At 71.5% G+C, this 404,908-nt stretch carries 344 protein-coding genes and 8 pseudogenes (1 of these 352 cut by a window edge); 191 read left to right on the top strand and 161 right to left on the bottom strand.

What is annotated here, in order from left to right:
• Positions 1–482 precede the first annotated feature (482 nt).
• Positions 483–881: pseudogene (locus ABD832_RS42015) on the top strand (ATP-binding cassette domain-containing protein); the annotation flags it as partial.
• Here ABD832_RS42015 and ABD832_RS02480 read toward each other — a convergent pair.
• A complete protein-coding gene (locus ABD832_RS02480; protein ID WP_344887536.1) occupies positions 854–1,342 on the bottom strand; it encodes a hypothetical protein in 489 nt (162 codons plus the stop codon). The pseudogene ABD832_RS42015 and the gene ABD832_RS02480 overlap by 28 nt on opposite strands.
• Between ABD832_RS02480 and ABD832_RS02475 the strand changes: the two genes are divergently transcribed.
• The 4 genes from ABD832_RS02475 to ABD832_RS02460 all read left to right on the top strand — a co-directional run bounded on the left by ABD832_RS02475 (position 1,325) and on the right by ABD832_RS02460 (position 4,947).
• Positions 1,325–2,002, top strand: a complete 678-nt coding sequence (locus ABD832_RS02475) for an ATP-binding cassette domain-containing protein (RefSeq protein ID WP_344887533.1) — start codon at positions 1,325–1,327, stop codon at positions 2,000–2,002. The two genes, ABD832_RS02480 and ABD832_RS02475, sit on opposite strands and share 18 nt — an antisense overlap.
• A gap of 113 nt (positions 2,003–2,115) precedes the next feature.
• The gene (locus ABD832_RS02470; RefSeq protein ID WP_344887530.1) at positions 2,116–2,721 is read left to right on the top strand and encodes an SIS domain-containing protein; all 606 of its coding nucleotides are present in this window, start codon (positions 2,116–2,118) and stop codon (positions 2,719–2,721) included.
• Between the two features lie 2 nt (positions 2,722–2,723).
• Positions 2,724–4,190 (top strand): xylulokinase, encoded by a 1,467-nt coding sequence (xylB, locus tag ABD832_RS02465; protein ID WP_344887527.1) that lies wholly within the window; start codon positions 2,724–2,726, stop codon positions 4,188–4,190.
• A gap of 112 nt (positions 4,191–4,302) precedes the next feature.
• Positions 4,303–4,947 carry a transaldolase family protein gene (locus ABD832_RS02460; protein ID WP_344887525.1) on the top strand — a complete coding sequence of 215 codons (645 nt, stop codon included), beginning with the start codon at positions 4,303–4,305 and terminating at the stop codon, positions 4,945–4,947.
• Positions 4,948–5,170: 223 nt separating this feature from the next.
• On the opposite strand, the gene ABD832_RS02455 is transcribed toward ABD832_RS02460, so the two are convergent.
• Positions 5,171–5,923, bottom strand: a complete 753-nt coding sequence (locus tag ABD832_RS02455; RefSeq protein ID WP_344887522.1) for a response regulator — start codon at positions 5,921–5,923, stop codon at positions 5,171–5,173.
• On the bottom strand, positions 5,920–7,119 hold the full coding sequence (locus ABD832_RS02450) for a sensor histidine kinase (protein WP_344887520.1): 1,200 nt from the start codon (positions 7,117–7,119) through the stop codon (positions 5,920–5,922). The genes ABD832_RS02455 and ABD832_RS02450 overlap by 4 nt, the downstream gene beginning before the upstream one ends.
• 166 nt (positions 7,120–7,285) lie before the next feature.
• Here ABD832_RS02450 and ABD832_RS02445 point away from each other — a divergent pair, with 166 nt between their 5' ends.
• Genes ABD832_RS02445 through ABD832_RS02435 form a run of 3 tightly spaced genes read left to right on the top strand, consistent with a single transcriptional unit; the run spans position 7,286 to position 10,618 of the window.
• Complete coding sequence (locus ABD832_RS02445) at positions 7,286–7,435, top strand: hypothetical protein (RefSeq protein WP_344887517.1); 150 nt, start codon at positions 7,286–7,288, stop codon at positions 7,433–7,435.
• 55 nt (positions 7,436–7,490) lie between these two features.
• Entirely contained in the window at positions 7,491–8,186 is a 696-nt protein-coding gene (locus tag ABD832_RS02440; protein WP_344887514.1) for an ABC transporter ATP-binding protein, read from the top strand.
• Between the two features lie 8 nt (positions 8,187–8,194).
• Positions 8,195–10,618, top strand: coding sequence for an ABC transporter permease (locus tag ABD832_RS02435; RefSeq protein WP_344887511.1), 2,424 nt, complete (start codon positions 8,195–8,197; stop codon positions 10,616–10,618).
• 677 nt (positions 10,619–11,295) lie between these two features.
• Here the strand turns inward: ABD832_RS02435 and ABD832_RS02430 are convergent.
• The 4 genes from ABD832_RS02430 to ABD832_RS02415 all read right to left on the bottom strand — a co-directional run bounded on the left by ABD832_RS02430 (position 11,296) and on the right by ABD832_RS02415 (position 14,977).
• On the bottom strand, positions 11,296–11,820 hold the full coding sequence (locus ABD832_RS02430; RefSeq protein WP_344887508.1) for a hypothetical protein: 525 nt from the start codon (positions 11,818–11,820) through the stop codon (positions 11,296–11,298).
• A gap of 71 nt (positions 11,821–11,891) precedes the next feature.
• Positions 11,892–14,405, bottom strand: a complete 2,514-nt coding sequence (locus ABD832_RS02425) for a tetratricopeptide repeat protein (protein ID WP_344887505.1) — start codon at positions 14,403–14,405, stop codon at positions 11,892–11,894.
• A complete protein-coding gene (locus tag ABD832_RS02420) occupies positions 14,405–14,614 on the bottom strand; it encodes a hypothetical protein (RefSeq protein ID WP_344887502.1) in 210 nt (69 codons plus the stop codon). The genes ABD832_RS02425 and ABD832_RS02420 overlap by 1 nt, the downstream gene beginning before the upstream one ends.
• Before the next feature lie 153 nt (positions 14,615–14,767).
• Entirely contained in the window at positions 14,768–14,977 is a 210-nt protein-coding gene (locus tag ABD832_RS02415) for a hypothetical protein (protein WP_344887499.1), read from the bottom strand.
• Positions 14,978–15,082: 105 nt separating this feature from the next.
• Here ABD832_RS02415 and ABD832_RS02410 point away from each other — a divergent pair, with 105 nt between their 5' ends.
• The 4 genes from ABD832_RS02410 to ABD832_RS02395 all read left to right on the top strand — a co-directional run bounded on the left by ABD832_RS02410 (position 15,083) and on the right by ABD832_RS02395 (position 17,286).
• Positions 15,083–15,277, top strand: coding sequence for a hypothetical protein (locus ABD832_RS02410; RefSeq protein ID WP_344887496.1), 195 nt, complete (start codon positions 15,083–15,085; stop codon positions 15,275–15,277).
• 389 nt (positions 15,278–15,666) lie between these two features.
• Positions 15,667–15,954, top strand: coding sequence for a hypothetical protein (locus ABD832_RS02405; protein WP_344887493.1), 288 nt, complete (start codon positions 15,667–15,669; stop codon positions 15,952–15,954).
• A gap of 40 nt (positions 15,955–15,994) precedes the next feature.
• Positions 15,995–16,555: a PadR family transcriptional regulator gene (locus tag ABD832_RS02400; protein WP_344887490.1), complete on the top strand. Its 561-nt coding sequence runs from the start codon at positions 15,995–15,997 to the stop codon at positions 16,553–16,555.
• 11 nt (positions 16,556–16,566) lie between these two features.
• Positions 16,567–17,286 (top strand): VOC family protein, encoded by a 720-nt coding sequence (locus ABD832_RS02395; protein WP_344887487.1) that lies wholly within the window; start codon positions 16,567–16,569, stop codon positions 17,284–17,286.
• A 346-nt stretch (positions 17,287–17,632) separates the two neighbouring features.
• Here the strand turns inward: ABD832_RS02395 and ABD832_RS02390 are convergent, their stop codons facing one another.
• Both ABD832_RS02390 and ABD832_RS02385 read right to left on the bottom strand, forming a co-directional pair.
• Positions 17,633–18,316 (bottom strand): hypothetical protein, encoded by a 684-nt coding sequence (locus ABD832_RS02390; protein WP_344887484.1) that lies wholly within the window; start codon positions 18,314–18,316, stop codon positions 17,633–17,635.
• A 96-nt stretch (positions 18,317–18,412) separates the two neighbouring features.
• Positions 18,413–19,216: a DinB family protein gene (locus ABD832_RS02385; protein ID WP_344887481.1), complete on the bottom strand. Its 804-nt coding sequence runs from the start codon at positions 19,214–19,216 to the stop codon at positions 18,413–18,415.
• A gap of 65 nt (positions 19,217–19,281) precedes the next feature.
• Between ABD832_RS02385 and ABD832_RS02380 the strand changes: the two genes are divergently transcribed.
• A complete protein-coding gene (locus tag ABD832_RS02380; RefSeq protein WP_344887478.1) occupies positions 19,282–20,484 on the top strand; it encodes an aminotransferase in 1,203 nt (400 codons plus the stop codon).
• On the opposite strand, the gene ABD832_RS02375 is transcribed toward ABD832_RS02380, so the two are convergent.
• On the bottom strand, positions 20,481–21,074 hold the full coding sequence (locus ABD832_RS02375; RefSeq protein ID WP_344887475.1) for a GNAT family N-acetyltransferase: 594 nt from the start codon (positions 21,072–21,074) through the stop codon (positions 20,481–20,483). The genes ABD832_RS02380 and ABD832_RS02375 overlap by 4 nt on opposite strands.
• 133 nt (positions 21,075–21,207) lie before the next feature.
• Between ABD832_RS02375 and ABD832_RS02370 the strand changes: the two genes are divergently transcribed.
• Both ABD832_RS02370 and ABD832_RS02365 read left to right on the top strand, forming a co-directional pair.
• Complete coding sequence (locus ABD832_RS02370) at positions 21,208–21,861, top strand: 2OG-Fe(II) oxygenase (RefSeq protein ID WP_344887472.1); 654 nt, start codon at positions 21,208–21,210, stop codon at positions 21,859–21,861.
• Positions 21,862–21,866: 5 nt separating this feature from the next.
• Positions 21,867–24,437 carry a penicillin acylase family protein gene (locus ABD832_RS02365; RefSeq protein ID WP_344887469.1) on the top strand — a complete coding sequence of 857 codons (2,571 nt, stop codon included), beginning with the start codon at positions 21,867–21,869 and terminating at the stop codon, positions 24,435–24,437.
• 115 nt (positions 24,438–24,552) lie between these two features.
• Here the strand turns inward: ABD832_RS02365 and ABD832_RS02360 are convergent, their stop codons facing one another.
• The 8 genes from ABD832_RS02360 to ABD832_RS02325 all read right to left on the bottom strand — a co-directional run bounded on the left by ABD832_RS02360 (position 24,553) and on the right by ABD832_RS02325 (position 33,197).
• The gene (locus ABD832_RS02360) at positions 24,553–25,374 is read right to left on the bottom strand and encodes a metallophosphoesterase family protein (RefSeq protein WP_344887466.1); all 822 of its coding nucleotides are present in this window, start codon (positions 25,372–25,374) and stop codon (positions 24,553–24,555) included.
• A gap of 7 nt (positions 25,375–25,381) precedes the next feature.
• Positions 25,382–26,461, bottom strand: coding sequence for a capreomycidine synthase (vioD, locus tag ABD832_RS02355; protein ID WP_344887579.1), 1,080 nt, complete (start codon positions 26,459–26,461; stop codon positions 25,382–25,384).
• A 56-nt stretch (positions 26,462–26,517) separates the two neighbouring features.
• On the bottom strand, positions 26,518–27,021 hold the full coding sequence (locus ABD832_RS02350; RefSeq protein ID WP_344887463.1) for a helix-turn-helix transcriptional regulator: 504 nt from the start codon (positions 27,019–27,021) through the stop codon (positions 26,518–26,520).
• Between the two features lie 262 nt (positions 27,022–27,283).
• Positions 27,284–28,621 (bottom strand): MFS transporter, encoded by a 1,338-nt coding sequence (locus ABD832_RS02345; RefSeq protein WP_344887461.1) that lies wholly within the window; start codon positions 28,619–28,621, stop codon positions 27,284–27,286.
• Positions 28,618–29,397 carry a thioesterase II family protein gene (locus ABD832_RS02340; protein WP_344887458.1) on the bottom strand — a complete coding sequence of 260 codons (780 nt, stop codon included), beginning with the start codon at positions 29,395–29,397 and terminating at the stop codon, positions 28,618–28,620. Before ABD832_RS02340 ends, ABD832_RS02345 begins: the two co-directional genes overlap by 4 nt.
• Positions 29,370–30,110 carry a thioesterase II family protein gene (locus tag ABD832_RS02335; RefSeq protein ID WP_344887456.1) on the bottom strand — a complete coding sequence of 247 codons (741 nt, stop codon included), beginning with the start codon at positions 30,108–30,110 and terminating at the stop codon, positions 29,370–29,372. Before ABD832_RS02335 ends, ABD832_RS02340 begins: the two co-directional genes overlap by 28 nt.
• Positions 30,111–30,133: 23 nt before the next feature.
• On the bottom strand, positions 30,134–31,315 hold the full coding sequence (locus ABD832_RS02330; RefSeq protein ID WP_344887454.1) for a cytochrome P450: 1,182 nt from the start codon (positions 31,313–31,315) through the stop codon (positions 30,134–30,136).
• A 40-nt stretch (positions 31,316–31,355) separates the two neighbouring features.
• Positions 31,356–33,197 (bottom strand): amino acid adenylation domain-containing protein, encoded by a 1,842-nt coding sequence (locus ABD832_RS02325; RefSeq protein WP_344887452.1) that lies wholly within the window; start codon positions 33,195–33,197, stop codon positions 31,356–31,358.
• A gap of 188 nt (positions 33,198–33,385) precedes the next feature.
• Here ABD832_RS02325 and ABD832_RS02320 point away from each other — a divergent pair, with 188 nt between their 5' ends.
• Positions 33,386–37,960: an amino acid adenylation domain-containing protein gene (locus tag ABD832_RS02320; protein WP_344887450.1), complete on the top strand. Its 4,575-nt coding sequence runs from the start codon at positions 33,386–33,388 to the stop codon at positions 37,958–37,960.
• Here the strand turns inward: ABD832_RS02320 and ABD832_RS02315 are convergent.
• The 4 genes from ABD832_RS02315 to ABD832_RS02300 are packed head-to-tail and all read right to left on the bottom strand — an operon-like array spanning position 37,935 to position 43,630.
• Positions 37,935–39,020: a branched-chain amino acid aminotransferase gene (locus ABD832_RS02315; protein WP_344887448.1), complete on the bottom strand. Its 1,086-nt coding sequence runs from the start codon at positions 39,018–39,020 to the stop codon at positions 37,935–37,937. The genes ABD832_RS02320 and ABD832_RS02315 overlap by 26 nt on opposite strands.
• Before the next feature lie 58 nt (positions 39,021–39,078).
• On the bottom strand, positions 39,079–40,266 hold the full coding sequence (locus ABD832_RS02310; protein WP_344887446.1) for a cytochrome P450: 1,188 nt from the start codon (positions 40,264–40,266) through the stop codon (positions 39,079–39,081).
• Positions 40,263–41,384, bottom strand: a complete 1,122-nt coding sequence (locus ABD832_RS02305) for an aminotransferase class I/II-fold pyridoxal phosphate-dependent enzyme (RefSeq protein WP_344887444.1) — start codon at positions 41,382–41,384, stop codon at positions 40,263–40,265. The genes ABD832_RS02310 and ABD832_RS02305 overlap by 4 nt, the downstream gene beginning before the upstream one ends.
• A complete protein-coding gene (locus ABD832_RS02300; protein ID WP_344887442.1) occupies positions 41,381–43,630 on the bottom strand; it encodes a non-ribosomal peptide synthetase in 2,250 nt (749 codons plus the stop codon). Before ABD832_RS02300 ends, ABD832_RS02305 begins: the two co-directional genes overlap by 4 nt.
• 198 nt (positions 43,631–43,828) lie before the next feature.
• Between ABD832_RS02300 and ABD832_RS02295 the strand changes: the two genes are divergently transcribed.
• Genes ABD832_RS02295 through vioC form a run of 11 tightly spaced genes read left to right on the top strand, consistent with a single transcriptional unit; the run spans position 43,829 to position 56,698 of the window.
• Positions 43,829–46,360, top strand: coding sequence for an amino acid adenylation domain-containing protein (locus ABD832_RS02295; RefSeq protein ID WP_344887576.1), 2,532 nt, complete (start codon positions 43,829–43,831; stop codon positions 46,358–46,360).
• Positions 46,350–47,246, top strand: coding sequence for a chlorinating enzyme (locus tag ABD832_RS02290; protein WP_344887440.1), 897 nt, complete (start codon positions 46,350–46,352; stop codon positions 47,244–47,246). Before ABD832_RS02295 ends, ABD832_RS02290 begins: the two co-directional genes overlap by 11 nt.
• Positions 47,246–48,115 (top strand): aspartyl/asparaginyl beta-hydroxylase domain-containing protein, encoded by an 870-nt coding sequence (locus tag ABD832_RS02285; RefSeq protein WP_344887438.1) that lies wholly within the window; start codon positions 47,246–47,248, stop codon positions 48,113–48,115. Before ABD832_RS02290 ends, ABD832_RS02285 begins: the two co-directional genes overlap by 1 nt.
• Complete coding sequence (locus ABD832_RS02280; RefSeq protein ID WP_344887436.1) at positions 48,112–48,786, top strand: iron-containing redox enzyme family protein; 675 nt, start codon at positions 48,112–48,114, stop codon at positions 48,784–48,786. The genes ABD832_RS02285 and ABD832_RS02280 overlap by 4 nt, the downstream gene beginning before the upstream one ends.
• A 3-nt stretch (positions 48,787–48,789) precedes the next feature.
• Positions 48,790–49,899 (top strand): fatty acid desaturase, encoded by a 1,110-nt coding sequence (locus tag ABD832_RS02275; protein WP_344887434.1) that lies wholly within the window; start codon positions 48,790–48,792, stop codon positions 49,897–49,899.
• The gene (locus tag ABD832_RS02270) at positions 49,880–50,641 is read left to right on the top strand and encodes a PhzF family phenazine biosynthesis protein (RefSeq protein WP_344887432.1); all 762 of its coding nucleotides are present in this window, start codon (positions 49,880–49,882) and stop codon (positions 50,639–50,641) included. Before ABD832_RS02275 ends, ABD832_RS02270 begins: the two co-directional genes overlap by 20 nt.
• A 51-nt stretch (positions 50,642–50,692) precedes the next feature.
• On the top strand, positions 50,693–50,884 hold the full coding sequence (locus ABD832_RS02265) for an MbtH family protein (RefSeq protein WP_344887430.1): 192 nt from the start codon (positions 50,693–50,695) through the stop codon (positions 50,882–50,884).
• 1 nt (position 50,885) lies between these two features.
• Positions 50,886–51,602, top strand: coding sequence for a thioesterase II family protein (locus ABD832_RS02260; RefSeq protein ID WP_344887428.1), 717 nt, complete (start codon positions 50,886–50,888; stop codon positions 51,600–51,602).
• Positions 51,603–51,605: 3 nt separating this feature from the next.
• Positions 51,606–55,277 carry a condensation domain-containing protein gene (locus ABD832_RS02255; RefSeq protein WP_344887426.1) on the top strand — a complete coding sequence of 1,224 codons (3,672 nt, stop codon included), beginning with the start codon at positions 51,606–51,608 and terminating at the stop codon, positions 55,275–55,277.
• Entirely contained in the window at positions 55,261–55,677 is a 417-nt protein-coding gene (locus ABD832_RS02250) for an SRPBCC family protein (RefSeq protein ID WP_344887425.1), read from the top strand. Before ABD832_RS02255 ends, ABD832_RS02250 begins: the two co-directional genes overlap by 17 nt.
• Positions 55,670–56,698 (top strand): arginine beta-hydroxylase, Fe(II)/alpha-ketoglutarate-dependent, encoded by a 1,029-nt coding sequence (gene vioC / locus ABD832_RS02245; protein WP_344887423.1) that lies wholly within the window; start codon positions 55,670–55,672, stop codon positions 56,696–56,698. Before ABD832_RS02250 ends, vioC begins: the two co-directional genes overlap by 8 nt.
• Here vioC and ABD832_RS02240 read toward each other — a convergent pair.
• From ABD832_RS02240 to ABD832_RS02230, 3 genes are read right to left on the bottom strand one after another with little or no spacing between them, the layout of a single operon-like run.
• Positions 56,692–58,140 (bottom strand): amino acid adenylation domain-containing protein, encoded by a 1,449-nt coding sequence (locus tag ABD832_RS02240; RefSeq protein ID WP_344887421.1) that lies wholly within the window; start codon positions 58,138–58,140, stop codon positions 56,692–56,694. The genes vioC and ABD832_RS02240 overlap by 7 nt on opposite strands.
• The gene (locus tag ABD832_RS02235) at positions 58,137–60,050 is read right to left on the bottom strand and encodes a condensation domain-containing protein (protein ID WP_344887419.1); all 1,914 of its coding nucleotides are present in this window, start codon (positions 60,048–60,050) and stop codon (positions 58,137–58,139) included. The genes ABD832_RS02240 and ABD832_RS02235 overlap by 4 nt, the downstream gene beginning before the upstream one ends.
• Positions 60,051–60,054: 4 nt before the next feature.
• Positions 60,055–64,470: an amino acid adenylation domain-containing protein gene (locus tag ABD832_RS02230; protein WP_344887417.1), complete on the bottom strand. Its 4,416-nt coding sequence runs from the start codon at positions 64,468–64,470 to the stop codon at positions 60,055–60,057.
• Positions 64,471–64,569: 99 nt separating this feature from the next.
• Here ABD832_RS02230 and ABD832_RS02225 point away from each other — a divergent pair, with 99 nt between their 5' ends.
• From ABD832_RS02225 to ABD832_RS02185, 9 genes are all read left to right on the top strand, one after another.
• Positions 64,570–67,719, top strand: coding sequence for a condensation domain-containing protein (locus ABD832_RS02225; RefSeq protein WP_344887415.1), 3,150 nt, complete (start codon positions 64,570–64,572; stop codon positions 67,717–67,719).
• Positions 67,719–70,049, top strand: a complete 2,331-nt coding sequence (locus tag ABD832_RS02220; RefSeq protein ID WP_344887413.1) for a lantibiotic dehydratase — start codon at positions 67,719–67,721, stop codon at positions 70,047–70,049. Before ABD832_RS02225 ends, ABD832_RS02220 begins: the two co-directional genes overlap by 1 nt.
• 24 nt (positions 70,050–70,073) lie before the next feature.
• Positions 70,074–70,613: a DinB family protein gene (locus tag ABD832_RS02215; RefSeq protein WP_344887411.1), complete on the top strand. Its 540-nt coding sequence runs from the start codon at positions 70,074–70,076 to the stop codon at positions 70,611–70,613.
• Between the two features lie 708 nt (positions 70,614–71,321).
• Positions 71,322–73,001, top strand: coding sequence for an ABC transporter substrate-binding protein (locus ABD832_RS02210; RefSeq protein ID WP_344887409.1), 1,680 nt, complete (start codon positions 71,322–71,324; stop codon positions 72,999–73,001).
• Positions 72,988–73,917 (top strand): ABC transporter permease, encoded by a 930-nt coding sequence (locus ABD832_RS02205; protein ID WP_344887407.1) that lies wholly within the window; start codon positions 72,988–72,990, stop codon positions 73,915–73,917. Before ABD832_RS02210 ends, ABD832_RS02205 begins: the two co-directional genes overlap by 14 nt.
• On the top strand, positions 73,914–74,900 hold the full coding sequence (locus ABD832_RS02200) for an ABC transporter permease (RefSeq protein ID WP_344887405.1): 987 nt from the start codon (positions 73,914–73,916) through the stop codon (positions 74,898–74,900). Before ABD832_RS02205 ends, ABD832_RS02200 begins: the two co-directional genes overlap by 4 nt.
• Positions 74,893–75,927, top strand: coding sequence for an ABC transporter ATP-binding protein (locus ABD832_RS02195; protein WP_344887403.1), 1,035 nt, complete (start codon positions 74,893–74,895; stop codon positions 75,925–75,927). The genes ABD832_RS02200 and ABD832_RS02195 overlap by 8 nt, the downstream gene beginning before the upstream one ends.
• Positions 75,924–76,712 carry an ATP-binding cassette domain-containing protein gene (locus ABD832_RS02190; protein WP_344887401.1) on the top strand — a complete coding sequence of 263 codons (789 nt, stop codon included), beginning with the start codon at positions 75,924–75,926 and terminating at the stop codon, positions 76,710–76,712. The genes ABD832_RS02195 and ABD832_RS02190 overlap by 4 nt, the downstream gene beginning before the upstream one ends.
• 121 nt (positions 76,713–76,833) lie before the next feature.
• Positions 76,834–77,682, top strand: a complete 849-nt coding sequence (locus ABD832_RS02185) for an alpha/beta fold hydrolase (RefSeq protein WP_344887399.1) — start codon at positions 76,834–76,836, stop codon at positions 77,680–77,682.
• On the opposite strand, the gene ABD832_RS02180 is transcribed toward ABD832_RS02185, so the two are convergent.
• Positions 77,669–78,631, bottom strand: coding sequence for a LysR family transcriptional regulator (locus ABD832_RS02180; RefSeq protein WP_344887397.1), 963 nt, complete (start codon positions 78,629–78,631; stop codon positions 77,669–77,671). The genes ABD832_RS02185 and ABD832_RS02180 overlap by 14 nt on opposite strands.
• Positions 78,632–79,223: 592 nt before the next feature.
• Here ABD832_RS02180 and ABD832_RS02175 point away from each other — a divergent pair.
• Genes ABD832_RS02175 through ABD832_RS02165 form a run of 3 tightly spaced genes read left to right on the top strand, consistent with a single transcriptional unit; the run spans position 79,224 to position 80,630 of the window.
• Positions 79,224–79,571, top strand: a complete 348-nt coding sequence (locus tag ABD832_RS02175; protein WP_344887395.1) for a hypothetical protein — start codon at positions 79,224–79,226, stop codon at positions 79,569–79,571.
• Positions 79,561–80,325 (top strand): DinB family protein, encoded by a 765-nt coding sequence (locus ABD832_RS02170; protein WP_344887393.1) that lies wholly within the window; start codon positions 79,561–79,563, stop codon positions 80,323–80,325. Before ABD832_RS02175 ends, ABD832_RS02170 begins: the two co-directional genes overlap by 11 nt.
• Before the next feature lie 56 nt (positions 80,326–80,381).
• A complete protein-coding gene (locus ABD832_RS02165; RefSeq protein ID WP_344887391.1) occupies positions 80,382–80,630 on the top strand; it encodes a S1 family serine peptidase in 249 nt (82 codons plus the stop codon).
• A 128-nt stretch (positions 80,631–80,758) separates the two neighbouring features.
• Here the strand turns inward: ABD832_RS02165 and ABD832_RS02160 are convergent, their stop codons facing one another.
• The 7 genes from ABD832_RS02160 to ABD832_RS02130 form a co-directional block, all read right to left on the bottom strand.
• Complete coding sequence (locus ABD832_RS02160; protein ID WP_344887389.1) at positions 80,759–81,157, bottom strand: MmcQ/YjbR family DNA-binding protein; 399 nt, start codon at positions 81,155–81,157, stop codon at positions 80,759–80,761.
• Positions 81,158–81,619: 462 nt separating this feature from the next.
• The gene (locus tag ABD832_RS02155; RefSeq protein WP_344887387.1) at positions 81,620–82,774 is read right to left on the bottom strand and encodes an adenosylhomocysteinase; all 1,155 of its coding nucleotides are present in this window, start codon (positions 82,772–82,774) and stop codon (positions 81,620–81,622) included.
• A 91-nt stretch (positions 82,775–82,865) separates the two neighbouring features.
• Positions 82,866–84,065 carry an MFS transporter gene (locus tag ABD832_RS02150; RefSeq protein ID WP_344887385.1) on the bottom strand — a complete coding sequence of 400 codons (1,200 nt, stop codon included), beginning with the start codon at positions 84,063–84,065 and terminating at the stop codon, positions 82,866–82,868.
• Positions 84,065–85,156, bottom strand: a complete 1,092-nt coding sequence (locus ABD832_RS02145) for an HD domain-containing protein (protein WP_344887383.1) — start codon at positions 85,154–85,156, stop codon at positions 84,065–84,067. Before ABD832_RS02145 ends, ABD832_RS02150 begins: the two co-directional genes overlap by 1 nt.
• Positions 85,153–86,313, bottom strand: coding sequence for an NAD(P)-dependent oxidoreductase (locus ABD832_RS02140; protein ID WP_344887381.1), 1,161 nt, complete (start codon positions 86,311–86,313; stop codon positions 85,153–85,155). The genes ABD832_RS02145 and ABD832_RS02140 overlap by 4 nt, the downstream gene beginning before the upstream one ends.
• A 564-nt stretch (positions 86,314–86,877) precedes the next feature.
• A protein-coding gene (locus ABD832_RS02135) for an IS5 family transposase (protein WP_413224994.1) occupies positions 86,878–87,692 on the bottom strand; the annotation gives its coding sequence in 2 pieces (ribosomal slippage) (positions 86,878–87,338 and positions 87,338–87,692; 816 coding nt in all).
• Between the two features lie 744 nt (positions 87,693–88,436).
• Positions 88,437–89,537: a LacI family DNA-binding transcriptional regulator gene (locus ABD832_RS02130; RefSeq protein ID WP_344887379.1), complete on the bottom strand. Its 1,101-nt coding sequence runs from the start codon at positions 89,535–89,537 to the stop codon at positions 88,437–88,439.
• A 352-nt stretch (positions 89,538–89,889) separates the two neighbouring features.
• Between ABD832_RS02130 and tcmP the strand changes: the two genes are divergently transcribed.
• The 5 genes from tcmP (at position 89,890) to ABD832_RS02105 (ending at position 95,279) form a co-directional block, all read left to right on the top strand.
• Positions 89,890–91,242, top strand: a complete 1,353-nt coding sequence (tcmP, locus tag ABD832_RS02125) for a three-Cys-motif partner protein TcmP (RefSeq protein WP_344887377.1) — start codon at positions 89,890–89,892, stop codon at positions 91,240–91,242.
• 970 nt (positions 91,243–92,212) lie between these two features.
• Positions 92,213–92,641, top strand: a complete 429-nt coding sequence (locus tag ABD832_RS02120; protein WP_344887375.1) for a MarR family winged helix-turn-helix transcriptional regulator — start codon at positions 92,213–92,215, stop codon at positions 92,639–92,641.
• The gene (locus ABD832_RS02115) at positions 92,631–93,146 is read left to right on the top strand and encodes a hypothetical protein (RefSeq protein ID WP_344887373.1); all 516 of its coding nucleotides are present in this window, start codon (positions 92,631–92,633) and stop codon (positions 93,144–93,146) included. The genes ABD832_RS02120 and ABD832_RS02115 overlap by 11 nt, the downstream gene beginning before the upstream one ends.
• A gap of 189 nt (positions 93,147–93,335) precedes the next feature.
• On the top strand, positions 93,336–93,770 hold the full coding sequence (locus ABD832_RS02110) for a GNAT family N-acetyltransferase (RefSeq protein ID WP_344887371.1): 435 nt from the start codon (positions 93,336–93,338) through the stop codon (positions 93,768–93,770).
• Between the two features lie 1,353 nt (positions 93,771–95,123).
• On the top strand, positions 95,124–95,279 hold the full coding sequence (locus ABD832_RS02105) for a hypothetical protein (RefSeq protein WP_344887369.1): 156 nt from the start codon (positions 95,124–95,126) through the stop codon (positions 95,277–95,279).
• Positions 95,280–95,366: 87 nt separating this feature from the next.
• Here ABD832_RS02105 and ABD832_RS02100 read toward each other — a convergent pair whose 3' ends face one another.
• The 4 genes from ABD832_RS02100 to ABD832_RS02085 form a co-directional block, all read right to left on the bottom strand.
• Positions 95,367–96,152 (bottom strand): hypothetical protein, encoded by a 786-nt coding sequence (locus ABD832_RS02100; RefSeq protein WP_344887367.1) that lies wholly within the window; start codon positions 96,150–96,152, stop codon positions 95,367–95,369.
• A gap of 269 nt (positions 96,153–96,421) precedes the next feature.
• Positions 96,422–96,634, bottom strand: a complete 213-nt coding sequence (locus tag ABD832_RS02095; RefSeq protein ID WP_344887365.1) for a hypothetical protein — start codon at positions 96,632–96,634, stop codon at positions 96,422–96,424.
• Between the two features lie 67 nt (positions 96,635–96,701).
• A protein-coding gene (locus ABD832_RS02090; protein WP_425582560.1) for an IS5 family transposase occupies positions 96,702–97,516 on the bottom strand; the annotation gives its coding sequence in 2 pieces (ribosomal slippage) (positions 96,702–97,162 and positions 97,162–97,516; 816 coding nt in all).
• Between the two features lie 59 nt (positions 97,517–97,575).
• Positions 97,576–97,962: a hypothetical protein gene (locus tag ABD832_RS02085; RefSeq protein WP_344887363.1), complete on the bottom strand. Its 387-nt coding sequence runs from the start codon at positions 97,960–97,962 to the stop codon at positions 97,576–97,578.
• Between the two features lie 298 nt (positions 97,963–98,260).
• On the opposite strand from ABD832_RS02085, the gene ABD832_RS02080 reads away from it, so the two are divergent.
• The 4 genes from ABD832_RS02080 (at position 98,261) to ABD832_RS02065 (ending at position 104,812) form a co-directional block, all read left to right on the top strand.
• Positions 98,261–99,202, top strand: coding sequence for a restriction system modified-DNA reader domain-containing protein (locus ABD832_RS02080; protein ID WP_344887361.1), 942 nt, complete (start codon positions 98,261–98,263; stop codon positions 99,200–99,202).
• A 261-nt stretch (positions 99,203–99,463) separates the two neighbouring features.
• Entirely contained in the window at positions 99,464–101,161 is a 1,698-nt protein-coding gene (locus tag ABD832_RS02075; protein ID WP_344887359.1) for a sensor histidine kinase, read from the top strand.
• 176 nt (positions 101,162–101,337) lie between these two features.
• Positions 101,338–103,863 (top strand): cation-translocating P-type ATPase, encoded by a 2,526-nt coding sequence (locus ABD832_RS02070; protein ID WP_344887357.1) that lies wholly within the window; start codon positions 101,338–101,340, stop codon positions 103,861–103,863.
• A gap of 91 nt (positions 103,864–103,954) precedes the next feature.
• Positions 103,955–104,812, top strand: a complete 858-nt coding sequence (locus ABD832_RS02065; RefSeq protein ID WP_344887355.1) for a universal stress protein — start codon at positions 103,955–103,957, stop codon at positions 104,810–104,812.
• Positions 104,813–105,153: 341 nt separating this feature from the next.
• Here the strand turns inward: ABD832_RS02065 and pflA are convergent, their stop codons facing one another.
• From pflA to ABD832_RS02050, 3 genes are all read right to left on the bottom strand, one after another.
• A complete protein-coding gene (gene pflA / locus ABD832_RS02060; protein WP_344887353.1) occupies positions 105,154–105,975 on the bottom strand; it encodes a pyruvate formate-lyase-activating protein in 822 nt (273 codons plus the stop codon).
• 11 nt (positions 105,976–105,986) lie between these two features.
• Positions 105,987–108,284, bottom strand: coding sequence for a formate C-acetyltransferase (gene pflB, locus ABD832_RS02055; RefSeq protein WP_344887351.1), 2,298 nt, complete (start codon positions 108,282–108,284; stop codon positions 105,987–105,989).
• A gap of 149 nt (positions 108,285–108,433) precedes the next feature.
• The gene (locus ABD832_RS02050) at positions 108,434–109,030 is read right to left on the bottom strand and encodes a CBS domain-containing protein (protein ID WP_344887349.1); all 597 of its coding nucleotides are present in this window, start codon (positions 109,028–109,030) and stop codon (positions 108,434–108,436) included.
• A 285-nt stretch (positions 109,031–109,315) separates the two neighbouring features.
• Here ABD832_RS02050 and ABD832_RS02045 point away from each other — a divergent pair, with 285 nt between their 5' ends.
• Together ABD832_RS02045 and ABD832_RS42010 are read left to right on the top strand one after the other, a co-directional pair.
• A complete protein-coding gene (locus ABD832_RS02045) occupies positions 109,316–109,954 on the top strand; it encodes a hypothetical protein (RefSeq protein ID WP_344887347.1) in 639 nt (212 codons plus the stop codon).
• 161 nt (positions 109,955–110,115) lie between these two features.
• Positions 110,116–110,318, top strand: a pseudogene (locus ABD832_RS42010) (phosphoketolase family protein); the annotation flags it as partial.
• A gap of 24 nt (positions 110,319–110,342) precedes the next feature.
• On the opposite strand, the gene ABD832_RS02035 reads toward ABD832_RS42010, so the two are convergent.
• The 3 genes from ABD832_RS02035 to ABD832_RS02025 are packed head-to-tail and all read right to left on the bottom strand — an operon-like array spanning position 110,343 to position 112,948.
• Positions 110,343–110,885 (bottom strand): nitroreductase/quinone reductase family protein, encoded by a 543-nt coding sequence (locus ABD832_RS02035; RefSeq protein ID WP_344887345.1) that lies wholly within the window; start codon positions 110,883–110,885, stop codon positions 110,343–110,345.
• 29 nt (positions 110,886–110,914) lie between these two features.
• Entirely contained in the window at positions 110,915–112,426 is a 1,512-nt protein-coding gene (locus tag ABD832_RS02030; RefSeq protein ID WP_344887343.1) for an alpha/beta hydrolase family protein, read from the bottom strand.
• 51 nt (positions 112,427–112,477) lie between these two features.
• Entirely contained in the window at positions 112,478–112,948 is a 471-nt protein-coding gene (locus tag ABD832_RS02025) for a hypothetical protein (RefSeq protein WP_344887341.1), read from the bottom strand.
• A gap of 267 nt (positions 112,949–113,215) precedes the next feature.
• Here ABD832_RS02025 and ABD832_RS02020 point away from each other — a divergent pair, with 267 nt between their 5' ends.
• The gene (locus tag ABD832_RS02020; RefSeq protein ID WP_344887339.1) at positions 113,216–113,824 is read left to right on the top strand and encodes a TetR/AcrR family transcriptional regulator; all 609 of its coding nucleotides are present in this window, start codon (positions 113,216–113,218) and stop codon (positions 113,822–113,824) included.
• 16 nt (positions 113,825–113,840) lie between these two features.
• Here ABD832_RS02020 and ABD832_RS02015 read toward each other — a convergent pair whose 3' ends face one another.
• Positions 113,841–114,737 carry a TetR/AcrR family transcriptional regulator gene (locus tag ABD832_RS02015; protein ID WP_344887337.1) on the bottom strand — a complete coding sequence of 299 codons (897 nt, stop codon included), beginning with the start codon at positions 114,735–114,737 and terminating at the stop codon, positions 113,841–113,843.
• A gap of 111 nt (positions 114,738–114,848) precedes the next feature.
• Here ABD832_RS02015 and ABD832_RS02010 point away from each other — a divergent pair, with 111 nt between their 5' ends.
• Positions 114,849–115,733: a CPBP family intramembrane glutamic endopeptidase gene (locus ABD832_RS02010; RefSeq protein ID WP_344887335.1), complete on the top strand. Its 885-nt coding sequence runs from the start codon at positions 114,849–114,851 to the stop codon at positions 115,731–115,733.
• A gap of 71 nt (positions 115,734–115,804) precedes the next feature.
• On the top strand, positions 115,805–115,990 hold the full coding sequence (locus ABD832_RS02005; RefSeq protein WP_344887333.1) for a hypothetical protein: 186 nt from the start codon (positions 115,805–115,807) through the stop codon (positions 115,988–115,990).
• A 79-nt stretch (positions 115,991–116,069) separates the two neighbouring features.
• Here the strand turns inward: ABD832_RS02005 and ppdK are convergent, their stop codons facing one another.
• The 6 genes from ppdK to ABD832_RS01975 all read right to left on the bottom strand — a co-directional run bounded on the left by ppdK (position 116,070) and on the right by ABD832_RS01975 (position 124,345).
• Entirely contained in the window at positions 116,070–118,712 is a 2,643-nt protein-coding gene (gene ppdK, locus ABD832_RS02000; protein WP_344887331.1) for a pyruvate, phosphate dikinase, read from the bottom strand.
• Positions 118,713–118,786: 74 nt separating this feature from the next.
• Positions 118,787–121,369, bottom strand: a complete 2,583-nt coding sequence (adhE, locus tag ABD832_RS01995; protein ID WP_344887329.1) for a bifunctional acetaldehyde-CoA/alcohol dehydrogenase — start codon at positions 121,367–121,369, stop codon at positions 118,787–118,789.
• Between the two features lie 291 nt (positions 121,370–121,660).
• Positions 121,661–122,359: a CBS domain-containing protein gene (locus tag ABD832_RS01990; RefSeq protein ID WP_344887327.1), complete on the bottom strand. Its 699-nt coding sequence runs from the start codon at positions 122,357–122,359 to the stop codon at positions 121,661–121,663.
• Between the two features lie 59 nt (positions 122,360–122,418).
• Positions 122,419–122,847: an Hsp20/alpha crystallin family protein gene (locus ABD832_RS01985; protein WP_344887325.1), complete on the bottom strand. Its 429-nt coding sequence runs from the start codon at positions 122,845–122,847 to the stop codon at positions 122,419–122,421.
• 374 nt (positions 122,848–123,221) lie between these two features.
• Complete coding sequence (locus tag ABD832_RS01980) at positions 123,222–123,650, bottom strand: pyridoxamine 5'-phosphate oxidase family protein (protein ID WP_344887323.1); 429 nt, start codon at positions 123,648–123,650, stop codon at positions 123,222–123,224.
• A gap of 56 nt (positions 123,651–123,706) precedes the next feature.
• A complete protein-coding gene (locus ABD832_RS01975; RefSeq protein ID WP_344887321.1) occupies positions 123,707–124,345 on the bottom strand; it encodes a response regulator in 639 nt (212 codons plus the stop codon).
• 411 nt (positions 124,346–124,756) lie between these two features.
• Between ABD832_RS01975 and ABD832_RS01970 the strand changes: the two genes are divergently transcribed.
• Entirely contained in the window at positions 124,757–125,362 is a 606-nt protein-coding gene (locus ABD832_RS01970; protein WP_344887319.1) for a hypothetical protein, read from the top strand.
• Positions 125,363–125,593: 231 nt separating this feature from the next.
• On the top strand, positions 125,594–127,909 hold the full coding sequence (locus ABD832_RS01965) for a phosphoketolase family protein (protein WP_344887317.1): 2,316 nt from the start codon (positions 125,594–125,596) through the stop codon (positions 127,907–127,909).
• Positions 127,910–128,094: 185 nt separating this feature from the next.
• On the opposite strand, the gene ABD832_RS01960 is transcribed toward ABD832_RS01965, so the two are convergent.
• Positions 128,095–129,111, bottom strand: coding sequence for a zinc-dependent alcohol dehydrogenase (locus tag ABD832_RS01960; RefSeq protein ID WP_344887315.1), 1,017 nt, complete (start codon positions 129,109–129,111; stop codon positions 128,095–128,097).
• 301 nt (positions 129,112–129,412) lie between these two features.
• Between ABD832_RS01960 and ABD832_RS01955 the strand changes: the two genes are divergently transcribed.
• Positions 129,413–129,949, top strand: a complete 537-nt coding sequence (locus ABD832_RS01955) for a flavodoxin family protein (RefSeq protein WP_344887313.1) — start codon at positions 129,413–129,415, stop codon at positions 129,947–129,949.
• 184 nt (positions 129,950–130,133) lie between these two features.
• Positions 130,134–130,997 carry a universal stress protein gene (locus ABD832_RS01950; RefSeq protein WP_344887311.1) on the top strand — a complete coding sequence of 288 codons (864 nt, stop codon included), beginning with the start codon at positions 130,134–130,136 and terminating at the stop codon, positions 130,995–130,997.
• On the opposite strand, the gene ABD832_RS01945 is transcribed toward ABD832_RS01950, so the two are convergent.
• The 3 genes from ABD832_RS01945 to ABD832_RS01935 form a co-directional block, all read right to left on the bottom strand.
• Positions 130,979–131,209 (bottom strand): hypothetical protein, encoded by a 231-nt coding sequence (locus tag ABD832_RS01945; protein ID WP_344887309.1) that lies wholly within the window; start codon positions 131,207–131,209, stop codon positions 130,979–130,981. The genes ABD832_RS01950 and ABD832_RS01945 overlap by 19 nt on opposite strands.
• Before the next feature lie 38 nt (positions 131,210–131,247).
• Positions 131,248–131,778: a universal stress protein gene (locus ABD832_RS01940; protein ID WP_344887307.1), complete on the bottom strand. Its 531-nt coding sequence runs from the start codon at positions 131,776–131,778 to the stop codon at positions 131,248–131,250.
• 382 nt (positions 131,779–132,160) lie between these two features.
• Positions 132,161–133,027, bottom strand: coding sequence for a universal stress protein (locus ABD832_RS01935; RefSeq protein ID WP_344887305.1), 867 nt, complete (start codon positions 133,025–133,027; stop codon positions 132,161–132,163).
• 337 nt (positions 133,028–133,364) lie between these two features.
• On the opposite strand from ABD832_RS01935, the gene ABD832_RS01930 reads away from it, so the two are divergent.
• On the top strand, positions 133,365–134,273 hold the full coding sequence (locus tag ABD832_RS01930; protein WP_344887567.1) for a universal stress protein: 909 nt from the start codon (positions 133,365–133,367) through the stop codon (positions 134,271–134,273).
• A 144-nt stretch (positions 134,274–134,417) separates the two neighbouring features.
• Here ABD832_RS01930 and ABD832_RS01925 read toward each other — a convergent pair whose 3' ends face one another.
• A complete protein-coding gene (locus tag ABD832_RS01925; RefSeq protein WP_344887303.1) occupies positions 134,418–135,164 on the bottom strand; it encodes a CBS domain-containing protein in 747 nt (248 codons plus the stop codon).
• A gap of 408 nt (positions 135,165–135,572) precedes the next feature.
• Between ABD832_RS01925 and ABD832_RS01920 the strand changes: the two genes are divergently transcribed.
• The 10 genes from ABD832_RS01920 to ABD832_RS01875 all read left to right on the top strand — a co-directional run bounded on the left by ABD832_RS01920 (position 135,573) and on the right by ABD832_RS01875 (position 147,209).
• Complete coding sequence (locus ABD832_RS01920) at positions 135,573–138,188, top strand: cation-translocating P-type ATPase (RefSeq protein ID WP_344887301.1); 2,616 nt, start codon at positions 135,573–135,575, stop codon at positions 138,186–138,188.
• A gap of 691 nt (positions 138,189–138,879) precedes the next feature.
• Positions 138,880–139,788, top strand: a complete 909-nt coding sequence (locus tag ABD832_RS01915) for a universal stress protein (RefSeq protein ID WP_344887299.1) — start codon at positions 138,880–138,882, stop codon at positions 139,786–139,788.
• Positions 139,789–139,989: 201 nt separating this feature from the next.
• Positions 139,990–140,856 (top strand): universal stress protein, encoded by an 867-nt coding sequence (locus ABD832_RS01910; protein WP_344887298.1) that lies wholly within the window; start codon positions 139,990–139,992, stop codon positions 140,854–140,856.
• Complete coding sequence (locus ABD832_RS01905) at positions 140,856–141,335, top strand: CBS domain-containing protein (protein ID WP_344887296.1); 480 nt, start codon at positions 140,856–140,858, stop codon at positions 141,333–141,335. The genes ABD832_RS01910 and ABD832_RS01905 overlap by 1 nt, the downstream gene beginning before the upstream one ends.
• 82 nt (positions 141,336–141,417) lie before the next feature.
• Complete coding sequence (locus ABD832_RS01900; protein ID WP_344887294.1) at positions 141,418–141,906, top strand: universal stress protein; 489 nt, start codon at positions 141,418–141,420, stop codon at positions 141,904–141,906.
• The gene (locus ABD832_RS01895; protein WP_344887292.1) at positions 141,900–144,185 is read left to right on the top strand and encodes a heavy metal translocating P-type ATPase; all 2,286 of its coding nucleotides are present in this window, start codon (positions 141,900–141,902) and stop codon (positions 144,183–144,185) included. The genes ABD832_RS01900 and ABD832_RS01895 overlap by 7 nt, the downstream gene beginning before the upstream one ends.
• A 132-nt stretch (positions 144,186–144,317) precedes the next feature.
• Complete coding sequence (locus ABD832_RS01890) at positions 144,318–144,977, top strand: CBS domain-containing protein (protein WP_344887290.1); 660 nt, start codon at positions 144,318–144,320, stop codon at positions 144,975–144,977.
• Between the two features lie 13 nt (positions 144,978–144,990).
• Positions 144,991–146,007: an Acg family FMN-binding oxidoreductase gene (locus ABD832_RS01885; protein WP_344887288.1), complete on the top strand. Its 1,017-nt coding sequence runs from the start codon at positions 144,991–144,993 to the stop codon at positions 146,005–146,007.
• A gap of 189 nt (positions 146,008–146,196) precedes the next feature.
• Positions 146,197–146,448 carry a hypothetical protein gene (locus ABD832_RS01880; protein WP_344887286.1) on the top strand — a complete coding sequence of 84 codons (252 nt, stop codon included), beginning with the start codon at positions 146,197–146,199 and terminating at the stop codon, positions 146,446–146,448.
• 185 nt (positions 146,449–146,633) lie between these two features.
• Positions 146,634–147,209, top strand: coding sequence for a restriction endonuclease (locus ABD832_RS01875; RefSeq protein ID WP_344887284.1), 576 nt, complete (start codon positions 146,634–146,636; stop codon positions 147,207–147,209).
• A 178-nt stretch (positions 147,210–147,387) separates the two neighbouring features.
• Here the strand turns inward: ABD832_RS01875 and ABD832_RS01870 are convergent, their stop codons facing one another.
• A complete protein-coding gene (locus ABD832_RS01870; protein WP_344887282.1) occupies positions 147,388–148,356 on the bottom strand; it encodes a TerC family protein in 969 nt (322 codons plus the stop codon).
• Between the two features lie 294 nt (positions 148,357–148,650).
• Between ABD832_RS01870 and ABD832_RS01865 the strand changes: the two genes are divergently transcribed.
• Entirely contained in the window at positions 148,651–148,986 is a 336-nt protein-coding gene (locus ABD832_RS01865) for a helix-turn-helix transcriptional regulator (RefSeq protein WP_344887280.1), read from the top strand.
• A gap of 152 nt (positions 148,987–149,138) precedes the next feature.
• Here ABD832_RS01865 and ABD832_RS01860 read toward each other — a convergent pair whose 3' ends face one another.
• On the bottom strand, positions 149,139–150,101 hold the full coding sequence (locus ABD832_RS01860) for an Acg family FMN-binding oxidoreductase (RefSeq protein WP_344887278.1): 963 nt from the start codon (positions 150,099–150,101) through the stop codon (positions 149,139–149,141).
• Between the two features lie 438 nt (positions 150,102–150,539).
• Here ABD832_RS01860 and ABD832_RS01855 point away from each other — a divergent pair, with 438 nt between their 5' ends.
• From ABD832_RS01855 to arcC, 4 genes are all read left to right on the top strand, one after another.
• Complete coding sequence (locus ABD832_RS01855; protein WP_344887276.1) at positions 150,540–151,979, top strand: amino acid permease; 1,440 nt, start codon at positions 150,540–150,542, stop codon at positions 151,977–151,979.
• Positions 151,976–153,220, top strand: coding sequence for an arginine deiminase (locus ABD832_RS01850; RefSeq protein WP_344887274.1), 1,245 nt, complete (start codon positions 151,976–151,978; stop codon positions 153,218–153,220). Before ABD832_RS01855 ends, ABD832_RS01850 begins: the two co-directional genes overlap by 4 nt.
• A 105-nt stretch (positions 153,221–153,325) precedes the next feature.
• Positions 153,326–154,330, top strand: coding sequence for an ornithine carbamoyltransferase (gene argF, locus ABD832_RS01845; RefSeq protein WP_344887272.1), 1,005 nt, complete (start codon positions 153,326–153,328; stop codon positions 154,328–154,330).
• A 3-nt stretch (positions 154,331–154,333) separates the two neighbouring features.
• Complete coding sequence (arcC, locus tag ABD832_RS01840) at positions 154,334–155,269, top strand: carbamate kinase (protein ID WP_344887270.1); 936 nt, start codon at positions 154,334–154,336, stop codon at positions 155,267–155,269.
• Positions 155,270–155,343: 74 nt separating this feature from the next.
• Here arcC and ABD832_RS01835 read toward each other — a convergent pair whose 3' ends face one another.
• Entirely contained in the window at positions 155,344–155,625 is a 282-nt protein-coding gene (locus ABD832_RS01835) for a DUF4342 domain-containing protein (protein ID WP_344887268.1), read from the bottom strand.
• Positions 155,626–155,856: 231 nt separating this feature from the next.
• Here ABD832_RS01835 and ABD832_RS01830 point away from each other — a divergent pair, with 231 nt between their 5' ends.
• The 4 genes from ABD832_RS01830 to gap are packed head-to-tail and all read left to right on the top strand — an operon-like array spanning position 155,857 to position 161,650.
• Positions 155,857–156,858 carry an ABC transporter ATP-binding protein gene (locus tag ABD832_RS01830; protein WP_344887266.1) on the top strand — a complete coding sequence of 334 codons (1,002 nt, stop codon included), beginning with the start codon at positions 155,857–155,859 and terminating at the stop codon, positions 156,856–156,858.
• Positions 156,855–158,477: an ABC transporter permease gene (locus tag ABD832_RS01825; RefSeq protein ID WP_344887264.1), complete on the top strand. Its 1,623-nt coding sequence runs from the start codon at positions 156,855–156,857 to the stop codon at positions 158,475–158,477. The genes ABD832_RS01830 and ABD832_RS01825 overlap by 4 nt, the downstream gene beginning before the upstream one ends.
• Entirely contained in the window at positions 158,474–160,627 is a 2,154-nt protein-coding gene (locus ABD832_RS01820) for a nitroreductase/quinone reductase family protein (RefSeq protein ID WP_344887262.1), read from the top strand. Before ABD832_RS01825 ends, ABD832_RS01820 begins: the two co-directional genes overlap by 4 nt.
• Positions 160,628–160,657: 30 nt before the next feature.
• Entirely contained in the window at positions 160,658–161,650 is a 993-nt protein-coding gene (gene gap, locus ABD832_RS01815; protein ID WP_344887260.1) for a type I glyceraldehyde-3-phosphate dehydrogenase, read from the top strand.
• 76 nt (positions 161,651–161,726) lie between these two features.
• On the opposite strand, the gene ABD832_RS01810 is transcribed toward gap, so the two are convergent.
• Both ABD832_RS01810 and ABD832_RS01805 read right to left on the bottom strand, forming a co-directional pair.
• Positions 161,727–162,362 carry a hypothetical protein gene (locus ABD832_RS01810; RefSeq protein WP_344887258.1) on the bottom strand — a complete coding sequence of 212 codons (636 nt, stop codon included), beginning with the start codon at positions 162,360–162,362 and terminating at the stop codon, positions 161,727–161,729.
• Between the two features lie 211 nt (positions 162,363–162,573).
• Complete coding sequence (locus ABD832_RS01805) at positions 162,574–162,714, bottom strand: hypothetical protein (RefSeq protein WP_344887256.1); 141 nt, start codon at positions 162,712–162,714, stop codon at positions 162,574–162,576.
• 206 nt (positions 162,715–162,920) lie between these two features.
• On the opposite strand from ABD832_RS01805, the gene ABD832_RS01800 reads away from it, so the two are divergent.
• From ABD832_RS01800 to ABD832_RS01785, 4 genes are all read left to right on the top strand, one after another.
• Positions 162,921–163,043, top strand: a complete 123-nt coding sequence (locus tag ABD832_RS01800; RefSeq protein WP_344887254.1) for a hypothetical protein — start codon at positions 162,921–162,923, stop codon at positions 163,041–163,043.
• Positions 163,044–163,199: 156 nt separating this feature from the next.
• Positions 163,200–164,573, top strand: coding sequence for a cytochrome ubiquinol oxidase subunit I (locus ABD832_RS01795; protein ID WP_344887252.1), 1,374 nt, complete (start codon positions 163,200–163,202; stop codon positions 164,571–164,573).
• Between the two features lie 12 nt (positions 164,574–164,585).
• Positions 164,586–165,554 carry a cytochrome d ubiquinol oxidase subunit II gene (gene cydB / locus ABD832_RS01790; protein ID WP_344887250.1) on the top strand — a complete coding sequence of 323 codons (969 nt, stop codon included), beginning with the start codon at positions 164,586–164,588 and terminating at the stop codon, positions 165,552–165,554.
• A 338-nt stretch (positions 165,555–165,892) separates the two neighbouring features.
• Positions 165,893–166,753, top strand: a complete 861-nt coding sequence (locus tag ABD832_RS01785) for a universal stress protein (RefSeq protein ID WP_344887248.1) — start codon at positions 165,893–165,895, stop codon at positions 166,751–166,753.
• A 279-nt stretch (positions 166,754–167,032) separates the two neighbouring features.
• On the opposite strand, the gene ABD832_RS01780 is transcribed toward ABD832_RS01785, so the two are convergent.
• Positions 167,033–168,532, bottom strand: a complete 1,500-nt coding sequence (locus ABD832_RS01780; RefSeq protein WP_344887246.1) for a DUF4389 domain-containing protein — start codon at positions 168,530–168,532, stop codon at positions 167,033–167,035.
• Between the two features lie 322 nt (positions 168,533–168,854).
• On the opposite strand from ABD832_RS01780, the gene ABD832_RS01775 reads away from it, so the two are divergent.
• Positions 168,855–169,178, top strand: a complete 324-nt coding sequence (locus ABD832_RS01775) for a hypothetical protein (RefSeq protein ID WP_344887244.1) — start codon at positions 168,855–168,857, stop codon at positions 169,176–169,178.
• An 8-nt stretch (positions 169,179–169,186) separates the two neighbouring features.
• Here ABD832_RS01775 and ABD832_RS01770 read toward each other — a convergent pair whose 3' ends face one another.
• A complete protein-coding gene (locus ABD832_RS01770) occupies positions 169,187–170,230 on the bottom strand; it encodes a zinc-binding alcohol dehydrogenase family protein (protein WP_413224908.1) in 1,044 nt (347 codons plus the stop codon).
• Between the two features lie 462 nt (positions 170,231–170,692).
• Here ABD832_RS01770 and ABD832_RS01765 point away from each other — a divergent pair, with 462 nt between their 5' ends.
• Positions 170,693–171,370, top strand: coding sequence for a CBS domain-containing protein (locus ABD832_RS01765; protein ID WP_344887242.1), 678 nt, complete (start codon positions 170,693–170,695; stop codon positions 171,368–171,370).
• A 102-nt stretch (positions 171,371–171,472) separates the two neighbouring features.
• Here the strand turns inward: ABD832_RS01765 and ABD832_RS01760 are convergent, their stop codons facing one another.
• Positions 171,473–172,624 carry a coiled-coil domain-containing protein gene (locus ABD832_RS01760; protein ID WP_344887240.1) on the bottom strand — a complete coding sequence of 384 codons (1,152 nt, stop codon included), beginning with the start codon at positions 172,622–172,624 and terminating at the stop codon, positions 171,473–171,475.
• Positions 172,625–172,877: 253 nt separating this feature from the next.
• Between ABD832_RS01760 and ABD832_RS01755 the strand changes: the two genes are divergently transcribed.
• Positions 172,878–173,792 carry a TniQ family protein gene (locus tag ABD832_RS01755; RefSeq protein ID WP_344887238.1) on the top strand — a complete coding sequence of 305 codons (915 nt, stop codon included), beginning with the start codon at positions 172,878–172,880 and terminating at the stop codon, positions 173,790–173,792.
• A gap of 235 nt (positions 173,793–174,027) precedes the next feature.
• On the opposite strand, the gene ABD832_RS01750 is transcribed toward ABD832_RS01755, so the two are convergent.
• A complete protein-coding gene (locus tag ABD832_RS01750; protein WP_344887236.1) occupies positions 174,028–174,372 on the bottom strand; it encodes a hypothetical protein in 345 nt (114 codons plus the stop codon).
• 21 nt (positions 174,373–174,393) lie between these two features.
• Between ABD832_RS01750 and ABD832_RS01745 the strand changes: the two genes are divergently transcribed.
• From ABD832_RS01745 to ABD832_RS42005, 3 genes and pseudogenes are all read left to right on the top strand, one after another.
• Positions 174,394–175,116 carry a tyrosine-type recombinase/integrase gene (locus tag ABD832_RS01745; RefSeq protein ID WP_344887561.1) on the top strand — a complete coding sequence of 241 codons (723 nt, stop codon included), beginning with the start codon at positions 174,394–174,396 and terminating at the stop codon, positions 175,114–175,116.
• A gap of 906 nt (positions 175,117–176,022) precedes the next feature.
• A complete protein-coding gene (locus ABD832_RS01740) occupies positions 176,023–177,186 on the top strand; it encodes a coiled-coil domain-containing protein (RefSeq protein ID WP_344887234.1) in 1,164 nt (387 codons plus the stop codon).
• 19 nt (positions 177,187–177,205) lie between these two features.
• A pseudogene (locus tag ABD832_RS42005) lies at positions 177,206–177,355 on the top strand (Tn3 family transposase); the annotation flags it as partial.
• 180 nt (positions 177,356–177,535) lie between these two features.
• Here the strand turns inward: ABD832_RS42005 and ABD832_RS01730 are convergent.
• Both ABD832_RS01730 and ABD832_RS01725 read right to left on the bottom strand, forming a co-directional pair.
• Complete coding sequence (locus tag ABD832_RS01730; RefSeq protein WP_344887233.1) at positions 177,536–178,708, bottom strand: CU044_5270 family protein; 1,173 nt, start codon at positions 178,706–178,708, stop codon at positions 177,536–177,538.
• Entirely contained in the window at positions 178,705–179,256 is a 552-nt protein-coding gene (locus ABD832_RS01725) for an RNA polymerase sigma factor (protein WP_344887231.1), read from the bottom strand. Before ABD832_RS01725 ends, ABD832_RS01730 begins: the two co-directional genes overlap by 4 nt.
• Positions 179,257–179,575: 319 nt before the next feature.
• On the opposite strand from ABD832_RS01725, the gene ABD832_RS01720 reads away from it, so the two are divergent.
• The 4 genes from ABD832_RS01720 (at position 179,576) to ABD832_RS01705 (ending at position 181,614) form a co-directional block, all read left to right on the top strand.
• Positions 179,576–179,737 (top strand): Tn3 family transposase, encoded by a 162-nt coding sequence (locus ABD832_RS01720; protein ID WP_344887229.1) that lies wholly within the window; start codon positions 179,576–179,578, stop codon positions 179,735–179,737.
• Positions 179,738–179,967: 230 nt separating this feature from the next.
• Positions 179,968–180,375, top strand: a complete 408-nt coding sequence (locus ABD832_RS01715) for an ArsR/SmtB family transcription factor (RefSeq protein WP_344887227.1) — start codon at positions 179,968–179,970, stop codon at positions 180,373–180,375.
• A gap of 1 nt (position 180,376) precedes the next feature.
• Positions 180,377–181,021 carry an SRPBCC family protein gene (locus tag ABD832_RS01710; protein WP_344887225.1) on the top strand — a complete coding sequence of 215 codons (645 nt, stop codon included), beginning with the start codon at positions 180,377–180,379 and terminating at the stop codon, positions 181,019–181,021.
• Positions 181,022–181,122: 101 nt separating this feature from the next.
• Complete coding sequence (locus tag ABD832_RS01705; RefSeq protein WP_344887223.1) at positions 181,123–181,614, top strand: SRPBCC family protein; 492 nt, start codon at positions 181,123–181,125, stop codon at positions 181,612–181,614.
• Between the two features lie 23 nt (positions 181,615–181,637).
• On the opposite strand, the gene ABD832_RS01700 is transcribed toward ABD832_RS01705, so the two are convergent.
• The 4 genes from ABD832_RS01700 to ABD832_RS01685 all read right to left on the bottom strand — a co-directional run bounded on the left by ABD832_RS01700 (position 181,638) and on the right by ABD832_RS01685 (position 183,999).
• Entirely contained in the window at positions 181,638–182,534 is an 897-nt protein-coding gene (locus tag ABD832_RS01700; protein WP_344887221.1) for a PhzF family phenazine biosynthesis protein, read from the bottom strand.
• Between the two features lie 3 nt (positions 182,535–182,537).
• Positions 182,538–182,915 (bottom strand): RidA family protein, encoded by a 378-nt coding sequence (locus ABD832_RS01695; protein ID WP_344887219.1) that lies wholly within the window; start codon positions 182,913–182,915, stop codon positions 182,538–182,540.
• 166 nt (positions 182,916–183,081) lie between these two features.
• Positions 183,082–183,519 (bottom strand): MarR family winged helix-turn-helix transcriptional regulator, encoded by a 438-nt coding sequence (locus ABD832_RS01690; protein ID WP_344887217.1) that lies wholly within the window; start codon positions 183,517–183,519, stop codon positions 183,082–183,084.
• A gap of 102 nt (positions 183,520–183,621) precedes the next feature.
• On the bottom strand, positions 183,622–183,999 hold the full coding sequence (locus ABD832_RS01685) for a DUF4267 domain-containing protein (protein WP_344887215.1): 378 nt from the start codon (positions 183,997–183,999) through the stop codon (positions 183,622–183,624).
• Between the two features lie 102 nt (positions 184,000–184,101).
• On the opposite strand from ABD832_RS01685, the gene ABD832_RS01680 reads away from it, so the two are divergent.
• Both ABD832_RS01680 and ABD832_RS01675 read left to right on the top strand, forming a co-directional pair.
• A complete protein-coding gene (locus tag ABD832_RS01680; protein ID WP_344887213.1) occupies positions 184,102–184,722 on the top strand; it encodes a TetR/AcrR family transcriptional regulator in 621 nt (206 codons plus the stop codon).
• 93 nt (positions 184,723–184,815) lie between these two features.
• Positions 184,816–185,448, top strand: a complete 633-nt coding sequence (locus ABD832_RS01675) for a hypothetical protein (protein WP_344887211.1) — start codon at positions 184,816–184,818, stop codon at positions 185,446–185,448.
• Positions 185,449–185,522: 74 nt separating this feature from the next.
• On the opposite strand, the gene ABD832_RS01670 is transcribed toward ABD832_RS01675, so the two are convergent.
• The gene (locus tag ABD832_RS01670) at positions 185,523–186,503 is read right to left on the bottom strand and encodes an endo alpha-1,4 polygalactosaminidase (protein ID WP_344887209.1); all 981 of its coding nucleotides are present in this window, start codon (positions 186,501–186,503) and stop codon (positions 185,523–185,525) included.
• Between the two features lie 387 nt (positions 186,504–186,890).
• Positions 186,891–187,868 carry an ArsR/SmtB family transcription factor gene (locus tag ABD832_RS01665; RefSeq protein WP_344887207.1) on the bottom strand — a complete coding sequence of 326 codons (978 nt, stop codon included), beginning with the start codon at positions 187,866–187,868 and terminating at the stop codon, positions 186,891–186,893.
• Positions 187,869–188,064: 196 nt separating this feature from the next.
• On the opposite strand from ABD832_RS01665, the gene ABD832_RS01660 reads away from it, so the two are divergent.
• The 3 genes from ABD832_RS01660 (at position 188,065) to ABD832_RS01650 (ending at position 190,133) form a co-directional block, all read left to right on the top strand.
• The gene (locus ABD832_RS01660) at positions 188,065–189,237 is read left to right on the top strand and encodes an MFS transporter (RefSeq protein WP_344887555.1); all 1,173 of its coding nucleotides are present in this window, start codon (positions 188,065–188,067) and stop codon (positions 189,235–189,237) included.
• Positions 189,238–189,321: 84 nt separating this feature from the next.
• Complete coding sequence (locus ABD832_RS01655; protein WP_344887205.1) at positions 189,322–189,675, top strand: ArsR/SmtB family transcription factor; 354 nt, start codon at positions 189,322–189,324, stop codon at positions 189,673–189,675.
• Positions 189,672–190,133: an SRPBCC family protein gene (locus ABD832_RS01650; RefSeq protein ID WP_344887203.1), complete on the top strand. Its 462-nt coding sequence runs from the start codon at positions 189,672–189,674 to the stop codon at positions 190,131–190,133. The genes ABD832_RS01655 and ABD832_RS01650 overlap by 4 nt, the downstream gene beginning before the upstream one ends.
• A gap of 111 nt (positions 190,134–190,244) precedes the next feature.
• Here the strand turns inward: ABD832_RS01650 and ABD832_RS01645 are convergent, their stop codons facing one another.
• Both ABD832_RS01645 and ABD832_RS01640 read right to left on the bottom strand, forming a co-directional pair.
• A complete protein-coding gene (locus ABD832_RS01645) occupies positions 190,245–190,784 on the bottom strand; it encodes a hypothetical protein (protein WP_344887201.1) in 540 nt (179 codons plus the stop codon).
• Positions 190,785–190,933: 149 nt separating this feature from the next.
• Positions 190,934–191,926 (bottom strand): aldo/keto reductase, encoded by a 993-nt coding sequence (locus ABD832_RS01640; RefSeq protein ID WP_344887199.1) that lies wholly within the window; start codon positions 191,924–191,926, stop codon positions 190,934–190,936.
• A gap of 111 nt (positions 191,927–192,037) precedes the next feature.
• Here ABD832_RS01640 and ABD832_RS01635 point away from each other — a divergent pair, with 111 nt between their 5' ends.
• A complete protein-coding gene (locus ABD832_RS01635) occupies positions 192,038–192,592 on the top strand; it encodes a TetR/AcrR family transcriptional regulator (RefSeq protein WP_344887197.1) in 555 nt (184 codons plus the stop codon).
• Positions 192,593–192,748: 156 nt separating this feature from the next.
• Here the strand turns inward: ABD832_RS01635 and ABD832_RS01630 are convergent, their stop codons facing one another.
• From ABD832_RS01630 to ABD832_RS01580, 11 genes are all read right to left on the bottom strand, one after another.
• The gene (locus ABD832_RS01630; RefSeq protein ID WP_344887195.1) at positions 192,749–193,903 is read right to left on the bottom strand and encodes an alpha/beta hydrolase family protein; all 1,155 of its coding nucleotides are present in this window, start codon (positions 193,901–193,903) and stop codon (positions 192,749–192,751) included.
• A 13-nt stretch (positions 193,904–193,916) separates the two neighbouring features.
• Entirely contained in the window at positions 193,917–195,392 is a 1,476-nt protein-coding gene (locus ABD832_RS01625) for a S41 family peptidase (RefSeq protein WP_344887193.1), read from the bottom strand.
• Complete coding sequence (locus ABD832_RS01620; protein WP_344887191.1) at positions 195,389–196,438, bottom strand: ABC transporter permease; 1,050 nt, start codon at positions 196,436–196,438, stop codon at positions 195,389–195,391. The genes ABD832_RS01625 and ABD832_RS01620 overlap by 4 nt, the downstream gene beginning before the upstream one ends.
• Positions 196,435–197,325: an ABC transporter ATP-binding protein gene (locus tag ABD832_RS01615; RefSeq protein ID WP_344887189.1), complete on the bottom strand. Its 891-nt coding sequence runs from the start codon at positions 197,323–197,325 to the stop codon at positions 196,435–196,437. The genes ABD832_RS01620 and ABD832_RS01615 overlap by 4 nt, the downstream gene beginning before the upstream one ends.
• The gene (locus ABD832_RS01610; RefSeq protein WP_344887187.1) at positions 197,322–197,726 is read right to left on the bottom strand and encodes a GntR family transcriptional regulator; all 405 of its coding nucleotides are present in this window, start codon (positions 197,724–197,726) and stop codon (positions 197,322–197,324) included. The genes ABD832_RS01615 and ABD832_RS01610 overlap by 4 nt, the downstream gene beginning before the upstream one ends.
• A 57-nt stretch (positions 197,727–197,783) precedes the next feature.
• Complete coding sequence (locus ABD832_RS01605) at positions 197,784–198,305, bottom strand: pyridoxamine 5'-phosphate oxidase family protein (RefSeq protein WP_344887185.1); 522 nt, start codon at positions 198,303–198,305, stop codon at positions 197,784–197,786.
• A 169-nt stretch (positions 198,306–198,474) separates the two neighbouring features.
• Positions 198,475–199,779, bottom strand: a complete 1,305-nt coding sequence (aspS, locus tag ABD832_RS01600) for an aspartate--tRNA(Asn) ligase (protein ID WP_344887183.1) — start codon at positions 199,777–199,779, stop codon at positions 198,475–198,477.
• 461 nt (positions 199,780–200,240) lie between these two features.
• Positions 200,241–201,101 carry a hypothetical protein gene (locus tag ABD832_RS01595; RefSeq protein ID WP_344887181.1) on the bottom strand — a complete coding sequence of 287 codons (861 nt, stop codon included), beginning with the start codon at positions 201,099–201,101 and terminating at the stop codon, positions 200,241–200,243.
• Complete coding sequence (locus ABD832_RS01590; protein WP_344887179.1) at positions 201,101–202,513, bottom strand: vWA domain-containing protein; 1,413 nt, start codon at positions 202,511–202,513, stop codon at positions 201,101–201,103. The genes ABD832_RS01595 and ABD832_RS01590 overlap by 1 nt, the downstream gene beginning before the upstream one ends.
• The gene (locus tag ABD832_RS01585; protein ID WP_344887177.1) at positions 202,510–203,604 is read right to left on the bottom strand and encodes an AAA family ATPase; all 1,095 of its coding nucleotides are present in this window, start codon (positions 203,602–203,604) and stop codon (positions 202,510–202,512) included. The genes ABD832_RS01590 and ABD832_RS01585 overlap by 4 nt, the downstream gene beginning before the upstream one ends.
• Positions 203,605–203,955: 351 nt before the next feature.
• Entirely contained in the window at positions 203,956–204,189 is a 234-nt protein-coding gene (locus tag ABD832_RS01580) for a helix-turn-helix domain-containing protein (protein ID WP_344887175.1), read from the bottom strand.
• A gap of 272 nt (positions 204,190–204,461) precedes the next feature.
• On the opposite strand from ABD832_RS01580, the gene ABD832_RS01575 reads away from it, so the two are divergent.
• Complete coding sequence (locus ABD832_RS01575; RefSeq protein WP_344887173.1) at positions 204,462–205,118, top strand: uridine kinase family protein; 657 nt, start codon at positions 204,462–204,464, stop codon at positions 205,116–205,118.
• Between the two features lie 97 nt (positions 205,119–205,215).
• Positions 205,216–206,004, top strand: coding sequence for a glycoside hydrolase family 16 protein (locus ABD832_RS01570; RefSeq protein ID WP_344887171.1), 789 nt, complete (start codon positions 205,216–205,218; stop codon positions 206,002–206,004).
• Between the two features lie 110 nt (positions 206,005–206,114).
• Here the strand turns inward: ABD832_RS01570 and ABD832_RS01565 are convergent, their stop codons facing one another.
• Positions 206,115–206,696, bottom strand: coding sequence for a TetR/AcrR family transcriptional regulator (locus ABD832_RS01565; protein ID WP_344887169.1), 582 nt, complete (start codon positions 206,694–206,696; stop codon positions 206,115–206,117).
• 76 nt (positions 206,697–206,772) lie between these two features.
• Between ABD832_RS01565 and ABD832_RS01560 the strand changes: the two genes are divergently transcribed.
• Positions 206,773–207,699: an SDR family NAD(P)-dependent oxidoreductase gene (locus tag ABD832_RS01560; RefSeq protein ID WP_344887167.1), complete on the top strand. Its 927-nt coding sequence runs from the start codon at positions 206,773–206,775 to the stop codon at positions 207,697–207,699.
• 14 nt (positions 207,700–207,713) lie between these two features.
• On the opposite strand, the gene ABD832_RS01555 is transcribed toward ABD832_RS01560, so the two are convergent.
• Positions 207,714–208,688, bottom strand: a complete 975-nt coding sequence (locus ABD832_RS01555; RefSeq protein WP_344887165.1) for a DMT family transporter — start codon at positions 208,686–208,688, stop codon at positions 207,714–207,716.
• A 73-nt stretch (positions 208,689–208,761) separates the two neighbouring features.
• Between ABD832_RS01555 and ABD832_RS01550 the strand changes: the two genes are divergently transcribed.
• The 7 genes from ABD832_RS01550 to ABD832_RS01520 all read left to right on the top strand — a co-directional run bounded on the left by ABD832_RS01550 (position 208,762) and on the right by ABD832_RS01520 (position 215,856).
• Positions 208,762–209,703: a LysR family transcriptional regulator gene (locus tag ABD832_RS01550; protein ID WP_344887163.1), complete on the top strand. Its 942-nt coding sequence runs from the start codon at positions 208,762–208,764 to the stop codon at positions 209,701–209,703.
• Positions 209,704–209,878: 175 nt separating this feature from the next.
• Complete coding sequence (locus tag ABD832_RS01545; protein WP_344887161.1) at positions 209,879–210,718, top strand: AraC family transcriptional regulator; 840 nt, start codon at positions 209,879–209,881, stop codon at positions 210,716–210,718.
• Positions 210,719–210,805: 87 nt separating this feature from the next.
• Positions 210,806–211,387, top strand: coding sequence for a dihydrofolate reductase family protein (locus tag ABD832_RS01540; protein ID WP_344887159.1), 582 nt, complete (start codon positions 210,806–210,808; stop codon positions 211,385–211,387).
• Positions 211,388–211,665: 278 nt separating this feature from the next.
• Positions 211,666–212,892: an RNA polymerase subunit sigma-70 gene (locus tag ABD832_RS01535; protein ID WP_344887157.1), complete on the top strand. Its 1,227-nt coding sequence runs from the start codon at positions 211,666–211,668 to the stop codon at positions 212,890–212,892.
• Positions 212,893–212,953: 61 nt separating this feature from the next.
• Entirely contained in the window at positions 212,954–213,517 is a 564-nt protein-coding gene (locus ABD832_RS01530; RefSeq protein WP_344887155.1) for a dihydrofolate reductase family protein, read from the top strand.
• Between the two features lie 336 nt (positions 213,518–213,853).
• Positions 213,854–214,375 carry a hypothetical protein gene (locus ABD832_RS01525; protein ID WP_344887153.1) on the top strand — a complete coding sequence of 174 codons (522 nt, stop codon included), beginning with the start codon at positions 213,854–213,856 and terminating at the stop codon, positions 214,373–214,375.
• A 236-nt stretch (positions 214,376–214,611) separates the two neighbouring features.
• Positions 214,612–215,856, top strand: coding sequence for a mannosyltransferase family protein (locus tag ABD832_RS01520; RefSeq protein WP_344887151.1), 1,245 nt, complete (start codon positions 214,612–214,614; stop codon positions 215,854–215,856).
• Positions 215,857–215,948: 92 nt separating this feature from the next.
• On the opposite strand, the gene ABD832_RS42000 is transcribed toward ABD832_RS01520, so the two are convergent.
• Positions 215,949–216,104, bottom strand: coding sequence for a transposase (locus tag ABD832_RS42000; protein ID WP_413224906.1), 156 nt, complete (start codon positions 216,102–216,104; stop codon positions 215,949–215,951).
• 237 nt (positions 216,105–216,341) lie between these two features.
• On the opposite strand from ABD832_RS42000, the gene ABD832_RS01515 reads away from it, so the two are divergent.
• Together ABD832_RS01515 and ABD832_RS01510 are read left to right on the top strand one after the other, a co-directional pair.
• Positions 216,342–217,571 carry a sensor histidine kinase gene (locus ABD832_RS01515; RefSeq protein ID WP_344887149.1) on the top strand — a complete coding sequence of 410 codons (1,230 nt, stop codon included), beginning with the start codon at positions 216,342–216,344 and terminating at the stop codon, positions 217,569–217,571.
• A 176-nt stretch (positions 217,572–217,747) separates the two neighbouring features.
• On the top strand, positions 217,748–218,323 hold the full coding sequence (locus ABD832_RS01510) for a hypothetical protein (protein ID WP_344887147.1): 576 nt from the start codon (positions 217,748–217,750) through the stop codon (positions 218,321–218,323).
• A 24-nt stretch (positions 218,324–218,347) separates the two neighbouring features.
• Here ABD832_RS01510 and ABD832_RS01505 read toward each other — a convergent pair whose 3' ends face one another.
• Positions 218,348–218,674: a Clp protease N-terminal domain-containing protein gene (locus ABD832_RS01505; protein ID WP_344887145.1), complete on the bottom strand. Its 327-nt coding sequence runs from the start codon at positions 218,672–218,674 to the stop codon at positions 218,348–218,350.
• Between ABD832_RS01505 and ABD832_RS01500 the strand changes: the two genes are divergently transcribed.
• Entirely contained in the window at positions 218,673–219,134 is a 462-nt protein-coding gene (locus ABD832_RS01500) for a DnaB-like helicase C-terminal domain-containing protein (protein ID WP_344887143.1), read from the top strand. The genes ABD832_RS01505 and ABD832_RS01500 overlap by 2 nt on opposite strands.
• A gap of 159 nt (positions 219,135–219,293) precedes the next feature.
• On the opposite strand, the gene ABD832_RS01495 is transcribed toward ABD832_RS01500, so the two are convergent.
• A complete protein-coding gene (locus ABD832_RS01495) occupies positions 219,294–219,863 on the bottom strand; it encodes a GtrA family protein (protein WP_344887141.1) in 570 nt (189 codons plus the stop codon).
• Positions 219,864–220,521: 658 nt separating this feature from the next.
• Here ABD832_RS01495 and ABD832_RS01490 point away from each other — a divergent pair.
• Positions 220,522–221,289 (top strand): hypothetical protein, encoded by a 768-nt coding sequence (locus ABD832_RS01490; protein ID WP_344887140.1) that lies wholly within the window; start codon positions 220,522–220,524, stop codon positions 221,287–221,289.
• Positions 221,290–221,459: 170 nt separating this feature from the next.
• Here the strand turns inward: ABD832_RS01490 and ABD832_RS01485 are convergent, their stop codons facing one another.
• On the bottom strand, positions 221,460–222,065 hold the full coding sequence (locus ABD832_RS01485) for a dihydrofolate reductase family protein (RefSeq protein WP_344887139.1): 606 nt from the start codon (positions 222,063–222,065) through the stop codon (positions 221,460–221,462).
• A 75-nt stretch (positions 222,066–222,140) separates the two neighbouring features.
• Here ABD832_RS01485 and ABD832_RS01480 point away from each other — a divergent pair, with 75 nt between their 5' ends.
• Positions 222,141–222,638, top strand: coding sequence for a winged helix-turn-helix transcriptional regulator (locus ABD832_RS01480; RefSeq protein WP_344887137.1), 498 nt, complete (start codon positions 222,141–222,143; stop codon positions 222,636–222,638).
• A gap of 250 nt (positions 222,639–222,888) precedes the next feature.
• Entirely contained in the window at positions 222,889–224,436 is a 1,548-nt protein-coding gene (rox, locus tag ABD832_RS01475; protein WP_344887135.1) for a rifampin monooxygenase, read from the top strand.
• A gap of 105 nt (positions 224,437–224,541) precedes the next feature.
• Here the strand turns inward: rox and ABD832_RS01470 are convergent, their stop codons facing one another.
• A complete protein-coding gene (locus tag ABD832_RS01470) occupies positions 224,542–226,122 on the bottom strand; it encodes a S1 family peptidase (RefSeq protein WP_344887133.1) in 1,581 nt (526 codons plus the stop codon).
• 255 nt (positions 226,123–226,377) lie between these two features.
• On the opposite strand from ABD832_RS01470, the gene ABD832_RS01465 reads away from it, so the two are divergent.
• Positions 226,378–227,859, top strand: a complete 1,482-nt coding sequence (locus ABD832_RS01465) for a cryptochrome/photolyase family protein (RefSeq protein ID WP_344887131.1) — start codon at positions 226,378–226,380, stop codon at positions 227,857–227,859.
• A gap of 224 nt (positions 227,860–228,083) precedes the next feature.
• On the opposite strand, the gene ABD832_RS01460 is transcribed toward ABD832_RS01465, so the two are convergent.
• The 3 genes from ABD832_RS01460 to ABD832_RS01450 form a co-directional block, all read right to left on the bottom strand.
• Positions 228,084–228,695 (bottom strand): MBL fold metallo-hydrolase, encoded by a 612-nt coding sequence (locus ABD832_RS01460; protein ID WP_344887553.1) that lies wholly within the window; start codon positions 228,693–228,695, stop codon positions 228,084–228,086.
• Between the two features lie 229 nt (positions 228,696–228,924).
• Complete coding sequence (locus ABD832_RS01455; RefSeq protein ID WP_344887129.1) at positions 228,925–230,220, bottom strand: RNA polymerase sigma factor; 1,296 nt, start codon at positions 230,218–230,220, stop codon at positions 228,925–228,927.
• Complete coding sequence (locus tag ABD832_RS01450) at positions 230,220–230,606, bottom strand: YciI family protein (protein ID WP_344887127.1); 387 nt, start codon at positions 230,604–230,606, stop codon at positions 230,220–230,222. The genes ABD832_RS01455 and ABD832_RS01450 overlap by 1 nt, the downstream gene beginning before the upstream one ends.
• A gap of 438 nt (positions 230,607–231,044) precedes the next feature.
• On the opposite strand from ABD832_RS01450, the gene ABD832_RS01445 reads away from it, so the two are divergent.
• Positions 231,045–231,353: a YbaB/EbfC family nucleoid-associated protein gene (locus ABD832_RS01445; RefSeq protein ID WP_344887125.1), complete on the top strand. Its 309-nt coding sequence runs from the start codon at positions 231,045–231,047 to the stop codon at positions 231,351–231,353.
• Complete coding sequence (locus ABD832_RS01440) at positions 231,350–231,721, top strand: hypothetical protein (RefSeq protein ID WP_344887123.1); 372 nt, start codon at positions 231,350–231,352, stop codon at positions 231,719–231,721. Before ABD832_RS01445 ends, ABD832_RS01440 begins: the two co-directional genes overlap by 4 nt.
• Here the strand turns inward: ABD832_RS01440 and ABD832_RS01435 are convergent.
• Together ABD832_RS01435 and ABD832_RS01430 are read right to left on the bottom strand one after the other, a co-directional pair.
• A complete protein-coding gene (locus tag ABD832_RS01435; RefSeq protein WP_344887121.1) occupies positions 231,633–232,700 on the bottom strand; it encodes a WXG100 family type VII secretion target in 1,068 nt (355 codons plus the stop codon). The two genes, ABD832_RS01440 and ABD832_RS01435, sit on opposite strands and share 89 nt — an antisense overlap.
• Before the next feature lie 6 nt (positions 232,701–232,706).
• The gene (locus ABD832_RS01430) at positions 232,707–233,246 is read right to left on the bottom strand and encodes a type VII secretion system-associated protein (protein ID WP_344887119.1); all 540 of its coding nucleotides are present in this window, start codon (positions 233,244–233,246) and stop codon (positions 232,707–232,709) included.
• Positions 233,247–233,507: 261 nt separating this feature from the next.
• Between ABD832_RS01430 and ABD832_RS01425 the strand changes: the two genes are divergently transcribed.
• From ABD832_RS01425 to ABD832_RS01410, 4 genes are all read left to right on the top strand, one after another.
• Positions 233,508–234,074, top strand: a complete 567-nt coding sequence (locus tag ABD832_RS01425; RefSeq protein WP_344887117.1) for a TetR/AcrR family transcriptional regulator — start codon at positions 233,508–233,510, stop codon at positions 234,072–234,074.
• 33 nt (positions 234,075–234,107) lie between these two features.
• Positions 234,108–234,746: a hypothetical protein gene (locus ABD832_RS01420; RefSeq protein WP_344887116.1), complete on the top strand. Its 639-nt coding sequence runs from the start codon at positions 234,108–234,110 to the stop codon at positions 234,744–234,746.
• A gap of 410 nt (positions 234,747–235,156) precedes the next feature.
• Complete coding sequence (locus tag ABD832_RS01415) at positions 235,157–235,981, top strand: VOC family protein (RefSeq protein ID WP_344887114.1); 825 nt, start codon at positions 235,157–235,159, stop codon at positions 235,979–235,981.
• A 120-nt stretch (positions 235,982–236,101) separates the two neighbouring features.
• The gene (locus ABD832_RS01410; RefSeq protein ID WP_344887112.1) at positions 236,102–236,584 is read left to right on the top strand and encodes a DUF1801 domain-containing protein; all 483 of its coding nucleotides are present in this window, start codon (positions 236,102–236,104) and stop codon (positions 236,582–236,584) included.
• A 32-nt stretch (positions 236,585–236,616) separates the two neighbouring features.
• On the opposite strand, the gene ABD832_RS01405 is transcribed toward ABD832_RS01410, so the two are convergent.
• A complete protein-coding gene (locus tag ABD832_RS01405) occupies positions 236,617–237,870 on the bottom strand; it encodes an MFS transporter (protein ID WP_344887110.1) in 1,254 nt (417 codons plus the stop codon).
• Between the two features lie 72 nt (positions 237,871–237,942).
• Between ABD832_RS01405 and ABD832_RS01400 the strand changes: the two genes are divergently transcribed.
• Entirely contained in the window at positions 237,943–238,782 is an 840-nt protein-coding gene (locus ABD832_RS01400) for a LysR family transcriptional regulator (RefSeq protein WP_344887108.1), read from the top strand.
• A gap of 80 nt (positions 238,783–238,862) precedes the next feature.
• On the opposite strand, the gene ABD832_RS01395 is transcribed toward ABD832_RS01400, so the two are convergent.
• Positions 238,863–239,471 (bottom strand): dihydrofolate reductase family protein, encoded by a 609-nt coding sequence (locus tag ABD832_RS01395; RefSeq protein ID WP_344887106.1) that lies wholly within the window; start codon positions 239,469–239,471, stop codon positions 238,863–238,865.
• 291 nt (positions 239,472–239,762) lie between these two features.
• Here ABD832_RS01395 and ABD832_RS01390 point away from each other — a divergent pair, with 291 nt between their 5' ends.
• Positions 239,763–242,519, top strand: coding sequence for an ATP-binding protein (locus ABD832_RS01390; protein ID WP_344887104.1), 2,757 nt, complete (start codon positions 239,763–239,765; stop codon positions 242,517–242,519).
• A gap of 89 nt (positions 242,520–242,608) precedes the next feature.
• Here the strand turns inward: ABD832_RS01390 and ABD832_RS01385 are convergent, their stop codons facing one another.
• The gene (locus ABD832_RS01385; protein ID WP_344887102.1) at positions 242,609–243,541 is read right to left on the bottom strand and encodes an AraC family transcriptional regulator; all 933 of its coding nucleotides are present in this window, start codon (positions 243,539–243,541) and stop codon (positions 242,609–242,611) included.
• A 142-nt stretch (positions 243,542–243,683) separates the two neighbouring features.
• Here ABD832_RS01385 and ABD832_RS01380 point away from each other — a divergent pair, with 142 nt between their 5' ends.
• Positions 243,684–244,532 (top strand): NmrA family NAD(P)-binding protein, encoded by an 849-nt coding sequence (locus tag ABD832_RS01380; protein ID WP_344887100.1) that lies wholly within the window; start codon positions 243,684–243,686, stop codon positions 244,530–244,532.
• A 573-nt stretch (positions 244,533–245,105) separates the two neighbouring features.
• Here the strand turns inward: ABD832_RS01380 and ABD832_RS01375 are convergent.
• The 3 genes and pseudogenes from ABD832_RS01375 to ABD832_RS01365 form a co-directional block, all read right to left on the bottom strand.
• Complete coding sequence (locus tag ABD832_RS01375; protein ID WP_344887551.1) at positions 245,106–245,459, bottom strand: sensor histidine kinase; 354 nt, start codon at positions 245,457–245,459, stop codon at positions 245,106–245,108.
• Positions 245,460–245,652: 193 nt separating this feature from the next.
• A pseudogene (locus ABD832_RS01370) lies at positions 245,653–246,312 on the bottom strand (HAMP domain-containing protein); the annotation flags it as partial.
• A gap of 376 nt (positions 246,313–246,688) precedes the next feature.
• Positions 246,689–247,363 carry a response regulator gene (locus tag ABD832_RS01365; protein ID WP_344887098.1) on the bottom strand — a complete coding sequence of 225 codons (675 nt, stop codon included), beginning with the start codon at positions 247,361–247,363 and terminating at the stop codon, positions 246,689–246,691.
• Between the two features lie 221 nt (positions 247,364–247,584).
• Between ABD832_RS01365 and vanY-N the strand changes: the two genes are divergently transcribed.
• Positions 247,585–248,355, top strand: coding sequence for a D,D-peptidase/D,D-carboxypeptidase VanY-N (gene vanY-N / locus ABD832_RS01360; RefSeq protein WP_344887096.1), 771 nt, complete (start codon positions 247,585–247,587; stop codon positions 248,353–248,355).
• Positions 248,356–248,377: 22 nt separating this feature from the next.
• Here the strand turns inward: vanY-N and ABD832_RS01355 are convergent, their stop codons facing one another.
• The 6 genes and pseudogenes from ABD832_RS01355 to ABD832_RS01330 all read right to left on the bottom strand — a co-directional run bounded on the left by ABD832_RS01355 (position 248,378) and on the right by ABD832_RS01330 (position 251,615).
• Complete coding sequence (locus ABD832_RS01355; RefSeq protein ID WP_344887094.1) at positions 248,378–248,749, bottom strand: DUF4267 domain-containing protein; 372 nt, start codon at positions 248,747–248,749, stop codon at positions 248,378–248,380.
• 311 nt (positions 248,750–249,060) lie between these two features.
• Positions 249,061–249,426: a hypothetical protein gene (locus ABD832_RS01350; protein WP_344887092.1), complete on the bottom strand. Its 366-nt coding sequence runs from the start codon at positions 249,424–249,426 to the stop codon at positions 249,061–249,063.
• Positions 249,427–249,615: 189 nt separating this feature from the next.
• Complete coding sequence (locus tag ABD832_RS01345) at positions 249,616–250,095, bottom strand: tetratricopeptide repeat protein (RefSeq protein ID WP_344887090.1); 480 nt, start codon at positions 250,093–250,095, stop codon at positions 249,616–249,618.
• A 162-nt stretch (positions 250,096–250,257) separates the two neighbouring features.
• Positions 250,258–250,995 carry a VOC family protein gene (locus tag ABD832_RS01340; RefSeq protein WP_344887088.1) on the bottom strand — a complete coding sequence of 246 codons (738 nt, stop codon included), beginning with the start codon at positions 250,993–250,995 and terminating at the stop codon, positions 250,258–250,260.
• Between the two features lie 86 nt (positions 250,996–251,081).
• Positions 251,082–251,174: pseudogene (locus ABD832_RS01335) on the bottom strand (TetR family transcriptional regulator); the annotation flags it as partial.
• A 54-nt stretch (positions 251,175–251,228) separates the two neighbouring features.
• Positions 251,229–251,615, bottom strand: a complete 387-nt coding sequence (locus ABD832_RS01330) for a VOC family protein (protein ID WP_344887086.1) — start codon at positions 251,613–251,615, stop codon at positions 251,229–251,231.
• Between the two features lie 63 nt (positions 251,616–251,678).
• Between ABD832_RS01330 and ABD832_RS01325 the strand changes: the two are divergent.
• Positions 251,679–252,290 (top strand): annotated as a pseudogene (locus ABD832_RS01325) (helix-turn-helix transcriptional regulator); the annotation flags it as partial.
• A 68-nt stretch (positions 252,291–252,358) separates the two neighbouring features.
• Here the strand turns inward: ABD832_RS01325 and ABD832_RS01320 are convergent.
• Complete coding sequence (locus ABD832_RS01320; RefSeq protein ID WP_344887083.1) at positions 252,359–253,339, bottom strand: aldo/keto reductase; 981 nt, start codon at positions 253,337–253,339, stop codon at positions 252,359–252,361.
• 230 nt (positions 253,340–253,569) lie between these two features.
• Between ABD832_RS01320 and ABD832_RS01315 the strand changes: the two genes are divergently transcribed.
• The 4 genes from ABD832_RS01315 to ABD832_RS01300 all read left to right on the top strand — a co-directional run bounded on the left by ABD832_RS01315 (position 253,570) and on the right by ABD832_RS01300 (position 256,780).
• On the top strand, positions 253,570–254,466 hold the full coding sequence (locus tag ABD832_RS01315; protein WP_344887081.1) for a helix-turn-helix domain-containing protein: 897 nt from the start codon (positions 253,570–253,572) through the stop codon (positions 254,464–254,466).
• Positions 254,467–254,643: 177 nt separating this feature from the next.
• Positions 254,644–255,612 (top strand): alpha/beta fold hydrolase, encoded by a 969-nt coding sequence (locus ABD832_RS01310; protein WP_344887079.1) that lies wholly within the window; start codon positions 254,644–254,646, stop codon positions 255,610–255,612.
• Between the two features lie 216 nt (positions 255,613–255,828).
• A complete protein-coding gene (locus ABD832_RS01305) occupies positions 255,829–256,227 on the top strand; it encodes a tautomerase family protein (protein ID WP_344887077.1) in 399 nt (132 codons plus the stop codon).
• Positions 256,228–256,354: 127 nt separating this feature from the next.
• Positions 256,355–256,780 (top strand): VOC family protein, encoded by a 426-nt coding sequence (locus ABD832_RS01300; protein WP_425582562.1) that lies wholly within the window; start codon positions 256,355–256,357, stop codon positions 256,778–256,780.
• Positions 256,781–256,802: 22 nt separating this feature from the next.
• Here the strand turns inward: ABD832_RS01300 and ABD832_RS01295 are convergent, their stop codons facing one another.
• Positions 256,803–257,693: a LysR family transcriptional regulator gene (locus ABD832_RS01295; RefSeq protein WP_344887073.1), complete on the bottom strand. Its 891-nt coding sequence runs from the start codon at positions 257,691–257,693 to the stop codon at positions 256,803–256,805.
• A gap of 76 nt (positions 257,694–257,769) precedes the next feature.
• On the opposite strand from ABD832_RS01295, the gene ABD832_RS01290 reads away from it, so the two are divergent.
• Positions 257,770–258,507 (top strand): aspartate/glutamate racemase family protein, encoded by a 738-nt coding sequence (locus tag ABD832_RS01290; RefSeq protein WP_344887071.1) that lies wholly within the window; start codon positions 257,770–257,772, stop codon positions 258,505–258,507.
• Positions 258,508–258,527: 20 nt separating this feature from the next.
• Here ABD832_RS01290 and ABD832_RS01285 read toward each other — a convergent pair whose 3' ends face one another.
• Positions 258,528–259,433, bottom strand: a complete 906-nt coding sequence (locus ABD832_RS01285) for a LysR family transcriptional regulator (RefSeq protein ID WP_344887069.1) — start codon at positions 259,431–259,433, stop codon at positions 258,528–258,530.
• 96 nt (positions 259,434–259,529) lie between these two features.
• On the opposite strand from ABD832_RS01285, the gene ABD832_RS01280 reads away from it, so the two are divergent.
• The 3 genes from ABD832_RS01280 (at position 259,530) to ABD832_RS01270 (ending at position 261,492) form a co-directional block, all read left to right on the top strand.
• A complete protein-coding gene (locus tag ABD832_RS01280; protein WP_344887067.1) occupies positions 259,530–260,384 on the top strand; it encodes an alpha/beta fold hydrolase in 855 nt (284 codons plus the stop codon).
• Positions 260,381–261,193 carry an LLM class flavin-dependent oxidoreductase gene (locus tag ABD832_RS01275; protein WP_344887065.1) on the top strand — a complete coding sequence of 271 codons (813 nt, stop codon included), beginning with the start codon at positions 260,381–260,383 and terminating at the stop codon, positions 261,191–261,193. Before ABD832_RS01280 ends, ABD832_RS01275 begins: the two co-directional genes overlap by 4 nt.
• Before the next feature lie 131 nt (positions 261,194–261,324).
• Positions 261,325–261,492 (top strand): nuclear transport factor 2-like protein, encoded by a 168-nt coding sequence (locus tag ABD832_RS01270; protein WP_344887063.1) that lies wholly within the window; start codon positions 261,325–261,327, stop codon positions 261,490–261,492.
• 164 nt (positions 261,493–261,656) lie between these two features.
• Here the strand turns inward: ABD832_RS01270 and ABD832_RS01265 are convergent, their stop codons facing one another.
• Positions 261,657–263,171: an alpha/beta fold hydrolase gene (locus ABD832_RS01265; protein ID WP_344887061.1), complete on the bottom strand. Its 1,515-nt coding sequence runs from the start codon at positions 263,169–263,171 to the stop codon at positions 261,657–261,659.
• 442 nt (positions 263,172–263,613) lie between these two features.
• Between ABD832_RS01265 and ABD832_RS01260 the strand changes: the two genes are divergently transcribed.
• The gene (locus ABD832_RS01260) at positions 263,614–264,612 is read left to right on the top strand and encodes an NAD(P)/FAD-dependent oxidoreductase (RefSeq protein WP_344887059.1); all 999 of its coding nucleotides are present in this window, start codon (positions 263,614–263,616) and stop codon (positions 264,610–264,612) included.
• 37 nt (positions 264,613–264,649) lie between these two features.
• Positions 264,650–265,330, top strand: coding sequence for a class I SAM-dependent methyltransferase (locus tag ABD832_RS01255; RefSeq protein ID WP_344887057.1), 681 nt, complete (start codon positions 264,650–264,652; stop codon positions 265,328–265,330).
• Between the two features lie 84 nt (positions 265,331–265,414).
• Here ABD832_RS01255 and ABD832_RS41995 read toward each other — a convergent pair whose 3' ends face one another.
• Positions 265,415–265,888, bottom strand: a complete 474-nt coding sequence (locus tag ABD832_RS41995) for a tyrosine-type recombinase/integrase (protein ID WP_425582559.1) — start codon at positions 265,886–265,888, stop codon at positions 265,415–265,417.
• Between the two features lie 388 nt (positions 265,889–266,276).
• Between ABD832_RS41995 and ABD832_RS01250 the strand changes: the two genes are divergently transcribed.
• Positions 266,277–266,612, top strand: coding sequence for a peptidase inhibitor family I36 protein (locus tag ABD832_RS01250; RefSeq protein ID WP_344887055.1), 336 nt, complete (start codon positions 266,277–266,279; stop codon positions 266,610–266,612).
• Positions 266,613–267,063: 451 nt separating this feature from the next.
• Here the strand turns inward: ABD832_RS01250 and ABD832_RS41990 are convergent, their stop codons facing one another.
• Both ABD832_RS41990 and ABD832_RS01245 read right to left on the bottom strand, forming a co-directional pair.
• Positions 267,064–267,276, bottom strand: a complete 213-nt coding sequence (locus ABD832_RS41990) for a tyrosine-type recombinase/integrase (protein ID WP_425582561.1) — start codon at positions 267,274–267,276, stop codon at positions 267,064–267,066.
• A gap of 107 nt (positions 267,277–267,383) precedes the next feature.
• A pseudogene (locus ABD832_RS01245) lies at positions 267,384–268,133 on the bottom strand (hypothetical protein); the annotation flags it as partial.
• 1,124 nt (positions 268,134–269,257) lie between these two features.
• On the opposite strand from ABD832_RS01245, the gene ABD832_RS01240 reads away from it, so the two are divergent.
• The 3 genes from ABD832_RS01240 to ABD832_RS01230 all read left to right on the top strand — a co-directional run bounded on the left by ABD832_RS01240 (position 269,258) and on the right by ABD832_RS01230 (position 270,686).
• Positions 269,258–269,830 (top strand): hypothetical protein, encoded by a 573-nt coding sequence (locus tag ABD832_RS01240; RefSeq protein WP_344887051.1) that lies wholly within the window; start codon positions 269,258–269,260, stop codon positions 269,828–269,830.
• 46 nt (positions 269,831–269,876) lie between these two features.
• Entirely contained in the window at positions 269,877–270,101 is a 225-nt protein-coding gene (locus tag ABD832_RS01235) for a hypothetical protein (protein WP_344887049.1), read from the top strand.
• Positions 270,102–270,446: 345 nt separating this feature from the next.
• Positions 270,447–270,686, top strand: a complete 240-nt coding sequence (locus ABD832_RS01230) for a hypothetical protein (protein WP_344887047.1) — start codon at positions 270,447–270,449, stop codon at positions 270,684–270,686.
• A gap of 591 nt (positions 270,687–271,277) precedes the next feature.
• On the opposite strand, the gene ABD832_RS01225 is transcribed toward ABD832_RS01230, so the two are convergent.
• On the bottom strand, positions 271,278–272,198 hold the full coding sequence (locus ABD832_RS01225) for a GlxA family transcriptional regulator (protein WP_344887045.1): 921 nt from the start codon (positions 272,196–272,198) through the stop codon (positions 271,278–271,280).
• A 123-nt stretch (positions 272,199–272,321) separates the two neighbouring features.
• Here ABD832_RS01225 and ABD832_RS01220 point away from each other — a divergent pair, with 123 nt between their 5' ends.
• On the top strand, positions 272,322–273,527 hold the full coding sequence (locus ABD832_RS01220) for an MFS transporter (protein WP_344887043.1): 1,206 nt from the start codon (positions 272,322–272,324) through the stop codon (positions 273,525–273,527).
• Between the two features lie 86 nt (positions 273,528–273,613).
• Here ABD832_RS01220 and ABD832_RS01215 read toward each other — a convergent pair whose 3' ends face one another.
• From ABD832_RS01215 to ABD832_RS01200, 4 genes are all read right to left on the bottom strand, one after another.
• Complete coding sequence (locus tag ABD832_RS01215) at positions 273,614–273,757, bottom strand: hypothetical protein (protein ID WP_344887041.1); 144 nt, start codon at positions 273,755–273,757, stop codon at positions 273,614–273,616.
• Positions 273,758–273,948: 191 nt separating this feature from the next.
• The gene (locus ABD832_RS01210; RefSeq protein ID WP_344887039.1) at positions 273,949–275,112 is read right to left on the bottom strand and encodes an epoxide hydrolase family protein; all 1,164 of its coding nucleotides are present in this window, start codon (positions 275,110–275,112) and stop codon (positions 273,949–273,951) included.
• A complete protein-coding gene (locus tag ABD832_RS01205; protein ID WP_344887037.1) occupies positions 275,109–275,546 on the bottom strand; it encodes a hypothetical protein in 438 nt (145 codons plus the stop codon). The genes ABD832_RS01210 and ABD832_RS01205 overlap by 4 nt, the downstream gene beginning before the upstream one ends.
• A 327-nt stretch (positions 275,547–275,873) precedes the next feature.
• A protein-coding gene (locus tag ABD832_RS01200) for an IS5 family transposase (RefSeq protein WP_344887036.1) occupies positions 275,874–276,685 on the bottom strand; the annotation gives its coding sequence in 2 pieces (ribosomal slippage) (positions 275,874–276,343 and positions 276,343–276,685; 813 coding nt in all).
• Positions 276,686–276,768: 83 nt separating this feature from the next.
• Between ABD832_RS01200 and ABD832_RS41985 the strand changes: the two are divergent.
• Both ABD832_RS41985 and ABD832_RS01195 read left to right on the top strand, forming a co-directional pair.
• A pseudogene (locus ABD832_RS41985) lies at positions 276,769–276,951 on the top strand (pentapeptide repeat-containing protein); the annotation flags it as partial.
• A 327-nt stretch (positions 276,952–277,278) separates the two neighbouring features.
• Complete coding sequence (locus ABD832_RS01195; protein ID WP_344887034.1) at positions 277,279–278,196, top strand: helix-turn-helix domain-containing protein; 918 nt, start codon at positions 277,279–277,281, stop codon at positions 278,194–278,196.
• Positions 278,197–278,448: 252 nt separating this feature from the next.
• Here ABD832_RS01195 and ABD832_RS01190 read toward each other — a convergent pair whose 3' ends face one another.
• The 3 genes from ABD832_RS01190 to ABD832_RS01180 all read right to left on the bottom strand — a co-directional run bounded on the left by ABD832_RS01190 (position 278,449) and on the right by ABD832_RS01180 (position 281,056).
• The gene (locus ABD832_RS01190; RefSeq protein WP_344887032.1) at positions 278,449–278,928 is read right to left on the bottom strand and encodes a hypothetical protein; all 480 of its coding nucleotides are present in this window, start codon (positions 278,926–278,928) and stop codon (positions 278,449–278,451) included.
• Positions 278,929–279,095: 167 nt separating this feature from the next.
• On the bottom strand, positions 279,096–280,217 hold the full coding sequence (locus tag ABD832_RS01185; RefSeq protein ID WP_344887548.1) for a three-Cys-motif partner protein TcmP: 1,122 nt from the start codon (positions 280,215–280,217) through the stop codon (positions 279,096–279,098).
• Between the two features lie 59 nt (positions 280,218–280,276).
• Positions 280,277–281,056 carry a DUF5131 family protein gene (locus ABD832_RS01180; RefSeq protein WP_344887030.1) on the bottom strand — a complete coding sequence of 260 codons (780 nt, stop codon included), beginning with the start codon at positions 281,054–281,056 and terminating at the stop codon, positions 280,277–280,279.
• Positions 281,057–281,158: 102 nt separating this feature from the next.
• On the opposite strand from ABD832_RS01180, the gene ABD832_RS41980 reads away from it, so the two are divergent.
• Both ABD832_RS41980 and ABD832_RS01175 read left to right on the top strand, forming a co-directional pair.
• On the top strand, positions 281,159–281,404 hold the full coding sequence (locus ABD832_RS41980; protein WP_413224978.1) for a helix-turn-helix transcriptional regulator: 246 nt from the start codon (positions 281,159–281,161) through the stop codon (positions 281,402–281,404).
• 273 nt (positions 281,405–281,677) lie between these two features.
• Complete coding sequence (locus tag ABD832_RS01175; protein WP_344887028.1) at positions 281,678–282,109, top strand: hypothetical protein; 432 nt, start codon at positions 281,678–281,680, stop codon at positions 282,107–282,109.
• Between the two features lie 1,063 nt (positions 282,110–283,172).
• Here the strand turns inward: ABD832_RS01175 and ABD832_RS01170 are convergent.
• From ABD832_RS01170 to ABD832_RS01135, 8 genes are all read right to left on the bottom strand, one after another.
• Positions 283,173–284,558 carry a pentapeptide repeat-containing protein gene (locus tag ABD832_RS01170; RefSeq protein ID WP_344887026.1) on the bottom strand — a complete coding sequence of 462 codons (1,386 nt, stop codon included), beginning with the start codon at positions 284,556–284,558 and terminating at the stop codon, positions 283,173–283,175.
• Between the two features lie 189 nt (positions 284,559–284,747).
• On the bottom strand, positions 284,748–286,223 hold the full coding sequence (locus tag ABD832_RS01165) for a pentapeptide repeat-containing protein (protein ID WP_344887024.1): 1,476 nt from the start codon (positions 286,221–286,223) through the stop codon (positions 284,748–284,750).
• 595 nt (positions 286,224–286,818) lie between these two features.
• Positions 286,819–287,691: an IS3 family transposase gene (locus tag ABD832_RS01160; RefSeq protein ID WP_344887022.1), complete on the bottom strand. Its 873-nt coding sequence runs from the start codon at positions 287,689–287,691 to the stop codon at positions 286,819–286,821.
• On the bottom strand, positions 287,688–287,987 hold the full coding sequence (locus tag ABD832_RS01155; RefSeq protein WP_344887020.1) for a transposase: 300 nt from the start codon (positions 287,985–287,987) through the stop codon (positions 287,688–287,690). Before ABD832_RS01155 ends, ABD832_RS01160 begins: the two co-directional genes overlap by 4 nt.
• Before the next feature lie 63 nt (positions 287,988–288,050).
• Entirely contained in the window at positions 288,051–288,284 is a 234-nt protein-coding gene (locus ABD832_RS01150) for a hypothetical protein (protein WP_344887018.1), read from the bottom strand.
• Positions 288,285–288,405: 121 nt separating this feature from the next.
• A complete protein-coding gene (locus tag ABD832_RS01145) occupies positions 288,406–288,888 on the bottom strand; it encodes a nitroreductase family deazaflavin-dependent oxidoreductase (RefSeq protein ID WP_344887016.1) in 483 nt (160 codons plus the stop codon).
• Between the two features lie 12 nt (positions 288,889–288,900).
• The gene (locus ABD832_RS01140; protein WP_344887014.1) at positions 288,901–290,064 is read right to left on the bottom strand and encodes an FAD-dependent monooxygenase; all 1,164 of its coding nucleotides are present in this window, start codon (positions 290,062–290,064) and stop codon (positions 288,901–288,903) included.
• On the bottom strand, positions 290,061–290,654 hold the full coding sequence (locus ABD832_RS01135) for a TetR/AcrR family transcriptional regulator (RefSeq protein WP_344887012.1): 594 nt from the start codon (positions 290,652–290,654) through the stop codon (positions 290,061–290,063). The genes ABD832_RS01140 and ABD832_RS01135 overlap by 4 nt, the downstream gene beginning before the upstream one ends.
• A gap of 471 nt (positions 290,655–291,125) precedes the next feature.
• Here ABD832_RS01135 and ABD832_RS01130 point away from each other — a divergent pair, with 471 nt between their 5' ends.
• The 3 genes from ABD832_RS01130 (at position 291,126) to ABD832_RS01120 (ending at position 293,556) form a co-directional block, all read left to right on the top strand.
• Positions 291,126–291,473 (top strand): hypothetical protein, encoded by a 348-nt coding sequence (locus ABD832_RS01130; protein WP_344887010.1) that lies wholly within the window; start codon positions 291,126–291,128, stop codon positions 291,471–291,473.
• 120 nt (positions 291,474–291,593) lie between these two features.
• On the top strand, positions 291,594–292,367 hold the full coding sequence (locus ABD832_RS01125; protein ID WP_344887008.1) for an endonuclease domain-containing protein: 774 nt from the start codon (positions 291,594–291,596) through the stop codon (positions 292,365–292,367).
• Positions 292,368–292,563: 196 nt separating this feature from the next.
• Positions 292,564–293,556: a hypothetical protein gene (locus ABD832_RS01120; RefSeq protein WP_344887006.1), complete on the top strand. Its 993-nt coding sequence runs from the start codon at positions 292,564–292,566 to the stop codon at positions 293,554–293,556.
• A 33-nt stretch (positions 293,557–293,589) separates the two neighbouring features.
• Here ABD832_RS01120 and ABD832_RS01115 read toward each other — a convergent pair whose 3' ends face one another.
• Positions 293,590–293,937, bottom strand: a complete 348-nt coding sequence (locus tag ABD832_RS01115; RefSeq protein WP_344887004.1) for a hypothetical protein — start codon at positions 293,935–293,937, stop codon at positions 293,590–293,592.
• 402 nt (positions 293,938–294,339) lie between these two features.
• On the opposite strand from ABD832_RS01115, the gene ABD832_RS01110 reads away from it, so the two are divergent.
• A complete protein-coding gene (locus tag ABD832_RS01110) occupies positions 294,340–294,858 on the top strand; it encodes a hypothetical protein (RefSeq protein WP_344887002.1) in 519 nt (172 codons plus the stop codon).
• 550 nt (positions 294,859–295,408) lie between these two features.
• On the opposite strand, the gene ABD832_RS01105 is transcribed toward ABD832_RS01110, so the two are convergent.
• Positions 295,409–296,383: a PaaX family transcriptional regulator C-terminal domain-containing protein gene (locus ABD832_RS01105; protein ID WP_344887000.1), complete on the bottom strand. Its 975-nt coding sequence runs from the start codon at positions 296,381–296,383 to the stop codon at positions 295,409–295,411.
• Entirely contained in the window at positions 296,380–296,979 is a 600-nt protein-coding gene (locus tag ABD832_RS01100; protein WP_344886998.1) for a GNAT family N-acetyltransferase, read from the bottom strand. The genes ABD832_RS01105 and ABD832_RS01100 overlap by 4 nt, the downstream gene beginning before the upstream one ends.
• A 70-nt stretch (positions 296,980–297,049) precedes the next feature.
• Here ABD832_RS01100 and ABD832_RS01095 point away from each other — a divergent pair, with 70 nt between their 5' ends.
• Positions 297,050–298,162 (top strand): alpha/beta hydrolase family protein, encoded by a 1,113-nt coding sequence (locus tag ABD832_RS01095; RefSeq protein WP_344886996.1) that lies wholly within the window; start codon positions 297,050–297,052, stop codon positions 298,160–298,162.
• 255 nt (positions 298,163–298,417) lie between these two features.
• Here ABD832_RS01095 and ABD832_RS01090 read toward each other — a convergent pair whose 3' ends face one another.
• Positions 298,418–298,894, bottom strand: a complete 477-nt coding sequence (locus ABD832_RS01090) for a MarR family winged helix-turn-helix transcriptional regulator (RefSeq protein ID WP_344886994.1) — start codon at positions 298,892–298,894, stop codon at positions 298,418–298,420.
• A 124-nt stretch (positions 298,895–299,018) separates the two neighbouring features.
• Here ABD832_RS01090 and ABD832_RS01085 point away from each other — a divergent pair, with 124 nt between their 5' ends.
• On the top strand, positions 299,019–299,888 hold the full coding sequence (locus ABD832_RS01085) for an NmrA/HSCARG family protein (protein ID WP_344886992.1): 870 nt from the start codon (positions 299,019–299,021) through the stop codon (positions 299,886–299,888).
• 31 nt (positions 299,889–299,919) lie between these two features.
• Here ABD832_RS01085 and ABD832_RS01080 read toward each other — a convergent pair whose 3' ends face one another.
• The 3 genes from ABD832_RS01080 to ABD832_RS01070 form a co-directional block, all read right to left on the bottom strand.
• Complete coding sequence (locus tag ABD832_RS01080; protein WP_344886989.1) at positions 299,920–300,225, bottom strand: hypothetical protein; 306 nt, start codon at positions 300,223–300,225, stop codon at positions 299,920–299,922.
• Between the two features lie 275 nt (positions 300,226–300,500).
• Entirely contained in the window at positions 300,501–301,199 is a 699-nt protein-coding gene (locus ABD832_RS01075; protein ID WP_344886987.1) for a response regulator, read from the bottom strand.
• Positions 301,196–303,217 carry a sensor histidine kinase gene (locus ABD832_RS01070; RefSeq protein WP_344887545.1) on the bottom strand — a complete coding sequence of 674 codons (2,022 nt, stop codon included), beginning with the start codon at positions 303,215–303,217 and terminating at the stop codon, positions 301,196–301,198. The genes ABD832_RS01075 and ABD832_RS01070 overlap by 4 nt, the downstream gene beginning before the upstream one ends.
• A 163-nt stretch (positions 303,218–303,380) precedes the next feature.
• On the opposite strand from ABD832_RS01070, the gene ABD832_RS01065 reads away from it, so the two are divergent.
• Positions 303,381–304,058 carry a hypothetical protein gene (locus tag ABD832_RS01065; protein ID WP_344886985.1) on the top strand — a complete coding sequence of 226 codons (678 nt, stop codon included), beginning with the start codon at positions 303,381–303,383 and terminating at the stop codon, positions 304,056–304,058.
• A 299-nt stretch (positions 304,059–304,357) separates the two neighbouring features.
• On the opposite strand, the gene ABD832_RS01060 is transcribed toward ABD832_RS01065, so the two are convergent.
• Entirely contained in the window at positions 304,358–308,173 is a 3,816-nt protein-coding gene (locus ABD832_RS01060) for an nSTAND1 domain-containing NTPase (protein ID WP_344886983.1), read from the bottom strand.
• 223 nt (positions 308,174–308,396) lie between these two features.
• On the opposite strand from ABD832_RS01060, the gene ABD832_RS01055 reads away from it, so the two are divergent.
• Positions 308,397–308,843, top strand: a complete 447-nt coding sequence (locus ABD832_RS01055) for a hypothetical protein (RefSeq protein ID WP_344886981.1) — start codon at positions 308,397–308,399, stop codon at positions 308,841–308,843.
• Positions 308,844–309,263: 420 nt separating this feature from the next.
• Here the strand turns inward: ABD832_RS01055 and ABD832_RS01050 are convergent, their stop codons facing one another.
• On the bottom strand, positions 309,264–312,524 hold the full coding sequence (locus tag ABD832_RS01050; RefSeq protein ID WP_344886979.1) for an ATP-binding protein: 3,261 nt from the start codon (positions 312,522–312,524) through the stop codon (positions 309,264–309,266).
• 169 nt (positions 312,525–312,693) lie between these two features.
• On the opposite strand from ABD832_RS01050, the gene ABD832_RS01045 reads away from it, so the two are divergent.
• The 20 genes from ABD832_RS01045 to ABD832_RS00950 all read left to right on the top strand — a co-directional run bounded on the left by ABD832_RS01045 (position 312,694) and on the right by ABD832_RS00950 (position 363,311).
• On the top strand, positions 312,694–313,179 hold the full coding sequence (locus ABD832_RS01045) for a hypothetical protein (RefSeq protein ID WP_344886977.1): 486 nt from the start codon (positions 312,694–312,696) through the stop codon (positions 313,177–313,179).
• 348 nt (positions 313,180–313,527) lie between these two features.
• The gene (locus ABD832_RS01040; protein WP_344886975.1) at positions 313,528–314,562 is read left to right on the top strand and encodes a 3-oxoacyl-ACP synthase III family protein; all 1,035 of its coding nucleotides are present in this window, start codon (positions 313,528–313,530) and stop codon (positions 314,560–314,562) included.
• Positions 314,559–314,792, top strand: coding sequence for a phosphopantetheine-binding protein (locus tag ABD832_RS01035; RefSeq protein ID WP_344886973.1), 234 nt, complete (start codon positions 314,559–314,561; stop codon positions 314,790–314,792). Before ABD832_RS01040 ends, ABD832_RS01035 begins: the two co-directional genes overlap by 4 nt.
• Positions 314,789–315,544, top strand: coding sequence for a 2-oxo acid dehydrogenase subunit E2 (locus ABD832_RS01030; RefSeq protein WP_344886971.1), 756 nt, complete (start codon positions 314,789–314,791; stop codon positions 315,542–315,544). The genes ABD832_RS01035 and ABD832_RS01030 overlap by 4 nt, the downstream gene beginning before the upstream one ends.
• Positions 315,541–316,623, top strand: a complete 1,083-nt coding sequence (locus ABD832_RS01025; protein ID WP_344886969.1) for an alpha/beta hydrolase — start codon at positions 315,541–315,543, stop codon at positions 316,621–316,623. The genes ABD832_RS01030 and ABD832_RS01025 overlap by 4 nt, the downstream gene beginning before the upstream one ends.
• Positions 316,620–317,384 (top strand): thioesterase II family protein, encoded by a 765-nt coding sequence (locus tag ABD832_RS01020; protein WP_344886967.1) that lies wholly within the window; start codon positions 316,620–316,622, stop codon positions 317,382–317,384. Before ABD832_RS01025 ends, ABD832_RS01020 begins: the two co-directional genes overlap by 4 nt.
• A gap of 142 nt (positions 317,385–317,526) precedes the next feature.
• On the top strand, positions 317,527–336,684 hold the full coding sequence (locus tag ABD832_RS01015; protein WP_344886965.1) for a type I polyketide synthase: 19,158 nt from the start codon (positions 317,527–317,529) through the stop codon (positions 336,682–336,684).
• A gap of 49 nt (positions 336,685–336,733) precedes the next feature.
• Entirely contained in the window at positions 336,734–347,344 is a 10,611-nt protein-coding gene (locus ABD832_RS01010; protein ID WP_344886963.1) for an SDR family NAD(P)-dependent oxidoreductase, read from the top strand.
• Between the two features lie 14 nt (positions 347,345–347,358).
• A complete protein-coding gene (locus tag ABD832_RS01005; RefSeq protein ID WP_344886961.1) occupies positions 347,359–350,595 on the top strand; it encodes a type I polyketide synthase in 3,237 nt (1,078 codons plus the stop codon).
• Entirely contained in the window at positions 350,592–352,547 is a 1,956-nt protein-coding gene (locus ABD832_RS01000) for an HAD-IIIC family phosphatase (protein ID WP_344886959.1), read from the top strand. The genes ABD832_RS01005 and ABD832_RS01000 overlap by 4 nt, the downstream gene beginning before the upstream one ends.
• Before the next feature lie 76 nt (positions 352,548–352,623).
• Positions 352,624–353,610 carry an LLM class flavin-dependent oxidoreductase gene (locus ABD832_RS00995; protein WP_344886957.1) on the top strand — a complete coding sequence of 329 codons (987 nt, stop codon included), beginning with the start codon at positions 352,624–352,626 and terminating at the stop codon, positions 353,608–353,610.
• A gap of 183 nt (positions 353,611–353,793) precedes the next feature.
• Positions 353,794–355,479, top strand: coding sequence for an ABC transporter substrate-binding protein (locus tag ABD832_RS00990; RefSeq protein WP_344886955.1), 1,686 nt, complete (start codon positions 353,794–353,796; stop codon positions 355,477–355,479).
• Entirely contained in the window at positions 355,464–356,459 is a 996-nt protein-coding gene (locus ABD832_RS00985; protein WP_344886953.1) for an ABC transporter permease, read from the top strand. The genes ABD832_RS00990 and ABD832_RS00985 overlap by 16 nt, the downstream gene beginning before the upstream one ends.
• Before the next feature lie 2 nt (positions 356,460–356,461).
• Positions 356,462–357,262: an ABC transporter permease gene (locus ABD832_RS00980; protein ID WP_344886951.1), complete on the top strand. Its 801-nt coding sequence runs from the start codon at positions 356,462–356,464 to the stop codon at positions 357,260–357,262.
• A 50-nt stretch (positions 357,263–357,312) separates the two neighbouring features.
• The gene (locus ABD832_RS00975) at positions 357,313–359,049 is read left to right on the top strand and encodes a dipeptide ABC transporter ATP-binding protein (RefSeq protein WP_344886949.1); all 1,737 of its coding nucleotides are present in this window, start codon (positions 357,313–357,315) and stop codon (positions 359,047–359,049) included.
• 95 nt (positions 359,050–359,144) lie between these two features.
• Positions 359,145–360,332, top strand: a complete 1,188-nt coding sequence (locus tag ABD832_RS00970) for a cytochrome P450 (RefSeq protein WP_344886947.1) — start codon at positions 359,145–359,147, stop codon at positions 360,330–360,332.
• A 6-nt stretch (positions 360,333–360,338) separates the two neighbouring features.
• Complete coding sequence (locus ABD832_RS00965) at positions 360,339–360,545, top strand: ferredoxin (protein WP_344886945.1); 207 nt, start codon at positions 360,339–360,341, stop codon at positions 360,543–360,545.
• A gap of 71 nt (positions 360,546–360,616) precedes the next feature.
• Entirely contained in the window at positions 360,617–361,774 is a 1,158-nt protein-coding gene (locus ABD832_RS00960; RefSeq protein WP_344886943.1) for an acyltransferase family protein, read from the top strand.
• 62 nt (positions 361,775–361,836) lie between these two features.
• On the top strand, positions 361,837–363,075 hold the full coding sequence (locus tag ABD832_RS00955) for a cytochrome P450 (RefSeq protein WP_344886941.1): 1,239 nt from the start codon (positions 361,837–361,839) through the stop codon (positions 363,073–363,075).
• 11 nt (positions 363,076–363,086) lie between these two features.
• Positions 363,087–363,311: a ferredoxin gene (locus ABD832_RS00950; protein WP_344886939.1), complete on the top strand. Its 225-nt coding sequence runs from the start codon at positions 363,087–363,089 to the stop codon at positions 363,309–363,311.
• Between the two features lie 54 nt (positions 363,312–363,365).
• On the opposite strand, the gene ABD832_RS00945 is transcribed toward ABD832_RS00950, so the two are convergent.
• The 4 genes from ABD832_RS00945 to ABD832_RS00930 all read right to left on the bottom strand — a co-directional run bounded on the left by ABD832_RS00945 (position 363,366) and on the right by ABD832_RS00930 (position 368,665).
• Positions 363,366–364,364: an aldo/keto reductase gene (locus tag ABD832_RS00945; protein WP_344886937.1), complete on the bottom strand. Its 999-nt coding sequence runs from the start codon at positions 364,362–364,364 to the stop codon at positions 363,366–363,368.
• A 17-nt stretch (positions 364,365–364,381) separates the two neighbouring features.
• Positions 364,382–364,930 carry an allene oxide cyclase barrel-like domain-containing protein gene (locus tag ABD832_RS00940; protein WP_344886935.1) on the bottom strand — a complete coding sequence of 183 codons (549 nt, stop codon included), beginning with the start codon at positions 364,928–364,930 and terminating at the stop codon, positions 364,382–364,384.
• An 87-nt stretch (positions 364,931–365,017) separates the two neighbouring features.
• Positions 365,018–367,804, bottom strand: coding sequence for a LuxR C-terminal-related transcriptional regulator (locus ABD832_RS00935; protein ID WP_344886933.1), 2,787 nt, complete (start codon positions 367,802–367,804; stop codon positions 365,018–365,020).
• 264 nt (positions 367,805–368,068) lie between these two features.
• Positions 368,069–368,665: a TetR/AcrR family transcriptional regulator gene (locus ABD832_RS00930; RefSeq protein WP_344886931.1), complete on the bottom strand. Its 597-nt coding sequence runs from the start codon at positions 368,663–368,665 to the stop codon at positions 368,069–368,071.
• 142 nt (positions 368,666–368,807) lie between these two features.
• Here ABD832_RS00930 and ABD832_RS00925 point away from each other — a divergent pair, with 142 nt between their 5' ends.
• Entirely contained in the window at positions 368,808–370,259 is a 1,452-nt protein-coding gene (locus ABD832_RS00925) for an MFS transporter (RefSeq protein WP_344886929.1), read from the top strand.
• 50 nt (positions 370,260–370,309) lie between these two features.
• Here ABD832_RS00925 and ABD832_RS00920 read toward each other — a convergent pair whose 3' ends face one another.
• The gene (locus ABD832_RS00920) at positions 370,310–371,068 is read right to left on the bottom strand and encodes an AfsR/SARP family transcriptional regulator (RefSeq protein WP_344886927.1); all 759 of its coding nucleotides are present in this window, start codon (positions 371,066–371,068) and stop codon (positions 370,310–370,312) included.
• A 166-nt stretch (positions 371,069–371,234) separates the two neighbouring features.
• The gene (locus ABD832_RS00915; protein WP_344886925.1) at positions 371,235–372,203 is read right to left on the bottom strand and encodes an NADP-dependent oxidoreductase; all 969 of its coding nucleotides are present in this window, start codon (positions 372,201–372,203) and stop codon (positions 371,235–371,237) included.
• A 105-nt stretch (positions 372,204–372,308) separates the two neighbouring features.
• Here ABD832_RS00915 and ABD832_RS00910 point away from each other — a divergent pair, with 105 nt between their 5' ends.
• Entirely contained in the window at positions 372,309–373,373 is a 1,065-nt protein-coding gene (locus ABD832_RS00910) for a GlxA family transcriptional regulator (RefSeq protein WP_344886923.1), read from the top strand.
• A 3-nt stretch (positions 373,374–373,376) separates the two neighbouring features.
• Here ABD832_RS00910 and ABD832_RS00905 read toward each other — a convergent pair whose 3' ends face one another.
• Complete coding sequence (locus tag ABD832_RS00905; RefSeq protein WP_344886921.1) at positions 373,377–374,609, bottom strand: serine hydrolase domain-containing protein; 1,233 nt, start codon at positions 374,607–374,609, stop codon at positions 373,377–373,379.
• 291 nt (positions 374,610–374,900) lie between these two features.
• Here ABD832_RS00905 and ABD832_RS00900 point away from each other — a divergent pair, with 291 nt between their 5' ends.
• The 3 genes from ABD832_RS00900 (at position 374,901) to ABD832_RS00890 (ending at position 377,599) form a co-directional block, all read left to right on the top strand.
• Positions 374,901–375,761, top strand: a complete 861-nt coding sequence (locus tag ABD832_RS00900) for a GbsR/MarR family transcriptional regulator (protein ID WP_344886919.1) — start codon at positions 374,901–374,903, stop codon at positions 375,759–375,761.
• Positions 375,762–375,834: 73 nt separating this feature from the next.
• Positions 375,835–376,296 carry a pyridoxamine 5'-phosphate oxidase family protein gene (locus tag ABD832_RS00895; protein WP_344887542.1) on the top strand — a complete coding sequence of 154 codons (462 nt, stop codon included), beginning with the start codon at positions 375,835–375,837 and terminating at the stop codon, positions 376,294–376,296.
• Between the two features lie 331 nt (positions 376,297–376,627).
• Positions 376,628–377,599 carry an ArsR/SmtB family transcription factor gene (locus ABD832_RS00890; RefSeq protein WP_344886917.1) on the top strand — a complete coding sequence of 324 codons (972 nt, stop codon included), beginning with the start codon at positions 376,628–376,630 and terminating at the stop codon, positions 377,597–377,599.
• Between the two features lie 35 nt (positions 377,600–377,634).
• Here the strand turns inward: ABD832_RS00890 and ABD832_RS00885 are convergent, their stop codons facing one another.
• Entirely contained in the window at positions 377,635–378,213 is a 579-nt protein-coding gene (locus tag ABD832_RS00885) for a TetR/AcrR family transcriptional regulator (RefSeq protein WP_344886915.1), read from the bottom strand.
• 152 nt (positions 378,214–378,365) lie between these two features.
• On the opposite strand from ABD832_RS00885, the gene ABD832_RS00880 reads away from it, so the two are divergent.
• Complete coding sequence (locus tag ABD832_RS00880) at positions 378,366–378,809, top strand: nuclear transport factor 2 family protein (RefSeq protein WP_344886912.1); 444 nt, start codon at positions 378,366–378,368, stop codon at positions 378,807–378,809.
• 223 nt (positions 378,810–379,032) lie between these two features.
• Positions 379,033–379,554, top strand: a complete 522-nt coding sequence (locus ABD832_RS00875; protein ID WP_344886910.1) for a CGNR zinc finger domain-containing protein — start codon at positions 379,033–379,035, stop codon at positions 379,552–379,554.
• Between the two features lie 59 nt (positions 379,555–379,613).
• Here ABD832_RS00875 and ABD832_RS00870 read toward each other — a convergent pair whose 3' ends face one another.
• Positions 379,614–380,528 (bottom strand): helix-turn-helix domain-containing protein, encoded by a 915-nt coding sequence (locus ABD832_RS00870; protein ID WP_344886908.1) that lies wholly within the window; start codon positions 380,526–380,528, stop codon positions 379,614–379,616.
• Positions 380,529–380,679: 151 nt separating this feature from the next.
• Here ABD832_RS00870 and ABD832_RS00865 point away from each other — a divergent pair, with 151 nt between their 5' ends.
• Together ABD832_RS00865 and ABD832_RS00860 are read left to right on the top strand one after the other, a co-directional pair.
• Positions 380,680–381,705, top strand: a complete 1,026-nt coding sequence (locus ABD832_RS00865) for an alpha/beta fold hydrolase (RefSeq protein ID WP_344886906.1) — start codon at positions 380,680–380,682, stop codon at positions 381,703–381,705.
• A 280-nt stretch (positions 381,706–381,985) separates the two neighbouring features.
• On the top strand, positions 381,986–382,792 hold the full coding sequence (locus ABD832_RS00860) for an SDR family NAD(P)-dependent oxidoreductase (RefSeq protein WP_344886904.1): 807 nt from the start codon (positions 381,986–381,988) through the stop codon (positions 382,790–382,792).
• A gap of 67 nt (positions 382,793–382,859) precedes the next feature.
• On the opposite strand, the gene ABD832_RS00855 is transcribed toward ABD832_RS00860, so the two are convergent.
• Genes ABD832_RS00855 through ABD832_RS00845 form a run of 3 tightly spaced genes read right to left on the bottom strand, consistent with a single transcriptional unit; the run spans position 382,860 to position 385,172 of the window.
• Positions 382,860–383,669 carry an isocitrate lyase/PEP mutase family protein gene (locus ABD832_RS00855; protein WP_344886902.1) on the bottom strand — a complete coding sequence of 270 codons (810 nt, stop codon included), beginning with the start codon at positions 383,667–383,669 and terminating at the stop codon, positions 382,860–382,862.
• Positions 383,666–384,520, bottom strand: a complete 855-nt coding sequence (locus ABD832_RS00850; protein ID WP_344886900.1) for a cytochrome P450 family protein — start codon at positions 384,518–384,520, stop codon at positions 383,666–383,668. The genes ABD832_RS00855 and ABD832_RS00850 overlap by 4 nt, the downstream gene beginning before the upstream one ends.
• 10 nt (positions 384,521–384,530) lie before the next feature.
• Complete coding sequence (locus ABD832_RS00845; protein WP_344886898.1) at positions 384,531–385,172, bottom strand: TetR/AcrR family transcriptional regulator; 642 nt, start codon at positions 385,170–385,172, stop codon at positions 384,531–384,533.
• A gap of 86 nt (positions 385,173–385,258) precedes the next feature.
• On the opposite strand from ABD832_RS00845, the gene ABD832_RS00840 reads away from it, so the two are divergent.
• The gene (locus ABD832_RS00840; RefSeq protein ID WP_344886896.1) at positions 385,259–386,656 is read left to right on the top strand and encodes an MFS transporter; all 1,398 of its coding nucleotides are present in this window, start codon (positions 385,259–385,261) and stop codon (positions 386,654–386,656) included.
• Positions 386,657–386,680: 24 nt separating this feature from the next.
• Here ABD832_RS00840 and ABD832_RS00835 read toward each other — a convergent pair whose 3' ends face one another.
• Positions 386,681–388,036, bottom strand: coding sequence for a serine hydrolase domain-containing protein (locus ABD832_RS00835; protein WP_344886894.1), 1,356 nt, complete (start codon positions 388,034–388,036; stop codon positions 386,681–386,683).
• Positions 388,037–388,074: 38 nt separating this feature from the next.
• A complete protein-coding gene (locus tag ABD832_RS00830) occupies positions 388,075–390,435 on the bottom strand; it encodes a HelD family protein (RefSeq protein ID WP_344886892.1) in 2,361 nt (786 codons plus the stop codon).
• Positions 390,436–390,596: 161 nt separating this feature from the next.
• Between ABD832_RS00830 and ABD832_RS00825 the strand changes: the two genes are divergently transcribed.
• On the top strand, positions 390,597–391,253 hold the full coding sequence (locus ABD832_RS00825; RefSeq protein WP_344886890.1) for a class I SAM-dependent methyltransferase: 657 nt from the start codon (positions 390,597–390,599) through the stop codon (positions 391,251–391,253).
• Positions 391,254–391,377: 124 nt separating this feature from the next.
• Here ABD832_RS00825 and ABD832_RS00820 read toward each other — a convergent pair whose 3' ends face one another.
• The 4 genes from ABD832_RS00820 to ABD832_RS00805 form a co-directional block, all read right to left on the bottom strand.
• Positions 391,378–391,764, bottom strand: a complete 387-nt coding sequence (locus ABD832_RS00820; protein WP_344886888.1) for a VOC family protein — start codon at positions 391,762–391,764, stop codon at positions 391,378–391,380.
• A complete protein-coding gene (locus tag ABD832_RS00815; protein ID WP_344886886.1) occupies positions 391,761–392,561 on the bottom strand; it encodes an arsenate reductase/protein-tyrosine-phosphatase family protein in 801 nt (266 codons plus the stop codon). The genes ABD832_RS00820 and ABD832_RS00815 overlap by 4 nt, the downstream gene beginning before the upstream one ends.
• Positions 392,562–392,752: 191 nt before the next feature.
• Positions 392,753–396,220 (bottom strand): DNA-directed RNA polymerase subunit beta, encoded by a 3,468-nt coding sequence (gene rpoB / locus ABD832_RS00810; RefSeq protein WP_344886885.1) that lies wholly within the window; start codon positions 396,218–396,220, stop codon positions 392,753–392,755.
• Between the two features lie 239 nt (positions 396,221–396,459).
• The gene (locus ABD832_RS00805; RefSeq protein WP_344886884.1) at positions 396,460–397,242 is read right to left on the bottom strand and encodes an alpha/beta fold hydrolase; all 783 of its coding nucleotides are present in this window, start codon (positions 397,240–397,242) and stop codon (positions 396,460–396,462) included.
• Between the two features lie 61 nt (positions 397,243–397,303).
• Here ABD832_RS00805 and ABD832_RS00800 point away from each other — a divergent pair, with 61 nt between their 5' ends.
• The 4 genes from ABD832_RS00800 to ABD832_RS00785 all read left to right on the top strand — a co-directional run bounded on the left by ABD832_RS00800 (position 397,304) and on the right by ABD832_RS00785 (position 400,027).
• On the top strand, positions 397,304–397,660 hold the full coding sequence (locus ABD832_RS00800) for a MerR family transcriptional regulator (protein ID WP_344886882.1): 357 nt from the start codon (positions 397,304–397,306) through the stop codon (positions 397,658–397,660).
• 134 nt (positions 397,661–397,794) lie between these two features.
• A complete protein-coding gene (locus ABD832_RS00795) occupies positions 397,795–399,027 on the top strand; it encodes a cytochrome P450 (protein WP_344886880.1) in 1,233 nt (410 codons plus the stop codon).
• Positions 399,028–399,104: 77 nt separating this feature from the next.
• Entirely contained in the window at positions 399,105–399,815 is a 711-nt protein-coding gene (locus tag ABD832_RS00790; RefSeq protein ID WP_344886878.1) for a TetR/AcrR family transcriptional regulator, read from the top strand.
• 11 nt (positions 399,816–399,826) lie between these two features.
• Positions 399,827–400,027 carry a ferredoxin gene (locus ABD832_RS00785; RefSeq protein WP_344886876.1) on the top strand — a complete coding sequence of 67 codons (201 nt, stop codon included), beginning with the start codon at positions 399,827–399,829 and terminating at the stop codon, positions 400,025–400,027.
• Positions 400,028–400,049: 22 nt separating this feature from the next.
• Here ABD832_RS00785 and ABD832_RS00780 read toward each other — a convergent pair whose 3' ends face one another.
• The gene (locus ABD832_RS00780) at positions 400,050–400,952 is read right to left on the bottom strand and encodes an NAD(P)H-binding protein (RefSeq protein WP_344886874.1); all 903 of its coding nucleotides are present in this window, start codon (positions 400,950–400,952) and stop codon (positions 400,050–400,052) included.
• A 265-nt stretch (positions 400,953–401,217) separates the two neighbouring features.
• Positions 401,218–401,691, bottom strand: coding sequence for a MarR family winged helix-turn-helix transcriptional regulator (locus ABD832_RS00775; protein WP_413224589.1), 474 nt, complete (start codon positions 401,689–401,691; stop codon positions 401,218–401,220).
• Between the two features lie 92 nt (positions 401,692–401,783).
• On the opposite strand from ABD832_RS00775, the gene ABD832_RS00770 reads away from it, so the two are divergent.
• The 4 genes from ABD832_RS00770 to ABD832_RS00755 all read left to right on the top strand — a co-directional run.
• The gene (locus ABD832_RS00770; protein ID WP_344886870.1) at positions 401,784–402,329 is read left to right on the top strand and encodes a YceI family protein; all 546 of its coding nucleotides are present in this window, start codon (positions 401,784–401,786) and stop codon (positions 402,327–402,329) included.
• Between the two features lie 598 nt (positions 402,330–402,927).
• Positions 402,928–404,016: an ankyrin repeat domain-containing protein gene (locus ABD832_RS00765; RefSeq protein ID WP_344886868.1), complete on the top strand. Its 1,089-nt coding sequence runs from the start codon at positions 402,928–402,930 to the stop codon at positions 404,014–404,016.
• 18 nt (positions 404,017–404,034) lie between these two features.
• Complete coding sequence (locus ABD832_RS00760) at positions 404,035–404,673, top strand: CG0192-related protein (RefSeq protein WP_344886866.1); 639 nt, start codon at positions 404,035–404,037, stop codon at positions 404,671–404,673.
• A gap of 121 nt (positions 404,674–404,794) precedes the next feature.
• Positions 404,795–404,908: the start of an AI-2E family transporter gene (locus tag ABD832_RS00755; protein WP_344886865.1), read on the top strand. 1,026 nt of this gene lie beyond the right edge of the window; only the first 114 of its 1,140 coding nucleotides appear in the window; it begins with the start codon at positions 404,795–404,797; its stop codon lies off the right edge, out of view.

The following is a 404,908-nucleotide window of genomic DNA, read 5'->3' as shown; positions in this document are numbered from 1 at the left end:
AAGCCCGCCGACAGCCTGCCGCGCCCACGAGATACTCAGGCAACCGGACGTGGCAAACGTCCTGTTCACCGAGCACAGGCCCCGCCTCCTAGTGGAGCGCTCCAAGCCAGCCAGAGCGGCGCAAGTAAGGCAAGGTCTACGGCGTCTGCGCTGGCGACGAGCCAAACCCCCCTTTTGGGGAAAAAACCCCAAAAAAAACGACCAGTAACCCGGCGTGCGTGGCACAGGAGCCCGAGGACTACGCAAGCGCGTGATCGAGCAGATCTCCGCCTGGTCTGGGCGGCGCCAAGCCCGAGGCCCAATGATCCACTGCGTCCGCTCAAGCTTTCACACCAAGGGCAGACGCCGCACCGGCGAGGTGGGCTGAATGACGGGCCGACGGCTGACGGCCACGTCGGCCGGAGGTGTGAGCGCACCCCGGACCGGCTGCGGGTCTGCGTACGGGCCGAGGGGATCGTGCCAAGCGATACGCCGGTGTCCCCGTGGCTCTCCGGCGTGACCGTCATCGCGTCCGGCCCGGCGAGGTCGTCGGACTGGTCGGGCACAACGGCGCGGGCAAGTCCACCCTGCTCAGGACGCTCTCCGGGGCGATCAGGCCGGACGAGGGGACGATCAGCGTGAACGGCGGCCGGATGCAGCTGACCGGCCCCGCGGTCGCCCTGAAGGCCGGCATCTCCACCGTCTACCAGGAGCTGTCGCTCCTGCCGAACCTCACGATCACCCAGAATGTGTTCCTGGGCCGCGAGCGGCGGCGCGGCACGCGGACGCTCGACGGCGAAGGCATGCGCCGGGCGGCCCGGGACCTGGTCGATCGCTTCGGCCTGCGGGTCGACGTGGACCGGCCGCTGGGCCACTATCCGGTGGCCACCCGGCAGCTCCTGGAGATCGCGATCGCCACCGAGCGCGAGACCCGTTTCCTGCTCCTGGACGAGCCGACGACGAGCCTGGAGGGTGAGCAGGTCGACAGGCTGCTCGAACTGATCAGGTCCTTGACCAGGGAGTCGGGACTCGGCGTACTGCTCGTCGACCACAAGCTCGACGAGCTGTACGCCGTGGCCGACTCGGTCGTGGCCCTGGTCGACGGCGAGGTCCGAATCGCCGGGCCGGTCGAGGAGACCGACCGGGCGGACGTCATCCGCGCGATCGCGGGTGAGGAAGCCGCCGTGCACCTGGCCGAGACCGGGCAGTACGACCAGCTCCCGGTGGAGGAACTGGGCGACCTGGCGTCAGGGCGGCCCCAGGGACGGCGTCCCGTCTCGGCGCTGCCGGCCGGGGCCCGGCCGAGCCTCCGGGTGCGCGGCCTGCGGGCCCCCGCCTCACCGACGTGTCCCTCGACGCCCATCCGGGACGGGTTCTCGGCGTCTACGGCCTTGTCGGGTCGGGGCGCACGGAGTTCCTGCGCGCGCTGGTCGGGCTGGACAGGATCGACGCCGGGCGGCTGGAGCTGTTCGGAGAGCCTTATCGGCCGCGCAACCCCTCCCACGCGCGGCGAGCCGGCGTCGTCTACCTCACCGAGGAACGCAAGATCGACGGGATCGTGCCCGGGCTCGACTCCGCCACGAACATCGTCCTGCCCGTGCTGCACGGGTTCTCCAGGTACGGAGTGCTGGACCGCCGTGCCATGGCAAGGAGCGCCACCCGGTTCATGGACCAGCTCCACGTGCGCGGCGACAGGGACGCCCCGGTCGTCAGCCTGTCCGGCGGCAACCAGCAGAAGGTCCTCCTGGCGCGAGCGCTGGCGCAAGAGCCCCGGCTACTGCTTCTGGACGAGCCCACCAAGGGCGTGGACATCGGCGTGAAGACCGAGATCCATCGCCTGCTCCGCCGCCTCGCCTCCGGGCAGGGCATGACCGTCGTGGTCGTGTCGAGCGAGGAGGAGGAGATCCTCGACGTGTCCGACGACGTCGTGACGTTCTCGCACGGGCGATGCGACGGCGTCACCCAGCTCGCCTCCGAGCTCTCGCTGGTCAAACTCCGGCAGGTCGCGTGGGGGGCGGCATGATCCCCCGCCTCGGGCCCGCTCCCCAAGAAAGGCAACAGAGAACAGTGATGGCCGCTGCTGCGAATGATGTGCTGTCCGAGGGCCGCGAAATCGTACGCCGGGAAGCGGACGGCGTGCTGTCCGTCGCCGACCAGCTGGACGACAGCTTCGTGGAGGCGGCCCGCCTGCTCTACGACTGCGAGGGCAAGGTGTTCGTCACCGGGGCCGGGACCTCCGGGGCGGTGGCCCGGCGCATGGCTCATCTGCTGTCCGTCTGCGGCACGCCGGCGCTGTTCATCCAGGCGGCCGACGCCCTGCACGGCACGATGGGAGCCGTCACGGAGGGCGACATCCTGATCGCGATCTCGCGGGGCGGCGGGTCCCGGGAGATCAACGACTTGACCGAGCGCGTACGGGAACGCGGTGCCCGGGTGATCGCCCTGACGGCGGTCACCGAGTCCGAACTGGGGAACCGCGCGGACCTGGTGGTCAAGCTGGAGAGCCCGCCCGGCGTGGATCCGGGCGAGGTGATCGCCATGGGTTCGACGCTCGTCACCGCGGTGTGGGGCGACGCGCTCGCGTACGTCCTGATGAGGCTGCGCGGCTACGGATGGGAGCAGGTGCTGCACAGTCACCCGTCGGGGGCCGTCGGGCAGATCGACGACGCCCCGGAGCCCCTGCCCGCGCTGACCTTCGACACCGGCACCGAGGCGGCGGGCGTGTCGAGGGGCACGGTCTGACCATGCCCCTCGTCGCAGGCATCGACAGTTCGACGCAGTCCTGCACCGTGGAGCTCCGCGACGCCGATGACGGTGCGCTGCTCGGGACCGGCCGCGCCCCGCATCCGGTGACGCACCCGCCGCTCAGCGAGCAGGATCCCGCGGCCTGGTGGCACGCCCTGGCCACCGCGCTCGCCCTGGCCTGCCGGGACGCGGGCGTACGGCCGGGCTCCATCGACGCCGTGAGCGTGACCGCCCAGTGTCACGGCCTGGTCGCCCTCGACGCCGCCGGCCAGGTCCTGCGGCCTGCCAAACTGTGGAACGACACGACGTCCGCGCCGCAGGCGGCCGGCCTGGTGGCGCGCTACGGGGCCCGGAACTGGGTGCGCGCGACCGGCCTGACCCCGACCGCCGCGCTGACCGTCACCAAGCTGGCCTGGCTGGCCGAGCACGAGCCCGGCAACCTGCGGCGCCTCACCACCGTGCTGGTACCGCACGACTGGCTGACGTACCGGCTGACCGGCGAGCGTGTCACGGACCGGTCCGACGCCTCCGGGACCGGTTACTACGCGGCGTTCGAGAATCGGTGGCGCACCGACCTGCTCACCGAGCTGGTGTCGCCGGACGTCGACTGGGACGCGGCGGTTCCCCGGGTGCTCGGCCCCGCCGAACCCGCGGGCCGCGTGCTGCCCGAGGTCGCGGCCGAGCTCGGGCTGCGGCCCGGCGTGCTGGTCGGCCCGGGCGGCGGCGACCAGCATCTCGGCGCCGTCGGTCTCGGCCTGAGGACCGGCGACGTCGCCTACAGCCTCGGCACCTCCGGGGTGGTGCTGTCGGTGAGTGCCGACCCCGTCTTCGACTCCACCGGCTGGGTGGACGGCGTCGCGGACGCGACGGGAGGCTACCTGCCGCTGGTGTGCACGCTCAACTCCACCAAGGTCACCGACACCTTCGCCCGCCTGCTGGGGGTCGACGTCGGGACACTGGGCCACCTTGCGCTGGCCGCCGACCCCGCGCAGGCACGGCCTACGCTGGTCGCCTATCTGGACGGTGAACGCAGCCCGGACCTGCCGAAAGCCCAGGGGGTGATGGCCGGCCTGACGACCGCCTCGACACGTGAAGGCCTGGCGCTCAGCGTGTTCGAGAGCGTGATCTTCGGGCTGGTGCGCGGGCACCAGGCGATCGACGCCGCGGGCGTGCCGACCCCGGGCGAGGTGGTGGCCGTGGGCGGAGGCGCACGATCCCTCGCCTACCGGCAGGTCCTCGCGGACGTACTCGGCCGCCCGGTGATCACGCGGGACGCGCCCGAGGCGAGCGCCCGGGGTGCCTGCGTCCAGGGCACCGCAGTGCTCTCCGGTTCCGACATCAAGGACGTGCGCGACGCGTGGCGTCCACCTCTGGCGGCGACCGTGACTCCCCGGCCCGGCGACTCGGCCGCGCTGATGGAGCGCTACCTGCTGCTCGCCGAACAGGTGAGGGCGGACAGTGGCTGACAGAGGCTGACAGATCGCCGTCTCACAGCCTCGTGCACCCGTCCTCGACCGCATCCCCCGTCCACAGATTCGTGCACCCGCCGTTCACATATCCGTGCAAAGGAATGGACCCATGGCCCTCTACGTCGACTCCGCGGAACGCTCGGCCGTCGAACCCCTGCTGGCCACCGGCCTGTTCGCCGGTGTCACCACCAATCCGGCGCTGCTCGCTCGCGCCGGGCTGACCCAGGCCGACCTTCCCGCCGTGTTCACCTGGGCCACGGCCGCGGGCGCGAAGCAGGTGTTCATGCAGACGCTGGGCACGACCGCCGAGGAGATCCTCGCCGCGGGCAGGGGGATCCGCGACCTCGGACCGCAGGCGATCGTGAAGATCCCCGCCACGCGGGAGGGACTGGGCGCCGCCCGTGTCCTGGCGGACGAGGACGTGCCCATTCTGGTCACCGCCGTCCACCACGCGACGCAGGCACTGTTCGCGGATGCCGTCGGCGCGCGCTTCATCGCGCCGTACGTCGGCCGGATGACGGACCAGGGCCGCGACGGCGTCGCCGAGACGATCCAGATGCATCAGGTGTTGTCCGGATCGGGCACGCGGGTGCTCGCGGCGAGCCTGCGCGACCGGGAGGACGTCGCGGCGCTGGCCGCCGCGGGCGTACCCGACTTCGCGCTGAGCGCTCCGCTGTGCGAAGCACTACTGGCCGACGAGCCCACGCTCGCCGCTGCCGACCGGTTCGAGACCATCGCAGCGCGCCGGAATTGACGACGCCTCCGAAATCACGCGGTGTCACCGGCTCTTCCGGACCGGTCTTTCATCGCGGCACACCTTCAGCACCCGGCACGGCCGCTTGACGCCGAAGGCGCCTCGGTGATCGGCGACGAACCGGAAGCGGCTCACCAGTCGGTTGGAGTCGACCCGGTTCAGTGAACACCTGATCTCTGAGGAACCCCGGTTCCCGGAAGAAGTTCACTGTGCCGAAGGCGCATCAGCCATGAGGTATGCGGTTGCGCGGCGAGCCGGTCGAGGCGAGCGTCGAGGTCGTGCCCGGTTCCGCCGAGAGCGCCGGGCGGTCCCCGGGGTCTGCGCGGCGGGGGAGATTGATGCCTGCCTCGTAGGTGAAGATGACCGCCTGCACACGGTCGCGCAGGCCCAGTTTCATCAGGATGCGCTTCACATGAGTCCTGATCGTGGACTCCTCGACGACGAGTGCGGCGGCGATCTCACGATTGGACATGCCCGCGGCGACGAGTCCCAGGGTTTCGCGCTCGCGCGGGGTCAGCGTGTCGAGCCGGGTCTGGCCGGTGAGATCGGGGGTGGGCTGCTGGGCCAGGCGGTCGATCACGCGGCGGGTGACCGACGGGGACAGCAGGGAGTCTCCTGCGGCGACGGCGTGCACGGCGGCGATCAGTTCTTCGGGGCGGGCGCGTTTGAGCAGGAACCCGGAGGCGCCGGCGCGCAGGGCGCCGAAGATGTAGTCGTCCTGCTCGAACGTCGTGAGGATGAGGATCTTCACCGCGGGGGCGGATCGGGAGAGCTGCCTGGTGGCGGCGATCCCGTCGAGGTCGGGCATCCGCACGTCCATGAGGACCACGTCCGGCGTGAGCCGGCAGGCTCTTTCGACGGCTTCGCGCCCCGTCGCGGCCTGTCCGGCGATCTCGATGGCGGGGTCGGCGGTGAGGAGTTCGGCGAGCCCGGCGCGTACCAGATGGTCGTCGTCGGCGATCAGTACCCGGGTCATGCCGGAGTGCCTCCGAACGGCAGCAGTGCGCGGACCCGGAAGGTGCCGTTGCCCTGGCCGGTCTCGAGGCTGCCACCGGCCAGGAGGGCCCGCTCACGCATGCCGATCAGGCCGTGGCCTCCGTCGCGGCACGGGGCAGGGTCGGAGCGGAGCGGGTTCGTGACCGTGAGCTGGAGCTCGGGGCCGGTGAAGTCGAGCCTGACCCGGGCCCCTCCGGCGCCGTGGCGGGCCGCGTTCGTGAGCGCCTGCTGGAGGATCCGGTAGGTGGCCTGGTCCGTTGCGGCGCCGAGTGGTCGCTGCGGTCCTGTGACGTCGAGGTCCACAGGCAGCCCTGACGCGGTGTGGTGGGAGATCAGGGTCTCGAGTGAGGCGACCCCGAGAGGCGTGGCTTCCTCCTGGTCGCTGTCGCGGAGGTTGCCCACGAGCTGGTCGATTTCTGCTGCCGTCTGCCTGGCCAGATCTTCGATCGTCTGCAGGGCTTTCAGCGAGCGTCCGGTGTCCTCGTCGTGGTGGCGCAGCCGGGCGGCGCCGGCGCGGATGGCGATCAGGCTGATCGCGTGACCGGCGGAGTCGTGCAGGTCGCGGGCGATGCGGGCGCGTTCCTCGGCGACGGCGAGCCGTCGTTCGCGCCCGGCCTCGCGGATCGCGCGCCGGCGTTCACGTTCGGTCTCCCGCTCGGCGTCCACGGCCCGCCTGTTGAGCTCGGCCATCTGCTCCCGTCGCAGCCGGGTTCGCTCACCGGCGAACCACGCCAATGTCCAGGGCAGAGCGGTGTGGATGAGCCCGATCCCAGGGAACGATCCCCGCGCGTCGGCCGCGGCGGCCAGATACGCGGCCAGGAGCCCACCCACCACGATGCCGCTGCCTGCCGTCCACCTGGATCGGCGGTGGGTCGCAAGCAGGTAGAGGGCGGTAATGGGACCGAGTACCAGATCAGCTGAATAGCCGAGCCCGGTCAGGAGCACGCCGGCCCCCGCCGTCACCGCGAAGACGGCCAGCGGGAAGCGCCGCCACGCCACGAACGGCACGGCCGAGCAGGCCGCGAGCAGCATGCCGAGCGCGTCGAGCTCCCGGGCGTCGGCCCGGACGGGCGTGGGGCCGCCGTAGGAGAGCAGCGCCAGTGACACGACGAACACGATGACGGCGAGAGCGGCGTCGACGAGCGCCTGGGATCGGGGTGTTCGGGGCCATGACATGACATGGCCAGGGTAACGCCGCAGGTGCTCGCGCAGAGTCGCCCTGAAGGGGGATCCTCCTCCACTCGGCGGGGACGCGAGATCTCCTCCCACGGGGTGTATCGGCGTGATGCCCCGCCTTCGTAGCTTTGCGGCCACCGAAGACAGCGAGAAGGAAGGAATTCCCATGGCCGGAGCCGGAGACGGAATCCCTCGCTGGGCGAAGTTGGCGGGGCTCGTCGTGGCGGTCCTGATCCTGCTGTTCGTGGTCATGATGCTGGTCGGCGGTGGCGGTATGGGCCACCGGATCCCCGATCACGGTGGCGGCGCAGGCTGAGTGCGCCGTCCTTGTTCCCCCTGTTCCGAAACCCGGCAGCGGAGGTGTTCTCGTCATGGGAGTCGCTATTCAGCTCAATGACGTCGTCAAGGCCTATCCACTCGGCGGCGATGAGGTCGTCGCCGTCGATCAACTCAATCTCGCCGTCGAGGAGGGCGAGTTCGTGGCGATCGTCGGTCGCTCGGGCAGCGGCAAGACGACGTTGCTGAATCTGCTCGCCGGGATCGACCGGCCCACCTCGGGGACCGTGTGGGCGGCCGGGGCCGATCTCGGCGAGTTGTCGGAGTCGGGCCTGGCCGAGTGGCGGGGACGGAACGTCGGGCTGGTTTTCCAGTTCTTCCAGTTGCTGCCGACGCTGACGGTGGCCGAGAACGTGATGCTGCCGATGGACTTCGCGGCCAAGATCCCGGCCGTACGGCGTCGTGACCGGGCGCGTGAGCTCCTGGCGCGCGTGGGCATCGCCGATCAGGCCGGCAAACTGCCCGCCATGTTGTCCGGAGGCCAGCAACAGCGCGCCGCCATCGCCCGGGCTCTGGCCAACGATCCGCCGCTGCTGCTGGCCGACGAGCCGACCGGCAACCTCGACTCGCACACCGCGGACGCCGTCCTGGAGGTGTTCGCGCGGCTGAACACCGAGGGCCGGACGATCGTGGTGGTGACCCACGAACGCGACATCCGCTCCATCGTCGGCAGGGAGGTCACGCTGGTGGACGGCCGTGTCGTGGCCGACGAGAGCGTGGTGGCACGATGAGTGGGCTGATGGGGGTCAAGCTGCGCAGGGATCTACGGGCGTCCTGGTCGAGGTTCGCGCTGATGGTGGTGGCCCTGGCGGTCAGCCTGACGGTGTTCGGAGGGCTGCTGCTGGCATGGGCGTCCATCGGCGGACAGACCAGCGGCGCGTACATGAGCACCGAGCCCGCCTCCGCGACCATCGTGCTGGACCAGGGTATCGATCCCGCCAGGATGGCGGCCCTCGTCGAGCAGACGCTCAAAAGGCCGGGAGTGCTGCGAGCGTCCGGGCGGACCCAGTTCGACGCTGCTGTCTCGATCGGCGGGCGGGTGCTGAGCGTGCCGCTCCAGGTGTTCGTGGCGGCGGCGGACGACCCGATGCGGATGGTCAGATTCGATCTGAAGGGCTCGTGGCCACCGGCGCCTGGCGAGATCCTCATCGGCGGCGATTCCCTCGGCCTGCTGGGCGTACGGCCCGACGACGAGCTGACCCTCACGTCTCCGGGCGGGCAACCGCTGCGCCTGCGGGTGTCCGGCACGGTCTACGACCCCAGTCTGGCACCCTCACCCCAGGAGCAGCGGGGCCACGCCTTTCTCTCCGCGGCGTCGCTGCGACCGGCCTTGCTGGATCAGCTGAAGATCCAGGTCGCCGAGCCGGGGCAGCGCACGCCGGCCCGGGACCGTGAGCAAGTGGTGGCGGCGGCCGGTGACGTCGGCGCCTGGCTTCAGCGCGATCTGGGCCTGGCGGTCGCCGAGATCCAGGTGCCCACCCCGTACGCCCACCCGCACCAGTGGCAGGCCGACGTGCTGTTGCTGTCGCTCATGGCCGGCGGGGCGGCCGCGCTGCTGCTCAGCACGATCCTCGTTGCGAACATGCTCAACAACCTGTTCACCCAGCACATCCCGCAGATCGGCATCATGAAGGCGATCGGCGCGAGCGCCCGCAGTATCAGGCGCCTCTACCTGACGATGGTCCTCCTGGTGGCCGCCGCGGCGACGCTGCTCGCTCTCACGCCCGCCACCCTGATCGGCCGGTATCTGCTGGAGACGCTGCTGCAGATCCTCGGCATCCAGAGCGGGGATCTCGCCGCGCCCTGGTGGGCGTACACGGGGATCGTCGCCGTCGGGCTTGCCCTGCCGCCTTTGATGGCTCTGATGCCTGTCCTCAGGGCGAGCCGCATCACGGTCAGAGCGGCGATCGATCATCGCGGAGGTTCCGAGCCGAGCGCGGCCGGCGGCGTCCTGGCCGGACTGGGCCGGATGTCCTGGTCGGACCGTGGCCTGCTCATGGCGTTGCGCAACACCGTCCGGCGTCCGGCGCGATTCTGGCTCGCGGTCGGCATGCTGGCCAGTGCGGGTGCGATGTTCGTCGCGGGAATGTCGCTCAACTCCGGTACCCAGGCTCTGGAGGAGGAGCGCCGGCAAAAACGCTATTGGGACGTCGAGGCGCAATTGGACGGTCCGGCCCATGCGGACGCCGTCGCCGGCGCGGTGCGCAAGGTGCCGGGTGTCATCCGCGTAGAAGTTTGGAACAGGGTGCAGATCGGCCTTGCGGGGACGGGGCGGCTGCCTTTCACCCGCACCTATCCCGATCAGGGGCATGGCAGCGTCTCGGTCAACACCGTGCCCGCCGACCGAGTGTCCGCTCCGCCCCCGCTGCTCGAGGGTCGCTGGCTGAACCCGGGTGAGACCGGCGCGGTGGTGCTGAGCCAGATCGTTCGCGACAACGCCGTTCCCGAACTGGGCGCGGGGGACGCCGTGCGCCTGTTCATCGACGGCGAACCCAGCACGTGGCGCATCGTCGGCATCGTCGAGGAGAGGGAAGGGAGCGGCGGCGGCGCGTATGCCACTGCCGCGGGGTTCGCCGCCGCCAGCGGGCAATCGCAAGTCGTCAACCAGGTCCGTGTCATCACCGCCGGCCACGACGAGCGCACCCGTGAAGCGGTCGCCGCCGCCATCGGGAAGTCCCTCACCGGCGCGGGAATCGAGGTGGGCATCGCAGCCTCGGTCAGCCGCACCAACGCCGCCTCGGCCGGGCACATGGGGCCCGTTCTGCTGGTCCTGCTGGGGGTCGCCCTACCCCTGGGCGTGGTCGGCGCCATTGGGCTGGCTTCCACCATGAGCGCCAATGTCCTGGACAGAACCCGGGAGTTCGGCGTGATGCACGCGATCGGTGCACGACCCAAGATCGTACGCCGGGTCGTGGTCACCGAGGGAGTCCTTCTCGCCCTGGCCGGATGCGTGGTGGCGGTCATCCCGGCGCTCGGTCTCACCGCCGTGCTCGGCGCCGGGCTGGGCAACCTGTTCACCAAGGCGCCGCTGCCGTTCCAGGTCTCACTGCTCGCGGCCGGCATCTGGATGGTGCTGTCCGTGCTGGGTGCGGTGCTCGCCACCGAGGCCGCGGCCGGTCGCGCCTCGCGTATCACCGTCCGTGAAGCTCTCACCTACCTGTGAGCCTGCTGCTCCACGGGCGGATGGCCCAGACGTGGAACAGCGGGTACGGCAGGTCGCCTTCGGACTTCACCGTGAAGGTGGCAGGCCGATGGTCGGGGCCGGTGATGGGCGTCCCGGGATGAGTGGTGCGGCTACCGGCCTTCGGCCGCGCCGTGACCGAGTTCCCCAGCTGGTCCAGGCTCCACCGCCTCGCCGCCCGCCTCGGGCCCCGTCAGGCGCAGCGTCTGCCACCCGTCCGCAGCCGCCTCCTCCCGCCAGTACGGCGGCCACTCCCGCCGCACAGCTGCGGTCGCCGGTGCCACCCGCACGTCGTTCAATCCGCCCGCTCCAGCCCTGTCGCTTCGGCGAACCAGGCGGAGCGGGTGAAGGTTGCCCCTTGGAACATCGTGGCTCGGGTGAAGGTCGCCTTCTGGAACTCAGTGTCGCCGAAGGTCGCTCCTTGGAACATGGCGTCGCAGGTGAAGGTCGCCTTGTCGAAACCAACTCCTGCCGTGACTGGAAGCCGAGTGGCTGGCGGGGGATGTCACCCTCGACGATCTGCCGCCACTTCTTCTCCTGCTCGGCAGGAGGGTGGTAGTTCTCGATGTAGGCGTCGATCTTCTCGAACGCCTTGTCATGGAACGCGCCATGCAGCTCGATGTGATCAGCGCCGTAACCGCCGTGAGGGCCGCTGCTCGTCATGGCTGTGACGATGAAGACGGCGGCGGCGTAGGTGGGGAGGAGGGCCGCGGCGAAGGCGGAAGGTTGTGCTGGGCGCCTTTGCCCTGGACCGGGCCGTGGAAGGTGCCGTGGATCTCCACATGATCCCCGCCATAGGAACGTCCCGCCCCCGGCGGCGGTGATGACGGCGATGTCGCCGGCTCCGTCGCCGCGCTGTGCACGGCCGGGCTTTCAGAAGTCGGGGCCGGTGCGGCACCAGGGGAGGGCTGTTTCAGGCCGTATAGGGCCACGCCGAGCCCGGCCAGGCCGGTGATCGCGGCGATCACACTGGCCAGCCGATCTCCTTCCTCCAACCCGACCCCGGCCACGTAACCGCTCAACCCTGCGGCTACCGCGACCAGGATCCCGCCCGCCCACACCAGTGCGCTTCTTCTCATGCACGCCATCATCAACCCTGCCAAAGAGCCACGAAAGGTGATCGCCCAAGCTAAAGAGAAGACGATCGTGCGGTTTGCCTGAGATGAGGCGTTGGCGCTGATCACTGCACAGCACTACGTCGACTCGCTCATTACTGCTGTTGCGACCGTTCGACCCGGTGGGGTCCGGGAGTGATTCACCATGGGTCGGCGATCCGGCCATCGGCTTCCAGCCCGAACCGTAATAGCTCTCCCCATCGACCGCCCACACCGGCCTGCTCTCGTATCACTGCCAGTTCCCGCAGGGCGGAGGTGTCGCCGGCGTCGGCGGCCGCTCGGGCCAACCGCTCCGCACCTTGCTGATCACCCGCCTCCTCCCGACGTCGCACCAGATCCCGCAGGGCGGAGGCGTCGCCGGCATCGGCGACCGCGCGATATAACCGCTCCGCCCCTTGGCGATCACCCGCCTGCTCCCGCATCTGAGCCAGTTCTCGCAGGGCGGAGGTGTCGCCGGCGTCGGCGGCCGCCTGGGCCAACCGTTCGGCACCTAGCCCATCACCCGCCTGCTCCCGCATCCGGGCCAGTTCCCACAGGGCGAAGGTGTCGCCGACGTCGGCGGCCGCGCGATACAACCGCTCCGCCCCTTGGCGATCACCCGCCTCCTCTTGCATCCGGGCCAGCTCACACAGAGAGGAGGTGTTGCCGGCGTCGGCTGCCGCGCGATACAACCGCTCCGCCCCTTGGCGATCACCCGCCTGCTCCCGCATCCGGGCCAGTTCCCATAGGGCGAAGGTGTTGCCGGCGTCGGCTGCCGCGCGGGCCAGCCGCTCCGCCCCTTGGCGATCACCCGCCTCCTCTTGCATCCGGGCCAGCTTCCGCAGGGCGGGGGTGATGTTGGCGTCGGCTGCCGCGTGGGCCAGCCGCTCCACCTCCGGCCTATCACCACTCGCCCGCTCTTGCATCCGGGCCAGGTCCCGCAGGGCGGAGGTGTTGCCGGCGTCGGCTGCCGCGCGGGCCAGCCGCTCCGCCCCCTGGCGATCACCCGCCTCCTGCCGCATCCCTGCCAGGCTTACCAGGACGGAGGTGTCGCCGATGTCGGCTGCCGCGCGGGCCAGCCGCTCCGCCTCCTGCCCATCACCCGCCTCCTCTTGCATCCGGGCCAGCTCCCACAGGGCAAAGGTGTCACCGATGTCAGCGGCCGCGCGATACAACCGCTCCGCTCCCTGGCGATCACCCGCCTTCCCTCGCATCCGGGCCAGCTCCCACAGGGCAAAGGTGTCACCGACGTCGGCGGCCGCGCGGGCCAACCGCTCCACACCCTGCCCATCACCCGCTCGTTCCCGCATCCAGGCCAGGGTCACGAGGGCGGGGGCGTCACCAGCGTCGGCGGCGGGCCGCCAGAGGGCGGCGGCGTGGCGGTAGCGGCCCCGGTCATGGGCGGCCCGGGCGAGCGCGGTGCGGTCGCCGAGGGTGGCGGTGTGGCGGATGGCGGCATCCCAGAATCCGGCCGGGGGGCACAGCAGGCGGCGGGTTCGGGCGCCGTGTTGTTCGAGATAGTCGGCCAGCCGATACGACGGCTCCCCCTCCTCCTGGCCCGGCGGGGCTGGGGAGAGGCTGGGCCGGTTTTTGATGCGGGTCAGCAGAGCGCGCACCCCTCGGCACGGCCGCGGGTCATTCAGGTAGGCAAACGCCTGTTTTGCCCAGTCATCGGATAAAAGGTCCCATTGCTCATCGCTGAGATATCCAACGGCGGCCTCCTCCAGCAAAAGCCGCGGCAGGGCGGGGCCGTGGCCCAGACGACGAGCGTCCATCGCCGCGTGCACCAGCGCCTGGACCGCGACCGACGCACCGTCATAGCGCTCCATCAGCGCGGGACCACCGGCCAGATACTGGGTTAACGCTCCGGCTTGGGCCCGGCTTAGAGCCTCGGCCAGTCGTGGGTCTTCGTGTGCGCTCGCACGGGCGGCCTGCAGGTCGGAGCCGGTGAAGGTCTCCGGGATCCGCAGGCCAGCGCCTTTGAGGAGCTCACGGACTTGGGCGTGCAGGTCGGGGTCACCGGGTTGGGGGACGGTGGTAAGCCGCTCCCAGTACTCAGGCCACAAGGTGCCCAGCACCAGTACCGGCCCCCGTCCTGGGGTGGCCAGGAGTTCGCGTAGTGCGGCGGCGACCTGCTCACCTGTTGGGCTGGTGGGGGTGTGCAGGTAGTGCTGGGCCTCATTCAGCCACACCACCGTGTACGGGGCTACGTTCTGCAGTTCGGCCAGGGCGGCCTCAGGCCGGTCCGGGCGCAGCGGGTGCCACAACCGCCACGGCGCCGACAACTGGCGGACCGTCTCCCAGCAGGCGCGGGTCTTCCCCGTGGAGGACCCACCGACCAGCACCCGCAGCCGCACACTACCCTCCCCACCCACCCGCGCCACCAAGTCGGCCAACGCCGCATCATGGGCGCGGGGAATGTAGACGGGCAGGACGTCGAGGCCGGCGGCGGCCGCGCCGGCGTCGATCGCCGGGTGCACCTCCAGATCCAGCGCCCGCACCTGCTCGATCAACCGCCCCGGAGGTTCGCCCGGCGCAGCAGCTTGAGCAGATTGCGCTGGGGGCGGGTAGTGGTGGTGATGTTCATAGCGGACCCCGGTAACGCCACCTTGGATGTCGCTGTCGCGAAATTCAATGTGGTCACCACGGTAGTGCTCGCCCTGGCCCTCACTCATCAGGCACCTTGCCCAGCCACGTGCTGAGCGCGGGCGTGCTCCTGGCGCAGCCGCAGCGCAGCCACGGAAATCGGCAGTGCGGTCATCGCGCTGAAGATGCCGATCACGCTGGAGCGTTCACTGGGTGTCGGCACCTGCAGGACGCGGACGAAGAAGCCAGGCGGGCCTGCCTCTAGCGGAGCGGTCAACACCACGACGATCACGCTCATCTTGAGCCGACATGCCGAACGCGCACAACGGTGATCATCGACAGGAGACGGGAGTGAGGGGGTATCGGCACCTTTTCAGGGTGACGCCAGACCTGCGCAAAACGCAGGGAAGTGACATAGGAGTTACCTACGGTGGGTGCGCTCCAGGGTGGCTTACGCGGTGGCGGGATTGCCGCCGTAGGCGCTTTCGGGAGTGTCGATCGACACCATCGCCATCGCGATCGTCGGCGTATCGCCGTCAGTGACCCCGAGCAGCTGGTAGTCGTCGGCGGGCTTACTCGGCCCGACAAAACCAAGATCAACCATCAGTGCGCTCCTGAACGATCCGGCGATGGGGGAGGCGTGCGCGTTCAGCAGGAACATCGCCGTTGATCACCACTTCGTTGCCACCCCTACCGAGCCGGTCATCTACCACCGTTGTGACCCGGCGGGACACCCTCGCAGGCTTGCTCGAAGAAGGGCAGAGGCATGCGCGCCCAGGCGGCCGCCAGCACCGCGTGCGGTTCGGAAATCCCCGAGCACGCCACGGTGACGACCAGGACCGCCGGGTGGTACCTGCACACCAACTGCTACAACTGCGCCTACCGGCTCTGGCCGTCCTACGGCCCGGCTGGTTATATCCGCCCGACCAGCAGCCGTGACTTCCCCATACGCCGTGCCTGACGGGAGAAGCCGACGAGCACCAAGAGCAAGCCACGGTGAGGCGTCGGCACCTCGCAGCGCCGAGCTGGTCGACGCGATTGCCGAAAGAATCCGAGCGCGCTGGGTACGTCCCGTGACATGGGAAAAAGCACAGGCAAGGGCGACTCTGCCCGGATCCAGTCCGCGGCCGCGAGGAACCCTGACAGCAAGACCGCCCGGGACGGATTCAATCGGCGGGCCCAGTCCGCAGCCGACAAGAACGCTCATCGGCAGGGCGGGACGCATCGCTGAGAATTGCCGAATTGTTCTTGTAAGGGGGTCGAGCGGGTCTTCGGCACCCTGATGCCGCACCACCGGCCCGCAACTACGAGACCCGATCGGCCGGCTCCAAGTCGATGATCTATTGGTCGATGACCGATGACATGACCCGCCGCTTGACCGGAACGGCCACCCCGACCTGGCGCGATCTCGCACCGGGAGGTCACTTCGGGGCGTCACCCGTAGGGCGGATCGAGCGGCTGATGGCCGGCCGGACGGTGGTGATGGTGGCCCACCGGATGCGGACGGTCCAGCGCGCCGACCGCATCGCCTTCCTGGACGGCGGCCGGGTCGTCGAGGAGGGCGATCACGAGGAGCTGGTACGCCGCAGCGGCCGCTACACCGATTTCCTCCACGGTGATGCGGTAACCTCCCGGTAGCAGCTAACCAAATTTGGCTAGTGAAGATCGGGAGGGTTCGATGAAGCCGGTACGGCTGCTGGTCCTGGGCGCGCTGCGCAGGCGCGGGCGCGCTCACGGCTACCAGGTCCGCGCGGATCTGGAGGCCTGGGGCGCGCACGAGTGGTCGACCGCCACCTCGGGCTCGGTCTATCACGCGCTCAAGAGCATGGCCGGCCAGGGCCTGCTGGTGACGCACGAGACGGTCGCCTCCGAGGCCGGGGGACCGCCGCGGATCGAGTACGAGCTGACCCGGCAGGGCGAGCGGGAGTACCTCGACCTGCTGGGTCAGGCGCTGGCCGATCGCGAGCCCAGCCTGGACGTGCTGGGCGCCGCTGTCGGCCTCATCGAGGACCTTCCCCGGGAGCGGGCCCTGGAATTGCTGCGCCGGCGGGCCCGCGCCATGCGCGAGTGGCGCGCGAGCATCACCGCGTACCTGCCCGAGGGCACCGATCTGACGACCTGGGGCCCGGTCGGCGAGGTGCTGTCGCTGTGGCTGAGCACCGCCGACGCCGGCGCCCAGTGGACCGACCGAATGATCCACCGCCTGGAAGAAGGCGCGTTCACCATGGCCGACGAATAGGAGTTCCCCCGATGGCCAACGAGATCGCCATACCGCTGCTTCCCTGCCGCTCCATCGACGAGATGGTCGACTTCTACACGATGCTCGGTTTCCGCCAGGTCTACTACCAGGTCCGGCCGAACCCGTACGTGTTGCTCAAGCGCGAGGATCTCCAGCTGGGCTTCTTCGGCATGCCGGAGGCGTTCACGCCCGAAGACTCCTACGGGACCTGCGCGATCGTCGTGCCGGACACCGCAGAGCTGTTCGAGGCGTTCGCCGCGGGCATGCGCGCGGCGCACGGCAAGCTCCTGGTCTCCGGCATCCCCCGGATGACCCGGCCGCGCAGGCGGAAGAACGACGGCAACCACTCCGGCTTCGCCGTCATCGACCCCGGCGGCAACTGGATCCGCTTCACGACCGCCCGCCCCCTGCCGGAGAAGGAGGAGGCCACGAGCAGGCTCACCACCTCGCTGGACCGGGCGGTCGTGATGGGCGACTCCAACGGCAATCACGAGCGGGCGGCCGAGATCCTGGACGGCGCCCTGGAGCGGGACAAGGACACCGCGTCGGCGGCCGAGCTGCTGGAGGCGCTGGTCTACCGGGCCGAGCTCGCCGTCCGCGCCAAGGACCGTGCCGCCGCCGGGCACGCCCTGGCCCGGGCGCGCGCCCTGCCCCTGACCGAGGCAGAACGCGAGCAGCTGGCCCAGCCCCTGGCGGCCATCGACGACCTCGAGGCCGTGCTGGGTCTTTGACCGGGTACGGCGGTTGCGCGGGGCCGCCGAGCGGGGCGGCTGCGCGCGCATGTGGCCTCGGGGGAGGCTGAGTGCAGGAATCGGCGGTACGCCTTGCGGCCGAGGAGTGCCCGGGGTTGCGCAGCTGGGGCCGGATGGCAGCCCCCGGCCGGTCAGTGCCAGCGGCGCGGTCGACTTCAACGATGCGGAGTTCTCCGGCGGCACGGTCAATCTCCGCGATGCGCGCGACTGGTCACATCCGCCGGTACTACCAGGTCCTGTACCACCTGGTGTTGTACGAAGACCGAGACTTGGCAGCGGGTATGTGAGCGGCACCAGGCAGCAGCGCCAGGAGCGCGGCGCCGTTTCAGGTGGCGTGCGCGTCTTCTTGCCCGTCGGCCGTGGCGATCTGTGCGCATCGCTTCCGGTCGTGCGGCAGCCCCACCCGGGTGAAGCACAGGGCGATGCTTCCGTTACGTGGGTTCCATAGCTGGTCGTTGCCCGTCAGGGCGTGCAGGAACATGCGCTGAGCCGGTGACAGCGGGGCGTCGGGAACATGCGGGGTGGGGAAGGCGAAGCTCAGCAAGGGTCCCCAGTTGATGTCGCAGCCTGTCCAGTGCGCTTGCCGGGCGATTGTTGTCGCCGGCTCGGCGATACGGTCGAAGGTGTCGCTTCTGGCGATGGCCGCCTCGACCACGTCCCCTCGTACACGCCGGCGGGCAGGGGCCGGCCGAGGGCGGCGATGATGCAGGAAGTCAACGAGCTCGTCGCGGGTGCCGACGTCGACCGCGTTGGTGGCGATCAGCCGGCCGACGACGCGTGCCGCCGGGGCTGTCGCCGTTTCCGGAAAACCCTGGTGCAGCACCGCGTCGTACAGGTGGGTGATGGCGGCCTGGCGTTCGCCCTCATCACCGCCGCTCAGCGCGGCCAGGTGGCCGGGGGTGTCAGTGGCCAGGCCATAGGGCGCGGTTTCTTCTTCCCCATGCTCTCCATCATGGACATCCTTCCGGGGACGAACCCCTGATCTCGGATGTCCGTCAAACCGGATCAAGCCCAAGATCGGCCAAGATCAAAGTCATCGGAAGGCCCGACTTGCTGGTCCATCCACCGGCATCTCTCGGTGAAGCCGACGGAACGTTTGCCTGGGTCAACCGCGGCGTGATTCCAGGGCTCGAAGGTCACGCAGAGCGTAGCGGTGGTGCTCGATCTCCTCCTCCATCATGACGGCCAGGGCTTCGCCCACGGAGGGCGAGGGCTCGTCCCATGCGGGGGGAAAAGTGCCAGGGCAGCGGCTCCGGAGCCGGTCTTCGGTGAGGTGGCCGAGGACGTCGCGTACGAGTGCCGCTCGCTCCGACCGTACCGAGAGGACCTCCGTGTACGTCGGGTGGGCGTCGAGGTCGAGGCCGAGGCTCGCGAGGGCTTCAGGCGGGTGGTCGCTGGGCGGGAGGGCGAGCCGGTGATAGGAGGCCGGGAGGTCGAGGATCAGCTGCGAGACCCACAGGTCGGTGGCGAAGACGAGATGGCGAAGGGTCTCCACCAGGGACCACTCGTCCTCCACCCTTTCATGGAGGAACGGTTCGGGCAGACGTCCGGCCCGGGTGAGGGTGTCCGACCAGAGCGTTTCGATGGTCTGCCATGCCTTGTGATGGTCGGCGACCGTCTTCATCTCTCGTACGAGGACTCGCTCGGGGTGGCGGCGATCGAGTTCGGCCGCCACGTATCCGGTCACATCGATGCCGTTGACAAAGAAGTTCTCGATTTCACCGGAAACGGAGACGTCGACCAGAACCGAAGAGATGATCTTGACATGACGCATGTCACAGTCGCGGAACCTCGCCCCGGTGAGGTCGGTGCCGGTAAAGGAGGAGCCCCGCAGATCCCGCGCATCGGGTGATGCCATCGGGCCATTGTCCCCGTGCCCACCGTCCACGTCGAGGACGTACCTGCTCATGCGTGCCATCCGTGTCCCGCGAAATGGGGATACACGGGATGACCGGGCAAGGTCACGCTGATCTGATGCGACTGAACCCGCGGACTCTCCAGCAGATCGACTCTCCCTTCGATGCGGCCTACTCGCTCTTGGAGCGACGATGCAAGGAACGTGAACTACTCGATCTGGCGCAGGGTGCTCCGCCGTACCCGGCTGCGCCGATGGTGGTCGAGCACGTGGCGTCGGTCGCCCGGGAGGTGAACGGCGGCGCCTACGTGGAGATCGCCGGGTTGCCGCGGTTGCGGCAGGCGTTCGCGGACGAGCTTTCCCAGGCCTACGGCGGAAGGGTCGGCGAGGAGAACGTCGTGGTGACCGCCGGGTGCAACCAGGCGTTCTGTCTGGTCGCGTCCGCGCTGGCGGAGGCCGGAGATGAGATCGTCCTGGCGGTGCCCTTCTACCCCAACCATGACATGTGGCTGCGGATGGCCGGAATCAGGCCGGTGTACCTCGAGCCCGGCCCGGATCTGGTGCCGGCCGTGGAACGTGCCGAAGCGCTGGTCACCCCGCGGACGCGGGCGATCGTGCTGATCACTCCGGGTAACCCGAGCGGGGTGACGCTCGATCCGACGGTGATCGCGGAGTTCGCGGGGTTCGCCGCGCGCCGGGGAATCGCCCTGATCCTGGATGAGACCTACCGATCCTTCCGCGACACCGAGGAACCCGCGCACGAACTCTTCTCCGATCCCGGATGGGGCGAGACCGTGGTGAGCCTGCACAGCTTCTCCAAGGATCTCGCGCTGCCCGGTTACCGGGTGGGAGCCGTGGTCGCCTCGCCGTCGGTCAACCGAGAGGTGCTGAAGCTGCTCGACTGCGTGGCGATCTGTGCTCCGCGAATCGGGCAGGAGGCCGCCTGGGCCGGGCTGACCGGGGCCCGGCGGTGGCGGCGTGAGCGAGCCGGAGAACTCGCCGCCACCCGCCGCGGGTTCGCCGAGGTGATGGCCGGGCGTCCCGGAGGGTTCGAGCTCGTCTCCGTGGGCGGGTTCTTCGGCTGGATGCGGCATCCGTTCACCGGGCGGCCCACCGAAGAGGTGGTCCGCGACCTCGCGATCCGCCTCGACATGCTGGTCATCCCGGGGACGGCCTTCCTGCCCGACGACCAGGCCATGATCCGGGTGAGCGTCGGCAATCTGGGTGGTGAGGCGTTCGCGGACCTCGCCGACCGGCTCGCGGCGTCGCGGGAGCTCCAGGAGAAAGCCGCGGATGCTCCGGGAGAAGCTGCCGGGCTCTAGGAGAAGTCGATCCGCATCACGACACGCCTGGGCGTGGGCTTGGCCACCTCGCGGAATCCGGCGTCGGCGAAGACGCTGCGACTGCCCACGTGAAGCTCACCCCAGGGGATGTCCTGCCCGTCCGCCGTCAGCATCGGGTACCCCTCGAGCGCGCGGGCCCCGCCCTTGCGGGCGAAGTCGACCGAGGCGCGGGCGAGGGCCCGGCTGACGCCCTGCCGGCGGAAGCCGGCCCTGGTGACGAAACAGGTCACGGCCCATACACCGGGGTCGGACGCGTCCTCGTCGCGCTTCAGCCAGGGAACCTTGGTGTCCAGCAGCCGCGGGTACTCGGTGCGCGGCTCCACCGCGCACCAGCCGACCGGCTCGCCGTCGAGGAAGCCCACCAGGCCGCTGGTCGTGCCGGAGTCCGGTTGCCCGCAGTCGGCCTGCTGGCGCAGCCGGTGGGTGCGGTCGGCGAGGGTGTGGCTCAGCCACTGGGCATGACGGATCTTGTAGCGCTGGCACTGGCACTTGGCGGCCTCACCACGCTTGCCGAAGACCGTCTGCAGGTCTTCCCAGCTCACTTCGTTGGCCGGTAGAACTACGATCATCGCCCGCGATCCTTCCCTCGGCCAGGGTCTCGAGGCTAGGTGTCCCGAGGCACTCTAGCGGACCGTCTCCGGCCCCTGGCGTCCCCTAAAGCTGGGAGCCGCTTTCGGTGGGATCGTCGGGGACGATGTGCACATGTTCTCGGCTAATCGGTTCAGCTGGTTGAGTTTCGACGTCTCCTCCATCATGCCCGTGGGTTGGCGCGAGGAGATCGAGAAGGTCGCCCGCGACGACCGGATCATCAAGCGCCTGGTTCCGCCGCACTCCACCTCCCGGGAAGGTTCCGAGGTGAAGTCCCTGCACATCATGACGGTCCGTGGTCCCATCATGTGGGATCGCCTGCCATGGTTGATCGACCTCTATCGAGGTCGTTTTCGTGAGCTGTACGAAGAGGCGACCGGCCAGAGGATCCACCCGACCGAGGATCGGCGCTACGCGGTCGTCATGAACGTCCAGGAAGGCACCGACCGCTACGAGTGCCATGTGGACACCAACCCGGTCGAGGCACTGCTCTACGTCACCGATCACCCCCGGGGCACCGGCGGGGAACTCGTGGTGGCCAACGACGAGCGGGCCCAGTCGGTCGAGGAGGTCGACGAGGACTGTTCGACCCTCTACCCGATGGCCGGGCACCTGGTCTTCTTCGACGCGCGGCGCTTCCCGCACTACGTGCGGCGGCTGCGAGAGCCGGGCCTGCGCATGGCGATCGGCATGAACTACTACACCGACGACTGCCCGGAGGAGACGCGGCCGCAGGACCTCAACGAGTACCTGTACGGCCGGCCGTAGCCGTCATGCGAGGCAAGCGCGGCCGGCTGTGGCGGATGGCACGGTGGGGGCTGGCCCTGGTGCTGGTCCTTGCGCTGACGGGTGCGGCGCTGGCCGTGTGGACGGTGCGCCGCGCGTTCCCGGCGTACGAGGGCACGCTGACCCTTTCGGGCCTGTCCGCTCCGGTGACCGTCCACCGCGACGGGTACGGCGTGCCGCAGATCCACGCGCGCACCGAGGCGGACCTGTTCAAGGCGCAGGGGTACGTCACCGCGCAGGATCGCTTCTGGGAGATGGACTTCCGCCGCCACCTCGCCTCCGGCCGCATGTCGGAGATGTTCGGCGCCTCACAGGTGGGCACCGACGCGTTCCTGCGCACGCTGGGCTGGCGGCGGGTGGCCGAGCAGGAGTGGCGGCTCATCTCGCCGGAGGCCCGCGGCCACCTGCGGGCCTACGCCGACGGGGTGAACGCCTGGATCGCCGGCAACGGAGGCGCCGCGGCGACAGGCGGCAAGAGCCTGGAGTACACGGTCCTCGGTCTGCAGAACGACGGGTACACCGTGGCTCCCTGGGACCCGATCGACTCCATCGCATGGCTGAAGGCGATGGCGTGGGACCTGCGCAGCAATCTGAGCGCCGAGATCGGACGCGCCTCCCTGCTCGCGCACGGGCTCACCCGCGAGGAGATCGCCCAGCTGTTCCCGCCCTACCCGTACGACAGGAACCGCCCGATCGTCGACGACGGCGCGGTCAAGGCCACCGCCGAGGCCGGGGCCGGGGCCGTCCCGTCGCGGCGCGTGTTGCGGAAGGCGGGGCCCGCGCTGGCCGCACTGAAGACACTGAAGGCTCTGCCGGGCCTGCTGGGGTCGGGCGGTCCCGGGATAGGCTCGAACTCCTGGGTGGTCGGCGGCGCGCTGACCGCTTCGGGCAAGCCGCTGCTGGCCAACGACCCGCACCTGGGCTCTTCCCAGCCGAACGTGTGGTACCAGGTCGGGCTGCGCTGCGAGTGCCGGTTGAACGTCCAGGGCTTCTCCCTGTCGGGCCTGCCGGGCGTGATGATCGGGCACAACGACCGGGTCGCCTGGGGCCTGACCAACCTCGCACCCGACGTCACCGATCTCTACCTGGAAAAGCTCGACGGTGAGCGGTACTTCGACGGCACCGGCTGGCGTGATCTCACCACCCGCCAGGAGGTCATCAAGGTGGCCGGCGGCGCCGCCGTACCCCTCACGGTGCGCTCCACCAAGCACGGTCCGCTGCTGTCGGACCGGTCGGCGGAGCTGTTCGGGATCGCGCGCCACCAGGCCGTGCCGACGCCCGCACCCAGCCTCGACGTGGAGGCTCCCGGCGTGCCGGCCGCGGCTGCCCGGGGACCCTACGGTGTGGCGTTGCGTTGGACCGCGCTCACCCCCGGACGCACCGTCGAGGCGATCTTCGCGCTCAACCGGGCGGCGAACTGGGGGGAGTTCCGTGCCGCGGCGGCCCTGTTCGAGGTGCCTTCGCAGAATCTGGTCTATGCCGACGTGGACGGCAACATCGGCTATCAGGCCCCGGGCCGGGTGCCGGTCAGGGGCAAGGGCAACGGCCAGTGGCCGGCCCTCGGCTGGGATCCCGCCTACGACTGGACGGGCTATGTCCCGTTCGCGGAACTGCCCCAGCGGTTCAACCCGCCCGGCGGCGTGATCGTCACCGCCAACCAGGCGGTGACCGGACCGAAGCGCGGCCCCTTCCTCACCGACGACTGGTCCTACGGTTATCGCAGCCAGCGGGTGCTCGACATGATCACCGAGCGCGCGAGCCGCGGAAGGCTCGACCTGGGGGACATGCGGGAGATGCAGTTCGACAACCGTAACGGCTTCGCGCCGGAGCTGGTGCCGTCACTGCTGGCCGCCGAGGGCGTCACGGGTGCCGCTGCCCGGGCCAGGGAGCTGATGCGGGGCTGGGACTTCCAGCAGCCCGCGGACTCGGCCGCCGCGGCCTTCTACAACGCCTCCCTGCGGCACCTGTTGCTGCGCACCTTCGACGAGGTGCCGGACGGCCAGAAACCGGCCAGTGGCGACGGTTCGTGGGAGATCCTCCGGCCACTGCTGGGCGAGCCGTCCTCACCGTGGTGGGACGACAGGACGACGCCCGGGGTCGAGTCGATGAACGACATGCTCGTGACCGCCATGAACACGGCGACGTCCGAGCTGAACGGGCTGCTCGGGGACGAGCCGCTCGAGTGGCGATGGGGCGACCTCCATACCCTGACGCTGCGGAACGCGACCTTCGGTGAGTCGGGCATCGCGCCGATCGAGTGGCTCTTCAACCTGGGACCGGTGGCGACGGCGGGTGGCGCGGACCTCGTCAACGCCACGGGCTGGACGCCGGAGCGGGGCTACGAGGTCGACTTCGTGCCGTCCATGCGGATGATCGTGGACCTGGCGGACCTGGACGGCTCGGCCTGGATCCAGCTTTCGGGCAACTCCGGGCACGCCTTCCATCCCCATTACGGGGACCAGCTGGAACTATGGCGTACCGGTCGCACGGCGCCGATGCGCTGGTCGCGGGACCGGGTCAGGACCGAGGCGGAGCACACCCTGACGCTGGTCCCGTGAGGTCATGGGTGCCGGCCACCGGGCGGGCCGTGCCGAACTCCTTGAGCGGACGCGGTTTCGGCTCGGGTGGGTGGCCGGGCGCCTGGCTCTCACCGCGGTGGGGAAGGCTTCTCGATCACGCCGAAAGGACCAGGGCCGGTCCCGGGTACCCGCCGCGACGGCTCCACTCCCGGGGATAGCCCACAGAGACCTCCATGAACGGCACCCCGTCGTGCCAGGTGGTCCGGGGGATGTGCAGATGACCGTAGACGACCGCCGCCGCATGGAAACGGCGGTGCCAGTGCGCGGTGCGTTCCGTGCCGCACCACTGCGCGAACTGCGGATGCCGCAGGGCCCTGGTCGGCTCCCGCACCAGAGGGTAGTGGTTGACCAGGACGGTGGGGATCCGGGGATCCAGCTCCTCCAGGCGCCGCTCCGTCTCGGTGACCCGTGCCTCGCACCAGGACTCCAGGCTGGGGTACGGGTCGGGGTGCAGCAGCACCTCGTCGGTGCAGACCACGCCGGAGTCGTAGGCGAGGGCCAGCGCCTCCTCCTTGGTCGACGCGCCGTCAGGGAGGAAGCTGTAGTCGTACAGGAGGAGCAACGGGGCGACCGTGGCCGGCCCGCCGCTTCCCTCCCAGACCGGGTAGGGGTCCTCGGGCGTCAGGACGCCCAGTTCCCCGCAGGTCTTGACCAGCTCCCGGTAGCGCTCCTCGCCCCGGGCCGCCGACGGGTCACCCGAGGTCGTCCACAGCTCGTGATTGCCGGGGGCCCAGATCACCTTGGCGAACCTCTCGCCGAGCCGCTCCAAAGCCCAGCGGATGTCGCTCGTCCGCTCGGCGACGTCTCCGGCGACGATCAGCCAGTCGCCGGGGGAGCGGGGGACGACGGCGTCGAGCAGCCGCCGGTTCTCCGCCTGGCTCACGTGGAGGTCACTGATGGCCAGCAGGCTGCTCACGCGGACGTCACCCGAGCAGCAGGCGGTTGATGCCGGACAGTCCGGCGCTCAGCTCGGCCGCGGTGCCGCCGAAACCCAGCCGGGCGTGACCGGCGAAGGGGTCACCGAAGCATTTCCCGGGTACGAGCAGGACTCGCTCCTGTTCGGCGAGGCGGCGGCAGAGCCCGGTCACGTCGGGACGGCCGGGGAACTCGACGAACGTGCTCACCCCGCCGGCCGGTGGGTGGACCCGGACCAGATCGGGCAGCTCACCGGCCCAGTGCAGCAGGGTCTTCAGGTTGGCCCTGGCGTGCTCGCGCTGGAGCGAGACGATGCGGTCGGCGTTCCTGACCGCCTTCTCCGCGAAGAACTCCAGCACCGGCGACACGTACAGGGCGATGTAGTCGCGCAGCAATGCCATCCTGCTCAGCAGCTCGGGCGGCGCCAGACACCATCCCACGCGCAGACCGGCCAGACCGTAGCTCTTGGAGAAGGTGCCGAAGGCGATGCACCTGTCGTATGACCCGAAGGGCAACGGGAGGGGATCGGCGGAGTAGGTCAGCTCACCGAAGGCGTGGTCCCACACCAGCCAGGCGCCCGCCTTCTCGGCTATCTCGATCAGTTCCCGCTGCTGCTCCGGGGTTATGGAGACGCCGGTGGGGTTGTGCGGGAAGTTCACCACGATCATCCGAGGCCGGCTCGCCGCCAGCCGCCTGAGCAGGTCCAGGTCCGCGGCGAAGCCGTTGTGCCGATCCAGCGGCCAGCGGGTGATCCTGCAGCCCACACCGGCGGCGATGTCGTACAGCTGCTGGTAGGCGGGATCGACCACGATCACTTCGTCGCCGGGAGTGAGGACGGTGTGCATCACGATGTAGATCGCCTCGCTGGAACCGTGAGTGACCATCACGGGGTCCACCTCGCCCCCCGTCCAACGGTCGGCGAGTGCTTTTCTCAGACGGCTCCCGCCGAAACTTTCACTGTCATGGAATCTCATTGATTCGAGCTCGGAGAGCTCGAATTCACAGATTGCCGCCAGCTCGCCCATGGTCAGGTCTCGCACACCGCTGCTGCCAATGTCGTGGTCGACGTTGTGATAATAGAGCCGCATCCATTCTTCGAGTTCGGCGATGGCCAATCCCATGTTTTCATCCTCGTTTCATAGGGTTAGCTCGCCCGCGTGAGGAGGGCTGCCCGGGTGAGTTCGGCTTTGTTGCCGACCCCGAGTTTCGTTCTGATCCGCTTGACGTAGGTGTCGACGGTGTGGGGGCTGATGCCCAGCCTGGTGGCGATCTGGCCGTGGGTCAGGCCGTGTGAGATCTGGTGGAGCACCTGCTCCTCCCGCCCGGACAGGGACGCGCCGGGCGTCTTGGACTGCTCGGGCGGGGACGGGCGGCCCTTCGAGAGCTCCCGGTTGCCGGTGGCGACGGCCCAGACCGCGGAGATCGTGTTCTCGGTCGACTCCCGCTTGCTGATGGCGCCGCACGCTCCGGCGCACATGTACGGGTCGAGGTCCATGTGATCGTCGTGGAGCATGAGGATGCCGGTACGCCCCGACAGTTTCCTGATGTAGGACAGGTCGCTGCCGGGCGGCAGGGCGTTGATGTCGATCAACACCACGTCGGCCGTCCAGGCGAGTTGATCATCAGCGATTCTGAATGCGAGGGTCACGGTCATCCCGGCGCTTGTCAGCGTCTCCACGAGGCCGACCGAGAAAATCGGTGAATCGATGAGGGCGGCGACCCTGATCATCAAAGGCTCCTGTGCTTTGCTTGATAGTTCTCGTTTAATGGCGCGAGACTCCATCGGAAGGTCCTGGTCCCAGGCGGCTCTATCGTGCTTCAATCATCACTAAATTCGCTGATTTATGCAATAGTTATCACTCTGGAGCAAAATGTTATGACGCTGTGTTGGTCGCGGGTGTCGGAGGCGGTTATCGGACCTTTTCGGAAATGCTGTCCGGCGATATATGTTCGACAGCAATATGGTCGGGGAGTTCGTCTTCCAGGCGGCGCAGCCGTGGATGGAGGGCGGCGGCCGTTGCGGAGAGTACGATCAGCCCGCCCATGATCATGATCAGCAGGGCGATGCCCCGGCCGGGTCCGTCACCGATGAGCACGGCCAGGCCGGGGGAGGCGACCGCGTCGCGGCCGACCAGCGGCTCGAAGACCCGTTCGGCCAGCACGCCCGCCAGGCAGTAGGCGATGAGCTGGGGGATCGAGATGACCATGTTCTGCAGGGCGCCGACCCGGCCCAGCATGCCCGGCTCCACCTTGGTCTGCCAGATGCTCTGGTTGATGCTGAGGAAGGCCGCGAGGGCTCCCATGAAGAGGAAGGCGGCCACGGCGATCATGGCGATGTTCGGTCGCAGCGAGCCGATGACCGTGGCCGACGCGAGCACCAGTGACAGTCCGAGAAGCCCTCGGACGCGGCGTTTCGGTCCGCCCCACACGCTCACCAGCACGCTGGAGCCGAGCATGCCGAGCCCGCCGATCGTCAGGACCGTGCCGAGCGCGTCCGAGGAGGCGAAGGACAGCACGAGCGGGGTCATCAGCAGGTCGATGAAGCCCGCGCTGAAGTTCACCGCGCCAAAGAAGATCATGAGGGCGAGCAGGCCCCGCCGGGCGGCGACGTAACGCCATGCCGCCCGGAACTCCACCCGTGGCTCGTCCGCCTTCTCGCCTCCCGGCACCTCCTGGGGCCGGGAGCGGGGCACACGCGCGGCGAGCAGGGTGATCAGGGCGAGGCCGAAGGAGAGGCCGTCGATGAGCACGATGCCCTCGATGCCGATGACCAGCAGCAGGAACCCCGCGGAGATCGGGGCCAGCAGCTCACTCACCGCCAGGGCGAACATCCGCATGCCGTTGGCCCGGCCCAGCTGATCCCTGGACACGAGCTGTGGCACCAGCGCGCCGAAGGCGGGGCCCTCGAACGCGGACAGGAAGGACAGGCCGGCGACGACGACGTAGACGTGCCAGATCGCGAAGGAGTCGGTGAACAGCAGCAGCGCCAAGGTCAGAGTGATCGCCATGGCGCCGGTGTTGCTCAGCAGGAGAGCCCGCCTGGACCCCCATCGGTCCACGAACGTTCCGGCCATCGGGGAGGCCAGGATGGAGGGCAGCAGGGCGATGGCGAAGACGGAGCCGAGCTGGATGGCCGAGCCGGTCTGCTGGTAGACGTAGACCCCGAGAGCGAAACCGCCGAGGCTGGTGCCGATCATCGAGGCGAACTGACCGATCCAGACCACGACGAAGGTATGCATTCCTTTCATGACCGCTGCCTTCCTGCTCCGAGGTCCGAGCCGATCGTCTTGATGACCAGGCCGTCGCCTTCACGGTCGAAGAAATGTCCGCCCGGGATCGGGGTGAGGTCGAAACGGGCCGTGGTCTCCGCCTTCCAGCCGATCATGCGCTCGGGGGGCGCCTCGGGGTCCTGCGAGCCGGCGAACGCGTGGATCGGCAGGTCGAGCGGTGTCTCGGGGTGGAAGTCGTGCGTGCTCAGCACGGTCAGATCGGCGTCGAGCGTGGTCAGCAGGAGGGCGAGCAGTTGGGGCTCGGCCAGCACCTCGGCGGGAGTGCCGCCCATCTCGCGGACGTAGCCCTCCAAACCGTCCTTGCGGTCCTCCCACAGCCAGGTCCCGTCATCCAGGCAGGGAGCGGCGCTGGCCGCCACGTAGAGCGCGCGGGGCTGGGGCAGGCTCCGCTCACGCAGCGCGTGGGCGAGGGCCCAGGCCACCCGGGCACCCATGCTCGTGCCGTACAGCGCGAACGGCCGGGCGAGCAGCGGCTCGACGGCCGTGACGAGGTCGTCGAGCAGGGGTTGCATCCGGCGGTACGGCGTCTCGCCGAACCGGTCGGCCCGCCCGGGTAACTGGACCGCGACGATCTCGATGCCCGGGGCCGCCGGCTGGGCCCAGTGGCGGAACATGCCCGCGGCGCCGCCGCCGCTGTGAAAGCACAGAAGCTGGACGCCGCCGGGCGCCGGCCAGCCGAAGCGTTTGAGCCAGCGGTGGTCCCCGCTCAGCGCCTGGCCATGAGACCCGTGCACAACACCTCCAGCAGGTCGGGGGGGCCTTCGAGGAAGCGGTGGTGCCGGCCTTGCAGGAGCACCGAGGTGACCTCGCCGCACGCGCTCCAGCCACCCATGGTCGAGTACGGGATCTCGTCGTCCTCGGTCCAGCCGATCGCGGTGATCGGGCCGGGCAGCCGCAGCGGGTCGGGCACCACGTAGCGCTTGTTGACCTCGACGTCGGAACGGAGCACCTCGACGTACAGCTCGATCAGTGCGGGGGCGGGCGTGCCCCCGGATTCACGGATCAGTTTCTCCAGTTCGGCGCCGAGCTCGGCGTCGTCCATCGTGAGGAAGCGGCCGGCCGGCCCGTCCTGGGGGGCGACCTCGGAGGACACGTAGAGGTTGGCAGGCGCGGGCCTGCCGGTGCGCACCAGCTCGGCCGACACCTCGTAGGCGGCCAGCGCCGAGCCGCAGTGACCGAAGAAGGCGAACGGGACGTCGAGGTAGGGCTCGAGCGCGGCCGCCATGCTCTCGGCCAGCTCCTGGTAGCTCTGGTAGGTGGGCTCGGCGAAGCGCGTCTCGTGCCCGGGCAGCTCGACCGGCAGGAACTCGACGCCCTCTCGCCGCCGCGGCCACCTGCGGTACATGCCGGCCCCGCAGCCCGAGTACGGGATCAGGAAGACCCGCCCGATCGCCGAGGCCGAGGGCATGGACGGCAGCCACTTGTCGCGCTGCCTCTGCTGAGACATGGACGCGCCTCCAGAGGTTCGTGTCAGGTGGTGCCGCGAGCTGCTTTCGCGGCGATGGGCAGGTGCTTGTAGCCGGAGATGAAGTTGGAGTGCATCCGCGAGGGTTCACCGGCCGGCTCGAAGCCGGTGAACCGGGTGAGCAGCTCGGTGAACAGGATGCGCAGGGTGACCCGGGCCAGCGTGTGGCCGACGCAGTAGTGCGGGCCGATCCCGAAGGCGAGGTGCTTGTTGGGCCTGCGGCGCAGGTCGAACCGCCCGGCGTCGGCGAAGACCTCCTCGTCGCGGTTGGCCGCGCCGAGCCAGGTGACCACCGCGTCCCCGGCCTTGATCTTCGTGCCGCGTACCTCGGTGTCCCTGACGGCGTACCGCATGAAGTGGCTGACCGGCGAGGCGAGACGCAGCGCCTCCTCCACCGCGGAGGGAGTGGCCGTCAGGTCGGCCGCCCACGTCTCCAGCAACCCGTCGCCGAGGTGTTCGGACATGACGTAGTTGGGCGAGTGGGGGGTGGTGACCACCGCGCCGAGCAGGACGCTGTAGCAGTTGGACATGACCTCCCCCGGCGACATGGTCCGCCCGTCCACCTCGGTGGTGATCAGGACGCTGATCAGGTCGTCGCCGAGGTTCCTGCGGCGCTCCTGGTAGATGTCCTGGAAGTAGGCGAACAGTTCACGGTGGGCCCGGTCGAGTGTCTCCCTGGGGCCGCCGGGCATCGCGTACTCGGGATCGTCCGGGGCGATCGAGGCGTTGAGCAGCCGCTCCAGCCGCGGCCAGTCGGAGCGTGGCAGGCGCATCATCTCCCCGCCCACCGCGACCGGCAACATCAGCATGGCCTGGGCGAAGTCGAACGGGCCACCGTCGGCCAGCGGGGCGATGATCTCCAGGATCAGGTCGCGGATCAGCTCGTGCTGGCGCTCGGCCGCCTTGATGGACAGGGCCTTCTGCAGGCGGGCCCGCATGATCGTGTGGCGTGGGGGGTCGGTCGCCGCGATCTGCCTGCCCCCCGCCGGATCCTCCACGCCGATGATGTTCAGCAACGTCCCCCGCTCGGAGGTGAACGTGGCCGCGTCACGCAGCACGCGGTCGGCGTCGTGGTACTTCAGCACCGACCAGAACCCGTTCCGTTCGTCGGCCTGCTGCCACTGAAGATGCTCCAGCTCCCGCATGCCGCTCCAGCTCCCGCGGAAATCGAGAGTGGTGTAGAGCATCGGGTCCGCCAGTCCTCCGACCGGGCATCCCGTCGCGTCGTTACCGGGTTCGCGCATTCGTTTCCCCTCTGTCGGTGCCGGGTGTCACACCCCGGCGGCGCAACTCCTCGGTGAGGTCCGCGATGGTGGGCCGCAGGAACAGGGTGCGGGCCGGCAGCTTGACGTCGAAGCGCTGGTCCAGCGTGGCGAGCAGTTCGGCGGCGAGCAGCGAGTGGCCGCCGAGCTCGAAGAAGTTGTCCTGCACCCCGATCGGCTCGACGTCCAGCGCCTCGCTCCAGATCGTGGTCAGGAGTTCCTCGGTCGGGTCGCGCGGCTCGACGTAGTCGTTCCACACGTTGCGAGGGATCTTGGTGGGCAGCGCGGAACGATCCACCTTGCCGTTCGGGTTCAGGGGGATGTCGCGCAGCACGATGACCGCCCGCGGCACCAGGTGCGCCGGGAACACGGCCTGCAGCCGCTCGCGGAGCGTCACGCCGAACGTGCCGAAGTCGTCCGGTTCCACCTGCTGCCCGACCGCCACGTAGGCGAGCAGGCTGGTGTCGCCGGCCCCGTCGGTGTAGGTCAGGGCCGCGGCCTGCTCCACCTCCGGCTGGGCCGCGAGCTCCACCTCGACGGTGCTCAGCTCGACGCGGTATCCGCGGATCTTCACCTGGCGGTCCGCCCGGCCGAGGAAGTCCAGCGTGCCGTCCTCGGCCCAGCGTGCCAGGTCCCCGGTGCGATACATCCGGCTGCCGGCAGGGGCCGCCGGATCGCTGTCGGCGACGAACTTCTCGGCGGTCGCGCCGGGCCGGTTGAGGTAGCCGGTGGCGACGCCGTGACCGCCGACCCACAGCTCGCCGACCTCGCCCGGCGGGACCGGCAGCAGCCGGTCGTCGAGGACGGCGGCGGTGCTGCCGTCGATCGGCACGCCGATCGGCACCCGCGGGGCGTCGCTGATCCGGGTGGTCGTCCAGCAGGTGCTGAAGGTGGTGTTCTCGGTGGGCCCGTAGCCGTTGGTGAAGATCATGCCGGGGTAGGCGGACATGACCCGCTGCACATGCGCCGGGGAGAGGATGTCGCCGCCGGCCAGGAGATGCCGGATGCCGGCCAGGCCGTCGAGGTGATGCGTGACGATCTTGTGGAACAGGCCGGTGGTGAGCCAGAGGACCGTGACCCCCTCGGTCCGCAGGGTCGCCACGATCTCCTCCAGGTCGGCGTGCCCGGTCGGGGCGAGGGCGAGACGGCACCCCCTCACCAGGGGCATCCAGATCTCGAAGGTGGAGACGTCGAAACCGACCCGGGTCAGCTGCAGGAAGACGTCGTCGTCGCGGACCTCGATCCAGGTGGGCCGGTGGATCAGCCGCCATACGGCGCGGTGGGAGACCACCACCCCCTTGGGCTCGCCGGTCGAACCGGAGGTGTAGCAGACATAGGCCGGGGTGTCGGGATGCGGGGGCGAAACGGCCCCGCCCGCCGGTTCCGTCCCGCCGGACTCCGCCAGGAGGGCCATGTCGGACTCCAGGGGCAGCACCCGGGCCACGTCCGGCGCATGGTCGAGGAAGCCCTCGCCGACGACGGCGAACCGGGCCCGGGCGTCCCGCACGATCCGGGAGCGCTGCGCCTGCGGTTCGGCGGGGTCGAGGTAGAGGTAGGCGCCGCCGGCCTTGAGGATCGCCGTCAGGGTGACGACGAGGTCCGGGGTGCGGCCGAGGACGACGGCGACCACGGCCCCTCCGCCGACCCCGGCCTCGCGCAGCCGTACCGCCAGGGCGTCGGCGGCGCGGTCGAGCTGGCGGTAGGTGAGGGTGGTGCCCGCGAAGCTGACCGCGATCCGGTCCGGCGTGCGGGCGGCCTGAGCGGCCACCATCTCGTGCACGCACTGCGGGACGTCTACCGCGGTCATGGCTGTGGTCACCATCATCTCTGGCCGGAGGCAGTGCGGCCGGCGCTGCACAAGTTCTCATTGGACCGGTTCATGGCACTCCTTCGCGACACGCGGACCCGCCACAAAGCTATATATTTCGCCAGCATCGTTACTGTCCCGACTTCACGGGACATTTCGATAAATGCGGCGCAGCTTACGGTGGCCGGGTGACTGATGATCTGAGCCGGATCGCCGCTCTGCCTCCGGAGAAGCGGGAACTGCTCGAACGCAGGCTGGCCGAGCTGGTGGCGGCACGGGCCTCGGCGCACGACGACGGGATCGGTGGCCGGATCGGGCCACGAGACCGCTCCAGGCCCACGCCGCTGGGGATCGCGCAGCAGCGGGAATGGGCGGTCGAGCGCTTCCGCGGGGCCAACAACATCACCGGGGCCTTCCGGATCGAGGGAGAGCTGGACCTGGATCTGCTCGGCCTGGTCCTCACCGAGGTGGTGGAGCGGCACGAGGTGCTCAGGTCCACCTTCGACATCGACGCGAGCGACACGCCGGTCCAGACGGTGCACGAGGTGACCCGGGTGCCGATCCCGGTGGTCGACCTGTCCGATCTCGCGCCGGACGAGCAGCGCGCCGAGCTCCGCCGGCGCTGCCTGGCGGAGGTCTCGCGCCGCTTCGACGCCAAGGACCCGCAACGGCTCCGGATCACCGTGTTCCACCTGGCCGAGCAGACCAGGGTCGCCCTGTTCGCCACCGACCACGCCGCCTCGGACGCCTGGTCCCTGTCGATCATCGTCCAGGAGGTCGCGCAGCTCTACCAGGCCCACCGCGGCGTCGGTACGGCGCCACCGGCACCGGAGATCCAGTTCGGCGACTTCGCCGCCTGGCAGCGGGGCCTGTACGACGAGCGGCGAATCTCCGAGGAGGTACGGTACTGGCGAGAGGTGATGGAGGGCGTCCCCACCGGATCGGCGCTGCCGACGGACCGGCCCTACCCGGCCCGGCCCACCTTCGCCGGCGACGTGGTCTCGGTGCACCTCTCGCCCGAGCTCAGCACCGAGCTGCGCCGCTTCCTCGAACAGGAAGGCGCCTCGCTGGGCACCGTCGTGCTCGCGGCCTGCTCGGTACTGCTGCACCGGCACCTGGAGCAGGACGATCTCGTCGTCGGGTCCCTGGTCTCCGGCCGCGTCCGGGTCGAGACGGAGCGGCTCATCGGCTGTTTCGCCAACCCGCTCCCGCTGCGCATGCGGATCGGTGCCGGGCACACGCTGCGCGAGGTGGTGCTCCAGGCTCGTGACACGGTCTCCGACGCGCTCAACCATCAAGACGTACCGTTCGACCGGCTGATCGAGGCGCTGGGCCTGGGCCGTGAGGCGTCGCAGACGTCGCTGAGCGGCATGTGGCTCAACGTGCTCACCGTTCCGGACGCCGCGCTGGAGCTGCCGGGACTGCGCCTCACGCCGGAGCCGATGGAACTCGGCCTGGCCTCGGTCGACCTGACCGTCGCGGTCATCCCGAAGGCCGACCGCCTGGAGCTCCAGTGGCAGTACATGACCGAGCTCTTCGACGCGAGCACCGTGGAACTCCTGGCCGATCAGCTCCACGCGATCGTGCGCCAGATCGTCACCACCCCGGACCGGCCGGTGGAGGCCGTGGACCTGGGCGGTCCCGGGGCCACGACCGCCGTGGCGGGCGCCGGAGCGGCCGCGGCCCCCTTCGGCCCGACCTTCGTCGAGCACTTCCGCCGACGGGCCGCGCTCGCCCCCTACTCGCCGGCGGTCATCTGTGACGGCGTGCCGACCAGCTACTCCGAGCTCGCCCGGGAGGCCGAGCGTCTCGCCCGGCACCTTCACGCGCGGGGCGTGGGCGAGGGCACGCGGGTCGGCATCCTGGTGGATCGCTCACCACGGCTGCCCGTGGCGATCCTCGGCATCCTCATGGCCGGGGCGGCCTACGTCCCCATGGACCCCACCTATCCGGCCGAGCGCATCGCCTTCATGCTGGCCGACGCTCAGGTCAAGGCTCTGGTCACCCAGCGGAGCCTGCCGGCCGGTCCCGGCCGTCCGGAGCAGGTGGTCCACCTCGACGAGCCGCTGGACGACCCGCCTGGGGACACCGATGGTGAGCTGCCCGAACCCGATCCGTCCTCCCCGGCGTACGTGATCTACACCTCTGGATCGACGGGCCGGCCCAAGGGGACCGTCATCGAACATCGATCTCTGGCGGTGTTCGCGCGTGACGTCGTGGACCGGCTCGGTCTCGGCTCCGGCGACCGGTTCCTGCAGTTCGCCTCGGCCGGCTTCGACGTGCACGTCGAGGAACTGTTCCCGACCTGGCTGGCCGGTGGCGCGGTGGTCATTCCCACCCAGCACTTCATCGGTGGTCGGGCCGATCTGACCGATCTGATCGAGCGGGAGCGGATGACGGTCATCGAGCTGCCCACCGCCTACTGGCACGAGTGGGTGCGCGAGCTCGACCGCCGCCAGCGGGACCTCCCGCCCTGCCTGCGGCTGGTGATCATCGGTGGCGAACGGATCCTGCCCGAGCGCCTGGCCATGTGGCGGCGGCTCGGTGTGCCGTTGATGCACGTCTACGGTCTGACCGAGACCACGGTCAGCTCCACGTTCTTCCGCCTGGACCCGACCGATCCGGATCACGACCGGCCCAACCTGCCGATCGGCACCCCGCTGCCCTCGGCCGAGCTGCACATCCTGGACGGCCGGTTGCGGCCCGTACCCCGGGGTGGCATCGGCGAGTTGTACATCGGCGGTGTCAGCGTCGCCCGTGGCTACTTCGGCCGCCCGGGCCTGACCGCCCAGCGCTTCGTCGCCGATCCCGCACACCCCGGCCGGCGGCTGTACCGTACGGGTGACCTGATCCGGCAGCGCGCCGACGGAACACTGGAGTTCATCTCCCGCGTCGACACGCAGATCAAGATCCGCGGGTTCCGGGTGGAGCCGACGGAGATCGAGTCGGTGCTGAGCGAGCACCCCGCGGTCACCGGGGCGGTCGTGACGGTCCATGAGCCGTCGCCCGGCGACCGGCGGCTGGTGGCCTACGTCGTGCGGCACCCGGAGGCCGCGGCCGGTGACGGTGACCTGCGTCGCTTCCTGGAGCGGACGTTGCCGCCGTACATGGTGCCCTCGCTCTTCGTCGACATCGACGAGCTGCCGCTCAACCACAACGGCAAGATCGACAAAGATCGGCTGCCCGCGCCGGACGGGGGCCGGCCCAGGCTGGCCGAGGAGTTCCTCGCGCCCCGGACGCCGCTGGAGAAGCGCCTGGCCGCCATCGTGGCGGCGGTCGTCGCGGTCGACGAGATCGGGGTCAACGACAACTTCTTCGAGATCGGCGGCGACTCCATCCTGGCGATCCAGGTGGTGGCGCGGTGCCAGGAGGCCGGCATCCGGCTGGAGCCGTACGACCTGTTCGCGAACCCGACCGTCGGGCTGCTGGCGCAGGTGGCCGTGACGGGGGTCGTCGTGGACGCCGAACAGGGTGATGTGACCGGGCCGGTCCACCTGGTGGCGGGGCAGCAGTGGTTCGCGTCGGCCGATCTTGACGATCCCCACCACTGGAACACCTCGGCGGTGCTGGAGTTGCCCGGCCGGGTGGAGCCCGAGCGGGTACGCCAGGCCGCCGAGCGGCTGGTCGCTCACCACGACGGGCTGCGGCAGCGCTTCCTGCTGGCCCGCGAGCGGACAAGGGTGCGGATCGCGCCACGCGGTGACGCGGTCCCGGTGGACACCCACGACCTGTCCGGCCTCGGCGAGGACGAGCGGGCCCGCCGGATGCGAGAGCTCACCGACGACATGCAGACCGGACTGGACCTGGCGGTCGGCCCGCTGCTGCGCCTGGCGCTGGTCAGATCCGGCCCCGACGGGCCGGACCTGCTCGCCCTGACCGTCCACCGGCTGGTGGCGGACCCGCCCTCCGTGCGGATCCTTCTGGACGATCTCGCCACCCTGCTGTCCGGCGAGGACCTTCCGGCCAAGACCACGTCCTGGCAGTCCTGGACCCGCCGGCTCAGCCGGCACGCCGGCACGCCGGCCGTCCGGTCGCAGCGGGACCACTGGTCGGCGCTGCTGGCCGAGCCCGTCGGACGCCTGCGCTACGACATGGCCGCGGAGGACGCCGTGCCGGACCCGGGCACGGTGTCCTCGGAACGGACCGTGCTCGCCACGCTCGACGCCGAGGCCACCGGTGAGCTGTCGCGGGTCCCGCACGGGATCCCGGCGGCGCTGCTGGCCGCCCTCGGGCGTACCCTCAGCGGATGGACCGGGGCCGAGCGGCACCTGGTGGACCTCGAACGGCACGACCGCGAGCCGATCTTCGACGATGTCGACCTGACCAGGACCGTGGGCTGGTTCAGCCGGACCCACCCGGTGCTGCTCGACGGTACCCTCACGCCGGACGCCGCGCCGTTGCGCGGCATCGGCTGGCAGCTGCTGCACCACGGGTCCGACCCGCTGCCGCCGTCGCCGGCCGAACTCCTGTTCTCCTACCTCGGCGAGGTGGATCAGCCGGTGGAGCACACGGCGAGCCCGCGCGGGCGGAGACCGTATCCGGTCGAGGTGGAGGCGTCGATCGTCGCGGGCGCCCTGGTGCTCCGGTGGCGCCACAGCGTGGATCTGCACGAGGAGCCGACCATCCGGGGCCTGGCCGACCGCCACCTCGCGGAGCTGCGCGAGCTGATCGGCGCGAGGCCGGCCCCGGCGGACTTCCCGCTGGCGCGCGTGGCTCCCGAGCAGCTGGAGACGCTGCTCAGCAGACTGGGTGCACCCAGTTGAGCGGGTCGGGGCGGCGGCCGTACTGGATGCCCAGCAGCTCCTCGCGCAGGCGCAGGGTGACCGGGCCGGGGCGGCCGTCGCCGATCCGCCACTCCTTGGCGACGCCGCGCACCGTGCCGACCGGGGCCATCACGGCGGCCGTGCCACAGGCGAACGCCTCGGTCATGACGCCGCTCTCGCACTCCTTGCGCCACTGGCCGATGGAGATCCTGCCCTCCTCGGCCTCGATGCCGAGACGGGGCGCCAGCGTGAGCAGCGAGTCGCGGGTGACGCCGGGCAGCAGGGTGCCGGTGAGCGACGGGGTCATGATGCGCTCACCGTACCCGAAGAACAGGTTCATGCCGCCCATCTCCTCCACCCACTGGCGCTCACCGGAGTCCAGCCAGACCACCTGGTCGCACCCCTGCTCGACGGCCTGGCGCGAGGCGGCGTACGCGCCGGCGTAGTTCCCGCCCGCCTTGGCGAAGCCGGTGCCACCGGGGGCCGCGCGCGAGTAGTCCTCCGACAGCCACACGGTCAGCGCGCGCGGGGTCCCGCCACCGAAGTACGCGGTGGCGGGGGAGGCGATGACACAGAAGAGGTAGCTGGAGGACGGCTGGGTGAAGCTCAGGGTCCGCTGGGTGGCGATCACGAAAGGCCGCAGGTAGAGACTCTCCCCGAAGGTGGACGGCACCCAGGCGCGGTCCTGCGAGACGAGGAGTTCCAGTGCCCGGACGAAGGACTCGACCGGCATCTCGGGGATCTCCATGCGCCGTGCCGACCTGTTGAACCGTTCGGCGTTCGCCTCCGGCCGGAACAGGGCGACCGTCCCGTCGCCCTGGCGATAGGCCTTCATGCCCTCGAAAAGCTCCTGGCCGTAGTGGAACACCAGGGTGGCCGGGTCGAGCGTGAACGACCCGTAGGGCTCCAGCCGTCCGTCATGCCAGCCGCTCGCCGCCGACCATCGCATGGTGATCATGTGGTCGGTGAAGTGCTGCCCGAATCCCGGCGCGGCGAGGATCTCCGCTCGTTCGGCGTCCGGCAGGGGGTGGTCACTCGTGCGGATCTCGAAGTCGATCATCGGGACACCGTCCTTGTCGTGAGGTCGTACGGAGATCTGACGCCAGGTGCCGCACGGCTCACCCGCGCACCCGGGAACGGTGCGTCACGCTGCAGGGCAGGGAGGCGAACCCGCGCTGGTGGGGGGAGTGCACCCGGCGGGCACCGGCCGTGTCGAGCTCGTAGTCCTCCACCAGGAGCCCGATCTCGTCCAGCGCGATCTCCATCTCGAGGTTGGCGAGCGCCGAACCGAGGCAGTGGTGCGGGCCCAGACCATAACTGATCATCTTCCGGGTGTCGCGGTCGAGGTCGTAGCGGTCCGGATCCGGAAAGGCCCGCTCGTCGCGGTTGGCCGACGCGGGCAGCAGGGCCACGCGGGCCCCCACCGGCAGCGTGGTGCCGTGCACGGTCGTCTCGGCGGTGACGAGGCGCGCGGTCATCTGGCTCGCAGAGTCGTAGCGCAGCGTCTCGCTGTACCAGTCGGCGGCGCGGCCGTCCAGGCCCTTGCGCCGGGCCTCGGGGTGGAGCCAGCCCTGGTACCAGGCGTTGCCGATCGTCTTGCCCGTGGACTCGTTGCCGGCGCCGATCATGACGAACAGGAAACCGACGATCTGCGAGTCGGACAGCCGGGCCCCGTCGACCTCCGCCGCGATCATGACGGAGGTCAGGTCGTCCCCGGGGTGGCGGCGCAGGTCGTCGACGAGCGCGGCCAGGTAGGCGGCGAGGCGCAGGGCCGCGGCCACCGAGTTCGGGCCGCGCTCGGCCAGCCCGTCCTCACGCTGGTTCATCTGGTCGGTGTCGGCGCGGATCTGGTCCCAGTCCGCCTGCGGGACGCCGAGCATCTCGCACAGGACGTCGTTGGGCAGCGCGGCGGCGTAGTCCGCGGCGAAGTCGAAGCGGGTCAGGTCCCGCAGCGGCTCCAGCCGCTCGCGGGCCAGCTCCCGGATCCGGGGCTCCAGAGCGGCGATCCGGCGTGGCGTGAACACGCTGGACACCAGGCCGCGGTGCACTCCGTGCGAAGGCGGGTCCATGGCCAGGAAGAAGCTGGTCTTCTGCGCGTGCGCACCCCACAGCTCCGGCTCCAGCGAGATGCCGTGGCGGTTGGAGAACCGCCCCGGATCGCGCAGCGCGGCCTGGACGTCGGCATGTCGCGACAGTGCCCAGAAGTCACGCTCGTCGTTGCGGTACAGCGGTGCGTGATCGCGCATCCAGGCGTAGACGGGATAGGGATCCTCGTGCACGCGATAGTCGAACGGATCATATTTCACCGCAACTCCCGGTACGCCTCTGCCAGCAGCCGGGCTCCGGTCTCGACGGTCCTGTACGGCCGCGCCAGGGACAGACGGATGTAGCGAAGTCCCTCCTCGGGGTCGGCCCAGTGGAAGGGTGCGCACGGCAGCACGTGGACGCCCTTGGCCAGCATGGCCTTGTGCAGCAGCGAGGAGTCGGGGCCGTCGGCGGGCAGCCCGACCCGCGCGACGCTGATCTGCGAGGCGGGGTCGCTCAGCCGCAGCCCCACCGGCTCGATGGCCCGCGCGACCGCCGCCCGGTTGCGCTCCACCAGTTCCCTGGCGCGCTCGTAGCCGCCGTCGCCCCAGTCGACGGCCAGTTCCCTGACCAGCTGGAGCACGACCGGCGAGGCGGCGAGCAGCGACTCGGAGAAGGCTCGCATGATGGGCAGGGTCGTCCGCTCGCTGTAGGCCAGCAGCCCGATCTTGAGTTCGTGGGTGGGCCAGAGCTTTCCGGTGTCCTCGATGACGATCCAGTCCGCGCCGGCCGCGTCGAGCACCGCGTACGTGTCGTACTGCGCCTCGCGCACCTGGCCGCGGAAGCTGGCGTCGATGATGATCGTCTGCCCGTGCCGTACGGCGTGCTCGGCGAGCGAGCGCAGGTGTCCCTGGGGGGTGATCAGACCCGTCGGGTTGTTCGGGTGGGTCACCACGATGGCGCCGACCGGCGGTCCCGGCCAGTCCTGGTTCAGCAGCGCCTCCTCCGACAACGGCACCAGCGACAGACCGCGGGTGACCATGAGGTCGGCGATGTTGTCGAAGGTGGGATGCAGCACCGCGACGGTGGTACCGGCCGGCAGGGCCCTGGCCACGATGTCGGTGGCCAGGGTCGAGGAGTAGCAGCTGAGGATCCTGCCGGTGCCCACCGGCGCGCTGTGCTGGCCGATCGTCCGCAGGAAGACCTCGTGCGCCTCACGCTCGAGGTCGGGGAAGGGGCGGCGGACGGCCTCGGTGAACATCTCGGGGATGCGGGCGACGACGGCGGCCTGTTTCTCGGTGAGAACCAGCCGCGCGTGGCCGTCGGTCAGGTTGAGGCCGCCGTCGAGGTCGGTCAGCGCGTCGACTTCAAGGATGGTCAGGTTGGCGAGCTGGCTCATGGGGAAACCGTAGGCTCGGGGGCCGATCCGCTACCTGTCCCATCTACTGGGGACCGCCCCGCCGTCCGGATCGCCGCCGCCACCGCTCGCAGCGGGCTGGTCAGGAGGTCGGCGACGGCCGGCCTGGTCTCGAACCGCTCCTCGCACGCCTCCAGGAGCCGGAAGGCCCGGACCGAGTCCCCGCCCAGGCGGGTGAAGGTGTCGAGCACGCTGACCGCTCCCACCTCCAGGACCCGGCCGTAGATCTCGGCCAGGGCGGCCTCCGTCTCGTCGGCCGGTGGCACGATCTCGCGGGCCTGCGGACGTGACGGGAGGCCGAGGAGGGCATCCCGGTCGATCTTGCCGTTGACCGTCGCGGGGATGCGGGGGACCGCCACGGCGCGTGCGGGCACCATGTGGCCGGGCAGTGTCGCGGCCGCGTGGGCCAGGATCGCCTCGGTGTCGAGCTCCGCCTCGTGGGGGACGACGAAGGCGAGGAGCCGGAGCGGTTCGCCGTGTGCGACGACCGCGCAGTCGGCGACCGCAGGATGCGCGGCGAGCACCGCCTCGACCTCCCCCGGCTCCACCCGCAGTCCCCGGATCTTGATCTGCCGGTCGATCCGGCCCAGGTGCTCCACCACGCCGTCGTCCCTTTGGCGGCAGAGGTCGCCGGTGCGGTAGAGCCTCGATCCCGGCGGCCCGAAGGGGTCGGCGACGAAGCGCTCCGCGGTACGTCCCGGTGCCCGCCAGTAGGCCAGGGCCAGGCCGGGGTCGCCGCCGATGTAGGCCTCGCCCGGCGTCCCGGCGGGCACGGGTTCGAGGTCCTCGTCCAGGACGAGCAGCCGGAAGTTCGCGGCCGGACGGCCCAGCGGGACGGGCTTGCCCGGGGCGTGGGGAAGGACCATGTCGGTGACGTTGCCCGCCTCCGTGGGCCCGTAGCAGTTCACCAGGGTCGCCCCCGGCAGCGTGGTGTGGAACGTGTCGCGGATCCGGGGCGTGACCGGCTCGCCGCCGCAGAAGGCCCAGCGCAGGGCCGTGGCGTGAGCGGGCCGCACCTCCTCCAGGAAGGGGGCCATCATGGTGGGTGGCAGGAACAGGGCCGACACCGCGTGTTCCTCGACCAGCCGGGCCAGATGGCGCGGGTCCTGGTGGCCGCCGGGACGGCAGACCACCAGCCGTCCTCCGTGGTAGAACGGCCAGAAGATCTCCCAGACGGAGACGTCGAAGCCGGGGGAGGTCTTGAAGACGGCCGTGTCCCCCGGCCGGAACGGGTAGCGGGACTGCATCCACTCCAGGTGCGTGAGCGCTCCGTCCACGGGGTAGGCGACGCCCTTGGGCAGGCCTGTCGTCCCCGAGGTGTAGAGGATGTGCAGCAGGTCGGCGGGAGAGCCTTCCACCGCCGGGTTGCCCGCGGGCTGAGACGCCCAGTGCGCGCGGTCGGCCCGCAGGTCGTGGACGCTCCAGGGGCCCTGGGGGATCCGGCCGCGGCAGGCCGCGTCGGTCATGACGTGCAGCGGCCCGGCGTCCTGCAGCATGTAGGCCAGCCGCGCGTCCGGCAGGTCGGCGTCGAGGGGCACGTAGGCGGCACCGGTCTTGACCGCGGCGTGGATCGCGACGATCTGCTCGACGCTCCGCTCCAGGCAGATGCCGATGCGGGTGCCCCGGCCCGCTCCGCGCTCGATCAGAAAGCGCGCGATCCGGTTGGCCTCCTCGTTCAGCTCCCGGTAGGTGAGGGTGAGGCCGTCCTCGTCCAGCACGGCGACGGCGTCCGGAGTGCGCTCGGCCTGCTCCTCCACGGGCCGGGTCAGCGGCCGGTGGAGGAACGAGGGCAGGTCGAGGGGGGCGTCGGGGCGGCGGGCCGCGCCGGCCAGAAGGCGGGTGTAGGTCCGTGCCCAGCTCTCGGCGCCGGTCGCGGTCTCGACGTACAGGCGCAGGCCGTCATCGGACAGCAGGACGGTCACGTCCGCGGGTACGGCCGACCGGGTGGTGTCGCGGCCGGCGTCCATCCGGGCCACGGCGGCCCTGAGGCTGAGGGCGGGATCCACCGGCCCCGCCGTGAGCGGCACGATCTCCTCCAGATCACCGCGGATCACCCGGACGCCGCGGGGGGGCGTGAGCCGGTCCGCCAGCACCGCCGCGCAGACGATGAAGGGGGCGAGATCGTCCGTGCCGGCGCTCCTGGCCAGGCCGTCGAGCGCGTTGACGGTGTCGGGTGCGATGGCGATGGGCCCGACACACTTCTGCGGGGAATTCTGGCTGTTGATCAAGGTTGCTCCTCACCTCTGTCGCGACTAGTGAAGGAAGACGTCGTCGGCGGTTTCAAGGGAGGCGCCTGTCCCACATTTATTGGACAAAGGGCCTAAACCGGGCACGTGTGGCCAGTTCCGGTGACTCCAGAACCCTCGCCGACGTCTGTAGCTTCGTTGCGGAAGCCGCAGATGCCACCTGAGGAGCCTCGCTTGGCTGTGTCCTTCGCCTTCGAAGCCGTCCGGGAGCGAGCCAGGACCGACGGCGAGGCCTGCGCGCTCGATGACCTGGCGGACGGTTCCACGCTGAGTTACGCCGCACTGATCGGCCGGGTGGAGGAGACGGCCGACCGGCTCCGGAGCGTCGGCGTGGGAGCCGAGCAACCGGTCGCGGTCCTGCTGGGACGCTCGGCCGAGACGGTCGTCGCCATGCTGGCGGTGCTGGCCGCGGGCGGCACCTACTGCCCGATCGACCCCGCCCTGCCGCTCGCCCGCATGGAGGCGCTGACCCGCGAGCTCGAGGCCCTCGTGACGATCTCGCGTGAAGGGCTCACCTGCTCCGGAGGCCGGGCCACGCCCGCCGCGAAGCCGTTCTCACCGGACGCCCCGGCCTACGTGCTGCACACCTCGGGCTCGACCGGCGTGCCCAAGGGGGTCGCCATGCCGTACCGCGGGCTGGACCGGCTGATCCGCTGGCAGATCGCCGACGGCGAGCCCGGCCTGCGCACGCTGCACCTCACCGCGACCTCCTTCGACGTGACCTTCCAGGAGGTGCTCTCCACGCTCGCGACCGGCGGCCGCCTGGTCATCGCCCCCGAGGAGACCCGCCGGGACTCACGCGCGCTCCTGGACACCATCGTGAACCGGCGGATCCAGCGGTTGTTCCTGCCCTACGTCGCCCTGCAGCTGCTGGCCGAGACCTCCGCCCGGACCGGGGTGGTACCGGACTGTCTGCGGCACGTCGTCACGGCCGGGGAACGCCTGCTGATCACGCCGGCGATCCGGGACTTCTTCACCGCGCTCGGCGACTGCCGCCTCGACAACCACTTCGGGCCGACGGAGGCGCACCTGGTGACCAGCCTGACGTTGCGCGGCGACCCCGGGTCCTGGCCGGCGCTTCCCGCGATCGGCACACCGGTGGACGGCGTGGCCTGCCGGGTCCTCGACGACCGGCTGGAGGCCGTGCCCGACGGCGAGGTCGGCGAGCTGTACGTCGCGGGGGACTGCCTGGCCCGCGGCTACCACCGGGCACCGGTGGCCACGGCGGAACGGTTCGTCGCCTCCCCGTGGGGGAGTGAGCGTCTGTACCGCACCGGTGACCTCGTGCGCCGCTCCGCCGACGGGACCTACCACTTCGCCGGCCGCTCCGATGACCAGCTCAAGATCCGTGGATTCCGGGTCGAACCCGGCGAGGTGGAACACGCCCTGGTCGGCCACCCCCGCGTGGTGACCGCGGCGGTCGGGCTCCGGGAGGTACTGGGCGGCATCCCGGTGCTGGTCGCCTATGTCCAGACCGCGGGCCCGCTGTCGCCGCGTGAGGTCACCGACCACGTCCGGGGACTGCTGCCGGAGTACATGATCCCCTCGCGGGTCGTGACCGTCGAGTCCATGCCGCGCACGACGTCCGGGAAGATCGACAGAGCCGCGCTGGCGGAACTGCCGCTGCCCGAACTCGCGGCCGGGCCGGCGCAGGACCTCTCCGGGCTCATCACCGACCTGTGGGTCCGGGTCCTGGGCCACGACGACTTCGCCGCCGACGACGACTTCTTCGACGTCGGCGGCGACTCTTTGCTGGCCACCTGGGTGGTCGCCGAGCTGGGCCAGGCGATCGGCCGCCCGGTCGAGCTCTCCGTCCTGCTGGACGCCAGCACGGTCGAGGACCTCGCCGCCGCACTGGGTGCCGACGGCCCGGTCACGGCCGTGGAACGGCACCCCACCCGGATCGTCACGGTACGGCAGGGCCCCAGCGCGCGCAGTCTCTACCTGGTGCACCCCCTCGGTGGCGAACTGCTCGGCTACCGGGAGCTCGCCCGCGCCTCGCAGGCTCCGGTGCGCATGCTCGGCATCGGCTGGAGCGGAAAACCACCGGCGTTCGGGCTCTCCCTGTCCGAGATCGCCGAGACGCACGTCGAGCAGCTCCGCACGGTCCAGCCCGACGGGCCCTACCTGCTGGCCGGGTGGTCCTTCGGCGGCGTCCTCGCCTACGAGATCGCGCAGCAGCTCACCGCCGCCGGCGCCGTCGTCGATTTCCTCGGCCTGCTGGACGCCAATCCGGTCATCGACCCCATCACCGGCCTGCCCATCGCCCGAACGCCGTTCCTGAGCCTGCTCGACGAGGTCGTGGCCAGGCTGGACGACGGAGCCGGCGCCGAGCTGGAGGAGCTGACCTCGGGCGAGACCTGGATCCAGCTGATGGGGACGTCCATCGCCGAGGGGGCCTCCGGCGACCATCTGCGTGCCACCCTCGACACCGCGAGGGCGTGCATGGCCGCGGCGGCGGCCTACCGGCCGCGACCCTATGCCGGTCCCGTCCACCTGTTCCAGGCGTCCGGCTTCCAGGAGTCGGGCACGGATGCCCCACGGCAGGCGCGGGCGGCCGAGGCGCTGCGCGACCTGTGCACCGGCCCCTTCACCGTCGTCCCCGTGCCGGGTGACCACTGGGGGATCATGCGCGCCGAACACGTCAGTCAGACGGCCAAGGAGCTGGACGCCGCGTTGGAACGCCAGGGGAGTGCACACAATGAATCTTGAAGCCGACCGCGCCGCCTTCGCGGAGCAGGGCTACATCGGGCCCTTCACGCTCTGGGAGCCGGAGGAGATGAAGGCGTGGTGGAAGGTCCAGCGCAAGGCGCTGCTGGACCCGGAGAACAACGCGCGCAAGGCCTTCGACAACCCGGTCAACTACGACAGGCATCTCGACATCCCGGGGCTGAGCTCGCTCATCACCGAGCCGGCGATCGTCCGGCGGATGCAGGCGCTCATCGGCTCGGACATCCTCTGCTGGCGCACCGAGTTCTTCCCCAAGAACCCCGGCGACACCGGCACCGGCTGGCACCAGGTCGAGACCTACGCCATCGGCGAGGCGAGCAAGGGGATGCTGGAGGCGACCGACCGCGCTCCCGGAAAGCCCATGGAGCTGACCGCGTGGGTGGCCTTCACCGAGGCGACCAGGGAGAACGGCTGCATGAAGGTCATCCCGGGCAGCCACAGGGAATGGCGCTACGACGAGACCGCGTCGATGAAGTGGAACGGCGCGGCCAGGGACAACTCCTTCTTCGGCTACAACTACAACGACATCAAGATCGACAAGGACTGGGACCCGGACCAGCAGAACGTCCGCCACCTGGAGATGCGGCCCGGCCAGTTCATCATCTTCACCGCCCGTTGCATTCACGGGTCGAATCCCAACACCAGCAACCGCCAGCGCATGGGATTCGCCATCCGCACCGTCCCCACCCACGTCCGCGTCTACGGCGGCATGACGGAGTTCGAGGAGTTCGGCCACCGGTTCGAGCTCGACCGGCACGGCTGCGTGCTGGTCGCCGGCGAGGACGAGCACGGGCTCAACCGGGTGCTCGGCGAGAACCTCTGGGGCGAGCCGTTCACCCCGCTCGACCGGCTGGAAAGGACGGTCTGATGCGCACGCAGTACGTGAACACCCTCACGCTGGACGAGGCCCGGCTCGCCAAGGACCTGGAACAGGCCCTGACGTTCAAGTTCTCCGAGGCCTACAGCAACTATCTCATCGGCGGCCCGTGGAAGAGCGCCATGCTCTGGGCCACCGGCGGCGACGAGGGCGACGGCCTGCTCACCAACTACCACTACGACCAGCGCTCGACCTTCACCGAGTACGGCCGGCAGCTGCCGTACATCCAGGAGATCATCACGTCCGTGGCCAACACCGCCAGGCTGAACTTCGTCCGGCTGGCGGTGTTCTCCAAGAGCGTCATCGTCCCGCACCGCGACTACATCGAGCTGGCCGAGATCCCGGAGGACTCGCGCTCGGCCCACCGGCTGCACATTCCGCTCGCCACCCACGAGGACTGCTACTTCAGCGAGGACAACGTGGTCTACCGGATGCGGGCCGGGGAGGTGTGGCACTTCGACGCCTCGCAGATCCACTCGGTGGCCTCCTTCTCGGGAGAGCCACGGATCCATCTCATCTTCGACTTCGCGGACCGGCCCCAGGACGGGCCGATCCTGGCCGTTCCCGACGAGGGAAACGGGACGATCGACGCCTCCCGGGTCGTCCACCGGCCGCCGCTTCCCGACGCAGAGCGCTCGTCCCTGAAACGGTTGTCGCAGGTACTGACCATGGACACCTTCAACGAGGTCTTCGGCATCGTCGTCAAGACGCATTTCCGGCGCGACGGAGGAGCCGGCTTCGTCTGGGACACCATGATCGGCCTCGCTCGCGACAGCGCGGACCCCGCCGTCCTCACGCACGCCACGGAACTGCGTCAGTACTTCACATTGGATCGACCCTCAGGAAGCGGGCAAGCATGACTGCGACACTGTCCCTCAATGACCAGCTCGCCGAAAGCGCCGTCTACCAGGCCTTCCGCGACCACCGGTTCTTCGCGGCCGTGGACACGGCGGACCTGACCGAAGAACAGGCCGCCGTCCTCATCGAGCAGTGGTGGCACCCGCTGCACTACTTCCCGACGTTCCTGGCCCGTTGCGTGGCGGTCCTGCCCGACATCGCCTCCAAGAGCGCCATCACGCGGATCCTCAACCAGGAGGCCGGCGGCGGCCGCGTCGAGCGGGCCCACGAGGTGATCTACGCCGACTCGATGGCCAAGTGCGGTTTCGACCGGGAACGGGTCACCGGCACCGAGCCGTTCGAGGAGACCGCCGCCCTGGTCGAGGGCTACCGCCGGGCCTCGGAGGAGCGGGAGAGCGCCATCGGCTTCATCTTCGCCACCGAGACCACCGACCTGCTCATGGTGTCGAGCATCGGCAAGGCCATCGAGCGGGCCACCGGTGTCACCGACAACGAGTGGGTCGCCATACACGTCGAGCAGGAGCCGGACCACGTGGAGGAGGCGAACCACACACTGATGGCGGACTACACCCCCGAACAGGCCAGGGCGGTCTTCGAGGCGGCCGACGAGATGTGGCGGCTGTGGACGCGCTTCTTCGACCGGCTCTCGACGCAGACCGGTCTCGGAGCGTGAGCCGTGCAGGACGTTCGCGCCACGTATCTTCGCTTCCCGTCATGGACGCAGCATTTCTGGACCTGGCAGACCGGTAAGGCGCTGCCCGGACAGCAGCCGTTGCTGCGTCATACATGGGCCTCGTACCTGGCCGTGACCCTGACGCTGTTCCTGGCCGGTCTTGCGGTCTCGACCGCCGCCGTGGCCACGATGCCCGCCTACTGGATCGCCGCCCTGGTGGCCGGCTGGGTCCTCACGCTGGCCGGGGCCCGCATGATGGTCCTGGTCATCGCGCACCAGGCGCTGCACCGGCGGTTCTCGGGCCGGGCGGCCGGCGACCGGTTCTGGGGCGAGGCCGTCACGGTCCTGAGCGTCTTCCACACCTTCGGCGACTTCAAGGAGGAACACTTCGACAACCACCACCGGCGCGAGGTCTTCGCGACCGAGGTGGACCCGCCGGTGCAGTTCCTCGCCGCCCTGGGATTCCTGCCGGGGATGTCCCGGGCCCGGCTCTGGCGGCGCGCGTGGACGGTCTTCCTCTCGCCGGTCTTCTACTGGAAGGGATTCGCCGGCCGGATCGCCAGCAACCTGCGGGGCGGCCACCTGCGGCGGGTGGTCTTCGCGATCTGGTTCGGCTGGTGGCTGTCGCTGCCGTTCTGGTTCCCCAACGGCCTGCTGGTGCTGCTGCTCGCGTTCGTCCTCCCCGTCATCGCGTTCGCCCAGCTGAGCGCGTTGCTGGACCGGCTCGGCGAACACGAGTGGCTGGCGCCGCGCAAGGCCGAGTACGGCCACCGCTTCTACACCGCGGCCAACACCTCCGCCCGTTTCTGCGGCGGTCCCGTGCCGGCCAAGGGAGACGGGCCGTGGGCGTGGGTCCGCTGGATCGCGCTGACCCTCTTCTACCACCTGCCGTCGCGGCTCCTCGTGGTCGTGGGCGACCTGCCCAACCACGACTACCACCACCGCTATCCCACCACGCAGGAGTGGACCATCGCGGCCTACGCGCGGCAGCGGGACATCGACAACGGACCGGAAGGCCCGCCGTACCAGGAGGTGTGGGGGATGGGCCAGGCCATCGACCGCGTCTTCCGCACCTGGGAGGAGCTCCCCGCGCATGCGGTTCCACGTGGTTGACACCTTCGCCGATGAGAGCTTCGCCGGGAACCCGGCCGCGGTCGTGGTCGCGGAGGCGTTCCCGGCCGAGGAGGCGATGCAGGGGAAGGCGCATCGGATCGGCCTGCCGACGACGGCCTTCGTGGTCCCGGCCGCCGCGCCGGACGAGTACCGGGTGCGCTGGTTCACCCCGTACAAGGAGATCAATCTCTGCGGCCACGCCACCATCGCCAGCGCCCGCCACCTGTTCGACCGGGACAGCGGCGTCAAACGGCTCACCTTCGTCTCCGACAACGGCGTCCTGCGCGCCGAGCGCGACGGCGACCTGGTGGCCATCGAGCTGCAGGCGGTACCACCGGTGCCGTGTGAGCCGCCCGCCGGGCTGCTGGAGGCGCTGGGGACCACCGCGGTACGCTGCGCGGTCTCCAGCGACGACATCCTGGTCGAGGTGGACTCGGTGCAGGCCGTGTCCGCCGTCCGGCCCGACTTCGCGGCGCTGGCCACCCAGCCGTTCCGCGGTCACATCGTGACCGCGCGAGCCTCGTCCGATGTGGACTTCGTGTCGCGGACCTTCTTCCCGGCCCTCGGCGTGAACGAGGACCAGGTGTGCGTCACCGCGCACTGCAAGCTCGCGCCGTACTGGGCGGAAAGACTGGGCCGTACCCGGCTCACCGCGCTGCAGCTGTCCCAGCGCGGCGGACGTCTGGAGATGACACTGGCCGGCGACCGCGTGCGCGTGCTCGGCACGGCGGTGCCCCGGTAACGGCGTGTCCGCCTCCATCCCGTTTCGCAACCCCTCCAAGGAGACCGTGGCGTGAACCCGTTCGACAATCCCGATGGTGGCTTCCTGGTGCTGGTCAACGACGAGGAACAGCACTCGCTCTGGCCGGGCCACCTCACCGTGCCCGCGGGCTGGCGCGTGGTCCACGGTGAGGACTCCCGCGAGGCGTGCCTGGAATACGTGGAGCGCACCTGGACCGATCTGCGTCCGCTGAGCGCGCGCTGACATGACGCTCTGGCTGGAACGTGAGCCCTCGCCCTACGCGGCCGGACGGGTGTTCTGCCTCCCGCACGCGGGATGCGGCACCAGCGTGTTCGGTGCCTGGCCACAGGAGCGGAACTCCACGGAGTTCCTGCCGGTCGAGCTGCCGGGCAGGCTGAGCCGCTTCGACAACCCGATGCCCGACACGTTCCAGGAGCTGGCCGACGCCATGATCGACGGTCTGTGGCCGTACCTGGACGTGCCCTTCGCCTTGTTCGGGCACTGCTGGTCGGCCTACGCGGCGTACGAGGTCGCCGTCCGGCTGGAGCGGACCGGGCGGCCTCCGGCGTCCCTGTTCGTCTCCTCGCAGCTGGCACCGCAGGACGGGCCGGTGGGGCGGATGCTCACCATGAGCGACGCCGAGCTGCGGGCGGAGCTGGAGGAGTCCATCCGGGAGCAGGGCAACACGCCGCACCCCGAGCTGGTCGCCATCTATCTCAAGATCCTCCGCACGGACGTCGAGGTGAGCCGGCGCTATCTGGTGCCGGATCCCGTACGGCTCGCGTGCCCGATCACCGCCATCGGATGGAGCGAGGACACCGAGGTGAGGCCCGAGGAGATGAAGGGGTGGGCCGAATGCGGCGACACCGCCTTCCTGGTCCTCCCCGGGTGGCACCACCGGTTCCAGGACGCTCCGGACGAGCTCCTGGAGACCCTGCAGGCCGGTTCGAAAAGGGAGTAGGGCATGGGCGACGTCGAGGACATCTACGAACTCTCACCGCTCCAGCAGGGCATGCTGCTGCACAGCACGCATGACGGCGCCGCCGACATGTACCTCAGCCAGCACATGTACGAGGTGGAGGGGCCGCTCGACCACCAGGCCCTGGAACGGACCTGGCAGGCCGTCCTGCAGGCCCATCCCTCGCTGCGCACGTCCTTCCACTGGGAAGGGCTCGACAAGCCCCTTCAGGTCGTCCACCGGGACGTGACGCTGCCCGTGCACCGGCACGACTGGACGGGGATGGATCCCGCAGGGCAGCGTGAACGGCTCGAACGGCTGCACGCCGAGGACCGGGCGGCCGGGTTCGATCTGACGGCCGCGCCGCTGCAGCGCCTGCACGTGGTCCGGCTCGGGGAGGACCGGCACAGCCTGACGTGGACCTACCACCACCTTCTGCTGGACGGCTGGTCGGTGGCGGTCGTCATGACCGAGGTCATGGCCCGGTTCGGCGGCGGTCCCACCCCGCCGGACCCGCCGCCCTACCGCGACTACATCGCCTGGCTGCAGCGACAGGACCCGGAGGCGACCAGGGACTTCTGGACGCGCACGCTCGCCGGCGTCACGCCCAGCCGCCTGGCCGTGCTGCGGCCGTGGGATCCGCGGCGCGGCACCGGGGACGTCAGCCGCCGGACGGTGGACCTGCCCGAGCGGCTCGGCAGGGGGCTGAGGGAGGCGGCGGCCCGTCACCGCGTCACGTTCGGCACGCTGGTGCAGGGGGCGTGGGCGGTGGTGCTGCGGCGCTACACCGGCCGGTCCGACGTGATCTTCGGCTCCACCAGCTCCGGCAGGCCCGCCGAGCTGCCCCAGGTCGAGCGGATGGTCGGGCTGTTCGCCAACACGCTGCCGGTGCGGGTGAGCGTTCCCGACGACGGCGACGTGGGCGAATGGCTACGCGACATCCAGGATCGTTACGCGCAGATGCGCCGGTACGAGTACACGCCGCTGGCCGACATCAAGGCATGGGCGGGTACGCCGGGCCGGGCGCTCTTCGAGAGCCTGGTCGTCCTGGAGAACGCCGCCCTGGCGGTCGGCCCCGCGGGTGCCGGACGAGCGGGGGCACCCGCGTTCCGCCGGGACGCCCTGTACGACAAGATCAGTTTCCCGTTGACGCTGACGGTCGCGCCGCAGCCGGTCTCCGAACTGCAGGTCCTGATCCACCGCGAACGCTTCGACGAGGGTTTCGTCGACGACGTCCTGGCGCGCCTGTACGCCGTCTTCGAGACGATGGCGAGCGCCGACCGTCTCTCGTCCGTGGTCACGGCGGCCGGTCCCGACGCCGTCACGCCGGTCGCCCCCGTCGTCTCCGCGGTGGAGACCGAGCCGCTCAGCGCGCAGGCCGCACGGCTGGAGGAGAAGGTCGCGGAGGTCTTCGGCGAGGTCCTCGGCACGACGGACGTCGATCCCACCGCGAGCTTCTTCGACCTGGGGGGCGACTCCTTCGCCGCGGTCCGGGTGGTCAGCCGCATCGACGGGGCGAGTGTCGGAATGCTCGCGACCCATCCCAGCGTCCGGAGACTGGCCCAGGCACTCCTCGACTCCGGCGGGCCGGACAAGGGGCCGGACACGGGACCGGACGACGAGCTGGACAAAGAGATCACCGAACTGGAACGCCGGCTGGCCGGCAAACGCGCCAGGCGGGCGGCGCTGGACACCGGTCCCGTCCCGGTGCCTCGCGACGGCGCGCTGGCCTGCACCTTCCAGCAGGAGGCCGTCTGGTTCATGAACCAGTACGACCCCGCCTCGACCGTGTACCACATCCCGTTCCCGTTGCGGATCCGCGGCCGCCTGGACGTCGGGGTGCTGGAACGGGCCCTGCACGGCCTCGTGACGCGGCACGAGGCGCTGCGCACCAGGTTCCTGAACCAGGGCGGGCTGCCGCGCCAGGTGATCGACCCGCCGCCGGTCGTGCGCCTGGAACCGATCGACCTTCCCGCAGATCAGGTCGAGCGGTGGGCCGCCGACGAGTGCGCCAGGCCGTTCGACCTGGCGCGGGGACCGGTGTTCCGGTACGCGCTGGCCAGGCTCGCCCCGGACGAGCACGCACTGGTACTGGTCTTCCACCACATCGTGGCCGACGGCTGGTCGGCCGCCGTGCTCGGCGGTGAGCTGTCGGCCCTGTACGCGGGCGGAGGCGAGGCGGACCTGGAACCGCTGCCGATACAACCGGCCGACTACGCCGCCTGGCAGCGCCGCCGGTTGAGCGGGGCCGAGCTGGAACGCCGGCTCGGCTACTGGCGGGAGACCCTGGCCGGGTTGCCCGTCGTGCCCTTTCCCACCGACCGGCCGCGTCCCGACCGGCCCACCGGCGGCGGCGACACCATCGAACGGCAGACGTCCGAAGACCTGAGCGCCGCGGTGCGCGCCTGCGCGCGAGAACACGGGGTCTCCCTGCTGGCGGTGCTGCAGGCCGCGCTGCTGGTCGTGCTGCACCGCTACACCGGGCAGCGCGACCTGCCGATCGGCTCCATCTTCTCGGGCCGGACCCGGGCCGACATCGAGCCCCTGGTCGGATTCTTCGGCAACACCCTGGTCCTGCGGACCTCCCTCGACGGCGACCCCACCTTCGGCGAACTGGTCCGCCGCTGCCACGACACCATCCTGAACGCCACCGCGCACCAGGACGTGCCGTTCAGCCTGGTCGTCGACGCGTTACGGCCGGAGCGGGCCGCCGGACGCAACCCGCTGTTCCAGATCGGCCTGACCCTTCTGCCGCGCGCCATCGGCGAGACCGACCTCGCGCTCGGGGAGGTGAGCATCGAGCCCATCGTCGTTCCCGAGCGCTACGCCCTCTACGACATCTCCGTCGACGTCTCGGACTCGCCCGACGGCACCCTCCCGCTGTCGGTCGAGTACTCCACCGACCTGTTCGAGGCCGACCGGATCGACCGGTTCGCCGGCCACTACCTCACCGCGCTCGGTGAGGCCGTCGCCGCACCCGGTGCCCGCGTCGGCGACATCGAGATCCTGACGGCCGCCGAACGCGACCGAGCGCTGCGGGACACCGACCTGCTGGCGCGGCACCCGGCCGAAGGCGAGGTGGCCCTGGTCGACGGCGACGGCACCCGGTGGACGCACCGGCAGCTCGACGCGGCCGCCGGCCGGCTCGCCAACCGGATGCGGCGGACCGGCACCGGCTCCGGCGACCGGGTCGCCCTCTGCCTGCCACCCGGCGCGGACCTCGTCACCGCCCTGCTGGCCGTCTGGAAGGTGGGAGGGCAGGCCGTCCAGGTCGCCCCGGGGGAGCCGGCGCCCGGCCTGGTCCTGACCCACGCCGAACATGCCGGGAGCTTCGCCTCCGCGCTCGCGCTGGACACCGAGCGGGTCTCGCTCGCCGTCGAGCCGGCCGGGGCACCCCTCCCGGCGGCAGGTGCGGCCGAGGTGCCCCACCTGCCGCCGGTCACCGAGACCGAACGCTGGCTCGCCGCCACGGTGGCCGACCTGCTCGGCGCGGAGCAGGCCGGTGTCGGCGGCGACCTCTTCGGCCTGGGCGGCAGCTCGCTCCACGCCACCCGGCTCATCGCCCGCATCGACGACGCCTTCGGCGTCCAGGTGCCGGTCCGCGACCTGTTCGCCAACCCGTCGCTGCGAGAGCTCGCCGCCAGAATCGAGGAGGACGCGCATGGAGTGCCGCACTGAGCGGTCGGACACCTACAGTGTGTCGATCGAGGCCCCGCCGGAGTTCGTCTGGCGGGTCGTGTCCGATGTCGAGGGCTGGCCACGGTTCTCACCCTTCGCCCTCGCCGTCGAACGGACGTCGGAGACGACCTACGACGTCACCGGCCCGCAGGGCCCCGTCGTGCTCTCCAGCCTTTTCCACCGGGAGCTGCTCCTGCTGGACCACAAGGTGATCCTCCCGGACGGCACCGAGGTCCTCATCCCCTATCGGGTCACCGCCAACCACCGGGGGAGTGAGCTGATCATGACGAACGTGAAGTCGCCGGGTGACTCCGCCGAGGAGTACGCCGAGCAACTCGAGTGGATGCGGGCCGAGCTGGACGGGGCCAAGAAACATGTGGAGGAGCTGTACCGTGCATGAACTCACGTTGACGCCGCAGGACCGGGCGCAGCTCGCGCCGCTGCTCGCCGAGATCGCCGAGGCGTACGACACCATCGAGGACACCGGGCTGATCCGGAGGGCCAGGGTGCTGGCCAGGTCCCTGCCGACACCTCTGGTGGAGTTCCTGGAGGAGTTCCGGCTCGGCGAGCCCTCCGCCCTGTGCGTGCTGTCCGGCCTGGCGATGGACGAGGAGCTGCTCGGCCCCACCCCCGAGCACTGGCGCGACAGCCAGTACGGCTCGCCGGCCTTCACCCAGGAGGTCTTCTTCCTGCTGTGCGCGTCCGTCCTGGGCGACGTCTTCGGCTGGGCCACCCAGCAGGACGGCCGGATCATGCACGACGTGCTCCCGATCAAGGGACACGAGAACTACGAGATCGGCTCCAACAGCCTGCAACACCTCTCCTGGCACACCGAGGACGCCTTTCACCCGTGCCGCGGCGACTACGTGGCGCTCATGTGCCTGAAGAATCCGGACGCGGTGGAGACGACCGTCTGTGACGCCGGTGACCTCGACTGGTCCTCGCTCGACGTCGCGGCGTTGTTCGAGCCGGAGTTCACCCAGATGCCGGACAACTCCCACCAGCCGCAGAACGCCCGGCGGTCCACCGGGGATCCGGTGGTGGACCGGCTCCGGATCCGCAGCTTCGAGCTCATCCAGTCCTGGAACGACGACCCGGTCAAGCGGCCGATCCTCTTCGGCGACAGCCTCGACCCCTACATGGCGCTCGATCCCTACCACATGAAGACCGAGGGCTGGCCGGATCGTTCGCTGCGCGCGTTCGAAGCCCTGTGCGCGCAGATCGAGGCCAGGACGCGGAGCGTGAGCCTGCGGCCGGGAGATGTGGTGTTCATCGACAACTTCCGCGCCGTGCACGGCCGTAAGTCGTTCCGGCCGCGTTACGACGGTTCGGACCGGTGGCTCAAGCGGCTCAACATCACCCGCAACCTCCGCGGTTCACGCGGGTGGCGGCCGGCGGCCGACCACCGCGTCATCTACTGAGCGGACCCGCTCAGAGCCCGGTGGTCCACCTTGCCCGACGGTGACAACGGCAGCGTGGCCAGCCGCTCGAACCTGGTGGGCACCATGTGGGAGGGCAGGACCCGGGCACACTCGGCCCGGGCCCGCCCGAGGTCGAACGCGTCGCCGGCCGCGACGTAGGCCACCAGCAGCTCGCCCACGGCGTCGTCGGTCTCCAGCAGCACCGCCGCGTCCCGCACGCCGGCGCAGGCGCGCAGGACGACCTCGATCTCCGGCAGCTCGATGCGCATCCCGCGCAGCTTCACCTGGCGGTCGATCCGGCTCAGGTACTGCAGCTCCCCGCCGGGCACCCGCCGGGCCAGGTCGCCCGAGCGGTAGTGGCGTACCCCGTCCACCACGACGAAGCGTTCGGCGGTCAGCTCGTCGCGGCCCAGGTAGCCCGCGGCCACACCGGCTCCGGACACCCAGATCTCCCCCGCCTCGCCGTCCGGCACCTCGGACCCGTCCGGGTCGCGCAGCGTGATGCCCAGGTTGGGCAGGGGCCTGCCGATCGGTGAGGGGTTGGCGCCGTGCAGGGTGGCCGGGTCGAGCTCCTTGAAGGTCGCGTGCACGGTCGTCTCGGTGATGCCGTACATGTTGACCGCGACGGGTCCGGCGCCGGGTGGCAGTCCCGCCAGGAAACGCGCGGTGCCCTCCAGGTCGACGGCGTCACCGCCGAAGATGAGGTAACGGAGCGGCAGAGGCGGGCGTCCCTCGTCCTCGTGCGCCTCGGCCAGCATGCGGAAGACCGAGGGGACCTGGTTCAGCACGGTGACCCGCTCCCGGATCAGCAGGCCGATGAGTTCGCCCGGGTCGAGGGAGGCGTCCTCGTCCACCACGACCACCGTGCCGCCGGTGGCCAGCGCACCCCACATCTCCCACACCGACAGGTCGAAGTTGACCGAGTGGAACAGGGCCCACCGGTCGTCCGGGCCGATGTCGAAGAGCGGCAGCGCGGCCTCCAGCAGGCTCAGCACGTTGCCGTGGGTCACGACGCAGCCCTTGGGCCGCCCGGTGGAGCCGGAAGTGTAGATCACGTACGCCGTGTCGTCCGTGTGCAGGGTTGGTGGGACGACCGCGGGCGGGTGGCCCCAGACCGGCACGGAGTCGCCCACGACATGGGAGATACGGCACTCCTCGGTCATGAGACGCAGGCGTCCGGCCGGGTAGCGCGGGTCGAGCGGCACGTAGGCCGCCCCGGCCAGCATGACGCCGAGCACGGCCACCGCGACGTCGACGGATCGGGCCACGCGCACGCCGACGAGTTCACCCCTGCCCACACCGCGGCGTCCGAGCTCGGCCGCCAGGCTTCCGGCCGCGTCGGCCAGCTCGCGGTACGACAGGGTCCGCGGGCCGCAGGTGACCGCCGGCCTCTCCGGGTGCTCGGCGCAGGTCGCCAGGAACAGGGCGGGCAACGATGTCATGGCATGACGCTTTCGGTGAGGATCTCCAGGTACTCGGCCAGCAGGCCGCGGACGGTGGCCACGGTGAACAGGTCGGTGTTGTACTCCAGCAGCACCGCGATCCGCTCCGGCGCGTCCGGCCCCGACACCAGGCCCAGACGCTGCCCGGCGTGCGGGATGACCACCACGTTCAGGTCGAACTTCGAGGAGCGGTTGTGGGCGTTCAGCACCTCGACGTCGAGGCCGGGAACCACCAGGGACGGCATCGGCGTGTCGAGGAAGTTGAACATCACCTGGAAGAGCGGGGTGTGGCTGAGGCTGCGCGGGGGACGCAGGCTCTCCACCAGCTTCTCGAACGGCATGTCCTGGTGGGCGTAGGCCTCCAGGCAGACCTCCCGCACCTGCTCCAGCACCTCGGGAAAGCTCGTGCGGCCGGAGAGGTCGACGCGCAGCAGGACCGTGTTGATGATCATTCCGAGCAGGTTCTCCAGTTCGGGGCGCTGCCGGTTGGCGATGCCGCTGCCCACCACGATGTCCTCCTGCCCGCTGCGTTCGCGCAGCAGCACGGCGAAGGCCGCGAGCATCACCATGAACAGGGTGGCGTCGTGGTCCCGGCCGTACTCGCGCAGTCGCCGGGCGAGCGGCCCCTCGATGAAGAGGGTCTCCTCCCCGCCGCGTGAGCCCAGTACCTCGGGGCGGGGCCGGTCGCCGGGTACCGACAGCAGCGTCGGCGCGCCGCGCAGCCGTGCCCGCCAGAAGTCGGTCAGGGACCGCAGCCGCTCGCCCTGGAAGGTCCGCCGCTGCCAGGCGGCGAAGTCGGCGTACTGGACGGGCAGCTCGGGCAGGCAGGGCGGCCGGCCGCCGGCATGGGCCTGGTAGAGCTCCAGGAAGTCGCGCAGGAACACTCCCTGGGCCCACCCGTCGTGGACCATGTGGTGCTCCACCACGACCAGGACGTGGTCATCGGCCGCCAGGCGGACCAGCGTGACCCGCAGCAGGGGACCCTTCGCCAGGTCGAAGGGCTCCTGCCCGGCCGCGAGGATGAACTCATGGAGCAGGCCCTCGTCGCCGTCGACGACGGTCAGCGGGATTCCGCGCGGCTCGCCGATCTCCTGGAAGGGTTCGCCGTCGATCTCGGGGAAGGTCGTCCGCAGGATCTCGTGACGGACCTCCAGATCGTCCAGGGTCCTGGCGATCGCCGCCACGTCGAGCCGGCCCCGCAGGCGCAGGGCACGCGGCACGTTGTAGGTGGTGCTCTCCGGTTCGAGCTGCTGCAGGAACCAGATCCGCTCCTGGACGAACGACAACGGCAGCGGCCGGTCCCGCGGCGCGGGGGGCACCCGCCGGGACAGGGCCTGCGGCGCGTGGCGAAGCCGGTCCGCCAGCTCGGCCAGGACGGGGGTCTCGAACACCGCCCGGAGCGGCAGGTCGAGACCGAGGACGTCGCTCACCCGCGCCAGCATCTTGGTCGCGGACAGGGAGTGTCCCCCCACCGCGAAGAAGTCGTCGGTCCTGGCGATCTCCTCCACGTCGAGCACCTCACGCCAGATCTCCGCCAGCGCACGCTCCTGCGGCGTGCGGAACGGCTCCTGGACGCCCGGCCGCGACACCGGCGGCCGGGGCAGCGCGCCGAGATCCGTCTTGCCGTTGAGGGTTCGCGGCAATGCGGGCAGCGGCACGTACCGGGCCGGGACCATGTAGCCGGGCAGGACGGCGTGCAGCGCCGCCCGCAGCTCGTCGGCCACGCACGTCTCCGGCACCACGTAGGCGAGCAGGGACCGTCCGTCCCGTACCACGGCGGCGTCGGTGACGCCGTCCAGTTCGCGCAGCGCCGCCTCGACCTCGCCCGGCTCCACGCGGTAACCGCTCAGCTTGATCTGCCGGTCGGAGCGGGCCACGAAGACCAGCGTGCCGTCGGACCGGTGCCGCACCAGGTCACCGGTGCGGTAGAGCCGCCCTCCGGGGGGGGCCGAAGGGATCGGCGACGAACCGCTCCGCGGTCAGGCCGGGGCGGTTCAGATAGCCGTGGGCCAGCCCGGCGCCGCCGAGATACAGCTCACCGGTCAGGCCGATCGGCACGGGCCGGCATGCGACGTCGAGCACGTAGGCGCGGACCCCCGCCAGCGGACGGCCGATGGGGACCTCACGGCCCGGCCGGTCGAGCTCGTGGCTGGTCGCGACGACGGTCGCCTCGGTGGGACCGTAGGTGTTGACCAGCCGGACACGGTCGCCGACCGCGGCATGCCACGCCGCGACCCGCTCCGGCAACGCCTTCTCGCCGCCGATGATGACGAGCCGGATCGCGGCGGGCAGCGTTTCCGGTGTCCCCGGTGTCCCCGGTGTCCCCGGTGTCCCCGGTGTGTCCGGTGTGTCCGGTGTCCCCGGTGTGCCCAGCGCGTCGACGAGCTCGTGCCAGAACGCCGTCGGCAGATCGAGCACGGTCACCCCCTGTGCCGCGCAGGCGGCCAGGAACATGCCCGGGTCGGCCAGCATCCGGTCCGTGCGCAGCACCAGGCGCGCGCCACGGGCGAGGGTGGGATAGATCTCCTCGACGCTGGCGTCGAACCCGATCGAGGCGAACTGCAGCACCCGGTCGTCCGGGCCGATGCCGTACAGCTCGGCGGCCTGCCGGGTGAAGGACGACAGCGCGCGGTGCGGGACCTCCACCCCTTTCGGCGTCCCGCTCGTGCCCGAGGTGTAGACGACATAGGCCGGATCGTCCAGCGCGGGCGGTGGCAGCGCCGTCACCGGGTGGCCGAGGATCTCCGGCCGATCCGCGTCGAGCAGCACCAGCGAAGCGGTGACGCCCCGAAGCCTTCCGGTGAGCGCCTCCTCGCTCACCACGGCGTCCACACCGGCGTCGGCGAAGACGGCGGCGACACGGTCGGCCGGGCTCAGCGGATCGATCGGCACGTACGCCGCGCCGGCCCGGCCGATCGCGAGCATCGCCACCACCATGCCGGAGCCGCGGTCCAGGCAGATACCGACCCGGCCGCGGGGGCCGACGCCCCTGGCGCGCAGCAGGTGCGCGAGCCGGTTGGCGTGCTGATCCAGCTCCAGGTAGGACAGCGACTCGCCACCCGCCACGACGGCCGTCGCGTACGGCGAGCGAAGTGCCTGCTCCTCCACGAGCCGGGACACCGGAAGTCCGACGTCCGGCGCGGGTCCGCCGGTGCTCCACCCGCCGAGCAGGCGGGTGCGCTCCCCGGCGGTGGCGGACGGGACCGAACCCAGTGCGGCGCCGGGGTCGGCGACCACCGCCTCGAGCAGGGCCGTGAAGTGCCGGACGAACCGATCCGCCGCGTCCTCGTCGAAGGCGTCGGTCCGGAAGCGGAGGCAGCCGTGGACGTCGCCGTCGAGCGCGGTGAGCGACAACTCCAGATCCATGGCGCACTCGCGCAGGCCGACCGGGATCGACTCGGCCCGCAGCCCGCCGAACAGGCGCCGGACGCCGGCGTGACCGAGCAGCAACGCCGGGAAGGCCGCGGCGTCGGCGGCGGCCGGCTGGTTGAAGACGAACATCGTCCGGAACCGGGCCGCGTCGCGGTGGTCCTGACGCTCCAGCATGCCGAGCACCCGGTCCCTGGTCTGGGCCAGCAGCTCGCGGAAGGTGTCTCGGGCCTGACTTCGGATCGGCGCCGGGTTCATGAGGTAACCGACGAGACCGGCCAGGTGAGGCCGCGTGCGAGCCGCGAAGGGGACGCCGACCGCCAGGTCGTCCCGGCCGGTGAGCCGGTGCAGCAGCGCCTGGTAGGCGGTGAGCAGGAAGACGCTGGGCGTCACCCCCTCCGCCGCCGCGCGGCGTACCAGCCCGGCGGTCAGCGACGCACCGATCCCGAACCTGCGGATCCCGCCCGGGCCGCTGAGCAAGGGCCGCTCTTCGCCGTCCGCCTGCTCCTCCTGCTGGGACGGCACGCCGGCCGGACCGGGCTCCAGGGCGGGCAACCCGGCGGCCGGGCCGCCGGTCTCCTCGGCGTACAGCGCCTCCAGCTCCCGGCCGAGGATCATCGTGGACCAGAAGTCGGTCACGATGTGATGCGCGACGAACAGCAGCACGTGCGCGTCCTTCGCGAGCCGGTACAGGTGCAACCGGGCCGGTGGGCCACAGGCGAGGTCGAACGGCCGGTTCGCGTCGGCCTCGAGCCGGGCCGCCAGCTCCGTCTCCGCGAGTTCCGACACCGAGAAGGAGTCCGGGTCGGCCGGTCGGACGACCGGCACCGGCTCGCCGTCCCGTTCGGCGAAGACGGTCCGCAGCGCCGGATGCCGCCGCAGGAGGCGGTCGTGGGCTCGTCGCAGCGCCTCCGCGTCCAGCCGCCCGTCCAGCCGGAACGCGGCCGCCGTGGTGTAGGCCGTGCTCTCCGGTTCGAGCCGGTGCAGGAACCACAGGCTCCGCTGCCCCCGCGACACCCGAGGAGCCTCCGATGATCCGGAGTCGCCGGACTCCCCGGCGATCGGCTCGCCGGCGGGTACCGGGAGCGGGAGATCGGCGGCAAGGGAGGCGACGTCGGCCAGGGAGGCGCCGCCGAGGAGGTCACCCAGCGGGAGCCGTACCCCCAGCTCGTCCTGAACCCGCCGGCTCAGCTCCTGGGCGGCGAGCGAGTCCATGCCCAGGGCCAGCAGGGGGAGCTCGCGGGCGATGTCCGAGGCGGGCAGCCCGCAGACGGCGGCGGCCTGCTCGCGCAGACAGGTCTCCAGGTCGATCGAGCTGCGGCCGATCTCGGGCAGCTCCCCGGACAGCAGCAGGTCCCGGCAGACCCGCCGGCGCACCTTGCCGCTGGTGGTCTTGGGCAGGGAGCCGGCCCGGATCAGCACCACCAGCCCGACGTGCAGACCGTGTTCCCCGGCCACCAGGGTCCTGACCGCCCGCGCCACCTCCGCGACGTCCACGTCATCGGCGTCCCGCGCGACCTCGTGCACGACCGCGGGCTCGTCGTGCTCCAGGGTGAACGCCGCCCCACAGCCCGGCCGCAGGAGGGGATGGGCCCGCTCGGCGGTGGCCTCCAGGTCCTGCGGGTAGTGGTTGCGGCCCCTGACGATGATCAGGTCCTTGAGTCGGCCCGTGATGGTCAGCTCGCCACCGGCGAGCCTTCCCAGATCCCCGGTCCGCAGGTACGGCCCGCCGCCGTCCGCCGGCACGGCCTGGAACACCTCCCGGCTCTCCAGCGGCCGGTTCCAGTACCCTCCGGCCACGCTCGGCCCGCGCAGCCACACCTCGCCCTCGTGCCCCTCCGGGCACGGCAGCGCGGTCACCGGATCGACGATCCGTACCTCCTGGCCGGCGCCGCCACGCCCGCAGCCGACCGGGCCCTGCCCGGAGGCGGGGGCGAAGCCGCCGCTCACCATGAGCGTGGCCTCGGCCAGGCCGTAGCACGGGAAGAACGCCTCAGGACGGAAACCGGCAGGCGCGAACGCCTCGGCGAACCGCGCCAGGGTGGCGCGCCGGATCGGCTCGGCCCCGTTGAAGGCCACCCGCCACGCGCTCAGGTCGAGCCGTTCCCGCTGCTCCGGCGTGGTCTTCCTGACGCACAGGTCGTAGGCGAAGTTCGGCCCGCCGCTCAGCGTCAGCTCCAGCCGCGACATCGCCTCCAGCCAGCTCGCCGGACGGCGCAGGAAGTCGACCGGGGACATCAGCCACATGGGGAACCCGGCGAACAGCGGCTGCAGGAGCCCGCCGATGAGACCCATGTCGTGGTAGGGCGGCAACCAGCTCAGCCCGCGCATGGCCGCGTCGGTGCCGAAGAGCTCCTGGACGAGCGCCGAGTTGTGCAGCAGGTTGCCGTGGGTGAGCATCACGCCCTTCGGCTCGGCGGTGGAGCCCGAGGTGTACTGCAGAAGGGCCAGCGCGGAGGCGTCGGCTCCGGGTCCGGCCCATTCGTCCGCGTCGTCCGGCGCGGTGTCGGTCGCGATCCAGGCCAGGCCCCCCAGGGGCAGGTCGCCCGCCAGGGGGAGCAGGGCCGCGACGGTCAGCAGCGCGGCGGGCCGCGCGTCCGCCACGATCGTCAGCAGGCGGGGCAGCGTCCGCTCCAGCCGCAGCGGGTCGGGCGGGAACGTGGGTACCGCCACCGCGCCGGCGTACATGCAGCCGAGGAAGGAGGTGAGGAAGTCCTCACCGGGCGGGTAGAGAAGCAGTACCCGATCGCCCGGGCCGACCCCGGCGCGCCGGAGTTCACCGGCGATCGCCCGGGCCCTCCGGTCCAGGTGCGCGTAGGTCACCGGCCGCTCGCCGCCGTGGTCGTCGCCCAGGAACACGAAGCCGACGCGCTCCGGTTGACGCCTGGCCCGCCAGCGCAGCAGCTCGGCCAGGGTGGTCGCGTCGGCGGACGTCGGGAAGTCAGGAAGATCGCGTCGCATCGTACCTCCGGACCACGAACGTACCGACGGCACCGCGGGCTGAGATGTCACATGAAGAGGGGCGTCGCCCCGCCGGAACCGCCTGCTTACCCTGTGGCCATGTCGCACTCGCCCCGTACCCCCGACGAGGAAGCGGTCGCCGCGATCTGGCGTGATGCCCTGGGATGCCCGGATCTGGGGATCTTCGACGACTTCTTCGAGCTGGGCGGTCACTCGCTGCTCGTCCCCAAGGTCGTGGCGCGTATCCGCAAGACGCTGGGCCTCCAAATCCCGATCAAGGAGTTCTACGCCTCCCCAACGATCGCCGCGGTGGTGGCGGGGGCACGTCCGACGCCCGGCACGCATGCCGTCGGACGGCGGCCCGCGGACGCCGGCCCGGTGCTCTCCTTCGAACAGGAACGTCTGTGGCTGGAGGACCAGGTACGGCCGGGAGCGGCCTACAACGTCCATGGCCGGAGGCTGTTGACCGGCCCGCTCGACCTGCCCGCGCTGGAGGCGAGCATCCGCGCGATCCTGGTCCGCCACGAGACGCTGCGCACCCGGTTCCCCCTGGTGAACGACCGGCCGGCCCAGGTCGTGGACGCGCTCGGCGAGGACTGGAGGCTCGATTTCACCGACCTCACCGGTGAGCGGGAGGACCCGCGCGAGACCGCGCGCCTGCTGGCCGACCTGCAGGCCGCGACGCCCTTCGACCTCGCCACCGGACCGCTTTTTCGTTGCGCGCTGCTCCGGCTGGCCGAGACCGAGCACCTGCTCTCGATCACGATGCACCACATCGTCTCCGACGCCTGGTCGGTCGGTCTCCTCGTCCGCGAGCTGTCGGCGCTCTACGAGGCCGGTGGCGACGCCGCCCGCGCCGGGCTGGCCGACCTCCCGATCCAGTACCGCGACTACGCGGTCTGGCAGCGCGAGTCCCTGAGCGGGGCGGCGTTGCGCCGGGAGGTCGGCTACTGGAGCCGGCACCTGGCCGATCCGCCGCCCCCGCTGGCCCTGCCCACCCGCAGGAGCCTGGCCCCGCTACGGATCTCGCCCGGTCACCACCTGGAGCTGACCCTGCCGAAGTCGCTGACCGCGGCGATGCACGACCTGTGCCGCCGCCACGGCGTGACCATGTTCATGACGATGATGGCGGGACTGACCGCCGTCCTGTCACGCTGGTGCGGCCAGCGGGACATGGTGATCGGCGTACCGGTGGCGGGACGTGTCGCCGACGGCACGGACGGACTGATCGGCTTCTTCGTCAACACCCTGCCCTTCAGGGCCGACCTGTCCGGCGACCCGAGCTTCGCCGACCTCCTCGGCCGGTCCAGGCAGGTCGCGCTGGAAGGGCTGGCGCACGCCGACGCCCCCTTCGACGTCATCGTCAAGGAGCTCCAGGTCCCGCGCGACCCCCGTCGCTCCCCGCTCTTTCAGGTCCTGCTCAACACGATCGACAGTCCGGAACCGGAACGGATCGGCGGGGTCGACGTCAAGCCGCTGGAGGCGGTCACGCTTCCCAGCAAGTTCGACCTCACCATGACCACCCAGGAGATCGACGAAGCGCTCCAGATCTTCCTCGACTTCAACGCCGACCGCTACGACCCGGAGATGATGCGCATCCTCCTCACCCATCTCCAGGCCCTGCTGGAAGCCGCGGTCGCGGATCCGGGCAGGAGCTTCCTGGACTACCCGCTCCCGGGTGGCCACGACGAGCTCCCGTCCGGCGGCCCCGCGGCGGACGAGACGGCACCGTCATGGCCCGGGACCGGAACGGCGGTGCGGGACGGCCAGGGGGAGTGGAGCTACCCGCGACTGGCTCAAGCGGCCGGCCGGGTCGCCGAAACGCTGGCCGGACGGGCACCGGCCCACTACGGGGTGGTGCGCAGAGGGTCGGCCGCGTTCGTGGCCGCGGTCCTGGGGTGCGCAAAGGCGGGCGTGTCGTTCTCGGTGATCGAGGATGCCGGCTCGCTGCCCGTCCACTTCCTCGGGGTGGACACGGTGCTGGACGTGAGCCCGGCCGACGGCGCGCCGGACACCACCCTCGATCTCGGCTCACTCACCGACGGGCCCGGCGACGAGGAGGTGGCGGCGGGCCGGCCCGTCCTGCCCGGACCGGCGGCTCCCCATGCCGACTTCACCTCCGACGACCGCTTCGCCGTGCTGTCCACGCTGCCCGGCCACCTGATCTCGGCCGTCTCCAGCGCGCTGCGCGCCGGCGGGACCCTGGTGCTGAGGGAACCCGGCGGAGACCTGCCGGACTGGCTGCGGGACGAGGAGATCACCGTCGCCTACCTGACACCGCCTGTCCTGCGAGCCCTCGCGGGCGAGCGGCTGCCCGCCCTGCGCCACGCCTTCATCGAGAACTCGGGCGACCTGCTGGCCTGCGACATCACCGCGCTGCGCCGCCTGGCACCGGGCTGCCGGGCCGTCGGCGTGCACCGCCTCGGCCGCGACGGGCGGCCTGCGGCCGCCTACCCGGTTCCACAGGACTGGACGGAGGAGTCCGCGCCGACGGTCGTCCCCCTGGGCACCGGCCCCGCCGTACGGCTCGTCCACGCCGGCGGCGGACCGGCCGCCACCGGTGAGGTCGCCGAGCTCCGCGTCGGAACCAGCCGCACCGGTGACCTCGCGCGCCGCTGGAGCGACGGCACGGTGGAACTCGTCGCCCGGAGCGGAGAGAACCCGGGCGACGATCTCAGGGACGTCGTGGCCGTCCTGCGCGAGCTGCCGCAGGTCCATGACGCGCTGGTGACCGAGCAGGTCATGGACGACGGCGACCTCGCGCTGGTCGGCTACCTGACGGGACCCGGCCCCGGGCAGGACACCGCCACGATCACCCAGTACCTGCGCAACCGGCTGCCCGACCGCCTGATCCCCGGACACCTGCTCCTCCTGGAGAACCTGCCGCTCACCCCGGACGGCGGCTACGACCTGGCCGCACTTCCTCTGCCGGCCTCCGACGGCCCGGCGGTCGACACCTACGTGGCCCCCCGCACACCGATCGAGCGCCGTCTGACCGAGATCTTCGAGGAACTGCTTAACACCGAACGGGTCGGCGTCCACGACACCTTCTTCGAACTGAACGGCTTCTCCCTGCTGGCGACCCAGCTCACCGCCAGGATCAGGGAGTCCTTCGTCATCGAGCTCTCCCTGCGCCAGGTCTTCGAGGCACCCACGGTGGAAGGGCTGGCGCGACTGGTCCTGCGGGCCCAGGTCGAACGGTACGGAGCGGACGAGTTCGCCACCCTGCTGGATGAGATCGAGACCTGATGAGCGAGCATCACGTGCCGCTGGGCGGTACCGGCTGGGTCCTGTGGCGCGACGTCGCGCTGCGCGGTGCCGGATTCCCCGCCAGGAGGTTCCTGGAGATCTGCGACGACGAGCTCGCCACCGCCGCCGACTCCACCGCCGCCGACTCCGGGGCGGCCTACGAGAAGGTCTACGCCGCGGCCACCGAACGCCTGTCCGACGCCATGGGCCGGATCGCGGTGGACGGCGCCTTCCGTGAGGCGGTGGCCTGGCAGAACCCGCAGGTGGTCCGCTTCACCCTGGACAAGGTGGCGGCGGGCGAGTCCCGCGCCAAGCGCGGCCGCCGCCACGAGCTGACCATCGCGACCTACCTGCAGCGTTACTGCCTCAAGAACGACACGGTGGGGTTCTTCGGCCCGTTCGGCTGGGCCCGGCTGGTGCCGGAGGACACGGGGATCGTCGTGGACCCCGGGACGGGGTTCCTGTCCCGGCGTACCACCTACTTCGAGGACTGGGCGATCGGCACGCTCGCCGGGACGCTGGCCGCCCTGCCCGAGGTGTGGCCCTGGCTGCGTCCCCGTCGCGCGCTGTCGGCGTCGCTCACCGGCGGGCTGCTGCGCCGGCCGTTCGACAGGCCGGTGACGCTGACGGTCGCGGAGCTGCGGGTCCTGGCGCGGTGCGACGGGCAGCGGACCGTACGGGAGATCGTCGGTGACCCGCCGGTCCCGGCAACGGTGGCGGCGCTGCTGCGGCTGCGCGAGGTCGGCGCCGTCCGGATCGATCTGTCAGGCCCGCTGGAGAGCTGGCCGGAGCGGACGCTGGCGGCGCGGATCGAGGCGATCGCCGACCCGCGGGTCCGTGATCGGGTCAGCCGGCCGCTGCGAGAGCTGACGGCGGCGCGGGAGGGCGTGGCCGCCGCCGCGGGGGACGCCGACAGGCTGATGAAGGCCCAGCAGGAGCTCGCCGACACCTTCGAGCGGCTCACCGGCCGGGAGGCCAGCCGCCGCTCGGGCGGGCTGTACGCCGGCCGGACGCTGGTCTACGAGGACACCGTCCGCTCGGCCGAGGTCCAGGTGGGGTCCCGGGCGCTCGCCGCTCTGGCCGCACCACTGGGATTGGTGCTGGACAGCGCGCTGTGGCTCGTCAACACGGTCGGCGACCGCTACGACGCCCTGGCACGTGAGATCTTCGACCGGGAGACCGCCCGGACCGGTCGTGCGGATCTGCCCCTGGTCCAGCTCCTGACCACCCTCATGCCGGAACTCGGGCAGTTCACCCTCAGCCCGGAATCGGAGATCGTCCACGAGGTGACGGCGGAGTTCCAGGAGAAGTGGGCCAGGATCCTCGATCTGCCACCGGGGGACGTCCGGGAGCACCGGGTCTCCGCCGCCGCCATCGCCGATCGGGTGGCCCTGGAGTTCCCGGTGGGGCCACCCCGGTGGAGCGGTGCCCGCTGGTTCTCCCCGGACCTCATGGTGATCGCCACCGACGCCGGATCCCTGGCGCGCGGCGAGGCCGACTACGTGCTCGGCGAACTGCACTGCGCGGCCAACACCATCGAGAACAGGTCCTTCGTCAGCCAGCACCCCGATCCCGGCCGGCTGCGCCAGGCGACGGCGGCCGCTCACCCGGACGGCCGGCTCCTGATCGTTCCCCGGGCGGACTCGCCGCTGACGACCTCGCGCATGTCCCGGGCCGCCGAACTCATGCTGCCGGGCAACGCCTACCTGAGCATCGGAGGGGAGGCGACCGAACCCCCGCCCGGCATAACCATGCACTCCATCCTGGACCTGTTCGTGACGCGGGAAGGCGAGGCGCTCGTCGTACGGCACCGCGAGGAGAATCGGACCTACCCCTTTCTGGAGGCCGCCGGAGACCCGCTGACCGCCCTGACCACCAACGCGTTCCGCCCTCTCGGCCGATCGGGGCACCGGCCGCGCGTCACCGTCGACCGGCTGGTCATGAGCCGCGAGACCTGGACGTTCCCGGCCGCAGAACCCGCCTGGGCCGATCTCAAGGACGAGCGCTCGCGCTACGCCGCCGCACGGTCCTGGCGATCCAGGCACGGGCTGCCCGAGCGGGGTTTCGTCCGGGTGCCGAGCGAGAGGAAGCCGTTGGCGATGGACTTCCGTAGCCTGCCCCTGGTGAACCTCCTGGCCAAGCTGATCCGTCGTACCGCCGGGGAGGGACCTGGCGAGGTCACCGTCACCGAGATGCTGCCCGACCTGGACCACCTTTGGCTGCGAGACGCCGACGGAGAGCTCTACACCGCCGAACTACGTTTCATAGCGGTCAGATCGGGTTCGCCGCGTCCCTGGAACATGGGGCCGGGTTTTCCCGACCGGCGTTGATCACGATCGCTATGCTTGCCGTTCATGACCGAGGTGGACGAGCACGGCCGGCCCGAGCCGCCTGTGGCGGGTGACGAGACGGCGACCCTGCTGGGTTTCCTCGACTACCAGCGCGCGACGCTGAGGTGGAAGTGCCGGGGCCTCGACACCGCGGGACTGACGGCGAGGGTCGGTGCCTCGTCGATGACGCTGGGCGGGCTGCTCAAGCATCTGGCGTACGTGGAGGACGACTGGTTCTCCCGCTGGTTGCACGGGCGGGACCGGTCCGCGCCGTGGAACACCGCGGATTGGCGCGCCGACCGGGACTGGGACTGGAACTCCGCCGCCGACGACTCCCCGCAGGAGTTGTTCGCGTTGTGGGAGAAGGCCGCGGAGCGCTCCCGCGAGGCGGTCGCCGAGGCGCTGGAGGATGGCGGCCTGGACCGTCCGGCCCGGCGGTCCTGGCCGGGCGGCGAGACGCCGTCCCTGCGGTGGATCGTGGTCCACATGATCGAGGAGTACGCGCGTCACAACGGTCACGCCGACCTCCTTCGCGAGTCGGTGGACGGGGAGACGGGGGAGTGACGCTCAGGGACCTCCCCGATCAAGGATCTCCGGGAGGAACGTTCATGTATCACCCCGGTCGGGGCGCCCGGACATGCGCCGTGACCATAGGGGAGTGGTTCTCACACACGTACGGGGAGAAGGTCGTGCCGTCAGGCGTGGAGGAGCCGTCACGGTGCCGGCACACCATCGTCCGTCGGCGGTAGCCGAGACCGGGTGTGCCCGGCTTCTGCCCTGACCGGCGACGAATTCGGTGGCCATACCAATAAATCTACATTGTAAAGGAGCTGAGAAATTTCAAAAAAATATGAAAACACAACATGCAGGCACACGACCGGAAGGCCGGTTCGCCGATGCCGGCCAGGAGGCCATGGGAAGGTCTGCGGCGTACTCGTTGGCGGCGCCGCGAGGACAAAGCCCCTGCTTCGCGCCGGTCCTCGGATCGTCGCCGAAGCCGACCGGCGCCGACGTGAGGCACCCGGGCGAGGCCGGCGGCCGGGGCGATCGACTGTGGAGTCATTTCTAGGACCGCTGGGCTATCGTGGACGCTGCGCGCGTAGATGTCCGCGATCTTTCAGATTTTCTTAAAGATCTCCTGTAGAACTCCTCGATGGACGCGCGCTCCCGCCCGCCAACAGACTTCCCTTCCTGAGATCCAAGCAGCGGACCCGGCCGATCGGGACCGCCTCACAGGAAGCGCGATCTATGGCGAATCGATCCCGGAGAGTGGTGCCCGCTGGGCTCGCGCTCGTCCTGGCCCTGGTGACGGCGGGCTGCAACGCGAACTCGCAATCCACGGCGCCGACGAAGGACAAGAACACGACGGCGCTCGAGTCCGTGTCCCGGGGCGGGACCCTGCACTACCTCTCGCGGCGCGCGACCGAGTCCTTCGAGACCGCCAACGCGCAGATGGTGCCGACCAGCCGGCTGCGGTGGGTGCACCGCGGGCTGACGTCGTGGCGGACGTTCCCGGACAAGGACACGATCCTCGTGCCGGACCTCGCCACCGGCACCGGTACGACGGACGACGGCGGCAAGACGTGGGCCTTCACGCTGCGGGAGGGCCTGAAGTTCTCCGACGGCAGCCCGATCACCGCGCAGGACGTGAAGTACGGCATCGAGCGGTCGTTCGCACCGATGTTCCAGGGGGGCCTCGCCTACCACAAGACGCTGCTGGTCGGCGGCACCGACTACGACGGCCCGTACGACGGCAAGAGGCTCGGCTCCATCGAGGCCGTCGACGACCACAAGATCGTCTTTCACCTGACGCGTCCGTTCGGCAACTGGCCGTGGATCGTCAGCATGCCGGCCTTCGCGCCGGTACCGGCTGCGGCCGACACCAAGCCGGAGACGTACGGCGAGCACCCGGTCGCCAGCGGCCCGTACCAGGTGACGAGTTTCCGCAAGGGCTCGCAGGCGGTGCTGGTCCGCAACCCGAACTGGAAGGCCGACACCGACCAGGCACGGTTCGCCGGCCCGGACAAGATCGTCCTCGACATGGGCCTGAACAACGACACGATCGTGCAGCGCCTCATCGACGACAAGGGCGAGGACGAGACCGCGGTCAGCAACGCGCTCATCTCGCCGTCGCAGTTCCAGCGGATCGAGGCCGACCCGTCGATCTCCGGCCGCATGGCCAACAGCCCGTCGGGCTACTTCCGCTACCTCGCCATGAACGTCAAGCGCCCGGGCCTGTCCGACGTCCGCGTACGGCAGGCGATTAACTACGCGATCAACAAGGCCGAGGTGCAGAGCGTGTACGGCGGCCCGAAGTTCGGCGGCCGGATCACCTCGACCATCATGACGCCCGGCATCCCCGGCTACACCGAGTACAACCTGTACGACGGCGGTGACACCGGCAACGTCGGCAAGGCGAAGGAACTGCTCGCCGACGCCGGCGTCTCCGGCCTGAAGCTCACGCTGACCTACCCGGCCGACGTGAGTGCGATCGAGGAGAAGGAGGCCCAGAGCATCAAGAACTCGCTGGCGCGGGCCGGCGTCAAGGTCGAGCTCAAGGGCCTGGACGGCGACAGCTGGTCCGAGCTCGTCTCGTCCGCCGACGGCGACTACGACATGACGACGAACGGCTGGGGGGCGGACTTCCCGAGCGGCATGAGCACCATCCAGCCGCTGTTCGCGTCGAGCGAGATCGACAACGGTGGCGGCAACGCCTCGAGGTTCTCCGACCCCGAGGTGGACGCCGCGATCGACGCCGCGATCGCTGAGCCGGACCTCGGCAAGGCCGCCACGATGTGGGCCGCGATCGACAAGCAGATCATGGAGGACGCCCCGATCGTGCCGATCCTCGTGCAGCGCACGCAGGCCCTGGCCGGTTCGAAGATCCTGAACTACTTCGTCCCGGCCTACCCGCCGTTCGCGAACGAGTTGGTCGTCGGTGTCGATCGCTGAGATCCGGCGGGCCGAGGGCCGGGGTACATCGGTCCTCGGCCGCTTCCTCCGGAAGCGGTCCGGCGTCGCCGGCCTGGTCATGCTGGTCGTGCCGCTCGCCGCGGGGCTCTGTGCCCCGCTGCTCGTGCGGATCGAGGGACAGGACCCGAGCACCCTGCACACCGGCCTGCTCCACCCGGACGGCGGCCGTCCGCTGGGCGCCTTCGGTGGCGTCAGCGCCGACCACTGGCTCGGCGTCGTCCCGGTGACGGGCGTCGACCTGTTCGCCCAGATCGTCTACGGTATCCGCTCGTCGCTGTTCATCGCGTTCGGGGCGAGCATCCTGTCGATCGTCTTCGCCGCGGTCCTCGGGACGGCGATCGGGTACTTCGGCGGCTGGCTCAACGCCGTCGCGGGAAGGGTGATCGACTTCATGTTCGGCTTCCCGGGCCTGATGTTCATCATCGCGATCATGGCGATCGTGCCGCCGGAGATGCCGCGGGGCCTGGTCCTCGTGCTGGTACTGGCCTTCTTCGGCTGGGTCGTCCCGGCCCGGATCATCGGCGTCCAGGCCGGCGCCGTCAACGCCCGCGCGTTCGTCGAGGCGGCGCGCGCGACCGGGGCCCCGCCCTGGCAGATCATCCGCCGCGAGATGCTGCCGCACCTGTCCGGCCTGGTCGTCGTCCTGTTCGCGATGTCGCTTCCCGGCAACGTCAGCGTCGTCGCGGGACTGTCGTTCCTCGGCGTCGGCCTGCGTGGCGACGTCCCCGACCTCGGCAAGCTGCTCTCGGACTCGCTGCCGTGGATCTACAGCGGTGCGGACGTCTGGTACATGCTCTTCCCGGGCGCCGTGGTGTTCCTGATCGTGTTCGGCGCCACGCTCGCCGGTGACGCGCTCCGCGACATCCTCGACGTGCGCATGGAGGATGCCGCATGATCGTCTACGTCGCTCGCCGCATGGTCACCGCGGTGTTCATGCTCCTCGCGATCGCCTTCGTGACGATATCCCTCTTCTTCGGGGCCTCGAAGGACCCGGCCCGCGCCATGTGCGGCAAGCCGTGCCCGCCCGAGACCCGGGCCAAGGTCAGCGCCTACATGCAGACCGACCAGAGCGCGGTGTGGCAGTACACCGAGTTCGTGAAGGGCCTCTTCGCCGGCCGTACGTACGGCGAGGGCACCCAGCGGGTGCACTGCGACGCACCCTGTTTCGGCTACTCGTTCCCGAACCGCAGCGACGTCACGACGCTCATCGCCGAGCGGCTGCCCGTCACGTTGTCGCTCGCGCTCGGCGCGGCCGTCCTGTGCCTCGTCGTGGGCATCGGCCTCGGCGCGTTGTCGGCGATACGCAAGGGCGGGATCGTCGACCGGTTCTCGACCGGCTTCGCGATGTTCGGGCTGTCGGTGCCGACCTTCCTCGTCGGCCTGCTCGTCCTCCAGGTCTTCGGCTTCATGCTCAACGCGCTGCCGTACTCCGGCTTCGTGCCGTTCTCGGAGTCACCGGCGGACTGGGCCTGGCACCTGATCGGCCCGTGGACGGTGCTGTCGTTCATCCTCGCCGCCGGCTACATCCGGGTCACCCGCACCCAGCTCCTCGACGAGCTCTCGGCCGACCACCTCGTCGCGATGACCGCGCGCGGCGCATCGGCCCGGCAGGTGAACCGGCACGCCGTCCGCGGCGTGCTGGTGCCGGTCGTGGCGATGTTCGCGCTCGACGTCACCGCGCTCCTGGGCGGGTCGGTGATCGCGGAGAAGGTGTTCAGCCTGCACGGGCTCGGCGACCTGCTGCTGTCCGGCGTGAACGGGTCCGACCTGAGCATCGTCGTCGGGGTGACGCTCTTCTCCGCCTTCCTCATCATCGTCGGCAACCTGATCACCGACCTGCTGATGCCGCTTCTCGATCCGAGGATCCGCCGTGCCTGACCCCGTGCTCCAGGTCGAGGACCTGTGCGTCTCGTTCACCGGCGGCGGCGTCACCGCCGATGTCGTCCGGGACCTCTCCATGAGGGTGGAGGGCGGCCGCACGCTCGCCGTGGTCGGCGAGTCGGGGTCGGGCAAGACGATCACCGGCCGGGCGATCATGCGGCTGCTGCCGCGCGGGGCGAGCGCCCGGGGCCGGATCGTCGTCGCCGGCCGGGAGATGCTCTCCGCCGGCGAGCGCGAGCTGCGCCAGGCCCGCGGCTCCGACGTGGCCATGGTGTTCCAGGACTCGATGTCCGCGCTCAGCCCGTACCTCGACATCGGCGCGCACATCGCCCAGGCGGTCCGCCTGCACGACCCGTCGGTCACCCGCCGCGCCGCGCGGGCCCGCGCGGTCGAGATGCTCGACCGGGTCGGCATCCCCGGGCCCGCGGACGCCGTACGCCGCTTCCCGCACGAGTTCTCCGGCGGCATGCGGCAACGCGCGGTGATCGCGATGGCCCTGGTGAACCGGCCGGCGCTCCTCATCGCCGACGAGCCGACCACCGCGCTCGACGTGACGGTGCAGGCGCAGATCCTGGCCCTGCTCCGCGAGCTCCAGCAGGAGTACGGCATGGCGATGCTCCTGATCAGCCACGACTTCGGGGTGGTGGGGAGCGCGGCGGACGATGTCCTCGTGCTGTACGCCGGTCGTCAGGCCGAGTACGGCAGCATCCGCGACATCTTCGACCGGCCCGCCCACCCGTACACCGCCGGTCTCCGCGCGGCCACGCCACGGCTGGACGCCCGGCTCGACACCGGAGGGGAGCGGACCCGGCTTCGCGCCATCCCCGGCGCGCCGACATCGCTGCGTGACGCCGGGCCGGGTTGCGCCTTCGCGCCGCGCTGCGGCCTCACCGGCCTGGTGGGCGAGCGTTGTGTCGCCGAGGTGCCGCTGCCCACCGTCCGCCCGGCCGGCGAGGGCGGCGGCCTGCACCTTGCGGCCTGCCATCTCGATCGTCTTCCCGCGCAGCAGGAGGTGGCCCGGTGAGCGAGCCGATCCTGGAGATGACCGGCGTCAGCAAGCGCTACCGCACCGCCGGTGGCTTCGGCCGCGGGCGCAAGGGCTTTCTCGCCGTCGACGGCGTCTCGCTCCACGTCGAGCGGGGTGAGGCGCTCGGCCTGGTCGGCGAGTCCGGCTCGGGCAAGTCCACACTGGCGCGGATGGCCAACGGCCTGGTGGTGCCGACGTCCGGCACCGTCCGCACGGACGGGCAGGACGTCGGCCGCCTCGGCTGGCGAGGGCTGCGGCGGCTGCGGCGCAACGTCGCCATGGTCTTCCAGGACCCGCTGGCGTCGCTGAACCCGCTGCAGACCGTGCGGCAGACGCTGGAGAACGTCTTCCACGCGCACGGCGAGACGACGTCGGCCGCCGAGCTGGTCGCGCTGCTGGAGTCGGTCGGCCTCGGCGCCGGCTACCTGGGGCGCTACCCGCACGAGGCGTCCGGCGGACAGCTCCAGCGTGTCGCCGTGGCGCGCGCGCTCGCCCTCAAGCCGGACCTGATCATCGCGGACGAGCCGACCTCGGCGCTGGACGTGTCGGTGCGTGCCCAGATCCTCAACCTGCTGGCCGACCTGCAGCGCGACCGGGGAATCTCGTTCCTGCACGTCAGCCACGACCTGGCGGTGATCCGGCTCTACAGCGACCGCGTCGCCGTCATGCAGCGCGGCCGCGTCGTCGAGACCGGTCCGTCCGACGAGATCTTCCGCTCCCCGCGGCACCCCTGCACGCGAGCGCTGGTCGAGGCGACGCCGGAGGCGGAGCTGCCGGCCTGACCCGCGGGAGCGTTGCGCGACGCCGACCGGGCGTGCCACGATCATGACCATGACTCACCGAACGGCCACCCCGTCGTGAGCCGGCTGGAGGCCGGCGCGACAGAGTACTGAATGAGGACACGTGGGAACCGACCTGTTCGTCCGAGAGTACGGGCGGGACGCAGCAGATGCGCCTGCCGTCCTCATCCTGCACGGCGCCGTGGAGTCCGGCGCGTGCTACGGCGACGCCGTCGACCGCTGGTGCGGTGACTACCACATCGTGGCGCCGGACGCCCGGGGCCATGGGAGGTCGCCCAGCCGCCTGCCCGAGCACGAGGGCGTTCCGTCCACCGACGTGATGGTGCAGGACGCGATCGACATCCTCAAGGACATGCTCGACGAGACCGGGCGCAAGACGCTCGTCGTCGGGCACTCCATGGGCGCGCGGATCGCCGCCTTCGTCGCCGCCGACGCCCCGCACCTCGTGGCCGGCGTCGTGCTCGAGGACCCGCCGTGGTGGGTGCCGGAGGCCGGTCCCAACCCGTGGCTCAGCGTCGAGCAGACCACCAAGGACCCCTTCGACCACGCCGCCACGGCGTCGGTCGAGGAGCTCGTGGACATGCAGCGCGAGCTCAAGCCCCACTGGGCGGAGCAGGAGCTGCGTCCGCTCGCCGAGGCGATGAAGGCCGTCAACATCGACTACATGGAGCAGCGGGTCCACGAGAAGCGCCGGATCTGGACGCCGACCGCGCGGCAGATCACGGTCGGCCCGGCCGGCGTACCGGCGCTGCTCGTCACCGGCACCGGCGACGTCATCGTCGACAAGCACTCCCGTGAGCGTCTCACGGCCGTCGCGCCCGGCTTCGACGTCGTCGTGATCGAGGGTGCCCACCACTGCGTGCGCCGTGACAAGCCGGACGAGTACCACCGGCACGTCGACGCCTTCCTCCGCGAGAACGCGCCGTCGGTCAGAGCCGTCATTCGACGCTGAAGGTGTCGGACCGCGCGAGCGGGCCGTAGACCTCCGAGTCCGGTTCGGCGACAACGGCCCGCATCGCCTCCAGTCCCGCGCGTACGACGGGGTGGCCCTGGTTGTCGCGCCGCGTCGTCATGATCACCTTGCGCAGCGGCGCGATGCCGCGCGTCGGCAGGATCGTCACCCAGTCGGCGTCGCGGGCGGAGAGCGCGGACTCCGGCACCAGGCAGATCCCCGCCTCGGCGGCGACCAGCGCCAGCGCGGCGCGGTAGTCGTCCGAGACGTGGGTGATCGGCGGATGGAAGCCGAGCTCGGCGCACGCCTGCAGCACCATCGTGCGGCACGGGTTACCGGGCGAGGGCATGATCCAGCCCTCCTCGGTGAGCTGGGTGAGCCCGATGCCCTCCTCCCCTGCCAGCGGGTGCGCGTGGGGGAGGACGGCCTTGAACCGCTCGATGTAGAGCGGGAACTTCACGATGTCGGGGGAGTCGCGCTCGGGGTCGGACTCGTACTCCAGGCTGACGGTCACGTCGATGTCGCCGCGCATCAGCATCCGGTGGCTCATGTGCGCCTCCGCGTCGACGACCGTGACGTCGACGCCCGGCGCCTGGTGGCGCAGCTCGACGATGGCGGGTGCCACCAACCAGCTGATCGCCGTGGGGAAGGCGCCGATCCGGAGCTGCCCGAGGACGCCGCCCGCGTGCGCGGCCAGGTCGGCCTCGGCGATCTTCAGCTGGGAGTTGATCTCATCGGCGTGCCTGGCGAGGATGCGCCCGGCCGGCGTGAGCGCCAGCTTGCGTCCCGTGCGTACGACGAGCGCGTGACCGACCTCGCGCTCGAGCGCCGCGAGCTGCTGCGACACCGCGGACGGCGTCAGGTGCAGCACCGCAGCGGTCGCGGTGACCGAGTCGGACAGCACGAAGGCACGGAGGACGAGGAGACGTCGGGGATCGATCGTGGGCACGCAGGCTCCATCGCGAGTCGGCCGGGCGCCCGTCGCGGTGAATGCATCCGCGACGCGGGACCGGGGGACCCCGATGCTAGCGGGCGCTTCCGGACGCGGGGCGCTCGGGCATGGGTGTCCTGCCGCCAGCGAGTGTTCTCCGGGGAAAGGGTCTGTCCAGTAATCGGCGTGACTCGATCAAGGCGATGACGGCCTGGTGAGTTCACGGACGCGTTTCTACCGGAGATCCTGCGATTAGAAATCTACATTGTAAAGGCGTTCCGAAAGTCCAAGATCAAAAATATATAAGGACTAAAGGCAGACAACAGAACAGAGCCTGCGGCGGGTGCTCGAGGGGAGTGGACGACGGCAATGGGCGCCTGAGCTTCATGGAGGAGACTGTACGGCCGAGCCGAGGAACAGGTCGGCAATCTGCCCAGACCTCGGTGGTGTTTCCTCAAGGATCTCGGCGTGATCCTTCAGCGTGGGGGCGTGGGGACCGGGGCTGGCTTTTCGGGGTGCTGAGCAGCCGCCGATATGCGGGAACTACGTGTACGCCGGCTGAATCGACGACCAGATCAAGATCAGTGGGTACCGGGTCGAGATCGGCGAGGTGGAGCACAACCTGCGCGCATGCCGAGGCGTGGTCGACGCGGCGGCACTGTTGCGCGAGGACACCCCGGGCGGCGCGGCCATCGTCGCCTATCTGGTCGGCGAAAGGCGACCCGACGAGCTGCTCACGAGCCAACTGGGTAGTTGGCTGCCCGCGCCGATGATTCCACGCGTCTACGTCTGGCTGGACGAGATGCCTCTCAACCGCGCGGGCAAGATCGATCGTCGAGCGCTCGTCAAGATGCTCGATCCCGCACTCCCTCACCCGGACGCAACACGCAACCCTCACGTTGTGCCATTCACTGGCGCGGGCGGGACGGATACGGGAAACTGTCCCGATGCCTGCTGAGTACACCCAAAGTGACCAGTTCCGTGGTGCCCGCATCCACCAGTGCGACCTCTCCGACCTCGAGATTCGCGATTGCGACGTCACCGGCCTGAAGATCGTGGACTGCTATGGGGCCAACGTCTCCCTCGGTGGCGGTTTCGAGCGTGTCGTTGTCAACGACGTCGACGTGACCGCCTACGTCGAGGCCGAGCTCGACCGGCTGCATCCCAACCGGGTGCTGGCCCGTGAGGCCACGTCCGCCGCCGAATACCGGGCCGCTTGGGATGCCATCGAGAAGCAATGGGAGGAGACGCTCGACCGCGCCAGGCGCCTACCCGAGGCGAAGCTGCACGAGCAGGTCGACGGCGAGTGGTCGTTCGTCGAGACGCAGCGGCATCTGCTGATGGCCGGCGATGCCTGGATCGGCAACGCCGTGCTCGAGGAGGACGCGCCGTACCACCCGTTGGGCCTTCCTGGCGGCGGGATGCCGGCCGAAGCATGGGCGAAGCTCGGGCTCACCCTCGATGCCACCCCGACGCTCGACGAGGTACTCGCGCCGCGGCTCGCCCGCATGGCCACGATACGCCGAATCGTCGACGAGCTCACCGAGGCCGAGCTCGACCGGGTATGTGGTCGCAAGCCGGCCGACCCCTACCCGGACAAGGAGTACGTCGTGCGCCGCTGCCTCACGGTGGTGTGCAAGGAAGAGGCCGAGCATCACCGGTATGCGGTCCGCGACCTCACCGTGCTCGAGGCCGGTGCCCGAACCGAGTGAAGGCGCGTCCCGGCAATGGACGGCGATCTCGCGATCCTGCGCTTGACCAGCCCATCTTGCTGTCAGAGCCCCTCATCGCACCCGCACTGCCCAGCCATGGCGCGGTGCCGACCGGCGAGGTAGTCACGACCGGCTACGGAAAGACCAGCAATGCGGGCTTCCCCAACGAACGACGCGAGGTCTTCCTCGATGTCACGCCGCGGTGGACCTGCGAAGGCATCTACCAGTTCGTGAAGCCGATCACGCCCGGAATGAACTGCACCCGCAAATCCGGCCAGACGGCCGGAGCATGCGGCACTGGGTGATGTCGTCATCGGAATCGTCTCCTGAAATATCTCTGGTCAGTGCGGAACCCGACCTATCCCACCGTGAATAGGAATGTTTCTCAGCACCGAACCTGGACAAGCGGCAACGTGGGGAGGTAGCCGGCGGTTCATCCACCTGCCTTCAGCCGGAACGCGAGGCGGCGGGGCGCCTGCACGCGATAGCTGTCCATCACCAGCTCGGCAACCTCGACCCAGTCCGTCTCGTCGTCCAGCACCATTCCCACGACATTCACACCCCAGTCGGCCCGGAAGAACGGAGGGCCGGCATGCGCCAGCGCGGCCAACTCCCCGGGCGGCGCCCGGAAGGTCATCAGGATGGCCGGATCGTCCATATCGATGTACGCCGACCCCCTCCCGTCGGTGGTGTAGACGTGCAGGAACGTCCGCCGGCGAATCCGCCACCGCAGGCCGATCCACGCCGGCTCCTCGTACGCCTCGGGCAGCTCCCCGCAGATCACCCGGAGCCGACCCACAACGGCGGGTGGAACGTCCGCGATGTCGCTCATCTGTACCTCCCGTGCCCATCCTGCCCGCCGGGTAGGACATCAGCACATCAGAGTCTCCGGGGTTGGCGGGGCCACGCCGACGTCATAGGACTATCGGGCCCAGCTCGATCGATCTGCGGATCTTCGTGTCCGTCGACTTCGAGCAGACCATAGATCGCGCCCTGACCCGCAGCGTGGCGATGGCCGGATCCGCCGATGCCGCCGATGCCGCCGATGCCGCCGAGATCGAAAGGTCTGGCGGACGTGCCGTAGCTCGGCCTCGGTGTGGCCGTGCTCACCGGTCGCTGACATCTGTCGGATCCCCATGTTGGTGCCGAGCGCGAACAACACGAGCAGAAGCCGGAAGACGGAAAGTCTGCCGTACACGGCTGCGGGTCTTGCGCGCCGGTCGACGTACGCGCATGTCGACGATCACCCTGTCGGCCCGCACGCTCCGCCACCACCGCGTTCGTGCCAAAGCCGTCAACCGGGGAGACCCGCTTGGCGGTTGACCAGCGCGATGTAGTCGCGTGCGACCTGGGCGTCGATGTCGCGGGGGACCGGAACGACGCAGTCGCCCAAGGAGACATGTCCACGGGCGATGGATTCGAGGCATCTGGCCTGGAGGGTGAAGCCGAGGTCCATCGACTCCGCGGAGTTCCCCAGTGGACGCGGCCCGGAAAGGTTGACGATGTGGCCGTCGGTGAGAACGTTGATGTGCTTCCCATCGTTCAGGGCGAGGCTCTTCACGCCTTCCGTCGGTTCCGTGCATGAGACGACGTCGGGGTGCTTGAGGAGGCCGGCGACGTCGATCTCCCAGGGAAGGTGGCCGGCGTTCGCCAGGATCACGCCATCGGTCAACAGCGGAATGTCGTCCGCGCTGATGACGCCGGGGGAGCCGGTGACCGTCACGATGACGTCGGCGGACGAGATCGCCCGGTCTCGCTCGGGGACGGCGAAGCCGTCGAACAGTGCGTTCAGGCGTCGTACCGGATCGGATTCGAGTACCGAGACCCGGGCGTGCGCGCGGGCGAAGTTGCCGGCGACGCCCCGCCCGCAGGCCCCGTAACCGATGACGGTGACCCGGCGGCCGTTGGTGGCCCGGTTGGTGATGCGCATGAAGGACTCCAGGACGCTCTGGCCGACCGCGTGCTCGTTCTCGGCCATCTGCTTGATCGGGCTGTCGTTGATGACGAGGAGCGGACGGTTGATCCGGTCGCGCAGCGGGAGCAGCCGCTCTCGCCCCGAGGTGGTCTCCTCCGTTCCTCCGAGCAGCGAGTCGTAGGGTGCTTTCACGAAGCGGGCGAACAGATCGCCGCCGTTGTCCAGAATGAGGTCGGGGCCGTGGTCGAGGACTTCGCGGAGATAGGACTCGTGTGTTTCCGGGTCACCGGTGAGCTCGCCGACCACCTTCACTCCTCTCGACCTCAGGGCCGCGACCGTTTCCGGCTGCGTCGTCATCAGGTTGCCGGTGGCGACGACCCTTGCTCCGCCTTCCATGAGGGTGAGCAGAAGCGCGGCGGTCTTCGGCTCCAGGTGGATGGCCGTGCCTATGGTGAGGCCGTCGAAGGGACGGGTTCGACGGAACCCTCTCGCGGTCTCGGCCAGCAGCCTGCAGCTCTGGATGATCCAGTTCATGTTCGGCACGTGAGCCCTCCGGACTTGGTCGGTGATCCTGCGATCGGACGGGTCGTCCTTGCCCGGTGGCGAGTGAGGACGAAGGGGTACGTCACGCGGCGCTCATCGTCGCGTCGGGGCGTCCGGCCACGTCCACCACAAGGTGCCGCCGCCATATGAGCAGGACCAGGACGCTGACGCAGACACCGAGAACCCCGCACGCGGCGGCCCAGGACTCGGTGGAGCGTTCAAGGACGATGCCGACGATCGTCGAGCCCAGCGCCATGCCGGTGGTCATCAACGTCACCAGCCAGGCGAAGGCCTCGGTGACCGTTCCGGCCGGTGTGAGCGAGCCGACCATGACGAACGCGGCCGTCAGCACGGGAGCGAGGAAGAGACCCGTGACAAGCATCAGTGCGGCCATATAGGGCGGGGAGGGGACCAGGCACAGGAGTGCGTAGCCGCCCGCCAGGCCGACGGTCAGTGGCAGGATCCGTCGCGGTGGTGGCGACGGCCAGCGCACGCTCCCATAGACCAAGCCGCCGATCAGGGCCCCAGCGGCGTTGAGTGCCAGCAAGGTGGCCGCCCCGCCCGCCATGGTGTGCCGCTCGGCGTAGGAGACCACCAGGACGTTGAGGCTGCCGATGGCGATCCCGACTCCGGTGAGGCCCACCAGAAGGACGACAAGGCCGTGACTGCGCAGGGGCCCGAGCCAGTGGGCCGGCCGGGCCGGTGCGCTCCACCGGCGGGTGGGTGGCGCGGTGACGACCACCAGCACACCGAACGCTCCCAGAAGCGCCCCCAGCCACATCGCCCCGGCCGGTGATCCCACCGCCGCGCATCCGCCCACGACCAGGGGCCCGCCGACGAAGACGAGTTGCTGGGAGGCCGAGTCCAGGGCGTATGCCGATTCGAGTTTGCCCGGTGCGACGACGTCGGGCCACAGCGCACGCAGGCAGGGTTCAAGGGGCGGGGTGGCGCCTCCCGCGAGCAGGGCGCCCGCGAAGACGACCGCGGGCTCGGAGGGTGAGACGGCGATGGCGATCAGGCCGGCGCCGGAGGCGACCGCGGCGGGGACGAGCACCCGGGGCTGACCTACCTGGTCCACCAGCCGCCCCAGCATCGGGCCGCCCACGGCCGTGGCGATGGCGAAGGTCCCGGCCACCATGCCGATGAATGCGTAGCCGGCGCCGTTCCATCTGAGCAGGAGGGGGATCGCCAGGGCCGCCATCGCGCTGGGCAGCCGGCCGACCAGGGTTCCCATGAGCAGCCGGGTCACGTAAGGGCTTCGAAGCAGGCCGAGATAGCCCATCAAGCGGTCCTCGCAGGTGTCCGGTCCGTCGTCTGTCCCCACAGGTGGAGGTGAAGGGCCACCGGTCTGCCTTTGCGGGTGTGCACCTCGATGTCTCCGATACCGGCGAGACGCCGCCACGGTTCGCCATCGGCCGGGCCGATCCATACCCGTGCGCCATCGGGGTCGAGCAGCCAGGGCTGCTCGTGCGGCGCCGGTGCGCCGCCTCCCGGACGCCGATAGCGGTGGTCGGCCCGGGGGATGCAGACCGTCAGCGCGTCGGGCACGTCAAGCAGATTGACAGCCGTCAGGTGGTCGTGCTCGGCAAAGCTCAGCTCGACCCGTCCCCGGAAGGCGATGCGTACGAGCGGTTCCCCGGATCCGGCGTGTGGTTCCTGCACGGACAGGTAGCGGGTCGTCGCATCCCAGTCGACCCGCCGGGCGGTGGAGTCCGGGGAAGGCCGCCCCGCTGTCCACTCGCACCGGAACTCGGCGGCGAATCGGTGAAGCAGCAGAGCACGGTCGGCGGCCAGCCGGCGACCGTGCTCGGTGAGCATGTCCTGTTCCAGGTGGACCAGCTTCTCGTAGAGGTGGGCCAGGACAGAGGTGGTGTGACCCTCCTGGTAGATCTGCTTCAAGGCAGCGGCCGGATCCCACAGAGGTTCGCCGAGCATCCCGCCGAACGCGAAGGTACGGCCGATCCCGATCGCTCCCATGGCGTCGAGGTTGTCGGCGTCGTGCACGGCGGCCGCCACCGGGCACCGCGGGTCGATGCTCTCGCCCGCGAAGCGGTAGCGGCCCGTCATCTCGACCGCGCTCAGGACGGCCGGATGCCACTCCTTCGGGACCTGGCACCTGTCCAGTACGTCCAGTATGGCGGCCGAGACCTCCTCAGGGCGGATCGGTCGCTTCCCCTGCCGTGTTTCCTCTACCCGGTGGTAGTCGTGGACGTACGCGGCCACCTGGGCCTGCACCGGATCCGCGCCGCTCGTGTCCGCGATCTGGCCGGCCAACGCCGCGACGCGGTCAAGGTGGCCGATGTCGTGGGCCGAGTCGGCTTCCGCGAAGTCCGCCAGCACGCGGGTCCGTACGAGATCGAGCATCGCGTTCATCGCTGTCCGTACTCCTCACGCCACCGCTGCGCCAACTCGTTCTGCATCCGGGGATCCAGCCGGTGGAGACCTGGCGCCCACGGCTGCCGTGCGAGCTCGCGCGTGCACAGGTAGAGCTCGGTGTACACCAGGTCGAGCACGGAGCCGAGGATGCTCTGCTCCATGAAATTCACAGGCTTTCCCTGATTCAGCAGGTACACCGTCCGATCGGCCACCTGCAGTTCGAGCACCTCGTCGACCTCGGCCGTGGCGGAGGCCGTACGGTACAGCCCCTCGACGTCGAACTCGACCTGCTTGGAACTGCCGCTGGCCAGTACGACGCCGTCGCGCAGCAGCGGGAGGTCGCGTGTGGTCAGCGACCGGTGGCCGGAAACCCCGACGATCACCTCGGCCCAGGACAACAGTTCCTCTCGCGAGGCCACCCGGAAGCCATGGACCACAGCGGCCGACATCCGCACTTCACTGGGGTCGTAGACCGCGACGTGTGCTCCCGTGCGCCTCAGGTGCTGGGCCAGCGCCGTTCCTATCCCGCCATATCCCAGCACGAGGACCCGGCGTTCGCTGAGGAGGCGGTAGAAACGCAGTCTCAGCAGCCGTTCGACGCTGTAGGCCACCGAGCGTCCCACCTGTACGTCTTCGAGCGCCTTGAGTGGGCTGTCGGCGATGGTGAAGACCGGTAGAGGCAGAGGCGATGCGCGCTCGTACCGCCACTGGCCCTGCTTGGTGTCCTCGACGATGCCGCGAAAGAGCGGCAGTCCGGCCAGCTGATGGACGGCGTCGGCGCAGTAGCCGCCCACCTCCTGGATGAGAACCGGTGAGCCGGCTCGCTGTGCTGCGCTCTTGGCGGCGGCGACCGCGGTCGCCCCGACCTCTTCGATGGAGTGTGGGACACGCGGTGAGAAGTGGTTCAGGAGCGAAAGCGCCTCGGGCTGCGCGCTGTAGGGGACGGCCACGACCTCCACGAGATCAGTGGATTGCTCAAGGAGCCGTACATAGGGCACGGCCGTGTCGAGTAAATGGGCGATGAGGACGGTGCGGGAAGGCGGCATCGGCCAACTCGCCTGAGCGCTTCTCAGCACGGGGAGATCGCTCGCGCGTGAGGCATGCCCGATTATGGAACGGCCGATGACCGGTTCCTGATCGAGAATTTCCGTCATGAGATGTCCTTGTCGAGGCGAGGGTCAAGAGAGGAGAACGGCTGCGGTCGTCCCTGAGTGGAGTCCCGCTCGGACGGTGTGAAGTCGCGTTCGGGCCTGTGTTCAAATCGTGGGAAACGCCGGGGCAAGACAATTTTCGACGTCGCTGTAAAGGTGTCGAGGAGCGACCGGAAGGAGACAGTCGAACGGTATTCGCCGGTTTCGCCGGTATTCGGTGGCAATGGCCTGGGGCCGCGCTCACGGCCCGCCCCGAAGACCTTGGGGACGCCGGACGCCTTGGGGGACGAGCCGCTGCTCACACGTCCGAGTCGGAGCCGGGCGTAGCCGGCACCGACTCTTCGTGGCGGAACGTGCAACTGCTCAGGCGGGCGGTGAGTTCAACGGCACAGCCTCCCGTCCTCACGTACCGACTCCGCTCACGGCGGCGTGTGAGGCCGGACGATACGGCCAAGCCACCTCCCACAGTGCTCATGGAGAGACATGGTTATTCGTATAACCCATACATGTCAAGGGGACATCCGGCAGCGTTGATCATCTGTTGTGCGCCTGCCGGGCTAAGAACTGCTAACACAATGAGTTGAGGCGGCGCCAGCAGAGCAAGGCGCAGCCGAGGCTGAGGAAGGCTTCGTGGATGTCGTTGCGGACTTCCCAGCGGATGCGTAATCGGCGGAAGTGGTGGAGCAAGGCGAAGGCCTGTTCCACGACCCAGCGCTGTTTCCCCAGACCAGAGCCGTGCTCGGTACCGCGTCGGGCGATCAGCGGGCGGATGCCCAGGGCGCGGACCTGCTTGCGGTACTTGTCGTGGTCGTAGCCGCGGTCGGCCAGGACGACGTCAGGCCGTCGGCGAGGCCGGCCACGCTTGCCACGCACTGGCGGGATGGCCCGCAGCAGCGGGATCAGCTGAGTGACATCGTTGCGATTGCCGCCGGTGAGGATGACGGCGAGCGGGATGCCGGTGGCGTCGGTGATCAGGTGGTGCTTGCTGCCGGCCCGTCCTCGATCGACTGGACTCGGGCCGGTCTGCGCCCCCCTTTTAAGGCTCTGACGTGGGAGGAGTCCACCGCGGCGCGGGAGAAGTCGAGAGCATCGGCCGCTCGCAGCCGGGCCAGGAGCACCTCGTGCAGGCGCTGCCAGACACCTGCCTTGTGCCACTCGTTCAGCCGCCGCCAGCACGTCATGCCCGAGCCGTAACCCAGTTCCTGTGGCAGGTGCTCCCAGGCGATGCCGGTGTGCAGCACGAACAAGATGCCTTGCAGGGCCAGACGGTCATCGAGCCGTTTGCGTCCTGGCCAGCGGGCCCGGCGCTGGTGTTTCGGCAGCAGCGGCTCGATGACCGCCCACAACTCGTCGCTGACCTCCCACGGCTTCAGCCGCGCCACCCGCCACCCCTCTCACCGTCGCTACAGCGAGAGATCAAAGCACAGTCAGACTCATTCTGTTAGGCGCTCTTACCCTCGGCGGCGACGTGCAGTCGTAGCGCGCGTCCGCAGTGGGACCGGCTGCGGGTTATGACGATTGGCGTGGTCACGGCCGACGCACGCGAACGGGACCGTTGACAAGAAAGGCCGATTGCGGATCAACACTTGGTGTCTGGACTTGACGTCACACCAGTCGTACATCACCGTGAGAACATTGACGACGGGGCGGCCCACACAAACTATTGGGCCGATGGAGGCGATATGGATTACGGATCGAAGTGGGCAATTCCGGTCGTTGACATGGATAGGGCGGTGGAACCGGATGTCATCGGGAGCAGTAGGCGCCTGTGGTTTCCGCCCAACGGGAAATGCCTCGTGCGGGTTACCCCAGCCTGCGCAGTTTCACGTACCAGCGTGACGAAATCGTCGAGCGGCACCGGCCCTCTACGCCTTGATTTCTACGAAAAGACCGCAGCCCAGGTGACGGCTGCGGGAGTGCCGTGCGTTTTCAGGAAGCGGATCTCGGAGGATCCCTACCTCGCCGACCACCGTCCGGAGGCAGCGGCCGGTCACCCGCCACCGATGTGACGGACCTGCGACGGTATGGGATGTCCGATGACGGCCTCGTGAAACGGCTGAAGCGATATGCGCAGGCGATGTGGGCACAAGGGCCGGAGCATCCGGATGCGCCTACGAGTCACCCGGTCACATCCGGAGTGCCTCGGTGGACTGCCGGACGACCAGCCGGGTACGCACAGGTGCCGGTGCCTGCGGGTCGTCTCCGTTGAGCAGCCCTGCCATAGCGGTGATCCCAAGACGGCCCAGTTCCTCACCGCTGAGATCCACGGTGGTCAGGCCGGGTACGAAAAAGGCCGAGGCGTCGATATTGTCGATCCCCACGACAGATATGTCATCCGGTATGCGCAACCCGAACTCGGCGGCCGCGTGGTAGACACACGCCGCCGCCAGATCGTCGTCGCAGATCACCGCGCGGGGATGATCGTCTGCGGCCAGCATCTCCCACGCGATCTTTCGCAGACCTTCAAAACCCGCAGGTTCTGGAATCAGACGTTCCACCACGTCGAGATGACGGCTCTCCTCCTCGAAGGCCGCCTGCCGTGCACGGTAGGTGTGCGACGGCCGGTCGTAGCGTAGGTGGCCGATCCGCCGATGACCAAGTCCCACCATGTGCCGCACGGCCGACCGCATGCCGCCGGCCACGTCCAACTCCACGACTATTCGGTTCCTCCCACCGAGCGCGGGATCGGAGTCAAGGAAGATCACCGGCATGAAGGCGGGGAATTCGCCGATCTGCCGGTCGGTCGGCGAGCAGATCAGAAGACCGTCGAACTGATTGACGGTGGTCATCGACGCCAATTTATCGCTGTCCCACTGAGAGCCCACCACCACGGTCAGGCCGTGCTCTTCGGCGGCTTCATGAGCACCGGCCAAGATCCGGGCGAAAAACGGCCCCTTGATGTCGGGTATGGCGAGCAGGACCATGCCTGTGCGGCCGAGTCGTAGCTGGCGCGCGGCAGCCTGGGGCTGATAACCCAGCCGCTTCGCGGCTTCTCGTACCCGATTGCGGGTGTTCTCCGAGACGCGATGACCAGCGATCCCGGAGAAGACCAGGGAGACCGTGGCCTGCGATACGCCCGCGAGCCGGGCGACATCGCGGCCGGTGGGACGAGAGCGTGTCGAACCGGGATCCGTGAGCGGCTCGCCGGCGCGCGGGGGACCCGCGCCGGCCAAGGCATCAACGTCGTGGACGGCAGGTGCCGCCATCTTCGGCTCGCGGTTCCCCATCGATCACCCAGCTTCATGACGACATGTGTTGCACAGGCACTTGGCACGGGTGAATCCGGGCCCCCCTTACGGGTGAGGATAGCGTTCCGATTCCGGCCTGAGAAGTTCGTGTTCATCGGCTCGACATGTGGACGGGCTTAATTTTGCGGTTTCCGTCCGCTCGCGCCTTGGGACGACGTCGGAGTCGGTGGCAACTGAGGATCCGCACGCCTGGCAGACGGGATTTGATCGATTGCTCGCGCAGGCGGCGGGGCGATCACGCCGCTGGAGGCCCGGACACGGCAGAAGGGCGCGGGCAAGGGCTTCTTCCTCCAGATCGAAGGTGGTACCCGGCGGAGCGGGCGAGAGCGCCATGGCCGACTTCTGCGAACGGTGGCTGGCCACTCACGGCTTCGAGATCCACCACCTGGAAAGACGTCGCGGCCGGCCGTCGCTGGTCGCGATCGCCCACGGAAGCGGCGGCGGCCGGTCACTGATGCTCAACGGCCACCTCGACACGGTAGGCGTGGCCGACTACGACGGTGACGCGCTCGTCCCGCAGATCCGTCACGGCAAGATGTTCGGCCGCGGCGCCTTCGACATGAAAAGCGGCATCGCAGCCATGATGTGCGCCGCCGCCCGCGCCACCGCACAGGGCTCACTACGTGGCGACGTCATCCTCGCCTGTGTCGCCGACGAAGAGCACGCCAGCTCCGGTACGCAGGAAGTACTGGAATCCTTCACCGCCGACGCGGCCATCGTGATCGAGCCGAGCCACCTCGAGGTCACCCTCGTGCACAAAGGTTTCATCTGGTTCGACGTGGAGATCCAAGGACGCGCGGCATACGGCTCACGGCCCGCGCTCGGTATCGACGCCATCGTCAAGGCCGGGTACTTCCTGACAGCCCTGGAAGCGGAAGGACAACGAAAGAAAACAAACATCACCCTTGTCGAAGGCGACGCCGCACGACTGGAAAGACTCAGGCAAGAAGGCGACGCCATCACCACCAAGTACGGTGGCCGACCGCAGACCATGGAAATCGGCTATCACACAGGAAAGTGCGCCGCCACACTTCTTCCTGCGCTCGCCGACGCTGGATCGATGACCGCGCCGATCTTTGCCTTCCTCGACAGCTGGGGCGGGCCGGACATTCCTCTCGATATCGCACGCTCCATCGCCGCCGTTCCCTCCAGCGAGGTTATCGTGACGTTCGGCACACGTTTTCTTCTGCAGCTCGGAAACGCAGAAGCCCACCAGGCCGCCGGCGACAAGGCCTTCGGTGGAACCCGGTGGCGCGAGGTCAGAAAGCTCCCTTCCTGGCAGAAGAAGACCTTCCTCGTGAGCACATACCGAGACTCCCTGAAAGAGGCGGGGTTCCCCTTCGTGCTGTCCTTCGAGATGCTCGACGAAGGAGGCCGTGACATCCATCTGGTCTACGGCACCACCAGCCACAAGGGCTTGGAGAAGACGAAAGAGGCCGTGTGGAAGGTCGACCCGGTGCGAGGCATCGGGTACCGCGACCCTCGCGACCCGGACCAGACCACCCTCGACCCAGAAACACGCCCATTGCAGCAAGCCATCCTCGCCGAACTAGGCAAAGGGGAGCGGACACTCGAGCAATTGAGAGAAATGGCGCTGCTGGAGACAGTCTATCGTCCCTCACATGTGCCACCGGTCGTCCGGCGGCTGCTGTCGTCGAACGCCATCCAGAGCGAGGGCAGCTGAGCAGTGACAAAATAATCAAGCTCGCTGCGCGGAGCGAATCGCAACCGGAGACGCTTTTCTAGCGCCGGCCACACTGATCCTGCGGCACGACCGGTGCGTCCTTTTCGAAAAGGAAGCGCTTAAAAAAGGCCAACGAGTTTTCGCCATGGTCCGCTGTCATCGGCGGACACGCCGCACCACGTCGGCCTCTTGCACCCTGAATTCGATGGCGCATGAGGTGCCAAACGGCTAAAACTTGGCTGCCACGCCTTCTGTTTCGCCGACAGGTCTCGGTCAGCGGTTCGGGCTGCTCACGCTCGACAGGGATGAGGGCTGGTTCTCCAACGGGTGGTGATCGGGCTCAGCAGCGCGCTGAAGTTTCTCCAGACCCGCCGCCCCCACCCCCTGCCTGTCGGGCATCAAGGAACTCAGGCGCCTCGTGCGTACCATCTTGATCCGTGACCACCTGGCCGCAGGAGAACGTGAAAGGTGAGATCAACGAAAGCCTGAACAAAGGGAACGCCACCTCCACCGCCAAGGGCCTGTTCTGCGGCAAGGGCTGGTGATCCGATCGGCGGTGTCCAGGAGCATCCCGACAGCGCGTCGATCACAAGGCCAGGGAGGCGGGCGAGCACCGGCACAGGCAGGTCAGGTCGGCGAGGACCTGTCGCCGGTGGCGCGTCAGCGCGCAGACATGGCCACGCCGTTGTAGGGCGGCCTCTTGGGCGTCGCTGTGAAAATTCGGTACGCCAGGACACTGAGCTGAGCCGGCAGAGGCAGCACCATGCCCGGCACCCCTCAAGGGTGGGCCGGAACCAGCAGTTCACGATAGGCCTCCTGTGAAGGTCTGCTACCCGCTCCTGGGCTCACATCCAGGTTCGAAGGCGCATGCGCTGTCGAAGCGCGCCGGTCACCACGTCACTGGACGAGGCCCCTTCTCCTGATAGCCAGCTGGTTGTTCGGTACAACCATTTGGTTGTATGGTCGAACCATGGCGGAGGAACGTGAACTCCAGGACGCCGTGGCCCGCTTCGTGCGGGCCTTCGGCCTGCACCAGCCGGACCGGACGCCCTGCGGGCAGCCCGTCCCGGTCTCGGAGGCGCACGCGCTGGGTGAGCTGGCCAGGGACGGCGCGTTGCGCCAGAGCGAGCTGGCCCACCGGCTCCGGCTGGAGAAGAGCACCACCAGCAGGCTGGTCACCCAGCTCATCAACCGCGGCTGGGCCGAGCGCACCCCCGCGCCCGACGACGGGCGCGGCGTGCTGGTCCGGCTCACCCCGGACGGGGTGAGCGCCGCGGCCAGGCTCGCCGAGGCCAGGTCCCGGCGGTTCTCCGCCGTCCTGGACCGTGTTCCCCAAGAGGAGCGTGCCGACGTGCTGCGCGCCCTGACCATCCTCACGGAGGCCGTCGATGAAACGTAGGGATCGCCGCGTCCAGGCGCTGGCCGCGGCGCTGGCACTCGTCATGGCCGCCGCGACCGCGTACGCGCTCACCGGCCGCGACGAGCGGCAGGCGCCGGCCGCCCGCCAGGCCGAGATCGCGGCCAGAGGCCGGCAGGTGATGCCGTTCGACCTGGAGCGCACCACCCACCGCTTCACCGCGTCCGCCACCGGTGGCGTGCAGAGGGTCACCTCCGACGACCCGGCCGACACCGGGCAGATCAGGCTCGTCCGCGAGCACCTGGCCGGGGAGGCGGCGCGCTTCGGCAAGGGCGACTACGGCGACCCGGCCTCCATCCACGGCGGCCGGATGCCGGGCCTGCGCGAGCTCGAACGGGGCCACGACCGCATCGGCATCGGCTACGCCGAACTGCCCGCCGGAGCCACGATCACCTACACCACCACCGACCCGTCCCTGGTGAAGGCGTTGCACGCCTGGTTCGACGCCCAGGTCACCGACCACGGCCGGCACGCCGAACACGGCTGAGGCCTCCGGGAGGGCTTCGGTTCCCGCCGGACCCGTATACCCTTCCCATACCGGGCCGGGGTATGGTTTCCTCTCCTGGCCGACGGCGCCCTCGAGCCCTGACCCGGCCACCGCGCCGGCTCGCCCCTGCCGACCGCAACAGACCACCCCCTATGCCCCGCTGGGAAACTCCTGCCCGGAAGGAACCCCGTGATCACCATTCGTCGCGCCGTCCCCGATGACGCCGCCACCGTGCACGCCCTCATCCGGGCCCTGGCCGAACATCAAGACCAGGCCTGGGGCGTCACGGTGAGCGTCGAGGACCTCAAGCGACTGCTGGCTGACCCGCAGGTCGGCTACCTGATCGCCGAGCGCGACGGGCAGGCCATCGGGTATGTCTCCTGGCTGCAGCGCGTCGGTTTTTGGTCCGGTCAGGACTACCTCCACCTGGACGACCTGTACGTCAGCGGCGCCGAACGCGGCAACGGCGTGGGCGAGCATCTCATGCGGGCCGTCGCCGAGGCCGCCGACGGCAAGGTCATCCGCTGGGAGGTGGCCGCGTCCAACGTGGCCGCCCAGCGCTTTTATGAGCGCATCGGCGCCACCCTGGCCGCCAAGAAGATCGGCCGCTGGCAGCCGAGGTGACCCCGTGTGCTCTTACCGCCCGGCGTCGGATCACATCGTGCAACGCGCGACGTCGCATCGATGTGCAGCCAGAGCACGGCCTGTCCTTCGCCGGTGCGGCGATCACTGTTGCTGGGTGCCGCATCGATCGCAAGAGCAGGGCGCTGCTGGAGCGCATGCTCGCCCTCGCCGACCATGGCACTTCGCCCGATGGCCCGGCCATGGTGTTCAAACGGTCGCAGCGGCGCCGCATAAGCGAGGCAAAAGCCGCGCTGGGCGTAGGCGGCCATGGCAGCGGCGGGTCTGCTGGCCTTCATCGGCGTGATGCGGCTCCGCAGAGCCGCATCACGCCGGCCCCGGTCCGAGGCCACCGGTCCGGGGCCGGTTGCGAACGACAGCGCGGCCTGCGGCGCCGCCGAGGCACAGGAGAAGGAGTAAGCGCATGCTCGCCCTCGCCGACCATGGCACTTCGCCCGATGGCCCGGCCATGGTGTTCAAACGGTCGCAGCGGCGCCGCATAAGCGAGGCAAAAGCCGCGCTGGGCGTAGGCGGCCATGGCAGCGGCGGGTCTGCTGGCCTTCATCGGCGTGATGCGGCTCCGCAGAGCCGCATCACGCCGGCCCCGGTCCGAGGCCACCGGTCCGGGGCCGGTTGCGAACGACAGCGCGGCCTGCGGCGCCGCCGAGGCACAGGAGAAGGAGTACTGGAATCGCTGATCGCGCTGGCGTGGCACGAGCTGCAAGGCGCCGCCCGCCTTCTCGGCAGTGGAGTTTCAAGAGCCGACTGCCGAAGAGCTGCCCCCTCGCGTCAGGCGGCGTCCACCACGCCGAGGGCCCCATCCGCGGGTGGGCGGCTCAAAGGGCGTTGCGTACGGGGTTTCCCGGGCCAGAAGCTGACGAGCGGCCAGCTCGGGACATCGACCTGACCGCGTTGCTGCGCCACCGGTTCACGCTGTGTGCTCAAGCACCATGGGGCGGGCGCGCACAGCGTGTGGTTCAGCGGCGCGACCGCGCGGGAGTGCAGCGCCAGGGACCACGTCGTGTTCCAGGTGTGCCGGCCCAGCTTTCATCTGCGCCAGTGCGAACTGTCACGAAACTGTCAGTGCCGATTTGCCATCAGGTGTCAGTCCGCAGGTCGGAGCGTTGGTGCGGGCAAGGCGCTACAGGAAGTTTCGTCTTCGCAAACTCCAGTGATCGCTCACAGTGGACTCCTTCTTGCCCCAAGAGCGCTGACTTGCCTCGGCCTTACTGCCGCGCTCTGTAGTGGATTTCTTCTCTTCCTTGAGAGGACTGTCATTGGCTGGCAAGGTGCCACCTTCTGACAACGTAAATCCACGCACTGAAGTGCAGTTTTGCCACCTTGTGTCAGTGGCTTGTGCCATTACATGTCGGCCCGGGGGCCGGGTGCGACTTCGTCCTGTCGGACGAGCACGCCGGGTACCGGTGGATCGACCCGGCGGGTGTGGTCGCGTCCAATCTGACGCCGGAGAGCGTCCGGGTCATCGGCGAGTGGGCTGCGGCTCAGCTCTGATCGAACGCAGAAGATCGCCCCGCCGTCTTCCACGGGGAGGACGAGCGAGGCGCTCACACATTCAGGATCGGGTCACCTGCTATCTCTTCACCGTGTGATGAGTTCCTTCGGTTCGGCCTTGGGGGAGCCGTAGGGATCTTCCAGGTCCTCATAGTCGATTACTTCATCGGCCGGCGGAGGGACGACCACGAGTGGCATCCCCCAGTCGCTGTAGCGGGTGTCGATTCTCTCGATCTTCGCAAGCCTGTGCTCGCCGACCACGCGCTTGTTGGTCAGCAGTCGTTTGGGCAGGCCGGTGGTGTCGGTCCACAGACGCCACGAGATTTTCAGCTCGGCATGCGTGCCCTGGTAGTAGAACCCGCCGGAGACCGGTTTGACCGTTGCTCCCCTGAGCAGGGTCTTCAGGGCGGCCGGGTCGAGCACGTTGACCGTTGTCTGCTGGCTGGCATAGTCGACGACGGGCCTCAGCAGCTCTGATCTCGTCCAGGACTTGCCTTGAGGCAGCGAGTACATCCCGGAGGTGTACAGGTATCCGCCGACAGCGGTCATGTAGGACGGGCTCGCCATCTCGGCCGCCAGTTCGTTGGTTTCCGCCGCCTTGGCGCTCTTGGCGTCGGGCACCCACCGGATGGAGGTGTCGACGGCAACGGGGCCGGTGGGGCCGAGCTGGACTCTGCTGGTGAGCCGGTCTCGGCTTGAGGTCGCGTCCTTGTAGATCGTGCGCGAGATCTCGGCGATCTGTACGCCGTGGTGGGCCCGGAACTGCTGCTGGATCGCCTTGGCCGGATCGGGCGGGCCGGTCTGCGCGGCTGCGGGTGCAGCGGGCACGGATGCGGTCAGGGTGGCGGCTGCGAGGGCGAGCCATCGCCTCATGAGGATGTCCTTCGCGGGGGGTGCGGGGAGATCATCTTGTCAGAGGTGACGTGAAAGCGCCCGCCCTCCCGAAGGAGAGCGGGCGCTTGGGGTCAGTGTGGGGCCTCGGTTGTGCGGCCGCATGTCGGGGTGCCGTGTTGGGTCGGACCGGGGCGCCCTGCCGTGATTACTCCCGGTGGGTTTCCCCGGCCCGACCCAACACGGCACCCCTACTTGCTCGCCGTCCTCCCTTTAGCGTGACCGGCCGTCGCCGCGGTGCCGACAGCGGCTCACCCGCCAGGCGGGGGCTGCTTCGTCGTGTGCTCGGCGAGCAGTCGGGTCACGGCCTGCTCAGCGGCACGCTTGATGCGCTCCTCATCTTGCCGCCGGCCGTCCTGCTCGCGCAGTCGCGCCTCGGCGGTGGCGGCCGCGAGGCGTACCTTCTCCAGTTCCTTGCGTTCGACGTCCAGTTCCTTCCTCAACTGGGCGAGTTCCTCGCGCACCTGGGTGGTCTCGGCGCGGGCCTGCGCGGCTTCCTGGTGGGCCTTGTCCCGGGCGGTCTCAGAACTGCTAACACAATGAGTTGAGGCGGCGCCAGCAGAGCAAGGCGCAGCCGAGGCTGAGGAAGGCTTCGTGGATGTCGTTGCGGACTTCCCAGCGGATGCGCAACCGGCGGAAGTGGTGGAGCAAGGCGAAGGCCTGTTCCACGACCCAGCGCTGTTTCCCCAGACCAGAGCCGTGCTCGGTACCGCGTCGGGCGATCAGCGGGCGGATGCCCAGGGCGCGGACCTGCTTGCGGTACTTGTCGTGGTCGTAGCCGCGGTCGGCCAGGACGACGTCAGGCCGTCGGCGAGGCCGGCCACGCTTGCCACGCACTGGCGGGATGGCCCGCAGCAGCGGGATCAGCTGAGTGACATCGTTGCGATTGCCGCCGGTGAGGATGACGGCGAGCGGGATGCCGGTGGCGTCGGTGATCAGGTGGTGCTTGCTGCCGGCCCGTCCTCGATCGACTGGACTCGGGCCGGTCTGCGCCCCCCTTTTAATGCTCTGACGTGGGAGGAGTCCACCGCGGCGCGGGAGAAGTCGAGAGCATCGGCCGCTCGCAGCCGGGCCAGGAGCACCTCGTGCAGGCGCTGCCAGACACCTGCCTTGTGCCACTCGTTCAGCCGCCGCCAGCACGTCATGGCCGAGCCGTAACCCAGTTCCTGTGGCAGGTGCTCCCAGGCGATGCCGGTGTGCAGCACGAACAAGATGCCTTGCAGGGCCAGACGGTCATCGAGCCGTTTGCGTCCTGGCCAGCGGGCCCGGCGCTGGTGTTTCGGCAGCAGCGGCTCGATGACCGCCCACAACTCGTCGCTGACCTCCCACGGCTTCAGCCGCGCCACCCGCCACCCCTCTCACCGTCGCTACAGCGAGAGATCAAAGCACAGTCAGACTCATTCTGTTAGGCGCTCTCAGCGCGCCGGCTACCAGCGGCTTTCAGATCGGCCTGTGCCTGCTTGAGAACGGTGACGTGCTCGGCCAGCCTGGTTTCCAGGGTGGTGATCTGCTGGTCGTAGGCGTCGACTGCGGCGGCGGCCTGGCGGCGTTCGGCATCCAGGACGCCCTGCAGGGCGTCGCGCTCAGAGGTGATCTGTCTGCTGGCACGCTCGGCGGCCGCGGAGCGTTCCTCGGCCTCTACGGCGGCCTGCTTGGCGCGGTCGCGTTCGGTTTCGTGCTCTCCGGCCGCTCGCCAGGCCGCCCGTTCGGACTTCTCGGCGCGCCGGTCGGCGGCGGCGATGCGTTCGGCGGTGCGTTGCTCAGTGGCCGCCGCCGCGAACTGACACTTCATGGCAAATTAGTTGTCCTGTCTCATTCAATCTGAGGCACATCAACAAATCTGATTTCGCTTTACTTTTTCGAACATACTATCTAATAATGCCTCTCGGTCGCAATGAAACTGTCTCATTCAACTTGAGGCATCCCGCGGTTTTTCTCATCTACTTGAGGCAGTGGAAGCTCTGAGCTGGCACGATCGGCTCGATCGCTGTGAACGAAACAAGGATCCGCCTCATGATCAATAAGTAGGAAGAGTCGCCTTTCGGGCTTCGTGCAGCAGCGGATGCCGAACCGCCGACGATGTCAGTGCCGTGCTCGCCGCACAGGTCCGGGGGGAAGAGTGCGAGTATGCCGTCTTGAACGGTTTTGGCCTGCGTGGCACCAACCGTGGCCAGGTGAAGTACCTGCTGGTGAGGTTGACCGCCTTCGTCCAGCAAGGGTGTGGGCAGCGTGGTGACGTCTCCGACTATCTCGACGACGCACTCCCGTACCAGATAGAGCATCTGTTCGCGAACAAACCGGAGCGGCACCGGGACGAGATCCCCGACGCCCTTCGTTTCCGCTCCCTGCGCAACCAGCTCGGAGGGCTGGTCCTGCTGCCCGACAAGGACAACGCGAGTCTCGGCGCGATGCCGTACGACGAAAAGATCGAGCTTTACGGACGTCAGAACGTTCTTGTCGGTGTGCTCGACCAGAGATACCACCGCCGATTCCCAGGACTGCGTGAGTTCGTCAAGGCGCACAAGGTGGACGGCCTCATGCGGCCTTTCGCGACCAAGACGCCCATGGCCACCATCGTCCAGACACGGCAGGAGTTGTACCTGCGGTTGTGTTCCAGGATCTGGTCCTTCGACCGGCTGGGGTTCAGCGCCACCGACCAGGTAAAACTCTCCGACCCCTTCCTCAGGCCCGACGCCGACGAGGGTGTGCCCACTGCACGAAAGACACGTCTGCGGACCGACGTCGCGCGTATGGTCGCGGCAGGTGTCATTCGGCCAGGTACGCGCATCGTCTTCACCCACTTGGGCTCCAGCCACTGGGCACAGATCAACGACGAGGGGCGGATCACCTTGGAGGGCACCGGCGGCATCTACAGCAAGATCGATGAGGCCGGAGCGTTCGTGCGAGAGACACGGACCTGCGACGGGATGGGAATGTGGTGCGTCACGCGCGAGGACGGCGAAGTGATCTCGCTCAGAGCTCTGCGTGATCAGGCCGTCGCGGCCGGCGTCCTGACAGGCCGTCGTACGTAAAGATTATCGCCCTGTCACTCCGCGCCTGGCTCGGATCCACGCGATGCTCTCACCCGGAATCCACCTCACGCGCGGCGCAAGGCCGGCGGTGGTCTCGGGGAGGTTCCCGGCCTTTGGATCATCCAGATTTCGACGATCTCGGTGGAGGCGAGCAGCGCCGCGAGCAGCGTGGGGACGACGCCATGGTGGTGAGCGGCGGAGGGATGAGCGATCTTCGGCGCGGGGTGGGCACCGGTGCCGCCGGATGCGAGACTTCGCCGTATGACGGAAAAGGAGCCGCGTTCCCTGATCCCGAACATGCGGTTGGACGAGTTGCTGGCCGAGCTGCAGGGACGTCTGGAGGCGGTGCTGGCCACCCGGGACCGGGTGCACGCGCTCCTGGAGGCCGTGGTCGCGGTGGGCAGCGATCTAGACCTGGAGACCGTGCTGCGCCGGATCGTGGAGACCGCCACCAGGTTGGTCGACGCCACCTACGGAGCCTTGGGCGTGGCCGGTGAGCAGAGCACGCTGCTGCAGTTCGTCCCGGTGGGGTTGAGCGAGGAGGAGATCGCCCGCATCGAGCATTGGCCCCACGGGCTGGGCCTGCTGGGACTGCTGATCAAGGAACCGCAGACCCTGCGGCTGAGGCACATCACCGACCACCCGGCCTCCTACGGCTTCCCGCCCGGCCACCCGCCCATGGGCTCCTTCCTCGGGGTACCGGTCCGGGTACGCGAGGAGGTGTTCGGCAACCTCTACCTCACCGAGAAGCGCGGTGGAGGCGAGTTCGACGCCGAGGACGAGGCGATCGTGAGCGCGCTGGCCAGCGCGGCGGGCGTGGCCATCGAGAACGCCCGCCTGTACGAGGAGACCCGGCGCAGGGAGATGTGGTTGCAGGCCTCGGCCGAGGTCACCACGGCCCTGCTGTCGGGGGCCGAACCGGATGCGGTGCTGACCTTGATGGCACATCTGGCCCGAGGTCTGGCCTCCGCCGACATCACGATGATCATGCTTCCCGACGCCGCTCGCGAGGTCCTGCAGGTGACGATCGCCGACGGTCCGGGAGCCGACGGGCTCGACCAGGCCCGGGTGGACGTCGAGGGCTCGCTCCCGGGCAGGGCTCTGCTGGGCGGTGAGCCGGTCACGGTCACCGATCTCGGCGAGGCCGACCTGCCCGCCGCCGTCGTCCGGGATCTGGTGGTGGGGCCCGCCGCCGCGGTGCCGCTGGGCGTGGCGGGGAAAGTACGAGGGGTGCTGGTGCTGGGCAAACGGCCGGGTCGTATCCCGTTCAGCGGCGGCGAGTTGCGGGTGCTGCACTCCTTCGCCGGACAGGCCGCGGTCGCGCTGGAGTTGGCCGAGGCCCGTCAGGACGCCGAGAGGCTGGGGCTGCTGGAGGACCGCGACCGGATCGCCAAGGACCTGCACGACGTGGTCATCCAGCGCCTGTTCGCCGTCGCCATGACGCTGATGAGCATCGTGCGGTTCGTCGACCACCCCGAGGCCTCGGGCCGCCTCCAGCACGGGATCAACGAGCTGGACGAGACGATCCGCCAGATCCGCTCGACCATCTTCGCCCTGCAGACCCCCCGCCAGGCCGCCGACCCGAGCCTGCGCGCGCGGATCGTGGAGCTGGTGGAGGGTGCGCGCGGGCACCTGGGCTTCATGCCCGGCCTGCGGATGGAGGGCCAGCTCGACAACAAGGTCCCCGAACCGCTCGCCGGGCAGCTGCTGGCCGTGCTGCGCGAGGCGCTGTCCAACATCGTGCGCCACGCCAGGGCGAGCCGGGCCGACGTCTTCACCGAGGCCACCGCCGACCGGCTCACCCTCACCGTCACCGACGACGGGATCGGCCTGCCCGACGAGGGCAAGCGCAGCGGCCTGCGCAACATGGAAGAGCGCGCCGCGGCTCTCGGCGGTTCCTTCGAGGCCGATTCCTCGCAGGGTGGGACCCGCCTGACCTGGCGAGTACCCCTCACCTGACACGTGACGCGGCATCGCTAGGACCCCACGACCCCCACCCTGTACAGCTCACCGCTCCACGGCCCGGGCCGATGACCGGCCCGCAGCCGAAGCGGCGGCCACCGGGGCCGAAAGTCCCTCGCCTCGGTGGCTTTCGCCCCGGGATCCGGGCGCGACCGTGATGGTCTGCTGGATGCATGAGTATCAAGGCGGACACCTCGGCGGGGCTCGGTGAGGCCGAGGCCGCCCGCCTGCTGGGCGAGTACGGCCCCAACGAGCTTCCGCGTTCCCGGCCGCCCACCCTGGTGGCCCGTGTGGCGCGGCAGCTCGCCGACCCGCTGTCGATCCTGCTGCTGATCGCCGGGCTGGTGACGCTGCTTGTCCTGGCCGAGATTCCCGAGGGAATCGCGATCTTGACCATCCTGGTGGTGAACGTGGTCATCGGCGCCGGGCAGGAGGCCAAGGCCGACCAGGCCGTGCGTGCGCTGGGTACCCTCAGCGCGCCCATGGCCAAGGTCAGGCGGGACGGCGTCACCCGGCGTGTTCCGGCGGCCGAGGTCGTGCCCGGCGACGTGATCGAGGTCGCGGCCGGTGACCGGGTTCCCGCCGATGCGCGGGTGCTGGAGGCCGGCGCCGTGGGCGTGGACGAGGCCATGCTGACGGGGGAGTCACGGTCGGCGGGCAAACGGGTCGGCGGCGCCGGCGGGGCGGGGGTTGCGCTGGGTGACCGCGACGGGGAACTGTTCTCCGGCACCCTCGTCGTCCGGGGGGCGGCGACGGCCCTGGTGGAGCGGACCGGCGCGGCGACCGAGATGGGACGCATCGCCGGTGCCCTCGAAGGGCGGCAGCACAAGGGGCCCTTGGAGGCGGATCTGGCGCAGGCGTCGCGGCGGATCGGCCTGCTCGCGCTGATAGCGGGAGTGATCATGGTCTTGCTGGGCCTGACGCGCGTGAGCCGCGGGGAGGCCGCGCTGCTCGACATCGTGCTGGCCGGGGTCGCACTCGCCATCGCCGCCGTTCCCGAGAGTCTCGCCACCGCCGTCACCACCGCGTTGGCCCTGGGGTCCCAGCGGATGGCCAGGCTGGGAGTGATCGTTCGCCGGCTCTCGGCGATCGAGGCGCTCGGCGCGACGACCGTCATCGCCTCCGACAAGACCGGGACGCTGACCACCGGGCGGCTGGCGGTCGTCGATCAGGTGACGATCGCCGGTGCGGACGTGTGGCGGGCTGCGTTGCGCTGCAACGACGCCCGCGACGGGCTCGGAGACGCCGTCGACGTGGCGCTGCGCGCGGCCGCCGAGCGCAATGGGGCCCGGCTGTCACACGGCGAGAGGCGCCTGAAGAGCCGGCCCTTCGACGCCGAGACCCGCTCCATGGCCGTGGTAACCGAAGGGCCGCTGCCGACCGAGGGGCCCCTGCTGACCGTCAAGGGCGCGCCCGAGGCGGTGCTGGCCCGCTGCGTGCCCGGCGAACAGACCGACCGCCTGATGAACGCCGTGACCGAACTGGCCTGTCAGGGCCTTCGGGTGCTGGCGCTGGCCGAGGGGGACAGCGACGACCTGGACGCCGGGGGCCTGCGCCCGCTCGGCCTGCTCGGGCTGCGCGACGAGATCAGGCCCTCGGCCCTGCGGGCGGTCGGCGACTGCCGGGCGGCCGGCATCCGGGTCATGATGGTCACCGGCGACCATGGTGACACCGCCCGGGCCGTGGCCGAGGAGGTCGGCATCGACTCCGCTGCCGTGGTCACCGGCGCCTCCCTGGAGGGGCGGGGTGCCGAGGACAGGGCCGCGCGATTGCGCGGGGCGAGCGTGCTGGCCCGGGTGGATCCGGCGACCAAGCTCGACCTGGTACGCGCCCTTCAAGAAGGCGGAGAGGTCGTCACCATGACCGGTGACGGTGTCAACGACGCGCCCGCGCTGCGGCACGCGGACGTGGGCGTGGCGATGGCGGGCGAGGAGGGAACCGACGTGGCGCGGGAGGCGGCCGCCGTCGTCGTCACCAACGGTGAGCTCGGCACCATCGTCACCGGGGTGCGCGAGGGACGGCGCCTGCACCACAACGTCACCTCGATGATCGGCTACCTGCTCACCGGCAACCTGGCGGAGATCTTCCTGGTGCTCGTCGGCCTCCTCCTGTGGCCTGACCTGATCATCCCGCTGCTTCCGGTGCATCTGCTCTGGATCAATTTGGTGCTGGACGGGATCCCGGCCATCGCCCTGGGCGTCGACCGGCCCGCGGGAGACCCCCTGGCACTACGGCCACGACGGGACGGCCTGCTGTCGGGCGCCGTGCTCAGACGGGTCGCGCTGCGCTCCCTCGTCGTCGGCCTGCTGGTGATCGCTGCGGTCGAGGCGGCCCGCCGGATGGGCTGGAGCGACGAGCAGGTACGCACCCAGGCGGTCCTCACGCTGGTCCTGGCCCGCCTCACCCTCGCCTACGTCGTGCGGGCCCGCCGGTGGACCTTCGAACGGGGATGGTGGCACGGCCGTACGATCACGATCGCGGTCGCCGCCACCGCGCTGCTTCAGGTGCTCGTCACCCTTGTCCCGTTCCTCGGCGCCCCGCTGGCCCTGGTGCCGCTGCCCGCGACCGGGTGGGCGCTGGCCCTGGGCACGGCCGTGCTCACTCCCCTGCTCTGCGATCTTGCCCGGTGGCCGGCCGTGAACGGAGCGGACGCCCGTCCCGGCGACGAGTACGGGAGGCCGGGAACCGGGACAGGGTGACGGAGGTCCTCGGGTAAAAGGACCTTTACCGCTGTCGCCCGCCGGTCGCCCGCCGGTGTGATGGTGTCATGGATGACACGAGGAGGTTGTCATGATCGTAGTGGGAGTGGACGGTTCGCAGGCGGCGCTCGCGGCTGCGGGCTGGGCGGCGCGTGAGGCCGCGCTTCGCGGCGACGAGCTGAGCCTGGTGTACGCCATGCCCGCCTGGCCTTTGGAGATCTCCGAGCGGGACCGCTACGCAGAGGTGGGCCGCTGGATGCGCGAGGGGGCCACCTCCACGCTGGAGGCGGCACGGGAACGCGTCCACCAGGAGGATCCCCGGGCCACGGCACGGACGCAGCTGCTGGGCGGTGACCCGCGCACCGTCCTGATCGAGGCCGCCGCCGGCGCCGGGCTCCTGGCGGTCGGCAATCACGGGCTGGGGGGTTTCGCGGGGATGCTGCTCGGTTCGGTGGCGCTGGGGGTCGCCGGGCGGGCCGCCTGCCCGGTGGCCGTCGTCCGCGATCCGCTCACCCCGCCGGGCGGGGAGGTGGTCGTCGGCCTGGACGGTTCGGCCGCGGGGGCGGACGCCTTGGGGTTCGCCTTCGCCGAGGCGTCCCTGCGCGGTGTCGGCCTGCGGGCGGTGCACGCCTGGAGCACTCCGGTCGTCGGTGGAGGCCCCTCCGCCCTGCAGATCGCGGAGGAGGCCGCCGAGGCAGAACGGCGCCTGCTGGCCGAGGCCCTGGCCGGCTGGAGCGAACGCCACCCCGACGTCACGATCACCCAGCGGCTCGAACACGGCCACCCGGCGCACGTCCTGGCCGAGGCCTCGGCCCACGCCGGTCTGCTGGTCGTCGGCTCACGCGGACGCGGGGAGGTGACCGGGCTGCTGCTGGGATCGGTCAGCCACTCGCTGCTGCACCACGCCACCTGCCCGCTGGTCGTGATCCCGGCCCCGCCGTCCTCCTGACCGGTTCACCCGCGGCCTCCTCGATGCCCAGGGGCCGGTCGGCATGCGGGTCCTCGGCCCGTCGGCCGTGGACGTCCGAGCTCCACAGGCGCGGTGTCGGCTCGATCCTGGTCCGGTACGGACCGGGAATTCTCACCCGGGCGGGCCGTTTTCCTCGTCGCCCCTCGTCTTCTTGGGGGAGCCCCGGGCTGTCCTCGCGTTTCTGCTTCGTCGCCGGTGGCGGCCTGGCGCAACAAGTACGTGCCCGCGCGATCGTGGACGGGGTGAACGTCGCCCGACGTGGCACCGGCCGGCGAGCGGCACGGATTCAGGCCGGCGGACCGGACGGGGAGCCTCGTCGGTCAGATGCTGGTGACGCCGTGCGCCCGGAACTGGGCGTGGACCCGTTCCAGCAGTTCCGGGCCGGGCGGCAGGACGCCGGGCAGGGGGAAGGGCAGGCCGAGGCGCCGGTACTTCTCGGCGGCCATGCGGTGGTAGGGCAGCACGTCGACGTGTTCGACGTTGCCCAGGCCGGCGACGAAGCGGGCGATGCCCTCGACGTTGCCGGGGTCGTCGGTGAGGCCGGGGACCAGGACGAAGCGGACCCAGGTGGGGCGGCCGAGTGCGGCCAGGCGGCGGGCGAAGCGCAGGGTGGGCTCCAGCGGGGCGCCGGTCAGGCCGTGGTAGGTGGCCGGGTCGGAGGACTTGATGTCGAGCAGGACCAGGTCGGTGTCGGCGAGCAGCGCGTCGCCGGCGCGCTCGCCCAGGAAACCGGAGGTGTCCAGGGCGGTGTGCAGGCCGATCTCGCGGCAGCGGCGCAGCACCTCGGCGGTGAAGCCGGGTTGCAGCAGCGGCTCACCGCCGCTGATCGTCACCCCGCCGTGGGCTACGGTGAGGAACCGGCGGTACTTGCCGACCTCGTCCATGACCTCGTCGACGGTGACGCGGCGGCCGTCGCGCATCCGCCAGGTCTCGGGGTTCTGGCAGTACAGGCAGCGCAGCGGGCAGCCGGCGGTGAAGACGGTGAACCTGGTGCCGGGGCCGTCGACGCCGATGGACAGGTCCCAGGAGCTGATGACGCCGGTGCCCGGTGGCGCGGGTGGCGGGCGAAGCTCGGCCTCGCCCTGCCGTAGCGCGGTCTCGTGATCGCCGGTCATCTGCTCGCACCGCGCCGCCGGGTTCATCGCGCCCTCCCTCACAGCGATCCGTGGAAGGTGCGGTCCACCACGTCCTGCTGCTGCTCGCGGGTGAGGCGGACGAAGTTCACCGCGTACCCCGAGACCCGGATCGTGAGCTGCGGGTACCTGTCGGGGTGCTCCATCGCGTCCAGCAGCATGGCCCGGTTGAGCACGTTGACGTTCATGTGGAAGCCGCCCGCGTCGGTGTAGCCGTCGAGCACCCCGACCAGGTTGCCCACCCGCTCCTGCTCGGTACGGCCGAGCCCCTCGGGGGTGACGGTGTTGGTCAGCGAGATGCCGTCGCCCGCCTGGTCGTAGGGCAGCTTGGCGACCGACAGGGCGGAGGCGACCAGGCCGTGCCGGTCGCGGCCGTTCATCGGGTTGGCGCCCGGCGCGAACGGCTCGCCCGCGCGACGCCCGTCGGGGGTGTTGCCGGTGTGCCTGCCGTAGACGACGTTGGAGGTGATGGTCAGCACCGACTGGGTGTGCTCGGCGCCGCGGTAGGCGGGGTGGCGGCGGATCTCGGTCATGAACGAGCGCACCAGGCCCACGGCGATGTCGTCGGCGCGGTCGTCGTTGTTGCCGTAGGCGGGGAAGTCGCCCTCGATGTCGTAGTCGACGGCCAGGCCGCTGTCGTCGCGGATCACCCGCACCCGGGCGTGCTTGACGGCCGACAGGCTGTCGGCCGCGACCGACAGTCCGGCGATGCCGCAGGCCAGGGTGCGCTTGACCGGGTGGTCGTGCAGCGCCATCTCGATGCGCTCGTAGGCGTAGCGGTCGTGCATGTAGTGGATGATGTTCAGCGCCTCGACGTAGGTCTGCGCGAGCCAGGCGATCATCGTCTCGAACGCCGCCATGACCCGGTCGTGGTCGAGGTACTCGCCGCGCAAAGGCTCCGTCACGGGGCCGATCTGCTCGCCGGTCATCTCGTCGCGGCCGCCGTTGATCGCGTACAGCAGGGTCTTGGCCAGGTTGACCCGGGCGCCGAAGAACTGCATCTGCCTGCCCACCGGGGCCGCGGACACGCAGCAGGCGATGGCGGTGTCGTCGCCGTGCACGGGCCGCATCAGGTCGTCGGACTCGTACTGGATGGAGCTGGTCTCGATCGACAGGCGGGCGCAGAACCGCTTGAACGGCTCGGGCAGCCGTGCCGACCAGAAGACGGTCAGGTTCGGCTCGGGGGCCGGGCCGAGGTTGCGCAGCGTCTGCAGGTAGCGGTAGCTGGTGCGGGTGACCAGGGTGCGGCCGTCGGCGCCCATGCCGCCGATCGACTCGGTCACCCAGGTCGGGTCGCCGGAGAAGAGCTGGTCGTACTCGGGGGTGCGCAGGAACCGCACGATCCGCAGCTTGATCACGAAGTCGTCGACGAGTTCCTGGGCCTGCTGCTCGGTGATTCGTCCCTCCTCCAGGTCACGCTGGAGGTAGACGTCGACGAAGGTGGAGGTGCGGCCCAGCGACATGGCCGCGCCGTTCTGCTCCTTGACCGCGGCCAGGTAGGCGAAGTACAGCCACTGGATCGCCTCGCGCGCAGTGGCGGCGGGGCGGGAGACGTCGTGGCCGTAGGAGGCCGCCATCCGGCGCAGTTCCTCCAGCGCGCGTACCTGCTCCGACAGCTCCTCGCGGTCGCGGATCACCGCGTCGCTCGCGAAGGCGCCCTCCAGCGCGCGCAGCTCGGCCTTCTTGGCAGTGACCAGGTGCGCCACCCCGTACAGCGCGACCCGCCGGTAGTCGCCGATGATCCGGCCGCGCCCGTAGGCGTCGGGCAGGCCGGTGATGATCCCGGCACGGCGGGCCGCGCGGATCTCGGGGGTGTAGGCGTCGAAGACGCCGTCGTTGTGGGTCTTGCGGTACAGGGTGAAGATCTCCTTCACCTTCGGGTCGAGCGTGTACCCGTAGGCGGCCAGCCCGTTCTCCACCATCCGCAGCCCGCCCGCGGGCATGATGGCCCGCTTCAGCGGCGCGTCGGTCTGCAGCCCCACGATCAGCTCGCGGTCACGGTCGATGTAGCCCGGCGCGTGCGCCGTGATCGACGACGGGGTCGAGGCGTCCACGTCGTAGATCCCGCGTCGGCGCTCCTCGGGGAGCAGGTCGGTGATCTTCCTCCAGACGGCCAGGGTACGGTCCGTCGGCCCGGCCAGGAATGATTCGTCGCCCACGTAGGGGAGGTAATTGTCCTGGATGAAGGCGCGCACGTCCACACCCGTGCGCCACCCCTCGCCGCGGAACCCCCGCCACGGCGCCGGGGCCACCCCCCGCCGCTCGGCCGACGTGTTCCGCACGGCCACCGTGCTCGTCGCGTTCGTCGTGCTCGTCATCGGGAGAACCCCCTCGTCGCTCGTCTACATCTCCACTGTCGTCGTCGGCGAGGCCCGTTTCATCGGCCGGAGGTCACCGGGGGAGGGGACCAACGTCCTTGATCGGCGGTGCCGTACGGTGCCGTACGGTGCCGGACACGCCGGCCCGGTCACGGAAGGTGCCTCACCCGGGTGACGCCGGGGACGGTCCTGGTCAGCAGGTCGGCGATCCGGTCGTGCCGGTCGTCGGCGTGCCCGCTCAGCGTGGCCACCCCGTCCTCGACGGTGACGTCCCAGCTCGGCCCGAGGGGATACTGCTCAGTCAGGGCGGCGATCACGTCCGCGCGCAGTTCCTCGTCCGAGCGGGCCAGCATGCGTATCAGGTCACGCCGGCTGACCATGCCGACCACCCGCTCGCCCTCCAGGACCGGGAGGCTCTTGACGCGCTCGGCGATGAGGAGCTCGACCAGCCGGGCGACGTCGGTCGTGGGGGTGACGGTCACCACCTGGCGGGTCATCACCTCCTCCACCCGCAGCGGCGGGGGAGCGGCGTGACCCAGGATGGGGCGCATCGCGGTACGCGGGTCGGGCTGGAACTCCCCTCGCAGCAGGTCCATCTCGCTGACGATCCCCACGAGCGTCCCGTCGTCGTCCAGGACGGGAGCGGCGGTGACGGCGTTGGCCAGCAGCACCCGGACGGCCCAGCGCACCGTATGGGCGGGCCGGAGCGTGATGACCGGGCCGGTCATGACATCGCGAGCCAGCATTCTCATCGATCCTTCCGGAGGGGGATGCAATCGCGGTCCCGCCACGGCGCGCGGATCGCGCCGACGCTCACGCGCGTGTCTTCCTCTTCCTGGCGGTATGGACTCTTTCCGCCATTCCACTCGTCTCATACGTGGTGCGGCAGGGCCGAAGGTCCCGCGGGGGAGGGACGTTCGAGACCGCGGCGGGGTCCTTACGGCTCTGTGGTGGGGGGTGGGGAGGCGGTGTGATGGGAGTGTCGCAAGGACAGCCGAACATCACGGATCGACAGGGAAAGGGGAGCCGTCATGGCCACCACTCACGGATACGACGTTCACACCGGGCCGGCCACGGGCGCCGCTCCCGCGCAGCCCGTTGCCGCACGAATCGTTCCCGCGCAGATCGTCCCCGTTCAGGCCGGTCCCGCTGTTCCCACACAGCCCGCCGAGCAGCGGGCGGTCAATCGTCCGGCCGAGCGTGCCTGGGCGATCACCCGGATCGGTCTGGGGTTCATCTTCTTGTGGGCGTTCGTGGACAAGACCTTCGGCCTGGGCTTCGCCACCCCCACCGAGCGGGCCTGGCTCACCGGAGCCAGCCCCACCACCGGCTTCCTCAAGGGCACCGGCGAGAACGCGCTGGGCGGGGTGTTCGGCGCGCTGGCCGGACAGGGGTGGGTGGACTGGCTGTTCATGCTCGGCCTGCTGGGCGTGGGCACCGCCCTCCTCTTGGGCATCGGCCTGCGCATCGCCGCCGTCGCCGGAGGACTGATGATGATCCTGATGTGGGCCGCAGAGCTGCCCCTGCAGAACAACCCCGTCCTGGACGACCACCTCATCTACACCGCCGTCCTGGCCGGCCTGGCCCTGGCCGGCGCCGGCACCACCTGGGGCATCGGCACCTGGTGGGCCACCACCCCCCTGGTGCGCCGCTACCCCATCCTGCGCTGAGCACCCGGCGCTCACCCCGCCCGCAGACCGAAGACCCGCTCCCACCGCACAGGGAGCGGGTCTTTCCACGTCTCGAACACGAAATCTCCCGATGTCGCACCCGGCATCTCACCACCTCGCGGTCACCCACACGGAGGACACTGCCCGGCCAGAGGGGAGGGCCAGAGCACATCAAGCCGCGCCTGCTGGGGCACTGGGGGACCACGCCGGGGTTGAACTTCTGTTTCGCGCACCTGAACCGGATCATCGCCGAACGCGACCAGGACATGATCTACATCGCCGGCCCCGGGCACGGTGGCCCGGCGGCGGTGGCGCACGCCTGGCTGGAGGCTCCTACACCGAGCGGTATCCGTCGACGACACGCTTGCCCGGGCGGCCGGCGGACGGGTCAGGCGTGCCCGGCCGTGTGCGGTGAGGTGATCCGGAAGACGGGGTGTGCTTCGGCGATCGCCGCGAAGGCCTCCGGCGGGGAGTCCCTGGTGACCGGCAGGTGCGGGCGGGCGCCGGGCGCCAGTGCCAGGTAGCGGCGCAGGATCGGGGCACGCGCGCCGGGGTCGACCTCCTGGAGCACGATCGGCCTGCGCCGGCCTCGGTGCAGGACCGCCCGGCCGTCGGCGGCGCGGACGTTGCGGACCCAGTTGGCGTTGTTGCCGAGCATGGACACGAGGTATTCCCGGCCTTCGTGGTCGGCGACCACTACCGGGACGGTGATCGTCCGGCCGCTGGAGCGCCCGCGTACCTCGAGCGTGGCCGCCCGGCGGGATGCGAGCACCCCGGTCGAGTACTGCAGTGCGGCCACGTGGTTCAGCGCCCGTGCCAGGAGGCCGGGGCGGTCGCCGCGGTACATCCACCGTTTGAGCGCGTACAGTCGGCCGAGGATGCCTGATTCCGGGTGGCCCGGCGTGGTCGCCATCGTCTGTTCTCCTGTCATCGGGTGTGTCCTCGTGAGACGTGAAGTACTCAGGGTTGGCGTGTTTTGAGCAGTACGTCCGGATAGTCCGGTGCGGGGCCGTCCAGCAGTGGGGTCGGGAGGTTTTTCAGGTGCCGGTCGAAGAACGCCAGGGTGTAGGCGTTGAGGATGGTGTGCGCGCGTTGCGCGGGGACCGAGCCAGTGATCCCGAAACGGGACAGCGCCGGTGACCAGGAGGAGACGTCGGTGAAGTCGGCGTGGAACATGCCGGGTACGCGCACGAGGTAGCCGTCCGCGGGCCGTTTGTCGAAGACCGCCCGCATGCTGCTCTGGTGCTGGTCGATGTCGTCGGCGGACCAGCCCTCGCGCCGCATGGTGGCGGCGTCGCGGGTGATCCACATGCTGGGCCGGTCGAGGCCTTGGCGTACCACGGCGGGGGTCATGCGGGTGTCCATCATCAGGCAGGCGCGCAGGCGCGGTTCTGTCCGGCAGGCCTCGCCGGTGACGATGCCGCCCAGTGAGACGCCGAAGGCGCCGATGCGGCGCAGGTCCAGCCGTCCGGTCAGGAGGCCGGCCGGGTCCGCCCGGTCCAGGGCGGTCAGGCGGTCCAGGGTGAAGGTGACATCGCGCGCGAGGTGGGGGACGAGGCCGCCGCCGAGCGAGCGGCCGCCGGGCGCCGGGGTCTGGTCGGCCCGCTCGCCGGCCCGCTCGCCGGCCGGGTCGAGGCTCCGGTCGATCAGGGCCCTGAGCCGGGCTGCGGGCAGCGCGGCGATGCGGTGCCCGTCGGGGAAACGCACCGAGGCGGCGGTGTGGGGATGGTCGACGGCTGCGACGACGTAGCCGTGGGAGACCAGGTGCTCGACCTGGAAGGTGTTTATCTGGCGAAAGCCCATGGCCCCCTCCAGGAAGATCAGCACCGGGTAGCGGGAGTGCTGAGCGGCCACGGGTGCGGAGGTGACGGCGTTCGTCGTCACGTGACGCAGGTGCCCGAAGGTGAAGTCCGGCACCCGCGCCAGTCGCGCCATGGCCACGAGGACGTCCTCGTCCTGGACGTAGGCGGCACGGGGAGCGGACGGCGCGCCGGCGACGGGGTACCAGATCTGCACCATCAGCTCGCGGCGGGCACGCGGATCCGCGGCGAGGACGTCGGGACGCCCGCCGTCGGTCCAGTGGTAGGTCACGGTGCCGATCCGGTGCGGGCCGGTGGGCGGTGCGAAGGAGAACACGGGCAGCAGGATCGCCAGTGCCGTCGAGACGGCCAGCCCCATCGCGGCCAGCACCACGGTGACGGCGGTGGCGAACCGCCGGAGCCGCAGGAGCCGGACCGGGCGGCGCGCCGGTGCCAGGACGCCGAGCAGCCACACCACGGTGATGGCCGCCGCCAGCGCGTAGGCCGGGATCACCTGCCAGCGCGGCCCCTCCAGCAGCGCCTGCGCCACCGCCGCCGCGGGCGCCGCGGGCGCCGCCTGTCGGAGCACGCGCAGCGTGCGCGGGATCAGGATCACCAGGGCGAGGAAGATCAGCAAATCGGTGACCACCAGCACCGCTTCCAGGACCCTCACCTCGCCCGCCCCGCGACGCGACGAAGTGTGACGCGGGCGCCGATCACCGGTTCAGCCCTGCCAGAGGGTGTGATGCGTCCATACCGAGCGCGTCGCCTCGACGAGCGTGCTGGCGCTGAACCAGCAGACGGCCAGCGCGCAGGTGCTCAGAAGGCAGGCGCCGGCCGTCGCGCCCGTCGTGCGAGGTCTGCTCGGCGCCAGCACCCACCACAGCAGGACGACGGCGGCCAGCAGCAGGGTCAGCGAGGCCACGCTCAGCGCGTCCGCCTGGTGGGCGTGCACCACGGCCGTCGCCGACAACTCCTCACCCGTGGTCCTTCCCGTGGCCTTGAACATGTCCAGGAGCGTGGCACCGGCCTGCGCCGCCCAGCCGACCAGGGCCATGTTCACTACGCCGATGGTGACGAAGGGGATGCGCAATCGGCGCCGGGCCTGGGGTCGCCAGGCATAGACGAGGGCCAGCAGGGCGGTCAGCGGGGCGGTGGCGATAACCAGGTGCCCTACGAGGGCGTGGGTGGGCATTGTCAGCCTCGTTTTCTCAGACGGTGTCCGCGCCGGGGCGGGCTTACCGCGTTCGTACGGTGAAAGGGCGGATGGCGCCGTGGGAAGCAGATCGCGCGCGCCGGCACCGGACGGGGGTCTTTTCGGTCACCGGGAGCAGGACGGGGACGGTGGCCCGCCGCCCGGTGGTGGGGACGGCCCTCATCCTTCAACCGATGACACTTAATGTCAATATGGCACGAACTGTCATACAGCGGGTCTGGGTCATGTGCGCGGTAGGCTTGGGCGGTGCCCTTGACCCTTCGCCAGCGCAACCGGCTGGCCGCGATGCACCACATCATCGAGACGGCGATGGACCTGTTCGACGAGCACGGCTACGGCGCGGTCACCGTCGAGCAGGTGGCCGCGACCGCCGGAGTGTCGCCGCGCACCTTCTACCGTTACTTCGGCACCAAGGAGGGCCTGTTCGCCACCGACACCCATGCCGCCGTCGGCCAGGACCTGCTGGAGGAGCAGCTCGACCTGGACGATCTCCCGGGCACGCTTCAGCGGATCGTGGCGAGCGTCTACGCGGCCGCGGCGCCCTCGGGCGAGGCGGCGGCCTACACCCCCTGGCGCGGCATGCGCTACGTGCTGGAGGAGCCGCCGGTACGCGAAGCCGTGTACACCGCCCTGGACGATCTCGCCGAGCGCCTGGTGGCCGCGCTGCGCTCCAAGGGTGTCGCTCCGACGCAGGCGCGCGTCACCGTCCGCGCCTACCTGTTCGGCGTCTACTTCGGGGCCCTGGAGCAGTGGCACCTCGACGGCCGGGTGCGCCCGCTGCCGGACTATGTCCGCGAGGGCTCGGCGGTCCTCGCCCCCGTGCCCACGGACCCGGACTCCTCCCGGCGATCGTGACGGGAGACGGAACGTCTCACCCCGGATGAGGTCGCCGGTCAGGGTTGGCGCTGAACTGGTCGGATGCATCGTGCCCGAGCAGGGCGTGCAGCGACGCCACGCGTTCACCGTCCCATGTGACGTCCGGATCGGGCTCGAGGAAGGTGGTGGCGATGCAGGCCGCCGCCAGGCCGACCAGCGTCCAGTCGGCGTGAGCGCCGGCCGCGGTGGGGTCGGCGCTCACGCGGCGCGTCAGCAGTTCGGGATCCGACAGCGCCATCAGGACCAGCCCGCGCATCGTCGCGCCGGCCAAGGTCGCGATGACGGTGAAGCCGCCTCCGGAACCAGGCCGTAGCCGGTAGCCCATGGCGCCGGCGATCTGCTCCCAGCCGCGCGCCACCCGCTCGACGAACCGTGCCTCGGAGCGGGCCAGTGCGGCTTGGACCTCGTCGCGCAGGTCGCCGTCGGGCAGGCTCAGGAACGTGGCCTGCAGTGCCAGATAGGTGCGCCACTCGGCGGAGTCGTGGATGGCCTCGAAATCGCTGCTCGCGCTGACCCGCAGCATCTCGGTGATGAGACCGTGCCTGCCGTGTGGCGAGGCCAGCTCCTTTGTTCGTCCGGCCACCACCGAGGCGAGCAGTCGCATGGTGTCCTCCTCGGCGATCGCGGCGGCCGGAGCGGCGCCTTGCGCCAGCTCTCGCAGCAGGTCGGCGAAGAACAGGTCCTTGTAGGGCCATCGGCGGTAGACGGCGGTGCGCGACACCCCGGCGTCGCGGATGACCTCCTCGAAGCCGATGTGATCGAGGCCGACGGTGAGTCCGTCCCGGTGCACCATGGCCAGCGCCGCGTCGAGCATCCGCCGCTGGGTCTCCTGATCGTTCAGCCGGGGCCTTCGGCGGCCTGGGCCGCCGGGCACGCGAGGCTCACCCGGCATGGACATCTCACTCTCGACTGAGTACTTTCCGTACATGAGACATGGTATCCCACATTTTTTCTTGGCTTCCGCCGTTCCAGGACGTCCCGCGCGCCCGTGGGATCAGCGTCGATGACGGAGGCCGAGACCTCCCCTCGAAGGTCGCCGACCGCGTTCTTTCTGCTGGTCTTCGCCTTCACCGTGCCCTTTCTGACACTTGACGCCATGGTCGGGTCGCAGATCCTGCCCGGCATCCCCCTGTCGGGGCTGGCCTTCGTCTGCCCGGTCGTCGCCGCCGTGGTGCTGAGGCACCGCGAGGACGGCGTCGCGGGCGTGCGGGTGCTACTGGCACGGTCGTTCGACGGCGGCCGGGTCCCGGTGAAGGCCTGGTACATCCCCGCCCTCCTGCTGTATCCCACCGTGGTGACGGCGTCGTTCCTCCTGCTCCGCCTGACGGGAACCGTTCTCCCGGATCCGCGCTTCTCTGCGTCGTTGATACTGTTCCTTTTTCTCGGGTTCTTCGTCGGCGCCCTGTGCGAGGAGCTGGGCTGGTCGGGGTATGCCACGCAGCCCCTGCAGGAACGATGGGGAGCGGTGCGGGCCGGCCTCGTTCTCGGAACGGTCTGGGCGGTGTGGCACTGGGTACCGCTGCTGCAGGTCCAGCGCTCGGTCTCCTGGATCGCCTGGTGGTCGCTCGGTACCGTCGCCGCACGGGTGATCATGATCTGGCTGTTCGACCACATGGGCCGCAGCGTCTTCGCCATGACGCTCTTCCACATGACGCTCAACGTCGCCTGGCAGCTCTTTCCCGTGAACGGATCGCACTTCGACATGCCGCTCGTCGCGGCCCTCATGGCGACCGTCGCCGTGGTCATCGTCTCCGTCGAGGCATTGACCTCGTCGCAGCGAGGCTCACCGCGCCGATCTCATCGCTGCTCTCGCCGTGGCCCGGCGAAGAGACCGGTGTCGCTGGAAACCGGCGGCCCGGACGACCCTGATGTCGATCGTTTCAAGTAGGTCCTGGTGGGGCCGCGGTACGGACATGCGCTCATCAGCGTCCTTTGCCCGCGCGGCGGGGAAGGCGTTCGGTGTGGATCGGCCCCGGCGCCGAACCCTGGGAGGTGTACGTCGTCAAGGCCGACGCCGGCACCCCGGGCAGGTCCGCGGCCGCCGGCCAGGACCCGGCCGCGTCGTGCGCGTGCGGCCCGGCTGATGAGCAGCCCGGTGAGACGAAGGCCCCGGCCGGCGCCGACACGGGCGCCGGTTGCTGTTGAGGAGTCACGGGCGATCCCCTTGTCACGGTGGACCGGATGCCGCCGTGACCGGTCGGCCGGGCCCCTCGTGCGTGTCTGCTCACCGACGGGGGAGGGCCGCACGGCCCGCCTCCAGGCGAGCGACCGGCACCCGGTACGGCGAGCAGGAGACGTAGTCCAGGTCCGCGTCGTGGAAGAACCACACGGAGTCGGGGTCGCCCCCGTGCTCGCCGCAGACACCGATCCGCAGCCCGGGACGAGCGCCTCGCCCTTCCTTGACGGCCAGCTCGATCAGGCGGCCGATACCGCGCCGGTCGATCGTCTCGAACGGTGAGGTCTCGAAGACGCCCAGGCGCAGATACTGCGGCAGGAACGAGGCCTCCACGTCGTCGCGGGAGAATCCCCAGGTCATCTGGGTCAGGTCGTTGGTGCCGAAGGAGAAGAACTCGGCCTGCCCGGCGATGTCGCCGGCGGTGAGGGCCGCCCGGGGCACCTCGATCATCGTCCCGATCGGGATCGGCGGCGCGTCGTCGATCCCGGCCAGCACCCGCTCGGACTCGGCGCGGACCAGAGCCAGCTCGCGGACGTCGCCGACCAGCGGGATCATGATCTCCGGTCGTGGGGTCCCGCCGTCCCGGACGCGGATGGCGGCGGCCTCGCCGATGGCGCGGACCTGCATGGCGAACAGACCGGGGATGGCCAGGCCGAGCCGGACACCGCGCAGCCCGAGCATCGGGTTGCTCTCGTGCATCCTGCGTACCGCGGCCAGCAGAGCCCGCTCACGGGCGGTCTCGGCGCCGAGCAGCTCCTCCAACGGGGGAAGGAACTCGTGCAGCGGCGGATCGATCAGCCGGATGGTCACCGGCAGCCCGTCCATGGCCGCCAGGACGCCGATGAAGTCCGCCCGCTGCAGCGGCAGCAGTTCCTCCAGCACCGCCCCGACCTCCTGCTCGCCCTGGGCCAGGATGAGGCGCTCCACCAGGGCGCGCCGCGGGCCGAGGAACATGTGCTCGGTCCGGCACAGCCCGATCCCGGCGGCACCGAACCGGCGGGCGCGGGCGGCGTCCTCGGGAGTGTCGGCGTTGGCCTGCACCCCCAGCCGGCGCAGCGTGTCCGCGTGGGCGAGGAGCCTGCCCACAGCCGAGACGAGCGGCCCCGAGCCGGCGTCGAGGCCGTCCACGGGGGCGTTTTCGGGGTCGCCCTCGAGGTGGCGCACGACCGGTGACGGGGCCACGGGCAGCTCGCCCAGGTACACCGTCCCGGTGGTGCCGTCCACGGAGATCATGTCGCCTTCGCGGACGGTCACCGAACCGGCCCGGAACAGCCGACCTTCGGGATCGACCTCAAGGTCACCGGCACCGCAGACGCAGGTGCGGCCCATGCCTCGGGCGACGACGGCCGCGTGCGAGGTCTTGCCGCCGCGGCTGGTCAGGATGCCGCGGGCCGCGAGCATGCCGGGCAGGTCGTCGGGATTGGTCTCGCGCCGCACCAGGATGACCGGACCGGTGGCCTCGGCGGCGCGGCGAGAGTCGAACACCGCCCGGCCCGAGGCGGCCCCGGGGGAGGCGGGCACGCCGGAGGCGATCCGCTCGGGGGAGCCCGACAGGTCGAACCGGGGGAACATGAGCCGGCCGAGCTGGGCGCCGTCGACGCGCCGCAGCGCCTCGTCCAGATCGATGACCCCCTCGTCGACGAGCTGGGCGGCGATGACGAAGGCAGCCGCGGCGGTCCGCTTGCCGACCCGGGTCTGCAACATCCACAGCCTGCCGCCCTCGATGGTGAACTCGATGTCGCACAGGTCGCGATAGCGGCGCTCCAGCACGTCCATCGCCCGCACCAGCTCGTCGAAACAGCGGCGGTCCAGCCGGGCGAGCTCCTGCAAGGGCAGAGTGTCGCGGATACCGGCCACCACGTCCTCGCCCTGGGCGTCGGGCAGGTAGTCGCCGTAGACGCCGCGCGCGCCGGTCGCGGGATCGCGGGTGAAGGCCACACCGGTGCCCGACCCGGGGCCGCGGTTGCCGTACACCATGGCCATCACATTGACGGCGGTGCCCAGGTCGTCGGGAATGTGCTCGGCGCGCCGGTACAGGCGGGCACGTTCGGTGTTCCAGGAGCGGAAGACGGCCAGCACGGTGCCGGCGAGCTGCTCGGCCGGGTCCTGCGGGAAGCCGGTGCCGGTGTGCGCGCGGAAGATCTCCTTGTAGGTGCCCACCAGCTCGCGCAGGTCGGCGGCGCTCAGCTCCGGATCGCAGGCGACGCCGCGCTCGCGGCGCAACGCCGCCAGCGCGTTCTCGAACGCGGAGTCCGCGATGCCCTCGACGGTCGAGCCATACATGGAGATGAGCCGGCGGTAGCAGTCCCACGCGAAGCGTTCGCCGCCAAAGGCGGCCAGCCCGGCGACGGTCGCGTCGGTCAGACCGATGTCCAGGACGGTCTCCATCATGCCGGGCATGGAGAAGCGGCCACCGGAGCGGACCGACAGCAGCAGCGGGTCACCGGGGTCGCCGAAAGCGCGGTTCATGGTCTTCTCGATCCGCCGCAGGTGGACGGCCATCTCCTCCTCCAGCTCCGCCGGGGCCACGCCCTGCGCCAGGTAGGAGCGGCAGGCCTCGGTGGTGACGGTGAAACCGGGCGGGACGGGCAGGCCCAGCCGGGTCATCTCGGCCAGGTTGGCCCCCTTGCCGCCGAGCAGGTCCTTCATGTCCTTGTCGCCGTCGGCGAAGTCGTACACGTAGGTCCGCATCGCGTGTCGCCTCCATTCGGTTCGGGTGGTGCGCGAAGGCGGCCGGGGCGACGGCTCCGGCCGCCGGGTCCGGGTCAGCGCCTGCCGTGGTAGGCGGCGCGCATGAGGTCGCACATGTCGTCGAGCATCGGCATCCGGGGGTTGGCCGGGGCGCACTGGTCCTCGTAGGCGTTGCGGGCCTGCTGGGGGAGCGCGACCATGAACGCCGCCTCCTCGACGCCGAGGTCCCGGAAGGAGGCCGGGATGTCCACGGCCTCCCGGAGCCGTTCCACCGCGGCGGCCAGGGACTCCACGCCCTCGGCCGGGGTGGCGGCGGGCAGGCCGAGCGCCTGGGCGATCTCCTGGAACCGCTCGGGAGCCCGGTAGTGCTCGTACTTCGGCCAGCCCGACAGCTTGGCGGGAACCGTCCCGTTGTAGCGGATCACGTGGGGCAGCAGGAGCGCGTTGGTACGACCGTGCGCCACGTGGAACGTCGCGCCGAGCGTGTGCGACATGGCGTGCACGATGCCGAGGAAGGCGTTGCCGAAGGCCATCCCGGCGATGGTGCCAGCGTTGTGCATCCGCTCCCTGGCGACCGGGTCGGCGGCGCCGCGCTTGACCGCGCGCTCCAGGTGGGCGAAGACCAGCTTGATCGCGTGCAGCGCCAGGCCGTCGGTGAAGTCGCTGGCGTAGACCGACACGTACGCCTCGATGGCGTGGGTGAGGGCGTCGAAGCCGCTGTCGGCGGTGACCACGGCCGGCAGGTCCGCGGCCAGGACGGGGTCGACGATGGCGACGCTCGGGGTGAGGGCGTAGTCGGCCAGCGGGTACTTCTTGCCGGTCACGGTGTCGGTGATCACCGCGAACGGGGTGACCTCGGCGCCGGTGCCCGAGGTGGTCGGCACGCACACCAGCCGCGCCAGCCCGCCTAGCGGGGGGAAGGTGAAGGCGCGCTTGCGGACGTCGAAGAACTTCTGCCTCATGTCGTCGAAGACGACCTCGGGGTGCTCGTAGCGCAGCCACATCACCTTGGCCGCGTCCATCGCCGACCCGCCGCCGAGCGCGATGATGGTGTCGGGCCGGAACGCGCGCATCATCTCGGCGCCCCGGTCGACGGTGGCGACGCTCGGCTCGGGCTCCACGTCGTCGATGATCTGCAGGGCGACCCGCTCCGGGCGCCGGCCCAGCACGGTGAGAACGCGGTCGACGTATCCCAAGCGGGTCATCGTCGGGTCGGTCACGATGGTCACCCGGTGCACGTCGGGCATGTCGACCAGGTAGCGGATCGCGTGCGGCTCGAAGTAGACCTTCGCCGGGACCTTGAACCACTGCAGGTTGTTGGTGCGCCGGCCGATCCGCTTGATGTTGAGCAGGTCGACCGCGGAGACGTTGTGGGAGACCGAGTTGCGGCCGTAGCTGCCGCAGCCGAGGGTCAGCGACGGGACGAACGCGTTGTACATGTCGCCGATGCCGCCTTGGGAGGAGGGCGCGTTCCAGATGATCCGTACCGCCTTCACCCGACGGCCGAACTCCTCGGCCAGGTCCTCGTCGCGGGTGTGGATCGCGGCGCTGTGTCCCAGCCCGCCGAACTCCACCATCCGCTCGGCCGTCACGATCGCCTCCTCGCGGCTGCCGGCGCGCAGCACCGCCAGCACCGGGCAGAGCTTCTCCCGGGTCAGCGGCTCGGACGGGCCGACCTGCCCGGTCTCGACGAGGATGATCGACGTGCCCTCGGGCACCGTGAACCCGGCCTGCTCGGCGATCCAGCCCGCCGGCCGGCCCACGGCGTCGGCGTTGATCCTCGACTGCGCGCACGACTCGCCCTCGGCCGCCGCGCCGAACAGGAACGCCTCCAGCTTGCGCTTCTCCTCGGCGTCGGCCAGGTACGCGTGCAGGACGGCGAACTCGGCGAGCACGTCCTCGTACACCGCGTCGTCGATGATCACGGCCTGCTCCGAGGCGCAGATCATGCCGTTGTCGAAGGACTTGGACAGCACGATGTCGTTGACCGCGCGGCGCAGGTCCGCGGTGGCCTCCACGTAGGCGGGCACGTTGCCGGCGCCCACCCCGAGGGCGGGCTTGCCCGCCGAGTACGCCGCCCGCACCATGCCGTTGCCGCCGGTGGCCAGGATCGTCGCCACGCCGTCGTGACGCATCAGCGCGCTCGTCGCCGCCAGGGACGGCTGCTCGATCCACTGCACGCAGTGCTCGGGCGCGCCGGCCGCGACCGCGGCGTCCCGCACGACCCTGGCCGCGGCCGCGCTGCACTCCTGGGCGGCCGGATGGAAGGCGAACACGATCGGGTTACGCGTCTTCAGCGCGATCAGCGCCTTGAAGACGGTGGTCGAGGTCGGGTTGGTGACCGGGGTGATCCCGCAGACGACGCCCACGGGTTCGGCGATCTCCACCAGCCCGCTGATGTCGTCGCGCGAGACGACGCCGACGGTCTTGAGGCTCGCCATGCTGTGGGTCACGTGCTCGCAGGCGAAGATGTTCTTGACCGCCTTGTCCTCGAACACGCCGCGCCCGGTCTCGGCGACGGCCCGCTCGGCCAGGTCGGCGTGCCTGTCGAGCGCGGCGACGGACGCCTTCTTGACGATGTGGTCGATCCGCTCCTGGTCGAAGGCGGCATAGTCGTCCAACGCCTTCAGCGCGTTCCCCACCAGGGTGTCGATCATCTCGGTGACGGTGGTCGGGGGGGGCGGCCTGGTCGGTCATCTGGATCACCTCGGGCGTCGTTCTGCTGCGGTCATCTTCAGGATCTCCGTCACGGCTCCGGCGCGCCGGAGCCGAAAGGCACCTGCATTCGGGACCTTGGTCTCCGAAGTCGCGGCCGGGCGTCGGCCGGCCCGGAGACGGAGACGGCGACGGTCCCGGGCGTCGGCGGCCCGGAGACGACGACGGTCCCGGTCAGGGCCGTGCGACGGAAGGTCCTGACCGGGACCGTGAGGGGGCGGTGGTGCGACGGTTCACCGCGCGTTCCAGGTGTGGTCGTCCTCCTTCCACCGCACCTCGTTGATCACGTCGACGACGCCGTTGATGCGGCCGGTCATCCGGGCCGCCAGATCGGCCTCGCTGTGGCGCTCCATGGTGCCGGTCAGGGTGACGACACCGTGGTCGACCTGGACGTGGACCTGCTCGGTGTCCACCCACAGGGAGCGGGCCAGGACCTCCTTGCGGACCTCGTCGGCGATGTCGGAGTCGGGCCGCACGAAGACCCTGATCAGGTCGCGGCGGCTGACGACGCCCACCAGGCGGTCCTGGTGGTCGACGACCGGAAGTCGTTTGATCCCGTGTTCCTCCATGAGCCTGGCGGCGCCGACCACCGACATCTCCTTGGCGACGGTGACCGCGGGGGAGGTCATCAGCTCGGCGGCGACATCACCGTGCGCCTTGACCCTCAGGTCGCGGCCCTCCTGGCCCAGCCGGTGCCGCAGCCGGGTGCGCAGCGGCGGCTGGTACCCCTCGCGGTAGTACTGCTCGCGGAACTCCTCCTTGGCGAGCAGATCGGCCTCGGAGACGATGCCGATGACGCGTCCTTCCTCGTCCACGACGGGAACGGCGCTCACCGCGTGCTCGATGAGCGTCTCGGCGATGTCCTTGAACGGCGTGTCGGCGGTGACCAGCGCCACGTTCTTGGTCATGACGTTCTCTACCTTGGTGCGCATGCCATGTCCTCCATCCGTGATGGGCCGGGCCCGCTCGCCCGAGCGGGCCCGTTGGTGTGTCATTCGGTGGTGCGGGCCTTGCCGACGGGGATGCGGACACCCTCGCCCTTGCCGTCGTCGAGCTTCACGCTGATCTCCAGCAGGCCCTTGTCGTAGACCGCCGTGACGTCCTTGGGATCGGCTCCCGCGGGCAGGACGATGGAGCGGGTGAGCGCGCCGTAGCGGAACTCGGTGCGGTGCGCGTCCTTGTCCTCGTGGTGCCGTTCGGCGTGGACGGCCAGGACGCCGTCGGTGAGGGTGATCTCGAGGTCCTTGTCGGGGTCGATACCGGGGAGTTCGGCCAGCAGCACGTACCTGCCGTCCTTGACATAGTCCTCGAACCGGATCGAAGGGCCGATCGCCGGGCGGAATCCCGCCAGCGGTCCTTCCAGCCAGTCGAAGATCTCCGGAAACAGTCCCTTCGGTTCCCTGCGGACGAGTGTGGTCATCTGCCCACCTCCGTGGTCTCCTCGTGCTTCTCACCTCCATCCCACGCCCGGCCGAGCGCCGCCCATAGGGCCGGAAGTCCCGGCGCGGTCGCCATTGGTCGCTGCCGCCGGCGGATGCTTCGGGGTGGTGCCGGCCGTGTAATCCCGCCTGCTTCCCGACGGCCCCGCCGATGCGGGTCGGGGCGTCCGGCCGGCCGTCCGGGGGGCGAGCAGCATGTCGAGCACGGCGGCCAAGACGGTTTCGGCGGGACGGGGCCGCATGATCACGGGTCGTTCCGGCCGGTGACGGCCGCAGGTACCGGGACCCATGGGACGTAAGGGCCCGTAGGAGGCTGGAATGACGTCCGGGAGGAAAGGTTCAGGGCGGAGGGAGGTCAGGTCTCCCGCTCGTCGTACCGGGACGAGATGCGGCGGCCGGTGATCTGCTCGGCACGTACCACGATGTAGTGGTCACGGCTGCCCGGCACCCAGGTACGCAGGGGGAGCGCGGACAGGCGCTCGATCTCGCCCGGTTCGTGCACGGCGCGTGCGGGCCCGACGGCGGTGACCGACCAGCCGGTGCGGGCGACGGGATCGAACTCGTCGGCCTCGAAGGCGACGATCGCGTTGCCGGCCGCGGCGGCGAGCTTGGAGCCGACGCCCGTGCGGATCACGATGTCCTCGCCGTCGAGCACGAAGTTGACCGGCTGCACCGCGGGCAGGGCTTGGTCGGTGAACACGATGCGCCCGATCGAGGCCGTCGCCAGGAGGGCGACGCACTCCTGCCGGGAAAGGATCCGCAGACCCGCCGAGTCGAGCTTCATACCCTCCAGGCTGCCCGTTCGCCCTGCGAGGCCGTTAGGGACGAAAGTCCCCTCTCTCACTGACGATCTGCCCTCAAGCGGGCCGCCATGGCCGCCACCTGGGTGCGGCGCTGCATGTTGAGCTTGGCCAGCAGGTTGGAGACGTAGTTCTTGACCGTCTTCTCGGCCAGGAACATCCGCTCGCCGATCTGCCGGTTGGTCAGGCCCTCGCCGATCAGCTCCAGGATGTGGCGCTCCTGGTCCGACAGGGCCGCCAGCGGGTCCTCCTTGTGCGACCTGTCCCGCAGCCGCGACAGCATGGAGGCGGTGGTCTGCGGGTCCAGCAGCGACTGCCCTGCGGCGACCGTACGGACCGCGCCCACCAGGTCCGAGCCGTGGATCTGCTTGAGCACGTACCCCGACGCCCCGGCCATGACCGCCTCGAACAGCGCGTCGTCGTCGGCGTAGGAGGTCAGCATCAGGCACGCCAGCTCCGGCAGCCGCGAGCGCACCTCGCGGCACACGTCCACCCCGCTGCCGTCGGGCAGGCGCACGTCCAGCACGGCCACGTCGGGCTTGAGGGCCGGGATGCGGGCGATGGCGGACTCGGCGGTGCCGGCCTCGCCGATCACCTCGATGTCGTCCTCGGAGCCCAGCAGCGCGGCCACACCCCGCCGTACCACCTCGTGATCGTCCACCAGGAAAACGCGAATCATGCTCTGCACGTTAGCCTCCCTTGACGTGGGCCGGTAGGGATCGAAAACTCCGTGTGTCGTGTCGTGTCGTGTCGTGCCGGCCTCCGACCGGAACCCGGTGCGATGGCACACGATCGATCCGGACGGCATCCACTCCACGGTATTCCACCGTTAGGTGCCAGCGACTCGTGTGGCCGTCCGATCGGCGTCGCTTCGCCTCGCCCGTGGTGACGACGACCTGCTCGCTCTCCCGTTCTGTTGTACGCCGCCGTCGTGGAAGTGACGTGCTCGCCTCCTGCTGATCGCGAAGAGGCCGAAAGTCCCACTGGCGCGGTCCTTACGGCTCTGTGGTGAGGGTCGGGGGAGGCGGTGTGATGAGGGTGTCGCAAGGACCGCCGAACATCACGGATCGACAGGGAAAGGGGAGCCGTCATGGCCACCACTCACGGATACGACGTTCACACCGGGCCGGTCGGCGCCATCCCCGCCCAGCCCGTCCCCGCTGTTCCCGCACAACCCGTTCCCGCGCAGGTCGTCGAGCAGCGGGCGGTCAATCGTCCGGCCGAGCGTGCCTGGGCGATCACCCGGATCGGTCTGGGGTTCATCTTCCTGTGGGCGTTCGTGGACAAGGTCTTCGGCCTGGGGTTCGCCACCCCGGCCGAGCGGGCCTGGCTCACCGGCGCCAGCCCCACCACCGGTTTCCTGAAGGGCACCGGGGAGAACGCGCTGGGCGGGGTGTTCGGCGCGCTGGCCGGACAGGGGTGGGTGGACTGGCTGTTCATGCTCGGCCTGCTGGGCGTGGGCACCGCTCTCATCCTGGGCATCGGCCTGCGCATCGCCGCCGTCGCCGGAGGAGTGATGATGGTGCTGATGTGGGCGGCCGAGCTGCCCCTGCAGAACAACCCCTTCCTGGACGACCACCTCATCTACACCGCCGTCCTGGCTGGACTCGCCCTGGCCGGCGCCGGCACCACCTGGGGCATCGGCGCCTGGTGGGCCACCACCCCCCTGGTGCGCCGCTACCCCATCCTGCGCTGACCACCCCCGCCCATCCCACCCACAGATCAAAGACCCGCTCCCACCGCACAGGGAGCGGGTCTTTCCACGTCTCGAACACGAAATCTCCCGATGTCGCACCCGGCATCTCGCCACCTCGCGGTCGCCCACACGGAGGACGCGGGCAGGTTCCCGGTACCGACTCCCGTTGGGCCCGGCAGGTGAGGACCAAGGTCCCTGTGCGATCGACCGATCATCAAGAAGGCTGGCAGCATGAACAAACTCCAGAAGATCGATGCGTACTGGCGTGCGGCCAACTATCTGTCCATTGGCCAGATCTACCTGTTGGACAACCCGTTGCTGACCGAGCCGCTCAAGCCTGAGCACGTCAAGCCGCGCCTTTTGGGCCACTGGGGGACCACGCCGGGGCTGAACTTCTGTTTCGCGCACCTGAACCGGATCATCGCCGAACGCGACCAGGACATGATCTACATCGCCGGTCCCGGGCACGGTGGTCCGGCGGCGGTGGCACACGCCTGGCTGGAGGGCTCCTACACCGAGCGCTACCCGGCGATCTCCCAGGACGCCGAGGGCATGCGGCGGCTGTTCAGGCAGTTCTCCTTCCCCGGCGGCATCCCCAGCCATGTGGCGCCGGAGACGCCCGGCTCGATCCACGAGGGCGGCGAGCTGGGGTACGCGCTGGCGCACGCCTACGGGGCGGCGTTCGACAACCCCGCCCTGGTGGTGGCATGCGTCATCGGCGACGGTGAGGCCGAGACCGGTCCGCTGGCGGCCAGCTGGCATTCCAACAAGTTCCTCGACCGGGAGCGGGACGGGGTGGTGCTGCCGATCCTGCACCTGAACGGCTACAAGATCGCCAATCCGACGGTGCTGGCCCGCATCCCCGAAGAGGAGCTGGTCAAGCTCATGGAGGGCTACGGCCACCGCCCACACATCGTCTCCGGCGACGACCCCGAGACCGTGCATCAGATCATGGCTCAGACACTGGAGACGGTTTTCGACCAGATCACCGAGTACAAGGCCGGGCGCGCCGACCGGCTACCGATGATCATCCTGCGTACCCCGAAGGGATGGACCGGCCCCAAGGAGGTCGACGGCGTACAGGTGGAGGGCACCTGGCGCGCTCACCAGGTGCCGTTGTCGGGGATGCGTGACAATCCCGAGCATCTGGTGATGCTGGAGGAGTGGATGCGCTCCTACCGTCCCGAGGAGCTGTTCGACGAGCACGGCCGCCCGGTGGCCGAGGTGCTGGCGACGGTGCCGGCGGGGACGCGGCGGATGAGCGCCAGCCCGCACGCCAACGGCGGGGAGCTGCTGCGGCCGCTGGTGCTGCCCGACTTCCGCGCTTATGCGGTGGAGACCAAGTCGCCGGCCGCGCATTCCAGCGAGCCGACCCGGGTGCTGGGCGCGTTCCTGCGCGACGTGATCGCCGCCAACCCCGACTCGTTCCGGCTGATGGGCCCTGACGAGACCGCCTCCAACCGGCTGCAGGCGGTGTTCGAGGCCACCGACCGGGCGTGGAACGCCCAGGTGTTGGAGAGCGACGAGCATCTGGGCGCGGGCGGGCGGGTCATGGAGGTGCTGAGCGAGCACCTGTGCCAGGGCTGGCTGGAGGGCTACCTGCTGACCGGCCGCCACGGCCTGTTCAATTGCTACGAGGCGTTCATCCACATCATCGACGCGATGTTCAACCAGCACGCCAAGTGGCTGGAGTCCTCCCGCAAGATTCCCTGGCGGCCTCCGGTGGCGTCGCTGAACTACCTGCTGTCCTCCCATGTGTGGCGCCAGGACCACAACGGCTTCTCCCACCAGGACCCGGGTTTCCTGGACGTGGTGATGAACAAGAAGGCCGAGGTGGTGCGCGTCTACCTGCCGCCGGACGCCAACACGCTGCTGTCGACGGCCGATCACTGCCTGCGCTCACGCGATTATGTGAACGTGATCGTGGCGGGCAAGCAGCCGATCTTGGATGTGTTCACCATGGACGAGGCGATCGCGCACTGCACCCGCGGCCTGGGCATCATGCCCTGGGCCGGCACCGACGCCGGGGTGGAGCCGGATGTGGTGTTGGCTTGTGCGGGCGATGTGCCGACGCTGGAGACGCTGGCCGCGGCCGCGCTGCTGCGCGAGCACCTGCCCGAGCTGAAGGTCCGGGTGGTCAACGTGGTGGACCTGATGCGGCTGCAACCTCCCACCGAGCACCCGCACGGCATGTCCGACGCCGAGTTCGACACGCTGTTCACCCCCGACAAGCCGGTCATCTTCAACTTCCACGGCTACCCCTGGCTGATCCACCGCCTGACCTACCGCCGTACCGGGCACGCCAACATCCACGTGCGCGGCTACAAGGAGGAGGGCACCACCACCACGCCGTTCGACATGGCCATGCTCAACGACATCGACCGTTTCCACCTGGTGATCGACGTCATCGACCGGGTTCCCGGCCTGGCCGAGCGGGCGGCGTACCTGCGCCAGCACATGGTCGACTCCCGGCTCGCGGCCCGCGCGCACACCCGCGTGTTCGGCGAGGACCCCGCCGAGATCCGCGACTGGACCTGGCCCCAGTAAAGAGATCGAAGCTTTCAGTGCCGGTCATGCCTCCGTTCCCCGTTCCCCGCTGGGACGGAGGGGTGACCGGCTTTCGCGAGGGCGAGGTGTCGCCGTTATGGTTCGTGCCGGTTCAGGAGGCGCCGTCCTGGGCGAGACCGGGCCGTAGGCCGAGCGAATCCCCTGTCCCGCCCCACCGGACATGGTCACATCTCGAAGACCAGGCGGGCCAGGACAGCGCTGTCGAGGACCTCTTCGAAGGAGAGATTGATCTCGTCGAGCTCGCGCGTCTCGTAGATCACTTTGGTCCGGCCGGCGGCGTGCAGGCGGAAGACCTCCGCCAGGTCCCCGCGGGTGCCGACGATGGAGCCGATCACGCTGATGCCGCTCAGGACGGTCTCGAAGACCGGCAGGCTCATCGTGTTGTCCCTGGGCAGGGAGACGAGCACCAGGCGGCCACCGCGCCGCAGCGAGGCATGAGCCTGCTCCAGGACACGGGGACTGGCGGCCAGCACGATCGCCACGTCGGCCCCGCCCAGTGCCCTGATCGCGGCGACCGGGTCGGTGGTGGCGGCGTTGACCGTGTGGGCGGCCCCCAGCCGCCGAGCCAGGCGGAGCTTGTCGTCGGTGATGTCGACGGCGATGGTCTCGGCTCCGAAGATCTGCGCGTACTGCTGGGCCAGATGGCCCAGGCCGCCGACGCCGAAGATCGCGGCACGCTCGGCCGGCCGCAGGCCCGAGACCTTGACGGCCTTGTAGGTGGTCACGCCCGCGCAGGTGAGCGGGGCGGCCTCGGCGGGGGAGACGCCGTCGGGGACCGGGACGACGTAGGCGGCATGGGCGACGGCATATTCGGCGTGAGAGCCGTTGACGGTGTAGCCGGTGTTCTGCTGAGACTCGCACAGGGTCTCACGACCGCCGACGCAATACTCACAGGTTCCGCAGGCGTGACCCAGCCACGGGATGGCCACGCGCTCGCCGACCGTCCGGCCGGTCACCGCCGAACCGGTCTTCTCGATGACACCGACGCCCTCGTGCCCCGGGATGAAAGGCGGCACCGGTTTGACCGGCCAGTCACCGCGGGCGGCGTGGATGTCGGTATGGCACAAGCCACTGGCCTCGATACGGACCAGGATCTGATCGGCCGCCGGTTCGGGAACGGGGATCTCCTGGATCTCCAGGGGCCTGTCGAACGCGGTGACGACGGCGGCGTGCATGTTCATGGTCTGCTCCCTCCTCGACTTTCACCTACGAGTCTTCCGCGCGGTGGCCGGGGGAGGCAGAGCCGGAGGTCCCCGAGCGGCACGGTCGTCGGTCACGGCCGCGCGGGAGGTGCCGGCCTCGGAGCTTCGGTGTGTCCGCGTCCTCGTCGCGAGCCCTCGGTACCGGGTCTTTCGTCCTCGCCGCGCGAGCCGTCCGCCTCTTCACCGGCGAACCGCGGGACGAAATCCTGACAATGACCGGCGGAAGGTGGCGATCGGCCCTCGATCCCTGTCCTTCGCGGAGCGTCAATGGATGAAGGGGATGATCCCGATGCGTGCGCTCGTGGTCTTCGAATCGATGTTCGGCAACACCCGTGCGATCGCCGAGGCCGTCGCCGGCGGTCTGGCCACCCGGATGGAGGTGGAGGTGGTCGAGGTCGGCGACGCCCCGGTGTCGGTTCCCGCTGATGTGGATCTGCTTGTCGTCGGCGGGCCCACCCACGCCTTCGGCATGAGCCGGCCCGCCACCCGCCGGTCGGCCGCCGAGCAGGCTTCCGGTGCTCTGGTGTCCAAGGGGAGGGGGCTGCGCGAATGGCTGACCGCCCTTGGTGCCCCCTCCGGGGCTCTGGCGGCCGCGGCGTTCGACACGCGGATCAAGAACCCCTGGGTTCCGGGATCGGCCCGGCGCGGTGTCGAGAAGAACCTGCGCGGGCACGGCTTCGCGATCCTGACCGGCTCGCAGAGCTTCCACGTCTCCGGCACCCCGGGTCCGCTCCTGGACGGGGAGGTCCAAAGAGCCCATCGGTGGGGGACGGAACTGGCCTCGATGCGACAGGCCGGCGTTCACCGGATCACGTAGGGGGCAGGGCCGGTGGACGCCCGCGAGGGGCGTGTCGCCGTCCGGAGACGAGTGGTTCACGGAGTCCGTGGACGGCACAGGAGACGTTGGTCCTCGCGGCAGGTGACGTTCGGCCGGTGCCGAACCGCTCCCGAGGGTATGCGATGGAGGTGAAGGGACGGAGATTTTCCGAGAGGAAGCGGCCATGACAGGACTGATCGTCGTCGGTACCGACGGATCCGCGCCCGCGACGGCGGCGGTGGAATGGGCGGCCGAGGACGCCGCACGTGACGGCGCGGCCCTGAAGATCGTGCACGAGCCGTGGAGCACTCTCCTTTCCCTCTCCGGGAGTGAGGAGGAAAACGACCCGGTGACCGGGTACGCTGACCGCCTGCTGGCCACGGCCGCACAGCGGGCTCGGGCTCGCGCGTCCGACATCGAGATCACCACTGCTCTGGCGACCGGAGCGGTGGTCGAGCGGCTGAGGAGCGAATCCGAGCGGGCCGACGCGCTCGTGGTCGGCAGCAGGGGCGTCGGCGGGTTCGCCGGGCTGGTGCTCGGATCGGTCGGGCTCGGCCTGGCCGGCCACGCGGCCGGTCCCGTGGTCGTCGTCCGAGCGCCGGTGTCGACCGTGCACGGCGTGGTCGTCGCGGGATTCGACGGTTCGGAGCATTCACAGGCCGCGCTGGAGTACGCCTTCTCCCGGGCCCGACAGCGCGGATCGCGGCTGCGGGCCGTCTACGCCTGGCAGATGCCGATGCCCTCGCCGTACGCTCTGGGCTACAGCCCGGTGCTTGAAGGCACGTTCGCGGACGAGGCCGAGACCGCCCGACGGCTGCTGGCTCCCTACCGGGAGAGGTATCCGGACGTCGTGGTCGAGGAGTCGATCGTCTGTGATCATCCGGTGCGTGTCCTGTCCGACGCCTCACGCCAGGCGGACCTGGTCGTGGTCGGCTCACGAGGGCTGGGGGGATTCGCCTCGGCCGTGCTGGGCTCGGTGAGTCACGCCGTGCTGCATCGGGCCCACTGCCCCGTCGCCGTCGTCCGTCATCACCCGGACGAACGATGAACGCCGAGACCTTGATCGGTCAGCAGCCCAGGAGCCGTGCTCCGGGGCGGTGCGTGGTGATCGACGACGGCGGGAGACGTCGGCGTCGTCAATGCCGGGATGGAGTCGGAGTCGCCGGTGTCGACCACCTGGATGACGCCGAGCAGCGCGTAGGCGCGCCGGGGCGGGGCCGTAGGCACCGGAGCCGACGCCGGTACGACCGGTAGGATCACGACGTTCGATGCCTCCTTCCCGAGGCGGTCGTTGCCGTTCACTGCTCGCCGGATGGGCTTCCGGCCGGCCCCTTGAGTCGCCGCCAGAGGCCGCCGCGCTCCCCGGAGAGGGCGACGAGGTCCGGGGGAGGGGGCGTCGCGACCGTGATGACCGTGGCCTTGGCGTGCTTCTGGCAGTAGGCGGTGACGCCCGCGGACAAGATCGGCACGCGCCGTCTGTTTCGCCCTACGATCAGGAGGTCGGTGCTCCTGGTGAGTTCGGTGAGGGCCACGCCGGGCCTTCCCGGACGCACGCTGGCGGAAAGCTCGACGCCTTGGAGCTGGCCGTCCGCGACCTCCCTGAGCACGCGCGCGAGCATGTCGGCGGCAGCCAACCGGGCCGCCGCGTCGATGGTGGTGAACCATGGCTGGTGTTCCAGGCGGGTGGTCTCCTGGTAGGCGTGGACCAGGTGCACCGGCAGGTGGCGCAACCGCGATTCGCCGAGCGCCCAGGCCAGCGCCCACCGGGCGCCGGGCGTGTCGTTCACACCGACGATGATGCGCGGCCCGCTGGGCGGTGCTCGATGCATGACGGTCTCCCCTCTCGAGTCGTGTCTTGAGAGTGCCTTCCAGGTGCTGGGCGTCGGCAGGGGCTTTGGGCCCTTCATCCGGAGCGAAGGACCTGAGACATCTGGAGCGGGGAAGACGCACATGACCTCGTCGGGCAGGAGGGCGCGCAGGATCCGGGTCTGGGCCGCTGCGGCAGGGCGCGACTACGCCCTTTCAGTTTCCTCGAACCGCGATCGGTGGCACTCCTGTTCCCCTAAGGGTTGATATCGAACATTATTAATCTACTTTGTAAAGGCGATCAATTTTTAAAAAACAACAAAAATAAATATATAGGACTAAAGACGAGGCACAAAAAACAAGGGGAGTCCTGTCGTCTGGCACGTGTGCTCTCACGCCGGGTGTTCAGACGCGGCGGGTGCGTGATGAGTGATGCACGACGGCGACGGGCGCCTGAGTATGGTGAAGCAGGGCACGTACGGTCGGGCCGAGGAGCGGGCCGGAGGTGCCCGCGACGACCAGTTCGGCGGTTGCGGAGGCGTTGATGAGCGCTTTGGCCGGGTGCTCGTGTACGACGTGCTCGATGAGGGTCACGTCGGGGAATCGGTCTCGCCAGCCGGCGAGTGATTCGGCCAGCAGTCGGGCTTCCTCGTCGCCGATGCCCTCGACGTCGTAGAGGAGTGGCTGCATGTCGCCGGGTGCTCTGGTGGCGGGGTGGGTCCAGGCGTGTATCGCTCGCAGGGGGCGTTGGCGCAGGGTCGCTTCGTTGAAGGCGAATTCCAGGGTGGGGTCCTGGTCGGTGCGTCCGGTGACGCCGACGGCGATCTCGGTGTCGGGGGTGGTGTGCGGTGGGTTGACGATCACTACCGGGCATGGGGAGTGTGCGGCCAGGTTGGTGCTGACCGAGCCCAGGAGTAGTCCGGTGAATCCGCCCAGGCCTCGGTGGCCGACGACGATCAGCTGTGCGGTCGTGGCTGCGGTGGTGATCGCTTCGGCGGGGTTTCCGTCGAGGATTTCGGTGGTGATCTTCAGTGTGGGGGCGTCGGAGTGGGCTTGTTCGGCGGCGTGGTGAAGCAGTTCGTTGCGGGCGGCTTCCTCGGCGGGTCCCCAGTGGGCCGGTTGGGGGGCGAGGGGGACGTCGTAGGCCCAGCGGAGGGCGGCGTGTGCGATGCGCAGTGGCGCTTTTCTCAGTGTGGCTTCCTGTGCCGCCCAGGTGAGGGCGTGGAGGGAGGGGGGTGAGCCGTCGACGCCGACGATGATGGGTTGTGTCATGGTCGTCACCTTCGGTTCGTTGCCGGGGTTCGGTGGTGGGATCTTGGTTGTTGGGTCTGAGGGTGGACGAGGTTGTCCACCGTTGTCTTGTTCGGTCGTGGTCTTTTCATTGTTCGTAGTCCTTTCTTCTGCCGAATAGGGGCGAAGGTCCCTGGGCGTCGTCGCATGTCGCTCTGTTGCCCGGCCGGGTGGAGGGACTGGCGGAAGATCGTGTTTTTCTTTGTTTTGGCAGGTAGGTGCTGTGATGGGAGGGGGTAGAAGGTCCCATGGCGTTGGGACGTTGCGCTCTGCTGCTCGGGGGGTGGTTGTGGCGAGCATGGGGGAGGAGGTGAGGGTGATGGCGGGTATCTGTGAGGTCGTCGTCGGTTATGACGGTTCCGACTTCTCCATGCAGGCTCTGGAATGGGCGATGGATGAGGCCGAGCTCGGGCGGGTGCCGCTGAGGGTGGTTCATGCGTGGCGGTGGCCGTATGGGGAGGCCGATGAGGGGGCCAGGCTTCATCTGCGTAGGGCGGCTGAGCATGTGCTGTATGACGGGGCGGAGTGTGCTCGTGCGTGTAGTGCGGTGGCCGTTGTCGGGACGGATCTGTATGAGGGTGGGGCGACTGAACGGCTGGTCGAGTTGTCGGAGAGTGCGGCCGTGGTCGTGGTGGGCTCTCGTGGCATGGGTGCCTTGGCCAGGGCGGTTGTGGGGTCGGTCGCCGAGGGGGTGGCGGCGTATGCGCGCTGTCCGGTGATCGTTGTGCGCGGGCCCGGTCCGATTCCGGTGCCGAGGGAGCGGGGTGAGGTGGTGGTGGGGGTAGGTGGCGATACCCGTGATGGGGTGATCGAGTTCGCTTTTCGTGAGGCCGCCATGAGGCGGTTGGGGCTGGTGGCGGTGCGTGCTGGGCAGTTGCAGCCGTTGGTGCGCGAGGGGCGGGTCGCGATGGACGCGGCGGAGGATGTGCTGGCCGGGCGTCTGGAGCCGTGGCGGATCGCCTGTCCGGAAGTGGATGTTCGTATGTGTTTCGCCGCCACGTCCGCGAAGGATCTTCTGGTGGATGCATCGAGGGGGGCGAGTGTGGTGGTGGTCGGCGGGGGACGTGAGCACGGCAGGCTGGGTTCGGTCTGCAGGTCGGTTCTTCAGCATGGGTTTTGTCCTGTCGCGGTCGTTCCTGTCGGTTGGGAGGGTTCGCCTCGCGAGGGGGTCGCGTTGTCGGGTTCCGATGTGTTCGGTGAGGGTGAGGCCCGGGTCGTCGAGGGGTGAGCGGCCGGGGAGGGGTTCTTGGTGTGGTGTTTGGCGGGTCAGGGGCTTGTCGTCGTGGAGTAAAAGATGGTCGGTCCTGTGGGGGTGCGGGTCTGGACGGTCGGGGTCGTAGCGCGCCGACCGGTCGCTGATATGGCGGGTGTGCTAACGCTGTTCGTCGGTGGGGGTGTTGTCACGGTCCCAGGCGAGTTCGTCGATCACGTCGACGACTCCGCTGGCCTGTCGGGTCATTTCCAGCGCGATGCGAGTGTCGGTGCGCAGGGTCATCGTGCCGCTCAGCGTCACCACGCCGTCCTTGACCGTGACGTGGACGCGTGAGGTGTCCATCCACAACGATCGTGTTAGGACGTCCACGCGGACGTCGTGTTCGATGTCGCGGTCGGAGCGCATGAACACCTTCAGCAGGTCGCAGCGGCTGACGATGCCTGCCAGGCGGCCGTGCTCGTCGACCACCGGGAGCCGTTTGACGCCTTTTTCGTGCATCAGGCGGTCGGCGGCCACCAGGGAGGCGTCCTTGGGGATCGTGACCGCGGGGGTGCTCATCAGGTCACGGGCCGTTTGGGCCCCTGGGGTGTCTGTGTGCGGCTTTGGGGGGGAGGGGTGGTGTTTGCCGGGGGGCTGCTTTCGGAGTTCCTCCTTGCGCAGCAGGTCGGCCTCGGAGACGACGCCCACGACGCGGCTGTCGTCGTCCACCACCGGTAGGGCGCTCACGGTGTGGGTGAGGAGTGTGCGGGTGATGTCCTTGAAGCAGGTGTTCTCACCCGTTGAGATCACCTGCTGGGTCATCACGTCCTTGACGGTGACATGGTGCATTTTTGCCTCCGGACGGGCGGTGGCGATCGAAACGGCCGGTGATCGAGTGGTGGCCGGGGCGAATGGTGAACGATCCATGGGCTGGTGGTTCGGTCGTGTGATTCTTCGAGGCCGGTGGACGAGGCCGGGTGATGCGGCATGGCCCGGGGTGGGGGGCCGCGTTCGTCGGCCGCGATCGGTTCCATCCGCGATCGGTCATAGGGGCAGTATCGGTTGTGTTGTGAGATCTGGGCAGGTCGCACCCCCGGTAGGGGTGGGAGGTCCTCACCAGGAGGTGGGGCTGGCCATCGTTTGGCGAGCATGGCGATGCTCCTTCGACCGAATCGGCGTTCACCGTCCACGCTGGTCAAGAGCCTCGCGTGCGAACAGGGCATAAGGGCCTGACGTCCGGGGGACTTCCGTAGTGTCTGGTATGTCCGCAGGTGGGGGCGGTTGGAGGTCCGTTCTCCTCTAGGTCGGCGAAGCCTGCGGGGGAAGCATTGAGGTATGTCGACCACGTCTCACGCACAGTCGGGGCTGACGGGCGCGCAGGCGGCCCGGCGGCTCGCCGACGAGGGGCCGAACGCGCTTCCTGCGGGTAGGCGGACACCGGCGGGTGTGCTGCTGATCCGCGAGATGGTCCACTTCTTCGCGTTGCTGCTGTGGGTGGCGGCGGGACTGGCACTGGTGGCGGGCATGCCCCAGCTGGCGCTGGCCATCGCGGTGGTGGTGGTCTTGAACGGCGCGTTCGCGTTCGCCCAGGAGTATCGGGCCGACCGGGCGGGCCAGCGGCTGCGGGAGCTGATCCCGGCCGAGGTCAAGGTCGTCCGGGACGGTCGCCGCACGGTGGTGAACGCCGCGGATCTGGTTACGGGCGACCTGGTGCTGCTGGAGGCGGGGGATCGGATCTCCGCTGATCTGGAGCTGGCCGAGGTGCACGGGCTGGCGGTCAACGAGTCGATGCTGACCGGGGAGAGCCTTGCGTGCCGGCCCGGCGAGAAGGCCACGGTCTTCGCGGGGACCTTCGTCGTCGAGGGGGAGGCGGCCGCCGTCGTGACGGCCACCGGGTCACGCACCCGGCTGGCCGCCGTGGCAGCCCTGACCCGGAGCGCGACCCGGCCGCCGAGTTCCCTGGCCCGCGAGCTCGGGCGGGTCGTCAAAGTGATCGCCGCCATCGCGCTCGGCGTCGGCGTGGTGTTCTTCGGCCTGTCCCTGCTGCTCGGGATGGAGCCCTCGACGGGCTTTTTGTTCGCCATCGGGGTCACGGTCGCGCTCGTTCCCGAAGGGCTGCTGCCCACCGTCACCCTGTCGCTGGCGCGGGCGGCGCAGCGGATGGCCGGGCAGAAGGCGCTGGTGCGCCATCTGGAGGCCGTGGAGACCCTCGGCGCGACCACCTTCATCTGCACGGACAAGACCGGGACCCTCACCCGCAATGAGATGAGCGTCGTGCGGGTGTGGACTCCCGGTGGCGCGCTCGACCTGGCCGATCCGGTCTGCGCCGCCGAGATCATGCGCTCGGCCGTGCTCAGCTCGACCGGGCGGCTGGTCCGCGCGGACGGGCGGTGGAAGCCGGTGGGAGACCCGATGGAGGTGGCCCTGCACGCGCTGGCCCTGCAGGCCGGATCCAGCGAGGAGGGGGCGGTCACCAGGCGCCTGCCGTTCGATCCTGTCCGCCGCCGCTCCTCGGTGATCGTCGACGGCGTGCTCCACCTCAAGGGCGCTCCGGACGCGGTCCTGCCGCTGTGCGCGGCGGAGCAGGCGGAGCAGGCGGAGCAGGCGCTGCAGGAGATGAGCAGGGGCGGGCTTCGCGTCCTGGCCGTCGCCCGCCGGAGCGTTTCGGTGGCCTGTGCCGCCACAGGGAGCTCCACGGGAACCGCCGCGCAGAACGCCGCGGGGACCGCCGCGGACGTCGAACGGGATCTGACGTTGCTCGGTCTCGTGGGCCTTGAGGATCCGCCTCGCCCGGATGTGGCGGAGGCGATCGGGAAGTGCCGCCGGGCCGGGATCAAACTCGCCATGATCACCGGTGATCATCCCGGCACCGCGCGTGCGATCGCCGAGAAGGTCGGCCTGCTGGGGTCGGAGGAACTCGTCGTCACCGGCGCCGAGCTGCCCGTCGGCGACGAGGCCCTCGGGGAGCTGCTGGATCACGACGGGGCCGTGATCGCCCGGGCGACGCCGGAGGACAAGCTGCGTATCGCCCGCGCGCTGCGCGGGCGTGGCCACGTGGTGGCCATGACCGGCGATGGCGTCAACGACGGGCCGGCGCTGCGCGAGGCCGACATCGGGGTGGCCATGGGGGCCTCGGGCACCGACGTTGCCCGCGAGGCCGCCGACCTGGTCCTGCTCGACGACCATTTCGCCACCATTGTCGTTGCGGTCGAGCTGGGCCGGGCCACCTACGCCAATATCCGCCGCTTCTTGACCTACCACCTGACCGACAACGTCGCCGAGCTGACCCCGTTCGCCGTCTGGGCACTGTCGGGTGGCACGATTCCGCTCGCTCTCACTGTGCTGCAGGTCCTCGCCCTGGACATCGGCACTGATCTGCTGCCCGCCCTCGCCCTCGGCGCTGAACCGGCCAATCCGCGGACCATGGACGGGCCTGCCCGGACGGGTTCGCTGGTCGATCGCCGTCTGATCCGCCGGGTGTTCGGGGTGCTGGGACCGGCCGAGGCCGCCGTGGAGATGGCGGGCTTCGTCGCCGTGCTGATGTTGGGCGGCTGGACGCTGGGGGCGGAGCCGTCACCGGCCCTGCTCGCCGCGGCCTCCGGCACGGCGTTCGCCGCCGTGGTGCTGGGTCAGCTCGCCAACGCCTTCGCCTGCCGCAGTCAGACACGGCCGGTGGGGCGCGCGTGGTGGGCGGGCAACCCTCTGCTGCTCTGGGCGGTCGCGGTCGAGGCCGTGCTGCTGCTGGTCGTCGTCGGCGTGCCGGCGCTGTCGGCGCTCCTGGGAGGATCGTTCCCGCCGCCCGCGGGTTGGGCGCTCGCGGCGCTGGCCGTTCCGGCCGTTTTGGCGGCCGATGCGCTGCACAAGGCGATTCAGGACCCGAAGCGGGGCCGTCCGGGCCACTCACCCCGTACCGCGGCGCCTTGTCCGCTACCCGGTCAGGGCGAAAGGTGAAACCTGTTACTAAAGGTCGACAAATAGTAGGAGGAGGCTAAAAGTCCCTTTTGGGTGGGGTTACGGCTTGATGGGGGCGTGGGTAGCGGGTCCATCATGAGGGATATGGGCTCGGCCGATCGTTTCGACGCCTTCCGCGTCAACTTCGACCGCCGCTTCCAGTGGGCGGGTCTCGCCCCGGCCCCGCCGGGAGAGACCAGGAGCGGCTTCGCGGCCGTGCACGGCCTGGCCGCGGCATTGAGGGGGGATCTGGGGTGCCCGACACCGGCCGAGTTCGGGAGGGCGGCGCCCCTGTTCGCGGGGCCGTCCCGTGAACGTCTGGGCCGGCAGGGCGCCATGGCCTGGCCGTGTCCCGATCCCGACGGCCCCGGGCAGGCCGGGTGTCTACCGGGAGCGGTTCGCCACCCTCGACGGGCGGGCGCACTTGGCCGCCTGCCCCTACCTGCCGCCCGGGGAGAGCCCCGACGACCACTACTCACTGATCCTGGCGACAGGACGGCGCTGGACCCTCTACAACTCCGGCGGCATGAACCGTGGTGCGGCCGATCCCCGGACCCGGCACGGCCGCGCAACGGTGTCAACGACCTTCGTACGCCATCGGGCCCCCTGCGATCTCGCCTCGAGCCGACGGGCGCGACCCGGCACACCGGCCTGATCGGCATCGCCAGAGCATGAAATCGAGGTGAGGACCATGACGAGACGAAACGGGATCGTCATCGGCTATGACGGTTCGAACTCCCCCTTGCGCGACCTGGAGTGGGCGGCGGAGGAGGCGGAGCTCAGAAGGCTCCCGCTCATGATCACCCACACCTGGCGCTGGCCCTACGGCGAGGCCGACGGTGAGGCCAGGCTCCATCTGAGCAAGGCGGCCGAGCACGTGCTGCTGCACGGCGTCAAATGCGCTCACGCCCACCGCGCGGACATCGAGGTGGTCACCGATCTTCACGAGGGCTCGGCCGCGCAGCGGCTCGTCGAGCTGTCGGCCGATGCGGAACTTCTCGTGGTCGGCTCTCACGACCTGGGAGTGGCGGCCCGGCTCATGACCGGCTCCGTCGCGGCGTTCGTGGCGGCCCACGCCCGGTCTGCGGTGATCGTCGTGCGCGGAGCGGACCGGATGTCCCTCCTTTCTGAGCCGGGACCGGTCGTCGTGGGGGTCAAGGACACCACGGGCGACGCGGTGCTGGACTTCGCGTTCCGGGAGGCGGTCCTGCGGCGCCTGCCCCTGCGGGTGGTGCACGCCGGCCACCCGCGCCCGCTGGCGTGGGGCATCGCCATGGCCCCGGTGCCCGATCTGGAGGACTCGGCCCGGGCCTGCCGGGATCGGGTGGAAGAGCGGCTGGCACCGTGGCGGCACAGGTACGCCGAGGTGCCTGTCGACATCTGTTCCGCCACGACCGCACCCAGGGAGGCTCTGCTGGCGGCATCGGCTGATGCCGCCCTCGTCGTCGCCGGCAGAGGCCGGGCGGCGTCCCGCACCGGCCACCTCGGAGCGATCACCGGATCCCTGGTCAGGCACGCGTCCTGTCCGGTGGCCGTCGTGCCGGCCCAGGAGGACGGCTCCCGGACCGCGCCGCCCGCCGGCGAGGCGAAGGCGCCGTGAGGCAAGACCGCGGAAAGATCACAGGAAGGTCGCCGGGCGGCGTCACCAGGCCGTCCGGCCGATGGCGACGGCTGGTGGCGCTCTGCAGGAATGGGGCCGGAAGTCCCCGGTGAAGGGGCCTTTGGGCCGCTGCGGAAAACGTCGCCGGCCGGTCGAATGGAAGGAGAACCCGTAGGAGAGGGAGAACTCGAGGAGGTCGGCATGACAGCGCATGTGGTGGTAGGAGTGGACGGCTCGTCGTCCGCGGACGACGCGGTCCGGTGGGCCGCCGACGACGCGGTCCGGCGCGGATGCGCCGTGAAGATCGTCCACGTGGGAGACCCGTGGCCCGGTGACATCCCGCTCCAGACGCCGCCGGGCTTTCGCGACTCCGTCACCGAGTACGGCCAGGAGGTACTGCAACGAGCGGCCGCACTGGTGCGTGAGCGAGCCCCGCACCTGCAGGTGGAGACCCTGCTGGAGGCGGGCCGGGTGAGCGAGGTCCTGCGCCGCGAGGCCGAGGACGCCGAGCAGCTCGTGCTGGGCAGCCGGGGCCTGGGCGGATTCACCGGCCTGCTGCTCGGATCGGTCTCCCTGACCCTGGCCGGGCACGTGGCCACCCCCGTCGTGGTCGTCAGGGACGTCCCGGAGCGGGCACGCGGCCGGATCGTCGTGGGCTTCGACGGCGGCGATCATTCGGAGGCGGCACTGGAGTACGCCTTCGAGGAGGCCGCCCGCCGCGGCGCCGGGCTGCAGGCGATCCACACCTGGCAGATGCCCGTCGCGGGACCGGGCGCCTTCGTCTACACGCCGCTGGTCGAGGACATCCTGGCCGCCGAGCGGCACGTCTGCGCCGACACGCTCACGGCGTGGCGGGAGAAGTACCCGGGGGTCGACGTCGAGCAGAGGCTGGTGTGCGGGCATCCGGTCGGTGTCCTGTGTGACGCCTCGGCCGCCGCGGACCTGGTCGTCGTCGGTTCCCGGGGGCTGGGCAGGTTCGGCTCGGCCGTGCTGGGCTCGGTCGGCCACGGGGTCCTGCACCACGCCCGCTGTCCGGTCGCCGTGGTCCGGGCCCGAGGGGAGGCGTGATGGACACCGCTCGTCTGACCGTGGGGCAGGTGATGAGCCGGACCCTGGTCGCCGTCGATCTCGACGAGTCCCCGCTCCTGGCATGGGAGATCATGCGCCGTGCGGGTGTGCACCACCTGCCGGTCGTCGACGGGCAGGGCCGTCTGCGCGGGATCCTGACGCGTGAGGACCTCACCGCCCGCTGGTCGGGGGGCCCGATGGAGCAGTCCCACGTGCGGGTCCGCGCGCTGCTGACCGACCGCCGCCGCCCGCACACCACCCCTGGCACGTCCCTGGCCGTCGCCGTCGCCGCCATGATCGACGCGGGTGTCGACGCGATCGGGGTGATCGGCGACGATCACCGGCTGGCGGGGATGATGACCGCCACCGACGTGCTGCGGGCCGTGGCCGGCCGCCTTCCCGAACCCCGGGAGGCGCCGGAGCTGATGACGGGAATGTTCCGCCTGGTCCCGGTGGTGCCCTCCCACGTCCCCGCGTGATGAGAGGGCATCCCTGCCGCGGGGCGGCTCCTGTCGCCGACCCTCGACGCGACGTCATGGTCGCCCCCAGGCGGGGGGCGCCGTGAAAGGAGAGATCATTGTCGCTTTCGACGGGTCGCCGCACAGCCGTGGCGCGGTCGAGTGGGCGGCGCTGGAGTGCAGGGCGCAACGAGCGCGGCTGACCGTCTGCCATGTCTGGGACGGTCCTCACGCCGAACGCGAGGCGGCGATCACCGAACAGCGACGCCGGCTCGCGGAGCATGTCCTGCTGGAGGGTGTGCGGCTGGCCGAGCGGCTGCTGCCGGGCCAGGAGGTGCGCTCGGTCCTGGCCCGGGGGACCCCGGGGCCGGAACTGGTCTCGCTCAGCCGGACGGCGAGGACCCTGGTGGTCGGATCCCGGGGCCTGGGCGGACTCACCGGCCTCCTGCTCGGCTCGGTGAGCGCTCACGCCGCCGCTCACGCGTTCTGCCCCGTGCTGGTCGTCCCACCGCACGCCCGCGTCCCCCACCTGATCGAAACACATTCCCGTCTCAGGGGCGAGACGGCCACCCGGGGGAGGCGTGGATGGTGAGACGTTTCGGCACCGTCGTCTTCCTCGCGGCGACCGCGTGCGGGCTGCTGGCCGGAGGCGCGCTCCACCTGGCCGGCGCGGACAGCGCCGGTGATCTTCTGTGGGCGGCGGTCACCGGTGTCGCCTTGGTGCCCGCGACCGGCTGGGTGGTCTCGGCGCTGCGAAGCGGCCGGCTGGGCGTGGACGCCATCGCCGTGCTCGCCCTGGCAGGGGCACTGGCCGTAGGCGAGTATCTCGCCGGTGCCCTGATCGGCGTGATGCTGGCCACCGGCCGGGCGCTGGAGGACTACGCCCTGCGCCGGGCCCGCCGGGATTTGACCGCCCTGTACGAACGCGCGCCGCACTCGGCCCGGCGCTATCGGGACGGGGTGGCCGGTCTCGTGGGGGTCGAACAGGTACGCCCCGGCGACCTGCTGCTGATCCCCTCCGGTGAGACGGTCCCCGTCGACGGAGTGATCGCGACGGGGCCGGCGCTGCTGGACGAGTCGGCCCTGACGGGAGAATCGATCCCGGTGAAGCGCACCACGGGGCAGAGCGCGCGCAGCGGCGTCGTGAACGCCGGCTCCGCCTTCGACCTGCGCGCCACCCGCACCGCGGCCGAGAGCACCTACGCGGCAGTGGTACGGCTGGCGCGGCAGGCCGAGGCGGACAGCGCTCCGGTGGTACGGCTCGCCGACCGGTTCGCCGCCTGGTTCCTGCCCGCCGCGCTCCTGCTGGCGGGGGCCGCCTGGCTGCTGTCCGGTCAGCCGGTACGCGCCGTCGCCGTGCTGGTCGTGGCCACCCCCTGCCCGCTGCTGCTCGCCGCGCCGGCGGCCATCGCCTCGGGGCTGTCTCGTACGGCATGCCACGGCGTGGTGGTCAAGGGCGGGGGATCGCTGGAACGGCTGGGACAGGCCCGCACGCTCATCGTGGACAAGACCGGGACGCTGACCGCCGGACGCCCCCGGGTCGTCGACGTCGTGGCCGCGCCGGGCGTCCGCGCCGACGACGTGCTGCGCTGGGCCGCCGCGGTGGATCAGATGTCCTCCCACGTCCTGGCCGCCGCGATCGTCGCTGCCGCCCGTGTCCACCGGGCCGAGTTGCCGCAGCCGACCGCGGTCGTGGAAAGACCCGGCACCGGCACCGCGGGGGTGGTGCAGGGCCACCGGATAGAGGTCGGCAAAGCGACGACCTCCTCGACCTCCTCGCCGTGGGAACGGGCCCAGCGGGCGCGGGCCGCGCTGGACGGCGCCATGACCGTCTGGGTGAGCGTGGACGGCGAGACCGCGGGGGTGATCCTGCTTCGCGACGCCGTACGGCCGGATGCGGCGCGGACCCTGCGGCGGCTGCGCACCGCCGGGATCGAGCGGGTGGTCATGCTCACCGGGGACCGGGCCGAGGTCGCCGAGAGCGTGGGCACGGTACTCGGCGTCGACCAGGTGCTGGCCGAGCAGAGCCCCGCCGACAAGGTACGGGCGGTACGGCAGGAGGCGGCCAGGGCGGTGAGCGTGATGGTGGGCGACGGGATCAACGACGCCCCGGCCCTGGCCGCCGCCGACGTCGGGGTCGCCATGGGCGCCCGCGGCTCGGCCGCCTCCACCCAGGCGGCCGACGTGGTGCTCACCACCGACCGCCTGGACCGGCTCGCCGACGCCATGGACGTCGCCCGCCGCTCCCGCCGCATCGCCGTACAGAGCGCGGGCGCGGGCATGGCCCTGTCCCTGCTGGCCATGACCGTGGCGGCGGCCGGAGCGCTGCCGCCCGCGCCCGGCGCCCTGCTGCAGGAGGTCATCGACGTGGCGGTGATCCTCAACGCGCTGCGGGCTCTGCGGCCGGCCCGGGGAACCCGGACGGTGGTCGACGCCCCCACCGAGTCCCTGCTGCGCCGCTTCGAGACGGAACACTCCTCATTGCGGCCGCCTCTGGAGATGATCCGGGAGAGCGCCGACGAGCTGGCAGGCGCTTCCCCGCAGGAGGCTCTTGGCCGCCTGCGGGAGGTTCACGCCTTCCTGACCGAACGCCTGCTCCCGCACGAGCGGGCCGAGGAACGGCGGCTCTACCCGGCGATGGAACGCGCTCTCGGCGGTCCCGAGGTCACGATGACCATGAGCAGGGCACACGCGGAGATCGAACGGCTGGTGCATCGGCTGGGGCGCCACCTCGCGCTCGCCGAGGACGACGGCGGCGTGCGCCCGGAGCGGCTCGAGGATCTGTGCGCCTGCCTCTACGGCCTGCACGCGGTCCTGCTGCTGCATTTCGATCAGGAGGAGGAGGCCTACTTCTCCCTGGCTCGGCAGTGACCGGCGGGGCGAGGCCGCCGGTCAGGAGCGCTCACCCGGAGCGGAACGGACCGTAAGTCCCTGCCGTCAGGGGACTTTCGCCACTGCCGCCTTCGGGGCCGCTTTGCGACCGTTGTAGTGAGGAGGTGCGTCATGAAGGTCAGGGAAGTCATGGCAGGCGCGGCGATCGCGGTGCGGCCGGAGGCGACGTTCATCGAGATGGTCGACGCCATGCGGCGTTTCAAGGTCGGTGCGCTCACCGTCATCGACGCCGACGATCGCCCCATCGGTGTGGTCGCCGACGATGATCTCCTGCTCAAGGAGACCGACTCCGGCACTCGCTCCGGTGGCGTCTTCGACAGTCACAAAAGGCGCCAGGAGCATCGCAAGGCCGCAGGGGGCACGGCCGGGCAGATCATGACCACCCCCGCGATCACCGTCACGAAGGACACCGCCGTCCGGGAGGCGGCGCGGCTGATGCACCGGCATCGGATCAAGCAGCTGCCGGTGATCGACGCGGTCACCGGGCGTATCACCGGCACCGTTCACCAGGGTGATCTGCTGGCGGTCTTCGCCCGCCCGGCCGAGGAGATCGAACGCGAGGTCGTCGCGGCCTGTGACCGGCTCACCGGCCCGGAGACGGTGAGTGTCGGCGTCGAGACCGGGGTGGTCACGCTGACCGGCCGGGTCGCCTTCCGGTCGCAGATCACGCGCCTGGTCGCGGCGATCCGTGAGATCGACGGCGTCCTCGACGTCGAGAACACCCTCACCTGCTCCTCCGACGACCGGGTCCCCGTTCCGCCGTTCCTGTGACAGGAGTGAGATCATGAACGCCCGTACGATCGAGGAGATCACCGCGGTGGTCCGCGCGGCGGTGCGGGCCGCCACGTGGGCACCGTCGGTGCACAACACCCAGCCCTGGTCGTTCGGCGTCGACGGCGATGAGATCGCGCTGCGCGCCGACAGCGACAGAAAGCTGCGAGTGGCCGATCCTGACGGCCGGGAGTTGCTGATCAGCTGCGGAGCGGCCCTGATGAACGTGCGGCTCACCCTGCGCGCGCTCGGCTACGAGCCGCGGGTGCGCGTGCTGCCCGACCCCGACCGTTCGGCCCTGCTGGCCACGATACGGCCGGGAGCGGCCGTGGCCGCCGACGAGAACGCCCGGTCGCTGTACGCCGAGATCGAGCATCGCCGCACCCACCGGGCCGGTTTCACGACGTTGCCCGTCCCGGAACGTCTCCTCGAGGCCCTGGTGGCCGAGGCGGGCGGCGAGGGGGTGCGGCTGACACCGGTCCGGTCCGAGGCGGCGATCCGGGTGCTCGCCGCGGTCACCTGCGCCGCCCAGGACGTGCAGTCCCAGGACCGGCTGCTGTCGCTGGAGCTGATCCGCTGGGCGCGCCCGCCGGGAAGCTCCCGCCAGGACGGGGTCCCGGCCGAAGGCTACCCGCGCGCGCCCCGGCGGACCAGCCCGCACTTCGCCCAGCGCGACTACACCCACGGCCACCCCTGGGGCAACGACAGCGACCAGTTCTTCTCCACCTCCACCGGTGTCGTGGCGGTCCTGACCACCAAGGGCGACTCCCGCCGGAACTGGCTCGCGGCCGGCCAGGCGCTGCAGCGCGTCCTGCTGCGCGCCTGCGCCCACGGGCTCGGCGCGGCCTTCCACACCCAGGCGCTGGAGATGTTCCACCTGCGGGAGTTCCTGCGCCAGGAACTGTGCTCGCAGGAGTACCCCCAGATGATCATGCGTCTGGGCGTCACCTTCGACGACGGCGGAGGAGTGCGCCGGCCGGTCGCCGAGGTGCTGGAGGAGGGCCCGTCGAAAGCGGCGTCCTCGCCGTGAGGCCACCGCTCGCCGGCCAACAGGTTACGCTCACCGGCGACGATTCACTTACCACAAGGTAATGTTTTTCGGCGCGGACGATTCTATGATCGTTCATCGAATCGGCGCGTTTGTCGGTGGCATATGTTTCCATCTCTCTGTGGCGGTCGATCCGTCGAATACATCGGTCGAGATCCGCAGGGAGGCGCCATGGCGGAAAAGTATTTCCGGCGTGGACATTGGGTCAGGAAATCCGCGCCGAAAAACAAGAAAGCATCAGGGTGGGTGATCCTGGCCGTCATCGTCGGAGCGGTATGGTTCTGGGGAACCCTGCCCGATGAGGGCCATGACGTCCCGCAGCGGCCGTCGTCGGTCTCGGAGCCCGTCGCACCGGTCCCGGATCCGATCGCCGAGCACGCAGGGGACGACATGCCTCCTCCTGAGCCGACCGGGGCACCGTGACACGCCCACGGTGGCACCATCGCCTCCCTCGTCCTCGGAAACCGGCTGGCCCGATCGAGTGGATCGCGGCCGCCTTCGTCGCGCTGGCCGCGTTTTCGGCGGTCTTTCATATGATCCGGACGGCTGTCGACTTCGTTTCCGGTCATTGGTATGTCGGTGTGGCGGCGGGAATCGTCATTGTCGCGATGGCAGTGGCTTTCGGATGGTGGAAGATCACCGCCATTCGCCGCCGGTCGGCGCGGTTACATGAGGTACGGCTGACGCTGGCGGACCTCGACGCGCTGAGCTACACCGATTTCGAGCTGGCGGTGCGTGACCTCATGGTGCGCGACGGCATCGACGCCCGGCATGTCGGCCGGCGAGGTGACAAGGCGGCCGACGTCATCGGCCGCATCCCGGGCGGTTATCGCGTCGTCGCCCAGTGCAAGCACACCACCAGCGGCTCCAAGGTCGGCGCCTCGGTGATCTACACGGTGAACGGGACGGCTGCTCCCGCCCACAGGGCCGATGTCGCCGTGGTGATCACCAACGGGTCCTTCACCCGCGGGGCCCGGGAGACGGCGGCTGACTTCCGGATCCACCTGTTCGGCCGTGAGGAACTGCGGCGGTGGGCCACCGAGGGGGTCTCCCTGCAGCAGATGCTGAGGCTCACCACCCCCTTGCGGCGCCTGCGACGCCTGCGGCACACCTCGAACCGGTTGATCCGTCACGACGGCACGCTGCTCTCGACGGCCCCCATGGACGACCAGAAACGACGCTGAAGAAACCCTCCGGCCCCGCTCATTCGAGCTCCGGCGTTCAGCGGCCTGCCGCGCGGCGTAGGCGGGGTGAGGCGGGAGAGCCCACCTCGGCCACGTCGTGACCGGAGGCCCGCGACAGCGGTGACCGGGATGATCGTCCGGGCATGCTCCGCTTCCGGTCGGAGCGGTGCGGGGGCGGTTACGGGGCCGGGGCGTCGGTGGTGGAAGGGGCCGCGGGGGCGTCGGCGTCGTGGGTGGTGCGGGTGGTGTGCATGCTCCATGCGATCGACACGGTGATGGTCACCACGATGACGCCCAGCGTCACCGGGATGGGCAGTTTCCCGACGGGGGTCTCGGACAGGATGAGCTTGACGCCGGCGAAGGCCAGCAGCACGGCGAGGCCGTAGTGCAGGTGCACGAAGCGGCGCAGCAGCCCGGCCAGGCAGAAGTACAGGCTGCGCAGGCCCAGGATGGCGAACGCGTTGGCGGTCCAGACGATGAACGTGCTGGTGGTGATGGCCAGGATCGCGGCGACGGAGTCGACGGCGAAGATCAGGTCGGTCGCCTCGACGGCGATCAGGACGACGAACAGCAGGGTGGCGACGCGCCTGCCGCCGACGCGGGCGAAGAAGGCGTCGCCGTGGTAGTTCGCGTCGGTGGGGATGACGCGGCGGACCAGGCGTACCACGGGGTTGCGGTCGGGCGGGGTCTGCTCGCCGTGGCGGAAGGCCATCGTGTAGCCGGTGTAGATGAGGAACGCGCCGAGGAGGTAGGCGGTCCAGAAGAAGGTCTCCAGCAGTTCCGCGCCGAGGAAGATGAACGCCAGCCGGAACGCCAGCGCTCCGATCACGCCCCAGAACAGCACCTTGTGCTGCACCGCCGCCGGTACGGCGAAGTGGGTGAAGATCAGTGCAAAGACGAAGACGTTGTCGATCGACAGCGCCTTCTCGATCAGGTATCCGGCGTAGTAGGTGCCGGCCACGTCGCCGCCCTGCCAGGCCCACAGGATCACGCCGAACAGCAGTCCCGCGGCGATCCAGACACCGGACCAGAGGGCGCCCTCGCGGAAGCCGATGACGTGGTTGTCGCGGTGCAGGAACAGGTCGATCGCGAGCATCGCGGCGATCGCCAGCATCAGCGCCGCCCAGACCCACCAGGAAACGGACAACGAGAACCCTTTCGACCGGCCGGGCCTCGCGCGGAGGCCGGCGCTGCTGGTCGAAGGTCTCCCCGGGCCACCGCGGAGGTGGCTGCGTCGCCGGGATCCGGATCTGCCGGGTCCGTAATGACGGTGGCGCGTCGAACGTCGGGTACTCCCCCTCGAACTACGATCGAGTATTCACGAAGTAGTTTTCGTATGTCAAGGATCCGGGGTGGGGAACCGCGATGCCGCTTTCGTGTCTTCGCGTGCGTACATTGGGGGGTGACCTGCCCCCGGCCGGACCGTACGGATGGTGATCAGATGTCTCAGACGGCTCAGGCCGGAGCGGCTCGCGGGACCAAGGAGTGGACGTTCCTGACCAATCACGCCCACGTGCTGCTGGCCATCGCCCGGGAGCCGACCGCCCGGCTGCGTGACGTCGCCGACGCCGTCGGTATCACCGAACGCGCCGCGCAGGCCATCGTCGCCGACCTCGAGGCCGCCGGTTACCTGCGCCGCGAACGCGTCGGGCGGCGCAACGAGTACACCGTCAACCCGGCCGGGCACTTCCGTCATCCCGCCGAGGCCGACCGGCGCATCGGTGACCTGCTCGCCCTGTTCACCGACTCGTTCACCGGCTCCCAGGTCACCGGGTGAGGGCCGGACCGGCCGGGAGGGAACGCTCGCGTCAACCGGATGATCACGGTATCCACGCAGGTCACGTGTGACGCAGCCGATGTCCGCGCCTTCGCCGGCCTGCCGGGAACTCGTATCACGGTCCGGGGTGCGCAAGGCGAGGCCGCCGCAGGTCACGCCATCCCGAGCAGCTTCAGGGCCGGTCGGCGCGGGGCACAGGGTACGGCGGGGCCGTACCCGAGACGGAGGATCATCTGAGGGTGCCCGGCGGGGTGGCGGGGATCGGTGCGATGGCGCATGTCGCGCAGGTCCAGCGGCTGGTTGAGGAACGACGCCGACACCCCGTGCACGGTGGCGACGAGCAGCACCCGCTGCAGCGCCTGCCCGGCGCGCAGCCAGTCCGCCGGGCCGTCGCCCGGCGTGGTCACGACGGCGAGCCGGGGATGGGCCTCGAACCGGACCCGCTCCCCGCCCGCCCGGGCGAGATCGCGCACGGGCGCGAGGTCGCCGACCGGCCGGAGACCTTGGACGTAGGGCGGCATGCCGTCGTGGTGCGAGCGGCCGGAGGTCCACCGCGCCAGCTCGGCGCGGTAGTCACGGTCACGCGTGAGCGCCTCCTCGGCCGCGGCGACCTCCTCCAGGAGTACGGCGCTCGCCGAGGCGTCCAGGAGGACCAGGTCGGCGCCTTCCATCCGGGCAGCCCTGCTCAGCTCGTCGGTGACCGCCCGGGGGACGGACCGGCCGGTGAACGGCTGGCGATTGGTGCGCCGCGTCGTGATCGCCTCGTACAGGGCGTGCTCGGCCGCCGAGGCGGGGGCGGCCGATGCGGGCCGGACGGCGGCCAGCAGGGTGGGCGAGCCGTCCCCGGCGGGCGGGACGGGCCAGGTGATCGGCCGGTGGCCGCTCACCCGCAGGGCGAGACGAAGGTTGAGCAGGGCCGCGCCGCAGCTGACGTGCAGGGAGCGGCCGCGCGGGTCGGCCACCTTCAGCCGGCGGTCGGGGTCGGCGTGGAGTTCGACGTACTCCCGGTGGCGGACGACGAAGCGCCAGGGCTGGGTGTTGTGCACCGAGGGTGCGGCGCCGGCCGCGGTGATGAGACGGCGCGCTCCGGCGTGCGTGGCGAGCGGGTTCAGCATGGCGGACCTCCTTGAGGCGAACCTCCGTGATCCGAGGATCGTCCCGCGCCAGCGGCCGGGGCAGGGGCGAAGGTCCCGGCGAGGGGGGACCTGTGGGCCACGGGCACTCGCGGGGCCGAGAAGGACGGGGTCGTCACCGGTGCCCGTCGGCGGCGCCGGGACACCGACCTCGCGCCGATGCGTGATTTTCCGCGTCTCGCCTCCGTGCCGACGGCAAAGAACAACCAGGACAGCGACATGAGAGGACAAAGGTCCCGTCGATGGAGGCCGTTCTCCCGTGACGAAGAATCGGAAAAAACGGTCGAATAGCGACAGTTTCCCGGCTACTGGACAGACGCACCACGGGCCACATGAGATCCGAGAGGCCATCACGCCGTCCACGCCGAGAAGACCACCGCCGTCCGGCAGGTGGTCACGTCATCGTCGACGGGAGGCGTCATGAACGACACAGGAGGCGGGCCACTCCCTGCAGTGGCCCTCGCCGATCGGACCGGCGCAGCAGGTGAAAGGACCGAGGACGGCACGAAGGGCGGCCGCCTGGGGTTGCCGCAGGCCGTCGCGCTGGTCGTCGGGAACATCGTGGGGACCGGGATCTTCCTGCTCCCGGCCTCGCTGGCGGCCTTCGGGACCGTGAGCATCCTGGCGTTCGGCATCGTCACCCTCGGCGCTCTCGCGCTCGCCGTCGTCTTCGGCCGGCTCGGCCGCCGCCTCCCGGCCTCCGGCGGGCCGTACGCCTACGCCCGCGAGGGCTTCGGGGAGTTCCCCGGCTTCCTCAACGCCTGGTCCTTCTGGATCACCGCCTGGGCCGGCAACGCCGGTATCGCCTTCGCCTGGGTCGGCTACGTCGTCTACTTCGCCGACGCCGCGTTCGGGCTCGACTGGAGCGGCGTCCCCGCACAGGTGGTCATCGGATTGACGGGCCTGTGGATCCCGGCGCTGATCAACCTCGCCGGTGTCACCAGGATGGGCCTGTTCCAGCTGGTCACCACCGTCGTGAAGTTCGCCCCGCTGGTCTTCGTCGCGATCGTCGGCCTGTTCTTCGTCAAGGCGGGCAACTTCGGCCCCTTCAACGCCACGGACGGCTCGTGGATCGGTGCCCTTTCGGTGTCGGCCGCGCTGGTGCTGTTCGCCTACTCCGGCGTGGAGAGTGCCGGCATCGCCGCGGAGAAGGTCTCCGACCCCGAGCGCAACATCGGCCGCGCCAGCGTCTACGGCACCCTGGCCTGCGCGGTGCTCTACATGCTCGGCACCGTCGTTGTCTTCGGGACCGTCCCCCACGACAGGCTGGTGAACTCCACGGCGCCCTTCGCCGACGCGATCAACGCGATGTTCGGCGGCGGCGTCTGGAGCGTGGTGATGGCCGCCCTCGCGATCGTCTCCGGTCTCGGGGCGCTGAACGGGTGGACCCTCCTGGTCGCCGAGATGCCGATGGCCGCCGCCTGCGACGGCCTGTTCCCGAAGATGTTCACCCGAATGAGGGGCGGCAACGTGCCGTGGGTCGGCATCGTCGTCGGCACGGCCCTGACCTCGGCGACGTTCGTGCTGGCCTTCGCCGCCGAGAACGCCTTCACCACGATCCTGCTGCTGGCCGCCTTCACCACGGTCGTCCCCTACCTGTTCTCCGCCGCCGCCCAGCTGTTCTGGCTGACGACCGACGGGCGGCGGGCGGCGGGCGGGCACCTGGCCTGGAACATGGCCCTGGCGGTCGTGGCCCTGCTGTTCAGCTTCTGGATGATCTTCGGCGCCGGTGCCGACGCCGTCTTCCAGGGAACGTTCATGCTCCTGGTGGGCATCCCCGTCTACATCTGGGTCAAGGCCTCGCGCGGCGAGTACGGCCCGAAGGAGACCACGCACATCGTCACGGGAGAACTGCGATGAGACTCCACGTCGACTCCGAGGTCGGCACGCTGCGCCAAGTCATCCTGCACAGCCCCGAGCTGTCCTTGAAGAGGCTGACCCCTTCCAACAAGAACGAGTTCCTCTTCGACGACGTGCTGTGGGTGCAGCGCGCGGTGGAGGAACACCAGGAATGGCAGCAGGTCCTGCGCGACCGCGGCATCACCGTTCACCTGCTGTCGGACCTCCTGCGGACCACGGTCGGCATCCTCGAGGCGCGCAAGCACATCCTCGACCGCAGCGTCGACGAGCGCTTCTTCGGGCCGATGGCCGCCGACGCCGTCCGCAACACCCTCGACGGCCTGGACACCGCAACGCTGGCGCGGTTCCTGACCGGTGGCATCACCAAGCGGGAGATCATGGAGCTGGGTTGCGATCCCAGGAGCCTCGCCTTCCGCGTGCTGGAGATGAACGACTTCGTCCTGCCGCCGCTGCCCAACCACCTGTTCACCCGCGACACCTCCTGCTGGATCTACGACGGCGTCTCGATCAACGCGATGCGCAAGAAGGCCCGCCGCCACGAGACGGTCAACTACGAGGCGATCTATCGCCACCATCCGATGTTCGCCTCCGGCTACGACCGGCCCGACGAGGGCGGCTACAACGTCTGGATGGCCGGCACCCCCTCGGCGCCCGCCACCGTCGAGGGCGGCGACGTCCTCGTCCTGGGCGGGGGCGTGGTGCTGGTGGGGATCAGTGAGCGCACCCAGCCGCAGGCGGTGGAGATGCTGGCGCGGAGCCTGTTCGCGCGGAGGGCGGCCACGAAGATCGTCGCGCTGAACATGCCGAAGGCCCGGGCGTTCATGCACCTGGACACGGTCATGACCAACGTGGACGCCGGCGTGTTCACCAAGTTCGCCGGGCTGGGCATGCTGCCCTCCTACACGGTCGAGCCCGGGGACAACGAGAAGGAACTCAAGATCACCGACCACCCCGCCGAGGACATGCACCGGGCCATCGCGCGGGCGCTGGACCTGGACGACATCAAGGTCCTGACCGCCGTCCAGGACGTGTACGCCTCCGAGCGCGAGCAGTGGGACGACGGCTGCAACGTGCTGGCCCTGCGGCCTGGCGTGGTCGTGGCCTACGAGCGCAACACCACCACCAACAACCACCTGCGCGCCAACGGGATCGAGGTGATCACGATCCGGGGCAGCGAGCTGGGCCGGGGCCGCGGCGGCCCGCGCTGCATGAGCTGCCCGATCGAGCGCGAGGGCATCTGACCCGTGGCGCCCTCCCCGCCCCCTTCGGCCGGGCCACCCCGGCAGGAGCCCCCGACCCGCCCATCTCGCAGCGATCCTGACCAGATCCCCGCAATGGAGACCCCCATGACAATCGACCTGCGCAACCGCAGCTTCCTCAAGGAACTCGACTTCACCCCCGAGGAATTCCGCCACCTGATCGAGCTGGCCGCCGACCTCAAGGCCGCCAAGCGCGCCGGCACCGAGCGGCAGCGGCTCGCCGGCAAGAACATCGTCCTCATCTTCGAGAAGACCTCCACCCGCACCCGCTGCGCCTTCGAGGCCGCCGCCCACGACCAGGGCGCCCACGTCACCTACCTCGACCCGGCCGGCTCGCAGATGGGCCACAAGGAGTCGGTCAGGGACACCGCCCGCGTGCTCGGCCGGATGTACGACGGCATCGAATTCCGCGGGCGTGAGCAGGCCCACGTCGAGGAACTGGCCGCCTGCTCCGGCGTGCCGGTCTGGAACGGCCTCACCGACGAGTGGCACCCCACCCAGATGCTGGCCGACATGCTCACCATGGGTGAGCACGGCGGCAAGCCCCTGCACCAGGTGTCCTACGCCTACCTCGGTGACGCCCGCAACAACGTGGGCAACTCGCTGCTGGTCACCGGCGCCATGCTCGGCATGGACGTGCGTCTGGTCGCCCCCCGCTCGCTCTGGCCCGACGAGAGCGCGGCCGTCGGGCCCGCCCGGGAACTCGCCGGGCGGACCGGCGCCAGGATCACCCTCACCGAGGACGTGGCCGAGGGGGTGCGGGGGGTCGACTTCCTCTACACCGACGTGTGGGTCTCCATGGGAGAGCCCAAGGAGGTGTGGGACGAGCGCATCGAACTGCTCCTGCCCTACCAGGTGAACACCGCTCTGGTGGAGGCGACCGGCAACCCCGGGGTGAAGTTCATGCACTGCCTGCCGGCCTTCCACAACCGCCAGACCGCGATCGGCGAGGAGCTGTTCGCCAAGACCGGCCTGGAGGCGCTGGAGGTGACCGAGGAGGTCTTCGAGTCGCCCCGGTCCATCGTCTTCGACCAGGCCGAGAACCGGCTGCACACCATCAAGGCCGTCATGGTCGCCACCCTGGGGGCCTGAGCCATGCGCGTACTGGTCGCCCTCGGAGGCAACGCGCTGCTGCGGCGGGGACAGAAGCCCGACGCCGACCTCCAGCAGGACAACGTCCGCGTCGCCGCGACGTCGCTGGCCGAACTGGCCCGCGAGCACGAGCTCGTCATCACCCACGGCAACGGCCCCCAGGTAGGGGTCCTGGCGCTGGAGAGCGCCGACGACCCCAACCTCACCCGGCCCTATCCGCTCGACACGCTCGGCGCGCAGACCCAGGGCATGATCGGTTACTGGATGCTCCAGGCGCTGCAGAACGCCCTGCCCGGACGCCAGGTCATCTGCATGATCAACCAGACGCTCGTCTCCGCGGTGGATCCGGCCCTCGCCGACCCGACCAAGTTCGTCGGCCAGGTCTACGACCGGGCCGAGGGCGAGAGGCTGGCCGAGGAGAACGGCTGGACGGTCAAACCTGATGGACCGTACTGGCGCCGGGTCGTGCCCTCACCCGCCCCGCAGCGGGTGGTGGAGACCCGGCTGATCCGAAACCTGGTCCGCGACGGCATCGTGGTCGTCTGCGCGGGCGGCGGTGGCGTCCCCGTCATCCGTGACGACAAGGGCCGGCTGCGGGGCATCGAGGCGGTCGTCGACAAGGACCTGACCGGATCGATCCTCGCCGAGACGCTGGAGTGCGACGCCTTCCTGATCCTGACCGACGTGCCGCGGGTCATGAGGAACTTCGGCACCCCGGAGCAGCAGGAGATCGGCCACACCACGCCGCACGAGCTGCGCGAGCTGGACTTCCCCGCCGGATCGATGGGACCCAAGGTCGAGGCGGCCTGCCGGTTCGTGGAGACCACCGGCGACATGGCCGCCATCGGCCGACTCGACCAAGCCTCGGACATCCTGCAGGGCACGGCGGGCACCATCGTCACCCCCAACGCCACCTGGCCCCTGGCCAGCACACTGTGACATCCCGCCCCCGGCCTGCCCGGTCCAGGACACCCGGATCGGGCAGAGCGGGGGTGGTGGGGAACGGTCAACGGTCATTCGTGCTCAAGAGCCCGGGGAAGGACCTCCCCGTCGCGGCCGTCGCGTTCGACCTCCACGGACCACTCCGCGGCGAGAGCGGCCAGCGCTCCCACCGCGGTCACGGCCGGAGCGGCGATGAACGCCACCACCCCGACGGTGACCGGAACCTCCAGCACGGTATGCCCGTGGGCGTTCTTCACGATGATCCGGCGGACGTTGCCCTCGTGGATGAACTCCCCGATCCTCTCGGCGAGTTCCGCTCCACGGACCCGTACCTCTTGCCTGGTGACGGTCATCTCCCGGCCTCCTCATCCTCCTGCGGTCCCTGGATCTCCAGCATGTCCGTCCACCGCCACGAGGACCGGAGACCAAGGTCCCCCGGTGGTCACCGTTGGTCCCTACCATCGCCGGACGGCCGGCCGGGTGCCCGCCGGTAAGGCCCAAAGACCCTGCGGCCAGGCGTCCTATGACTCTGCCCGGCCTCGGCACGGCGGCGGATCATCAAAGTCCCGAGGTGAGGAGCCGACATGACCGCGGTGATCGTCGATGGGTTGTGCAAGAACTACGGACCGGTACGCGCGCTCGACGCGGTGAGTTTCACCGTCGCCGAAGGCGAGGTGTTCGCCCTGCTGGGGCCGAACGGCGCCGGCAAGACCACCGCGGTGGAGATCCTGGAAGGTCACCGCGACCGCGACGGCGGCACGGTCTCGGTGCTCGGGTTTGACCCGGCCACCGGCGGGCGGGCCTACCGTGAACGCATCGGGATCGTGCTGCAGGAGGCGGGATTCGAGGAGGAGTTCACCGTCGCCGAGCTGGTCCGGCTGTACGCGGGCTTCTACCCGCACCCGCGCCGCCCGGACGAGGTGATCGAGCAGGTCGGGCTGGCGGACAAGAAGGACGCCCGGGTCCGGACCCTGTCCGGCGGGCAGAGACGCCGCCTGGACCTGGCGTTGGGGCTGGTGGGCCGGCCCGATCTGCTGTTCCTGGACGAGCCGACCACCGGGTTCGACCCCTCGGCCCGGCACCGCGCCTGGGAACTGGTCGAGGGCCTGCGCGCCCTGGGCACCACGATCCTGCTCACCACCCACTACATGGACGAGGCCCAGCACCTGGCCGACCGGGTCGCCGTGCTGCGCGCGGGACGGCTGGTGGCCGTCGGCGCGCCGGACACCCTCGGCGGGAGCACCCGGGGCAGCACACTGTCCTTCCACCTGCCCGAGGATGCGACTCTGGCCGACCTGCCCGTGCTCACGGGGGCGATCGAGCCACGCGGCGCGGTCGTGGCCCTACGGACCACCGAGCCCGCCCGCGACATGCACGCCCTGACCGGGTGGGCCCTGGAGCGAGGATCGGAGCTGACCTCGCTGACGCTGTCGCGGCCGGGCCTGGAGGAGGTCTATCTCGACCTCGTCGAAGAGGCCGGTGAACGCTCCGACGACCCACGCCCCACGCCCGAGGCGGCCCTCGGGCCCGCGACGGGAAGGGACCCGGCCGCCGAGGACGAGCCCGCGCACGGGAGGCGGTCATGAACGTCACACTGGTCGCCCGCCTGGCCCGGCACGAGGCGCTCTCCTTCCTGCGCACACCGGTCGCGGCGTTCTTCACCGTCGCGATGCCGCTGCTGATGACGGTGATCGTCGGCGCGGCGGTGGGCAACGAGACCGTCGCCCCCGGCTCCGGCGTGCACGTGATGCAGTTCGTCGTCCCGGTCATGACCGTGTTCGGCATCGCCCAGGGCTGCTTCGGCGCCCTGGCCATCCACCTGGCCGACCTGCGCGACCGTGGCTGGCTCAAGCGCGTGCGCGGCACCCCGGTGCCGGCCTGGGCGCTGATGACCGGGCTGGCCGGCGCCTCTCTGGTGATCGCGCTGGCGACGGTCGTCGTGATGCTCGGAGCGGGACTGATCTTCTACGACGTGCAGCCGGTGTGGCGCACGATGCCGGCGCTGCTGCTCACCCTGCTGCTGGGCGCGCTGTGCTTCACCGCCATCGGCTTCGCCGTCGTCGCGCTGGTGCGCAACGCGGCGGCGGTGCAGCTGATCGGCACCGGCCTGCTGCTGGCGCTGGCGTTCATCTCCGACATCATCCTGGTCGGTGCCCGGATGCCCGCCTGGCTGGAGACCGTCGGCCGGCTCTTCCCGCTGCGTCACTTCGCCGACGCCGTACGCGATGACTTCAACCCCTTCCTGCCCGGGGCTGGCCTGCACGGTGATCATCTGGCCGTCCTGGCGGCCTGGGGACTGGGAGCCGGGGCGGTGGCGGTGTGGCGCTTCCGCTGGGAACGGCCCCAGGCGAGGGGAAGGGCGGGGGCGGCGCGGACGGCACCCGCCCCGGGAGCGGCGCGGACGGTGTCCGGTCACCTGCCGCGTCCCGGAGGCCGCCCCGCGGCCTGGCGGCTGATCACCGGCCAGGCCGCGCACGCCACGCTCCGGCTGCGCCGGGACCTGTCCACGGCGTTCTTCACCGTGCTGCTGCCGGTGCTGCTGCTGGTGCTCATCTCGGTGGTCTTCGGCGACGTACAAGTGGAAGGGGTGCGGCTGCCGCTGTTCATGCTGGCCGCGATGATCACTTACACGGTCGGGGTGTCGGGCTATGTCAACCTCACCGAGGCCGTCACCGGTGACCGGGAACGGGGCGTGCTCAAGCGGCTGGCCGGCACACCGCTGCCGGACTGGGCCTACTACGCGGGCTGGATCGCCTGCGCACTGTGGGTCACTCTGGCCACCGCCGTCGTGCTGGCGCTGGTCGCGGCAGCCGGCTACGGCGTCCGGATCGGGCCCGGGGCGGTGCCCGCGATCCTGGCGACGGTGCTGCTCGGCGTGGCGTGCTTCGCCGCCCTGGGAACGCTGGTGGCGGCGCTGGTGTCCCGCGCTGCGGCCGCGAACGCGATCACCTTGGGCACCTTCCTGCCGATGGCCTTCGTTTCGGACGTGTTCGTCGTCGGCGGGCCGCTGCCCGATGTGCTGGAGCGGGCCGGGGACGTGCTGCCGCTCAAGCACGTCTCGCACGCGCTGCTGGCCGCGCTGGACCCGGCGGGCCACCCCTGGCCGTGGGCGGACCTGGCGGTCGTGGCCGCCTGGACGCTGGGAGGAGTTCTGGCCGTCGCCGTCGTGAACGGCCGCAAGATGAGAGGTGGTGCGTCGTCATGACAGAGACCGGCCGCACGACGGGCGCAGAAGGAAGAGCACCCGCGGCTCCGCCCGCCACGCCCCCGCCCGCCCGGCACCCGCTCCGGGGCGCCGGCCGGGTGCAAAGGCACCTGGTCGACCCGCTGGTACGTCGGCTGCTGCGCACCCCGTGGCATCGCCTGATCTCCCGGTGGGTCGTCCTGCTGACCATCACCGGCCGGCGCAGCGGCGCCACCGTCCTGGTCCCGGCGCAGTACGCCCAGGACGGCCAGAGCCTGACGCTGGTCAGCAGGCGGTCGCGGGTGTGGTGGCGCAACCTGGAGGGCGGAGCCTCGCTGCGGCTCACCCTGCGGGGCGTCGAGCGCACCGGGCGGGCCGATGTCAGCCGTGACCCCGAGCGGGTGCGCGCCGCACTGCTGGCGGTCGGGCGGACCGTCGGCCGCGACGAGCTGCTCATGCCGGTACAGGATGCCGTCGCCGTCACCGTACGGCTCGATCCCCTCGATCCCGCGCCCGTCTCCGGTGATCGGTGCGGAGCCCCGGTGGAAAAGGACCGAAAGCCCCCTGACCCGGCAACGGAAGGCTCCGCGAGCGGGAGACGGCGCACGACCATGAAGGTGACACCGCGCAGGCGGGGGCCGAGAGCCCGGCACGGGGACGCGGGAGGGGAAACGATGACCGGCCCGCGGCAGGTGATCGAGCGTGCCGGTCCCACGGATCTGATGATGCTGGCGATGGGCGCGTCCGGGCCGATGCCCCAGCAGATGGGAGCGCTGCTGGTGCTGGCGGCGGAGCCCGGATTCGACCCGGCGGCCGCGCGGGAACTGCTCGCCGAACGGATCCGATCCGTCCCGCGGCTGCGGCAGCGCCTGCTGCGGGTGCCGCCGGGATGCGGCCGTCCGGTGTGGGCCGACGATCCGGCCTTCGACATCGGATCGCACGTGCGGAGCGTGCGCTGCCCGGCACCGGGGGATGAGCGGGCGCTGCTGGACGCGGCCACCGCCGTGGTGTGCGAGCGGCTGCCGGCGAACCGGCCGCTGTGGGCGGCGGTGTTCGTCACGGGCCTGGCCGACGGCGCGACCGGGCTGGTCATGGTCGTGGACCACGTGCTGGCCGACGGCATCGGCGGGCTTGCCGTACTCGCCGAACTGGTGGACGAGACGGCCACACCGGTACGGACGACGGCCACACCGGCGTCTTCCGCCTTTCCCCGGCGCAGGCCCTCGCTTCCCGCGCTCGCCGCCGACGCCCTCCGGGAACGGCTGCGGGCGCTGCCCCGGCCGTCGCTGTTGTGGCGTGCCGTACGGACGGTCACCTCGGCCGGGGGCGAACTGCATCCCGTGCCCGCCGCCCGGTGCTCGCTGCTGCGGCCGACCGGGCCCCGGCGCCGGGTGGAGGTGGTCCGCACCGACCTGGCCGAGCTGCGGGCGGCGGCCCACCGTCGCGGCGGCACCGTCAACGATGCCCTGCTGACCGCGATCACCGGTGCGCTGCGTACGCTGCTGGCCCACCGGGGCGAGGTCGCCGACACCCTCACTGTGGGGATCATGGTCGCCGGCCGTCGCGTCACCGCCACCGACCAGCTGGGCAATCAGGCCCGCCCGCTGGTGGTGACCCTTCCCACCGCGGGCGACCCGCCGGAACGGCTGGAGAAAGTCGCCGCCGTCCTGACGGCGCGCAAGGAACGGATATCAGGGCCTCCCGTCATCGCCTTGCTGCTCCCGCCGCTGCGCGGCGCGATCCGGCTCGGGCTTTACCGCTGGTTCATGCGGCGTCAGCGCCGCATCCACACACTGGTGAGCAACGTGCGCGGTCCCGACCGGCCGCTGACCTTCGCAGGCGCCGCGATCCGCGCGATCGTCCCGCTCGCGGTCTCCGAGAGCGGCAACATGCCGGTGAGCTTCGACATCCTGTCCTACGCCGGGACGCTCACGATCGCGCTCATCGCCGACCCCGACCACATACCCGACCTGCCCGTCCTGGTCGCCGCCCTGCGGAGCGAACTCGCCGCCCTCGGCCCGCGTCACATTCTCCCCGCAGACGAGGCATCTCCTCTCCCGTCGCCGGCCCCACCGCCTGCGCAGGGCCGTAAGTCCTGCGCCGCCGGGTCATCAGGCCGTCTGGCCGGGCCCTTGGCCCCTACAGCGACCGGCCCTCGCGCCGGACGATGAGATCGGAACCCAACGTCGGAAGGAACCACCATGAGGATCGGCATCAACGGATTCGGCCGCATCGGCAGAGCCTTCCTGCGACGCGCGCTGCCCGCGGGACTGGAGGTCGTCGCGATCAACGACCTCGCCGACGCCCCCGCCCTGGCGCACCTGCTGGCGTTCGACTCCACCTACGGCCCCCTCGGCCTTCCGGTCACCTCCTCGGTGACCTCGATCGACGTCGACGGCCGCGACATCCCGGTCACCGCGCACCGCGACCCGGCCGACATCGACTGGGCCGCCCGCGGAGCCGACCTGGTCATCGAGGCCACCGGCAGGTTCCGCACCCGTGACCAGGCGGCCGTCCACCTCAAGGGCGGCGCCCGCCGGGTGCTCATTTCCGCGCCGGGCAAGAACGTCGACGCCACCATCGTGCCCGGCGTCAACGACGCTGCCTACGACCCGGCCCGCCACGAGATCGTCTCCCTGGCCTCCTGCACCACCAACTGCGTCGCGCCGATGGTCAAGGTGCTGCACGAGAGGTTCGGCCTGGTCAAGGGATTCATGACGACGGTGCACGCCTACACCGGCGACCAACGGCTGCTGGACGCCCCCCACAAGGACCCGCGCCGGGCCCGCTCCGCCGCGGTCAACATCATCCCCACCACCACCGGCGCGGCCCGCATGGTGGGCGAGGTCCTGCCCGAGCTGGCCGGACGGCTGGACGGCGTCGCCCTGCGGGTGCCGGTGGAGGACGGCTCACTGACCGACCTGTCGGCGCTGCTGACCCGGCCGGTCACCGCCGAGGAGGTCAACCAGGCCTTCGCCGAGGCGGCCGGGGGAGAGCTGCAGGGCATCCTGCGCTACAGCACCGCCCCGCTGGTCTCCCGCGACATCATCGGCGACCCCGCCTCCTGCGTCTTCGACTCCGCCCTCACCCAGGCCGGTGGCGAGCTGGTCAAGGTTTTCGGCTGGTACGACAACGAGGGCGCCTACGCCGGCCGGCTGGTGGAGATGGCCGCCCGCATGGCCGCGCAGCGGTAGCCGCGGTCCGTGATGCACCCGTCGGCGGCGGGTCACCGACCCGCCGCCGAGGGGAACACGCGGTCGACCGGCGAGCTCATCCGATGCGCGCCAGGCGTTCGGCCCGCTCTTTTATGCCCAGGAGCATTTTGCGCTCCATGATCAGGCTGTCCGGCTCCATGATGAGCAGGGTGACCAGCCGCCCGAGCGGGCCGGCGTCAGGGGCTGCGATCCGGTTGCGGCTGATGAGCCTGGTCGTCTCGCCTTCGGGACGCAAGATGAAGGCCCACACCCAGTTGCCGTCCTCGGACTGGAACACCAGTGCCTGTTGCGCCTCCACGACCTGCGCGCGCATCCGCGGGCCGGTCGCCCCCAGAGGCAGGACGTCGCCGGCCTTGAGGCCCTGGAACTGCGGCAGGATCTCATCGGCGCTGTGCATGTCCAGGCCGAAGAGGTTCTCGATCCAGTCGTAGGTGTAGGCGCCCCCGCGACCGCTGCCCATCTGCACCAGCCACGGCCAGATGGCACCGGGCGGCGCGTCGACGGTGACGGCGCGGGTGGCGACCAAGCAGGGCCCGGGCAACAACTCGTCCCCGGGCAACACACTTCCCGCCTCGTCGTGGGTCGCTCCCCAGGTCAGGCACCGTCTGCGGAGCAACAGCGGGTAGGTTGCCGCGGCGATGCCCGCGGCCAGTAACCCCATCCGGGCGGACGACTTCAGCACAGTGTTCATCACGGCCTCCTGTGGCGTTTCTCTTCGACGCCATGCCTATGGCGACGGGTCGTTTCGGGGCTGGAGGGCCTGGAGTGCGGGGCTGAAGGACCGTCAACGCTCAGGGCGGTCGACACCGGCAGTGCCGTCGGCCGGCGCGTCGAGCAGACGGATCGTCCCCGCGGCGGTCCCCGCCTTGCCCTCCGTTCCGGGCTCCGGCGAGCCCCTCCGGTCAAGAGCGGGTCGTGGGTTCTTGTGTCAGCGCCTCGACCAGCTCCGTGAGATGGGCGACCTGAATCTCCAGATTGTGGATGCGGGCCTCGAGACCTGCCGCGGAGGGGGGCCGGTAGGTCATGGCGATCTGGCGGGCCATCGTCGCTCCTTTTCCTCTTGACGATTCGAGACGTGCCAGAACACACGATGACTGCATCCGGCTCTATCCCGTCGTCGCGCACGGACGGATCGTCCATGCCTTCAGTGTCCGCGCCGACCCGGCCGCCGACCACGGCCGATGGGCCCGCGGGCGTGGGCCGACCGGCCCTGGTGCGTCCTTACGGAGGAACGCGGAGACGGGAGGCGGTGGTCCTGCGCGACCAGGCCGCCGACGCCACCGAGATCACGGTCGGCAGCAGGGGCCTGGCGCCACGCGGCGCCACGCCGCAGGCGCTCCCACCGTGTGGCGGCAGGCATACCCGCAGGTGAAAGTCGTTCTAGCGCGCGACGCCCGGATCCGAGCCGTCGAAACCGGCAGGACACGAAGTGGCCGGGAACACCGGTGGAAGGCGCGGGACCAAAGTCCCTCCGGGCAGAGGCCGCTGGGCTCTACGCGGCGGAGCGGCTGTCCTCCAGCCTGGCGGCATGGATGTGCTCGACCTCTCGCGCTGGCAGTTCGGTATCACGACCGTTTACCACTTCTTGTTCGTGCCGCTCACGATCGGCTTGTCAATCATCGTGGCCGGGCTGCAGACGGCCTGGTACCGGACGAAGAAGCCGGAGTATCTGCGGCTGACCCGGTTCTGGGGGCGCCTGTTTCTGATCAACTTTGCGATGGGCGTGGTGACGGGGATCGTGCAGGAGTTCCAGTTCGGAATGAACTGGAGTGACTACTCACGCTTCGTCGGGGACGTGTTCGGGGCGCCGCTGGCCATGGAAGGGCTGATGGCGTTCTTCCTGGAGTCCACGTTCCTCGGATTGTGGATCTTCGGGTGGGACAAGCTGCCGTCCCGGCTGCACCTGGCCACCATCTGGCTGGCCGCGATCGGCACCAACATCTCGGCCTATTTCATCCTGGCGGCCAACTCCTGGATGCAACATCCGGTCGGCTACCGCATCAACAACGACCGTGCCGAGCTGACCGATATCTGGGCGGTACTCACCAACTCGACCACCCTGGTCACCTTCCCGCACGTCATCTTCGGCGCGTTTCTGACGGCCGGGGCGTTCGTGCTGGGCATCAGCGCGTGGTTCCTGCTGCGCAAGCGCGATGTGCCGCTGTTTCGCACGTCGGCGCGGTTGGCGCTGGCCGTCAGCGCGGTGGCGGCGATCGGGGTGTCGATGTCCGGCCACTGGCAGGCGCAGATCATGACCGAGCAGCAGCCGATGAAGATGGCCGCCGCCGAGGCCCTGTGGGAGGACGAGAGCGCGGCCGGTTTCTCGCTGTTCGCCGTCGGCGACGTCGAGAACGGCCGCAACCACATCAACGTGCAGATCCCGTACGGGCTGAGCCTGCTGTCCACCAACACCCTGGACGGGAAGGTCGAAGGCGTCAACGACATCCAGGCCCGCTACCAGGCCCTGTACGGGCCGGGCGACTACCGGCCGGTGGTGGGGCTGGCGTACTGGTCGTTCCGGCTGATGATCGGCTTCGGGGCGTTGTCGGCGCTGCTGGCACTGGCCGGTCTGTGGCTGACCCGGCGCGGCCGGCTGCCGTCGAGCCGCTGGGTCTACCGGCTGGCCATCGCCGGGATCGGGCTGCCGTTCCTGGCCAACAGCCTGGGCTGGATCTTCACCGAGATGGGCCGCCAGCCGTGGGCCGTCTTCGGCTTGATGCGCACCGCCGCGGCCGTGTCGCCGAGCGTGGACGTCACCTCCGCGGCGATCACGCTGACCGGCTTCACCCTCGTCTACGCCGTGCTGGCGGTGATCGAGGTGCGGCTGCTGATCAAGTTCATCCGCATCGGGCCGCACGAGGATTCCGCCTCGGAAGCCCCCGTGCCCGCGCTGAGCTACTGAGGGATCCCCGCCATGGAACTCACCACTGTCTGGTTCGTACTGATCGCCGTGCTGTGGACCGGCTACTTCGTTCTCGAGGGCTTCGACTTCGGCGTCGGCATCCTGCTGCCCTTCCTCGGCGGAGGGGAGGCCGATCGGCGCACCATCGTCGCGACGATCGGTCCGGTGTGGGACGGCAACGAGGTGTGGCTCCTGGTGGCCGGCGGCGCCACGTTCGCCGCGTTCCCCGAGTGGTACGCCACCTTGTTCAGCGGTTTCTACCTGCCGTTGTTCCTCATTCTGCTGGCCTTGATCGCGCGCGGGGTGGCGCTGGAGTACCGCGGCAAATCCGACAGCACGCGTGGCTGGGACCGGGCCTTCTTCTGGGGCTCCCTCGGCCCGGCCTTTCTGTGGGGTGTCGCCTTCGCCAACATCCTGCGTGGCGTCCCCTTGGACGCCGACCACGAATACACCGGCACCCTGCTGACCCTTCTCAACCCGTTCGCGCTGCTCGGCGGGCTGGCCACGTTACTGCTGTTCACCCTGCACGGCGCGATCTTCCTGACCTTGCGCACCACGGGGGAGCTGCGCCAGGGCGCCTCCCGCATGACCAAGCGCCTGGCCCCGGCGGCAGTCGTGGTGGTGATGGCGTTCCTGCTGGCCGCAGGCGGTGACAGGCCGATCTGGTGGGCCGCGGTGGCGCTGGTCGCGCTCGGTCTGACCGGCGCCGTGGCCGCGACGTTGCGCGGCCGCGACGGGTGGGCGTTCACGGCCAGCGCGATCGCCGTGATCGCGCTCGTGGCCGCCCTGTTCGGCGGCCTGTGGCCCAACGTGCTGCCCGCCCTGGATCCGGCCAACAGCCTCACCGTGACCAACGCCGCCTCCTCGCCGTACACGCTGACGGTGATGACCTGGGTCGCGGCCCTCTTCACACCTGTGGTGCTGGCCTATCAGGCGTGGACGTACTGGGTGTTTCGCCGCCGTCTCACCGGCGCGACCTGACGATCTCGGCCACGGCCTCACGGCCTGCCTCAGCACGAGGCCGACCTGCTCACCGCTCACGGGCCGGAGCGGGCCACCATCCGCCTCCTGGCCATCACCTTGCCGCAACCCAGCCCAGAGCCGGCATCGCCATACCACCGGCAACGGGAACTCCGGCCTCCACCGGCGCCATGGCACCACCCGGGTCTTCTCGGACACCCACCCCGCGATTCCCACGCGCCGGCCCGGCGCAGACTACGGCCGATAGGCCCGCGGTCATGGGCCGACCGGCCCTGGTACGTCCTCGCGGGGAAACGCTGAGATGGGAGAAAGACAAGGAAACACGAAGGAGAACGACCATGTCCGATCCCGTGATCGTGGGCACCGATGGTTCGGCCGCCGCTTCCGCCGCCGTGGAATGGGCCGCCGACGACGCGGCGCGCATGCGCGCTCCGCTGCGCATCGTCTTCGCCCTGGAGCGCTCGCCGTACGACATCCCGAGGTTCTCCGCCCCGGAGTGGGGCGATGCCCTGACCCGCAACGCGGAGCGGGTCCTGGCCGAAGCCGAGGCCCTCGTCCGCGAACGCCGGCCCGGGATCGAGGTCACCACCCGCACGATCGAGGGCGCGCCCGCGCTGGTCCTTCGTGACCAGGCCGCCGAGGCCGCCGAGGTCGTGGTCGGCAGCAGGGGGCTGGGCGGGTTCTCCGGAGCCGTGCTCGGCTCGGTGAGCACGCACGTGGCCGGGCACGCCCGCGGGCCGGTGGTCGTCGTCCACCCCGGGCCCCGGACCGCTCACGGGGAGATCGTCGTCGGCATCGACGACTCCCCGCAGTGCGACCCTGCCCTGGCTTACGCCTTCGAGCAGGCCGCGCTGCGCGGCGCCACCTTGCGGGCCCTCTACGCCTGGCAGGCGCCGGTACACGCCTACGCCCCGGAGATCGTCTACGACATGGACGAGATCCGCCGCGCACAGCACCAGGTCGCAGCTGACAAGCTCGCCTCATGGCGGCAGACGTACCCGCAGGTGAAGGTCGTCGAGGATGTCCGGTCGGGGCATCCGGTCGAGGTATTGACCGCAGCCTCGGAGAGGGCGGACCTGGTCGTCGTGGGTTCCCACGGCCGGGGAGCCCTGGGATCGCTGGTGCTGGGCTCGGTCAGCCGGGGCGTTCTGCACCACGCCCGCGGCACCGTGGCCGTGGTCCGCTCACCCCGTGTCTGAGACCGCAGGTGGGCGTCGTCTGGAGGTCGGTCGAGCAGCAGCATCGCGGTGAACAGACAGACGGTGGTGGAGACCGGATCCTGGACGGCCGTGGTCGGCCCCGAGCCGAAGGCGGGGTCGCGGCCGACTTCACAGGAGGTCCCGCGGGTGTGCTCAGGGTCCTTGAGCGGTGCGGCCGGTGGACGGTTTGGGTCCTGTCCGGCCGCACCGTAGGTCTTCACCTCGCCGAGCGGAGATGATCGTGCGGGCTCGATCCTGGGAAGGGCCGGCCGGTGGCCCTCAGACGGATCCGCTGACGACCGGTGGGGCGGGGGCGGGGAGGGGCGGGAGCGGGACCGCGGCCAAGCGGACGCCCAGCATGATCAGCCCACCGCCGGCCAGGAACAGGACGGCCGCGGCGGCGAACGCCCCCGCGATCAAAGTTCCCGTCCAGGCCAGGGGAGCGCCCAGCCGGACGTCGGCGGACACCCGCGCGGAGGCGTCGGCGTTCATGACGACCAGGGTCCACTCGCCCGGCCGGATGTCCCAGGTGAGGGTCTGCCGCCCCATCCCCTCGGCCTGCGCGGTCCAGAACGGCTGCGCACCGGGACGGGTGGCGGGCACCCGGCCCGGAACGCGAACGGGACGGGCGCCGTCATCCGGACCGGGGGAGAAGGTCAGATGCGTCACCCGGTCATGAGCTACGCCGTCCAGGTAGGCGGCGACCTCGCCGTGCGGGGCGATCCCGACGAACACGGGCCCGTCCGCCCCGGCGACCTGGACGCGGAGCGGGCCGACGGCGTCGCTGACGAACCCGACGCCCTGCCCCTCGATCTCGACGTCCTCGACGGTGAGCGCGTACGTGGACGTGTTCACCCGCTCGATGCCGGTGTCGACGAAGCCGTCGGGCCCGCGCGCGGAACCGAGCACGAGGGCACCGGTCCCGGCGATGGCGGCGCCCAGCGCGCAGAACGCGAGCAGGGAGCCCAGCACGGCCGCGGTGGCCGCCCCGGCCGACCACACGTGGGACCGCTCCCTGGGCGGGGCGACGGGGGCCGCTCCTGTTCCTGCGGGCAGGGGGTTCCCCGCAGGGGGAAGGCCGGCCCCTCCGGGCGGAGGCTGAGGTCCTCCTGCGGGTTCGTCCTCGCCCGTGTCGAGACGGAAGGGTGGGTAGACGTCGGTCATCAGGGTGGCGTAGGCGGCCACCCGCAGCGTCCACCGGTTCATGCCCAGCACGAAGTCGAAGATCGAACGCGGGTAGCGGCCGCGCAACAGCAGAACGACGGCGGAGACGACGACCAGCAGGCCGGTGAGTCCGCCGAAGCCGAGGCTGTGCACGGGGCCGCCGGAGCTCGGCAGGTCGTCTCGCCACAGGACCACGGCGGCGCTGGTGAAGAGCGCGACGACGAGGTAGTGGGGGATGGCCAGCAGCCACCACTTCACCAGCACCAGGCCGCGCGAGAGCCGTACCGGGTAGTCGATCTCCAGCGTGGCCGGGTAGTCCGGGGCCGGGCCGAGGGTGAAGGGCGGGTAGCGGTCGGTGCCCAGCGCCGCGTAGCCGTAGAAGGCGACCCGCCACGTCCAGCGGAGCACGCCTGCGTTGAACTCGAAGATCGGCCGGGGGTAGCGGCCGGTGAACAGGATCGCGAAGAAGGCGATCACCGTCAGGACGGCGAAGGCGATCCACAACAACCCCAGGACGAGGTAGTGCGGGAGGGCCAGCAGCCACTTGACCAGCCACAGGCCCCGGCTCAGCGGCTCGTCCAGGTGGCCGCGCACGCGTACGGGATAGGCGCTCATGGTCCGGGCTCCTTCCGGGAGACACCGATGAGAACGGCTTACCCCACCAGCCCACCACCCGGCCGCGCTCACGCCACCTGCTGAAAGTCCCGAACCGCGCGCCGATGGCCTCGAATCCCGGGTGTTCCGCACGGCCGGCGGTCCCATGACGGTGGAGACCGCACGACGATGAGGCGTTTCACGGCCTGTGCGGTTTTTCTGCGCGATGGCGAGCGGAGGACGGCCGGCGCGGTGGCCCAGGACGATGGTCCTCGCGGCAGGTGACGTCCGGCCGGTGCCGCAACTCTCCCGCGGGTGTGTGATGAAGGGGAAGGAGGCGGTCGTGGCCGGTCGCACCGCCGTCACCGGGAAGCCGCAGGCACCGGCCGCCTCGTTCCGCGTCGAACCCGTGCCGCTCACCACCGAGGAGCCACTCATGAGACGTTCACACAAGCGCTGGAGTGACCTCTCCGCCCGGCAGCAGACGGCGATCCTGACGCTGGCCTCCGTAGAGCTGTCGCTCACCGCCACGGCGGCCACCGACCTGTGGTGCAGGCCCGCCGAGCAGGTCAGAGGGTCCAAGGCGTTGTGGTGGCCGCTGCTGTTGGTCCAGCCGGTCGGCCCGATCGCCTACCTCACGCTGGGACGCGTCCCCTCCACCGGCTGACCCACCTATCAGGCACCGCGACCCGCGGCAGGTGACCGATCGCCGATACGCAGGACGGCTGCGCCGGTGACACGGTCGGCGGCCAGGTCCGCCAGCGCCTGGTCGGCCCGCTCGATATCGTAGGCGGTGGTGGTGACACGCAGCGGACGGCGGGCGGCGTGCTCCAGCAGGGCACGGCCGTCGGCGCGGGTGTTGGCGGCGACACTGCGCAGCGTGCGCTCCTGGAACAGATGGTCGGAGTAGTTCAGTGGCGGGATGTCGCTGAGATGGATTCCGGCGACGGCCAGGGTGCCGCCGCGGTCCAGGGCGGCCAGCGCCACCGGGACCAGGTCACCGACCGGGGCGAACAGGACGGCGGCGTCCAGCGGCTCGGGAGGAGCGTCGTAGGCGCCGCGCGCCGAGGCGGCCCCCAGCTCCAGCGCGAGCGCGCGGGCGGCCGCCGAACGGGTCAGCACGTGCACCGTGGCGCCCTGGGCGAGGGCGACCTGGGCGGTGAGGTGGGCCGAGGCGCCGAACCCGTAGACGCCCAGCCGCCCGCCCGGCGGCAGCTCGGCGCGGAGCAACGCCCGGTAGCCGATGATGCCCGCGCACAGCAGCGGGGCCAGCTTCTCGGCGGGCTGGTCCTCGGGCAGAGGGTAGGCGAAGTCCTGCGGCACGGTCAGGTACTCGGCGTAGCCGCCGTTGGCGTCCCAGCCGGTGTAGCGCGAGTACGGGCAGAGGTTCTCCGAGCCCCGGACACAGTAGCGGCACTCACCGCAGGTCGAGCGGAGCCAGGCCACGCCGATCCGGGTGCCGACGGAGAGCCGATCGGCCCCCTGACCGAGGGCCGCGACACGCCCGACCACCTCGTGCCCGGGCACCGTGCCGGACCGCCGGGGAGCCAGGTCCCCCTCGGCCAGGTGCAGGTCGGTGCGGCAGACCGCGCACACCTCGACCCGGACGAGCACCTCGCCCGAGGCGGGCTCGGGCACGGGCAGCCGTACCCGCTCCAGCGGGCGGGTGGCCACGGGGCCGGGACGGCGGACCACCCAGGCGGTCATCGTCTGCGTCACCCTCCCATCGTCACACGCGCTACCGCCTCCCCCCTTCACTGACCTGGGACGGCATACCCGATCACGACCTGGGGCGATCGAAGATCATGGATACCTCCACGACGCCTGCTCCATCCATTGCCGCCCGTTAAAAGGAGATGCCACGGCCCAGGGCGGCTTTTGAGGATCTCGACCGTGGCGGTGATCGGCTCGGCCTGGCGCCAGGCGGGATCGACCACAACCGCCACTTTCGCGCTCTTCCCGTCCAGTGATTCCTATCGTGTGATCGTTACACCACAGCCGGATTCGAGGGGCAAGAGGTCCCCCGGTCACGGGACGTTCCGCCCTGTCCCGCGGCAAGGCTCGCGACGGACGATGAGACAGAGGCGAGCGTCGCCAAGGCGGCCCGCATCCAGGTACCACCCCGGCGGCCGACGTCAGGTGGTGGCCACCGCGGGCCGCGTGAAGTGAGAGGAGAACACCATGCCGATCGAAATCAAGGACGTGATGGGCCGGGTGGCGATCGCGGTGCAGCCGGATACCTCTTTCGCGGGGATTCTCGCGACGATGAAGCGTTTCGCCGTCAGTGCGGTCGCGGTGCTCGATGCGGACCGGCGTCCGGTGGGCGTGGTGTCGCAAGACGATTTGCTGCTCAAAGAAGTCGTCGAGGCACGGCACGGCGCCGGAATCCTCAAGGGCGAAAAACGCCGGCAGGAGCAGCGAAAGGCGGCAGGCGTCAACGCCGCCGAGCTGATGACCAGCCCGGCGATCACGGTGACTCCGGGAACGCCGGTCCGCGAGGCGGCTCGGCTGATGCACGAGCGGCGGATCAAGCAACTGCCGGTGATCGATCCGGTCACCGGCCGAATCATCGGCACGGTGCACCAGCGGGATCTGCTGCGGGTCTTCACCCGTCCGGCGGAGGAGATGCGTGCCGAGATCGAGGCGGTCGTGCGCGGTGCGGCCGGACTCGATCCATCGACGGTGTCGATCGGCGTTCGGGACGGGGTGGTGACGGTCGGCGGCGTCGTCGAGCGCACGTCCCAGATCACCCGTCTGGTGGAGGCGATCGGCCGGGTGGAGGGCGTCATCAAGGTCGTGCCCGAGTTCACCTTCGCTCACGACGACAGCGTCGGCATCGTCACCCCGCCTTTGTACTAACAACTAGAAGATCTTGATCGCATCAGAAGGCGTACCTACCGGCGCGCTCACATACGTGATCGCGCCGTTGCGGTAGTCGTGTTGGGGGATGTGGCCTACCCCCTAAGGTGCGGTCGCTGTCTGGCTCTGCTGTGGTGGATGGGCTTCGCTGGCCTGGCCGGCGAGGAGCTGGCTGATTGTCTGCTGGGCGGTAGCCTCGCGTTGTTCGGCGGTCGTGGCGCGGTGACTGGCCTGCTCCAACGCCTGCTGCAGGGTTTCCAGCTGGGCGGTGGCCACTGCGGCGGCGGTACGGGCCTCGTCGCGTTGATCACGGATCTGTTGCAGAGCCTGAGCTTGGGCGGCGAGTTCCTCGCGGACCCGGCTGGCCTCGGCACGAGCCGTCTCGACTTCCTGGTGCATCTGATCACGGACGGCCTCAGCGCGCTCGGCGCGGCCACCAACGGCTATCAGGTCGGTACGCACCTGATCAAGGGTGGTGGCCTGGTCGGCCAGCGCGGATTCCAATGTGATGATCTGCCGGTCGTATTCGGCGGCCGCGGCGGCGGCTTGTCGGCGTTCGGCGTCCAGAACGCCCTGCAAGGCGTCACGCTCAGAGGTGGTCCGCCGGACCATGCGCTCAGCGGTGATGACGCGCTCAGCGGCTGCTTCGGCGTCCTGCCGGGCGCGAGTGCGTTCGGATTCATGCTCACCGGCCGTGCGCCAAGCCGTCCGTTCGGACTCTTCAGCACGCTGCTGCGCTGCGGCGGCCTGCTGGATGGCCTTCTCGGCTGCAGCGATCGCAGCCTCGGCCTTGTCTTGGGCGGTGGCGGCACGCCGTTCGGCGGCGGTGATGTATTCAGCGGCGCGCTGTTCGGCGGTCGCGGCGGCGGCCCGGGCCTCTTCGGCGGCCTGCTCGGCGGCATCGATCTGGGTGAGCGCACCAGTGGTGGCCGCGGTCAGTGCTTCGGTGAAGGCGGTCAGCTGCGCCGTCCACTGCTCGCCTGCGCTCAGCAGTTCACCGTTTAACGCACCGGCTCGCCGTAGTGCTTCGGTGACCAGCGGGGTGTGCGCGGCGGTGCGAGCGCGGTGCGCGGCGGCGCGGCAGGCATCCCCGCAATACAGGGCCGGGCGACCAATGCGGCGACCACTGCGATTGGAAGGCTCCAGCCGGTTGACACACCCAGAGCGGGCGCACATCTGCCCTGTGGCAGGGGTGTCGCTGCTCATGTCGAGGTTCACGAGGTGCTTGGACGTGCCAGAAGGGTCATCGATCACCCGACGAGACTAACAACGTATCGTTCTGCAACGATAAAAGTTTCGTACTTAACGAAACAAAATAGAGGCGCTGCGGTGACTCTCTCTGACCCGCGATAACATCACTTATCGCGGGTCAGAACAGCGAAGCAGGGGTAAGACCCAAAATGGATGATCATCTATTTTCCGGTTGAACTGTGACGAAGGCGGCAGATTGTGACAAACCGTATCGACTGTGGTACTGAGCGCGAGCATCCCGGATACGGTCCAGCCAATGCCTGCTCCTGAGTACAGCCGGTCACCGCGATCCCTATCGCTGCCGCATCCACTGCCGCGGAGAATCATTCCCTACCCTGATGAGACTCTCGACTCTTACCTGCAGCGGCTTGCCGCAGCCAACCGGCTTGACGCCCAAGCGCTGCGCAACTACCTCACCAACGACCACCGCAAGACGGTGCCGGTTCCCCTCAACCGGCTCGCAGCACTCAGCGGCCTACCGCCCCGCACGCTGTGTCACGCCATTCCAGCCCTGTGGTCTCAGGTAGACCCATCCCACAGGGTCATCACCGATGGCCTCCCACCCGGAACCAACAGTGCAATAGCCTGCCGGTTCTGCACACTGGCCCGTGGACACCAGGAAACAGTGTGGTGCTGGCGACACCACGAGATCGTAGTCTGCTTCCGGCACCGCCGCTGGATCGGCCCCGGCACCCTCGCCTTCCGCTCCTTTCAGCCTGACCTCACCCACCAGCCCGACATTCTGCAAGCCGCTAAACGGCATCGCCGTCTCCTTCGCCGCCATGGCAGGAAACGCGTGGATAGTGCTTACTTGAAAGCAAAAAATATCTGTCATCAATGGATTGATGAGTATTCCCATGATGGGGGATTCGAGCGCAGACTGGATATATTTCATGGTACGGACTGGAGGATCAAGCGGGACGATCCAACATTCTACGCTGCGGCATACCCGGAGATCATTGCTCTAACCCGACTTCTGGCCTCACCCTATTGGCAAGCCTTGGCTTTTGAAAACCTTTCCTACCCACACCGCTTCATCGAAGAAGTTCGCCGCACTGTTGCCCCGCATTATCAATGGCCTCTTGGTGTTTATCGCGAACGCTATGAACCACTCGCCGACTGGATCTACGATCAGGTAATGATAGAACGCGGCCCAAGTCTTCTCGACTAGAGAATCCCCGAACGCCTCCAGCGTTCAGACCCTCTGGACACTCAAAAAGCCTCGCACCTAACCGCTTGAAGGCACCTCTATGCGCAGATGCCTCAACTGCCCAGCCCGTCGCGTTCACCGACTCCCCGGAACCCTACAGGTCAGAGCGAAAATTAACACCAATGAACAATGCTGATGCTCCTCCCGCCCAAGGAGACGACCAATCGCTGATTCATCACATGCAGCAGAAAATCTCTCAGGACAGCAAAGCTGCAGATCTCACGTCCAAGGAAACGATGTAACGGCGGTAATCCGTAACGGTCACATCATTCAAGCAGAGAATCACCCCCTTGCTTTTCAGGAGATCCCAACCGTCGGCGAGCATACGGCGGCGGACTACGCTCTCAGCAATGCCACCCGAGCGCGCATCGCTGACGGCGTCCCTGCCAATACCCGACGCGCGTATGAACGCCAATGGACCGCTTTCTTCGCATGGTGCGCCGAGCACGGCCGCGTTGATTTGCCCGCCACCAGCCACACCCTGGCTGAATACGTTGAAACGCTGTGCGCGGCCAATCGAGCTCCAGCCAGCATTGAGCAAGCTATCGCCTGTGTGCGCACCATGCACCGCCTGGCCGGCCACACCAACCAACCCACTACCGACGCCGCCCGCTTAGCGCTGCGCGCCTATAAACGTGCCCGCGCCGAAGCCGGCGCCCGCGGCCAGCGCGAAGCCCCACCCGTGAGCATCGACACCCTGCGCGCCATGATCAGCGCCTGTGACCTGAACACTCGCATCGGCATCCGCGACCGACTCCTGCTGGTGCTGGGTCTGGCCCTGATGGGTCGCCGCTCCGAATTAGTCGCCCTGACCTGCGATGACATCTTAGAAGTCAGTGATGGCCTGGAGGTCACCATTCGCACTTCCAAAACCGACAAAGACAGCCGTGGGGAGACCATCGCCATCCCGCGCGGCAGCCATCCCCTGACCGACCCCGTCGCCGTCTGGAGCGATTGGACCGCCGTGCTCACCGAGGCGGGACAGACCTCTGGTCGGCTGCTGCGCCGCATCGACCGCCACGGCAACCTCGGCCCCCGCCTGGGCGCCGACGCCGTCAACGTCATTGTCCGCGACCTCGCCATCCGCGCCGCCGTCCCTGGCGCGGAAACCTTTACCGCCCACAGCCTGCGGGCCGGCGGCGCCACCGTCGCCTATGCCGCAGGCGTCCCCGTCTCCGTCATCGCCAAGCACGGCCGCTGGGCCCCTGCCTCCCCAGTCGTCCTGCGCTACATCCGTGCCGTCGACCGCTGGCGCGACAACGCCATGCGTAACGTCGGACTGTAAACCCACCCCCAAAACACACGACACCAGCACAGACCAACCCAGTGACAACGCTCTGAGCAGCGCTGATGCCTCTACACAGGCTGCTCACGGCGAAGCAAAAATGACGATCATGCCTCAGATAGGTGAGACAAAACACCAGATGCCTCAGATCGAATGAGACGCTCAGGCCAATACGGAGGGCGGAGAGGGCCACCGCAGGAACGGCCACAGAGAAGCCGCAACCCCAGCCTGGCCCTTCGCGGGCCGTCCACCTGCCAAGAAAACCCCTCCTGAAGTGGGGCGATGCTGCACACGGCACGGCTACCGTAAGCGATCATGCCTCAGGTAGGTTGAGACAAAACACCAGATACCTCAGATTGGATGAGACGAGTCTCGGCTCGATGCAGGAGGACGCTACTTTTGTCCGGCTGCAGAGCCATCTACGAGACCTAACGGATCTTCGGGAAGTGCCTTCACCGAAGTCTCGCCTCGGTTTGGCCCCTCATCTGGTTGCCATCGTTGCCTGGGACCCCTCTGAGCTGGGCTTTTGGCTTGTCGTGCGAGGCCAACGGTACGGTTGAGCCCATGATGATCATGCCTCAGATAGGTGAGACAAAACGCCGAATACCTCAGGTTGAGTGAGACTGCCTCAGATTGAGTGAGACGGGACAGCCGACGAAGGCACCACTGACATCCCATGACGACTCTCACTGTCCTGTCTCATTCAATCTGAGGCACCGCAGGTCAGAGGCTTCCGATGCCTCAGATTGAATGAGACGGGACAGCAGCCGGAGCGCTCGCAGGACTACGCGGGAGCAACTTGCGGGAATTTACATTCCCGGTAGTTACTTCCAGCAGGGTCAGACGCAACAGATCTCGTTTATTGATTTCTAATTTCCAGAAAATCAGTCCTGCTACGCTGGGAGCATGCCGGAGCAGGGGACGATGACGCCGTGTCAGCACTGCGGGACGCCGATCGAGCAGCGGCAGGGGCGGGGGAGACCGCGCGCCTACTGCGCGCAGGGGGACTGCCAGGCGGTGGCCAAGCGGGAACGCGAGATGCGGCGGGCGACCCCGGGCCTGGAGGGGGCGCTGGCCAGGGCCGAGGAGTTCTACGAACGCATGGAGAAGGGCATGATCGCGGCGATAGAGCCGCTGGCGCAGGTGCTCTCCCAGGAGCTGAGCCCGGCCGGGGTGGAGGCCAAGGTGAGCGCGGTGCAGGCCGAGGCCCACACCCGGGTGGCGATCGCGCGTACCGAGCGCGAGCAGGCCTTCGAGCAGGTACGGCTGGCGCGGGAGGCCTCCGAGCACGCCCGGCGCGAGCGTGACGCGATGGCGGCGCGGGTACGGGAGGCCGACGCCGAGCGCGACACCGCGTTGGCCGACGCCGAGACCGCCAGGCAGCAGGCCCTGGCCGCGCTGCACGAGGCCGCCAGCACCGAGCGCCGGGCCAGGCAGGCCGAGCAGGAGGCCACCCGCAGGGCGCAGCGGGCCGAGGCGGCCAGGGACGCGGCGCTGCGGGAGATGGCCGAGCGGGTGGAGGCGGCCGAGGGCGAGGCCGGCCGGGCCAGGGAGCAGGTGCTGGCCGAGCAGGAGCAGGCCCGGCAGGCGCTGGCCGAACGCGACCGCGCACTGCACGAGGCCGCCACCGCCGCCAAGGCGGTGCGGCAGGCCGAGCAGGCGGTCGCCGCCGCGTCGGCGCGCGCCCAGGCGGCCGAGGCCGAACGCGACCGCGCGCTGGCGCGCGCCGACGCCGACGCCGAGGGACGCGCCCAGGCCGTGGCCGAGGCCGCCGAAGCGCGTACCCGGGCCGAGCGGTTGGAAAAGCACGTGGCCGAGGTGGAGAAACGGACCGCGCGCCGCCTGGCCAAGGCCGAGGAGCGGGCCTTGGAGAAGGTCGCCCAGGCCCAGGAGCGCGCCGCGGCCACGGCGGCCGAGGCGCAGGCCGAGCGCGACGAGGCGCGGATGCGTCTGGCCATGGAGCAGATGCGCCTGTCGGATCTGCGCGAGCAGATGGAGGCGTTGCGCGCCGAGGCGGCGCTCCTGCGGGAACGCGCGGTCACCGCGGAACTGCGGGCCGACCCTGGCTGAGAGGCGACCTTCGCGGCGCGGGAAGACGGTCGCGGCCGGCGGCTCGCAGATCGACACCTGGGAGAACAACCTGCCGACCGAAACGTCGATCCGGTACGGCGGATACGGCGGCATCGCCTGCCGGTACGTCTCCAACACCTGCATCGCCCTGTTCAGCCGCTTCATCCCGTGAAGAAGGCCGTGGTGGCCCGCGCACGGCGTTCTTCACCACGGCCACAGCCGCGCCAGGAGCCGATCCGGCAGCACGTCGTCGTGCCCGACGAACCCCCGCCTGACGGTGGTGATCACCAAGAAGACGGTGCGCCGCCGGGCCCCTGTGCCGGGTCTCGCGCGCGGATCGGTGAGCGGCTCAGTTCCGATGCGTGGGGAGTTCCGGGCGGTCGTCGGTCCAGCCGATCGCCTGGAACGAGGTGGAGAGACGCAGCTCCGCCTGCCGCCCGTTCGCGAGCTCGGTGGTGTTCGTCCTCACCTCGGCAAGAAGCAGGCCGGTACTGGGATCGACCACGAGCTGAACCCGGGTGAACAGGCCCGGCTCTGTCTCCTCCTGATAGCCGAGCGTCTGCCCGCGCCGTCCCAGCGGATCGGTCATCTCCCCCTCGGCCCGTATGCCGGGCAGAGACGCAAGGATCCGGTACGCGGATGCCCGAACCTCGGGCGAGGCCGGCAGCCCACTGATGAGGCCCACACACTCTCGCAGAAGGATGTGTGCCCTCGCCTCCTCCACGTCCATCCCGGATCCGGCCGGCTCCAGCCGGCCGATGCGCTCTTCCAGGTAGCTCCGGAGCTTGCCGGGCTCGCCCGGGATCGCGCGCACTTCCTTCCAGGTCATCGAGTCCCCCGCCAGGTCGCCGGCCGAGCCCTTCCACGTGCCGTGAAGCCGTTCGGCGGTTCGCTCACCTGCCGCCGCCCGCAGTGGCTTGAACGGGACGGAGAACAGCTGATCCGTCTTCATGTCCTTGGGGTACCGCCAGCTGGTGGGCGCCCCCGCGGCCCGCCAGGCCGCCTCGTCCTGCGGGGTCGCGGGCTTGACGCCGAGATCCTGCCGGATGCGCCAGTACTGCAGATCCGGCCGCTTCGCCAGCCACGTCTCAAGGGACCGCCTGCCCTCGAGCACATAGCTGCGGGTGGGGTCGGTCAGCATCCACCGGGCGACGATCGCGGTGCGCCAGTAGTCGCCGCTCGCGGGGGCCTTCTCCACGGCGACGGCAGCGGCGAGCAGGATTTGCCGGGCGGTCGGTTCGGCCGCCGCGGATGCCGACGTGCTGGGCTGAGGTGCCACGGAGATCGTGCTGTCAGACTGCATCGCAGGGCCGATGACCGCTACCGCGGCCGCCGCGGCCAGGCCGAGCAGAGCGCGGCCGGCCATCTTCCTGCGAGAGGGGAGGAGCCGCCGCCGGGCCGGGACGCGCTCCAGCGCGACAATCTCGGCCAGCAGCGCGTCCGCCCCCGCGGTGGACGCCCGGCCGGCCAGGTCCTCATCCAGCACCCTCGCCCGGTCCTTGAAGATCTGGTCGTTGTTCACCGTGACTCCCTTTCGATGAGCGGCCGTGACGCGAAACGAGCGGCCGACGGGCGGGTCTTCTCCAGGGCCTTGGCGAAGCGTTTCCGGGCCCGGTGCAGGCGGATACGGGCGGCGTTGCGCGAGCAGTCCAGCACTGTGGCGATCTCGCCGGGGTCGAGCCCCTCCCACAGAGTCAGGGCCAGCAGTTCACGATCGCTGTCGGAGAGCATGCCCATGGCTTCATCCACGCCGTCCTGCTCACCGTGGTGGGAGGGAGTGGTGTAGAGGTGTTCGACCTCGCCGGTGAGTTCGGTGTGCCGGGTGAGCCTGCGCCGCTCGCTACGGCGGTGGTTGGCCAGGACCCGACGGGCCACGCCGTACAGCCACAGCTTGCCGGCCTCACCGTCAGGGAGATCGGTCATCCGCCGCCAGGCGATCACATAGGTCTCGGCCACGACATCGGCGGCGTCCTCGGGCGAGGAACACCGCCGCACGGCATATCCGAGGATCTGTTCATAGGTTCGCCGGTACACCGCCTCGAACCGGGACCGGTCGTCTCGTTCACTCACGCGTCATCCTCGTCAGGCCTTTCGAACGCTGCGGGCTTTCAATTGCTACGTGTCCGCGGCCGGCGGCAGAATTTCAGCCCCGGGTGTGAGATTCCGAGCCGATCGGAGCGAGCCGTGGCCTGATACGCGGAGACCCGGGGCGCGCCGCCAGAGCACGCCCTCCGCCATCCACCAGACACGAGACAGAATGCGCATCATCTGTCACTCGTGCCTGGCGCGGGCCGCGTCCGCCCAGCTCGGCGCCGCCCGGGCCGTGCGCCACCGCCTCCGGTGAGCTCGACCCACACGGCGACGGCCGTCCCCCTTCACCACCCGCTCCATGGACGCCGCGATCACCGAGCTCAGGGCGGACGGCTTCGACGTACGGGACGAGGACGTCGCCCGCCTCTCGCCGTTCGTCGGCCATCACGTCAACGTCCTGGGCCGCTGCTCCTTCAACCTCTCCGAGCTGCGCGGGAAGGACGCGGTCGACGACGAGTAGCCCGACGGCGGGGGAGAGGGGGCGCGGACCCAGGCCGGCGGGGCCCGGCAATCGGGTTTCCCGTTCGGGGTGGGTCTCGTCGTCGCCGAGGTCGGTCAGGGCCAGGACCGCGCACCCTCTGCTCCGGGAGCTGGTCGGGCGTTCCGCAGGCCGACCTGTGCGGTGCCGCCGATGCGGTGCCGAGATATTAGTATTGACTTATATAAGTGTAAACCGGTATTATTGTCGCCGTGCACGCGTTCGACATCCTCGGCGACCCCGTGCGCCGGCGCATCCTGGAGCTGCTCGCCGACGGCGAGCAGACCTCCGGGGCGATCACGGACGTCATCCGGGCCGAGTTCGCCATCTCCCAGCCGGCCGTCTCCCAGCATCTGCGCGTGCTGCGTGACAGCGGGTTCGCGTCGGTGCGGGCCGAGGGCGCCCGGCGGTTCTACGCCGTCGAGCTCGCGCCGCTGAGCGAGATCGACGCGTGGCTGGACCGGTTTCGCCGGTCCTGGGAACAACGCCTCGACGCCCTGGGGACCGAGCTGACCCGGGGCAGACGCGCACGTCTGCCCCGGGCCGGTGGGGAACCCGCCCGGCAGGCCGGGTCCGGCACCGATACGGGCGGAATCGATCCACCACCGACGGAGGCATGACATGAAAGACGTACTGGACGAGCTGGCCGCCGTGCGCCGGACGATGGGCAGCGGCACGGTGCCCGCCGGCGAGGCGTACACCGTGGAGCTGCGGCGTCGATACGACGCGGAGATCGACGACGTCTGGGATGCCATCACCGACCCCGAGCGGCTGCGCCGCTGGTTGAAGCCGGTCACCGGGGACCTTCGGCCCGGCGGGAAGTTCGAGTTGGACGGTGGTGAGCACGGCGACATCCTGCGGTGCGAGCCGCCGCGTCTGCTCAAGGTGTCCTGGCTCTACGGGCCGGACGCCGACGCCTGGCCCGGCACGAGCGAGATGGAGGTGCGCCTGGTCCCGGGTCCCGCCGGCGACACGGAGCTCGAACTGATCCACGCGGCGTTCGTCGAGGAGCCCTCCTTCCCCACCTACGGCCCGGGCGCCGGTGGCGTCGGCTGGGACCTGGCCCTGCTCACCCTGGCCCGGTTCCTGGCCGACGGTGAGATCGCCGGCCACGAGGAGTTCGAGACGTCGCCCGAAGGACGCGAGTTCATCCGGCGCAGCGCCGCGGCCTGGGGCCGGGCTCACCTGGCCGCCGGTGGCGAACCGGAGCACGTCGCGGCCGCGGTCGAGGCCACCACCACGTTCTACGCACCCGGCCCGGCCTGAGGTTCCCGCTGCGGCGGGCCGACCGGCCCCCGGCCGAGGAGCACGAGGAGCACGACGAAAGCACGTCGTCCCACATCCAGGAGGAAGAGAATGACGCGCCCATGAAGTACACCGTGTCCATCGAGATCGCCCTGCCGCGGGAGAAGGCGGTCCGGCTGCTCGCCGACCCGGCGCACCTGCCGAAATGGCTGCGGGGCCTGGTGCTGCACGAGCCGCTGAACGGGGAGCACGGGCGGCTCGGCACCACGTCGCGGGTCGTGATGCGGACGGGCCGGCAAACGTTCGAGTACACCGAGACCATCACACGCCGGGAACCGGCGGACCTGCGCGAGATCCCGGGAACGAGCGTCGTTCACTTCGCCCGCGAGGTCGTCGGTGAGGGCATGTGGAGCGCCGTGCACGACCGGCTGACCGAAGCCGGCCCGGAAACGACGCTCTGGGAGAGCGAGAACGAGTACCGGTTCGGCGGCCTTGTGATGAAGCTGGTGGGACTTGTGATGCCCGGCGCCTTCCGCAGGCAGTCGCACCGGCACATGCAGGACTTCAAGGCGTTCGCCGAGCAGGGGAAGGACGTCCGCGAAGCGACGGACTGAACGGGCTGATCTGCCGTAACCGGTCAGGGCGTCGGACGGCGCACCGCTTCCGCCGGGAGGTCCATGGTGCCGCTGCCGACGACGACGGCGTTTCCCCCGACGACGACCTGCGTCAGCAGGCCGTTCTCCTTGTGCGCGGTGCCCTGCAGGGTGCTGGGGCGGCCCATGGCCACGCCCTGGCTGATCCGCAGGCGGTAGGTTCCGTGCCGGCCGGGCGACCGCCGGGCGAGGCCGGCGACCAGGGAGGCGGCTGCCGAGCCGGTGGCGGGATCCTCGTGGACACCCACCGCCGGCGCGAAGAAGCGGGAGTACACGTGGGCGCCGTCGCGGAGGTCGCCGGCGAAGACGTACAGGTGGGGTGACCAGCGTTCGGCGATCCCGGCTTCCCACGCCGCCCGGTCGAGCCGGGCCTGGTCGACCAGCTCCGGGCCGGCCAGCCGGATGAAACAGAACCTCAGACCGATGCCGGCGTACCAGCTGTCGACGATGGCGTCCTCGGGCAATGTGAGGGCCCTGGCCACGGCCGTGGCCGGTGGCGCTTCGTCGGTGCTCTCGTACACCGGGTCCTGCAGATGCAGCCGGATCAGCCCGCCTTCGACGGTGACGGTGACCGGGCCGACACCTTCCTCGAAGACGAACGTCTGCCGGGACGGCCCGGAGCCGGCCAGAACGGCGGCCGTGCCGACGGTCGGATGGCCGGCGAACGGCAGTTCCTGGTTCGGCGTGAAGATTCTGATCCGGAAGCTGCGGGTGGGGTCGCGAGGCGGCAGAACGAAGGTGGTTTCGGAGAAGTTGAACTCCCGCGCCAGTTGCTGCATGGTCTGCTCGCCGATGCCCTCGGCGTCCGGGAACACCGCCAGCTGATTTCCGCCGAACGGCCGATCGCTGAACACGTCCACCAGGGCGAAGTCGTAAGCCATGCTTCAGGCCACCACCACGTCGATCTCGACCGCGGCACCGAGGGGCAGAGCCGCGACGCCGATGGTGGTGCGGGCGGGATAGGGGGCGGTGAAGTGCCTGCCGTACACGTCGTTCATCGCGGCGAAGCCGGCCATGTCCGTCAGATAGACGCCGACGCGGACCACGTCCCCGAGGTTCTTGCCGGCAGCTGCCAATGCGACCGTGAGGTTGGCCAGGATCTGCTCGGTCTGCCGGCCGGTGTCGCCGTCGATCAGCTTGCCCGTGGCCGGGTCCTGGGCCACCTGCCCGCTGACGAACAGGAGGTTGTCACCGTACACGGCCACCGAGAACGGGCCTACCGGTGCAGGGAGCTCGTCGGTGGTGATCGCGTTGCGTGTCATGGTCGTGGATTCCTTCCGATGGGTCGACGGACCTGTTTCCTCCCGCACACCGGACGGTCGACCCGGCCGGTGCGCGGTGGTTCGCGGCGGCACCGTTCCGATGTCATCCGATGTCATCCGATGTCATCCGATGTCATCCGATGTCACCGGACGGCGGGGCGGCGGATCAGGGCTGGGACAGGCGGTTGCTGCTGGCCTGCAACCGACGCAGCCGCTCGAGCAGGGCGGTGATGTCGGTGTCACCGAAGTCGTCGGCGAGCCTTCTTTGCACCCCTTCCCACAGCGGATACGCCTCTGCGCGTTTCCGTGCTCCGGACTCGGTCAATCGAAGGATCCGGACACGCCGATCAGAGCCCGTGGTCGTTTCGACCAGCCCGGCGTCCAGGAGAGGCGCCACCTCGCGGGTGCAGGTGGTGCGCTCCATCGCCAGCCGGCCGGCCAGCCGGCTGATGGGCAACGGCCCCTCCTCCGCCAGGCGGGACAGGATGCTGTAGCCGGTCACCCGTATCCCGACCTCGGAGAGCGCGTGGTCGTACAACCGGTTGACCGACCTGGTGACCATCCGCAGCGAGGTGCACACACATGAGGACTCTGCTGGTTCCACCAGAAGAGTGTATATACACGTGTTGGGTCCGGGGAACCCCGCGGGCACAGCGGATACGTGCGGACGGGCCGCGACGGACGGCCGAGGCGGTTCGACGAGTGGTCACGCGAGGAGCAGGAGCGCGCTGATCACCAGCATCACCGCCGCGGTGGCGGCGTGGACGCCGTAGGCGGTCGCCTTGGGCCCGCCGCTGCGCAGCACGATCACCGCGTCGCCGACGGGTATGAAGCTGGCGGCCAGCACGACCCAGCCCAGCAGGTGGGTCGTCCCGCCGGCCGGCACGACGAGGATGAGAAGCCCTGCGGCGATGTCGCGCACGGCCTTGACGGCCAGCCAGGCGCGGAAGGTCCGGTCCTCGGTCGGCGTGCCGGGGATGCCGAAGCCGGCCGCGGCCTGCGGTGCCCACAAGGCGCGGGCGCCCATGACGATGACGCCCGCGCCGATCAGTCCGGCGAGCGCGGTGGCGATGGTGCTGAGCATGAGATCTCCCTCGACAGGAACGCCGTTTTCTAGCGGCGCTAGTTATTGAAGCGAGGATATTCCTATCATGGACATGATGTCTATCGTTGCTATAATGCTGTCATGTCCGTCACCACCAAACGCCGCGAACGCGAACGCGCCCAACGTCATCAGCTGATCATCACGGCCGCCCGCGAACTGGCCGAGGCCGAGGGCTGGGAGGCGGTCACGACGCGAAGGCTGGCCGAACGCGTCGAGTACAGCCAGCCCGTGCTCTACAGCCACTTCGACGGGAAGGACGCCATCCTGCGCGCCGTCGCCATCGAGGGCTTCGGTGAACTCGCGGACCGTCTGCGCCGTGCCCGGCCGGCCACCCCCGAGCCGTCTCGGGCACTGCACGCCGTCTGCGGCGCCTACCTGGAGTTCGCGGCCGAGCAGCCCGCCCTCTACCAGGCCATGTTCGTCCTGCCGACCGATGTGAAGTTCGGGCACGCCGAGACGCCGCCCCCGCTGCGTACCGCCTTCAACGAGTTCGTCAGCTGCTTCGACCCGGACGACCCGCGACGCGAGCTGTTCGCCGAGGTCACCTGGAGCGCGCTGCACGGCATGGTCGCCCTGTCGGACAGCGGCCGCATCCCCCCGAACGGCCACACCGAGCGGCTCGACCTCCTCGTCACCCAGATCACCGCCACACCGGGTGGACCGGCCACGCCGCAAGGGGGAGGTGAAGGGCCGAGGACCTGAGCAGTGGCAGGGCCGCCCGGTGGAGTGATTCCCGGGTGCTCCCGGGTCCGTACCTGCCGTGAGCTGTCAGGTACGGGTGCCATGCTGTCGCCCATGACGCGTGTTTACCTGGAGATCGGCCCGAAGAGGGTTTTCGCCTGCTCGGCGGAGTGGCCGGGATGGTGCCGGATCGGACGGTCCGAGGAGGAGGCGCTCGAGGCGCTGATGACGTACGCGCCGCGCTACCGGGTGGTCGCGGAGCGGGCGGGGCTGACCTTCGAACCGGGGGACCCGGTGGTGGTGGAGCGGGCCGAGGGCGGCACCACCACGGACTTCGGGGCCATCGAGGCGATTCCCTCGCTCGACGCCGCGCCGGTGGACGAGACCGAGGCGGGCCGGACCGTCGCGCTGCTCGGGGCTGCCTGGGAACTCTTCGGCGAGGCCACCGCCACCTCGCCGGAGGAGTTGCGCAAGGGCCCGCGCGGCGGTGGCAGGGACCGCGACAAGATGGCCGCCCACGTCGTCAACGCCGAGCGCGCCTACGCTCGCAAGATCGGTGTCCGCCACAAGCCCATCCGTGAGCCCTCGGCCCTGGTGGCGATGCGCGCCGATCTCGCCGAGGTGCTGTCCCGGCCCTCCGACGGAGGCCCGCCGGTCCCCGGCGGCTGGCCCGTCCGCTACGCAGCCCGCCGCATCGCCTGGCACGTCGCCGACCACCTGTGGGAGATGGAGGACCGCCGCGCCTGACCGTGCGACCGCGTCCTTTCACCGGCTCGCCCGCCACCGCCGGGCACGGTGGCGGGCGCGGTGGCGGGCCGGGTTCAGCAGGCCAGGAACAGCGCGTCCGGCACCTCGTTCTTGACGATCGTCGAGAAGCGGTCGGCGCGCGCGGAGGGGCAGACCCGCGCCGCCACCTTCGCCGGGGTGTTCACGCCCTCGCTCTTCCAGACGTCGACGTACTCGGTCTGGAAGACGGCCTTGCCCGCCTCGATGAACGGCGTGGTCGTGTCGCACTCCTCGTAGTAGTAGCACTCCTCGTTCAGTGCCCAGTCGAAGGCGGCCACGGTGTCGTCGTCGATGACCTCGACGCCGTTCTTCATGCCGACCGACAGGCCGCGCTCGTGCGCCTGGCGGGCCACCTCCAGGTACCAGGCCTTCTGGTGCGCCGCCGTGATCGGGAAGCCGGGGTTGTTGCCCAGCGGGTTGTTCTGGTCCGGCTCGACGCCGTCACAGCCGATCTCCTTGGCCACGTCCAGCCGCGACCACATGATCGGCGCGAAGGCGCTCCACGAGGAGGGACGGATGTCCAGCCAGTTCTCCTCCTCCCAGCCGGTGTTGTTGCCGATGACCGCGCGCGGGAACAGCCTCGCGTCCGGCCGGTAGGCCTCGTACGCGCCGGTGTCCAGGTAGCAGATCACGATCTTCCCGGCGGCGTGCAGCCGGTCGACGATCCCGGCGTTGTCGCCCTTGGGCCAGGTGACGGTGCCGAAACCGGGGATCGTCCTGGTGCGCGCCGAGGGTACGGCGTCCTGCAGGTCGATGTCGTACATGGTGACGTTCTTGAAGGGCGCGGTCACCTCGTCGGTGATCTGCCACTGCCAGGTCGTCCCGGGCGCGGGACGCCACACGTCCGCGGCCTTCCCGGTCTTCCCGGTCTTCGTGCTCTTCGTCGCCGGGGTCCTGTCGGCGTTCGCGGACGCGCTCGCCGGGGTGACCGGTGTGAGCGTCATCGTGGCCGCGACCAGGACGGCCGCCCATGAGGCCCACCCGGATCGCGCCGGCCGGCCGCTGTGTGTTCTCATCGCTCGTGCTCCTGTCCACAGGGGACGCGGTCGGCGCCCCCTGTTTCCCCTCGTGTGGATCCGGATTCGAACGGGCCGGGCGCCCGGCCGTCCCTCGTCCCGGGCGTCTGCCCGGAGCGCGGGCGGCGCGGCTTCCGGCGGGCCGGTCGCGCCCCACGCGACCGCCGGTGCCGTCCCGGCCGTGTTGATCACGACGAAGGTAGCCGCTGCGGGAACACTCCAAGGGACATATGCCGCAATAATGATCAACCACTACTCACCGCCACGGTTCGCCTCTGCCGTCCTCCTCCGGTTGTGGTGCCACGGCTCGGCGGGTGACCGGTTCCGGTCCCCGGGGACCGGCTAAGGCGCGCGCCGGTTCCCGGGAACCGGGAGGACGGGTGCCGGTCAGGGGGTCGCGGGCCGGTCGCCGGGCGGGACGGCGAGCCGGTCGCCCAGGGGAGTGCGCCGGTACAGGACGTGCCGTCCGTCGCGGGCCCGGGCGACCAGGCCGGTGGCGTACAGCACGCGCAGGTGCTGGGAGACGGCACTGGGGGTCACCCCCAGGCGGCGGGCGAGCTCCACCGTCGGCGCCGGTTCCGCCAGCAGGGCGAGCAGCGCCGCGCGCGGCGCGCCGAGCAGCGCGGTCAGGGCCGTCGCGTCCGGGACCGGGGCCGGGCTCCACAGGGTGGCGACCGCGCGGCTGGGGTAGGTCAGCAGGGGCGGCTCCTCGGGGCTGACCGGCGGCGCGGGCTTGTGGGCGAACACCGAGGGCATCAGCAGCAGTCCCCGCCCGGCCGCGGCCACCCGGTGCCGGCCGATCATCTTGTCGATGTGCAGCACCCCCTCGTGCCAGCGCAGGTTCGGGTGCATGTCGGCGAACAGCAGCCGGGCGCCGCCCAGGGCCAGCCGCCGCGCCCGGTAGGTCATGTCGGCCTCCAGCACCAGCCGCATCCGCGGCCACACCGGTTCGACGGCCAGCTCCCAGTAGCGCTGCAGCAGGTCGCAGGTGTCGTCGCGGAACCGGGCGGCGGAGGCGTCGTCGGCGGGGATCGGCCCCTCGACCAGCGCGGCCTCCAGATCCCGGCGGACGATCCGCGGGGGTGTGCCGCGTACCACGGACAACTCCTCGGGCAGGGGGGTGGCGAAGGCCGTGGGCCGGGGGGTGAGGAAGTCCGGGAGGGCGAGCCGCCTTCCCACCAGGGCGACCAGCCGGTCGGCGTCACGCGGGTCGAGGCGGTGCAGAACGGACCCGCGCCAGGGCAGGTGCAGCGCGTGCAGACCGGGGTCGCGCAGCACCCGCAGGCTGTACACCGTCTCGTTCAGGCAGGACAGGGCGAACCGCGTGTCCGCGAGGTCCTCGACGCCGAGCTCGAAACTGATCATTAAGCTCCACGCTACATCGATTGGCCGCCGGGCCCGGCGGGCGTGGACTTGCCGGTATGGAACACACGGCTTCTGAACGGCGTGCGACGATCGTCACGCGCGCGGCACGGTCCTCACCCGCGGGTCACGGGACGCCCTTCTCCTTCGCGGCCGGGTCCCTCGCGTCGCCGGCGGGCCGGGGGGCGGGACCTTGCCGGTGATCTTCCTGCTGGCCCTCACCTGCGGGGTGGCGGTCGGCAACGTCTACTTCCCCCAGGCGGTCGTCCCCTCCCTGGCCTCCGGCCTGGACGTCACCGCCCAGGCCGCGGCACAGGTGGTGACCGCGACACAGGCCGGGTACGCCGCCGGGATCTTCCTGCTGGTGCCGCTCGGCGACCGGCTCCCGCACCGCCGGTTGATCGTCACCCTGCTGGTCCTGACCGGGGCGGGCCTGCTGGCCGCGGGCACGGCGCCCACGCTGGGGGTACTGCTCGCGGTGAGCGTGGCGGTCGGCCTCACGACCGTCGTCGCGCCGATCATCGGCCCGATGGCGGCCGGTCTGGTGGACGCGGACCGGCGCGGGATGGTCACCGGCACACTGCTGAGCGGGTCGATCGGCGGCATGCTGCTCTCGCGCGCGCTCGGCGGGGTCCTGGGGGAGTGGCTGGGATGGCGCGCACCGTACCTGGTGTCCGCGGGCCTGGTCCTGGGCATGGCGTTCCTGCTGGCGCGGGTGCTGCCGGAGACGGTCCCGCCGTCGGCGCAGCGGTACCCGGCGCTGGTGGCCGAGTCACTGCGCCTGCTGCGCGCCGAGCCGGAGCTGCGCCGCTCCTGCCTGTACCAGGCCGCGGTCTTCGGGGCCTTCTCGGCGGTCTGGACGGCGGTCGCGCTGCTGCTGAGCGGTCCGGTGTACGGCCTGGGAGCCTCGGCGGCCGGGGCGCTCGCCCTGGTCAACGCGGGCACGATGCTGTGCACGCCGTTCGCCGGGCGCCAGGTGGATCGCCGGGGGCCCGACGCGGTCAACCTCGTCTGCCTCGCGGGGGCGGTCGTCTCGGCGCTCGTGCTGGCGGCCGGTGGTCTCGGCGGGGCGGCGGGCCTGGCGGGGCTGGTGCTGGGGACCCTGCTGCTGGACGTGGCCATGCAGTCCGGGATGGTGGCCAACCAGGTCCGCGTCTACGGCCTGCGTCCCGAGGCGCGCAGCAGGCTCAACACCGCGTACATGACGTGCGCCTACGCCGGTGGTGCCGCGGGGTCGTGGCTGGGGGCGGGTGCCTACGGGCACGCCGGCTGGCCGGGGGTGTGCGCGCTGGCGGCCCTGTTCTCCGGCCTGGCCCTGGCCCGGCACCTGGGGCGTACGAGGTCGGCCCCGCCCTCGGTCCCGGTCGCGTGAGGAGGGTCGTCCCCGGCCCTCCGCGCCCGTGAATGGTTAAGCGATTACTTGACCATTCGGGTGGTTAGCCTCATAGTTAAGTACATGCCTAACAATGGGGCGTCGCTGGACCGGGTCTTCCAGGCGCTGGCGGACGCGACCCGGCGGGCCATGGTCGAGCGGCTGGTCCGCGGGCCCGCCTCGGTGAGCGATCTCGCCCACCCCCTGCCCATGTCCCTGCCGGCGGTCATGCAGCACCTTCAGGTGCTGGAGGCGTGCGGCCTGGTCCGGTCGGAGAAGGCCGGCCGGGTCCGCACCTGCCACATCGAGCCGGAGGTGCTGAGGGCGGCCGAGGACTGGATCGTGCGTCAGCGCACGCCCTGGGAGAAGCGCCTCGACCGGCTCGGCGACCAGCTGACCGCACCCCCCGCCACACCCGAGCAAAGGAGCACGTCATGACCGGTCGTTCCGTCACCCATGCCACGTTCGGCGTCGAGCGCCTCTTCCCGGTCCCGCTGGCGCGCGTGTTCGCCGCCTGGGCCGACCCCGGCGCCAAGGCCGGCTGGTTCGCCGCCTCCGCCACCGAGTACGAGCTCGACTTCCACATCGGAGGCCGGGAGGTCAACCGCGGGCGTCACGAGGAGGGACACGTCCTGACGTTCGCCTCGGTCTACCACGACATCGTCCCGGACGAGCGGATCGTCTACGCCTCCACCCTGCACGCCGGGGAGGACCTGTCGACCGTCTCGCTCACCACCGTGGAGTTCGGCCCGGCCGAGGGCGGCACCCGGCTGCTGCTCACCGAGCAGGCGACGTTCCTCGACGGCCGGGAGGAGCCCGCCTGGCGCGAGCAGGGCACCGCCTGCTGGCTCGACGCGCTGGGCACCGAACTGCTGCGCACCGCCGGGAAGGCGTAGCCGGGCGCGGGAGACCGGCCGTGACGCCCGCGCCCGTACGGGACCCGGGCGCCGGCCGGAGAGCCCCGTTCCGGTGGGCCCGCCCCCGGGGTGGGGCCCACCGGCCGCGGTTCACTTCGAGGTGTAGAGGACCTTCCAGGTGCCCGCGTACAGGCAGTTCAGCGAGGGCTTGGAGGCCTTCGGCTCCGAGCAGACCTTCAGCTGGACCTGGTAGAGGTCGTGCTGGGTGAAGGTGAACGCCTTCGGGGTGCCGTAGGAGCAGTCGATGACGCTGCGGTGCTTGAACGGCAGGTTCTTGCCGTCGGCGGTGCGGTAGGTGAGGCGGAAGACCGCCCAGCCGCAGGAGGAGGCGCTGCGGGTCAGGTCGTAGACCTTGCCGGTAATCCTGCTGTTCGCGGCGACCGGGAGGACCGCGTGGTCCTCGCCCGAGACCGTCAGGGAGCCGTGCGTCCTGGCCCTGTGGCCGGGGGCGTAGTAGGTGCCCCACCGGATGGTGCCCTGGGTGGCGCTCTGCCCGGCCGCGGGGTCCGCGGCGGCTGGAGCGGTGGCCGGAACAGCGGCCGGAGCGGTGGCCGCCTGTGCGGTCGCCGGGGCGATCGCGACGAGGGCGGCGGCGAGAGCGAGTCCTGTGAGGGAGCGGGTCGTCGTCATGGGAGGGGGTTCCTTTCCGGCTGCTGTGCCCACAGTCTGTGAGGCACCGCTTTCAACCGGGTTGATCGCCCACTGCAAACGAGTATCAACCGCTTGCGGCCGTCGCCCGTCACGCTGTGGCCGACGGCCGCACGCGGGTGGTCGCGTGTTCAGCCCAGGTCGGGGGGCGGGGGCATGCGGTCGCCCTTGACCTGGGCCGCGAGGGGTTCGAGGTCGGCGAGCTCGTCGCCGGTCAGCACGATGTCGAGGGCACCGGCGTTCTCCGCCACCCGGTCCGGGTCGCGGGTGCCGGGGATCGGCACGACGGTGATGCCGTGCGCCTCCGAGCGCGCCAGCACCCAGGCGAGGGCGACCTGCGCCGCCGTCACGCCACGGGCGCCGGCGATGCGCCGGATCGGGGCGAGCAGCGAGGCGTTGTGCCCGGCGTTGGCGGGGGCGAACCGGGGCAGGCCGCGCCGGATGTCGTCCTCGGCCAGTCCTTCGGCGGAGGTGATCCGCCCGGTGAGGAAGCCGCGGCCGAGCGGCGAGTAGGCGACGAAGCCGATGCCGAGGGCGGCGCAGACCGGCACCACCGAGTCCTCGTCCTCGCGGGTGAACAGCGACCACTCGTTCTGCACCGCGGTGATCGGGTGGACCGCGTGCCCGGCCCGCAGCTGCCCGGCGGTCACGTTGGACAGGCCGAGGTACCGGACCTTGCCCGCGGCCACCAGCTCCGCCATCGCCCCGACGGTGTCCTCGATCGGGGTCGTACCGTCGGGGTGGTGCAGGTAGTACAGGTCGAGGTGGTCGACGCCCAGCCGGCGCAGGCTGGCCTCGCAGGCGTCGCGGACGTACTCCGGATCGCTGCGCACGCCCACCAGCTCTCCGGTTCCGGGCCTGCGGATCGCGGCGAACTTGGTGGCCACGGTGACGCCGTCGCGCCCGTTCCCGGCCAGGAAGTCGCCGATCAGGCGCTCGTTGGCGAAGTCGACGCCGTAGTAGTCGGACGTGTCCAGCAGGGTCACGCCGAGCTCGGCCGCCCTTCGCAGGGTGGCCAGGGAGCGGTCGCGGTCGGTCGGGCCGAGGAACTCGCTCAGCCCCATGCAGCCCAGACCGAGTGCCGGCACCTTCATACCGGTGCCGCCGAGTGTGACGGTGCGCATGGCGAAGCCTTTCGTCCGAGGAGGGGTAGAATCCGGGATAGCCGTCCCGGTTAGTTGGAGAATATACGGGACGGCCGTCCCGGTTGTCCATCGATCCAGGAGCGCACCCACGTGAGCAGGCCACTGCGCGCCGACGCCCAGCGCAACAGGGCACAGGTCCTACAGGTCGCGGCACGGACCTTCGCCGAGGAGGGGCTGTCGGTGCCGGTGCACGAGATCGCGCGGCGGGCGGGTGTGGGGACCGGCACCGTCAGCCGTCACTTCCCCACCAAGGAGTCGCTGTTCGCGGCGGTCCTGCTGGACCGCATGGAACAGCTCGTGCGCACGGCGGGCGAACTGGCCGACGACGGGGAGCCGGGCGAGGCGTTCTTCGCCTTCTTCGCCCTCATGGTCGAGGAGGGCTCGGCCAACAAGGGGATCGTCGACGCGCTCGCGGGCGCCGGGTTCGACTTCCAGGCCGTCGCCGACGACGACTCCCACGACGTCATGGGCGCCTGGGAGAAGCTGCTCCGGTGCGCCCAGGACGCGGGCGCCGTCCGCGCCGACGCCGACATCTCCGACGTCAAGGCACTGCTCACCGGATGCCTCGACCGTGAGCGCCAGGCCCCCGACCCGGACGCGCGCGCCCGCATGCTCGCCATCGTCGGCGAAGGGCTCCGGACCTGACGGGGTGACGCCCCGGCCGGCCCGCGAACAATGACCACGCTCGCGGGCCGTGCCCTCCGGGCGTCCGTCCCCGCGGTCACCGGGGACCGGACGGAGCCGAGCCCGGCCGCCGGGTGAACAGGCGGGTGAACGACGACGGGTGAACGGCGCCGGGCCTCAGGACCGGCCGCACGCCGCGGGGCAGAACCCGACCTCGGGGTGGCGCGGTGACGGCTTCTCCAGGAGGGGTTGTGGCCGCGACCTCAGGTGCCGGTCGAGGAAGGCCGCCACGTACGTGCGGGTGAGCTCGGCCGCACGCGCCGCGGGCATGACGCCGCGAACGGGCTTGATGCCGAGGGCGCCCGCCAGCAGCGGCAGGTCGGTGAAGGACTGGTGTTCGGCGTCCGACAGCACCAGCCAGCGCTTCCACCCGGTCAGCAGCCTCCAGTCGCGGTCCCAGGAGCCGTCGCGGCCACCGGGAACGTGCGCCGGCGACCCCATGAACATGAACGGCCGGGAGAGGCCCCCCTTGGGGATGCGGGCGTAGGTGGTGCCGTCCATGTCGATCCCGGCGCGCACGCGCGCGTCCTTCACCATGGCCGCCACGGCGGCGGCCCCGCCGATCGACTGGCCCACCATCGCGACCCTGGAGCGGTCGATCATGGTGGAACCGTCCCACTCCGACGGCAGCCGGTCCAGCACGAAGGAGACGTCGGCCGCCCGGCCCTGGACCACTCCCGCGCCGAAGCCCGGGTCACTGTCGCTGTCGCAGGCGATGCACTCGGCGACCCGCCCACCGGGGAAGGTGGTGGCGTGGTTCTCGTGGGTGTGGTCGATCCCGGCCACGACGTACCCGCGACCGGCCAGGTCCTCGGCCAGGGAGGTGAGGCTGCTCACCGGCTTGGTGAAACCGGGGGAGAGCACCACCAGCGGCAGCCTCCTCCCCGCGGGCTCGGCGTTCTCGACGGCGTTGGTCCGGGTCCTGCTCAGCGTGTCGTACGGCGCGCTCGCGATCCCGGAGCCCTTCAGGAGCAGCTCCGACTCCTTCGGCGTCATGTACGGCGCCCGCGGCCCGTCCCGCCGCCCGGCCGGATACCACAGGGTGACCTTGAGCCGCCGGGCACCGGCGTCGGGGTCCCAGGGGTCGGGACGGGAGGTGTCCTCGAGGTACAGGGCGGTGGTGCCGACCGGATGGGGGCCGGTGGGGGCGGGCAGGGCTGCGGGGCCGGCCGGCGTGGGCGACGGCGCGGCGGACCGGGGCGGTGCGGGTGCGGAGCAGGCGGACACGGCCAGGACGGCCGTTCCCGCGGCGACCGCCAGGAGCTGTCTCATGGAGGGGGTCCGTTCACGTGCGCAGCAGGGTCAGGGCCTTGGCCAGTGCGGGATCGCGTCCGGCGGCCGCGTCCTTCGCGGTCAGCGGCACGTGGTGGTCGGGCGGCACGCCGATCCGATCGATCACCTCGCGGTTCGGCCCGAGGTGGTGCCTGGTGGGAAGGCTCAGGAAGGTGTTGTTGGCGAGCAGGTACCCCCGCGCCGGGCCGGAGATCATACCGGCGGTCCTGGTGCCGACCAGCCGGCCGGCGCGCAGATCCTTGATCGCGGAGCTGAAGTGCTCGCACGCCGAGGCGCAGTCACCGTCGATGAGCACCACCAGCGGCAGGCCGAGCGGCTCGACGGTCCCGTCGGTCCGCATGGCCTCGCACCTGCCGTCGGCGGTGCACTGGTAGGCGGTGACCTGGCCGCGGGCGAACGCGCTCACCAGCCGGGTCGCCTCCGCGGGGCTGCCGCCGCCGTTGCCGCGCAGGTCCAGCACGAGGCCGGAGAGCGTCCGGCCGGTGCGCAGCCTGGAGACGGCCTTGAAGACCCGGTTCGCGGAGTCGGGCGCGAATCCGGTCATCCGCACGTAGGCGACACCGCCGCCAGCGCCGCCGTCGTCCAGCAGTTCCGATCGCACCACCCGCAGGTCGGCCGGGTCCTGCGGGAAGAGGCCGGGCCTGAGCGTGACGCTCCAGCGGCGGCCGGTGGCCTGCCGCAGCAGCCGCAGCCGGACCGGCCGCGCCTCCGGATAGCGCGGACGGAGGGCGGCGATGGCCGGGGCGGCCCTGTCGTCGACGAAGGGCACGGAGCCGTTGATCGATTCGATGACGTCGCCCGGGCGCAGGCCCGCGGCCCGCGCGGCGCCGCCCTGCACGGCGGTGACGAACAGCGGGGGACGGGCCGCGCCGGGGGCGCCGCTCGCCTGCGGGCCGGTGACGTTCACCTGCAGGCCCAGGCCGTAGTCGTCGCCGTCGTAGTGGCCGGGTGGCCGCCTGATGTCGTGCGCCCAGCGGGCGTGGTTGTCACCGAGACCGGCCACGATGGCCTCGAGGGTGACGACGGCCAGCCTGTCGCGCAGGTCGGGCACCCGATCGACGATCTTCCGGTAGGCCGCCTCGAAGGCGGCCCAGTCGGTTCCGCGGTCACCGGTCAGCGCGGGCATGACCGCCTCGGGCACCTCGCGTCCGCTGCGGTTGAGCTCCCGTGTCAGGGCGGCGAATCCGGTGGTCAGCAGCGAGCGGGCGTCCAGCGTCGCGCCGCTGTAGTACCTGCCGAGGATGCAGAGGTACGCCTGTTCGACGACGTCGATCGTGGTGGCCGTCTCCGCCTCGGCAGGACCCTGAGGGGGCGTGCAGACCGTAGCTGCGGTGCTCGCCTGGGCCCGCGGCGGCGCCGGCGCCGTGCAGGCCGCCACCGTCAGGAGGGCGAGGCCGGCGGCCGCGGTCCTGACGGCGACTCCGGCGGCGGTCCTGACGGCGACCCCGGCGGCCCTGGCGGCGGTCATGACAGGCGCCTTCGGATCCACCGGAAGCACAGCCACGTGAGGACGGCGGTGAGCAGCGCGTAGATGCCGGTCTCGGTCCACTGGAAGGGCCAGAAGCGCTCCAGGGGATGGTAGGTCACCCGCTGCCGGTAGCCGAGGCCGCTGATCTCGGCCAGACACGCGTCCATCCTCGCCGGCCCCGCCGCCGGTGCGCAGGAGCCCGACGTGGTGGAGACCTTGACGGCGCCCTCCTCGCCGACGCCGGCGATCGTGCGCCCGGAGGGGTCGAGGAGCTCGTGGGACAGGGCCCAGGCACCGGCGTGTCCGGGAACGGCCGCCCTGAGCATGACGTGCGCGGCCCCTGTGTCCCCGCTTATGCCGATGCCGCCCACGTTCGCCTCGCTGATCTCGAAGGTGCCGGTGACCGGGGGCATCAGGTGGGGGCGGACCAGCAGCGGCACGGCGAGCTGGATCGCGACGAAGACGGCCAGGGTCAGGGCCATGGCCGGCAGGGTGCGGCGCACCAGCATGCCCACGGTCACGCCCAGCACGAAGGCGAAGGCCGCGTACCCCATCGGGGCGATGCCGCGCGCGCCGAACACCAGGGGGGCCATCATCGCCAGCTCCGTTACGGCCGACCTGTCCAGCGGGTCGGACCACCAGGTCACCAGCAGACCGCACGCGCCGGCGGCGGCCACGGCGGTCAGGCCGATGAGCCCGAGCTTGACCGCCAGCCAGCGGCCGCGGGTGACGCTCTGGTTCCACACCAGCAGGTGCGTGCCCGCCTCCAGCTCACGGGTGATCAGTGGCGCCCCCCAGAAGAGCCCGATCAGCGCCGGCAGGACCAGCACGACGAGGGTGACGGCCAGGAAGGGCAGCTGATGGTCGTCGAAGAAGCGGTCGTAGAAGCGTGCGCAGGTGTCGTCCCTGGTGCAGGCGGTGATCCCGGTGGCGTAGCGGGAGGCCAGGTCCGGGCCGGTCAGGGCCAGGACGGTGGTGAGAACGACGAGGACGGCGGCCGTCATCGCGGCCGAGCCGCGGAACTGGCGCCAGGTCAGCCAGATCATCGCTGCACCTCCAGGGTGACGCGCCGGCCCTCGGCGGGGCGCTTGTCCATGTAGGCCAGGACGAGGTCCTCCAGGGCGAGGGGAGTGACCGTCCAGGCGGGGTCGTGGATCGGGGAATCGGTGCGGACCACGTACGTGCTCTGCCGGTCGGTGTGACGGGCGGAGATCACATGCTGGTCGGCGGGGAGCCGGTCGGGGTCGCGGCGCGGGCCGGTGAGCCGGTGGTGGGTGGCCAGCAACCGGTCGACCTCCCCGGCGACCTGCACGCGCGAGTCGACGAGGACGATCAGGAAGTCGCAGATCCGTTCCAGGTCGGAGATCAGGTGGGAGGAGAGCACGACGCTGAGCTCGTGCTCGGCGACGGCCTCCATCAGCCCCTGCATGAACTCGCGGCGGGCCAGCGGGTCGAGCGAGGCGACGGGCTCGTCCAGGATCAGCAGCTCGGGCCGCTTGGCCACGCCGAGAGTGAGGGCGAGCTGAGCGCGCTGCCCGCCCGACAACCGGCCCGCCCGATGAGCGGGATCGAGATCGAGCCGCGCGATCCGGTCCCGCGCCATGACCTCGTCCCAGCCGGGGTTGAGCCGGGCCCCCAGCCGCAGGTGCTCGGCCACGGTCAGCGCCGGGTAGAGGGGGGTGTCCTGGGCGACGAAACCGACCCGGGCCAGCTGCGCGGACGTGCTCCCCGGCCGGCCGCCGAGCACGGTGATACCGCCCGCCGTCGGCTCCAGCTGACCACCGGCGAGCTTCAGCAACGTGGTCTTGCCGGCCCCGTTCGGACCCACCAATCCCACGACGCGACCCGCCGGGATGTCGATCGTGCACTCGCTCAGCGCCCAGCGCCTGCCGTACCTCTTGCCCAGTGCCTGGGCCTCCACAACAGCGGTCACGCTATGTCCTCCTGAGCGGTGGTCCGAAAGGTGGTGGTGAAGAGGGCCTCGATGCTCTCGTCGTCGAGACCGGCCCGGCGGGCCTTGGCCAGCCAGCGCCGCAGCTCCAGCCGCAGCGGGCCGTGCGCGGCCAGCGAGGTGTCGGTGAGGGTCGCCGTCACGAACGTCCCCACCCCGGGCCGTGCGGCGGCCAGGCCCTCGTGCTCGAGTTCCCGGTAGGCCTTCAGGACGGTGTTGGGGTTGATCGCCAACTGCGCCACCACCTCCTTGACGGTCGGCAGCTGATCGCCCTCACGCAGCAGGCCGAGCCTCAGCGCGTGCCGTACCTGCTGGACCAGCTGCAGGTACGGCGACACGCCGGACTTCGCGTCCAGATGGAACTCGATCACCGGTTCTCCCATACATCTAGTGTCCTAGTACTTTAGATCATTACATGTATGGGATTGATAAGGAACCTGTCAGGAGCGGCCCCGGCGTTCGAAGTCCTCCGCGGCGACGCCGCCGGGCAGCCGGGTCTGGAAGTCCAGGACCCCCACCCACGCGGGACGGACGGCGATGCGGGCCATCCTGGTGCCGGGACGGTCCACCGCGGCCACATTGGCGGCACCCTGTTCCGCGCCGGCGTAGCGGTGCTGGGCCAGGACGTACTCGGGTACGATCCCCTCGACGTCGGTGACCGACGCCCGGCCGCGGATGAGAAGGACCTCGGGGGGCGTCGAGGCGGCGTCGACGGTGATGGCGACATCGGGCCTGGCCCGCAGAGCGGCGATCTTGCGCGCTCCGGCGAACGTGGACAGCACCATCTCGGTGCCCGTCCAGTGGAACAGCATCGGGAACACGCGCGGCGTGCCGTCGGCGGCCACGTACGCCAGCCGCGCCAGTTCCCTGGAGGCGAGCAGCCGCAGGGCCACGTCGCTCTCCAGCAGGCGGACGTCGCCCTGCGGCAGCGCCATCACATCTTCGCGATCGTTGATCGTCATCGTCACTCCCGGAACGGGCGGCCCCGCTCGCCGGGGCCGGTCACCGTTGGGACGGGTACGGGCCCGCGAAGGGGTCACCCGGGTGACGCGGGGCCGCCACGGGCCGCCACGGGCCGCCACGGGGCGGGAGGTCCGGTGGAGCCGGTCGGGCCGGCTCCACCGGACGCGGTCACGGCGACAGCCGGTGCAGGTCCCGGGGGAACAGCGTGACCTGGCGGATGTTCGGCACGTCCAGCAGGCGCGCCAGGAACCGCTCCAGCCCGAAGGCGAAACCCCCGTGCGGAGGCATGCCGTGACGCATCGCGTCGAGGTATCCCGCGTACGCCGACAGGTCGCTCTCGCCCCGCGCGGTCAGTGCCCGCACGTAGTCGCCGTACCGGTGCAGCCGCTGGCCGCCGCTGACCAGTTCCAGGCCGCGGAATATCAGGTCGATGGCGCGCGAGTACCCGGGCCGCGCGGGGTCGGGATGGGTGTAGAACGCGCGGTGCGCGGTCGGGTACCCCTCGACGAACACGAAGTCCGAGCCGTGCTCGCGCAGGGCCCACTCCCCGAGCCAGCGCTCGTGCGCGGGAGCCAGGTCGGGTTCGGCGCTCACGTCCTGCCCGGTCGCCGTGCCGATCATCTCCAGGACGTCGGAGAAGTGCACCACCAGCGGCTCGCGCGGCAGCGCGGGCATGGTGACGCCCAGCAGGTCCAGCGAGGGGCCGGCCAGGTCCCGGATGGCGGCCAGCATCCCCCCGACCGTGGCGTGGCAGGCGGCGACGACGTCGCGGTGGTCGTCGACGAAGCCCATCTCGGCGTCCAGCGAGGTGTAGGAGGCCAGGTGACGGGCGGTGTCGCTGGGTTCGGCGCGGAAGACCGGGCCGACCTCGTAGACCCGTTCGAACACCCCGACCATGATCTGTTTGTAGAGCTGGGGCGACTGCGCCAGGTAGGCCGGGCGGCCGAAGTAGTCGAGCTCGAAGACGTTCGCGCCGCTCTCGGTGGCCGTGCCCACGATCTTCGGGGTGTGGATCTCGACGAACGACATCTCCTCCAGCGCCGTACGGAACCCGGCGACCGCGGCCGCCCCGACGCGGTGGACGGCGGCGAGCTTCGGGTGACGCAACGCGACAGGCGCGTGGTCGAGCAGCACCGGCAGGCTCACGTTCAGGTCGGGCCGGTACAGGTCGAACGGGGGTGGTTCGGCCGGGTCGCCCAGTGCCTCGATCACCGGTGAGGTGACCTCGACGCCGCCCGGTGCGGACGGGTTGGCGGTGACCGTGCCGACGACGCGGACCGTGGTCTCCTCCGGCAGTTCCTCCAGGCGGGCGCGGGCCGCCTGCTCGGACACGACGACCTGGGCCAGTCCGGCGGCGTCGCGCAGGATCAGGAAGGCGACCGATTTCAGCGATCGGCGGCGATGGACCCAGCCCGCGAGCCGTACGGTCTCGCCGATGTGCGCGGGCAGGGCTGTGGACAGGATGCGTTGCACGGTGGTGACCTCCTCTGGTTCGCAACGCGTCCCCTGAGAGGTGCGGGCGAGCGGGATCCTCGCGGTGCCACCACACCTTCACCGTGCCGTCACGGGGACGGCACGGCCTTCGTGAACCCGTGACGTGGGCGAGACGGCGGGACTCTACTTGACCCGGAGGCCGTTCTTCCCCGCAGCTCAGGAGGGTCTTCACGCCCCGGCCGGAGTCCGCCTTCGCAGCTTCCGGCGGCTCTCTCCGACTCCGGTGGTCGAGGCGCTACTCGGCTCCGTCGTCGCTGTTGCGCGAAATCCTATACCGCCCGTCCGGAACGCCGGGGCGGTCACCGGGTCTTCGGTGACGCCCCTCGGTCATCGTCCCCGGGCACCGGCCTCGCCCACCCGCACCGCTCACGGTCCCCGGCACGGCCCTCGCTCACGGTCTCCGGCACGGCCCTCGCTACGGTCCCCGGCACGGCCCTCGCTCACGGCTCGCCGGGCGGGGTGAGCGCGCGCAGGATCCTGGCCTGCTCGACCCCGGTGCCCTCCTCGCGGAGCCGGGCCGCCTCCTCCGCGTCGAAACCCGCCCCGCACCAGGCCGCGACCTCTCCCGGCGGGACTCCGGCCTCCCACCAGCGGGTCATCACCGAGATCGCGTCCTGCCCGCGCCCGATGAGGTCCGCGGCCTCGGTGGGGGTGAGCCCCAGGGCGTGGAAGACCTTGGCGTCGGCCGGCTCGACCCCGCGCCGTGCCCAGTCGAGCGCGTCACGGCCGCTCCAACCGGCCTCGACGAACCCCCGCGCGGTGGCGGCGGGCACCCCGCCTCGCAGCAGCTCCCGCATGGCCTCGGACCCGGCCGGGTCGTCGGTCGTGCCGGCCCGCCTGCGCGCGCGGCCGAACAGGCGGCCGAGCCGGCTCACGGGCCAGGGGCGCTCCCCGGCCAGATGCCGTTCGGCGGCCTCCTGCGGGGAGTGGCCCATCTCCCGCCAGCGCACCGCGTCACGCGGCGTCATCCCGGCCCGGAGCCAGACGTCCACCGTGTACGGGGTGGCCCCGGCCGTACGCCACTCGCGGGCCGCCCCGGGGGTGTACACGCCGGAGGTGCGCCAGCGCTCGGCGTCGAAGGCCAGGAAACCGGCCTCGATCCACCGCCGTGCCTCGGCGACGGTGAACCCGCGCGTCCGCCACTCGTGCAGGGGCTCGGGCGAGGGATCGCCGGTGGCACCGATGTCCCACCGCCCGTTCCCACCGCTCCCGCCCCCACCAGGGGGTGGCGGGCCGCCGGATCCGTGGCCGTCCTTCCGGGATTCGGGTGGTTCGGGTGGTTCGGCGAACATCGCGGTCATCACTCCTCCTTCTCCGGTTTCTCCGGCTTCTCCGGAACGCGTACCGTGGCCGCCCACGCCGGGGCGTGCCCGTCCTCGCCGACCAGGCACACGACCACCTGGGCGGGCGGGCGCCGCTCGGGCCAGGGGGTCAGCCCGTCGGTCATCACGATCACCAGGTCGGGCCGGGGACGCAGCGCCACCGCCGCCGCGATCCCGGCCCGCATGTCGGTGCCGCCCCCGCCGGTCAGCACCATGTCACCGGCACGCCTGATCTCCTGGGCCGGATGGGCCACCAGGTCGCAGCAGATCACCCGGATCCGCCTGCGCGGCCCGGCCGCCCGGTTCAGGATCCCGGTGATCTCGGCGACGAGCCCGTCCAGCACGGGCCGGAGGATGCTGCCGGAGGTGTCGACCACGACGGCGACGGAAGGGGCCGGGCTCACCATGGCGGGCATGACGATGCCGGGGGTCGCCCCGGCCCGGCGGGAGGGGCGGCGGCGGTCGAAGTCGACGCGCCCGGCCGCCGAGCTCACGCCGCGCCGAATCAGCGAGCCGAGCAGCGCGCGCCAGTCGACCGTGGGCCGCAGGCGCTCCTCGGCCCACCGGCGCCAGCCCAGCGGCACGTCGCTGCGGGCCGCGGCCCGCTCCTGGATGCCCGCGGCGATGGATCTCTCCAGCAGCTCGCGTTCCAGTTCGCCGATCCCGCCGTCCGAGCCGGGGGAGTGGTATCCGCGATCCAGCCCGTCGGTGGCGCTGCCGCAGTCGACGGCCTCCGCCAACGCCACGCCGCCCCTGCCGAGCGCCTCGTCGAGCACGTCGAGCATCGGCACGTACTCCTCGGCCGTCCGGTTGGGGGGCAGTCCCAGCAGGGCGGGGGAGACGACCCCGGCGGGCCCGTGCAGGCCCTCGGCCTCCAGGTCGTCGTTGATCTCCGCGTCGGCGGCCTGGTTCCAGCGGCGCGCCTGCGCGGACCCGGCCTCACCTGCGGCGTGGGTGTTCGCGTGGGCGGACCGTACCGGGGAACGGGCGGCGTGCGCGCGTACCAGATGACCGATCTGGTGCAGCAGCCACCAGCCGATCTCCTCGACCGGGGTGGCCAGCGCGGTCGCGGTCTCCACGTGCACGTTCCACCGGGTGTCGGCGGGAAAGGCACGGAACTCCGAGTCGGGCACGGGCTCGCCGGTGGCGTCGTCGAAGGAGGGTTCCAGCACGACGGGGGTCAGCGCGAACAGGGCACCGGCCAGGTAGGGGGCCCGGTGCGCGGCCCACAGCCTGGCCGCCGCGAACCGGGCCGCCACCTGCTCGGTCAGGGCCGGTGCGGCCCCGGCAGGACCGGCAGGACCGGTGGGCTCGGCAGGACCGGCGTGACCGGTGGAATCGGCAGGACCGGCAGGATTGGTGGGACTGGCAGGATTGGTGGGATCGGTCACTGCAGCAGTCCCGCGGCGCGCAGCACCGGTGCGAGGTCGAGCATGGCGTGCGGGAGCGTGGCTCCGGCGGGCCTGGCCGCGGCCAGGGACCGGGCCGCGGAGGCCGCCACGTCCGGTGCGGTACGGGAGGCCCTGGCCACCACCGTCCACGCCCGTTCCCAGGGCTCCCGGCCACCGTCGGCGAGCACGTGCGCGACGACGGCACCGAGCACCGCGTGCAGCCGGTCGACGCGTCCGGGCAGCGGGACGTCGTCGCCCGCGAGCAGGCTCCGCGGGTCGGGCAGGTCGAGGTTGCGCAGCCAGGACAGCAGTTCGAACCCGGCGGCCTCGCCCACCGCGCCCAGGACGAGCTCGGCCAGCACCTCGTCGCGGACGCCGCCGTGCTCGCAGGCGGCGACGGCCCTGGCGGCCATCTCCCAGGTCCTGGGACTCGGCCAGGCACGCCCCGCCTGGTCGGGTCCGGCCGGCACGGCGAGCACCAGCTCCGGCCGTACCCGCAGGAAGGCGCCCACCAGCGCCCTGGCGCGGGCGACCTCGGCCGCGCCCGGCGGATCCTTGCGTCCCAGGTCCGGCACGGCGAAGCCGGTGGTGAAACCGTCGGCGACGTCGGCGGCCCGTACCTGCCAGTTCAGGTGGACGAGCCGGTTGGCCAGCGGCGCCGACAGGTTCCAGCCGTCGGCGGCCTGCTGCGGGGGGTTGGCCGCGGCGACGATCCGCACCTCGGGCGGCAGTGCCAGGTCACCGACGGTCCGCTCCAGCACCACCCTGAGCATGGCGGCCTGTACGGCCGGTGGCGCGGTGGTGAGCTCGTCCAGGAAGAGCAGGCCGGTGCCGTGGCGGGCCAGCCGCTCGGCCCAGCGGGGCGGGGCGAACCAGGTGCCGCCCTCACGCAGCACCGGCAGCCCGGAGAAGTCGGTGGGTTCGCGGATGGAACCCACGACGATCTCGACGGGCAGGCCCAATGCCTCTCCCAGGGCGAGTACCGAGGAGGTCTTCCCGGTGCCGGGTGCTCCCCACAGCAGGACGGGCAGATTGGCCGAGACCGCCACGGCCATGGCCTCCGGCACCGCGGAGGGGGGACTCGTCGTCACGCTGGCTCCTTCGTCTGTCACGGGTTCCTGCCGGTCACGGGTACGGGGTTCTCATCGGTCACGAGTACGGGTTCTGTCTGGGCACGAGTACGAGTTCTGCCTGGTCACGGGGATGGGTCCTGCCTGGTCACGGGGACGGGGTCGCCCTCACCCCGCGGGGCGGGCACGCGCGGCACCGTCACGTGAACGGCCCGCGGCGAACCGACGGTGGGCCCGCTGTGAGCCCGTCGTGGCCCGCTGTGGGTCCGTCGTAGCCCGCGACGGGCCGCGAGAGGAGGGAGGGCCACCGGTGGAAGAGCACCGGAACCGTGCCGCCGTACCGTGCCGGTCGTGCGACACGGTGGTGCGGCGTCAGTCCTCGGAACGGAACAGCCTGCGTCCGCCGTGTTTCTTGTGCACGGCCTGCCTGCTGATGCCGAGCACTTCGGCGATCTCGGCCCAGGACCGCCCTCGCGTGCGGGCCCTGCGCACGAGCACGGCCTCCAGGCGTTCCATCTCCCGCCGTATGTCGAGGGTGAGCGCGAGGCCCACCATGGGGTCCTTGTCGATCACCTGGTCGAGCGTCGCGAGCCGGTCCTGCTCCATGCCGTCATCTTAGGTTGACACCTCGTCTAAGTCAACCAGAGTTGACGCCTGCGGCGCGGGAGCGCGTCCTCACCTCCGATCGGGACGTCACCGCGCTGGAGGGGCGGGGAACCGGAGTGCCGGGCGGTGACGGCACGGGCAGGCGGACAATCGTGGTCGACTGGACGGATGATCCGGACCTTCCCGGGCATCACCGGGCCGCGGTGCCGTGGCGCCATGCCCGGCGAGCCGGATTCGTGTTCTCATCTTCGGAGAAGGAGAAGAGGTCGCCGATGCGTCTTCATCCAGGCGAGACCGAGGCCGTCGGCCGGCGGGTGGTGAGCGTGCCCGACGCCGTCCAGCTGCTGCGCGACGCCTCACCCGGCGTCACCGGACGTCCACGGGTGATCGCGATCGACGGCCGGGGCGGCGCCGGCAAGACGACCCTGGCCGAGCGGCTGCGCGCGGCGGTGCCCGGCTCCGCCGTCGTGCACACCGACGACGTCGCCTGGAACCACGCCTACTTCGACTGGGGCGCCGTGCTCGTCGAGAACGTCCTGCGGCCCCTGCGCCGGGGTGAGGCGGTGGACTTCCGCCCCGATGCCTGGATCGCGCACGACCGGCCGGGATCGATCACCGTCCCCGCCGGTGCCGAGGTCGTCTGGGTCGAGGGCACCGGCGTCGCCCGCGAAGAGCTCGCCCCGTGGCTGGACGCCTCGGTGTGGGTGCAGGGGGACCTCGACGAGCAGGAGCGCCTGCTGCTCGCCCGCGACGGCGACTCGCCCGAGCAGCGGGAACACGTGGCGAACTGGCTGCGCGAGGAGCTGCCGTTCCTGCTGCGGGAACGGCCGTGGGCTCGCGCCACCATGATCGTCGCAGGTCCTCCGTACGCCGGCCACGACCCGGACACCGAGATGGTCGTCGCCCCGCCGACCGGTCCCCGGAAGTGACGATCTCGACATCGCCGTCCGCGGGATCGTCCGGACCTGACACCGGCTCGCAGTAGGGTCCCTTTCCGGAACGACGGTGACAGGAGGGTGGGACGGCATGGCGCGGGCCGGCTACGAGCTGGAGTTCGAGGACACCTTCGAGGGGGATCGCCTCGACGAGGATCGCTGGGTTCCCCGGTACCTGCCCCAGTGGAGCGACCGCACGGCCTCCGCCGCCCGGTACGAGCTGGACGGCCGGTACCTGCACCTGCTGATCGAGCAGGACCAGCCGCCCTGGTCGCCCGAGCTGGAGGGGTCGCTCCGCGTGTCGTCGCTGCAGACCGGCGTCTTCGCCGGTCCGGTGGGAAGCGCGATCGGACAGCACGGGCGCGGCTCCGGGGCCGTCGTGCGCGAGGCCCAGCGCAACGTCCGGCTCTACACCCCGAGGTACGGGCTGATCGAGATGCGGGCCAGGGCGACCGACGACCCGGGGTGCATGGTCGCGCTGTGGATGATCGGCTACGAGGACTCCCCGGAGCGCTCCGCCGAGATATGCGTGTGCGAGATCTTCGGCCGGGACGTCGGACCGGACGGCACGAAGGTGGGGATGGGGCTTCACCCGTTCGGGGACCCGGAGATCACCGACGACTTCACGGTGGAGACCCTGCCCATCGACGCACGGGAGTTCCACGTCTACGCCGCCGAGTGGACTCCCGAGCACGTCGCCTTCTTCGTCGACGGGCGTCACGTCCGGACGGTCCACCAGTCGCCGGGCTATCCGATGCAGCTGATGCTGAACATCTACGAGTTCCCCGGGCCGGACGGGTCACCGGGACTCGGAGGCGACTATCCCAAGCGGTTCACGGTCGACTACGTCAGGGGCTACCGTCCCGTCGCCTCCGGCTGAGCGAGCCGGTCCGCGGGGCGGGCACCGGCGGACACCAGCTGGCACGGTCTCCCGGTCGGGGGACAAGCCGCCTCGCCGGTGCCCGCGTGCGCCGCGGTGCGGCCGCGGGTTCACCCGTCCGGGGCCGGCGTGCCGAGCGCGTCGAAGGCGCGCCGGAGGGCGGGGAGCAGCGCGCCGGCGTCACCGCCGGCCGTCCTGCGGGCCGCCTCGAAGCAGGCGATGCCGAGGCGGGCGGCGAGCGCGGCGGTCTCGGTGCCGGCGCCGCGCTCGGCGAGCAGTTCCTCCAGCTCGCCGACGAGGCGGTCGTGCTTGCGGTGCATCCGGTCGCGCAGCTCAGGGTGTCGTTCGACGAGCCGGTCGTGCGCGGCGTACCGGCCGGCGTCGGCGACGACCTCGCCGCTGATCGCGCACACGATCGTGCGCACGAGGACCATCGCGGCGGGCAAGGTCGCGGCGGACCCGGTGGCGGCCTCCCGCAGCGCGCCGAGCCGGTCGGCGTGCCGCTGCTCGTCGGCGAACGCGACCTCCTGCTTGTCGCCGAAGTAGCGGAAGAACGTGGTGCGGCCGACCTCGGCGCGCTCGGCGATGTCGGCGACGGTCACCGCGTCGAAGCCGCGCTCGGCGAACAGGTCGTAGGCCGCCTCGACGATGCGCTCCCGGGCCCGCCGCTGCTTGCGCTCGCGCAGTGACATGCGTTCACCCTAGCGGTTCCGGTGCGAGTTCCATATGGTACTCAGTACCAAATGGTTTTGAGTTCCAGGAGGACGCGTGTCCCGCACCGTACTGATGACCGGCGCCAGCCGTGGGATCGGCCGCCACGCGGCCGAACGGATGCTCCGCGACGACCCGCGGCTGCACCTGCTGGTGATCGCCCGCGGCGCCGCCGCCGAGACCCTGCCCCGGGAGCTGGCGCGCGCGTCGGGCAACCCGAACGTCTCCGCGGTGCGCGCCGACCTCGCCTCGCTCGCCGACGTCCGCCGCGCCGCGGCCGAGGCGGGCACCGCGACGGGCACCGGCGACCTCCCCCCGCTGTACGGGATCGTGGCCAACGCCGGCGTGCAGCTCACCTCGACCACCGGCGCCACCGCCGACGGCTTCGAGACCACGTTCGCCGTCAACGTGCTCTCCCCCTACCTGCTCATCCGTTCGCTCGCCGACCGGCTCACCGTCCCGGGCCGCATCGTCGTGACGAGCAGCGACACCCACGCCGGCGCCGGCGCCCCGCTCGTGCCCCGGCCGCACTGGACCGGCGTGCGCACACTGGCCACGCCGGGCACCGGCGAGGCCGCGTCGACCGCGCGCGCCGGCCGCCGTGCGTACTCGACCAGCAAGCTGGCGGTCGTCCACCTCGTCCACGAACTGGCCCGGCGGCTGCCGCAGGGCGTCGACGCGTACGCGTTCAACCCCGGGCTGGTCCCGGACACGGACCTGGTCCGCGACGCCGGACCGGCCCTGCGGCGCGCGTTCGGGCTGCTCGCCCCGGCGCTGAGCCTGCTGCCCTTCGCCCAGCGAGCCCGCCCGGCCGGAGCGCAGCTCGCGACGATCATGCTCGGCCCGCGCCCGGGGGCGTCCGGCGACTACATCGACCGCGACCGCGTCGGCCGCTCGTCACCGGAGTCGTTCGACCCGGCCCGGGAGGAGGCCCTGTGGAGGGACTGCGCCGAGCTGGTCGGCCTGCCGGCCGTCACACCGTGACGGCACGCGGACGCTCACTCCCCGACCGAGACCGGGTCTTTCCGGACGCGGGTGCCGGCCCGGTCCGGCTCCCGGGGCGGCCCGTCACCACGTCGCCCGGGGCGTTCGCGTCGTAGCTGCAGGACGGCCACGGACGACAGCACCAGCAGCCCGCCCGCCCACTGGACGGGGCCGAGGATCTCGCCGAGCGTGAGCGCCGCCAGCGCCGTGGTGACGACCGGCTCGAACGTCGACAGGATGGCCGCCGTCGACGGCCCCGTGCGCCGCAGGCCCGCGAAGAAGGTCAGCATCGCCAGGACGGTGGACACGACGGCGATGCACCCGAGCCAGAACCACCCCTGCCATCCGAAGCCGAGGTCCGTCCCGCCCGTCACCAGCGCGCGGACGGTCATGGTCAGGGCCGCCCCGGTCATCACCAGCGCGGCCAGCGTCACCGGTGGCAGCCGGTGCACGACGGTGTCCGAGACGAGGATGTAGACGGTGTAGGTGGCTGCGGCACCGAACGCCAGGGCCGCGCCGAGCGGGTGAAAGGTCGCCTCACCGCTGCCCAGCAGGACGAGCAGCGTCCCGCAGGAGGCGACCACCAGCGCCGCGCAGCGTCCGGCCGTCAGACGGTCCCGGCCGAGCAGCACGGCGGCGAGGGTGACCAGCAGCGGGTAGGTGTAGAAGACCAGGGACAGCAGCGAGGCGTCCATGAGCTCCAGCGCGGAGAAGTACAGGCCGGCCTGGGCGGCGTAGCCGACGGCGCCCAGGCCCAGGGCGGTCACCAGCACCGCCGGGGTGACGCGTGCCGCCGTCCGGCCGGGCACCACCGGGGTACGGCGCAGGCCCGGCCGCAGGAGCAGCAGCGTCACCAGCAACGCGGCGCCCAGGACGAAGCGCACCAGCAGCAGCGCACCGGGGGAGACGCCCGAGGCGTACGCGAGTTTCCCGAAGATCGCCATGGCGCCGAAGCACGCGGCGGACACAAGACACAGAACCGGACCCATGCCCCCAGCATCGAGGCCCTGGACACTTCGGGTCCAGTGATGATTCCTGGGCGTCATTCGTTAGTATTTCCGAATGGTCACGCTGGATCTGCGCCGTCTTCGCCTGCTTCGCGAGCTTGAGGAACGCGGCACCCTGGGGGCGGTGGCCGCCGCCCTGGACTACAGCCCCTCCTCGGTGTCGCAGCAGCTGGCCGTCCTGGAGAAGGAGGCCGGCGCACGCCTGCTGGAGAAGGCCGGGCGTGGGGTGCGGCTCACCGACGCCGGCCGGCTGCTCGCGCAGCACGCCGGCGTCCTGCTGGCCGCGGCCGAGGCCGCGGCGGCGGACCTGGCCGCCCTGGGCGGTGAGGTGCGGGGGACCGTGCGCGCCGGCGGCCTGCAGTCGGCGACCCGCCGGCTGCTGGTCCCCGCGGTGGCGCACATGCTGGCCCGGCACCCCCGGGTACGCACCGAGATCACCGAGATCGAGCTCGAACAGGCCCTGCCCGAACTACGCCTCGGGACGATCGACCTGGTGATCAGCGACGAGTACGACGGCCACCCGCGCCCCCGGCCGGCCGGGCTGCGGTTCGCGCTGCTGCACGAGGAACCGCTGAGGCTGGTCCTGCCGGCCGGCCACCGGCTGGCCGGGCCCGGGGGACCGGTCGCCCTGCCCGAGCTTCGGGACGAGGTCTGGGCGGCCTCGGACCGGGGGACCGGCCATCACGACATGGTCGTGGGAAGCTGCCGGTCCATCGGCGGCTACGAACCCGACGTACGGCACCGGTCCAGTGACGCGGACGTCCAGCTCGAACTCGTCCGCACCACCGGAGCCGTGGCGCTGCTGCCGGCCCTGACCCTGCCGGCCGCACAGGACCCGGCCCTGGCGATCCGGGACGTCGCCGGGCAACGGCTCGGACGGCGGCTGGTCGTCGTCCGCCGGGACGGCCCCTCACCCCCCGCGCTCACCGGCTTCCTGACCGTCGTGACCGGCCAGGCGCACCACCTCGGGACGGCCGGGAGCGGCGGGCGGACGTGATGCGACCGCCGGGGCGCCACCGGCCCGTGAGATCACGGGCACCTCGACCGGCCTGCTCGTCGCCACGGCGCGTCGGATCGACGCCCGCACCGGCACCGACGTGACCGGCGGTCTCGTGGCGGAGCCGGACCGTACCGGCGCGTGATGCCGGTGGGACGTCGGCGATACTGTGGGCGTGGAGTACGTGTCCAGAGTGCCGCGACCGCCGCTGGACGGGCTGATCGACGACCTCTACTACCTGGAGGGTGCGCCGCCGTACGCCCGGCTGACGCTGCCGCCGAGTCCGTCGGCGTTGCTCATCGTCAACCTCGGGGCGCCGTTCCGCATCCGCGCCGGCACCGACATCGAGACGGCCGAGTACGCCGACGGCTGCGTGATCACCATGCCCACCCGCGCCTTCGAGTTCGGCTATCCGCCGGAGACCCGGTCCGTCGGCGTGCACGTCAAGCCGTGGGGGCTGGCGCCGTTCCTGCCGATGCCCGCGGCCGAGCTGTGCGACCGGCCGGTGACGATGGAGCAGATCTGGGGCCGGCCCGCCGTCGCCGAGCTGCGGGACCGGCTGGCCACCGCGGCCGGGCCGCAGGCGATGCTGACGCTGCTGGAGGAGGAGCTGATGCGGCGGCTGTGCGAGATCGCCGGTCTGGGGCTGGTCCGCCGTACGAGCGGCGTCATCGCGGCGACCGGCGGGGCGGTGGCGATCGGCGACCTGAGCGTGGCGGCCGGTGTCAGCAGCACTCATCTGGCGCAGCGGTTCAAGGAGCTCATCGGCGTCACGCCGAAGCGGCTGGCCCGCACCCACCGCTTCACCGCCACCGTGTTCGCGATCGACCCCGCCGGGCCGATCGACTGGGGCGACCTGGCCGGTGGCGCGGGCTACTTCGACCAGGCCCACTTCGGCCACGAGTTCCGGGCGTTCACCGGGCTCACGCCGACCCGGTACGTCGAGGTCCGGCGGCGGTTCCTGCGCGAACATCCCGGCCACACGCTGGACGGCTGGCCGCTGCCGGCCGATTGATTTCCTACAAGAGCGACAGCTCACGACCCGCTAATTTGAGGGCACCCCAAAGCGAATCGGGGACACCCCGAAGTAGAGGAGAGCCCCGTGGGCACGGTGGTCATGTACGGCTCGGTGTCGGTGGACGGTTTCGTCGCGGACGAGAACGACCAGCCCGGACCGCTGTTCGACTGGTTGACCAGCGGTGACGTCCCGTTGGACGAGAGCGGCCGGCTGAAGGTGTCGCAGGCCTCCTACGACTACGTCCGGCCGTACTGGGACCGGATCGGGGTCACGATCGTCGGCCGCCACGTCTTCGACATGACGGACGGCTGGGACGGGAAGCCTCCGAGCGGGATCGACCACGTGGTCGTCGTGACACACCGGCCGGAGCCCGAGGGCTGGGACCCCGAGGCGCCGTTCCACTTCGTCGACGGCGTCGAGGCGGCCATGGCCAAGGCGCAGGAGCTCGCGGGTGACCGCCTGGTCGAGGTCGCCGCCGGCGACGTCGGTGGCCAGATGCTCGCCGCGGGCCTGGTCGACGAGGTGCGCATGGACGTCGTCCCCGTGGTGTTCGGGTCCGGCAAGCGCTACTTCGGGTCGGTCGACGCGCAGCACCTGCTGGAGGATCCCGACGTGGTCGTCCAGGGCGACCGGGTGCTCCACCTGCACTGTCGGGTACGCCGCTGACGCCGTCAGCCACCTTCCCGCCGACCGGCAGGACCACCGCCGGCCTGGGGGACTCAACCGCGTGTACCTGGACGCCGGCCACCGGGACGACGGAGACGCGGGTGCCGGCCGTGTGGGGATCGTCGGCGGGCATCACGCCCTCCGGGGTGACGACGCGCTGTTTTTGACGGTGTCCGAGGGTAGGGTCGGGAACCGGTGGCCGTCGCGTGCCCACCCGAATCCGAGCGGTCCCGGGCCCACGTCCCGGCCGCGAAGAGGACAAGAGTGCTGTCGCCTCCGTGCGCGAGACGGGTTCCGCCCGGCCGATCGTGCTGATCCGGCGGGGTGACGTGGGCACCTGCGCCATGAGGGAGCCGATCGTGGACAAGCGTGAGCGGGAGATCCGCGCCTACATGGACGAGCACGGTGTCCGGCGGGCCAGGGCGGTCCGGGAGCTGGACACCCGGCGGGCCGCCGCGACCGTGGACGAGAACGTCGTCCCGGAGCCGGTTCCTCCGCAGGACCCGCCCGCCACCCCGTCGGCCGCGGTACGCCCGGACGACCACCCGATGACCGACTTCGCCGAACGGGCCGAGCGGCACCGGGGTGAGCTGCGGGTGCACTGCTACCGGATGCTCGGGTCGTTCGACGAGGCGGAGGACCTGGTCCAGGAGGTGTTCCTGCGGGCGTGGCGCGGCCGGGAAGGCTTCGAGGGCCGTTCCTCGCTGCGCGCCTGGCTGTACCGGATCGCCACCAACGCCTGCCTGGACTTCCTCGACGGCAGAAGCCGCCGGACACTGCCCGACCAGGCCGATTCACCGGCCGGTCCGTGGCTTCAGCCCTTCCCCGACCAGCTGTGGGAGCCGGTCGCGCCGGGCGCCGACGACCCGGAGAGCGCGGTGATCGCGAAGGAGACCCTGGAGCTGGCGTTCCTGGCCGCCATCCAGCACCTGCCGCCGAGGCAGCGCGCCGCGACGATCCTGTGCGACGTGCTGGGCTGGCCGGTCCGCCGTACGGCCGAGGTCCTCGACGGCAGTGTCGCCTCGGTCAACAGCGCGCTGCAGCGGGCCAGGGCCACCCTGCGCACCCACCTGCCGCCCGGCCGGTCGGACTGGGCCCCGTCCGCCCCGCCCTCCGACGAGGACCGCAGGATCCTGCGGTCCTACATGTCCGCGGTGGAGCGCGGCGACCTGACCGCGGTCGCCGAGCTGCTGGCGCGGGACGTACGGGCGACGATGCCGCCCTACCCGGAGTGGTTCGCCGACCGCGACAGCGTGCTGGCGGCGCTGTCGGAGAGCTGGGACACCGGCTCGCCCCACTACGTCGGGACGCTGCGCATGCTGCCGGCGAGTGCCAACGGCCAGCCGGCCGCGGCGACGTACCGGTGCCCGCCGGGCGGGCACGCCTACGAGCCGTTCGGCATCGGTGTGCTGCGGATCCGCGACGGCCGGATAACCGAGATCGTCGCGTTCCACGAGCCGGCCCTGTTCCCGTCGTTCGGCCTCCCGCTCACCCTGGACCGATGAGGTTCCGCGGTGGACGCCGTCTCAACAGGTACAAGGTGATCGGCCGACAGAGGAGACAGCGATGAGCGACATCGAACCGCAGACCGCGAACGGCAAGGTGCTCTGGCACTTCACCATGTCCCTGGACGGGTTCGTGGCCGGGCCGGACCACGACATGGACTGGATGATGACCGGCATCTCGTTCCAGCCGGGCCTGGTCGAGCAGTACGTCGAGACCACCGGCGCGGTCCTGGGCGGCCGGAGCGGCTGGGACCGCTTCCCGGATCCCCGCGGCGTCTACGGCGGCGCCTGGACCGGGCCGGTCTTCGTGCTCACCCACCATCCCGAGGACGCCGAGCCCGCCGACGGCGTCACGTTCCTGAACTGCGACGTGGCCGAGGCGGTACGGATCGCGCTGGCCGCGGCCAATGGCAAGAACGTCGAGGTGCTCTCGCCGACGATCGGCGGCCAGCTTCTCGAACGCGGGCTGCTCGACGAGATCGACCTGCACATCGCGCCCGTGCTGCTCGGCGACGGCATCCGGCTGCTGGACCTCCCCGGTGCCCGGCCGCACTACCTCCACCGGATGGGCGCCGCCGACCCCACGGCCGAGCTGAGCGTGCGGTACCGGCCGGTCAGGTCGTGACCGCGAACGTCACCACGGCGACGCCGGGTGCACCCGGCACGGTCGCCCCCCGCCGGACCGGACGGCGGGGGGCGACCCGGGGCCCGGCTGACGCTCACCGCCGTGCCGGGGCATGCCGAGGCCATGAACGATGACGAGCCTGCCGCCGCCGTCCGGGCGTCGAGCAACCGCTACGCCCGCGGGTGTGCCGTCTGAAGCGTGCGGATTCGATCCGGCTCGAATCGTTGGGAGCCGACGCGGGGGCGGTGTACTGCTGTGGATACCGCCTTCACACCACCCTGCCGGTCGATGCCGGGAAGGGACGGGCGGGATGATCGTCTGATGTGAGGAGATCGCGTGCTCGTCGTCAAGCGCGTCCTGGGAGCGCTGCTCCTGGCCGGCGGGGTCCTGGCCGGAGCGCTCAGCCCGGCCACCGCCGCCTCGGGTGCCGGCACCTCGGGTGCCGGTGCCGCGGCGCCCAACTGCCAGCACAGCGGTGGCGGCGGGAAACCACGTTCGGCCGCGTACCTTCTCCCGGGGAAAGCCGGTTCGATACAGCTGTGCAAGGACAGACGAAACCGGTTCTGGGCATATGTGATCTTCTACCGCCCGCTCGCGTCCAACCGGTCCGCGCAGGCCGCCATCGTGACGTACAGGAACGGTAACTGGTGGTCGGCCGACACCTGTGACCAGGGCGGCAACGGATACGTCCGGCCGGGACAGACCCGCTGCTGGACCAAGAAGATCTCCGCGAAAAGCGGCGCCTACTCTTTCGCGGCCGGAGCCGTGCTCTACGACACGTCCGATGCGAAGGGACCCGGGATCGCCCGCAACCTCACGCTCAGGTGCCCGAGGGTGGGTAACTGCTTCCCGGACTAGAGCCCTGTTCCAAAGGCAGGTGAGCCAGTCGTCGATGGCGGCGATGTGGGCGTGGCATTCCCCTTCCACGGCGGGCACGGCGGCCGGCACCGCGTGGAAGTTTCACGGCGGGGCGGGGCGTCCGGTCACCGGGCGGAAGTGGTCTTCGCAGGAGACGAGCGGGGGCGGTCCGGCACGGAAGGATAATGCCGTGGTAACCGGTTGCCCGGATTTTGCGGTTATATAAGGATTCCCGGGTGACTGATCGCGCGCCCGCCGGGCCGGTGGAGACAGCCGAGCCGGAACCGGCCGACACGGAACCCGGCGCACGTCCCGCCGGGACTTCCGGCAAGACGACCGGCGAGCCGACCGGTGAGGTGGCCGGGCGACGGTGGGTGCCCAGGTTCCTGACCGATCCCGGCGACCGGCTGGCCCTGCTCCTCTGGGCGCTGTCGCACGTCGGTGTGCTGATCTACGCCTACCTGGCCGGCCCTGGCCGGACCACCGACCCCTTCCTCAACCGGTTCACCCGCTGGGACGCCGAGAACTTCATCGCCATCGCCCAGTTCGGCTACGACGGCCCTCCGGGCATGCATGACGCCGGGAAGCTGCCGGCGTTCTTCCCCGGCATGGCGATACTGATCAGGGTGATGCGGCCGGTCGTCGAGGACGGGCGGCTGGCCACGATGATCATCTCGCTGGTGGCCAGCGCGGTGCTCGCGGTGGCGCTGTCGCGGCTCGCCGAGACGTACGCGGCAGGCAGCGGCCGGTACGCGGTGGCGGCGCTGTTCCTCAGCCCGTTCGCCGTGTTCCTGTACTCCGGCTACTCGGAGGCGCTGTTCCTCGCCCTGGCCGTCCCGGCGTGGCTGCTCGCCAGGAACGGCCGCTGGGAGGACGCCGCGCTGTGCGCCACCGGAGCCGCCGCGGTGCGCATCTCCGGCCTGTTCCTGGCCTTCGGGCTGCTCGTCATGTTCATGGTGGCGGAGAACGGCCGCAAACGCCCGGGCGGGTGGCGCCTGCTGCCCTGGCTCGCGCTCCCCGGTGTGCCGCTCGTGCTGTACAGCGTCTACCAGTGGACCCGCACCGGCGACTGGCTGGCCTACAACTCGGTGCAGGACCGGTTCTGGGGCCGGCACGCCGTCTGGCCGTGGGAGGCGCTCGCCAACACCTGGAACATGTCCGACGACGTCGCCACGCTCACCACGGCCTACCACGAGGAGATCATCTCGGCCGCGGTGCTGCTGGTGCTGGCCGGCTGCCTCGCGGTACGGCGCAAGTGGCCGGAGCTCGCGTACATCACCCCCCAGGTGCTGTCCTTCCTCACCCTGTCGTCGTTCTACATGTCGATCGGCCGGGGGTCGCTGACCTGGTTCCCCCTGTGGATCGCCATCGGCGTCGCGGGGGTGCGAAGACCGTGGGTGTGGCTGGTGAGCATGGCCATCATGATCCCGGTCATGGCGATAAACACCGGGAACTTCACCACCGGCGCGTGGATCGGCTGACACCGCCCGCGTCCGGCGGCCTGCAGGCCGTACCCGATCTGCCGCCAGGCACCTGAGCGCCGCCACCGGCGAAACAGGGAGTACACCGCCTGTCAGGAGCCATGGCGTTCGGGCACGTCCCGCCATGGCGCCCCGGCCCGTACCCGCCGGCGGATCCCGTCGATCAGCTGTCGTCTGGTCCACCGCGACGGTCGTCCTGGCTTCTCGGCCGCCGGCAGCAGCGGCTCAGCGGCTCCAGGGCCGCCCACCGCTCATCGGTCAGGTCGAACCGCCGGGTCGTGCCCGTCAGGGCGTGATCCCGGGGGGCCACGCTCCATCCCCGCGTTCCAGGACTTCACGCCTCCCACCTGGGAAAACTTGCGTACATCATCTCCGTGGACGCAACCGGGCGGGTCGACGCGGCCGAACATACCCCGAGGAGACGGGATGAGGCGACGGCCGAAACGGTTCGCCGGCCGGAGCCGACCGACCGAAGGGGACCGAAGATGGCAGAACCCGATTTCGCCGCGTTCTTCCACGCCACACCGGCCGCGTTGGCGCTGTTGTCGCCGGATCTGGTCTACACCACGGTCAATCAGACCTTCGAGCGGCTGACGGGCCGCTCACGCCGCGAGATCGTCGGCCGTCATCTGCTGGAGATCTTTCCCGGCAGCCCGTCGACGAACCAGGGAGAAGCGCTGCAGCTCTCGATGCAACGGGTCCTGGCCGAAGCCACGATCGACATCATGCCGCTGCAGCGCTACGACCTGGAGATTCCCGGTGAACCGGGACATGTGCAGGAGCGGTACTGGAACATCACCAACGCTCCCTTGCTGGACGAGCACGGCGACACCTGCGGTGTGGTCAACCTGCCACAGGAGGTGACCGCCTTCGTCCGGCAGATGAACACCAGGGGACTGACGGTCACCGCCGAGACCGCCCTGGCGCCCATGGCCGCGATCGAGGCTCAGCTGTTCGCCCAGGCCGGCAGGCTGCAGGAGATCACCCAGCGGCTGCGCCAAGGCGAGGCGAGGGAACGCCGGATGGCACAGGAACTACGCGCGGCGATGCAACACCAGCAACAGGCCGTCGCCGACACCTCCCACGACCTGCGCGGCCCGATCACCGGCCTGCAGACCCTGCTGCAGGTCGCCCTCGCCGACCCCACGGTCGACGCCCGCCAGATCCTGCTGACCGCCCTCGACGACGCCGAGCGCCTGGGCGCCATCGTCGGCGACCTGCTGGAACTGGCCAGGCTGGAGGCCGGCGCACCCGCCGACGCCGACCCGGTCGACCTGGCCCACCTGGTGAGAAGAGAACTGCTCCACCGCCAGGCAACGATCGCCACGATCACCACTGCCACGTGCCTGGACGCCGGGGTGCTGGTCCGGGGCTCGGCGGTCCGGCTGGGCCGCCTGGTGGGCAACCTGCTGGCCAACGGTGAACGCCACGCCCGCTCTCGCCTGGAGGTGATCGTGGGCGCCCAGGGCGACCAGGCGGTCGTGGAGGTGACCGACGACGGACCCGGCATCCCCCACGCCGACAGGGAAGCGGTCTTCCGCCGATTCTTCCGCCGCTCCGACGCCCGCCACAGCGACCCGGGCGGAACCGGCCTGGGGTTGCCCATCGCCCGTCAGATCGCACAGGCGCACGGCGGCACCCTGCAGGCCACCGATCCCACCGGCTCCCGCCCCGGAGCGCGACTGCTGTTGCGCCTTCCCCTGCTGCGCACCTGATACGGGATCCCGAACCGACGACATGATCGGCCGCTGCCCGCCGGTCACCGTAGACGCGGGTGGGCGGGGATACTTTCATCGTGGTGGTCGTCCTTTGCCCCGCTGTGCCCCGTACGATCACGTGAGCCCATCACCCGGTCGATACCGCGTCCGGGTTCCGGCGCTATGGTGACGTCGTGGTCGGCAAGCCCCCCGGGTGGTGCTATCACGCCGCCGTCGTGATCACCGCCCTCGTCGTCGCCTGGTGGGTGAGCATCCCCTTCCCCTACGCCGAGTCCGGCGTGCTGGTGATCCTTGTCCTCGTGCCGCTGGTGTCGTACTGGATCATCCGCCTCATCGTGGCGCTGACACGGGACGCTGAGGCAGTACGGCACCGCTTTCTCGGCTGGCTCGCGTTACCCGTGATCGTCGGGGGGTTGTGGCTCGCCGTCAGCGCCGACCTCCCCTTCACGGCGCGCTTTGCGGTCTCCCAGGCCAGCATGGAGCGCCTCGCCCAGAACGTCCTGCGTGGTGGGCCGCGAGACGTTCCCACCTGCGCGGGGGCAGGACTCTTCCCGATGTGCGGCCACATCGCCGGCGAGGACGAGAACGCCCCTATCGGCGTCGAACTGCAGATCATCGACTGGCCCATCACGGGATCGAGATGCTTCGTATGGGCGCCTCACGGGCAACCCCGCGCCGAGGACTACGAGTACGGGCTCAGGCATCTGACCGGCCCGTGGTGGGGCTGCAGAGGGTGGGACGGCTGGTGACCGGCTGACGTGACCGGGCGCCGGTTACCGGCTTTCGCGCGCGAGCGTCTCCTCGACGCGATCCATCAGGGCGGCCCGGTCGACGCCGGCCAGGGCGAGCGCGCGCAGCACGGTGCCGACGGCGGCACTCAGAACGCCGAGCAGCAGATGGGCGGGACGCAGGTCCTTCTTCCCTTGGCGGCGGCGAAGCCGCGTTCGAGCGCGATCCGGGCGGAGGCGCCGCAGGACCGATGAACCGATCGCTTCCCCGATCTCCTGCCCGACCTGCGGTTTCAGGCAGGATCGACCGGTTTCCTCTTGTGTTCCGGTGGCCTCGCCGCATCGGCCTTCGGCTGGCAGGATGGCCGCCATGGCCTACGCCCCCGCCCGCGAGGAGTTCCTTGACCTCCTGGAGCACCTCGGTCTCACGGATCACTCCCGCGCCGGAGACCTTCCCGGCCCGCCCCCCGGTCGCATCCGCCCCGGCGTGCGCGGCGGCACCCGCGAACACGAGATCACCGAAACCGTCGACACCCTCAAGGCACTCGCTGTGCGGCTGGAGATCCCCATCGTCGTCTCCGCCGATCTCGACCGTCTGCCCGGGGCGAGGAGCGACCGACTGCCGGACCTGCACACCGATCTGTGTGACCCCATCGCCCGCACCGCCGACCTCGTCGTCCTGGTGCACCGCGAGGACGCCGCCGAGCGCGACTCCTCCCGCGCGGGAGAGGCCGACCTGATCGTGGCCAAGCACCGCAACGGCCCCACCGCCACGATCACCGTGGCCTTCCAGGGCCACTACGGCCGCTTCGTCGACATGCCACCGGACTGAGAATCCAGACAGACGAGGTGTGAGGAACATCGAAACCGGATCCTGCGCTTGCACGCGCGATGACGACCCACCGCGGACAACCGCCGAGTATCCGCAGGAGCCACGACGGGTCCCGCCGCAGGGCGGGCCGCAGGGCGGGAAGGCGCTCCTCCACCCGGGTCAGGCCGCCTCGTCCTCCTTCCCGGGCTTGGGAGCCGGAGCCGGTCGCACGCGGCCGGGGTGGACCTCCTCGTCGGGGAAGACCCACTTCCGGAACGCCCAGAAACGGAAGACCATGGCGATCAGCGTGCCGATTACCTGCGCGCTCACGAAGTCGGCGACCTCCTGGGCGACCAGGCTCACGTTCGGGGTCTCCAGCAGGAGGACGTACCGGGAGATCCACAGCGGCACGGAGCTGAGCACCAGGCCGACGCCACTGACCAGGAAGAACAACGCCGCCTCGTGGTGGCGTTCGCGACCGCCCCTGGTCCGGAACGACCATTCGCGGTTCAGCACGTAGGACACGATCGTCGCCACGAGCACCGCGATGACCTTCGCGGTCACCGGCTTCGGCTCCAGGACGGTCAGCTTCAGCCCGTAGAACACCGCGTTGTCCACCAGGAACGCCGTTCCGCCCACCACCGCGAACTTCAGCAGCTCACGGTGCTTCAGGGCAAGGGCGTGCAGCGGTCCCGGCAGTCGTACGAGTACCGCGTTCACCGTTTCGAAGCGTTCCGCTCTTCTCACCATCCGGGCATCCTGGTCTCGGGTCTCACTGACACGGCCTTTCCGGCTCGGGCGGCCGGAGCCGCGTCTGTCGAAATGTGGTGCCGATCCTCACTCATCTCACGGTCGGGCACTTCGCGGTGAAGCGCCCGTCGGGAGCCGGACCTTCCCGGTGACCGGACGAGCCGCCGGGAGAACTCCGGACCGGACACGACATCGGGACGCCCCTCCGCCGAAAGCGAAGGACCGTCCAATGCTCGACCGGCTCGTCGATGTACACCGGGGGTGTTTCACGACCGCCCAGCATTGACCATGCGAGTCACAGCACAATAAACGCCGTTGTGGGGTTCACGACACTTTCTCGGCGGAACCCCGGTTTCGCCGGGGGTGAAGCGAACGGATTCGTACGGCGTGCGGGCGACGGACACGACGAGCCGGCCTCGGGGGAGTATCGGTGCGGAAATCAGCGACAGGAACGCTTCTCGCGATGTTCGCGGCTCCTTGGCCGGGAGTCCCGTATTTCCTGCCGAGGCTCACCGCTCCTGAGCTGCCGGAACGACGGCGTTTCCCGCTCTCCCGCCGGAATTCTTGGTGATCCTCCCCGGAGGCCGGCATACCGGTTGCGTCATCAACGGCGACCGTCGTCTTCCGTCAAGGCCGGGTGCGCTGGAGACTGAACGGTATGGCAGAAGCCGTGATGCTGTTCCTTCTGGGAAAGTTCGCCGAAGCGGCGGGTACGCGAACGGTCGAGATGATCGCCCAGAACATGCTCGATCTCCAGAACGCCGAGATGAAACTCCTCACCGCCGTCCACGAGAGCATCGACAGCCTGATGGCCGGCCCGCTCAACAGCGGGCTCATCAAGCTGGAGGCCGCGGTGGCGGCGCATCGTCCGCCCAAGGAACGTCAACGCCTGCTCAGGGAGGCACGCAGCAGTTTCATGGACGCCCTCGGTCAGGAGACGCGTCCTTTGAACCGGTCGCTGGCCCATTTCAACCTGGCGATCGTCTGGTATCTGCTCGACTCCCCGCGCGACGTTCCGGAAAGCCTGCGCCATGCTCACGTGGAGGCGGCCAAGGGCGGCGTCCACGTCCCGGGCAGTGGCGAGCGACGTTCCCGTTTCTCATCACCGTCGTCTCCGACGCTGGATGTCGAGCGCCTGAACTACCTGAACCACATCGCGTACGCTCGTCGCTGCTGGGGGAGCTGCAGCGTGGGAGCCCCGCACTTCTCCCCCATGGTGGACACGTTCGCCGACATGAATTTCGGCAGGATCACCACTGATCCGGCCCAGCTCGCCCGGACGGCGCAGCTCCATGCCCATCAGGGCCTGTCGTTCGACCACATCCCTTTCTTCTCCACGAACTCGAACCCGTGCCAGGTCTCCCCGCAAACTCTCCGATGCGCCACGCACCCCCACGGAGTCGTCGAAGCGGTTCCTCCACGGTGAGCGGCCGGGACACGGCAGAAGGGCACGGGACCGGCCGGAGGTGAGCCGGGCCCCGGTCTCGTCCGCCGGTTCACCGACAGCGCGCCTGCCCCGAGAGGCCGGTCACGCCGGTCACGGGAGCGGGCCGGACGGCGACCCGGATCCGCCCGTCGGCCCCTGATGTACGCCGGTCACCCGGTCCCGGCCGGGTTCGCCTCCTTCGCGCCCCGGACGGCGTAGCGATGCATCGTGACGCCCCGCTCGAACGATCGCTGCTCGAGCAGGTCGAGCTCGATCGGCATGTCGTAGTCGTCGAACAGCGGCCTGCCGAAGCCGAGGATGTCCGGGTGGGTGAAGAGCAGCAGCTCGTCGAGCAGCCCGGCCCGGAGCAGCTGCGTCGCGATCGCCGCGCCGCCGACCCCGATGGCGCCGTCGGTCTCGGCCCGGAGGGCGGCCAGCTGCTCGATCGCGTCGTCCCCGCCGATGATCCGGGTGTTGTGACCGGCGCTGTGGCGGGTGCGGGAGACGAGCACCTTGGGCGCGGTGGTCCAGATCTCGCCGTACTCACGCAGGACGTCCGGCAGCGACGCGTCCCCGCGCGCCCGCGGCCAGTACTCCTCCATCGTCTCGTACATGGTCCGGCCCTGGACCATCAGGGCGAGGCCCCGTGCCCGGGCGTTGAACTCGCGGTGCAGCTCCTCGCCGATGCGCAGCCACTCGCCGGCACCGTCGTCCCCGGGGACCTGCTCGATCCGCAGGTCGAGGGACACGTTCATCCAGTACACGAAGTGGCCCATCGTCTCCTCTTCCCCTATAGTGGTTGTGTTCTGCAATCACTATAGTGAGGACGACATACCTGTCAAGGAGGAATCGTGGAACCACGGTCCGGCTGTCCGATCAACGCGGCCGTCGAGCTGCTCGGAGATCGCTGGTCGTTGCTCGTGCTGCGCGACGTCATCTTCGGCGACCGCCGGTACTTCCGGATGCTGCTCACCGGGTCGATGGAGGGCATCGCCTCGAACATCCTCGCCGACCGCCTCGTACGGCTCGTCGAGGCGGGGCTCCTCACCCGCGGCACCGCGGCGCGGGGGCAGCGCGCCCGCTACAGCCTCACCGAAGCCGGTATCCAGACCCTTCCGATCATCTACGCCCTCGGCAACTGGGGCCTCGACTGGCGCGAGGGCGGCGACGAGCTGCGGATCCGCCAGCGGCTCATGCGCGACGAAGGGCCGGCGTTCATCGAGGAGCTTATGGACGACCTCCGCGTCCGCCACCTCGGCGCCGCGCCGAAGCCGCACGACGGCCCGGGCCCGTTCGAGCGCCTCGACGCCGCCTACGCCGCGGCCGCCAAGCAGGAACACGCCGGTTGACGGCGACGCGGCCGGTGTCGGGAGCGGCCGCACGGGCCCGTCCGAGTTCGTGACCGCGCGGCCGGAAAAGCGCTGGACGCCGTGACGCCCGGGCTTGTAGCTTGCAGTCGATCGTGACACGGCCCGAGGAGGTGAGCCCCATGAACGCTGTATCGATGTGGGTGCTCCTCCCCGCCGTCACGGTCGGGCGATCGGCGTAGGTGTCGCCGGGAGCGCCTCGATGACAAGGCACTCCCGAAAGGCAACACCCATGCACTCTCAGCAGGTCACCGCCGAGCCGCCGTCGAACGACGAAGGCGGGCGCGACTCCACGGCGAGCGAGGTCCCCGCAGCTCTCCGGTCGCCGGCCTCCGGCGCCGATCGCGTGCCCCTCGCGTTCGATGTGATCATCGTCGGGTGCGGGCCGACCGGTGCGATGCTGGCCGCCGAACTGCGGCTGCACGATGTACGGGTCCTCGTCCTGGAGAAGGACACCGAGCCCGCGTCGTTCGTCCGCATCGTCGGTCTGCACATCCGCAGCCTCGAACTGATGGCGATGCGCGGACTGCTCGATCGCGTCCTCCCGCATGGAAGACGGCGTCCGGCCGGCGGTTTCTTCGCCGCCATCCCCAAACCCGCGCCCGAGGGCCTGGACTCCGCGTACGCCTACCTGCTGGGCATCCCGCAGCCGGTCATCGTGCGCCTGCTCGAGGAACACGCGATCGAACAAGGCGCGCAGGTCCGGCGCGGTCATGCGGTCACCGGTCTCGAACAGGACGACGAGGGCGTGACGGTCGAGCTGTCCGGCGGACAGCGGCTGCGTTCGCGCTACCTGGTCGGCTGTGACGGCGCGCGCAGCACGGTGCGCAGGCTGCTCGGCGTCGGCTTCCCCGGCGAGCCCTCACGGAACGACACGCTCATGGGCGAGCTGAAGTCGGACATGCCGGGCGAGGAGATCGCCGCCAGGGTGGCCGAGATCGGCCAGGCCCACCGGCCGTTCTGGCTGCGGCCCTTCGGCGAAGGGGTCTACAGCGTCGTGGTCCCCGCCGCGGAAGTCGGCGACCGCGCGGAACCGCCCACCCTGGAGGACTTCAGGCGACGGCTGCGCGCCGTCGCCGGAACCGATTTCGGCGTGCACTCCCCGCGCTGGTTGTCCCGCTTCGGTGATGCCACCCGGCTGGCCGACCGTTACCGCGTCGGGCGGGTGCTGCTGGCCGGTGACGCGGCGCACATCCATCCGCCCATCGGCGGCCAGGGCCTCAACCTGGGCGTTCAGGACGCGTTCAACCTCGGCTGGAAACTGGCCGCGCAGATCCGCGGCCGGGCGCCGGAGACACTGCTGGACACCTACCACGCCGAACGTCATCCGGTCGCCGAGGAGGTGCTGGACAACACCCGCGCGCAGATGGAACTGACGTCCCCCGAGCCGGGCCCGCAGGCCGTGCGCAGGCTGCTCACCGAACTGATGGACTTCGACGAGGTGAACCGCCACCTGATCGAGAAGATCACCGCGATCGGCGTCCGCTACGACGTCGGCGAAGGCCCCGACCTGCTCGGCCGCCGCCTGCGCGACATCGAGGTGGGACAGGGCCGCCTCTACGACCTGCTGCATCGCGGCCGCGGCCTGCTGCTGGACCGCACCCGACGCCTGACCACCGGCGGCTGGTCCGACCGGGTCGACCACCTCGCGGATCCCACCGCGGAACTGGACGTCCCGTGCGTCCTGATGCGTCCCGACGGCCACGTCGCCTGGATCGGCGACGACCAGCGGGACCTGGACGACCACCTCTCCCGCTGGTTCGGCAGGCCCACCGGCTGATCCGGCCCGGGCGGCGGCCGTCCCGCGGACCCGCGGCGCTCCCGGCCGGTCGGCCGGCCGGGAGCGAAGTCGTCGATCCCGCACCCCCCGCCACCGGCCGTCCGGTTACGGCGTCGTGTAGCCCAGCGTGTAGGAGCCGCTGCCCTTGAAGGAGAGCAGCAGGTAACGGTAGACGCCGGGCGGGCCCACGTAGCCGAGCTCCTCGAAGGGGCGGGGGGTCTCGGAGACCGCGACGGTGCTCCACGTGAGACCGTCCAGTTTTTGCAGGTGGAGGTCGAAGTCGCCGTTGGAGTCGGCCTCGACGCAGCCGAAGTGGCTGCCGGTGACCGTCGTACGGTAGTGCAGGCCGTTGGGCTGGTAGATGGACTGGCCGCTGCTCAGCGCACCGGTGGCGGAGTTGGGGTAGCCGCTGCAGGAACCGGTGCTCGCCTGAACTTTTACGTAGGTCATCAGGGTCAGGCCGTAGGCGGTGAGGATGTCGCCGAGCGGCTGGACGTAGGTGAAGCCGCCGGTGGCGCAGTCGCCGGAGCCGCCCGAGACGATGCCCTGGGCCTGACCGATCGAGAGCATGGACGCGCCCGCGTTGCCCGGGTGAGCGCAGGCACTGGTGCGCATCATGTGCGTGACGACGCCCTCGGGGTAGGTGACGTCGGCCTCGCGCTGGGTGATGGTGCCGCAGTGCCAGTCGAGACCGCCGGCGGAGGAACCGGCCAGGCAGACCGAGCTGCCCTCGATGGCCTCCTTGGCGCCGTAGACGTACATGATGCCGCCGCTGTCGTTGCCCACCAGCGGCCGGGGTGTCCAGGTGTCGTCGAGCGCGACCCAGGAGTGGTCGCCGCCGGGGAAGGTCGAGGCCCGCACGCTGCCCTGGGTGAGCCGGTTGAAGCCGACGGTGGCGGTGCCCGGGGTGCCGCAGTGCCCGGCGCTGATGAAGCCCTTCTGGGTTCCCCTGGTCACGGCGAAACCGACCGAGCAGCGGGTCGTGGCGCCGGAGTAGTAGGCCTGGCCGCCCACCAGATCGGTGGGCGGGGCGCCGGGCGGGTAGGGCTGCGGGTCGACGGGCATGCCGGCCTGCAGGAGCCGGGGCTGCTCGGCCGAAAGGACCACGCGCACCGCGGCGGGGGAGACCCCGGCGGCCTTGATCGAGCTCGTGGCCGCCCTGGGCGTGCTCGACGAGATGACGACCTTGTTGGCTCTGACGTCGATGTAGCGCACGCTGCTCACCTCCGAGAGGGCGGGTCTGGCGGTGGCGAGCTTCTCCTTGACCGCCCGCAGTCTCGTCAGCGATCGGGCGACGATGAGGGGCCGGGCGCCCGCGGCGGTGATCTGGGCGGCGTCGGCGCGGCCGGTGGTGGCCACCACCAGCGTCTGCCCGGCGACCCCCCGCAGCCAGGAGCCGGCGAAGCGATCACCGAGCCTCTCGCGCAGCTGCGCCGCGATCGAGGTCAGCCGGGATTCGTTGAGCAGGCGGCTCTGGGCCTGGTCCTCGGTGAGCCCCAGGTCCCGCCGAATGGCCTTCAGCATGCCCATCGGGGGTTTCCGCGCCGGCAGGACCCGCTCGGGGACCTCCACCCCCGAAACGGCCGGGAGCGCCCGAGCCGGACGGGAGGCGGTGGCCGGGGGCGTCGAGGTGAGGACGGTGACCGCCAGGAGACATCCCATGGCGGCGGCACACGTGCGGAACATGACGATCTCCTTGACCTCGGCTCTGTGAGCGCGGGGGGACATCGCCGTGCGGCGCCGGTCGATCCGGTACACCAGCGAACACCACCTTAACCAGGCCATCGCCGCTCACCGCTCCGGAAGCTCCACGCCACACCGACGGCGACCTCCGGGCCCCGGGCCGGGGCGGCCGCGCCGCACGCGGTCCGGCCAGCGAGGCGCGCGGTCCGGCCAGCGAGGCGCGCGGGAAATGAGGCGCCGAGCCGACAGGATGGCGGCATGGGGGAACACGGCAGGCGATGGCTCTTCGCCGATCAGCTCGGGGACCACTTCCTCGACTCCGACGACCAGCCGGTGCTGCTGGTCGAGGCCGGGTCGGCGCTGCGGCGGCGGCGCTATCACCGGCAGAAGGCGCACCTGGTGCTCTCGGCGCTGCGGCACCGGGCGGCCGAGCTGGGCGACCGCGCGCTGTTCCTGCGCACGGCCACCTTCGGCGAGGCGCTCGGCCGCGCCGGTGGCAAGGTCACCGTCTGCGGGCCCACCAGTCACGCGGCCGACGCGTTCGTCCGGGGCCTCGCCGGGGTGACCGTCCTGCCCTCGCGCGGCTTCACCAGCACCGCGGAGGAGTTCACCGCCTGGGCCGAGGGCAGGGACGGTCACCGATTGCTCATGGAGGACTTCTACCGCGACGCCCGGCGCCGCCTGGACGTGCTCATGGACGGCGACGAGCCCGCCGGCGGCCGGTGGAACCTCGACGCCGACAACCGCGAGCCGCCGCCCGCCGGAGGGCTGGACGTGCCCGGCCCGTGGACGGCCGAGGAGGACGAGATCGACGAGCGGGTGCGCCACGACCTCGACCGGTGGGAACGCGACGGCGAGGTGTCCTTCGTCGGGCGCGACGGCCCGCGCACGTTCCCCGCGACCGTCGCGGAGGCGCGCAGCGCGCTGCGGCACTTCATCGACCACCGGCTGCCCGCCTTCGGCCCGCACCAGGACGCGATGCTCGCCGGCGACCCGTTCATGGCGCACAGCATGCTCTCGCCCGCCATCAACCTCGGGCTGCTCGACCCCATGACGTGCGTGCGGGCCGCCGAGGCCGCCTACCGGGCGGGACACGCCCCGCTCGCGAGCGTCGAGGGGTACGTGCGGCAGCTCATCGGCTGGCGCGACTACATCTGGCACCTGTACTGGTACTTCGGCGAGGACTACCGCGACCTCAGCCGATTGTCGGCCCGTACGGCGCCGCCCGCCTGGTTCGAGGAGCTGGACGCCGACGCCGTCGAGGCGCGCTGCCTGTCGTGGGCGCTCGCCCAGGTGCGCGACACCGGGTTCACCCACCACATCGTCCGGCTGATGGTGCTCGGGAACTTCGCGCTCCAGCGGGGGTACGACCCCGCGCGGCTGACCGACTGGTTCCACCGCTGCTTCGTCGACGGGTACGACTGGGTGATGGTGCCCAACGTGATCGGCATGTCGCAGCACGCCGACGGCGGCATGCTGGCGACCAAACCGTACGCGGCCGGGGGCGCGTACATCAACCGCATGAGCGACTTCTGCGGGCCCTGCCGTTACCGGCCCGCCCGGCGGGCCGGCGAGGACGCCTGCCCGTTCACCGCGGGGTACTGGTGGTTCTTCGCCCGCAACCAGGAGTGGCTGGCCGCCAACCCGCGTACCGCCCGCGGCGTGCACGGCATGCGGCGGCTCGACGACCTGGACGAGGTGTGCGCCCAGGAGGCCGCACGCGGCGACGCGCCCCTCTGACCCCGGATCACCACCGGCGGCATCGTCCGGCGCGTCGCCCGCGGCCCGGTCCCCGCCGTCTCACCTCTCCGCATGGGCTCCTTCCTGCAGGCGTCCGGACGTGAGCCGTCCCGGCGGGGTCGCCCTGCCGGGGCGTCGCGCGCTCGATCGTCCCGGGCGGCGACAGGCCCGGGGTCAGGCCGGTCCCGCCCGCCTCGCCGGTCTTGCGGACGGTGTCGCCGGCCTCACAGGGCGACGGATGCGCCTGCCGGGATCCGGGCGTAGCCGGTCTCCCTCTCGAGCCACCCGTCCACGTACTCCAGGCCGATCGTGCTGAGGTGGACGTCGTGGATCGGGAACGCCCGGGCAGGCCGGACGCCCCGGATGAACGTGACGGCCTCGCCGGTCTTCACCCACGGCCCGGACGCCGGGACCAGCAGGGTGTCGACCTCGTCGGAGGGCACGAAGAAGGAGTCCCCCGGGTGGTAGAGGCCGTCCACGAGGAACCCGAGGTTCGGACAGCCGGGCAGGCCGTCGATGATCTCGGCGTGCTCGCCGCCGACGGCCTTCACGGTGAAGCCCGCGGCGTCGAAGGTCTCACCCGCCGCGACCGCGACCGCTCCCTCGCCGAGCTCCGCGGCCAGCGCCGCATGGGTGTGCACGGTCAGCGCGGGGTTGCCCGCCCTGGCCGCCTTGAGCGCCTCGACGTCGACGTGGTCGGCGTGCTCGTGCGAGACGAGCACGGCCGTGGCGCCGGACAGTGCGGCCTCCGCCTCGGAGAAGATACCCGGATCGATCACCAGCACCCGGTCGCCGTCCTGGAGGCGTACACAGGCGTGCCCGAATTTCGTGAACATCACCGGATCACCCTATCGACTCCTCCCGAACGGGCGCTTCCCCGAAGGAACGGTCGTTCCCCTGGCGAAGGCCACCGATCGGCCATGCCGCCGGGATGCTCGTGGCCGCGGTGACCGCCTCCGCGCAAGGCTCCGGTGCACTCGCCGGCCGCCGGGTCCGGGGTGTGCACCGGAGCCTTGCGCGTGCGGTGTCCCGGCCGGGAGCGCGGCACGGACCGCGCCGGAGAGGTCACTCCAGCGCGGCCGCCTTGCGCAGCAGCACCGAGCGTTCGCTCCGGTTGGCGCACAGCCGGGCGGCCAGCTCCAGCTCGGCGCGCGCCTCCTGCCGCCTGCCGAGGCGGGCCAGCAGCTCCCCGCGTACGGTCGGGACCAGATGCGAACCGGGGAGCCGGTCCGAGGCGACCAGCTCGTCCACGATGGCCAGCGCCCGCGCCGGGCCCAAGGCCATGGCCACGGCGACGGCCCGGTTGAGCTCGACCACCGGCGAGGGGGCGACCCGGCCGAGCGCCTCGTAGAGCAGCACGATCCGGTCCCAGTCGGTCGCCTCGACCGAGGACGCCGACGCGTGGGCGGCGGCGATCGCGGCCTGCAGGCCGTAGGGGCCCAGGCTCCGGGCCGGTGTCCTCGGTGTCCTCGGTGTCCCCGATGTCCCCGATGCCCCCGATGCCCCCGATGGCCCTGGTGCCCTCGATGCCTTCGATGCCCTGGCCAGCGCGGCCAGTCCCCGGTGGATCGCCGCGACGTCCCACAGCCGCCGGTCCTGGTCCCCGAGCAGGACCGGCGTGCCGTCCGGGGCGGTCCTGGCCGGGAAGCGCGCGGCCGTCAGCTCGCACAACGCGAGCAGGCCGTGCACCTCGGGCTCGTCCGGCTGCAGCGCGGCCAGCGTGCGGGCCAGCCGGATCGCCTCGTACGCGACGTCGGGGCGCAGCAGCCGGTCGCCCGACGTGGCCGTGGACCCCTCGGTGAAGATCACGTAGAGGACGCTGAGCACGCCGCCCAGCCGTTCCCGGCGCTCACCGGCCGGTGGCAGCTCGAACGGCACCCCGGCCGCCGCGATCGTCTTCTTGCCCCGGGTGATGCGGGCCTGCACGGTCGGCACGGGTACCAGGAACGCGCGGGCGATCTCCTCGGTGGACAGGCCGCCGACCACGCGCAAGGTCAGCGCCACCCGGGACTCGCGGGAGAGCACCGGGTGGCAGCTGACGAACATCAGCGCCAGGACGTCGTCGTCGATCCCGTCCGGGTCGACCTCCTGCTCGACCGCGGGATCGGCCGCCAGCAGGGCGTACCGGTCCTGGAGGGCGGCCCGGCGGCGGATCGCGTCGATCGCCCGCCGCCGGGCCGTGGCCATCAGCCATCCGGCCGGATTGGCCGGACAGGCACGCGGCCACGACACCAGCGCCTCGGCCACCGCCTCCTGGGCCGCGTCCTCGGCCAGCCCGAAATCGCCGGTGAACCGGGTCAGCGCGGCGACGATCCGGGCCGACTCGATCCGCCAGACGGCCTCGACGTCGGCCGTGCCCATCAGGTCCGGCCGTCGCTCTCGCCGCCCTGCGGGGCCTCGTCGGCCTCGGCCACCCGCCGGACCTCGATCTTGGACCCGCGGACCGCCGGGACCCGCCTGGCCCACTCGACCGCCTCCTGTTTCGTGGCGACGTCGAGCATGAAGTAGCCGCCGAACAGTTCCCTGGTCTCGCCGTACGGCCCGTCGGTGACCACCGGCGCCTCGCCGCCGAAGTCGACCACGACGCCCTGGCCCGGATCGTCCAGCCCCTCGGCCGCGACGAGGACCTCGGCCTTCATCATCTCCTCGATGAACCGGTGGGTCGCGGCCATCATCTGGTCGAGATCGGCCATCATGGCCGCGTTCGTCTCGTCGGTGCCCCGCATGATCAGCAGATATTTCGACATCGCGTTCTCCTCGTCCGGCGGGGCCGCCCCTCGGCCCTCGCCCCCACACGTCGAACGGGCGGCCCGCCGATCGACACGGTCCCGGAGAAATCTCTCGCCGCGACACGGCCGATCCTGTCAGATGGGCCTCTGACGACGGCCGACGCGGTCGCCCCGCCGATCGGCCCGGCGGCACCACCGGCCGGGACGCGTCCGTCGCGTGCCCGCGGCGGGAGCGCAGGACGCCGGGATGCGGGGATGCGGGGATGCCGGGATGCGGGGCCCTGGTCCTGGTCCACCACGAGCCGTTCACCCGGATGACGCCTTCCCGTACGCCGCCGTCCCTATTCTCTCGTCCCGTGGCCGTGGATTTCGAGAGTTTCGACCGGTTCCTGGACGAGGACAGGCGCGGGCTCGGCGCGCTGGGAAAGGAGCCACCGCCGGAGCGGGAACCCTCCGGTGGCGAGGGGGACGGCCGCGGACGGGCGGGTGTCGGCGAGGATCTCCCCGGAGTGCCGGCTCACGTCGCTGGAGGTCGATCCGCGGATCATGCGGATGGGCTCGCACGAGCTGTGCGACCTGGTCATGGCCGCCGTCAACGCCGCCCTGGACGACCTGCGCGCGAACGTCGAGGCCAGGCGCGAGCACGTCGACGCGGCGGGGCTGGCCCGGGCACTGGAGGGCGTCCAGGACGAGTCCATGAGGACGATGAACGCCATCGTGCAGGAGATCGGCGATCTCGCCCACCGGATCGAGAACCGCGGATGAAGCCCCTGGACGTCCGCCCGTCCACCCTGCGGACGGCGTCCGGCGGGCTCGGCGAGGTGCGGGACGACCTCGCCGCGCACGGCCGCGACATCGGCGGCTCCCCGGCCATGTTCGGCACCGGGCCCATCGGCGGGCCGGTCGGCGGGGTCTTCGCGCAGACGGTCGGCGCGATCCTGGAGTCGCTGGAGTCGGTCGTGACCGACCTGGGGGACGCCGAGCAGGCGCTGGGCCTGATGGACGCCGGGTACCGCCGGGCCGAGCGGCTCGGCAAGGAGGCCGTCAGTCAGGCAGTGCGCGGGGATTCTCCAGCCAGTCGCCCACCGTCATCTCCCCCTGCCGGGACATCAGGTACGGCCGGGCCCGGGTGATGTGGTCCGGGGCGACGCCACCGGGGAAGACGACCTCGTCGTAGCTCGAGCCCGGCAGCCGGATGCCGGTGCCGCCCGGCGTGCTGACCTCGTACACCCAGCCCTGTCGCCCGTACTCGTGCCACCACCGGTGGATGTCGCGGTTGTAGCTGGTACCGACGAAGGCGGAGCTCCGTGCCCGCTCGTCCAGGAAGGCGACGTACCCGTTCAGGTCGGTGTTGGCGGGATTCCTCGGCTGAAGGCCCTGGGAGAAGATCTCGTCGGGGTGGCGGGTGTCGGACCGGTAGAGCGGCCGGTCGTCCCGGCGCCACACCGGCCGCGTATCGGTGAAGGGGGAGTCGCGAAAACGCGGCCGGGGCCGGATCGCGGACAGGTCGACGTCGCGGTTCGCGGCGACCCTGAGAGGGTCCCAGTTCGCCGGGCGGCCCCGCAGCCGTCCGGCGCCGCCGCGCAGGAGCATGACCGCGCGCTTCAGCGGGTCGACCACCCCGCGCGAGAACAAGCGGGCGATGTCGTCCAGCAGCCTGCGCAGGGCGGCGCGGGTCACGGCCGTACGCGCGGCGACGGCCGCCAGCGAGGCCGCCGGGGAGACCACCGCCGTGGCCGCGGCACGGACGACGGCGATCAGCAGCGCGACGAGCTGGGCGATCACCCCGAGCTTCCACAGCAGCACGATCAGCGCCGCGGTCAGCAGGGCCATGCCGACCAGTTCGAGGGCGTCGGCCAGCCGGTTCGCCCGGTCGACCGGCGCGCTCCGCTCCGCCCACGAGCGGTAGGCGTCCACGCCGTCGCCGGAGTTGCGCTCCCACACCTGGCGCTGATGCGCCTCCATGTCCTGCGCGGACCGCCTCAGCCGCGCCGCGAGCATCACGTACCGCGTGCCCTCGGCGCGGATCGCGTCCTCGTCGGAGTCCGGCCAGACGACCAGGCCGGTCCAGGCCAGCGGGACGGCCAGTTCCTGCGGCAGCTGAAGGGACATGGCCGGTCAGTGCCCGTCCGGGCGGGGGACGCGGACGCCCGCGTGCCCCTCCGCGTTGAGCGCGAGATCGACGCCCTGGGGCATGAGGCCCACCAGGTCGGAGCCGCGCAGCACCTGCCAGCCCGACACCCCGGCCGGAAGGTCCCCCGGCAGATGGGCCCGCGAGGTGTAGGCCAGGACGACTCCCGGGTCGTACACCGGGATCCTCCCCTCGGCGTCGGTGCCGGTGAGGACCTCCGACTCCAGCAGGAGCGGTACGAGGTCCCCGCCGTCCGAGTAGCCGGTCACCGCCAGCTGGACGGCGGCGTCGAGCGGGTCGGCCGGCTCACCGAAGCCCAGTGACACGGGCGAGGGCCGGTGGCCGGGGTTGGGGGTGAACTCCTCGCTCACCTCGCCGTGCTCGTCGACCCGCCACGCGCCGATCACACCGTACGGGGGGACCGCGCCGTCCGGGTCGAAGAACGGGTCGACGGCGTACAGCCACCGACCGGGCATCGAACGCGCCTCGGCACGCATGCGGTCGGTGAGCGGGGGAGGGGCGGACACGGTCGGCAGCCTACGTGATCGATATGTCCCGCTGTGAAGGAGTTCACCTCACCCCGCCCCGTGCCCCGCCGCCCCGCCCGCCCACCCGACGCGAGAGTCGGGCCTTCGGCCTGATGTGCTGCTGAAAAACAGCAGTTGGCGGGGTTGTCACGCGACACCACCACCATCACGAAACATCGGGGCCGGATGCGACATCGAGATCATCTACCATTTTGGTAGATAACCGACCATTTCGGTCGGACCAGGTGCTACGGTGACGCCATGCCTCGACAAACAACCGGTGAGATCGACTCCGAGATCGTGGATCGGGCGGCATCCCTGTTCTCACGGCACGGCTTCGGCCGCACTTCCCTGCAGCAGGTCGCCGACGCCGTCGGGTACACCAAGGCGGGCCTGCTGCACCACTTTCCGAGCAAACAGGCCATCTACGACGCTGTCGTCGCTGTCGTGACCCAGCAGCTTTCGAACCTTGCCGACTCGGTCGAAGCTCTCCCCGTCGGCTACGCACGCGATCTGACGGTCGTCACCTCCATGGTGAACCTCGCGACGGATTGGCCTGGCGTCTCCGAATTCGCAAACTCCTTGGTTCATGACGGGCATGACCTCGGTGCCGAACTCGCGCAAGGAGGACTCGCACTTCTCGGCGCGTTCGGGGTCGACCTCGAAAACCCTGACGACGAGAGACTCATCCGGATCGTGAGCACCTGCACCGGCCTGACAATGACGACTCTGCAGGCATCGAGAGCCGGCCTGACCCGCGAGTGGCGCGAGCTCGTCATCACGGTGTCCATGGACACTCTCGGCCACTCGGCGCGTCCTTCCGGCTAGTTCTCCCGACTCGACGTCCCAGGGAGTCTCACCATGTCTCTTGTCCGTGATGCGTTCACCGTCATCAAAGAACACAGACGTACGTTCATCGTCTTCAACGTTGTTTTCTACGGCCTTTTCGTGGCGACTATGATCGTCACCGCCGCCGTGTACCCCGAAGCTCAGGTGTCTGCGGTGAAGGGGGTCCAGGGAGACCTGAACCAGCCAGGACTGGGCTCGGCGGTCGCGGCCGGCTACGACAGCGGAAACATCCTGTGGGCGGCAGGAGTCACCCTCTTCGTGAACTTTTTCATCGGCGCACTTCTGACCACCACGCTGCCATCGCTCATCATCCCGTTTTTCGGAATCGCGTTCACCGTCTACCGGGTCACCCAGTGGGGCATCCTCTTCGTACCCCTCGACGGGAACTACGCCGCCTTCATCCCCCACCTCGTCACCCTCATCGTCGAGGGACAGGCGTACCTCATCGCGGCTTTCGCCGTCTGGATTCACGGCCGCAAATTCCTGCGGCCCGGCCGCTTCAGCCTGCCGACGAGACGGGCGGGGTACAAGGCGGGACTCAAAGACACCCTGCGCCTTTATCCCCTGGTCGTCATGCTTCTCATCATCGGCGCGATCTACGAAGCAATCGAGGTCATCCATCTCATTCCCCTCTTCTCTGAGAGCGCCTGACGGAATGGGCTCGGCCGGGCCTGATCTCTCGCGGTGGCGACGGCGAGAGGGGTGACGACTCGGGTATGACCCGCCGACGGTGGCTGACCGCCCCCATCTGACGCCGGCGGCCGCGGACGGCTGCCGCCCGACGCACCGGCCCGGCGCACGGTGCCCGCGTCCGGTGTGACGAGTCCGGCCGGCAGGTGCAGCAGCGTCATCTTGCACGGTCGTTCTCGCCGACGACGGCGATCCGCGACCGGGCGGAGACGATGATCGAGACGTCGTTCACCGGTGAGCACGACCGGCCGTCCGGCCGGGCACGGGCGAACCGGTCAGGAATCGAGAAGCGCCATCCGGAAGGCCGCGCCTAGCGTTACCTGCATGAACACCACCGTTCGCCCAAGCCTCCTCCCGTACGGGAGCCACGCATGACCCTCACGCTCGACGTCATCACCCTCGGAGTGCCCGAGGTGCGGTCCGCGGGCAGGTTCTACGCCACCGCGCTCTCCTGCGCCGTCACCGGCGACCGTGACGACGGGGACGACAGTGACGCCGGTGATGCCGGGGACGTCGGGGACCCGGTGAACCTCGACCTGCACGGGACCGGGCGGCTCGCCCTGTCCGCAACCGGGAGGCTCGCAGCGGAACCGGCGGCGCCGGGATTCCGCGGTTACCTGCTGACCTACGTCCTCGACCGGCCGGCCGAGGTCAGGGCACTGATGGACGCCGCCGTCCGCGGCGGGGCGGAGGTCCTCAAGCCCGCGAGGAAGGCCCTCTTCGGTTCGTTCTCCGGGGTGTTCCGGGCACCGGACGGCTCCGTCTGGAAGCCGGTGGCGGCCACCGGCAAGGACACCGGTTCCGCGGCGGAGAGGCCGCTGCCGACCGAGACCACGCTCATCCTCGGCGTTTCCGCGCCGAAGGCGTCCAAGGCCTTCTACGAGGCCCTGGGCATGACGGCCGACCGGGACTACGGCAACAAGTACATCGACTTCCACCCTGCCAGGGCCGCGGCCAGGCTGTGCCTGATGGAACGCGGGGTACTGGCGAAGGACGCGGGTATCACCGAAGGCGGGGGCGGTCTCTCGTCGACGGTCCTCACCCACGCGGCCGGGTCCCGCCAGGAGGTCGACGCCCTCCTGGCGTCCGCGGCCGCCGCCGGGGGCCGGATCACCGGCGGTGCCGCGGAGACGGCCGGGGGATACTCCGGCTCCTTCAGCGACCCGGACGGCTTCCTGTGGAAGGTGACGTACTGAGCCCCGCGAGGGCCGTACGCCTGCCCGGATCCGGACCCGGACCCGGGCACGTCCCGTCCCGGACGGACCGTGCGGAAGACGACCACGACCACGACCATCGGCAGAAGGAGCAGCACCTCCATGAGCGCAGCATCGAGAACCGGCCGGAGGAACGAGCGGGACGAGCCCTCGGAGGAGGGGTTGTCCGAGAAGGAGCGCGCCGCCGTCAAGGAGCGCGCGGCAGAGCTGAGGGCGGGCGCGCGCCGCGGCCGGAGCGCGGACAAGGCCGCGGCCGACGAGCGAGACGTGCTCGCGAAGATCGCCGAGATGGCGCCGCAGGACCGCGCGCTGGCCGAGCGCGTGCACGCCGTCGTCACGACCGCCGCTCCGGAGCTGGCGCCGAAGCTGTGGTACGGCCAGCCTGCCTACGCCAGGGCCGGGAAGGTGGTGTGCTTCTTCCGCAGCGGGCAGGTGGACAAGGAGCGCTACTCGTCGTTCGGGTTCACCGTGGAGGCGAATCTCGACGACGACGACGGCATGTGGCCGACGGCCTACGCCCTGACGGAGTTGAGCGAGGCCGGTGAGGCGGCGCTGAGGAGGCTCGTCACGAAGGCCGTGGGGTGAGGTCCCGGTGAGCGTGGGCGATCTCCGGCGCGCTACCTCGAAGTGGGGTTCCTGACGCTCACCTGCCGGGTCCGGCCGGGTGCCCCTGATGAGGACGGCGGAGACGGCGCGGCGGGTGACCGGCGCGAGAGCAGGTATCCCGTCAGGGCGGCGAGCAGGCCGATCAGGCCGGCGGCCACGAAGCCGCTCGCCGGAACGGAGGCGTCGATCGCCGTTCCCACGACCGGGGCGCCGAGCGCGAACCCCGCGCTCGCCGCCGAGGACTGCAGGCCGGTCGCCTCACCTCGCGCACCGGCCGGCGCCAGCCGGCTCACCTCGCCGGAGACCATGGAAAGGGTCGGGGCGGTGAGCAGCCCGGCACCGACGACGGCCGCGCACAGCCAGGGCCAGTCATGGGCGAGCCCGGCCGGAATCGTCACCAGCCCGAGCAGGCCGAGCAGCAGCCAGGTGGGCATCGGCCAGGGCAGCGCCCCGTACACCAGGCCGCCCACGACGGACGTCACCCCGAACACGGCGACGACCAGGGCCGCCCACGAGACCTGACCGGCCTCCCGGAGGGTGGCGACGATGGCCAGGTCGATGCCGCTGAGCAGCATCGCGACGCCGAACCCCATCGTCAGGACGGCGACCATGGGCGCTCGCAGCCACTCCCGGCGCCGGGGCCGGCCTGCCGCCTGGACACCCGCCTCACCGCCCGCCCCGGCCTCGTCCTCGGCCCGCAGCGGCGGGTCGAGCAGGGCGATCCCCGCCCCACCGGCGACGATCGCGGCGCCCACCCCCCAGGCCACCACGCCGGGGGAGACCTGCGCCGCGCACAGGATCACCAGCGTCGGCCCCACGATGTACGACACCTCGCCCGTCACCGACTCCAGCGCGAACGCCGCCCGCCGCTGTTCCTCCGTCGTCATCGCGGCGATCGCCTGCCTGGTGACCGCCTGGATCGGCACCATCAGCAGACCGGCGGCGAAGGAGGCGCCCAGCAGGGCCACGTACGGCAGCACGGGGACGGTCAGCCAGAACACGAACTGCGGCACGACCGTGGCCGACAGCACGGTACGCAGGCCCCGCCGGTCGATCATCCGGCCCAGCAGCGGCCCGCCCAGCGCGACACCGGCGGTGAGCGCCGCCACCACGGCTCCCGCCGCCGCGTAACTCATGTCGAGGGCGAGCACGACGTACATCGTCAACGCCATCGCGTCCGCCGTGATCGCGGCACGGGCGAGCAGCGAGACGGCCAGCAGTGGCGTCATCCCCGGCACCGCGAGCACCCGCCGAAATTCGATCACCGGTGTGACGCTAGGACACCGGGGAGGCCATAGGAAGTCGTCAATTCGTTGGACGGGACATAATGAACGCTTATGGCCCGTGATCTCGACATCGCGCTGCTGCGGTCGTTCGTCACCGCCGTGCGGGCGGGCAGCATCAGCCGTGCGGCGACGGCGCTCGGCCGCACCCAGCCCGCGCTCAGCCAGCAGTTGCGCAGGCTGGAGAGGGACGTGGGCAGTCCGCTGCTGCACCGGGCGCCGTCCGGTGTCTCGCCGACCCGGGCGGGCGAGGAACTACTGCCCTACGCCGAGCGGATTCTCGCGCTGTCGGCCCAGGCGCTCGCCGGGACGGGGCGTGCGCTCACCGGGCGCTGCGGGGTGGGACTCCTCGAGGACCTCGCCGCCTCCCGTCTGTCCCAGGTGCTCGCCGACCTCGCGCGGCCGCACCCCGAGGCGAGGCTGGAGGTGCTCAGCCTCTCCGGTTCGGCGATGCGGGAGGCCTACGACACGGGCCGTGTCCAGCTCGTGCTCGACGAGGTCCCGCATCTTCCCTGGCCATCGCGCTGGACGGTGCGTCTGCCGCTGGTCTGGGCGGTCGGGCAGGGAGTCGACACCGGCGCCGATCCGCTGCCGGTGGTGCTGTTCTCGAACACGTGCGCCTGGCGGACGTCGGTGCTGGAGACGATGGAGGCCACGGGGCGCCGCTGGCGGGTGGCGTTCGAGAGCAACAGTCTCGCCGGGGTGCTCGCCGCGCTGCGGGCCGGGCTCGGTGTCGCGGCGCTCCTGCCCGCCAACCTCGAACCGGCCATGGCCTGCCACGACGCCGCGTTGCCCGCCCTGCCGGACGTCGAGCTGGGTCTCACCCGCCACCCGGCCACCGAGGGCGACGCGCTCGTCGACGCCGTGGAGACCGCGCTGCGGCGGATGATCTGAGCCGCACCCCTGCCCGCCTGCCTTGCCGGCCGCCCGGGGGAAGGTCCCGGTCGTCCCGGGGTGCCGCGGGCGTGAGGTGATCACCGTGCGCGCAGGTCGTAGCTCATGTGGGTGACCCGGTCGCTCTGCACGACGCGGGGGTCGTCCAGAAGGGTGGTCGGGATCTTGTGCTCGCCGAAGAACCGGATCCCGTCGCCGAACAGGACGGGGACGACGTACATGTCGATCCGGTCCACCAGCCCGGCGCAGACCGCCTGCCCGCCGAGGTCACCGGCGGGTACGGAGACGTCGCGGTGGCCGGCCGCCTGCCTGGCGCGGGCCACGGCCTCCTCCAGGCCGGTGATGAAATGGAAGGGGGCGCCGGGGTGGCGGTCCGGCCAGTCGCCGGGGGAGCGGTGGGTGACGACGAAGACGTGGTCGCCCACGGCGGGCCTGCCGCCCCAGCCGTCGGTGAGGTCGAACAGGCGGCGTCCCATGAGGGTGGCGCCGATGTTCGCCCAGGTGTCGCGGAGGAGGTCGGCGCTGGCGGCGGCCGGCCGGTAGCCGTCCTTCGGGCGGTACCGGTGCGGGGCGACCGGCAGTTCCCGCGGGCCGTTGAAGTACCAGTCGAACAGTGGTCCCACTCCGTCGTTGCGGTCGGCGATGAAACCGTCCGCGGACACGGTCGCTCCGATGATCACCTTGCTCATGTGCCTTCTCCTGTGTCTGCTCGGTCGTGGGGCGGCCGGAGTCCTGGGCCGGCAGGGCCGGCGCGCGTCGCGGGGGTGGCGGGGGTGGCTACGCTGCCATCGCCGGCCTGTCGGGGGTGCGGCTTGAGATCTGGTACGGGTGGTCGGTGAGGGAGGCCGGACGGTGCCCTGTAAGAGGCTTTCCGGGGGATGCGGGTGTCGCCGGGGGAGAGATGGTGCTCGCTTCCAGCATGGGGCGGAGGAGGCCGGCGGGCACCCGTACCGGCCACGTGCTCACCACCTGGGGACCACGTGAGCGGCCCCGAGGTCTCGGCGCGGGAGGCCGAGGTGCTGGCGGCACTCGGCGCCGGGATGTCCAACGCGCAGATCGCCCGGCGGATGCACATCTCGGTCCGTACGGTGGAGGGGCACGTCTCGTCGCTGCTGCGCACGTACGGGGTGACCGGCCGGGCGGCGCTGGCCGCGCGGGCCCCGGCCGCCGATGAGGCGGTCACGCCACCCGGGACGGTCGTCGGGCTGCCGCGCTCGCGTACCCGCTTCGTGGGCCGGCGGGACGACCTGGACGCCGTGCTGACGCGCCTGGCAGGCGGGGGACAGGTGACGCTGACCGGGCCGGGCGGGGTGGGCAAGACCCGGCTCGCCTCGGTGGCCGCGGAGGCGGCGGCCTCGCGGTACCGGTACGCCGCGGCGTTCGTCGATCTGGTGCCGGTGCGGGACGGCCTGGTCGGGCAGGCGGTCGCCGCGGTGCTGGGCGTGTCCGAGCATGCCGGGCAGCCGGTGGAGCAGGCCGTGCTGGCCCGGTTGCGGCGCGGCCCGTCGCTGCTGGTGCTGGACAACTGCGAGCACCTGCCCGATGCGGTGGCCGAGTTCGCCGAGCAGGTCCTGGCCACGTGCCCCACCACGATCCTGGCCACCAGCAGGGAGCGGCTCGGCATTCCCGGCGAGCGGGTGCAGCCGGTCGCGCCGCTGCCGCTCGGCTCCGACGCCGAGGAGCTGTTCCGGGACCGCGCCGAGCTGGCACACCCCGGCCACCGGCTCGATGCGGCGGCGGTGACGGAGCTGTGCTCCCGGCTGGACGGGCTGCCGCTGGCGATCGAGCTGGCCGCCGCCCGGAGCCCTTCGCTGGGCGCGGCCGGGCTGCTCAGCGGCCTGGATGATCATCTGCGGCTGCTGGTGGGCGGTCGTGGCCCGGTGGTGAGGCATCGCTCGGTGCGGGCGGTGATCGGCTGGAGTCACGACCTGCTGGACGAGGACGAGCGGGCCGCCTTCCGGCGGATGAGCGTGTTCACCGGCGACTTCGACGTACCGGCGGCCGCCGCCGTCACCGGCCTGCCGGTGGCCCGCGCGGCCGACCTGCTGGGCCGGCTCGTCGACAAGAGCCTGGTGCGGCGCCGCGACGGTGGCTGGCACCTGCTGGAGACGATCCGCGCGTTCGCCGCCGAGCAGCTCGGGGGTGATCCCGAGCGGGACGCGGTGCGGCGGCGCCTCCTGAACTGGGCCGCCGACACCGCGGCCGGCCTCGCCGACCGGCTGGACGAGGACCGGCAGGGCGAGGATCGGCTGGACCAGGACCGGCTGGGCGAGGACCGGCAGGACCAGGACCGGCGGGGCGAGGACTGGCGGGGCGACTTCGACCGCGTGGCCGGCGACCTGCGCGCCGCCGCGGCGATGACGCCCGAGGGCCCGGACGCCTCGACGCATCGGCTTCTTCGCCTGCTGGCCCGGCTCACCTTCGCGCGGGGATTCCTGCGGGCCTCCGCCGACGCGCACGAGTGCGCCGCACGGTACGCGCCGACGCCGTCGCAGGCGAGCCGCGACCTCGGCCACGCGGCCGAGGGCGCGCAGGTCATCAACGATTCGGACCGGGCCTGCGAGCTGTGGCTGGCCGCGGCCGAGCGGGCCCGCACGGCGGGAGACGGCAACGGGCACGCCGTCGCGCTGGCCCGGGTCGTCGAGATGGCCGGCCGGTTCCCGGTCACCTTCCGCAGCCCGATCTCGTACGAGCGGCGCCTCGAGCTCCTGGAGGAGGCGACGGCGGCGGGGGACCACGGCGATCCGGTCGTCGCGGCCCGGCTGGCCTGCGCGGCCGCCTGGACGGCCGGCCCGGCGGTGCTGCGGCCCGATCCGGTCCTGGCCGCGGCCGCCGTCGAGGCGGCGCGCGCCACCGGCGACCCGGTCCTGACCAGTGCCGCCCTGGACGCCGTACGCACCGTCGCCCTCAACGAGGGCCGCGCCCGCGACGGGCACCGGATCGCCGCCGAGCGCCTGGCGTTGCTGTCCGGGCTGGACCCCTGCAGTCCCGCGTACGTCGCCGAGATCGACGACGCCCAGGCGCTGGCCTGCCTGGACGCGGTGGCCGCGGGCGACCTGCCGGCCGCCCGCGCGGTGCCGATCCCGGACGGACGGCCGTCCGGCGGCACCGAGCCGTACGGCGACAGCGCGTACCTGGCCGTCAGCAAGACCATCCCGGCGGTCGTGCTCGGCGGCGACCTCGACGAGGCCGTCCACCTCGCCGGCGTCATGTGGGACGGCTGGCGGCGCGCCGGACGTCCACGGGTGTTCTGGATGCAGGTCACCATGCCGTTCGTGGTGCTCGCCCACGGCCTGCGCGAGGACCGGGACGGCCTGGCGCGGTGGCGGGCTCGCGCCGCGGAGAACGACGCGCTCCACCGGGGCGGTTCCTTCCAGGCCCGGCTGGCCCCGTTGTCCACGTTCGTCGAGGCGAGGATCGCGCTGCACCTCGGCGAGCTCGACCGGGCGGCGGAGCTGGCCGAGCGCGCCCGGCACCATCACCCGCCCGCCCGCTACGTGCCGTTCGCGCGTGCCGCGGCCGCCGAGCTGGCGGTGGCCGCCGGGCTGTCGCGCGCGGGCGCGGACCTGGCCGCGGCCGTCGCGGACACCGGCGACAACGACTGGGCGGCGGCCACCGCGCTGCGGGCCACCGGCCGCCACGACGGGGACCCTGACGCGCTGGCCCGCGCGGCCGGGCTGTGGGACCGGATGGGCGCCCGCTTCGAGCACGCCTGCACGGTGAGGCTCCTCACCTGAGCCTTCCGTCCGTGACCGTCACGCGATGTCCGCACCCTTGCCCGGAGGCCGGTCCGCGTGACGGGCGCCGGTGACCGTGGCCGCGCGCCTCACCTGCCCGTCCGGTGGCGGCTGGGGGACACGCCGCGTACCCGTTTGAAGGCCACGCTCAGCGCGAAGGCGTTGGCGTAGCCGACGTGGCGGGCGACCGAGTCGATCGTGGTGTCGGAGGAGCGCAGCAGGTCGGCGGCGAGCGCCATCCGCCAGCCGACGAGGTACGCCATGGGGGGTTCCCCCACGAGGGTGGTGAACCGGCGCGCGAAGGCCGCGCGTGAGGCGCCGACCTTCTGCGCCAGCGAGGCCACCGTCCACGGGCGGGCCGGGTCGTCGTGGATCAGCCGCAGCGCCGGGCCGATCAGCGGATCGCTCTGCGCGCGGTACCAGCCGGGTGCCTGAGCCTCGGGGCGGGCGAACCAGGCGCGCAGGGTCGCGAGCAGCGCCAGATCCAGGAGCCGGTCGAGGACGACCTGCTGGCCGGGCCCTTCGTTGTCGACCTCCCGGGCGAGCAGTTCCATGATCGGGGACTGCTCGCCCGACCGCGGCACGAGCACGACCTGCGGCAGGGCGTTCAGGAGCCGCTCGCTCACGTCCCCGGTGACCTGGTAGGTCCCGCTGGCCACGATCGCCGACCCGTCGGGGCCGTACCCGCTCGTGCGCGGTCCGAGCCGCATCCTCTCGGTGATGTCGACGCCGTCCATGGTGGTCAGCCGGTTGCCCGGGTGGACGACGATCTCCGGAGGGGTCGCCGGGTCGTCGCTGATCGTGTACGGCTCCGGGCCCTTGACGATGGCCACGTCCCCGGTGCGCATCGGCACCGGCTCACCGTCGCCGAGCATGATCCAGGCGTGCCCGCGCAGCGTGGTGGCCAGGGCGAGCGGGGCGCCGTCGGAGATCCGCAGCGACCACGGTGGTTCCAAGATCGCCTGGCAGAACGCCGCACTTCGGGCACGAACACCGTCGAGCAGGTCAGCGAGCGGATCCACGGTTCCAGTGTAGACGGACAGAAATGGAAGTGAGCGTACGGAATATGGATCGTCTCTCCCGGTGCCTGTTCACTGGGAGTGACCCACCCGACGACCCACCTCGACGACCCACCGGAGGCATCCGATGTACGCGATCACAGGAGTGACAGGCCACGTAGGCGGGGCGGCGGCCCGGGACCTCCTCGCCAGGGGGGAACCGGTGCGGGCCGTGGTCCGCGACGCGGCCAGGGGCGCGGGCTGGACCGCGGCCGGAGCCGAGCTCTTCGTCGCCGATCTCGGTGACAGGGCGGCGCTGGCGGAGGCGTTCCGCGGCTGCCGCGGGGTGTTCGTCCTGCTGCCGACGGATCCGGTGGCGGCCGACCCCGACGCCTACCACCGCGGGCTGGCCGACTCGATCGCCGGGGCCGTCCTGGACGGCGGTGTCCCGCACGTGGTGATGCTGTCCTCGATCGGGGCCGAGCTGGCCGAGGGCACCGGCCCCATCCGCTGGCTCCACCACATGGAGAACCGGCTGCGCGAGACGGGCGTGCCCCTGACCGCGGTTCGCGCGTCGCACTTCCAGGAGAAGGTCGAAACGGTGCTCGACGCCGCTCTCGGGGCCGGCGTCTACCCGGTCTTCGGCGCGTCGGCCGACGTGCCCGTCCCGATGATCGCGACGCGCGACATCGGCGGGGTGGTCGCCGACTCCCTCACGACGCCCGCCCCGGCCGGCGAGATCGTCGACCTGGACGGCCCCGAGTACTCGGAACGGCAGGTGGCCGAGGAACTGGCGGCCGTTCTCGGCAAGCCGCTCACGGTGGTGACCGTCCCGCGGCCCGCGTGGGTCACCACGATGGTGGAGGCGGGCGTTCCGCTCCCGCTCGCCGAGGAACTGACCGGCCTGTACGACGCCGAGCAGCGAGGCGTCCTGCGGCCCGGGGGCGGCAGGCGGCACACGTGTGCGACCGAGCTCGGCGAGACGCTGCGCCACCTGGTGAAGAGCATCTCCTGAGGCGGGCCGCAGGTCCGCCGGGGCATCGGCGGACACCGCCCGCACCGCCCGCACGGCCGGGAGCGCGGAAGGCGGGGGACCGCCGTCACCCCGGGCAGCTCCGGGGACCGACGCTCTGCCCGGCACCGACGACCGTGACGCGGGAGGGGCTCTCGGGCGCCGTGGCGGCGGCCGTGCACACGATCTGGTCGACGGCCGGTGCGGACAGCTCACCGGCCGGAGTGGACAGGGTGATCACCACGTGGCCCGCGGACCTGCCGGTCACCGAGAACGGGCCGGCCTCGGGCGGAACCTCGCTGGTGAGCCCGTGCGCCTGCTCCCTCGCGGTGGGACCGGCCGCCAGCAGCGCGAGCGTGTCCGCCTCGAACAGCGGGCGGCCACCGGGACGGGGCCGCGTCACCGCGGTGAGCCGGCCGTCCTTCACCAGGTAGAGGGTGATCGTCGTGGCCGGTACGACGCCTCCGCTCGGCGGGCCGCCGACGGGGATGACGTCGCTGGGCTGCACGCCGCAGCCGGTCACGAGGGCGAGCGACACGAGGCCTGCGGCGAGCACGCGGCGGGCGGGCCCGTTCCTCACTCGGGGCCCCCGTCCGGGTCGGACTCCGGTCCGGGTGCCCGGCGTGGCAGGCTCAGCGTGAAGACGGCGCCGCCGTCCGGGGCGTTGGCGACGGTGAGGTCGCCCCGGTGCAGGCGCGCGTTCTCCCGCGCGATGGCCAGGCCCAGGCCGCTGCCCTCGGACCTGGCCCTGGCCGCGCCGGCCTTGTAGAACCGGTCGAACACGTGCGGCAGCACCGCCTCGTCCAGCCCCGGTCCGTGGTCGCGGACCTCCAGGACGATCCGGTGCGGGCCGGCGGAGAGCCGTACCGACACCGGTGGCTCGCCGTGCCGCAGGGCGTTGCCGACCAGGTTCGCGAGGACGACGTCCACCCGGCGCGGGTCCAGCCGTGCCGTCACCGCGGGGGGGGAGCTCGGCGTGCACCTGCTCCGACCAGCCCCGCACCCGCAGGGTCGAGCGCACCAGCTCGGCCACGTCGACCTCGTTCGGCACGAGGGCCGCGACGCCGGAGTCGAACCTGCTGATCTCGATGAGGTCGTTCACCAGCGCGGTGAGGTTGAGCGTCTCCTGGCTGACCAGCCTGGCGGCCCTGCCGGCGGGCTCGGGCAGACCGGCCGCCTCCTCGTCGAGGACGTCGGCGACCGCGGTGAGCGCGGCCAGCGGGGTGCGCAGCTCGTGGGACACGTCGGCCACGAACCGGCGGGCGTCGGCCTCCATCTCGCGCAGCTGCGTGACGTGCCGTTCCAGCTCCGCGGCGGTGTGGTTGAACGTGCGTGCCACCTCGGCCAGCTCGTCGGAGCCGCGGACCACGATCCTGGTCCGCAGCTCGCCCTCGCCCAGCAGGCGTGCCGCCCGGCCGAGCTCGCGCACCGGGCCCAGCACGCTCCGGGTGGCCAGCAGCGCGAGGACGACCGCGAACCCCAGGGCCGCCCCGCCGATGAGCCAGGCGCGGGCGGCGAGCTGGTCGATGCTGCGCTGTTCGGCGAGCAGGCTGCGCGCGGCGTAGACCTCGATACCCGACACCCGCGCCGTGCCGTCCGGCTCGGTGATCAGCAACGGCGTGCCGATGATCAGCCAGGGCACGCCCTGCGGCACCACGCGTTGCCACGCGGTCTCGCCGCCGGCCACCGTCCGCCGCAACTCCGGGGAGACCACCCCGAGATCCGTGGTCAGTACCCTCCCGCCCGACCTTCCGGGCTCCGGCGGGGCCTGCGGGAGCGGCATCCTCCCGTCCGGCCTGCCGGGCTCCGCCGGAGCCAGCACCCTCCGGCCCGGCCTTCCGGGCCCCGGCGGGGCGACCGGCGAGTGCATCCCGCCGTAGACGGCGATCGCGTACTCCACGCTGTCCTGGTCGGGCACGGCGGCGGCGATGTCGCCGAGCTCGGCCGGGCCCGGCGTCGCGCTCCGCAACGGGTAGAGCGCCTGCAGGCGGCTCCTGACCGCCTGGACCGTGGAGTCCTGGGTCCGCTGCAGGATGTCGTTGCGGGCCTGGATGTAGATCCCTCCGGCCACCGCCGCCACGGTGACCACGCACAGCAGCATGAACGCGAACAGCAGCCGGGCGCGCAGCCCCGGGTTCGGCCAGGATGCCACCGGAGGATCACACCGGCCCGAACCGGTACCCGAAGCCCCGTACCGTCTGCACGTAGACGGGCGCCGCCGAGTCGTCCTCGATCTTCGCGCGCAACCGCTGCACGCACGCGTCCACCAGCCGCGAGTCGCCGAAGTACCCGTGCTCCCAGACCGACTCCAGCAGCTGCTGGCGGCTGTGCACCCGGCCCGGCGTGCCGGAGAGCTCCAGCAGCAGGCGCAGCTCGGTCGGGGCGAGGCCGACCGGCACGCCGCGGCTGGAGACCGTCAGCCCGGCCCGGTCGATGATCAGGTCCCCGTGCCGCTCCAGCTCCGCCTGGTCCCGGCCGATCCGCCGCAGCACCGCGCGGATGCGCGCCTCCAGCACCCTGGGCTGCACCGGCTTGACCACGTAGTCGTCGGCGCCCGCCTCCAGCCCGGCCACCACGTCCATGTCGTCGCCGCGCGCGGTCACCATGATGATCGGCACGTCCCCGGCGGCCCGGATGCGGCGGCAGACCTCGAACCCGTCCATGCCGGGCAGCATCAGGTCGAGCACGACGACGTCGGGAAGGTCCGCGCGCAGCCGCTCCAGCCCCTGCTCGCCGGACTCCACCGCGCGCACCCGGTGCCCGTGCCGGGTCAGGGCCAGCTCCAGGCCCTCCCGCACGGCGGGGTCATCCTCGATCAACAACACTCGTGACACGCCACCGAGTATCAACAGCACGCTCCGTACCTCGCCGCCGGCCGACTCCATCCACTGTCGACCGGCCGTGTCCCCGCCCCGTCCGCGCCGTGTCATGGTCGTGTCACGGTCGCGCCGGCGATCCACCGGCGATCACCGGCGATCCACCGGGTGGCCGCCGTCGGGAAACGGTGACATGCGGCGGACAACGCACGCACATTCGATGCCAATCGTAGTTCGTCATGGACGAATCACGCACGATCCCACCCCGGCCCCGTGACCGGCTTTACGCCGTGGTGACGCTGGTGCTCGCCGTGCTCCTGCTGCCCGTGGCGTTCGCCCGGCATCCAGGCCGGGCCCTGGAGGTGGCCTGCCGCTGGGCGTTGCGGACGCGATTTCCCGCCGAGGACCTGACCGGGCTCACCGACGGTGCCCTGACGGCGTTCACCGCGGCGCGTACCCGGGCGCTCTGGCGTCACGGCCAGCTGATCGGCCTCACCTCGGGATACCGCGATCCCCTCCTCCAGCAGCGGATGTTCGACGAGGAGGTGCGCCGCTCCGGCTCCCCGGCCTCGGCACGCATGCTCGTGCTGCCACCGGCGGAATCCGGCCACGTCAAGGGCATCGCGCTGGATGTACGCCCCCACGAGGGCGCCCGCTGGCTCGAGGAACACGGCGCCCGCCACGACCTGTACCGCATGTACGACAACGAGTGGTGGCACTTCGAGTACCGCCCGGAATGCGGCGGGGTGCCGCCGCGACGGCTGCCTCACCCCGGCGTGGGTCGCGCGGGCGGGGTCGGCGAGGGCGGGGCCCGGATCGAGCCCTGGCCCGGTTTTCCCCACGGGGGCGATCCGGGGGAGGTGACGGGCCGGTACCCGGGAGCCGGGCCGATGATCCGGCCGGCGCACCGAAGGGCCCGGCCCGGGCGTCCGGAAGCGGTGGCGGCCGGGCCGCGGGCCCGTCCCGCCGCCCAGGTCACCGACCACGGCCGACACGCCGAACACGGCTGACCCGGTCACGGGTCCTCGAGCCTCAGACGGCGAACAGGAGGGCGGCGTCGACGAGCACGATCACGGCCGTGGCGAAGTGGATGCCGAACGCGACCGCCCTGGTGCCGCCGTGGCGCAGGACGATGACGGTGTCGCCGAGAGGGACGAGGGCGACGACGAGCATGAACCAGGCCTCGGCGCGGGCACCCGCGAAGGCGAGCAGGACGAGGCCGAGGACGCCGTAGGCGAGGTCGCGCAGGCCTTTGACGGCCAGGTAGGCGGCGTCGCCGTCCTTCCTGGCGGGGACGCCGTAACCGGCGGCCGAGGCGTGGGGCGCCAGGAGGAACCGCAGGCCGATGAAGATGATGAACAGGTTCAGCAGGACGGCCAGGCCGTAGGCGACGGGGGTGAGCATGATCTTTCCTTTTGCTAGCAGCGCTAGAATCTAGAGCGAAACTAACATATCAATGACAGGAAAACCAGCGGCGATAGAATCAGGGTCGTGCCGGGGGCGCGGGAAACGACCGCGCGGGAAACGATCATGAGGGAAACGGTCGCGCGGGAAGCTCGGGACCCCGGGGCACGGTGACCATGCGACGGGTCGCCGAGGAGATCGTGTACGGCCGGCCGGTCCTCCACGGCCACTTCACCGGCAAGACGGAAGGCCCCGGCACGAGGACCACGGACGCCCTGCCCGATGGCGGGGTGCGGCGCCGGGGACGCGTACTACCCGGCCCCGTCCGTCCTGTCCGTATCGGCCCGGCCGGGGACGGCGCGATCAGGCTCGGCGGTGGTCACCGGGAACAGCTCCAGCTGCTCGTCGCCGGGTTCCGAGGTCGTCAGCTTCAGGCAGCGCCGGCAGGTGACCGCACCCCGGTCCGGATGCGCCGCACCCGGATCCCACCCGCTCACCCCGACCATGCACGCCGGACCGGGCATCCGCTCCCCGCCCAGCCAGCGCGTCATCACCACCGCGTGCACGATGCCCGACGAACGCACCCGCAGGTTCGAACCGTCGGCATAGGCCGACCGCGCCGACGCGGCGAACACGGCCAGCGCCTCGTACAGCTCCGGCGGCTCCTCCGTGGCCATCAGCCCTCCCCACCGCGGGCGACCGGCGACTCCCCGGTGCCCTCGCCCGCAGCCTGCAGCCCGTCGTCACCCATGGACCCAACCTAAGCGCTCGGCCCCTTCGTCCGAAGACGCGGATGTTCCCCGGCACCTGCCCGGGGCTCACCGCCCTCCGGCCGCCGGGGAGAGGTCCGGTCGCGAAAGGCGCGGTCAGACGGTGTCGCCCAGCTGTTCGGTCAGCCGCTCCAGGCCCCCCTTGATGATCTTCCCGTACTCGTCGTCGCCCAGTGCGCCGATCCGGGCCCGCGCCTGCCGCAGGTGCTCGCGGGCGCGGTCGAGGTCGCCCAGCTTGCGGTAGCAGTCGCTCAGGTTGAGGTGCAGCGACGGATACAGGCCGGCCACCGAGAGCGGCACCCCGGCCTGCGCCACCCGCTCATCGGTGACCAGCGCGACGGCGTCGAGCGCCCGCAGGTCCCACATCAGCTCCTGCCGTACGTCGTCCTGCACGTCGGCCATCGAGTGGGCAAGGACGCAGACGTGCAGCGGGTCGCCCTGCTCGCCGCCGATGTCGTCCCAGATCTGCGCGAACAGCTCGCGCGCGGCTTCACGCCGGCCCTGGTGGTGATGCAACTCCACCCCCTGGCCGATCCGAGTCATCGTCGGGTCGGCGATCGTCGGGTCGGTGGTCATGAGCGGCTCCTTCACCGTCGGCCTGTTGCCCGGTACAGCTCAACGATCTTCGAGTCTCCGGCCGGCCGGTCCGCCCGGCGGATCCCGGACGACGACCGCGGTGCCGGACCGGGTCCGAGGCCCGGGGGGCGGGTCCGGCGGCCGGGGTGGCCGTGCCGGAGGTCAGCGGGGGGTGAGGACGTCGAACTCGTTGCCCTCGGGGTCGGCCAGGCACGTCCACGGCACGTCGCCCTGGCCGAGGTCGACGTCGGTGGCGCCCAGGGCTCGCAGCCGGGCCACCTCCGCAGCCTGGTCGTCGCCGGGGTAGGGACGGAGGTCGAGATGGACGCGGTTCTTCACGGTCTTGACGCCGGGCGTGCGGAGGAACTCCAGGTACGGGCCGACGCCCCTGGCCGAGCGCATCCTCGCGTGGTCGTCGGTGACCTCGTGCAGGGTCCAGTCGATCGCCTCGTCCCAGAACCGGGCCATGGCCCGCGGGTCCGCGCAGTCGACGACCACCGCGGCGATCGGCCCGGTGTCCCGGTAGATCTCCCGCGGCTCCAGCACACAGAACTCGTTGCCCTCCGGGTCGGCCAGGACCGTCCACGGCACGTCACCCTGGCCTATGTCGGCGGGCGTCGCGCCGAGCCCCTTCAGGCGCTCGACCAGCTCCGCCTGATGGGCCGCGGAGGTGGTGGCCAGGTCGACGTGCACCCGGTTCTTCACCGTCTTGGGTTCCGGGACGGCGATGACGTCGATGCAGACGGCGACGGGGTCGGGGTAGGCGAAACCCACAGGCTCGAGGTTGGTCACGCCGGGTTCCTCGCTGTCGACACCCCAGCCGAGCGCCTCCGCCCAGAACCGGCCGACCGCGGAGTCGTCCCGGGCGTTCATCGCAATCTGAACAAGCCGCATCGCCATGCCGCCGATGCTATACCCGCGTGGATCAAGGAATCGCGGGGAACGGCACGCCTGCGGCCCGACCGGCGGCACCGGGCGGGCGCAGGGCCGTCGACGAGGAGCCCGACCAGGCGGCGCGCGTCGTAGCGGGGGTCGCTGTCCGCGCCGATGCAGAGGTTCCCGACCCCGCGCATGAGCTCGGGTGAAGTGCCGCTCGATCGCCGTGGTGTACGTCGTCGGCCGGCCGCTGGTGCTCAGTCCTGCGTGGAGATGCAAAAGGGGTGGCCCGCGGGGTCCAGCAGGACCCTGCGCTCATCGGGGTGCGGCTGGACAGGGGGTTCCACGGCTCCCAGTGCCAGCATCCGCGCATGGGCGGCGTCCAGATCGTCGACGCCCAGCTCCATGTGAGCCTGCTTGCCCTGGGACGGGTCCGGCCAGGTCGGACGCCGGTAGTCGGCCACCCGGATGAAGCCCAGCCCGGACGACCCCTCCCGGCCGAGCAGGACGAAATCGTCGCTGGAGTAGACGACGGGCAAACCCAGCGCCTCACCGTAGAAGCGGGCCAGCTCGGCGGGGTCCGGGCAGTCGAAATCGACGGACAGCAAACGGATCGCAGGCCCGGACGTGGGTTCGGTACTCATGAACAGGACGCTACGACGCGACCAGGACAGTTACGGTCCTGGTCATGGGGAACACTTCGAAGTGTGATCAGCACCTCAGCCCGCCTGCTGCGACTGGTCTCGCTGCTGTCCACCCGACCGGCGTGGACCTGCCGCGAGCTGGCCGGGCAAATGACGGTCACCGACCGCACGGTCCGGCGAGACATCGCCCGGCTGAGAGAACTCGGCTACGGCATCGAGTCCGACCCCGGACCCTGGGGCGGCTACCGCCTCAGCGGTGGCACCCGGATGCCACCACTGATCCTCGACGACCAGGAAGCACTCGCCGTGGCCGTCGCACTACGAGAGGCCGCGCTCAGCGGCGTCCTGGGCACAGACCAGGCCGCACTGTCGGCGCTGCTGAAACTACAACAGGTCCTGCCGCCCCGGATCGCAGACCGGCTGGCGGAGATGGACGCCACCTTCGTCCACACCCCCAGACCCGAGGAACCTCAGATCTCGCCCGGCATGCTGCTGGAACTGGCCGCCGCCTGCCGCCATGGCGAGCGCACCCGGCTTTCCTACCGCGACCATGCGGGAAAGACCACCGTCCGAGACATCGACCCCTACCGCCTGGTGCACACAGGCAGCCGCTGGTACTTCGTCGCCCGAGACGTGGCCCGGGACCAGTGGCGGACATTCCGGGCCGACCGGGTGGTACGGGTACAGCCGACCGGACATGTCGTCGAACTCGTCGACCCGCCCGACCCGGCGCGGCCGGGGTTCTACCGGTCGACGGCGGCCATGTTGGTCTCGTCGTGGCGTTCGCCGGCGGCGGGGGTGAGGTTGTCGAGCCGCTCCAGCTGGCCGGGGGTGAGGTCGACGGTGTCGGCGGCGGTGTTCTCCTCGACGCGGGCGACGCGGCGGGTGCCGGGAATGGGTGCGATGTCGTCGCCTCGGGTGAGCAGCCAGGCCAGCGCGATCTGCGCCGGGGTCGCGCCGGCCTCGGCGGCGATGGCCTCGACCTCCTCGACGACGCGGAGGTTGCGCCGGAAGTTCTCGCCGGTGAAGCGGGGGTTGGTCTTGCGCCAGTCGTCGTCGGGGATGTCGTCCGGGGTGCGGATCCGGCCGGTGAGGAACCCGTGGCCCAGCGGCGAGTAGGGCACGAAGCCCACGCCCAGTTCCCGCAGCAGCGGCAGGAGCTCGTCCTCGGGGTCGCGGGTCCACAGCGAGTACTCGGTCTGCAGCGCGGCGAGGGGGTGGACGGCGTGGGCTCGGCGGATCGTGGCCGGGCCGGCCTCGGACAGGCCGATATGCACGACCTTGCCCTCGGCGACCAGGTCGGCCAGCGCGCCGACGGTCTCCTCGATCGGGGTGTTCGGGTCGACGCGGTGCTGGTAGTACAGGTCGATGCGGTCGGTGCCCAGCCGCCTCAACGAGCCCTCGACGGCGGCGCGGACGTTGGCGGCGCTGCTGTCGGTCACCCCCGGCCCGCCCCCGGAGTGGGAGACGAGGCCGAACTTGGTGGCCACCACGACCTGGTCACGGCGGCCCTTGATCGCTCGGCCGACGACCTCCTCGCTGTGGAAGGGCCCGTAGATCTCGGCGGTGTCGATGTGGGTGACGCCCAGCTCGAGCGCACGGTGGACGGTGCGGATCGACTCGGCGTCGTCCAGCCCTCCACCGCTGGTGTAGGTGCCGGCCATGGTCATGGCGCCCAGCCCGATCCGGGACACCTCCAGCCCGCCCAGGGACACATGCCTCATCAGCTGACTCCTTCGTCGTGGTCTCATCCTCGCGGCCGAACACGGCTCCCCTTCGGACCGTGCCCGCTCGATGCCAGGCGCTCGCCACGGCTTGACCGGGCGCGAGGAAAGGGTGGCCGGTGGCATCTGCGGACCATGCAACCCGCTGCCCGAACCGGGGAGAAGTCACCACCGGAAGGTGTGCCACCAGCCCACCCCTCGGCCTGCGGCACTCGCCTAACCTGGGAAGAGTGGACAACCGCGAAGAGGTCAAGACCTTCCTCACCTCCCGCCGCGCCAAGATCGGTCCCGGGGAGGCCGGGCTGATCGACTCCGGGCGCCGCAGGGTGCCCGGCCTGCGCCGCAGCGAGGTCGCCGACCTGGCCGGGGTCAGCGTGGAGTACTACGCCCAGCTGGAACGCGGAGACCTGGCCGGGGTCTCCGGCAGCGTCCTGGACGCCGTGGCCCGCGCATTGCGCCTGGACGAGGCCGAACGCGCCCACCTGGCCGACCTCGCCCGTACCGCCGGCCCCGCGGCCCGCCCGCACCGCCGCAGGCCCGCCCAGCAGATCCGCCCCGGCCTCACCCGCATCCTGGACGGCATGACCGCGATCCCGGCCATGGTCAACAACGGCCGCCTGGACGCCCTGGCCGCCAACCCCCTCGGCATGGCCCTGTTCGCCCCCGTGTTCGCCGACCCCGCCCGGCCCGCCGGTCAGATCGCCAATCACGCCCGCTTCACCTTCCTGCACCCGCGCGCCCACGCCTTCTGGCCCGACTGGGACCGTGCCGCCGACGACGCCGTCGCCACCCTGCGCACCGAGGCCGGCCGCGACCCCTACGACAAGCAGCTCAGCGACCTGGTCGGTGAGCTGTCCACCCGCAGCGACGCCTTCCGCACCCGCTGGGCCGCCCACGACGTCCGCCTGCACCGCACCGGCACCAAACACCTCCACCACCCCGTCGTCGGCGACCTTCACCTGACCTACGAGGTCCTCGACCTGGCCGCCGACCCCGGCCTGTCCCTCATCGCCTTCACCGCGCCTCCCGGCACCCCCGACGCCGACGCCCTCGAACTCCTCGCGAGCTGGGCCGCCACCCACACCCCCGCCGACGCCCTCACCCCACCCGGCCGCACCGCGACGTAGGCGGTGCCCCGCGTTCTCCCCGGGGGTCTCCGGAAGCCCGCGGATGACACGGTGGACGGTGGGGCACCCGGCCCGGGCTCCGATCGGCCGCGGGAAGGACCGGGTCTGGGCAGGGACGGGGCCGGCGGGTGATGATGCCCGTGTCCCGAGTGACCGTCGACGGCGGGAGGTACGAGGATGCGGCATGCCGACTGGGGCGCACGGTCACCCCGGTGGGCCGGGATCCGCAGCGAGGAGACCGAGGTCTGCGGCACGGCCGTCCACTACCTGAGCGCCGGTTCCGGCCGGGAGGGGCCCACCCACCTGCTGGTCCATCCCATGGCGGCCGGCGCGTCGATGTTCCTCGACCTCATCGGCCCGTTGAGCGCCCTCGGGCCCGTCGTCGTCCCCGACCTGCCGGGCACCCTCTTCGGGCGGACCGGCCTGCCGCATCCGCGGGCGGCCCGAGCCGGGCCGAACGCGCGTTTCCTGCGGGCGTTCACCGCCCGGCTCGGCATCGAGGACGCGGTCGTCCACGGCTGGTCCATGGGCGGGCTGGTGGCGCTGCTGTTCGCCGACGCGGCCCCGGACCGGGTCGCACGGCTCGTGCTCACCTGCCCCACGCTGCCCGGCCCGCTGCCCGCCGACGAGGTGCTGTTCTGGCGCCTCCTGGGCGGGCCGCTGCTCGCGGCCGTACCACCGCTCGCGCGGGCCGCGCTGCGGCTGACCGGCAGGCGGCTGCTCGACCTCAAGCTGAGCCGGTACGCCGACCCCGGCGCCCGGCCGGCCGGAATGGCGGGCGACGTGTCGCGGCTGTCACCGGACATGACCGCGTTGCTGGCCGACGAGTTGCGGCACGCCCGGCCCGGCGGGCTGGACGCGGCCGTCACGGCCTTCGCCTCGGTCCTGTCGGCCCTGTTCGTCGACCGGAGCCCCGTCCACCGGGCGATCGCCCGGGTGGGGGCGCCGACGTTGCTCCTCTGGGGCGACCGGGACGGCCTGATCACCCGGAGCGCGATCGACGACCTCGCCGCCCGTCGCCCCGACTGGGAACGGCGGATCTTCCCGGGCGCCGGGCATCTGCTGCCACTGGAGACACCGCACGGCTACACCGAGACGGTCGGCCGATGGCTGGCCTCCCCGGGTCGTCTCGATCGTCGGCCGTGAACGTGACGGAAGCGGGAGGCCACGGCATCCCGGAACGACCGCCGTACGGGCGGCTCACCGCTCACGCCGCTTTCTGTACCTACTAGTATGTACGATTACGGTCATGGACACGAGCGCGGACTCGGGCCTCGTGCACGCCCCGGGCGTGGACGGTGCCCCTGCTCACGTGCGCCGTCCCCCGTACCCCGCAGCATCCGTCAGGAGGATCCGACCGACATGCCACTTGTTCGCATCGACGCCCTGCGTGCCGACCGTGACCGGCTCGAGGCGCTCGGCCGCGCCGTGCACGACGCCCTGGTCCAGACGATCGAGATCCCGCCCGGCGACCTGTTCCAGATCCTGAACGGCCACGACGGCCCCACCGGCATGCTGCGCTACGGCGACCATCTCGGGCCGCACCGTGACGACGGCGTCGTGATCGTCACGATCACGATGCGCTCCGGGCGCACGCCCGACCGGAAACGGGCCCTGTACCGGCGGATCGCCGAGCTCGCCCAGGAGTACGCGGGGACCGAGCCGCGGAACATGGTCGTCGTCCTGAACGAGAACGAGCCGGTCGACTGGTCCTTCAGCGACGGCGTCGCGCAGTATCTCGACCCCCCGATCGGCGCGTGACGGGCACCGCCACGCCGGGAAGACCTCGAAGGCGATGTCGAGAACGGCCCGGCGGCTCCGTCCCGGGGGCCGACGCGGCCACCGTGGCCGCATCGCACGAAGGAGACCCGGAATGACGATCCAGCGGATGGACAACGTCCTCATCGTCGTCGACGACCTTGACGCCGCCGTCTCGTTCTTCGTCGAACTCGGCATGGAACCAGAGGGCAGGGCGCCCATCGAGGGGGCCTGGGTGGAGAGCGTCATCGGGATCTCCGGCGTCCGGCAGGAGGTCGCGATGCTGCGGACCCCGGACGGCCACGGCCGGATCGAGCTGGCGATGTTCCACACGCCCAAGGCGATCGCCGCCGAGCCGAGGGACGCCCCCGCGAACACGCTGGGCATCCGCCGCGTCATGTTCGCCGTCGACGACATCGAGGACGTCGTCGCCCGCCTGCGCGCGCACGGCGCCGAACTCGTCGGCGAGCTGGCGCGGTACGAGGACAGCTACCGGCTCTGCTACGTCCGCGGCCCCGAGGGCATCGTCGTCGGGCTGGCCGAACAGCTCGGCTGAGGACCGCCGGAGGCGTCCCGGGTCATTCCGTGATCGCGTCGTGGACGGCCCGTACGGCGGCGCGGACCGCGGGGATCCGGTCCGCCTCGCGGTGGTGGATCAGGTGCAGGGCACGGGGCCGCAGGCCGGGCACCTCGCGGACGGTGACGCCAGGGTCGCGGAACGCCCGGAGCGCGAGCCGGGGGAGCATCCCGATCCCGAGGCCGCGGGCGATCAGCGACTGGGCGACCACGTAGTCGTCGCTGCCGTGCCGGATGTCCGGCGTGAAACCGGCGGCCAGGCAGAGCCGTTCCAGGTGGGCGGTGCACCGCTCGCAACCGGCGATCCACCTGTCGGCGGCCAGGTCACGCAGGTCCACCGTGGCGGCCCCGGCCTGCGCGTGCCCGTTCGGCAGGACCAGCCGCACCGGGTCCTGTCCCACGGGGACGCCCAGCAGCCCGGAAGGCACGGTGAACGGCTGCCCGTCGTGGGCGAAGGTCATGGCCAGGTCCGCCTCCCCGGCGGTGACCAGCTCCAGCGCCTCGGGCGGCTCGGCCTGCAGCAGCCGCACGTCCAGCGCGGGATGACGCGCGGCCAGCAGGCTCATCGCCGCCGGGACGACGGTGGCGGCGGCCGAGGGGAAGGCGGCCAGGCGCACGGTGCCGCCCTCCAGCCGGGCCAGCGCGTTCATCTCGTCGGCCGCGGCGTGCAGGCGGGTGGCAAGGGCGTCGGCGTGCTCCAGCAGCGCCCGGCCCGCCTCGGTGAGCTGGATCCCCCGGGGGCGCCGCAGCACCAGCGGCAACCCGGCCTGCCGTTCCAGATGACGCAGGTGCTGGCTGACGGCCGGCTGGGTCCAGCCCAGAACACGGGCCGCGCCCGCGATCGACCCCGAGCGGGCGACCTGGCGGAAGACGAGCAGTCGGTGGGCGTCCACGACATAAGTATTTCTTGGGTCAGGACCAACATGTTCACGTCTACCTATGAGGCCGGACACGCGGGAGGCTGGTGCCATGACACGAACCATCGGCCTCATCGGCGGGATGAGCTGGGAATCCTCCGCCGAGTACTACCGCCTGCTGAACGAGGAGACCCGGCGCCGCCTCGGCGGCCACCACTGCGCCCGGAGCCTGCTGCTGACCGTCGACTTCGCCGAGATCGAGGCCATGCAGCGGGCCGGCGACTGGGCCGCCGCGGGCCGGACGCTCGCGGCGGCGGCCCGGACCCTGGAGAGGGCGGGCGCCGACATGGTGCTGCTGTGCACCAACACCATGCACCGGGTGGCCGACGTCGTCGAGGCGGAGATCGGCGTGCCGTTCCTGCACATCGTCGACGCCACGGCGAGCCGGATCGCCTCCGCGGGGATCACCACCGTGGGACTGCTGGCCACCCGCTACACCATGGAGATGGACTTCTACCGCGACCGGATGCGCGCCCACGGCCTGGAGGTGATCGTCCCCGGCGAGGAGGACCGCGCGCTCGTCCACGACGTCATCTACCGCGAACTCACCATGAACCGGGTCGAGGACGCCTCACGCAGGAGCTACCGGCGGATCATCTCCACCCTCGCGGACCGCGGCGCCCAGGCGGTGATCCTCGGCTGCACCGAGATCACGCTGCTCATCGGCCCCGATGACAGCCCGATCCCGGTCTTCGACTCCACCAGGATCCACGTCGAGCGGGCGGTCGACATGGCACTGGCGCCCGGTACGGGCCGTGCGGCGGCGCCCGCGGCCGGGGCGGGCCGGTAGCGCGGCCCGGGCCGCACACGTCAGGCGCCGGCGGACGGTGGCGCGAGCCCGGCCGCGACCTCGGCGGCGATGTCGATCGCCCGGCGGGCGAGGGGCGAGCGGGTACGCCCGGCCCGCCAGTGCAGGTAGATCTCCCGTGGCGGCAGGGACGGCCGTAGCTCGTGGACGCTGAGCCCGCCGTCGGACGGCACGCCGGCGCCGCGGACGGCGAGCCAGGGCAGCACCGCCGAGCCCAGGCCGGCGCGCACCATCGACAGCAGGGTGTCGTTGACCGCGGTGCGGAACACGATCCGCGGGCGGGCGCCGCCGCGGGTGACCGCCTGTTCCATCCAGGGCTGGGAGCAGGTCAGCGGCCAGGCCACCATTGGCGCGCCGTCGAGCCGCTCCAGCGGGACCGGGCCGTCCGGGAAGGTGCCGGCGCGGGCCACCAGCAGGTACGGGTCGTCGAGCAGCTTGAGGTGCTCGACGTCGTCGTCGACACGGCCGTCGTAGAACAGCAGGTCGAGGTCGCCGATCCGCGGCTGATCCGGCTCCTCCTCGGACAGCCTGATGTCGCAGCCGGGGTGCTCGTCCCGCAGCCGCCGGACGACCGACGGCAGGATCACGTTGGACACGCTCTGGAAGGTGCCGATGTCGATCCGGCCGTCCCCGGCCTTGAACCGGTCCACGGCGTCGGCCAGCGCCTCCGCCCGCGCCAGCAGGTCGCGGCCCTGGCCGAGGACCACGGAGCCGAGCGGGGTGAGCCGTACCGGCCTGGGACCGCCCGGCCGATCGAACACCTGGCCGCCGACGGCCCTCTCCAGCGCGGCGATCTGCTGGCTGATCGTCGACTGGGTGTATCCCAGGCGGGCGGCGGCCCGGCCGAACGTGCCCTCCTCGGCGACGGCGGCCATCGCCGCCAGGTGGCGCAGCTCGATGTCGGTCACGAGACCCAGCGTAACAACGCACATCGCCACGAACGATCGATCCGATCGGAAATCATCGCTTTTCACGATGTAGCCGCGGACCCTAGCGTGCCGGACATGACGACTCACCGATCTCATGGCGAGCGGCTCCTCCCGGTCGGCGGGGTCGAGCTCTGCGTCGAGACCTTCGGCGACCGCGCCACCTCGGCGATCGTGCTGGTGGCCGGGGCGGGAGCCTCGATGCTGTGGTGGGACGCCGGCCTGTGCGAACGGATCGCCGCCCACGGCAGGTTCGTGATCCGGTACGACCATCGGGACACCGGCCGGTCGACCTGCTACCCGCCGCGACGGCCGGCGTACTCGTTCACCGACCTGGCCCTGGACGTGCTCGGCATCCAGGACGCCCTGGGCGTCGAGCGCGCCCATCTGGTCTGCCAGTCGATGTTCGGCGGGATCGGGCTCATCCTCGGCGTGGACCATCCGGGCCGGGTCGCGTCGCTGACGTTCGTCTCCAGCTCGACCGGGGCCAGCGACCTGCCACCGCCGTCGGACGACCTGGCCGTGCCGCCCGAACCGGACCCCTCCGACGCGGCCGCGGTCGTCGAGAGCGTGGTCGCCGGCGCGAGGGCGTACGCCGGTGACTCGCCGTACTTCGACCGGGCCGCGACGCGGTCGCTGGCCGAACGGGACGTGGCGCGCGCCAGGGACTACCGCTCGACCCTGGTCAACCACTACGCCGTCGGGTTCGACGGTCCGGCCCGAGGCGGGTTCGGCGACATCGCGGTGCCGACGCTCGTGGTCCACGGCGACCGCGACCCGGTCCTGCCGCTGCCGCACGGCCGGGCGTTGCGCGACGCGATCCCCGGCGCGGAGCTGCTGGTCCTGGAGGGGGCCGGGCACGACCTGCCCGCCGGGGTGTGGGACGCCTTCGTGCCGGCCCTGGTACGGCACACCGGGAAGGACCGCTCGTGAACCGGCTGCGGTCGGCACTGTGGCTGCCGCTCTTCGACGACCTCGCCGATCCGCGGACGGTCGCGCGCCTCGCCGCCGACGCGGAGGAGGCCGGGTGGGACGGCTGCTTCGTGTGGGACCAGATGTACTGGCGGGGACCGGCCCGGCCGGTCGCCGACCCGTGGATCACGCTGGCGGCGGTCGCGTCCGCGACCGAGCGGCTGCGGATCGGCCCGATGGTGTCGCCGCTTCCCCGGAGGCGGCCGGCCAAGGTCGCGCGGGAGACCGCGACGCTGGACCGGCTCAGCGAGGGCCGCCTCATCCTGGGTGTCGGCCTCGGCAGCGACCGGTTCGGCGGCGAGCTGTCCAGGACCGGCGAGCAGCTCGACGACCGGCGGCGCGGGCGGATGCTCGACGAGTCCCTGGCGATCCTGGCCGCGGCCTGGTCCGGCGAGCCGGTACGCCATCGCGGCGAGCACTACACCGCCGACGACATCGCGTTCCTCCCGCGGCCGGTTCAGCGGCCCGGCGTGCCGGTGTGGGCCGCCGGGTTCCCGGGCAACGTCAGGCCGGTCCGCCGGGCCGCCCGGCTCGACGGCTTCTTCCCGGCCAATCTCGACCACCCCGATCGGCTCGCCGAGGTGGTCGGCGTCCTCACCGAACTGCGCCACGGCGAGATGGGCTCGTACGACATCGCCGTCGGCCTGCCGGCCGGTGCCGATCCCGGGCCCTACGCGAGGGCCGGCGCGACCTGGTGGCTGCCGGAGTTCGAACCGGGCGTACGGCTCGACACCGTCCGTGGCGTGCTCCGCGACGGCCCGGCCGCGTGAGGACGTCACCGGGGAAGACCGGAACGCGTCCCGGAACCGGACGACTCCCGAAGTCGCGACGTCCGATCGGCGATCACGCCCGCCGGGGCGGAAACCGCGGTCCGGGCCGGCGGGGTCTGGAGGTCGTGCGCATGGTCGAGCAGGACGACGTCGTCATGGCGGAGATCAACGGGACGGTGAAGCGGGTCGCGGGCGGCGAGGTGCGCCTGTCCATGGCGGAGGTGTTCGTCATGCGCGACGGCAGGATCGCCGAGCGCCGCGCCTGGGTCGTCGAGCTGAAGGAGAACGACCACCGCTGACCCGGGGGACCCGGACGGCGCGGGCCCGTGCCCGTACGGCGGCGCGTGCCGGTGACCCGCGTGCACGGGTGCGGGTGCCGCCGGACCACGGGACCGTGGCCCGGCGGCACCCACCCGGTGCGGATCTCACCCGGACGAGCCGCCCGGGGGGACGCCCACCGGGGTCAGCGGGCGGGGGAGGACGCGACCGGGCCGGCCGCCCAGTGGTCCGGGCCGGTCGGCCACGTCCGCGACGGCGCCTGCTGCCTGAGCGTTCTCTCCTCGCCGGTGCCCACGGCGCAGCGCGTGCCGTGCGGCGGCACCTTCAGCGAGATCAGGTACTCGTCGAAGATGTCCGTCTGGCACTTGTCCTTGCCGTAGATGCGGTGCCCCCAGCCCTCGTACGTGAGCAGCACCGCCTTGGGCCCGAGCTGGCGGGCCGCGTTGGCGGACCACATCCACGGGGTGGCCGGGTCGTGCAGGGAGTTCCCGAGCAGCAGCGGGGCGTCACCCGTGTACCGCAGCGCGTGCGGCGGGTTGGTGGTCGGGTGGTTCATGCAGATCGGCAGGTCGTCGATCGGGTACGGGTGGTACCGCGTGTCGGGCGCGAGGTGGTTGGAGACGCGCATGAGCGCCGCGTACTCCCGGTAGTTCCGCAGCCGCAGGTTGTAGTCCTGGCACAGGACCAGGGTCGGCAGGTGCGCGACGTCGCCCTCCACGGGCTGCCGTCCGGGCAGCGGGGGAGTCCACTCCGGTGTCGGCCCGCCGTTCAGCCAGTGGATCAGCTCGGCCAGCAGCCGCCAGGCCGGCCCCTCGGTGCCCAGCGCGGCGTTGTAGATGACCTGCAGCTCGGTCATCGTCCGGTCCGTGCCCGGGTACGTCAGCTCACCGCGCCGCGCCTTCTCCCGCAGGTCCTTCCAGATCGCGCGGATGTCGCGTCCGTGCAGGACACAGCCGGTGTCCTGCTCGCACCAGCCGACGAACTGGTCGAACGCGTCCTCGATGGCGATCGCCTCGGTGGCCAGGAAACCCGCGACGCCGAGGCTGTGGTCCATGTTGCTGTCGAGCCCGAGGGCCCGGACGCGGCCGGGGAACAGCTCCGCGTACATCTGGCCGATCAGCGTGCCGTACGAGATGCCGTAGTAGGTGAGCTTCTCCTCGCCCAGGGCGGCGCGCAGCGCGTCCAGGTCGCGGGCGACGTCGGCGGAGTCGACGTGGTCGTACAGCGGGCCGGTACGGGCGCGGCAGTCGGCGTGCAGTTCCCTGGTGAACGCGTCCCAGGCGTCGAAGTCGGCCTGGCTTCTCATGACGGTGTGCGGCATCCGGTTGTACACCGACGCCGAGCAGATCACCGGGTTGCTGCGTCCCACGCCGCGGGGGTCGAACCCGACGATGTCGAACCGCCGTTGCAGTTCCTCGGTGTAGGACCCGGGGGCGCCGTACACGGCCTCCACCCCCGACCCGCCCGGACCACCGGGGTTGATCACCAGCGAGCCGATCCGCGCGGCCGGGTCCGTGGCCGTGCGCCGCGCGACGGCGATGCCGACCTTCGCCCCGCCCGGCTTCGCCCAGTCGACGGGCACGCTCAGCGTGCCGCACTCGGCGGCGGGCTCCTCCTCGCAGGGCGTCCAGGTGATGGTCTGCGGGGCCACCACCTCGGCGTCCGCGCCGGCCGTCGAGGTCGGTAAAACCGTCGACATCACCAGCAAGGCGGTGAACCATAAGGCTCTTTTTCGCACAATGCTCCAGTCTCTTGACGATCCTCCGTAAGAGCGTGTGACTGTAGCCGATCACCACATATGTGAAAGCAGAAATCGCCAAGAGTAATGATATTTGCTCTATATGCGGTTATAGGGATCCGTCCGCGTCGCTCGGGCGGCACCGTGGGGGAGGGCGGCGTGACCCCGTGGACACCGGGCGATTTCCGGCTCTCGGCGTCGGCCTCCGGGACGAGAGCGCGGTCGCCGCACCACTGCGCCGCTTCGCGGTCTCCCGGGGTCCGACGCCCACGCCCACGCCGAGGGCAGACTCGAAGCCCTCAGGGCCGGCCCACGGTCGTCCGGCCTTTTGCCGAACCGGCAACAAGGTTTGCCGTACGGCGACAGGGAGGCGCAGTATCTCCACCGGATGGAGGTACGTCTCATGACCGAACAGGAAACGCACGCCGGGACCGCCGGGAGCGGACGACGGGACTACGACGTGGTGGTGGTGGGCGGCGGGGCCGCCGGGCTGAGCGGGGCGCTCGCCCTGAGCCGGGCCCGGCGCTCGGTGCTGGTGATCGACGCCGGTGCCCCGCGCAACGCCCCGGCCGCGCACGCGCACAACTACCTGACACGCGACGGGACACCACCCCTGGAGCTGCTGGCAGCGGGTCGGGAGGAGGTGACCGGCTACGGCGGCCGGATCACGCGGGGCGAGGTCGTCGCGGCCGAGCGGCTGGAGAGCGGGGAGTTCCGCGTCGCCCTCGGGGACGGGTCCGCGGTCACGGCGCGCCGGTTGCTGGTGACCACCGGCCTGGTCGACGAGCTGCCGCAGGTGGCGGGGGTGGCCGAGCGGTGGGGACGGGAGGTGGTGCACTGCCCGTACTGCCACGGCTGGGAGGTCCGCGACCGGCCGATCGCCGTCCTGGGCACCGGGCCGTTCGCGGTGCACCAGGCCCTGATGTGGCGGCAGTGGAGCTCGCAGGTGACGCTGCTGCTGCACACCGCGCCCGAGCCGGGCCCCGAGGAGAACGAGCAGCTGGCCGCCCGTGACATCGCCGTGGTGCGGGGGAAGGCCGAGGCCCTGGAGGTGACCGACGACCGGCTCACCGGGGTGAGCATGGCCGACGGGCGGACGATCCCCTGCCGGGCCGTGGTGGTCGCGCCCTACTTCACCGCCCGCGCGGGTGTCCTGACGAGCCTGGGGCTGGAGGCCACCGCCCAGGAGATGGGCGGGCACGTGATCGGCACCTACATCGCCTCCGACCCGACCGGGGCGACCACGGTGCCGGGGGTGTGGGTGGCTGGCAACGTCGCCCTGCTGAACGAGATGGTGATCGGGGCCGCCGCCGCGGGCCTGCGCGCCGGCGTGGCGATCAACACCGACCTGATCGCCGAGGACACCAGGCTGGCCGTCGCCGCCCACAGGGGCGACCGATGACCCCGTCCGGCACGGGACCACGAGGAGGGAACGACCGATGACCCACGACACGCACGACACGCATGGCGCCCATGGCACGCACGGCACTGGCACCGCCTCCGAGGAGGAGTTCTGGGACGGCCGCTACGGCGAGAGCGAGCGAATCTGGAGCGGCGACCCGAACGCGGCCCTGGTCCGGGAGGTCTCCGGCCTGGAGCCGGGCAGCGCCCTGGACCTGGGCTGCGGCGAGGGAGGCGACGCGATCTGGCTGGCCCGGCAGGGCTGGCGTGTCACCGCCGTCGACATCTCCGGGGTCGCCCTGGAGCGCGCGGCCCGGCACGCGGCCGCCACCGCCGGGGACGTCGCCGGTCGCATCGACTGGCGACGACACGACCTGGCGGCGTCCTTCCCCGAAGGGACCTTCGACCTCGTCTCCGCGCAGTTCCTGCACTCTCCCGGGGACATGCCCAGGGAGCGGATCCTGCGGGCCGCGGCCTCGGCGGTCGCGCCGGGCGGGGTGCTTCTGATCGTCGGGCACGCCGGGCCCCCGCCGTGGGAGGAGTCCGGCCCGCACCGGTCGCTCCCCACCCCGCGGGAGGTGCTCGACTCCCTCGAACTGCCCGGCGGCGAGTGGGAGGTGCTGGTCAGCGAGGAGCACCCGCGCACCCAGATCGGCCCCGACGGGCGACCGCACGTCCGTACGGACAACACCCTCAAGCTCCGGCGTCTGACCGGCTGAGCCCGCCGCACTGCACCGCCCGCCCGGCCGACGCCGCCCGCGCCTACGCAACCGCGGCCCGCGAGCTCGGCGTCGACGCGGCCCTCACCGACGTGGTGGGCTATCGAGCGTGCCGGGAGGGGATGAAGGATCGACGTCAGGGGCTCCCATTATGAGAGGCCCATGGTGGGGTGAGGACGTCCGGTTCATCCGCTCGGCCGGCAACTCACGGGAAGCGCGAGCGCGTTTTTCACAAGTTGCCTGGTTGCCAGTCAGCGGCGGCGGGTCGCGTCCGGCCTGCTGGCGGGCGAGGGCTTCGAAGGAGAGGCAGGCGTAGCGGGCAAGGGAGGCGACCGAGGTGTGCCCGGAGTAGGCGGACAGCGTGGAGGTGTTGACGCCGTCCTCGGCGGCGTGCGTCAAGGCAGAGTGGCGCAGCTGATGCAGGGTCCAGCTGATGCAGGGTCCGCGGCCCGTTCGGCAAGCCAGCTGTGGCGTTGTCGAACAGCTCGGCGGCGCGGCGGTAAGACAGTCGGGCCCGGCCGGAGAGCCGGTCGAGGTCGCAAGGTGGCAACTCGACACGGACGTGGCAGTCGGCGAGGAACACCGGCCCGGTACGGCGCCCGTCCAGCAGGCGGGCGGTGGCGGTGCGCCAGACGATGATGTCGACCGTGCCGCCCTGCCGCCGTACCTTGGCGCACCGGTTGGGCAGGGGGAATTCCTCGGTGTCCAGGGCGAGGACTTCTTGTCCGGGCGGCGAACTTGTACAAGAGCCAGAACGCCCCGGAGATGAGGTCGAATCGTATCTGCAGGACGACAGCCGACACCCAGGTGTATCACTCAAAACGTCCGGATTCGATTCAACTCGAATCATTAGGACGCGGCGCAGGAGCAGTGTTCGCTGTGAATACCGCTTTTACGCCGCCCTGCCGGTCGGTGGCGAGATGATCCTCTGACGTGAGGGGATCGCATGTTCGCTGTCAAGCCCGTCTTAGGCGCCCTGCTCCTAGTCGGCGGGATCCCGGCTGGAGCGCTCGGCCCGGTCACCACTGCGCCTACAGGGAACTCCGAAACTAGGATCATCGCAACGTACAAGGGTAAGAAGATCGACCTTGGCAAGGGATGGCAGGGGGCCCAGGCGTGCGCCGAGTTCGCCGTCGGCGACGTTCGCTGCTATGACACCGCCACGGAAGCGGATCTGGCCACCCAGCCCGCGAGCGAGGTGGGCACCCTAGGCAGACCCGACTGTCCCAGCAGGTGGGTGTGCCTGTGGCAGGACGAGAACTTCACCGGTAGGCGACTGTAGTGGTCGGCGGCAGGTACCAAGGAGCTGAAGGATTGGGATTTCCGCGACAAAACAACCAGCGTGTTTGTGAACCGGATTCAGAACGGCATGACAGCCACCAACTTCCGGCCTCTCCTGGACGAGCGCTCCTTCTACTGCGCGGGTTGCTCCTACAGCAACCTCACCAGCTCTGGGTGGAACGACAAGATAGACAGATAAAGATTTAGAGAATGCCCGAGAGTACCTTAGGTCGCTTAGCGACCTGTGGTGAAGTACGGGAGGCCCCCAGCCGTAGAGGTCCCAGCCCTTGGAGCCGCCCACCACGCTGGTCAGGCCACGCTCGATGAGGTCTCCGATGTCGGCGGCGGTCACCGGCGGATCGGTCAGTACCTCACAACGTGGAGGTCAGCGCCCTCCACACTCCCCAGAGCGCGTTGCTCATCAGTACTTCCCTTACCTGCGGGATGAAGTATCAGTAGTCGAGGGCGCGGTCGACGAGATCGGCGATTTCGGTGGGGGAGGCACGGAAGTAGCGGGCGGTGGTTTCGATGGAGGTGTGGCCGAAGAGGGCTTGGATCTGGGCGTGATCGGCGCCGGCTTCGCGCAGCCGGGTGGCGTAGGTGTGGCGCAGCCGGTGCGGGCGCAGGGCCGGCAGGCCCGCGTCCTTGCCGACGGCGCGGACCACGTCGGTGACGCCGTCGACCGACAACCGTCCTGACCGACCCACAGCCCGTCCCCGACCTGCTCCGCCAGGTTGGGCCGCGCGGCCAGCAGTTCGGCGCGCGCCTGCAGCCAGGCGGTCAGCCGTTCGCGGGCCGGGACCGGTAGGGGGACGGTGCGGACTTCGTCGCCTTTGCCGTGCAGGCGGGCGGTGCCGCTGCGGGCGGTGAAGGGGATGTCGCCGGTGCGCAGGCGTTGGCATTCCTCGGCGCGGGCGCCGGCGCCGAGCAGGAGGGCGATGAGGGCGGCGTCGCGGGGGCCGCGGCGGTCGGCGGCGCGGCGGACCGCGTTCTCCTGCGCCCGCGACAACGCATCCGGAGCTCCAGGCTTGGGCACGCGGGCGCGTTTGACGGCCAGGCGCAAGCTAGGTCCGTGTTCATACAACAACGTCACCGCAGCCAAGGCCTGGTTCACCGTCGCCGGCGAGGCGCCCGCGGCGAGGAGGTGGCGGCGCCAGGCGGTGACGGCGGCCTCGGCGCCGACCAGGTCGACGAACGCATCCGCGTGCTCGGCCGCCCGGGTGAGCAGCCAGTCGCGGTAGGCGATGGCTTGGCGCCGGTAGGCGGTCACCGTGTTGGCCGCGAGCGCGCACCGATCGAGATGCGCACCGAACGCGGCCAATGCCGCCTCCGCCGCGGCCGCCACCGATCCCGGCTCGAGACCCGGCCGGAGCGCCACCACGTTGCCGGCTCCGGAGCCACCTCGGTTGGCAACGTGGTTGTCGACCCGGCCGCCCTCCCACTCGCCGCCGTGATTGTCAACCGGGTTGCCGGTTCCGGCGTCGCCACCATTGTTGATCTTGCCGTCGGCGCTCGCGGTCATCCTCCGGACCCCTCTCCTTCTTATCCGGGGAGTTTTTCCGGCGTTAGCTCAGGCCCCGCCCGGAGGTTATCCGGGGAGATCATACTCACACTCCCCGGATAATTTCACTTATCCAGGGAGTGCCGGTATGAATCGGAGACTCAGGCTCACAGGCCAAACGTCGGCGTGCCCCGTCCCGGTAAACCCTCCACCTCCAGAGCCAGAACCGAGTAGGCGCTCGATAAGATCATCTCTAATTCTCGAGACGACATGTAGCTCACACTCGGCGCATGGACCGGAGAGGAACGAGAAAGACAGGTGAGCACTCGACGGGCGAGTGCTCAATATTTCAGATCTTCTACGGTAACGGCGATCTGATACGAGATTCTCGATGGCCTTATTCATCCGATCGACTCCGTTCCAAAGGCCCTACTAGTTCATGTCGAGTCCTCGGCTCTTGGCGTCGTCGATCGTCGCCCAGGCGCACAATCCGTCGAATCCTCGAAACTACTGTTTTGCACTCTGACCGGAAATACGAGGGTCAAGTGTCTTATTGGCCTGTCCGGCCGAAACGACAACCCGTCCCTTCCGCATCGTTGAGCGTGCGGGTGGGCAAATTCCTCAGTCGCGCATTGCATCGTTGATCCGCTGAGCTGGCCATCTAAGGGTCCGATATTTACCTTATGAACCCATTGGTACCCTAATTGACAATATGTCTTTTTCGCATGTTTTGCGTTAAATGAACCCGTAACATTTTTATCTCACCATAGAGAGGGAGTAGCGGTTCGCTACCGACACAGTACTGTTGCTTCAGAGTGCGGCAAATCTTGTGCAAAGGGAGGATGAAGTTGCCTAAATGGGTTATATCGGTCAGAAGTTTTTTTCGGCGAGTTCTGCTGACTTCCCCAACGGTGGTGTTATTAGCGGTAGCCGTCTCTCTATGTGGGGCGCTGACTGGAATAAATTCTGGCCCGGTTCGATGGGCCCTCATTGCCGCCACGACGATCTGTGCGGCGCTTGTAGCAATAGCAAACCGGCTTAATCACTCCCTTGCGGAAGAGTATAAAAAAGAACTCGAACAGAGTCGAAAAGAATCAGATAGATACAGAAAAGATTCTAAGGGGTACCAAGGGGTCGCATCGAGGATGGCGAAGATGCTCGCAGGCGGGCCTCTTCCGGTGATCTTGGCTCTGGGACATGCCTGCAGAAAAAGACCGGACGATTCACGAAGCGCCATCACGAATCTCACGCTAAAGATCTTGGGTACGGCGCGTAAGCTGTGCGGACAGGTAGAGGATCGCGACACCGTGCATGCCGCGTTCTACCTGCTGAACGGCGACAGAAGACTTCACCTTGCCCAAAACACATGGGACGAGGCGGGACTAAATGCACCACGAAAGGTGATCGGCGACAGTGGACCTCAAGACGTAGAGTTGGTCCAATTCGCGCTCAATGAGCTAAGCCACCCGCTACGGTTTCAGTACTCAGAAGACATCAACAAGTTCCACAGATTTTTAGGCGCGTTCGAGGTTAACGCTACCTACCGTAGCTGCGTGGTGGCAACAGTCGGGCTGGGTGACGGGGCCAGCGCGCTGAGGCAGGGTCTCCTTGTTTTGGTATCACACGAAGTTGGAGCTTTCGGACGTTCGGACGCAGAGGCTCTGCGTCTCTTGGCCGGCTTGCTGGCTGCAGCCCTGGCGCATGGCAACGATGTGTGAGACTGTCGTAACAACAGGTAAGTCATCACCTGGAAGGGATCGCTTAATGACTGACAAAGATCAAGAGCAAAAGCCGCGCGATTTAGCCTTAGAAGATGACATGGTCCAGTCTGCCGAACGCGTTGTATCTGACGAAATCGGCGAGGATGAGTATTTTCGGGCGGTTGAAGAACACGCTCAACGACTCGCCGATACAGAGGCCAAGCGGGCTCGCGCTCGCTACGAGACCAGGTCAAGAAGTGCTAGCAGCACCACCTCCGCCTCGCGGTGATCTGCCGATCGTCACCTGCCTGCTGCTGGTGTAAACGGTGCCAGCCCTCCCGGACAAAAGACCTTAGTGACAGGCATGTCGGTCAATGAGTTCATACATGTAGCTGGCTTAAGCGCTCTGTGCCCCATCACTGCCCTCCCACGCCGCGTCGCTTCAGAAGGCGTTTTAGGCGATGTCGACGGCCGCACGGTAGGTCGCAGGTGCCACGTGCCGCGCGCCGGTCCGCCGCCGAAATTCCACTTCCCAGGCCCGCTGCCTGACCTGCGGTTTCAGGAAAAAGCGACCGCTTTGCTCCGTGGTCCGGCGACCTCGCTGCATTGGTCTTCGGCTGGCAGAATGGCCGCCATGGCCTACGCCCCCGCCCCCGCCCCGGCCCGCGAGGAGTTCCTTGGCCTCCTGGAGCACCTCGGCCTCACGGATCACTCCGGCACCGGAGACCTTCCCGGCCCGCCCCCCGGCCGCATCCTCACCGGCATCACCGATCTCGACGCCGTTCTCATTGACCTGCCCGCCGGCGGCACCCTGACCGCCGTGGCCTCTCGCCCCGGTGTGGGAAGCACGACCCTGCTGCTGGCCTTCTGCTGAGGCGCCGCCTTCGCCCGCACCACCCCCACCCTGCTGGTCAGCTACGAGTCCTCCCGCCGTCACCTGATCACCCGTCTCACCTCGGCCGAAGCTCACGTCGTCGGTCACGCGCTGCGCTCCGGCGCCCTGCGCGACGACGACCGGGACAGGCTCGCCCGGGAGCCTCCTCTCATCCGCCACCGCTCTGCGTAAACCCGTCGTGGCCAGGACCGTCAGGTTGAAAAGAGCTCACGTAGAGAAAGTTCTCATCCGAGGGTTGTCGTTGCGGTCCGTCTCGGCGATGTCCCTTGCCTGCTTGTCGTCATGCGCAGAAGCGATCCAAGTGCGGGCGTAGGTCCTGACATGGTGCCGAGTACGGCGGCGATCTCGTCCACGCCGAGCGTGGCGGTCTTGGTGAGGACCGGCTCACCGTCGAGGGGCCGGATGCCGTCCCTCAGGCGGACGAATCCGCGGGCTGAAGGCGTCGGCTGGTCGGCCTCCGGGCCGATCCGGTCGGTCCCGGACGAGCGGGGAGATCCAGGACCTGGTGGTGCGCCCGGCGGAGAATCCGGCCGGTGGAGGAGCGGAACGCGGCGGAGCCGCGCGGGACCCTCAGCGGAAGGAGCGGCGATAGGCGGCCGGGGTAGTGCGCAGGGCGGTGTGGAAGCGGCGGCGGAGGTTGACCGCTGAGGAGAGGCCGACGCGGGCGGCGATGGTCTCGACGGGCAGGTCGGTCTCCTCCAGCAGGGCGCGGGCGGCGGCCAGGCGGCGCTCCAGCAGCCAGCGGGCGGGCGGGACGCCGAGCTGGTCGGTGAACTGGCGGGTCAGGGTGCGGGAGGAGACGCCCGAGTAGGCGGCCATGTCCTCGACGGCGATCTGGTCGGGCAGGCGCGACAGGAGCCATTCGAGCAGGGGGGCCAGGGAGTCCGGCATGGGGCCGGTGGTGGGGAGGGGAGGGTACTGGCGCTGGCAGCCCTCGCGGTACGGGCCGGCGGCGAGCTGGCGGCCGATGCGCATGGCGTGCGCCGCGCCGTGCTCCTGGAGGACCTGGTGAAGGCAGAGGTCGAGGGTGGCGGCCGAGGCTCCGGCGGTGGCGACGTCGCCGTGATCGACGTAGATGACGGTGTCGTCGGGGATGACGCGGGGGTGGCGGGCGGCGAGTTCGCCGGAGAGTTCCCAGTGGACGGAGGCGCGGCGTCCGTCCAGGAGGCCGAGGGCTGCGGGAACGAAGATTCCGGCGCAGACGGCGACGATGCGGGCGCCTCGGGCGTGGGCGTGGGAGACCGCGTGCAATACGGCGGGCGAGGGGGTGAGGACCCAGCTTGCGATCACCACGGTGTCGGCGTCGTCGAGGGCTTCGAGGCCGCTGTCCACCTGGATGGGGGTGCCGAGGGTGGTGGGGAGGGAGCCGGGGTGTTCGGCGCACAGGCTGAAGCTGTAGTGCTGGGTGATGTCGGGGCCGTGGTAGCCGAAGACGGCCGAGGCGGAGGTGACCGGGTAGAGCTCCTGGTTCGGGGCGACCACAGCGACCACGCGATGCGGGCTGGGAGGCGTCGGGGGCGTTTCCGGGCAGTCCAGAGGCATGGCGTAAATATACTCAATGATGTCATTTGAGACACCGGTGCTGTGATCTGGAAAAATAAAGAATCAGGGCTCATGTGGACAAGGAGCTTCACCCTCTACTTCGGAGCCCGCACGATCTCGCTGCTCGGTGACGCGATGATGCCCGTCGCCTCGGCGCTGGCCATCGGGAGGATCTACGGGATCGCGGGCGTCGGCTACGTGCTGGCACTCTGGACCGCGTCTGCCGTGCTGGTCATGTTGTTCGGCGGGGTCGTCGCCGACCGGATCGGCGCCCGGCGTTTGATGATCGGCGCGGACGCGGTCAGGGTCGTCACCCAGGGGGTCGTGGCCATCGCCTTCCTGGACGGCGCCCCGCCGTACCCCCTGCTGCTGGTGACGGCGTTCGTGTCAGGCATGGCCGCCGGGATGTTCGAACCGGGCGTCAACGGCATGGTTCCCCTGGTCGCCGGAGATCCGCAGCGGGCCAACGCGACACTGAAGATCGCCGAGGCGGTCACCCATCTCGCGGGTCCCGCACTGGCCGGAGTCCTCATCTCCGCCGCCGGGCCGGTCGTCGTCTACACGGTGGACGCCGCGACGTTCCTGGTCAGCGGGGTGTGCTTACTGCTGCTCCGGGTCGCCGTCCCCAGGACGGAGCCCTCCGACGTGCTGAGCGACCTGCGCAGGGGCTGGGAGGAGTTCACGGCCATGAACTGGATGTGGTCGGTCATCCTGGTCTGGGTGTTCTGGGGAGTCCTGGTGATCGGGCCGTACGTACCGCTGTCGTCACAGGTCATCGGGGCCGAATACGGCTGGGTGATGATGGCGCTCGGCCTCGGCACCGTGCTGGGCGGGCTGGTGGCGATCAGGCTCAGGCCGCGCAGGCCGCTGGCGGCCGGGGCGGTGGCGTTGAGCGGGTACGCGGCGGTGCCGCTGACGGTCGCGCTCGGGCTGCCGCTGCCGCTGCTGATGGGCGGGCACCTGCTCGGGGGGTGCGCGTTGGCGTTCTGGTCGGTGATGTGGTCGACCAGCGTGCAGACGCAGGTGGCGCCGGACGTGGTGAACCGGGTCAACGCCTACCAGGTGGCCGGGTCGGTCGCGGGCATGGCGGCCGGGCAGGCGCTGGCCGGTCCGGTCACCGCGCTGGTCGAACCGCGCACCTTCATGCTGGGGTCGGCTCTGGTGACGGTCGGCGTGGTGGCGGCACTGCTGGCGATCAAGCCGGTCAGGCAACTGGGCCGGGAGCCCCGGGAGGCCGCAGACCGGTCGATCCCGGTCGTGGCCGGCGTGGCGCCGTAGCCGGTCATCACGGTCGCGCAGGACGGCCTTGGCCAGTCCCTCGCTGTCGAGGACGAGGGTGCCGCCGGGAACAGCGGGAGAACGGGTCACGTGGCCGTCCCACCGTCGGCCTGTCCCCGCCGGACCTGGTGGAGTTGGTCGCGCAGTGCTTGGACCTCGTCGTCGGTGATGGGGCCGTGCTCGGCCTCGGCGACGTGGATGAGTTCGGAGGCCGTTGACCCTCGAAGCACTCGCCAAGGCCGTCGATCGGCCGGGTTCGGATGAAAGGCGCCGGAAAGGCCACCTTGACTGGGAAAATCTTGTGTCGCCATGGCTTCGGACGTGTCGCGCATGCGCACCGCCGGCTTTCCCGTCAGCCGAATTTGAGCCGATATCGTTGCGGAAGCGTCGTCGCCTGAGGCCGTGCCCGGCCGGAGGTCCATCAGCGAAGTCGGCGGAAGAACGCGCGGACGTCGTGGGTGAACAGATCCGGTTTTTCCATGGCGGCGAAGTGGCCGCCTCGGTCGAATTCGGACCAGTGGACGATGTTGTTGTCTCGTTCGGCGAGCCGCCGGACGGGGCTGGCCAGGTCGGCGGCGAAGACCGCCACTCCGGTGGGCGTTGCCGATGGCTCGGTGCGCGGGGGGTGGGAGGGATGGAAGGCTTCCCAGTAGTGGCGGGCTGATGAGCCTGCGGTCGCGGTGAGCCAGTAGAGCATCACGTTGGTCAGGAGCCGGTCGCGGGAAACCGCGTCTTCGGGCACGTTGGTGGAGTCGGTCCACTCTTTGAACTTCTCGACGATCCAGGCGAGCTGTCCGACCGGGGAGTCGGTGAGTGCGTAGGCCAGTGTCTGCGGCCGGGTGCCTTGGATCTTTGCGTAGCCCGACATCTCGGGTTCCGCGCTGATCATCCGTTCAAGCCGTGCTTTGTCGTCCTCGGTGAGCTCGGCTGCCTCGGCCGGGTCGCTGGGAGGCAGCGTCAGCAGGGTGTTGAGGTGAATTCCGATGACGTGGCCGGTATCGATGACGCCGAGTTCCCGGGTGATCGCGTGTCCCCAGTCGCCGCCTTGCGCGCCGTAGCGGTGGTAGCCCAGGCGTCGCATCAGCTCGGCCCAGGCCCCGGCGACGCGGCGCACATCCCAGCCGCCTTCGCGGGTCGGCCCGGACAACCCGTAGCCAGGGATGGAGGGGATCACCAGGTGAAAGGCGTCGGCGGGGTCGCCCCCGTGAGTGCGGGGGTCGGTCAGCGGCCCGATGATGTCGAGGAACTCGATGATGGATCCGGGCCATCCGTGGGTGATCAGCAGCGGTAGCGCATCGGGTTCGGCGGAGCGGATGTGTAGGAAGTGGACATTGGTGTTTTCGATCGTGGTCGTGAACTGGGGGATCCGGTTGAGGTTTGCCTCATGTTCCCGCCAGTCGTAGACAGTGCGCCAGTACTCGGCCAGCTCTTTGAGGTAGGCCAGCGGCACTCCGCGGGACCAGCCGGCACCGGCTATCTCGTCCGGCCACCGGGTCGCGGCCAGGCGGCCGGCCAAGTCGTCCAGATCCGCTTGCGAGATGTCGAGGGTGAAAGGGCGGATGGTGGTCTCGCCACGCTCGCTCATTCTGTTTCCTCACTTTCGGGTTCGCCGGCGACTGCGCGTGCGGCCGCCGCATCGTTCTTGTCCAAGCCCTCGTAGCCATTGCGCCGGTGCTGCTCGGCTTGGTCGTCGATCCACCGGCCGTGCGTCTCCCACGCGGCTTGCTTGCTGGTCCCCAGGGCCGCACCGATCTGCGACCACGAAGCGCCGACTCTCCGGGCGGACCGCACGGAGAGTTGACGTCCATAGCCGGCCTTCCGTGCGATCACCTCGCCCAGCGCAAGGAGTTCCAACGCCTCATCACGCGTCAGGGGCGCTGTGCTGGGATCAGGGGGTGTGAGCTGGGGGTCGTCGTCATCAACCGCTGATGCGAGAGCATCACGGGCACGCAGTTCGTCATAGCGTGCGACGGCGGTCAGCAGCGTGAACCGGCCCTCAAGGTCGTCGGGAGTGGACATGACCCCAGCATTGCGTCAAGTTGATCTGACGTCAAGTTGATCTGACGTCGAAACGGGATTCCAGGCAAGTTGATGGCGTGACAGTGAGGAATCCGGGTCAGGTGCCTGGGCTGGATCGTCCGACTGAACGGCGGGCCTCGGGCATGGCGAGGTGGACGGTGGCGCTGCGGACGGTGAGCTCGCGCATGGCTTCCAGCTTCTGCGCGGCAGCGGCAAGGGTGGTCTCGATCGCGGCGATGTGCGGGGGCAGCCCGGACCGCAGAGCGTCCGTGACAAGATCATAAAAGTACTCAGTGGATAATGTGAGTTATCCACTAACTGACGGTTTCAGAATGAGGTTCGGAGTCGGCGCAGGCAGATGAGGCTGCATGCCAGATCGAGCAGACCTTGATGGAGATCGGCGCGGTGTTCGTAGCGGATGCGCAGCCGTTTGAACTGGTGTAGCCAGGCGAAGGTCCGCTCGACCACCCACCGGATGGTTCCCAGTCCTGAGCCGTGCGGGCTACCGCGTCGGGCGATGACCGGTTTGATCCCGCGTTTCCACAGGTGGCGGCGGTGGCTGGGGTAGTCGTAGCCGCGGTCGGCGTACAGCCGCCGGGGTTTGCGCCGAGGTCGGCCTCGTACACCGCGGATGGGCGGGATCGCCGCCAGCAAGGGGAGCATCTGGGTGACGTCGTGGCGGTTGCCGCCGGTCACCGACACTGCCAGCGGCGTGCCGTGCGCGTCGACGATCAGGTGGTGCTTGGAGCCGGGCCGGCCTCGGTCGACCGGCGACGGGCCGACGTGGTCCCCCCTTTGAGGGCGCGCACGTGCGATCCGTCGATGGCGGCATCATTCAGGTCGAGCAGGCCCGCGGCCCGCAATTCGTCCAGTAGTAGCTGGTGCAGGCGTGGCCACACGCCGGCCTCGGTCCAGTCGCGTAGTCGCCGCCAGCAGGTCACTCCCGAGCAGCCGATGGTCGAGGCCGGGACATCGCGCCAGGCCACGCCGGTGCGCAGCACGTAGACGATGTCGGCCAAGGCCATGCGGTCGTCGATCGGCCGCCGTCCTGGATGGTGTCGGCGGCGTGGTGGATGGGGCGGCAGGAGCGGAGCTATGCGCTCCCATAGATCATTTGGAACGAGGTCGGGGGAAGACACGCGGTTGAGTTTGTCCGCTTGAGTCTGCCGTCACCAGCCGACACACCGCTCATTTTGAAACGAGCTGTAAGACGAACCTCACCAGCGCAAACCTCACCAAGACGAACCTCACTAAGGCGAACCTCACCAGCGCAGAACTCCTCCTCGCGAACTTGGCTGGCGCGAATTTCACCGACGCGAATTTCACCGGCGCGGACCTCACTGACGCGGTAGGGCTACCCAAATACGAGAGGGAGGGGGTCGCCGGTCGGCTCGAGCGGAACTGACGCTAGGCAGAAGAGCCCGCTGGAGGGACCTGAGACGAAAGAGGCGCCAGATCCGCTCAGTTTCCGACAACTCACGGGAATTAGGGATTCCCGGAACCTATGACCTTCCGGCGGCCCCCGCTGCGCCGAGTCCCTCATCGCGGTCAGCCTTTTCGGCCACCTCCGGCCGGACCCGAGGAAGGCCCGCCGATCGCTTCCGCCCTCGCCGAACTCGGGCGGGCCACACCCGGTGGCGCCTCCCGCGAGGGGCGCCAAGACCCCCGCGACGTGTTGTCGGAACAATCGGTTTGACTCTCCAGCGGCTGGAGGGTTGATGCTGGTGCTGTGGTGAACGATCGCGACGACCTGCTCACCATCGGACAGCTCGCTGACCGCACGGGCCTGCCGGTGCGTACGATCCGCTTCTGGTCTGACATCGGTGTCATCCCGCCGACGTGCCGGTCGGCCGGTGGCTACCGTCTGTACGACGCGCAGGCCGCCGTCCGACTCGACCTGGTGCGAACGCTACGCGAACTGGGACTGGACCTCGACACCGTCCAGAAGATCCTGACGAGGCAGTGCACAGTGGTCGAGGTCGCGCGGGCCCACCTGGGAGCGCTGGACACCCAGATCCGCTCTCTCCAGCTGCGCCGGGCGGTGCTGCGGTCGATCACCCGTCAGGAAAGCACGACCGAGGAGATGATGCTCATGCACAAGTTGGCCCGCCTGTCCGCCCAGGAGCGGCAGCGAATGATCGACGAGTTCGTCGACCGCGTGGTCGACGGCATAGACCCGCAGGCACCGGGAGCGCACATCGCGACCCATATGCGCCGGCTCCCGGCAGAGCTGCCGGGCGACCCCACCCCGGAACAGGCGCAGGCCTGGCTGGAGCTCGCCGAACTCGTGAGTGACACCGGCTTCCAGGAACGCGTACGTCAGATGGCGGTGGCCGGCGCCGCGCCCGGGAACGAGTCCGGGCCGCAGCCCTACGACTCCGGCCTGGTCCTCGAGCACGCCGGAAGAGCCGTGGCCGCCGGCATCGACCCCGGGTCGGCCGAGGGCAGGGCGATCCTGGACCAGCTGGTGGATCCGGCGCTGCCCGCCGAAGACCGTGACCGGGTGGCCGACGAGATGGAGATGTTCACCGATCGCCGGGTGGAGCGGTACTGGCAGCTCCTGGGTGTGCTCAACGGCCATGCGCCGTTCCCGCCCGGTGTCCCCGCCTTCGAATGGTTCATCGCCGCGTTGCGCGCATCCCTGAGCTGATCCCGGTGTTGCCCCTTTTCCACAGGGAGCCGAAGGCCTCACGGCCGGTGTTCGACAGCGGGCGAGCCCGGCCGAGCGTGGTGGGGTTGTGGCTGGGGCATTGGTGTGGCTCGCCCCAGCAGCGTGGGCCGCTGAGCTGCCGTTGACACGGCCGGCGTAGCGATGCGGTACCGGCCCGAGGGAAGGATCGGCGTGGATCGTGATCGCGCCGCTCACCTTGCTTCAGGCCGCCACCGCGCTGGACGGGCCGGCTCAGACGGACGGAGGAACGGCATCCCTGGCGTGGGACTCCTCCTCCCGCACCACCAGATCGCATAGTCGTTTGCGGACGTCGGCTCCGCTCCAGGTGCCCAGGTAGTGTGGTTCGCCGCCCTCGATGGCCATTGCGAGGGCGTAGCCCGCGCGGAGTGGATCGCCGGCAGGCGGCACGGTGCTGCGCTGGTCGTAGCCCGTGGCGGGGACGTCCCATACCAGGATGCGCCAGTCGGTGTCGTGCTCGGGATGCTCCCCCTGCAGGAAGTACCTCACCACCTCAGATGCCTCAGTGACCAGATGCTCGAGGTAGGCGCGGAAGGTAGCGCGGCCGAACACGCGGGGGCTGCCTGTGGCATCGTCGACGACCCCGCGCCCGGCCGTCTGCCGCTCCTTGTCGCCGTAGCTCGCCCACGACCATGAGGGGCGGCCGGGTTCGCGCGTCTGGATCACGTAGGCGTATTGGCGACCGGAGGTCATGCCTTCGATGATGAGCGGCCTGTACCCGATGCGCCACCGGAACCGTGGCGACACGTTTCGGGCCTCGAAGATCGAATAGGTGGCTTTGCGCGTAAGGGCCGACTCTGTCTGCGGCGACAAGAAGCGTCGATCTCGTGTTGACGACTGCCCGGGTCGTCACTGCGTGTTCAAAAAAGCGGTTCCGTCTCCGGGGGCTTTTTAGGTGCCAGCCGGATCACTTTGTCTGAGCTCAGCTGGCCGCGAGCAGGCTCGCGCTCCACAAGACCACGTCCTAGGAGGTCCTTGACGACGATCGTTGCCTGAGGAGGGCGATACACGGTCTCCAGGAGCGTGAAGTCCCTGAGCTGCGCGAGGGTGCGTTCCCCTTTGGACAGCTCTTCAAGGATGGCTCGACGTAGTGGGCCCGTGTCCGGATCGAAGCTGAGCTCAAGAGAGAGCTGGTCTGGGTCGCGGGGGTCGCGGTAGTTCACGCCGCGGATCGGATCCACCTTCCACATGGCCTCCTTCATCTTCTGTAGTCCCAGGGGATTTGTTGTTCCATAGACGAGATGCAGGTCATGGCCGCCATCGCCGAGCATCTCGAAGGAGAGGACGTAGCGAAAGCCTGCCGCTTTGAGCGACTCGCGGTAGGTGCTGACGAGGAAGCTCTTCTTCTTGCTGGAGGGAAGGTCCCAGACTTTGCGCCAGGAAGGCCCCCCGAAGGCTTGATCACCAGAGGCTTGATGTGCCTCAGCCTTGCCGAATTGCATGAGGAAACGCGTGCCGAACGTGACGAGGACCTCACTGGAGGGAGCGCTCGCGATAGCTCGTGCGACGTCGAGGGGAATGTCCGGCCCGCCCCAGCTGTCCAGGAAGGCGAAGATTGGCGTTTTCATCGCTCCGACAGCGTGTAAGGCAGAGAGCAGGGCGTCGGCGCACCTGTCGTTGCGGTACTCGATCCTCATGCCATCAGGAACGTTCCCGTACGGGGCGGTGGCGTCGTTGATCTCCTTTTGCAACCGCTGCAGCCGGTCCGCTCGCTCTTCGATCAACACGACGTTCGTCTTCTTACCCGCGTCAAGGAGGCGACGCTGACGAAGGAAGACCTGCAAAGCGACGATGGGCGATCCGGGTTCACCGGCCTCGTAGATGCCCGGACCAGCGAACCCTTCCACGTATGTCACGCATTCACGCGCGCGAGGACCCTGAAGAAGGATGGGAAACCATGCTTCCAGGTATCGGCGCAGGAGTTCGTGTTTGGCTCTTGTATGGGGCGCGCAGTGCCAAAGAAGGGGCCGGGGGGTAGGCATGCATGACTTCTTACCCATCTTCGCGAAGCGACCCACCCGGTTTTTCCGGCCGAAACCGGTCAAGCGGTTACGACATGAGGATTTTTCGAGTGAGACGGTTGCGCCTGGAGAGGAAGTTCGTCCCACGTGCGCCCATCGAGCAGCCGGCCACCTGCTTTGGGTGTGCGCCCTCCCCACTGCTTGAAGAAGAATGGCGTTTGGCTTTCTTGACACAGATCGCGGATTTCTCTCACCCAGTCAGGATCAACGGGGCGGTGCGTCGGTCCGCTTTCGCCACCAGCGATGACCCAGTCCAGGCCCGCGATCTTCAGGTCAGACAGTGGCCCCAGCAGAGGTTCGCAGGACAGAAACTTGATCTGAGCTGGCACTTTTCGTAGATCATCTGCTCGGTGGAGGGCGTCGCGGTCTTCGACGGAGACCCCCATCCATAAATTGGCTGGCCATTCGAGCAAATGTGCGACTTTACGCAGCCTCGACGAACGCTTAGTGAGGATCTGGTAGGTGTGCTGGGGAGTGTCCGAAATAACCTTGAAGACCTCGCGGACGAAGTCGAGCGGGACCCGGGCGTGAAACAGGTCGCTCATGGAGTTGACGAAGACCACTTGAGGAGTGCGCCAGGAGTACGGCTGAGCTAGCGCCGAAGGGTGAACCGTGAGCCCGAAGCCTGGTCCCGAAGTACGGGCATCGCCGTCACGCTGGTATTTCTGGGCACCCATGGCCTTGAGCCGCTTGGCAAGCGTAAGCGCGTAGCAGTTGTCGCAACCAGCAGAAATCTGGTCACAGCCTGTCGTGGGATTCCACGTGACCTCTGTCCACTCGATCGTCGTTCGTCTGGCCATGACGGTGCCTTCCTTGGTCTCAGCGTGCCGAGGAGTGTGCTTCGCGTCGTAGTAGTGATAAATTTTGAGCGGTATTAATTTATCACTACACGTGGTGGTGCGGTGGCTTCGGGGCGAAGAAAACGAGCTGATAGCAGGTATGCCTCACAGGCGGCACGCCTGGGACCGAGACTGAAAGAACTTCGCGTTCAGAAGGGCTACACCCAGCAACAGCTGGCTGCCAGCGCCGAGGTCGCGCTGTCGACTCTCAGGAAAATCGAAACGGCGACGGTAGTAGAGCCGGGGTATTTCACGATTTTGAGTCTTCTCAGGGTATTAGGGGCCAAAAGCGAAGACCTTTTGGTGTGACCCATAGTCGGGAATTTCCGGATCCGCGAGCTGGAGGCTTTGGGCGACATTGTGGCCGTCCTTCCACTGAGAAGGTGCGGTTCTCAGTGGGCAATGTGAGTCACCCACTGAGGTCGAGTACGCAGTCAGGAGCAGCAAAGGGGCCTGGAGCGCGATCGCCATGACGTAAACCCGAAGGGTTGCCTCGCTTGCCGGACGGCACCGACCGTGATGCGGTTAGCTCGATGCCGAAGATGATCGCGACCGCCATCTTGTCGCGAAGGGGAGGCCTCGATGAGTGAGACGTCGCCGATCGAGTCAGCGTGGCTCCGACGAGTACGGCTGACCGCTCAGGTTGCAGTCCTCGTGCTGGGAGCGGTGCTGATGGTGTGGCTCTCGCTCACCGACCTGCTGGTGTGGACACAGTCGCCACAAGGGCTCGACCAGTCAGGTTTCTGGGCGTGGCTGGTGCCGCTTTGGCTGACCCTCTCTCCCGTCGTGCTGGCACTGCAGGCCGGAGTGGACGGGAGACGCGGCCACAGCGCGCGCCGGATCCTTATCGCCGCATGGGCTCTGATCGCTCTTTCCACCGTCATCCAATGGGATGCCGGCAGCTCCTGGTTCGAGATCATCTCCAGGCCCATCGTGCTGGCCATCATGCTTTTGATGCTGCGGCCCGTTGACCCCGTCGAAACCAGCCCTGAACATGGCAGCAGCGATGGGTGAGTTCCGAGCTCGCACCGGGGCAGCTTCGAACTACCGGGGAGGCCTCGTCGTACGTTGTCGTTGAGCATCAGGGCAACGTCGTGGCTCAGTGGCACGCCGACGATGAAGGAGTTGGCGTGGCGTCGATCGCCATCGCCCGTCACGGCGAGCACCGAAGTGGCGATCGCAAATGGCCTCACACCTTGCATCGGCCCCCTCTGGCTTTGTAGGTGAGATCCGGAGTCACATGTTCGCGAGCGGAGAGCGTGTCATCTCACGCGCCGCCACCGGCGAGGCCGTCATCGGCAAGGGGTTTCTACCCATGGGCTCCGCAGTGTTCTACGCGCTCCCCGACAGGTCCCCAGGCGCCTGGCATCGGCAAGGTGTCATCACCAGCGTGCGGGTGCTCTCATCCAGGTGCGCCACGGTCTTGGAGCCCAAGCAATAGCGGCATCCCAGGACAGCGGCGGCCGCGGAGTCGGACCAGATGCGGTGCTCCCACGCCGGTGGCCGTTCAGCGGGCGGCGGGGAGGGCTCGGCGGGCTCGTGCTCGGCACCGACCCAGCCCCGGCCATGGCAGAACCGGCACACGATGCGCAGCCGGCCCAACCGCTGACCGCCCACGCCCTCACACTCGGGGCAGGTAATCGGGTCGCTCATCGCCGCCCTGTCCCGGCGCACGCGGTACACGCCACCCAGACGCTCTGCTTCTTGCTGCTGCCGTTGCGGTCGATCCATTCACCGCCCGCGCCCAAGCAGGTATCGCAGATGGGCGGGTCCTGTTGCTCCTCGGCCATACCCCGACGCTACGCCGCTCCGATCGGACCGCGTGGTCGTCGTGGTGGCCCGTAAGGCGGTCGGTGATTGCGGCGGTCAAGGCCATGGGGCGAGCGCAGCGAGGCCCAGTGGCCTTGAGGGCCGCGGAGCCGACCGCCACGCTTCGGGCAGCGGCGAACAAAAGTAGCGATATCGCACTGCGGCTGAGCTTCAGCACTGCGGGTTTCTCTGACGTGATTGCAGTCGCCTAGGACTTCCCGCAAGCTGACCCTGCTGAAATCAGGCGAACCCGGGCGCGGCTCCGACGTCAGCCGACCGTCCCCGGCGCCCTGTCCTCACCACCCCCGGCATCCGGTGCGAGAGCGCCGCCGGCCGCACCGGGCCCGGGCGCCTCCGGTTCCGGTTCCGCCTCCTGCCGCAGCAGCTCGGTGCCTTCCGGCGGCACAACCGTCCACTTCGGTGGCCAGCACTGCCCACCACCCGGCCGCAGCACTCGACCATCTCCACTCCAGAAGCCCGCGGCGAAGGTCGCCTCGCCGAACAGGGCCTTCCCGGCGAAGGTCGCCCTGTTGAACCGGGCGTCCTCGAAGAAGGAAGCCTTAACGAACCAGGCGTCCCCGATGAAGGTCGCCTCGGCGAATGCGGCGTTCCCGGTGAAGGTTGCCTCGGCGAATGCGGTGTTCCCGGTGAAGGTCGCGTCGGTGAACCAGGCGTTCCCGGTGAAGGTTGTCCCACCGAACCGGGCGTTCCCGGTGAAGGACGCTCTGCTGAACATGGTTTCCCCGGTGAAGGTCGTTCCACCGAACGCGGCGTCCCCGATGAAGGTCGTTCGGTCGAATCGGGTGTTGGTGATGTGGCAGTGCTGGAGGTTGAGGTCGATGAGGGTGGCGCCGCTCAGGTCGAGGCGCATGCCGTCCCAGAAGCGGGTATCGGCCGGGTGGCCGCTGTCGCGTTCTTGGGGAGTGCGCTGATCGCGTAGGTGGTCGCCGAGGATGCGCTGGGCGGTCAGGCGGACCTGGCGCTCGCCTTCGGCGTCGGTGTCGTTGATGTCGGCCGAGGGCGGGCCGGCGGGCAGGGCCGTCCCGCCGCCGCGGGTGGCCTGGTATCGGCGCCGGGCCGCGCGCAGCGCCTCCTGCCGCTGCTGTGCGGGGTCCGGGGCGGGCGCAGGCGGGGTGTAGGGCATGCGCAGGTAGGCGCAGATGACGTTGACAATGGTCTGGCGGTGGCCGGGGTTGTCCTGGGCCAGGCGCTCCAGGGCGTACAGGCCACCTAGACGCACGGCGGCCTTGGCGTGGCCGAGCTGTTCGACGGCCTTGGTGTACAGGTCGGTGACCCGGCGCTCGGTGGCGTCGCGCTCGGTGTGCTCGGCCGTTCGTTCGGCGTAGTGGCTGGTGATGAGCGTGGTGAGTTCCTGGTGGCGCTGACGCCGAAAGGCCAAGGCCAAGGTGATGGCGGCGCCGACTCCGGCACCGGCGGCCAGCGCGGTGCGCAGCATCTCACCGCGCGCACCGATCGTCCCGCCAAAGGCGGCCGGCAGAGCGGTCGGCGGGGCACCGGGCGGGGCAGGTACGGCAACGACGGCCAGGTCGGCCAGCAGCCACCACAGGGTGCCGCCCACCGCGGCACCGACCAGCAGCACGGCCAGCGCGATCCACCAAGCCGCAGCCCGGGGCGTGGGCAGTGTGGGCGGCACAGTCCCTGGGACGGCCGGGGTGGGGTCAGGGGCAGGACGACGGCGTGGAAGAAGCGGCACATCCGCTATTGCACTGCTTTACACCGCGGCGCGCAGGCTTTCCCGATCCCCGGGCACGACCCGGCCCCGACCAGCCGCCCGCCGGCGATGCCCGCCCTCCTGCGGGAGGACGAACCAGCGGATCCGTCGCTAGTCCTCGCCCTCCCGCACCAGCACCCCACTGCCATCGGACCGCCCGCTGACCCACCACCCGGCAGGCCAGACATGCCAGCCATCCGAAGCCGTGGCGATCGCCTCGTTGAACTCGACCCCCTTGGCGAAGGTCACCTCGATGAACTGGGCCTGCCCGGTGAAAGTTGCCCCGCCGAACGAGGCGAGCCCGGTGAAGATCGCCTTGCCGAACCATGCCCGCTCGGTAAAGGTCGCCTTGTTGAATCCGGCGCCTTCAGTGAAGGTCGCCTCACCGAAGAAGGCGCCTTCGGCGAAGGTCACCTGGTCGAACCAGACATGACCGGTGAAGGTCGCTCCGCCGAACCAGGTGAACCCGATATGGGGTGCCTCACCGAAGAAGGCGTCCCGGGGGAAGGCCGCCTTGTCGGGCCAGGTCTGCGCGGCGAAGGTCGCTCCGCCGAAGTGGGCATACCGGGTGAAGGTCACCTTGCCGAAGTGGGCGCGCCCGCTGAAGAACGTCTCGCGGAACCAAGCGTCCCCAGCGAAGGTCGCTTCGCCGAACTCGGCGTCCCCGGTGAAGGTCACCTTGCTGAACCTGGCGTCCCCGGTGAAGGTCGCTTTGGTGAAGGTGGCCTCGGCGATGTGGCAGTGACTGAAGTCGAGGTCGATGAGGGTGGCGCCGGTCAGGTCGATGCGCATGCCGGGCCAAAAGCGCGGGCCGGGTGAGGTGGTGTCGCGTTGCTCGGCGGGCCGCTCGTCGCGCAGGTGCTCGCTCAGGATGCGCTGAGCGGTGAGCCGGACCTGGCGTTCGCCTTCCAAGTCCTCGGCGGGCGCAAGGGCCGGCCGGGTGGGAGAGGTCCCGCTGATGTGGGTGGCGTGGTAACGGCGGCGGGCCTCGCGCAGCGCGGCTTTGCGCTCCTGTTCGGGGTCTGCGGGCCGGGGCGGGGTGTAGGGCATCCGCAGGTAGGCGCAGATCACGTTCACGATGGTCTGGCGCTGGCCGGGGTTGTCCTGGGCCAGCCGCTCCAGCGCGTACAGGCCGGCCAGGCGAACGGCGGCCTGGTCGTGCCCGAGTTGCTCGGCGGCCTTGACGTACAGGTCGGTGACCCGCCGCTCGGTCGCATCATGCTTGGTGTGTTCGGCCACCTCTTTGGCCAGCAGAACATTGCGCTCAGCAAGGTCGGCGGTCACGGCCGCGGTGCGTTCTTGGTGATGCTGGCGACGAAAAGCCAGCATCAGCGTCACCGCAGCTCCAACCCCGGCACCTGCTGCCAGCGCGGTCTGTAACGCTCCCTGCCTGGCAATCGCCGCAGCCGTCGACGACGCATCGCTCAACAGCCACCAACTCACCCCGCCGACGACCGCACCCACCAAAAGGGTGATCGGCACGATCCACCATGCCGCTGCCCGCGGCATACGCAACACGGGCGGCATGACCGGTGCGGCATCTGCGGGCAGAGGGCGAGTGCGGCGAAATCGCTTGAGCAGACGCATAACGCCATATCAATAGATGCTGCCGCCCTGCGCTTGGCCTGTCTCTCGATCGTTACCGCCCGGGACGAGAGGTTCACACAATTAGCATTGTGTGAGATCGAAACCCAGCGAAAGACGCCCCCACCGAGATGGGTCGACCACGGCCGACACCACCCCATGGCCGGGCCGGATCGCACCGGTTCACCCGCGCACGCGTATGGGTGTCGCAGAAGTCGGGGCCGAGCCGTGCGGCTTTTACTTGCCTCTCTGGCCGGTCCCGCTGCCCCAGCCGCCTTGGACCCCGTCAGTCGCAGCGTCTGCCACCCCACCTGCGGCGCGCTCATGCCCCCGGCGAACATGTCCGCCGCTACGAAACGAAGCCGCTTCCGTTCAGCGCGGACCCGCATCGACAGACCTCTACTATCCGAATACCTCATATTCCAGGTCTACAACCCACACGAACGCACCACTCGACCAGCCCAAATGCGTGACCTCAGACCTTCTTGATCAGTAGTCGGACGTTCGCGGACCGGGACCGCCTAGCCGGATGCACCTGCGCCCTGTCATGTTCATCCTTGAGCTTGTTCCGCTTTGACGGACACCATCGTTGTGGTGGTCAGGCTGCGCGGGCGGCCTCGTAATCGGCAGGGCTACGGTAGCTCAGGCTGCTGTGCAGCCGGTGCAGGTTGTACCAGCCCTCGATGAATTCGAAGATCGCGCTTCGGGCAGCGGAGCGGGTGGGCCAGGGTTGGATGTTAAGAAATTCGCCCTTGAGCGTGGCGAAGAACGACTCGGCCAGCGCGTTGTCCCAGCACTGACCGGTACGCCCGACCGACAGTCGCACTCCGAGCCGTTCAGCCAGGGCGGTGTAGTCAGCGCTGGTGTACTGACAGCCCTTGTCCGAGTGAAAGATCACCGGCCGAGTAGGGCGGCGGTGTGCCCAGGCCTGGAGCAGCGCGTCGGTGACCAGGTCGGTGCGCAGATGATCCGCCGTCGCCCAGCCGACCACCCGGCGCGAGGCGATGTCGATGACGGTGGCCAGATACAGCCAGCCCTCCTCGGTGGCGATGTAGGTGATATCGCCACACCAGCGGGCATCGAGCCCGGCCGCATCTGGCGTGAAGTCGCGGCCGATCAGGTCCGGCCGGGTGCCGGCGTCCGGGTCGGGGACGGTGGTCCGCTGCCGGCGCCGCCGATACCGTCCGGCCAGGCCGAGCGCGCGCATCAGCCGGGCCACCCGCCGCCGGCCGCACTGCTCACCGTCTCGCTGCAGTTGCGCGTGCACCCGCGGTGCGCCGTAGCTGCCTCGCGAGCGTGCGTGCACCTCGGCGATGTGCTCGGCCAGCTCCGCATCACGCACCGCGCGCGGACCGGGCAGCGCGCTGCGGCGCGAGTAGAAGGCGGCACGGGAGACTCCCAGCAGCTCACACGCCCGTTTGACGCTGTGGCCGCTCTGCTTCTCCGCCTCGATGAACGGGTGCACGCTCACCGGGTCTCCCTCACGAAGAAAGCCGTCGCTCGCTTGAGCACGTCGACGTCTTGGCGAAGCCGCTGGTTCTCCCGCCGCAACGCCTGCAGCTCCTGCCGCTCACTGCTGGTCAGTCCGTCCCTGTCGCCGGCATCGACCTCGGCCTGGCGCACCCATTGCCGCACCGCGGTCTCGGTCAGATCGAAGTCCTTGGCCACCTGCCCGACCGGGCGGTCACCGCGCCGGCACAGCTCGACGATCTCGGCTTTGAACTCCGGCGTGAACGAGCGGCGAGGACGCGGCTTCTTCTTCCCCATGCTCTCCATCATGGACATCCTCTCGGGGGCGAGCCCCTGATCTCGGATGTCCGTCAAACCGGATCAAGCCCATCCTGAGGAGCGAGACACATCCAGGTCGAGCCTTTCCACGGTCTCGGTTCTTAGATCATCGATCATGTCCTCGGTCTCTTTTCCCGGTTTCTCGCGGGTTGTCGCATAAACGTGGCCCCGTGCCGACAGAAGCACGATCGTTGCCCGCTGGCGTGCCTGGTGCGAGGTTTTGTGGCCGTAGGCCATCTTCTTGAGCTGATGGCGCTCGGAAGCAGTCAGCTCCACGGGCACAGCAGAGCACGCGGTCATGGAGGAAGGGCGGCCCATCTCTCGGCGGCGGTGAACGGGAGTGACGGGACCGACTTCCTCCGAGCTATCGTCGAGACCTGTGGGTCGTGGGGCTACTTCACGGTTGGCGTGGGCTGAGGCGGACGAAGGGCAGTTGGCGTCCGACCGCGCGGTAGTCCTCTTGTGTGCCGTCGGCGGAGAAGCCCATGAAGCGCACGAGTTTGCGGGCGGCTCTGGGGTGGCGGGGTGCGTAGCGGGCCATGAAGTCGCCGCCTTCGTCCGTGTCGAGGGAGTGGGCGGTGACGGGGATGGTCCGCGTGCCGACTTGGATGCTGGTCTCGGGGGTGGCGAGGAGGTTCTGGTACCAGGCGGCTTTGGGGCCGAATCCGGAGCAGACCACGTAACTGCCGTCCGAGCGGTCGTGCTCGACGACTTCGATGACGACCTGGCGCCGCTTGCCCGACTTTCGTCCGGTGTGGTTCAGCAGGAGCAGCCGGCCGCCGAAGAGCCAGCCCAGCCGCAGTCGGTAGAAGTGGATGGGGGAGCGGAACAGCAGGCGGCGAATCCCGGTCGGCGGGGCCGGGCGTTTGACGATCTCCATGATGAGTGTCCTTCAGGTGCGGGTGAGGATGCTGGTGGCGTCGCCGTAGCCGCGGCGCAGCAGGCCGCTGAAGGCGTTGCGCAGGACGAGCCGGGTGACGGCGCTCTGGGTGGCGAGGCCGGTGCGGGTGGCGGGGACGAGGGAGCGGGCGAAGGTACGGGCGCGCTGCTGGCGTTGTTGCACGGCGGGGCGCAACTGCGTTTCGTAGGTGTGGAAGGCCGCCTGGTGGTCGGCGTGTTGGTGCAGTGCCTGGACCAGTAGGTAGCCGCCGTCCATGGCCATGGACGCGCCCTGCGCGGAGGTCAGGGTCATGGCTGCGCAGGCGTCGCCGGTCAGTGCGATGCGGCCGGTGTGCCAGGACGGCATGGTGATCTGGGTGAGGCTGTCCATAAACAGTCCGTCTTCGGGTGCCGCGTCGAGCAGTTGGGGAGTGAGCCAGCCCATGCCGGTAAAGGTGTGGCGCAGTGCGGCACGCCGTTCGGCGCATGGCGGGATGGTGTGGTCGGCGGTGCGGTAGAGGAAGAGCGCGATCAGCTCACCGGGCATGCCGGTGGGGTAGAGGATCGTCTGCCGGCCGGGCTCGCTGTAGTGGACGCGCCGCGGGCCGAGCCCATAGGTGTCGTGCAGCGGATAGCAGGCCATGGTGTAGCCGAGGTGCCGCGCGAACCGTTCTTCCGGTCCGAAGGCGAGTTCACGAGTCGCCGAGTGCACCCCGTCCGCGCCGATCAGCAGGTCAAAGCTCTCCTGCCGGCCTTCGGCGAAAGTGATGCCGACGCCACTGGGCCGCTGCTCGATGGCGGCGATGTGCTGGCCGTATCGGATCTCGACCTTGTCCCGTACTGCCTCGGCCAACGCCTCTTCGAGGGTGGTGTGCATCAGGGCGAGATACGGTCCGCGGATCACCTTCTCCAGCAGCTGCCGCTCGAGCCGGGCGGTGACACGTCCTGCCCCGTCCACGTAGCAGACACTGTCGGTGGGGAGTTGGTGCGCGGCGAGCCGGTCGGTGATGCCCATGTGCGCGGCCACGTCGTAGCCGGTGCCGAAGAAGTCGATGCCGTAGCCGCCGAGGCGCCCGTGCGGGGCACGCTCGGCCACCACGGCGATATGGCCCCAGTGGTGCAGCCAGTGGGCGAGGGTGAGGCCAGCGATCCCGCCGCCGGAGATCAAGATTTTCATGACGAGGCCCCGATCAGCTCACCGAGCGCCGCCACGGCGGGCTCGAGGGACAGCTCGGCATCCAGCAGGTGGTGCAGCATCATCCCGTCCAGCAACGCCGCGACGAGCGTTGCTACCCCCGTCCTTCGCTCGGCCGTCCACTGCGGGTTGAGTGCCCCGAGCCAGTCGGCGATCTGGACACGCGCCTCCCGCAGCCCCACCCGCAACGCGTCGCCGAGCTCCGGCTCGCGCATCGCCCCCGCCATTAGCTCCACGGCAAGGCGGAGTACCTTCTCATCGCCCGTGACCCGGGGCACCACACGGCGCATCGCATCGAGCGCGGAGCCTGCGTCCGGTGCGGCAAGGAGCGCCTCGAGCACGGGCATCATCACTGTGTCGCCAGCCCGCCGGGCGATCTCCAGATGCAGGGCCGACAGGCCGCCGAAGTGGTAATGGATTAGCCCCACATTGGCGCCGCTGCGCGCGGCCACGGCCCGGGTGGTGACGGCTGGCCAGCCGCCCTCGATGAGCAGGGCGAGCCCGGCCTCGATGAGCCCCTCGCGGCGACGCTGTCCTCGAGGAGAGTTTGGTCGATCGACCAAGTTAGTCATACGGCTAATTTAGCCGTGCGGCGCGGCGCACGCAAAACGTGTCGCATCACGGGGCACCACACCGTACGAAGAGAGACCCGGTGGTATCCGCCGGCCCCCGCTGTCACCCAGTGCCGCAACCACCCTGAGCTGACCAAACAGACAATCGAGTCGATGGACTGGTGCTTCTCGCCAGGTTTCGCGTAGGCGACCTGGTCGATCTGGAACGTCGCCACCCATGTCAACCCCCGAAGGACTTCCGGAGCCGACCACTTAGCTTCCAGCGCGGCCCTGCGTGGGTGTCTTGTTCAGGCTTGGGGCGTTGCCGCATCTCGGCCCATCTGCCTGGGCCTGGGCGGTACGGTCACGATCTATGACGACAGCCCGGGCAGGCGATGGCGCCGCAAAGGACAGCCAGCGCAAGGGAGCCTGCCCGATCTGCAGGAAACCCGTCGGTAAAGGCCACCGCCGGCAGAAGACCAAGGCGGGCGCATGGGCGCACGCGCGCTGCATGCCCACGCCTACAGCGGTCAGGGGCAAGTCGGCGAAACCAGCCAGGAAGGCAGTGAACGGTCCGCAGAGCGGGGATCGCAACGCGAGCACGAAGGGCCGCGGGGTGGCGGGGTGGCGGCGCGATTCGCCGGCACCTGCGTCGGCTGTGGGCAGGGGTATCCGGTGCAGACGCTGATCGAGAAGGTCGAGCAGGGGTGGGCGCACCCGGCATGCGCCGAAGCGATTCGAGCGCGAGCGCAGATCCTGGCGGGGGAGACCTACCGTGGACATAAGGAGCCGGACTGGCGTCGAGGCTCCAGCCCGTCCTCGATGCGAACCGCCCGTTGACAACGTAGGACACCGGTCGATCTTCGAGGACGCTGCGGCTCGGTGTACCGGCTGGCCACATTCGGCTCACCTTGTCTTCGCCGCCTTCATTGCGTCTGACCTGCGTGTCACCGTGAAGGTATGCAGGGCGATGTGCTGGAGGTACGCGTCGTCGACGGGCGCGTGGTCAAGGCGCCCGGGGTCGGGCCGGTGGCGATGGTCTGGCTACCGAAGGACGGGCAGGTCATCGCGAAGATCCCCGCGATGACGGGCAACCGGCGCTGGTTACACCAGATCGTGGGCATCCGTTCCCCGCGCCTCCACAACGACCGATGGCAGCTGCCGCGCAACTGCCTGGTCAAGCTGGTGACGGCGGCGATCGACCGCTACGGCTACATCGTGGTGTGGCGGGACATGTCGAAGCTGTCGCGCTGCTCCAAGAAGTGCCTGGAAGCGGAGGGGGTCGAGTGCGACTGCTCGTGCATGGGGGCCCACCACGGAGGAAGTTCCGACGTCTGGTTCGAGCGCGTCGGGGACGTGGTGGTGGCCAACCTCGGTGAAATCACCCGCACCGCCGTCGTCTACGGCGCGAAAGCAGACGAGGCAGGCACCGCGCTCTACAACGGCGAGCTGCAGCAGCGGCGCTACCGCGTGGACCGGGCCGGCCGCACAGACTGGCCCACGGCTTCGCACTTTATGTGCACCGGTTGCATGAGCACGCGGGCACGCGTGTGGGACCACTGCCACACCCACGAGTTCGTCCGCGCGCCGCTGTGCAATCCCTGCAACACCCGCCACTGGAGCGGATGGCACCCCCAGCACGGCCGAGCCCCTCAAAGCCGCAACGTCGACACCAGCTACTACCGCTGGTACCCCCACTACGGCGACGAGCAGCTCGGATCGTGCAGTGCGTAGGATCCAGAACTTCTTCAATGTGTAAGCGCCCGGGCCACCTCTTGGTGCTCGGACGGCGTGTTGCGTCGCTCGGTGCAGTGGTTGAGTTGTGGGTCCAGATGACCATCTCCAATGCCTTCATCCTGACCGCGGGCACCGAACCGGGCAAGGTGCACAGAGCCCGCCTACGGCGCCTCGTCCGCAGTATCCTCACCCGATGACGCATCAGCCCCAGGAATGGGACCAGCACGAGGACGCCCGGCAGGCGTTTCGGCAAGCGCGACGTGAACTGGACTGGAGCGCCAATCACTACCGTCAGACGCGCTACGCGATCGCGGCCGGAAACGGATCGGCCAAGGAACTGAGCCGGGCCCAGCAGGGGTGGAGCTGGGCGCTGGCCGAATGGGTGCGAGCGCTGACCTACCGGGAGGAGGCGATGGACGGGGTCCTGCTCGATTCGGGACTGGAAGAAGACAAGATTCAGGACGGCGAATCATCCCCGGCGGCGATGGAGTTTCGAGCAAGCCGCCTTGAAGCCGAAACGCGCTACAGCAACTATGCACGGGTGCGTCGCAGCGGCAGTCCCGCAGAGGTGGTGACAGCTCGAAACGCCTGGGGCGAGGCGCTGACACGCTGGTCGCGGGCGCTGATCTCCCGGGAAAGAAGTCAGGACAACCATCTGCTCGGCAAGCGCGACGACCGCGACTTGATCGGCTCTGGAGCCGGCCCCGGAGCATTCGGGCCGGACACGTCGCCTCGGGTACAGGAGATCGTCGAGGAGAGCCGGGAAAGAGAGCGCGCGAGAAACCTGGCCACGGTCAACGGTCTACCGAAGGGCAGGGCGCTGCCTCTGGGCCGTGTGGCCGAGTCGATATTGTCGATCGGGGTCTCCGAGCGTACCTACCGGCTCATCGTGGCCGGGCGGATCAGCGTGGTGACGGAGGTCGCCCATCGTGAGGCCCGGCGCCTGCGGGCTGGCTCTTACGTGGGGATCACCTGCAAGACCGCGATCCACTACAGCCGAGTCCGGCGCATCAAGGCGTACGCCACGGCGCAGGACCTGGTGACGTCCGAAGAGCCCCGGTGGCTGGATCCCGAACGAACCGCCCTGCAAGTGCTCGGCACCTGCCAGCAACAACTCGTCTTCTTCCGCACCCAGCACCCCGCTGAAGCACCCCGGGGACTGCTGGCCATCGAGCTCACCGTATGAGCGCAGTACCGCCGAGCACATGACCGTGATTTCCTACGCGCTCACCGACGGATCCCCAGACGTCCGGCATCGACAGGGCGCCATCACCAGCGTGCGGGTGTTCTCATCCAGGTGGGCCACTGTCTTCGAGCCCAGGCAGTAGCGGCATCCCAGGGCGGCGGCCGTGGGGTCGGACCAGATGCGGTGCTCCCAGGCCGGCGGCGGCTCGGCGGGCGGCGGAGGAGGTTCGGCGGGTTCGTGCTCGGCGCCGACCCAGCCCCGGCCGTGGCAGAACCGGCACGCGATGCGCAGGCGGCCCAATCGCTGGCCGCCCTTGCCCTCACATTCGGGGCAGGTGATCGGGTCGCTCATCGCCGCCCCGTCCCCGTGCACGAGGTACATGCCACCCAGACGCTCTGCTTGGGACCGCTGCCGTTGCGGTCGATCCACTCTCCACCCGCGCCCAAGCAGGTGCCGCAGATCGGAGGGTCCTCTTGCTCCTCGACCATATTTCGCGCTACGCCGTCCTGAGGTCCCCGTCAGGCCTTCTCGGGAGCGGCCGAGCGTGGGCCTCATCTGCACGGGTGAGGCCACCCCTCGGTGCCGGTTCAGCCTCACGGCGGTGCCGCAGGCGCTGGTCAGTCAGTCGAAGGTCGTGCGGAAGACGTTGGACACCAGGCCGGACGAGAACCGCCCTTCACCACCGCGACCGTACGGCGCAGCGGTCGAAAGGGCTATGCGGTATAAACGGTGCGCTCCACTCGGGTGCGATCCATGAAATGAGTGCCGGTGCTGACTGAGTTCTTGCGTGACCAGTGTTTCACGACGGCGTGGTTCGGGCTGATGGCCTTCGTGTGGTTCGGCTGGGCGCAGGAGGACCCGCCCCAGCGCTGGCGGATCTGGCTGGGCGCGGGGTCGGTGCTGGGCGTCGGGTTGGCCGTGGCCTTTGGGGTGCTGACTGCCGCGAACTGGGATCAGCCGAGTGCGCTGGAGGGCAAGTACGCCTGGTTCGGAGTCCTGGTCGTGGCCGAGGTCATCGCCGCGGGGGCCGGATGCCTGGTGCTGGCCAGGCGCGGCGCACCCCGATGGATGGCCTGGTGGGTCGCGGTGGTCGTGGCGGTGCACTTCCTGCCGCTGGCGTGGCTGCTGAATGACATCGGTGTGGCTGTTGTCGGCGTCGTCCAACTGGTCGTGCTCGGGTCGGTGGTGCCACATCTGCGCGGTACCCACACACCGAGCAGCCGATCAGCCGGACCGATCATGGGCGCGACCCTGCTGCTGAGTGCCGCGATCAGTGCGGTCATCACGGCCCCAGGATTGTGAGGAACCTCCACGGCTGATATCGGCCTGACGACTGCCCGCTCGTGCTGGTAGGAGGGCCGGTCGGCAAGTTTTGAGGCCATGCCGGGATCGAGCAGGGCTGTTGACCGACGTGGCTCAGGATGGCGGGAGGCAATCGAGGTGTCAGCGCAGGCCGTCGAATATGGCCTTGGCCGTCTCGTCGAAGTCGGCATCGCCTCGCCATCGGCTCAGCATCTTGCCGGAGATCATTCGGGACGGCGCCCTGCGCCCGCTGCGCACACCCCCGCCCAGCCGGTAACTCCCTTCCGGGTCGCACCACCGCTTCACCTCGGCGTAGTGGGCTACCCCTCGGGCGGCACGAGCATCCGGCGAACCTGTTCATGGGAGACCCCGGCGTGCCTACCGATCCGACGCAGCCCGGCCGGCGGGCCGCGCGCCCGAAGGGCCGCCTTGACGGTCAGCGCTTTTCGCCCCGGACAGCCCAGGTTCACAGGCAAGAGGGGCGGGATCGGCACGGTCCGATGTCGAACAACCCGCTTGAACGACCATTGATTCCGGCGAGTTGACAGCGTCACTCCTCGTCGGTGGCGGCCCCGGGGCGGCCCGAGGCCTCCGCGTACAGCCGGAACAGCCGTGGCCCTCCGGCCGGGGCGGCCTCGCACAGCCGCTCCCATGCCGCTGCGGCGGCGGCCCGGCCCGCCGTCCCCGGCCAGGGCTGCGGCAGCAGCTCGGGCGGCAGCAGCGGGTCGGGGAGCATCGCGGTGGAGAACGCGGCGGCCAGCCCGACGGCACGCGCCAGCGCGACCGCCCCGTCACGGTCCCCCCCGCCCGCGCCTCCGGCACCTGCGAGCCCCGTGCCTGCCTCCCGGGCGCCCGTGCCGGCGCCTGCCGCCCCGGTGCCCCTGGTGTCCCCGGCCGCCCTGGGTGCATCGGCGGCTGCCAGGGTGTGCAGTGCCTCGTAGCGGGCCGCGATCGCGGGAAGCGGCCACAGGCGGGCCGCCACGGCCGCCGGATCCACGGCCCCGCCGACCTCCAGGTCGCGGGTGGTCAGGCAGGTCAGCGCCTCCGGTACGCCCAGCTCCGCCGCGCGGGCCCGTACGTACGGGCCGATCGCGTTCGGCGTGACGTACAGGCCGCCCTGCACCGGCGCCGCCCCCAGCCCGGTCAGGGCGTCCCGCAGGGCGTCCCGGGCCGCCCGCGCGGATTCCGGTACGGCGAAGGCGAAGGCGTGCCAGGTGCCGTCCCAGGGTTCCAGGCCGGCGTCCTGCCGGTACGCGTGCCGTACGAACTCCACCTCCGGTACGTGCGCCGGCCCGGCCCCCGCGGCCGCCGCGAGCCGTAGTACGGCCCGCCGCCCCCGGCCCTCCACGGTGAACTGCCCCTCCGCCACCAGCCGCTTCACGCACAGCCGCACCTGCTGGTCGGTCATCCCGAGCAGTCCCGCGACCCGGTACAGCTCGCCGCCCTCGACGGTCCCGTCCTCCCGGACCAGCGCATGCACCACCATGCGCGTCGGGACGGAGCCCGCCGCCTCGCCCGCGCTCACCGCGTCACCGCCTTGTGCATCGTCGTCACGGCCCCGAATCCGAGGACGTCCCGCAGCCACGGCGTCCGCTGCACTTTCACCGCGTGGAACCCGTGCCGTTCGTACAGGGCCCGCGCTCGCGGGTTCTCCGCGATCACGTCGAGCCGGATGCGCCGGCACCCCTGCTCCGCGGCGACCGCCTCCACCTCCCGCAACAGCAGGCCGCCGATGCCCCGGCCCCGCTCGGCGGAATCCACGGCGATGCCGTCCATGAGCAGCTCGCCGCGGGCCGGGGTGCGCTCCAGCAGAGCCAGCAGGAACACTCGGTACAAGCCCCTGACCTGCCCGTACGCCGCTCTGATCGCGGCCGCGTCGCCGCCGGTCAGGCCATGGCCGGCGAGGTGGTAGCCCGCCACGCCCAGCAGTCGGCCGTCGGCCGACACCGCGCTCACCGCGCGGTCCGCGTGCAGGTGGGCGGCGATGAAGCGCCGCCCCTTCTCGGCGGGACCCAGGGCCGCGCCCAGCTTGCGTCCGAAGGCCTCCCAGTACAGCTCGGCGACGCGCTCCGCGGCGCCCTCGGGCACCCCGCGCCGTACGTCCACGCTCTCCGTCGTCATACGCATAAGCTTACTACGTTCGTTGCCGCTACGATCGTTCTTATTTTGAACGAAAAATAGGAGTTCTCGCATGGCCCGGCCGCTCCGCAAACCGTCCACGCCCGCCGCATCCGCCCCGCCCACCACATCCGCCCTGCCTGACGCACCCGGCACGTCCCCCGCCCCCCGCAAACCCCGCAGGCGGCTGCGCACCGCGCTCCTTGGTACCGCCGCCGTCCTCCTCGCCACCGCCCTCCTCCTCACGGGCGTCGTCCTGCGGCAGCACGACTACGCCCTGCGCGAGCAGCGCGTCACCGTCCCGGCCGCCGGCCGCGAGCTCCCCGGCGTGCTCGCCACCCCCGAGGGGCGGGGCCCCTTCCCGCTCGTCGTCTTCGTGCACGGCGACGGCCCGGTCGACGCCACCCACGACGGCTTCTACCGGCCGTACTGGGAGGCTTTCGCCCGCGCCGGATACGCCTCGCTCTCCCTGGACAAGCCCGCCGACTGGCTGGGCCAGACCATGGACGACCGGGCCCGCGAGACCACCGACGCGCTCGTCTGGGCCGCCGCACGCCCCGACGTCGACCCCGCCCGGATCGGGCTGTGGGGGGCCAGCCAGGCCGGATGGGTGCTGCCCAAGGTGGTGGCCCAGGCTCCGGCCCCCGGAGTCCGCTTCGTCATCGCGGTCGGCACCGCGGTGAACTGGCACCGCCAGGGGGAGTACAACCTGCGCGCCCGTCTCCGCGCCGAGGGGGCCTCCGCCGTGCGCACCGCGAACGCCCTGCGCACCCGCGAGGCCACCCTCGCGCTGCTGCGGCGCGGGGCCGCGTACGAGGAGTACCAGGCGAGTCCGGGTGCCGACCGGGAACTCACCGCGGAACGCTGGTCGTTCATCAGCCGCAACCACACGGCGGACGCGACCACCGACCTGCGGGCGATGCCGTCCGTCCCGGTGCTGCTGATCTCGGGCGCCGACGACCTCAACGTGGACGGCGCCGAGACCGAGGCCGCCTACCGGAGCCTGCTCGCGCCCGGCACACTGACCGTGCGCCGCTACCCGGGCGCCACCCACGCCCTGGTCCGCACCCCGATCGAGCGCTCCTCCTGGCGGCTGGCCCTGACGGCCGTGTTCGCCCCACGCGCGCTCTTCCCGGCCGGCCTCCTCGACGACCAGCGGCGCTTCCTCCAACAGCAGCGGCATTAGGGAGCCGTAAAAGGGGTGCCACCGGAATACGGCGGAAACGGGCCGCGTCCGCCGGAGACCGCACGTCAGGCGGTGGGAACGGAAGTCGAGGTTACGGCTGTGGATGGCGGTGCCCGGCGTGGGACCGGATTGGCTCCCGTAGTGGCCCCACCGCGCTGACCTGGCCAGACGCCATCTCAGGAACCGGACAGAAACTCGCTTTTTTGCGGTTAGGGATCGGTGCGGCGCGTTTCTGTCGCATTCCGGCCGCCCCCGTTAGAGGGCGTCCGGGGGGTGGTCCTGGGTCGGTGCGGTGTTGAGGAACACGCGGAGCAGGCGCGCCAGGCCGTCGCGGTCCTCGACGGCCAGCCCGCTGAAGATCTCCTCGCTGATCCGGCCCTGCAGGGCGGCGATCTCGTCGATCGCGCCGATCCCGGCGTCGGTCAGCGTGAGGCGGAAGGCCCGGCGGTCATCGGGGTCGGGCCTCCTGGCAAGGAGGCCGTCGGACTCCAGGGCGTCGACCAGGGGGGTGATCGCCCGGCCGCTGACCCCGAGCAGATCGGCGAGCTCTCGCATGCGGCTGCCGGGCCTGTGATGGAGCGCCACCAGCAGGCGCACCCGGGCCGGTGAGAGCCCGTGCTCGCCGAACCTGGCCCGGCCCTGCTGGGAGAAGGCGCGGGAGGCGGCCATCAGCAGCTCGCCCAGCTCCGTCGCGCTCAGGTGCTCCTCGCCGGACCGCGCGCTGCTTGACATCAGCATCCTTCCCTTCCCAAACTAAGAAGCAGGTAATAGTGAACCATGTAACTATCAAGTCACTCAGCATGTTCATCTTAAGCCGCCTGCGGCACCGCCGACAGGCAGGCCCGGAAGGAACCCGATGGCAATCGACACCGCGAAACCGCTGATCCTCGTCACCGGAGCGACCGGCAACCAGGGGGGAGCGGTGGTGGACGCCCTGCTCGACCCGCCCGGCCGGTGGCGCGTGCGCGCGCTGACCCGCGACCCGGCCGGCGCCTCGGCCCGCGCCCTGGCCAACCGGGGGGTGGAGGTCGTCGCCGGCGACATGCGCGACACCGAGGCGCTGAAACGAGCGATGGCCGGAGTCCACGGCGTGTTCGGAGTGCAGAATTCCCGTACGGCGGGGCTCAAGGGGGAGGTCGAGCAAGGGGTGGCGCTGGTCCGCGCCGCCGAGGCCTCGGGTGTCGAGCACTTCGTCTACACCTCGGTCGGCGGCGCCGAACGCGTGCGTGGCATCCCGCATTTCGACACCAAATGGGAAATCGAGCGGCAGCTTCGGGCCGGCGGCCTGCCCGCCACCGTGCTGCGCCCCACCACGTTCAGCGACATGTTCGTGCTGCGCGGCGCATCGGTCGCCCTGGGCATGATGGCGACCGCGATCGGGCCCGTCAAGCCGCTGCAGATGATCGCCGTGCGCGACATCGGGATCTTCGCCCGGATGGCCTTCGAGAAGCCGGAGGTCTTCATCGGGGAGGCTCTGGAACTGGCCGGCGACGAGCTGACCATCGGGCAGATCGCCGCGGTCCTCAAGGCTGCGGGGAAACCCGGCCGGTACCTGCGCGTCCCCAAGGTCGCGCTGCGCGCGATGGGCAAGGAGGCGCGGATGCTGTTCTGGTTTGGCGAGTCGGGATACCGCGCCGACATACCGGCGCTACGAGCCCTGCACCCGGGCCTGATGACCCTCCAGGACTGGCTCGCCCACTGCGCGTCCGTACGGCCTGCGGCCTGATCCCGGCGGTCGGCGCGGTCGGCCATCGAGCTCATGCGGCAGCCGCCGGACGAAGGGCTCGGGTGACGGCCGCATCGCGTTGCATGCGCAGGTGAGCGCGGGCGGTTTGGTGGTCACGCGGGTAGCGGGGCCGGTTCACATGTGAGGGTGCCCCGGCCAGGATGAGGCGACCCTGGCCGGCGATCGCGGCGGTGCGGCGGCGTCTGCCGGCGGTTCTCATCCACTGCTCTTCAGCCGGCCACCAGGTGTAGGCGTCGCGCTCGACGCTGTAGGCGCGCACGCGCCGCTCGCGCACCCCGGTCGCGCCGATACGGTCGGCAACGTGGGAGAAGGTCACCAGCGGGTGCAGCCGGAATACGGCCGAAAGGTACCACGTATGCCTGAAACCGCAGGTCACACGGCAGGGCTGCTGCCTGCGGGTGTTTCGGGGGCGGTGCACAGCACGACGGACGGGGCCGGAATGCCGGGCCGACTGTCATCGGCACATCGGCGTGCGGGAATACGATTTCGGAGACCGGGCAGAGCCTGGGTTCTGTCCGATCTGCGGCCACCGTGGCCTGTTCCTGCCGTACTCCGGCGGCACCCCTGATGGACCATTAGCGCGTACATCGATCATGGCGTGTCGATGTCCTGAGCTTGGATCTCAGCTTGTTCGCCGAGACCAGCGTCACGTGCCAATGCGACAGCCTCGGCGCGACTGCGGGCGCTGAGCTTGATCAGGATGTCGCTGACCCGGTTGCGGACGGTTTTCGGCGACAGGAACAACCGCTGAGCGATCGCCGCGTTGTTCTGTCCGGTCGCCAGCAGATGGAGGATTTCCCGCTCGCGGTCGGTGAGGTGCGGGAACGGGGAGAGCTGCGGATGATGGGCGGGCATGGTGGTGAAGAAGGCGAGCACGCGCTGGGCAATGCCGGCACTGAACAGGGCCTCGCCGCGAGCCACCGCCAAGACGGTGCGACGTACCTCCTCGCCGGCCGCCTCCTTGAGCAGATAGCCGCGGGCACCGGCGCGCAGCGCGGCGAAGATGGCGGCGTCGTCGTCGTACATGGTCAGCACCAGGACGGCGATGCCGGGATGCCGGCTGGTGATCCGCGCGGTGGCTCTGAACCCGTCCATGGTGGGCATCTTCAGGTCCATCAGAACCACGTCAGGCCGGTGCCGCGCGACCTCCTCCAGGGCTGCTGCGCCGTCGGTGGCCTCGGCGACGACGTCGATGTCCGGGAAGTCGGCCAGTACGGCGAGGATGCCGGCGCGGACGACCGGGTGGTCGTCGACGACCACGACCCGCACCGGGATGTCTGCGTCGCTCATCGCGTCTCCAAAGGCAAGGTCGCTCTGACAAGGGTGCCGCCGCCGGGGACCGGGAGCAGGTCGAGTCGTCCGCCGAGTTCGGCGGCTCGTTCGCCCATGCTCCGCAGGCCCACTCCGGTCCGGGGGCGGGCGGGAAGACCGCAGCCGTTGTCGCGGATCTGCAGCGTCAGCGTCCGGTCGTCGGTCGCGACGTGGAGCTCCAGCCGGCTGGCGGCGCTGTGGCGCATGGCGTTGGTCACCGCTTCGGCGGCGATGGCGTACACGGTGACCTCGACCGCTGCCGGAAGCGGGCCGAGCTCGTCGCTGATGTGCGCCGTGCAGCGTGGTGTCTCGAATCCAGCGACCAGTTCACGCAGCGCACCGGCCAGGCCGAGCTGGTCCAGCACCGGTGACTGCAGACCGTGGGCCACGGCGCGGACCTCCCCGACCGCACTGCGGAGCCGCTCGACCAGATGCCCGGCCCGCTCAGCCAGGTCGTCGCCGTGGTCGTCAGGTAGTCGGCGAGCCAAGGCTTCCAACTGGTAGGTGATGCCGGCCAGCGTCGGGCCGATGCCGTCATGCAGATCGTCACGCAGGCGGCGGCGTTCCTCCTCGCGGGCCAGCACGATCCGGGCACGGCTGGCGGAGATGTCGACGAGCAAGCCGGCCGCGTAGGCCAGGGTGGCCGCGCGGGTGGCGACCTCCTGGACCGCGGCCTGCTCTCGCGCGCTCAGCCGCTCACCTGCTCGGCGTCGGCCGACACGCAACTCTCCGACCGGGCGGCCCAGCGCCTGGGCCGCCACGGCATGCCAGCCGGCGACGGGCGCGCCGGATTCGACCTCGACCGCTGCTCCGGTGAAGGCTGCATACGGCAGGCGTAGCGTGGTTCGCAGGGCGTCGACCAGGCGTTGTAGCGCCTCGACCGGCTCGGCAGCCGGTGCGACGTGTGTGCCGACCCGAGCCACCACCGCATACGGGTCGTGCCGCAGGCCGAACAGCAGCCGATCCACGCCGGCTTGGACCGTGTCACGACCGGTCGCGGCCAGCAGGGCCACCGCGGCCACGGTCAAGACACCCACCAACGAGTCCGGGGCGACCGCGTCGATCCCCACCACGATCGCCACATACAGGCCCACGCCCAGAGCCGTCAGCACCAAAAGAACGATCGTCCGGTTCAGCACCAGAGCCACGTCGAACAGCTGATGGCGCAACATCGCCCCACCGATACCGACCACCGGAGAGAGCAGAGCCGCCGCACTGGCGATCTCGTACACGAACCAGTTCCCGCGGAAAAGGGCAACCATCGCGACCCAGCAGACGACGGCAAGACAACTGAGCATCAGCCACTGCAACTGGGCTCGCTCCACGCCGATGGCGCGTCTGGTGCGCACCACCAGACTGGCCACCGCGAGCGGAATGCCCACCAGAAAGATCAACACCATTGTCACTCGCATGGCTGCTTCAAGCGCAGGTGGCCAGTCCATGCCCACCGGGTTGATCACCAAAGGCGACACGTCCGCCCGGCCGGGATGCACCATTGCTCCGATGGTGGCGGCGGTGGCCACCGTGATGATCCCGATCACGACCGGTCGCCACCTCCGCGACGGCAGCCGCCCATCGGGGAAGAACAGCGGCAGCAGCGGCACGACGTAGAACCACACCGCGAATCCCCAGGTCGCCACCCATGAGGCGAACGCGGCCCCGGGCAGCGGGCCGAACGCGGCCGAGGCCGTCGCGTATCGGCCGAGCAACATGTACGGGCCCAGGGGCGAAGGCGCCACCAGCAGCCAGCCGACCAGGTTGTGCGGCTGCCGCCACACGATGAAGGAGCCCACCAGGGGCCAGGCGGTGCCCAGCACGAGATCGGCCACCGAGAACACCGTGGCGATCCCACGGCCGGCCAGCCACAGGTGCAGCGCCACGGCGGCCACACAGCAGCAGACACCGATCACTGCGGCCGTCAAGGCCAGAGCCGCCAGCCGCCCACCACCTTCTGGTCTCGTCGGGGCAGTCTCGCCCGTGGCGTCCTGGACTGACATCTCGGTCACACTCGCATGCTCCTCCGACGCGCACGGTCACGTCACCGGCCCGGCCTCAGAATCCCGCGAGTCGGTGTGGATGTCCCTGGTGTGCGGGACACCGGGCCCCTGACTGTCGATCTCAGCCGCCGGACATCCGGTCCGGCAGACGGCAGGAGGACCCGTGGAACACATCGACTCGAGCGCCTCGTCCAGCACCAGCCGCCCAGGACGGGGACGCGCCCGCTGGGCGTTGACCGGTGTCGCCGCCGGCCTCACCGGCACCGTCGCCACACTGGTCGCCGATCTGCATGTCTCCGGTGCCGCCGACATCAACGTCGTCCCGCAGCTCAGCCGGCCCACCGCCCATCTCGGCGTGATCGCCGGTTATCTCACCGTCGCACTGTTGCTCGTGCTCGCCGCGCAGTGGCGCCGGCATGTGGAGATCAGGGTGCCCGCCAGCACGGCTGCCGCGATCGTGAGTCTGGGGCTGGTCACCGCCTGCGGGGCGCTCGCCCTGGGTTACGGATGGAAGGGAGCGTTGGCGATCTACCTGCCCGGAGGCGCCGACAGCACCCTGTTCGACCAGAGCGGACAGTACGTCTACTACGTCCTCAACGACTTCGGCAGCTTCATCGGCTGGATCGGCGTCACCGCCGTCGCCGGTGCGATCGCCTGGATGGCACTGATGGAGCGGACCATTCAGCGGTGGATCGGTCTGATCAGCCTGCTCCCGGTGCTGGCTGTCGTGCTCACCGTCGTGCTCACCGGCCTGCCTGGCCTCGCCGGCCTGGTGGCCCCGCCCTGGATGACGATCACCTTCCTCGGCCTCGCCTTCGGCAACCACACCTTCAACCGCTGAGCCTCGTCATCGAGGCCACCGCGCTTCACCCTGCGCCTCGGATACCGGCCCCGGAACGGAGATCTCCCGTGAACTACCTCCACGTAGAGCGGCCCGCCCCGCACGCAGCCACACAGTCGGCGGAGCCGGACAAGAAGCGGCACCCGAGACCAGAGCAGGAACCGCCCGGATCCGCCGTCCCGGCCGAGCTCACCTCATTGCAGCACTCTTACCGACCGGCCGGCACGAAGCTGTTCGAGCGCGACGCAACCTCCCCTGCAGCTTCTTCAGGATCGCCCGGGAAGACCAGCTCTCGATGATCAGCAGACCTTCAGATAACCCTGCCTGGCAGGCAGATATCTGGGCCACTCGTCCTCGGTCAGCGAGCGGCCCGCGGCCGCGCAGACCGACGCGAACGGGTCGGCGACCGGCCGTACGTCCCACAGTCTGATCCTGCCGTCGGCGTCGCCGGTGGCCAGCGTGCTGCCGTCACGGCTGAACGCCACCCCTCTGACCGCCACGGGGTGCACCAGGGGCGGCCCGATCTGGAGCTGGGTCGCGACGTCCCAGAGCCGGACCGTCCGGTCCTCTCCCGACGTGGCGAGGACCTTGCCGTCGTCGCTGAAGGCGACGTCGTTGAGGTGGGGCGCCTGGTGACCCAGCAGGGTTCGGCCCATCTGCCGCCGGGCGGCCACGTCCCACAGCCGCGCCGTGCCATCGTCGGCGACCGTGGCGAGGATGGCGCCGTCCGGGCTGAAGGCCAGGCTCTTCCCCCAGTTGTGGTGCCCGCTGACGGGCGGGCCGAGCGGCCGGTGGGTGGCGGTCGACCAGAAAAGAATCTTGTTGTCGGTCGCGATGCTGGCGAGCGTCTTCCCGTCCGGGCTGTACGCCACCGCCTTCACCCACCCGTCGTGACCGGCGTACGGCGGGCCGGTCTCGTCAAGGGTTCGCGTGTCCCAGGTGTGGACGAGTCCGTCGAATCCGCCCGTCACCAGTTTCCGCCCGTCGGGGCTGAAGGCGACCGAGGCGATCACGGCCCCGTCCGCGGCCAGCGGCCCACCGATCCACACGCCGCTGGCGAGGTCCCACAGCCGGGCCTGTCCGTGTCCGTTGCCGGGGACCCACTCGCCTTCGGGCGTCAGTTGGCGTTGCCCCGAGCCGGCGGCCAGGAGCCAGCCGTCGCTGATGTCCACGCCGTTGATCTCCCAGGGCAGCTCGTACGGGGCCCGGACCGGCTTGCGCGTGGCCGTGCCCCACAGGCCGACCCTGCCGTCGTATCCGGCGCTGACCAGCGTGGCGCCGTCCGGCGTGAACGCCAGGTCGTTCACCGGGTCCCCACTGTCGCCGAAGGCGGTGCCGAGCTGCCGTCGCACGGAGAAGTCCCAGATCCGGGTCACCTGGTCGGCGCCGGCCGTGGCCAGAGTCCGCCCGTCAGGGGCGAACGCCACGCCGAAGACCTGGTCGACGTGCCCGTTGAGGGGCTGGCCGACCTCCAGGCCCGTGCCGACGTCCCACAGACGGGCCTGCTTGTCGGCGCTTCCGGTCGCCAGGAGGGTGCCGTCCAGGCTGAAGGCCACGGCGTTGACCTCTTGGCTGTGCCCGCGAAGTCGCGCGATCTCGCCGCGGGTGCCGACGTTCCACAGGCGGGCGGTGCCGTCGCGATGGGCGGTGGCCAGGAGCGCGCCGTCCGGGCTGAAGGCCACGGCCTTCACGTGGTCGTCGGACGCGATGGGAATGCGGGCGATGTCGTCGTGGGTGGCCGCGTCCCACAGGTGGACGCCGCCGGAGCCGCCGGCCGCCAGGACCTTGCCGTCGCCGCTGAAGGCGACGCCGGAGAACACCTGGCCCTCGCTGACGAGCGAGACGAGTTCGCGCCGGTCGGCGACCCCCCAGAGCCGGACCGTGCCGTCGTCGGCGGCCGTGGCCAGGGTCGCGCCGTCGGCGCTCAGCGCGACCGAGTTGATCGTGGCCGGTCGTACGTCGATCGGCGGGCCGAGCTCTCTGCCGCTCGCCACCTCCCACAACCGGGCGGTGCCGTCCTCGCTCCCGGTCGCCAGGGTCGTGCCGTTGCGGCTGAACACCACCGAGGTCACGCTCGCACCGTGTCCGGACAGGGCGGGGCCGCGCTGTTCGTAGGTGCCGGTGTCCCACAACCGGACCGTGCCGTCCTGGCTCGCCGTGGCCAGCGTCCGGCCGTCCGGGGAGTAGGCGACGGCGCGTACCCAGTACGTGTGCCCGGCCAGGACGTGCCGCGCCGGGTCGGCGAGCGCGTTCAGCATGGCCTGCCTCGCCTCGTCGGTCGGCGCGATCCGCCAGGCGGTGGCGGCCAGGCGCAGCGCGGTGGCCGGGTCGATCTCGGAGGCGTTCCTGCTCTGCCCCGCCACCTGCCCCGACAGGGCGATCGCCGCCTGCGTCCTGGCGTCGCCGAAGAGAAGGACGGCCGCGATCGCGGCGATCACCGAGATCACCAGCGATACGGTGAGAATCGTCGTGGTCATGCGGCGCCGCCGGACGACCCGCGCCGCCGCCCGCTCCGCCGACGCGAGGAACGCGGCCGGTACGCCCCCGACGCGCTCCAACGCCAGGGCGTTCGCCAGGCGCGTACCCGAGTACAGATATGCGGGGTCCTGGCCGCTGCGCTCCCAGTCGAGGGCGTCGGACGTGAGCCGCTGGCGGATCAGCAGGTCCGCGCGGTCCTCCTGCAGCCAGATGCGCAGCCGCGGCCAGCCCCGGATGAGGGCCTCGTGAGTGATCTGCACGTTCTGGTCGTCGACGGTCAGCAGCCTCGCCCGGACGAGATGGCCGAGCGCCCGCCGGGCCGGTTCGCCTTCGACCCCGCCGGGGATCGCCTCGGACACCAGCAGCCGCCGCGCGGTGTCCGGAGCGTCGGTGCCCAGCTGGACCAGCCGCGTCAGCAGCCCGCGGGCGGCGCGCCGCGCATCCAGGTCCAGCCCGTCGACCGCCGCGTCGGCGCTCTGCGCCAGCGACCGGGTGATGCCGCCGGTGGCCCGGTAGCCCGCGAAGGTCAGCGTGCCGTCCTGCCGGTGGTGCCACGTCTGGAGCAGCGCGTGCGACAGCAGCGGGAGCGCCCCGACCGCCTCGGCGTAGTCGCGGTCGCTGCGCAGGTCCTCCAGCAGCAGGTCGGCCAGCCCGTCCTGCAGGGCGAACCCGGCGACTTTGGCCGGTCCTTCGATGACCTCCAGCAGGCGGCGCCGCTCCATCGGGACCACGACCACCGGCCGTTCGAGCGCCGGCACCAGCTCGGGCCAGGCCGCGCACTGTCCGAAGAAGTCGGCGCGCACCCCGAGCACGACCGCCCGCGCACCCCGGTCCTCCGCCAGCCCCGCCAGCACGTCGAGAAAGGCGCGCAGCGATCCGTCCCTCGCGCTGAAGACCTCCTCGAACTGGTCCACGACGACCACGCGCCCGCGCCACGCGCGCCGGGCGGCCTCCACGAGCGGCTCGGCGTCCGCCGCCCCCAGCAGGCGCCGCAAAGTCGCGCCCGGTTCGGCGCCCGGCTCCATGATCACCACCTCGCCGGTTCCGGTACGGGCGAGCGCCGGCACCAGACCGGCTCGCAGCAGCGAGGACTTCCCCGCGCCCGAGGCCCCGGTGACCACGAGCAGTCCGCCGCCGCTGACCCGGTCGAGCAGGGTCCCGACGAGCTCCTGCCGCCCGAAGAAGTACCGAGCGTCCGCAGCGCCGTAGGGTTCCAGCCCCCGGTACGGCGGCGCCGATTCCGCCGCCTCCGCCCGTCCGGCCGTACGTCCGGAGCCGCGTCTCGAGACGCCTTTGGAGGCGGCGCGCGCCAGGTCCCTCTCCTCGCGCAGAGCCAGGTACGCCGCGTCCCAGGCCGCCAGGTCAGCCAGACCGGGCGGCAGCGGGCGTCCGGACTGGGCCGCCACCCGCAGGCAGGTGTCGACGAAGACCTCGAAGTTGACCCGTTCCGGCACCGTGTCACTGGCGGGGTTGGTCATGTCGCCGACCGTGCTTCTGGCCAGCCGCGTCGGTTCCTCACCGGGCCGCCGCCGCGGCGTCTGCCCACTGGCGATCATCAGCCCGCGCACCGAGAGCCCCGCGGCCTTCCTCAGATCGAGCAGCCGACCGGCGAAGCGCGCTGTGGCGTTCTCTGCCAACGAGTCTCCGTTCACCACCGCTCATCGCAGGTGTCCGAAGCCGTCGGACACGGAACACCCTGCCAAGCGTAGGCCGTGAGCAGCCGATTGCGGAGGGTTTCCCCGCATGTGTCCGAGAGGGGTCGCCGGACACCGAGCCGTACCGCGACCGTCGTGGTCACCGGGCTTTCCGAGCCCGGTTTCGCAGAGGGGCTCTCCCTCTCCACCCCCGAAGGAGTCACCAGTGACCACGTCCCACCCGATCCGGGCCGTAGGCCGTACGGCCCGCCTCCTGGCCGTCGTCTTCACCGTCGCCTGCCTGGCGGCCGCCCAGGCGGCCCCCGCCCACGCCGCTGCGGAAGCCCCCCAGTTCAAGAACGGCCGCTACTTCAACAAGACCTGCGTCAGCAGGATCAACTGCACGTACTACCTCCGCCCCCAAGCCACCCACTCCGTCACCCGCTCCCTCGACGCACACGGCTGGTCGCTGGGCCTGGCCGCGGACCTGATCTGCTTCCGTCTTCCCTTCGTGTACGGCCTGGCCTGCGGGGTGGCCCTCGCCATCCCGTACCACAGGGCGCTACCGCACCTGAAGGCGGCCTCCGACCAGGGCGGCTGCTTCACGATCCACGCCAAACTCCCGATCGCCCGCTTCGGCAGCGTGACGACCGACGACCCCGCCTGCTCCTGACCCTCCGGAACCGGGCCGCGCCGTCGCGGTCTTGCCGGAGCCGAGTTGCTGATGGTGCGGGCGTGCGGGACGACCTGGTGGCCGTCGTCGAGGAGCGCCTCGGCGGTCGCCCGGCCGACGCTGTCGGTGGACCCGGTGATCAGGATGCGTTTCATGTGGTTCCTCCTGTTGATCACGGATGGGCCGGCGCCTCGGGCGCGGTCGCCGGTGGAGCGCCAGAGGGCGCGGCACCACCGCGTACCCGGCGAGCGGCACGACGACGGGTGCGAGGACGAGGGAACGCGGAAGCGGGTGTCAGATGACTTCGAGAACGCGCCGAAGCCTGCAGAAGTGCACGTTCTCGTGGTGGGTCGGCCATATGTGCCGGCGTGAAGACAACGGCCGCGTGCGCATCTTCCGTTCTCGGAGACGGTGAGGCCCTCATCCGAGGGTGCGGACCAGGGACTCGGCTCTGCGGTGGTCGTACGGTGCGGCCAGGCGCTCGGCGGTCGTCATCGCCTGCCGGGCCGTCCGCCTGGCCTGCCTCCGCCCGCCCAGGGCGGCCAGGACCAGTGCGAGGGCCCAGCCGATCCGGGCGGCGGCGCCGGGGTTGCGGGCGGCGTACCGGGACAGGTGCCCGAGGAGGAGGGGAGCCGCGGCCCGGTCCTGCCGCGCGTCCCCGAGCAGTTCGGCGAGGCCGGTCCAGCACTCCAGCATGCCGGGCTGCACCGTCGGCAGCCGCCGGGCCAACCTCAGCGCCTCGGCCGCCGCTCCGGGTGTCCGCGCCGGGTCCAGGCGGGCCGCGATGGCGAGCAGGCGCAGCTCCTGGATCGTGCGGCTCGCCGGGCTTTCGCGCAGGCCGATCTCCTTGGCGTGCGTACGCCGCCGCTCGTGCGAGGCGCGGGCGGCCTCCAGCAGTTCCCGGACCCGCTCCACCGGCACCTCGTCCAGGCGCAGCAGCGCTTCCGCGCGACCGGTCAGGCACCAGTGGCGGCCGATGTCGTCCCCGCCCACCCGTGCGACCGCCAGCTCCTCCGTCTCCGCGTACCCGGTGGCCGCCGCGGCGAACTCACCCTGCCACAGCGCGGTCTCGGCGAGCATGCCGGCGCAGCTCTCGGCCACCCGCGGGTCGATGGTCCGCGACCGTCCCTCCGTGAACGACCGCCTGGCGTCCTCGAAACGGCCCGCGTGGAGCAGGTCGATCCCGCGCGCCAGCCGGGTCCGGTGCACGGTCTCGTCCGGGTGGCCGACGCCGGAGAGTGCCCGGTCGGCGAGGTCGCCGTAGCGGGCGGCGATCCGGTGGCGACCGGCGAGGCGGGCGATGGTGGCGACGTTCGCGCAGGATTCGGCGCGCAGGGCCGGGTCGGTGCCGCGGTCGGCGGCGTTGAGCTGGCGCAGCGAGGTCACCAGCATCAGGGGGAGATCCTGCCGGTGGTAGGCGAGCCGGGCGAGCAGGGTCAGCGCCTGCGCGGTCTCGGCCGCGGTCTCGGCCTCGATGTCGGCCTCGATGTCGGCCGTACGGGACGCGGGGAGGAGACGGCGGGCGGCCGTGGCCGGCAGGAGGCGGTGGGCGGCCTGGCGGGTGGCGGCGGTCAGGAGGGCGGTCGCGAGGCCGGTGGGGGTGGTGGGGAGCGGCTCGCCGAGCGTGTCGAGGGCGGCGCGGGCCAGGCGGGTGGCGGCGCGTTCCCTGGCGAGCTGGTGGGAGCTCACCGCGGCCATCCGGAGCAGGCGGGCCCGCAGGCGCGGGTCCTGCGGAGGGAGGTCGAGGTGCTCGCGGACGATCGCCACCGACTCCTCGTACAGGCGCAGTCGCAGGCACAACGTCCAGTAGTGGTCCAGGAAGCGCGGCTGTCCGGACACCCGCCAGGCCCGGCGGATGTTGTCCATCTCGGCGCCGAGCACGCGGACCACCTCGGTGTCCGAACCGTCCTGGAGCGCGGTGGCGTGCCGGTCGAGGAGACGGGCGTAGTGGCGGGCGTGCCGTTCGCGTACCCCCGGATCCTCCAGGCGGTCGGCGGCGAGGCGCCGGATGACGGGGTGGAGGGTGTACCGGCCGGACGGGGTGAGCTGCAGCATGCTGTGGTCGACCAGGTGGACCAGCACCTCGGGACCGGTTCCGGCGACCTCCAGGGCCGCGCGCGGGGTGCAGCCGCCGTCGAACACCGACAACGCCGCCAGCGCCGCCCGCCGCGCCGGGTCGAGCAGCCGCCAGGACGTCTCGAAGACCGTACGCATGCTCGCGTGCCTGGAGCGTGCGGCGGGCCCGGCCACGCAGAGCAGTCCGGTGTCCACGCCGAGGTGCTCGGCCAGGTCGGCGCAGGGCACGGCACGCAGCAGACCGGCCGCCAGCTCGATCGCCAGCGGCAGCCCGCCGGTCGCGGCGCAGATCGCGGCCACCAGCGGGGCCTCGCGCTCCGGGTCGAACCCCGGCCGGGCCGTGAGCGCCCGCGCGACGAACAGCGCCTCGGCGTCCGGCTCGGCCAGCCCCTCCACCGGGACGACCACCTGCCCGGGCACGTCCAGCCGCCGCCGGCTGGTCGCCAGTACCCGTAGTCCCGGCGCCACCCGCAGGATCTCGGCGATCACCCCGTCGAAGGACGGCAGGTGTTCGAGGTTGTCGAGCACCAGCAGCGTCGAGCGACCGGCGAGGGCGGCGAGCAGCAGCTCGGCGGCGGGCCTCGGCGGCGAGAGGTCCACGCCGAGCCGGCGCGCGAGCGTCGTCACGGCCGCCTCCGCCCGTACCCCGGCGAAGGACACGAACGCGACGTCCGCCGAGGGGGAGGACGCGGTGCCGTGCCTGCCGGCCCCCGGGCAGGACGGGGACGCGGCGTCCCGGTCGTCGGCCTGCGCCGCCTGCGCCGCGGCGACGGCCAGGCGGGTCTTGCCGATGCCGCCCGGGCCCGACAGGGTGATCAGGCGTTCCCCGGACAGCAGGGCACGTACGCGGCGCACGTCGGACTCGCGGCCGACCAGCTCCGACCCGGGAACCGGCAGGGCGGCCCGGCGGGCGGTCGCGGGCCGGGGCGTGAGGTCACGGCGGAGCGCGCGGGTCTCGGGCGCGGGGTCGACGCCCAGCTCGCGCGCCAGCCGCAGGCGCAGCTCCTCGTAGCAGGCCAGGGCCGAGGCCCGCCTTCCGGTCCCGGCCAGGGAGGCGATCAGCACCCGGTGGGCCTCCTCGTCGTAGGGGTCCAGCTCCGTCACGATCCTGGCCAGCCGCACGACGTGTTCGGAGGCGGCGGGCCCGGTGCGTACGAGCAGCTCGCGCAGCACCAGCCGGGCCCGCCGCCGCTCGCACTCCAGCCACCCGGCGAACGCGGGCGCGTCCCCGAAGGAGAGGCCGTCGAGGAACTCCCCGCGCCACCACCGCAGTGCCCCCGCCACGGTCGGGTCCCGGGTGAGCTGCCGGTAGTCCACGAAACAGCCGTCGCCGGCGCGGAGGCCGACGTGGTCGCGGGTGATGTCGAGCCAGCCGCCCACGTCCCTGCGCAGCTCCGACAGCGCCAGCCGCAGGCTGCCCCTGGCGTTGGCGTCGGGACGCTCGCCCCACAGCAGCCCCGCGAGCTCGGCCCGCGAGCGCGCCCCCGGAGTGGTGGCGAGGTAGCAGAGCAGTGCCCGGGTCTTGGCGGAACGGATCCGCACCGGCCTTCCCCCGACGACCAGCTCGGGCGTGCCGAGCAGCAGCAGGCTGAAGGAGTCTCCCATGCGAGGACGGTAGGCGCGTCCCTGCCTCCCGGCTGTGCCGAAAGGCACGGAGATCGCGTGCTCTATGCCGTTGACCTGTGGTCTCACGATGTGCTCACGCCGCGTCCGCGACTCTGATGCCGCGTTTCGCGACGGTCGTGAGACGCCGGTCTTTTCAAAAAGGAGCAGCATGCATTCTCGTAAGGTGATCGCCGCACTCGCCCTGGCCGCAGGTCTGGTGGCGCCGATGGCGCTGGCCGCGACCCCGGCGGCCGCCATGGTCGGCTCGTGCCGCGTGGAGCTGTACGACATCGACGCCGGCAACGTGGCCGACCGGGACGGCCGGGACGAGGTCCGGTTCCTGGTCGGCGGGAACCTCTTCCCCCGGCTCAACGCCAACTACTTCGGCATGAACACCGGCGACGACGGGGACCCCGGTCAGTTCGAGGACCCGGCCACGATCATCCAGAACACCCAGAACGCGGTCTTCGACCTGCGCGAGACCGACGGCCCGGTCTGGGGACAGGGCGACTCGCTCGGCACCGTGACCGCCCTCGGCAGCACGTGCGCCGGACTCACCACCGCGGGCGACAGCACGATCATCACGGACACCCTCACCGGGACCGAGCAGACGGCGTACTCGTACCAGGTCCGCCTGAAGATGATCGCTCTGTAACACCCCTCGGAGCCGAGGCCGCGCTGCCACCGCGGGGCAGCGCGGCAGGGGCACCGACGGCACCGGCGGCACCGGCGGTGCGGCCGTCACCGACGAGGCCGCGCCGCCGACGGCCCCCGCACCCCTGCTCCCGGCACGTGACCGTGCCGCTCGCCCCCGCCCCCGTCACCACCGGTACGCCCTCCCCTTTGCCCTTTATGCGGTTCATCGCCCGCTTAGTGCTGCTTTAGCAGGCGTCGTTAGCGTTCCGACACGGAAGGCCGACGTGGGATCCGCGGCGCCGCCTCACGGAGCGCCGGACCGGACCGCCCGACGACGACGCGCGTGACGCGGCTCGATGGAGGCAGCATGGGGGAGATCCCGATACGAGTTCTGTCCGTGGGGACGGCCCTGCCGGGGCCGCCCATCGACACCGCAGCACTGGCCGAGCGTTTCGGCATGGACCACCTGTGGCGGCAGTGGGTCGACACCTTCATCGGCACACGGACCCGGCACCTGGCGATCGACCTGACGTCGGGCGAGCGCCGCCAGGACCTGGCCGATCTCGGGGAGCTCGCGGCGGCCCAGGCCCTCGACCGCGCCGGGATCTCCGCCGAGGACATCGACGTGGTGGTGCTCGGCACCGCCACGCCGGACACGCTGATGCCGACCACCGTGAACGTGATCGCCGACCGGCTGCGCATCGACGGCGTGCCGACCTTCCAGCTCCAGTCGGGCTGCTCGGGGGCCGTGCAGACCTTCGACGTGGCGGCCGCGCTGCTGGCCACCGGCCGGTACCGGACCGCGCTGGTGATCGGCGGGGACGTCATCGCCAAGCACTACGACGTCAAGGCCGACCTGGCCGCGCTGCCGCCCGACGAGGTGGTCAACTACCTGCTGTTCGGCGACGGCGCGGGCGCCGCGGTGCTCGGCACCGGGGACCATCCCGGAGCGCCGGTGGTCCGGTCGGTGCTCACCAAGCTGTCGGGCCTGGACCGGGCACCCGGCCAGATCCTGCGGTGGTACGGCCTGGCCGACCGCGGCAGCGACGAGGCCCCGGCGAGCGAGGACTACAAGGCCATCGAGCGGCTGGTGCCCGTCCTGGCCGAGGAGGTCGCCGAGGAACTGCTGGACGACCTCGGCTGGGAACGGGACCGGGTCGACTACCTGCTGCCGCCCCAGCTGTCCGTCACCATGACCGGGAAGATCGCCGAACGGCTGGCCTTCTCGTCGGCCAAGGAGATCTCCTGTGTCGGCGAGACCGGCAACAACGGCAACGCCCTGCTGTTCTTCCAGCTCGACCGCCTGCTGCCGGAGATGGAGGCGTCGTCGCGCGCGATCGCGGTGGCCATCGAGTCGAGCAAGTGGATCAAGGCCGGTCTCGCGCTGGAGCGTGACCGGTGACGGCCGGGATCTCGCGGGCGGAGTTCGTGGACCTGCTCCAGGACGAGATCGGCCTCGACGTCGGCGCGGAGGACCTGGGACGGCCTTTCGACGATCTCTCCGGCTGGGACTCGGTACGGCTCCTGGGGATGCTCGTCCTGCTGGAGAAGCACGTGGGAAGGCCGTTGTCGCTCCCCGCCTTCCTGGAGGCGGCGAACCTCGAATCGATCTACGAGATGGTGAACCGTTGACCGAGCAGCCCTTCGCCACCCAGCGCCGCCACACCTTGTTCTTCCTCGACCAGATCCGTGACTTCTCACCGGTCTTCCTCGACACCGAGGTGGACGCGACGGCGATCGTCGCCGGACGCGAGCGGGCGCGGCGCGCCGGTGCGCGCCGCTCGGTCGTCTCCTACGTCGTGCACGCGGCCGCTGGCGTGCTGCGCAAGCACCCGGAGGCGAACGCGGCGATCCACGGCCGCCTGGACCCGGTCGTCGCCACCTACGACACCGTCGCCGCCAAGGTCACCCTCGACAAGACGCTGGACGGCCACCGGGTCGTGCTGGCGACGGTGATCCCCCGCCTGGAGAGCGCGAGCCTGGCCGACGTCCAGGCGCACCTGGACCGGGCCGCCGCCGCCGACCCCGACACCGCCGACGAGTTCGCCGGCATCCGGGCCCTGCGGCGGCTCCCGTGGCAGGTGGCGCTCGACCGGTTCCGCGAGGCCGCGGGGCTGCTCGACCGCCGGCCCGCGATCACCGGGACGTTCAGCGTCACCTCGCTCGGCCACCGGGCGGTCGACGGCTTCCACTCCGTCGGCGGGACCACGATCACCCTGGGGGTCGGCCGGATCGCCGACCGCCCGGTCGTCCGGGACGGCGCGATCGTCGTCGCCCCCGTCATGCGGCTCTCCATGGCGTTCGACCATCGCGTGATCGACGGCGCGGAGGGCGCCGACGTGCTCACCGAGATCAAGGACGCGCTGGAGGGGTACGCCGAATGAACGACCTGTCCGAGCTCAAGCGGTTCGTGGTGGCGCACGCGATCTCGCAGAACCTGCCCGCCGGCCACTACACGAGCCTGCTGGAGCGGATCACCTCCGACACCGGTGACGAGCCGGGTTCGTGGGCCTACGAGTGGATCCGCGCGGGGGATGAGGCCCAGGCCGCGGGGGAGACGCTGACGGCCTGCCAGTACTACGTCATGGGACGGTTCCCGTTCGTCGACGGCCCCGGCCGCGAGCGGGCCCTCGCGCGCTGCGTCGAGGCGTTCGAACGCTGGCGCCGCGAGCAGCCCGGGATCGAACCGGTCGTCGTCGAGGTCGACGGGCTGCCGGTCAGGGTGTGGGCCGCGGGCCTGTCCGCCGAGGAGCCGCGCCCGCTGCTGGTGATGACCGGCGGCATCGTGAGCCCCAAGGAGCAGTGGGGTCCGGTGCTGCCGCAGATCGCGGCCTTCGGGATGGCGGGGGTGGTGGCCGACCTCCCCGGCGTCGGCGAGAGCCCTCTGCGGTACGGCCCGGACGGCCGGCGGCTGTTCACGGCGATCCTGGACGCCCTGGACGGGCGGGCGAAGGTGTCCGAGACGTACCTGCTCGCGCTGAGCTTCAGCGGGCATCTGGCGATCGGCGCCGCGCTGCGCGACCGGCGGATCCGCGGCCTGGTCGGCAACGGGACGCCGATCCACGACTTCTTCACCGACACGGCCTGGCAGGCGCGGGTGCCGAAGGTCACCAGGGACACCCTGGCGCATCTGGTGGGCGTGCCGCCCGAGAAGGTGTTCGCGCACGTCCAGGACTGGGCGCTCGACGACGAGAGCCTGCGCGACCTGGAGATCCCGTTCGCCACCGTGAGCGCGACCCGGGACGAGGTGATCCCGCCCGGGGACACCGAGCGGCTCAGGCGCTGCGTACGCGACCTGAGGCTGATCGAGCACCCCGACGTGCACGGCGCCCCGTCGCACCTGGCCGAGACCCGGGTGTGGAGCCTGCTCGCGGTGCAGGAGATGCGGCCCGACGCCGACCCCCGGGTCACGGCGGCGCTGACCGGTGCCCTCCAGGCGGCCCGCGCGGGGGCGGGCCGGTGACCGCGACGGAGACGGCGGCCAGGAGCGACTGGCTGCGGCAGTTCGTCCCGGCCGCCGCCGGCGCCCCCTGCGTGGTGGTGTTCCCGCACGCCGGCGGGTCGGCCGGCTTCTTCGTCCGGCTGGCCCAGGAGCTCTCCCCGGCGGTGCGCGTGCTGGCCGTCCAGTACCCGGGCCGCCTGGACCGGCGCGGTGAACCGGCCGTCGAGGACCTGCGGGAGCTAGCCCGCCGGATCGCGGAGGTGGTCGCCGAGGAGCGGCCGGCCGCGCCGCTGGCCTTCTTCGGGCACAGCATGGGCGCCCTGGTGGCGTTCGAGGCGGCGCTGCTCGGCGAGCGGGGCCTGGGCGTCGCCCCGGACCTGCTCTTCGTCTCGGGCGGGCGCGCCCCGGCCCTGACCCGGGTCGACCCGGCGGTCCTGCGTGACGACCGCTCCCTGGTCGAGGAGGTCGTGCGCCTCGGCGCGACCTCACCCCGGGTGCTGGAGGACCAGGACCTGCGCGAGCTCGTCCTTCCGGCGCTGCGCGGCGACTACCGTGCCCTGCGGGCGTACGTCCCGGCGCCGGGTGCGCGGGTCGGCTGCCCGATCGTGGCGCTGGCCGGGGACCGCGACCCGCTGGCGGCCGTCGCCGAGGTGGAGCGGTGGCGCGACAACACCTCCGGCGCGTTCCGGCTCAGGACCTTCCCCGGCGATCACTTCTACCTGACCCCGCGGTCGCGGGACGTGGCGGAGACGGTGTGGCTGGCCCTCACCGGCCGGGACTGACCCACCGCCCTGCCCGCCGCACCGGCACGGCACCGCGTCCACGACACCGTCCACGACACCGTCCGCCACCGTCCACGACACCGCATCGGCGGCCCCGTACGGCCATGCCGTCATGCCGTCACGAGCGAGAGTGAGGCAGTAGTTGAGCAGCAACGACCAGCAGGTGTCCCCGCCGATCGCGGTGATCGGGACAGCGTGCCGCCTGCCCGGGGCGCCGGACCCGCGCGCCTTCTGGCGGTTGCTCGACGAGGGACGCGGCGCCGTCCGCGAGGTCCCCGCGCACCGGGACCCCTCCTCCGTCCTGGCCGGCCTCGCCCGGGAGAACCCGGGCGCCCTGCACGGCGGCTACCTCGACGACATCGGCGGGTTCGACCCGGAGTTCTTCGGCATCTCACCGCGCGAGGCCGCGGCGATGGACCCGCAGCAACGGCTCGTGCTGGAGCTGGCCTGGGAGGCGCTGGAGGACGCGGGCCTGGTCCCCGCCACGCTCTCGGGCAGCGCGACCGGCGTGTTCGTCGGCTCCATCGCCGACGAGTACGCCGCGCTGTCGCGCGCCTCGGCGATCGGGCGCCACACGCTCACGGGAACGACCCGCGCCATCATCGCCAACCGGGTGTCCTACGCCCTCGGCCTGCGGGGACCGAGCATCGCGGTGGACACCGCCCAGTCGTCGTCGCTGGTCGCCGTTCACCTCGCCGTCGAGAGCCTGCGGCGCGGTGAGTCCCGGCTCGCGCTCGCCGGTGGCGTGAACCTGATCGTGGACCCCGCGGGCACCGCCGCGGTCGCGCGCTTCGGCGGGCTGTCCCCGGACGGGCACTGCCACACCTTCGACCGCCGCGCGAACGGCTACGTCCGCGGCGAGGGCGCCGGGCTGGTGCTGCTCAAGCCGCTGGACGCGGCGATCGAGGACGGCGACCGCGTCCACGCGGTGCTGCTCGGCAGCGCCGTCAACAACGACGGCACGACCGACGGGCTCACCGTGCCGAGCGCGCACGCGCAGGCCGAGGTGATCCGCACGGCGTGGGCGGCCGCCGGGGTGACGCCGTCCGACGTGCAGTACGTCGAACTGCACGGCACCGGCACACGGGTCGGGGACCCGGTGGAGGCCAGGGGTCTCGGCCTGGCCCGGGACGGGGGGCCGGTGCTGCACGTCGGCTCCGTCAAGACCAACATCGGGCACCTGGAGGGCGCGGCCGGGATCGCCGGCCTGCTCAAGACCGTCCTCAGCGTCGGCGAGCGCCGGCTGCCCGCCAGCCTCAACTACTCCGAGCCGAACCCGGACATCGACCTGGACGCGTGGCGCCTGGCCGTCCGCGACCGGGGCGGTGCCTGGCCCCGCGAGGACGAGCGGCTCGTCGCGGGCGTCAGCTCGTTCGGCATGGGCGGCACCAACTGCCACATCGTGGTGGCCGAGGCCCCCGGTCCGTACGGGCGTCCCGGCGTGTCCGGGCCCGCTGGGACGCCGGACGCCCGCGCGCCGCGTGTCCCGCTGGTGCTCAGCGCCAGGACCGAGCCCGCGCTGAGGGAGCAGGCGGCGCGGCTGCGGGACCTCGTCGCCGAGCACGGCGAGGTGCCCGCGGGGGTGCCGCGGAGCCTGGCCACCACGCGGACCGCGTTCGAGTGGCGTGCCGCCGTCACCGGTGACGAGCGGGTCGGCCTGGAGGCGCTGGCAGACGGCCGTCCGGCGGCCGGGGTGGTGACGGGACGGGCCGTGAGCGCCCCGGTCGCGGTGCTGTTCCCGGGACAGGGCAGCCAGCGGCCCGGCATGGGACGCCGGGCGTACCAGGACCTCCCGGTCTGGCGGTCGGCGTTCGACGAGGTGGCGGCCGCCCTGGACGAGCGGCTGCCGCGCCCGGTCGGGGACGTCGTCTGGGCCGGGCCGGACAGCGCCGAGGCCCGGCTGCTCGACCGGACCGCCTTCACCCAGCCCGCGATCTTCGCGGTCGAGGTGGCGACCTTCCGCCTGCTGGCCTCCCTGGGCGTCGAACCGTCCTTCCTGGCCGGTCACTCCATCGGAGAGGTGGCCGCCGCGCACGTCTCGGGCATCCTGGACCTGCCCTCCGCCGCGGAGCTGATCGTCGCCAGGGGCCGGCTCATGGAGGCGCTGCCCGCGGGCGGCGGCATGCTCGCCGTGGGCGCCGGGGAGGCGGAGGCCGCCGAGCTGGTCGCCCTGGCCGGGGGGACCGCGGTGATCGCCGCGGTCAACGGCCCGGAGTCCGTGGTCGTCGCGGGCGGGACGGACGCGCTGGAGGAGGTCGCCGCGCTCGCCACGGCACGGGGTCACCGCACGCGCCTGCTCCCGGTGAGCCACGCGTTCCACTCCCCGCTGATGGAGCCGATGCTCGACGACTTCCGGGAGGCGCTCGCCGGGATCGCGTTCGGCAGGCCCCGGATCCCGTTCGTGTCCACCGTGACCGGCGAGCTCGTCGAGAGCACCGGCCCGGAGTACTGGGTGGAGCACGCCCGCCGGCCGGTGCGGTTCGCCGACGGGCTCGCCCGGCTCCGGGAGCTGGGTGCCGGGATCTTCGTGGAGGCCGGTCCCGGGGCGACCCTGAGCGCTCTCGGCCGGGAGGCGCAGGGCGGGGGAGCGGTGTTCGTTCCGGTCCTCGGCCGCCACGACGAGGTCGAGGTCGCCGTCGGCAGGCTGTTCACCTCCGGCGTGCCGCTGGACTGGGACGCGGTGTTCCCGCCCGGCGGGCCGCGTGCCGTCCTGCCCACCTACCCGTTCCAGCGTGAGCACCACTGGCTGGACGCCGTCCCGGCCCGGGAGCCGGTCGCGGCCGAGGATCTCGCCCCCGGCCGGAAGTCCGTTCCCGTCGTTCCTGCCGTTCCTGCCGTTCCCGCTGTTCCTACCGTCCCTGACGGGGCGGCCGAGGTGGAGCGCCGCGTCCTCGACGAGGTGGCCGCGGTGCTGGGCTTCTCGGACCCGGCCCGCGTGGACCGCGACGCCACCTTCAAGGACCTCGGCCTGGACTCGCTGGGCATGGTCGAGCTGCGCGACCGCGTCGGCACCGCCCTGGGCGTCGGCCTGCCCGCCGCCGCGCTGTTCGGCCACCCCACCGTCGCCGCCCTGGCCCGGCACCTGAGCGGCGGTACGGTCCCGGACGCGCCGGTCGCCACGGCGGGTCACGACGACGATCCGGTGGTGATCGTGGGCATGGGGTGCCGGTTCCCCGGCGGGGTGACCTCGCCGGAGGAGTTGTGGGAGCTGGTGGTGTCGGGCACCGACGCGATCGGCGAGTTCCCGGCCGATCGGGGCTGGGACCTGGAGGCCCTGTACGACCCCGACCCCCAGCGTCCCGGTACCTCTTATACCCGGCACGGTGGTTTCCTGCGGGACGCGGGGGAGTTCGACGCGGCGTTCTTCGGGATGAGCCCGCGTGAGGCGCTGGCCACCGATCCGCAGCAGCGGCTGCTGTTGCAGGTGGTGTGGGAGGCGCTGGAGCGGGCGGGCATCGACCCGTTGTCGCTGAGGGAGAGCGACACGGGCGTCTTCGTCGGCGCGACCGCGTCGGACTACACGCCCCGGCTCCACGAGGGCGACGGCGCGTCCGACGGCTACCTCCTCACCGGAGGCAGCATCAGTGTGGCGTCGGGGCGGATCGCGTACGTGCTGGGGTCGCGGGGTCCGGCGTTGACGGTGGACACGGCGTGTTCGTCGTCGCTGGTCGCGCTGGATCTGGCGGTGCGGTCGGTGCGCTCGGGGGAGTGTTCGCTGGCGTTGGCCGGTGGGGTGGCGGTGATGGCCTCACCGGGAATGTTCGTGGAGTTCTCCCGCCAGCGGGGCCTGTCGCCCGACGGGCGTTGCCGGGCCTTCGGCGCCGGGGCCGATGGCACCGGCTGGGCCGAGGGGGTGGGCGTGGTGGCCGTCGAGCGGCTGTCACGAGCCCGGCAATTGGGTCATCGGGTGCTGGCGGTGGTGGCCGGTTCGGCGATCAACCAGGACGGCGCCAGCAACGGGCTGACCGCGCCGAACGGACGCGCCCAGGAACAGGTGATCGCCCGCGCACTGGCCGAGGCAGGAGTCAACGCCGTCGAGGTGGACGCGGTCGAGGCACACGGCACCGGCACCCGGCTGGGCGACCCGATCGAGGCCCAAGCCCTCATCGCCGCCTACGGCCGGCACAGGCAGCGCACGACACCGTTGTGGCTGGGATCACTGAAGTCCAACATCGGTCACGCCCAAGCCGCGGCCGGAGTAGGCGGCGTGATCAAAATGGTGATGGCACTACGACACGGACTGCTGCCCGCAACGCTGCACGCCCATGAGGCCTCCCCGCTGGTGGACTGGCACACCTCAGGAGTACGCCTGCTGCAACAAGCAACGACCTGGCCCCAACGCGAGCGGGGCGGGCCACGCCGGGCGGGGGTGTCGTCGTTCGGGATCAGCGGCACCAACGCCCACCTCATCCTCCAACAGGCACCGGACGCCGTCGCCCACGTCCCCGCCGACCCCGGGACGCGGGACGTCCCCGACCGCACCGACGCCCCCGCAGACGCCGACGCCGACGCCGACTCCGGGACGCGGGACGCCCCCGGCCGCGCCGATCGGCCTCCGGCCGCGTCGGCACCCCCCGTGCTGCTGTCGGGCGACGGCCCCACCGCCCTGCGCAGGCAGGCCGCGGCGCTGGCCGACCATCTTGAGGCCCACCCCGCCCTGGACATACGCGACGTGGCGGTCACCCTCACCTCCAGGGCACGGCTCGGCCACGGCGCCGCCGTCCTGGCCGGCCACCTGGCCGAGCACCTGCCCGCCCTGCGCGCCCTGGCGCGGGGCGAGCTGCACGACGCGCTCGTCACCGGCGAGAGGATCCCCGGCAGGACGGTCTTCGTCTTCCCGGGCCAGGGGTCGCAGTGGCCCGAGATGGCCCGCGCCCTCCTGGACTCCGACCCGGTCTTCCGCGCCGAGATCGACGCCTGCGCGCGGGCGTTCGCCCGGCACACCGACTGGTCCCTGACGGCCGTGCTCCGCGGCGACGCCGGCGCGCCCCCGCTGGAGCGCGTCGACGTCGTACAGCCGGTGCTCTTCGCGGTGATGGTGTCGCTCGCGGCGATGTGGCGCGCCGCCGGGGTGCGGCCGGACGCCGTGGTCGGGCACTCCCAGGGCGAGATCGCCGCGGCCTACGTGGCGGGCGCGCTGTCGCTGGCGGACGCGGCGAGGATCGTCACGCTTCGCAGCGCGGCCATCGCCCGCATCGCCGGGAACGGCGGCATGGTGTCGGTGGCGCTGGGCGCCGACGAGCTCGCAGAGGTCCTGGCGCGCCGGCCCGGGGAGATCGAGATCGCGGTGCGCAACGGGCCGCGCTCCACGGTGGTCGCGGGCGGCGCGGACGCCCTCGACGAGCTGCTCGCGTGGTGCGACGAACAGAGCGTGCGCGCCCGCCGCGTCCCGGTGGACTACGCCTCGCACACCCGGTACGTCGAACCCCTGCGCGACGAACTGCTGGAGACGTTCGCCGGCCTGCGACCACGGCCGGCCGAGATCGCGTTCCACTCCTCGGTGACCGGGGAGCGGATGGACACCACCGGGCTCGACGCCGGGTACTGGTACCACAACCTCCGCCGGACCGTGGAGTTCGAGGCCGCCGTCAACGGCCTGATCGACACGGGGCACCACCGGTTCATCGAGATCGGCCCGCACCCGGTGCTCACCATGGCCGTCGAGGAGATCCTCGCCGGGCGGGGCGTGCCCGGTCTCGCGGCCGGTACGCTCCGCCGCGGCGAGGGCGGGACGGACGCGTTCCGCCGCGCCCTGGCCGTGGCCTGCCTCGGCGGTGTCCCCGTCTCCTGGACGACGGCGGGCACTCGGGCGGTGGACCTGCCGACCTACCGGTTCGAGCGCGAGCGCTACTGGCTCACCCCCTCCACCGGTCCGGGCCGGGCGCCGGGGCTCGGGCGGTCCGCCGTCCGCCACCCGCTGCTGGGGGCGATGGTCGCGCTCGTCGACGGCGGCGCCGTGCTGACCGGACGGCTCGACACGGCGGCGCAGGAGTGGCTCACCGACCACTCGGTGTTCGGCACCGTGCTGGCGCCGGGTACGGTCCTCGCCGAGCTCGCCGCCCGCGCCGGGGACCTCGTCGGCCTTCCCGAGGTGCGTGAGCTGACCGTCCAGGCGCCCCTGGTCCTGACCCCCGGGCGTCCGGCGACGCTGCAGGTGCTCGTCTCCGCCCCCGACGAGCACGGGCACCGGACCGTGGAGGTGCACGCCCGCTCGTCCGAGGACGCCCCGTGGACCCGGCACGCGGCCGGGACCCTCGGCCCCGGCACGCTCGAGGCCGCGCGGGTCGCGTGGCCGCCCCCCGGAGCCGAGAGCATCGACGTCACCGACGTGTACACGCGGCTGTACCGGCTCGGCTACGACTACGGCCCGGCCTTCCAGGGGCTGGCCGCCGTATGGCGCACCGGCGACAGCGGTGGCGGTGGCGCTCACGGTGGCGGCACGGTCTATGCCGAGCTCGTCACGGCCGGGCCCCAGGGCGCCGCGGGCGGGGACTTCGTCCTCCACCCGGCGCTGCTCGACGCCGCCCTGCACCCGGTGGTGGCTGGGCTGGCAGGGCTGACAGGGCCGGCCGATCCGGACCCGGAGCGCCCCCTGCTGCCGTTCGCCTTCGAGGGCCTGCGCCTGACCGGAGGGGCGGCGCGCGCCGAGGAGAGGCTGCGGGCGCGCATCAAGCCGCTCGGCGGTTCCCGGTTCCGCTACACCTTCGCCGACGAGGACGGAGAGGTCGTCGGCGCCGTGGACTCGCTGGCGTTCCGCCCGGCCGCGCGCGCCGAGCTCTCCGCGGCCCGGCCCGCGGCCGAGGCGTACCGGATCGGCTGGGAGCGGCCGGCCCGGACGGGCCCGGCCCCCGGGAACGTCGTCGTGCTCGGCGGCTTCGGCGACGTCGACGGCCCCGACGCCCTCGTGACGGCGGGCGGGGACGTCACCGTGGTGAACGGCCTGCCGGAGGCGATCGGTGCCGGAGCCGTGCTCGTGCCCGTGGGCGGCCGACCGGGCGACGTGCCCGCGAACGGCCGATCTGACGACGTGCCCGCGGACGACCGACCGGGTGACGTGCCGGTGGGCGGCCGGGCGGGTGACGTGGTCGCGCGGGCGCACGAGCGGACCGCCGCCGTCCTGGGACTGCTCCAGGAATGGCTCCGCGACCCCGCGTTCGACGGCGCCCGGCTCTCGGTCGTGGTGGACGGGTCCGACCTCGCGTCCGCCCCGGTCCGGGGCCTGGTACGCACCGCCGCCGCCGAACACCCCGGCCGGTTCGCCCTGGTCGTCGTCGACGGCCCGGCACCCGCCTCACTGCTGGCCACCGAGCACGGCGAACGCGAGGTGGCCGTACGCGACGGTGAACTGCTGGTGCCCCGGCTCGCCGCCTGCGACCTCGGCGGGGACGCCCCATCCGCCCCCGATTCCCCGGAGGGGACGCCGGCCGGCACCGTCCTGATCACCGGAGGCACCGGGACCCTCGGCGCGCTGGTCGCCCGCAGGCTGGCCGCGTCGGCGCACCCCCCGCACCTGCTGCTGGTGAGCCGCTCGGGGCCGCACGCTCCCGGCGCGCAGGCCCTGGCCGGGGAGCTCGGTGCGGCCGGGGCCGGGGTGACCGTGGCGGCCTGCGACGTCACCGACCGCGCGGCCGTGGCGGAACTGCTGGCGTCCATCCCCTCCGGCCGCCCGCTCCGCTCGGTGGTCCACACCGCGGGGCTGCTCGCGGACGCCACGGTCACCGGGATGACCACCGAGGAGCTGGACGCCGCACTGCGGCCCAAGGTGGACGCGGCATGGCACCTGCACGAACTGACCGAGGGCCTCCCGCTGGAGGGATTCGTGCTCTTCTCCTCCGCCGTGGCCACGTTCGGCGTGCCGGGGCAGGCGAACTACGCGGCCGCCAACGCCTTCCTCGACGCGCTGGCCGAGCACCGGCACCGCGCCGGGCTGCCCGCCACCGCCGTCGCCTGGGGCCTGTGGGAGGAGACGAGCGCCATGACCTCCCACCTCGGCGCGGCCGACCGCGCCCGGCTCGCCCGGTACGGTGTCGGCCCCGTCGAGACCGGCCGCGCGCTGGACGCGCTCGAACGGATACGTGAGGCCCACACCGTGGTGTCGTCCCTGGACGAGGGCGTGCTGCGGGACGAGGCCGCCGCGGGCCGCCTGCCCGCCCTGTTCTCCACGATCGTCAGACCGCCCGCCGCGGCCCGGAGGCCGGCGACCGGCGGCGCCTGGGCGCTGAAGCTGCGGTCCGAGCCCCCGCACGAGCGGCTCCGCACGGTCACCGGCCTCGTACGCGAGCAGGCCGCGGCCGTCCTCGGCCAGGGGGACGCGGACGGGGTGGGCGCCGACCGGCCGCTCAAGGAGCTCGGCTTCGACTCGCTGACCGCCGTCGAACTGCGCAACCGGCTCAACGCGCTCACCGGCCTCACCCTGCCCGCCACCGTCGCCTTCGAGTTCCCGACCGTCGCGGCGCTCGCGAGCCACCTGCTGGACGCCCTGTCGGCGCAGCAGAGCACCGCGGCCACGGCCGTGACCGGGACCGGGACCGCCGGGGCCGCCGGGACCGAGGCCGACGACCCGGTGGTGATCGTGGGCATGGGGTGCCGGTTCCCCGGCGGGGTGACCTCGCCGGAGGAGTTGTGGGAGCTGGTCGTGTCGGGCACCGACGCGATCGGCGACTTCCCGGCCGATCGCGGCTGGGACCTGGACGCCCTCTACCACCCCGATCCCGACCACAAGGGGACGTCCTACACGCGGCACGGTGGTTTCCTGCGGGACGCGGGGGAGTTCGACGCGGCGTTCTTCGGGATGAGCCCGCGTGAGGCGCTGGCCACCGATCCGCAGCAGCGGTTGTTGTTGCAGGTGGCGTGGGAGGCGCTGGAGCGGGCGGGCATCGACCCGCTGTCGCTGAGGGAGAGCGACACGGGCGTCTTCGTCGGCGCGATGTACGACGACTACGCCGCCCGCCTGCGGACCGCCCCCGAGGACCTGGAGGGCATGCTGCTGGCCGGCAACGAGTCCAGTGTGGCGTCGGGGCGGATCGCGTATGTGCTGGGGTCGCGGGGTCCGGCGTTGACGGTGGACACGGCGTGTTCGTCGTCGCTGGTCGCGCTGGATCTGGCGGTGCGGTCGGTGCGCTCGGGGGAGTGCTCGCTGGCGTTGGCCGGTGGGGTGGCGGTGATGGCCTCGCCGGGGATGTTCGTGGAGTTCTCCCGCCAGCGGGGCCTGTCGCCCGATGGGCGTTGCCGGGCCTTCGGCGCCGGGGCCGATGGCACCGGCTGGGCCGAGGGGGTGGGCGTGGTGGCCGTCGAGCGGCTGTCACGAGCCCGCACGCTGGGCCATCGGGTGCTGGCGGTGGTGGCCGGTTCGGCGATCAACCAGGACGGCGCCAGCAACGGGCTGACCGCGCCGAACGGACGCGCCCAGGAACAGGTGATCGCCCGCGCACTGGCCGAGGCAGCAGTGAACGCCGATGAGGTGGACGCGGTCGAGGCACACGGCACCGGCACCCGGCTGGGCGACCCGATCGAGGCCCAAGCCCTGATCGCCGCCTACGGCCGGCACGGGCAGCGCACGACCCCGTTGTGGCTGGGATCGCTGAAGTCCAACATCGGTCACGCCCAGGCCGCGGCCGGAGTGGGCGGCGTGATCAAAATGGTGATGGCACTACGACACGGACTGCTGCCCGCGACGCTGCACGCCCATGAGGCCTCCCCGCTGGTGGACTGGCACACCTCAGGAGTACGCCTGCTGCAGGAGGCGGTGACCTGGCCCGAACGCGACGACAACGGGCCGCGCCGGGCGGGGGTGTCGTCGTTCGGGATCAGCGGCACCAACGCCCACCTCATCCTCCAACAGGCACCCGCGGACCCGGAGCCCGGCGACGTACCGGACGGCCGGGGCCCGGTGCCGCTCGTGCTGTCGGCGAAGACCGCGACGGCGCTGCGGGCACAGGCCGGGGCCCTGCACGACGCCCTCGCCTCGGGGACGGCACCCGGGTTGCGCGACATCGGCCTCACCCTCGCCCGGCGCCCCCGGTTCGAGCACCGGGCCGTCATCGACGCCGACGCCGCCGCAAACGCCGACACCGACGCCGAGGGCGGGAACGCGGCGGTCGCGCTGGCGGCGCTGGCGGCGATCCGCGACGGCGGACGCCACCCCCGGGTCGAGAGCGGACGCGCCCGTCCCGACCAGCGGCTCGCGTTCCTCTTCTCCGGGCAGGGCTCCCAGCGCGCCGGGATGGGGGCGGAGCTGCTGGAGACGTCGGCCCCCTACGCGGAGGCGTTCGACGAGATCTCCGCGTCGATGGAACCGCTCCTCGGCGTCGGCCTGCGGGAGCTGGTCACCGGCGATCCGGACGCGCTGCGGCACACCCGGTACGCCCAGCCGGCGCTGTTCGCCCTGGAGGTCGCCCTGTACCGGCTGGCCGAGTCCCACGGGCTGCGGCCGGACTTCCTGATCGGCCACTCCGTCGGCGAGCTCGCCGCCGCCCACGTGGCGGGCGTCCTGGACCTGGCCGACGCCTGCGCGCTGGTCGCCGCGCGGGGCAGGCTGATGCAGTCCGCCCGGGACGGCGGGGCGATGGCCGCCTTCGCCGCCACCGAGGCCGAGGCCGCGGAACTGGCCGCCACCTCGGACGGCAGGGTGGAGATCGCCGCCGTCAACGGTCCCGCGGCGACGGTGCTGTCCGGCGACGCGGACGAGATCGACCGCCTGGTCGGGCGGTGGAAGGACGCCGGGCACAGGGCCGCGCGGCTGAAGGTCGGCCACGCCTTCCACTCCGCGCACATGGACGGCGTCCTCGACGAGTTCCGCCGGGTGGTGTCCGGGCTGTCGTTCCACGCCCCGCGCGTCCCCGTCGTCTCGACGGTGACCGGGGCGCTCGCCGGTGAGCGGGAGATGTCGGAACCGGACTACTGGGTGGCGCAGCTACGCGGGACGGTGCGGTTCGCCGACGCGGTGCGCGCGGCGCACCGGTCGGGGGTGACCCGGTTCGCCGAGCTGGGACCGGACGGATCGCTCGCCGCGATGGCGCGGGAGAGCGCCGACGAGGTGCTCGCCGTGCCCCTGCTGCGACCCGGACGACCCGAGGCGGCCACCGTACGGGCCGCGTTGGGCCGGCTGCACGCGGCGGGCGTACCGGTCGACTTCGGGCCGCTGCTGGCCGGTGGACGCCTGGTGGACCTGCCCACCTACCCGTTCGAGACCCGGCACTACTGGCTCCTGCCGGCCGAGGACGACGGACGGCCCTCGGCCTACGGGCTGGACGCCTCCCCGCACCCGCTGCTCACGGCCTCCACCGAACTGCCGGGCGGAGCGCGGCTGTTCACCGGTGCGCTGTCCGCGCGCAGGCAGCCGTGGCTGGCCGAGCACCGCGTCGACGGGCGGGTGCTCGTCCCGGCCGCGGCGCTGGCCGAGCTGGCCCTGTCGATCGGCGCGGGCGTCGGCCTGCCGGTCCTGGGCGACTTCGTGATGCACGCGCCGCTGGAGCTGGACGGCGTCGCGGAGACCCGGCTGCAGGTGAGCGTGTCCGCGACCGGTGAGCTCACCCTGCGCGGCCGTGCGGCGGGCGCCGAATGGACCTCCCACGTCACCGCGGTGCTCACCGCCGACGCCGCCACCGATGTCACCGGCGAGGTCACGCCCGGCCGTACGGCACCACCGCCCCCCGGGTCCGGCACCCGCCTCGACGCGGACGGTCCCGAGGCGGCCTACCGGCTGCTGGCCGAGCACGGCTACGAGTACGGGCCCGCGTTCCAGGGCCTGCGCGGGGCCTGGCCGGACGGGACGGACCTGCACGCCGAGGCGGAACTGCCCGCGCCGCTCCAGCGGGAGGCCATCCGGTACGGTCTCCACCCGGCCCTGCTCGACGCCGTCCTGCACGCGATCTCGCTGCACGCGATCTCGCTGCACGGGATCGACGGGCCCGCCGGAGTCAGGCGCGTCCCCTACGCCCTGGACGGGGTACGGCTGCACGCCGCGCACGCGACCAGGGTGCGGGCACGCCTGACCCCGGTGGACCCGGCGGACCCGGACGCCTACCGGGTCGAGCTGACCGGCGACGACGGACGGGCCGTCCTGACCGTGGAGCGGCTGCGGCTGCGCCCGCTGCCGTCCGCGGCGGGGCTGTACCGCCTCCGCTGGGAGGCCGTGGAGCCACCGGCACCCGTGGCCGGTGACGTCACGGTGGCCACGTCCCTCCCCGAACGGCTCGCAGGCACCGAGCGGTCCGCGAGCACCGAACGGCCCGCGGGCACCGTGCTGCTCGCCCTGCCGGACGACGGCGACGACCCGTACGCCGTCGTGGAGGCGGCACGCCGGGCCGTCCGGCGGTGGCTGGCCGAGACGGACGGCGGACGCCTGGTCTTCCTCACCCGCGGCCTCGCGATCGGCGACGCCGAGACCGCGCTCCCCTCGACCGCCGCGCTGTGGGGCCTGGTACGGGCGGCGAGGGCCGAGCATCCCGGCCGGTTCGCGCTGCTGGACACCGACGACGACACCGACCCCGCGCTGCTCGCGGCGATCGGGGCCGAGCTGCCCGAGGCCGCGCTCCGCGACGGCGTGCCGAGGGTCCCCAGGCTGTCCCCCGAACCCCCACCCACTCCCGAACCCGCACCTGCACCCGCACCCGCACCCGGATCCGAGACCGAGGCGGGAGCCGGTGCCGGTGTCGTGGCCGATGTCGTGGCCGGTGCCGCGGCGGACGGGACGGCCTGGCCGCGCAGCGCCGCGGGCGGCACCGTGCTGATCACCGGCGGCCTCGGCGCGCTCGGCCGCCGGATCGCGCGCCACCTCGTCACGCGGCACGGCGTACGCGATCTCCTGCTGGTCAGCCGCCGCGGTGAGGAGCACCCCGACGCCGCCCACGCCCAGACCGAGCTGACCGGGCTCGGTGCCCGCGTCACCGTCCGGGCCTGCGACCCCTCCGACCGGGACGCCCTCGCCGCCCTGCTGGCCGGCCTGGACACCCCGCTGACCGGTGTGGTGCACGCCGCGGGCGTCGTCGAGGACGCGGCCGCCGATCGGCTCTCGGCCGGCGCGCTCCGCCGGACGATCGAGGCCAAGGCCGTGGCCGCCGAGAACCTGGACGAGGCCACGCGCGACGCCGGACTCGACGCGTTCGTGCTGTTCGGATCGGTCGCCGGCGTCGTCGGCACCGCCGGGCAGGGCGGCTACTGCGCGGCCAACGCGGCCCTGGAGGCGATCACCCACCGGCGGCGGCTGTCCGGCGGGCACGGGGTGACCGTCCACTGGGGGCTGTGGGACATCGGCGCCGGCATGGGCGCGGCCCTCACCGGCCGCGACGTCGCCCGGCTCGGCCGGGCGGGCATCAGGCCGATGGGCGAGAGCGACGGGATCGCGCTGTTCGACCGCGCCCTGCGGCTGGACACCGCCGCGGTGGTCGCGGCGCACCTCGACCCGCGGGCGGCGGAACGGCACCGCACGCGGGCGGCCGTACGGCACGCCCCGGCACCGGACACGGCGACCGCACCGAACGCACCGGCCGCGACGGCGCCGAACACCTCCCGTGTGGTGCTGGAGGCGGTCGCGGCGGTGCTCGGGCATGCGAGCGGTGCGGAGGTCGACCCCGAACGCTCCTTCAGCGACCTCGGTTTCGACTCCCTGACGGCGGTGGAGCTGCGCAACCGGCTCAGCGAGGAGCTCGGGGTCCGCCTGCCCGGGACGATCGTCTTCGACCACCCCGACCCGGTCGCCCTGATCCGTTTCCTCGACGAGGTGACCGGCACCGGGACGCCACCGGAGCCACGGGACGAGCCGCGGGAGCCGGCCGCGCCGGGCGGCACCGACGACGCGATCGCGATCGTCGGCATGGCGTGCCGGTTCCCCGGTGGCGTGCGCACCCCCGCCGAGCTGTGGGAGCTGCTCGACTCGGGCGGCGACGCCATCTCGGCCTTCCCCGACGACCGCGGCTGGGACCCGGACCTGTTCGACCCCGACCCCGAGCGCTCCGGCACCTCCTCCACCCGGTACGGCGGCTTCCTGCACGACGCCGCCGAGTTCGACCCCGGCTTCTTCGGGATCAGCCCGCGCGAGGCCCTCGCCGTCGACCCGCAGCAGCGGCTGCTGCTGCAGGCCGCGTGGGAGGCGGTGGAGGACGCCGGGATCGACCCGTCCACCCTGCGCGGCACGCGCAGCGGCGTCTTCGTGGGCGTCATGTACTCCGACTACGGCGCCCGGGTGCACCAGCGGCGCGGTACCGGCGGGGACCTGGAGGGCTACCTGGTCAGCGGCAGCGCGGGCAGCGTGGCCTCCGGCCGCATCTCCTTCACCCTCGGCCTGGAGGGCCCGGCGGTGACCGTGGACACCGCGTGCTCGTCGTCGCTGGTGGCGGTCCACCAGGCGGCCCAGGCGCTCAGGCTGGGCGAGTGCACGCTCGCCCTGGCCGGCGGCGTGACCGTCATGGCGAGCCCGGCCACGTTCATCGAGTTCAGCCGGCAGCGCGGCCTGGCGCCGGACGGCCGCTGCAAGCCGTTCTCGGCGGACGCGGACGGCACCGCGTGGGGCGAGGGCGTCGGGCTGCTCGTCCTGGAGCGGCTCTCGGACGCCCGCCGCAACGGGCACCGGGTGCTGGCCGTCGTCCGCGGTTCCGCGGTCAACCAGGACGGCGCCAGCAACGGCCTCACCGCGCCGAACGGGCCCTCCCAGGAGCGGGTCATCCGCGGCGCCCTGCGCAGCGCCGGTCTGCGGCCCGCGGACGTGGACGTGCTGGAGGCGCACGGTACGGGCACCAGGCTGGGCGACCCGATCGAGGCCGGCGCGGTGCTCAACACCTACGGCCGCGACCGTGGGGACCGGAGCCCGCTGCTGATGGGCTCGGTGAAGTCGAACATCGGGCACACCCAGGCCGCCGCGGGCGTCGCCGGGATCATCAAGATGGTGCTCGCCATGCGGTACGGGCGCGTGCCGGCCACCCTGCACCGGGGAACGCTCACCGGGCACGTCGACTGGTCCGGCGGCACCGTGTCGGTGCCCGCCGAGCCGGTCGCCTGGCCGGACACGCCGGGGCCGCGCCGGGCGGCGGTCTCGTCGTTCGGGATCAGCGGCACCAACGCCCACGTCGTCCTGGAGTCGGGGGAACACGTCCCCGCGCCGGGCGGCGCCACCCCTGACGCCACCTCCGGCGCCGTCCCCGGCGCGGCCCCCGAGGGCACTCCCGGGAGCACGGCCGGGGCGGTGGTGCCGTGGGTGCTCAGTGCCCGTGACGCGGCCGGGCTGCGGGAGCAGGCGGTCCGTCTCCGGCGGCACGTGCTCGCCGACCCCGGCCTGCGGGCCGTCGACGTCGCCCTGTCCCTGGGGACGACGCGGACCGCGTTCGAACGGCGGGCCGTGGTGCTCGGACGCGACCGGGACGAGCTGCTCGCCGGTCTCGGCCACCTGATCGACGGCACCGCGACGCCGTCCGGTTCCCTGCCCGCGGTGCTCACCGGCACACCGGTGCGCGGCGGGACCGCCGTGCTGTTCACCGGCCAGGGCAGCCAGCGCACCGGCATGGGCACCGAGCTGTACCGCTCGTTCCCGGTGTACGCGCGGGCCTTCGACGAGGTCTGCGCCGAGTTCCGCAGGGTGGACGGCACGGACGTGGCCGGGGTGGTGGCCGGGGACGCCGGCGCCGGGCCGATCGACCAGACCCGCTACACCCAGGCTGCGCTGTTCGCGGTGGAGGTCGCGCTGTTCCGGCTGCTGGAGTCGTGGGGGCTGCCCGCCGACCTCCTCGCCGGGCACTCCATCGGCGAGATCACCGCCGCGCACGTCGGCGGGGCGCTGAGCCTGCCCGACGCGGTGGCGCTCGTCGCCTCCCGCGGGCGCCTGATGCAGGAGCTCCCCGCCGGAGGCGCGATGACCGCGGTCCAGGCGGACCTGGCGACCGTGGAGCGGCTGATCGCCGAGACCGGGACACGGGTGGACGTCGCGGCGGTGAACGCGCCCGGCTCCGTGGTGCTCTCGGGGGACGCCGGAGCCGTCGGGGACCTGGCCGGTGTCCTGGCCGGGAGCGGGTACCGCACCAGGCCGCTCGCCGTCAGCCACGCGTTCCACTCCGCGCACATGGAGCCGATGCTCGCGGCCTTCCGCGAGGAGGTCGGCGACCTGCCCGCCGGGCCCCCGGCCCGCACCGTCGTGTCCACGCTGACCGCGCGGGAGGCCGGCGCGGACACGTTCGGATCGGCCGCGCACTGGGCCGACCAGGTACGCGGGACCGTGCGGTTCGCCGACGCGGTCGGCCGGATGCGCGAGCTGGGCGCGGCGCGTTTCCTGGAGGTCGGGCCCGACGCCGCGCTGACCGCGATGGTCGGGCAGCACGAGCTGGGAGAGGGCGTCGTGGCGATCCCCGCGCTCGACCGCAGGCTCGACGACGCGTTCGCGCTCTGGTCGTTCGTGGCGCGGGCCTTCGTCGCGGGTGTCGCCTGGGACTGGCGGGCGCTGCTTCGCGCGGGCACCGGGAACACCGAGAACACCCAGGGCGGCGGGGACGCCGTCGTCGTGCCGCTTCCCACCTACCCCTTCCACCGGGAGCGGCTGTGGCTGCTGCCTCCGGCCGAGGACGGGAGCGCCGCCGGGATCGGCGCCGAGGATCCGGGCCACCCGCTGCTCAGCGCCTCGATCGCCGTACCTGACGGGGGGCAGACCCTCTACACGGGCGTGCTGTCCCAGCGGCGGCAGCCGTGGCTGGCGGAGCACGCGCTGGCGGGCACGCCGGTCCTCCCGGCCACCGCCCTCGTCGACCTGCTGGGGTGGCTGGCGGAGCGGCACGGCATGACGACCGTGCGGGAGCTGACGCTGCACGCCCCCGTCACGGTCGGCGCGGAGGAGGAGGTGCGGCTGCGGGTCACGGTGGCGGACGACACGGTACGGGTGCACGCGCGGCCCGGCCGGGAGGCGGCCGACGCCGAGTGGACCCTGCACGCCGAGGCCGTGCTGGGCACCGAAGCGGGCACCGAAGCGGGCACTGACGCCCCCGCCTGGTCGGGTCACCGCCCGCCCGAGGCCCGTCCGGTGGACGTCACCGGGATCTACGCGACCTTCGCCGGTCGCGGGTACGACTACGGCCCGGCGTTCCAGGGCCTGCGCGCGCTGTGGACGACCGGGGACGAGCTCCACGCCGAGGTGGACACCGCCGGCGACCTCGTCCCGGGTCTGCTGGACGCGGCCCTGCACGCGTGGATCGCCGACGCGGGCGAGGCGGCGCCGGGAGGTGTCCAGGTGCCCCACACCTGGCGGGAGGTACGCGTGCACGACCAGCCGCGCGGGCCGCTGCGGGTCAGGATCCGGCACACCGGCGAGGAGACGTTCACTCTGGACGTCGTCAGCGCCGCCGGCGCCCCCGGCGTCCTCGGCTCCGGCGGAGGCGACGGCGGCGTCGGCGTCGGCGACGTGGCGCGCCCGGTGCTGTCGGCCGGGGAGGTCCGGGTGCGCCGGGTCGAGGAGAGCGCCCTGCTGCGCGGGGGCGGGAGCGCGGCGCGGCCGTACGAGCTCGCCTGGGTCCCGGCGCACCTCGCCGCCACGGCACCGGCGGGTGAGGGGAGCGGCGGGCAAAAGGACACGATCGTGCTGGTCCGCGGCGACGGCCAGGACCTGCCGTTCCCCACGGTCCCCTACGGGGGCGAGCAGGACGGCCAGGACCCGGCGGCCGTCCGTGCCCTTCTGCTGGCGGTCCGCGAGAGCATCCTCACGCTGCCCGAACGGGCGCACCTGGTGGTGGTGACGCGCGGGGCGGTCGCGGTGGACGCCGAGGACCGGGTGCCGGGACTGGCGGAGGCCGCACTGTGGGGCCTGGTCCGCGCCGCCCGCCAGGAGTACCCCGGGCGGATCAGCATCGTCGACGTCGACGGGCACGGGGAGTCGTCCGCGCTGCTGCCGCGCGCGGTGGCGGCCCGGCCCGGCGAGCTCGCCATCCGGCGGGGCGAGGCGTTCCGGCCGCGCCTGCGCGCGGTGACGGGCACCCCCGCGACCCGGCCGGACCCCACGAAGCCCGCGGAGCCCACGGAGCCCACGGAGCTCGCGGAGCTGGGGACGGGCACCGTGCTGGTCAGCGGCGCCGGTGGCGCGCTCGGCGCCGCGGTCGTGCGTCACCTGGTCGCCCGGCACGGAGCCCGGGACCTGCTGCTGGTCAGCAGGCGCGGCGACGCCGACCCGGTGCTGCGCGCCTTGGCCGGGGAACTCGGTGACCGCGCGCGCGTCCGGACGGCCGCGTGCGACCTCGCGGACGCGGCGGCCACCGAGGCATTGCTCGCCGGGATCGGCCCGGACCGGCCGCTCGGCGCCGTGTTCCACATAGCGGGCGCGCTCGACGACGCGGTGCTGGAGAACACGACCGGCGAGCGGCTGGAGCGGGTGCTGCGTCCCAAGGTGGACGCGGCCTGGAACCTGCACCGCCTCACCGCGGGTCTGCCGCTGACCGCGTTCGTGCTGTTCTCCTCGGTCGCGGGCGTGCTGGGCAACGCCGGGCAGGCCGGTTACGCGGCGGCCAACGCCTTCCTGGACGCGCTCGCCTGCCACCGGCGGGCCGCGGGCCTGCCGGGCACGTCCCTGGCCTGGGGACTGTGGGAGAGCGGACCGGACACCGGGATGGCGGCCGGGCTCGACACGGCCGCGCGGGCCAGGCTCGACCGGCTGGGCATCCGCGCGCTGCCCGTCGACGCCGGGCTGGACCTGCTCGACCGGTCGCTGGCGAGCGGCCCGGCCGTGGTGGTGCCGGTCTGGTTCGACCGGGCGGCACTCGCCCGGCGCCAGGACGACCTTCCCGAGGTGCTCGGCGGCCTGGTCCCCGCCCGGCCCGCCACGGCGGCCGTGCCGCTGGCCCGGCGCCTGCCCGGCATGGACGAGGCCGCGGCGCGCACCGTGGTGCGCGACACGGTCGCCGGCCGGGTCGCGGAGGTGCTCGGTCTCGCCGGGGCGGCGCAGGTTCCCGAGGACCGCGGGCTGTTCGACCTCGGCCTCGACTCGCTGACGGCGATCGAGCTGCGCAACCGGCTGGGCACCGAGATCGGTGAGCGGCTGCCCGCGACCGTGCTGTTCGACCACCCCACCGTGCGGGCGCTGACCGAGCACCTGCTGGAGCGCCGTGACGCCGAGCGGCCCGCGTTCGACACGGCGGCGCTGGAGACCTGGGTGTCCTCGGCCTCGGACCTGGACCCCGGGCACCGGCGCCGCGCCGACCTGGTCCGGGCGCTGCGGGCCGCGCTGAACACCCTGGACGCCGGCGGGACGGCCGTGAACGGCGAAGAGCCGCTCTTTGGCATGGATTCAGCGTCCGATGATGAGCTGTTCGGGCTGCTGGACCGAGAACTGAGCGACTGATCCGACACCGCGACCACTTTCGAGGACGACGACGGGGAGCGCTTCACCGATGGCGAACGAGGACAGGTTCCGCGAGTACCTCCGGCGCACCACGGCCGACCTGCTGCGCACCCGCGCGGCACTGGAGCAACTGGAGCAGGCCGCACGCGAGCCACTGGCGATCGTCTCCATGGCCTGCAGGTACCCCGGCGGGGTGCGGTCGCCGGAGGAGCTGTGGCGGCTGGTGGAGGCGCGGACCGACGCGATCGGCCCGTTCCCGCGCGACCGCGGCTGGCCGCTGGACGAGCTGATCGACCCCGACCCGGACAGGGAGGGCACCAGCTACGCCTCCGAGGGCGGCTTCCTGTACTCGGCCGCCGACTTCGACCCCGAGCTGTTCGGCGTCAGCCCCCGCGAGGCGCTGACGATCGACCCGCAGCAGCGGCTGCTCCTGCAGACCTCCTGGGAGGTCTTCGAGCGCGCCGGACTGGACCCGCGCTCCCTGTCGGGGGAGCGGATCGGGGTGTTCGTCGGCGTCATGTACTCCGACTACGGCTCCCGTCACACCCGCGCGCCCGAGGGCTTCGAGGGGTTCGTCGGCACCGGCAGCGCCGGGAGCATCGCCTCGGGCCGCGTCGCCTACACCTTCGGGCTGCAGGGACCGGCGGTGACCGTGGACACCGCGTGCTCGTCCTCGCTGGTGGCGCTGCACTACGCGGCGGAGGCGGTGCGCCGGGGGGACTGCGAGATGGCCGTCGCGGGCGGGAGCACGGTCATGGCCACCCCGGCGACGTTCGTCGAGTTCAGCCGCCAGCGCGGGCTGTCCCCGGACGGCCGGTGCAAGGCCTACGCCGCCGCGGCCGACGGCACCGGATGGGGGGAAGGGGTCGGGCTGGTCCTCGTCGAGCGCCTCTCGGAGGCCCGGCGCAGGGGTCACCCGATCGTCGGGGTGCTGCGCGGCAGCGCGGTCAACTCCGACGGCGCGAGCAGCCGGTTGTCGGCGCCCAACGGGGTGGCGCAGCGGCGGGTGATCCTCGACGCCCTGGCCGACGCCGGCGTCGACCCCGCCGAGGTGGACGCCGTCGAGGGGCACGGCACCGGAACCGGCCTGGGCGACCCGATCGAGGCGAACGCCCTCATGGAGACCTACGGCCGGGCCCGCCCGGTGACGGACCCGGTGTGGCTGGGCTCGCTGAAGTCCAACATCGGGCACACCCAGGCCGCGGCGGGCATCGGCGGCGTGATGAAGATGATCATGGCGATGCGGCACGGGGTGCTCCCGGCCACCCTGCACATCGACGAGCCGTCGCCGCACGTCGACTGGGACGCGGGAGGACTCGCCCCGCTCACCGGGCCGAGAGCGTGGCCGGAACGGGACCGCCCGCGCCGGGCCGCGGTCTCCTCGTTCGGGATCAGCGGCACGAACGCGCACGTCGTCATCGAGGAACCGTCCGCGGAACCGCACGAGGAACCGGCCGGGGATCCGCGCGCGGAACCGTCCGCGGCCCTGCCCGGGGAGTCGTCCGAGGCGGCGCGGCCCTCGCGGGCGGACGGGGACGACACCGTGACACCCGCGACACCCGTGACGCCGGTGGTGTGGACGGTGTCCGGCCATACCGAACAGGCGCTGCACGACCAGGTCGCCCGGTTGCGGGCGCACGTGGCGGAGAACCCGGGCCTCGCCCCGGCCGACGTCGCCCACAGCCTCCGTACCGGGCGCGCCGACCTGCCCCACCGCGCGGTGGCCGTCGGGACGGACCTCGGCGGCCTGGCCGGGGAGCTCGCGGCGCTGGAGGAGGGGCTGCCGTCCCGGCGCGCGGTGCGGGACCGGACGGTGACGAACGGGCGGCCGGTCTTCGTGTTCCCCGGCCAGGGGTCGCAGTGGACCGGGATGGCCCGCGAGCTCCTCGCCGGCTGTGAGCCGTTCGGCGACGAGATGCGCCGGTGCGCCGAGGCGCTGGCCCCGCACGTCGGCTGGGACCTGCTGGACGTGGTGTCCTCCGGTGACGAGAGCCTGCTGGGCCGTGTCGACGTGGTGCAGCCTGCCCTGTTCTCGATGATGGTCTCGCTGGCCGCGGTGTGGCGTTCCCTCGGGGTGGAACCGGCCGCGGTGGTGGGGCACTCGCAGGGGGAGATCGCCGCCGCCCACGTCGCCGGGGCCCTGGACCTGGCCGACGCGGCGGCGCTGGTGGCCCGGCGCAGCGCGGCCCTCCTGGACATCGCGGGAACCGGGGCCATGGCGTCGATCGGCCTACCTGCCGAGCAGGTGCGCCGCCGGTTCGGCGGCCGGGACGCGATCGCCGTCGCCGCGGTCAACGGGCCGGACGCGACCGTGGTGGCGGGGGAGGCGGGCGCGGTGCGCGACCTCGTCGCCCGGTGCGAGGCCGAAGGGGTCAGGGCTCGGCTCGTCCCCGTCGACTACGCCTCCCACTCACCGGCCGTCGAGCCGCTGCGGGAGCCCCTGCTCGCCCGGCTCGCCGGCATCCGCCCGCGTACGTCCACGGTCGCCTTCTTCTCCACGGTCACCGCCGCCGGGATCGACACGAGCGCGCTCGACGCCGGGTACTGGTACGACAACCTTCGCCGGCCGGTACGCCTGGCCGAGACCGTCACCGCGCTCCTGGAGGCGGGACACCGCTGCTTCGTGGAGGTCAGCCCGCATCCGGTGCTGGTGGCTCCGCTGCGCGACACCTTCGACGACGCCGGTGTGGACGCGCGGGCGCTGGCCACGCTCCGCCGCGACGACGGCGGGCTGGAGCAGCTGCTCACCTCGGCCGGGGCCCTGTTCGCGGCCGGGGTCCCCGTCGAGTGGGGACCGGCCGCGCGAGGAGGCCGCGTCGCCCTGCCCACCTACGCCTTCCAGGAACGACGGTTCTGGCTCGACACCCGGACCGAGGGGATGCCGCCCGCGACCGGACCGGCCGGGGCGGGCCACCCGTTCCTCGGGGTGGTCGTGGAGCCCGCGGACGGGCGGGCGGTGCTGTTCACCGGGGGCGTCCCCGGCGGGCCGGGCGGCTGGCCCCGCCAGCACCGGCTCGGGGAGCGTCCGGTGCTCGTTGGGAGCGCGCTGGTCGAGCTGGCGCTCGCGGCCGGGGAACGCCTCGGCCTGCCACGGGTGGACGACCTCGCCCTGCTCGCCCCCGTGGACGTGCCGGACGGGCCCGTACAGGTCCAGGTGGAGGTCAACGCCGAGGACGGCGGCGCGGGCGCGACGTTCACGGTGCACACCCGGCCGCTCACGGCGCACACCCGGCGGGGAGTCGAGGACACCGCGGACGGCGCAGACACCGGAAACACCGGAGACGCCACTGAGGACATCGGGGACGCCGCGGAGCCGTGGCTGCTGCACGCCTCGGGCTCGCTCAGCGCGGGCGACCCCGACATCCCCGGCACCCCCGACGCCTCCGGAACTTCCGGCACCCCCGGTGTCCTCGCGGAGGCGTGGCCGCCGCCGGACGCCGAGCCCGTCGACGTGGACGCCGGCTACGCCCGCCTGGCCGACGCGGGCGTGCACTACGGACCCCGTCTGCGCCGCGTACGGGCCGCCTGGCGCTCGGACGGCGCCGTGTTCGCCGAGGTGACCCCGCCGGACGAGAACGAGACCCGGAGCGGCACGGGCGGTGAGGGCGGCGAGGGTTTCGTGCTCCATCCCGCGCTGCTGGACGGGATGGTGCAGGCGGTCTTCCTCGACCGGGCGGCCCGCGCGCACGATCGGGGCGAGCCTCCCGCGACCGTCGTGCCGTTCAGCTGGACCGGTGTGCGGGCGTACGCCGCCGCGACGGGCCCGGTGCGCGTCCGCCTGACCTGGACGGGTCCGGACGCCTTCTCCCTCGTCGCGTCCGACGCCACCGGCCCGGTGGTGCTGACCGTCGAGGAGGTGCGCGTCCGCCCGGCCGCCGGGGAGCCCGGTGACGTGCCGGCTCCCGCCTCCGCTCCCGTCCCCCTGCTGCGCCGTGCGGCGCGGCGGCCCGAGCGGGCCGTTCCCTCCGGCGCCGTACCGGCCGATGCCCTGGCCGGGCTCTCCGGGAGCGAGCGGGAGGAGCGGGTGCTGGACCTGGTCGGCCGGGCGGTCGCCGGCATCCTCGGCTACGAGTCCGCCCGCGACGTCGGCCCGGACCGGCCCTTCCGCGACCTCGGCCTCGACTCCATGACGGGGCTGCGGCTGCGGGACCACCTGAGCCGCGTCCTGGGCCGTCGGCTGCCGAGCACGCTCGTGTTCGACCACCCCAGCCCGCGCGCGCTGGCCCGTCACCTGAGCAGCACCGCGCAGCACGGCCCGTCCCGGGCCGTGGCCCGGCGCGGGCGCACGGCCGAGGACCCGATCGCGATCGTCGCGATGGCCTGCCGCTACCCGGGCGGCGTCAGCACCCCCGAGCAGCTGTGGGAGCTGCTGGAGTCGGGCCGGGACGCGGTCGGGCCGTTCCCCGGCGACCGGGGCTGGGACCTGGGCAGGCTGTTCGACGACGACCCGGATCGGCCGGGGACGTCCTACGCGCGCGACGGCGGGTTCATCCACGAGGCCGCCGAGTTCGACGCGGACTTCTTCGAGATGAACCCGCGCGAGGCCAAGGCCGCCGACCCGCAGCAGCGGCTGCTGCTGGAGACCTCGTGGGAGGCCTTCCAGCGTGCGGGCATCGACCCGGCCGGCCTGCGCGGCTCCCGTACCGGCGTCTACGTCGGCCTGATCTACACCGAGTACGGCGGCCGGGCGCAGGACGACCCGCGCGAGTACGGCGGGTACCTGGGCACCGGCAGCGCCGGGAGCGTGGCGTCGGGCCGGATCGCCTACACCTACGGCCTGCAGGGACCCGCGATCACCGTGGACACGGCCTGCTCGTCCTCACTGGTGGCGCTCCACCTGGCGGAGCAGGGGCTCAGAAGCGGGGAGTGCGACCTCGCGCTGGTCGGCGGGGCCACGCTCATGGCGACGCCCGCCACCTTCGTGGAGTTCAGCCGCCAGCGCGGGCTCTCCCCGGACGGACGCTGCCGCGCGTTCGCCGACGCCGCCGACGGGACGGGCTTCAGCGAGGGCGTCGGGCTGCTGCTGGTGGAACGGCTGTCGGACGCGCGGCGCAACGGCCATCCGGTGCTGGCCGTGCTCAGGGGGTCGGCGGTCAACCAGGACGGCGCCAGCAACGGGCTCACCGCGCCGAGCGGCCCCTCGCAGGAACGGGTGATCGAGGAGGCCCTGAGCGCGGCGGGCCTGTCCCCGTCCGACGTGGACGCGGTCGAGGCGCACGGCACCGGCACCACCCTGGGCGACCCGGTGGAGGCGCAGGCGCTGCTCGCCACGTACGGGGCGGCGCGCGGGGACCGCCCGCCGCTCAGGCTGGGCTCGCTCAAGTCCAACATCGGTCACGCCCAGGCGGCGGCCGGTGTCGGCGGGATCATCAAGATGGTCAAGGCGCTGGAGCACGGGACGCTGCCGCGCACGCTGCACGTCGACAGGCCGTCCCGTCACGTCGACTGGGACCGGGGCGGTGTCGCGCTGCTCACCGAGAACACGCCCTGGCCCGCGGGGGAGCGCCCGCGGCGGTTCGGGGTCTCGGCCTTCGGCATGAGCGGGACCAACGCGCACGTCGTCATCGAGGAGCCGCCCGCGCCCGAGGTCGTTCCCCCGGCGGAGCCCGAGCCGTTCGACGGCCCGGTCCCGCTGGTGCTGTCGGCCAGGTCGGCGCGCGCGCTCCGGGGTGAGGCGCGGCGGCTGCGCGCCTACCTGGAACGGCATCCGGACGCCGCCCTGGCCGACGTCGCGGCGGCCCTGGTGACCGGCAGGGCCGAGTTCGGCCACCGCGCGGTCGTCGTGGCCGGCGACCGGGACGAGGCGCTGGCGGGGCTGGCCGCCGTCGCGGACGGGGCGCCGTCGGCCTCGGTGGTGACCGGGCACGCGAGGGAGAGGGATCCGCGCGCGCCGGTCCTGCTCTACCCCGGCCAGGGCACGCAGTGGGAGGGCATGGCCCGCGCGCTGCTGGAGGAGTCCCCGCTCTTCGCCCGGCGGATCGGCGAGTGCGCCGAGGCCCTCGACCCGGTGACCGGGTGGCCGCTGCTGGAGGCGCTGCGCGGCGGCGCCGACCTGGGACGCGTGGACGTGGTGCAGCCGCTCCTGTGGGCCGTGATGACCGGGCTGACCGCGTTGTGGGAGTCGTTCGGCGTGCGGCCCGCCGCCGTCATCGGCCACTCGCAGGGTGAGATCGCCGCCGCGCTCACCGCGGGCGCGTTGTCGCTGCGGGAGGCGGCGGCGGTGGTGGCGCTGCGCAGCCGGGCCATCCGCGCGATCGCGGGCACCGGGGCGATGCTGTCGGTCGCGGCCCCGCACGAGCGGGTACGCGCGGTCCTGGAGGATCTCGGCGTCTCAGGGGACGCGGGGGATGTGGGGGACGCCGGAGACGCTGTGTCGGTCGCCGCGCTCAACGGACCGGCCTCCACGGTCGTCGCGGGCGAGGCCGGGGCGGTGGACCGGGTGCGTCGGCTGCTGGAGGAGCAGGGCGTGCGCGTGCGGCTGATCGACGTGGACTACGCCTCCCACTCGCCCCAGGTCGAGGCGCTTCAGGCGGAGCTGCTGGAGATCCTGCCCCGGCCCGAGCCGGGCCGCGCGTTCACCGCCGCCGTCTTCTCCACCGTCACCGGCGCCGAGGTCGGGCCGGACGACGGCACCGGCTTCGGCGATCCCGGCTACTGGTACCGCAACCTGCGCCGGCCGGTGCTGCTGCAGGCCGCGGTGGAGGCCGCCGCCGCGGCCGGGCACGAGGTGTTCGTCGAGGTGAGCCCGCACCCCGTCGTCGGGGCGGGGGTCCAGGAGATCCTGGAGGCCCTCCCCGGGGTCGAGCGGCCCGCCGTGGTGGGCACGCTGCGCAGGGACGACGGCGGCATGGCACGGGTGCTCACGTCGGTGGCCGAGGCGTGGGTGAACGGCGTCCGGATCGACTGGCCGGGGTACCTCGGGCGCCGGGGGCCGGTGCCGGTCCTGCCGACCTACGCCTTCGACCGGCACCGGTACTGGCTGGACGCGGCACCGGCCGCCACCGGGGTCCCGGCGGGCGCGCGGCCGGTCGCGCATCCGCTGCTGACCACGGCCGTGCGCGCGGCGTCCGAGGACGGGCTGCTGCTGTTCGGCCGGCTCTCCCTGGACGACCAGCCGTGGCTGGGCGATCACACGGTGGACGGCGCGGTCCTGGTCCCCGGCGCGGTCCTCGCCGAACTGGCGGCGCACGCCGGGGAGCTGGCCGGTGTCGCGCGGGTGGACGAGCTGACCCTGCGGCGCCCGCTGGTGCTCGACGGCTCCGGCGCGGCCGAGATCCAGGTGACCGTGGGCCCGGCGGATCCGGACGGGTTCCGCCCGGTCGGGATCCACGCGCGGCCGGCGGACACCGGCGACCCGCTGGGCGCGCCGTGGACGGTGCACGCCGCAGGCTCGCTCGCTCCGCTCACCGGACCCGCCGACCGGCCGGTCGAGGCCGGGTGGCCGCCGCCCGGCGCCGAACCCGTCGACGTCGGCGGCCTGTACGAGGACCTGGCCGCCAAGGGCTACCACTACGGCCCGGCCTTCCGCGGCCTGCGCGGGGCGTGGCGGTCCGGGCAGGACGTCCTCGCGGAGGTGTCCCCGCAGGGCCCGCCCGGCTACCGCGTCGCGCCCACGCTGCTGGACGCCGCGCTGCACGCCGTCGGGCTCGCGGGCCTGTTCCCCGACGACGGCGCCGTACGGCTGCCCTTCGTCTGGCGCGGTTTCACCCGGTACGCCGAGGTGCCCGCGACCGGGACGTCCCCGCTGCGGGTGCGCCTGCGCCGCACCGGGGACGACACGGTCGCGGTCGACCTGTCCACGGCCGGGGGCGACCCGGTGGCGGCCGTGGAGGCCGTGACGTTCCGCGCGGCCGACCCGGCCGACCTCGCCGCGGCGGACGTGGAGGACCTGCTGTACGAGCCGGTCTGGGAGCCCGTCCGTCCCGGCACGGGCGTGCCGCGCGAACGCGTGAGGGTCCTCGCCGGAGGCACCGGGGCCCCCGGGGACGCCGGGGACCCCGATGGCCTGGAGCTGGACGCGCTGCTCGCGGCGCTGGACGCCGGGGAGCCCGCGCCCGAGGTGGTCGTCGTCCCGGCGGGCGGGGAGGCCGGGCCCGTGCCGGAGGCGGTCCGGGCCGCCCTGCTGCGGGTGCTCGGCACGCTCCGCCGGGGGCTGGCCGACGTCAGGCTGGCCGGCACCCTGTTCGTGGTGCGTACCCGCGGCGCGGTGGAGGCGGTTCCCGGTGAGCGCGCCGGTGCCCTCGACGGCGCCGGCGTCTGGGGCCTGGTCCGCGGCGTGCAGGACGAGGAACCGGGCCGGGTGGTCATCGTGGACGTCCCGGACACCACCGACACGACTGAAGCCGGGGACGCGGCCAGGTCGCTCTCGGAGGTCCTGGACGCCGTGGCCTCCGGTGAGCCGCAGATCGCGATCAGGGACGGCGGGCCGCTGGTGCCCCGCCTGCGGCGGCACCGGCCCGACCCGGTACCGAGGGGCGCCGGCAACTGGCGGCTGGAGGCGGCGGGCAGCGGCGTGACCGACGACCTGGCGTACCGGCCCGTCGAGGATCGGCCCCTCGGCCCGGGGGAGGTCAGGGTCGCCGTGCGCGCCGCCGGTCTCAACTTCCGGGACGCGATGCTCGCCCTGGGCATGTACCCGGGCGCGGCGGACCTGGGCACCGAGGGCGCCGGGGTGGTGCTCGCGGTCGGCGACGACGTGACCGGCGTCGGCCCCGGCGACCGGGTGATGGGTCTCATCCCCGGAGGGATCGGGCCGGAGGCCGTCACCGATCACCGCCTGCTGGTGCCGATCCCGGCCGGGTTGTCGTTCGCCCAGGCGGCGACCGTGCCCGCGGTGTTCCTCACCGCCTGCTACGCCCTGCGCGACCTCGCCGATGCCCGCCCGGGGGAGTGGCTCCTGGTGCACTCCGCCGCCGGCGGCGTCGGCGGGGCGGCGATCCAGCTGGCGCGCCACTGGGGGCTGACCGTGTTCGGCACCGCGAGCCCCGCCAAGTGGCCCGCGCTCCGGGACGCGGGGCTGCCCGCCGAGAGGATCGCCGGATCCCGCGACCTGTCCTTCGCCGAGGCGGTGCGGGCGGCGACCGGCGGGCGCGGCGTGGACATCGTGCTGAACTCGCTGGCCCGCGAGTTCGTGGACGCCTCGCTCGAACTGCTCGCGCCAGGCGGGCGGTTCGTCGAGATGGGCAAGACCGACGTACGGGACCCCGACGAGGTCCGTGCCCGGCACGGCGTGCGGTACCGGGCGTTCGACCTGGCCGAGGCGGGACCGGACCGGATCGGCGAGATGCTCGCCGAGCTGGCGGAGCTGTTCGGGAGCGGGGTCCTCACGCCGCTGCCGGTCACCTCCTGGGACGCCGGGCGGGCGGCGGACGCGGTCCGCCACCTCGGTCTCGCCCGGCACGTGGGCAAGGTGGCGGTCCGGATCCCCCGGCCGGTCCGCGCCGACGGCACGGTCCTGGTCACCGGCGCGACCGGCGGCGTGGGCAGGCTCGTCGCGCTGCACCTGGCCAGGGAGCACGGCGTGCGGCACCTGCTGCTGCTGAGCAGGCGGGGCGACCGGGCGGAGGGCGCCGACCGGCTCCGCGAGGAGCTCGGCGCGCTCGGCGCGAGGACGACGATCGTCGCCGCGGACGTGGCGGACGCCGGCGCGCTGGCACGTGTGCTCGCCGGCGTCCCGGACGAGCACCCGCTGACGGCCGTGGTGCACGCGGCCGGGGTGCTGAACGACGCGACGCTTCCCAACCTGGCCCCGGAACGGCTCGACGCGGTGCTGCGGCCCAAGGTCGACGGCGCCTGGAACCTGCACGAGCTCACCAGGGACCTCGACCTCGACGCGTTCGTGCTGTTCTCCTCCGCGGCCGGGATCGTGGGCGGCGCCGGGCGGTCGGCCTACGCGGCGGCCAACGTCTTCCTCGACGCCCTCGCCGGGGTCAGGACCCGTCAGGGGCTCCCCGCCACCTCGATCGCCTGGGGACTGTGGCGGTCCGAGAGCGCCATGACCGGTTCGCTCTCGGCCGTCGACCGGGCCAGGATGGCGCGGTCCGGGCTGTTGCCGCTGTCGGCGGCGCAGGGCCTGGCGCTGCTGGACGCGGCGATGGCGGCGGCGGAGCCGTCGCTGGCCGCGGTCCGGCTGGATCTCGCGCGGCTGGCGGAGATCCCCGACCCGGCCCCGCCGCTGCGGGGCCTGGCACGCGGCCGCGCGGTCCCGGCGAGGGACGGCGACGGCCCCTCCGGGTCCGGGCCGGAGCTGGCGCGGCTGCTCGCCGACGCCGACCCGGCGCGCCGCGAGGAGCTGATGACCGAGACGGTCTTCCGGTACGTGGAGGCGGTCCTCGGGCGGGCTCCCGGGGACGCGGCCGAGGAGGGTCGCAGTTTCAAGGAGCTCGGCTTCGACTCGCTGACCGCGGTCGAGCTGCGCAACCGGCTCGGCGGGGCCACCGGGCTGCGGCTGCCCGCGACCGTCGTGTTCGACCACCCGACCCCGGCCGCGCTGGCCGGCCACCTGCTCGGCCGGCTCGCCCCGGCCACCCCGGAACCGGCCGCCCCCGAACCGGCCCTCCAGGCCCCGGCCGCGCCGGAAGCGGCCGGGCAGGCGGCCGAGGAGGTCCCGGCGACCGCCGAGGAGCTGTTCCGGTTCATCGACTCCGAGCTTCGATCCTAGGGACGGCGGACGGCATGAGTGACGAGAAGAAGCTGGTCGAGTACCTCCGGTGGACGACCGGCGAGCTCGCCCGGGTGAAGAGGGAGCTGGCGGCCCTGTCGAGCCCGGAACCGGTGGCCGTGGTCGCGATGGCCTGCCGCTACCCGGGAGGGGTGCGCTCGCCCGAGGACCTGTGGCGGGTGGTCGCCGACGGCGTCGACACCGTCGGCGAGCCACCGCGGGACCGCGGCTGGGACCCGGTCCTGCGGGAGCGGGCGGGGGCCGGAGGCTTCCTGGAGGACGCGGCCGGGTTCGACGCCTCCTTCTTCGGGATCTCCCCGAGGGAGGCGGTGGCGATGGACCCGCAGCACCGGCAGCTGCTGGAGGTCTCCTGGGAGGCCCTGGAGCGCGCCGGGATCGTCCCGGGGTCGCTGCGCGGCAGCCGGACCGGGGTGTTCACCGGCGTGATCTACCAGGACTACGCGCCCGCGATCGACGACGCACCCCCCGAGCTGGACGGGTACCTCATGACCGGCAACGCGGCGAGCGTGGCGTCCGGGCGGGTGGCCTACACCTTCGGCTTCGAGGGGCCCGCGCTCAGCGTCGACACCGCCTGCTCGTCCTCGCTGGTGGCGATCCACCTGGCCGCCGACTCGCTGCGCCGCTCCGAGTGCGACCTCGCGCTCGCCGGCGGGGTGACGGTGATGGCCACGCCCCGGGTCTTCGTGGAGTTCGCCCTCCAGGGCGGGCTCGCCGCGGACGGCCGCTGCAAGGCGTTCGCCGACGCGGCCGACGGCACCGGCTTCGGCGAGGGCGCCGGGGTGCTGGTGCTGGAGCGGCTCGGGGACGCCCTGCGCAACGGGCACCCCGTCCTGGCGGTGATCCGCGGCTCGGCGATCAACTCCGACGGGGCCAGCAACGGGCTGACCGCGCCGAGCGGGACCGCCCAGGAGAAGGTGATCGGGGCGGCCCTGCGCGGCGCCGGGCTGACCCCGGCCGACGTGGACGCGGTCGAGGCGCACGGGACCGGCACCGCCCTGGGCGATCCGATCGAGGCGGGCGCCCTGATCGCGGCCTACGGCGCCGCCGGCCGGGAGCGGCCGCTGTGGCTCGGCTCGGTCAAGTCGAACCTGGGGCACACCCAGGCGGCGGCCGGGGTCGCCGGTGTGATCAAGATGGTGCAGGCGCTGCGACACGGCGTGCTGCCCGCGACGCTGCACGTGACGGACCGCTCCACGCTGGTCGACTGGTCCGGCGGGGTGGAGCCGCTGACGGGTCCCCGTCCCTGGCCGCCCGGCGACCGGCCGCGCCGGGCCGGCGTCTCCTCCTTCGGGATCAGCGGGACCAACGCGCACCTCATCGTCGAGGAGGCGCCGCCGACCTCCGGCGCGGAGCCACCGACCGACACGGCGGGACCACCGGCAGACGGGACGGAACCGCAGGCCGACGGGACCGGATCGCGGGCCCACGGAACGGGATCGACGGCGGACGGAGCGGAATCACGGGCAGACGGGACGGGATCGACGGCCGGCACGGCAGGGTCGCCCGGCTCCGCGCCGGTGGCCGGGAACGCGCCGGTGGCCGTCCCCTGGATCCTGTCGGCGAAGACGCCCGAGGCGGTGCGCGCGCAGGCCGCCCGGCTGCGCGACCTCCTGCGCTCCGGGCCGGACACGGACCTCGCCGCCGTGGCCCGCACCCTGGCGGGCCGGCGGTCGCGGTTCCGGTACCGGGCGGTGGCGCTCGGCGCCGACGCCGCCGAGCTCGCCCGCGAGCTGGACGCCCTCGCCGGGCCGTCCGCCCCGATCGTCACGGCGCTGCCGGCGCCGAAGGTGGCGTTCGTGTTCGGCGGCCAGGGGACCCAGCGGGCCCGGATGGGACGCGAGCTGCACGAGCGGTTCCCGGTCTACGCCGAGGCGTTCGACACCGCCTGTGTCGCGCTGGACCGGGCCCGGGAACCCCACCACGCCCAGGGCCCGTCCCTGGCCGAGGTGGTGTCCGCCCCGGCCGGCGACCCGCTGAGCGGGTCGCTGCGGCGCACGGAGTTCGCCCAGCCCGCGCTGTTCGCCACCCAGCTCGCGCTCTGCCGGCTCGCGGAGCACCTGGGCCTGGCCGCCCACGCGGTGCTCGGCCACTCCGTCGGCGAGCTCACCGCGGCGCACGTCGCCGGGGTGCTCTCCCTGGAGGAGGCCGCACGCCTGGTCGTGGCGCGGGCCCTGGCGATGCAGGCGGCGCCGGAGGGCGGGGCCATGGTGGCGCTGCGGGCCGCCGAGGCGGAGGTCCGGGCCTCCCTTGCGGATCTGGACGGGCGGGTGTCGGTGGCCGCGGTCAACGGGCCGCGCTCGACCGTCGTCTCCGGCGACGCCGACGCGGTGCGGGCGCTGGCCGCCCGGTGGCGCTCCCGGGGGGTGCGCACCAAGACGCTCGCGGTCGGCCATGCCTTCCACTCGGCGCACATGGACCCCGCGCTGCCCCGGCTGGTGGAGGCCGCGGCGGGACTGACCGTCGGCGACCCCGCGACGATCCTGGTCTCCAACACGACGGGCCGGGTGGCGACCCGGCGGGAGCTGGCCGCGCCGGACTACTGGGCCGCCCAGGTACGCGGCACGGTCCGCTTCCACGACGGCGTCCTCACCCTGCGGGAGCTGGGCGTCGACACCTTCGTCGAGATCGGGCCCGACACCACGACGACCGGCATGATCGCGGACTGCCTGGCCGGTGAGCGGGACGGCACGTCGGCGATCCCGCTGGTGCGGGACCCCGCGGCGGAGGCCCGGTCGGTGCTGCGCGGCGTCGCGCAGGCCCACGCGCGCGGGGTGCGGGTCGACTGGGACAGGGTGCTCGGCGAGGGGCCGGCCGCCGATCCGGCCACCGTGCCGACCTACCCGTTCCGGCACGAGCACTACTGGCTCACCCCGCCGGCAGGACGCGGGCGGGAACGGCCGTCGTACCGGCCCCCGGCGGCGCCGGTCGCCTCGCCCGTGCTCGACGTGCCCGAGGACGAGCGCCACGACGTCCTGGCGTCGCTGGTGCTGACGGCGGTGGCCGACGCGCTCGGGCACTCCCACGGCGCGATCGGCCCGGCGGACGACCTGACCCAGATCGGCATCACCTCGTTCGGCGCGCTGGAGATCGCCGCCCGGCTCTCCCGGGAGATCGGCGTCGACGTGCGGGTGGGGCTGGTGCTCGACCACGGCACCGCAGGCGAGCTGGCGTCGCGGCTGGAGGAACTGCTCGACCCGCGCGACGCGCCGGAACTGGCGGAGAGACGATGACCGTGACGAGCGCCGAGGCACGCGCGCGCCTGCGCTCGCTGCAGCGCGAGGGGACCCTGGCGGCGCGCTACGACGAGGTCGCGCCGCTGCTGGCCGCGATGGACGAGCAGGACGCCGCCCGGTCGGCGCGGCTGCTGGACCGGGTCGACGTGGAGGCCGCCCGCGCGCACCACCCCGGGCTCCCGTCCGTGGCCGTGACCGTCACCGGGCACGGCACGCTCGACGCGCTGCGCACCGCGCTGACCGGCGAGCTGGCCCGCCACGGGTACCTGCCGGACGTCCGGCTCACCGACTTCGGCTCGTACGCGTTCGAGCTCGGCGACCCCGGCAGCGCGCTGTACGCGGGGCGGCCCGACGTGACCGTCTGCGTGCTCGACCACGCGGCCGTGTTCGACGAGGTCGGCGTCCCGTTCACGGTGGACGACGTCGAGCGCGTGCTGGGGGAGAAGCTGGCCCTGTGGCGGCGGCTGGCGGCGCAGTTCGCCGAGAGCGGGTCCGGCACGCTCGTGCTCAACACCGTCCCGCTGCCGCGGACGTGGCAGGCGCAGGTGCTGGACTACCCGTCCAGGGCGCGGCTCGGCGCGGTCTGGCGGAGGGCCAACGCCGAGCTGCTGGCGTTCGGCGAGTCGGCGGGCGCGGTCGTGGTGCTGGACCTCGACCCGCTGCTGACGGCGCCGATCGAGCTGTCCGACCCGCGGTTCGAGGTCTACGCCCGCGCCCACCTGTCGGACGCCCTGCTCGGCGCGTACGCGCGCGAGCTGGCCCACCTGGTACGGGCGCGGACGGGCCGGGCCAGGAAGGTGCTGGCCGTCGACCTCGACCACACGCTGTGGGGCGGTGTCCTCGGCGACGACGGGGTGGAGGGCATCGAGGTGGCCCACGGCCGGCAGGGGGAGGCCTTCCGCCGGTTCCAGGGAGTGGTGGCGCAGCTGCAGTCGCAGGGCGTCCTGCTGGCCGCGGTGAGCAAGAACGACCAGGACACCGTGCTCGCCGCGCTCCGGGAGCACCCCGACATGGTGGTGCGCGAGGACGCCTTCGTCCGGATCCTCGCCAACTGGCAGCCGAAACCGGACAACCTGCGCGTCCTTGCGCGGGAGCTGAACCTCGGCGGGGACAGCGTGGTGTTCGCCGACGACAGCGTCCACGAGTGCGCCGCGGTCGCGGCGGAGCTGCCGGAGACCGCGGTGGTCCACCTGGACGGCGACCCGGCGCTGCACGTGACGCGGCTGCTGGCCGACGGCTGGTTCACCACGAACGAGGTGACCGCCGAGGACCGCGTCCGGACGCGGCGCTACCACGAGGAGACGGCGCGGTCGGAGTTCCTGTCCGCGGCGGGGTCGGCCGAGGAGTTCCTGCGCGGGCTGGAGGTGTCGGTACGGCTGGCGCCGGCCACCGGCGCCGACCTCGCGCGGCTGTCGCAGATCACGCTGCGCACCAACCAGTTCAACCTGACCACCGAGCGCCTGTCCCCGGAGGCGGTGCGCGAGCGGGCGGAGCGGCCCGGTTCGCGGGTGCTGGCGCTGTCGGCGGCCGACCGGTTCGGCAGCAACGGGATCGTCGGAGCGGTCTTCCTGCGGGCGCTGCCGGAGGGGCTGCTGATCGAGAACCTGCTGCTGAGCTGCCGGGTGTTCGCCCGGGGGATCGAGCAGGCGTGCCTGGCCGCGGTGCTCGGCCAGGCACGCGCCGCGGGCTTTCCCGCGGTGCTCGGCCACTACGTGGCCGGCGCGAAGAACGCCAAGGTCGCCGGGCTCTACCCGCACTACGGGTTCACCGTGACGGAGGCGACGGAGCGGTGGTCGCGGTACGCGCACGACCTCGGCGAGATCGTCGGCGTGCCGGACCACCTCACGCTGGAGGTCGCGGGCCGGCTGGTGCCGACCCCGCCGACCCCGCAGGCGCCACCGGTTCCGCCGGACCCGGCCGGGGACGCGGAGGCGGCGTTGACAAGCTGAGGCATCCTCGATTTAACTTGCGGACATAACGTGAGGAAGCCTCCGCATATGCGCGAACGGGATGAAGGAGAGTACGTTGCCTGAGGGAATCAGGGTCTCGGTGCACGACACCGCGCCGGTCTGGCGCGGTGACACGGCGGGCGACGCGCTGCGCCGCTCGGTCGACCTGGCCAAGGCCGTGGAGGCACTCGGTTACCGGCGCTACTGGGTGGCCGAACACCACAACACCCCCGCGCTGGCCGCCTCCAGCCCGGCGGTGCTCGCCGGGCCCATCCTGGAGGCCACCTCCAGCATCCGGGTCGGCTCGGGCGCGGTGCTGCTGCCCAACCACTCGCCCCTGGTGGTCGCCGAGCAGTTCGGGGTGCTGGCCGGCCTCTACCCCGGCCGGGTCGACCTGGGACTCGGGCGCGCCCCGGGCGGCTCGGGCGAGACCGCGGCCCGCATCGGCGACCCGCGCCGGCTGGACTTCGGCGACGCGCTGAACGAGCTGCGCGAGTACTTCGCCGGGGGCAGCGGCGGCGTGCGGGCGATCCCGGAGCCGACGATCGCGCCCGAGCTGTGGATGGTGGGCTCCAGCGCGGGCAGCGCCGCCTACGCGGGCCGGGCGGGCCTGCCCTACGTCTACGCGCACGCCATCGTGGGGGGAGGCGCCCCCGAGGCGCTCGACGCCTACCGCCGGGCCTTCCGTCCCTCGCCGCACCTGGCCGAGCCGCACGCGTGCGTGGCGGTCATCGTCGTCGCCGCCGACACCGACGAGCGGGCCCACCGGCTGGCCGCCTCCTTCGTGTTCGGCCAGATCCTGATGCGCACCGTGGACCCGGCCACCGTGCTGCCCACCGAGGAGGAGACGGCGGCGCACGCGTTCACCCCGCAGGAGGAGCGCTTCCTGCGCGAGCGGATCGAGCCGCAGTTCGTCGGGTCCCCGGACCGGATCACACCCCGCCTGGCCGGGCTGCTGCGCCAGACCCGCGCCGACGAGCTGTTCGTGCTCACCCAGGTGCCCGACCACGCCGCCCGGATCCGCTCGTACGAGCTGCTCGCCAAGATCGTCTCATCCCTGTAGGGCCGCGCGGCCGGTGCGCCCGGGCACCGGCCGGCGCCGTCCTCCCGCCGTCCTCCCGCCGTCCCCGCCGTCTTCTCGTCGTCCCCGCCCGCGTTCAGTCCGGCTTTAGAGCCGCCGAGCACTGTGTGTGCAGCCGGAGAACCGCCTCCGGCGTGAGCCGACGTCTGAGCGATGAGGATGAGGATGGGTGCTGCTACGAGGTTCCGGTCGCGCAAGCCTGCCACCACGGCAGGGGCCGCCGCGTTGATGCTGGCACTGGCCACCGCATGCTCCTCGGGCGCGGACGGCGCCACGACGGGGGGCGGGGCGGCCGGGGACGCGAACGTCGCCGACGCCGCCGCCGCGAAGCCCCGCAGCGGGGGCACGCTGCGCCTGGCCGTCGAGAAGGAACCGGAGTGCCTGGACCCGCACCAGAGCCCCACCGAGTCCGCCCGGGCGCTCACCCGGCCGATCCTGGACTCGCTGGTCCACCAGGACGCCCGCGGGACCGTCCGTCCCTGGCTGGCCACCCGGTGGAAGGTCTCGCCTGACCGGCTGGCCTACACCTTCGAGCTGCGCCAGGGCGTGACGTTCACCGACGGGGAGAGGTTCGACGCCCAGGCCGTGGTCGACAACCTCGACCACGTGGTGGACCCGAAGACGAAGTCGCTGCTGGCCGGCAGCCTGCTCGCGGCCTACCGGTCGGCCAGGGCCGTCGGCCCCTCCACGGTCGAGATCAGGCTGAAGCGGCCCGACTCGGGGCTGCTCGGCGCGCTGGCCCTGCCCAACCTGGGCATCCAGTCGCCCCGCACGCTCAAGGGCTCCCCCTCCGCGCTGTGCGCGAAGATCGTCGGAACCGGCCCGTTCCGCAGCGACACCGGGCTCGTGCCGCAGAAGGGCATCGACTACGTCAAGAACCCCTCCTACGACTGGGCGCCGGAGCCGCACCGCGGCCCGGCGCGGCTGGACCGGATCGAGGTCAAGGTCGTGCCGGACAACTCGGCCCGGCTGGGCGCGCTCACCAGCGGCCAGGTCGACGCGGTCACCGCGCTGTCGCCGACGAGCCTCAACACGCTCAAGGGGCAGCCCGGCTTCACCGTGCACTCGACGCCGTACCCCGGGATCAACTACAGCTACTGGCCCAACACCGCCAAGGGCCCGCTCAGCGACGTGAACGTGCGCAAGGCGCTGCGCGCCGGCATCGACTGGGGACAGATCGTCAAGAACGTCTACTTCGGGGTGTACCAGGGGGCCCGGGGCGTGCTCTCGGCCGGCACTCCCGGCCACGACGCCTCGCTGGCCCCGGCCTACGCCCACGACCCGGCCTCCGCGGCGCGGCTGCTCGACCAGGCCGGCTGGACCGGGCGCGACGAGGCCGGGTACCGGACCAAGGACGGCAAGCGGCTGACGCTGCGCCACATGTGGTCCGACGGGTCCGTGGCCAACCTCGCCACGCAGGTCCAGTCCGCGGCCAAGAGCCTCGGCGTCGAGCTGGTCGAGGAGAACCTCGACGGCGGGACCTTCGTCAAGCGCCTGCTGGACGGCGACTACGAGCTGATCGACACCAGCTTCTCCGCCCCCGGGCCGGACGTGCTGCGCGTCCTGTTCGGCGCGGACAACATCCCCACGCCCGAACGCGGCATCAGCAACAACATGGCCCGTTACGACAACCCCGAGGTGGAGGCCGGCTTCCGGCGCGCGCTCGACGCGAAGGACCAGGCCGGGCAGCACCGCGCCTACGCCGAGGTGCAGAGGCGCATCACCGAGGACGCCGCGGTCCTGCCGATCTACTCGCCCCTGTCCACGGTGACCGTCCGCGAGGGCGTCCGGCAGATCGGCTTCAACGCCGACGGCACCCCCGACCTGTACGGCGCATGGCTGGCGTCCTGAAGACACCCGCGGCCCCGGTGGCGGCCGCGGGCCCCCCGCGCCGCCGTACCGGCGTGGCGCGTCTCGTGCTGGTGCGCGCGGCCGCCTCGGCGGCAGTGCTGTGGGGAGCGGTCACGGCGACGTTCCTGCTGCTGCGGGTGATGCCGGGCGGCACCGCCGACGTGCTGCTCGCCCGGTCCGCCGTGACCCCCGAGGTGCGCGAGCGGATCATCTCCGAATACCGCCTCGACGATCCGCTCGCGACGCAGTACCTGGCCTACCTTGGCAGGATCGCGCGGGGGGAGTTCGGGGAGTCGTACGTGCTGCGCAGGCCGGTGTGGGACGCGATCGGGTCCCAGCTTCCGCACACCCTGCTGCTGATCACGGCGACCCTGCTGGTCACGGTGGCCGCCTCCGTCCTGCTGGCGGTGGTGAGCGCGAACCGCCGCGGGTGGGTGCGCTCGTCGTTCTCCGCGGCCGAGTCGCTGGTGGTGGCGCTGCCGCCGTTCTGGCTCGGGCTGCTGCTGCTGACGGTGTTCTCCTTCACCCTGCACTGGTTCCCGGCCATCGGCTCCTCCTCCCCGTCCGGCCTGGTGCTGCCGACCGTCGCGCTGGCCGCCGGGCCGGTCGCGGTGATGACGGGGGTGCTGCGGGACGGGCTGCTGCGCGCGCTGGAGGAGCCGTTCGTGGTGACCGCCCGCTCGCGGGGCATCGGCGAGCTCGCGCTGCGCCTGCGGCACGTGCTGCGGCACGCGCTGCTGCCCGCCACCACGCTCCTGGGCTGGATCGCCGGCTCGCTCATCGGCGGCGCGGTGATCATCGAGATCGTCTTCTCCCGGCAGGGGATCGGCCGGCTGGTGCTGTTCGCGGTGGAGAACAAGGACATGCCCGTGGTGATCGCGATCGTGCTGCTCACCGCGGCCGTGTTCGTGCTGGTCAACATCGTGGTCGACGTCCTCGTCTGGACGATCGACCCCAGGACGCGAGAGGCGGGGAGCTGAGCATGGCCAAGGGTTTCTGGCCCGGGGCGATCGTGCTGGCGCTGCTGGCCGTGATGGCGCTCTTCCCGTCGCTGTTCACCGGGATCGACCCCGACGCGGCGGACCTGAACGCGACGCTGCGGCCGCCGAGCGGCGCGCACTGGCTCGGCACCGACCAGAACGGCCGCGACCTGTACGCCCGCATCGTCCACGGGGCCGGCCCCTCCCTGCTGATCGGCGCCGGCGCGGTCGCGCTGGCCCTGGTCGCCGGGGTCCTGGTCGGGGTCGCCGCCGCGCAGCTGGGCCGGACCATGGACCAGATGCTCAGCAGGTCGCTCGACGTGATCCTGTCCGTCCCCGGCCTGCTGCTGGTGTTCCTGGTCGTCGCGGTGCTGGGACCCGGCGGCGGCCCCGCCAGCGTGGGCCTGGCGGTGATCTCCCTGCCGGGCTTCGCCCGGGTGACCCGCGCAGAGGTGATCAGGCTGCGCGGGGCGCACTACGTCGAGGCCGCCCACGGGTTCGGCTGGTCGCGGGCCCAGGTGGTCCTGCGGCACATCCTGCCCAATGCGCTCGGCCCGGTCATGGTGCTGGCGACGGTGACCCTGGGCGCGATGATCGTGGCGGGCTCCTCGCTGAGCTTCGTGGGCCTCGGCCCTCAGCCGCCGACCGCGGAGTGGGGCGCGATGCTGGCCGACAGCCAGGAGTTCCTCGCGATCGCCTGGTGGCCGGCGGCGTTCCCCGGAGCCGCCATCACCGTCGCGGTCCTGGCCATAACCGTCGTCGGCGGGCACCTGCAGCGGCGGATCGAACGGGGACGCGCATGAGCCCGGCACCCGGGAACGCGGCGGGACCCGCGGATCGAGCGGAGACGGACATGAGCCCGGCCCCCGGGGAAACGGCGGACATTACAAACACCGCGGACACCGCGGTCCCGGCGGGCGCGGGGGAACTGCTCCGCGTGCGGGACCTCACCGTCGGCTTCGCGACGCGTCGCGGGCACGTCGACGCGGTGCGGGGCGTGTCCCTGCGGATCGACCGCGGGCAGGTGGTGGCGATCGTCGGCGAGTCCGGTTCCGGCAAGAGCGTCACGGCGCGCAGCCTGGTGGGGCTGGCCGGCGACGGTGCCCGGGTGGAGGCCGCCGAGCTCGCCTTCGACGGGCTGGACCTGCGCCGGGTGCGGGGCCGCCGCTGGCGCGCGCTGCGCGGGCGGCGCGTCGGCTTCGTCCTGCAGGACGCCCTGGGCTCCCTGGACCCGCTGCGCCGCGTCGGCGCCGAGGTGGCCGAGCCCCTGCGCGAGCACCGGATCGTGCCGTCGCGGCAGATCGGCGCCGAGGTCGTACGGCTGCTCGGGTCGGCGGGCGTCCCGCTGCCCGAGAGCCGCGCCCGGCAGTACCCGCACGAGATGTCGGGCGGGCTGCGGCAGCGGGCCCTGATCGCCTCGGCCCTGGCCGCGCGGCCCGACCTGCTGATCGCCGACGAGCCGACGACCGCGCTGGACGCGACGGTGCAGCGGCAGGTGCTCGGGCTGCTGCGCGAGCGGGCGGCCGACGGCACGGCGATCCTGCTCATCAGCCACGACCTCGGCGTGGTGACGGAGATCGCCGACCACGTGTACGTGATGAAGGACGGACGCTTCGTCGAGGACGGCCCGACGCGCACGGTGCTCCGGGCCCCGTCCCACCCCTACACCGAGACCCTGGTCGCCGCCGCGCTCGGACGGGGACGCGGGCCCGCCCGGGGCGCGTCCCCGCACGGGCCGGCACCCGCCCCCGACCCTGCCCCCGCCCCCGGCCCGGCTCCCGGGCGGGTGGTGCTGCGCGCCGAGGGCCTGGTCAAGAGGTACAGGCTGCCGGGAAGGGGCGCGTTCACCGCGGTGGACGAGGTGTCGGTCGAGGTACGGGCGGGTGAGACGCTCGGGATCGTCGGCGAGTCGGGGTCGGGCAAGACGACCGTGGGCCGGCTGCTGCTGGGCCTGACCGCGCCGGACGCCGGCCGGGTCGAGGTCAACGGGCGGCCCTGGGCCGAGCTGCGCGGCCCCGGCCGGCGGACGGCCCGCCGCCGGGTCCAGATGATCTACCAGCACCCGCTGTCCTCCTTCGACCCCCGCTACACCGCGCTGCGGCTCCTGGAGGAGCCCCTGCGCGCCGAGCGCGTCCCCGGCACCGAACGCGCGCGGCGGGTGGCGGAGCTGCTGGGGCACGTCGGCCTCGGCGAGGAGGTGCTCGGGCGGCGGGCACGGGAGCTGTCCGGAGGCCAGCGGCAGCGCCTGGCCATCGCGCGGGCGCTCGCGCCGCGGCCGGACGTCATCATCTGCGACGAACCGGTCTCGGCCCTGGACGCGGTCATCCAGGCGCAGGTGCTCGACGTCCTGGCCGACGTCCAGGAAAGGCTGGGAGTGGCCTACGTCTTCATTTCCCACGACCTGGGTGTCGTCCGCAGGATCAGTCATGAAGTGGCGGTGATGAAAGACGGGCGCGTGGTCGAGTCCGGTGACATAAGAAAGGTTTTCGAAGCCCCCGAACATCCGTACACAAAGACCCTTCTGGAGGCGGTTCCCCGACTCCACAGGGCTGGTCCGGCCGATTCACAAGCAATTCTTAAACCACGCTGAACCGGCCTTGCCCCGTATTCCGTTCCTGCCTAGTGTCATTGTCGTCGCACGGCACCGGCGGCGTCCCTTTCTTTTCTGGTCGAAGGATGAAGGAAATGACGGAAGCTCCGCCGTATCCCCAGAAACGCACCTGCCCCTACGAGCCGCCGCCCGGATACCAGGAGATCGGCGAGCGGGGGCCGGTCCTGAAGGTGACGCTCTTCGACGGCCGCGAGGCGTGGATGGTGACGGGGTACCGGGAGTCGCGGGAGATCCTGACCCACCCGAACCTGTCCTCGCAGCGCACCCATCCCGGGTTCCCCATCGTCGCACCCCGGTTCCGCTCGCAGATCGCCCGCAGCCTGGCGCTCATCGCCATGGACCCGCCCGTCCACGACACCTACCGGCGCTACCTCAACCCGCACTTCAGCCTCAAGACGGTCCGCGCGATGCGCCCGGCGCTTGAGGAGATCGTCTCCGGGTTCGTCGACGCGATCATCGACCACGGTCCCCCCGCCGACCTGGTGCCGATGCTCGCGGTGCCGCTCCCGTCCCTGGTCATCTGCCGCCATCTCGGTGTCCCGTACGAGGACCACGACTTCTTCCAGGACGCCAGCGGCAAGGTGATGCTGGGCACCGAGGAGGAGTCGGCCACGGCGGCGCAGGACCTCGTCGACTACATCGACCGGCTGGTGGCCGCGCAGATCAAGGAACCCACCGACGGCCTGCTCGGGACACTGGTGCGGGAGCGGGTCATCCCCGGTGACGTCGGGCACGACGAGCTGGTCTCGATCGCGCTGGTGCTCCTGATCGCCGCCCACGAGACGACCTCCTCGTCCCTGGCCCTGGGCATCATCACGCTGCTGGAGCACCCGGACCAGCTGGCGCGGGTGCTCCAGGACCCCGGCCGGCTGCCCGGCGCGATCGAGGAGCTCCTGCGCTACATCGCCACCACCGACCTGGTCGCGACCCGGATCGCCAAGGGCGACATCGAGATCGCGGGCCACCTCATCCGGGAGGGGGAGGGCGTGCTCGTCTCGGGCACGCTGGCCAACCGGGACGAGCAGGTGCACCGCAGCCCCCACGAGTTCGACGTCCTGCGCGACGACACCCACCACCTCACGTTCGGGTTCGGCATCCACCAGTGCCTGGGCCAGAACCTGGCCCGGCTGGAGCTGGAGGTCGCCCTGCACCAGCTGCTGACCCGCATCCCGGGGATACGGCTCGCCGTGCCCGTGGACGAGCTGCCCATCCTCGGCGCGGGCACCGTGCAGCGGGTGCTGCGGCTGCCGGTCGAGTGGTGACGCCGGATGTGGGTGCGGGCGGACAGGGAGCGCTGCATCAGCGGGGGGCGATGCATGGCCGCCACCTCGGACGTCTTCGACCAGGACGATGACGGCATCGTCGTCGTCCTGGTCCCGCGGCCCGCGCCGCAGCAGCAGGAACGGGTCCGCAGGGCCGCCTTCCTCTGCCCGGCGCAGGCCATCCAGATCAGCGAGGAACCACCACCGGGCTGATGTCGCCCCATGTCCGGGCGGGCCCTGTACGCGGCCGTCCGTACGCGGCCGTCCGGAGAAAGCAGACAGACATGACGCGTTCGACGCACCCGTCGGGGGAGGCCGTGCGGCTTCCCTCGCTGACCGGGATGAGATTCGTGGCGGCGTTCCTGGTGTTCGTGTGCCACGCCTGCGTCCTGGGTTTCTTCCACCCCCAGACGGCCGCCTCCCTGCAGACCTTCGCCTTCGCCTCGGGCTGGCTCGGCGTGGAGTTCTTCTTCGTGCTGAGCGGTTTCGTGCTGACCTGGTCGGCGCGCGAGGAGGCGTCCAGGACGGGCTTCTGGCGCCGGCGCCTGGTCAAGGTCTACCCGGTGCACGTGGTGACCTGGCTGGCCGCGCTCGGCCTGGCCCTGTGGGCGGGCCAGGCCGTGGACCTGCCCCGGCTGCTGCCGAGCCTGCTGCTCGTGCACACCTGGTACCCCAGCATGGACGTGGTCATCACGATCAACGTCGTCACCTGGTCCCTGGCCTGTGACTTGCTGTTCTACCTGGCCTTCCCGTTCCTGTACGCGCTGGTCCGCAAGATCCCCGCCCGGCGGCTGTGGTGGACGGCCGGCGCGGTCGCCGCCGTGATCGCGCTGCTGCCCGCCGTCGCCCTCCTCGCCCTGCCCGGGACGCCCCGGCTGCCCGGCCAGGACATGTCGTTCGTGCAGAACTGGTTCCTGGTCTCCTTCCCCCCGATCCGGGCGCTGGACTTCTTCCTCGGCATCGTCATGGCCCGCATCCTCCTGACGGGACGGTGGGTCCGGCTGGGCATCGGACCGGCGCTGCTGGTCCTGGCGGCCGGGTTCGCCCTGCAGATGTACCTGTGGCCGAGCGTCTACGGGCTCACCGCCACGATCGCCCTGCCGCTGGCCCTGCTGATCGCGGCCGTGGCCGCCGCGGACGAGCGGGGCGCGTCCACGCCGTTCCGCGGCCGGGTCCTGCGCTGGCTGGGCGGGATCTCCTACGCGTCCTACCTGACGCACTTCCTGGTCCTGCACTTCGGGCACGTCGCGCTCGGCGCCGGCCGGACCTGGGACGTGCCGGCCGCGCTCGGCGTCGTCACGGTCCTGTTCGGGGTCACGACGGTGGTGGCGTGGGCGCTGAACCGCCTCGTCGAGGAACCCGCCATGCGCGCCTGGGCCCGTCCCCGTCCGGCCGCCGGCGCGCTGCGGCCGGACACCCCCGCCCCCGAACCGGTGAACTGACCGCCCTCCTCCGCGCCCCCGCGCCGGGGGCGCGGAGACGAAACGACAGGAGGCACCACATCGTGAGCACTCCCATCCCGGCCGAGGACGAACGCCTCTTCGCCTACCCCCAGGACCGCAGCTGTCCCTGGCAGCCCTCCTCCGGTTACCGGGAACTGGGGGAGAAGGGACCGCTGCACCGGGTACGGCTGTGGGACGGGAAGTCCATCTGGATGGTGACCGGGCACGCCCAGGCACGGCGGCTGCTCGCCGACCCGCGCATGTCGGCCGACCGTTCCCGCGACGACTTCCCCGCGGTCCTGCCCCGGCTGGACGCCCCCATCTTCAAGCCCATCGCGATCATCGGGTTCGACCCGCCCGTGCACGACGTCCACCGCCGCCTGCTCGCCCCGGACTTCAGCCTCAAGCAGGCGCGTGCCCTGCGCGGGAGCGTCGAGGAGCTCGCCGGCAGGCTGGTGGAGGGCATGCTCCGCAAGGGGCCGCCCGCGGAGCTGATCGAGGACTACGCGCTGCCGATCCCGTCCATGGTGATCTCGGAGCTGCTCGGCGTGCCCTACGACGACCACGCGTTCTTCGAGGCGATGACGGTGGGACTGCTGCAGGCCAAGAGCGCGGCGGACGCCGAGGCGGCGGGCCAGGCGCTCTGGGACTACCTGGACGAGCTGATCACCGCGAAGGAACGCGAGCCCGGCGGGACGGGCGTGCTGAGCCGGCTGGTGGGCGAGGTCGACGAGGACGGCGACCTGACCCGCGAGGACCTGGTGCGCATCGCGCTGGCACTGCTGATCGGCGGGCACGACACGACGTCGCAGATGATCGCGCTCGGGGTGGTCACCCTGCTGGAGCACCCGGACCAGCTGGCGGCACTGCGCTCCGACCCGGGCGTGCTGCCCGCCGCGGTGGACGAGCTGCTGCGCATGGTGTCGGTGACGGACGTCTCGGGGGTGCGGGTGGCGACCGAGGACATCGAGATCGACGGGTACGTCGTCCGGGCCGGCGAGGGGGTGCTGGTGTCCTCCTCGATGACCAACCGCGACCCCGCGGTCTTCCCCGACCCCTACCGGTTCGACGTCCACCGCGGCGGCGGCCGCAACGCCGCCTCCGGCCGCCACCACCTCACGTTCGGGTTCGGCATCCATCAGTGCCTGGGCCAGAACCTGGCGCGGATGGAACTGGAGGTGGCGTTCTCCGTCCTCTTCGACCGCATCCCGGACCTGCGGCTCGCCGTGCCGCTGGACGGGCTGCCCACCCGCAGCGGAGGCACGATGCAGGGCGTCCACACCCTGCCCGTCGAGTGGTGAGAGGAGAAACCATGAAGGTGACCGCCGACCGGCGCCGCTGCATGGCCGCCGGCCACTGCGCGATCAGCGCTCCCACGGTGTTCGACCACGGGGAGGACGGCCTGGTCGTCGTCCTCGACGCGGATCCGGGCGAGGAGACCCGGGAGGCCGTGGAGACGGCCGAGGACCTGTGCCCGTCGCGCGCCATCGCCGTCGCGCCCGCGGGCACCGGACCGGCGCCGGTGCCGTCCGCGTGACGGCCGGCGGGCCGGTGCGGGACGACGTGTCCCCGCACCGGCCCGCCGGCCGTCTCAGCGGTCGACGAACCGCATGCTCTGCTCGTTCCAGCGTTCCCCGTGCACCTCGCCCGGGGGCACGGCGGCCTCCACGGCGGCCAGGTCGGCCGGGGTGAGGCGCAGGAAGGCGGCGTCGACGTTCTCCTCCAGGTGGTCGCGGCGCCTGGTCCCCGGGATGGGGATCACGTCCGGGCCCCGGTGGTGCAGCCACGCCAGCGCCAGCTGCGCCGCGGTGACCCCCAGCCCGGAGGCGAGCGCGGCGAGGCGGTCGGCCAGCACGAGGTTGCGCGGCAGGTTGTCCGGGGCGAACCGGGGCAGCCCGAAGCGCCGGAAGTCGCCCTCGTCCAGCTGCTCGGCGGAGCGGATGGCGCCACTGAGGAAGCCGCGGCCCAGCGGGGAGTAGGGCACCAGCGCGATGCCCAGCTCCCGGCACGTCGCGACGATCCGGTGCTCGATGTCGCGCGACCACAGGGACCATTCGGTCTGCAGCGCGGCGATCGGTGCCACCGCGTGGGCGCGCCGGATGGTGCCGGGCCCGGCCTCGCACAGCCCGATCTCACGGATCTTCCCGGCGGCGGCCAGCTCGGCCATCGCGCCGACGGTCTCCTCCACGCCGACCTCGGTGTCGACGCGCGTGAGGTAGAACAGGTCGATGTGGTCGACCCCGAGCCGCCGCAGTGAGGCCTCGCAGCTCCGCCGGACGTAGGCGGCGTCCCCGCGGACGCCCGCGCCGACGCCCGGGCCGGGGCGCACCACGCCGAACTTGGTCGCCACGATCGCCCTCTCCCGCCGTCCGGCGACGGCCTTGCCGATCAGCTCCTCGCCGGCGCCGTGGCCGTAGACGTCGGCGGTGTCCAGCAGTGTCGCCCCGAGGTCGAGGGCACGCCGGATGGTCGCGATCGACTCCTCCTCCACCGTGGCGCCGTAGAACTCCGACATGCCGAGGCAGCCGAGGCCCTGCGCGCCCACGGTCAGGGAGCCGATCCTGCGCGTGGGAAGTCGTGTCAAGGTCATCTCCGTTCTCCGTCCCGTCACCGGAGGTAGACGACGATCGACGACTCGTAGGTGTCGTGGGCGTCCTTGACCAGCGGCCGGAACTGGCGGAACCCGATGGCGCCGCGCAGCGGTCCGGACACGACGACCGCGGGGAAGGTGGCGGCCTCGCCCGCGGTCAGCCGGGCGTCGTCGACCAGGCCGCCCGACCGGATGACGTTGCCGTCGCGCAGCCGGATCTCCTCCCCGAAGTAGGCGATGAAGTGCCCGTCGTGCTCCTGCCGGTAGAGCATGCGGCCCGCCCCGCTGGTGTGGCCCAGCGGCTCGCCGTCCGGGCCGAATATCTCCAGCCGTACGGTGGCGACGTCCTTCTCGGTGGGGGTCGTCCCGGTGGGGTCGGGATTGTTCGAGTGGTACTCGACGACCTTCTCGGTGAGGTCGCGCAGGATCAGCGACCGGCCCGGCCGGCCGAGAGCGCCGACCCTTTCCGAGGTGGTTTCCGGCGGCGCCGCGACGAGCGGCAGTGCCCAGGAGCTCACCGTGTCGAGCACCGGTGAGACCCGAGCGGACAGCACGCGGAAATCCATGATCGCCTCCTGGGCGGCATCCCGAGCCGCCGTCCGGATCGCGGGGGCTCGCCGGAACCGACACTAGGAAGAAGGGCTCAAGTGGTCCTAAAAGCGGGTGGCGTGGTCGTGGCCGGCCGCCTTGCTCCGGGTGGCCAGGGCGAGTTCCATCCGGGAGTTCACCCCGGTCTTGCGGTAGATCCGGGTCAGGTGGACGTCGACGGTCCGCATGCTGATGGTGAGCCGGTCGGCGATCTCGCGGCGCTTCATGCCGGTGCAGATGAGCAGCGCGATCTCGCGCTCGCGGTGGGTGAGCCGGCCGAACACCTCCACCGGACCGCTCTCCGGTTCGAGCTCCGCGGCGACCGGCCCGCTCACCTGCCGGGCCAGCCAGTCGAGCATGGTCGTCGCCCCCGACCGGTGTGCCATCTCGGCGGCGAGCCTGGCCGTGCGGGACGACCGCTCGGCCTGGCCCAGCTCTCCGAGCACGCGCGCCTCCTGCCCCAGCGCGTAGCACTGGTCGATCCCCATTCCCGCCGACGCGAAGCGGTCGGCCGCCTCGTGGTAGCACCGCGCCGCCTCGGCGAGCGAGCCCCGCACCCGGTGCAGGTGCCCGCGGGTGAGGTCGGCGTAGGCGAGGTTGTGCGGCATCGGGACGGCGCGGGCATGCTCCTGGCTGCTGCGCACCCAATCGTCCAGGGGCATGCCGGCGTCCATCCCGGCGGCGCAGAGCATCTCCCAGGCGGTGTTGCGGTAGGCCACGGGGATGGCCCGCAGGTCCTGCCCCTTGCCCTCGTTGAGCAGGAGGGCGACGCAGTGCGCGGGGTCGCCGTCGAGCCACGCGCACCGGGCGAGGGTGAGCGCGGCGATCGAGGCGCTCCCGTTGACGTTGGCCTGCGACGGTGACTGCCGGGCCAGGGCCTGCTGCGCCAGGGACCTGGCCCTCCCGCTGCCCACGGGCTGCATCCAGACCTCGGCCGCGGACTTGAGCGCGACCGCCTGGGTGTGGCGCAGGGAGTTGTCGGGGCCGGACTCGATGATGGCGGCGTTGGCGGCCTCGCGTGCCTGCTCCAGCTGCCCGAGGTGGCGCTCGGACTCGCTGAGCAGGACCAGCAGCGCCGGGAGCAGGAAGACGCGCTGGCAGCGGCGGGCGACGTCGACCCCCCGTCGTACCTGCCGCTGGGCGTCCACGTAGCGGCCCAGGTACAGGTACGCCAGGACGACCACGAACAGGCTCTCCAGGTGGCGCGCCACCAGGTGCTCGGGAGCGCGGTCCAGCGTCTCGCCCGCGGCGGCCGCGTCGGCCAGCGCCCGGTCCACCTCGCCGGAGAAGGTCGCCTCCAGCGCCCGGAGGCCGAGCAGGCCGGCGGTGGTGAGGTCGTCGTGGCCTGCGCGGGCCGACCCGAGGGCCCGCTCGATCTCGGCCCTCTCGGGGATCCGGCCCTGCATGGTCGTGCGGAAGCCGCGTGCGAACACCAGGCGCGGCCACACCGGTGAGCGCCGCAGGTCCGGCCGGGCGAGGTACTCGCCCAGCAGGCCGAGGGTCTGCGCGTCCCGGCTGAGCACGGCCTCGACCATCGACACGCAGGCGACCTGCTCGGCCAGCGCGAGCCGGTCCACCAGGCCGCCGGAGTCGTGCACCAGGAACAGCAGGTCCCGGCTCTCGGTCATCCGCCCGATCCGCCCGAACGCCGTGCTCAGCGCCAGCCGCGCGCGCATTCCGATCTCGCTGGAGACGGGAGCCTCGGCGATCACCGGGGTGAGCCAGGAGACGCACTCGGCGACGTCGGTCTCCATGATCTCGTAGGACGCGTCCACGATCCGCGCCAGCTCGCCCGCGCGGGCCCGCGACAGGGAGCTGACCAGGTGGAAGCCGAGCTGCGTGCCGTCCTGGCCGCGGGCCGACAGCAGGCTCAGGGCGCGCTGGTGGGCTCGGGTGGCCCAGCAGGGGTCGATGGTCCTGCGCAGCAGGGTGCCGAAGACCTCGTCGCGGATGGAGAACAGCGTGCCGACCGGCTCGACCCGTACCAGGTCGCGCCGGACCAGCCCGCGCACGGCGGCGGAGACCACCAGCGCCTCCAGCTCGGCGACCTCGGCCAGCAGTTCGACGTCGAAGCGCGAGCGCAGGATCGCCGCGGCGTTCAGCACGTAGCGCTCGTTCAGCGTGAGGTCCCTGACCTCGGTGAGCACGGTGAACTCGAACGGGGCGACGGCCGTGTCGCTCCCGGAGCGCGCGCTGTGGTCCAGGGACTGCAGGGCGCGGAGGTTGAACGGGTTGCCCCGGCTGCGGCGGCGCAGGTCGTAGGGGGCGGGGACGGGCGTCATGGCGAGCATCTGCTCGTCGCTGAGCGGTGCCAGCTCGACGCGCGCGGTACGGCCGAAGGCCGCGCCGAGGGAGACGGCCTCGGTCAGCGCCTCGGGCGTCTGGCGGGGACGCAGCGAGAGGACCACGTCCACCAGCGGCGGGGAGGCGCCCTCGGCGATCTCGGCCAGTTCGTGGACGGTCCGCTCGTCGGCGAGGTGGGCGTCCTCGATCACCACCAGCTCGCGGTCCGGCCTGCGCCGGTGCCGTGACAGGCCGGTCACTCCCGGCGGCTCGCGGTCGCGCTCGGGGGACAGCCGTGCCCGCCGCAGCATCTTCCTGACGGTGTTCATCGTGGTCTCGCGGTCGCCGCGCGAGCAGCGGTAGACGGTGGCGGGCAGGGCGGTCCACTGCCGGTCCCGTACCAGCGCGGACAGCAGGTGCGTCTTGCCGGCCCCGGGTTCGCCGAGCACGGCGATGAGGCGTCCTTCGCCCCCGGGCTGCCAGGTGAGGTTCTGAAGTCTGTCCAGTTCGGCGGTGCGCACCGCGGCGATCGACGCGGCGTCGGGGAGGCTCTCTTCGTACGAACTCATGTGCGTGAAGACCCCAGGCGTTCGTGAAGGAAAAACGACGACGGCCCTGGTCGCGCTCCCTTGGGCGTACGGGCCGGGTGTGGTGCGGTGGTGCGGGTCGGGGAGGGTCGGGTGCCGGCCCCCCGGTCCGGCGCTGACAAAAACTACTATAAGCCTACCTAATTAGTTGGTTTTTATCACCACCCACCGACGGGCAATCGCGCAGCGGGCCCCGGCGGGCCCCGGCACGTCCGCCGGCAGGGGCGGGCGCGCCGGGCCGTCCGCTCAGGACTCCCGGTCGCGCGCGGTGATCCCCTCCAGGGCGAGGCGGAGGAAGCGGGGGCTGCCGTCCCTGTCGGGCAGGGACTGCTCGCGCACCCAGGCGGCACCGCTGAGCAGGTCGAACAGCTCGTCGGCGGTCAGGTCGGCGCGCACCCGGCCCGCGGCCTGCGCGGCGCGGAGCAGGTCCGCGCCGCCGTGGTGCATCGCGCTGCACATGGCGTGCGAGGGGGTCCCCTCGTCGTACATGCTCTGCGCGAGGATGCCGACCAGCCCGCGGAAGGTGCTGAAGTGCCGCACGGCCTGCTCCATCCACTCCGACAGCGCCCGCAGCGGGTCGGGACAGGAGGCCAGCCGCTCGGCGTGGGCGACGAGGTCGGCCAGACCGTCCCTGGTGGCGGCCTCCACCAGGGAGGCCCGGGTGGGAAAGTGCCGGTACAGCGTGCCGATCGCCACACCGGCCTGGGCGGCGATGTTCTCCAGCGACGCCTCGGAGCCGTCGGCCTCGAACGCCTTGCGGGCCGCGGCCAGGATCGCGTCGTAGTTGCGCCGGCCGTCGGCCCGTCTGGGGCGTTGGGCGATGTGGGGCGTGCCGGTCGTCATCGAACCTCCCGCTTGACATCCTGAGGCGCCCTCAGCTTGACTCTTCTCATCCAAGCTGAGACGTCCTCAGTATAGTTCCGGCCTCTAACCTGAGGGTGCCTCAGTGTGGGTGTCCGGGTGATCGGCCTTGGAGGTTCGTTCCATGAGTACCGACAGCGTCTCCGACGATGTGTCCGGCGTCTCCGGCGCGTCCGGCGTTCCGGCCCGCGACGCCCCGGCCCGGCCGTGGGCCCTGACGCTCACCGCGATCGTCGGCGCGGAGTTCATGCTGCAGCTCGACGGCACCATCGTGAACGTCGCGCTGCCGGCCCTGCAGTCCGATCTCGGGCTCACAATCACCAGCGGGTCGTGGGTGCCGAACGGCTTCCTCCTCGCCTTCGGCGGGCTCCTGCTGCTCGCGGGCCGCCTCGGCGACGTGCTCGGCCACCGCCGGGTCTTCCTCGCCGGCATCGGCCTGGTCGTCGTGGCCTCGCTGCTGGCCGGTCTCGCGCCCAACCTGGAGATCCTGCTGCTCGGCCGGGTCCTGCAGGGAGCCGGCGCCGCGATCGCCGGCCCGACCGGCCTGGCACTGCTCGCGATCGTCTTCGAGGGGGAGCGCCAGCAGCGCGCCTTCGGCCTGTACTCCACCGTCACCGGGCTGGGGGCCTCCGCGGGCATGGTCCTGGGCGGCGTGCTGACCTGGGCGGGGGACTGGCGCTGGAGCCTGCTGGTCAACGTGCCCCTCGGGCTGCTCATCATCGCCGTCGCCGCCAAGGTGCTCGGCCTGCGCGACGAGGCCACCCGGCCGCGCCCGCTCGGCCTGCCGAGCGCTCTGCTGGGCACCGCGGCCGTCACCGCCGCCGTCTACGGGCTGGTACGCGCCGCCGAGCGGGGCTGGGGCGACACCGGTGCCCTCATCTCGCTGGGCGCGGCGGTCGTGCTGGCGGCGGCGCTGCTGGTGTGGGACCGGCGGGCCGAGGAGCCGCTCCTGCCGCTGGCGGTCTTCGCCGGCAGGCAGCGGGCCGGGGCCCTGCTGTGCCTGCTGCTGCTCGCGGCGGTGCTCACCGGCTTCCTGATCTACCTGGTCCAGTACCTGCAGGGCGTGCTCGGGCTGGACGCGCTGCGGAGCGGGCTGGCCATCCTGCCCTTCGGCCTGGCACTGCTCGTGGTCACCCAGCTGCTCACCAAGCACATCGCGGGCGTGAGCCTGCAGACCCGCGCGCTGCTCGGCCTGGTCGTGGTGCTGGCCGGGGTGGCGTGGCTGACCCGCCTGGACGCCGGCAGCACCTACCTGACCGGCGTGCTCCCGGCGCTCGTCGTCATGGGGGTGGGCGTCGGCGTGGCCATCATCCCGTTCAACATGATCATTCTGACCACGGCCCCGCCCGAGTACGCGGGCGTCACCGCCGGCCTGCTGCAGACGGCGCTGACCGTCGGAGGGTCGCTGGGCCTGGCGGCCCTGCTGATCCCCTTCACCGGGGGCGACGGCGTCGTCGCGCAGAACATCTCGTCGGTGTTCGTCTGGGCCTGCGGGGCGATCGTGCTGGCCCTGGCGGTCGCGCTGCTGTTCTGGTTCGGTCCCGGGGCACGCCGGGCCGATCCGGCCCGGGGCTGAACGGGACGTGAGCGCCGGTGCCGCCCCGCGAGGGAGCGGTGCCGGCGCTCTCAGCCCGCGATGGCGTAGTCGGTGTCGGCCTCGAGGATCGCGAACTGCAGCCTGCGCATCGTCCTGCGCGGATCGAGGCCCAGTTCCTCGCGCAGCGCCTGCCGGGCGGACTGGAAGACCTCCAGCGCCTCGGCCCGCCTGCCGGAGCGGTAGAGGGCCAGCATGAGGTGCTCGCGGAGATTCTCGTTCAGCGGGTACTCCTGCACCCACGCCGACAGGTCGCCGACCAGCTCCCGGTGCCTGCCCAGCCGCAGCGAGCAGCGCGCGACCGTCTCCAGGCACTCCAGCCGCACCTCCTCGGCCCACCGGGCGAAGGTGCCCACGATGAGCCCGTTGTTGATCCCGGTCAGGACCGGCCCGCGGAACAGGCCGGCGGCCTCGGCGCAGACCTCCAGCGCCCGCTCCGGATCGGTCTCCGGCACGGCCCGTCCCTCGGCGTGCAGGGCCCGCAGGAGGAACACGTCGACCGACGACCTCTCGACCTCCAGCAGGTACCCCTGCGCGTGGGTCCGGATCGTCGCCCCGTCGACCGCCGGCTGGACGAAGTTCTTGCGCAGATGGGAGATGTAGACGTGCAGCGCGGCGCGGGCCCGCCGGGGGGGCTCGTTCCCCCACAGCTCGTCGATCAGCTCGTCCGTCGAGACCGGCTGGTTCGCGCGGATCAGCAGGGCGGCCAGCAGGGTCTCCACCTTGGGTGCGTTGACCGTGCGCGTTTCCTCGTCCACCAGTCGCAGCGGCCCGAGCAGTTCGTATCTCATCTGGCTCCCCGTTGAAGTGACTTGAGCCGGCGTTAAGCGGTAATCGATACCTTTTGTCGGCTGACGCCATTCTTACGAGGGATGAGTCGGTTGCCATCAGCGGAAGTGCGTACGAGTCCCGTCGCCGGGTGCGTAGGCGCCGTAGTCACCCTCCCGCCGCGACCGCTCATCCGGCGACGGTGAGCACGATCTTCCCGGTGGTACGGCCGGTCTCGCCGATCTCGTGGGCCCTGGCCGCCTGCTCCAGCGGCAGGACGACGCCGACCTCGGCGCGCAGCCGCCCGGACCCGGCCAGCTCGGCGATCGTCGCCATCCCGGCGTTGTCCGGCTCGACGAGCACGAACCCCGCCCAGATACCACGCTCCGCGGCCCGCCGCAGCAGGTCCTCGCCGGGCGGCCCGGTGAGCGCGGCGAGGACGCCGCCGTCCCGCAGCGTCCGCAGGGAACGCGGCCCGTAGTCGCCGCCGACGGTGTCGACGACCACGTCGACGTCGCGGACGGTCTCGGCGAAGTCCTCCCGGGTGTAGTCGATCACCTCGTCGGCGCCCAGCTCACGCACGAAGGCGTGCTTGGACGCGCTGGCGGTACCGATCACGTACGCGCCCAGATGCTTGGCGAGCTGCACGGCCACGTGGCCGACCCCGCCGGCCGCGGCGTGAACCAGCACGCGCCGTCCCGGCCGCACGTCCGCGGTGTCGTGCAGGACCTGCCAGGCGGTGAGCGCCACCAGCGGCAACGCCGCGGCGTGCACGTGGTCGAGCCCGGCCGGCTTGCGGGTGAAGTGCCGCGACGGGGCGGTCACGTACTCGGCGTAGCCGCCCGCCCCGTGCGGGAAGCGCGGCATCCCGAAGACCTCGTCACCGGGACGGAAGCGGGTGACCCCGAGGCCGACGGCCTCGACCACCCCGGACACGTCCCAGCCGAGGACGGCGGGCGGGTCGCCCAGCAGCCTGCCCTGCTCGCGCGACTTCCAGTCCGTGGGGTTGACGCCGGCCGCGTGCACCCGTACCAGCACCTCGGTCGGTATCGGCTCGGGGCGGTCCACCTCGGCCAGGGTCAGCACCTCGGGGCCGCCCGCGACCTCCTGGACGATCGCGCGCATCCGTGCCGCCTTCGTCGTCGTGTCCTCGCTCATGAAAGAAAGACCCTTCGTGGGAACCGGGATGGGAGGGCGCCGGTCGCGTGCGGGTCGCGGCGCCGGTGACCAGCCTTCACGAGAGGCAGATCCGCCAGGAGTGGCATGATTGCCATCGTGCGCAAGGATCGTGCCAGACATCGCATCGTCGTCCTCGCCCTCGACGGGGTGATCCCGTTCGAGCTGAGCATCCCCTCCCGCGTCTTCGGCCTCGCCCACGGCCCGGACGGCGAGCCGCTGTACGAGGTCGTCACCTGCACCGTCGACGGCCGCCCCGTACGGACCACGGCGGACTTCAGCGTCGCCGTCGACCACGGGGCCGAGGTCCTCGCCACGGCGGACACGCTGATCATCCCCGCCGCCCATGTCCCCGGGACGCTCCACGAGTCGGGACGGCTGCCGGAGCCGCTCGCCGCCGCCCTCGCGACCGTCCGGCCGCGCACCCGCATGGTGTCGATCTGCGTCGGGTCGTACGTGCTCGCGGCCATGGGCCTGCTCGACGGCCGCCCGGCCACCACGCACTGGCATCACGCCGAGCACTTCCGGCGGCTCTTCCCCCGCGTGCGGGTGGATCCGGACGTGTTGTTCGTCGACGACGGGGACGTGCTGACCTCCGCGGGCGCGGCGGCCGGGGTGGACCTGTGCCTGCACATCGTCCGCCGCGACCACGGCAGCGAGGTGACCAACCAGGTGGCCCGCGGCTGCGTGGTCCCGCCGTGGCGGGAGGGCGGCCAGGCGCAGTACATCGAGCGGCCCGTGCCGCCGCCGTCGACGGCCGGCACCGCGCGCACCCGCGCCTGGGCACTGGAACGCCTGCACGAGCCGCTGCCGCTGCCGGAGCTGGCCGCGCACGCGCGGATGAGCGTCCGCACGTTCATCCGCCGCTTCCGCGAGGAGGTCGGCATGCCGCCGGGGCAGTGGCTGATCCGCCAGCGCGTGGACCGGGCCCGTCACCTGCTGGAGGCGAGCGACCTGCCCGTCGACCTCGTCGCCCACCGGACCGGCTTCGGCACGACGGCCTCGCTCCGCCACCACCTGCACACGGCCATCGGCGTCTCGCCGACGGCCTACCGGCGCACCTTCCACACGAACGCCTCGCCGCCCGCGTCCGGTCGACGGGACGGCACACCACCGGACCGGCCCCGACTCAGCGCTCCCGGTCCACGTTGATCGTCACCTGCTCCCGGCCCGGGAACCGGATGGGCAGAACTCGGCCTGGAACACGGCCTTGACCATGTCGAGCGAGTTGTACCGGCCGTACGTGTCGATGTTCATGGTGGTGGCGACCATGCGCTCGGCGTCCCGGGTGCCCATCGCGAAGGAGAACCCGCCGGTGATGGCACCGCCGACGCCCCAGACCCTCGCACCGCACGACAGCTCCCACGAAAAGACACCGGTACCGTACGTGCTGCCGGGTATCCACGTGTCCTTCCAGGTGCCGTCCGGCATCGTGATCCCGGTCCTGACCATGGTGAACATCTCCCGCTGCTGGGCGGGCGGGAGAAGCGTTCCGCGCAGCAGCGCGCCAGTGAACCGGTGGAGATCACCGACCGTGGAGACCATGCCACCGGCCGCCCAGCCGACGGTGGCACTCTGGTCGGTCACGTCGTGGACCTCGGCATCGGTCCCGGTGGCGAACAACGTCGAGTAGTGCCGTGGGTGCGGCCCGCGTATCCCCGTCTCCTCGGCCGGCAGGTACGTCCCGGTCAGACCCAGCGGGCGGACGATCCGCCGTGAGATCTCGTCGGCGAGCGTCCTGCCGGTCACCTTCTCGACGATCATCCCGGCCAGGATGTAGCCGGTGTTGGAGTACACGAAGCCGTCACCCGGGACCTCGAAGGAGCGCGGATTGCGCAGCCCGATCCTCACGAGTTGCCCGGGCGTGTAGGTGTCGTAGCGGTGCTCGAGCCAGGCGGGGCCGGAGAACTTGGCGAACTCCTTCTCGTCGTTGCCGTAGTTGAAGATCCCGCTGGTGTGGTTGAGCAGGTGCCTGACGGTGATCGTGCCGCCGTCGTTGCCATTGCCCTCGACCAGGCCTGGCAGCCACCTGTCCACGGTGTCGTCGAGGCTCAGCCTTCCCTCCGCCGCCAGTTGCAGGACCACAGTGGCCGTGAACGGCTTGGTGGCGCTGCCGATACGGAAGCGCTCGTGCGGCCGGCGTTCACGGCCGGTCCGGGTGTCGGCCACCCCTGCCGAGCCGAACCATCGTCCGCGACGGTCGCGGACCTCGGCGACCATGCCGGGCACACCGCCGTCGGCCACGGCCTGGTCGAGCGCTTTCCGGACCTGGACGTGGCCGGGTGCGTCCGTCACGGAGGCGGATGCCGCGGGGGTGGTCGTCGCGGGGGCCGCCAACGCCACGGCGGTGATGAGCAGCCCTGCTGTCGAGGGGAGGGAGGTGGTCATGCCGGTTCCTTCCGGGCGAGGGACATCAGCGTGACGCCGACCGTCCCTATCGCGATAGTACGCGTTTAGTTCAAACAAAAAGCTAACTTGCATTCACATAATTCGCAATATTGATTCCGGATATTCTGCATTTATGCAGGTGAAAAAGAGAGCTACTTGCAATGACTATGCGAACGAATGCACATCGGACGAGCTACCTTGCAATGGGATGTCGATGAACGCAATACTGTCCATCCGCCCGCGGACGCATCACGCGGGCCGGGCACGCTACGGCGACAGGAGGCACGCCCGATGCCGGGAGGCAGGCTCACCCACCAGGACCGCCGGCACATCGCCGAAGGGCTGACCGAGGGACTCACCTACACCGAGATCGCCAAGCGGCTGCAACGGCCGATCTCCACCGTCACCCGGGAGGTGGCCCGCAACGGTGGAACCGACGGCTACCGGGCCGACCGGGCACATCAGGCGACCGAAGGCCGGGCTCGCCGGCGCAAGCAGCCCTCCGCCCCGGCCCCGGCGGAACCGGCCGCCACCGGCACATCCGGGCGGGACCCCCGAGCGGTCCAGGCCCTGGAGGAGCGATTCACCGCAGTGATGATCGCGACAGGACTGCCGCGAACGACCGCCCGGGTGCTCACCTGCCTGTACACCACCGACAGCGGCAGCCTCACCGCCGCCGAACTCGTCCAACGGCTCCGGGTCAGCCCCGCGTCCGTCTCCAAGGCCATCGGCGAACTCGAGCGGCACGAACTGATCCGGCGTGAGCGCGACCCCCGCCGGCGTCGCGACCGGTACGTCATCGACCCCGACGTCTGGTACCGAGCCTGGCTGGTCAGCGCCCGGCAGAACGCCACGATGGCCGATCTCGCCCGGGACGGAGCCGGAATCCTCGACCCCGCCACCCCTGCCGGCGCCCGGCTGAGGGACATGAGCGGGTTCTTCGAGCACGTCAGCCAGAACTTGATCCAGGCCGCCGAGCAGTGGCGGCGGGACTTCATGTCGAGGCGAACGACGGACCGCCGGAGCGGAGTGCGCCTCTTCGACGACCCCCTTGAGTACGATGCCGCGACGAGCGCGAGGATGTGTCGGCACACCGGCGATCACAGGGGGAGCGATGACGAGCACGAACGCGGCGGACGGGCCGGCGGGTGAGCGTACCGATCAGGGATTCCAGGGGTCTCGTCACCGGGCGCCCCGGCCGTCGGGCCCGGAGCCGGTGAGCGACATGTGGGAGGCGGTCCCCCGGCTGCTCGGCGGCAACCGCTACCTCGTGCTCGCCACCGCCGACCGCGAGGGACGGCCGTGGGCCACCCCCGTCTTCTTCGCCGCCCGCGACGAGGACCGGCTCTTCTGGGTGTCGGCACCGGACAGCAGGCACTCCCGCAACATCGCCGGACGCCCGGACGTGGCGATCACGGTCTTCGACTCCCACGCGCCCGTGGGCGGTGCCGAGGCGCTCTACCTGGAGGCGGCGGCCGGCCCCGCCGACGATCCCGTGGCGGCCCTGACCGCGCTCAACGCCCGCCTGCCCGCGGGCAAGGAGCTCACCGGCGACGACCTCGCGCCGACCGGCTCCCTGGTGGCCTACCGCGCCGACGTACGAGGGCACTTCGTCCTGGTCCGGGGCGGGGACGCGCGCTTCGACAACGTCACCGACGCGCGGCTCCGCGTCACACGCCCCCGATGAGCGGGCCCGGCCGCCTCCTTCGCGGCCCGCGAGGACCCGTGCGAAAGCCGGCGTGATCGGACCTCCCCAGCCCTTCCCGATCACGCCGGCTCGGTCCCCCCCACCCCGGGTGGGTCGCAGGTCACCCGGGCACAGCGGGCGTGTGCGCGCGTCCGGCACACGGCGGGCACACGCCGGCGCACGAACCCCTCGCGGCCGGATCCGATGAGACGCGTCCGGTCGCGGGTGATGGCCGCTCGTGCGATGACACCAGTGAACAGCGTTCGGTCGCCGCGATGGAAATGATTCGAGTGGATTCGAATCCGGCGGCAGGGGTGTTATCGTCTGGACCATGATCCGGTTGGGGTTCGGCGTGCGGACGCTGAGCAGGACCCGGCTGTCGATCTCTCCCGCCATGGAGGCCGCGAAGTGGCTGCAGCTGGCCGCGACCGGCCGGCGGCACCCGGTGTTCGGTGATCCCGGCCCCGCCGCCAGGGGCGTCCTGCGGCATCCGGACGTGGCGCTGGTCGCCGACCTGATACCCCCCACGTGGGGCGACTACATGCCGGACCTGCTCACGCCGAAGCCCCGGGCCGGTTCGTGGAAGGAGATCCTGCACACCCAGATCGCCGAGATCGAGGCGATCGGCCAGGACGACGTCGACACCCAGGTGCTGTCCGTCGCCGTGGCGCACTGGGGCCGTCCCCCCTCCCCGCGGGTCCGGCGGCTCGCCGAGTCCGGTCACCTGCAGCGGCGTCTGGCCGCCGGCCTGGACCGGTTCTGGCACGAGACGCTCCACGACGGCTGGCCGTCGTTGCAGTCCGTCCTCGACAACGACATCGCCGAACGCTCGAAGGTCGTCGCCGAGCACGGCATCGGGCGGATGCTGGACGAGATCCATCCCCGGGTCGCCTGGAACGGCGACACCCTGACCATCGCCGGCCGGCACGACGCCGCGATCGACCTGTCCGACCATGACGTCGTGCTGGCTCCCAGCGTCCTGAACCGGACGGATCTCATGTTCCAGTTCGACGACGCGCAGGTGACCGTGTACTACCCGGCCCACCGGGTCGGCGCCACCGGCCACCGCGGCTCCGCGGAGCTCACCGAGGTCGTCGGCACCGTACGCGCCGCCCTCCTGGGCGACCTGGGGGTCGCCCGCTCGACCGCGGAGCTGGCGGACAGGCACGCGGTGGCGGCCAGCACGATCTCCTACCACCTGGGCGCCCTGCACCGCGCCGGGCTCGTCACCAGGCGCCGGGACGGCCGGCACGTCCTGTACCGGCGCACCCGGCGCGCGGACGCCCTGACCGAACTTCCCTGACCTCCCCGACTTCTCCGACTCCGGACGCGGCCCGGTCAGGTCGCGGCGAAGCCGTGGTGCAGGATGCGCAGCAGCCGCCGCGCGTCGGGGGCGTCGGCCGCCGCGACGGCGGTCGCGCTCGCCAGGGCGAGCATGTCGGCCACCGCGAGGTCGGCGCGGACGGCACCGGCCTGCTGGGCCCGCAGGAGCAGCCCTCGCGCGGTCGACCGCATCGACTCGTGCCACCGGCCGAACAGCTCGGTGCGCCGCTCGTCGCCGCCCTCGGTGGCCGTGAGGGCCAGGGCCCGCTTGGTCGCGATGTGGACGACGAAGCCGTCCAGCCAGGTCAGCAGCGCCCCGCCCGGTGAGGGGTCGCCGAGCAGGGCGGCACCCTGCTCGCAGAGCGCGGTCACCTCCTCGGCGTACACGGCGACGAGCAGGTCGCCGCGGGTGGGGAAGTGGCGGTAGAGGGTCGCGTTGCCCACCCCCGCGCGTCGCGCCACCTCGTCCAGCGCGACCTCGGGCCCGTACTCGTCGAAGAGCTCCCTGGCCGCCGTGAGCAGCGCCCCCCGGTTCCGCGCGGCGTCGGCCCGTCGTGGCCGTCCCGGAACCGCCGTCCTGCCCGTACCCGTCATCCGCCGACTCCATGGTTGCTAACCGGGGTGTTCCCCGCTTAGGGTAGCGGAACAGAAACGGGGAACTCCCCGTTTAATCGTCCCGGGTACGGCCGCACGATCCCCGCGTGACCGGCGGGCCGTCCGGGGCCTCGTTCCAGGAGGGGATCGTCATGGCACTCACGTGCGAGGACCGCGCCGCCATCACCGAGCTGATCGCGATGCACGGCCACCTGTGCGACAGCGGGGAGCTGGACCGGCTGGACGAGGTGTTCACCGCCGACGTGGTCTACGACCTCACCGACTTCGGCCGGGACCCGCTGGAGGGGGTGGCGGCCGTCGCGGCGGCGGGGCGCGCGCTGGGCGACCGGAACCCGGTCGGCCACCACGTCACGAACGTCGTCCTGACCGGGCTCGCCGACGGCCGGGTGCGCGCCCGCTCCAAGGGGATCGGGATCGACGCGGACGGCACCTGCGCGAGCGTCGTCTACGAGGACGGCGTCGTGCGCGTCGGCCGGGAGTGGCGGATCGACCGCCGGAAGATCCTGCTGCGGCGGTTCCCCCTGGGGGCGGGGGAGGCCGTGACCGGGGAGAACGCCCCGCGTCCTCCGGCGTGAGCGGGCCCCGGGGGAACGACCCGCGGCCGACGGCATGAGCGGCCCCGGGCCACCGGCGAGATCGTCCCGCCGGCCGTCGTCTCCTCGCGGCGGGGCGAAGAGGTCGCCGCCGAGGGTCTCGAAGAGCGGGGCCCGCAGACGTACCGGCTCCGTGACGTCGCCCTCGTCCGCCCGGCGCACATCGGGATGGTGTCGCGCGACGCGAGCCTGATGTAATGACCTCATGCATCTCAACCCTTACGGCGAGGACGCCGTGAACCTGGCCGCGGACCTGGCCAACCGGCGACCGGCGAGCGCCGGTGAGCTCTCGGAGCGCTGCCGCGCCGCCGGGCTGCTGGTCGACCGCCCGGTCTCACAGAGGGATCTGGAGAAGACCTGGGCCACGCTGGACGCGTGGGAGAAGGTCGTCGACACCACCGACGAGCACGAGCGCGCCGAGCTGGTCAACCGGATGCTGGCGGCGGCCGCCGCCTACCCGCGCCTGACCGACCACGCCGGCGACGGCTGGCACCTGCACTACCGCGGCGAACAGCAGCCGTTCGGCTCGGTGCTGTTCTCGCTGATCTCCGTCGGCACCGCGCTGCACCTGGCGGGACGGGGCATGCACCGGCTCCGGCGGTGCGCCGTGGCCGAGTGCGCCACGATCTTCGCCGACACCTCCCGGACCGGTCGGCAGCGCTACTGCTCCCAGCGGTGCGCCAACCGCGACGCGGTACGCCGCCATCGCGCGCGGACCGCGCCGTGAGCCCCGGGTGCACGGTCCGCGTCATGAGCCTCGGGTGCGCGCGGACCGCGCCGTGGGCCTCAGGCCAGGGCCGGCTCGCCGTCGCCTCTCGTCCCGGCGCTGACCGATCTCCCGCGTTCCGCGGCGCCGGTGGCGTGGTCGGCCCATGCGATGTCGTCGACCGCCAGCCACGGTTCGCCGGCCAGGGCCACCGGGGTCACGCCGGTGAACGCCACGGTCTCGCGGTGCAGGTGGGACTGGTCGGCATAGCCGCTCTCCGCCGCGACCCGGGCCACGTCCCCACCGGCGACCAGGCGGTGGGCGGCGTGGTCGAAGCGGACCAGCCTCGCGGCACGCTTGGGCGGCAGGCCGATCTGCGAGCGGAACCGGGACCACAGCCGCTTGCGGCTCCATCCGACCTCGGCCGCCAGGGCGTCGACCCGGACCAGGCCACGGCCGGCGGCGATCCGCTCCCAGGCCCAGGCCACCTCCGGATCCACCGGCACCCCCCGCCCGCACCGGCGGGCGAGCAGCGCGTCCGTCAGCGCGAAGCGTTCCTCCCACGAGGAGGCCTCACCCAGCCGCTCGCCGATCCGTGACGCCTCCCGGCCCCAGACCTCGTCGAGGGACACCACGGCGCCGTCCAGCTCCGCGGGGGAGACGCCCAGGATCGCGTGCGCGACCACCGGGGACAGACGCACCTGTACGGCCTCGAAGTTCTCGCCCCGCACCCGGACCGCGCCGAACCCGAACCCGACCCCGGCGACGAGGCTGCCCCGCCGCTGCCGTCCCGAGGCGTCGTCCACGATGAGCGGGCCGGTGCCGAACTCCAGGGCCAGTGACACGGCCGGATGGGGGACCGCCCGGTGACCGGCCGCGGCCGTGCCGCGGTCACGGAACCCGGCCATGCTGACACCGGGCACCCGGCTGGGCCGCTCCGGACGCGCGACGTCCCAGACGACCGCGCCGGCACGCCCGCGCGCGCTTGACCGCATCGCCACATGCTACGCCGGGCCCGCGGGAACATTCGTTCAAGCCCGCGGCGCGCCCGGACGGCGACGGTGAGCCCATGAACCTCTCTTCCACGAGTGATCTCCTCTTCGGCCGGACGGCGCCGACCCGTGTCCTCACGATCGGGGGCCGGGCATGAGACGTACGCGCGGCCGTCGCGTCACCGCCGATTCCCGGTCCTCCGGCGAGAGCCCGGACGTCAGGCGCACGGGTGGCCGCCGCGGACGCCGCGTCATCGCCTCGGTCGTCCTCCTCGCGGTCGCCGGGGCGCTGCTGGCGAACACGGCGCTGGTGTCGCGCCAGGAGACCGGGGCCACCGGGAGCTCGATCCTGCCCCTGGCCGGCGGTGGCGTCCACGTGCTCCAGGACGGCCCCCGCGACCGGCCGGCGCTGGTGCTGATCCACGGGCTGGCCGGGTCGGCCTCCTGGTGGGACCCGCTGGTCCCGCTGCTGACCGGGTCGCATCGCGTCATCCGGGTCGACCTGCTCGGGCACGGCCGGTCGGCCAAACCGGCCGGTGGGGGCTACACGATCCCGGAGCAGGGACGCCGGGTCGGCGAGGTCCTGGACCGGCTCGGCGTCGAGCACGCCACGGTGGTCGGCCACTCCACCGGCGGCTCGGTCGCCACCGCCCTGGCCGAGCAACGACGCGACCTGGTGACCGCGCTGGCGCTCGTCGACTCCGGGCCCCGCATGGACGCCTTCGTCTCGGACGGGTTCGTCGGCCGGATCCTGTTCGTCCCGGCCGTCGGGCAGCTGCTGTGGCGGTTCCGGACCGACACGATCATCCGCCGGGGGCTGGACACCGCGTTCGCCCGCCCCGGGTACACGGCCCCGCAACGACTCGTCGACGACGTGCGCGGCCTCACCTACCACGCGCTCACCGCGACGTCGCAGGCGTCCGAGGACTACCTGAGGCGGCGCGCCCTCCCGGAGCGGCTGGCGACCCTCGGCACGCCGCTGCTGGTCGTCTTCGGCAGGGACGACCGCAGATGGCGATCCTCCTCCGCCGCCGAGTACCGCGCCGTCCCTGGCGCGAGGGTCGAGGTGCTGCCCGGTGTGGGGCACTCGCCCATGCTGGAGGATCCGCCGCGCACCGCCGCGTCCCTGCTGGCCTTCACCGCGCTCCACACCGCGCGGGCGGACCGGCCGCGACGCTGATCCTTCCCGGCCCCGGCCCTGCTCCCGGCCCTGCTCCCGGCCCTGCTCCCGGCCCCGATCCCGGCCCCGATCCTGGCCTCGGTCCCGGCTCCGGCTCCACGCGGCCGGAGGCGTGGCCGGGGCCGGCGGCGCGCCCGGCAGGAGTCCCTCACGCAGGACGCGGGGTCCGAATCCGGCCATGGTTGCCCGTCTCAATCCCGCCAGCCCGGACGGGTGTCCCGGCCATAGCTTTGCCCACGTGAAAGGCCCTCACCGGGCATGCTCGACGAACAGGACACTCATGGATCTGCAGCTTTCCGGTCGCGTCGCCGTCGTCACCGGCGCCTCCAAGGGCATCGGCCTGGCCGTGACCCGTACCCTCCTCGCCGAGGGGGCGCGCGTCGTGGCCGCCTCCCGCAAGAGCACCCCCGAACTGGACGAGCTCGGCGGTGCCGATCTCCTGCACGTACCGGCCGACCTGATGGACCCCGAGGCGCCCGGCCGGGTCGTGGCACGGGCCGTGGAGGAGTTCGGCGGACTGGACATCCTGGTCAACAACGCCGGAGGCCCGCCTCCCGGCGTGTCCCTGCCGCGCTTCTCGTTCCTCACCCCCACCGACGACGACTGGCGGGAGATGTTCGAGTTCAACCTGTTCTCGGTCGTACGGGCCGTCCGCGCGGCCGTCCCGGTGATGCTCGGGCGGGGCGGCGGCTCGATCGTCAACATCTCCACCGGCAGCGCCCGGCTGCCGGCCCCGATGAACGTCGACTACAGCGCGGCCAAGGCCGGTCTGAACAACCTCACCAAGGCGCTGTCGGAGGAGTTCGCGCCGCAGGGCATCCGGGTGAACACCGTGTCCCCGGGCCCGGTGCGGACGCCGTGGTGGACCGACGAGGGCGGCGCCGCCGACATCATCGCCGCCCAGGCGGGCACCGACCGTGACAGCGTGCTGGAGCGGGGCGCGGTGGAGATGATGAAGCTCACCACCGGGCGTCTCGTCGAGCCGCAGGAGGTCGCCGACGTGGTCGCCCTGCTCGCGTCGCCGCGCTCGGCCAGCACGACCGGCGCGGACTTCGCCGTCGACGCGGGGTTCCTCAAGGAGATCTGAGGCCTCCCGCCCCCTCCACCCCGCCCGGCCCGGCGACTCACCGGATCCGCGGTCCCGCCGCGGCCGGTCAGCGGGGGCCGGGGGAGCCCGTCCCGGTGTCCCGCCCGTACCGGTGCAGTGCCTCGACCTCCTCGTAGGAGGGGATGCCGGGGCGGACCGGTCCACCGGCGGCCAGCTCCCGCGCGGTGGTGACGGCGGCGTGCAGCGCCGCGCGGAACAGCAGCGAGCCGTAGCTGATCCTGGCCACGCCCAGCTCGGCCAGCCTGCGTACCGGAAGCTCGGGCTGGACGAGCACGTTCAGCGGCACCCCGGTCCCGGTCACCAGCGTCTCGATGTCCCGTTCGGTGTTCGCGCCCGGCACGAACACTCCGTCGGCCCCGGCGTCGGCGTAGGCGCGGGCCCTGACCGGAGCCAGGGCCGGGGCGTCGGGCAGGCCCAGCCAGAACGCGTCGGTACGGGCGTTGAGGAACACCTCGGGGACCCGCCGCTTGACCACGCCGATCAGCCGCGTCTGGGCCTGGACGCCGGCCAGCGCGGTGCCGCGGCCGTCCTCCAGGTTGACCCCCGCGACCCCGAGGGCGGCCAGCTCGGCGACGAGGTCGGCCACCCGGCCGGGATCGGGCCGGAACCCGTCCTCGATGTCCACGGTGACCGGCACGTCCAGGCTCGCGATCGACCGCGCCAGGGCCACGGTCTCCTCCAGGGTCGCCCGCCCTGCGTCCGGCTTGCCGGCCGCCGCGGCCACCCCCAGGCTCGTCGTCCCGACGGCGGCGAACCCCGCCCGCGCCAGCGCCGCCGCCGAGGCGTGATCCCACGCGCACGGCAGCAGCAACGGCTCGTCGCCGTGGTGCAGGGCCCTGAACCGGGCGAACGTCATCGCAGCACCCCCTCGACCGTCCCGGCCGCCAGGGCCAGGGCGACCCGCGGGGCGGGACAGGCCCGCGGTCCCGCCCCGAACGTCAGGTGCCCGCGCTCGCCCGGGGGCCCGAGGCCCGGATCTCCGGACGCCTCCGGGTCCCGGTTGGCCGCCGCGATGTCGAGCACCACGCTCTGCCCGCCGGGCGACCTGCGGCGCAATGCCCGGACCGGGGGGTCGTCGCGCAGCGTCGCGATCAGCAGCTCCTCCACGGTGGCAGCCGGGGAGGGGGCCGGTGCCGGGTGTGCCGCCCTTGCGGCGGCCAGCGCGCCGCGGACCAGTCCCGCGGTGGCGCCGCACGCCTGGGCCAGCAGCCCGGCCAGCACGGCCAGCCGTTCCGGGGGCGGGTCGCCCAGCAGCCGCGAGAGCAGCGCCACCCCCGCGTCGGCCGCCTCTCGCGTCGCCGCGTCCTCAGTCCCTCCGGTTCCGGGCCCCGGAAGGTACGCCGGGGCGATCGCCGCGACGGCCTCCACGGCGCGCGGCCCGTCATCGGCCGGTACTCCCAGGGCGACGGCCAGCACCAGCACCGGGATCAGCTCCACGGGACAGGGGAGCGGGCCGGGCCCTTTCGAGGCCGTCCGGTACGCCTCGGCGCGCAGCGCGGCGGGGTCCAGCCCGGCCAGCACCGCCTCGCCCGCGGCCCGCCGCTCGGCGTGCGCCGGCCCCTCGGCGAAGCGGCCGACGGCACCGCGCAGCCACGCGACGGTCGGCGCGAACGGCGGACGCGGTACGGGGTCGACGGTGAAGCGGGGGTCGGCCAGCACGGCCCGTACCTCGGCGTGACGGCTCACCACCAGGGGGTCCGATGTCATGGGCCCCAGGCTAGGGGCCGGACACTTCGGCGCCGGCCGAAACGTCGGGGTGGCCGGGGGTGGCGTCCGGCGGAGGGACGGCCAGGATCGAGCGCGCCGTCGCGATGACGAGGCGGCCGACCTCCCCGGTCTCCACACGACCGGCCCGGTTCTCCTCGGCGGCGCCCTTGAGGATGTAGTGCAGGACGTTGACCAGCCAGGAGACCGGCAGGTCGGTGCGGAAGACCCCCTGGTCCTGACCCCGGGCGATGAGCTCCTCGACGCGTCTGGCGGGGGCGGCGTGCAGCTCGCGGAGGCGCCCGGCGGGAAGGGCCTTCTGCGCGGCGATCGACAGCGCCACGGACTCGGCCACCAGGGACCAGCTGGACTCCAGCAGCCGGGCCAGGGCCTCGCGCGCGTCCCCGGCGAGGTCGACCGACGACAACGCCTCCTCACCGGCGCGCATCGCGTCGGCCAGGGCGGCCTCGACCAGCTCGGCCCGGGTGCGGAAGTGGCCGTACAGCGTCATCCGGCCCACCCCGGCGGCCTTGGCGATGTCGTCGACGCTCGCGTCCGGATCACCGCTCAGGGCCGTGCGGGCGGCGGAGACGATGCGGGCGATGCTGCGTTCGGCGTCCGCGCGCCGGCGCGGACCGGCAGAGGCGGTGGGCATGCCGCCACTCTAACTCGTACAGGGATGTACGTGTTACTCTCGCCTCGAAGTCGTACGCCGACATACGAGTTAGCCGGAGCCCCTCCATGACACAGCACGAGATCCACGAGCACCCGTCACGCGACGGTTCACCCCATCCGCTGCGATGGCGCATCCTGGCCTTCCTCGGCATCGCCCAGCTGATGCTGATCCTCGACGTCACCGTGGTCGCCATCGCGCTCCCGCACATCGAGACCGACCTGGGCCTGAGCCGCGAGGCGATGACGTGGACGGTCAGCGCGTACACGCTGACGTTCGGCGGATTGATGCTGCTCGGCGGGCGGCTGGCCGACCTGGTCGGGGGGCGGCGGATGGTCCTCGCCGGCCTGCTGATCTTCACGGTCGCGTCACTGGCGACCGGGTTCGCAGGCTCCGGCGGCATGCTGCTGGGCGGGCGCGTCGCGCAGGGACTCGGCGCGGCGCTGCTGTCCCCGTCGGCTCTGTCGCTGCTGGTGAACCTGTTCGACGGGGACGAGCGCAACAAGGCGCTCGGCGTCTGGTCCGCTCTCGGCGGCGGGGGCGCGGCCCTCGGCGTGCTGCTGGGAGGGCTGCTCACCGCCGGACCCGGCTGGCCGTGGGTCTTCTACGTCAACGTGCCCATCGGGCTGGTGACCCTCGTCGCTCTGGCGCGGATGCTGCCGCGTTCGGGCGTGGCCACGCCCCGGCCCCGGCTCGACGTGCTCGGCGCGCTGCTGGCCACCGCCTCGTCCGTCGCGCTGATCTACGCGATCACCCGGGCCGGGGACCACGGATGGCTCACCGCCACGACCGGGCTGCTCCTGCTCGCGGCCGCGGCCGGGTACCTGGCGTTCGTGGTCAGGCAGAGGACCGCCGCCTCACCCATGATGGACGTCACGATGCTCACCCGGCGCCCGGTGGCCACCGGCACGTTCCTCATCGTGATGGCGACCGCGCTGATGATCGCGGTGTTCTTCCTCGGCACGTTCTACTTCCAGCGGGCCCAGGGCTTCGGCGCGCTGCAGACCGGCCTGCTCTTCCTCCCGGTCGCGGTGGTGACGATGCTGGGTGCCGATCTCACCGGCCGGGTGATCGCCAGGGCCGGGGCGCGTGCCCTGGCCGTGGCCGGGCTGCTCGCCGCCGCGGCCGGCCTGGCCGTGCCCGTCCTGTGGCTGGACACCGTGACCGTGGTGGCGGGCACCGCGCTCGCGGCCGCCGGGACCGGTGCCCTGTTCGTCGTCGCCTCGGCGACCGCCCTGGGCCAGGTGGCCCCGCACGAGGCCGGCATCGCCTCCGGCATCGTCAGCACCTTCCACGAGTTCGGCGCCTCCATCGGTGCCGCCGCCGTCTCCAGCGTCGCCGCGGCCGGCCTGGTGGGGAGCACGCTGTCGGGGTTCACCGACGGCTACCTGCTGGCCGCGGTCGCCGCGGGCGTCGCGGCCCTCGTCGCCGCCGTCCTGACGCCCGGCCGGACCGGTACGGCGTGAGGGCCGCGACGCCCGCCGTCCCGCTCAGCCGCGCCAGCCGCCCTCGTCCACCCCGCCGGGCACGTCCGCCCGCGGGTCGTAGGGGGTGCGGGTGAAGACGAAGGTGTTGAGGTCCAGGTGCACGGGCGAGCCGTCGTGCCCGCGCACCACGCGCAGCGTCTCGCCCGCGTAGTAGCCGTCCAGCCCCAGCCAGGTCCCGTCGGCCCGGGCGGTGAACCGCGAGGCCCGGCCCACACCCGTCATCGGGGTGAGGGAGAGGCCGCCCTCGGGCAGCAGCCGCAGCACGTACGCGCTGGGACCCCAGTACCACGGGCCGGTCAGTTCCAGCAGGCCCGCGGTGTCGGCGACGGGATGCCACTCCTCGGGCAGGCGCGGCTCGTGCTGGTCGAGGATCGCCAGCAGCTCGACCAGCAGGCCGCGGGAGACGCCCGTCGTGGAGTTGGCGGTGAACAGCACCCCCACCCTGTCGGACGGGTCGGCCCACACCGTGGCGAGGAAGCCGGGCATGGAGCCGGTGTGACCGGCCAGGCGGCGTCCTCCCGCGCGGGCCAGCTGCAGGCCCAGGCCGAAGCCGCCGGTCCAGGTGTCGCCGTCGTCCACGGTCGCGGGCTCGCGCATCTCCGCGACGGTGTCCGGATCGAGCACGCCCGCGGTGTCACCGGCCAGGAACGCCGCCCACCGGGCCAGGTCGGCCGGGGTGGACCACAGCTGCCCGGCCGGGGCCATGGCGCCCGCGTCGTGCTCGGGCTCGGGCAGCAGCACGTCTGCCCAGGGGTGCACGGCGTAGCCGAGGGCGTGCGGGGCGCGCGGCCGGGGCGTGGTGTCCTTCATGCCCAGCGGCCGCAGGACCTCCTCCCGTACGGCGGCCTCCCAGCTCACGCCCCGGTGCCGGGCGACCAGCTCGCCCAGCAGCGCGAAGCCCACGTTGGAGTAGTGGAAGCGGCGTCCGGGCCGGTGCTTGACGGTGTCGGGGCCGAGGTCGGCGAAAAGCTCCCCGGCGGGCACGCCCGGGGTCCGCTCCCACCACGCGCCCGGCGACTCCGCGCTCAGCCCGGAGGTGTGCGAGAGCAGCTGGGCGACGGTCACCCCGCCGACGTCCAGGCCGGGCACGTGCTCGCCGATCGGGTCGAGCAGGCCCACCCGCCCCTCGTCACGCAGGCGCATCACCACGGTGGCGACCAGGCTCTTGGTGATCGAGCCGATGCGGTACTGGGTGTCGGGGGTGGGAGCGGCCCCGTCCACCCTGCCGCGCGCGCCGAACCAGGCGAGCTCCCCGTCGCGCACCACCGCGGCGGTAAGCGAGGGCAGGCGTCCCTGCGCCTGTTCCACCGCGATCCTGCGCAGCAGCAGGCGAGCCGTACTCTCCAGAACCGGCGACATCAGATGGCTCCTCCCCGAGGCGAAAAAGTGCCCCCAGGTTAGTGGCGCCCGAGCCGGGAGAGCATGGGCGGCAGCTCGTCCCGGTACGTCACCGTCAGCCTGCGGGTCGCCCGGGTGACCGCCACGTAGAGGTCGTTGCCGCCCATGGGGGCCTGGGTCAGGATCTCGTCGGGTTCGACGACCACCACGGCGTCGAACTCCAGCCCCTTGGAGGCGGTGACGGTCAGCACCGCGACGGGGGAGTCCAGCAGGTCGCCGTGCGCGGGGAACAGCGCGGCGAGCCGAGCGTGCCGGGCGTCGGGGACGATGACGCCCAGGCGACCCTCGCCGATCTCCGCCAGTTCCTCCTCGACCAGCGCCGTCAGCGCGCCGGTGCCCGTCCCGGTGCCGTCGCTGCCGTTCTCACCGTCCGGGCCACCGGGGGAGACGGGGTCACCCAGGTCGAGCCGTACGGCGCGGGGCGGGCTCCCGCCCTCCCGTACCGACTCCGGGGGACGCCGGTCCGGCGCCACGGCGGCCAGCACGTCGGCCGCGACCCGCATGATCTCCACCGGGGTCCGGTAGTTGACCGTCAGGGTCTCCTGCCGCCAGCGGCCCTTGACGTAGGGGTCGAGCATCTCCTCCCACGAGCGGGCCCCGGCGGCCGATCCGGTCTGCGCGATGTCGCCCACCACGGTCAGCGACCGGGCGGGGATCCGGCGCATCACGGCCCGCCAGGCCATCGCCGACAGCTCCTGCGCCTCGTCGACGATGACGTGCCCGTACGCCCAGCGCCGGTCGGCGCGGGCCCGGTCGGCGGTGGTCCTGGCCGGGGCGGGCGCGCGGTGGCGGTCGGCCAGCGCACCGGCCACCATCATCTCGTCCTCCAGCAGGCCGGTGAACTCCAGCACGCCCAGCGCGTAGAGCTCCTCGTCGTCCCCGTCCTCGTCGTCCTCGTCGTCCCAGTGGCCGGCCGGGGCGGGTGCGGCGGCGTCGGCGGCGTCACCGTCCTCGCCGAGAAGCTCGGCCGCCTCGTCCAGCAGCGGCACGTCACCGACGCTCCAGGGCTCGCCGTGCGGTCTGAGCAGGGCGGCGCGCTCGGCGCCGGACAGGCCGGGGGCGGCCGACAGCAGCGCCTCGGGGGAGGCGAGCAGGTCGGCGATCAGCCGCTGCGGGGTGAGCGGCGGCCACAGCGCGTCCAGCGCCTCGCGCACCGCGGGCTGCGACCAGAGCACCTTGCGGGCGTAGCGCAGGTCCTCCTCCTCCGTCGGGCCGTCGAGCCGGACGGCCTCGTCCACGGCCAGTGCCCGGAGCATGTCGATCACGAACAGCCTGCGGGCCACGTTGTGCGGGTGGCGCGCGTTCCTGGCCCGGTCACGGGCGCGCACGCAGGTGGCGTGGTCCACCGTCAGGGTCATCCGCTCGACCACCACCTCGACCCCGTCGCGTACGGAGGTCCGCACCGGGATGCTCACCTCCAGGTCCGCCTCGGGCACGCGCTGACGGTCGGCGAGCGCCGCGGCCACCACGCCCGCCATGCGGAGGTCACCCTTGACGACGGCGGTGGCCGGGGCGTCGGCGGCGACGGCGTGCACCCCGGGGTACAGCTCGCCCAGGCTGGAGAGCACCACGTCGGTCTCGCCCAGGGAGGGCAGGACCTGGCCGATGTAGCGGGAGAACAGCGAGGTGGGGCTCACCACCAGCACGCCCCGGCGTTCCAGGACGTCGCGGTGGGCGTACAGCAGGAAGGCGGCCCGGTGCAGGACCGCGACGGTCTTGCCGGTGCCGGGACCACCCTGGACGACCAGCGCGCCGGGCAGGCCCGAGCGGATCACCCGGTCCTGCTCGGTCTGGATGGTGGCCACCACGTCGCCCATCCGCCCGGTGCGTCCCCGCCGCAGGGCCGCCATCAGCGCGGCCTCGCCGACCAGCGTGCGGCGGTCGCCGTCGCTCAGGCGATCCAGGTCGAACACCTCGTCGTCCAGTCCCGCCACGGTGCGGCCGCGCAGGTGCAGGTGGCGGCGCCGGACCAGGCCCTTGGGGGTGGCGGGGGTGGCGGTGTAGAAGGGGCGGGCCGCCGGGGCACGCCAGTCGGTGAGGACGATCTCGCGGTCGGCGTCGCGCAGGCCGGCCCTGCCGATGTAGAGGGTCTCACCGCCGGTGTCGTCGATCCTGCCGAAGCACAGGTCGCGTTCGACCGCGGACAGCCGGGCCAGGCGGCGGGCGTGCTCGGCCGAGGCGACCTCCCGCTCGATCCTCGCCTGGCGCAGGCCGCCCGTCTCACCGCGCGCGTACTCCGCGTGCAGCGCGGCCTCCGTCTCCCGCCTGACGACGTCGAGCCGTTCGTAGAGCCCGCCGACATAGGCCTGTTCGAGCCGCAACGCCTCGGCGAGAGCGGAGTCGTGTTGACGACGCTCCATATCTTTGGTAGACTCCTGTCTAATGGTATATTTGTTTTGCTGAGTCGTGCAAGCATAGCTCTCTTTCTCGCGTCGCGCCCGTATCCGGCGTTCCCGGATCCCGTGCGCAGGCCGTGTCCGTCCGGCCGCTCGACGCCCGGGGCGAATGACATGATCTGTCGATGCCCGAGAACAGCGCTTCGATCGCGTCCTTCTGGGACGCTCACGCCGCCTCCTTCGACGAGGAGGCCGACCACGGACTTCGCGACCCCGGTGTCCGGGCCGCCTGGGCGGAACGCCTGCGCTCCTGGATGCCCGCCTCGCCCGCCGACGTCCTGGACCTGGGGTGCGGCACCGGCTCGCTGTCCCTGGTGCTCGCCGAGCAGGGCCACCGTCCGGTCGGGGTGGACCTGGCCCCGCTGATGATCGAGCAGGCCCGGCGCAAGCTCGCAAAGGCCGGTTTCGACGCCCCGATGATGGTGGGTGACGCGAGCGACCCGCCCGCGCGGGCCGGGACGTCCTTCGACGTGATCCTCTCCCGTCACCTGCTGTGGACCCTGCCCGATCCTCAGGAGGCGTTGCGCCGGTGGGCCGGCCTGCTGCGTCCCGGCGGGCGCCTGGTCCTCGTCGAGGGACGCTGGGCGTCGGCCGGGTCCGGTCAGGAGCGGTCCCGCGAGGGGGAGCCGCCGATGCCGTGGATGGGCGGGGTCGAGGCGGAGCGCCTTCTGGCGGCCCTGCGGCCACTGGTCGGGACCATCCGCGTCGACCCGCTGCCCGATCCCGCCCTGTGGGGACGGGCCGTCCAGGACGAGAGGTACGCCGTGGTCGCGTTCGCGTGACCGTGCGCCCTCCGGTGTTCACCGGCCGACCGGTGGATCGGGGCGGTACCGAGCCGGGGGAGCGGCGATCGAGGACGGATGCCCAGCGCTTTAGCGGGTCGTGGCGGACGGTTCCCGGGGCGGCTCAGCGTGGAGCGGGTTCGAACAGCTCGACGAGGTTGCCGGCCGGGTCGGTGAGCAGGATCTGGCGCCCGCCAGGTCCTGCGACGACGTCGCCGAGGAAGGACAGCCCGGCGGCGCGCAGCCGGTCGATCTCGGCGTCGAGGTCGCCGACGACGAGATGGACGCGGTTGCGGCCCGGCGCGCCGGAGCCCTCGGGCGTGGCCCGGGCCCCGGAGCTCGCCGGCCCGGACAGCAGCAGCCGCAGCGGCCCGCGGACCACATCGGCGAAGGCGGGCGCGGGGTCGGTACGCAGGCTGAAGCCCAGGTGGGTGGTGTAGAAGCGGACGGCGGCGGCCACGTCGTCGACGACGTAGCGGACACCGGAGAGCTCGTGGGACGGGGTCGTCACTGCTGGACCTCCGGGTTCGTGGTGTGGGCAAGGACGGGCAGCAGGTAGTGGATCCGGGTGTCGATCTCGGCCGCCATGCGCGTGAACGCGGGGTAGCTTTCCCGGTCGTCGTCACCGGCCGCGGCCGGGTCGGGGATGCTCCAGTGGATCGGCCGCGGCAGCTCGGCGAAGCCGGGGCAGACCTCGCGGACCTTGTCGCACAGGCTGATCAGGTGATCGAAGCGGTGGTGGGCCACCGTGTCGAGACGGCGCGGCCGCCGGTCGTCGGCGTCGATGCCGTACTGCTCGCGCAGGACCCGCAGGGCGTTGGGGTGCGTGCGCGGCCTGGGACGGCTCCCGGCGCTGGTCACCTCCACGCTCCCACCGGCGCGGTGGCGCAGCAGGGCCTCGGCGACCGGTGAGCGGGCGCTGTTGCCGGTGCACGCGAACAGCACGCGCGGCCGCGCCGGTCGTCCGGTGGCCGTGGAGAGCAAAGCGGGCAGGGCGGGAGGGGCGGGGTCGAGGCGCAGCGCCGGGTGCAGGGCGGCGCCGGTGCCGGCCAGCGCGTGCGCGCAGCGCTCCAGGTCGAGACGGTAGTAGCTGTCGCGGGCGTCGAAGGCGCTCCGGCGGGAGGTGACCAGCCCGCCTTCGCGCAGCAGCCGCAGATGGTACGAGACGAGGTTCTGCGGCTGGCCGAGCAGCTCGACGAGCTCACGGACCCGGCGGTCGCTCACGGACAGCTCGGTCAGCAGCCCCCACCGCAGCGGGTGGGCGGCCATGCGCACGAACGTCGGGACCGTCCGGTCCACGGGCACCATGTCCGCCAGAATACATCAAACTCATTTGATGGACCTTCCGGCGAGGTGAGTCCCGCGTGACCGCGTGACCGGCCGCGCCGTGCCGCCGCACGAGCGCGCGGACCGGCCACGGGGCACCCGGCCGAGGCTCACGCCTCTGACCGGCCGGGTGCCCCGGGCGAGGCCGGCCCACGGGTCGCGTACCGGGAGTGTCAGACCTCCTCGACGCTGCTCGGCTCGCGCCGGGACAGGTCGATGCCGAGCTCCTCCGCGGCGCGGAAGACGTCCTCGTCGGTGTCGCGCATCTCGATGGACATGCCGTCGCTGGAGAGCACCTCGACGTTCAGGCACAGCGACTGCATTTCCTTGATGAGGACCTTGAACGACTCCGGGATGCCCGGCTCGGGGATGTTCTCGCCCTTGACGATCGCCTCGTAGACCTTCACCCGGCCCTGCACGTCGTCGGACTTGATGGTCAGCAGCTCCTGCAGCGCGTAGGCCGCGCCGTAGGCCTCCAGGGCCCAGACCTCCATCTCACCGAAGCGCTGGCCGCCGAACTGGGCCTTACCACCGAGCGGCTGCTGAGTGATCATGGAGTACGGACCGGTCGACCGCGCGTGGATCTTGTCGTCGACCAGGTGGAGCAGCTTCAGGATGTAGATGTAACCGACCGCGATCGGGTGCGGGAACGGCTCCCCCGACCGCCCGTCGAACAGCACGGCCTTGCCGCTCCGCCCCACCATCCGGTCGCCGTCGCGGTTGGGGACGGTGCTGTCGAGCAGGCCGACGATCTCCTCCTCGTGGGCACCGTTGAAGACGGGGGTGGCCACGTTGGTGTGCGGGTCTACCCTTTCGAAGCCCTTGTCGCGCAGGCGCTCGGCCCACGCCTCCTCGATGCCGGAGATGTCCCAGCCGCGGGCGGCGATCCACCCCAGGTGGGTCTCCAGCACCTGGCCGACGTTCATCCGGCCGGGCACGCCCAGCGGGTTCAGGATGATGTCGACCGGGGTCCCGTCCTCCAGGAAGGGCATGTCCTCGACGGGGAGGATCTTGGAGATGACGCCCTTGTTGCCGTGCCGGCCCGCGAGCTTGTCGCCTTCGGTGATCTTGCGCTTCTGCGCCACGTGCACCCGGACGAGCTCGTTGACGCCGGGAGGGAGCTCGTCGCCCTCCTCGCGGGAGAACACCCGCACCCCGATGACCTTGCCGTACTCGCCGTGCGGCACCTTCAGGGAGGTGTCGCGCACCTCGCGGGCCTTCTCACCGAAGATCGCCCGCAGCAGCCGCTCCTCGGGGGTCAGCTCGGTCTCACCCTTGGGCGTGACCTTGCCCACCAGGATGTCCCCCGGCACGACCTCGGCGCCGATGCGGATGATGCCGCGCTCGTCGAGATCGGCCAGCACCTCCTCGGAGACGTTGGGGATGTCGCGGGTGATCTCCTCAGGACCCAGCTTGGTGTCGCGGGCGTCGACCTCGTGCTCCTCGATGTGGATCGAGGACAGCACGTCGTCCTGCACCAGGCGCTGCGACAGGATGATCGCGTCTTCGTAGTTGTGACCCTCCCACGGCATGAACGCCACCAGCAGGTTCTTGCCCAGCGCCATCTCACCGCTGTCGGTGCACGGACCGTCGGCCACGACCTGACCGGCCTCGATGCGGTCGCCCTCGGCCACGATCGGCTTCTGGTTGAAGCAGGTGCCCTGGTTGGAGCGCTTGAACTTCGCCACCCGGTAGGTGGTGCGGGTGCCGTCGTCGTTCATCACCGTGACGTAGTCGGCGGAGACCTCCTCCACCACGCCCGCCTTCTCGGCGGTGATCACGTCCCCGGCGTCGGTGGCGGCACGGTACTCCATGCCGGTGCCCACCAGCGGCGCCTCGCTCTTGAGCAACGGCACCGACTGGCGCTGCATGTTCGAGCCCATGAGCGCGCGGTTGGCGTCGTCGTGCTCCAGGAACGGGATCATCGCGGTGGCGACCGACACCATCTGGCGCGGCGACACGTCGATGTAGTCGACCTCCGCGGCCCGGGCGATCTCGGTCTCACCGCCCTTGGTACGCACCAGGACGCGGGCGTCGGCGAACGTGCCGTCGGCGTTGAGCACCGTGTTGGCCTGCGCCTTGACGTAGCGGTCCTCCTCGTCGGCGGTCAGGTAGTCGATCCGGTCGGTCACCTTGCCGTCGACGACCTTGCGGTAGGGGGTCTCCACGAAGCCGAAGGCGTTGATGCGGGCGTAGGAGGCCAGCGAGCCGATCAGGCCGATGTTCGGGCCTTCCGGGGTCTCGATCGGGCACATCCGGCCGTAGTGCGAGGGGTGCACGTCACGGACCTCGAAGCCGGCCCGCTCACGGGACAGGCCACCGGGACCCAGCGCGTTCAGGCGCCTCTTCTGCGTCAGACCGGCCAGCGGGTTGATCTGGTCCATGAACTGCGACAGCTGCGAGGTGCCGAAGAACTCCTTCATGGACGCCACCACCGGGCGGATGTTGATCAGGGTCTGCGGCGTGATCGCCTCGACGTCCTGGGTCGTCATCCGCTCGCGGACCACACGCTCCATCCGGGCCAGGCCCAGGCGGATCTGGTTCTGGATCAGCTCACCGACGCTGCGCAGGCGGCGGTTGCCGAAGTGGTCGATGTCGTCGACCTCGACGATCACCTCGCCACCGGTGCCCGGCATCGACTCCTCGCCCGCGTGAAGGCGCACGATGTACTCGATGGCGGCGACGATGTCGTCCTCGGTCAGGGTGCCCTGGGTGATCTCGGCGTCCACCCCGAGCTTCTTGTTGATCTTGTATCGGCCGACCTTGGCGAGGTCGTAGCGCTTGGGATTGAAGTACAGGTTCTCCAGCAGCGTCTGCGCCGACTCCTTGGTCGGCGGCTCGCCCGGGCGCAGCTTGCGGTAGATGTCGAGCAGCGCGTCGTCCTGGCCGGCCGTGTGGTCCTTCTCCAGGGTCGCGCGCATGGACTCGTACCGGCCGAAGCGTTCCAGGATCTGCTCGCCGGTCCACCCCAGCGCCTTGAGCAGCACCGTGACGGCCTGCTTGCGCTTGCGGTCGATGCGCACACCGACGCTGTCGCGCTTGTCGATCTCGAACTCCAGCCAGGCACCCCGCGACGGGATCACCTTGCAGCCGTAGAGATCCTTGTCGGAGGTCTTGTCGGCACTGCGCTCGAAGTAGACACCGGGCGAGCGGACCAGCTGGGAGACCACCACGCGTTCGGTGCCGTTGACGATGAACGTGCCCTTCGGCGTCATGAGCGGGAAGTCGCCCATGAACACCGTCTGGCTCTTGATCTCACCGGTGGTGTTGTTGATGAACTCCGCCGTGACGAACATCGGGGCGGAGTAGGTCATGTCCTTGTCCCTGCACTCCTCGACGGAGTGCTTGGGCGGCTCGAACCGGTGATCCCGGAACGACAGGGACATGGTCCCGGAGAAGTCCTCGATGGGACTGATCTCCTCGAAGACCTCCTCGAGGCCCGACTGGGCCGGGACGTCCCTGCGCCCGGCCTGGAGGGCCGCCTCGACCCGGGCCTTCCACCGCTCGTTCCCGATGAGCCAGTCGAAGAACTCGGTCTGCGGAGCGAGAAGGTCGGGAACCTCGAGAGGCTCCTGGATGCGGGCGAAGGAGAGGCGATGAGGACCTGCGGGTACGGCGGAGGCATTGCGCGAGACTGCCAACAGCTGTCCTTCCGAAAGGGCACGGATGGAATCGAACTGCGCGCACGCCAAACGCCCCGGCAGAATTCCGGGGCGTGGAGAGACAGCGCGAGGGAGCAGCATAACCCAAATGAGAAACGAATGTCTACATTTAGTACGAGCGTCAACCTCGGTGCCACGATCAGGATGGCACAGCCGCGTGAACTCGTCAACTTCACCGGCTCACGGCACACGCCGGCGCGTGCGTGCGACGAGCGTCCTCACAGGTCGTGCTCGGCCAGGAACTTCTCGATCAGCTCCTGCCACTCGGCGGGACGCTCAGCCATCACCACGTGTCCCGCGTCGACCTCGGCGTAGCGCGCCCCGGGGATCCGGTCCGCCAGGTAGCGGGAGTTGGCCGGGTCGACCAGGAAGTCGCGGGTCGTCGCGATGACCAGAGTCGGTACCGCGATCGCGGCCAGGTCCTCGCGGGTGTCGGCGACCCGGCCCAGGGCCGCCTGCTCCACCACCCCGAGCGGCAGCCCGGCGGGGCCCAGGTCCAGCAGCTGGGCGAACTGCTCCTCGGGCAGCCCGTTGAGGAACTCGACGCTGAAGCCGTTCACCGTGCGCATCCTGACGAAGCCGTCGGCGTCGCCGCGCTCCAGCAGGTGCTGCCAGAGTCCCAGGGAGAGCTCGATCTGGTTGTCGGCCTTGGCGAAGCCCGCCGTCAGCACGAGCCCCCGTACCCGTTCCGGGTGGCGGGTCGCGGCCCGGACGGCGACGGTGGTGCCCAGGGAGAAGCCGATCACGGTGAAGGTCTCCACCCCGGCGCCGACCGCGGCGTCCACCACCGCGTCGGCCAGCTCGTCCAGGGTGAAGCCCGAGGCGGCCCGGGGGGTGGCGCCCGACCCGGGGTAGTCGGAACCGACGACGGTGTGCCCCTCGGCCAGGACCTGTGTCAGCACGCCGTAGTTGTCCGCGACGCTGCCGCTCGCGCCGTGGGCGAGCAGGATGCCGGGGCCGGAGCCGACGACGGTGGTGGCGAGTTCAGGAATCTGTGTCATGCCCACGAGGTTGGGGTTTCACATCAGTGTGAAGGTCAAGCCCCTCCCGGGAGGAACCGCGATGTGGATCGGCGAGCTGTCCAGGCGGACGGGTGTGAGCACCCGTCTGCTGCGCTACTACGAGGAACAGGGGCTCCTCCACCCGGAGCGGGACGGCAACGGCTACCGCCGCTACCGTCCCGGGTCCGTCGAGCGGGTCGAGCGCATCCGCGAGCTGCTGGCCACGGGCCTGCCCACCGAGACGATCCGCCGGTTCCTGCCCTGCGCCGAGAACGGGCCGGACCCCGTCTCCGGGTGCACCCGCTACATCGACATGCTGGACTCCCAGCGTTCCCGCCTCGCCCGGGAGATCGCCGAGCTCCAGCGCCGCCACGAGGCCTTGGGTACCTACAGCGACGCCCTGCGCTCGGACGGATGACCCCGGGCCGTCGCGCGGGCGGGGGCGAGGGCGGGTGCGGCCGTGCCTGCCGCGCGACACGCCGATTGAGTCGCTTGACTTAATTAAGTGGTGCGACTTAAATGCGGGGACCGTCGTCCCGAGGGAGAGTGGTCGTGAGCGAGCCCGGCGCCGAGGTCCCCGAGATCCCCGAGTACCCCTTCCGTAACCCCACCGCGCTGGAGCCGCCACCGGAGTGGGCCGAGCTGCGGGAGGGCTGCCCGGTCGCGCCGATCCGGCTGGCCAGCGGTGACACCGCGCTGCTGCTGACGCGCTACCAGGACGTCAAGGAGATCCTGTCGGACCCGCGTTTCACCCGCCAGCTCGACGCCGAGGGGGCGGCGCGGGTGACGGCCAACGAGTCGGGCGGCGTGTTCGGCGGCGGTGCGGGCGATGGTGGCGGCACCGCCATGACGGCCGACACGCACCGCGCGTGGCGGCAGCTGGTGGGCAGGGCGTTCACCGCCAAGCGGGTCACCGGGATGCGGCCCGGGATCCGGGCGACGACCGAGCGTCTGGTCGAGCGGATGATCGCCCAGGGCGAGCCGGCCGACCTGGTGGAGGCGGTGGGCTTCCCGCTGCCGGTGTGGGTGATCTGCGACCTGCTCGGGGTGCCCGACTCCGACCGGGAGTCGTTCGCGTACTGGTCGGACACCATGCTCAGCCTGACCAGGTTCTCCCAGGAGGAGATCGACGCCGCCCAGGGCGAGTTCGACGCCTACCTGCTCGCACACGTCACGGCCAAGCGGGCCGAGCCGGGCGAGGACCTGCTCAGCGAGCTGGCCTCGCTGGTGGAGGGACTGGACGGGCGGCTGACCGAGCAGTTGCTGATCATGACGGCCAAGGGGCTGCTGGTGGCCGGTCACGAGACCACCGCCAACATGATCGGCAAGATGGTGTCGATGCTGCTGGCCGACCGGTCCCGCTGGGAGGCGCTGCTGGCCGACCGCGCACTGGTCCGCCCGGCGGTGGAGGAGGCGCTGCGCTTCGACGCCAACCCCGGCTTCGGCATGCCGCGCTACCTCACCGAGGAGGTCGAGGTGGCGCACCGGACGCTGCCCGCGGGCACCACGGTCGTGTGCAGCATGGCCTCGGCCAACCGGGACGAGCGGCAGTTCGAGGGGGCCGGCGAGATGCGGCTGGACCGCTCGCCCAACCCGCACGTGGCCTTCGGCGCCGGCCCGCACTCCTGCCTGGGGCAGGCGCTGGCCCGCACCGAGCTGCAGGTCGTGCTCGACGTGCTGCTGGAGCGGCTGCCCACGCTGGAGCTGGCCGTCCCGGTCCCGGAACTCAGGCGCCGCGAGGGTCTCGTGGTCGGTGGGCTGGAGCGGGTCCCGGTCCGATGGTGACCGTCCCGTCAAGCACCACCCCGGGAAAGGCCGCTCCGGGCAAGAACGTCCCGGTAAGGGCCGTACCGGGGAAGGCCGTGACCGGCAGGGTGGAGCGGGCGCAGGAGACCCGCGAGGCCATCCTGGACGTCGCCGAGCGGCTGTTCGCCGAGCGCGGGGTCGGCGAGGTCTCCAACCGGCAGATCGGCCAGGCCGCCGGGCAGGCGAACAACTTCGCCGTCGGCTACCACTTCGGGACCAGGGCCGACCTGGTACGGGCGATCGTCCGCCGCTACACCGCCGACACCGAGGAGCGGCGGCTGCGCATGCTGGAGGAGATCGGCGACTCCGCCGACCTGCGCGCCTGGATCTCCTGCCTGGTACGCCCCGCCACCGACCACCTCGACGCGCTGGGCGTGCCCAGCAGGCGGGCCCGCTGCCTGGCCCAGGTCACCACCGTGCCCGCCCTGCGCCAGATCGTCACCGAGGAGTCCACGGCGACGCCGTCGATGCGACGCACCCTTCAGGGCATGCTGCGGCTGCTGCCCGACCTGCCCGAGCAGGTGCACCGCGCGCGCGGCGACATGACCTACCTGCTCATCGCGCACACCCTGGCCGAGCGCGAGCGTGCCCTGCACGAGGGAGAGCCGACCGCCCAGGCGAGCTGGGAGGCCGTCGCCGTCGGGCTCGTCGACGCCCTGACCGGTCTGTGGCAGGCTCCCGTCACCCCGCACCCGCCGCCCGGCGACGCCGAACGGATCAACGGCCGGACCCGGCCCGCCGACGACGGCGGCTCGCCGCACGACTGAGGAGACCACCCATGGACATCACCGTCGACACCACCCTGTGCTGCGGCGCGGGACAGTGCGTGCTGCTGGCCCCCGACGTGTTCGACCAGGGCGAGGACGACGGCATCGTCGTCCTGCTCGACCCGGCCCCGGCCGGGCCGCTGCACGCCGCCGTCCGCGAGGCGGCCGCCGTCTGCCCGACCGGCGCGATCTCCCTGCGGGAGCGGCCCTGACCGGTGCGCTCCCGCGCGAGCGTCAGGCCGGGCGGAAGTCGTCCGCGTGGTCGAGGGCCCATCGCGAGAAGGGACGCGGCGGGCGTCCGGTGACCTGCCGGAAGGTGGTGGTGGGCGGGAGCGCTCCGGGGCCGTCGACCGCCGCGGCCAGCAGCTCGATCCTCCAGTCGGCCATCTCCGGCGGGCAGCCGTCCCGCAGCCACCGCTCGCGGCCCTGCTCCGGCGTCAGCTCCTCGAAGCGGATCTCCTGCCCGATCGCCCTCGCGATCGCCTCCACCTGCTCGGCCTGCGTGATCCTCTCCGGGCCGGTGATCGTGTACGCGGCGCCGGCGTGGGAGTCCTCCAGCAGGGCCGCGACCGCCACCTCGGCGACGTCGGCCTCGTGGACCAGCGGGTATCCGGAGGTGGCGTAGGGCTCACGCACCACCCGCTCGGCGCGGATCCGCCCGGCCCATCCCAGGGCGTTCACCGCGAGCAGTCCGGGCCGCACATGGGTCCACTCGGCGCCGGTGGCCTCCACCATCAGCTCCAGCCCCCGGTGGGCCTGCCGTTCCTCGGCGAGGTGGCGCCGGAGCGCGCCGATGCCCGGGTCGCCGGGCTCGTCCCCGGGGGCGAACCCGGCGGCCGCGGCGGAGTGCACCACGAACCTGCGCGCGCCCGCCTCCACCGCCCGCTCGACGAACCCGGCCCCGGGCCCGGAGGTGACGTAGGCGAAGGGGAACAGGTGGACGCGTTCGACACCCTCCAGCATGTCCCCCCAGGTGGCGGGCCGCTCGAAGTCCCCGTACACGACCTCGGCCCCGTCCGGGAGGCGCGCGGCCCGCGGATCGCGGGTCATGGCCCGCACCTTCCGGCCCGCCGCCAGCAGCAGGTCCACCACGTGGCGGCCGACGTTGCCGGTCGCGCCCGTCACGAGAATCGTCATGCGCTCTCCTTCGATCGCCCGGTGGATCACGCGCCGGGCCGTCGCCGCACCCCGGCCTCGTCGCGGGGCGGTCGTCGCCGGGATGCTAGGTGAGTGGCCGAAGGCCCGCATATGGACCGCTCCACGTAGGTGCCGGCCATGGGGGAGGCGCCTTCCCGATGGCGAGGTGGCGGCGTACGGCGCCGCAGGGGACGTCGACCGGGGCGAACGACGGCCGCTCCCGCTCGGAGGGGCCGCCGGCCTGAGGCGGCGCCGCCCGGAGCGGTCAGCGCGACCGCGAGGACGGGTCCCGCCCGGCGAGGTGGCCGAGCAGGACCCGGCTGATGTCCTCCAGGTGGCGCAGCTGCTCCGGCGTCAGCAGGTCGATCAGGTGCTCGCGCACGCCGGCCACGTGCGCGGGGGCCGCGCTCCGCAACGCGGCGTCCCCGTCGTCGGTCAGGACCGCGAGCCAGCCGCGCCGGTCGTCGGCGCAGTGCTCCCTGCGTACCCACCCCTTCTGCTCGAGCTTGTTGATCGCGTGGGAGATGCGGCTGGGCTTGGAGTTGGTCCAGTGCGCCAGCTCGCTCATGCGCATGGTCCGCTCCGGGGCCTCGGAGAGCAGGACCAGCAGCTCGTAGTAGGTCGGCGGCATGTCGGCGGCGGCCAGCAGGTCGCGTTCCAGCCGGTCGGTCAGCAGGCGGGTGGCGAGCCCGAAGGAGCGCCAGGTGCGTTGTTCGTCATCGCTGAGCCATCGCGTCACGACAACCATCGTACTCAAAGGTTGCGCGCTGAAATAAGTAGATGTACTGTCCTGCTGAATATTCCAGCGCTCAAATAAAGGACGTGGACCGCATGTACCCTGACGACCTCACCGGCACCTACACCATCGACCCCGCGCACAGCCGGTTCGGCTTCGTGGCCCGGCACGCGATGGTCACCAAGGTCCGCGGCAGCATCCCCCTCACGGAGGGCACCGCCGTCCTGGACGCCGGCGACCCCGCCGCCTCCAGCGTCCGCGTGGTCCTGGACGTGACCGGGATCCGGACCGGTGACCACAACCGTGACGCCCACCTGCGCACCGGCGACTTCCTGGACGCCGACGGTCACCCCTCCATCACCTTCGGCTCCACCGGCGTCGAGCACGTCGGCGGCGATCGCTTCGAGGTCACGGGGGAGCTGACCATGCGCGGCGTGAGCAGGCCGGTCACCATCCTGCTGGAGTACACCGGGACGGCGGTCGACGCCCAGGGCATGACCCGGGTCGGCTTCGAGGGCACCACCGTGATCAACCGCAGGGACTTCGGCATCACCTACAACGCCGTCCTGGAGACCGGCGGCGTGATGATCTCGGAGAGGATCACGCTCGAGTTCGACCTGTCCGCCGTGCGGAACACCTGACCGTCCCGCCTGACGGTCCCGCCCGGCCGCGGACGCACGGCCGCGGACGCACGGCCGCCGCAGTAGGCTGGGCGGCGTGCGCCCAGGGCGCCACCGGTCCGCGGAAAGGGTCACCACCCACCTGACGCTCGTCGAACACCCCGGCCCGACCTCTTTTCCAGCCTGATCGTGCGGACGCCAGGCCATACGGAAAGGAGGCTTCCATGCCCGTCCATCGCCTGCCCGACGCCCCCCGCCTCGACCGGCTCCGCAAGCAGGCCAAGAGACTCCTGCGGCAGACGAGGGCACAGGTCCCCGAGGCGCTGGAGCTCCTCACCGAGTTCCATCCCCGCCCGCCGCAGACGCCCAGGCTGTCCGACGCGTACCTCGTCACCGCGCGCATGTACGGCTTCGCGAGCTGGCCCGCCTCAAGGAGCACATCGGCACCGTCGAGCGGTACTCCCGCTCGCCGCACCGGGTCGCGCCGAGCGGGCAGCTGCCGGAGGAGTTCCTGCGGCTCGCCTGCCTCACCTACGGCGCGGACCACCCGGACCGGACCGCGCGGGCCGACCTGCTGCTGGCCCGGCATCCGGAGCTGCCCGTCGCGAACGTCTTCACGATGGCGGCCACCGGCTCGGCCGCCGCCCTGGCCGAAACGCTGGCCGCGAACCCCGGAGCGGCCCGCGCGCAGGGCGGCCCCTTCGGGTGGGAGCCGCTGCTGTACCTGGCCTACGCCCGTCTCGGCACGCCCGGCGAGTACGTGGAGGCGGCCCGGCTCCTGCTGCGGCACGGCGCCGATCCGGACGCCGGATACCTGTGGGACGGGCTGACCTCGCCGTTCACCGCCCTCACCGGGGTGTTCGGCGGGGGAGAGGGCGGGCAGCCGCCCCATCCGCAGGGCCCGGCACTGGCCAGGCTGCTGCTGCAGGCCGGAGCCGACCCCAACGACGCCCAGACCCTGTACGACCTCGGGCTCGGCGGCTCGTTCTCCGACGACACCTCCCACCTGAAGCTGCTGCTGGAGTTCGGCCTGGGCCGCGGCGAGGGCGGGCCGTGGCACGCCCGGCTGGGGCCGACGCTGTCGTCCCCGCGGCAGCTGCTGCGCGACGAGCTGGCCACCGCCGCGCTACGGGGCGGCCCGCGCCGGGCCCGGCTGCTCCTGGCGCACGGCGCGGAGGTGGACGGCCTGGGCGGGCATCCGGCCTACGGCGGGCGCACGCCCTACGAGCTCGCCCTGCTGAACGGGCACACCGAGGTCGCGGAGATCCTCGCCGCGGCGGGCGCCTCGGCGGTGCTGGACGAGACGGAGGCGTTCGCCGCGGCCTGCATGCGCGCCGACGCCGACGCGGTGGCCGCGTTCGGCCCCCGGGCACCGGCACGGGCGATCGCCCGGTTCCCCGAGCTGGTCAATAACGCGGCCGAGCGGCGCAGGCCCGCGGCGGTACGGCTGCTGGCCGGGCTCGGCTTCGATGTGAACCACCTGCGCCGATCCACCCCGCTGCACACGGCGGCCTGGAACGACGACGTCGAGACGGCCAGGACATTGGTGGAGCTGGGCGCCGACCCGGAGATCAGGGACACCGAGCACGGCTCGACCCCGCTCGAATGGGCCGAGCACGGCGGCAGGCACGACGTGGCGGCGTACCTGCGAGCCGCCTCCCACCGCCGGCCGAGGCCCGCCCCACCGGCCCGCGGGGAGGAGATTTGATCAAGCTACGATGAGCGCATGGCCCTGATCCATCGCGCCACGCTGCGGCCCACCAAGCTCGAACTCCTGGCCACCTGGCTGCCCGGCCGCGACTGGTACGGCGGGCCGGCCGGCGAGGTGGAGCGGGTGGCGGGCTTCCGTTTCGACGACCCCGCCGGCGAGGTCGGGATCGAGACGCTGCTGGTCCGGGTCGGCGACGGGCCGGTGCACCAGGTGCCGCTCACCTACCGCGCCGCCCCCCTGGCCGGTGGTGAGCGGTGGCTGCTGGGCACCGTCGAGCATTCGGTGCTGGGCAGGCGCTGGATCCACGACGCGACCGGTGACCCGGTGTACGCCGCGGCGCTGGCGAGCGCGATCCTCGCGAACACCGGCCAGGCCGAGGAGTTCGTGCAGGTCGACGGCCGCCTCGAACCCCGCGGGCTCAGCATGGGCATCGCCGGCGACGCGACCGGGGGCACCCGGGCGCCCGCCGTGGGCACGATCCACCGCGTCGACGAGGGCGACCCGGCGCTGATCGTGACCGACACCGTCGAGCTGGCCGTCCTGCGCCGTCTCGACGGCGGCACCGCGCTCACCGGCTCCGTACTGACCGGCACCTGGCCAGGTCAGGCGGCACCGGCGCCGCTGGCGTCGGCGGCGCCCCGCCACGGGTCGTGAACGCCCGCGGTGCCCGCGGACGGACGGTGAGGGCACCGGGGCCGTCCGCGCCGGCCCGTGCCGATCCGCATCGGCCCGGGTGACGCGGCGCCGCGTCGAGGGCCATGACTAAGGTGTTCTCGTGCCTGCCACGCTGAACACCAAGAAGACCCGCTCCGCGCTGCGCACGTCGGCGCGCATCTCCCTGGAGATGCTCCTCGTCGTGCTGATGGCCACGGTGGTCATATGGATCCTG

It is taken from the genome of Streptosporangium longisporum (genome assembly GCF_039534895.1).
Classification (GTDB): domain Bacteria; phylum Actinomycetota; class Actinomycetes; order Streptosporangiales; family Streptosporangiaceae; genus Streptosporangium; species Streptosporangium longisporum.
Note: the sequence above shows the minus strand (reverse complement) of the source record. Positions and strands in the feature narration are given on the sequence as shown.

Coding starts and splice junctions, on each gene's coding strand:
- ABD832_RS01855 (WP_344887276.1), top strand. CDS start 150,540: ATGAACGACACAGGAGGCGGGCCACTCCCTGCAGTGGCCCTCGCCGAT.
- ABD832_RS00880 (WP_344886912.1), top strand. CDS start 378,366: ATGGCACTCACGTGCGAGGACCGCGCCGCCATCACCGAGCTGATCGCG.
- ABD832_RS01185 (WP_344887548.1), bottom strand. CDS start 280,217: ATGCCTACCCCCCGGCCCCTTCTTTGGCACTGCGCGCCCCATACAAGA.
- ABD832_RS01505 (WP_344887145.1), bottom strand. CDS start 218,674: ATGGCGGCCATCCTGCCAGCCGAAGGCCGATGCGGCGAGGCCACCGGA.
- ABD832_RS01925 (WP_344887303.1), bottom strand. CDS start 135,164: ATGGATCGTTCACCATTCGCCCCGGCCACCACTCGATCACCGGCCGTT.
- ABD832_RS02460 (WP_344887525.1), top strand. CDS start 4,303: ATGGCCCTCTACGTCGACTCCGCGGAACGCTCGGCCGTCGAACCCCTG.
- ABD832_RS01190 (WP_344887032.1), bottom strand. CDS start 278,928: ATGACCTCCGGTCGCCAATACGCCTACGTGATCCAGACGCGCGAACCC.
- ABD832_RS02330 (WP_344887454.1), bottom strand. CDS start 31,315: ATGCTCTACACCACTCTCGATTTCCGCGGGAGCTGGAGCGGCATGCGG.
- ABD832_RS00855 (WP_344886902.1), bottom strand. CDS start 383,669: ATGACGTTCGCCCGGTTCAGGGCCCTGCACCACGGCGACGAGCCGTTG.
- ABD832_RS01975 (WP_344887321.1), bottom strand. CDS start 124,345: ATGATTCGCGTTTTCCTGGTGGACGATCACGAGGTGGTACGGCGGGGT.
- ABD832_RS02260 (WP_344887428.1), top strand. CDS start 50,886: ATGACGCTCTGGCTGGAACGTGAGCCCTCGCCCTACGCGGCCGGACGG.
- ABD832_RS00760 (WP_344886866.1), top strand. CDS start 404,035: ATGGCCCTGATCCATCGCGCCACGCTGCGGCCCACCAAGCTCGAACTC.
- ABD832_RS02100 (WP_344887367.1), bottom strand. CDS start 96,152: ATGAGGCGATGGCTCGCCCTCGCAGCCGCCACCCTGACCGCATCCGTG.
- ppdK (WP_344887331.1), bottom strand. CDS start 118,712: ATGCGGACCTACGTGTACGACTTCGCCGACGGCGACAAGGACATGAAG.
- ABD832_RS02305 (WP_344887444.1), bottom strand. CDS start 41,384: ATGAGCCAGCTCGCCAACCTGACCATCCTTGAAGTCGACGCGCTGACC.
- ABD832_RS00845 (WP_344886898.1), bottom strand. CDS start 385,172: ATGCCCACCGCCTCTGCCGGTCCGCGCCGGCGCGCGGACGCCGAACGC.
- ABD832_RS00770 (WP_344886870.1), top strand. CDS start 401,784: ATGTACCCTGACGACCTCACCGGCACCTACACCATCGACCCCGCGCAC.
- ABD832_RS00970 (WP_344886947.1), top strand. CDS start 359,145: ATGACGGAAGCTCCGCCGTATCCCCAGAAACGCACCTGCCCCTACGAG.
- ABD832_RS01850 (WP_344887274.1), top strand. CDS start 151,976: ATGAGACTCCACGTCGACTCCGAGGTCGGCACGCTGCGCCAAGTCATC.
- ABD832_RS01155 (WP_344887020.1), bottom strand. CDS start 287,987: ATGGGGAAGAAGAAGCCGCGTCCTCGCCGCTCGTTCACGCCGGAGTTC.
- ABD832_RS02050 (WP_344887349.1), bottom strand. CDS start 109,030: ATGCTGGCTCGCGATGTCATGACCGGCCCGGTCATCACGCTCCGGCCC.
- arcC (WP_344887270.1), top strand. CDS start 154,334: ATGCGCGTACTGGTCGCCCTCGGAGGCAACGCGCTGCTGCGGCGGGGA.
- ABD832_RS01515 (WP_344887149.1), top strand. CDS start 216,342: ATGGCAGAACCCGATTTCGCCGCGTTCTTCCACGCCACACCGGCCGCG.
- ABD832_RS02120 (WP_344887375.1), top strand. CDS start 92,213: ATGGCGGAGGAACGTGAACTCCAGGACGCCGTGGCCCGCTTCGTGCGG.
- ABD832_RS01530 (WP_344887155.1), top strand. CDS start 212,954: ATGAGCGACATCGAACCGCAGACCGCGAACGGCAAGGTGCTCTGGCAC.
- pflB (WP_344887351.1), bottom strand. CDS start 108,284: ATGACGAGCACGACGAACGCGACGAGCACGGTGGCCGTGCGGAACACG.
- ABD832_RS01095 (WP_344886996.1), top strand. CDS start 297,050: ATGGCCCGGCCGCTCCGCAAACCGTCCACGCCCGCCGCATCCGCCCCG.
- ABD832_RS00890 (WP_344886917.1), top strand. CDS start 376,628: ATGATCCGGTTGGGGTTCGGCGTGCGGACGCTGAGCAGGACCCGGCTG.
- ABD832_RS01425 (WP_344887117.1), top strand. CDS start 233,508: ATGCCTCGACAAACAACCGGTGAGATCGACTCCGAGATCGTGGATCGG.
- ABD832_RS01300 (WP_425582562.1), top strand. CDS start 256,355: ATGGACAACGTCCTCATCGTCGTCGACGACCTTGACGCCGCCGTCTCG.
- ABD832_RS02145 (WP_344887383.1), bottom strand. CDS start 85,156: ATGAACGCGATGCTCGATCTCGTACGGACCCGCGTGCTGGCGGACTTC.
- ABD832_RS01905 (WP_344887296.1), top strand. CDS start 140,856: ATGGACACCGCTCGTCTGACCGTGGGGCAGGTGATGAGCCGGACCCTG.
- ABD832_RS01175 (WP_344887028.1), top strand. CDS start 281,678: ATGAGTGAGACGTCGCCGATCGAGTCAGCGTGGCTCCGACGAGTACGG.
- ABD832_RS00800 (WP_344886882.1), top strand. CDS start 397,304: ATGTGGATCGGCGAGCTGTCCAGGCGGACGGGTGTGAGCACCCGTCTG.
- ABD832_RS02455 (WP_344887522.1), bottom strand. CDS start 5,923: ATGACCCGGGTACTGATCGCCGACGACGACCATCTGGTACGCGCCGGG.
- ABD832_RS01835 (WP_344887268.1), bottom strand. CDS start 155,625: ATGACCGTCACCAGGCAAGAGGTACGGGTCCGTGGAGCGGAACTCGCC.
- ABD832_RS01135 (WP_344887012.1), bottom strand. CDS start 290,654: ATGACTAACTTGGTCGATCGACCAAACTCTCCTCGAGGACAGCGTCGC.
- ABD832_RS01125 (WP_344887008.1), top strand. CDS start 291,594: ATGCAGGGCGATGTGCTGGAGGTACGCGTCGTCGACGGGCGCGTGGTC.
- ABD832_RS01330 (WP_344887086.1), bottom strand. CDS start 251,615: ATGAGTACCGAACCCACGTCCGGGCCTGCGATCCGTTTGCTGTCCGTC.
- ABD832_RS02385 (WP_344887481.1), bottom strand. CDS start 19,216: ATGAGCAGGTACGTCCTCGACGTGGACGGTGGGCACGGGGACAATGGC.
- rox (WP_344887135.1), top strand. CDS start 222,889: ATGCACTCTCAGCAGGTCACCGCCGAGCCGCCGTCGAACGACGAAGGC.
- ABD832_RS01470 (WP_344887133.1), bottom strand. CDS start 226,122: ATGTTCCGCACGTGTGCCGCCGCCATGGGATGTCTCCTGGCGGTCACC.
- ABD832_RS00930 (WP_344886931.1), bottom strand. CDS start 368,665: ATGACGACCGGCACGCCCCACATCGCCCAACGCCCCAGACGGGCCGAC.
- ABD832_RS01915 (WP_344887299.1), top strand. CDS start 138,880: ATGACGAGACGAAACGGGATCGTCATCGGCTATGACGGTTCGAACTCC.
- ABD832_RS01310 (WP_344887079.1), top strand. CDS start 254,644: ATGCGGCATGCCGACTGGGGCGCACGGTCACCCCGGTGGGCCGGGATC.
- ABD832_RS01085 (WP_344886992.1), top strand. CDS start 299,019: ATGGCAATCGACACCGCGAAACCGCTGATCCTCGTCACCGGAGCGACC.
- ABD832_RS01345 (WP_344887090.1), bottom strand. CDS start 250,095: ATGACCACCGACCCGACGATCGCCGACCCGACGATGACTCGGATCGGC.
- ABD832_RS02045 (WP_344887347.1), top strand. CDS start 109,316: ATGGCCACCACTCACGGATACGACGTTCACACCGGGCCGGCCACGGGC.
- ABD832_RS01575 (WP_344887173.1), top strand. CDS start 204,462: ATGCGTCTTCATCCAGGCGAGACCGAGGCCGTCGGCCGGCGGGTGGTG.
- ABD832_RS01025 (WP_344886969.1), top strand. CDS start 315,541: ATGAACGACCTGTCCGAGCTCAAGCGGTTCGTGGTGGCGCACGCGATC.
- ABD832_RS01355 (WP_344887094.1), bottom strand. CDS start 248,749: ATGCTCACCCCCGTCGCCTACGGCCTGGCCGTCCTGCTGAACCTGTTC.
- ABD832_RS01985 (WP_344887325.1), bottom strand. CDS start 122,847: ATGACCACACTCGTCCGCAGGGAACCGAAGGGACTGTTTCCGGAGATC.
- ABD832_RS00905 (WP_344886921.1), bottom strand. CDS start 374,609: ATGACCACCTCCCTCCCCTCGACAGCAGGGCTGCTCATCACCGCCGTG.
- ABD832_RS00765 (WP_344886868.1), top strand. CDS start 402,928: ATGGCGGCCACCGGCTCGGCCGCCGCCCTGGCCGAAACGCTGGCCGCG.
- ABD832_RS01805 (WP_344887256.1), bottom strand. CDS start 162,714: ATGGCCCGCCAGATCGCCATGACCTACCGGCCCCCCTCCGCGGCAGGT.
- ABD832_RS01455 (WP_344887129.1), bottom strand. CDS start 230,220: ATGGGCACGGCCGACGTCGAGGCCGTCTGGCGGATCGAGTCGGCCCGG.
- ABD832_RS01270 (WP_344887063.1), top strand. CDS start 261,325: ATGGTCGAGCAGGACGACGTCGTCATGGCGGAGATCAACGGGACGGTG.
- ABD832_RS02035 (WP_344887345.1), bottom strand. CDS start 110,885: ATGACAGGAGAACAGACGATGGCGACCACGCCGGGCCACCCGGAATCA.
- ABD832_RS02285 (WP_344887438.1), top strand. CDS start 47,246: ATGCGCACGCAGTACGTGAACACCCTCACGCTGGACGAGGCCCGGCTC.
- ABD832_RS01990 (WP_344887327.1), bottom strand. CDS start 122,359: ATGCGCACCAAGGTAGAGAACGTCATGACCAAGAACGTGGCGCTGGTC.
- ABD832_RS00945 (WP_344886937.1), bottom strand. CDS start 364,364: ATGACCTTGACACGACTTCCCACGCGCAGGATCGGCTCCCTGACCGTG.
- ABD832_RS02070 (WP_344887357.1), top strand. CDS start 101,338: ATGAGTATCAAGGCGGACACCTCGGCGGGGCTCGGTGAGGCCGAGGCC.
- ABD832_RS01555 (WP_344887165.1), bottom strand. CDS start 208,688: ATGGGTCCGGTTCTGTGTCTTGTGTCCGCCGCGTGCTTCGGCGCCATG.
- ABD832_RS01940 (WP_344887307.1), bottom strand. CDS start 131,778: ATGCATCGAGCACCGCCCAGCGGGCCGCGCATCATCGTCGGTGTGAAC.
- ABD832_RS01205 (WP_344887037.1), bottom strand. CDS start 275,546: ATGTCCACTCCCGACGACCTTGAGGGCCGGTTCACGCTGCTGACCGCC.
- ABD832_RS01005 (WP_344886961.1), top strand. CDS start 347,359: ATGAGTGACGAGAAGAAGCTGGTCGAGTACCTCCGGTGGACGACCGGC.
- ABD832_RS01820 (WP_344887262.1), top strand. CDS start 158,474: ATGACAGAGACCGGCCGCACGACGGGCGCAGAAGGAAGAGCACCCGCG.
- ABD832_RS01045 (WP_344886977.1), top strand. CDS start 312,694: ATGCATTCTCGTAAGGTGATCGCCGCACTCGCCCTGGCCGCAGGTCTG.
- ABD832_RS00910 (WP_344886923.1), top strand. CDS start 372,309: ATGATTGCCATCGTGCGCAAGGATCGTGCCAGACATCGCATCGTCGTC.
- ABD832_RS02025 (WP_344887341.1), bottom strand. CDS start 112,948: ATGCCCACCCACGCCCTCGTAGGGCACCTGGTTATCGCCACCGCCCCG.
- ABD832_RS01320 (WP_344887083.1), bottom strand. CDS start 253,339: ATGAGGCATGTGTCCCTGGGCGGGCTGGAGGTGTCCCGGATCGGGCTG.
- ABD832_RS02315 (WP_344887448.1), bottom strand. CDS start 39,020: ATGATCGACTTCGAGATCCGCACGAGTGACCACCCCCTGCCGGACGCC.
- ABD832_RS01825 (WP_344887264.1), top strand. CDS start 156,855: ATGAACGTCACACTGGTCGCCCGCCTGGCCCGGCACGAGGCGCTCTCC.
- ABD832_RS01460 (WP_344887553.1), bottom strand. CDS start 228,695: ATGTTCACGAAATTCGGGCACGCCTGTGTACGCCTCCAGGACGGCGAC.
- ABD832_RS01685 (WP_344887215.1), bottom strand. CDS start 183,999: ATGCTCAGCACCATCGCCACCGCGCTCGCCGGACTGATCGGCGCGGGC.
- ABD832_RS01960 (WP_344887315.1), bottom strand. CDS start 129,111: ATGAACATGCACGCCGCCGTCGTCACCGCGTTCGACAGGCCCCTGGAG.
- ABD832_RS01280 (WP_344887067.1), top strand. CDS start 259,530: ATGACGACTCACCGATCTCATGGCGAGCGGCTCCTCCCGGTCGGCGGG.
- ABD832_RS02270 (WP_344887432.1), top strand. CDS start 49,880: ATGCGGTTCCACGTGGTTGACACCTTCGCCGATGAGAGCTTCGCCGGG.
- ABD832_RS01145 (WP_344887016.1), bottom strand. CDS start 288,888: ATGGAGATCGTCAAACGCCCGGCCCCGCCGACCGGGATTCGCCGCCTG.
- ABD832_RS02255 (WP_344887426.1), top strand. CDS start 51,606: ATGGGCGACGTCGAGGACATCTACGAACTCTCACCGCTCCAGCAGGGC.
- ABD832_RS01115 (WP_344887004.1), bottom strand. CDS start 293,937: ATGTACCTCGTGCACGGGGACGGGGCGGCGATGAGCGACCCGATCACC.
- ABD832_RS02445 (WP_344887517.1), top strand. CDS start 7,286: ATGGCCGGAGCCGGAGACGGAATCCCTCGCTGGGCGAAGTTGGCGGGG.
- ABD832_RS02395 (WP_344887487.1), top strand. CDS start 16,567: ATGGCCAACGAGATCGCCATACCGCTGCTTCCCTGCCGCTCCATCGAC.
- ABD832_RS01810 (WP_344887258.1), bottom strand. CDS start 162,362: ATGAACACTGTGCTGAAGTCGTCCGCCCGGATGGGGTTACTGGCCGCG.
- ABD832_RS02200 (WP_344887405.1), top strand. CDS start 73,914: ATGATCGTCTACGTCGCTCGCCGCATGGTCACCGCGGTGTTCATGCTC.
- ABD832_RS01260 (WP_344887059.1), top strand. CDS start 263,614: ATGACCGAACAGGAAACGCACGCCGGGACCGCCGGGAGCGGACGACGG.
- ABD832_RS01290 (WP_344887071.1), top strand. CDS start 257,770: ATGACACGAACCATCGGCCTCATCGGCGGGATGAGCTGGGAATCCTCC.
- ABD832_RS00860 (WP_344886904.1), top strand. CDS start 381,986: ATGGATCTGCAGCTTTCCGGTCGCGTCGCCGTCGTCACCGGCGCCTCC.
- ABD832_RS01710 (WP_344887225.1), top strand. CDS start 180,377: ATGAAAGACGTACTGGACGAGCTGGCCGCCGTGCGCCGGACGATGGGC.
- ABD832_RS02115 (WP_344887373.1), top strand. CDS start 92,631: ATGAAACGTAGGGATCGCCGCGTCCAGGCGCTGGCCGCGGCGCTGGCA.
- ABD832_RS01605 (WP_344887185.1), bottom strand. CDS start 198,305: ATGACGATCAACGATCGCGAAGATGTGATGGCGCTGCCGCAGGGCGAC.
- ABD832_RS01920 (WP_344887301.1), top strand. CDS start 135,573: ATGTCGACCACGTCTCACGCACAGTCGGGGCTGACGGGCGCGCAGGCG.
- ABD832_RS01755 (WP_344887238.1), top strand. CDS start 172,878: ATGCCTGCTCCTGAGTACAGCCGGTCACCGCGATCCCTATCGCTGCCG.
- ABD832_RS01240 (WP_344887051.1), top strand. CDS start 269,258: ATGGCGAAGATGCTCGCAGGCGGGCCTCTTCCGGTGATCTTGGCTCTG.
- ABD832_RS01305 (WP_344887077.1), top strand. CDS start 255,829: ATGCCACTTGTTCGCATCGACGCCCTGCGTGCCGACCGTGACCGGCTC.
- ABD832_RS01675 (WP_344887211.1), top strand. CDS start 184,816: ATGACGCGTGTTTACCTGGAGATCGGCCCGAAGAGGGTTTTCGCCTGC.
- ABD832_RS00805 (WP_344886884.1), bottom strand. CDS start 397,242: ATGACACAGATTCCTGAACTCGCCACCACCGTCGTCGGCTCCGGCCCC.
- ABD832_RS01930 (WP_344887567.1), top strand. CDS start 133,365: ATGGCGGGTATCTGTGAGGTCGTCGTCGGTTATGACGGTTCCGACTTC.
- ABD832_RS00915 (WP_344886925.1), bottom strand. CDS start 372,203: ATGAGCGAGGACACGACGACGAAGGCGGCACGGATGCGCGCGATCGTC.
- ABD832_RS00885 (WP_344886915.1), bottom strand. CDS start 378,213: ATGACGGGTACGGGCAGGACGGCGGTTCCGGGACGGCCACGACGGGCC.
- ABD832_RS02435 (WP_344887511.1), top strand. CDS start 8,195: ATGGGGGTCAAGCTGCGCAGGGATCTACGGGCGTCCTGGTCGAGGTTC.
- ABD832_RS01130 (WP_344887010.1), top strand. CDS start 291,126: ATGGGCGCACGCGCGCTGCATGCCCACGCCTACAGCGGTCAGGGGCAA.
- ABD832_RS01040 (WP_344886975.1), top strand. CDS start 313,528: ATGGGGGAGATCCCGATACGAGTTCTGTCCGTGGGGACGGCCCTGCCG.
- ABD832_RS01680 (WP_344887213.1), top strand. CDS start 184,102: ATGTCCGTCACCACCAAACGCCGCGAACGCGAACGCGCCCAACGTCAT.
- ABD832_RS01875 (WP_344887284.1), top strand. CDS start 146,634: ATGGCAGTGGCTTTCGGATGGTGGAAGATCACCGCCATTCGCCGCCGG.
- ABD832_RS00875 (WP_344886910.1), top strand. CDS start 379,033: ATGCATCTCAACCCTTACGGCGAGGACGCCGTGAACCTGGCCGCGGAC.
- ABD832_RS01955 (WP_344887313.1), top strand. CDS start 129,413: ATGATCCCGATGCGTGCGCTCGTGGTCTTCGAATCGATGTTCGGCAAC.
- ABD832_RS01140 (WP_344887014.1), bottom strand. CDS start 290,064: ATGAAAATCTTGATCTCCGGCGGCGGGATCGCTGGCCTCACCCTCGCC.
- ABD832_RS02160 (WP_344887389.1), bottom strand. CDS start 81,157: ATGAGCGACATCGCGGACGTTCCACCCGCCGTTGTGGGTCGGCTCCGG.
- ABD832_RS01000 (WP_344886959.1), top strand. CDS start 350,592: ATGACCGTGACGAGCGCCGAGGCACGCGCGCGCCTGCGCTCGCTGCAG.
- ABD832_RS01720 (WP_344887229.1), top strand. CDS start 179,576: ATGGACGCCGCGATCACCGAGCTCAGGGCGGACGGCTTCGACGTACGG.
- ABD832_RS01070 (WP_344887545.1), bottom strand. CDS start 303,217: ATGTCAGTCCAGGACGCCACGGGCGAGACTGCCCCGACGAGACCAGAA.
- ABD832_RS01610 (WP_344887187.1), bottom strand. CDS start 197,726: ATGGGAGAACCGGTGATCGAGTTCCATCTGGACGCGAAGTCCGGCGTG.
- ABD832_RS01410 (WP_344887112.1), top strand. CDS start 236,102: ATGAGCGCAGCATCGAGAACCGGCCGGAGGAACGAGCGGGACGAGCCC.
- ABD832_RS01740 (WP_344887234.1), top strand. CDS start 176,023: ATGCCGGAGCAGGGGACGATGACGCCGTGTCAGCACTGCGGGACGCCG.
- ABD832_RS02425 (WP_344887505.1), bottom strand. CDS start 14,405: ATGAGTGAGGGCCAGGGCGAGCACTACCGTGGTGACCACATTGAATTT.
- ABD832_RS01865 (WP_344887280.1), top strand. CDS start 148,651: ATGTCTCAGACGGCTCAGGCCGGAGCGGCTCGCGGGACCAAGGAGTGG.
- ABD832_RS01880 (WP_344887286.1), top strand. CDS start 146,197: ATGGCGGAAAAGTATTTCCGGCGTGGACATTGGGTCAGGAAATCCGCG.
- cydB (WP_344887250.1), top strand. CDS start 164,586: ATGGAACTCACCACTGTCTGGTTCGTACTGATCGCCGTGCTGTGGACC.
- ABD832_RS01350 (WP_344887092.1), bottom strand. CDS start 249,426: ATGGCCACGGAGGAGCCGCCGGAGCTGTACGAGGCGCTGGCCGTGTTC.
- ABD832_RS01435 (WP_344887121.1), bottom strand. CDS start 232,700: ATGTCCCTTCAGCTGCCGCAGGAACTGGCCGTCCCGCTGGCCTGGACC.
- ABD832_RS00785 (WP_344886876.1), top strand. CDS start 399,827: ATGGACATCACCGTCGACACCACCCTGTGCTGCGGCGCGGGACAGTGC.
- ABD832_RS01705 (WP_344887223.1), top strand. CDS start 181,123: ATGAAGTACACCGTGTCCATCGAGATCGCCCTGCCGCGGGAGAAGGCG.
- ABD832_RS00925 (WP_344886929.1), top strand. CDS start 368,808: ATGAGTACCGACAGCGTCTCCGACGATGTGTCCGGCGTCTCCGGCGCG.
- ABD832_RS01075 (WP_344886987.1), bottom strand. CDS start 301,199: ATGAGCGACGCAGACATCCCGGTGCGGGTCGTGGTCGTCGACGACCAC.
- ABD832_RS00835 (WP_344886894.1), bottom strand. CDS start 388,036: ATGTCGCCGGTTCTGGAGAGTACGGCTCGCCTGCTGCTGCGCAGGATC.
- ABD832_RS02075 (WP_344887359.1), top strand. CDS start 99,464: ATGACGGAAAAGGAGCCGCGTTCCCTGATCCCGAACATGCGGTTGGAC.
- ABD832_RS01255 (WP_344887057.1), top strand. CDS start 264,650: ATGACCCACGACACGCACGACACGCATGGCGCCCATGGCACGCACGGC.
- ABD832_RS02225 (WP_344887415.1), top strand. CDS start 64,570: ATGTCGCACTCGCCCCGTACCCCCGACGAGGAAGCGGTCGCCGCGATC.
- ABD832_RS01700 (WP_344887221.1), bottom strand. CDS start 182,534: ATGGCTTACGACTTCGCCCTGGTGGACGTGTTCAGCGATCGGCCGTTC.
- ABD832_RS01595 (WP_344887181.1), bottom strand. CDS start 201,101: ATGACCGCGATGTTCGCCGAACCACCCGAACCACCCGAATCCCGGAAG.
- ABD832_RS01950 (WP_344887311.1), top strand. CDS start 130,134: ATGACAGGACTGATCGTCGTCGGTACCGACGGATCCGCGCCCGCGACG.
- ABD832_RS01965 (WP_344887317.1), top strand. CDS start 125,594: ATGAACAAACTCCAGAAGATCGATGCGTACTGGCGTGCGGCCAACTAT.
- ABD832_RS02010 (WP_344887335.1), top strand. CDS start 114,849: ATGACGGAGGCCGAGACCTCCCCTCGAAGGTCGCCGACCGCGTTCTTT.
- ABD832_RS01395 (WP_344887106.1), bottom strand. CDS start 239,471: ATGAGCAAGGTGATCATCGGAGCGACCGTGTCCGCGGACGGTTTCATC.
- ABD832_RS02170 (WP_344887393.1), top strand. CDS start 79,561: ATGCCTGCTGAGTACACCCAAAGTGACCAGTTCCGTGGTGCCCGCATC.
- ABD832_RS02130 (WP_344887379.1), bottom strand. CDS start 89,537: ATGGGGAACCGCGAGCCGAAGATGGCGGCACCTGCCGTCCACGACGTT.
- ABD832_RS00940 (WP_344886935.1), bottom strand. CDS start 364,930: ATGGATTTCCGCGTGCTGTCCGCTCGGGTCTCACCGGTGCTCGACACG.
- ABD832_RS01980 (WP_344887323.1), bottom strand. CDS start 123,650: ATGAAGCTCGACTCGGCGGGTCTGCGGATCCTTTCCCGGCAGGAGTGC.
- ABD832_RS02440 (WP_344887514.1), top strand. CDS start 7,491: ATGGGAGTCGCTATTCAGCTCAATGACGTCGTCAAGGCCTATCCACTC.
- ABD832_RS01655 (WP_344887205.1), top strand. CDS start 189,322: ATGCCTAACAATGGGGCGTCGCTGGACCGGGTCTTCCAGGCGCTGGCG.
- ABD832_RS01580 (WP_344887175.1), bottom strand. CDS start 204,189: ATGGAGCAGGACCGGCTCGCGACGCTCGACCAGGTGATCGACAAGGAC.
- ABD832_RS01670 (WP_344887209.1), bottom strand. CDS start 186,503: ATGAGAACACACAGCGGCCGGCCGGCGCGATCCGGGTGGGCCTCATGG.
- ABD832_RS00815 (WP_344886886.1), bottom strand. CDS start 392,561: ATGGTGCCCGTGGACCGGACGGTCCCGACGTTCGTGCGCATGGCCGCC.
- ABD832_RS02400 (WP_344887490.1), top strand. CDS start 15,995: ATGAAGCCGGTACGGCTGCTGGTCCTGGGCGCGCTGCGCAGGCGCGGG.
- ABD832_RS01625 (WP_344887193.1), bottom strand. CDS start 195,392: ATGACCGCCGCCAGGGCCGCCGGGGTCGCCGTCAGGACCGCCGCCGGA.
- ABD832_RS01665 (WP_344887207.1), bottom strand. CDS start 187,868: ATGATCAGTTTCGAGCTCGGCGTCGAGGACCTCGCGGACACGCGGTTC.
- ABD832_RS00850 (WP_344886900.1), bottom strand. CDS start 384,520: ATGACATCGGACCCCCTGGTGGTGAGCCGTCACGCCGAGGTACGGGCC.
- ABD832_RS00985 (WP_344886953.1), top strand. CDS start 355,464: ATGGCTGGCGTCCTGAAGACACCCGCGGCCCCGGTGGCGGCCGCGGGC.
- ABD832_RS02290 (WP_344887440.1), top strand. CDS start 46,350: ATGAATCTTGAAGCCGACCGCGCCGCCTTCGCGGAGCAGGGCTACATC.
- ABD832_RS01420 (WP_344887116.1), top strand. CDS start 234,108: ATGTCTCTTGTCCGTGATGCGTTCACCGTCATCAAAGAACACAGACGT.
- ABD832_RS02450 (WP_344887520.1), bottom strand. CDS start 7,119: ATGTCATGGCCCCGAACACCCCGATCCCAGGCGCTCGTCGACGCCGCT.
- ABD832_RS00975 (WP_344886949.1), top strand. CDS start 357,313: ATGAGCCCGGCCCCCGGGGAAACGGCGGACATTACAAACACCGCGGAC.
- ABD832_RS01500 (WP_344887143.1), top strand. CDS start 218,673: ATGGCCTACGCCCCCGCCCGCGAGGAGTTCCTTGACCTCCTGGAGCAC.
- ABD832_RS00920 (WP_344886927.1), bottom strand. CDS start 371,068: ATGAGATACGAACTGCTCGGGCCGCTGCGACTGGTGGACGAGGAAACG.
- ABD832_RS01785 (WP_344887248.1), top strand. CDS start 165,893: ATGTCCGATCCCGTGATCGTGGGCACCGATGGTTCGGCCGCCGCTTCC.
- ABD832_RS01745 (WP_344887561.1), top strand. CDS start 174,394: ATGCACCGCCTGGCCGGCCACACCAACCAACCCACTACCGACGCCGCC.
- ABD832_RS01765 (WP_344887242.1), top strand. CDS start 170,693: ATGCCGATCGAAATCAAGGACGTGATGGGCCGGGTGGCGATCGCGGTG.
- ABD832_RS02220 (WP_344887413.1), top strand. CDS start 67,719: ATGAGCGAGCATCACGTGCCGCTGGGCGGTACCGGCTGGGTCCTGTGG.
- ABD832_RS00825 (WP_344886890.1), top strand. CDS start 390,597: ATGCCCGAGAACAGCGCTTCGATCGCGTCCTTCTGGGACGCTCACGCC.
- ABD832_RS01220 (WP_344887043.1), top strand. CDS start 272,322: ATGTGGACAAGGAGCTTCACCCTCTACTTCGGAGCCCGCACGATCTCG.
- ABD832_RS02335 (WP_344887456.1), bottom strand. CDS start 30,110: ATGTCTCAGCAGAGGCAGCGCGACAAGTGGCTGCCGTCCATGCCCTCG.
- ABD832_RS01650 (WP_344887203.1), top strand. CDS start 189,672: ATGACCGGTCGTTCCGTCACCCATGCCACGTTCGGCGTCGAGCGCCTC.
- ABD832_RS01465 (WP_344887131.1), top strand. CDS start 226,378: ATGGGGGAACACGGCAGGCGATGGCTCTTCGCCGATCAGCTCGGGGAC.
- ABD832_RS01970 (WP_344887319.1), top strand. CDS start 124,757: ATGGCCACCACTCACGGATACGACGTTCACACCGGGCCGGTCGGCGCC.
- ABD832_RS01340 (WP_344887088.1), bottom strand. CDS start 250,995: ATGGCGATGCGGCTTGTTCAGATTGCGATGAACGCCCGGGACGACTCC.
- ABD832_RS02345 (WP_344887461.1), bottom strand. CDS start 28,621: ATGAAAGGAATGCATACCTTCGTCGTGGTCTGGATCGGTCAGTTCGCC.
- ABD832_RS00980 (WP_344886951.1), top strand. CDS start 356,462: ATGGCCAAGGGTTTCTGGCCCGGGGCGATCGTGCTGGCGCTGCTGGCC.
- ABD832_RS01910 (WP_344887298.1), top strand. CDS start 139,990: ATGACAGCGCATGTGGTGGTAGGAGTGGACGGCTCGTCGTCCGCGGAC.
- ABD832_RS01885 (WP_344887288.1), top strand. CDS start 144,991: ATGAACGCCCGTACGATCGAGGAGATCACCGCGGTGGTCCGCGCGGCG.
- ABD832_RS00830 (WP_344886892.1), bottom strand. CDS start 390,435: ATGGAGCGTCGTCAACACGACTCCGCTCTCGCCGAGGCGTTGCGGCTC.
- ABD832_RS01090 (WP_344886994.1), bottom strand. CDS start 298,894: ATGTCAAGCAGCGCGCGGTCCGGCGAGGAGCACCTGAGCGCGACGGAG.
- ABD832_RS02410 (WP_344887496.1), top strand. CDS start 15,083: ATGCGCGCCCAGGCGGCCGCCAGCACCGCGTGCGGTTCGGAAATCCCC.
- ABD832_RS02405 (WP_344887493.1), top strand. CDS start 15,667: ATGACCGATGACATGACCCGCCGCTTGACCGGAACGGCCACCCCGACC.
- ABD832_RS01935 (WP_344887305.1), bottom strand. CDS start 133,027: ATGACACAACCCATCATCGTCGGCGTCGACGGCTCACCCCCCTCCCTC.
- vioD (WP_344887579.1), bottom strand. CDS start 26,461: ATGCGGCTCTATTATCACAACGTCGACCACGACATTGGCAGCAGCGGT.
- ABD832_RS02370 (WP_344887472.1), top strand. CDS start 21,208: ATGTTCTCGGCTAATCGGTTCAGCTGGTTGAGTTTCGACGTCTCCTCC.
- ABD832_RS02155 (WP_344887387.1), bottom strand. CDS start 82,774: ATGAACTGGATCATCCAGAGCTGCAGGCTGCTGGCCGAGACCGCGAGA.
- ABD832_RS02415 (WP_344887499.1), bottom strand. CDS start 14,977: ATGTTCCTGCTGAACGCGCACGCCTCCCCCATCGCCGGATCGTTCAGG.
- ABD832_RS00960 (WP_344886943.1), top strand. CDS start 360,617: ATGACGCGTTCGACGCACCCGTCGGGGGAGGCCGTGCGGCTTCCCTCG.
- ABD832_RS01630 (WP_344887195.1), bottom strand. CDS start 193,903: ATGAGACAGCTCCTGGCGGTCGCCGCGGGAACGGCCGTCCTGGCCGTG.
- ABD832_RS02375 (WP_344887475.1), bottom strand. CDS start 21,074: ATGATCGTAGTTCTACCGGCCAACGAAGTGAGCTGGGAAGACCTGCAG.
- ABD832_RS02140 (WP_344887381.1), bottom strand. CDS start 86,313: ATGACGGAAATTCTCGATCAGGAACCGGTCATCGGCCGTTCCATAATC.
- ABD832_RS01415 (WP_344887114.1), top strand. CDS start 235,157: ATGACCCTCACGCTCGACGTCATCACCCTCGGAGTGCCCGAGGTGCGG.
- ABD832_RS00895 (WP_344887542.1), top strand. CDS start 375,835: ATGTGGGAGGCGGTCCCCCGGCTGCTCGGCGGCAACCGCTACCTCGTG.
- ABD832_RS01100 (WP_344886998.1), bottom strand. CDS start 296,979: ATGACGACGGAGAGCGTGGACGTACGGCGCGGGGTGCCCGAGGGCGCC.
- ABD832_RS02480 (WP_344887536.1), bottom strand. CDS start 1,342: ATGGGCGTCGAGGGACACGTCGGTGAGGCGGGGGCCCGCAGGCCGCGC.
- ABD832_RS01010 (WP_344886963.1), top strand. CDS start 336,734: ATGGCGAACGAGGACAGGTTCCGCGAGTACCTCCGGCGCACCACGGCC.
- ABD832_RS02325 (WP_344887452.1), bottom strand. CDS start 33,197: ATGACCGCGGTAGACGTCCCGCAGTGCGTGCACGAGATGGTGGCCGCT.
- ABD832_RS01235 (WP_344887049.1), top strand. CDS start 269,877: ATGACTGACAAAGATCAAGAGCAAAAGCCGCGCGATTTAGCCTTAGAA.
- ABD832_RS02015 (WP_344887337.1), bottom strand. CDS start 114,737: ATGCCGGGTGAGCCTCGCGTGCCCGGCGGCCCAGGCCGCCGAAGGCCC.
- ABD832_RS00840 (WP_344886896.1), top strand. CDS start 385,259: ATGACACAGCACGAGATCCACGAGCACCCGTCACGCGACGGTTCACCC.
- ABD832_RS01485 (WP_344887139.1), bottom strand. CDS start 222,065: ATGGGCCACTTCGTGTACTGGATGAACGTGTCCCTCGACCTGCGGATC.
- ABD832_RS00950 (WP_344886939.1), top strand. CDS start 363,087: ATGAAGGTGACCGCCGACCGGCGCCGCTGCATGGCCGCCGGCCACTGC.
- ABD832_RS01180 (WP_344887030.1), bottom strand. CDS start 281,056: ATGGCCAGACGAACGACGATCGAGTGGACAGAGGTCACGTGGAATCCC.
- ABD832_RS02380 (WP_344887478.1), top strand. CDS start 19,282: ATGCGACTGAACCCGCGGACTCTCCAGCAGATCGACTCTCCCTTCGAT.
- ABD832_RS01550 (WP_344887163.1), top strand. CDS start 208,762: ATGGTCACGCTGGATCTGCGCCGTCTTCGCCTGCTTCGCGAGCTTGAG.
- ABD832_RS01860 (WP_344887278.1), bottom strand. CDS start 150,101: ATGCTGAACCCGCTCGCCACGCACGCCGGAGCGCGCCGTCTCATCACC.
- ABD832_RS00965 (WP_344886945.1), top strand. CDS start 360,339: ATGTGGGTGCGGGCGGACAGGGAGCGCTGCATCAGCGGGGGGCGATGC.
- pflA (WP_344887353.1), bottom strand. CDS start 105,975: ATGAACCCGGCGGCGCGGTGCGAGCAGATGACCGGCGATCACGAGACC.
- ABD832_RS00870 (WP_344886908.1), bottom strand. CDS start 380,528: ATGCGGTCAAGCGCGCGCGGGCGTGCCGGCGCGGTCGTCTGGGACGTC.
- ABD832_RS01795 (WP_344887252.1), top strand. CDS start 163,200: ATGGATGTGCTCGACCTCTCGCGCTGGCAGTTCGGTATCACGACCGTT.
- vanY-N (WP_344887096.1), top strand. CDS start 247,585: ATGGACGAATCACGCACGATCCCACCCCGGCCCCGTGACCGGCTTTAC.
- ABD832_RS00780 (WP_344886874.1), bottom strand. CDS start 400,952: ATGACGATTCTCGTGACGGGCGCGACCGGCAACGTCGGCCGCCACGTG.
- ABD832_RS00865 (WP_344886906.1), top strand. CDS start 380,680: ATGAGACGTACGCGCGGCCGTCGCGTCACCGCCGATTCCCGGTCCTCC.
- ABD832_RS01565 (WP_344887169.1), bottom strand. CDS start 206,696: ATGTCACTGCGCGAGCGCAAGCAGCGGCGGGCCCGGGAGCGCATCGTC.
- ABD832_RS01695 (WP_344887219.1), bottom strand. CDS start 182,915: ATGACACGCAACGCGATCACCACCGACGAGCTCCCTGCACCGGTAGGC.
- ABD832_RS02085 (WP_344887363.1), bottom strand. CDS start 97,962: ATGAAGTGTCAGTTCGCGGCGGCGGCCACTGAGCAACGCACCGCCGAA.
- ABD832_RS02420 (WP_344887502.1), bottom strand. CDS start 14,614: ATGAGCGTGATCGTCGTGGTGTTGACCGCTCCGCTAGAGGCAGGCCCG.
- ABD832_RS02280 (WP_344887436.1), top strand. CDS start 48,112: ATGACTGCGACACTGTCCCTCAATGACCAGCTCGCCGAAAGCGCCGTC.
- adhE (WP_344887329.1), bottom strand. CDS start 121,369: ATGATCGACACCCTGGTGGGGAACGCGCTGAAGGCGTTGGACGACTAT.
- ABD832_RS01490 (WP_344887140.1), top strand. CDS start 220,522: ATGGCAGAAGCCGTGATGCTGTTCCTTCTGGGAAAGTTCGCCGAAGCG.
- xylB (WP_344887527.1), top strand. CDS start 2,724: ATGCCCCTCGTCGCAGGCATCGACAGTTCGACGCAGTCCTGCACCGTG.
- ABD832_RS01210 (WP_344887039.1), bottom strand. CDS start 275,112: ATGAGCGAGCGTGGCGAGACCACCATCCGCCCTTTCACCCTCGACATC.
- ABD832_RS01400 (WP_344887108.1), top strand. CDS start 237,943: ATGGCCCGTGATCTCGACATCGCGCTGCTGCGGTCGTTCGTCACCGCC.
- ABD832_RS01450 (WP_344887127.1), bottom strand. CDS start 230,606: ATGTCGAAATATCTGCTGATCATGCGGGGCACCGACGAGACGAACGCG.
- ABD832_RS01120 (WP_344887006.1), top strand. CDS start 292,564: ATGACGCATCAGCCCCAGGAATGGGACCAGCACGAGGACGCCCGGCAG.
- ABD832_RS00935 (WP_344886933.1), bottom strand. CDS start 367,804: ATGAGTTCGTACGAAGAGAGCCTCCCCGACGCCGCGTCGATCGCCGCG.
- ABD832_RS01645 (WP_344887201.1), bottom strand. CDS start 190,784: ATGACGACGACCCGCTCCCTCACAGGACTCGCTCTCGCCGCCGCCCTC.
- ABD832_RS02365 (WP_344887469.1), top strand. CDS start 21,867: ATGCGAGGCAAGCGCGGCCGGCTGTGGCGGATGGCACGGTGGGGGCTG.
- ABD832_RS02065 (WP_344887355.1), top strand. CDS start 103,955: ATGATCGTAGTGGGAGTGGACGGTTCGCAGGCGGCGCTCGCGGCTGCG.
- ABD832_RS01620 (WP_344887191.1), bottom strand. CDS start 196,438: ATGATCTGGCTGACCTGGCGCCAGTTCCGCGGCTCGGCCGCGATGACG.
- argF (WP_344887272.1), top strand. CDS start 153,326: ATGACAATCGACCTGCGCAACCGCAGCTTCCTCAAGGAACTCGACTTC.
- ABD832_RS00900 (WP_344886919.1), top strand. CDS start 374,901: ATGCCGGGAGGCAGGCTCACCCACCAGGACCGCCGGCACATCGCCGAA.
- ABD832_RS01640 (WP_344887199.1), bottom strand. CDS start 191,926: ATGCGCACCGTCACACTCGGCGGCACCGGTATGAAGGTGCCGGCACTC.
- ABD832_RS01050 (WP_344886979.1), bottom strand. CDS start 312,524: ATGGGAGACTCCTTCAGCCTGCTGCTGCTCGGCACGCCCGAGCTGGTC.
- ABD832_RS02240 (WP_344887421.1), bottom strand. CDS start 58,140: ATGACATCGTTGCCCGCCCTGTTCCTGGCGACCTGCGCCGAGCACCCG.
- ABD832_RS02230 (WP_344887417.1), bottom strand. CDS start 64,470: ATGCGACGCGATCTTCCTGACTTCCCGACGTCCGCCGACGCGACCACC.
- ABD832_RS02215 (WP_344887411.1), top strand. CDS start 70,074: ATGACCGAGGTGGACGAGCACGGCCGGCCCGAGCCGCCTGTGGCGGGT.
- ABD832_RS01230 (WP_344887047.1), top strand. CDS start 270,447: ATGGCCTACGCCCCCGCCCCCGCCCCGGCCCGCGAGGAGTTCCTTGGC.
- ABD832_RS01780 (WP_344887246.1), bottom strand. CDS start 168,532: ATGAGCGCCTATCCCGTACGCGTGCGCGGCCACCTGGACGAGCCGCTG.
- ABD832_RS01570 (WP_344887171.1), top strand. CDS start 205,216: ATGGCGCGGGCCGGCTACGAGCTGGAGTTCGAGGACACCTTCGAGGGG.
- ABD832_RS02150 (WP_344887385.1), bottom strand. CDS start 84,065: ATGGGCTATCTCGGCCTGCTTCGAAGCCCTTACGTGACCCGGCTGCTC.
- ABD832_RS00990 (WP_344886955.1), top strand. CDS start 353,794: ATGGGTGCTGCTACGAGGTTCCGGTCGCGCAAGCCTGCCACCACGGCA.
- ABD832_RS02250 (WP_344887425.1), top strand. CDS start 55,261: ATGGAGTGCCGCACTGAGCGGTCGGACACCTACAGTGTGTCGATCGAG.
- gap (WP_344887260.1), top strand. CDS start 160,658: ATGAGGATCGGCATCAACGGATTCGGCCGCATCGGCAGAGCCTTCCTG.
- tcmP (WP_344887377.1), top strand. CDS start 89,890: ATGGCCGACTTCTGCGAACGGTGGCTGGCCACTCACGGCTTCGAGATC.
- ABD832_RS01165 (WP_344887024.1), bottom strand. CDS start 286,223: ATGCGTCTGCTCAAGCGATTTCGCCGCACTCGCCCTCTGCCCGCAGAT.
- ABD832_RS01895 (WP_344887292.1), top strand. CDS start 141,900: ATGGTGAGACGTTTCGGCACCGTCGTCTTCCTCGCGGCGACCGCGTGC.
- ABD832_RS01830 (WP_344887266.1), top strand. CDS start 155,857: ATGACCGCGGTGATCGTCGATGGGTTGTGCAAGAACTACGGACCGGTA.
- ABD832_RS01250 (WP_344887055.1), top strand. CDS start 266,277: ATGTTCGCTGTCAAGCCCGTCTTAGGCGCCCTGCTCCTAGTCGGCGGG.
- ABD832_RS01495 (WP_344887141.1), bottom strand. CDS start 219,863: ATGGTGAGAAGAGCGGAACGCTTCGAAACGGTGAACGCGGTACTCGTA.
- ABD832_RS01890 (WP_344887290.1), top strand. CDS start 144,318: ATGAAGGTCAGGGAAGTCATGGCAGGCGCGGCGATCGCGGTGCGGCCG.
- ABD832_RS01265 (WP_344887061.1), bottom strand. CDS start 263,171: ATGTCGACGGTTTTACCGACCTCGACGGCCGGCGCGGACGCCGAGGTG.
- ABD832_RS01440 (WP_344887123.1), top strand. CDS start 231,350: ATGAAGCCCCTGGACGTCCGCCCGTCCACCCTGCGGACGGCGTCCGGC.